This is a genomic window from Lewinellaceae bacterium (assembly GCA_020636135.1).
Classification (GTDB): domain Bacteria; phylum Bacteroidota; class Bacteroidia; order Chitinophagales; family Saprospiraceae; genus JAGQXC01.
On sequence record JACJYK010000001.1, the window covers coordinates 1,520,589 to 1,981,961 of the forward strand.

Genomic DNA, 461,373 nt, shown 5'->3' on the forward strand with positions numbered 1-461,373 from the left:
CGTATCACTTTTTTACGAAGGACAATCCGGTATTCCATTTTCTTACGTGATTGGCGCCAGAAATGGTCAGAACCCGAATAACGAGACGGGAAGTACCAGTAGAAACCGTTCATTGCCATACATCCCATCCACCCAAGGTGATATCGTTTTGGTAGAAAAGAATGGTTTGACACCGGCTCAACAATGGGAGTTGTTGAATGCATTCATCTCCGATGATCCGAGCCTGGATGCCAGCCGCGGCGGTTACGCCGATAAGAATGGTTCAAGAGCACCTTTTACCAGTCAATGGGATTTGGCAATTCGTCAGGACCTGGGTACTGTATTTGGAGCAGATCTGCACCGGATTCAACTATCATTGGATATTGAAAACGTAGCTAATCTGATCAATAAGAACTGGGGTACCATCTACAATGTAGTTGGTGATTTCAATAACTCAGAACTCTTCCAGTACGAAGGTTTGGATGGGAATACGCCTACTTTCAGCTTTACCAACGATCGTACAGGATTGGAGAAATACGACATCAGCAGCTTTGCATCTCGTTGGAGAATGCGGGTTGGTGTTCGTTACATCTTCAACTAATGAAGTGAACATCCTACTTCAGGATAGAAAATGCCACGCTGCAAAGCGTGGCATTTTTTTTAATCCAGGATGGATTTTACAGAAGAAGGGGCGTTCAAGCTTGAATTCTTGTCAAAAGCAAAAAAGTATCCCATAAGGCTGCCAGATTTTGAATAAGGATTTCACAGTTATCCAGCTTTACTACTCGATTAATCGTTTGATCAATTAAGTCATAATCCTGTTATAAAAGAGGTACTTGTAATCATAATGGATTTATTTCCATTGAAGTTTATAGAATGGTGTATACCCTAATGTTATTTTGTCCGTTCTTAGAACACATAAGTAGAACTACAAATATGAATTCAATTATGTAGCTGATTCGTCGGATGATATGGAGGATATCCTCACCCAAATCATTTAACTTGTAAACTCGATATGGAAGAACAACCGCATACTGACAACTCATCATCCTTAAGCATCGGTCTGGCGCTTTCCGGAGGGGGGGCCCGGGGAATCCTCCACATTGGTGTTTTTAAGGCATTGGCTGAACTGGGAATACAACCGGATTATATTTCAGGAACCAGTGCAGGTTCCATTGCTGGAACTTTGTTGGCACAGGGCTATGCACCCGAAGACATGATGGCATTTATTGAGGAAACTTCACTCTATAGTTTATTTTCATTGAAGATGCCTTCGCTGGGTCTGACCGATCTGTCCAACCTTCGTAAGAAACTCAAACAATACATCCCTCACAACGACATTGCTGCTTTGGGTATTCCCACGTATGTCGCCGTCAGCAACCTCAATAACGGTATGATAGAATACCGGAATTCGGGTCCTTTGGATCAGATTGTTGCTGCTTCCTGCACCATTCCATTATTGTTTAAGCCCATCCAGATGGACGGATCCATGTACGTTGACGGAGGATTGCTGGCCAATGCGCCGGTTGCGCCATTGCATCAGCATTGTGACCTCATCATCACCGTAAACCTGGTTCCCCTGGTTGCTATCGAAACCAAAGAAATGAGCGGAATGGTCAATTTACTGCAACGGTGTTTTGACCTGGCAGCATTAAACAACATCAAACCGCAACTGAACTACAGCGACATCATCATCGAACCGCGTGAGTTACATGAGTACAGCCGTTTTAACCTGAAAAAAGCCAGGGACCTGTTTGATTTAGGGTACCAGGCAACCATGCAGGTCGCCGAGGAGATCTCAACCAAAATTCAGTGGAAGTTAAAACAGAAAGTAGACGAATCATTGGTTTCAAAAATCAATGAAACAGCTTCAGGCAGTTCTCTTGTCAGTTGAGATAGACCTCCATTTCTTCTACTTCGCGCAATCGGACGTCAATGTCTTCCATAAATGTGGTGGCCAGACTTAACCCAACATAGTCCACTTTTACAGGAAAAGACTTGTGTTTGCGATCCACCAGGACGGCAACCTCTACTTTTTTGGGCAGAATATCCATCAATGGCCTGAAAGCATAATAAATGGTCCTGCCTGTATTGGCAACATCATCCACAACCAGAAGAACCTTGCCTTTGAGCTGCTCAATGGGCGCGCCGACTTCGATGGGGTGGTTCAGTGGCGTAGCAGGGCTCAGCTTGAGGGGTATCACCTTTAGAGGAATTTGTGTGATGCGCTGGAGGGCCGCTTTCAATAGTTTTGCAAAATACAGTCCGTTGTTGTTGATGCCCAGCATGATCAGTTCTTCCTCATCGTAATTGTTCTCCAGGATCTCGTAAGCCAGCCGCTTAATTTTTTGTTTTATTTGAGCTTCGTTGAGGATTTTCATACCTTTATTTCTAGCCTAAAAATACAGGATATTCCATTGGGCATGACCATACAAGCTATAATTTTTACCCTTATAACGTTTTCCGTTTTCTTTCTGGCCTTTCGCCGTTATCGCCGTATTGTACAAATCATCCGGTTGGGTAAATCACAATCGATAGACGATAATCCAGGGCAACGCTGGCGCAATGTGCTCCTCATAGCATTTGGCCAGAAAAAGATGTTCAAGCGCTGGCTCCCGGCTATTTTCCATGCCTTCATTTACACAGCATTCCTGTTGACCCAGATCGAGTTGATCGAAATGTTGGTCGATGGCGTCTCCGGGAAACACCGGATCTTTGCAGGTAAAATAGGAGTGCTCTACCCTCTGGTCATTAACCTGATCGAAATCCTTTCCGTGTTGGCTTTCATAGCCACTCTGGTCTTTTTGGCCCGCCGTAACATCGTGAAAGTCAAACGCTTCTGGAAGCCGGAGATGAAAGGATGGCCATCCCTTGATGCCAACCTGATCCTGTTGGGAGAGATATTACTCATTCTGGGCATCATGACCATGAATGGTGCGGACCAGGTGTTGCAACAGGTCGAACCAGACCATTATCACATGACCGGAAAACTGATGATGTCATCATGGCTGATATCGCCTTTGTTTGAAGGTTTGTCAACGTCAACATTGATCTTTTTAGAGCGCACCGGCTGGTGGCTGCACATCCTGGTGGTGTATGGATTTCTGCTCTACCTGCCTTATTCCAAACATTTGCACATCCTGCTGGCTTTCCCGAATACTTATTATGCACGGTTACAGCCCCGTGGCAAAATGACCAATATACCTGAGATAACCCGTGAACTGCAGACGATGCTGGGCCTGGCTCCTGAGGAAGCAGCCGAAGCACCCGTCGAAATTCCGGAATTTGGTGCAGCTGATATCACCCAGCTTAGCTGGAAAAACTTGCTCGATGCCTATACCTGCACGGAATGTGGCCGCTGCACCAGCGTGTGCCCGGCTAACCTCACCGGTAAAAAATTATCTCCACGCAAAGTTATCATGGATGTTCGGGACCGGGCAGAAGCAGTCTATACAAATATTGAATCAGGTGATGTAAAATACCTCAATACCGAAGCTAAAGACCAATCATTATCGAAGTTAAATTATACCGACGGAGAAAACCTTTTCCAGCGAATTTCTGATGAGGAATTATGGGCATGTACTACCTGTAATGCCTGTGTGGAAGCATGTCCGGTGTTGATTGATCCGCTTGACATCATATTGCAATTACGACGCTACAAGATCTTAAATGAATCAAGCGGTCCTCCAGATTGGCTGCCGATGTTCAACAGCCTGGAGAGTTCAGGAAGTGTTTGGCAGGTTAATGGAGATCGGGAAGCCTGGTATAAAGAATCGTAAATGTCATGCAAATGGAAGTCCGGACAGTCCAGCAATTAATAGCGAATGGAGAAAAACCCGAGTATTTATTTTGGGTGGGCTGTGCCGGTAATTTTGATGCCCGGGCACAAAAGGTCGTACGGGCTTTTGCCACAATCATGAATCAAATCGGGGTCACTTTCGCAGTTCTGGGTAATGAGGAGTCCTGCACGGGAGACCCGGCCCGCCGTGCCGGCAATGAATTTCTGTTTCAAATGCAGGCACTGCAAAATATCCAAACGCTCCAGGCTTACGAGATCACCCGCATCATTACGACCTGTCCACATTGTTTCAATACCTTAAAAAACGAATACCCCGATTTCGGTGGAGTCTTCGAAGTTTATCATCATACGGAGATGCTGAACCAATGGATACGGGAGGGTAAACTTAAAATTGAACCCGGAGGAGCCACAACAAGAACTACTTACCACGATTCTTGTTACTTGGGCAGGGTAAACGGTATTTATGCCGTCCCTAGAGAGGTGTTGTCCGCCTTGCAGGTTGAGCTGATTGAAATGGAACAGTCAGCTTCAAGGGGATTGTGTTGCGGTGCAGGAGGAGGACAGATGTTTAAAGAAGATGAACCCGGCCAAAAGCGCATCAATGTGGCTCGTGCCGAACAGGTACTGGAAACCGGAGTACAAACGGTCGCTGCCAATTGTCCCTTTTGCATCACGATGTTACAGGATGGTTTGAAGGCAAAAGACAAGCAGGATGAGGTGATGGTCCTGGACCTTGCCGAATTGATTATTCAAAAGAATAAGTGGTAAATCATACAATGTTGAGAACATGATATCAGAAACCAAGTCATTATCCACGATAAAAGAACAATTGGATACCCTGCCTGCATGGGAAGGTATGAGTCCGGACACCCGGATTTGGATCTATGCTTCAAATCGTCCGTTCACACCTGAGGAGGAAGAACAGGTAACACCTCATCTGGAAGCATTTGCCCGTCAATGGGCCAGCCACAACGTCCAACTGCACGCCTGGGGCGGAATCCTTTTCAACCAGTTTGTCGTGCTGGCCGTGGACGAATCCAGGCAGGATGCCAGTGGTTGCTCCATCGATACCTCAGTACGCTATCTGAGATCCCTGGAAAGCGCTCTGGGAATTGACTTGTTTGATCGCTGGAATTTCCATTTTATGGAAGATGACGCCGTAAAAACATTGCCAAAAGAAGAATTTGCCGCAGCCTTCCGCAGTGGTCGTATCCAGGATGATACGCTGGTATTTGATCATCTGGTCAATACGCTTGGTAAGCTGAAAGAATCATGGATCAAACCTTTTGGGCAAAGCTGGCATCGCCGTTTCGTTTGATGAGTGGCCGTGCCAGAAAAAGAAAGAAGGCTAAAAACCATTGGTTTCGTCCGTAAAAGATCCTCCTTTCGTCAAAAAAGTTACCCTCACTGCGATGTTACCGGTTAATTTAAGGTTGTTATAGGTAAAGACTACTGAAGTATGTTTGGAAAAGTCAAACGCTTACTGGGTATCGAAGGGGTCAAGATAGACCTGGACATACCTGCGGAAATACCCGCTAATGCACCATCCGTCATCGGAAAGATCCAATTGTACACCATTCAGCCCCAGACGGTAACAGAGATACACATTAAATGTGTGGAGAAATATTCACGTGGGCGGCGCAAAGCCAAATTGATCGATGAATACAATATGGGTGAGATCATCCTCCGGGAACGCATTGAAGTACCCAAAGACGAATTGCTGGAAGTGGAATTTGAATTGCCCGTCCGTTGGATGAAATCAAGGATGGATCAGATTGAAGAAAACAACTTTCTGTTGCGGGGTATGGTGAAGGCAGCAAAGACCCTGCGGGGAGCTAAATCCACCTACCGTGTGCTGGCAGAAGCGAAGGTAGCCGGAACAGCCCTGCATCCGTTCGCTGAAAGAGCCTTTGCAGTAAAATCGTAGGCTCAGTTTATCGGATTTAATGGATTATGTACGGATCGCCATCTGACGCGAAATATCCCGGCATGATTTTCACCAAGGCAGTGCCATGCGAGAAAGACTGCTCAGTGGAATCGTATTCCGCTCTCGGAATTATTGCTTTTCCGTATCCAGCTCCTGAAGGATTTCATCGTCGGATTTACCAAGATTTTTCAACAGAAATTTCGCATCATCAGCAAGTTCATCCTTCGGAAACTTGGCAATGAATTGTTCATAGAGTTGACGTGCTACGTCCACCTCTTTGAGTTCATTGTCGTAGGTAAATGCCTCCAGGAAAAGAGCCTGGCCCGCGCGAGGATCGTTAGGGTATTTGGTATAGATCCAATCGTAGAGGGAGATGGCTTTGCGGAAGGTCCGGATGGAGCGTGCTGTTTGCCCCGCCTGATGCAGATAGTCTACAGCATCTTTTGCGGTTGGGTTAGCAAGTACGTATGCTTCACAGCCATCCACGAAAGCGGTGGCAACATCCACGCTGTATTCATTAAGTGAATCGTTGAACATGCTGGTGCTAAGCCGGTCAAGGCGAGATTTAATATCCGGGTCCTGAGGATTGATTTGGGTTTTTAATTCTTGCAGGGAGGAGCTGTTGGGAAAAGCTTGCAGGCTGGCCAGACAGAGCGACGCTGCTGCTTCATGGTTTTTCATTTCCAGCAACATCCGGGTCAGTTGCGCGAGACGGGATTCCCGGTCGTCGTCCGGGTATTCCTTGATCAGGGTATTCAACAACCCTGAAGCCTGGGCTGCATTGGACTGTTCAAGGGAGATGGCAATCGCATCATTAAATAATTCATTGATGCGGGTGGCATCGGTTGGGTTCTTCTCTGCATACTCAATAACGGCGTTAACCACTTTCGAACCATTGATGGAATTTTTATTCGCATCGTAGGCTGATTTATAGGTTTCGATCGCTTTAAGTTGTTCCTGATCGACTTTATTTTGTTCCGATTGGCAACTGAAGATCAGTAAGCATGTCAGAAACAAGGCTGTTAATGCACGCATAGGAGTTCATTTCAAAACATCAAAGGTAATTATTTTACGAATTTAAGTAAGGTGAAATCCGAAGCTATCCCACCCGCACGACCAAGCCTTTCAGATAATGTCCTTCGGGATGATAAATATTGATGGGATGATCTGCGCCCTGACTGAGGTTAAATAATATTTGCATGGGACGGCCTACTTCCATGGCTGCGGAGATGACAGTGTGATGAAACAATTCGCGATCGATGACCTGGGAGCAGGAGAAGGTGAATAATAAGCCGTTTGGCCTAACCTTGTGCATGGCAGCTGCATTCAGTCGTTTGTAGGCCTGAACTGCATTGTGCTTCTTTTGTAAGGATTTGGCAAATGCAGGCGGATCAATGACCACAATATCCCAGCTGCGGTCCTCCTCCTGCAGAAATTCGAAGACATTTGCCGAGACACCCTGATGGCGCTGGAATCCGTTAAGTTGGGCATTATCTTCAGCCCACAGGATGGCTTTTTCTGACTGATCTACCGAGATGACCTCACTAGCTCCCTTGGCCAGAGCATACATCGAGAAACCACCACTGTAACTGAACGCATTTAACACCGTACAACCAGAGGCAAAATCACCCAATAGCTTCCGGTTGTCCCGCTGATCGATAAAGAACCCTGTCTTTTGCCCCTGTTCCCAATCAACATTGAAAGCTATCCCGTTTTCAAATAATTGATCTTTGATTGATCCATCCCCCACTACGTAGCCATTTTCTATGGTTTGCCGGTATTGTGTCGGCAGCGTATCCTGGCTTTTATCGAAGACCTGGTTTATCCCTTCAATTTGAATTAGCGCATGACAGATCAAATTCAGGTCCTGGTGCATGCCTATACTGTGGCATTGTACGACGGCCGTATTGCCATACACGTCAACGATCAATCCGGGCAACTGATCACCTTCACCATGGATCAGCCGGTATATATTGGAGTCGGTCCGGATCAGGTTTAACCGTTTTCGCATTGCATAGGCTTCTGCAAGGCGCTGATCGTACAGGATTTGTCTATCGCTTACCGGTCCGAAATCAAGAATGCGAACGGCAATGCTGTGATTCTGGTAATGCCCGGTAGCCAGCACAATATCGTTCCGGTTGACGACCTCGACCCAGGCCCCATCTTCCACCTGGTGGTGTAAATCGAGGGCTCCCGAGAAAATCCAGGGATGTCGCATGGATAGGATACTTTCTTTGTTTTTCTTTAGCCGGATCCGTATCATGATGGTTATTCTTGAGTCTGCACCAGAATGCGATGGTTACCGACCTGGACGACATCACCTGGCCGTACCTTTTTACGTTTTTCGTGAACCGGCATATTATTGACGGACACCTCACCATCCAGGATCAGCATATTGGCCATCCCGCCGCTATCCACAACATCCATGAGCTTGAGGAGCTTGTTCAGTTCGATATAGGGTTGATCCTGTAATTGTATGGTCAATTCTATCACTGGTGTGACTGCATTTTTCGGGGTCGAAGTTAAGAAAGCTTTTTGGAGTCGCGGCGCGTTTGGTAGGTATACCAGTCACCATGCTGGATGACTGGTGCATCCCGAAGTTTTTTCAGATGGTAACTCATGACTAAAATCCTGCCGTGCCAGCAGCTGACCTCGTAAACTTCTCGGCGATACTCATCTCCCTCGTAGTCATCGAGAAACTGTAACAGGGGGCCTGACGACGGGGGTAAACGGAAGCATTGGCCGTAGATCCATGATGCTTTTTCATTAGAGAAGATAGCACCTGGATAATTCCCAAGATCCAGGAGCTTCCCATGGATTAATCCCTGCCCGATGTAAACACATTCTGCCCTAATCCGCTGCGCTGCTTCATTTGTGTACTCGAGACGCAAGGTGCCGTAGACGAAAAGTGTTTCTGGTATCAATGCTTCAAGGCTTCTTGGTATCAATGCATCAGGGCTTCTTGGCTTAACAGCGTCCCTTTCAATGCTAAATAATATCTCCCACTAAATACACAAATTAAATGGGCTATACATGGTTCGCCATTCGCATTTGAAATCCTGATATTAATACAACTGCGAACCTGGCCAAGGAATCATCTCAATCAGAATTGAGAATTTATGGATGTCCTTATGACATCCCTTTACCACCTTTAAAGGTAATGACTTCCCAACCTGTAACATCATAACCACAAAATCCTAAACCTCGAAAACCATATATCCATAACACCCCAAAACCTTATAACACCCCAAAACCACATAACCCTTCGAAAAAACGTAAAAACGAAAACACCCCAACTCGATATTAAACACGTTATAATTTTTTCTTATATTTCCTGCCCTGAAACTTATTGAAATGCGCAATTACTTTACGGAATTCATTGGGACGTTCTTTCTGGTATTGGTGGTGGTGATGACCGGCAATGGTGGGCAGACCCAATGGATGCCTCTGGCGGTAGGTTCTGCCTACGCGGTGCTGATCTATGCGGGTTTTGCACAGTCCGGTGCGCATTACAATCCGGCGGTGACACTGGCTCATTATTTCCAGGGCAAATTTGAGCTTTCGGAAGTGTTGCCCTATGTGGCAGCTCAGATCGTTGGTGCTTTTTTGGCGACATTACTGGCCACCCCTTTGCTGGCGGAGCTCAACGTCGAGCAAGTGGCGATCCGTTCGGTGCCGATGATCCCATCACTGATTGCCGAGTTTCTCGGCACTTTCCTGCTGTTATGGGTACTGTTCCAGGTGACCATCTACCAACAGGAACGCATTCAGTCCTTTTATGGGTTTGCGATCGGTTTTGCCTACCTGACAGGCATATTTGCATTTCAACGCATCAGCGGCGCTGCCTTCAATCCCGCCATCGCCATTGGCATGATGACCGCGGGTATGCTAAGCTGGTCCGACCTGTGGATATTCCTGATTGCCAACCTGGCTGCCGCCGGCGTGATCGGCTATGGCTGGAAATGGCTGCATGGGTAGGGAAGAAAATTCATCCCAGTATACCCTTTACCTTCCTCACTACTTCATCCATCTCATTCATCGTGTTATAATGAGAGAAACTGAACCGGATGGTTTTGTAATCCGGGTCAGCACCGATGCCCTCCAGGACATGGGATGCAGCTTCGGCGCCGGAGGTGCAGGCACTTCCCCCGGAGGCACAGATGCCGGCAATATCCAATTGCAATAACAAGAGTTCATTCTTGGGATGAGGGGGAAAGGCAATGCTGAGGACTGTGTAAAGTGTGTTGTCCAGACCATCCCCGTTTAAATATGCGCCGGGGAATGCCAACAACAACTGATCAGCCAGGTAGCGACGTAAACCATCGATGTGTTTCTGGCGTGCATACCGGTCGTTGATGTATAATTCCAAAGCCTTGGCCAGGCCGACGATGTAAGCGATATTTTCAGTGCCGCTACGCATGGTTCGCTCCTGGGAACCGCCATCAATCAGAGGATTGATCTTCACATCTCCGTTGATGTACATAAACCCGATGCCCTTGGGGCCGTGAAACTTATGCGCCGACCCGGCAAGAAACGTCACCGGCATCTCCCGGACCGACAATGGATATTTTGCAATGGACTGAACGGTGTCCGGCAGGAAATATGCACCGGCTTCCTGGCACATTGCGCTGATCTCACGGATCGGTGTCAAGGTGCCGATTTCATTATTGGCATGCATCAGGGTGACCAGAGTGGGGAGGTTGTGGTTTCTCAGCAAGTTTCGCAAAACATCCAGATCCGGTAATCCTGTTTTGGAAACCGGCAAATACTCAACGTCAATGCCAAAATCGCGTTTCACCGCTTCCACGCTATGTAGTGTACAGTGATGCTCGATGGGACTGGTTATGATCCGCTGCACCCCCAGATCCAGAATGCTTCGCTTGATCGCTGTATTGATGGATTCAGTACCACAGGAAGTGAAAAAGACTTCGCCGATCGAAGCTTCCAGATAATGGGCTACCGTCTTCCGGGCTTGTTCGATGGCGGTGCGGGCCTTACGACCTTCGGCATGGATGCTGGAAGGATTGCCATAGTTGGTGGTCAACCAGGGCTTCATGGCCTCAAAGACTTCCGGGCTGATGGGCGTGGTGGCCGCATTGTCGACGTAGATCATGATAAAACGCCTTTTACCTGATCCACCAAAGCCTGAGCTGCCGGGAGCGTTGGAGCTTCGGCATAAACCCGCAAGATGGGCTCGGTATTGGATGCCCGGATCTGTACCCATCGATCGGGCCATTCCACCTTGATGCCGTCGATCTCGTTTAACAGATCGTTCCTGAAGTGATCACGTACTCTCTGCAGCACCTGCGATTTATCCAGGCTTCCGTCCAGTTCGATACGGTCTTTTACCATCTCATAAGGTGGATAGGTGGCTTTCAGGGCTTTAAGATCGGTGTTGCGTTCGGTGAGTAAGGCCAGGATAAAGGCAATTCCGACCAGGGCATCCCGGCCATAGTGCAGATCCGGGTAGATAATACCTCCGTTACCTTCACCCCCGATGACGGCATTCACTTCTTTCATTTTGGTCACCACATTGACTTCACCCACAGCAGCCGAATAATAGGTTTGATCGTGTGCTTCGGTCACATCCTTTAAAGCAAGGCTGGAAGAGACGTTGGAAACGGTGGCTCCCGGTGTATGTCCCAGAATAAAGTCAGCCGCAGCAACCAGGGTGTATTCTTCCCCGAACATAGAACCGTCCGGGCATACCAGGGCCAGTCGGTCAACATCAGGATCCACGGATATGCCGAAGTCGGCCTTTTGATCGATCACTGCCTGACTCAGATCCGTCAGGTGGTGGGGCAGGGGCTCGGGGTTGTGGGCAAAATGTCCGGTAGGTTCGCCGTGAATGAGCTGTACTTCACATCCCAGTTTCTCCAATAAAGGTGGCAGTGCCAGGCTTCCGGTAGAATTCACCGGGTCGACCACAACTTTGAATTGACGTTTTTTGATCTCTGCCACTGGTATTAATGGCAGGGACAAAATGGCCGTAATGTGTTTTTCGATGGCATCTTTTTTAGGAATACGAGCTCCTATTTGTTCGACAGGAACAAAATGCATCTTCCGGGTTGCTATGTATTCCAAAACCTCGGCGCCATCGGCAGCGCTGATAAATTCTCCTTTGTCGTTCAGAAATTTCAGGGCATTCCATTGGGCCGGATTATGACTTGCAGTAAGGATGATACCAGCACCGGCTTTTTCATCGGTGACTGCCATCTCAACGGTCGGAGTGGTCGAGAGATCCAGGTCAATGACCTCAATTCCAAGGGCCATCAGGGTCTGAACCACCAGTTCCTGAACCATTTTTCCTGAAATCCTTGCATCCCGGCCAACCACAACCCGGGCAATACCCGTCCGGTCCAGGGTCCACTGGCCAAAAGCTGCCGTACACTCAACGATGTCTATGGGTGTGAAATTTTCACCTACCGGTCCGCCTATCGTACCACGGATACCTGAGATGGATTTAATCAATGTCATGTTTGTGTTTTTTCAGCGGCGTAAAGATAGTGTTTCCAGCGTGTATAAAAGTTCAGGTGTTGCCTTGTTCAAAGAAGGAATGTGGTGTAATGGTGTTGTGGTGTTGTGGTGTTGTGGTATTGTGGTGTCGGGATGGATTGTAAGATGTTCAATTTGTGATTTCGTTGGAATAGGGAAACGGACTTCTGAAATCAATTCTCTACATTCGCTGCTATGTGGGAGTTATTGCAGCATATGGACGAAACCCTGTTTCACTGGGTGAACCGGGGATGGTCCTCCGGGTTACTGGATTTCTGGATGCCCTTGGTGCGCAATAAATACTTCTGGCTGCCGCTCTATGTCTTTCTGATCGCCTATGTCCTGATGAATCGCTCCAAACCCTGGTGGTTCTTGTTTTGCATCGGGATCCTGATCGTTTCCTCCGACACCTTGAGCAGCAAAGTGTTTAAACCGGTCTTCAAGCGTCTCCGCCCCTGCAATAATACTGAAATGATAGTGGTCCAACGCGTGCCCTGCGGCAGTGGTTATAGTTTTACTTCATCCCATGCCAGCAACCATTTTGCACTTTCCACGTTCTTATTTCTGGCCCTGGCAAGCTGGCCCTTGTGGGTGCGCAGTCTGTTGATGTTGTGGGCGTTAAATGTGGCTATTGCTCAGGTCTACGTCGGCGTCCATTATCCTTTCGATGTGCTGATGGGATCGTTGACGGGAATGGTTATCGGTTGGGCCGTATACCGGTACTTATTTTTAAAACGAAGCGAAACATCTGATGAACTGGCTGGTATTGATCGGTAGTGTCTGGCTGGGTGGCTTATTGGGTCTTACGGCTGATTTTATCCGGCAGACCATCTGGCCAAAGATTTTCCTCAGCTTTGGCGGTGCTTACCTCCTGGGAGTTTCATTTTTAGTATTGCTCCCAATGGTCTATCAGGGATCTGCTGCAACGGTAGGAGTTTGGGTACTGGTTGGTTTTTTGATCCAGATCTTTCTGGAGTATTTCTCCCAGGGCATCGAACATGGCCATATGCATCTTCACGAACATGGCAAGGGAAGCATTATAGTTTCCGTCATGTTTGGCCTCTGTGTACACGCCTACCTGGAGGGATTTCCGCTTGATTATTTATCGCATGGTCATGAACACGAACATCTGCTGGGATCGAGTTATCTGTGGGGATTGGCATTTCATAAGTTCCCGGCAGCCTTTGCGTTGGTGACTATTTGCAAGGGGCATCACCTGAAACGTCAGACTATCCTGATCTGCCTGACCATTTTTTCATTGATGTCTCCACTAGGGTATTTAACCGGGGGGATGCTGGATGTAGCACCATATTTACCGCAGATCAACGCATTGGTGGTGGGTTTGTTCCTGCATATTGCGACGACAATTTTGTTCGAAATGTCACCTTCGCACCGTGCCATTTCCCTTTACCGGCTGATTGCTATCCTCGCTGGCTTCGTGCTGGTTTACCTTACTCAATAGTTATAATGACAAATTAGGGTCGGTCTGATGGGCCAACAGGTCCTGAAAGGTCTCCCGCTCTCGGATCAGATAAGCTTTGCCATCCAAAACCATCACCTCTGCCGGAAGCAATCGTGAATTGTAATGTGAGGCCATCGAAAAGCAATAAGCTCCTGCATTGCGCATGCAAAGAATATCTCCCACCTGGATCTGTGCGATCTTGCGGTTGTAGGCAAAGGTGTCTGTTTCACAGATGTATCCGACAACAGTATAAAGCCTGGGTTTACCATCCGGGTTCGAAACATTTTCAATCTCATGGTGTGAACCATACATCATCGGTCTGCCCAAATGCTGGAATCCCGAGTCAACTCCTGCAAATACTGTCGAAGTTGTCTGTTTGATCAGGTTGGTCCTGACCAGGAAATACCCGGATTCCGAGACCAGAAACTTCCCGGGCTCAAAGACCAGGGTAAGTTCCCTGCCGTATTCTTTACAGAATTTACGGAAGCGTTTTCCCAGCTCTTTGCCAAATTCTTCAATGTCGGTTTCGTAATCCTCAGGTTTGTATTTCACCTTGAATCCACTACCGAAGTCGATGTATTCCAGGTCAGGAAATTCCTTAGCTACGTTCAGCAGGATTTCTGCAGCCTGGAGAAATACGTCAACATCCAGGATATCTGAGCCCGTGTGCATGTGTACTCCTTTGATCCGGATCCCTAGATTATCCGTGAGGCGGCGTACCAGTGGCATCTGATGGAATGAGATACCAAATTTCGAATCGATGTGACCTACAGAGATTTTCTGGTTGCCTCCTGCCATGACATGAGGATTGACCCGGATACCGATCTCCAGGTTCTCAAACTCATGACCGAGAGCTTCAAGCATCTCAATGTTGTCAATATTCATTGGGATCCCCATGGCTTTTACCTGGCGTATCTCATCGATGGCAACCATGTTGGGGGTGTACATGATCCGGTCCTTCGTGAATCCTGCATGCAATCCAAGCTCCACCTCGCCGATTGAGACGGCATCCAGACAGCTGCCCAGGTGATTCATGTAGCGCAGAACGCTGACATTTGACAAGGCCTTGAGGGCATAATTAATACGCAGCTCCGGTACCTCAAATGCCTTTTGCATGCGTTGAAACTGGCGTTTGATAATGCCTGCATCGTATACATACAAAGGTAAACCGTAGTCATCGGCCAATTGCTTAGCGGATATACCGCCAATCGAGAATGTTTCCTTCATTGCTTGAGCGATTCTGGATGTAAAGATTACATTTTATCTGTAAAGAAGGATTTGCTTTTATCTTTTGAAAATTTCTCGGCATTGAATGAGTCGGATTGGCCTTTGGGGATGGATAGAGACTTCCAATGGGATCCCGCCAGGGATTTAGACAAAAAAACGATCTGACCGGTATGATAGGCATAGTGAGCCAATTGCCGTTGGAAGGCTTCCAGCACGGTATGTCCTTCATTGCGGATGTACACGATAGCATCCAGCGGATGTCCGCGTGCCTGATCAATTGCCGTAAAGACTGTAATCCAGGCAGATTCCCACTCATGTAAAAGCTGTGACTTTCCGAGGGCGGGATCCAAAAATTCCGACTCCCGGTCCCGCCAGGATTTCTCTCCGTCCGAGGTGAAAAAGTCAGTAAATCGCGACCGCATGTTGCCGATCATATGCTGGAGGATAATGGCTACACTGTTGTCTTCCGGATGTATTTTCTGGTGAAACTGGTGATCATCGATTTGATGAATGGCCTTCTCAGCCATGGATTTATAATAGTGGAACAGTTTTTCCACAGTGTCGAGATAATTTACTGCTTCCATGTATTGAAAATTTATGGTTTGTGACCGGCCATGGCTATCCATTCTCCTTCCTGATTCATCCAATCCCAGTGAATGTCGGGGTAGGCTTTACGGATGGCCCGGTCATCACCGGAAAGGATACCGCTTACCACCATGTGGCCGCCTGCGCGTACGGCATTTGATAATTTGACCGAATGCATCTGCAATACATCCAGGTTGACATTGGCAATCACCACATCAAAAAGATCGTCTCCGATCACTTCCGCGGAGCCCTGTCTGGCCGTCATTGCTGCCTGGTTTCGCAGTGCGTTGGACTGCATGCTTTCAACAGCTTCAGGCCGGATGTCGATCCCGACTATAGTTCGTGCGCCAAGACGGCGGGCCACGATGCCGAGGATACCAGTACCGGCACCAAAATCCAACACAGAAGATTCGGTCAGATCCCGATAGCGTAGCCAAGAAAGGATCAGACGGGTGGTTTCATGATGACCGGTCCCGAAAGCGTTTGCCGGGTTGATGATCAGTTCGTGCTCAAAGTTTAGGTCTGCAGGAGGATGGAATTCTGCCCGGATATACATCCAGTTGTCCAGTATGACCGGATCGAACTGGGATTCCCAGACCGCGTTCCAGTTTTGATCCTTCAGTTGTTCCATTCTAAAGGTGAAACTGGTGTTTTCTTTCAGGTTGTTTAGGAATGATGTAAAGGTGTTTTTCTGATCCTCTGGCACATAGAAACCCATCGAACCTGCTCTTTCTTCCATGCCGGTGACTTCCGGACGTAGGCTAATTTCCGCATGAATCCGTTCCAAATACCTGGAATCCGCCACGATCCAATAAACCAGAAAATCCATTATCCGTAGATTTCTTTCCGGTTAGCTTTTAGGGTGTTCATCAGAAGAGACGTTATGGTCATCGGACCTACGCCACCGGGAACGGGAGTAATGTAGCTGCATTTTGGAGCGACTGCATCGTAATCGACGTCACCTACCAGCCGGGTTCCCTTGGGAGCGGATGGATCAATAATGCGATTCATGCCGACATCGATAACAACGGCTCCTTCTTTCACCATGTCAGCGGTTACGAACATGGGGCGACCCATGGCAACTACCAGAACATCAGCGCGCCGGCAGAGCTCCTTGATGTTTTGGGTCATACTGTGACATAAAATGACCGTTGCATTACCTGGATTGGCTTTGCGTGAAAGCAACAGACTAACCGGTGTGCCGACGATATTGGAGCGGCCAATGACAACACATTCTTTACCGGCCACATCAATATTGTACCGGTCCAGCATCTGCATAATTCCAAAGGGGGTAGCTGGAAGATAGGCCGGCAGCCCAATGGTCATTCGACCCACATTCATCGGGTGGAATCCGTCGACATCCTTGTTTGGGTCAATAGCCAGGGTTACTTTGATTTCATCGATGTGTTTGGGTAATGGGAGCTGTACGATGAATCCGTCCACATCGTCATTGTGATTGAGGTCATAGACAATCTGCATCAGCTCCTGTTCGGTGATGGAGGCATCTTTTCGGATCAGGGTGGACTTGAAGCCTACCAGCTCACATGCTTTTACCTTATTGCGGACATACACCTGAGATGCCGGATCATCACCTACCAGCACGGCTGCCAGGTGCGGTTGTTTTCCACCGTTGTCCATGATTTCCTTTACTTGTTTGGCAATGTCTTTTTTGATCTCCTGTGAGAGCCATTTTCCATCCAATAATTCCATTTCTATCCCTTTTTTTGTGGTGCACAAAGGTACGTGATTTTTTATCCCGACAACGGCTTACCATACTGTAAAACCTGAATTTTCGGTGAGAAACAATGAGTGGAAAAGCTGCGGGTATTACAATCTGAAGATGAATTTGTGCAAGGCATGATAGACTTCATGCATAGGCAGACCCATGATGTTGCTGTAGCTTCCATCAATGCGTATGATCTTATTCCAGCCGATCCAGTCCTGGATTCCATAGGAGCCCGCTTTGTCCATCGGGTGGTAATGATCGACGTAAAATTCAATCTCTTCCGGTGTCAGCTTGCTGAAAGTTACCGATGATTGTACGGAAAATGCGTGGGTACGGTCAGGTTGATGCAGGCATACGCCACTGACGACCGTATGGGTCTCTCCGGATAACCTGGTGAGCATGTGGATGGCATCCGCCCGGTCCTTTGGCTTGCCAATGATCTCACCCTGTAAAAGGACTACACAATCCGCCGCAAGGATCAGATCACAGTCGCCGATCCCAGGTAGTGCGTGACGGGCTTTCTGAATTGCCAGGTATTCAGGCGCTTCGTATTGATCCATATCCGGCGGAATAATCTCGTCGTATGCATTTGGGATCAACCGAAATTGAAATCCACCCTGTTTTAAAAGGTATTGCCGGCGTGGAGATTGTGAAGCCAGTCCTATCGTAAACGTTTTCATCCATTCCATACTTCCATCCATTTGAAGATCCATAACATGAACAATCCGGCAGTCAGATGCCACTTAAGCCATTGCTGGGCCTGGTGAAAATCCTTATAAATAGTGCATTTCATCGCGATAGCCAGCGTAGGTAAGGCTATCAGCGCGATTCCTGCCCAGGTGACAAATTTCACCCGGAAAAAGAGTAAGCCCAGAAAAACGACCAGACCTAGGAGATAAAGCGAACCAATGATCAAAGCATATCTTCTCCCGGAGGCAACACCAAAACGTACCGGAAAGGTGGAACATCCACCGTTGCGATCTCCGGATTCATCTTCCAGGTCTTTGACGATCTCCCGGTACCAGGTAGCGCCAAAGCTAAAAAACAAATACCAGAGGAATAAAAAGCGGATCCGTTCAGGGAATTCCAGGCTCCAGGGCAGTCCTGGTTCCCGCACCAGAAACATAGCCGGCAGGCAAGCAGCAAAAAAAGCCATCAACAGGTTACCGGAAAGTGGCTGACACTTGAGCCGGGTGGCATAAAACCACAAACCCACGGGCCCAAGCCAGAGCAGCCAGATAAGTGCATGATAATGATAGCTTTGCCAAAGCAAAAACCAGGAAATCAACGTTAAACTCTGTCCGGCAGTAAATGCGATCCATAACGCCTTGCGGGAAATGACACCCCTGATCAGCGGAGACCTCCGGTCATTGGCACGGTCTATCGCTTCGTCGTATAAGTCATTAATGATGTAACCGGCAATCATCATTCCGGTACTGAAACCGATAAATTCCAGAAACTGAAGACTGGAAACCAGAGCTCTGGCGACAGGTATCGGCTGTATCAGGATGTAGTAAATGGACCATTCAGCGAAAATTGCCAGAAAAATATTTAGAGGCCGGATATGATGCAGCACTGATTTTGCATTAGTATAGAGGAATACATCCTGGTTGCAAAGGATGTATTTTGAATACATTTAACACTTCACGACCAGATTTATATCATAAAAATCAAAACTAAAACTTTGTTGTAAAAGTAATTTAGTAGAAATTGACCGATTGAAGCCTGCAGCGAATGGAAGAAACCACACAAGCGATAAAAGAACTCAATTACAAGTTCCGTGAGATCAGGATCTATTCATCCACAGAATGGCTGGCTGATAACAGAAAGAAGTATCGCCAGGTCTTTGATCGTTTTGATACCACTTTTGTCTATGTAGAGCTCTCATTCTACAATAAGCTTTTCGATCGTGACAACTGGGAGGCAGAGGTTGTCCTGCGCTGTATTTCAACGCAACGGTCGAAAAAAGAAGTTTGCAACCTGCAGTTTGTCCGCAAGATCAATAAATACGACCCCGTCATCTACATCCGGGAAGGCTGGGGAAATAAGAAAGAAGGCGCTTTCTGGAAAAAAGGCACTTACTTCTGGGAGGCCTATATCGACGGAGAGAAAGTGGGGACCAAATACTTTTATGTTGAGGATGCCGGCCATGCCTTTGATAGCTTCAGCAATCCTTACTTCAAGCTCCATTCCCTGAAACTTTACGAAGGTCCTTATGATGATGTCAATGAGCTGGACCGGACTTACTATACGGTATTCCATGCCGAGGAGACTCGCTACATCTATGCAGAGGCGACGTTTGACAACCTGATGATCGACCGCAACTGGCAGTTCGAGCTCTTCTTCAAGTTTTTCAACGAGGCGCAAGAGCTTAAGGGCCAGGTGGTTCGGTTGCTCGAGGTTAAAGAAGATGAAGAATACATCAAGGTGACGGCAGGGTGGGGAGCCAATATGAAAAATACCTGGCGTCCGGGAAGCTATTCGGTGGCCATCACGTTCATGGATTATCTCGTAGCCCGGCTTCCCTTCGAAGTGGATTATGACTTTGAAGAAGGTGTGAATCCGGTCTACCTGCCCAATGAGCAGAACCCATTGCACCTGATGCCGGAAGAAAACATGAACCTCACTTTTGAAGAGGTTTTGGCCCGGCTGGATGCATTGATCGGGTTGCAAAAAATTAAGAACCAGGTCCGTGAACATGCGCAGTACATCCAGTTTGTGAAGCTGCGACGTGAGAAGGGATTTGAAGAAAAAGAAGGCATCAACATCCATTCCGTGTTCACCGGAAACCCCGGTACCGGAAAGACCACCGTTGCAAAGATGATGGGTCTCCTCTATAAAAAGATGGGGCTGTTGACTAAAGGTCATGTGCATGAAGTGGATCGTGTGGATCTGGTAGGTGAATACATTGGTCAGACAGCTCCCAAAGTGCGCGAGGCCATTGAGAAAGCCCGGGGCGGTGTGTTATTCATAGATGAGGCCTATGCCCTGGCACGCGCCAACGATGACAGCAAGGATTTTGGTCGTGAAGTCATCGAATTACTGGTCAAGGAGATGAGTGACGGACCCGGTGATTTGGCAGTGATCGTAGCAGGCTACCCCAAGGAAATGCAATATTTTCTTAAGTCTAATCCCGGACTTAGATCGCGCTTCAAGATATTCCTTGACTTCGCGGACTATCTGCCCCAGGAGCTCTCTGCCATTGCCGATTATGCCGCCCGGGAAAAAGAAGTGACCTTGGCGGATGATGCCAAAGAGTTGATTGACCATATGATCACCGAAGCCTACCGTGCACGGGATAATTCCTTTGGTAATGCACGCTATGTACATGATTTGATTGATAAAGCTAAGATCCAGATGGCGCTCCGGGTGATGGATGTCCAAAATCCGTACCAACTGACACCGGCAGAACTGGAGGTGATCTCACTGTCCGACGTGGAAAAAATTAAGGTTGCAGCTACACGCCGGGTGCCTAACATCCCAATCGATGAAGAATTACTGGCTAGTTCGCTTACCGCACTGGAAGCGCTGGTTGGGTTGAAAGAAGTTAAAAAGGAAATTCTGGACCTGGTCAACATTGTCCGCTATTACCGACGGCTGGAGAAGGATGTTCTGAATAATTTCTTCCTGCATACGGTCTTTGTAGGAAATCCGGGAACCGGTAAGACGACAGTGGCCCGTATTTTAACCCAACTCAACAAAGCCCTCGGTATACTGGAAAAAGGACACATGGTCGAAACGGACCGGCAGGGCCTGGTTGCAGGATTTGTGGGACAGACCGCTATCAAGACTGCCGAGAAAATCGATGAGGCAAAAGGGGGCGTTCTGTTTATTGATGAGGCTTATGCCCTTACCACATCGCATCCCCAATCCGGTGATTATGGTCAGGAAGCTATCCAGACATTGTTAAAGCGCATGGAGGACGACCGCGGTGTATTTTTCGTCTTTGTGGCAGGTTATCCGGACAATATGGAGCGATTCCTTAAGGCTAACCCGGGTTTAAGTTCACGATTCGACAAGATCCTCAAGTTTGAAGATTACGATCCGGATGAACTCAGGGAGATTGCCATTAAGATGGTTCATGATAAAGGATTGAAATTCAGGGATGATGCACTTGAATACCTGCATGAACAATTCAAACAACTGCATTCCAAACGGGATCGATATTTTGGTAATGCCCGCGCTGTCAGGCAGGCAATTCTTGAGGCCATCAAATTCCAAAACCTTCGCCTGGCCGCGATCGATAATCCTAAGCCGGAATTATTGCCGTTCATAGAACTGGAAGATCTAAAGCAAGTCAACCTGGATCTCACGCAAGCCATTAACAAGCAATCCGCAATAGGGTTTAAACGCTGACCAGCGTTAATTTGTCCATCATATACTTTGCAATACGGTCCACGGTTTCCACCGCGTAGGAATTGAAACCAGGTGTATGGAAGCTGGGACCGGCGCGTCCAAAATCAGGAGCCCCCAGCCGTAAAACTCAATAACCATGACCCGGTCAAATCCTTTGATCAGGCTTTGCCAGGCCCGGTACATACCCGCCGACCACCGGATATCATCGACAATGATTAGTGCCTGCCTGGCCAGGTGAGGCCGGATAATCTGGAAATAGGCCATCGTGGCTTCATAGCTGTGATTGGCGTCCAGATGAACAACATCGATCGGAGTCAACTGCTGAACAAGTATTGACAGCCGGTCTTCAATTTTGTCCGGATAAAAAGTGATATTCTGTAACTCCAGTTTGCCAATAACTTCTTGTGCATAGTCAACCAATGCCGGATCACCCTCCATGGTATGCAGTTGAGCGTTGGTAACAGGAGAAGCCAGATATGCTGCAGAGAACCCTAGTGCGGTACCCAGTTCAAGGATAGTGCCTGGCTTTTTCCAATTCATCAACCGGAAATAGCCTTCTCCACGCTCCCGGCTGATGGTGGCCTTTTGAGCGAAATGACCGATGGAGATGGTTTCATTCCGCTGCCCGGTGCCGTAATCGGTCCGTTTAATGATGGTGTTGTCATGGAGTGTCGCTTGCCTCAGCTTTTCGATAGCCCGGAATGCATAATATTCCTTGTCATGGGCCTGGATCAGCCCGATCAACTGATAGCCCAGGGGACTGTGGATCTGATAGACGGTACGGGCTTGCCGGTAGAATCTGAGGGTGGCTAAAATTGTCCAAAAAAGCTTGAGCATGTTAAGGTTATCCTATTTAAGAGGGATGTGATACTTTTTAAAAGATTGTATCCGTCTACAATCAAAATTCGAATCATGCGATTGCAAGTTAGTATTTGTCTGTTGATCCTGCAGATCCCATTGTTTAGCCAAGCTTATTTTACCTCCGGCGGCGTACGTCTGGGAACCGAAAATGGGTTAACGGTGAAACAAAGGATCTTAAAGCACTCCACCGTTGAACTCGGCATTTTGTCCGGGTTCAAGACCGACTACTTGTCCATGGGACTGGATTATCATCGTCACTATCCCATATTTATCAAGAACCTGAATTTGTATACCGGTATTGGTTTGGTCGCCCAGCGTTTTCAACCGCAGGCCGACCTGGAGTCCGTCTCCAAGCGGCATGGGATAACATTTACAGGAGGAATTGAGGCGACTCTGGGCCGTGTTAACGTTGCCTGGGATTACAAGCCTATGTTCTTTTTAGGGAATACAGACCGATTATTTGCTTCAAACAGTGGTATCAGTATCCGGTATGTATTCGTACGCAATAAGGATATTAAGAAATGGGAAAAGCAAAAAAATAAGAATAAGCGCAAAAACAACGAGCCCTTGTTCGGGCGAAATAAAAGGTCCCGGTAAGTTCAATGAATACCTGGAATTTGAATAAGGTTTCCCGAAAGTCTGCTAAAATATTAGAATATTTATTTATATAAAGCGATGCTGTTTGTACCTTTAGATGCGAATCATATTGTAATTCGCTATGCTAAAGCCGTTCAAACTATTTCCACTGATGCTGCTTTTCACCAGCATTCAGGCCCAGACCTTTTATGATAAAACCAATTGGCTGCCCGACCCGCAATTTAGAAGTGGTCTCACCATTGCTGTTACGGATTTTAATGGGGACCACTATCCGGACCTCCTTAGGATGCGCAATGGCAAGAGCCTGGAAGTAGGACTGATGGTTCCTGGTGATACGGTTTTCGTTTCGTACTCTACTGGTGTTGCGCATCCCAGTCCAGCCTGGTGCCTGGTGGTAGGTGATGTTAATAACGATGGATTCAAAGATATAGTCACTGGTGGTAACTCGGATCAGATCATTCTGTGGAAAATGGGACGTGATGGTCAGGTGATCGAGAAGACCATTTTGCCGGAAAGTAACATTTATGTTCAGGCCGCAAATTTCGTAGATATCAATAACGATGGCTGGCTAGATCTTTTCGTTTGTAATGACGATGGCATTTCACGCATTTACGGGAATGATGGTCAGGGTAACCTGCAGCCACAGACCGGCTGGTTGAATCTCCAGACTACGATACCTTCCGATAACTCCGGTAATTATGGCAGCATATGGACCGACTTTGATCAGGATGGCGACCTGGATCTGTACATTTCAAAATGCAAGGGAGCTGCCCAGCTACCTACGGATCCCAGACGGATCAATCAACTGTTTGTTAATTACGGTCCACAGGGTTTTAAAGAAGAAGGTGTCCAGCGGGGACTGGCTTTGGGGGACCAATCGTGGGTCAGTGATTTTGGTGATGTGGATAATGATGGTGACCTGGATTGCATCGTTTTTAACCATGATCCGCAGTCAAGGCTTATGATCAATGATGGAGGTGTTTTTAAGGATTATACCGATTCGATGGGTGTGAAGATCGAAGGTTTGTTGATCCAGGGCTTCTTTCGCGATATGGACAATGACGGTCATCTGGACATAGTGGTATTGGGCAATGCTCCTTATTATTACCATAATGACGGTAATTACCATTTCTCAGGACGGTCTGTCTGTAATGCTCAATACACCATGACCTCTGGGATGGTCGCAGACTTCAATGGGGACGGTTACATGGATATTTATGGCATCTATGGTAAAGATTTCGTCCAGCCAGGTCCAGATTACGATAAGTTATGGATTCAGAAAACGGGTGAGTATTGCTGGGTAACCATTGGTCTGGAAGGCACGGTCTCTAACCGTGATGGTATCGGAGCTACCATTGAGATTTACAGTTCGGTAGGCAAGCAGATCCGGGAAGTTCGTGCGGGGGAAGCCTATGGTGTGACGGCCTCACCTGAAGTTTATGCAGGCATCGGCTCGGATAAGGGCGTAGAAAAGGTCATAGTCAGGTGGCCATCTGGAATCGTCGATTCCTTTGGATACCTGCCTGCTAATAAGAGATATGTGTTCACGGAGGGGCAGTGCAGGTATCTGCCGGTTCCGATGCAGTATGCCGGAATTCCTTCCATCTGTGGTGGTGACAGCCTGACCTTGTCCTTGCCGGGTTGGGATTCTCTCGTATGGAGTACGGGATCTACCGAGCCCCAGCTCCAGGTAAAGGCCTCCGGGATCTATTTCGGTAAAGGAATTCTCAATGGTTGTCCCCAGGTCTCTGAACCGCTCCGGGTGGTGGTAGACCCGGTTGAGTCGCCACGCATATCCTTGTCCGGTGATTCTATTTTGTGCGAGGGTGGGGAGGTGTTCCTTTCTTTGCCGGAAGCTCGAGCCTATACCTGGAACAACGGATCCACCGAAAGGAGTATTCGCATTGATCAGCCGGGTGTTTTTTGGGCTGACATTACCGGACAATGTGCTGATTTTAAAACCGATACGGTGCGGATTCAGTTCATTCCGGTTTCCGATCCTGACTCGTTGGAAGATGTAACCTTGCCGGGGCCGGGAATGACGGTCCTGCATGCAGTCGGGGACAGTTTGCTCTGGTATGAACCGGAAAATGGTATTTTGGTTGGCACGGGTAATGATTTTCAAACGCCGTTTCTCACCTCAACCACTACCTATTATGTTAGCAATGTGACAACTTATCCCGGATACGCGGTTGGTCTGGGTGAAGTGAATAAACCGACGGTAAATGTATACCACAATAATAACTTCAACGGCCGCTTGATTTTTAATGTCTACCAGGCACTGACCCTGGATTCGGTGACCGTATTTACCGACACACCGGGTGTGCGGCGCATCATTCTGGTAAAGGGGGCAGATATTCTGGCTTCCCGGGAAGTAATGCTGGACACAGGCGCAACAGTGGTCGCTCTGAATTTTACCATTGAACCGGGATTAAGTTATGAGCTGACGACAGATGCTGCATACAACCGGGACTTATTTGGCGTTAATTCGCCATTCTTATACCGTACGGTGGGCTTGCAGGGGGCCTATCCCTATGGTGACCCTGGAACGATTGAAATCATTGGAAATAACTACGGCCTGGAAGAATATTATTATTTCTATCGGTGGAAAGTACGGACCATCGACCGTTACTGTGAAAGTGAACATTTTCCGGTACAAGTCCATATTATGACTTCATCGAGTGAGCTTTTAGAACAAGCAGGCTGGAAAGTATTTCCGAATCCGGTGAATAGCATGTTTTTTGTTCAGCCCCATCCTGATGCCAGGCCCATTCTGGAATTGAGACTGTTTGATGTTCAGGGAAGAGTGCAGTGGGAATCGCGATCGGTATCAAGGGCAGAAACCAATTCTATTTCGATGGGTGAACTTCCTGCCGGCATGTATTGGTTATCGGTTAAGACAGCGGAAGGATCCTACAATGTAAAAATTTTAAAATTCTAATGATCACATCCTAAATCAATTTTTATCTTTGCCCTCGCCTTCTGAATATGGTGGATGTAGCTCAGCAGGTTAGAGCGTCGGATTGTGGTTCCGAAGGTCGCCGGTTCGAGCCCGGTCTTCCACCCTACGGACGCTCCCTGCGGTCGGTCAGTATGGCCGCCCGCAGGGAGTAGCGGAAGTAGTGCTGACAAAATGGAATAGACAAAGCGAAGCGCAGGATATTACCTTTTTCGTCAGTAAAACTACCAGATACCCATGCAATTTTACGTATACATACTTTATTCTGATTCGACAAGGAAGTTCTATATAGGCATGACGGTTGATGTTGAAAATCGGATGTTACACAAGTAATTGGATTCGACTTAATCCGTTAATTATAAGTCCTTGTTTTACCCAAAATTGTTGAGGTGATTTTGTTCATCAGCGATTTTTCATTGACGTTTTCGTCATTAGCCTTTTTTCTTTCCTCCATGATCCGGGTTAATTCCTGAATGATGCCGGGCCGCTTTTCTACCAATGGCCGTAAATTAGCTGCCGATACTTCGAAGACGAGGGCATAATCTATGGCTCGAACGGCAGCTGTTCGTTTTTCTCCCGTAAGAAAGGAAAACTCGCCTACCACCGCACCTTTTTGTAACAGGGCCAATACCTGATCTACTTCCTGGATTCTTCCGACCACTTCCAGGCTCCCTTCATGAAGAACAAACAACGATGATCCTTCCCGGTCCTGAACAATGATCCGTTCCAAATGTCCAAGTTCTATTGGCCGGGCACGTTGAGCTAATTGCTGCAATTCGTCCTTATGTAGCGCTTTGAAAATCGAAACCCGGGATAGTGTATTATAAATGTCCTCCACCGGAAAACGGGTTTCTGCTTCCTCACGGTCTTTAACATCCAGGCCTTCAAGATATCCATCCTGGTTTTGCAGGTATTTCAGTCTGCCATAATTCTTGGCCAGATAGTTTTCAAGGATGCTGGCAGACGCAGGAACGCACTCTTTGCCGGTGTATTCCATCAACCCACGGCTTTTAGCCCATTCTGCCACTTCATTCATGGAATTCCGGTAATTACGGCAAGCGGATAGATACAAACCATCCTGATCACCGAAAGCCCTGCTGAATTGTTTGGGGATAAGTTTTAATCCGAAATAATTACCCCGTTCGTGCCACAGGACAAATTTTTTTAGATCGGTGGTTAGAAAATTCAATTCTGGAAATGCCTGTTCATCCATTTTTAATACGGCACGCTCGGCATCGCGAAATACCCGGTGCCAGGTTTCCTGGGAATTGTGCACATTCACTCCGGCTAATTCAATCGCTTGTTTTAAATCTTCATGGTGGGCATGCAAAAACATCAGCGTTGCAGTTTTTTTGCGCAGAAGATTCCCAAAGCTCACCGGCATATTTTTATTCGGACGAACTCCGCTTACCGCAATTTTCCGGGCGGCCCATACCTTTTTCCATGCTTTAACATCGATACGGTTTCTGATGGCTTCAAATGACGGTAATTGACCAAATATTTTGCGCTCCCGGGAACTGAGTAAATCCAGACCTTCCTGTTTGGCAACTTCAATGATACCAAGACAAGTCAGCAGTTCAAGATAAAGTCCTACGCGAAGAAGCCAACCCGGATCGGTAAGCATGCGCTTTTCTTCGACCATATCTCCGAAGATCGCTTTCATGTAAAGATTGGCTTTTTCCGTACCTATACATAGCACGGGAATCCACGGATGATAGTCGATACCGATTTTCTGATCCGACGTTACACCAGTCAATTGTATGTTGAGATCCCATGGTAAAAGTTGTTCGATAAGCCGTTTATACAGAGATCCAAAGAGGGACTCATTGTAAATTTCGAAATAATGATAATCCGAACTAACGATGACATCCTCTATCTGCAGGTCCAGCTGAAGCTTCAATCGTTCAAAGAAGAGAGAGGCAAATTCGAAAAGAGCTTGATGCGGTTTTGCTTGGCGTATATCTTCAACCAACTCATCTATTGGAATGGTTAAAGTCCAGGCCTCGGAAACATTTTCCGTTACGGCGTCGCGATGTGGATCAACAGCTGGCTCTGAATTCATTGCTTCTCCTTTCCGTATTGGTTTAAGGAGTCTGCCATTCCATGCAGGAACAATAAAATCCATTTTACCCTGATGATTCAAAACAGTGATCGTGGCCTTTAAAATCGCATTGTCCGGAAAGTTGTTAACCGACTTTTGATTCTGGAAGATCCGGTACAGGAAATTGATGGAAGATTCTGCTTTGTGGGTGTACAAGGCTGTTTCTTCGCTTGAGCCGAGGCCGGGATAAAATGCTTCATCAAAGGATCTTCTCCCCGGGATAAAAGGTATGATGGTCAAGTTGAAACCCAGAACCTCCTTCCTGGAGTGGTATAATTCAATATGTTTCTGCAGTAGTCTGGTTTTTTCATCTTCTGTGATGTTTTCAATGTTGATTTGAAGTAAATGATTGAGAGCCTTCAAATAATCCTGCAAATCCATATTTGAATTATTGTACCGAACCGGATTGATTTCTGGACCACCCTTATGGAGGCATGCCGCTATCTATGAAAGATAGTAATAAAGCGCAAAACCGTTAGGAAGGTCTGCTGATTTGTTTAGTGTGCGGGAAGCCCAATGAGCAGGAATTGGGTTTGCAATAGTTACCTATAAATTTACAATCAATGATTGTTGAACTTGAAAATGTGAAAACAATATGCATTTCGATCATTGTGGTAGTACACCGTGAGTTTAATAGGAACTGTTAATCAGGCAAGGAATGTCTTATGGGTTTCCATGATCGCTGCTGCTTGTGGTACTAGTCAAATGGTGCAAGTTAGAAAGTCTGAAAATTTCAATTATCACAGTAATTCATACTTTCGGGTGACCTGATATCCTGCCAGTGGGCATTACATTAGTTGTGATATCCTGAATTGTAACCTATTATAAAGGAACATGAAATTCATCGCATTATTTTTTGGCCTCTTTCTAACGACAGTAGTACTTGCCCAACCAGCTGCAGAAATGCACCCCATAACAAAGGATTCATTTAAGGTGTCTCTGGTAATAGATAAAAATCAAACATTAAAAGTATTGAGTTTCGTGTCTTCTAAAGGTGAAAGAATAAAGGCCCAAATAATCAGACAGGGTGATTTGTCAACGAAAGAAATGCGTCCGGGTCACAAAATCAATGGAATATTTCAGTTTACTTCATTTGCAAGCGATGGAGGTTTAGGAACTACACGTGTACTGAGAGGGAAGGGTGTGGGAGATCTACGGGATGCTATTCTGATTGTCGATGATAATATAGATTCCTATACACAAAAATTAGCCGGAGTGGGTGACATGGCCTTTCGCTTAAATTAACCGGATGTACCAGATTATTTTACCCCAAACACATACGGCGTTAAGATCCATTTCCTAATAAGCGTGTTCTGATCGTGTAGGCATCACGCGGATTTTCTACCAGTATTTGGTTGATTTCTGTCTTGGTAAATCCGTTTTTCAGCAAGAGGGGGATGAATGTCGTGAATAGAGCCGTGTGCTCCACATAGTTGTTACCTTCCCCGTACGAATACCAGCCGGCATCCATGGATAGTAATATGCGGTTTAGAAAGCCATTGTCTTTTAAGGCTTTTGTCATGGTCAGGTATTGATACAATGCACTGGAGTCCTGTTTCTGAGGGGTAACCCAACCCAATCCATCGAGGGATATCCATCCTCCCATTCGGGCCATGCGAAGGTGGCCTGCCGTACTGCCATTCTGGGCATGCGTCCAGACAAAAGCGGAAGGGGAAACATGCTCCTGCACAAGCACATTAATTTGATTAAAAGCCGCGGTGTCTATCCCGGTATGGCTGACAATGGTTAGTCCGGTTGCCTTGTGGGTTAAGGCTGCTGCTCTCACAATCCGCTCCTGAAGGCTGCCAAGACTGGAATCCGGATCAACGCTAATTTTGATAAAGCCGGGTCTGACATCGCTTTCATCAATACCATACTTGAATTCATGGATCCAGGCATCCGCCATTTGCTCTGCTGTCCAATCGTATGCTTTGGTGGGAATATAAATATTTTGTTGCGCGCCGTAGTATCCGGTATTGGTGATGAACTGGATGCCGGAGGCGTCAGCTAGTTTTTGCAACAATAGTATATTCCTGCCCAGGTAATTAGGTGTGCATTCAAGAATAGACCGTACTCCGAATTTTTTCAGAACCTGGATATGCGGAAGGATGGACTGGTACGCTGCCTCCTGATTCCAATCCGCCTGATTTGTACTGTCTGCTGGACGCCAGTCCAGGAAAACATGCTCATGGATCAGCGACAATCCCATGCTGTCAGCATCGATGGGGCCGTTTATGGTCATAATCCTGTTTTCATCCTCAGTGGTATTTTCCGTACACTGGAACAGGAAAAAGATACCGGGGGTCAGTACAAATACACTTATTTTGAAGATCCAGCGCAAGGTGGTAGCTGATGTAACTTTTGTAATTTGAGACAACATAATTAATGCTTTCAATTTAATGCTAAAGTTTGATTTTAGCATCGAAAATTATGTACAGCATGTTTTAAACGTCCCCCCAAATCCTTTGATCGAGGAACCAGATCCGGAAGGTATTTTGCCAGGATTCGATTTGTTACCTAAAATGGACTATTCTATTTATCTTGATATCCAGGTGTCAATGATATTATTATCATTTCATTTAAAACGCTGATCGAGCCAATGATTACAAATCTTAAATTCGTCATTTACCTGCTTGCCGCCATTCTGGGAAACCCATTTTATCAGATGGTATCCTATTTCGTTTGCCAAAGTTTGGGTTGGGGAGGCGAACCGTCATTTAATGTTTATCAGGCCAATCTAATGGGATACCTGTTTATTCTGGTCGTTATATTTATTATCCGCTTTGTAATTTATTCCCGAATTTTTACTTCGAAGGAATACCCGATGACTATCCGGGGAAGCAATAGCTTTCTTTATCTTTTCGCAGAAAGGCATTTATTTCAACTATTGGGGTTTTATACGCTTTGGCTATGGGCCCAAGAGTTGGAGGGAAATGTTATCGGATTTCTTGTTTTTCCTCTTACTTTAATAACCGGTATCGTTATTTCGGTTGTGACCTTTATCCGGATTCTCAAACTAAAAAAGAAATGGCGTCAGATACATTCAGTTAGTCTGGGGGATCCTAATTAGAATGAAAATTAGCATTACAAGCAAATTTCAAGAATTAAAACAGCAATTACAATCCGGTAAATAAAAGATTGTTTAGGTAACCGGACAGCCCTTTTTCAGGTACTTGATTTACAGGTGAATTACAGTAATTTAATTCTTTAAATTAACCTTTTTGAAAATGGGATTTTGTTCAATGCATTCCTGACAACCCATCTTTGACATTTTAAGTGTGCTTTCTTTGGCTTTGCTTAAAATATCATCCCACTTAGGCTCATCCTCCTCCCGGAACACACTGACCTCTTCACGGAGCGATGCGATCAGATTGTTGGTAAAGAATCCTCCCGTAACATTGCAATATGAATATTCGCCCTTGCTTGACCCGGCGGCTATGATGTTGCCTGAGGACTCCAGGAATAGCTTCGCTAATTTCGGCAAGCTCGCATTAACAGTCGATCTGGCGGCCAGGAAGGTAGTGCCTAATTTTTTTGTCACACCAATATCAGCATTGCAACAATCACCTATGATCAAGTTAAGACGGGCGCCTTTTTGCTGGATTATCTGATTAATTTCAACCAGATTCATACAGTTCTGCGGACTAAATTCCTGATAGTCGCTATAGCGAAAATCCAGTTCCGGGAATGGTTCTGTCTGATCGGAATAGCGGAATCCGTGTCCGGAGTATATGACGATAACCACATCATTTGGTCCGGGTTGGAAATTTTGTAACGTGGAAATCACTTGTTCCTTCGAGAAATTTTTATCGGTTATCAGGATCTTGTCGAATGTCATTTGCAGCACACTGGCAATGCCCTCAAATTCACTGGAAGTATTGTGAATATCAGCACTGGTAGAAGTACCGATGTCGGGTATTAACGTATTGGCAATCATGATGTAATGCAAAGTCGGAACACTGGTGCCCGGATTGGATGCGGGCTGTAGAATGGTTTGTGGCTTGGCCGCTTCCAGCAAGGTATAATAATCTTCATCATCCTGGGTATAGAACCATTGCAGGTATTCTGCCGTGAGGTTCGTCGGCTGTACTTCCGTTAATTTAACCTCTGCAATCTCATCAAAATTGTCGTTTTGCAAGTGATAATCGTCGATTGCATAGGGGCCGGTCCATTGATTGTTGTCATCCATGGCCCAGAAAATATGGAAGGGGTTGTATAATGTATCCGTCTGATAATACACGTATCCCGTTTCCAGCCCTTCAAAGACTACAAATCCATCCTGACGCTGAGTTTGATCGTAATGATATTCCGAATGGACCAGATTATAGCCACCATCATACGAGTATCCGACCCGCATGTAAATATCGTCTTCATTGAAGTAGATCATGAATCCGGCATAATCAATGCCTTCGGATGACCAGCGGAGATCATAGAGGGTCTGTCCGACCAGCTGAGTACACGCCAGGAGCAGCGCAATCAGGAATTTGGTTTTCATGAGGCTGAGTTTTTTTATTGCCATATAAAGATAATTTAATCCCGGATGTTGTGTGAGAAGATTCTCAAGCTCACTAACATACCTTCAAGGTGATTACAGTGAGCAGTACGATCAATTCAGGCTCTGGAGAAAAGTTATAAATTTTTTAGTATTGTACTGCGCCATCCCCTGATGATTAACTACGACGTTCCCATGTTTATCAATGACAAAAGTCGTGGGTATCGATGAAGTCTTCAGCACGGCCGGCCAACTGCCTCGCGCCTGGTAAACAGGGAAATCATATCCATTTTTCCGGACGAATTCGATGGCTTTATTAAAGTCCCGGTCCTGAGAGATCATAACAAACTGGATGCCGCTATTTTCCAATTCCTGGTAAAGGTGGGCGATGTTGGGCATTTCCGCCAGGCAGGGAGGACACCACGTGGCCCATAGATTGATGAACAGGACCTTGTCCTGGAAGGCCTGTAAATTCAACGCCTGCCCATCGGCGTCCTGCAGGTCCAGGTTCAGATCAAATTTTGGATAGGTTCCGGTGGTATTGTAATTGATTTCTGTTTTGGGTCGTATCAGTCCGGTAGCCAGTATGCCACGTTGTAAAAACCCGATAACCCGGACGTGTAATCCGGTGAGGTAGAGTACCAGGCCGATTGCAATGAGGATCCCCCATTGTTTTAGCTCTTTGCGGAGCGTTTTATTCATAGCTGTTCACATTAATTCGCGTTCAGTCAGGTGATGTCTCACTAACTAAACATTAATGCAGGAGATCGGTTCCAAGCAACCGGTTATCATAGTTGACATACCAGGTCCGTTTGCTTGGAATTTTGATACCGTGTTTCACAATTTCATCTTCAAGGATAATGTATTCTCCGTCGTATTTTGTTTCGTCATGATAAAAACGATAGCCGATCAATGCGTGTGTATCCGTGGTGAAATAGAAATACCAGGTATCTTTTCCTACTGATGGGTCATAGTTAACTTTAAGAACATCCACATCCTGCTTATTGAATTTGCCCCGCTCAACATCTGGAAGAATAATCGTACCGGGATCCTTTAATTTCATTGGTAACCCATATAAATAAGTGTAGTAATTGCGCAACATCAGGCTGCGAGCACAGGTCAGGTTTAGGTTTTCTGCGACAGTGGCCGTAATCGGCTGGTGGTTCATCCGGTAGGAGCAGTCCTCATTTTTAACGGTCTGTGTAAATAACGTATCATGGCGCAGTTGAGAATGGCTGAATTTTGATTTCCGGATGTCCAGGTACATACGGGTCGTTCGGGTGGGTTTACCAGGTACCTCCTGATTGATGATCAGTGAGTCGGCAAATTTTAACCACTGACCATTTGGATCATGATATTGAATGCTTTCATCCAAAAGAAGTTCCGCAGGTGACCTTTGTGATTGTGCCTGGTTTGTCAGATGGAAAAACAAAAGAATGACAATATGGTATTTCATAAATTGAAAAAATTATGAGGTGTATCGGTATGTAGGAATTGCAATAGGTTTTGCTCAGAGATGTCAGGGATTCAGCCGTTCACCGCAATATTTACAAAATACTGCGTCAGGATCGTGGCCTTCACTCGCACAATAGCGGCAGGTCTGATTGCTTACGTCCTCCTTCCTGGTGGGGGCCCTGATAAGGTCGGAAGCAATGATGCCAGTCGGTACCGCAATGATGGAATAGCCCAGGACCATGACAAATGCAGAAAGAAACCGGCCGGGTTCTGATTGTGGGGTGATGTCACCATATCCAACCGTTGTCAGGGTGACGATGGCCCAATAGATGGATTTTGGAATGCTGGAAAACCCCGGATTAAAACCACCTTCCAGAACATGCATAATACTTCCTATGATGGTAACCACAATCATGATGAAGAAGAAAAAAACCGTAATTTTTGGGATGCTGCGTCGCAGCGACTCAATGATAATCTGTCCCTGTCGTAAAAAGTTGACCAGTTTGAAAACCCTGAAAATACGGAGTAACCTGAGCGCACGTATCACTACCAGGTAATGACTTCCTACGATGAAAAACCCGATGTACGTAGGAAGAATAGCCAATAGATCGATGATGCCAAAAAAACTGAAGATGTATTTTCTGGGCTTATATACACTGTAGACGCGGAGCAGATATTCCAGGGTGAAGGCAATCGTGAAAAACCATTCCAATGCGGTGAGATAAGAACCAAACTTCACCCGGTAAGCCTCCATGCTCTCCAGCAAGACGATGATGACACTGGCTACAATAAAGATGAGCAACAGCACATCAAATGCCTTTCCGGCAGGTGTCTCGGTTTCGAAGATGACTTCGTGGATGCGGTCTCTTGTGGTCAGCTTTTTTACTTGTCCCGGATCTTCTTTCATTCGCATTCGTTAATTTAACAAGAATTACTTTTCCAGACCCGAAACGGAGTTCCTTGTAAGCTATGAGCAACGTTATTTGATGGTGTGAGTTAATGCAGGAATGGACTCCCTAATCACTCAGTAACCAGTCATCTGCACCTTCTTCCAGTAATGGATATCTTTTATGGACCCAATTGTAGAAAGTGCCGGATGATGTGAATTTTGTAAAATCGATTTCAACTTCTACACCGGCATCAATAGCGTAGCGGTATTCTTTAAGTCCGGAAACTACCGTGTCAAATCTCCTTTCCTTGTAGGTTTCATCGTAATCCCGAAGCTCCGTTTCTGACATAACATATCTTTCGACAGGCACCCATAAGATCATTATCCCATCTTTAAGTGCTGTCTGGAAATGTTCGTCATCAGAAAGAAGTTGCTCAAGAAATGATGATTCGAGTCCAAACAATGGATGACGCCATCCGCGCTCCTCCATCCAATGTCGCGTTGCTTTGTTTCCGGGTAATTCCAACTTATAATTGCCTTTGTTGACGCAATCATGTGCAAAAGCGCGGTCCGGAGCTTGTGCTTTGCGAAGAGCCCATGCAGGTACTTTCATGAACGATCATTGTATTTTGAATCACAAGATTGAATAAATATTCGAATGGATACTATTCTGCTACCCCGTATTTTAACAGGTGGATTATAATCGCAAGGACCGGGTTTCCATTAATTCAGGTCAAGGCGCTCACCAGCCCGCAATATTCTTACCGGTTGTTGCACTTCATGTGCGAGTGAGAGGCATTCGTCCGGTTCCACACTGTTAAAGGTAAATAGGTGGTAATGACACGGAATCAATAACCTGGCTCCAACAGTTTTAGCCATCATTACAGCTTCCCTCGCATTGAGATTTCCGGCTACACGGCGTTCAGGTAAGTTTCCATTAATGGGGAGAATGGCAATATCGATGGTAAAAGCAGCCAGGGCCTGAATGATTTCCTGATGCCAAAGTGTATCACCACTGTGGTAAATAAGATAGGGTCCAATTCTGAAAACATAACCCATATACCGGCAGTGGCCCAGCTCATCCCGTTCCAGATCATTATGAGCAGCAGGTATCCCAATGACTTCCCACCCCCAGGGTAATGTAGAGGTTTCTCCATCCCTAAGCCCTTCCGGCCATAGAATGGGGGTTGACAAACGCTCCGAGACAAATTTCCGGTTGGCTTCCGGAATGATCATCCGGATCTGAGGGTTCGCAGCAATTAAAGGTAAAAGTGTGTCTGCGTCCAGGTGATCGGTGTGATTGTGGCTGCTGGTGACGACGTCAATGAAATCCAGCATTTCCGGCGCCACTACGCGTTCCGACATGCGTATATGAGGCTTATCCGATTGTTCGTATTTCCTGGTTAACGAATCGGAAAGATAGGGATCAATCAAGAGATGATGACCCTGGTACTGAATGAGGTAGCTGCTCTGGCCCAGCCACCAAAGGTGCAATCCCGGCATCCGGCGATGCTGATGTACATCGGCCAGAAAATTGTCGTCTTTTTGAAAGGCAGGGATCATTGATCAGTAATTCAGCACGGAGTAAACAGTAATCAATCGTCAGAACAGGGCCTGACCCAGATAATCTCAAATCTCAAATCAAATAATCTCAAATCTCAAATCAAAAGCATTTCCTCCCTGACCCGATTGGCGGCTTCGACCATGTTGACCAGTTTTTGTTTGGCAGCCCAACGGGCAGTCTGACTTAATCCACAATCCGGCGCTACACTCAGACGTTCCGGTGGAGCGTATTCCAGACACCGGTGGATGGAATTGGTAAGATTTTCAACGCTCTCAATGTAATAACTTTTTACGTCAATGATTCCTACTGCGACATCCATTTTCCTGGTTATCTCACGAATGATTTCCAATTCTGAAAATTCACGATTGGCCATTTCAACATGCATTTCATCAACTTTAAAATCGAGGAAATCCGGAAACATGGGTGCCATCTTCCGGTAACCTACCGGGTGACCTTTGTAATTCCCGAAACACAAATGCGTGGATAGTCTGCAGCTACCATAAATGGCTTCCACGGTTTCATTGAAGATCCGGACAAAAGCTTTCGTATCCGATTTGTAGGCGTAGCAACTCATGGATGGTTCGTCGACGGTAATTTCCTGACAGCCGGCTTCGACCAGGTCGATCAATTCCAGACGGACGATTGGGATGAGCGCCTTGGTGATTGACATGCGGTCCGGATATCGCTCACTGGGCTCCAGCCGGCCACTAAGGGTAAACGGACCCGGAATAGATGCCTTCAATACCGGACCTCTCGGAGCTAATTTTTTTAGCCGGAGATATTCCTGGACGACACCCAATCCCCGGGGTGCTGACAGCTCATCGACAATACGGTATTTCCCGCGTTGATCATGAGCCGGTGGTCCCCATTTACGGTGGATTTGCACATACGGATCGATCCCCTGCAGGTAGCCGTAAAAGGACAAATTAAAATCCAGTCGGGTTTGTTCTCCATCGGTGATCACATCCAGCCCGGCGGCTACCTGGTCATGAATCGCAACCCGTACGGCGTCTTCCTGCATTTCCTCCAGGTCATTGCTGCCAAAGGCATCCAGATGCTGACTGGCATGCTCCAGCCAGGCAGGGAAAGGATAGGAGCCGATGACCGTAGTCCGTATGGGTCTTTCTTTCATGGTTTACTTTTTTTACCAGAAGTGGAAATGGGTTGGTTGTAAAGCTGAGAGATTAGCCGGCTATGCGTATCATACGCATCTTCAAATAATTGGGCTGATCGTTTGCTTCCAACCAATGCAGGTGCAGTAAGGACCGTGGGAGGGAATCCTGCCTGGGTAAGCAGATAGGCCACCTCGGCTTTCAAACAATTCACTACCAATACGCCTCCCAGCGTTGACCCCGGAGAGACCGGAGTATCCAGACCGGGAATGTGAACCATTGCGTCTCCGGCAGGTACACCTGTATCCAGAACCAGGTCGGCGAAATCGGCTAACTTCTTACCATCTTTCCGTTTGCTTTTACTTGTTTCTGAATGCCGCTGTGATAGGAGTGCGACGACTTTGATTCCATTCTTCTTGAAAAGTTCAGCCATTTCGACCGGTACCTGATTGGTGCCGCTGGAAGAGATGATCAGGGCACTATCGCGGTTATCCAGGTGAAAGTTGCGCAGGATCCGGTCAGCGAGCCCGGATACGTTTTCCAGGAACATGGCCTGACGTTGACCATTGGCGCCGACCACCTGGTGATGATTGGTTAATGACAATTCAACGATGGGATGAAAACCGGGAAAGGATCCGTACCTGGGCCACATTTCTTCAACCATGATCCGGCTATGACCGGAGCCAAATAAATGGACCAGGCGCCCTGCAAGAATGGAATCGGCAAACCATCTTGCTGCTTCTTTGATCGACTCTTCCTGCAATGCGACAGCGTGCAGAATGCCTTGTGATCTGGCTAAATAGGTCTGTGTCGGGTTCATTTATGCTTCGATTTATCCCATGCAAATAATGCGGCTCCCAGGCTTCCGGCAGCATTCCCCATTTTAGCAAAAGCAACGGGTGTACGATGGTCTTTGGGTCTCCACTCATACATATCCATAAAGGCCTTCAATGGGGTCATCAGGGAGGCGCCGGCGCGGGTGATGCCTCCGCCAAGCAGGATTAATTCCGGAGAGAGAATATTGATCAGGGATATCACCCCACGTGACAAAGCCCGGATGCTTTGTAGCCAGACCCATGAGGCGAAAGGTTCGTGATCCTCATAGCCCTCTACCAGGTCTTTGGTTGTGAGGTATTTCCCGTGTGACCGTTGCTTTACCGTACCTTCTCCAATGGCATCTTCTAAACTGCCAGGGGTCCTTACAATATCCAGTAGCGAATCATCGCTCACGGACATGTGTCCCAAATGACCGCCACGTCCTACCTGTCCCTGGTAAATTTGATCATTGATCAGGATGGCACCACCAACGCCGGTTCCGAGGGTCAGCATTACCACTTCCCGGTAGCCTTTAGCTGCTCCTATCCGGCTTTCTGCATAGAGCGCAGCATGGGCATCATTGATGACAAAGGTTTTCCGGTTCAGATATTCGCTCCAGTTGTGACCTTCAATGCCCAGCATTTTAGTCCCGTTTGAAATCACCTGACTGTGGGTAGGGTCGACCGTTCCCGGTGTTGAAATGCCAATGGCTGTGATCTGTTCAGGTGCTTTTTTCTCCAATTCTTCAATAAGCCTTTTTACCGAAGCTTTCCATACCGGGCTGTTGTCCTGTCCTGCAATGTCCAGGGTAGGGGTACTTATCGCGGTAAGAAGCGATCCGGTAGAGTCGGTAAGGGTGGCTTTAATAGCTGTACCACCGATGTCAATTCCTATCAATAAGGGTATATCTGTCATAGGTCGGGTGTCGATTGATCTTGAAGCATGCCATCATTGAGAGACCAACCGCCGCTTATTTCGAGCACTTGGCCGGTGGTGAATCCAGCACCATCGGAGAGCAGGAAGCAGGCAGCTGCAGTGAGATCCCCGGGTACGGCCATGCGTCCACCGTCCAGGGGTTGTTTGGTCTTTATATAGTTTTGAATTGCCGGATTATTCGCAGCGCGTTGTGCCATCGGGGTATTTGTCAACCCAGGAGCCAGAACATTCACCCGGATATCGGCAGAAGCATAGTATGCTGCAATGGCCTTTGAAAAACCGATGATCCCAGCTTTTGCAGTCGCATAAGCATGGGTAGCAAAGTAATGAGGAGCAGGATGAATGGCCAATACAGAGCTCAGGTTGAGGATGGATCCTTTTTGCCGTACATCGAGAAAATGGCGAATGGCAGCGCGGTTGGAAAGCATCACCGAATCCAGATTGAGCTGAATGGTTTTATGCCATCCTTCCGTGGTCATTGCGTGCAAAGGACCATCACCCCATCTTCGTCCACTTCCTCCGGCAACATGATAAAGTGCTTCAAATCCTCCGTATTCAGCTATACACCGCTGGATGGCGGTTTCAGAGGCACCTTCCTCACAGGCATCTGCTGCGATGAATTGAACCGAATCCAGGGCTGGGAGTTGTTCTGTTTCCAGTCCCAGAGCGATCACTGCAGCTCCTTGTTCCTGAAACGCCCTGACTGCCGCCAGGCCTATACCTCCTGTCCCGCCGATGACCACAATGCGTTTATTCTGCAGTTGCCCGGCCATTTACGATGCCATGAATTTTTGAATGATTTCCCCGGTTTCCTTGATCTTCAGGATAATCTTACGCTGGCCATCAGGCATTTTTTCTTCCTTGATCAACCAGTGTTTTTCATCGTATTCCTTGGGGCCAATTTTAGCATGAGGTTTAATGGCCCCACGCCATAAAGGCAAATTTACGGGTTCCCAGTGTTTTGAGTGCGCCGAGGCATAACAAGCATCCATTATGGTGTTCACCACATAGCCATCGTAAAAGTCTTCCATGGGTGACTGGTTTGCGTCCATAGCATCAAACATATCCGTAAACATATGCTGATATCCAAGGGCATTGACTTCATCACCAACCGGAAATAACCATCCCGATGAGGACTCAGCTTTCTCTGCAACGTAGCTCCCCGTTTCTCCGGAAGAAAAGACTTCAATACCGGTACGAAGCCAGTGATCCAGCCGTATGGTTCCTTCTGTGCCTGCTACCTCATCCTTAAGCTCCATGCCTCCACGGAATGTCCAGCTTACTTCAATCTGCCCGATAGCTCCGGTCTCATACCGGATCAATGCGATGGCATTATCCTCGGCTTTAATAGGCTTAACCAGCGTGTCTGCCCAGCACATCACTTCGACCGGCCGGACATCCTTCCCAATATAGTTCCTGCCGATCTCAATGCAGTGACATCCGAGATCGATGATTGCGCCGCCACCGGATTGGTCCGCATCCCAAAACCAATCGCTGTGAGGACCCGGATGTGCCTCCCTGGCCCTGGCCCAGGTAACCTGGCCAATGGATCCCTGCCGGATCGTTTCTATGGCTTTTAATGTCTTGGGGGTATAACACAGATCTTCTAGGTAACCGTGAAAAACGCCGGCTTTTTCCACCATTTGGAGTATTTCATAGGCTTCTTTGCCATGGAGTGCCAGTGGTTTGGTGCACAACACGGCCTTGCCTGCTTCCACACAGAGGGCAATGGCTTTTTTGTGCAGATTATTGGGCAAGCCGATCACGACGACGTCACTCTCGGGATCACGGATCGCTTGCTCCAAATCATCGGTCCATCTCGGAATTTGCCATTCCTTCGCAAACGACCGGGCATGATCGGCAGATCGGGAATAGACGTTAACCACCCGATCGGGGCGTCGGTGTTCGTGCAGGGCCCGTGTATAAAACATACCTATCAACCCCGTACCTAACATGGTTATTTTATGTGCCATGACATATGATTTAATCCAGGTTTAGTTGCCAGTCACCCCGATAATTCCTGCGTACAAACTGATTGGCCGGTTCAAAGTTGGTGATCTTCATATTGGGACCATCCCACAGCAATTCCTTTCTTCCGGGATAGGTCCATTTGACCCAGTCGTCTATGGGTTCTGCATAGTTATAGGTTAAGACGGCCAGGTTACCCATGATGACTGTTTCCGTCAGTGGGCCTGCATCGGCAAAGGAGGAACTGGTGTAAGCACCATACCCGGCTTTGCATGCTTTCACCCATTGCTGCTGATGCCCTTCTTCTCCTCCGGGTACCAGAGGCCTTGCCGGTTCAGGAAGGGGGATGTCCTTCATCATGTGTGTTGGCAGGATGGTCGGATTGCGGCCAAACAACCCTGCCATCATTTTACCGGATGTCCCTTCAAACAATATTCCGCCGTCCCATTCTCCCATGGACTCATCCGGTAATAGCTCCCGGGGACGTTCGGGTAATATACCACCGTCATACCATATCAGTTCCACCGGAACCATTTCCGTCCGGGCCGGAAAATGAAGATGGATCTTACTGGCAGCGGGATAGCTGTCCATAGAGTTGTCAACTTCAAAAAAACCATTCCATTTGGAGCTTGCACTGCAGTAAACACGATCAGGATATCCCAATTTAAGGGCCCGGAAAGGCACATCCATAAAGTGACATCCCATATCACCCAGTGCGCCGGTTCCAAAATCAACCCAGCCCCGCCAGTTGGCCGGGATGTAGATGGGGTTGAAGGGGCGTTCAGGAGCTGTTCCCAGCCAAAGGTCCCAATCTACCTCACCTGGTATCGGGAAATGTTCTTTAGGTATTGGAATGCCTTGCGGCCAGACCGGCCTGTTCGTCCAAACGTGGACTTTGTTTACATCGCCAATCAGGCCCTGCTGGATCCAGGATTCGATGTACCGTGTACTGTCCCCGCTGCTTCCCTGGTTGCCCATTTGGGTGACAACCTGGTATTTGCTGGCTGCCCGGGTCAGTATACGCGCTTCATAAATGTCGTGTGTAAGCGGTTTTTCACAGTAAACATGTTTGCCTCGCTTCATGGCTTCAAGAGCCATAACACCATGCATATGATCGGGCGTGCTAACCAGAACGGCATCCAGATGCTGGTCTTCCTTGTCGAGCATTTCCCTGAAATCCCGGTAATAGGGCACATTGGGAAATTGTTTGCGCCTTTCCACCGCCATACGGTCATCCACGTCGCAAAGCGCTACCATGTTATCCGAACCATTGTTGTAGGAGAGGGTTATGTTGACCTCTCCCTTACCCCCAACTCCGATAGCTCCGATATTCAGCTTATCGCTCGGGGCCGTGAACCCGGGGCCTCCCAGTACATGCCGTGGAACCAGGTAGAACCCTAATGCCGAAGCACTGGTCGATTTCACAAACTGACGCCTTTTCATAGGAAACGATTATCGAAGTTATGCCAGGGCTTTAATACAGTATTCCAGGCATTTCGAGACCTCAGTGACGGGGTCTGATCCTTTCGGAACCTGGTATTCCAATTCGACCGTTCCGGGAAATTTGTATTTCTGATCCCGCATTAATTGCAACACGGCCGTGAGGGGCGTATCTCCCGTACCCCACGGGAGGTTTCCTTTGCCATGTTCTGGCATCTGGCGATCCTTCAGGTGCATACTCCTGATGCGATCGTGTTTGTCCATCACGGTTTTTAAAGGGTCCGGATTCCCGGCGGCGACAAAATGCCCGAAGTCGAGATTCATCGCATTGTATTTGGATTGTGCCAGTGCGGTGTCCCATAGAGTAGGGGTCTGCTGCTCATGCCCGTGATAGGCTACATAAATCTTATACTTCTTGCCCATCTTCCCTAACTTAAGCGTATGGGTATCGTCACCCGGATGCTCCAGGGTTACATGACTTGCTCCCAGCGCTTTGGCAGCCCTCAGCCCGTAATCTATTTCAGCATCCGTATTGTTTTTTCCGAAAGCATTGGGTTTGAATGCGTAGATGCTGACGCCGGCATCGTTATACATTTTTCGGAACTGTTCGAATTTAGCCATAGACACCTGCGATCTCCAAACCTGGACTGTTTCATTGTATGCTTTCATTTGGGCCTGCAGGTCATCCCACTCCTTTTGTTCTTCATCGGTGAGTTTTTCTCCGTCCCGGCGCTTACGCCAGAATTTTGCCATACTGCTCATCGGGACCGGATTGCCCGGACACCCTGCAAAGGTCTCAGCCGGGTCCCCCATCAATTCAATGGCACTGATACCACAGTCCAGTACATACTTCAGGGTTGCTTCTGCGCTTTGATCAGGGAGTTCCCTGAAAGAATAGGTGATTGTGCCAATCTGGACGCCATTGATCAGTGAGTTAGGCTTGTTGAACGATTTGATGATATTTGGCATGCCTATTAAGCTATTGCCTAGTACCAGCCCGCCTACTAATCCTGAAGAAGTCTTCAGAAATTGGCGGCGTGTAGCTGTATGGTCATTGCCATTACGATTCATGATTATAGTAATTTCGGTTAAGGAATAAGAAACACCACTAAGAGTGCTTTGCCACTAAATATACCATTTCAAGAGAGATATTGCAGGTGGAAAACCTGTGTAGGCTCCGATTTTTTTAATTCTGCTACCCATGGCCGCCGATCGAGGTAAATGGTGGGAAGGAGACGGCCCTGCTTTCGAAAAGGACTCAGGTATTTCCTGGAAATTTTGGAAGCGGGTATAAAAATTAAGGGCAATCGCATTGCAATTGCCCTTAAGGTTATTTTTCGCTGACAGGAGTTATTTTAGTTGCTTTCTGCCGGATCGGCAGCCAGTGTAAAGGTACGGGTAACCGGGTTCAGCGGTGTATTCACCGGATTACCACTGCCGTCGATCAGGGTCAGTGTGATGGTATTTTCACCCATAGGCAATCCTTCGATGTAATAAGGCTTCCACTCATCCAGGATGTGCTCTTCGCCGTTGATGTCGGCCTTCACCTTGTAATTCGGGCCCAAATCCAGGTTGGTCAGATAGAAATCCAGCATCACTTTATCTGTTTCAGCATGCCCGGTGTAAGTTCCCTTAGGTCTGCTGTAGAATAGCATCGGGTCTTTGACTTCGTCCGAAGATGTGAAATTGTGACTGGCAACCTCCACTTTTTCCAGAAGATATGCCTTGGGCGTCTTAATGCTTTCGTGGTAGGACCTGGACAGGAAGGCCAGAACATAATGCGTTCCGTCAGGCATATCGTAATCAAAGTCTTCGGTATAATGGGCTGAGTAGGGTTGGTTGTCTACGATGAGGTGTATGTGCTGTCCCTGAGCCGAGTTTGCACACATTTTAGCACCAGCATCCGGGGTTTGTACACCCAATTTGTAGGAATCACCACTGACTCCAAATTCAAAGTGACCATCCAGGTAATTCATGGATTCCAGTGTGGCATCCGGAAAAGCCTGAGATGGGCTGAAAGGAGTGATTGTATATTTTAATGCTTGCTTATCAGCAACTTCTGTTTCATCACCTTCTGCGTTTGGATCATTGTTACAAGCAGCGAGAACCAACAGACTTCCGAGGAAAAACCAGTTTGAGAGTTTCATTTTTCTTTTTATTATTTTAACAAAGATAGCTGGTTTTGTTTCAGGAACAGAGAGACTATTTAACATATCTTATCGAGATGGCATATTCCTTGTAGTAGGTTTTCAAATAGAAACGGGAATCATGCTTTCCATCAGGTATTTCATTTGTACTTGTTTCGTCTTTATTTATCTGGGGACCTATGCCCAGGAGGAAATCGTATTCGATAGCCTTGGGGTTCAGCTGGACCGTATGGTGCCTCGTTTTGTGGAACGTGGATTCTCAGGAGCTATCCTGATCGAAAAAGATGGCCAGATTATCCTGAAGAAAGGATATGGCTTTGCACAGGACCGGGCTAAAATTCCATTTCGAACCAATACCGCATTTGGTATCGGTACACTATCCATGCAATTTATGGCTACCGCAATCCTGCAGCTTTCCGAACAGGGGAAAATAGCATTGGATGCACCTATAAGCCGATACCTGCAGGAAGTGCCTGATGATAAGAAGGCGATCACCATAGGCCAGTTATTGAGTTATTCTTCCGGCTTGCCCGATTTCTTTAACAACAAAAGCGATCATAAAAATATCTCGCGACAGCTTGCATTCAGGGAAATAATGGATTTACCGCTTCAATTCAAACCTGGTAAAAGCTTTCTCTTTTCGAATGCCGGTTACACTTTATTGGCCATTATTTTCGAAGAAATAACCGGAAGTTCTTACCTCGATTATTTACGTCAGGACCTGTTCCCGGCGGCAGGCATGACAGAAACTGCATTCAATGGATCACAGATCTGGTCGGAAACACGGGTGGCCGAAGGACGTGGATTTGTCGAATTGGCCGACAACAACCCGCTTCGCTGGCCGGACCCTTCCTGGAATATCATTGGTACTGGCGAAATCGTCACCACCCTGGATGATCTCTATGCATGGAAGCTTGCCTGGGATCAGAATCGTCTGGTAAGCGCCCAAACCAAGGAGCTCATGATGCAGAAACACGCTCTTGATAAAACCCAGCGATTCATCGAGTATGGTTACGGGTGGCGACGGAAGGAGGAATTTGATTATGAAATGATCTATAATTCCGGAGGTGGAGAATATGGCCAGTTGGCCACCATCCGATATTACCCGGAAAAGAACATCAGTATCGTGTTGTTGTCCAATAGTTACCAGGATGTCAATCCACTTGCTGCCGTGCTGGTAACCCAGTTTGAAAAACGATTCCTGCAGGATGAACAGTGATGTAAACGTATCCTGAATCTAATCTTCCTTTCACCGACATCTTTCTGTTATTTTTGTTGTTGATATCAGCAGAAAGAATGAATGGCATGGAAACCGCAGATCTGATGGAGTTGCGTGTGGAGGGAATGACCTGCACCAATTGCGCCAACTCCGTTAAGAAATACCTGGAGTCGATCGGACTGGAAGATGTAGCTGTAAATTATGCCGCTAAGGAGGTTCGGTTTGTCAAGCCAAAGAAGGATGTAAACTGGGAAGAAGTCCGCAAGGGACTGAGTGGCCTGGGTTACCAGTTGATGATGGGTGACACCAAAGCACCTTTCTGGACGCTTACCAAGAAATGGGTAGTCAGCGCCATTTTTACAGTACCATTGTTTTTAATCCATATGACCCATATGGTAGGCATCACCTTACCCGAGGTGTTTTACAATCCATGGATTCAGATGGTTTGGTGCCTGGTTCCATTTGTTATCGGATTTTTCCATTTCGGAAAATCGGCATTCTCCGGACTAAGGATGGGCGTACCCAATATGGATGTGCTGATCTTTATGGGAGGTACAGCTTCGTTTGTCTACTCCCTTATTGGTACTTTGCAGGGTAATCCGCAGATGATCTTTTTCGAAACGTCTGCCATGATCTTTACCCTGGTTCTGGTGGGACATTGGATCGAGGACCGGTCCGTATCGCAAACGACCAGCGCTATTGATGACCTCGCCAAGCTGCAGGTTGAGCAGGCACGCATGATCATGCCCGATGGAAATTACATCATGGTGGATCGCCATGAAGTACGGGAGGGGGATTTTTTACAAATCAATGAAGGTGACCACATACCGACGGATGGCAAGATCATTGCCGGAGAAGCCATGGTCAATGAAGCGATGATCTCCGGTGAGAGTATACCGGTTCACAAAGCGAAAGGAGATTTTGTTATCGGCGCGACCATCGTCCAGTCCGGTAATTTCCGGATGAAGGTAACCGCCGTTGGTCATCATACCGTGCTGCATAAAATCATTGATCTGGTTAAGAATGCGCAGATGGATAAGCCATCCATCCAGCGATTGGCTGATCGCATCAGTAATATTTTTGTCCCTGCTGTGATCAGCCTGGCTTTGTTGACAATACTGATAGGGTATTATGTGCTGGGGGTAGGCTTTCAGCAGGCGATGTTAAATGCCATTGCAGTCCTGGTCATTTCTTGTCCATGCGCTATGGGCCTGGCTACACCTACAGCGGTTATGGTTGGCGTGGGCCGAATGGCAAAATTGGGAATCCTTGTGCGCGGAGGTCGTACTGCAGAAGATTATGCAGGGATCCGGGAGATTGTTCTCGACAAGACCGGAACTCTCACTTCCGGCGCCTTCCGGGTACAATCCATTCAATACCGGGAAGAGGAGGAATTGGTGAATCATCTCATGTACCAGTTGGAATCCAAATCATCTCACCCGATCGCAATTTCTCTGGTCAATCATCTCCAGTCATTACCCCATCAAAGCAATACCGAATTGTCGCGGATTACGGAGGAGAAAGGGCAAGGGATGCAGGGTTTTGATGCAGAGGGTTCACTTTATCGCCTCGGGATAGCAGCATTTACAGGCAGCACCGAGTCAGGTAGCGGTGCCCTAACCCTGACTAAGGATGGTGAGGTTATTGCATCAATCCGGATTGAAGATGAGATCAAGCCAGATGCAAAATCGGTGATCGAATATTTCCGGGAACACCAGGTTCGGACGACGCTGCTAAGTGGTGATCAGAATACCAAGGTAAAGGAGGTTCAGCAAGTCCTGGGTCTGGACCAGAGTCTGGCTGAACAAAAGCCTGCGGATAAGATGGCTTACATCAAAGCGCACAGTAAAGGCACAACGATTGCCATGGTGGGGGACGGGATCAACGATGCCCCGGCACTGCAACAAGCTACGGTAGGTATCGCAATGAGTGATGCTTCAAAAATAGCCATGCAGTCTGCTAATATGGTCATGCTGGATAAACAACTGATCAAATTGAAGCAGGCTCATCAGTTAAGCCGCGCCACGCTGACAACCATCAGGCAGAACCTCTTTTGGGCATTTGCTTACAACGTAGTGGCAATACCGGTAGCCATGCTGGGATTTTTGAACCCGATGTGGGGTGCCTTATTCATGGCTTTCTCGGACCTCGTTGTTATCGGCAACTCGGTACGCCTTAAATACCGGCAGGTTATCTGATTCCCGACGCTGTTGGTTAGATGAATACGGAGAGCAAACAACCTCAATTCAGTCAAAGTCACAGGACGGTATTGAGATGAGATAATTCGATAAAATAATTGACAATGCGTTTCCCTTTGTATCCAGTTCAGGTAACCCTCTTACTAATGCTAACCCTCGTTGCCTGCAATGACAAAGAAGATCCTACTCCCGTTTCGACTGAACTGCCAGTGTTCACCTGGAGTGACATTTCAGTGACGGAGGCAGAATACCGCTTTCCGGTTGATATCCCCTATACCATTTCCGGAACTTTTACGGACCCCATCCGGCTGACATTACAGACGGAGGATGGGACGGCCAGGGCCAATGAAGATTACGTACCTCAGACCGATAATGTGATCAACATTCAGCCCGGGACGACGACCGGATTTATCCGCGTGGATGTGATCGGTGATGAAGGCCAGGAGTCAGATGAGAACTTTACTCTGCGTATTTCCTCCAATAAAAATGTCAAGGTCTCCCAGGCAAAGGTTGTTATCACGCTAAAAAACAACGATACATTGGATCAATCCGGTTACAATACCAATCTCACCGGTTATGATGCCGCTACATCTTATGATGGGTATTCACTGAAATGGTCAGATGAGTTCTCCGGGGACCAGATCAATCCCGATAACTGGAGTTTTGAAATTGGTAACGGAGACAATGGCTGGGGGAATAATGAATTGGAATATTACCGAAAAGAAAATGCCTATCAAAAAGATGGATTTTTGATCATTCAGGCCCGTGAAGAGTCTTTTGCTGATTTGCGGTATACTTCTGCAAGGATGGTGACGAAAGGAAAGCAATCCTTTCGATACGGACGATTGGATATTCGGGCGGCTCTGCCAGTCGGGCAGGGCATTTGGCCGGCCTTATGGTTATTGGGCGATAACATTGATGCTGTCGGCTGGCCGGCATGCGGAGAGATTGACCTGATGGAATACCTTGGACATGAGCCGGCAAAAACGCATGGTACACTACACTATGGGCCGTCCTTCGCAGAGTGGGCCTATCAATCAAGGGAGTACACAATACCTCAGGGAGACTTTCATTCGGAGTTTCACGTTTTTTCCCTCCTCTGGGATGAAAATGGCTTTGAATGGTTGGTGGATGATGTACCCTATGCTGAGATCGGTAGTAATACCATTGCACCGGTTAATCCGTTCAATGGCAACTTTTTCTTCATCATAAATCTCGCGGTAGGGGGCAACTGGCCAGGACGCCCGGATTCATCGACACAATTCCCTCAATTTTACCTGGTGGATTATATCCGGTATTATCAACAAAATCAATAGTAATGAAAGGAATCTGGTGGAGGACGCTGCTGTGGGTATTCCTGCTGATTGGAGTCCTGTCATGTTCAAACCGCGCTGCTCCGTCGGTTGCAACCAAACAGCGACATGAAAATATTCGCCGGCAACAGATGGAAAATGCAGGAAACCTTGCCGAATACCTCAGAACGCAGCCAGGAGTGATCGTATCCGGGCATTTTGGCAACTATACCATCCGGATTCAGGCAGGAGCCAATACACTGGAATCCGGTACTGAACCGCTGTTTATTGTTGATGGTATGCCATTTAACTCATCGTTCAATGAATTGGTTAATTTTGTGAATATGAAAGATGTGGATCGCGTTCAAATCCTCAAAGATGCCACCTCCATGGCCTCCTACGGATCTCGTGGAGCGAATGGCATCATTCAGATCTATATGAAAAAATAGTTGCTAATCAGTTTATAAATGAGATGATATGAGGCGAAGAAATTTTATTGCAGGTAGTGGAGCGTTGACTTTGGGCAGCTTGTTGCCGGTGGGTCTGAATTCAAAAAATCCGTTGCCATCCCAGGAAGTGATATCTGAAATTTACGAGCTCAGAAAATATACCCTTACATCCGGAGGTCGGTTACCTTTTGACCAGTATTGGCATGCGGTGACGGTCCCGGCCCTTACCCGTAACGGCGCAAGGTGCGTAGGCGTTTTTGAGGAGTTGACACCATCAGATCCGGCGATCATGTATGTGTTGGTGGTTTATCCATCCTGGAATGAATACTTGCAGCTTTCCGATAAAATTTCCTCGGACGGTACCTTCATGGAACTCAAGCAATTTTGGGATGACATCCGGCCACAGGACAAGCCTTTTGACCGTTACGATACCTGGATTCTGGAAGCCTTCTCCGGATTCCAGCAATTATTGCAGTACGATATCACCGAAGACCGCATTTTCGAAATGCGCACTTATGAGGGACATAATGAGGATGCCGTTCGCCGTAAAGTAGGCATGTTTAACAATGAGGAGATTGACATCTTTCGCAAGACGGGATTGCATCCTGTTTTTTTCAGCAAGATGGTTGCCGGGCCTCAAATGCCTGCGCTAACCTATATGCTGAAGTTTAAGGACATGGCCGAAAGGGATGCCAATTGGAAGGTTTTTGTGGACTCTCTGGAATGGAATGATATCAAGGACAAGCCGGAATATGCGGATACCGTTTCCAAGATCATTCAGGTATTCCTGAAACCGACCAATTATTCGCAGATCTGATCAGGAAGCTTGATTTTGTTTTAACACCTTATGGCGTGGTTTCCAGAACTCGTCCTTCATGATCTATAGGCCTTTCAAACAGTTTTAGATACTGGTTAGCAAGGACTGCCAGCATTCGGCGGGTTAGCAGTGTATCTGCAGAAGGTATCCCTGACAACTTCAATTCCTGCCAATCGGTGGTTAGCCTTTGCATATCTGCCTGGAATGACAATTCTTTCAGGAATTCAATAAAACGGAGGAGGGTCAATGGCTCACCAGTTGCATTGTACTGGTGTAGTAAGCTGGGATAATAGTCCCGAATACCATCAATGAATTCAAATTCGGATACGTAGTTTTCAGGATAGAACCAGGTCTGGTCAGCCCACTTGAAAGGAACACCATGTCCTTTCAGCAATCCTGTTGCACCTGCTTTTTGGATGGCCTGGAAATGAGGGTCGCCGGAAGGAATATCTATGAATGGCATGATGTAGGCACCTGCATTTAAAAGGGACTGCTGTACCTGCCGGATAGAAACATCAGCAGGAGCTTTGTTCTGAGCTACAGCAACTGCTGCCAGTACGCCGGCAGCCTGGCCGATTTCTAAAACCACCGGCTGAAGTCGTGTAGCCCCATTCACGATGTTGCTTACGCTGATGCTTTTCTCTGCTACGATCAGATTCCGTACGCTTTCAGGAATCAGACAGCCCATGGGGATATTGAATGAAGGTACCTTGATGTTAATGAAGTCTATCCTGGGGGCATCCGGTCGCTCCCCATGGTGATGGTCAATGGGGTAATCCCCGACAGCGATACCTGCACGGTAATAAGCCCGCGGTTGATCATATGGATTCATGATATCATCAACACGCAGGAAAGCCAGGCCTTTTATCCGGCGCGATTCCCGGTAATAAGGGATCAGAGGAAGATGATCCGAGGTAGGGTATTCCATTTCATCAAGACCCAGATTTTTATATCCCAATTCAGTCTGGAGATAATATAGAAACCCCAGGGACTTATTTTTTGCTCCTTTCCATGGCTGCATACGGGTGTCTGGTTCCAGATCAACTGCATTGAGGTAATAATCATTGCCGCAGCGTGGCCAGTTGATCATGTATTTGTTGCCGGGTAATTTGCCATAAGCCAGCATCTGCTGACAATCGATGTAGGGTTTCGGATCCTGACCGGCAGGGGAGCAACTACAACGGAACATTTCCGGATCATAGCCTGGTGGAGGCAATATCGTCCGGTCTGCGTCCGGACCGTAGTCTTTCAGTGTTAGTACATAGGTCAGGTCCTGGATAATGTCATTCGCAATTTCAGGTGCGAATTTTTCCCCGGTGTCGTATTTGCTATCCATTCCAAGGCGATAGGAAACCCCCATACTGGCAGCCCAGTCACCTAGCTCGGTAGCATCGATGAAGATGGATGAATTGATTTCCACTGGGCCATCCGGTGTCTGAATGCGGGCATGCCATTGACCGTGGTCAAAGTCAGCTTCTTTTATTTCGGATTGGAGAAGCAAGGTTATACCCTTTTCCCGGTGAACCATGTTTTGCAGTATTGCATTCCCTGCCGACGGCTCAAACAAGGTGTTACTTACCCATCCGGTGGAGACCATTGCCGGACCTCCATACCGGTTGTAGATGGAGTCGCGGAGTTCTCCCCAGAGTCCGGAAGGCAGCTGGTGGTTGCCATCAAAGGCAGAGACTCCACCGGAGGTAAGCATGCCGCCGAGCCAGGATGTCGGTTCCACCAGTACACAGGAAACGCCCTGCCTGGCACATTGAATGGCAGCCATGGTGCCACTTGCGCCCCCGCCGGCAATGATGACTGGAATCGTCACTTCTTTTACGGGTTGAGCCGTAAGGTCCGGTCTCAGATATGTGAACGTAAGAACGACAACGATCCAAAAGGGAATAAGGAATTTACTTCCGGACAGCCATGGTTTTACCGCGTACTGCATATTTATTATTAACATTCAATTTAAAAGTGCTGGCCCGTCCTGCAGGTTGTGGTGCAACTGCATTTCGTCTTGCCTTTCTAAAGTTAGTATTTACCAACGGTGGTCAAATGTAATTGGGAACTCAGATGATGGATCCAATATCCTGTTTATTGAAAATAACCAGACATTAAAAAAATAAAAAGACCTTAGCTTCTAAATAGGTTCAGAAGTTGTAACTGCAATAATGGGTGCTTTCGGTAAGCTATTGCCGCTATCCCAAACTCCCGGATCTTTCCATGCCGGATCAGGATGTAGGAGGCCAGGGTGGTTTTGGTTCTTTTGGCCCGATATAAAGGAATAAAACACTTATAGTCGTCCCCGCTACTACCATGACCCCGGCTAAAATAGCCTCACTTATTGACACCAATCCTGGGGATCCAAAAATCGAATAAATTACAATTGCAATTCCAAGCAGGCTTTCCAGAATACCAATGATCAGGATGATCGAAGTAAACTGCTTGGCAATTTTCAATCTGTAGCTTACTGCTTCCAGGTAATAACCCGTAAGTTTTTTGAGAGTCTCATCTTCAGGCATGGTACATTATTTTGGTTTATTGTCTATAATTTACGTAAATTCAATGAATTACCGAAAAAATGAAAATGATCTTTTGAGGTAACGACTGCAATCACCAATCCAACATTTATCCATGCCAGCCAATCGGGATCACGAATTGGTCACTGTTATCTTTACCGATATTCAGGGATACAGTGCCTTGACTCAGCAGGATGAATCAAGGGCAGTAGACATGGTCACCCACTATCAAAGAATTATCGCGGACTGCACATTAGCACATCATGGTGAACTAATCCAGTTTTACGGAGATGGAAGTCTGAGCATTCATCACAGTACCCTGGATGCAATTCATTGCGCTATAGCTATGCAGACTTCTTTTCGGAACAATCCAACTATTCCGGTCCGGATTGGAATTCATCTGGGAGAAATTGTTCGCCAGGATCAGAATGTATTTGGAGATGCGGTAAATATTGCTTCCCGACTCCAAAATCTTTCCGTTCCGGGAAGCATCCTGGTGTCACAACCGGTGGCACAGCAATTTTTAAACTATCCGGAAATAAAACTAAAATTCCTCTGCACAGAAAGGGTTAAAAATATTACTGCGCCAATCCAGATCTATGCTGTTGAGCATGAAGATCTGATCGTCCCTTCCCCAAACGAAATACATCGTCGAAACCCGATTTACAAACGCCCCTACCTGCTCGTTGTATCGATATTATTTTTGGGATTATTAGCCGTTTTTCTTACCGATCAGTTCATCGATGCACGACGTAACCGGATCATGTATGAAAATAATATCGTTGTAATCCCCTTCACGAACAATACACGAGATACTTCTTTGTCTTACATCGGGGCTTGGGCAGGGGACATGATTACTCAAAGTCTGGAAGAAACGGAATCGGTCAAGGTCGTGAGTTATCGAAGTCTTGCAACGACCAAAACATTTGAGGAAATGGGTTTGATTTCTCCGCTCAAACAAATCCGTACCCTCAAAGCTCAACTCGCCATAAAAGGTAATTATTACCTTTTAGCCGATTCAAGTTTTCAGTTTACCAGTTCCCTGGTTAATCTGCAAAACAATGAGGTATTAATTCATTTTCCCATCATTCAAAGAAGATGGAAGGACTTATCCGACGGCATTCTGGAACTTAGTCAGCGTATAGCAGGCTATTGGGAAAGCAAAGGTCAACGAGTTTTGGTAATTCCGCGTCAGGATGCCCACCGGGCTTACATGGAAGCGATGCGTTATCTGGCTAAAGATTATGAAAAAGCCGAACAAGCACTATTAAAGGCCATTCAACTCGATTCAACCTATCTGGATGCCTACCTACTACTCACGGACATCCACATTAGTCTGAATAATCCGCATCACTCGGCCATTGCTGACAGTATTCTCCAGCAGATCGGAAAGCGCTTTGAAACATCTTCATTTTCCACCAAACAGGATCGCATGTTTCGCCTTTATCAGGCTATTGTGGAAGGGGAAAACGAAAATGCCTACCACATTCTTGAGGAAGATTATCGTCTCAATCCTGAAGACCTGTTCATCAATACCAGTATGGCTGTGGTCGCTTTGCAATTTGTGAACGAACCCTTACGGACACTGGAAATTTTAAGTGAAATTTCACCAGATACGTTGGATTTTGAGTCCAACTACTTTGCCCGTGATCGAATTTCTTACGCCATTCAGGCAAACTGCCAGCTGGGCCGCTTTAATGATGCGTTGCGTTACGCCAGCTACTACCCGGCAGATGATGAAGATGATGTGCACCTTGGCTTGCGAACCAGAGCTCTGGTTATGGCTCAGGATACCCCTGGGATAAACACATTATTGCAGGATGTGAAATTGACCCGGGACCAGGATAGTTATGCGAGAGTCTTGTATACGGTGAGCCAGGAATACAAAAAATTAGGCGATGCAACCAAATTTAGATATTATGCTTCTCTGGCATTGAATGAATACCGGTCTTTACAGGGTTATTATTATGCCCAGGTATTGCTGGACCTGGACAGTTCAGCAGTAGCAATGGACTACATTAAACCAATCTATGAATCCTACCCAAATATTGCGACTCTCATTTTTAGCATGGCCAGATGTTACCTGCAACAGGGTGATACGGCCCAGGCTCGGCTCCTCATTCAAAAACTGCAGGAAAATAAACCTGAGAAGTACGATTACGGCCAGAGTTACTATTATCAGTGCCTGATTTATGTGCTTTTGGGTGAGTACGAAAATGCTCAGCTTAAATTGAGACAGTCAATTAATGATGGCTTCTATTTTCATTCGGCAGTCGTGGACAACGATCCATTGCTTAAGCCATTATTCAATTTACCTGGTTATGAAGACATCACACATCCGCTAAGGAATTAGAAATTCTGGATTCTAAGCTCATGTGATTATAATTATAATAAATAATCGGCGGCAATCTTGAACGGTGGACAAATCAGTATTGTAATGATCTACTTTCTATCGCCGGGTCCTTCGTTCATCCAGATGTCCAAACGCGGGGTTTGCCAGGAATAAGGCTTGCCGAGCACATCCAGATCTCCGTCTCCGTCGAGATCTACCAGTTTGCCTTCATGGACGCCAAAACCGGTGGCTATCACCATTTTTTGAAAATACCCGGTTCCGTCACCCAGTAAAATACGAACCTCGGCATCCGGATTGCCTTCCCCGAAGCGCATTTCGGCATTGAAAATGTCAGGATGTCCATCGCCATTAAAATCCATGATTTCAAGGGTGTGTCCATTATCCACGGAATCGATCAGGATCTGTGGCCTCCAGGTGCCTTCCTGCCATTGATACAGGGTCAAGGGCCCAACTCCATCACCAACGACCATCACCACTTCAGGCCTGTCGCCTTCGATCAATTGACCGGCTGCGATCCGCGTAAAGGTGTAGCTTGCATCGATGATGTTTTCAATAAATCTTCCTTCCTGATATTTAAACCACCGTCCCCCAGCGACGATATCATCTATGCCATCACCATCCATATCCTGCCCGGCCAGGCCTTCATGTTCATTGACTTGCCGCCAGACAGGGTATTCACTTCGGGGCACCATTTCACCATCAGCTGAGTAGGTGTATACGGGTAAAAAAGTCCATGATCCTGCCGAAGGGTCAGCAGGTATTCGTGCATAAAACAGGGTGTGTGCATACTGATTCCAGAATACAAGTTCACACCTTCCATCCCCATCAAAATCAATAAAAGCGCGGTCGTGGTGTTTAGTGGCACCCTGGTGTTTGATCGTGTGTCGTTGCCAGCCCTTGACCGGGTCGATGTTCGGAAACGGATTCTCCCACCACCAGACTTCATTACTTCGGGCTTCACCACCGAATACCAGGTCCATATCACCGTCCTGATCAATGTCATAGGCGGCGGCTCCCGCTTCTATGAGCAAAGGTTCCGATTCGATGATGATGCGTTGCCATCCGGTGTCATTGCGGATCAAACCGATCAGTGCCGGTGCCTGGGTGCGCTCAGCAATAAATATATCGTTGATCCCGTCGTTATTGACATCCGTGACCAGGCTGGCCGTTTGTTCGGTGCCACCATTCATGGGCGGTATGTCACCTGTCGTAGTACTCAGGTGTCGCCATAAGTACGAAGGAGAAGGGGGTAGGGAGTCGTGAAACTGGAGGAGTGGATGGTTCATCTTTTCGGCGTGTTCCTGGCTGAATTGAAAAAGAACAGGATTTCCCGGTATAAAAGCAGAAATGATGAAGATGATAAAGTACATATCCGTAGTCTCAATATTTGCAATTTAATGATTGGAGATCAATAAGTGATACCAAGATCTGTACTATGTCAATTGATCGTCAAAGCACTATGGCAGCCACGCTGCTTACGCATCGTGTTTTTTTATGCCCATCAGGCTTAGTTTCCAGTACGAGATAAAAGTCTGCAATCTCCAATCTCCCAATCTCAAATCTAATTCAGGGGATTAGCTTACGCTGATCCCGGGAGGGGGATCGTCAAAGCACTACGGCAGCCACGCTGCTTACGCATCGTGTTTTTTTTATGCCCATCTCCTCGCACAAGCAAGCTTGGCTCGTTGATGGGCATAAAAAAACCGTCCCGCCAGGTGGCGGAACGGCTGCCGTAGTGCTTTGCGGAGGAGGAGGGATTCGAACCCCCGGTAGACTTTCGCCTACGCCGGTTTTCAAGACCGGTGCAATCAACCAGCTCTGCCACTCCTCCGAGCTCGTCTTTGAGGATTGCAAAAGTACCAGTAAAAATTCACCTATCCAATACCTAATCCAGTGGAACTTCAAGAAGGGATTCAACAATCATATCCGGAACAAATGCATAGTTTCCCAATAGTTCCCTTTTTGATACACCGGTAAGGGTAAGTATGGTGCGGTAACCTACCTGTAAACCACCCAGTATATCCGTATCCATGGTATCTCCAATCATGGTGGTGTCGGCTGTTGCCAACCCAATTTTTTTTCGGGCTACCCGCATCATCACCGGGCTGGGCTTACCTACAGAAAATGCTTTATGGCCTGAAGCTTCTTCGATCATCGCAACGACCGCTTTGATGCCCAGATTGGTCCAGCCTTTTTTCATCGGTGATGGGTCCAGATTAGTGGCTACCAGTTTGGCGCCGTCAAGGATCATATCCACGGCCTGGTTGACCATTTCCAGGGTAAAATTGCGTCCTTCACCTACCACTACAAAGTCCGGATTCTGAGTCACCAGTGAATAGCCATTCTCATGGAGGCTGGTAAGCAGCCCCCCTTCACCCAGCACATAGGCTGTGCCATGTGGCTTCATCCGGGACAAGAACCATCCGGTAGCCATGGCACTGGTAAAACAGTGTTCTTCCTGCACATTGATGTCCATGCCGGCGAGCTTATTCACCATGTCACGCGGGCTTCTCTGACTGTTGTTGGTCAGGAACAGGAAAGGAATTCCCCGCTCCAATAACTTATTTATAAATTCTTTGGCGCCGGGAATGGGTTGATTACCATTGTAGATGACGCCATCCATATCGATGAGAAAACCTTGAGGCATTGGATTGAAATGTTGGTCTTTAAATTCAAATTTGAGTGAGAAGGTTTACAAAATTACCGCAAATGTAACTGGTGTCCAACTCTCAACTACGAGCGATGTTCAGAATAGCCTGAAGTAATCTGTTGCCAGGCGTGGACTTGGCCTTTAATGGTGAATTGGCTAAGTTGTGCCTGATCCCAGGTTTGATAACAATCCAAACCCAATAATTCCATGGCTTGCTGGTATCGATGAACCAGCTGATCACTGGCAGCCAGATGAATGGTATCGCTGGCCACTTCCAGTTGCCGTAGTTCATGGCCAATCAACAGCCCGCTCAAATAGTCTGGTACCAAAGCAACTGATAAGTGGTCCTGTAAAGTCAATGCCCTGATTTTGAAAAGCTCATGCAATAACGCCTGGCTCTCGCTGGCTTCCACACCAAGGCGAAAAGCCTGATCAGGGTTTTCATTTTCGTTTGTTTTCCCCGGAACATTTAAAATGCTGTGTTCCAGGAGTACTTGAAATAACTCTCCAGTCAGATAAGTCTTAAAAGCAAGGATCCTTCCATTTTCAATAAAAATATGTTTGGAATGTGTGCCGGGTAGCAACAAAGTTAGCTTGCCTGACATTCCTGCACTCAAATACCATCCGAGAGCCTGCACTTCCTCACCCCGCATGACATCATCTGCTACGGATAACCCGGATAGAATCAGGACCCGGTTGGAAAACCCGGTCATCGGGTCCAGCCAGGCATGCATCAATTGGCCTGAGGTCAGTGAGAAAGGAATGGAGCTGTAGGGGATAAGTTTGATACCTATTGATGAGCTTGCCATGCCCGATAGGATGATATCAGTTCCGCTTAAGTCAGTCCCAGCCTCCTGGGATAATGCATCGACGCCCTCCTGCAATTGCGTACGGAAAAGTTGTGTTCGCAAATGCTCCTGATTATTCCTGATGATCTCGTGATGGATATTCAGGATGCCACGAGCATATCGAATGGAAGCCTGTATGGTACCGGTTGCTGCATTGACCAGGAATAAACGCAGATTTGTTGTACCCCAATCAGCACAGATCAACGGGGAATCGGTGATGCATTTATTTACCTTTTTCATTCCATTCCATGATCTTTCGTTTGAGTTGTGAAAAGTGCAACTCTAATCTGGTCCAGTCCGAAGTGAGAACGAATTTCCTGGGAAACAATTGACTACCCATACCAACCGCAAATACACCTGCATCGAGAAAGTCGCTTATGTTGTCTTCCGACACGCCACCTGTCGGGATAAGTGGAATCCCTGTCAAAGGTGCCTGGATGGATTTCAGATAAGCCAAACCTCCAAATTCAGCTGGAAATAACTTAACTGCGGTGGCTCCCAGATTCCAGGCCTGGTACACTTCAGTAGGCGTAAAAGCTCCGGGAAAAACAGGTATCTGCTGACGTACACAACTTGCGATGACCTCCGGCTGAACAATTGGGGTGACAACAAACCGGGCTCCTGCATCCAGAGATTGATCCAGGTCATTGATGGTAAGAATGGTGCCTGCGCCCAGGAGCAGATCATCCCCATAGGTGTCTGCCAGCATTTGGATGGTATTACCGGCATCCGGACTGTTCCAGGTAACTTCAAGGCATGTGAACCCAGCGGATAGGTATCGATCGACCAGCCCCTTTATCTGTCCTGCATGGTATCCGCGCAGTATGCCGATGACCGGTGTACTGCGAAACGAATCTTTCTGAAAATCTTCTGCCGGCATCTGATTCAAATAAAATGACTTTAAAGAGCGATCCTCCTGGAAGCAAAACTCATCAATATTCCAGCAAATTGAGCATTTTAGTGGTTGCCTTTATCGCTGCAATAGCCTGGTCGGAATCCAGACCTATCGTAGTAAATCGTTTTTCTTTCAACTCCCAGGTGATAGCGGTGTGGCATAAAGCATCCGTTTTACCTCCGGGAGGGATGGTGACTGTATAATCAACCAGTTTCGCGATGGGCTTGCCCAACCGGTCATAGATGGTATACAGCGCCCGCATAAAGGCATCATACTGGCCATCGCCCGATGCCGATTGTTCAAATTCCTTATCCTCCACACGCAGCCGCAAGGTGGCAACCGAATTGAGTCCCGCGGCAACCGAGAGGCTGTAATTGATGATACGGACTTTTTCTTCGCGCTGTTTGGTATCCAGTACATCGGCGATGATGTAGGGCAGATCCTCTTTGGTAACGGTCTCCTTCCGGTCGCCCAGTTCGTTGATGCGCTGGGTGACAATGCGGAGGCTTTCTGAATCGAGCTCGATGCCAAGCTCATCCAGGTTTTGTTTCAGTGATGCCTTGCCCGCCAGTTTTCCTAAAGCATATTGACGTTTACGGTTAAATCGTTCGGGTGATAGCTTATTGTGATAAAGGTTGTGCTTTTGATCACCGTCGGCATGGATACCACTGGTTTGGGTGAATACCGACTCGCCGATGACTGGCTTATTCTGGGGTATCCGGATGCCAGAGTACGATTCCACAATCTTGCATACGGCATATAAATTCTCCTCCCGAATGTTGGTGTTTAATTGCAAATGGTCTTTGATGACAGCCACGGCGCTGGAAAGGGGCGTGTTTCCGGCTCTTTCACCCAATCCATTCAGCGTAGTATGGATACACCGGATACCCGCCCGGATCGCCTCGTAAATATTAGCTACCGAAAGATCATAATCGTTATGGCCATGGAAATCAAAAGCAACCGACGGAAACCAGTCGATCATCTGTTTGCAAAAGGTATGGGTATTCTGGTGATTCAGGATGCCCAGCGTATCTGGCAGCATAAAACGGCTGACACCATGATCTTTAAGCTGGTCTACCATAAAATAGACGTAATCGGGATCATCCTGGATACCATTGGACCAGTCTTCCAGATAGATGTTCACCCGGAGACCTGCTTTCTGAGCTCGCTCAAGCACCTGGCAAATATCGCCGGAATGTTCCTGTCTGGTCTTCTTCAATTGGTAAGTGCAATGTTTTGCAGATCCTTTGCACAGCAGATTCAACACGGTCCCACCGGAATCCCGTATCCAGTTGATCGAGCGGTCACCATCTACAAACCCCAGGATTTCGATGCGGTCCAGCATATTTTTCTTCTCCGCCCACTGGGTGATCTTTCTGGCTCCTTCCAGCTCACCGACCGAGACCAATGCTGATGCAATTTCTATTCGGTCTACGGCAAGATCTTCCAGGAGCAATTTTGCAATACTCAGTTTCTCCTGGTCGGTAAATGAGACACCAGAGGTCTGCTCTCCGTCACGGAGCGTTGTGTCCAGGAAAAGAATGGTTTCTTCCGATTTCATAACTTAAAAATAAGGATTATCTCTAAGGACGGAGCTGGCAATCGGTCCGGTTGATTTTCAGGGTTAGCATCACTATGGCATGTAATGCATCCATTGTAACCATGCTTCCAGCGCTGGCAGCCAACTTACACCTGCTGCATTCATACCGAATCCATGGCCGCCAAAGGGTATGGTAAATAAACTCGCCGGGACGTGGTGTTCAAGTAATTTTTGGTAATAGTTGATGCTGTTGCGGATGGGTACGGCGGGGTCATCTGCCGCGTGTACCAGGAATGCCGGTGGTGTTTCGTCGTTGACGTTGACGACCGGGTCATGTGCTTCGGCTTCTTGTTCTGAAGGGTCGTTGCCGAGGATTCGATCCCGGGAACCAGAGTGTGCATTCGGCCCGGACATCTGGATGACCGGATAGATCAGGATGGTAAAGTTAGGCCGGGTCGATGAAATTGGTTGGGTGGAGGTCCAGGCTGCCAGATGTCCTCCGGCTGAGAATCCCATGATTCCAACCTTATCCGGGTTGATATGCCATATCGGGGCATTAGACCGTACCAGTTCCAGGGCCCGTTGGGCATCCAGTAAGGGCACCTCCCGGGAAGACACTATTTGTGGTTCGGGCAGGCGGTATTTCAGTACAAAGGCCGCGATTCCTCTTTCCTGGAACCATTTGGCGAAATCGTGCCCTTCGTGACGGATAGCCAGGACCCAATAGCCGCCACCCGGACAGATGATCACCGAGGCTCCGGTCGCTTTATCCGGTGAAGGCAGGTAAACGAAAAGTTCCGGCTCGGACACATTGGTCACCAGGTAATGCCCGTTTTCATTGATTGAACTGCTCTCATTCAATTCAATGGTTGGCAGGTTGAAAGGAATCTTGCCTTCGTAGAGAGGAATTGAATCAACAGACTGAGCCTCAATGGTTTCAAATTGAAATATCATCGCCAGAGATAAGATTATGAGTTGAAAGTTTGTTTTCATCGATTGACAGACTTTTTAGGTGTGTTGAAACGGTAGGATTAACGATCGTGAATGGGCCCCGGTCGGTCCTTCAGGAAAGTGCCCTGCCTGTCACGCATTACGGCGATGATCTCGCCCGCAATGGAGAGTGCAATTTCTTCCGGGGATTCTGCTCCAATATCCAATCCAACCGGAGCATGAAGATTGGCAAGGTGTTCCAGATGGACCGGTGGTTGGGATTTCTCCAGCTCATCCTGCATTTTCAACATTCTTTTTTTAGGGCCAAGCAAACCGAGGTAGGGGAACGGCTTGCCAATAAAATGTTTCAATAAGGTCAGATCGATTTTATAATCGTGTGACATCAGGATCACCGCAGAATAGTCATCCAGAGGCAATTGTTTGATGGTTTCGTAATCATGGATTTTATCTGCAAATTCATAGGCGTATTTACTTAATTTCCTCGCTTTGCCGGCTACATGGACTTCCCAGTTCAACTCATGCCCGATACTGACGAAGGCATTGACATCGTAATTATCACCAATGCAGACCAACTTGATTCGTGGCCGGACAAACTCGAGGAGGAGATCATACTGATCCTGTGTCCCGGTCGTGATGGTCCGGACCAATGATTTGCGCGATTCCTTGCATTCATTAGTCCAGTATTCAAGGGTTGAAATGTCAAATCCAATGGAATCTGCAAAAGCGTCAGCATCATTTTCCATAGCCAGCTGACCCAGCGGATGCTTGTCACCCCGGGGTACGGAAATGATTTGGTATAAAACGGTAGGTGCACGCCGGTTACGGACCTGTTTCAATAATTCCACCGGATTGGATGCATCATTCATCCTTACCGGTGTAAACAGCACATCGATGCGTCCATTGCAACCCAATCCGATTCCAATCTGATGGGCGTCATCGTCTAGTGTATCGTAAATGACAACTGAACTTTCGTCACGGGCGATGGCGATCTGTGCTCTTTTAAGGGCATCGCCTTCCAGACAGCCACCGCTGATACCACCGGTCCAGAAACCACTGGTACTTACCAGTAAGCGGGCACCTATGCGACGGTAGGCAGATTCCTCCACACGTACGACGGTGGCTAAAGCCACCTGCTCTTTGGCCCAGTCAATAGCATCGTAGGCTTGAATGATTTTGTTGATCTCTTTCAACGAAACAGGATTATTGCAATTTTTGTCGAGGAGGTGATGCGGAAAGGTAAAATGAACGGGTTAAAAATACATCCTTCAGGTTAATATCGGTTTACCTTTGGACATTTATTTCGTTACTCCGTGTAAAAGCTAAACCATAAAATCATGATTTCCGTCGAAGATGCAATAGCGATACTCGATCAGCATATCCGTGATTTTGGAATTGTGACCGTCGACCTGGATGAGGCCTGGAACCGTGTGCTCCGGGAGGACATTTATGCTGATCGCCCGATGCCGCCTTACGACCGGGTTACGATGGATGGTATTGCGATTCTGCATAAGCAATACGCTATGGGACAAATTACATTCCCGATTGAGTCTGTCGCAGCTGCCGGCGCTGTCCGGCAGCGACTCGATGATGGTATGCATTGCATAGAAGTTATGACCGGTGCCATCTTACCTTTGGGTACGGATACGGTGGTCCGTTATGAAGATCTGGAGATTCGGGATGGATCAGCTCATATCATGCATCCGGTCAAGGAAGGCCAGAATATCCATTATCAGGGTGAGGACCGGAAGTCTGGTGAACTTTTAATACCGTCAGGAACGGTATTTTCTCCGGCTGAAATAGGCGTTGCCGCTTCTGCTGGTAAAGCCCGGGTACAAGTATCCCAGCTGCCGCGTATTCTGCTGATATCTACTGGAAATGAACTGGTAGATATTCACCAAGAACCACAACCGCATCAGATACGAAAGTCTAATGTGTATCGCATCGCATCAACCCTGAAATCGTTGCGTTTAGAGCCGGAAATCATCCATCTTGACGATGATCTGGAAGAAATTATAAAGGTGCTTAAACCGGCAATTACGGAATACGATATTCTATTGTTAAGCGGTGGCGTGTCCAAGGGTAAATTTGACTTTTTACCCGAAGCACTGGAATCACTTGGTGTGGTAAAACATTTTCACCGTATCACCCAGCGCCCCGGTAAACCTTTCTGGTTCGGAAGCCATCCCACCGGCTCCACGGTGTTTGCATTCCCGGGTAACCCGATTTCCTCGTTCCTGTGCACGCAGGCTTATTTTATGCCCTGGATGAAAAAGTCTATGGGTTTTCCCGAATATACGCAACCAAAGGCGATCCTTGCCGAGGATGTAGTGTTTAAGCCGGATCTGACCTATTATCTGGAAGTAACGGTATTATTTGGGGATGACGGCCGATTAATGGCCATTCCCAGAAATGGTCACGGGTCCGGTGATCTTGCCAATCTGCTGAGAGCCGATGCATTTGTCAAATTGCCCCGTGGCCAGGACCTATTTGAGGCGGGAGCTGTATATCCATTGATTCCTTTCCGCAATTTCATTGGATGTTGAAAATCAGTAATAAGGTGAAATAGGGGTATTTGGTGGTTTGGATGAACCCTGTCGAAGGCCGGTAGTGCCGGATAAGAAAAGTCGATTCGGAGAGATACCTGGAAGGATTATTGATCCGCCATCTGCTTTCGGTAAGAATTTGGAAATAGTTGTAGTGCAATTCTACAGGGATCTTTCGAGTCTTATTGGAATAACCCTGGATGAAACTGCATTGATCCATCAGTGTTTGGAAAAACCGTTTGGTTTGTTTTATTTCTACACCCAGCTGAGATATAGAATCACCGCTGGTCGCCAGATAAATGGCCAGAACATCTTGCGAACGCAATCTCAGCTTGGGAAAATAGCTGCTGTCGACCTGGAATTTGAAATTCGTCACGCCATAGCGATCATCGATCTCCGGATGCTCAGGAAGAGTATCGATCCATTTGGCGATGCTGGTTATCGTTTTTTTCTTGAAGGCATGACGGATGATTTTATAGTGCAAGATATCCCGGACCTGTCCTTGTGAAGTCATTGGTCCCCCTAAAATTATACAAGCCACAATGCCAAAAGCCAGAAGCCTGCCTCTGTAAAGTGTATTGAAAAAACCCCCGGAACTCAAGATGTAGTCGTCATAAAACATTGACTAAACAAGGTAAGCAATGAACCATCAATCCGGATGGGGACCCAGGTAATTCTCGCAATAGTAAATCCGGAAATGCCGGACTACCTGGTCATTCCGGTAAACATCAATATCCCTGAGGAACCTGACGGATGTGAAATGTTTTTTCAACAAAGAGGGAATCGGGTGGGATTCCCGGTCGCGAAGTCCTGGGTTTGAATCAATGAACAGGCCATCTTTACCGGTCAGTGCTTCCAGATCTTCTCCCAGATAATCAAAATGCAATGCGGGCCTTCCTAAAATATTCTCAGCATAATAAATGCGATTGTTGATGAATCGCAGGACGGCCGTGGTCTTATAACCATCTGCAGAAAATACAAATGCCGCGGGGTACTGCTGTTCAAGTGAATCGACCTGAGTAGCCAGATCTTCCCAGCCAAACCAGGTATCGTCGGAGTGAATGGGTACCAGATAAAAGACGACTTCGAGGGTTAGCAGGAGATGTAATACCAGGGCAAAATAAAAATGTCCTTTGAACCAACCTTTCGTAAGTAATGGTGCAGCCATGATGAGGCCTGTGAGATAAGCAGGCATGACCCAGTTGATCTTGACCCAGTAAAGCAAACCAATAGCTGCAAAACCGAACACAAAAGGAGCAGTGAAAACAAACTGAAACCAGCTATCCGGAGTCAGTTTATTACGAAACCAATTCACCAGATTATGATAGAGCTGCACCCAGATTGGAATCAGCAAAAATGGAGAGGCGACTCCCAGTTGAGATCCCAGATGTCCGAAAAACAGTCCGGGGTCCAGTCGTTTAATGGTTGCTGCCCGTTCACCGGATTGAAATAAGAAGGATACGAAATGATGCTCTGCATTCCAGATGAAAACCGGCGACATGACTCCAATTGCAATCAGGGTAGCGAGGTATGGTCCCGGTGAGCGATACAATCGACGAAAGGATTTGGAGAATAACAATGCTCCATGCATGCCTAGTAAGATCCATAATCCGGTGTATTTGCTGTCAAACGTGAAACCTGCCAGCAATCCGGTCAGAATCCAGAATACCGGATGGTTACCCAGAAATGCTTTGCGCATAGCGACCAGCGCCCAGACCCAACTCAGGAGAAGTGGTACATCCGGTGTTGTATTAAATGCAAGGAGCAGGATCATCGGACTTGCACCCAGCCAGGCGGACAGATAGAGACTTTCCACCCGGGTAGTGAACGTGCGGAAGAGTTGGTAGGCCCCAATTTGAATCCCGATGGTAGCCAGCCAGTCCATGGCTTTCAATACAATTACAGAATGACTATTCAGGAACAGATGGAAGAAACGAATTAGCCAGGATACACCCGGTGGATGATCGAAATAGGAGAGGGATGGATGCATGGCATACAAGTGGTAATAAGCATCCTGGGGCATGATTCCCAACCAGGGAATCCAGACCAGATGCCAGGCATTAAAAAGCAGCAGGATCTTCCAGATCGTAGATTCCGGAAGGGGAGGATTTTCTCCGGTTCTGAGTGTTAAGAAATTAATCATTTATTCTTTTGCTCCTGATTTTTATGAACATGCTTTCTCCGGTTATACTTTTCCCATCCTGCAGGGAAGGTTAAAATTCAATTATAGCATTCATTGTTAAAGATAAAATGTAAGCTGTTTGTAATAGGTAAGAATGTAATTCTCTCCTTTGAACTATCTATTTTTGTCCAAATTCTCAGCCATGAAGACCAAAATTAACATCCTGCTACTCCTCCTTTCATTGATCATGCTCACGGTCGCCTGTCGTCAGGCAGCACCCGAGGAGGGGTCCACTGAAGTCATAACCTATCCACGTGTTCAGGATTGGGCAAAAGATGCTGTTGTTTATGAAGTCAATGTCCGCCAATACACCCCCGAAGGGACTTTCCGGGCATTTATAGAACATTTGCCGCGACTGAAAGCAATGGGTGTTGATCTTTTATGGTTTATGCCGATCCATCCGATCAGTATGACCAACCGCAAGCAGGGACTCGGTAGTTATTATGCCGCATCGGATTACAAAGCGATCAACCCGGAGTTTGGTACAATGGAAGATTTTGATGCGATGGTCACTGCGGTTCACCAACTTGGGATGCATATGATCATCGACTGGGTTCCCAATCACACCGGATGGGACCATGTATGGATCAAAGCACATCCGGACTGGTATACCCAGGACTCACTGGGAAACATCGTCGATCCGATTAATCCGGAAACCGGTGAAAGCTGGGGTTGGACCGATGTCGCCGACTTGAATTACGACAATCAGGATATGCGCCTGGAGATGATCTCGGATATGCTTTTCTGGGTTGACCAGCACAAGGTTGATGGATTCCGTTGCGATGTAGCGCATGGTGTGCCCAATGATTTTTGGGAACAATGCCGTGATTCAATTTACAAGCGTCAGGCGCTGTTTATGCTGGCGGAGTCTGAAATTCCTGCAAATCGCAACAATGGTATGTTTGTAATGACTTATGCCTGGGCTTTCCATCATCTGATGAATGATATAGCTCAGGGGCATCGCCATGTAAATTCCATAGATACCATGTTGGCTGAATCCCGGGTTCGATTTCAGAAAGGCTATGGGATGTACTTTACCTCCAACCACGATGAAAATACCTGGGCAGGAACTGAGTTCGAGCGTATGGGAGATGCAGCGGAAGTGATGTCGGTTTTAAGTTTCACCATTGACGGGATGCCTTTGATCTACAGTGGTCAGGAGGAACCCTTACGCAAACGGCTGCGCTTCTTCGAAAAGGACACCATACCATTCAGTACCTTTGCCATCGCACCCATGTATCAAAAGCTTACAGCCCTCCGACATCAGATGTCTTGCCTGGAGACCCATGTGGAAGGGAATACCGCAGCCGTAAGAATTAATGTATCTGAAGATGTTTATGCGTTTGAGCGGGGCAATGACATGGATAAGATTGTGGTCATACTCAACTTGTCTCCGAAGCCACAGGAAACAACATTAACCAGCAGTTATGAAGGTTTGTACAACCTTTTTGACCAGGATGGGCCGGAGGCGATCCCTGCCGGTCAGGCCATTGCCCTGGATCCCTGGGACTATAAAGTGTACACCAATAAACCTATCCAATAAAGTTTTGTTTTCTATGTCTGGAAGAAAGGTGGAACGCTGTTTCACCTTTTTTTGTTTGAAAAGCTTTGAAATATGATAATCTTGAAATAAGCTTGCACCGTTTTTGCTAATCAAGGAAGAAAATTTCGATCATGAGCAACGATGTTACCAGATATTCGGATACGGATCTTGAAATGTTCAAAGATGTTATTGACAAGAAACTTGCCCTTGCGCGTGAGAATCTTCATGACCTGCAAAGTCAGATGAACGACCTGGCTGAAAACTCATTTGACGACTTTGGTGGTGACTATATGGATGACTCGGAAACCAATACCGAGATGGAATACCTGAACAATATGATCATCCGGCAGAAAAAGTACATCCAGGATCTGGAAAATGCGCTGATACGCATTACCAACAAGACCTATGGTATTTGTGTCGTTACGGGTAAGCTGATCGATAAGAAAAGATTGATGGCGGTACCACATGCTACCAAATCCATGGAAGCAAAAATGTCTCAACCTCCCTCTTCTTCTTCCGGTTCTTCCTCGTCCATTTCATCTCGTTCGGAGTACAATGAGACTACGACAATGGGAGAAGAAGATATGGATTGATTTTCAGGACTCTTCAGTTCCAGATTCAGGCAAATTCTTAATCGGATTATCCCCACAGGAGGGATTCCGGCAATAGAGTGAGAAGAACTGGGTTTTACAGATTACCAGCCCAGTAGATAAGCAAAGATCAATGGAGCTACAATTGTGGCATCCGACTCAATCACAAATTTTGGCGTATCCACTTCCAGTTTACCCCAGGTTATTTTTTCATTTGGAACAGCTCCGGAATAGGAACCAAAGCTGGTCGTACTGTCACTGATCTGGCAGAAGTAGGACCAGCAAGGGACGTTGTCCAAAGCTAGGTCCTGGTGCAGCATGGGGACGACGCAGATAGGGAAATCCCCGGCAATACCGCCACCGATTTGGAAAAATCCAATACCATTATCTCCGGCATTTTCCTGGTACCATTTGGCCAGCATGATCATGTATTCAATACCTGATTTGAGGATGTGGGGTTCAAATAATCCTTCGATGCAGTGTGAGGCAAAGAAATTTCCGGTCGTGGAGTCTTCCCAACCCGGTACAATGATGGGAAGGTTCTTCTCACAGGCAGCCAGTACCCAACTGTTCTTGGGGTCAACCTCATAGGCTCCTTCGATCATGCCCTCCCGGATGATCTGGTAGAGAAATTCATGTGGGAAATAACGTTTACCTTCTTTATAGGCCCGGGTCCATACTTTGATGAGGTGTTCTTCTACTCGGCGCATGGCTTCTTCTTCCGGGATGCAGGTGTCTGTAACCCGGTTGAAATGATGATCCAGCAGTTCTTTTTCATCAATGGGACTGAGATCCCGGTAGTGGGGTATCCGCTTGTAATGTGAATGGGCGGTCAGGTTAAATATGTCTTCTTCCAGGTTGGCACCGGTGCAGGTGATAATTTGCACTTTATCCTGACGGATCATCTCAGCCAGGGATATTCCCAGTTCTGCAGTACTCATTGCGCCAGCCAGGGTGATCATCATTTTATTACCCTGTTGGAGTTGTTGTTCATAGGCTTTGGCAGCGTCAACCAGGGTAGCCGCATTGAAATGGAGGTAATGCTTCTGAATGAATTGCGAGATGGGTCCTTTCATGATTTTGATTTCCGTAGTTTGTTCAATAGCCTAATATATTCAACATTTCATCGGGGACTTGTTCATTGCGGAATACCCTTTCTACAAAATTTCCCTTGATGTCCCGGTCGATGATGATGTGTTGTGGTGATGGGATGAGGCAGTGTTTGATCCCGCCGTATCCGCTGATGGCATCCTGATAGGCGCCAGTATGGAAGAAGCCGAGATAGAGCGGCTCTTCGTCATCATTTCTGAAGACAGGCAACAGAACCTGTTGATTCAGGTCTTCCGAATTGTAATAGTCCGAATGGTCGCATGAAATTCCTCCAATGTTTACCCGGGTATATTCATTATCCCATTTGTTGATGGGCAATAGAATGAATTTTTCAAAAATACCCCAGCTATCCGGGATGGTGTTCATGAGGCTGTTGTTCACGATATACCAGATCTCCGTGTCATTCTGTTTCTTCTGTGCGATCACCTCAAAGATGGTAGCTCCGGACTCCCCGACCGTATATTTCCCAAATTCAGTAAAAATGTCGGGTTCTTCAATCCCGTCTTCTTCACATGCCTCCTTGATATTGCGTACGATCTCGTTGGTCATGTATTTGTAATCGTACTCAAAACCAAGTGAGTTCCGGATCGGAAATCCGCCACCGATATTCAGTGCGGTCAGGGTCGGGCACATCTTCTTAAGCTCGGCAAAAACCTTCAATGCTTTTTTGAATTCACCCCAGTAATAAAGGGTATCCCGGATTCCGGTATCGACGAAGAAATGCAGCATTTTCAATTCTACATTTTTCTTCTTCTTGATTTGATCCTTGTAAAACTGAATGATCTCCGAATTCCGAATGCCAAGCCGGGAGGTATAATAAGCGGACTGGGGTTCCTCATCGATGGCCATCCGCAATCCGATTTTGACGGGATTCTTCTGCAATTTCAGCAGCTTGTTCAGCTCCGCAACATTGTCCAGGATAGGAATTGAATTGACAAAACCTTCATTCTGGAGCATTACAATTTTTTCGAGGTAGGAGTCTGTCTTGTAACCATTATGGATAAGCATCACGTCCTTGGAGATCTGGCCATTGGCATAAAGCTTTTGGATCAGATCAATATCAAAGGAAGAGGAAGTCTCCAGATGCACATCATGCTTGAGCGCTTCCGAAATAACGTGGTTAAAATGGCAACACTTGGTACAATAACAATAGTAATAATTACCCCGGTAGCCGTATGCCTTGATCGACCTATTGAAAAAGTTCTTCGCTTTTTTAATTTGATCGCCAATACGGGGCAGGTAGGTTAATTTAAATGGTGTACCGTATTTCTCAATTAAGTATTTCAGGGAGAGTCCGTGAAAGGTCAGATAACCATCTCGAATGTCAAATCCATCTTGTGGGAAAAAATAGGTTTGATCAATCAGGTCGAAGTACTTATTCTTCATTTAACAAATTGAATGACAATGATTTAAATGTTCAACCTTGACCTTCTACAAAGGTGCATTTTCAGACGCCCCAAATTTAGGTAAAATGTGGGTTTTGCGGCCCATAAAATTTAGGAGCTTTATGATTTTCAAGAATTGGATCATCCTGGCAGTACCGCAGCTATGGCATCAATTTCGATCTTAAAACCATAATGTAATTCAGGGACCGGAACTACCGTGCGGGCAGGCTTGTGGTCTCCAAAATAATCTTTGTATTTGGCATTCACCTCGCTCCATAAGCTGATATCCGAGATATAAACAGTAGTACGGATGACTGCATCACGTGCGCTTCCTGCAGCCTGGAGGATAGCTTCCAGATTTCCGAATATGGCATTGAGCTGATCCTGCATGCTGCCCAATACTTTTTCACCTTTCTCTGGCAAAATGGGCAACAGACCTGAAATATATACTGTTTCTCCATGGATAACTGCCTGACTGTAATGGCCTCCCGGAGTAGCTGCAGTGGATGTATAAACTGGTTGAAGCATGATAACTGGAATTATAAGTCGTTGAATCAGGAATATTATTCATTGTGGTAAGACTCCCCCCGGATGATCGTGCAGGCCCGGTATAATTGCTCGGTAAAGATCAGCCGTGCCAATAGATGAGAGTAAGTCATCCTGGAAAGAGATAGTTTCTGATCAGCCCGTGCATAAGCTTCCGGTGAGAAACCATAAGCTCCGCCGATAAGAAATACCATACGTTTTCCGGTGTGCACAGCCAGTGACTTCTCCAGCCATCCGGCGAAGGCAACAGAGGTGAATTCCTTGCCTTTTTCATCCAGCAGAATGAGCATGTCCTGAGGCTTCAGGCTGGATTCGATAACCTGCCACTCATCCGATTTGATTTGTTCCGGCAGGTTTTTATTTCGGTACTTAATTTGGTGGAAGACCTGGTAGTCAAACCGGTAATAATGCCGGATTCGCTGGCTGAAAGCTTCTATACCCTCATCAAGGAATTCAAATTTTTGCTTACCGATAGCCCAGAGTGCAAATGCCATGCTTTAGGTGGTCGGATTTTGAATGCTGGTGCGATGCGCAAAATGAGCTTTTACCGCATCTTCACTGGCTTCGGCTTGCCTTCGCATACCCAGGTGGATCATGGCGTTGTAAAGGTCATGAAGGTGTTTGATGGGTTGTGTGCCGGCATACTGTTCCAGATGATGGATCAGCACGGGAGTCAGCAATTGTTCGATATCTTCTGGTGTCCATTGTTGATGCCAGAAAGAAAGAACCTGCCGGATGATCCGCAGATCTTCCAGTCCGGAAAGCCACATTTGCAATTTTTCCCTATCCCCTGTCCAGATCAACAAAATAGTACGGATTCTCAGGGTGTTTTCGTCCGGTTCAACAGGTTTATTCAACCAGTGTTCGACTTGTTCTGACGCATTCGGGTCGTGTTCCAATAACCAGAAAAGACCGGGAAGCATACGCTGGCGCTGCACCGTTTGCCAAAAATAAGGCCACAGTTGCTGATAGAATGCCTCATCCAGTTTGATCATCATCATCGCCCAGGTGAGTTGTTCACGGAACTGTGCATCGGTCTGTGTGTCCTCGTATAAAATCAAAGCCACTTGCTGGAGGACAAGGTATAGTTCATGGTCCTGGAGGTATTGCACAAAAGACTTGAGATGGATACGGTGAGCAGGATGCTCCTGAAAATAGGCTTTCAGCGGGTGGCCCTCCAGGATGTATAATAGCCACAAAGCATGGAGATGGGTCCTGAATTGGACCTGGGTGGAATGCATCAGCACCAGTTCAGTGATCTTGTCCAGGCTTACCTGCTGGGTGTAGAGCAGGCGGTATCCGTTTCGTGCCGGATCGATGACCTGATAATGGATACTGCTGATCACTTCCATGATGTGATCAATGATCTCTTCACGCAGCAGGGGAGGGATTCCTTTCTCAAGGAGCGCCTCGGTGGCAAAATACCAGTGTTTCTGCAGGGTAATGATTCCACCATGGGCTTCTTCCACCGATTTATGAATCAGGTAACGTATTTTCCGGTAGATTGCCAGCAGCAATGCTCCTGCCTCCCTCCATTTTTCCAAAGCGGTGAAATCCCTGGATTGATCGACCAGCTGGCTCAGAACATTGCATAATTCATCGCATTTTCGCTTGGTTATGTGCGGCAATGTTGTGGTTGGCTTAAATAGTTGATAGAGCAGTTGGTCATACTTGATAAACTCATCCTCAGAGGCAATCTTATGCGCGAAAGTCAGCTTGAGTTCGTGTTGCAGCTGCCTGTTTTTCTGGGCCTGTTGCCGGACGAAAAGACGCAATTCATCGGCACTCATTGCGTCAATGATTTGCTGAAAGCTGGGCCCGGCAGCGGTTTTGGTTTGCTTGCGTTGCTCGGCTTTGGCTTTTCTCCTGCTTTTCTGCAGTTCCGCGAACTGGCGGTAAGCAAAAAGGGCCATGATAACATGAGGGCAGAGTTTGTTAGCCTGGAAGGTCTGGCAATCACACGTGTATTTCCGGATGGTCGCATTACGGATAACCAGTTCCACTTCGAGCTCTTTGGACCGTTCTTCGATCACAGTGCGGTATAAGCCTTTGCCCATGGATTGAATGACGGGGACATCTGCTAATGCATCCCAGGCCTGTTCCGCTTGCAGGAGAACAGATTCTGGAACTTGAGCTTCGAATGCTTCTATTGGATTGTTTTTCAATTCCATAACCACGTCAACCTACAAATATACGTTATCAAAGGAGAATTGAATGAAGCCTTTGTGTTTCTTCATTTTGCCCATTGCGTCATTTAATCCGATATTTGCAGTACAAAGCAGTTGTATGCGCGAAATTTATCTTATTCGTCATGCTAAGTCCAGTTGGGAATTTACCTCCATCCCGGACATTGATCGCCCACTGAATCAACGTGGATTACGGGATGCCAAGGTCATGGCAAAATATCTCAATAAAAATGGAGTAAAACTGGATGCTTTGGTGGTCAGCCCGGCCAAACGGGCACTCATGACAGCCAGTTTTTTTGTGGATATACTTGCTCCGGAAAAATTCATCACAGATAAGAAACTGTATCTGGCGGACACAGATTCTATCTATAATGTGCTGTTCGGACTGGATGAAAACTGGCATTCCGTAGGCATGATTGGCCACAATCCTGGATTTACCATGTTTGCCAATGACTTTGCGGATAAGCTCATTGACAATGTACCCACCACGGGGATTGTCCATTTGTCAAGCTCGGCAGCTTCCTGGGCAGAAGTGGACACCAGTAACACGAAGTTGATGCATTTCTGGACACCTAAAAAAATCCTGCGGTGAAACAGGTATGGTGGTTTATTCCGTTATTCTTTCTGTTCCAATGCGGTCATGAGACACGTCCGCCTTATGAGCAATTGTCGGATTCTACTTATGTCAACCTGATTATTGATATGAGCATTGCAGATGTCGCCGTAAACAGGGAGTCAAACCGGAATATTGATAGCCTGCGAGAAGTATTTTTACAAACCATGGGTGAGAACTATCACCTGGACAGCACGCAGGTAACTGAAGCCATCAAATACCTGGAAAAAGACCTTCCCCGCATGAAAAAAATTTACGAGCAGGTGAGCGAAGAATTGAACAAAAGGATTGACAGTCTGTCAAAAGCGAAATAAAATATAATCATTTCTTAATATATTCATAATCTAAGCCGGTCAGGAAGTGCCTATTTTCACCCCTGGAAAAGAAGACATGTCATGGAATCGGACAACACACGGATCTTACTGGTTGATGATGAGGAAGATATACTCGAATTCCTCAACTACAATCTTACCAAAGCCGGATATCAGGTAGATACGGCTGAAAATGGAAAGACAGCCCTGCAGAAAACGGCCAAAACACCTTACGATCTGATCATCCTGGACATTATGATGCCCGAGATGGACGGAGTCGAAGTGTGCCGGGAGATCAGGAACCAGGAGACGAACCGCGATTCACTGATAGCATTCCTGACTGCCAGAAGCGAAGACTTTACCCAGATCGCCGCCCTTGATTCCGGCGGTGACGATTTCATAACCAAGCCCATAAAACCCGGAGTTTTTTTGAGTCGAATTCAGGCACTGCTGCGCCGTAAAAAACGATCAGAAGATGATGATGCAGGTCTGGTCCTCACATTCGGTGACTTACGCATCGATAAGGAGAAGCTGGAGGTATACGAAAGGGACGAGTTGATCCACCTAGCAAAGAAGGAGTTTGAATTGTTGTACCTTCTGGTGTCCAAACCCGGTAAAGTATTCAACCGTGATGAAATCCTTCAGAAGGTATGGGGTTCAGATGTGATTGTTACCAACCGAACGGTTGACGTGCATATCCGCAAATTGCGCGAGAAGATTGGTGATGATTACATCAAAACGATCAAAGGAGTCGGTTATAAATTTGATTATTGATGTTTAAAAACCTGACCATCAGGGCAGTGGCTTTATTGACTTCAGTGGTCATTCTGCTGCTCATCCTACTATTGTATCTGGTCTATACGAAAGTTCCGTCCATGGGGGAGGTCCAATGGGTAAGCAGTCTCATTTTGTTGGTGATTGCCTACGTATTGATCTTTTTTACCATGATGTTTTTCCTGGATAAATTCATCTACCGGAAAATAAAAGTGATTTATAAGGTCATTCATAAATCCAAAGTATCGACTGGAAAGAAGATTGATTCCGACGAAAACATCATCCAGAATGTGGAGCGTGAAGTAGCGGAATGGGCTGCCGACCAACAGCGTCAGATTGACACACTGAAGGCGCTGGAGACGTACCGCAGGGATTTTGTAGGTAATATTTCACACGAATTAAAAACACCCATCTTCAATATTCAGGGCTATCTGCACACCTTACTGGAAGGAGGCCTGCAGGATGAGACCATCAATCTAAAGTACCTGGAGCGAGCCGTAGCCAATGTGGAACGGCTGCAAAACATCGTGCAGGACCTGGATACCATATCAAAACTCGAATCCGGAGCGATGATCCTGGACATCACTGCATTCGACATAAGGATATTGGTACAGGAGGTATTGGAACATCTGGAGATGCAGGCCGCAAAGAAAAAGATCGCCATTGGTTTTAAAGAAGGAGCGGATAAATCCTTTAAAGTGAAAGCGGACCGGGAAGCCATCCGTCAGGTTTTCATCAATCTGATCTCCAATGCTATTAAATACGGGAACCCCGGAGGGTACGTACGGGTATCCTTTTACGACATGCACGCGTATGTGCTGATCGAGATTGCCGATAATGGTATCGGAATCTCCGAAAAACACCTGCCACACTTGTTTGACCGTTTTTACCGGGTGGAAAAGAGCCGCTCCAGAGCAGAAGGTGGCACGGGTTTGGGCCTCTCTATAGTTAAACACATTATTGAAGCGCATAAGCAGACCATCAACGTGCGCAGTACACCTCACTTGGGATCTACATTTGGATTTACACTGGAGAAAGCCTGATGGGAATCAATCCAGGTTCAATGCCTCCGTTTTAACTGTGGAGTCCGCAGCAGAATCTACTTTGGTCGCCATCACGGGTTGAGTCTGATCGATCGGGGCTACGATTTTGGTATCAATCATACTCCGGATCTGGTCCTTCACCACATTGAAAGCAGGCAAGTCATCCTTAGCCATTGGTTCAGGGGGAGGGAAGTTCAGCTTCAATGGGTCGATTTGTTTTCCATTTTTCCAGAAACGATAGCAGACATGGGGACCGGTGGCCAGTCCGGTGGAACCAACATAGCCGATGGTCTGCCCCTGGCGTACCCGTACTCCAGGCCTTATGCCGGAAGCGAATCCTTTCATGTGCAGGTATTGCGTCTCAAAGGTTTTGTCATGGCGGATCTTCACAAAGTTACCATTGCCTTTGGTGTAGGAAGCCATGATCACAGTGCCGTCTGCCGTGGCCTGAATGGGCGTGCCGTAATTTGCAGCAAAATCGGTCCCGAGATGGGCCCGGCGTATTTTCAGCACCGGATGAAACCGACTGGGGTTATAGCGGCTAGAGATACGATACTTGGCACTGATCGGGGACATCAGGAACTGACGAACCATAGGCCTGCCCTGACCGTCAAAGTATCCATGATACTTTTCATTTTCATAATAATAAGCGTAATACTCCTGCCCTCCGGTAGCGAAATAGGCGCCCAGTAGTTTACCCACGCCCGAGGGTTGGCCGTCAATGTATTCCTTTTCATAGACCAGTTTGTACACATCTCCGTGCTGGACATAATCAAAACTGATCACCCAGCCTAATGCTTCTTCCATTTTGGTGATCAGACTGTATGCAACCCCGCTTGAGGCCATGGCAACCCATAATGAACTTTCAATAGAGCCTTCGTCATAAACCAATTGAAGTTCACGGGGGCGTTCCACTACTTTGATGTCGTTCTGGAAGCCAAGATCGTAAATGACGTATTTACGGGAGTCAGGTTCATAGATGAAATAGAGAGGCGCGGTGGCGGTATCGCGGTAGACGAGCGCATAATTATTGCCTTCCCGCATGTTCCGGGTGCTGGCAATCTTGCTTTTGTCGGAACCGAACTGAACTTGTTCGGCAGCCTGTGCTATTTCAAAAACTTTCTGGGAACTGATACCGGCATCATTCAGAATATCGGATAAAAACTGATTGCGTTTAATGACTCCACTGTCTACAATGAATGAATCCAGGTCAAAGCCATAACTGAGTAACTTGGGGTGTACCTCCGTCATTTCAACGGCTTCTGGCTCAGTTTGTTGGTGTTTGTAGCTGCTATAGAAATTAGGAATGAGTAATACGGCAGCCAGAATAAATACCAGGACGGAGAGGATAATCCAAAAACTTTTCTGCATATGCTTCCGGTTTTGATCGGTGGCAAAAAAATCATGCCAACTCTGATAATCAATTTACCTTTAACAATAAAAGATCGCCAAAAATAGGGAGCTATCTTAAGCAAATCAAATATATATATTTATAATTTATTGATATTGTTAATATATAGGTCGCATGATTCCATATCGTAAGACCTGGAATGTCGCGGGTACGGTACTGGATTTCTCAACGCCGCGAATCATGGGTATTCTGAACATCACCGAAGATTCATTTTACGATGGCGGGCTCTACCAGGATGAGGCAGGTTTCAAAAACAAGGTTCTCCAAATGGTGGAGGAAGGAGCTGATATCCTCGATCTGGGCGCCATGTCTTCCCGTCCCGGTGCCATCGAATTGCCCGTCGAAACGGAGATCGAACGCCTGTTACAGGCTCTGAGGTGGATGCGCGAACTGGGCATTGATTGTTTCATTTCCGTAGACACCTATCGTGCAGACGTTCTGCGGGCCGCGCTGGATCATGGGGCACACATCTGTAACGACATCAGCGGTGGACTGTTGGATAGCGGCCTGTGGGGTGTGCTGGCAGAATACAAAGTCCCTTACATTTTAATGCATATGGCCGGGCAGCCGCAAAACATGCAAAATGCCCCTCATTACCAGGATGTAACCAATGACATCCTACAGTTTTTCATTACCAGGATCAATGCGCTTCATGGACTTGGGATATACGATATCCTGGTCGATCCGGGATTTGGATTTGGCAAGACCATTGAGCACAATTATACCATTTTGCAGGACTTGAATGCCTTTCATCTCACCAACAAGCCCATTTTAGTGGGCATCTCGAGAAAATCCATGATCTACCGGCCGTTGAAGACCACCCCAGATGTTGTTTTGCCGGGAACATCAGCGCTCCATTTTGCCGCTCTGGAACGAGGAGCGGATGTTTTGCGCGTGCATGATGTAGCTGCCGCCCGCCAGGTAATCACTGTGTTTGAGCAACTTAAAACAGGCTAACCTCGTTTTTAGTGTACTTTTGTGGTAAACATTTGTTAATTACTCCGTCCGGGATAATCAACCCTGTACTTCCGGTGTTTGGAGTGTGAGTACAGATCTTGAACTTCATGAATGCTGCGCCGGAGCCATATCGGAAGAATCGCAAATGGGTACGTGTACTCAGTGGGCTTCTTTTGATTCTGGTGCTGGTCCCGGTATTTCTTACCGTAGCAATCCAAATTCCGGTTGTTCAGAATTGGGCTAAAAATAAGGTGACGAATTATGCTTCAGGCCGGCTGGGCGTGGAGGTCCGACTTGACCAGGTTGATCTTGATATTTTTCAGCACATCTATCTCAACGGATTGTATGTAGCATCGCCTTATTCTGGCCAGGATACATTACTCACCGTAAGTAAATTCCGCGTGGATCTGGCAGCCGGGCTTTTTTCACTGTTACGGCAAAATTTGCAGATTGAAGATGTCCAGTTGCAAAAACTGAAAGCGACCATCATCATTGACTCCACCAGTAACAGCTTCTCCAAACTGATGGAGAAATGGAATTCGGTACAAGTTCAAAACCAGGATACTACGGCGGGAAAGCCTTCTTCCTTTAAACTTTCAGTACATGGCATAGATTGTTCGGATTGTGAGGTGAAGATGGTCAACCATTTCAATTTCAGTACCCAGACATTTGCATTTTCTGATCTGGCCCTGGATGCGAAGACCATTGACCTTAAGGAGAATGAATTTGAGTTCAAGTCATTCAAGGCAACCAAACCCTATGTCTTCATTGAAAAATACGGTACGGGACCAGATGTCGTGGAGACAGAAGGTTTGCCTCCAGTGTTCACGGATACACTTGCCAAAAAACCAGCTCAGTTCAGGATTGATCATGTGATCTTAAATGAGGGTCACTTTCAATTGGAAGACCGTCGCTATGGACCTGATGGGGGCGGGGGTATTGACTACCACCATATGGATGTAACCGAAATTGAACTGGATGCGGATGACTTATCCATCGCCGACCTGGATTTTACGGGAACATTAAACCAACTGACTGCCAAAAGTACCGGAGGTTTTATGATCAGGCAGCTGTCCTGTCCACAGGTCTCCGTTACCTCTAAAAAGGTAGATTTGCCTGGGTTTCAACTGCAAACCGGGAAAAGCCTTATTCAGGATACACTTCGGTTTTATTACCAGGAATATCCGGACTGGTTAAGTTTTGTTGACCGGGTGCGTATGGATTTCCAGATAGGAAGGTCATCACTTGGACTCGAAGACCTTATTTACTTTGCCCCGGCACTTGGCAATGTTTCTTTTTTCAATGACAACAAACAGGAGACCGTAGATATCTCGGGTCGTGTTCAGGGACCGGTGTCCCATTTGAATGCGGACAATCTGGATCTGCAAATTCAGAACCTTTTTGCACTGAGCGGAGATGTTTCTTCCCGCAATATCCAGGAAAGTGAACGTACACTGCTCAATGTGAAACTGGAAAAGCTGCAAACCCAGATGTCTACCATTCGCAAACTGTTCAGGGGAATGCAACTGCCTGCTGAATTTGATAAGCTGGCCACGCTTAACTTTACGGGTCGTTTTGATGGCTACTACCAGGATTTCGTGGCCTATGGGGCGCTAACCACCGCATTGGGTAGGGCAGAAATGGATATGAGACTGAATGCGACCCGGGGCAGGGATGCCGCCGAATATTCCGGGCAACTTCAGTTGATTGACTTTGATCTGGGAAAGTGGGTAGGTCAGTCTGACCTGGGGAAGGTGAGTTTATCGGCCGAGGTAAAAGATGGGAAGGGATTGCGAAAAGAAAACCTTGATGCCCTGATTGATGCCAACGTATCCAGTCTGGTCTTTCGAGGCTATCAATACCGGAATGCGATCATGAAAGGGCGTTTGCAACGCAACCGTTTCGATGGGGATTTTTCCATCGCCGACGCCAATATAGATCTGTCTTTCAATGGTTTGGTGGACTTCAGCGACACCATACCTGATCTGGTATTCAATGCCCGCATAGAGCGCTTATCAACATTGCCACTTCATTTGACCAAAGCGGAGATGGATATCTCCGGAGGTTTGCGCATGAATATTCGCGGTATTGATCCGAACCGGTTTGTTGGGGAGGTGGTTGCAGAAAATCTTCTGATCGAGAAGAGTTTTACAGAAAATTATGCACTACGCCAGTTGAAGATCCAGGCCCGCAATCAGAACAATTTGCGTTTTTTGACCGTGGATTCTGACCTCGGCAGTGGATCCATGCAGGGCGATTTCCAGTTGACCAAAACCATTCCGTTCCTGAAAAAATCGTTTAACCAGTATTACCCGGACTACGGTGCCAAGTTTGGCTGGGATAGTGTACAGGTCACGGAAATCCCCACCTTCTTTACCATGGATTTTCAATTGGTGGACGCCAAGACCTGGTTTAATTTGTTTGATCTGCCCATTCGCAATGTCCATAACGCCAGTATCAATACCCATTTTGACAACCGGAACGGGACGTTCACTTCGCGGGTTCAGGTGCCATCGCTGGACTGGGATAAGAGTTCCTTCCAAAACATCGCCTTTACCTGGAATGGAACGCCGGATTCCACCGAATTTAAGTTACAATTGGACAGCAGCCATTTATCGCCAACAGTCCCGCTCGATTACCTGTACGTTAACGGAAGGATCGAAAATAATCGCACGCATTTCCAGGTACAAACGGCGGATCTGGTTCGGGTGCTGGATGGCATTAACATCTCGGGTGAGTTTGAACCTTCAGCCAAAGGTTATGATATCTGGTTAAATCCCCAGGGCCTGACCTTATTCGGTACCCCCTGGGAATTATCCAAAGACAACCATATCTTTCTTGGCAACCGGGAAATAGCACTGGATAATTTTATCCTCTCCTCAAAACGTCAATCCATCGAGTTACGCAATGAGGGGCCCCAGGGATTGATCGCAGACATTAAATCATTTCCGGTCGGATGGATCGACAGCATCTGGGTTTACGATAAACTGAACTTCGGTGGGAAAGCAGACCTGTATTTTTCCATGAAGAACATCTTTGAATGGAAAGATCTGAATGTCAAGGGTGAAATGGATAGTTTACAGATCAACGGAGATCCATACGGCCAGGTCTTTTTGTCCATTTCCCAGGCTACAACCGCAGATGCTTATGCCGCATTTTTGAAAATCGAGGACACCGACAAACGGCTTTCACTGAGTGGGTTTATGCATCCCAAGTCTCCGTCAAACCCTGAGATGACTGTAGACCTGAAAGGCACCATCACCAAATATCCTTTAAAGATCGGGGAGTATTTTCTGGCTGGCAGTATTGCTGAAACCACCGGTACCATGGATGGGGATATTACCATTACAGGCCCTGTGTCAAAGATGAATATGCTAGGAACTGCCAAGATCCGGCAGGGAGAGACCAAGATCGTATACCTGGGTACCAAATATTACATGTATGATCAAACCGTCAATATCCGGGAAAATATCTTTGATTTTACGGGCATGCAGCTGAGTGATGCTCTTGGGAACCGGGCCACCGCAACGGGGGGCATTGAACATGACCATCTGAAAAATTTCCGCCTGAATGCACGTATCCTCTCGCCCAAGATCATGGCTCTGAATACAACCAAGCAGGATAACAATCTCTATTACGGTAAGGCTATCGGGCGCCTGGATTGTACTTTTCGCGGGCCTTTTAATGCCGTAGATATCTATGTCAATGCTTCAACAGGTGCCGGCACAATATTAAGCGTACCGATCAGTTACGCTACCACCACCAGCAGCGATGACTTTATCACGTTCGTGTCTTTCGATTCCACGCAAAACAGTGCACCCAATCGCACGGTTTCACGGGAAGGCCTTGATTTCCGAATGGACCTGGCCGTAACGGAGGAGGCGGAAATAAACATCATTTTTGATGAGGCCAAGGGCGACGTTATTCGTGGTAAAGGTACAGCCAACCTCCAGATTGAAATGGCCCGGTCCGGACAATTTGAAATGCGCGGGCTCTATGAGATCTCCCAGGGTAACTATCTGTTTACCTATGGCGTAATCAATAAACCATTCATCGTTTACCGCGGAGGGACCATACGCTGGACCGGAGATCCTTATGCTGCCGAGATCAACCTGGATGCCGAATACCGGGGGTTGCAGGCCAATATGGCCAATTTCCTGGCTGAATATGCCAATCAGATCTCTTCTACCAATTCCTACAACATCAACACACCGGTTCAGTTGATCCTGCACCTGACCGGGGATTTGTTGCATCCGAATATCTCCTTTGATCTGGGTTTCCCTGAATTGACTGGTGAATTAAAGTCCTATGCCGACGCTAAACTGAATGTACTCAAGTCGGATCCAAACGCACTGAACAATCAGGTTTTAAGCTTATTCCTGTTTGGGAATTTCCTGCCCAGCAACAACATCACCCTCAGTAACCAGTTCTTCTCCAATTCCGGGGCGAATACCCTGAGTCAGTGGGTTTCCAATCAGTTGTCAATCTTTTTGACTGATCTGATATCCGAAGCGGTATCCGATTATGGGTTTATTTCCGGTGTTGATTTTGATGTGAACTGGAACTTATACTCCCAGCTGAATACCTCAGCCGAGCGGGCCATTACCCAGGGAGGATCTGAAGTCCAGTTGCATTTCCGCAACCGTCTGTTCAACGACCGCCTGGCCTTGAATTTCGGGGCAAATTTTGTGAATGACTCTCCCATTAACGGCACCTATATTGCCGGAGACTTTTCATTGGAGTACTACATTACCAAAGACCGGCGTCTGGCATTGCGATTGTACCAGCGCCCGGAAGAAACGATCGAAGGACGCCGCAACAAATTTGGTATGGGTCTGACATACCGCAAAGAGTTCGACAACATCTTTGACTTCAAAAAACACCTTTCAGAGGACATTGGGAAGGCAGTAGGCAGCGATAAATCCAGCTTCTAGATCAGCGTATTGACACGTTGTCTCAGCAGATGGTCCAGAATAACCAGCGCGGCCATCGCTTCCACAATGGGTACCGCACGCGGAACGACACAAGGATCGTGTCTGCCTTTGCCTTTGACCGTCGTAGGCTTGCCTTCCTGATCGATCGATTCCTGATCCTGCATGATGGTTGCTACCGGTTTGAAGGCACAACGAAAATAAATGTCCATGCCGTTGCTAATGCCTCCCTGTATTCCGCCGGAGAGATTGGTTTTGGTGGTGACCTTCCCTCCCTCTGAGACGAACAAATCATTGTGCTGTGAACCTTTTAACTGTACGCCGTTAAAACCTGAACCGTACTCAAATCCCTTGCAAGCATTGATACTGAGCATGGCCTTACCCAGGTCTGCGTGGAGTTTGTCAAAAACGGGTTCTCCCAGCCCTACCGGACAACCTGTGATCACACCCGTTACAATTCCTCCGATCGTATCTCCCTGCTTACGAATGTCCCGGATCAGCGTTTCCATCGCTTCAGCAGTGTTCCGGTCTGCACAGCGCACCGGATTTTGTTCGATGTAGGAGCGGTCAATTTCTGTATCTGCCGGAATACGGATCGAACCAACCTGGCTCGTATAAGCGTATATCTCTATGCCGAAATGGGATAATACCTGCCGGGCGATGGCCCCGGCTGCAACCCGTGCGGCAGTCTCCCGTGCTGAGCTTCGTCCACCGCCACGGTAGTCACGGATTCCATATTTCTCCTGGTACGTAAAATCGGCATGAGAAGGGCGGAATTGATCCTTGATGTGGCTATAGTCCTTGGATTTCTGATCCTCATTGTGCAGGACCATGGCGATTGGCGTGCCCGTGGTCTTTCCTTCGAACAGCCCGGACAGGATCTGTACTTCGTCGGCTTCATTGCGCTGGGTCACGATGGCAGACTGACCGGGGCGCCGGCGATTCATCTCTTGCTGGATAAGCGAGAGGTCTATGGAAAATCCCGGAGGGCAGCCATCGATGATAACACCAATTGCGGTCCCGTGCGATTCACCAAATGTGGAAATCCTGAATGCATGTCCAAATATATTTCCTCCCATCCTTGCCTGGTTTGCAATGTGCTGACAAAGTTAACATATTACTGTTGCCGGAGGATATACCGGCCTTTGAAGTGCAAATCACATTTCTTGGGCGACAAGATAATAGGCCCCGCATTCTTTTTCCCTTCCCCGGACTACCCGGTTGCCTTTCAGGGAGCCATGGGTTTCGGTAACTACGGTGACCTGACCTTCCCGCCCCTCTTTTTCATAAAAAATGACCACCCAATCTGACGTTTTACCCAGGTTGTGTGCCCGGCTGGTATTGGAGTAGAGTGCAGTAAAGGACCAATCATCCTCTTCCAGATGCATGACCGGTAACCAGGCTTTACCTTCCGGATTGAACCTCTTTGGCGCAATCAAACGGAGTTTCCCGGCCGCTGCTTTATGACGGTAAACGTCATCTACCTTCAGGATCGTTGCGACGGAAGGCTCACTTTTAATCACCCTATTTTCGGGGTTTAAACGGGTGACCCTACGGGCGAGTAAGCCTTCAAGGCTCCATTTTAGAGCATCAATACGGCGCTTGCCAAAACCGGGGACTGTTGAGAGCCGTCCGTCATGAGCAGCCGTCTCGAGATCTTGCAGGGTATGAATATCCAGGTGATGTACGATGCGTTCGGCCAACTGTGGTCCTATGCCCGGAAGATGGGCAAACTGTTCTTCTGCAGTTACCGACCCTTTTAATCGCTCCAGTACCACCGACTTACCCGTCCGGACAACTTCCTCAATCAACCGGGCCAATCGTTCACCGATGTATGGCAGAGATTGTAAAGTTAGCCCGTCACCCGACCGGATGATGTCCCGGATAGGAAAATCCAGTCTTTCAACGTATTGAGCAGCAGAACGGTAAGCACGCACACGATGTGGGTTAGCTTCCTGGATCTCCAACAGGTTAGCAATTTCGTCCAGGATAATAGCAATGTGTTTATTAGTAATCTCCCTCATTATCAATTATTTATGGGTTGTATTCAGAGTTAGCAGTTCAACGTCTAATCATCAATGATGGTAATCATGATACAGGAGAATTTGGAATAATAATAGGTATAGGCAGTGATACAGGTCATTGGATAGTCTCAAAATTCCCCGTAATGTTAAATATCAAATTTGTTAATGGGATATGGCAGAGGGTTAACTATTTGGTCACCAAAAAGAAAACCTGATATGACAAAATTGACGAAGCAACTATTTAATAAATTGGCAGATACCCATGAAGGTCGTTGCCTTTCGATTTACATGCCAACACATGTTGCAGGACAGGAAGTATTGCATCACGAAGACCAGCTCCTGCTTAAAAATTTAATAAAAAGGACAGAGACGGTCCTGGAAACCCGTGGATACGATAAATCCAGTATCAAAGACTTTTTCCGTCCATTACAGGATTTATTACACGATATTGATTTTTGGCGCTATCGGACGGAGGGATTAGCAATTTTTCTTGCGCCAGGGCAGCTTCAAAGCTATGACTTGCCATATTCTGTAAAGTCCAGACATTACCTGGCTCATGAGTACTACCTCAGACCATTATTGCCAGTCATTCAGAATCAACCCCATTATCATGTCCTCTCACTTAATTTGCAGGAAATAAAATGTTATAGAGGCGAAGGGGAAGAATTTGGAGAAGTGATGCTGCCCGGCTTGCCGCAAAGCGTTGAGGAGGTCATGGGAACGGACTACCAGGAATCATCAATATCCTTTCATCGTCAAAAAATGGGAGGTCATTCGTATACTATTTATCATGGTAAAGGAGAATGGCAGGAAGACCAGAAGGATGAAGTAATGACCTTATTCCGGTCTGTTGACCATTTGCTCCAACCTATTTTGGAACTGGATAAATGGCCTTTATTGGTAGTGGCTACTCCTGAATTGTTCTCCGTCTACCGGGAAGTAAATACCTACCGATTTATGCATCCGGATCCGATCGCCCTGGATCCGAGGTACACATCTGCGAAAACAATAATTGATCGCTCTCAGACGGTACTGGATTCCATTTATCTTAAAGCAAGGGATACTAAGGCTGATCTGATCCGTCGCTTTCAAAACACGGGCAGGACTGCTGTTTCCTGGGAAAACCTTATACCTGATGCTGTGGCAGGTAAAGTCGATACGTTATTCCTCGATATGGAAGCAGAGATTTGGGGCATTTACGATAAATCCACCACAGAAGTGCGGATCCATGAATATCCCAACCTGACTAACACTTCTTTGACCAATCTGGCCGCAACCCAGGTCTTTTTACAAGGTGGGACGGTCTATGAAACGACCTTGAATGAGATGCCCTTGCCGGGTTATCAACTAAATGCTTTAATGCGGTATTAGGTAGTTCCATTTTCCGGTGACAGCATGGCATTAAGGTTGATCCAGTTGTGATGTAAATTGGTATTGGTTTTAATAGGAGTCAAAAGTGCTTATCATCAAAGAGGCACATCACATCCGTACAGGAAAACAGATTTCAGGTTTTTAGGAATCAGGCTTTCCTCCAGTACGCCCAATGTTCTAAATTTGCCCCTGCAACTTAACCGTATTTAGGTTGTTATTTCGTGTCATGCAGTGGATTCCAGGTAATATTGAAGCCAAGATTGAATTTGACAAGATCAAGCAGCTCATCGCAGGCAAATGTCTGACGAAAGAGGGTAGTGATCTGATTCGCAGTATTTCGCCCATGATTGATGTTGCGAAGATAGATCATCAAATGTCAGAGGCAGCGGAGGTCATGCAGGCAAGAGAAGAAGATATTCCACTACCATTTTCTTCTTTTGATTCCATCCAGTCTTGTCTTGAGCGTTTGCGTCTTGAGAATGCTCCTTTATCCCTGGAGGAGATGCAGTTGTTACTCGGGCAGCTGGCTCAGATGGATTCGTTGCATCAATATTTCAAAAAAATCGACCCGGATTATTTGCCATTACTTGGCGGAGCGTTCCAGGCCGCCGGCTATGAGCCTGAGCTGTACACCCGCATACGGTTGATCCTGGATGATGATGGTTCTATCCGCCCGGATGCATCCAGGATGTTGATTCAGATCACGCACCAGATGCAGGAAGAAGAGAAGGTTCTGGACCGCACATTTGCCCGTCTGATCAATACGTATCGCCAGCAGGGTTATTTGGGAGATACGTTGGAAAGCGTGCGTAACGGACGCCGGGTATTTGCAGTACACAGCGAGCACAAACGCAAGATCCGTGGTATCATTCACGATGAGTCTACTACCGGTCGCACAGCTTATGTAGAGCCGGATGAGATCATCCAGATCAACAACAACCTGTTTGATTTGCAAATGTCCTGGCGCAAAGAGGTTCACCGAATTCTTTCCGAGTTTGCCGCTTTTGCCCGCCATTACCGGGAGTCACTGGCTGATTGGCAGGAATACCTTTGGCAGCTGGATGCCATTCGTGCCAAGTCGCTTTTCGCAGGACAGATCCACGCGAAAAAACCAAGTCTTTCCGCTCAACCGGAATTTGCTTTGGTTGAAGCAAAACACCCTCTCTTATACCTGAAAAATCTTGAATCCGGCAAAGAAACCATTCCATTGTCCATTCAATTGGGCTATCCTAAACGGTTGGCTTTACTCAGCGGACCCAATGCCGGTGGGAAGTCGGTGGCATTAAAGACCATCGCCCTCTGTCAATGGATGGCACAATGCGGACTTTTAATTCCGGCAAGTGCAGACTCCACCATTGGGATCTTTGAAGAATTTGTCGTTGATATTGGGGACCAGCAATCCATTGAGGACGATCTGAGTACCTACAGTTCCCGACTGAAGCTGATGCAGGAGATGATCCGGATGGCCGGGGCCAGAACGTTGGTTTTCATCGACGAATTCGGTACGGGAACAGACCCAAAAATTGGAGGCGCCATTGCAGAGGCGGTGCTGATGCGCATGCATGATCAACAAGTCAAAGGAGTCATCACCACACATTATTCGAATCTCAAGATACTGGCTAACCACCTCGAGGGTATGGTCAATGGGGCGATGTTATTCAACCGCAAAGACTTGAAGCCTACCTATCGCTTGCGCCTGGGGCGGCCTGGCAGCAGTTTTGCACTTGAAATAGCCGAGAAGATTGGCCTGGATGATACCATCATTCAATACGCCAAACAGAAAATGGGGAACAAAGTGTATTATGTCGATCAGCTCCTGAGTGATCTGGAACAGGAACGCATCGATCTTCAACGGGTAATGCAGGAGCATAAAGAAAAGATCAGCCAGGCAGACAAGCTCATGAAAACCTACCAGCAGATGCAGCTCGATCTGGAGGTTAAACGCAAAAAGCTGAAACTCGAAACGAAACAGAAAGCCCTCCAGGACAATCAGCAAAACATTCAGGCTGTAGAGAAACTGGTCCGGGAATTACGTAAGACCCAAAAGGTTGAACGGGTGGAGCAGAAGTTGACGGAACTAAAAGCCGAACAAAAGGAACTCAATACAGTCGCCCAGAAGCTTGATACGACATTAAATATCCAGGAAACCAGAAATCAAAAACCCATTGAAATAGGTGATTTTGTACGACACAGCAAGAGTGAGTGGGTCGGTGAAGTTCTGAGGCTGGAGAAAGGGCAGGCCGTACTGCAAATCGGGGCCATGCAGGTGACATTGCCTGTGAAAGAGCTGAGGCACGGCCGAGAGCCACTTCCGGTACGTGGAGAGCGAAGTGTGAAAACCACCTTACACGACCATTCCTTTGACTTTGGGACACAGCTGGACATTCGGGGATTAAAGAAAGGCGAGGCGGAGAAAATTGTAGAAGGATTTATCGATAAGGCTGTCCTGGCCAATGCCTGGTCCATCAAAATCCTGCATGGAAAAGGGAATGGTGTCCTGAAGCAGGTGGTTCTTGACAAACTAAGTGATTACCCCACGGCCAAGGTTTATCATCCCGACCCGGAAAGCGGGGGCGACGGCATAACCATCGCCCAGTTTCATACTTAATTAAGTAGTGTACTTTAAGCTTAACCGAATATTTCAGTAGCCGGAAAGTGGTAAGCGATTTCGATAGCTGCATTTTCATCGGAATCGGATCCGTGGACTGCATTTTCACCCATATTGCGTGCGAAAAGGGCACGTATGGTGCCTGGAGCTGCTTTCGCCGGGTCCGTTGCTCCAATCAAAGTACGGAAGTCGGCTACGGCATTGTCCTTTTCCAGTACCGCGGCAACGATCGGGCCTGATGACATAAAGCTGGTCAATTCTCCAAAGAATGGACGCTCTTTATGCACCGCGTAAAATCCTTCCGCTTTTTGTTTACTTAAATGGGTCATTTTCATTGCAACGATGCGGAATCCCGCTTCATTGATTTTCGCTAAGATAGCTCCGATGTGACCGTCAGCTACGGCATCCGGCTTGATCATCGTGAATGTTCTGTTACCTGCCATAATTTACTAGGATTTAAGGCTTTTTTATTTGCGGGGCAAAAGTAAACCATTGACCTAGGCTGTAAAAATATTTTGATATCAAATTTAAAATAGTGAATTTCGCCCCCTGCGCGATGAATACGATTGATATCATACCTCTTATTAAACAGCCGCGTAAGGTTACCATCCTTTCACACCGCAATCCTGATGGGGATGCATTAGGCTCTTCACTGGCAATGGCCCGGATGCTTACCTACATCGGGCATCAGGTTAAGGTGATCCTTCCGAGCGAGTATCCATATTACTTTGACTGGCTTCCGGATGTCGAATCGGTAGTGATTGCTGACAGCCGGGTAAGCTATGCCAATACGCTCATTGAGGAGTGTGACCTGATCATCTGTCTGGATTTCAACTCATTGGACCGGGTAGATAATGTGAGCCAAACTGTGGCTACCTCTAATAAACCCATTATTCTGATCGATCATCACCAGGACCCCATGCCTTTCGCCGGCTATATGATTTCGGATCCGCTGGCTTCATCAACGGCAGAGCTGGTTTACCGGTTTTTCGAGGAATTGGGTCTGCTCCACCGTGTCGATGCTGCGATTGCCACCTGTCTCCTGACCGGTATCATCACGGATACCGGATCATTCAAGTTTAATGTTAACCCTACCGTATTCAATATTGTATCTCAGCTGATCACCAAAGGAGTTGACTATCAGCAGATCCAGTACAATATCTTCAACAATATGTCTGCCAAGCAACTTCAGCTTTTGGGCTTCTGTCTGGATTTAAGGATGGAAATTGTTCCGGAATGGCATGCTGCGATCATTGGCTTGAACAAAGCCGATTTCCAGCGTTTCAAGATCAGCCGGGGGGATACGGAGGGGATCGTCAATTATCCGCTGATGGTGGGTGATATCTGGGTAGCTGTTTTGATCACGGAACAACAAAATCTGATCAAGTTCAGTTTTCGCAGTAAAGGCGACATAGCAGTAAATGAACTGGCCAGACGTCACTTTAACGGTGGCGGGCATAAGAATGCAGCAGGTGGCTCCCTGCAGGTCAGTTTTACCGATGCCCTGCAACAATTGAAACAACATCTTCCTTCGGTTATTCAATTTTCAAATATATGAGAACTACATTCTTAGGCTGTATCGTACTTAGCATCGGCCTACTTTCCTTTGGCTCTTGCAGTAAGGGCAGCAAATCCGGTGGTACAGAAGTAGGGGAGTTCCTGAAAACCCCGACTGGCTTTACGTATTACTTGTTTGAGCGCGGCCCGGGGCGTAAGATCAATGTAGGCGAAGTCGCCTATTTCAATGTCATTGAGGTCATGGATGACTCCGTAGTCCTTCAGAACAGTTGGGTCGACCGGAAACTGCGTAAGAATCAGATCTCTGAAGCAGGTCAAATCTCCCGTGATGTAGGACCTATCATGGATGTACTGCGCGAGATGCATATCGGAGACAGTGTCAGTTTTACCCTGACACCGCGTGACCTGAACATACCTACCGAAGCATTCCAGTTTGACCACCTTACCTATTTCATGAAACTGGAAAAAATAAAATCGCAATCCCAATGGCAGGCAGAAAAGGATTCCATGCAGGCCGTATTTGACCATTATGTGGACAGTGTCCGGTTGCTCACCGAGCCTATGAAGCAAAAATTGCAGGCGGATATCAAAGCCTGGAAGGGAGAATATGCGGATAAGATCCAGCGCACACCTTCCGGAATTGAATACTACGTACACACACTGGGAACAGGCTTGGTCATTGAAAATGGGGTTGGTGTAGCCATCAATTATGTGGGTGCATTGGAAGATGGTACGGTCTTCGACGACAGTTATCACGATGGCCGGCCTTATGCCTTTACCTTTGGAAGAGGTACGGTGATCAAGGCTTGGGATGATATCTTTCAATACCTGCCTCGCGGGTCGGTGGCTACCATCTGGGTACCGGCCAACCTGGCTTATGCTGAAGCTGGAAGCCCGCCGGCAATTCCTCCAAACGCTAATCTTTTCTTTCTGGTAGAAGTCATTGAATAGGCTGACTTCTGGCTATTCGGAAAGCAGGCTGCCGGGCAGGATTCATGATATTCAATTGGAAATTCACGTACCGTTGAATTGATTTTTTTCGTTTTACCCATAAAAGTCATGAGAAGGCTTTCCCATATTCTGGTGTGCCTGTATTTTCTTCCCCTGACTGCTCTGGCACAACCCGAATTAATATATCAGGAGGTCGTGCATGGATTATCCAGGCCTACGGATATTGCTTTTGCACCGGGATATCCCGATAGAATGTATGTGGTTGAGCAGGGTGGAAGAATCCGCATCGTTGAAGGAGGGCTGGTCGTCAGCACCTTTCTTGATTTGTCAGACCAGTTAGATGCGGACAGTGAGCTGGGCCTTCTTGGACTTGCCTTCGATCCACAGTTTGATGAGAATGGCATTTATTATATCGATTATGCCGGTAAGATAGACGGTAAGCTTATAAGCAGGGTGGCACGACGTTTTGTTGAATCTCCTGGTGATTACGTTTCATCAAACCGGGAAGAAGTTGTCTTGAAGTTTGATCAACCCTATAAAAATCACAATGCTGGAGATATCGCTTTTGGCCCGGATAGCATGTTATACATAACAACCGGCGATGGTGGGGCAGCCAATGACCCGGCCGGAAACGGGCAGAACCTGGATACGCTGCTAGGGAAGTTGTTACGCATAGATGTACGTGGACAAGAAACCTACCGCATCCCTGTGGATAATCCATTTTTAGATGTGCCCGCTGTCAAACCGGAAATATGGGCTTATGGATTGCGCAATCCGTGGCGCATAGCTTTTGACCGCCAGAATGGAGATTTGTGGATTGGTGATGTAGGTCAGGATAAATGGGAAGAAATCAGTCGGGTGCCAGCAGGCAAAAGAGGACTTAATTTTGGATGGAGATGCTTTGAGGGAGATCACTACTTTAGCCCTTGTGATTCGATCGACCAGGCTATGCCGGTTTATGTTTATGCACATTCAGATAATTGTCCGGACTCCCGGTATTGCGGAGAGTCCATCACCGGTGGGTTTATGTACCGCGGAGCAAATTCCGACCTGGCCGGACTTTATTTTTTTGCTGATTATGAAAAAAACCGGTTATGGGCCTTGAAATACGATGCCGCCAATGCTTCTCAGGTTCTTGATTTCGAGTTTCCTTACCTGCATACTTCAACTTTCGGCGAGAATGCGGATGGAGAATTATTTTTTGCGACAATTGAGGGCTTCGTTTATCAGATTCAGACCGATGCATCCACGCACCGGTTAGTGGACATCATGGATCAGGTTACCTTATTCCCCAACCCGGCCACATCCTCCGTTCAGCTGCAGCTACCGGTAACAACAGCAGGCGAATATCGCTGGATAGAGCTTTCGGGCAAGGCAGGCTCCTGGCAGCCAATCCCGGCAGGAGGAGGTACGTTGCCTGTCCCCGGAGCAGTAAATGGGATCCTCTGGCTGCAGGTTCGTTCTTCCGGCATGTACTCAAGGGTATTTATGGTAGAAATAATGCATTGAGTCTTCGATTCCGGTAAGTTCTTCTATTTTTGCGTGGGCGAAAAAATAGCAATCATGACTATTGAACAACTAAACGATCTCAAGGATCGATCCGCTCTTCTAAGGAGGTATCTTTGACGTCGACAGACGATTACTCGAAATAGAAGAAAAAGAACAAGTTGCCGGCGACCCGGATTTCTGGGCAGAACCGGACAAGGCAGAGATTATCCTCAAAGAGCTTAAATCGCATAAAAAGTGGGTTGAGCAGTACATGGCCTTCCAGCAGTCGCTGGATGATCTGGATGTTTTATTTGAATTCCAAAAGGAAGGGGAAGCTACTGAAGGAGAAGTTGATCAGGCATACGACCTGGTCGTAACCAAGATTGAAGACCTGGAGTTCAGATCTACCCTGAATCAACCGGAAGACGAATTATCCTGCATTCTGGAGATCAATGCCGGTGCCGGTGGTACAGAGGCTTGTGATTGGGCTTCCATGTTATACCGCATGTACCTGATGTGGGCTGAACGCAACGGCTACAAGGTATCGCTGCTTTACGAACAGGCTGGGGATGTTGCTGGTATCAAGTCGGTTTCGTTGGAATTGGACGGAGAATACGCCTATGGTATGCTGAAAGGAGAAAATGGAGTGCACCGGCTGGTCCGCGTAAGTCCTTTTAATGCGCAAGGCAAGCGAATGACTTCTTTTGCCTCCGTTTTTGTTCATCCATTGATCGATGACAGTATCGAAGTTGATATCAATCCGGCTGACCTGGAATGGGACACCTTCCGGTCCAGTGGGGCCGGGGGCCAGCACGTGAACAAGACCGAATCGGCCGTGCGCGTCCGGCATTTACCCAGTGGAATTGTGGTGGAATGCCAGCAGGAACGTTCTCAGCATATGAACCGGGACAAGGCGATGCAGATGTTGCGATCCCGCCTGTATGAAAAAGAGCTGGAGAAAAAACGCGCCGAGAGGGACAAGATCGAAGCAACCAAGATGAAAAACGAATGGGGTTCGCAGATTCGTTCCTATGTGCTTGATGACCGTCGTGTCAAAGATCATCGCACCCAGTTCCAGACATCACAGACCGACGCGGTTTTGGCCGGAGACCTTGACGGTTTTCTCAAGGCTTTCCTGATGTGGGATGGTTCGGGCAATTAACTCCAGGCTTATATGACCACCTCCGGCAATTCGGCCAACATCCAGTCCCATAGTTCCGTGACATGTCTGCGCTGCAGGTAGGTTTGACCCAGTACCACGCGGATCGTATACTTTCCATCAACTTTGGTATGCGTCAGGTAGGCTTTACCACTGCCATTGATCCTGGTCAGCCACTGCTGGTTGAAACTGTTCGCTTCCTCCAGACTCCATCCGGGTTGAACGGCTCGCAAGCAGACCATATTCAGGAAGAGTGGTGTGACTAATTCCAGGTGGGGATTGCCTTTCACCTGATCCGCAAACCAGTTTGCCCATTCGATGTGGTTTCGCAGCGTCTGTTGCAAACCTTCGATGCCGTATGTACGCAGAACGAACCAGAGCTTCAAAGCACGGAATCGTCTTCCAAGGGCTATTCCCCAATCGCGATAGTCGTTCACTTTACCGGTGGTAGCTGTTTTCAGGTATTCAGGAAGGATCGAAAAGGTACGGACCAGTGCGTCACGGTCTTTGACGAAATAGGCGCTGAGATCAAAATTTGTGAAGAGCCATTTATGTGGATTGGTTACAAACGTATCTGCTCGTTCGATACCACGGATCATCCAGCGGTATTCCGGCAAAAGAAGTGCATTGCCGGCGTAAGCAGCATCGATATGCAGCCATAGTCTGTGGGTTTCGCAGATGGAGGCGATAGGCTCAAGGGGATCGACAGCAAGGGTAGAGGTGGAACCGAGTGCAATGATGACACATAGCGGTATCATTCCGGCAGCCTGGTCTTTTCGGATGGCTTCTTCCAGTGCTTCAGGCTGCATGGATCGATTCATATCCACCGGGATTTTTACCAGGTTCTCCAGACCAATACCGGCTATCTGCACAGCTTTATCGATGGACGAATGAACATCCGTGGATGCATATACGCGGTATACGGGCAGTCCCTGGAGTCCCTGCTTGTTGCTTTGCCAGGTACTTTGTTTTTCCCGTGCGGTCAATATGGACACCAGTGTAGCTGTAGAAGCAGTATCCTGGATAACTCCCTGCCATGAAGCAGGCAGCCCATATGCGTCCCGCATCCATTCCATGACGCGTTCTTCCAGCTCAGCCGCTGCCGGCGAGGTATCCCAGATCATACACTGTGCGGCCAGGGCTGCAGTGATCATTTCTCCCAGGATGGATGGCAACGAGGTGTTCGCTGGGAAATAGGCGTGAAAGTGCGGATGTTGCCAGTGTGTCATCCCCGGTAATACAATGTCCTGAAAGTCTTTCCAGATCGCTTCAAACGATTCTCCGTGAGCCGGAGGAGATCCCGGCAGCTGGTCACGTATATCGCCGGGAGAAACTTGTGATTTTACGGGTAGATTTTCAAGTTGTTCGTAGTAGTTGCAAATCCATTCTACCACTTCGTGTGCATGCTTCCTAAATACAGGGATATCCATGATTTAATCCAATTGGTGGCAAAAGATAAATCTTTCAATGCCAATCCAAAAATGATTCAGGGCAAGCTATAAAATACATATGCCAGCCCACGGTTGGGCCGGCACATGTTCATCCTACTAAACCAAACTATTACACCATGATGAATGCAATTTCCTTATACTTTTTCGGGACTAGAACCGGTCAAAATCGGTGTGTCCACGAAAGATGCGATTGTTGTATCCTGATCCGGGACGGTTGGTGAAGACCATAGTGAGGTCTCCGTTTACGGACTGGTATTCAAGCAAACCGTGGTCGCTAAGTCGGATCTGATTACCATCCTCATCGATAAACATCCCATTCCTGTAACGACGCAGGTCGGACCAGCTATCCCGGTTGAATCGTACCCTCAGATTGCGCCTCGTTTCTTTGATTTCGATGCGAATACCCGTGCTTTGGTTGTACCAGGTTCCTTCCATGGAACGGAAGTCAAAACGGTCCCAGTCCCGGTCGTTCCATTCCTGATCATGCCGGTTCTGATCATTCCTGTCCCTGCCATAGGAACCGTAACCAGGATCATAACCATTGTCCCGGCGATTGTTATTCGTGTAAAGTATCCATGTCTTTTGTCCGTCCCGGGGGGTATATTGCAATTGATCGCCTACAAAGCGCAGTCGTGCCTGACCATTTGCCGAACGGAAATAATCGGCACTTATGCGACTGTAATTAACCCAGTAGTTTTCATCCGAAGCCCTTGCATCCAGTCCACGGGAAGTCTGTCGTATTTCCAATTGCATATGACCGGTTTGATCGGTCCAAATCCCGGATATCGTTGCATCTGCAGCAAAGGTCATCCCTGCCAGTAGCAGCAATAATCCGATCAACCCCATTGATGTTTTAAATCGCGTTTTCATAACCTTGCATTTTAGGAGGTGAATAATGCATTTTCACTAAGAATGGCAAGGAATTGTTAATGGTACCGGGGTATTCGTTAAATGGAGGTTAAGGGAAAAGGGAAATGGGAAAAGGGAAAAGGGAAATGGGAAATGGGAAAAGGTTGAGTCCACTCCGGACTAAAGGTTGAGGGCGTAGGTTAGTAGGATTAGCGGGTGATCCACATCAGGGCGTCCTGTGTAGTCGGGAAGATCTTATCAGCTTCTCGCAATTTTGCTTCTGGATGGGAATTGGTGACTCCGAGCGTGAATAAACCCGCCAGACGGGCAGCAGTGATACCCGCCGGGGAGTCCTCGATAGCAATTAACTTTTTGGGCTCGATTTGCAGCAAGGTGGCGGCCTGAAGATAGGCATCAGGAGCTGGCTTCATTTGTGCTACCTTGTTACTGGTAACAATGGCTTTGAAATAGGGCTGGATGCGGGTACTCAGGAAAACGGCTTCGGCATCCTCATCAGAACTGTTGGTCGCAATTGCCAGGGCGTATTTGTTGGCAAGGATAGGTAGAGCTTCACCCACACCACGAAAAAGAGGTGTGTATTCGCTGGCCAGCCGGTGATATTTTTTGCGTTTGGATTCGAGTAATGCCTCATCTTCAGTATCCCTAAGGACGTGTTCGACCACCCAGGATGCCAGCGTGCGGTCCGACTGACCAATCCACTGGCTGAACCAGTCTTCATCGTAGTGTAATTTGTAGGTCGACAGGGTGTCCAACCAGGCGTCACGGTGGAGAGGTTCGGTATCTACCAGGGTGCCATCCAAATCAAAAACGATACCTTGCCAAGCCATGCTGCGTTATTTCTTTTTCCCCGATTGTTTCTGTGCAGCTTGCCGCTGTTGCTCTTTCAATGCATCTTCCAGCCGGGCCTGAAATCCGGATTTTTTCTTAGGCTTCTTCTTATTTGCCTCCAGTTTCTCCAGGATCTTCGATTCATCAAACAAGAATCGTTTCGCACCCAGGGTCTGACCGATGTTCAGCAGGTTACTGAACAGGAGGTAACACGTAAGTCCCGAAGCGTAGTTGTTGAAGTAGACGGTGAACATCAGGGGCATCAGGTACTGGACATACTTCATGGCCGGATTGACATTGGACATGTCCATCATCTTACTGTTGTAGTAGGTATAGGCCAATGTACTTCCTGCCCATAAGATGGTAAAGAGACTGATGTGTGCCCCAACAACTGGCAATTCAACAGGCAAACGGAAGAAAACATCGTATGACGACAGGTCATGCGCCCACAGGAAGCTCTCTTGCCGGAATTCGATGGATGCCGGAAAGAAGCGGTACAATGCAAACCACACGGGCATTTGCAAAACCATCGGAAGGCAGCCTCCGAGAGGATTGACCCCAAACTCGCGATAGAGTTTCATGGTCTCCATTTGCTGTGCCTGCTGGTCGTCTTTGAATTTATCCTTCAGTGAGGCGATGTAGGGCTTTAAGGCACTCATCTTGATCTGCGAATGCAAACTCTGATAAGTCAGTGGGAATAATGCTGCCTTTACCAGCAACGTCAGGATGAGAATCACGATACCCGCACTTCCGATGTATTTGAGCAGCCATCCGAACAAGGGGCGAAAAACCCACCGGTTGATGGTACCAAATACCGAGCGGCCAAATGGAATGATATCCTCCATCTGATAGCCCATGGCCCGCAGACGCTTGAATTCATTGGGACCGACATACATTTTCATCTGGAAGGCATCGCTACCCTGCAGCGGTAGGGAAAGCTGGGTGGTGAGTTTCTTTAAGGCCGATGCCTCCTTGTCCAGCATTTCGGTGGATAATACAGCGTCGGGGAATGAGGTTCCTGCAATGATCGAGGTGTTGAAGAACTGATTGGAATTCGAGACCCATTTTAAAGGCTTGTTCTCGAATGTCTTGGTATCATTGGACCGGCAGGAGCAATAGTCGGGATCATCATCCACCTCCTTGAAATAATTGGTGGAATAGAACCGCTCAAACGAATCGTTGATCTCAATTTTATCCAGATAGTTTTCCCAGTCCAACTGTATCTGTTGTGTTCCGGTACTTCCGGGTAATCCAACCAGTTTGACGGAATAGTCCAGGATGTAAGAGTCTGGTTGTAAGGTATAACGCTGTTCAAAATAGGCTCCCTCTGCCAAAGGCAACCGGAAGACCAGGGCATCGCCTTCCCGGTCATAACGGAAGTAAAAATCATTGGTTACGATCTTTCCGTTGGAAGTATTGCCCCAGGGAATGGAATAGCCAAATTTATTCTGCGGGTTATCCAGTAGAAAAAGTGGACCGCTTTGCCGCTTATGATTTTCGTCCTCATATTCCCGCTGATAATCTTTCAGCTGGGCTTTTCTGATGAAGCCGCCTTTTGTACTGAAATCAATTTTTATCAGGTTGTTTTCCAGAGTTACCATTTCTTCCGTTCCGTGCAGGTAGTCTGCCAGGCTGCCATACAACGCTTGGTCCTGTGCCATCCTTAATGAGTCGGCAATGACAGTCGAGACGGAAGTGGTCGTATCCTGTACGGGAGTTTCTGCCGGAATTGTCAGGGCTATTGAGTCCTGTATCTTTTTCTGTGCAGCCGCGCGCTCCAGATTCTGCTTACTCATCCAATAACTCCACCCCAGTAGGATGAATAATATAATGATGAGCCCAACGGCGTTATTCCGATCCATTAAGTCTACTTTTTCTAAACGTGTGGCAAAGGTACAATTTTGATTATTTTAAACGGTGTCTGCTCTCCAGGCTTTAGATGAATTTACATGGATAATCGATCGGCGGAATGGAGGCCCTAGCTTGCCCACTTGTCAAGTTGCTGAAGTGTAGCTCTTAAATCCTTGGGTAATTCTGCAGTGAACTCCATAATGATTCCGTCTGCCGGATGTGGAATTTGTAGTGAGTAAGCGTGCAAAGCCAGCCTGCCGAGCAGTGGCCTTTCTTCCTGATCCTGAGGCATATTAAATTTGCGCTTGATGGCAGAAACAAAAAATCCTTTGCCATCTCCATATAATTCATCGGCAACAATTGGGTTTCCCAGATATGCCAGATGCACCCGGAGCTGATGCGTCCGGCCGGTCTCCGGCAGTAGCTTCACCCAGGTATACCCACGGTATTTGTGAATCACCTCCACATGGGTTGTGGCGGTTTTCCCCCTGGGGTCAATAGCCATCAAGGCACCGTGTGCCGTGGAGCGGATAGGTTGATCAATGGTCAATTGATCAGCCTGAGGGACACCGTGAACCAGCGCGAAATAAGTCTTAGTGACGTTGCGGCTGGAAAATGCCTCATTGAGGAAGCTGTGTACGTCTGCACTCCTGGCAGCAACCATGACTCCCGAAGTATCCTTGTCCAGCCGGTGCACGATCATGAAATCCGAATACTTTCGCATTCCCCAGCTCCGCACGCTGGGTAAATCAGCATCCAGACGGTCCGGCACACTTAATAATCCGGCTGGTTTATGGAGGACGACCAGGTGCGCATCTTCGTATAGGATTTCAGGCTCGTTCTTCATTTAACGAAGTCGTGTTCTGTGCATTGATTTGTGAAAAAGTCCTCAACCCCCGCACGTAATAATCCCAGATGATCGATCCGCGATAGAAGCCTGCAGTTGGTTTATTAGGCCGGAATTGATTGATCTTACGGTTGTAAACTTTTCGTTTTTCCAGCCATTTGGGAAACCGAACGATAAATGATCCGTAGGCATGCACTACCTGAAAGGCAAAATCAAACCGTTTTTTGGTAAGATAGTGTGCGGCGGCAGCTAAATCCAGGATAACCCGGACAGGGAATATCCAGAGGAGCTGATACCAGGGTTTATTTTTAAAATAGGTACACAGGTTATTGCGGAAATTAAGGTATACTTTTCTGGGGGACTGATACCCTAGTGTACCACCACCCAGATGATAGACCGGCACAGTAGGAGCACTGAGGATCCTGAATCCTGCCCTGCGGATCCGCCAGCACAGGTCAATCTCTTCGTGATGAGCGAAATATTCCTCATCAAATCCTCCCAGGCTGTGATAAATGTCTGCCCGAATGGCCATTGCGGCACCACTGGCCCAGGCTAATTCTGTGGGTGTGTCGTATTGCTGGTCATCACGCTCGATCTCATTCAGGAAACGGCCCATACAAAACGGATAGCAGGTTGCATCCATCCAGCCACCGGCACCTCCTGCATATTCAAACTCGTTTTTGTTGCGGTAAGACAATATTTTTGGCTGAACAGCCACCACATTGGATTCGTTCTCCATTACTTCAACCAGTTTTGTTGCCCAGTACGGGGATACTTCAACATCACTGTTCAGAAGGATGTAGTACCTGGCATCCACCTGGGCTAATCCACGATTGTACCCTTCCGCGAACCCGTAATTCCTGTTCAGCTTAATGACCTGGAGATAGGGGTACTTTTTTTGCACCCAGTCCAGAGACCCATCCGAAGAGCAATTGTCGATGATGTAAATCGGGATGTGAGAAGCGGTATGACTGACTACCGAAGGTAAAAACTCCTGGAGATGTTGCAGTCCATTGTAGTTTAGAATGACCACCGCCGTCTGATCCTGGTGAATAGCACGGTAGGGAGATACATAACCAGCCAGAAATTTCCTGGTCTCTATCTCGTCTTCCATGAGCTGGATCTTCAGGTCATCGATCTGATCAAAGCTCATCTCATCACGAATGTGCTTGATCACCTCGACACGGATCGGCAAACCATAAATGACTTCGTTGAAATCAAATAGATGGGCTTCTATGACCCTTTTGCTCTGATCTTTTAATACAGGACGCCGGCCGATATAGAGCATGGCGTCGTAGGTCATTTCATCGACCGTAACCGTAGCGGCATAGACACCGTCGCAAGGGATTAATTTTTCTCGCTCGTTTAGCTGGATATTGGCTGTGGGATAGCCTATGGTAGTACCAATTTTTTCACCGTGAACTATGGTGCCACTTAACAAATAATGATGGTGTAGCAGGCGGTTAGCCAGTTCTACCTGGCCATTATTCAGTGCATTCCTGATCTTGGTGGAGCTAATGACAATTTCTTCGACCGCTTGTTTGTCAATTTCGATTATTTCACATTTTCCCTCTTCTTCGTACTCCTTAAGCAGGGTGATATTGCCCTCACGATTTAATCCAAAGCGGTGATCGTATCCGATGACGATGTAGCGGGGATGGAAAGTTCCCAGCAGGAATTTCTCAATGTATTCGCGCGGATGGAGCTGGGAAAATTCTACCGTAAATGGGATGATCACCAGATGATCAATTCCAAACTGCTCGATCAGTAAAATCTTCTCCTCAAGTGTTGTCAGGATTTCCAGTTCCTTATCCTGAGGATATACGATTTTGCGAGGGTGCGGATGAAAGGTTATGATGACACTTTCGCCTCCGATGGCTTTTGCTAATCGCTTGACTTGACGGATCAGGCGCTGGTGACCACGATGGACCCCGTCAAACGATCCGATCGTGATAACTGTGTTGTTCAGAGCAGGTAGGGACGCAAGGTCCCGGTATATTTTCATAATGCTAAGCCTGATTCGGTCACAAAAATATCATTCTGATCAGCATATTTCAATGCCGGTAGTACTTTATCCTGACTGATATGCTTTCCGGGCGGCACGATGGTGTAACCCGGAGCGTTCTGAATATTTTCCATTTTACCGTTCAATCTTTGTCTTAAAATGAAAACAAAATGGCCTTTTTAGTATTCTTATGGCAGTAAAAGGCTGAATCATGATTGAAGTAGCAGATATAAAAAAGGTACTAAGCAACCTGAGGGATCCGGAGACGGGACAGGATTTGATCACCAGTGGCCGTATCAAGGATGTTAACATCCGGGGTCAATATGTCCAGTGCACTATGGTGCTTCCTTCCTTGCAGGCCACCTATAAAGAATCACTCTATCAGGCGGTGCAAGGAGCAATTGAGAAACAATTTCCTGACTATCAGGTCCACATCCATATGGAAGTAGCCGCCGCAGGGAGTACTGCCAGTTCTCCATTACCCCATGTAAAGAACATTGTGGCAGTTGCCAGTGGAAAGGGTGGGGTAGGAAAATCAACGATCTCAGTCAATCTGGCGCTGGCGTTGCACAAAGCCGGCTGGAAGGTAGGCATACTGGATGCGGATCTGTATGGCCCTTCGATACCTACAATGCTTGACCTAACGCATGCCAAACCCAAGGTCGAAGTGATCCAGGGAGCTCATAAATTAATCCCCCTGGAGGCTTACGGAATTCCCGTTATCAGCATGGGTTTCATCGTAGAACCGGAGCAGGCAGTTGTTTTGCGTGGCCCGCGATTGGGAGGTATCATCAAACAATTCATCACCGATTGCCTCTGGCCACAATTGGATATACTGGTTGTCGATCTGCCACCAGGTACCGGAGATATCCAGCTAACCCTGGTCCAATCCATTCCGGTGACCGGAGCGATTATGGTAACCACCCCTCAACAGGTAGCCGTTGCCGATGCGATTAAAGCCGCCAGCATGTTCATGATGGAAAATGTGGCCGTACCTATAATCGGCGTCGTAGAAAACATGTCCTGGTTTACGCCCGAAGAAATGCCGGATAAGAAATATTATTTGTTCGGTAAGGGCGGTGGCGAACGATTGGCACATTATACCCAATCTACATTGTTGGGACAAGTGCCTCTGATCCAGGCCGTGCAGGAGTTGTCTGACCGCGGAAAGCCGGCAGCGCTCCAAGGCGATCCGCTCCTGTACGAACCATTCAAGCACCTGGCTGAAGAGACCATCAAACAGCTGCAGGTTAGAAACGACACCCTGAAACCTACGGAGGTCGTTCGTATCACCACCGGATAGTGTGAAGGAGATTAACGTAAACCTTCTCCATCCCCATTCTGCCCGGCTTGAGTGCCAGGATGGATGCAGTTCTATTTGACGCATGCATATATATTTGATTTACATGTCATTGATGGTAATATTTCTCCGGATGCATGAATTGGGTTAAAGTTATTTCGTATTTTTGAGGCAGAAGAAATCAGATGTCTGAACAGGAAAAAGTACAGTTGCTCAGTCAGGTAGAAGTTGCCCTGGATGATATCCGGCCACACCTTGCTGTTGATGGCGGGGACGTGGAAGTGGTGGACCTCACCGAAGAGTATGTACTTAGAATTAAATGGCTGGGAAATTGTGAAAATTGTTCCATGTCCATGTTTACTTTGCGGGCCGGAATCGAAGAGAGTGTTCGCAAAATCGTTCCAAAGATCAACCGGATAGAACCGGTTAACAATTGATCAGCTTTCCCATTCTCCACAGACATCGTTGCTTCATCCGCTTTGAAATAACCGGAATCTTATGGATAAAGTCGCTCTTTGGAAGCAAATCAAACTTAAGTCTTCCATGCTGTGCGTTGGCCTGGATTCGGACGAGTCCAAAATGCCAGAATATTATACCCTGACCACCCATCCGCAAATTGAATTTAATAAAGCCATCATTGAAGCAACCAAGGATATCGCGGTAGCCTATAAGCTCAATACGGCATTTTATGAAACCAGAGGTGCGAAAGGCTGGGATGCCATGGAGGAGACCCTCCTGGACATTCCGGATCATTGCCTGAAGATCGCGGATGCAAAACGCGGTGATATTGGAAACACGTCAACCATGTACGCCAAGGCATTTTTTGACCAGTTAAAGTTTGATGCCATTACCGTTGCTCCCTACATGGGTATTGATTCGGTCAAACCATTTTTGGAATTCCATGGAAAATGGATCATCATTCTGGCTGTCACATCCAATGAAGGCAGCAGGAATTTTCAGTTTCAGGAGCTGAAATCCGGGATGCGTTTGTTCGAAGAGGTGCTGAACACCACTTCCAAATGGGGGACCGATTCCCAGATCATGTATGTGGTCGGTGCGACACATCCGGAAGTGCTGGAAACGGTAAGAAAATTCGTCCCTGATCACTTTTTGCTGGTACCTGGAGTCGGCGCTCAGGGAGGGGATCTTGATGAGGTAATGCAGCATGGTATAACCGCGACCGGTGGGGTATTGGTCAATTCATCGCGGGGAATCCTGTTTGCCGGTGAAGGAGAAGATGCCATACCGGCCGCACGCCGGGAAGCATTGCGCCTTCAACAGATGATGGCTCCTTACATTAAGTAAAAATGGGGTTAGCCCAGATCGGGCAGTTCGATCTTCTTTTCATATTTGCGTTTATCGAGATAATGCGCCAGGAAGGATTGTAGCTCCGGTCGGGATGTAACAGGTGTCATATCATCCAAAACCTCTTCAAGATCGAGCGGATATGCCTTATCGCGCCAGCCATATCCAATGATATTTCCATTACGCACATAGATGAAACTATATTCATCGCTGGTGCGGCCCGGGTCAGTAAGTAAAAAATGACCGGTAAGCGGCACGAAGAGTTCCTCAAGCGCATGCTCAACGCGAAGGTTGTAGGTTTCCGGGGTTTCTTCACCGATGCAGGCTCCCAGGCATTTTCCAATGTTATAGGCGAAACAAGGTCCTGTACCTTTCTCAAGTCCCAGTTTGGAATAGCACAACTGATAACCATCTGCCAAATGTTTCAAAAATTGCGTGCCATGCTGCCTTACGGTAAAATATTTACTGAATGATCCCTCCTCACCTTCCTTCAATTTTCGGATACCGATGTGTTGGTAGCCTAGATCATCGGTAGATGTGTTCACTGTAAAATTTTTAGGCTTTGAACGTTGAGCCCGGTTGATGATGGGATTATGCGCTTTTATTTCATTGGATTCCAGGATCAGAGCGATCAGTTCACTACCCGTGATGGTGTATGTGAAATCCCGCACATACTGCTCCATCTGGGTTCCCTTATTGCTAATCTCTGCAAAGTGCTCAAAGAGCCTTTTCTGGATGTTGATGCTTTTACCTATATAGACGAGTTCCCCATCGCTGTCGTGGAGGTAGTAAACCCCGCAGGCTTCTGGTAATTCATGCAGGCGATCCAGGGTAATACCCGGCGGCAGTTTGGACTCCCTGATGCCCTGGTTAACCAGTTGAAGGATTTTCTTTCCACTTTCCTGCATTTGCAACAGGCGGCTAAGCAATTCAGCCGTTGCATAGGCGTCACCAAATGCCCGATGACGGTTTTTGATTTCAATGCCAAAATGACTGGTCAATTTGTCTAGCCCGTAATGTTTCAGTTCGGGAATAAGACGTCGCGATAACCGGGCAGTGCACAATTGTCTCCTGGTGTATGTGTAACCCAGTTGTTCAAACTCCCGCCGGATAAAGCCATAATCGAAGCGCACATTCTGGGCGACAAATACATGACCTTCTGTCCATTCCACGATATCCCGGGCAACTTCAAAAAAATAGGGTGCGCCAGCCACCATTTCATCATTGATTCCCGTTATTTGTGTTATGTTATACGGGATGGAACGGCCTGGATTGATGAGTGTGCTGTAATGATCGGTGATTTGGTCGTCCTCCATCAGGACGATAGCAATTTCGATGATTCGGTCCCGCTTAACCAATCCACCGGTCGTCTCGATATCAATGACCGCAAACTTTTTAGACATGAATTTGAAGATACGGTATTCCTGGTTGCTCGCAATTATTACAATGATTTATTATATGAACACCTCCTGCAATCAGGCTAACGGCGCCACCCAGGAAGTAGTTCAAGAGGATTTTCTTTCCGATCACTTTGAAGGAGTGATCACTGGCGCTGAGCGTATTCGTATGTATCTGCCTCTGTTGAAAGATAAAAAGGTGGGCCTGGTGGTCAATCAGTCTTCACTGGTTATGGGTAAACATCTGCTGGATACCCTTTTGGAGCTTGATGTCCAGGTTTCTGCCATTTATACGCCTGAACATGGATTTCGGGGCGATGCAGACGCCGGTGATCATATAGCCAGCGGCAAGGACGAACGGACAGGTATTCCGATTGTATCCCTCTATGGCGATAAGCGGAAACCCTCTGCGGAGGATTTTGATCCGGTAGATATCCTGATCTTCGATATCCAGGACGTGGGTGTTCGGTTTTATACCTACGTAGGGACCTTGCATTATGTGATGGAGACGGCAGCGGAAACCGGGAAGCCAGTGATTGTCCTGGACCGACCGGACCCAAATGGGCACTACGTTGACGGCAATATCCTGGATACGGCATACCATTCCTTTGTAGGAATGCATCCGGTGCCGATCGTCCATGGCATGACCATTGGAGAATACGCACAGATGATCAATGGTGAAGGTTGGTTAAAGAATGGTGTTCATTGCGAACTGACTGTGATTCCATGCCTCCAGTATGACCATCAGACCAAATACGTTCTGCCGGTCAAGCCATCCCCTAATTTGCCCAATCTGAGAGCGGTTTTGTTGTATCCCACGTTATGCTTGTTTGAGGGGACGATTATGAGTATTGGCCGGGGTACGGATAAACAGTTTCAGGTACTTGGAAATCCGGATTTCAAAGGCAGTTTCTCTTTTACCCCGGAACCGAAACCAGGGGCTCATAATCCAAAACTGGAAGGTGAGTTATGTCACGGCATCGATTTCACCACCATGAATGAAGATGATATCCGCCGGTGGAGAAAAGTCGACCTGTCCTATCTTGTGGATGCCTATACCCAATTGAAAGACCATTCCTTTTTCATCGAAAAATCATTTGACCGGCTGGCCGGAACGGATGTCCTGCGCAAGCAGATCGAGTCTGGTATGACTTATGATGCGATACGTGCATCCTGGGCCAATGACCTGGAACATTTTAAGCAGATCCGTAAAAAATACCTGCTGTACACGGATTTTGAATAAAGAGAATTTCAGGTTAGGTGCGGTCGATTAAATGATATCTGTACACGAATTTGGGGTAGAAATAAAGCACTTTATAAGCATCACTGCCAGACTTGATCTCCAGGCCCACTCTTGGTGAGTTGGGTTCCGGTATCAGGCGAACCTGTAATTGTTTTGCGGTAAGATCATTGTAAAAGTAGGAAGCTACCCGGCACCAGACTTCAATCTCTTTAGGCTGAACCAGTAATTGGTCTGTTGAATCCTGAAAAAAGGTCGCAATCGGGACCTTAAGTTTTTTCTCGGTAAAAACATCGGTACGGCCCCGGACAGTGACCTGGATAGGCTGAACAGAAACGTTCGCATAATTGGAGCTGTAAGGCTTCCCGGTCAGCAGGAAAGGTCCGGGTTGACTGATCGCTTCTTCAAGCTGCAATGGCCAACTACGGATGGTGTCCAGGATGGATACCGGACCGGAGATCACAATGCTGTCCGGGTCCAATTGCAGCTTGCCGGCAAGTTGTGTGGTGGCAGGAACATGCAATGCTTTGGGTAGAGAAAGTGGAATAAGTCTGGTTGATGCGGGCACAAGAAAGACACGGATGCCTTCATCCAAAATGTCAAAATGAATTCCGGTGGAACCTGGGTTGAATTGATTGTTCAGCATGTAAGCCAGGTCCGCCTTGGTCAGGAATTGATTTTCTACAGATTTAAGGGTCACCGCTAATGATGCGGGTAACAAACGGTGGACATTACGGACCAGATCCCAGCCCTCACCGCGGATGGTAACCTGGATATGAGCTGGATTGGACTGATCACTCAGGAAACCAACCGGCACCTGATATTCAATGGGTAATTCGACCGTTTTTTCCGCTGTACGATTTAAACTGATCAATAGCCACCATAACAGTGCAATGGCTACAAAAAGGATGAATATAAATCGGTCTGAACGCCAGAAATCACTCCGGACTAGACTCTTCTTTTGAGGCATGACGGCTGAGGTAACTGTCAGTCATTTCTTTGGATAAAGCCACTTTAAGGATACGGATAAAGGTCTTCTGATCAATCTGTAAGGTTATGACCTCTCCTTCTATTTTGTTGATACGCCCGATGATGCCGGCATTGGTCACCACCTCGCTGCCTTTTTCAAGACCGCCGATGAATTTATTCTGTTCTTTCTGCTTTTTGGCCTGAGGCCGGATCATAAAGAAATACAGAACAACAAAAATAAGGAGAAGTGGAAACAGGCTTCCGATAATGCTTGGGCTACCGGCCGCCTGAAGTAAAATAGCTAAGATTGGATTCATATATGGTTATTGTTGACTTGGTTCTACGTATCCTATCAGGAAAATATTCCTAATGTTCGGAATGCCGTTTATCGTCACAAAAATAGTTTTATTTTGAGAATAACGCTGCCCTTCCGAGTTGAATACCAGTTGCAGGGAACCGTGTCCTCCGGACGCGATCGGTTCTTTTGGCCACTCAACCCCGGTACAGCCGCAGTGAGACCGTACATCGGAAATAACCAGGGGCTGGACCCCGGTGTTGGTAAAATCCACTGGTATTGTCAAACGGGTGCCCTCACGAATGGTGTCAATGTCAATGGTATCTGTGGCAAACCGGATATTTGCCATTTGGTCTGCCAGGATCCGTCCCTGCTCATCTTGCGGGATCCCAATGGTAGCCAGGATTCCGGTATAGTTCGACTGAAAGCCTGGTTCCGGCCCGGATTGACAGGAAAATGCAAACATCGCAATCCATAAAGGAATATGTAACTTACGCCGCATGCTGCAAAGGTATTGGAAATCATGACACATTTGAGCGTGGAGAAGAAACCATATATCCTCATCGGGTACATGGGCAGTGGCAAAAGTTACGTTTGCAAACGATTGGGTGCTGCCATGAATTTACATTGGGTTGATCTGGATGATGTCATCGAGGCAAAGGCCGGAAAGTCCATCTCTGAAATTTTCGCCGATGACGGCCATGATGCTTTTCGTATTCTGGAGCATAATTGCCTGAATGAATTACTACGCACCAGAGAATATGATCTGATTTCTTCCGGCGGTGGTGCCCCCTGCTATCTGGGGAATATGGATCTCATGAATGCCAAAGCAATCACCATTTATTTACGACGCAAGGCTGAGGATATCCTGAAATACGTGTTGCCAGGTATTGGCCACCGGCCTCTGTTGGCAGGGAAAAGCGAAGCCGAGGTCATCACATTTATTGCAGAAACCCTGGAGGAAAGAGAACCCTTTTACCGGCAGGCACAATACATTCTGGAAGGTTATGAATCTCAGGATTTACTGGATAAGGTGGCTTCCATCATCCATCAAAATGGCCTTCCACTCCGGACTACTGAACCGCAGGAATAGTAGCCATTAATGATGCAATAGCTTTATTGGGTTGGATCAATGTTCCATTTTTGGTCGACTGGGGTGTACTCAATCCGGTCTCCTGCAGCAATTCAAAGGCATCTTTGGTCGTCAGGTCAGGTTCCAGGCTTTTCATCAATGCGATCACACCGGCTACCTGTGGTGTTGCCATAGAGGTCCCACTGTAGTTTGCATACTTATTTTTAGGGATGGGCGCCAGTATATCAACACCGGGAGCTGCCAGGCCGAATTGAATGCCTTCCAGGGTGTTGGCGAATGCGGGTTTGGTCAGGTCCGACTGGATTGCGGTTACCGTTATAACTCCCGGAACATTGGCAGGAGTCACCAGGGTCGCCGAACCGCCGTCATTCCCGGCGGCAACCACTACTATGGTTCCTTTTTTATTGGCATATTTTACAGCTTCCTCGTAAAGACGCTGTTTTTCATCTGAACTGCGTCCTCCCAGTGACATGGAGATAACGTCTGCTCCCTGATTGGCAGCGTCAATCATCCCCTGAATAATGGTTTGTTGAGTTCCCCCGCCAAAAAAGTTAAGCACCTTAATACTGGTGACCGTAAAAAATGATGGTCCCGGATCCATCGAAGCCCCACCGGTTTGGTTATTGGTTACCGCAGCTGCAACGCCGGCACAATGCGTACCATGGCCCTGGTCATCCGACTCATCTTCCTTGCGCCAGGAGGTATAATTGGGGCTAAGGTCTTCGTGTTTACTGTCCACTCCGGTGTCCAGGATGAATAGTCTGGCCGATTTCCCGGGATGTGCGGATTGCAAAGAAGCCTGTAGATCTCCGATCTGTTGCTGATCCAAATGCCATTGTCTGGCGAGGAGTGGATCGTTGGACCATTGCATGGATGGCTGGATCTCTGAGTGGCCGGTCATTGGCTTGAAAAAGGCATAATATTCGTTTTGGTCGATCCATTGTACACCGGAAATACGCTGCAAACGGTGCTGTAAGGAGTGAGTGCTCTGCCAGGGGAGGTAATGCAGGTTGATTTTATAATAGTGTGCCAAAGGACTTTCACTGTCTGTAACTTCAAAGGCAGGAGTTATGGATGCCAGATTAAATCCCAGCCGGCTCTTGATGGTTTCCGGATTCATGTCATCGCTGATCTGAACCAGAAGTTCACCTTTTGGATCCAGGCGCGGTAATTTCCGGTCTTGCAGGACCCACGCCAATAAACACATCCCAATTGGCACCAGCCATTTGGTGTAGCGAAGCTTTCTCCACAGATAGAAGAGCTGAGAACCGATACCCAATGATAACAACAGAAGTATCGTGCGGCCAGGGTGAAATAATTCCGGCGATTCGAACCATTGCCCCATCAATCCTATCAACCAGAGTATCAGGGATCCAAAAAATGTGTACCGCATCTGATGATGTCTCTGGCGATAGGGTGGGGTAATCCGCCATGTGAACAGCGTCACAAAACACAATATCCAAAATAATGTTACCATAGGAACCTAATCTACGCGATGATCACGCGATATGTCCATCCATTCGGATCAATCGGGTTGATTCATCGACTAATAGATTCAATTCATATTACTAGGAATAAAGTTTCATTTTCAATTATTTTTGACCCTTCAATAAAACAATATGAGTACCGCACCTGAAAAAATGCTTTGCCTGATTATTGGTTCTGGCCCGGCAGGATATACTGCAGCCATCTACGCGGCAAGAGCGAATATGTCACCTGTCCTGTATACCGGAATGCAACCGGGAGGCCAGCTGACCATAACAACGGACGTGGAGAACTATCCGGGTTATCCGGACGGGATCCTGGGACCTGAGATGATGGAAGATTTACGCAAACAGGCCGAGCGTTTTGGTACCGAGGTCCGTTATGAGTTGATTTCTAAAGTGGACTTCAGCGGACCAGTTCATAAAGCCTGGACCGATAGTGGAAATGAGATTCATGCAGAAAGTGTGATCATTGCTACCGGAGCCAGTGCTAAATGGCTGGGCATCCCCTCCGAGCAGACCTATATGAATAAAGGGGTGTCCGCTTGTGCTGTTTGCGATGGTTTCTTCTTCAGAAATATGGAGGTTGCTGTTGTTGGCGGTGGAGACACAGCCGCTGAAGAAGCTTCTTATCTGTCCAAATTGTGTCCGAAAGTACATCTATTGGTACGCCGGGATGAGATGAGGGCTTCCAAGATCATGCAGGAACGGGTATTAAATAACCCGAAGATTGTCGTCCATTGGAATACGGAAGTGAAAGAAATCAAGGGTGTAGATGAGGTGGTGGATTCGGTTGTCGTTTTCAACAACCAAACCAAAGCTGAAACTGAATTGCCGGTAAAGGGATTTTTTATTGCCATCGGACATAAACCAAATACGGAGATCTTCGAAGGATGGCTGGATATGGATGAAACCAGATATCTGGTGACCCAGGGTAAATCAACAAGAACCAACATTCCCGGTGTATTTGCCAGCGGAGATGCTCAGGATAAAACCTACCGCCAAGCTGTAACCGCAGCCGGAACCGGATGCATGGCAGCCCTTGATGCGGAAAGGTATCTGACCGAGCGGGGTAAACTTTGATAGTAATTAATCGATTAATCTAAGCAATATGTCTAGTGGAAAATTTCGGGCTGGCGTCCTCTTTGGCAACGAGGTGTCCGAGGTATTTGCCGATGCCAAAGCCAATCATTATGCCGTTCCAGCCATCAATGTGACAGGGACCAATACCGTAAATGCTGTCATGGAGACAGCAAAGGAAGTGAACTCTCCGGTTATTATCCAGTTTTCCAATGGAGGCGCTTCATTCTATGCCGGTAAAGGACTTTCCAATGCGGATCAGAAGGCGTCTATACTGGGTGCCATATCCGGAGCTAAACACATTCACCTGCTGGCGGAGCATTATGGCGTCCCGGTAATCCTCCATACCGACCATTGCGCGAAAAAATTACTGCCATGGATTGATGGTTTGGTGACAGCTGGTGAGAAACATTTCCATAAACATGGAACGCCCCTGTACAGCTCGCATATGCTGGATCTTTCAGAAGAACCCATCGCTGAGAATATTGAAATCAGCTCTGAGTTTTTCAAGCGCATGGCTCCTATCGGCATGACCCTGGAGATCGAATTGGGTGTGACCGGTGGGGAAGAAGATGGCGTGGATAATTCCGATGTGGACAATTCCAGATTGTACACGCAGCCGGAAGAAGTAGCCTTTGCTTACGAAAACCTGAAAGCAATCAGCGACCGGTTCACCATTGCTGCTGCATTCGGTAATGTGCATGGGGTGTATAAGCCGGGGAATGTGGAATTAAAACCGGTAATCCTCAAGAATTCGCAGGATTACATTGAGAAGAAATACGGCACCGGTCCCAAACCGGTCAATTTTGTTTTTCATGGCGGATCTGGTTCCTCTCAGGCAGAGATACGGGAAGCCATCTCGTACGGAGCGATCAAGATGAATATTGATACGGACCTCCAGTGGGCATTTTGGGATGGTGTTCGTCATTATTATGTGCAAAATGAAGATTATCTGCAGGGCCAGTTGGGTAATCCTGAAGGTGTCGACAAACCTAATAAGAAGTATTACGATCCGCGGGTATGGTTACGCGCCGGAGAGTCCTTCTTTAAAAACCGGTTGAAGACGGCTTTTGAGGACCTGAATTGTATCAATCGCAACGCATAGGTCTTTCCCGATCTTGCAGGTTCCTTTTTTTACCTGAAAAGGTAATGGCATTGTTCGTGTCGAAGCAGATTACTGCTTCTGATAAACCCGTACATAATCCACCAGCATGGTGGCGGGGAATAGACTGTCATCCACGCCTTGCTGGCCTCCCCAGTTGCCACCTACGGCGATATTCAGGATAAAGTAGAAGGGATGGTCAAATGGCCAGTTGTCTTGATTATGTTCGGCAGGGCGGTCGAAGGAAAGCAGGATTTGGCCTGGATCATCGAGGTAGAATTGGATGCGATCTTCATCCCAGATAAGGCCATAATTGTGAAAGGTTTTCTCTGCATCCGGAACATCCACCGGGCCGGAAGTCACCTGGGTGCCATCGACATGGTTGTTGGCCTTGCTATGGATGGATACATGCACTTTGCCCGGGTCGTAGCTTACATTTTCCATGATGTCAAGTTCGCCGCATTCCGGCCACCCGGCAGTACCGATGTTGTCACCAAGCATCCAGATAGCCGGCCAGATGCCATTGCCCCGATAGTCTGGTAGTTTAGCCCGGATCTCCATTCTGCCATAGGTGAATGTTTGCTTACTGGTTATGCGTGCGGATTTATAATCTCCCACCTTTTGTCCGGCTCCGGTCCTGATGGCATGGATTGCTAACATCCCATCGGAGACAGTAAGGGTTGCACTGTCTGTATAGTCTTCCCACTCGTTATTTCCCCAGCCATGGGCTCCGTATTGGTAGGCCCATTTGGTCGTGTCAAGATCATTGCCATCAAATTCATCCTGCCATACCAGTTCTTCTTCCGGTGTGTTTCCAGTGGTGTTCCCGGATGGAGCCGCCGGTCCGCAGGCTGAGAGGATAAGCGCTATGATTCCGGCAACCGGGATAAGCCCGTAAATCTGCCTGTTGGAGCTATTGATCATTAGGTTGGTTTTTATTAAAATTGGAAATCGGGGTGGCTGATGCGTTGAATAAACTCAATGATAAAATCCTTTTTCAGCAATAAAGTAAACAGGAATCCGGCCAGAGAACCGTACAGGTGTCCTTCATGATCGTAATGCGGTTGAAGTCCTTTACGGCTGGCATAGTAGGAATAGATCACATAGAGAACTGCAAAGATGATGGCCGGAATGGGGATGATAAAGAAGAGCAGTAGCATGCTCCAGGGATTAAATACGATGAACGAAAAAACGACCCCGGAGACTGCTCCCGATGCCCCAACCGACGCAAAGGAAGGATTCTGACGATGGCGCAAAAAAGTCACGAAATTGGCAGTGATCAGACTGATGAAATACAAGAGGAAATACAACAACCTTCCTTTACCGGTGCCAAATTCAGACATGTAAACCTGTTCAACATAGGTGCCAAACAGATAGAATACATACATGTTGATACCCAGGTGCATCCAGTCACCATGCAATAATCCGCCGGTCAGTATTCGATAATACGAGTGATCCCGGTGAATCTGGTAAGGGTAATGTTTGAGTTGTTCAAATGTTACCGGATTGTTGAAGGCCATGTAGGACACCAGCACCGTAACCACAATAATGATCAGGGTAATGCTCACGTTTTGAATAATTTATTCAAAGTTAACACATCCTGATGATGATTGTGGAAGGCGGAAAGCAAAAATGCAGGATGGTTCAGGGTAGGATCCTGGTAATTGTCGCAAGTATAGAGAGAGGTGAATTACGATCTTTAATTTAAAAGGTTCTCTTTGAACAGCAATCCTTTTCTGGCGTCGTACTCGGGCCGGATCTTGTTTCTGAACAAATCCTTTTTGTAGGGAAATTTGCGGGCATCAATGATGAACACTTTGCAACCGATCGCTTTACCCAGTTCGGTGTTGTTATCACGCCAGCATCGAGCCAGTTCGTAGGCAGTTCCGTTGTAATCGGATTTCCATCGTTTATCGAAAAGCACTTCGAGATAAATAACACCGTTGCGGTAATCCAATAAGCGGCTGTACAGTCCGAATCCTATCCTGTACAACTGGTCCGTCTTAAACAGATGCCGCTTGTTTATCTCTTCGATGTTCATAGTGGTTTAGTAACTTCAGAAATTATGCCAATTTATCTTAATATGAAGTCGTTTTTCGGATGAAGGATTTAAAGGGTATGTAGCGGAAATCAGGCGGGATACAGAATGACTCAGGAATTGTTATCTTAGAAAGAAGCATTAAATCCTGCCATATGATTTCTGTTGACAGCAAATACAAAGACATATTGTTGGAGGCGGTGGAAGACCTGATGTACAAGATTTCCCTTGAATTGAATAACATGAAGGGTGGTCCCTTGACGGCGGAACGGAAAAAACTGACCAACAAGCAGAAAACTTTGGAAGAAGTACAACATCTGATATTTCAGTCGGATCAGTGATCCATTTTCGGGTACTCAATAAAAAAGGCCGGAGGAATAATCCACCGGCCCATACATACTATTTTGATCTTTACCAGATCTCTACGTTAATCAGGCAAGTTCTGCAGCTTTGATTTTCAATGCTTCTTCAGACATTTTTTCATTAATCGCAGCCTGTGCAGCAACAAACCGGGCAATCGGAATGCGGAACGGTGAGCAACTTACATAATCCAGTTCACTGCGGTGGAAGAAGCGGATCGAATCCGGGTCGCCACCATGTTCTCCACAGACACCGACTTTCAGATGATCATTTACCCGCTTGCCATTCGCTGTACCCACGCTGACCAACTGGCCTACACCATCCTGGTCGATGGATTGGAACGGGTCTTTTTTCAGGATGCCTTTTTCAAGATAGATCGGCAGGAATTTGCCAATATCATCCCGTGAAAAACCGAAGGTCATCTGAGTCAGGTCATTGGTTCCGAATGAGAAGAAGTCCACCATCGGAGCAATCTGATCGGCAATGATCACCGCTCTCGGAATTTCAATCATCGTACCCACTTTGTAATCAACGGTTTCGTTGTATTTCGCAAAGATCTCCTCTGCGGTATCGCGGATGATCTTGATCTGCATGCGCAATTCATTACCAATACTGGTCAATGGAATCATGATCTCAGGATAAACGTGTACTCCACGTTTTTTCAAATGGATGCTTGCTTCCAGTATGGCGTGTACCTGCATCTGGGTAATTTCCGGATAGGTGTTGGCCAGACGGCATCCACGGTGACCCAGCATAGGGTTGGTTTCGTGCAATGTATTCACCCGGTCCAGCACTTCTTCGAAGGTGATGCCAAGGTCTTCAGCGATCATCCTCTCAGCGGCTTCGTCTTCAGGTAAGAATTCATGCAATGGAGGATCCAATAAACGGATGGTTACCGGCAGATCGTGCATGACCTCCAGGATCTCCTCAAAATCCTGCATCTGGATTGGTAACAACTTGTCCAAAGCGGCGCGACGTCCGGCTTCGTCTTTTGCCAATACCATCTCACGTACGATCCGGATTCTTTCTGGCTTGAAGAACATGTGTTCGGTACGGCAAAGTCCAATACCTCTGGCTCCGAACTCGCGGGCGGTTTTCGCATCGGTCGGAGTGTCGGCATTTGCCAATACCCTGAGCCGTGACTGGCTGTCCGCGATGGTCATCAGTTTTTGGAGGTGTGTGCTGATTTCAGGATCTTTGGTCGGTACACGACCCTCATAGATGTAACCGGTATACCCGTCCAGGGAGATCCAGTCTCCTTCTTTATAGACAACTTCCCCGACGCGAAACTGACGGTTGGTGTAGTCGATGATCAGACTGCCGGCACCAGTGATGGCACATTTACCCATACCGCGGGCAACAACAGCTGCGTGGGAAGTCATACCTCCACGAGCAGTAAGGATACCTTTTGCCGAGTTCATACCCGAAATATCTTCCGGTGATGTTTCCATGCGTACCAGGATAACTGGTTTGCCGGCTGCAGCCCAATCCTCTGCATCTTCAGCAAAAAAGACAATCTGTCCGGTGGCTGCTCCCGGTGAAGCCGGAAGACCCTGGGAGATCATTTTTGCGGTTTTGAGATCTTTCTTATTGAATACGGGGTGCAATAGTTCATTGAGTTTATCCGGCTCGATCCGGTTTATCGAAGTGGCTGCGCTGATCAGCCCTTCAATCTGGAGGTCGTGTGCGATGCGGACCATAGCCTCGCCAGTCCTTTTGCCATCACGGGTCTGCAAGATCCAGAGCCGGCCTTCTTCGATGGTGAACTCCAGGTCCTGCATGTCCGTATAATGATTTTCCAGGATGGTGCGGACTTCATCCAGCTCTTTATAAACCTGAGGCATTGCCTCTTCCAGACTAGGATAAGTGGATTTACGTTCAGCCTCTGGTACATTGGCCAGCTGAGCCCACCGTTGTGATCCTTTTAAGGAGATCTGTTGTGGTGTGCGGATACCGGCAACGACGTCTTCTCCTTGTGCATTGATCAGATATTCACCGACAAAATTGTTTTCGCCGGTAGCCGGGTCGCGTGTAAAGGCAACACCGGTAGCTGAATTGTTGGAGGTGTTTCCGAAAACCATCGCCTGGACGTTTACGGCAGTACCCCAGTCATTCGGGATGTCATTAATTTTACGATATTGAATAGCGCGTTTACCCATCCAGCTGTCAAATACCGCAATGATACCGCCCCACAACTGATCGTAAGGATCATCGGGGATATCTTTACCGGTACGTTCATGAATGCGTGCTTTAAAACGTACCACCAGTTCTTTCAGGTCACTGATAGTCAGATCATTATCCAGCGTTACATTTCTGGCTTCTTTGATCTCATCGATGATTTGTTCAAAGGGATCCACTTCATCCTGGAAGATGGGTTTCAGCCCCAGAACAACCGAACCATACATCTGGCAAAATCTCCGGTAAGAGTCCCATGCCAAGCGTTCGTTGCCAGTGGCTTTTGCCCAGGCTTCAACGATCTTGTCATTCAGTCCGAGGTTCAGAACGGTGTCCATCATCCCAGGCATGGAAGACCGTGCACCGGAGCGAACCGAGAGCAAAAGAGGCTTGGTTTCACTACCGAATGTCTTACCGGCAATGTTTTCGATGGCTTCAATGCCATGCAATACTTGTTCCTTCAATAATTTAAGAGTCGGTTGTTTTCCATCCTTGTAATAGGCATTACAAGCTTCTGTAGAAATGGTAAATCCAGGAGGCACCGGCAGTCCGATACGGTTCATTTCTGCCAGGTTTGCACCTTTACCACCAAGTAGGATACGCATGGATTTGTTGCCTTCAGCCGTGCGATCACCAAACGTATAAACAAATTTTTGTGAGCCCATTTTAATACCGTTTTTTATGATTCGGATTCAAAGTACAGGAAAAAGTAGCCGGAAAAAGGTAGCCCTGGTCGTGTTTTGATATGATCTGAATCATTGGTTAGCCAGCCCGACGAAATCATTTAGCAATATGAGAATTGTCATGCTTAATAATTTGCCAAACTGGTCATTTTGTAACTTGTTCCAAACAAATTGGTCATGTCAAAGCAAAACTTCCTACTCAATCAATTGTGGAAAATACAACACGATGAGGGTTACCTTTCTGATAAGTCGATCCGGCAACTGAGTCGCCAGACTGGACGTTCCTGGGTGGATCTGGAAGGGGTTATTTCCTTTTATCATTTTTTTCGCCGCAAACCTGCAGGGCGCTATACCATCCATCTGAACAATAGCATTCTATCCGAATTTGCAGGATTTACGGATGTACTGGCAGCTTTTCAGGATGCCACCGGTACCAGACTGAACCATACGGACCCCACCAATATGTTTACCCTCCAGGCGGCTTCATGCATTGGCCTTTCCGACGTAGAGCCTGCGGCACTGATCAATTGGCGTCCCTTTATCAATCTGACACCGGAAAAAGTTCATCACCTGATCCACCAGTTAAGGACGGGCACCGATATCGATGATCTGGCAGACCGGCCTTTGTCCGATGCTTATCCGAATGCCGACGAAGATAAACATTTGATGATCAGGCCCTACCATGCCGGGATGGCGGTTAACAAACTCAATCTTCTGTCACCCGATGACGTTATACGGGAGATTATGGAAGCCGGGCTCACCGGACTGGGAGGCGCATTTTTTCCGACGCATTTGAAATGGCAATCGTGCCGGAACCAGGCCGAACCTGAAAAATATGTTGTCTGCAATGCGGATGAGGGCGAACCAGGGACCTTTAAGGACCGGTTTCTGATTCAGAAATACCCGGGTCTTCTTCTGGAGGGCATGATCATTGCCGGCTATGCAGTCGGTGCAAAACAAGGCATAATCTATTTGCGCGGTGAGTATCAGTACCTGATCCCCAAAATCGAATCGGCTCTGCATCATTTCAGAGAACAAGGATGGCTTGGGGAAGATGCATGTGGCGTGCCGGGCTTTGAATTTGATATCGATCTGGCCATTGGTGCCGGAGCCTATATTTGTGGTGAAGAAACTGCTCTGCTGGAATCCCTCGAAGGCAACCGGGGGGAACCCCGGCCCCGCGTTCATTATCCCACTGAAAAAGGGTATCTCGGCAAGCCGACGGTAGTCAATAATGTTGAGACATTATGCACCGCTGCCAGGATTCTGGAACAAGGCTATCAGCCATATATGAATAAAAATCATCCGGACTCACCGGGCACCAAATTGTTAAGCATCGCCGGGGACTGTCAATATCCTGGAATTTATGAAATCACCTGGGGTATTACCATCGGAGAATTATTGGACCGTTGCGGTGCTGAAGATCCCTATGCCATCCAGGTAAGTGGCCCATCAGGAGAGTTTATTCCTGCTACCTGGCGGGACAGGATGCTTGGACTGCATGATTTACGATGCGGTGGTTCGGTGATGATCTATAATCGACAACGGGACTTGTTGCAGATTCTGCAGAATTACAACCGGTTTTTCTTGCAGGAATCCTGTGGGGTTTGCACCCCCTGCCGGGCCGGAAATTACATGTTGTCGGTTCAGCTCCGTAAAATGGAGAGAGGACTGGCCTCCACCGAGGACGTTGATAAATTAAACGATTGGGCGAAACTCATGGAGTACAACAGCCGGTGTGGTTTGGGTCAAACGGCGCCCAAAGCCATCATCCAGGCTGCCCAGCGCTTTCCCGAAATCATGGATCAGCATACCCGGACCAAAAATGCACCTTTTGACCTCGATCTGGCAACAGCTGCCTATGATCGCATCATTAATGAACTGCGATAATCATGAAAAAAGTTACTTTTTATATTGACGATCAGCCATGCCAGGCTGAAGATGGGAAAAACTTCGTGGATGCTGCTGCAGAAAACGGGGTCAATATTCCCTCTCTCTGCTATTATCCGCACATCGATCCGCCGCTGGCAACCTGTCGAGTGTGCACTGTAGCCATAGGCGGACAGCCGAGGGCGGCTTGTTCTCTTAAAGTTTCAGAAGGCTTGCGTGTCCAGGTCAATACACCCGACCTGATTGAGAATCGGAAAGCTATCCTGGAGCTGATCTTCGCTGAAGGAAATCACTTCTGTCCGGCATGCGAGAAAAGTGGTGACTGTGACCTTCAGCACCTGGCCTATGAGTCGGGGATCACCTATTCTCGATTTCCACATACCTTCGTGGATAGGATCGTAGACTTTAAACCGGAGCGCCTGGTTATTGACCACAACCGCTGTATCCTTTGCAAGCGCTGTGTGGAAGAGTTTGTAACAGACAAAGGGGAGAAAGTATTTTCTTACCATCGACGCGGAGGCCGAACGGAAGTCAATGTCGATTACGAGCTGGAAGCGGAAATGTCCGAAAAGGAGTTGACCAGAGCCATGCGGTTGTGCCCGGTCGGAGCCATCCTGGTGCGTGGGAAAAGCGAATCCCGGCCATTTGGAGACAGGAAATACGACAAGCTGGAGAGCAGGGAAACCATTCCTCTGGCCACACCGGTGGAAAAACCTGCTGCGCCGGCTCAGAAAAAAGTGGTCGCAACCGCCTCCTTGGCAGGATGTTTTGGGTGCCACATGTCCATGCTGGATATCGATCTGGGGTTGCTTGATTTAATCGAACTGGTCTCCTTTGATAAATCCCCTTTGACGGATATCAAGCGCTTTTCGCGGCATGTTGATATCGGATTGATAGAAGGTGGGTGTTGTAACTCGGAAAACATTGAAAACCTGGAATATTTCCGAGCCAATTGTGATATTCTCGTATCTGTAGGAGAATGCGCCATCTGGGGCGGACTGCCGGCCATGCGCAATACCATCTCGCTGGAGTCGTGTCTACAGGAAGCATACCTGCATTCACCCGTAACCCAGAATTCTCAAAACATAATCCCAAATCACGTCGACATCCCAAAAATCCTGGACCGGGTTTATCCTTGTCATGAAGTAGTCAAAATTGACTACCATATACCGGGGTGCCCTCCTTCAGCACAACACATCTGGAAGGTAGTACAGAACATCCTGTTTGGAACCAAATACGATGTTATTTATCCTGAATTTAAATACGACTGATCATGGGTAAAAAGATTATCATTGATCCGGTAACGCGGGTGGAAGGTCACGGGAAAGTCACCATATTGCTGGATGACAACCACCGGGTGGAAGATGCCTTCTTCCATATTGTGGAGTTTCGTGGATTTGAACGGTTTGTGCAGGGAAGACCCTATTGGGAAGCTCCGGTGCTGGTTCAGCGACTGTGTGGAATATGCCCGGTGAGTCACCATTTAGCTGCTGCCAAAGCTATTGACCAGATAGCAGGACTGGATCCGAAGGACTTAACTCCAACAGCAACCAAATTGCGGCGTCTGCTGCACTTTGGTCAGGTCCTCCAGTCACACGCACTGCATTTTTTTTATCTCGCTTCCCCAGATCTGCTGTTTGGTCTTGATGCTGAGGCTTCCAAGCGGAATGTCGTTGAAGTGGCAATTGCCAACAAGGATCTGGCTCGCAAAGGCATTCAGATGCGACAGTTTGGTCAGGAAATCATCAAAGCGTTGGCCGGTAAACGGATCCATGGGATTATGGCTGTTCCCGGGGGAGTACACAAGACTTTTACGAAACCTGAACGCGATGCATTTTTGAAAGGAGAAGGTGTCCCTTCCATCGATACCATTATCGAATGGCTGTCCGAAGTCATTGATTTCATGAAGCAATATCACGAGCAGAATGCTCCCTGGCTGGACTATTTCGCGACCTATCCGTCAGGTCACCTGGGCATGGTGACGGAGGATGGTGCCCTGGAGTTGTATGATGGCCCGCTACGTGCTATTGATGCGGAAGGCAATCAGACATTGTTTGCACCAGCAACGGACTATGTGGAACATTTTTCAGAATTCGTAAAACCGTGGAGTTATCTCAAGTTCCCATATCTGAAAGAACTGGGGCAGGAAAAAGGCTGGAACCGGGTGGGGCCCCTGGCCCGCTTGAATGTCAGCACATCCATTACGACACCGCTGGCTGAAGCTGAGCGAAAAATATTCCGGGATTATACGGGAGGTAAACCAAACAACATGACCATGCATACGCATTGGGCCCGGTTGATCGAAATGCTGTATTGTGCGGAGGCAATCCGCGATCTGCTCCATGATGAAACAATATTGGGCGATGACCTGAGAAGAGAAGGAACCCAGCGGTCGCAGGGTATCGGGGTGATTGAGGCTCCAAGAGGAACCCTGATCCACCATTACGAAGTCGATGACAAAGGAATGATCACCCGATGTAATCTGATCGTTTCTACAACGCATAATAATGAACCAATGAACAGAGCCGTAAAATGGGTGGCTCAGAATGTATTGGACAACCGGTTTGAAGTCACTGAGCAGATGCTCAATCAGGTCGAAATAGCCATTCGTGCTTACGACCCCTGTTTAAGTTGTGCGACCCATGCTTTGGGTAAAATGCCGCTTTATGTTGAAGTACAAGACCGTCGAGGAAATATTATTCAGACCGCAACCAGATCGTGAGAAGATCTTAGTCGTTGGGATAGGAAATACAGCAAGACAGGATGATGGCCTGGGTTGGAAATTCCTGGAGTTGATCGAAGCAATAGGAATTCCATTGGAAGTGCAGCAGGTATTCCAGTTGCAGATTGAGGATGCGGCGATGATCACGGCGTACGATAAAGTGTTATTCGTGGATTCACACGTTTCGAAGATCACCGGAGGCTATTCTCTGGAACCGGTGTTTCCCGAGCAGGACGGGACCTGGTCCACGCATGCTTTGTCACCGGCCAGTTTGCTTCACCTCTCCGGCGAATTGTACCAAAAGACTCCGGAAGCCTGGTTGTTATCGATTACCGGTTACCGTTGGGAATTGGGCAAGCCGATGACGCGTCATGCCAAGGTTAATTTGTTTGAGGCATTTGAGTGTGTTCGCAGACTCATCTGAATATCAACTTCGGCCTTAGAATAATTCCAATTGCCCTTCGGGATCGGGATCAAAATTGTGTAATCCGACCCCTAGCAACCGCACGGGCTTGTATTGATCCCTGAAATAGTCCAGCAATTCCAAAGCAACATTGCGTATTATATTCGGGTCGCAGGTAGCTTCTGGAAACGATTTTTGCTTCTGGAGGGTGGTAAAATCCGAAAACCGGATTTTGATACTCACCGTCCTTCCTTTCACAGCTAGTCCTGATGCACTCGAGGTTACCCGGTCAGCAAGGTGGATGATCTCAGGCCTGCACAATTCTATTTCGTTGATATCGGTATCGAAAGTGGTCTCTGCGGATATTGATTTCCTTTCACGATTGGGTACCACAGGTCGTTCATCCAGACCCCGGACAATGTCGTAGTAATAATTCCCCATTTTGCCAAACCAGCGGACCAGGTCGAGCCGATCAAATTGTTTGAGCTCGGCACCGGAATGTATACCCAGCTGGTGCATCTTCTCCGCGGTAGCCCTCCCGATCCCGAAAAACTTTCCAATAGGTAATCGCGCAATGAAGTCGTCGGCATGCTCAGGCAGAATCAGCGTACAGCCATCCGGCTTATGAATGTCAGAAGCGATTTTTGCCAGGAACTTATTCATGGCGATGCCCGCAGAGGCTGTCAACCCGGTAGTCGCTTGAATTTTTCGCTTTATCTCTTTGGCAATTTTTGCTGCGGATGTGATGCCCGCTTTGTTTTGCGTCACATCCAGGAATGCTTCGTCCAGGGACAGAGGTTCTACCAGGTCGGTGTATTCGTGAAAGATTTGCCGGATTTGTTGGGATACTTCCTTATATCGTGCAAATCGGGGTTTGACAAATATGATGTGCGGACATTTTTCATAGGCTGTACGGGATGGCATGGCTGAATGGACACCAAATGTACGGGCTTCATAGGAGGCTGCGGCGACTACGCCCCGGTTACGGGACCCTCCGACGGCGATGGGCTTTCCTCTCAGTTCAGGATTATCCAGTTGCTCCACAGATGCAAAAAAGGCATCCATGTCAATGTGTATGATCTTCCGGGTGGATCTGGTGCTTGACATGGATGCCTCTACAAGTAACCTTATGCTGCTTTTATTCGCGCTTTTTGAGCATAATGGCATCAATCGTACGTTCACGGATCATCTGGTTGAGCATCTTGAGATCCGAAAGCGTTATTTGTTTGAATTGATTCAGATAGGAATCAATTTCTCCGATCAGCTCATCTTTGACAGCAATGGCCTGCACGGTAGGTGGATAGTCATTTCCACTGGTGAGGGTGGTCAGGTGCGCCAGTTTGTTATTCAGACGAATAGGGAAGTTGAGTGGATCCTGAGGACTCTGGTTTTTAGTCTGGTACAGGGCCTCCTCGACGAGGGTCATCGTGCTATCAATGTTTTTCATTTTCGCAATGATCGCTTCTACCTGATCCATTCCCTTGATCATCTCCTCATAGCCTTTCATTTGTTTGCGTACAAGGCGGATGTCCTCTATGGTACGGTGCGTTTCCGTCATTTTATCCCTGATCTCTGCCAGGAAATCATGTTGTTTCTGGATATCGGCTATGGTTGTGGTTCCGCGCGGATCCTTGAGGATCTCAAACTCTTGTTTCTGTTCGGTTCCGGCAGCTTTCAGCGTAACCTGGTACTTACCCGGTACCGCTTTTGGTCCGCTTAGGGATGCCCACCACATGATCAATCCGTCAAAACGCTCAGCCGGGTCTTCCATCATGTCCCACACGAACAGGTTCGAACCTTGTTTAGGTTCCAGTTTATGCTCCCGGTCTTTAGCGCCGGTTGAGAACGTCTGGATGGTCTTGCCTTGCATGTCCGTGATGGTTAACACTAACGTGTCTTTAGGTGAAGGTTTATCCGCCAGGTAATAATAGATCATAACTCCATTGGGGTGATTGGTGCCTGTCGTAAGTGAGGCGCGCCTGGGTGCTCCTCCGTTCATCCGGTATGCAGCCAGCGGTTTGAAGAGATATGATTTGGCATTTTTCACGGCATCCCTGAGCTGTTGAAGCGGGGTCAGGTCGTCAATCATCCAGAATGCACGTCCCTGGGTTGCAGCGATCAGGTTGTTGTCTTTGATGGTCAGGTCCGTTACAGGAACGATAGGCAGGTTAAGCTGGAAAGGTTGCCAGTTTGCTCCGTCATCAAAAGAGATCCACATACCCTTTTCCGTACCGGCATAGAGCAATCCCTGTTTTTCAGGGTCTACACGAACGACCCGCGTAAACTCATCATCAGGAATACCATTGGTGATCGTTTCCCAGGTCTGGCCATAGTCCAGTGTCTTATAGAGATAAGGACGGTAATCACCGGATTTGTACATCGTGGCCGCTACATAGCAGGCTCCGTCCCGGTGTGGATCCGGATCGATGCTATTTATCATAGTCCATTCCGGAGCTTGTTTTGGTGTCACATTCGTCCAGCTTTTACCTCCGTCCCGGGTGATATGGATCAGGCCGTCGTCACTTCCGGTCCAGATGACATTTTCTTCCCGTGGTGATTCAGCAACCGCAAAGATGGTACAGTAATATTCCACAGAAGTATTGTCCTGGGTGATGGGTCCACCGGAGGATACCATCCGGCTTGAATCATTCCTCGTCAGATCCGGGCTGATGGTTTCCCAGGATTGGCCCAGATTGTAACTTACGTGAAGGTGGTTTGAAGCCGTATATAATTTGTTGGGATTGTGTGGTGAAAACAGGATGGGGTAATTCCACTGAAACCGGTACTTCATATCCTCGACACCGTGTCCCATCGGGTTGTCCGGCCATACGTTCACGGCGCGGCTGTATCCCGTTTTGTGATTCACCATTTCCAGCAATCCGTCGTAACATCCACCAAATACGATGTCATCATCCGCTGCATACGGGGCCAGATGAGCACATTCGCAGCCGGCAGTTGTCTCCCAATCGCTTTCGGATATTCCATATCCATCGGAACGGTGAAGAATCCTGACGGTCGAGTTGTCCTGCTGGGCACCATAGATCCGGTATGGAAAATGGTTATCGGTAATGACACGGTAAAATTGTGCAGTGGGCTGATTCATCAGGGTTGACCAGCTTCCGCCACCATTGAAGGAAATTTGTGCTCCTCCATCATCGGCTATGATCATCCGTTGGGGATCTTCAGGAGCTATCCACAAGTCGTGATGGTCACCGTGGGGCGCATTGTCACCCTTGAAAGTACGGCCTCCATCTGTCGATTTCTGATAGGATACGTTCATGACATACACTACTTCCTGGTCCTTGGGGTCGGCATAGATCCTGGAATAATACCATGCCCGCTGGCGCAGATTCCGGTCTGAGTTCACTTTGATCCAGGTGGCTCCAGCATCATCCGAGCGGAAAACACCACCATCATTATTTTCGATGATAGTCCAGAGGCGATCACTGTTGGCCGGGGAGACGGTAACGCCTACGATACCCCAAACTCCTTTGGGAAGGCCTTTATTGGCACTGATATCGGTCCAGGTCTCACCCCCGTCAGTACTTTTCCACAAAGCAGAACCAGGCCCGCCGCTGGACAGGCTGTAGGGTGTGCGCCGGATATTCCAGGTAGATGCATACATGATGCGGTAATTATTAGGGTCCAGAATCAGATCCACAGCTCCTGCATCGGCATTGGCAAACAATACCTTGCGCCAGGTCATACCTCCATCGGTGGTCTTATAGACGCCGCGGTCCTCGTTGGGTTTGAAAAGATCACCCATGACTGCCGCCCAGGCAGTGTTGGGGTCGTTAGGGTGGATGCGTATTCTGGAAATATGCCTTGAATTATCCAGGCCGATGTGTGTCCAGGTTTTCCCGGCATCCACTGATTTCCAGGCTCCATACCCATAAGAAACGTTTCCACGGACGGTGTTTTCACCACCACCCACATAAATTACATTTGGATCGGACTCGCTGACGCTTACACAGCCAATGGAGCCTCCAAAGAATCCATCAGAAATGTTTTCCCAGGTTTCACCTGCATCGGTGGTTCTCCAGACTCCTCCTCCAGTAGCGCCGAAGTAATACAGATCCGGCTTTCCGGGTACTCCGGTTACTGTGGCCGATCGGCCACCCCGGAAGGGTCCTACCTCACGCCACTGAATGGCATCATACAATTTTTGATCGTACTGGATTACCGGGGCAGGGGCCGCAGTTACCACCGGCTTGGCTTTGCGTTGTGCAAAGGTCCATTGGCAAACCATGGCCATCATGATGATTAAGGCTAATCTGAATTTCATAGAAGTTTAATTTGCTATTATTCGTATTGAATATGTTGAGATAATTGTTTTAATCTTAAACCCGGAATCAGGACTTATGTTCCTTCTCCATGCCTGGTTGAGCAAATTCAAATCCTGACTCTGCTTTGGCTTTATCGACAATGGCTTTAACATCACGTAGCAATTGTTTGGCGTCGTAGATGATACCGTCCTTGATGGTATATTTTACACCGCCGACTCGTTCTACTTCATTTTGCTCATTTAATTTGATTGCTCCGGTACCGTACAGGACCTGGAGATTAGCAAGCGGATTTTCCTCCACCAGAATCATGTCGGCCAATTTGCCCGGCTCGATGGTTCCGAGATCCTTTTCCATACCCAAAGCTTGTGCTCCATTTAAGGTCGCAGCCCGTATCACTTCCAGGGGATGAAAACCGGCTTCCCGCAGCAATTCCAGTTCGCGGATATAGGCAAACCCGTAAAGTTCATAGATAAAGCCGGAATCACTCCCGGTGGTTACCCTACCTCCCCGGTTTTTATAGGTGTTTACGAACTCCATCCACAACTGATAGTTTTTCTTCCAGTCAACTTCCTGTTCAGTGCCCCAGTCATGCCAGTAAGAACCATGCGAGATCCGGGATGGCGCATAGAACTCCCATAATGAAGGAAGGGTATATTCCTGGTGCCATTCCTGGGTTCTGGCGCGGTGCAGGTCACGGCTTGCCTCATAAATGTTAAACGTAGGATCCAGAGTGAAGTCCAGTTCCAGCAGTTCATCCATAACGGCATTCCATTTAGCGGAACCCGGTTTAGCAGCCTGATCCCACAATTTGCCGGCTTGTGAAAACCGGTCCTGTTCATTATTGTAGTTGTAATCCGGTGGATAATCCTGGACGGTCTGACCGTCAAAAAGTGCCTCAGGCAGACCATACCAATGTTCCATACTGGTCAGGCCTGCACGTGCTGATTGCAGGGCATTCCACCAGGCTACGTTGAGTTGGGCATGATGGCAGGCACTCCGCAGACCCAATGCTTTGTTTTCCCTGAGTGCGGCATCCATTACTTCAGGACTGGCTCCGAAAAATTTGATTCCGTCCGCACCGTTTTTAGCATTCTGGCGGACCCAGGCGCGTGCCTCGTCGGCGGTGGTGATGGGTTCATCACTGCCGGCACCAAAGAAGGTAAGGGCAAAAATACGGGGAGCAGTAATTTTGTTTTCAGCACTTAGTTTCTTGTGTTTCAGCGTCCAGTCCAGGCCATTGCCGCTACCGGGTTCGCGAATGGTTGTTACCCCGTGAGCCATCCAGAGCTTAAACACATATTCTGCGGGTGTGCCCTGTGCTTTGCCACCGATGTGCCCGTGCATATCAATAAATCCCGGCAACAGGTACATGCCTTCAGCGTCAAGTTCTTTTCCGCCGTCCTCCAGTTTCGGGCGACGGTTTGGGTTAATGGGGACGCCGGGTGCACCTACGCTTACCACATTGACAATGCGGTTGTTTTTGATCACAACATCCACCGGGCCCTGAGGAGGAGAACCATTGCCGTTGATCAGCGTAGCGCCACGGATGATAAGTTGCGGGTAGGGGCCGTCTCCCTCCTGGATCAGGGGAGCATCTTCAATTTGTCCAACCAGCAGCCTGGGCGTTATACCGAGGACGAGCCATAAAAGCACTTGAAACCAGTATTTATTCATAAGTCGATGATTGTGTCCGGATTTTGAAAGCCATTTTACATCAACATGCCGGCGATAGCCGCCGTCAGCAGACAGGCAACAGTGCCACCAATTAGCGCTTTGATACCCAATGATGTCAGTGTATTCCTTTGCCCCGGGGCAATCGCTCCGATGCCGCCTATCTGAATACCAATGGATGCAAAATTGGCAAAACCGCAAAGTGCATAGGTCGCGATGATAATCGATCGCTCACTGATTGTGCCCATGTTCTTGAAGTCGGTCAGGGAGGTATAGGCAACGAATTCATTGAGGATGGTTTTTTCTCCCAGTAATTGACCGATGGCAATCATATCCTGACCACTTACACCGATGATCCAGGCTATAGGGGAGAAGAGGATTCCGAAAATGAATTGAAGGGTCAATCCGTCGAAACGGCCACCACTCTGTGCAGCGATCGTCGCATTGAGGCCGGTAATGGAACCGATCCATTCCAGGACGGAATTGCCTAAATAAATAAAGGCCATAAATGCCAGCAGCATGGCTCCGACATTGACAGCAAGTTTAAGTCCGTCGGTGGTGCCGGAAGCCAGGGCATCCAAAAGATTAGAACCGGCTAAAGATCGCGGCACTTCCAGATTCCGCTCGATATTTTCAGGGTCAGGCTCGGGATAGATCATCTTGGCTGCAACAATAGCCGCGGGAGCAGAAATTATGGATGCCGTCAGCAAATGCATTCCGAAAAGTTGCTGACCTTCCAGGGAGGTGCCACCGAGCATAGCCATGTAGGCGCCAAAAACGCCGCCCGCAATGGTTGCCATCCCTCCGGTCATAAGACACATGATTTCGGATCGGGTCATCCTCTCGAGATAAGGCTTGATGACGAGCGGAGCCTCCGTTTGGCCAATAAATACATTCGCGGCAGCAGCCAGACTTTCAGCGCCGGACAACCGCATGGTTTTATTCATCAACCAGGCAAATGCATACACCACACGTTGCAGTATGCCTAAATAGTAGAGTAATGAGGACAGCGCCGAAAAGAAGACAATGGTTGGTAATACACTGAACGCAAACCCGAAGGTGCCTCCAGGCTTCGCCAAATCACCAAAAAGAAACACGGCTGCCTGATTGGTGCTGTTGATCATCAACACAAAAAAGTTGACGATAAACTGAAACATAGCTCTCACAAAAGGCACCTTTAGCATCAGTACCGCCAGTATTATTTGCATTAAAACGCCTACCGAGACCGTAACCCAGTTTATGGATTTCCGGTTGGCGCTGAGCAGATAGCAAATAAGCAATAATACCACTAATCCAAGAGCACCACGAAGTATATCCACCTTGATCTTGCTTTATTAATTCAACGACATTGGTTAGGGACCGGGTTGAAATTAGTTAAAAATCTTTAATTTTCAGCCCGAGCCAACCAAATAGCAAATCAGCACATGAAACCCTACATCATTGGCATTACCGGTGGCAGCGGATCGGGGAAGACTTCATTTATCCAGGACTTGCGCAAGCAATTCGCCACGAATGACTTATGCATAGTTAGCATGGACGAATACTACCATCCGATCCATCAGCAACAATGCGATGAACATGGTATAGAGAACTTCGATTTGCCAGAGTCATTTGATCTGGAATCCATGGAAACCGACCTGCTCAGGATCATTTCCGGCCAGAGAGTCCTACGTAAAGAATATGTCTTTAACAATCCGCAATCCTATGCCAAGGATGTCGTTTACGAACCGGCTCCTATTATTCTCGTAGAAGGCCTGTTTTTATTCCATTTTTCTTCATTACGTCGTCTGCTTGATCTGAAGATATTCATCCATGCAAAAGAAGATCTGAAAATTATCCGGCGTATCAAACGGGATGGAGCTGAACGCAATTACCCCATTACAGACGTACTTTACCGGTACCAGCATCATGTGTCACCGGCATTTGACCGGTATATCAGGCCCTTCTACGACGAGTGTGACCTGATCATAACCAATAATCAGAATTACGATAACGGCCTGATGGTCCTCAAAGCATACATCAACCAGGTGTTGAATAAATCCGCCAATGCTCAGATAATATCCTCCTCCTGACTTTGGTGGGATAATTGCTGGCCGGTCAGTATTCTCAAACGGTCTTCGTGGATGCCAGCAAGTCTTTTCATCGCCTGATCCGGATAATTAGTCTCGTTAATTAAGCGCACCAGTTGATCAAGGTCTTCAATCTCATCTTCCCTGAACGTCATAAATTCCTGATAAAGCTGGTCCTCCGCTTTGATAGAATAGCGCCGGTTATGCAGAAAAATGCTGATCCGCAACCGGGGATGGTCAATGGTCTTTAGCAGTCGCATGGTATTCTTTTAAAAGAGAAGAAGTTAGTGCTTCATACACAAAACGCTTGTCAGGATCGTCAGATAACAACTCCAGGTGCCGGTGGATCGTAACCATATCACCGCGCCTGGCAGGTCCGGTTTGAGCTACATAGGCATCAGTGGTAGATAACTTATGGACGGTCTCCCGGATAAGCGGTAATAGTAGTTGGAAATCCAGGTTGTTTTCTTTCACCCACTGCTCTGCGAGGTAGTATAAATGGTTCGTAAAATTATTGGCAAACACGGCGGCCAGATGCAACTTTTCCCGGTCCGAGGTGCGCATTTCCCGGACAGGTAGTTGCCATTGAAGCCCGGCATTTAGCAGAATTTGGATAAATGATACACTATTTCCGTCTACTAACCATGGGAATTGCAATTCCATCGGAGGATTATCTTTTCGGATGGTCATCAGCGGATACAATACACCACGTTGATGAAAATAAGGATCAATGACTTTCCAGGATAATGTTCCAGAAGTATGTACGACCGGAGTGTCCGGTGGCAAATGAGCAGCCAATTTTATGGAAACAGATGTGATTTGTTGATCCGGGACGGCCAGGATAACCAGATCCACCGGATTTAACTGGTCATAATTCCGGTATGAGGAATTGTCCTGCTGAGAGCGGGTGAGAATCCACTTGATACCGGGGATACGGCTTGCCAGAAAGCTGCCTACATTGCCTTTTCCAACCAGGCCAATATCAACCATTGGAATTCGCTCTGCGCTGTTTACGCCGGCTCCACAGGGCAAGTCCTAGACCTGCCATCATCAGCAGCCCTCCGCTCCAGAACAGGTTGATGCCCGGGAATATCTTGGCCTGCAGCACGACATAGTCATCGCGGGGATAATCACTGGATATTTCAAAAGGTATGGTCCACTGGTCCAGATGATCACTGCCTATCTGGAGCTCTATGGTTTCCTTACCGGGATCTACATGAGTGAAACGGACCATCAGATCCGGATCAGGTAGATAAACAGGAATATTGAAGGGACGGTTGCCCCGAATGTAGTAAATCGGTTCTGCCTGGTAAGTTGCTCCACCCGGAGACTGGATTTCGAGAAATGCACTGATGGCAATATCCGTCGAATCTGCTTGATACATCGGATGCTCTGGATGACGGTTGAAACCGGCAAAATGAATGGTGTAGCCTTCTGCCTGGGCGGTCTGTCCCTGTTTTAATTCCAGCGTTGTATAGCTTGCACTGGCTTCCTGACGGAAATATTCATCCAACAGGTTATCCGATAGCCTGATCTTCGTATTTACCTCATTGACAACATCCGATAAACTATAGACCACATTACCTCGCAGAACAATTGATGGTTTCGACGGGTAGATTTTTCCCGTGGTTTTGCTCTGCAACATAAATACCGGCGAAAGACACAGGTCACCCGGTTCCGGCTCATAATCGGGATTCTCACTTTCAAATGAAATGGATTCTATCCAGGCTTTTACGGTCTTGGTTTCAAATGTGTCCTTCAACATCATACTCATCTTCTGATACGTCAGTGAGTCCTCCAGCTGGTGCATGGCTTCATTCCCGGAGTGATGGGCATTAACCTGGGCCACAAGGGTAAACAAATCACGATTCCAGTAACGCTGAATGGATGGATTTACGGATAATATTTTTGCAAATTTATCGTCGTAGACAACACCTGGGTGGATGGTGAATTTATCCGTCATTTTACCATCAGGGCCTTGCTTAAAAATATCAATGTCGTAGAACCGTTCATTGCGGATTATCGTATCCTTTTTGTATAATAAGGTGTAATCCCGCATGCGCTGAGGGATATTTTTGGTCAGATAGACATTGTCAAACAAGCTCTCATCCGCCAGGCTGCCAAAATCTTCTTTCAGAATATTGGTGTTCTTGGAGATAATGTCCTGATTCAATCCACTGGACAGAATGCCGATCAGCATGATGCCCAGTCCAGCGTGGGCCAGCGCTGAAGCGCCAAGCTTTATGTTTCCATGGATCTGGCGGATCAGGTAATCCAGGTTGGCAATAACGGCAAACGCAGCGGCGAACAACATCGCCTGATATTGCCAGGCATGAATTGATAACCAGAGGTTTACAAGCAGGGTCAACACCAATGCACCGCCGGCATGGATTGCCAGGAGCCGGTAATAGGTCTTATGATATTGTTCCCAACCCATGGCCCGATAACGCAACCATTGGCTTAAGCCGGTAAGCAGTGCAAGGAAGAAAGCGACCCAAACCTGAAACTTGTTATAATGTGCAATGGGCTCCAGAGGCATGGCACGGTGCCAGGATGACAGATCTTTCCCTAAAAGTGAGCCAAGGCCATCAAAAAGTTTGTTGTAGACTGGTATGGAGGTCGTATAGGTAATCAGTACTGCAGAAAACAATAGCACCAGCGAGCCGATGAACATCCAAAACTCGCGGCTGGATAGTTTCTCTTCCTGCTCGATCACAGGTATTGATTTCCGGGTTCTCCCATACAGGACAACAAATAAACCCATCAGTGTTCCCAGGTAAATCAGCAGTTGCTTTTGCAGCCCCATCTCAGTAAAGGCATGAGCGGAGGTGTCAGCAAGTATTCCACTCCGGGTAAGGAATGTGGAATAGACCACTAAAAGAAAAGCCAGTCCGTAAAACCCATATGTACTCTTGATGGAATAGCCTGTATTGCGGGCAATCAGATTGGTATGGATTCCGGCAATCAGGATCAGCCAGGGTACAAATGATGTGTTCTCTACCGGATCCCATGCCCAGTAACCGCCAAAGCTCAATGCTTCATAGGCCCAGGCTCCTCCGAGAAGAATACCGGTGCCGAGCACTGCGCCAGCAAACAAGGCCCAGGGCAATGCTGACTGCAACCAGGTTTTATGGTCCTTATACCACATGCCGGATAACGCGAATGAAAAAGGAACGGCGGTGGCGGCAAAGCCCAGGAAGAGAGTAGGCGGATGGATGATATTCCAATAATTTTGAAGTAAAACATTTAATCCGCTGGCCATCTTGCGAATACTCTGGATGTAGTCCGCGCTGGCAAAAATGGGAGCATCGTTCAGATCCCTCAATAAGGTGAAGGGGCTCCGTCCGATGGGTATATCTCCAGGCAGATAGATGCCGAGTACCATCGACGCTAAAAAAGCCTGAATGATCAGCATAAAGCCCAGAACCGGTGCACTCCATTCACTTTTACTCCGCCAGATCATCCATCCCATGGCTATATTCCAGAACATCCACAACAGAAAACTTCCGATCTGGCCTTCCCAGAAAGCGACAAACACGTACGTAGCAGGAAGGTCATCCGACACCTGCTCAAACACGAAATTGTACTCGTAGAATCGGTTGAACATGCTGTATAGCAAAAGACCGATTACCAGGAGTGTGGCTACAGTATGGATGGCAAAGGCACTGGTGCCCAGATTCATCCAGGGGACATTTTTGCTTTTACCAGCTTTAAAAAATGAGTAGATAGCCAATAAGGTGGTAACAAACAGTGTCACCATCGCAAGATGACCGATTTGTCCTACCCATAAATGTTCATTTAGATAAGAGACCTGCTGCACATTGGCCATTTTATGACTTCATCTTTAGTTCTTCATCCTTGTATTTGGAAGGACATTTCAGCAGGATATCAGTAGCCCGGAAAGTGCCGTCCAGCATCTGGCCGGTGAGAACGATTTTTTCCGAAAGTTCGAAGTCGCGAGGCTTTTCTTTATGATAAATGACCTCTTGTGTTTCACCATTTTCATCCGTCAGATAAAATGAAAAGAAATTGGCATCTACTTCAGGATTATACTTCATTTCTTTATCTCTGGCCAGGGTTCCTACGATCTTAACTTTCTTTCCGGTATGCTGTGCTTCCTTGAAGGTTCCGTAAGTGCTCATATCACCGGATGCCTGAATAATCAGTCCGATTCCAACAACAATCATAATGCCGATGATAATGTGAATTCTTTTCATGCCACACTTACTTTTGGTGATGCAAAGGTATAATGATTATACATTTCATGTCAGTTTCCTTGCAATAAGTTCAAAGCTGCCGGAACATCCTGAACGGGCTGCTTGCAAATACCTTGTTCGCAAACATAAATCCAGGTATGGTCTGGCTGGTACTTCCCCTTTAAAAGAGCCAGGTTTTCTTCCTGGTCACTGCCCATAAACAGATCCATTGGTATAAATTCCTTTTGCATTGCTATCCGCAGTTGATCGGACCGATCTCCTACAATAGCAATTTCGTGGGTTTTTCTGGTCTGGTACCAGGACAGGGTCATCCAGCTGGCCAGAGAGAACGGGTCTTCTGCCTTTACCAGGTACGGATTAACCGCGTTTGCCATTTGAGCTGAATGATCCCGGTACGCATCTATATCCAGTAAAGAGCCCAGCATAAACAGGTTCTGGCCCATAACGGCATTGGGCGTGGGCATGATCTCATCCTGCCATTGTATGGCCCGGACAATTAACTGGTCCTGAAGATCAGAGGTGCTGTAAAAAAGAGGCGAGTCATTCACACCGAAATGTTTCAGGACTTCCTTTGTTAGGGTTTGTGCTCTTTCCAGCCAGATTTTTTCGAATGATAATTCGTAAAGTGAAATGTACGCACGGATCAGATAAGCATAATCTTCCAGATGAGCCGGGCCCTGCGAGTGTTCCCGGATGAAAATACGATGCAAGCCTTCATGTTTGTCGTACAGATTATTCCAGATAAACTCTCCGGTTGCCAGGGCTGCTGTCCGGTAGGCGTGATTTCCCAAGGCCTGGGCACTTTCACTTAATGCTATGATCATCAGGGCGTTCCAGGAGGTGATAGCCTTGGCATCAATAGCTGGTGCGGGGCGTTGAGAACGGATGGATTTAAGTTGATCACGGGCCTCGGCCATAGCCGTGATGATGGCCAGTGAATCCTTACCAAATTTTGACTCCAGGTCTGTCAGGGACCGCGGCGCCTGCAGGATGTTCTTACCCAGTTCCCAATTCCCTGTTGGTTTTGCTCCGTAATAGGCGGTGGCAAGGCTGAAGACGGTGGCATCACGCAGACCTGCCTGCAATTCACTCCATTTCCATTGGTAATAGGTGCCTTCCCCGCCCTCGCTGTCAGCATCCATGCTGCTGTAAAAATAATTTTCGCCGGCCAAATGGGCAAAAACAAAATCAATGGATTCCCGGATGATCCGGGCGTAATTGGGGTCATGGTTGTATTTGTAGCCTTGTGCGTACAACTGGATGAGCAGGGCATTATCGTAAAGCATTTTCTCAAAATGAGGAATGCGCCATTGTTCATCGACCGAATAGCGGGCAAAGCCACCCTCCAGCTGATCGTAGATACCTCCTTCTGCCATTCTGTCCAGAGACAGGAGAACGCCCTGTATGGCCTGGCTGTCCTGCAGCAGGTGGCCGGTGGAAAGAAGATATTGCAGCACCACTGGCATCGGGAATTTGGGCGCGCCGGTAAATCCTCCATTGGTCCAGTCGATTCGGCTCACCAGATTTGCAGTAAATTTTTGAAAATCAGGAGATATCGGACCAGGATCTGTTACCGGTAAAGTCAGGGAACTCCGGATACCTCGCTCCAATTCTGCGGCATAAGCGTTGATCTTGGCCGGGTCCAGGGTATATTGCTGATAAAAATACTGGAGCACCTCCAGAAAGTTCCTGGCAGGGTAATAGGTGCCACTGTAAATCGGTCGGCCATCCGGTAAAGCAAATGTATTCAGAGGCCATCCGCAGGAGCCACCATTACCCATCAGACACGATTGCATGTACAGAGCGTCGATATCCGGACGTTCCTCCCGGTCCACCTTGATCGCAACAAAGTGCTGATTCAGATAACGGGCAACGGCAGTATCGGAGAATGCACCTTCTTCCATAACATGACACCAGTGGCAGGCTGCATAACCGCAACTGATCAATAATAACTTATTTTCTTTCCGTGCTTTGTTCAATGCTTCTTCCGACCAAGGGTACCAGTCAACCGGATTGTGAGCATGCATCAGCAGATAGGGGCTGCTTTCTCCGGCGAGATGATTTTCTGCCGGCGGGGATTGGCAGGAGGCTACGATTTGAATAACCGCAAGCAGAACCAAAAATGTAGTACTACGCATCATTAGCAGCCTTATAACAGGATTTCATTTGAAATTGTTCCAATCTTGAAATAATATTGAGTTTAACGATTTGTTTATAATACCATAATAATTAACACTCTATACTATTGATTTTTTTTAATAGGTTAGAGGATAAATGCTCTTGTTATGGAAAAGTGGCGTCGCCTGAATGGTGAAAAAATTGATAAACCGTTGTATGACACGGTTGCGATGTACATTGAACGCGAACAGGAACTCGGTAATAAACTCAAGTTATGTATCGGCACGGATTCAAGGGTACGAGGTGAATGGGTTGAATATGCCACGGTCATTGTCTTCCTCCGTGAGAAAAAAGGCGGATTCATGCTGATCAACAACTACCGGGTAAAACAGCGCATGTCCTTAAAGGAGCGAATGATCACGGAAGTGGGCCGTTCGGTCGAAATCGCCTACAGCATTCATGATCTGCTGGATAAATACGATGTAGAGTTGGAAGTACACGCCGACATCAATACCGACCCTTCCTTCCGTTCCAATGAAGCCTTGCGGGAAGCCATGGGGTATATTTTGAGTATGGGTTTTGTGTTCAAAGCAAAACCTGAAGCGTTCGCAAGCTCCTGTTGTGCCGATAAAATGGTCAATTAACTAATTATTTCCTCTAAACTGAAACACATTGCTTGGTAGCCGTGTTTGCAGTAAGGAACTCCAAAACCTTTATCCTGGTTAATGGTTCATTCGTAGATAAAATGAATGAATTCGAGCAATTCTATCAATTTTGCAAGATTAACAATTGAACTATGAAGCGATTCATCCTGTTATCGCTCCTATTCTTATTAGGAGCCGGAGGTATGGGAGCCCTCTTTGCCCAGTCCATCCCTTTTGAAGAATACGACCTGCCAAACGGATTGCATGTCATCCTTCACGAAGACCATTCCACCCCGATTGTCGCCGTTTCGGTGATGTATCATGTCGGATCCAAGAATGAAAATCCGGAACGCACCGGATTTGCCCATTTTTTTGAGCATTTACTCTTTGAAGGTTCGGATAATATCGGACGCGGAGAGTATGCCAAATACGTAGAGTCCGCCGGCGGGGTCCTCAATGCGAATACGAGTAATGACCGTACCTATTATTATGAAGTACTGCCTTCCAATCAACTGGCCCTGGGCCTCTGGCTAGAATCCGAGCGTATGATGCATGCCAAGGTGGAAGAAGCAGGGATCGAGACCCAGCGTGAGGTGGTGAAAGAAGAGCGTCGTCAACGCATTGACAATCAGCCGTACGGTACTTTCCTTCAGGAAATCATGGCCCATGCTTTTACGGTCCATCCTTACCGCTGGCCTGTCATCGGGAGTATGGAGCACCTCAACGCTGCTAAAGAGGATGATTACGTACAGTTTTACAAATCATTTTATGTGCCTAATAATGCCGTGCTTTCCATAGCAGGTGATATTGACTCGAAGGAGGCCAGGGATTTGATTGACAAATATTTTGCGCCGATCCCTCAAAGTGCCAAATCCGTTTATCGTCCCGATATTACCGAGCCACCGCTTAAAGGTCCGGTCAGAGATACGGTTTATGACAATATCCAATTGCCTGCTGTGATTCAGGGTTACCGGATACCTGCACAGGGAACGCCCGATTTTTATGCAGTTTCGATGCTGGCACAACTGCTGTCCCAGGGTCAGAGTTCACGCTTTTATAAAGCCCTGGTGGATGAACAGCAAAAGGCTGTTTTTGCCGGTAGTATACCATTGCCATTGGAAGATCCTGGAATCGTAATTGCCTATGGAATTGCTAACCTGAATGTTTCAACCGGTGACCTGGCCGAAGCAATGGACGAGGAGATCATGAAGGTGCAGGATAACCTGATCTCAGAGGAAGAATTCCAAAAGTTGCGCAATCAGGTAGAGAAAGATTTCATTTCTTCCAATACCACGATGGCTCAAATCGCTGAGTCTCTGGCTAATTATTACCTGTATTTCGGTGACTCCAATCTCATCAATACCCAAATAGATAAATACCTGGCGGTGTCCCGCGAAGATATCCAAAGAGTTGCCAGACAATATTTTACGCCAGCAAACCGGGTTGAGATGATCTATTTACCCAAATCAGTAAAACCGTAAACCATGCACACTTTCAATTATAAAAAATACCTGCTGCCGGCTTTGATGACGGCCGGGTTATTTCAAGGCCTTATCGCTCAGGATTTTCGTACGCATGCTCCGGAACCAGGTCCGGCCAAGCCAATCGAAATAGCGACGTCGGATCAGTTTGAACTGGAGAATGGGTTGAAGGTTATCCTGGTTGAAAACCATAAAATACCGGTTGTCAATTTCCAGTTGTTCATCAACCGGGACCCGTTGGTTGAGGGTGAATTTGCCGGATTTTCCTCGATGGCCGGTGATTTGCTGGCTACTGGAACGACTTCACGGACTAAAGCAGATGTGGATGAAGCCATCGACTTTATCGGGGCCTCCTTATCGACGTCCTCGACCGGAGCATTTGGCAGTACCCTTACCAAGCATGCCGATGCCTTTCTGGATGTCTTTTCCGATGTTATTTTAAATCCGGTTTTTCCGGAGGAAGAGTTTACAAAGCTGAAGACCCAAATGTTATCCAACCTGGCTGCAGCTAAGGCAGAGCCGGAAAGCATTGCCAGCAATGTCGTAAGCAAGGTGAATTACGGTGCGGAGCATCCCTATGGCGAAGTACAGACGGAACAAACAACCAATGCCATTACCCTACAGAAATGCAAAGACTATTATCAGGATTACTTCAAACCCAATCTGGCCTTTCTGGTGATCGTAGGCGATGCCAGTCATGATCAGGCCAAATCATGGGCCGAAAAATATTTTGGCAATTGGAAACCGGGTCCGGTGCCTCGTACGGTTGTGCTTCCGGTTGCACTTCCTGAAGAGACAGCGGTACGATTTGCCGATAAATCAGGTGCGGTGCAATCCGTCATCCAGGTGACGCAGCCTGTTGACTTGAAGCCGGGCGATAAAGATGTTATCGCCGTGCGCCTGATGAACAACATTCTGGGTTATGGTGGATTTTCCGGCAGATTGTTTCAGGACCTGCGGGAAGACAAAGGTTATACCTACGGTGCCTATTCGTCACTGAATAGTGATCCGTATGTTGCCCTGTTCAACGCAGAGACCAGTGTACGGAATGAGGTTACGGATAGTTCGGTGGAAGCGATCCTTTACGAGATAAAAAGAATCAGGGATGAACCAGTAACCGAGAAGGAGTTGCAGTTGACAAAAAACATCACTTCCGGGCAGTTTGCCCGGGCCATGGAACGGCCACAGACCATTGCAAGTTTTGCGTTAAACATTGCCAGGTATGGTTTGCCTGCAGATTATTATCAAACCTACCTCCAGCGTATGGAGGATGTTACGATAGCGGATATCCAGCGGGTTGCCCGCAAATACCTCCAGCCGGATCACCTCAATATCGTCGTGGTTGGCAATAAAGATGAAGTCGTCGATCACTTGAAAGATTTCGGTCCACTCTATTACTACGATAACAATGGGGATCCGGTCGAGATCAACACGACTGATGTCAGTAATGTGTCCCCGGAATGGGTGATAAAAGGTTATCTCGAGGCCATTGGTGGTGAAAATAAGCTGAACCAGATCAAAAATGTAAAGGCCGAAATGGTAGCCAAAACACCGATGGGCGAAATTTCGATGGAGGTTATTCACAAAGGCAACGCCAAATCGGTAACGAAGATCAGCGCCCAGGGAATGGTCGTCCAGGAGCAACGTTTCGATGGAGAAAAAATCCAGTTCTCGCAGATGGGTAACAAAGAAGTTATCGATGATCCGGCCATGGTGAACCGCTTTAAAGAAAGCGCCGCCTATTTTGAGGACTTGAAATTCCTGCAGGATGGGTATGTAGCGGAGGTGAAAGGCGTGGAGAATATTGAGGGGGTTCCAGCCTATAAGATTGAAGTCACCAGCCCCTCCGGATTGTCATCCACCTTTTATTATGCGGTAGACAGTAAGTTGAAAATCCGTCAGGTACAATCCGATGAGGGAAATACCACCAATATTGATTACAAGGATTATGAAGACCACGATGGAATATTGGTGCCTAAAATCATGTCTATCAGTGGCTCGACTCCGGTGCCGATGTCCTTTGAACTTTCCAGCATCGAATTTAACCCGGATCTGGATGATACCTTGTTCTCCATCGAAAAGTGAGATAATAATTGGACCAACTAAACATGATTGCAATGAGAAAATTTATCCCGTTCTACGCAGTAATACTATTTCTGGTATCGGTAGGTTGTTCACCCAAAATGGCGCCCCAGGCTTCAGGTGAGGGCATGCCGATGGATTCTAAATCAACGCCCGCTCCAACCACCGGTGAAGGAGTCATCAAAGCCTACCTGGCTTCCATTGGCGGTCAGGACAAACTTGCTAAGGTTAATGATATCCAGGTTACCATGGAAGGAAATACGGCAATGGGAACCATAACAATGACGACGATGAAAAAAGGGAATACCAAGTTGGCCATGACCATCGAATCCAACGGCATGGTTTTTATGGATCAGCGTTACAATGGAACCAAGGCATCAATCTCATCACCCCAGGGAAGCCAGGAGATAACGGATGAAGAAACCTTGAAAAATTTTTCACGTCAGGCGGCATTGTTTCCGGAGTTGAATTATTTCAAGGATGGCTATACGGTAGAGCTGGTTGGCAGCGAGGAAGTGAAAGGCAATAGCCTGCAGGTCGTAAAAATTACAACTCCTGATAATACCGAAATCAAAGAATATTACGATCCGGAAACCCATTTGAAAGCGAAGACAGAAATAGAAGCAGAAGTGCAGGGTATGAAGCGAACCATTGTAAATGAAACCGGCGATTATCGTGATGTGGACGGAATCAGGATCCCTTACTCACTTACCATTACGGGTGCCATGCCAATGGCACTAAAGCTAGAGGTTTCGGGCGTAAAAATAAACAGTGGACTTCCGGATAGCCTCTTTGAGTCGAATTAAGGAAGTACAGGCTGGGTAAAAGTAACAAAGCAGGAGGAGTGGTAATTCCTTCTGCTTTTCTATTTTTGCACCCTCAAATCAAAGACGATGAACATTCAGGTATTTGTGACGGGGGGGACATTCGATAAGGAATACAATTACGTGACCGGGGAGTTGTACTTTAAGGATACTCATCTCAGTGAGATGTTTGACCGTGGGCGTTGCCGTTTGAATATCGATCTAAAAACCCTGATGATGATCGATAGTCTGGAGATGACGGATGATGACCGGCAGATCATTGCCCATAATTGTAAAAAATCGGATGCGGACAGGATACTGGTAACCCACGGAACCGACACCATTGTTTCGACTGCCAAATACCTGGCTTCTCAGGCTATTGAGGAAAAGACGATCGTTCTGACCGGTGCCCTGATACCTTACGCTTTTGGCATGTCTTCCGATGGCTTTTTCAATTTGGGGAGTGCATTGGCCTTTGTTCAGGTGCTTCCTCCCGGGGTTTATATAGTAATGAATGGCCGCTATTTCCTGTGGGACAATGTCCGGAAAAACAGGGAAACCGGTTATTTTGAGAATATCCGTTGATCTGCATAACATCACTGGAGAGACAAACGTTTATAACCCAATAGCTTCTAAGCATTCTGCACGTTCCCATTATTAACAGTTTAGAATAAGTAATAATATATAGGATATTCCAATTAAGAGGAATTATGTTAATTTTGTTGGATTAACCGGCGAACATGAGACGACTTTTATACATTTTTTGCATAGGCTTACTTCCACTTGTTGGTTGGAGCCAATCCGTTGATGGTCAGCAAGGTCTGTCATTTAAGCGTTCTTTCATTGATTATAAAAGTCCCAATGCTGGAAATTTCGGTGATTTTAAAAACTACAATAGTGGTTTTGAAGCCGGTTACCAGCGCGTGGTTGGACCTGTGGAGGTATATGTACCCCTTCGATTTGGGGTGATCCGATTGGTCGATGAGATCGATCGTGCACGCCGGACATTTGGTGAACTGGACGCTCAGGTTCATTATCGGCTGATCAAGGATAAAAAAGTTAATCCTTATGTGTTGGGGGGTGTAGGAGCTGTTGCAGAACAGTTGAAAGAAATCAATTTACAGATCCCGGTCGGTGCCGGTGTAGACTTCCGGATCGCATCTACCTCGTACATCAATTTACAAGCGGAATTCCGGTTGTCGCTTGCCGATCAGCGCAATAACCTTCAGGTTTCGCTGGGCTGGAAGCATTATTTTGGGTCGACCGGCACACCCAAACAACCCAAGAAGAGTGACTCTCCCGATAGTGACGGTGATGGTATACCAGATGACCTGGATCTTTGTCCGCAGGAACCTGGTCTTAAAGCATTTGCCGGATGTCCGGATACGGATGGTGATGGTATTGAAGATGCTCGTGATGATTGTCCCAGCATAGCCGGTCTTAAGATCATGAACGGGTGCCCGGATAGTGATGGTGACGGTATTTCCGATAAAGATGATGAGTGTCCGAACCTGGCCGGGATAGCAGCCAATAACGGATGTCCTGGGAAAGACCGTGATAATGATGGGGTCATTGATGAAGCGGATGAATGTCCGGATGTTCCCGGTTCGGTGATGACCAAAGGTTGCCCGGACAGTGATGGAGACGGCATTGCCGATGCTAAAGACCGCTGCCCGGATAAAGCAGGAACTGCACCCACCGGATGCCCGGACAGTGATGGAGACGGCGTAGATGATAGCATGGACAAATGTCCTGACCAGCCTGGACCTGCATCCAATAAAGGTTGTCCGGAGTTGAAGAAAGAAGAAAAAGAATACCTGCGCGTGGCAATGCGGGATGTTAAATTTCAACATAACAAAGCGACCCTGCTTCCGGAGTCCTTCCGGATCCTGGATCAGATCGTAGGTCTGATGCAGCAGTATCCTGGTTACAATCTGAAGATCCATGGTTATACGGATAACACGGGAAGTATGAGCATCAACCGCATCCTTTCCGAACGTCGTGCAAAAGCCTGCTACGATTATATCATCTCCAAAGGAGTGGGATCAAAACGCGTTTCATACCAGGGATTCGGTCCAGCTAACCCTGTGGCTGATAACAATACCCAGGAAGGGCGAGCCCTGAATCGTCGGGTAGAATTCGAAATGATCGTTGAATAACCATCATAAGTATATAAAAAAGGGAGCCGGATGATAATCGGGCTCCCTTTTTTTATGACTTATATAGAAAGTTATCCTTTCGTTTCATTTTCCAGCTTTTCAGCTTTCAGAAGTACCGTTTTCTCCATTTCCTTTTGGTAATGCATCACCCGCTCGAGAACCACAGATTGGTGGGTCCCAATGATCCGGGCTGCCAGGATGCCGGCATTTTTTGCGGCATTTAGTGCAACCGTTGCTACCGGGATGCCGTTGGGCATCTGGAGTATTGACAGGATGGAATCCCAACCATCGATGGAATTACTCGATTTGACAGGCACCCCGATCACCGGTAATGGTGTTAACGATGCCACCATGCCGGGCAGGTGGGCTGCTCCTCCGGCTCCGGCAATGATCACCTTAATTCCCCGCAGATGTGCCTGCCTGGCAAAATCAAACATACGCTGAGGGGTGCGGTGTGCACTTACGATACTGATCTCACAGGGCACGTCAAATTCTTTCAGAATGTCCGCTGCCTGCCGCATGACCGGCAGATCCGAATCCGATCCCATAATGATGCTTACAATAGGGTTGGTGAGGGCTTTTGAAGGATCCATGAGGAATATTTTAGGTGATACTGATGACTTTAATGAGGTCCTGGATGGTCTTCGCCTTACGGACAGCCTCATCGGCATTGGATCCAAGAACCGTTATGTGGCCCATCTTTCGGCTGGGCTTGGTTTCTTCTTTTCCATAAAGGTGAATATAAGCCTGAGGAATTGCCAGGACTTTTTCTATGCCCTGGTAGAACACCGGACCCTGATATCCAGGCTCTCCCAAAAGATTGACCATTGCCGCCGGATGCAAGTTGGTGACATCTCCCAAAGGCCAGTTCAGGATGCCCCGCAGGTGTTGCTGAAACTGCGAGGTGGCACAGGACTCGATGGTGTGGTGGCCGCTGTTGTGCGGACGTGGGGCCACTTCATTGATGGATAGATTACCGCTGGTATCAATAAAAAATTCCACAGCCAGAAGGCCGCTGATGTCCAGTGCATGAATCAGGTCTTCTGCAATTGTGGAAGCCTGTTGCTTATGCCGCTCGCTGATGTCTGCCGGGCAAAAGAGCATATCAACCAGGTTGGCATCAGGGTCAAAAACCATTTCCACGGGCTCATAGGTACGGATCTGCCCTTGTGCATTACGAGCTGCAATGACGGCAATTTCTTTTTGGATGTCGACGAGGTCCTCCATGACACTGGGTCCGGATAGCCATTTGGATTGGACATCCTGTGAACTACGCAGGATGGATACGCCCCGTCCGTCGTATCCTCCGGAGCGTAATTTTTGAACCACCGGATATTTGCCTTTTCCCTGATCAATATAGGATTCCCAATCCTGCAGATTGTCAATCAGCGTAAATGGAGAAGTCGGCAGTCCGTGGTCAACAAAAAACTGTTTTTGTTTGCCTTTATCCCGGATGATTTCCAATGCATGCGGATTCGGGTGGATGATTTTACCCATGGATTGCAATTCGAATAAAGCATCGTTATTGACTTTTTCGATCTCGATGGTAATGATATCCATTTCTCTGCCAAATGAAATTACATCTCCGTAGTCGGTGAAATCACCCTCCATAAACAACCGGTTTACACGACCGGCTGGAAACGTAATTTCCTGATCCAGAATGTAGAGGGGAAGGTCTAATCGAGCGCCGTCTAAAACCAGCATTTTGCCCAGCTGTCCACCACCCAGAATGCCTATTTTAGGAAATTGCATGCCTGTTATATTAAGATGCAAAATACGATTTTTGACCGGCAATGGACCATATTCCCGGGAGGTTGAGGCAATTGTTTAAGATGTCATGTACCTTTAGGCTTCCTGAAACGGGAATTGATCCAAATAAATAAATTGTGTGATGACTTCGATTGTATTTCGAAATGGCATGTGTATCAACCGGGGTAAACAAGAGATCATGGATGTACTGGTACGTCGTGGAAGGATCGAAAGAGTCGCACCACAAGTAACCGTGCAAGGTGATATTGAGGAAATAGATTGCACAGGTTTGTGGATCATTCCTGGCCTCATTGACGATCAGGTTCATTTCCGCGAGCCGGGACTAACCCATAAGGCAACCATCGCAACCGAGTCGAGGGCCGCCGTCGCCGGAGGCGTCACGACGTTTATGGAAATGCCCAATACCAAACCACCGGCATTGACCCAGGAGTTGTTGCAAGATAAATACGACATCGCTGCGAGCGTGTCTCCGGCCAACTATTCTTTTTACATGGGCGTTTCCAATGATAATTACGACGAGGTCATGCGCACTGACCCCTTGAGGATCTGTGGTATTAAGATCTTTATGGGTTCGAGTACCGGCAATATGCTGGTAGATGATATGCATACGCTGGAGAAAGTATTCGCTGATGCTCCTTGCCTGATTGCAACCCATTGCGAAGATGAAGCTACCATTAAACACAATCTGGCTGTATTTAAGGAAAAATATGGTGAAGACATACCATTCGCCGCTCATCCGTTGATCCGCAGTCGGGAGGCTTGCTACGCTTCGTCTCATCTGGCGGTGGAATTGGCACAAAAACACGGTACACGTCTCCATATCCTCCACATTTCCTCCAAAGAAGAGCTTGAGTTGTTTGATCGCAACACGCCGCTTGGCAATAAAAGGATAACCAGTGAGGCGTGCGTGCACCATCTCTATTATGCAGATACGGATTATGCGGAACTGGGAGCTTTAATTAAATGTAATCCGGCCATTAAGACTGCAGATGACCGGAAGGCGCTGCGTGCCGGTTTGCTCGATGGCAGCCTGGATGTAATGGCTACCGATCATGCCCCGCATACCTGGGATGAGAAACAGAATAAATACTTGTCCGCTCCAAGTGGATTGCCACTGGTGCAGCACAGCCTTTCTCTGGCACTTACCCTGGTCCGGGATGGTGACCTGACCCCTGAGAGAATGGTGGATTTGATGGCACATGCGCCGGCGGAATGCTTTGGTATTGCCGACAGAGGCTATCTTGACGAAGGAAGTTGGGCGGATCTCGTTTTAGTAGACCCGGAAGACTCCTATCCGGTGACCAAAGAATCCATTGCCTATAAATGTGGATGGTCTCCCCTTGAAGGTAAAACGCTGCCCGGAGTCGTAAAACAAACCTGGGTAAATGGACATTGCGTTTACCGCGATGGAGTACTGCTAGGGCAACCGGCAGGCATGAGACTAAGCTTCAACCGGTAATCGTACAATCACTCCAGCGGGAACGTGCCTCCCATCATCATGGTTGTCCCGATAATGATGTAAATAATAATGGTGAATACAATGCCGGCAATTATCAGGATGGCATTGATCTTAAAGTAATTCTTCAGGTTCTGGAAGCCTGAAGCAAAGCTGGCTGTGGCATTACCGGTTCCTACTCTGTCCATATTACTGCTGTAGCGATAGAGGAGTAGTCCCATATAGAAGTAAAAGGAAGCAAATGCCAGATAGAAAAAACCAAGGAAACCGGCTGACCCCATCATCGACACCATGGCAAAGGTGCCGATAACGGCAAAAAGACCAAATAAGCCGGCAATGACCATCATGATGATACCCATGATACGCGCCCATTTGGCGGATTCGCTCAGTTCACGCATGCCATTGTCGTCCAGTCCAGTTCTTGCTGTATTTTCATCAAGTATATCCATATCTAATGCTTTGGAGGTGTATTAACTTAGCTTAAGTAATATATGAATAATTTATATTTTATTGCAATTCTTCCTCCGGTGCAGGTACAGCAAGAGGTGACAGTCTTCAAGCAGGCTGCCCGGGATTTATTCAAATCCGGTCACGCGCTCAAGTCACCGCCGCATGTTACGATCATTCCTCCACAACGCTGGGACGAGGTTGCTTTGGATTGGGTGGTTCACCATCTGGGCGAATGGACGGCTCAGCAAAAGCCTTTTCAAGTCCATATTGATGGCTTTGACGCTTTTACACCAAGGGTAATTTTCCTGAATATCGAAGAGAAGGCCTCCTTGCAATCTTTTCAGCAGGCATGTACGGAATACCTTTCCCACCTCCTGGAGAAACTTGATACACGGCCCTTTCATCCTCATATGACGGTTGCATTTAAAGATCTGGACCGTCGTCAATTTGAAAAGGCATGGGCGTACTTCGGTGATAAGCACTACACCTCATCGTTTGAAGTTAATGCCCTGTACCTACTAAATTATAAGAGTGGCCAATGGCAGGTGATGGGTAAATGGTTATTGGGTAAGCCGAACAGCTTCATCAAGGGACAATAATTCTCCGACTACAATACGGCCCCGATCGTCCTTCTTCAGTGTTGCACATGCATGCACCGGATCATGCTCAAAAAATAATACATCTCCTGCTGCGCAAGCTTCTTCAAGGATGGTTGCTTTTTCCTGCATGGTGATCAGTGGCCTGATATCATAGCTCATTACGTAGCTGGCACCTAAATGACCACTAGAGGGCAGCAGGTCTGCACAATACAGCAGATGTCTGTTACCAAGTGGAACCCGGAGTAACATCATAGCTTCCGTATGCCCGTAGACAAAATAAACCTGCAGTCCATCCACCCATTGAATTTTCGAAGCCGCAGTGGGAAGAAACGCCAGCTTACCTGATCGCTGCAATGGAACAAAATTTTCCTGCAGGAAAGATGCTTTTTCACGCGGGTTGGAGTGAACAGCCCAATCGTAATGCTTTTCATTGCTCCAATACGTGGCATTGGGGAACACAGGAACCAATTCACCCTGTTCGTCATAACGCACAGCTCCACCCGTATGGTCAAAATGCAGATGAGTCAGGAATACGTCGGTGATTTGTTCAGGGCTGAATCCAGCTCGATGGATTGATTTCAGTAGTGAATCGGTACCATGGGGTTTGTAATAGGAGAAAAAGCGGTCACTCTGTTTATCACCTAATCCAGTGTCGACAAGCATCAGCCTGTTATCTGTTTCTACCAGCAGGCAACGCATGGACCAGGTACAGAGGTTGTCTTCATCCGGAGGATTAATTTTGGACCACAAAGACTTGGGTACTACCCCAAACATGGCTCCGCCGTCGAGTTTGAAATAACCGGTTGGTATTTCGTATAATTTAATCACCCAGAGGGGATTTGAAGCCGATGGTAGGCTTTGCTTTTGGCTGTTCTTTTTTGATTAGGGCCATTTGAATGGCAGACTGGGCGGCTTCACTTCCTTTGTTACCATGATCCCCGCCGGCACGTGCGATGGCTTGTTCCATATTTAAGGCTGTGATCACACCAAACAGGCAGGCTGTATTCGATTGCAGGGAGAGCATGGTTAACCCCTGTGCCACTGACTGAGCAATATAAGTATCGTGTTCGGTGTCGCCCTTGATCAGGCATCCCAGGCAAATGATCGCATCAAACTTATCGCGGCCCAACAGGATCCGGGCTCCCATGGGTAACTCGAACGAACCGGGAACCTGGATGATGTGCTCCGGAAGCACCGTACCTCCAGCTGCTTCGAGGGTTGAGCGGGCACCTTCCAGTAATTTTGAAGTGATCTCACTATTCCATTGTGCATGGACGATGCCAATCCGCAGTCCGTTAGCGGAGACTTTATCCGGAGTCTGATATCCTTTACTTGCCATTAGCCGTTCTGGCTTAAACGGGCAATGTATTTATCAATATCCTGACCCTCGGTACTGCCGGGGTATTTGCTTTTAATCTCCTGATACATTTTCAATGAGGCAGCTGTGTCTCCCTGGAATTCATAAAGACGGCCAAGTTTGAACATGTAATACGAAGTCAAGACGTCGTTATCGCCTTCGTTGACGGCCCTCTTGTAGTTGTCGATGGCTTTATCGTATTCCTGTTTTTCCGAATAGGCGTCACCCAGTAAACCATATTTCATGATCGGCAGGACGTCGCCGGCAGGTTTGAAATCGTTCAGAAATGAAATAGCAGCATCTGTCTGGCCTAGTTGCAGGTGGCTTACTGCTGCGTAGTATTTGGCGAGGTTCCCTGCTTTAGTGCCACTGTAATGATCGGCCAGGTCCAGAAACCCTTCGTAACCATTGCCGGGATTGATCAGTGCACGGGCAAAGGAATCACGGCTAAACTGATATTCAGCCTGAAACATTTGCTCCATTGCTTCTTTCTCCAAAGGCTTTTTATACAGGTAGATGTAAGCAAGCAATCCACCGGCAATTGCGACTATACCGATGGCGCCACCCATTAGCCAATTCTTATACCGTTCAAAGAAATGTTGAGCATTTTCGCCAACTTCAACGATATCGACCAGGGTGTCTTTTTCATTCTTGCGTTTTGTCATAGCAACGGACCTTTTTACAAAATTTCGGCAAAAATAAGGAAACTTTGCAGACTAACCTACTTTGGAGTTGAAAAGTAAATTAAAGTATATACTTTTTTAAAATGTGTAGCAGGCAGTCTAATCAATCCTTGATAAAAGGATAATCTTCCTGCATGTAATTATCCGTAAATAACTCGGAAGGGTCGGGGAGGGGAGAGTTGTCAGCAAATTCAACAGCAGCCTCAACCACTTCCTTGATTTCTTCCTCGATAGCATCCAGTTCCGCTTCCGTAACCACATGAGCCCCCAGAATCCGATCCCTGAGAATTTCAATCGGATCCAATGCCTTGTAGTGTTCAACTTCTTCCTTGCTGCGATAGCGTGCCGGATCAGAAACCGAGTGACCCTTATACCGGTAGGTCTTTATTTCCAGGAAGTAAGGGCCTTTACCCTCGCGAATGTGTTTGGCTGCTTTTTGAATGGCCTCATGGACTTTCTCGGGATCCATGCCATCAACAGGCTCGGAGGGAATGTCAAAGGCATGACCTATTTTATAAATATCGGTGACATTTGACGTACGGTTGACCGATGTGCCCATGGCGTAAAAGTTGTTTTCGCAGATATACAGCACCGGTAATTTCCAGGTCATGGCCATGTTAAAGGATTCGAACAAAGAACCCTGGCGGGCTGCGCCGTCACCAAACATGGTTGCACATAGTAAATCAGTGCCTTTGTATTTTTCTGCAAAAGCGATTCCGGTACCGATGGGTATCTGGGCACCAACGATCCCGTTGCCACCAAAATATTTGTTCTCTGCTGAGAAGAAGTGCATGGATCCACCCTTTCCCTTCACAATTCCAGTTGCTTTGCCGAATAATTCCGCCATACAGGCATTGGGTGAAGCGCCTTTCATTAAGGCAATACCGTGCTGACGATAGGCCGTGACGATGCCGTCTTCCGGTTTAAGGGCAGATTTCAATCCGGCGGCAATCGCTTCCTGACCAATGTAGACATGACAGAAACCACGTACTTTCTGTTGCGAATAGGCTAGTAGGGTGCGTTCTTCAAAACGACGGATAAGCATCATGATATGAAACCAATCCAGATATTGCTCCTTACTGTAATTTAATTTGGTCTTTACTTTTTCTGCCACGTCCGCCATGCGATGAATTTTAATCGTTATTTCCCTGTAAAGATACTGCGCAAATTGATAATATTCAAAAGGCAATGGCCGCAGTCGGGCAGGATGCAACTCCCTGCTTATCTTTGCCAGCTAAACCACCGGAATTGCGCTTTACCAAATTGAAACTGGTCCAATTTAAAAATTACCGGGAAGAGACATTCTACTTCCATGAACGGCTAAATTGCCTGGTTGGTTTAAATGGAACGGGTAAAACCAATGTATTGGATGCGTTGCATACACTGTGCATGACCAAATCCAAATTCACCGGTCAGGATAAGCTTTTAATCCACGACCAGGATTCGTTTTACCGCATTGAAGGTGAAGTGCTGGATGAGTCCACAAGACGAAACTTTTATGTGATCAAATATGCGCGTGAAGGGAAAAAGACACTGGAGAAAAATCACCAGAATATAGCCCGAAGCATCGATCATGTAGGGCAGATCCCATTGGTGTTTTATTCTCCTGACGACCATATGGTGCTATCTGGACCATCCGCTGACCGAAGAAAGCTGATGGACCAAACTATTTCCCAGGCCGATAATGCCTATCTTGATAATTTGGTGACTTACAACCGGTTACTGAAACATCGCAATGCATTGCTGGCCAGATTTCAGATGCAACGTCAGCTTCAACCCCAGCTTCTGGATGCGATCGACCACCAGTTGCTCCCGGTTGGCCAGGCATTGGTCCAGAGCCGCCAGGAATTTGCTGACGGATTCAGTCCGCAGGTCCAGGAAAAGTACGGCGTCATCGCTGGAGGAAAGGAATCGGTGGAATGGAAATATAAACCAAGTCTGTTGCCTGAAGAAATGCAGCGGGTCTGGTCCAATGAACGCCAACAGGACCTGAATCTGGGGCGCACCATGGCAGGGCCTCACCGGGATGACTGGCAGGTTATGCTTGGTAGAAGATCGGCTAAACGCTACGCCAGCCAGGGACAAATGAAGACCATCATGCTCTCGATGCGCTGGGCACAATGGAACTGGTTGAAGCTGGGAACGGAGAAAATCCCCCTGTTGTTAATTGATGATCTTTTTGATAAATTGGACGAGGAACGAATAAAGCATTTTCTTCAATTGATTGGCAGTCTGACGGAAGCACAGGTTTTTGTGACTTATACCCATCCAGAGATGCTTCAGGCGCATCTCGATGATTTTCAAATGCCGTATAAGATGTTTTACATCAATGAAGGAGCAATAGCAGATGAAGAGACAAAATGATCAGCATATCGGGGCTATCCTGGGCGAGTTGGTCCAGCAAAGGAAACTGAAGCACAAATTGTATGTAAAGAAGGTGCAGAGCTATTGGTGTGAGGCCATGGGCCCCATGATTGCTGAAGGTACCAGGAACATAGAAATACAGCGACAGGTGCTGTGCTTAAGCGTGCCAAGCTCCACTCTCAGGCAGGAGTTAAATCTTTGCCGTCAGGAAATCATTGAAAAGCTCAATGCCCACCTGGGTGAGTCTTATTTGAAAGATCTGCGATTTGTGTGATCAGGTTCGGGATTGAGCCTGTGCAGCTTTTACTTTATTTGCCGGAACTGTTTTAGCCGCCAGTTGCATCGCTTTCGCTGCATTCACTTTACCACCACTGACACAAATCTCATTGAAGGGAACCGCTTTGTCCGTTCCAGGAAGATCTACCTTGTCTTTGGAGACATCCGCAGACTCCATGATCACGTCACGTACCTGACTGGCCGACAATCCAGGGAAATAAGACCGGATCTGGGCAGCAATACCCGCAACGATTGGTGAGGAAAAGCTGGTGCCATCCACTGAACTGTATTGATTATGGGGTGCAGCCGTATAGATCTGTACACCCGGAGCAAATACATCAACGCGTTCCTTACCATAGTTGGAGAAATCTGCAACTGCATGCTCACCGGGTTCCGGTGCCAGTGCTCCCACTTCGAGCCAGTTCTTAGCAGTTTTAGGACCGAATAATTTTTTCTTGGAGTAGACGGCGGTCGGAAAATTATTACCGTCATCGTTATCTTCTGCCGAGTTGCCGGCAGCATGGACAAGCAGAACATCATGTTTCTCGGCATAACGAACCGCATCATCAACCACGTCCTTGGATGGAGAGAAACCCTTACCAAATGACATGTTAATGACGGATGCGCCATTGTCTACTGCATAGCGGATTGCGTTGGCAACGTCTTTATCCCGCTCATCTCCGTCAGGAACGACCCGGACAACCATAATCTCTACATTGGTGGCAATGCCATCAATTCCCAGATCATTGTTGTGCGTCGCGCCGATCAGTGCGGCAACTCCGGTACCATGTGATGGATCCGGTCCGATGACATCGTTATTGCCATAATTATGCTCCGTTTTATTGGCATAATTATCACCTACGATGGTGCGTGGATTGTAATCCGGGTTATAGCCATAGTCTGCTTTCGATTTATAGTAATCGACTTGATCCTTGACATCTTTCTCGAACTGGGCAATGATTTCTGGCAGAGTGCCTGGATTGGGATCCATAGACAGGATCTGCATTCCGATGTTTTTACCGATGGTCAATCCAACATCGTCTCCTGTATCGAGGTTCTGTAAGTTTACCAGGTTGAAGTCCTCATCACCTAAACCTTTATGCAATGCTTCCAGCGCATTGAGTACGATTTTTTGATATTGCTCGGATTCTTCCAGGTTTTTCTGGGCCTTATCGCGTTCAGTTTCTACCTGATTTTTCAGGTCCAGGTAGGCATCATAGGCCTTCTTTTGTTTCCCTTTAAGATTATCGGTATCCATTTTTGCAAAGTAGTCGCGTTGCTCTGCATATTGACGAGTCAATTCGTACGTGTCATACTGAACCTGTTTTCCATCTTTTCCGCCGATGAAATTCCATCCGTGAAGGTCATCGATGTACCCATTATGATCGTCGTCAATCCCATTGTTCGGGATTTCGTCACGGTTGATCCAGATCACATCTTTCAGATCTTCATGATCAATGTCTATGCCTGAATCCAGGACCGCCACGATGATTTTTTTGCTGGTTTTACCTTTCAGGGACTGATACATTTTGTCCACGCTGATCCCCTGGTAAGAGGAGGTGGCAGGATCATCCAGGTACCATCTTTTGAGATCATCTTGAGCAGAAAGCAGGGAAATGGAAAATAGTATCAGGGGCAGAAGTAACGAACGACGAAAATTCCACATATCCGGTTAAAGTTTTCTAGTTCTATCAAACGTATCTACCTTAGGGGTAGTTAATGGATTACCGCATATTAACGAAATATTAAGGACTTCGTCTGATAGACTTTTTGGATCTTTTTGAATTAGCAACGCAAGAAACAAAAATCTTGCCATTGGAGGAAACATATTTTGACATATTAAGGCGCTATTGGGGCTACCCGGTCTTCCGTGGTCAGCAGGAATCAATCATCGTAGCTATCCTTTCCGGCAAAGATGTTCTGGCATTTTTACCCACGGGTTCCGGTAAATCCATTTGCTATCAGCTGCCTGCTTTAATGCGCCCGGGATTAACCCTGGTTATCAGTCCGCTCATTGCCCTGATGGAAAACCAGGTCACCCAATGCAAACAGCGGGGCATCCCTGCAGGAGCACTGCATGGAGGTATGGAATACCGGTCACAACAGACCGTCCTGGATCAAGCCGAACATGGCCGGATTAAGTTGCTGTATATTGCTCCTGAACGGCTGAATCAGGACCGCTTTCTCGAGTTTCTTAGCAACATCCCTGAGCTATATGTTATGGTGGATGAGGCTCACTGCATCTCCCAGTGGGGACATGATTTTCGTCCGGCTTACCTGCAAATAAATCGAATTAAAGCCTCAAGGCCGGAGGTTCAAATCGCTGCATTCACTGCCACGGCAACCCCTGAAGTAGGTGAAGATATCAGCAGTCAGCTGGAATTGAAAGATCCGGTAGTCTTCAGAGAAAGTGTTGCCAAATCAAATCTTCAGCTGATCGTAAATAAGGAGACCAATAAGTGGAGTGAGATGCTTGACCGGATACAAGCAATCACCGGTACTCAGATCGTTTACGTCAGAAGCAGAAATCGTGCGGAATCGGTTTCTCGCTACCTGATTCAAAGGGGGATCAAAAGTAAAGCTTACCATGCAGGTATGCCTTACGAACAGCGCATGCAGACACAAAATGACTGGATCTCTGGAAAAACCCGGATCATCGTGGCAACGACGGCTTTTGGTATGGGTATCGACAAAGCAGATGTCCGGCAGGTTATTCACCTGGACATTCCGGAAACTCTGGAGGAATACATCCAGGAAGCGGGCAGGGCCGGCAGAGACGGAGCACAAGCCACCGCAGTATTGCTCTTTCAGGACGAAGACATCGAGAAGAATATTGAACACCTGCGTGACCAGTTTCCGGATTTTACCTTCATCCGCAAAGTGTATAAAATGATTGGCCAGTATCTGGATGTGGCCGTAGGGGGGGGTGATGAAATGAAACCAGTGGACTGGGTAGGTTTCAGTGTTCAGTATCAGGTTCCCCTAAGACCCTTGATGACCGCTGTACGGATACTGGAGATGAATGGATACATCATCCAATTGGATAGCTGGTATAAACCAGCTTCAGTTCAGTTTCGCATCCAAAAGGAATCCTTATATGACCTGGAGCTACCGGGGGAACTTATGGATGTACTACAAGTGCTGATGCGTACCTATGAGGGGATTTTCCTTTTTCCTCAACGCATCTCTGAGGGAAAGCTTGCGGGTTTGCTTTCCCGGCCTAAAGAGGAAGTGGTGCAGGCACTCCAGTTACTGGAGAAAATGGAAGTGATATCCTATCAACCATCGACTGATTTACCTATGATCGCAATTGCCGGCGAGCGCTTGCCTGCACAGGATCTGATCTTTGACCGGGCAGGTTATCAACAACTTGTCGACCGGAAGTACCAGCAATGGAATGCGATGTACGGATATGTAACGCTGGAATCAGGTGCATGCCGTGAACAGGCAATAGGTAACTATTTTAATGAAAAACTACCTCATTGCGGGCGCTGTGATCTTTGCCGTGAACTGCTGGTAAGCATTCCACAGAAAGAAGTCTGGAGTCGCCTGCTGAAAGCGGGCTGGTCACTGCCAGAATTTGTAAAGTCATTTTCTGAAGACCACAGGAACCAGGTCCTGGACCACCTTACCCATATGGAATCCGAACACCTGATCTGGATCGACGGAGACCGGAATATTCACATCAATGAACAAGCCTAAGGTCCTTATCACGGTAACCAACGATGTAGCTTACGACCGGCGTATGCATCGTATTGCAGCTACTTTAGACGATGCCGGATATGAGGTTCACCGCGTCGGCCGCCTTTTAACCGGGCCTCCCGATCCCAAACCGGGAATCACTCTTTTAAAATGTCCGTTCCGACAGGGTCCCCTGTTTTATTGGTGGTTCAATGTTCAGCTGTATTTTTTTGCCAGGAGATTCAATCACGATATTCATGTCAGTGTTGATACGGATACCCTGCTGGCCGGATTGATGGTTTGCTTTGGCAGGAAAAAGAAACTCGTTTACGACAGCCACGAATGGTTTGAACGGACGCCGGAGTTATTGCATGCCCCATTCAAACGGTGGTTGTGGTTTTTGCTTGGAAGGAATGGAGCACGGAGAGCTGTATTACGTATGACCGTGTCTTTTACCCTGGCCAATGCACTGGAAAAATCCTATGGATATCCTTTTGAAGTGATCCGAAACTTGCCGCGGTATGTTTCTTCAGTCACCGGCGGGCAACTGGCATCCCGAACCATTGTATATCTGGGAGTCCTGAATGCCGGCAGAGGTTTGGAAATGGCAATCGATGCACTCCGTGAACTGCAAGGTTACCGACTGAAACTTGTCGGCGAGGGAGACTTGTCCTCAAAACTTCGTCAACAGGTCAGGAAGCTCGGACTGGAAGACAGGGTTCAATTTTGTGGCCAAGTTGAACCAGAACAAATTGAAGCAGAACTGGCTGGCGCTAGCTTTGGTTTTCTGATGCTTGATCCCGCCAGTGACAGTTATCAATTTAGCCTGGCCAATAAATTTTTCGATTACGTCCAGGCCGGTCTGCCCGTGCTGTGTAGTTCCCTGCCGGAATACCGTGCGTTAATGGAAAGTCATTCGGTAGGAATGTTGATCAATGAGTACTCCTCAGAATCATTGATTACGACTCTGAAAAAGATCGATCAGAATCCATCAGGATATGTGGATATGCTTGATGCCTGCCGGGCTGCAGCTAAGGACTGGTGTTGGGAAACAGAAGCTCCGAAATTGTTGAAGTTATTCGACCGGTTGCGTTAAGACGATCAATTGCTATACTTGCGGATCTTGTCCAGGAGCATTTCCGGATCAAATTTCTTTTGGGCATGATCCTGGATCAAGAGGATCATCTCGTCGGTCATGGATGTGCGAAATCCCAGTTTGAAACCATATTCGCGTATAAGGTCCTTTTCCCGTTGGCCAATTCTTCCATCTATTTTCATAAGAAACAGTAAATAGTAGAGAATGGTCATTCGCTCGCGCTCACTTTTTGGCGGATGCAGGATGTAGGATTCTTTATTGGAGAGGATCTCGTGGACATCATCTTCTTTCAGACCTAATGAGTCCGCCACCTGAAGAATGTAAGCCCACTCCTTCTGATCGATGGCGTGATCAGAACGCACCAGTTTGAAGAGGAGTGCGATTAGCTCATTGCGTACACGTTCAGGTTGTTCAAATACCGACATCCGTTTTGGTTTTAATTAGGAATCCAGATCATTCCCGTAGCATAAGTTACGGCTTTCCCGGTTAACAGTGCCCGGTCATTTTTTCTGCAGCAAATAATGTGCCCTCCCCGGGTGGAGGCCTGAAATGCCTTGTATTCAGTTTGATGTAGCTCCTGATCCCAGTAGGCGAGGAGTGTGGTATGGGCGGATCCGGTCACCGGATCCTCCGGAACACCGAAAGCAGGGTAGAAGCACCTACTGATGATGTCATACCTGCCGCTGGTATCCCGTGCTGACAGAATGATCCCTCTGCCACCCAATTTAGTAATCGCAGCCATATCTGGCTTGCAATCATAAACCTGTCCGGCATCACCAGTGATAAACAACAGGTCGGTTTTTCCCTGATAAGCTTCCTTCACCTCCGCACCTACGATTGAAGACCAAATTGGATCAACTTCAACAGGTCTTATCACATCGAGCGGAAAGTCCAATTGGTAGCCTTGTTCTGTCCTGCGAACAAGGAGTTCGCCGCTGCGGGAATGGAATCGGATAGTATCCCGCTCATAGGCCGCAATTGCAAATAAATAATGTGCTGATGCCAGGGTTGCATGACCACAAAGATCCACCTCAGCGACCGGCGTAAACCAACGGATATGATAACCATCGTCCTTCGGCACCAGATAAGCGGTTTCGGACAAGTTATGTTCGGTGGCCATGTTCTGAAGGAGTGCATCTTCAGGCCACTGATCCAGCGGAACAACTGCTGCCGGATTTCCACCAAACACCTGGTCGGTAAATGCATCGATCTGAAAGAAAGATAGAGGCTTCATAGGTTGTTTTGTGTTAAAGGAGATCTTGAAATACTTTGTTTCCCTACCTGAATGACCTCCGAAAGTAAACTTTCAAGGTCTTCACTGGTGGTAAAAGGATTCATAATGGTGCATCGCAAATATTGAATACCACGGATTTTAGTTTGGACGATGTAAAAACTTCCTTCACGAATGATGGCTTTCCGGATTTGCTGGTTCAGCAGGTCCAGATCGGTGACCGGAACGTCAGCAGGATGGAAGCGGAAACAGACAATATTGGATTCGGGCTCATGCCCCATTTCCAGATCAGGAAATTCCCGGATCAGGGCTTCAAACTCATGTCCCAGATCATACAGCCGGGTCACAAAATCGGTAAAAAGCATATCGCCAAATTGTTGCCTAAGCAAAAAGACTTTTACACCCATCATGTATTTGGTGCACTCAATACTTCGTTTGGCAACATTAAACCATTCTTCGCCACCATTCTCAAAGAGATACTGTGCATCCTGGATATAGGTCCTGTAAGAATCCAATGGACGCTTAAAGGCCAGAGCCGTACACAAAGCCGGTATCATAAGCATCTTATGGAAGTCCATGGACACAGAATCTGCCCGTTCCATTCCCCGGATCAGGTGCCGGTACTTTGGCGCAAATATCACGGCTGCGCCATGGGCACCATCGATATGCAGCCACAGGTTCTTTGATTCACAAAAATCTGCCAGTTGGTTGAGATCATCATAAGTGCCGGTTGCTGTGGTACATGCGTTGCCTACCAGTCCGATAATCCGGATGCCTTTTTCCATCGCTTCCCGATAGGAAGCTTCCAGCCTGGAAGGATCGATCTGTAATTTGCTATTGACGGGCACCGGGACCGGTATCATATCCAGTATTCGAACAGACCGGTCAACACTGTAATGTGATTCGGCTGAAACCAGGATGCCCAAAGGTTCGTTATCCCTGGTTCGTTTGGCTGTTCTGGCCACCAGCAGGGCCGTCAGGTTGGCCAGCGATCCCCCGGATGTGAGAAAGCCTCCACGCTGGGCGCCATATCCGATTTTTTCAGATACCCACTCGATGATTATGGATTCAATGACCGAGGCAGGTCCGCCCATTTCATAGATACCCATTCCATTGTTCATAAAGTCGGATAGTAAACCGCCTAGTGCGGATACCGGAGCTACGGGGCTTACCTGATGTCCGATGTAGTGGGGATGGTGCAGATGGATAGACCTTTCAAGCAATAACCGGATCACCTCAGGATAAGATGTGTTAGCTGGTTCATCCCATTGTCGCTTCCAAAAACGGTACTCCTCCTCCGGATCAACGGATGAGTATACTTTATCCAAAGTAGCGACTTCCTCAAGATAGGAATGCAGGAGGTTGATTACTTCGTGCCCTTCCCTGGCAAATAAATCCGGGTCATATGCATGCTTCAACAGATCACTCATAGCTTGTTGATTCGGTTGTATTTCCGCATGATTTCGAGCACTTTTGATTTTGGCAATGCATCAATGGTGCGTCCATTACTCGTGGTTGTGGTAGCATACCACAAAGAATTTATAATTGCCTCTTCGGTAGCCTCAATGACTGCCATGAATAAAGGTGTTACGGCATCATTGGACAATTCGGTATAGGTGTCGGAGGTGTTGTTTCCGCGCTGTGAGCGGACAAGGTTGCCCTGATAATTGCTGAATGCAATGACATAATCACCGCTGCCATTGGATGCGATACCACCTGTTTTGGCCAGACCCATGAAGGCCCGTTTTGCCAGGCGCTTTAAATTGCGGGCTAATAGAGGGGCATCGGTCGCTACCACGATCATACAGGAACCATCGCTGCTTTCCAGCTGATCCTTGTAGGCATAGGTTCCGAGTTCTTCGCCGACCGGAACACCGGCGATCTGCAGGTTGCCTCCGAAATTGGTCTGTACCAGCACCCCTACCGTATATCCGCCCAATTGCTCCGGAAGTTTACGGCTTGCTGTGCCGATACCGCCTTTCCATCCAAAGCAGATGGTGCCTGTTCCGGCGCCTACACATCCCTGCTGCACTATTCCTGTGTCCGCTTTCTCAATAGCTGCAAGGCAGTCACTCTTGGTCAGCTTCCGGTCAGCGATTGCATTCAGATAACCATCATTGGTTTCTCCGACCACCGGATTGACCGACCGGAGCCCCGGATTTCGCGCAATGGAGAAATCGATCACTGCATCAGCTGCGGTGGGTACACTCAATGTATTCGTCAGAAGGATAGGGGTTTCCAGGTTCCCCAGCTCTTCGATCTGGGAGATTGCGGTCAGCTTGCCAAAGCCATTTCCAATAAACAGTCCGGCGGGTACCTTGTTTTCAAACAGGTTCTCATCATGAGGCAACAAAGCAGTGACTCCGGTACAAACATCCGGGTTTTCAATTTTCGTTATTTGACCGACACGGACACCGGGGACATCCGTAATTGCATTGTATCGGCCGGTGGGAAATACCCCGATAGTGATCCCCGTATCTCGTGGACTGGAAGTTTGTGCCATGGTTGTAGAACAGATGAACAAGAAAAAGCTCAGGGAAAGATAATAATTCATCGAGTGCATTTCGGTGTTGCTTTAGCAGTTCAAAATTAATGGATCTCCGGGTATTAAGCGCAGATTGGGAGTCCTCAACCCAGAACAATGAGTTTTAATTTTTCTGCCAGCTCATTGCGTAGTTGTGTGAGCTGCTGGTGGACTTTCAGGTAGATCAGTTCTTTTTGTGGGTCATCACCGGATTTCAGGTCACCGATGCGGGTCTTATTCTCCTCAATGAGGTAATGGATTTTTTTCAGCTTAAACCGAAGCACACTTTGGTAGCTATCTTTAATGTAATTCTCTTCAGGCATGGTTTGCGTCTGAAGCATGATATCCCACCTTGCTTCCCAATTTTCACTGTAGGTATAGGGCGAAGTGGTCAGGTCGATGGCCAGTTGTTGTACTTCTTTGTTTTGATGGTTAAGAAAGATGCTGGTAGTCATTGGTGTCTTTGAATCCAATGCCGTTTGCCATAATTCAATGATTTGCAGGTAAGCCTTATTCTGAATGTATTTTACGACATCCTTGATGTTGTTCAGGATATACTGGGCTACCGTTACATTTTTGTCATCATCGTATATCCGGTCCCCAAATGTCACCAGTAACCTTGCTATATCCCGCTCCTGTGCTTCATCAGGATTGGTGGTAGTCGATGGTTGTTTTGGCGAAATCTGCTGGAAATCCTGCCGGTCGGCAACTTCCATCGCTGCTTTCTCTGCAGCCAGATCTCTTTGGCCGGATTTCTTGTTGAGGAGCTCCTGCCGGATTTTCTTATTGGTTTCTGCAACCAGGATGGCCTCTTCTATGCCGGTCAGTTGAGCACATTGACTGATGTACACCGATCGCTTCAGAACATCCGGGATTTTGGAAAGGCTTTCAACGATATCCTTTAGCCACTGCGTTTTTTTGATCGGATCCTCCTTGCTTTCTTCAACCATCAACTCAATGGAGAAGAGGATGAAATCTTTGGCCATGGACTTGAGGAATGCCATCATTTTCTCACCGCCGTTCTTCCGAACATAGGAGTCCGGATCTTCACCTTCGGGCAATGCGACCAGCTGAACATTCAAATCCTGCTCCAGTAGTAAATTTAGTCCTCGCAGCGATGCCTTCATGCCGGCAAAGTCGCCATCATAGAGCAAAAGCACATTTTGAGAGAATCGTTTGATGAGGGCTATTTGTTCAGTAGTCAGGGAGGTGCCGGAGGAAGCCACAACATTTTCGATCCCGGCCTGGTGCAGTGAAATCACATCCGTATAACCTTCCACCAGAATGCAGCGGTCCCGTTGGATGATGGCTTGTTTAGCCAGATGGATGGCATAAAGCGATTTGCGTTTGCTGTAAATTTCCGATTCCGGTGAGTTGATGTATTTGGGTCCTTTCAAACCGGTTGTCATGGTACGCCCTCCGAACCCGATCACCTTCCCGGAAAGATTATGAATCGGAAACATGACCCGGTCCCAGAAGAAGTCCCGGTCTTTTTCGGTTGTCAGCCCCAATTGTTTGAGAAACTCGCCATTGTATCCTTCCAGTAACGCTTTTTCGGTGAAACCGCCTTGCTTCAGGGCAAATCCCAACTCGAACTTACGGATGGTTGATTCCAGGAACCCGCGTTCTTTGAAGTAATCCAAACCGATCCTTTTACCTTCGGGGGTTTCCCACAGATTTTGTTGAAAATACTTATTGGCAAATGCATTGATAAGAAATAGACTATCCTTCAGCTGGCGCTCTTCGCGGACCTCTTCCGGTTCCTCCTTTTCATCAATTTCAATGTTGTATTTCGCTGCCAGGTGACGTAAAGCTTCAGGAAAAGTCAGATGGTCGTGTTCCATCAGGAACTGGACGGCATTGCCACCTCGCCCACAACCGAAGCATTTGTAGATATTCTTGGCGGGAGAAACAGTGAAAGAAGGTGTTTTTTCGTTATGAAATGGGCACAATCCTATCAGGTTAACGCCTCTGCGCTTCAATTGTACATAATCCTGCACCACGTCCTCTATCTGAACTTTGCCAAAAATTTCATCGACGGTGGCAGGAGATATCATAATTATGAAAATGTATTAATTAACTATTGAATTTTAGAATATTTCTATATTTGTCAAGCACTGCTCACGCAAGATCTTCTATTTAGGGTGTTCTCATAGTGTGTTCGACCCCGTTGTTTTTCGACGGGGTTTATTTTTTGGTTATAGTCGAAGTTACCAATGGACACATCGATCCTTTTCCGATGGTGTAACCTTCCGTACTATTTTTTCGTTCATCATTGTACTTGAGATAATTCATAATTGGATTTTTCAGGCTTCTCCGGGCGGCGCGTCCAGCATGTCTTCAATGCCAAATATCCCTGGATGCCCGGGTAACCATTCAGCGGCCATGACTGCTCCGGCTACAAATCCCTGACGATTGAATGCCTTGTGTTCCAATGCAATCTGGTCGACTTCTGAAGTAAACACAATGCGGTGCGTGCCAGGTATCTCTCCTTCACGGTATGATTCAATGGGTATGGATCCTTCCGGCTGAAGTCCTTGCACCATACGGTTCCAGGACCTGTAGCGGGAGAGGGAAAACACTAATTTTTGTGCAGTTGTAATGGCCGTCCCGCTGGGTGCATCCAGTTTGTGGATGTGATGCCACTCTTCGATACGGGGGAGGTATTCGGGAAAACCATCCATGAGGCCGGCGAAGCTGGATGCCATTTTCCAGAAAAGATGGACGCCAATGCTGAAATTGGATGCATACAACAATGCTCCATTGTTTTCATGGCATAATGCGGTGACTTCGGAAAGCTGATCGTACCACCCGGTGGTGCCGCAAACAATCGGGATGCCGGCCTTAAGACACGTCTCAATGTGCTTAACGGCAGCTTCAGGCTGGGTGAATTCAATAGCTACATCAATATTTAAATTGCGGAGATCAGCTATTTCATCCAACTCGTTTTCATTGGTAACATCAATGATCTTGACCACCTGGTGCCCTCTTTGTTCAGCCAGGGTGTGGATCAGTTTACCCATCTTTCCGTACCCGATCAACAGGATGTCCATTTCTGAAATTGGTATTTTGGTATAAAGATATCAAGTGCGGGTAAGGTAGTCCAATATTCATAGGATGGATTGGAAATTAGGTAATTTGTATATCTTTGCCCCGATACCATGAGCATACCTTCTGGACAAAAGACGAGTATATGGGTTGGTTTAAAAGACTTAAAGAAGGTATTCAGACTGCTACTAAGTTTAAAAAGGAAACTCCGGATGGTCTTTGGCACCAATGTACCAAGTGCAAAGAGACCTCTACCTATAAAGAATTCAAGGAGAATTACTTCAAATGCATTAAATGTGGCCATCACGAAAGGATAGGCTCTCACGATTATTTTGACCTGATCTATGACGGGAAGTACGATGAACTTTTCGATGATCTTATATCGACTGATTTTCTGAAATTCACCGACTTGACATCCTACGATGAGCGTATTGAAAAGGCCCATCGTAAGACCGGCCTGTGGGATGCGATCACGGTAGCCTCCGGGAAAATCAATAAAAAGCCGCTGGTTACCGCAGCCATGGATTTTTCGTTTATCGGAGGTTCTATGGGCTCCGTGGTAGGAGAAAAGATTGCCCGTAGCATCGATGTGTGTCTGCGGGAAAAATCGCCGCTGCTCATCATCTCAAAATCGGGTGGTGCACGCATGATGGAATCAGCCTTTTCATTGATGCAAATGGCAAAGACTTCTGTAAAACTTACTCAGCTGGCAGACGCCAGAATTCCATATTTTTCATTGATGACGGATCCTACCACAGGGGGGGTAACCGCTTCTTTCGCCATGCTCGGCGATGTCAATTTTGCCGAACCTAATGCTTTGATCGGATTTGCCGGACCCCGCGTGATCAAAGAAACCATAAAGAAGGACCTGCCGGAAGGGTTCCAGTCTTCGGAATACCTTCTTGAGCACGGCTTCCTGGATTTTATCATTGACCGGTCACAACTCAAGGAAAGGCTGGTTGAATTGATGGACTTTTTCGGATAACTATGCAAGCAAGTTTGAAAACTGCGCAACACCCTTTTTTCGAGTACCTCAAGCGTGTCAGGGCAATTGCACATATCGGATTGGTTTACGCTGAAAATGATTATCAGAAAGAACGTAACCAGGAGATCATCGATTTGACACAGGAAATGGTCCAGCAGTTGACGGACATTCCCATGAAACAAATCAAGGGTTACTTTGCTGCGCCTACCGAGTACATCACTCCGAAGGTAGATGTCCGGGCCGTGGTATTTGACCCGGATGGCCGGCTACTGATGGTTAGGGAAAAGGCCGATGGAATGTGGGCCCTACCGGGCGGCTGGGCTGACATTGGTCTTTCTCCCAGTGAGTGCGCGGTCAAAGAAACTTTTGAAGAAACCGGCTTTACCGTTGAGCCTAAAAAGTTGTTGGCTGCCGTTGATGCCAAATATTTCAACCACCCTCCACAGCCCCACGCGATCTATAAACTATTTATTGAATGTTACCTCACCGGAGGGGAAGCGCAAATCACCCATGATATTCTCGAAGTTGGATTTTTTGACCTTCATGAAATGCCTCCGCTTTCTCTGGAGCGTAACTCTCAGGACCAGATTGACCTGGTATTCGCCTACCGGGATAACCCGGATAAACTGGTGACCTTTAATTAGGTTCTATTCCTCAAACAATAAAAACCGGGGATCGAGCGGATCAAAGTAGGGTAGGAGTGCATCCAGCCAGTGACTTCCCTGTCGGGTGTAGATGGGCAGGAAGTTATTGTACCGCTCCTGCAGGGTATGGTTCGGGAATAATAGGTGATGGTTGTGGAGCAGGCGGTTGATCACAGGTTCCTGTTTCCTTTTTTCGGCCCGGACCATTTTTTGTTCCAGCCGGTCCAGGTATTTATTCATGCGGACCTTGACACCCTCAATCGGATAGTTCAGCTTCGGATCGATTGACATTCCCTGTTGCTTCATATCATTAAAGAGTTCTTCCATTGCTTCCCGTGATCCGTCAAGGCTGATGTGGCTGGTGTCCCGGATATAATCGGCAATCAAACCATCCGTGTTGGAGACAAAATAATCGGTCAGGGGCAGACCTCCTTTCCGGATGCTGGCCTGAGCATGCTGATCCAGCCAGGCAGCTGAATTTCGCCGCACGAGCATTGGGAATGGCAATCCGTAGAAATCAAATTGCCGTTTGCGTTCCAGCCAATAGGCTAACTCGCCACCTCCTCCGATGTAGGCAAGGTTTGGCACGATGGTTTCCTGATATAAGGGGCGTAAGATCACGTTTGGACTGAATCGTTCCGGATGCTGCTCTGCCAGGTTCAGTAATTCCTGACGTGTAAAGCGCTGCAGGCTTTCAACCAAAAAATACCCTTCTTCATCCTGATCAATGCGTTCACGTTGATTCCCGTGAAAGTAGAAAAGATTGATGTCGCGTACATAAGCCTGCGCTTGATATCCGGCTGCTTCCAGCTCTGCCTGCACCGGCGGTACCAGTGTGGCTGACCGGTGTGCCACCAGATCGTCGATGATGATCTTTTTAAACGCAGATTTAAAGCCTGGTTCATCCATGTTGAGGATGACCAGACCCATGCGGCCGAATAGGTAATGAATAAATCGAATGGTCGCTTCCGCGTAATTGTAATTGCCGGTATAACAGGTACGCAGCGTGCGGATCACCTCTTCCGTAAAGGAACCATCACCCAGGATGCGCTTCACATCTTCGATGCATTCCGGAAGTCCTTCCAGGGAGAGCCTCCCACAGGCACCTCCGGTCTGGGGGTGCTGCCATTCAATGGTTTTGTCTCCTAGATGAAGGTGATTGATCTCTGCGAAGTCGTGATCCTCACCGCCAAGGATAAAGAGCGGAATAATACGTACATCCGGATTGTGTGCTTCGATCTGCTTACTCAGGTTGATGCAGGATAGAATTTTGTAGATGTAATAAAGTGGACCCGTGAATAAGCTGGGTTGGTGGGCGGTGATGACGGTAAAGGTATTTTCAGAACGCAATTTATCTATCTGGTCCAGCGTCAGCGTATCGGTTTGCCGGTCCTGATATTGCCGTAGCAATGCATCAACCAGCAGATTACGGTCTACAGGATGTTTTTTCCGTTGTTCGATCAGCCTGGGAAAGGATTCAATGACAGGTTCGTACGTGTAAAAAGGGCGGAGTGCTGGATCTTGTTTGAGGTAGTGCAGGTCGCGGGAAGCTATGAAAGGCAAATCGTCGTAATCAATATAGGTCAAATGCATAAACACTCCGGTTGCTCGATAAAAAAAGAAGATCCAATAAGTCGACTTACTGGATCATCACTGCTTGCAAAGTAACAAAATATTTTATCGACCGTTCACGGGGTCTATAAGGTTATTGCCAATGAAGCGATCATTCTGCTGGGGCTTTGATCAAAATTAAATTGGGTGTTATTCCAGACAATGTGATCGCCGAATTTTGAGAAATTGCCTTCGTACCGCAGATCGATCTGAAATTTCCAAAGATCAATACCGATACCACCCTGCCAGCCGTAAGTCAATTCCTTAAACTTCTGACTGTAACCATCCAGATCGAACAATTCAGAAGTGGAATTTATAAAGACGTGCCCCACCGGACCTATGCCCAGCCGGAAAGGCCCCAGACGGGGTCCAAATAAAACAGGTATGTCCAGATACTGGTATTTTTCATGCAATGTTTTCTGAATGACATCGGTCTCCCGAAAGTCCTGTATGTTAAAGGCTACACTATTGGAATTAAAGACGGCTTCAGGCTGGATGAAGAATCCGCCCAGGTTGATCTGCGCCAGTATTCCAAAATGGATTCCCAAATCGGCCTGCTGAACTTTGATGTCCAGGTCTTTTAAGGACTCCGAATTGGATATGATCAAATCATTGGGACTCAGGTTGTAGGAACTCAGTCCGCCTTTGAATCCAAATTTGAATTGAGCCATTGCCGGGGTTGTTGACAAGGCCAAACCGATCAATAAGAGAAGATACATCCTTTTCATACTTACCTGTTTTCTTTGGTTTTACTTTAGAACGATACATCCGGGAGCCAGGTACACCTATTGGATGGTTTTAGAAATTATTTAACGAAAATGCAAAAATTTAACATTAAATGCAGTAGTAATGTGTAATTAATTGAATATTAATCCATAATCTGGTGTGCCGCCGAACTTTTTACCTCATTGCATCAGGGGTTTTCCGTTGGTCCGTTTTAAGGTTTTGACAACCATTTTTGCTAGCGGAACAACTGGAATGGATCGGATCTTGTAAAACATTAACAGATCATTAATAGTCATCAACCCCCTGCAGGGCCCGCAAAATCGGAGCAATGCCAGGAAACCACTATTTTTGCGTGATGAAGATCAGTGAAGTCGACTTTAAAGGGAGTTTTGTCTATCTCGATCAGTGCCCTGCAGACGGAATGCCCGAATATGCCTTTATTGGACGAAGTAATGTAGGGAAATCCAGCCTGATCAACCTTCTGACCAACCGTAAGGAGATTGCTAAAGTATCCGGTTCGCCGGGTAAGACTCAGACCTTGAATTTCTTTCTGGTGGATCAGTCCTGGTATCTGGTAGACCTGCCCGGATATGGGTATGCCCGGATTTCGAAAAAGCAAAGGCAACGCTGGAAGCAAATGATCGAAAACTACATTGGCAAGCGGACGACACTGATCAACACCTTTGTACTGATCGACAGCAACATTCCACCACAGCCTATAGATTTGCAATTCATCAACTGGCTTGGAGAGGCCGGGATACCTTTCAGTATCGTATACACCAAAGAAGACAAATCCAAAAGTCTGGAACTGGCCCAGAATCACCAGGCTTTTCGGCGTGAAATGCTGAAATCCTGGAGCGAAATGCCTCCTGAATTCCACACCTCCACTGTGACAAAAATGGGGGATGACAGCATATTAATGTATATTGCAAATCTGAATGAGGGTTTAAGGTAAATGAGTAAGGATCCTGTTTATAAAATATATCCTCAGATCTGGCCCAACCTGGAAGACTGGCCAATCTATAAGCTGAGTGAAGACCGGTTGGCTTTTATAGAAGAAGTCAATCAATACGCTTATCAGAACCTGAAAGCCAAGCACGGTGACAATCTGGAGACCTTACTGTCCAAGACCATCTATCTTGAGAAGATCCGGATCAAAGAAGAACCCTGGAAGGCGGACCCACCTCAGGAAACCCTGTTTTGGAAACGACTGCTCTCCCGGCTGAAAGACGCCTATTTTTCTGAAAACAGGACGCAGATAGAAGATGACCTCCTGCGCATCATCATTCAGCGATATACCGAAGAGATCGTCGGGAATTTTAAGATCAAAACCTTCAAGTTTGCCAGGAAAGCCCTGACAGCATTTTTTCACCGCCTGCTGAACACCGCTGCCAGCCGTAATTTTATGCGGATGTTTGCGACCAAACACCGGCTTTACGAGCGAATGAAAGTGCAGGGTCCTATCGATAAAATCAGGACGCTCGCTCAGAAAGGAACTCTGGTGGTGGTACCTACCCATTTCAGCAATCTGGATTCCATTCTTATAGGCTATGCCCTGGATCAGGTCATGGGATTGCCGGCATTTTCCTATGGAGCCGGACTGAATCTTTACAATAGCGAGTTTTTCGGTTATTTTATGAACCGTCTTGGCGCCTACCGGGTAGACCGGCGCAAGAAAAATCCCATTTACCTGGAGGTTCTGAAATCCATGAGTACCCTGTCCATCGAAAGGGGTGTCCATAGCTTATTTTTTCCGGGTGGAACACGGTCCCGTGATGGCGCCCTGGAAGACCGGTTGAAACTTGGATTGATGGGTACGATCATTGAAGCCCAGCGTGAAATATTCAAGAAGGAGAAAAAAACGAAGATCTTTATCATACCACTGGTACTGAGTTATCACAGTGTACTGGAAGCCAATTACCTGATCAACCAGCATCTTGCAAGGATCGGCAAGGAAAAATACCTGACTGCAGAGGATGAGTTCAAGAGCATTACGAACATTCTGAACTTCGCCTGGAAGTTCTTCTCTGCCAGTTCGGACATAACCCTGTCATTTGGTAATCCCATAGATATTGCCGGTAATGATGTTGACGATGATGGCAATAGTTTTAACGAACACGGAATGCCGATCGAGGTGAAAGATTACTTTGTTCTCAACAATGAGTTGGGCGTCAATGAGCAGCGTGAACAAGTCTATACCAAATTGTTGGGTGAGAAGATCGGCGAACGTTTTCTGAAAGAGAATATCGTACTGAGCAGTCATGCTGTGGCATTTGGTGCCTTTGAGGTCCTGAAAAAACAGCTCAGGGAAAACGACCTGTTCAGTGTATTGCGACTACCGGAAGAGGATTTCGTGTTTGACCAGGAATTATTCAATCGTTACATCTCCGTCCTGCAGAAAGCCCTGATTGATGCCGAACAGGCAGGAAGGTTAAAACTATCACGGAAAATACGTGGATCGGTGCAGGAGCTGATTGAGGACGGTATACGTAATCTGGGCGTCTTTCATGCCAAGAAACCAATTGAAATCAACAATCAGGGGCAATTGGTCAGCGAGGACTTTAAAGTGTTGTTTTACTACCATAACCGACTTACCGGATATGAGCTGGATCTTGAAGTGGAAGATCGAATGAAGTCGAGTGCCGTTACGGCAAAAAATGCCTGAGACAGAAATATCTTTTAGATGTTCATTGTATTTGACCTGGAAACGACATGCTGGGATGGTAACCCGCCTACGGAGATCAGGGAGGTGATCGAGATCGGAGCCCTTCGGCTGGACCGGTTCGGACATGTGCAAAGTCAGTTTAATCGTTTTGTCCGGCCTACTCATTTTCCAATGTTGTCCCCATTCTGCAAGAGACTCACCTCCATAACCCAGATTGATGTCAACCGGTCGTCCACATTCGACCGGGCCATCAAAGAATTCTACGACTGGATCAGACCGGAAGATGATGAATACCTGCTCTGCGCCTGGGGCAATTTTGACCAGAAGCAACTTATGCGGGAATGTGATATGCACCAGGTCGACAGTCTGTGGCTGGAACCTTACATAAACATCAAGAAACAATACCACCGGATCCGTAGATTGAAGCATACCCATGGCCTGAAGTCCACCGTACAGCGGGAAGGTTTTGAGTTTGAAGGGCACCATCACCGGGCTGAAGCAGATGCCCTTAATCTGGCCAAGATTGTCTCGAAATTTGTCGATGAATGGATGTTCTGATGAACGATGGCGGCAATGAGCAAACCCTCCATCTTTGGTGCGGAGACAGCCCATGCCAATGCCGGCAGGGTAACCTTCAGCTTATAGCAATGTAATTTTTGAATTGGTTTTCATGCTCCCATCTGTTTGAGTATATGAATTTCACAGGTTCGTCTATATTCTGCAGTACTTGTGGAACTCCTTACTTTAATTGGCGGTAATTGCAATTATGATGAGAAAGCTATTCCTTTTTACGATCCTACTCATTGCCGGTGTATCCGCTATGGCCCAACGAGGTGTTATGACCTTTTCAGTAACGGAATTTAAGTTGCCTGACTCCCTCGCGAGACAAATGGATACGCTGGAGTCCAGGAGCGGTCTTCCACTGGAGAATATGTTCAGGCAGGTTCATCTCAATGTTTATTTTAAGCCAGACTTCACCAGGACGGAGGTAACCATTATGAACGGAGTTATCAAGCTGAATTATTATTGGAACCGCGGGAGTAATGAAGTAATGCTTTTTTCCGATGTTTTCGGCCGGAGAACCAAAGTGAAGTTGGATCCGCTCGCTATGGGAACCTTGAATGCGGATGAAATCGCGGAAGAAGATTTACATATTCAGCGTTTCCCGGAAGATCACAAGACGATCATGGGACTGCCGGTGCAACGGGTACGGGTATCTTCATCCGCAAATGGACCAGGAATAGATTTGTTTGTTTGCCCAAGTCTGAAGATCCCGTTCGTTGGCTATGGGATCGAACAATTCACGACCGATTTGCTGGGAGGCACCCCTTTGGGTTACCGGCTAAATGAAGGTCCACTGGCCGTTCAGTTTGAAGTGACCAAGCTGGAAAACCATGTTGACGAAGCGGCATTCCGGCTTCCGGGAGGATACACCGAAAAAAGTATGGAGGAATACATGCAGGAATTTGGGTCTTTCCTTCATTGAAAGGTCATTTTCTAAACCAATGCATAATCCGTATGTTTATTTGGCTCAAATCAGGATTAAACGATGAATGCACGTGACTTTATATTTAAACTTCCGGAGAAAGTAAGGAAGGAGGCCGTTGAAGGAATGGAGACAATCTTTCATTTTGAATTATCCGGTGACGATGGAGGCGAATACACCCTGTCCCTTAAAGACGGTGTACTGACTGCAAATGAAGGCCTGGTGGGCGATCCGCGGTGTGTTGTGAAATCAAGTGGCGATAATTTTATGAAAGTGGTAACCGGCGATCTCAATCCACTGATGGCCATTCTGACAGGTAAACTTAAAGTGTCAAATCAGGGTGAGATGGTTCGTTATGCCAAGATTTTTGGCTTGATGTAATATGCCATCATTTGCCCAGCGGGCCTATTCTCCTACCTGCAGCAGGTCGCGGAATTTTGTTAAAGGAAAGATTGACGGAGATTCCCGGATAGGATTTTGGAACACTCAGATCAAGGGACAGGTCCTCAGAAATATCAAAGTGCAGCAAGTGGCAATCCACATAGGCTTCGATGCTGTTCAGTAACCAGACAAAACCAAAAGAAAAATAACTGATCTCCATATAGCGACGGGCCTGATCACGGTACGACTTAATGCCCTCCGCTGTCGGGATCACGTCAACAAACTCGTCCACGGTGGTTGGAATGGTGTCGATCCGGATGAGATAAGCATCCCTGAACCGGTGATACTGCGCCTTATTGGTTCGAATAAAATAGTACGAAGTGCCCAACGCCGCATATACGATCGGTACTTTCCAAAACCTTCCATTGTAAACCTGTCCTGCGCCTGGCAATACCAGGGAATAAATTGCTGCACGGTTAGGTGACTTATCCCTGATCCGTAAACTTTTAAGTTTTTTTGTGGTGTCAGCCTGGGTCTCTGTCCGGGTTAAAACAGACAGGCTATCCTGCGCCATGACGGGAAGAGTAATTAAACATACGAACAGTGTCTGGAAGATCCATTTCATATGCTATTAACGTCCAGCCTATTTGATTTGATCCAGGATATGATTGAATTCATCATCTGAATTGAAATGAATCTGTATGAATCCCTTGCTTTTACCTTTAAGCTGGATATCAACTTTCGTATCAAATGTACTGGTGAGGTCTTTGCGAACCTGTTCGTATTGAAAGGGCAGGCTTCCTGATGGTGACTTGGCCTTTTGTCCAGACCTTGGTTGCTGGAGAGAACGCGCAAATTCTTCGGTTGCGCGGACAGACAATTGCTTTTGGATTATCTCCCGGAACACAATCAATTGCTTATCGATGCCATCCAGCGAAAGAATGGCTTTGGCATGTCCCATACTGATCTCGCTGGCTTTCAGGGCATGCTGTACTTCTGGCGGCAGCTTAAGCAGTCGGATGTAGTTGGTTACGGTACTCCGGTCTTTGGCCACCCGGTCAGAAAGGGCATCATGAGTCAGGTCACATTCTTCCAGCAGTCGTTTCAGGGATATGGCTACTTCCAGAGGGTTGAGGTCTTGTCGTTGGATGTTTTCGACAAGAGCCATTTCCAGCATGCTTTGGTCATCAGCCGTCCGGATGTAGGCAGGCACTTTTTTCAATCCGGCTATTTTGGCCGCACGCAAACGGCGTTCCCCGGATATCAGTTGGAAGTCATCATTGGATAATTTACGTATGGTCAGCGGCTGGATGATACCATGGTTTTTGATGGATGCAGCCAATTCATTGATGGCTGTTTCATCAAAAGCATTTCTGGGCTGAAACGGGTTAACCTCGATCTGGTCTACCGATATTTCGGTAATGGTGTTGCCAGTCCCGGGGCTTTTGGTCGTATGGAGGGTAGAAAGTTCACTATTTCCGCTTAATAAAGCGCGGATACCCTTACCGAGTTCTTGTTTGCTATCTTGTTTTGCCACGATTAATTACAGAGACTTAAGAGTTTACGGATTGGATGGTTGAATTCTTTTGCAGGAACTCGTCGGCCAGATTAAGAAAGTTTGCGGTGCCTTTGCTGGACGCATCATACATAATGACCGGGCGATGCAATCCGGGCGCTTCACTGATTTTGGAATTGCGGTGGATCACGGTGGTAAATACCGGATATTCGGAGTTGTTGCGGATCTCTTCCAATACCATGTTAGCCAATCGCAGGCGTTGGTCATACATCGATAGGAGGATGCCTTCCACCTCGAGTTCCGGGTTCAGGTGTTCCTGAACCAGGGTAATGGTGTTTTTAAGTTTTGCCAGGCCTTCCAGCGCGAATATTTCACATTGGATGGGTATGATAACAGCATCTGCGGCGGTCAGGGCATTCAGCGTGATCAAACCCAGTGAGGGCAGGCAATCGATGAAGATGAAGTCATACTGGTTTTTCAGGGGCTCCAGCAAATCACGCATTACATATTCTCTGCGTTTCACTCCCGGAAGTTCGATTTCCGCACCTACCAGATCGACATGTGAGGGTAAAACATGGAGGTTAGGGGTCTCGGAAGGCATTATCGCCTGATCGACTGGTACCTGGCTGATCATACAGTCGTACAATGAGTATTCCATCTGCTCGAGGTCGATACCGGCACAGGAGCTGGCATTAGCCTGAGGATCGGCATCGACAAGCAGGATCTTGTATTCTAGAATGGCAAGTGCCGCTGCCAGGTTGATAGCTGTGGTGGTTTTTCCGACGCCACCCTTTTGATTGGCTATTGCGATGATTTTCCCCATATCAGATGGTTAAAGTTTGTCCAATATCTAACAAGATCAATTCTTTACCTACGGATTCAAACGCCTTCCGTGCAGCTTGCTTATCAATGGTAATGTAACCGAAGGTGTCGTAGTGAATTCCAATGACAGTTTCGCACTGGATGAAGTCTGCAGCCACAACTGCATCTTCATATCCCATGGTAAAGTTATCACCTATTGGCAGTAAAGCTACCTGGAGAGGTGGACAAATCATAGGAATTAATTGCATATCCATAGTAAGCGCCGTGTCGCCTGCGAAATAAAAACAATCCTCTTCGTTCCAGATTACGAATCCTGCTTCCGGTCCTCCGTATTGCCCGTCCGGTAATTTGGAAGAATGTACTGCCTGAACCAGCTTGACGGTTCCGAAATCAAATTTCCATTTACCACCGATGTTCATCGGGTGCCCTTTCAATCCTTTTTCTTCGACCCAGCTTACCAGCTCAAAACACGAAATAAAAGTAGACTCGCTGGATTTCGCGATCTGGACAGCATCCTGAACGTGATCGCCGTGACCATGAGAAAGCAGTATGAAATCAGGGTTGAATGAAGTTATATTGACCGATTTCGCCAATGGATTTTGAGAAATGAATGGGTCAAACAGCAGCTTTTTGCCGCCGGTAATCACCTCCACACAGGAATGGCCAAAATAGGTTATCTTCATTCTCTCCGAGTTGTCGCAAAGGTAATCCAAAAAAATGAGAATGGACTTTCGGTATCGAGGCGGGTCAGTCTTTTAGAACTCTGACAGTTTCCCGATGCCCCAGCTGATCCTGACACCGGATCACGTAAATACCGGCAGGTAAATGGGCCATGGAAATCCTTGAAGTGGTTTCCCTGCCGCTGACCGCTTTGCGGATCCAGAGTTTCCCCTGTAAGTCCAGTACATCGATCTGTCCTTCATTCCAGCCGGCTGGTATTACAATGGCCAGGTCATCGTTTGTTGGATTCGGATAAGTCCGAACTCCTCCATCGATCATCAATGGATCCAGCTTGATGTCTTTGACCTGATGTGTATTGGTATAAACTTCCGAGTGGAATTTGGATGCAAGATTTATGGTAAGCTGTTCCTGGTCCAGGGTTAAATCAATGTATGCAGGCTCATTCATTAACTCCGTTGAATACGGATAGGATAAGCGCCATTCACCCGACTTGTGATCGTAAAAACTTAAACCGTCTTCCCAATGACTGAGATTCGTTGTTATTTTTAAAGGCTGGCCGGGAAGTTGTAGTCCCAATTGCATGCCTACCCATTGGGAAGATTCTGCAGGTAAGGTGATGCGAAGTATCCGCTGTCCACCATCATTTTCACGGAATGCATAATAAAGCGGGGCTGCAGACGGATGTTCATTTCTTGACTCCAACAAATTGACTTCGGCAGAACCATTGACATCACCCACTTTTATCCCGATGAAGCTGGCATTGTCAGGTTGATCAAGGATTTCTCCAATGGTTATGGCTTCCGGAAAGCCCAACAGGAATAAAGAATCAACTGTCGGGTACTGATAATTTTTTGGGATAAAACGCCAGGATGTGTTGTTTTTGAATACGGTATCGATGCCCAGAACCATCTTCCTCATCTCAACCACATCGATGGCAGATATCCGTTCATCATGGTTAATATCGGCGGCGATCAATTCTTCGATCGTCGTAAATGGCTCCTGTCCCAGAATATGTTTAATGGTGAATACAATATCCCAGGTAGATACTCCATTGTCATGCCGGTCATTTTTGATCGGTCGGAATAGGATGGACCGGTCGGACGGGGTAGAGTCAAAGACATGGATGTATTTGCCTTCCAGGTTGGTCAATACAACCCGGTTGTTATGAGTCATTTCATCGTCAGCCTCCACCTGTACTTCCTGCATGGGTGAATCATCCATGGTCACCTGTCCTTTCACAATAAAAGGTTTGCGAGCACCCAGCCGGTACAGGGTATGATCGATGGAGTCAAGCAGTGCAAGGGTATTGTTATCCCGGATGTCAAAGACCACGGTACTATCGGGGCTGATGATCACAAAACTGGGTAACAAACGAATCTGCCCGTAGATGCCATCAGTCCAGGGAGTCATGTTGGTCAGTGCTCCTCCGTCCACGCCACAATGAGGGAAGGAGGCCCGGTATTTTACTTTAAATTTATTCAGGGTCGCATTGTCGTCAAAATCCCGCAGTGAAACTGCCAGGAACTGTACTTTGAATTCGCCATTTCCCCAGACCTCATACAATTGTTCCAGATCGTAGGCCATGGAATTGGCTTGAGTGGCCAAAGAATGGAAAAATTCAAGAACGACGTACTGATTATTTTGCAGGTAGGCAGAAAGCTGGTGGGTGTTGCCCTCGGAGTCGTGCAGCACAAAGTCCGGTACTTCCTGACTGCGCAATGCAGAGGATACCAGGCAGATCAATGCTATGAGCTTCAACACCTGTTTCATGAGATTATAAATAAACCGTAGCAAAGAAACCCTAACCTTGGTTTAATGAACAAAATTACAATACATTCAAAATAATTTAATGAACTATAAGACTTTAACGTTTTAAAATTCAAAAGATTACAATGGCTTACTGTCTGTGATACCTACCGGCTTCAGGGAATATTTACGAATCATTAGTGGAACATAAAAGGGGGTAAAATCGTTCCGGGGAGGCTTCCTGATGGAGTTCAAAAACCTAGCCAGAATACTTTAAATAGGACCGACTGAAGATCCGTTTCTACCAGAACGGGCTTTTTGTCCGGATAAATCGTGAACTTTGCCGCCTTTTGAAGGCAGTAAAAATTAAGAATCGGGCTAAACGGAACGTCAGAGCCATTGTTCATACTTACAATTTTTATTGAATCGGTAAACGGACAAATTGGATGCGTCAAGAAGTGCTCTTAGAAAATTGGGGATCAATTCCCTATCAGGAAGCCAGGTCGAGGCAACAAACCATTCTGGATGAGATCGTAGCGCTTAAGCGCCAGGGTAACCCTTCAGCTATCCGGCACCGGATCATTGTTTGCAGCCATCCACCCGTCTTTACCATTGGAAAGAGTGGTTCAATGGATCATTTACTGATTAGTGAGGAACAAGCTGAAAATGAACATATTGAGGTCTATAAGACCAATCGGGGCGGTGACATCACGTTTCATGGCCCAGGACAACTAGTGGTTTATCCTATCCTGGATCTCGATCAGTTATTCACCGATGTTCACCGGTATATCCGCTCACTGGAAGAGGTGATCATCCGTATGTTGGCTGATTACCGCCTGGAAGGTAAGCGGTTGCCGGCTTATACCGGAGTCTGGCTGGAACCTGTGCCGGATGATTGGCGCAAAATCTGTGCGATAGGTGTTCATCTCAGTCGTTGGGTGACCATGCATGGACTGGCATTTAATATTGCGACGGATCTCGTGTACTTTGACAAGATTATCCCCTGCGGTATCTCGGAGGCTGGTAAGGGTGTTACCTCGCTGGAAAGAGAACTCCAACATCCGGTGCCAAGGGAAGAGGTCATCGATAAACTCATCACTCATTTTGAAACGGTTTTTGAAGTAAGTATAAACTATGGAGAGAAAAACTAAACTGGTAAACCAGTCCCGTACCATCATGACGGAGATGATCATGCCCAATGATACCAATCCACTGGGTTCCCTGATGGGCGGCGTGCTTATGCGCTGGATGGATATTGCGGCCGGAATTTGCGCCGGTAAGCATTGTGAGGCGCATGTGGTGACAGCATCAGTGGATCATGTGTCCTTTAAGCACCCGATCAATTTAGGTGAGATCATCACGCTAGAATCCTGTGTTACAAGAGCTTTCAATACTTCAGTGGAAGTCTATGTGGAAGTATTTGTCAATAACTTTGAGGGAAAGCCCCGTGTGAAATCCAACCACGCCTACTTTACAATGGTTGCTTTGGATCACGATTCAAAAACGCCCAGGCCTGCTCCACTGGTCGCACCGGAGACGGATGAAGAATTCCGGTTGTACGAAGGAGCCAATCGTAGAAGGGAAATGCGGCTGGTGCTTTCCGGCAGGATGAATATTGAGGATGCAGTGGATATCAAATCTCTGTTTAAAGGTTAGGTTAGTCAACGGAGAATCTTCCGCTGCGGTCTATAAAATTACTGCTGGCTTGCTGGGTGCCCATCATTAAAACATCCTGAATATTAACATGGGGTGGGCGGGTAATAATAAATAAGATGGTTTCGGCTATATCCCGTGATGTCAGTGGATTGAAATCTTCATAAATTTTGGCTCGTTGGGTGTCTCCGTCAAAACGGACAACGGCAAATTCGGTTTCCTCTACATGGCCGGGTGCAATCTGGCTGACCCTGATGTTGTATTTGTGAAGATCCAGCCGCATTGCCTGGGTTAATGCATCCACACCAAATTTGGTTGCGCAATAGACATTGCCATTGGGGTAAACCTCTTTTCCGGCGGTCGATGCGATGTTGATCACATGTCCCTTTTTACGTTTTACCATGCCCGGGGTGATCAGGCGGGACATGTATAGCAGGCCTTTCAGATTGGTGTCTATCATTTCCTCCCAATGTTCCAGCTTTCCCTGGTGAATGGGATCAAAGCCTTTTGCTTTGCCAGCATTGTTCAACAGAATGTCGATTTCCTGCCAATCCGGAGGAATTGAAGCAACGGCTTTGGCACAGGACTCATAAGACCTAACATCAAAACACAAGGTCAGACAATCTGCTCCCAGGGCATTGATCTCTTCTTTCATTTTGCTCAGCCGGTCTTCACGACGGCCTGTAATGATAATACGATAGCCGGATTCAGCAAGCAGGTTGGCAGTTGCCCTTCCAATTCCGGATGTGGCTCCGGTAATCAAAACGATAGGTTTCATGATTTTGTCAAATCTTGGATAAAGTGATCAAAATTAGTTGCAAACACCTTATAGTCCGGGGTGGCAGGTCCGCTGAATCCCGTGTGGATGCGGATGACCTGATTGTTCTTATCGAGCATGATCATGGTTGGGAATGCAATAAACTTTTTTAGCATGGGAAGCTTTAGAGCGATCTCATCGTAATCGTAATGCCCGGCTAAAAGAATGGGGTAGGGTACCTGCAATTTTTCGGCATATTGTTTAATGATCGCGCGATTTTTGTCATCATCGGAATACGATTCAAATGCAAGTCCGATCACCTTGAGGTTGAGGTCCGGGTTTTCTTTAAGGTATTCCACCAGAAAATTCGTTTCATCGCGGCAATTGGGACACCAGGTGCCGAGGATCTGGACGATCTTGGGATGCCCGCTAAACGCAGGATCATTCAACCCAACAGATTTGCCATCTGCATCCGGAAAGGTGAAATCGATGGTTTCGTATCCTTTGTTTAATACTGTGATGGAATCGGGTTCAGATAACATGGCATTTTCATTACGCTGGGCATTCCACAACACTTTGTATCGATGTCCTGACCAATAGGTGCCAAGAATCGTGGAATCGGGTTGCATTTTCCCTTCGAATAAGAAAGCATGTGAACCATCAAAAGCGCTAAGGCGAAGTGTGTTGCCGGAGACATCACCGGCCAGGTAGCGGTAGTCCCCGGTCTCGGTAAGAAAGGTACCTGTAAGCGATTTCCCATGCTGCTCGAAAATGCCTACGGCTCGATAAGGTTTCTTGGTTTCTGCAGCGAATTGAGCATCCCAGCGACCCGTAAAGTCTACCGAAGGAGGAGTCACCGCCGGTGGGAACCGCGATGATTCACCATAGTGTGCAACAAAAGGTATGCGGTAGTTGTCGCGGTTGGCCCGGACCCACTCGCCATCCATGATGTCAGCCTTGATTATCCCGTGTAAATAGGAATCCATCACATCAAAGTAGAAAACGAACGTGTCCTGAGCGGTGGCGGGATCACGACCATAAAGGATACGGTCCACCGGAATACGTTCTTCTCCATTAAGAATGTCAATGTGCATTTCATGATCCTCGCTGTAGCTGACTTCAAACAGGAAAGGCATTAGAACCGGTTCATCTTCCGGTGTCCGGATGGCCTCACCCAGCACATCGGCTTCTACGGCAGGAGCGCCCGCTTCCAGAGTCAATGCTCCACGCCATATTCCCGGCGCTATTTTATCGTACTTGTTTTCGACGACGAGGCACCCGGATTGCAGTAACAACCCGATAATTACGATGACTCCGAAGAGTCGATTAGGTTTTATCACCAACAAAATTATCTTCTTTATTTTTGAATAATACGTTGAACGTGGTCAGACTGCCATAAACGCGTGTGATGTATTGCTGGATGTTGAACTTGTCTTCGTCCGTCAGCTTTTCATGACTGTTGATGCGTTGTTCCAGTACACGCAGGCGGTCGCGCACCATGACGATCTTATGAAAGAACGCATCAATGGGGATTTCCTTGGGTTTGAGTGAATCGTCCTCAGGTTGCAGGATCATGACCCCTCCGTCCCATTTATCTCCCAGGGGCACAACTTCGCTGATATCCGACCAGGTCTTCAGAATCCTGATCAAAGACTTTTCTGCTTCATTGAATGTAACGGATTCATCAGCGGGCAGGGCTTCGATCACCTGCCAGTCTTTATAATCCTTACCTACCAATTTCATTCCGTGCTGTGTAAAACAAACTCCGTAAGCAGCTACATGTAATTTTACGACGACTCCATCACCATAGGCTGGGTGTTTAACCCGTGACCCAGGTCCTAGCAACTTATTTTCCATATAAACCAGTAGATTTTATTTTTTATAGTTATCATCCCAGTCTTTCACTTTTGGTTCACCCAAAAGATTCAGTGATTTGGCCACGACCATGGATACGGACGAGTCTCCGGTAATGTTGACCACTGTGCGTAACATATCCAGAGGCCGGTCGACTGCAAAGATAAGGGCTAATCCGGCTTCCGGAATACCCACACTGCCCAGTACAATAACCAGCATGATCATACCGGCGCTTGGGACTGCAGCAGAGCCTATGGAAGCCAATGTGGCAGTGAGAATGATGGTGAGCTGATCCATCAGGGAGAGATCCATATTAAATGCCTGGGCGATGAACACGGCGGCCACACCCTGATACAGGCTGGTACCATCCATATTTACGGTAGCCCCGATCGGGAGTACAAAGCTTGAAACCTCGTCATCAACACCAAGATGTTCAGTCACACGTTCCATCGTCACAGGAAGGGTCGCAGCGGAAGAACTGGTTGAAAAAGCCACCAGTTGCGCAGGTGCAATGCCCTTAAAAAAGAACTTCGCCGATTTGCCGGTAAAAAACTTGACAAACAGGGGATAAAAACCAAAGATCATCACCGATAAGCCGATGATTACACAGATGGCGTAACTGAGCAGGGCTCGAAATAGATCCAGGCTTGGTGATTCTACGACGAGAGAGGCCAATAGCGCCAGAACACCCAGAGGTGCAGTAAGCATGACGAGATCAATGATCTTCAAAATCACTTCATTGAGACCATCAATGAAAGCAATGACTGGTTTTGCTTTCTCTTTGTCGATCAGGATTAACCCAATGCCCAACAAGACCACAAAAAAGATTACCTGGAGCATATTCCGGTTGTCGGTCATGGAAGAAAAAATATTGTCCGGGACAATGTCGACCAACGCTTGTAGGGGCCCCTGACCTTTCTGCTCTGTGGCCATGGTGATTTTTGCATCGGCATCGGTTCCAAAATTGTCCAGAAGTTCCTGTCTGGTTTGTTCATTAATGCGGTTACCAGGTTTGAGGATATTTACCACCAAAAGCCCAATGCTTACCGCAATGACGGTCGTAAATACGTAGATGATTAATGTCCGGCCTCCCATCCTGGATAATTTGGAGATATCCTGAAGTTCTGCTATTCCTTTGATCAGTGAAACGATGATCAGGGGTACGGCAACGAGTTTGAGCAGGTTTATAAAGATGGTGCCGAATGGCTTGATCCAGTTTTCGACCCATGTTTGCAATCCCAGAGCGACTGCTAAAAATCCAATACCCACTCCGGCGATCATTCCGATAATGATCTTCCAGTGCAACTCCAATTTTTTCATATATGTATAGGATTAATTCGGAGCTTCCAAGATATGAAAATATTCCCCAATGAAAAGTCGGTGCACATTTTTGGCTAACTTACCCGGAAAGCCTTGATATTGCACCAATGAAATACCTGATAACCTTCCTTACCTCCCTGGCACTGGCCGGTTCACTCACCGGACAGGCTCCCGAATGGATAAAGAATAACTGGCACCCCGGACTGTACGAACAGGAATTGCGTTTTCTAGCCAGTGATGAACTGCAGGGCAGAAACGTAGGAGAGCCCGGATTAAATGTGGCAGCACGGTACATTGCTGAAATTTTCCGTAAAAATGGATTATTGCCACTGCCCGGCATGCACGATTACTTTCAGGAAGTACCCTTTGAAAAAATCATCCCTGGACGGACGGAGATCCGATTTCTGGACACGGTATTCGCACAGGGACAAAATGTACTGATGCTCGACGGACCGGCAATTGAGGACCAGGGTATTGCAGTATTTATCAACTTTGGCGACTCTATTGTTGCTGATGAAGTACAGGGTAAATATGTGATTACACTCTTTGGAACAGAAGACATCCGCAGTCCTATGGCAGCTATGCAGAAAGGTCGGGAGAAGCAAAAAGAACTCCAGCTTTTCGGAGCTAAAGGATTGCTGGAGATCTATACGTTACAAACCCCCTGGTCCGTCATGAGCAATTATCTGAACCGGGAGCGGCTCCAATTGGAACAGGAGGCGGGAGAAGGAACCACACCGCTTGCCCATGGTCTGATCCAGCTGGACAACCGTGCCATAGCGAGCTTAAGGAAGAGTCCGGTGAGGCCGATTCATATCCAATATACCGGTGTTCAGCGGCTGAAAGTGCCCTCCTTTAATGTCCTGGCATACAAACCTGGATCGGAAGCAGAATATCAGGACGAATTCATTATCCTGAGTGCACATTATGACCACATCGGTGTAAGAAACCGGGCTCCGGGAGAGCCTCCGGGTCAGGATACGATCTTTAACGGTGCACGGGATAATGGGATGGGTGTCGTAGCCCTTTTGTCATCAGCGGATGTTCTCAATACGGTTTCTACGAAACGATCCATTGTGTTTGCTGCCTGGACCGCCGAAGAAAAAGGGCTTTTAGGGAGTGATTATTTCGTTAAAAACCCACCCATCGCCCTTGATAAGATCCGGTTCAATCTGAATACGGACGGGGCTGGTTATTCGGATACTACAGTTATTTCCATATTGGGATACGACCGGGTTGGTGCGGCACAGGAGATGAAACAGGCCTGTGAGGCTTTCGGATTAAGTGTGGTGGTGGATCCGGCAAAAGAACAGAATTTATTCGATCGGTCCGACAATGTAAGATTTGCTCAGCAGGGTATTCCGGCTCCTACTTTTTCTCCCGGCTTCAGGGCATTTGATGAAGAGATCCGTACCTATTATCACCGGGAATCAGACAATCCCGACTCTATTAATTACCGTTACGCAAACGCATACTGGAAAGCCTTTACTTATGCAGCCTATCTGATAGCCCAAAAAGACAGCAACCCGCACTGGTCGCACGGTGACAAATATGAAGAAGCTGCCAAATCCCTGTACGGAGATCGCTACTGATCCGTCCGTGAATAGATGGCCCGGATCATCTCTCTCTTACCCGGAGGCCCCGGGATTTTGGTGACGAGAAAATTATTGCTGGACAATGCACGTCGAAAGGACCCTTGTGAACTGTAGGTGGTAAGCACAGTGCCCGGATGGGAGAGCGGACTCAATACCTGCCTGATGACCTCCGCGGTCCATAATGGTGATTGGCTGCCGGGTCCAAACGCATCGTAATAAATGACATCGGCTTGAAAATCAGGATGATAGGATGTAATATCCGTGCGTAGTTTAGTCAGATTGAATCCTGGGGTGATGGATGTGGTGTTATCCCAGGGTGCCTGGTGAATAGCTTCAAAAACCTCGTTGGCATCCGGATGATCCATCCGCTCAGGATAGTTTAAAGCTGCTGTAATGCTTGGTGGCAGAGGATGAATGTCCAGTGCATGATAGTCCAGGGAGATCCCTTTTGTATTCAGGACATGCCAGGATAAAAATGCATTAAGGCCGGTTCCAAAGCCCATTTCCCAAATGCGCACATGCGAGTGCTTGTATTGGTCCAGTGCAAAAACCAGTCCTGCATGAATAAAGACATGCATGCTTTCCTGCCATGCGCCATGCATGGAATGATAGGTTGATTGGTAAGGTTCAGAGAAAACGGTATGGCTACCGTCGGCAGTGATCCGCAAGGACCACGATGTCATGCTGCCGGAACGCGGAGTGCTTCCAATTCACGAGCCTGAATATCAAGATGGGAAGCGTCGTAAACGCATTCGCCATTAAGGATCACCAAAAGCTGTGGTGATTCATGGTGTACGCCGAAAGATTCAGCTACCATGCGGGATATTTGGCCGTTCTTTTGGACATCCAGGTAATAAGCCTTATGATTCTGACGAATAAAAGGCCACTCAGATTCCAGGCGGTGCAAAGCGATGGAGCTGATGCTGGTACGCTTGCTGTGCTTGAAGATGAAAACCGGCACCTGAAAAGAATCTTCTACGATTTGGTCAATTTGGTTGTCGTTGATTAAATGAATCCAAAGCATGATTTAGAAGATGTTTTTGATGATCTGACTTGCCAGGTCAACAATGTCGATGTGTAGTGAAAAATCGCTCGGACATCCGATCCCGCGGTTACAGGAGGATAATACGATCAAACTCAGCACTGCAATCCACATGGCATACTTATTTCCTTTCTTCATTTTCATATAAAATTTGACGATGGTAATGGAACAAGATTTATACCAAAAAAATTAACGTAAGTTTACGCCGTTTAGTACAAAGATAAACATATATTATTTGTTCATGCGTATTCATTTGATAGCCATAGGGGGTAGCATCATGCATAATTTGGCCATCGCTTTGAAAAAAAATGGACATTTGGTCACTGGTTCAGACGACGAGATCTACAGCCCCGCTAAGGAGCGGTTGCTCGAACACGATCTGCTTCCGGATCATGAGGGCTGGGACCCCGGCCGGATCCATCAAGGCATTGATCTGGTAATTCTCGGCATGCATGCCCGTCCCGACAATCCTGAACTCCTTCGTGCAATGGAATTAGGGGTGCCAATCCATTCTTTTCCGTCCTTCATGTACGAACACGCCAAGGACAAAACCAGGATTGTGATTGCCGGTAGTCATGGAAAAACGACCACAACTTCCATGATATTGTATGCGTTGCAGCAATCCGGAAAACCGATGGATTACCTGGTAGGGGCCCGGATCGAGGGATTTGAAGACATGGTTCACCTTTCCAACGCGACCCTCTTTATCGCCGAAGGAGATGAATATTTGTCATCGCCGGTGGACCGCCGGCCTAAGTTCATTCATTATAAGCCTCACATCGCAGTTATTACGGGGATCGCCTGGGATCACATGAATGTGTTTCCCACTTTTGAAGGCTACAAACAATTATTCGCTGATTTAATCCAATCCATGGAGCCGGAAGGAACGGTGTTGTATTGTGCGGATGATCCCAACCTGGCAAAATTAAAGGAGTTGCGACCAGATCTGGAGTGGATACCCTACCGGGCTATCCCGCATATCCAGACCAATGAAGGTACCATGCTGCGTGACCGGGATGATCATCCCTACCTGACACCGCTATTCGGAGAGCACAACATGCAAAATATGAAGGCGGCATTGGAAGTTTCTATGAAACTGGGCCTGACGGAGAAGCAATTTCTGGAATCCATGGGTAGTTTCCGTGGTGCCTCGAAACGATTGCAATTGCTCGCACGGGGTAAGGATTCACTCTGTTACCTGGATTTCGCACACGCCCCATCCAAAGTGCGGGCTACGGTGCAGGCCGTGCGGCGACAATATCCGGATCATACGCTGATTTGTTTGCTGGAATTACACACCTTTTCTTCGCTGAACAGGGCTTTTTTACCCCAATATGCCCATACGCTGGATGGTGCAGATCACGCAGTGGTATTCTATCAGGAACATACCTTTGAGATGAAGCGCCTGCCCACGCTGATGGATACAGAAGTTGACGAGGCATTCTCCTATCCCGGATTGCGAATTCTCAAACAACCTGCGGACATACCCATATACCTTGATCAATTACCAGCAGGAAAGAAAGTATTTCTTTTTATGACTTCGGGGACTTTCGGTGGAACCAATTTACCGGACCTCGCCCGAAAGCTGGTTCAATAAACCTTTACCTGCGGTAGATGTTATTGACATACCGGATTCCATCAGGCCAATAAATTACCGGGAGTGCCCTCTTTCGAATTCAAATGCTGGAATTGGGTTCAATTCTTTAAATTTGCAGCCACAAAACAGATCAATTGACCAATGGGAAGAATAATAACCTTACGTGAAGCACTGGGTGAAGCTATGTCTGAAGAAATGCGCCGTGATGAATCGGTGTTTCTGATGGGTGAAGAAGTTGCCGAATACAACGGTGCTTACAAAGTGAGTAAGGGCATGCTGGATGAATTCGGGCCCAAACGAGTCATTGATACCCCAATTACCGAGTTGGGATTCGCCGGTATAGGTGTAGGCGCTGCCATGAACGGATTGCGTCCGATCGTGGAGTTCATGACCTGGAATTTTGCTATCCTAGCCTTTGACCAGATCGTGAACAATGCAGCCAAGACGTTGTCCCAGTCTGCCGGTCAGTTCAATTGTCCAGTAGTCTTTCGGGGTCCTTCAGGCGCTGCTGGTCAGCTGGCCCAGCAGCATTCGCAGACCTTTGAAAGCTGGATGGGAAATGTGCCGGGATTGAAGGTGATCTCGTGCATCGATCCCGCCGACTCAAAGGGACTTTTAAAATCAGCCATTCGGGACAATGACCCGGTTTGTATAATGGAATCGGAGATCATGTATGGTCACAAGGGAGAAGTGCCTGATGAAGAATATCTGGTGCCAATCGGCAAGGCTGTCGTTCGCCGCCCGGGCACCGACATTACCCTGGTCTCCTTCAACAAAATGGTTTTGGTGTGCCTGGATGCCGCTGAAGAATTGGCTAAAGAAGGAATCTCGGCAGAGGTTATTGACCTAAGAACCATCCGGCCCCTGGATATTGCTACGCTGATTGAAAGTGTCCGGAAGACGAACCGTATGGTGGTTGTTGATGAATCCTGGCCAATGTTTGGGGTATCTTCGGAGGTTGCTTACCAGGTACAGAAGGATGCATTTGACTACCTGGATGCTCCGGTACGCCGGGTGAATGCTGCCGATACTTCCTTGCCCTATGCTTCAACGCTAGTGGATGAATACCTTCCGAATCCGGAAAAAGTTATTCGGGCGGTGAAGGAGGTCATGTATATCCAGGCCTGAACAAATAATAATTAATCATTAGTTAATACTAACCTTCGAGTAATTTCCGTACTTTTGCGGCTTCATTTTTCGAAGCCTATGCAAAATATCCGAAATATTGCCATTATTGCCCACGTTGACCATGGGAAAACAACATTGGTAGACAAGCTGTTACACGCTGGTAACCTCTTCAAGGATCATGAACGTCCGGGAGAACTCATTCTCGACAACAACGATCAGGAACGCGAACGGGGCATCACCATCCTGGCCAAAAATGCTTCCGTGACCTATAAAGGGGTCAAGATCAACATCATTGACACACCGGGTCACTCCGATTTTGGAGGAGAAGTGGAGCGGGTGTTAAATATGGCTGACGGGGTATTATTGCTGGTTGACGCTTTTGAAGGCCCGATGCCGCAAACCCGTTTTGTATTGCAAAAAGCCATCGAGCTGGGTCTGAAGCCCATTGTCGTTATCAATAAAGTGGATAAAGAAAACTGCCGTCCCGACGAAGTTCATGAAGCGGTTTTTGATCTGATGTTTGAACTAAACGCAACGGATGATCAGCTCGATTTTCCTACGTATTACGGATCAGCCAAACAGGGTTGGATGGGAGAAGACTGGCAGAAGCAGACCGCTGACATCACTCCGCTCCTGGATGCGATCATACAGCACATTCCTGCCCCCATCACAGCACTGGGTCCATCGCAGATGCTGGTAACTTCGCTGGATTATTCACCCTACATCGGTCGTATTGCAATCGGTCGTGTACACCGTGGTGAGCTGAAGGTTGGTCAAAACGTGGCACTGGTCAAACGCGATGCAAGCATTGTAAAAAACCGGATTAAGGAATTATACACGTTTGAAGGACTGGGGAAAGTAAAGATCAATGCTGTCCCAGCCGGCGAGATCTGCGCCATTGTTGGTATTGAAGGTTTTGATATCGGCGATACCATTGCCGATTCGGAAGTGCCGGAAGCATTGCCTACCATCCGTATCGAAGAACCCACCATGAGTATGCGGTTTACGATCAATGACTCGCCATTTTTTGGACAAGAAGGCAAGTTTGTCACCTCCCGCCACATCAAGGATCGCCTGGAGAAGGAACTGGAGAAAAATCTTGCCATGCGGGTTGAACCGGGTGAGACTGCTGATTCTTTCATCGTATACGGCCGGGGTGTCATGCACCTTTCGGTTTTAATCGAGTCCATGCGCCGTGAAGGGTTTGAACTGCAGGTGGGACAACCTCAGGTGATTATCCGTAAGATTGAAGGCATCGATTGTGAACCGGTAGAAGAGCTGACCATTGACCTACCGGAAGAACATGCGGGTAAAGCCATCGAGTCAGTGACCCAGCGAAAAGGAGAAATGCTCTCCATGGAACCGCGTGGTTCCCGGACCTTTATTACGTTCAAGATCCCCAGCCGGGGAATGATCGGACTGAGGAATTATTTAATGAATGCAACGGCGGGAGAGGCTATTTTGGCTCACCGCTTTATCAAATACGAACCCATGAAAGGAGCCATACCTGGCCGCGTCATGGGATCCCTCATCAGTATGGAAGCTGGCAAAGCCATTGCTTACAGTATCAACAACCTGCAGGACCGGGGTAAGTTTTTCGTAAGCCCCATGGATCCGGTATATGAAGGTCAGGTAATTGGTGAAAACAACCGGCCAATGGACTTGGTCATCAACGTAACCAAGACCAAAAAACTGACCAACATCCGGGCTGCCAATGCGGATGACAAGGTAAGTATTGCGCCAGCCATTAAATTCACCCTTGAAGAAGCGCTGGAGTACATACAGTCTGACGAATATGTGGAGGTGACACCCAAGTCGATTCGTTTGCGGAAGATTTATCTCAACGAGAACGACCGGAAACGTTATTCCAGAGCAGTCAGTGTAGGGTAACCAGTACTGAGCCGGAATACCAGATGATAAGTGAAAAAAGCTAACTCTAAGGCCAACTTGGAAGGAGCTGTATTGTTAAAGTGGGTTTGGCCATTCGAGGTTCTGGTCCAATCAGATTAAGTCGACGTAATATTCCTCCTGGTGAGCTAAAGCACCATGCACTGGCCTGCAAACCGCTCCTGAACTGTACCTTTTCGTTATACGTTAAACCGGAAGTGCATGATATCACCATCATGGACGACATATTCTTTGCCTTCCACCGACATCTTGCCCGCTTCCTTCACAGCATGTTCAGACCCGAATTTCAGGTAATCGTCGTATTTGATGACTTCGGCACGGATGAAGCCGCGTTCAAAATCGGAATGAATAACGCCGGCTGCCTGGGGTGCTTTGGTGCCCCGACGGATGGTCCAGGCTCGTACTTCTTTTTCACCCGCCGTGAAGTAGGTGATCAAATCGAGCAGGTGGTAACTTGATCGAATGAGACGGCTGGATCCCGGTTCATCCAAACCCAATTCCTGGGCAAACTCACGACGTTCTTCCAGGGTATCCAATTCAGCGATGTCTGCTTCGATACCGGCACAAACGTAGAGCACTTCAGCCGGCTCTCCGATAATGGCGGCTTCCAGCTTCTTCGTGATCTCATTTCCGGAAACCACACTCAATTCATCAACATTGCAGACGTAGAGAATTGGTTTGGCAGTTAACAGCATCATGTCTTTGAGAAGCGCCTGGCCTTCATCATCCAGTTGGGCGGTGCGGGCTGGATTTCCGGCAGACAGGTGGTCCATAATCAGGACGCCGTGTTCAACGGCACGCTGGTCTTCCTTAGCTCCACTTTTTGCTTGTTTCCGCAGTTTATCGAGGCGTTTTTCCACCGTTTCCAGATCTTTCAGGATCAATTCCATATCAATGGTCTCCTTGTCCCGTACCGGATCGATGTTGCCATCAACGTGGACAATATTGTCATCTTCAAAGCAACGCACCACATGGATGATGGCATCCACTTCTCGGATATTGGCCAGAAACTGGTTGCCCAGGCCTTCACCCTGGCTCGCTCCTTTGATTAGCCCGGCGATGTCCACGATCTCAACGGTAGTCGGAATAATCTTTTGCGGATTAACCAGCTTGGCCAGCTCATCCAATCGCTTGTCTGGTACGGTGATCACGCCGATGTTCGGATCCTTGGTTGCGAAAGGATAATTAGCGGCTAACGCCTTGGCTGAGGTTAGAGCATTGAACAGGGTGGATTTACCAACATTCGGGAGACCCACAATTCCACAACGTAATGGCATACTGGTGCTTTTTTGAAAATGCGTGCAAATATACGGAAATGGCAACGATAAAAGTTACTTGCGGAGACTGTGAAGTTTCGTACTACGGTTTCGCACTAAAGCTGGAACAAACAGAAGGATGAGCAGGCATCATCATCGGCGACATCAACTGAATCCATGCTTATTTTGTTAATTTACCTTCGGCTTCGAATTCATATGATTGAATGAAGACAGGATGAATTATCTGGCACATCTGTTATTATCCCGCGAGTACCCTGAAGAGATGGTGGGCAATTTTCTTACCGACATGCTGACCTGGCAGGAACAGCAGGCTCTCGCTGGCGGGTATATGGATGGAATGATGATGCATCGTCAAATTGATGCCTATACGGACCGGCATGAGGCAGTGCGTGAATGCATCCGGCTGATCCGGGGTACGCAGGGAAAATATGCGCCGGTTGTGGTAGACATTCTCTTTGATTACCTGATCGCGCGCCATTGGTTCACTTATTACAAAGAGCCACTTGAGCTATTCGTGCTTGAAGTGTATGGTATTCTGAGTACCCACCGCACTGCGATGTCTGAACGGATCTGGTACCGGGTAGAGCGGATGATCCACGCCAACTGGCTTGTTCAGTACACGACAAAAGAGGGCCTTGAATTCGTATTTGAGCGTTTACAGAGCAGGACCAGGTTTGAGAACAATTTGCAGCTTGCCGTCCGGGACTTTATGGATCAGTACGATTTATTCGAAGCCCGGTTCAACCAGTTTTTTCCTGATCTGCTGGCACAAATTCCGGTATGGCGCGAGTCTTTTGCAGTAGAATAAGGCAGGGTTATCCCTCGAAATGAAATGAAATGGTGAACATGCGGGAGAAGATCTTCTCCAGTACATTGGATTTGGGTAACTCGTTACGATAGATCATCACATTACCGATGCCCTGGGTGAATTTTACTTCAGGTGAGAAGATGACGTAAGGGAGGAAGATCTGAAATCCGGCTCCTGCTTCGACTGAAAAATCGTGCGGAGAAAGCCTTATCTCATCGGTCAGTCGCTTGGTGCGTGATTTACTGGAGATATCGTATCCATATTTCAGGCCTCCGACGAGGTACAGTTTGACATCCTTGTATGGTTTGGATTTGTAGCGGATCTGGAATGGAATCTCAAAAAAGCTGGATTCAATGCTGGTGGTATCATTGGTGAGCAGAGCACTTCCGCTGTATCGTATGTTGCGTTCGATGAATGCAAATGAAGGAATTACCCGCAAATCAAAATAGTCTCCGACTTTCATATTGGTGATAACACCGACGGTAAATCCGGGTCCTCCGATCGACTCTACGGTTTTTATCACTTCATTGCCAATGAATCTTCTTCCTCTGTCGATTTGATAATTGGAATTATTGATACCGAAAGAAAGTCCGAAGTAGTATGCTTTGTTGGCAAAATCCCGGTAATTGTTGCCGTAGTTGGATAGTCCCTGTGCCCTTAATGAATGAAGTGCGGTGCCAAGGCACAACATCACAAGAATCAATGACCGGGTTTGTATCCTAAATAAATGGTACATATTCCAAAACTTAATGGCCGGTAAACACAATTTCTAAAACCGGCGGCTTCCAGAATGCCCTGCATTTCCCGATATTCAGGAAATACCTGGACAGATTCGTACAAATAGCGGTACGCACGCGCATCCCTGGACTTTAGCTTTCCTATTAACGGCAGGAGGTACTTAAAATATATATGAAAGACCTGTTTTATGGGAAATATTCTCGGCCGGCTGAATTCAAGGATAAACAATCCACCACCGGGCTCCAATACCCGGAAGATCTCTTTGATCCCCGCGGACAGGTTTTCAAAATTTCGTACACCAAATGCAACGGTTGCTGCACCGTAGCGGTTATCGGGAAAAGGTAAATGCTCACTGTCACCCTCGATGAAGGTCACGGCAATCCCTTTGGCTGCCGCTTTCCGGCGGGCGATCTCCAGCATACCAGGGCTGAGATCCAACCCGGTAATGGACTCAGGAGACAAAAACCTTGCCGCTTCGAATGCGACGTCTCCGGTACCGGTGGCAATATCCAGGAGTGAAGTAGGCTCTGATTTGCGCAAATAAGCCAGTAGTTTCTTCCGCCAAAGCACATCGGTTCCGACCGATAGGAAGCGGTTTAGAAAATCATAAGTAGGTGCAATGTTGTCAAACATTTGCTTTACCTCTTCCTTTTTCGTTGAGCCTTGCTGATCGTATGGTTTGACAGTTTCCGGCATGCAGTTGTACTTCTGAAATTGATGGAATTTAGTCCTGAAATCAAGCGTTTCATTCCAGGCAGCGCAAAGATACATTAATTGACAGACCGGGTCATTATATTAGAAAATCCTAAATATAAAAATGGGATAATTTCGTATCTTTGCACATTCAAATTTTAAAGGCGCACTATGTCTAAATCGAGGATATATCCCATTAATATAGAAGATGAAATGAAGACCGCCTACATCGACTATTCGATGTCGGTCATTGTAGCCCGTGCCTTACCGGATGTCCGGGATGGATTAAAGCCCGTTCACCGCCGGGTATTGTACGGTATGGATGAATTGGGCGTTCAATACAATAAATCCCACAAGAAGTCTGCACGTATTGTCGGTGAAGTACTGGGTAAGTATCACCCGCATGGTGATGGTTCGGTTTACGATGCCATGGTCCGTCTGGCACAACCCTGGTCGATGCGTTATCCGCTGGTCGATGGACAGGGGAACTTCGGATCAATGGACGGTGACAGCCCGGCAGCCATGCGATATACCGAAGCACGGCTGGAGCGTATCAGCTCGGAGATCCTGGCGGATATCGACAAGGACACAGTTGACTTCACGCTTAATTTCGACGATACGCTGCAGGAGCCCACGGTGATGCCAACCCGTATTCCAAACCTGCTGATCAACGGAGCTTCTGGTATTGCCGTCGGGATGGCTACGAATATGTTGCCACACAATCTGCGGGAGGTGATCGAGGGGATCCATGCTTCCATTGACAATCCCGACATTACCATCGAAGAACTCATGCAATTTGTGCATGGCCCGGATCTTCCTACCGGAGGGATTGTCTATGGTTTGTCCGGTGTCAGGGAGTATTTCGAGACGGGAAGAGGACGGGTCGTTGTGCGTGGCAAAGCGGAAATTATCGGCGAACCAGGTAAGGAATCCATCATCGTATCCGAGATACCTTTTATGGTGAACAAAGCCACCCTGGTGGTTAAAATCGCCGAACTGGTACAGGATGAGAAAATTTCGGGCATCAGCGATATCCGTGATGAGTCGGATCGTAATGGCTTGCGGATCGTAGTAGACCTCAAACGCGATGCGATTCCCAATGTTGTCCTTTCGAAGTTGTATGCCTACTCACCTCTCCAGACCTCCTATGGGGTGAACAACATCGCCCTGGTCAATGGCCGTCCACGGACTCTCAGCCTGAAAGAGTTGATCGATGAATTTATCAAATTCAGATTAGAGGTTATCGTTCGCAGGACCCGGTATGAACTGGAACAAGCCGAAAAGCGGGCTCACATCCTGGAAGGACTCCTCATCGCCATCGATCACCTCGATGAGGTTATCGCACTGATCCGCAGCAGCGCCAGTGTAGATGATGCCCGTACCGGGTTGATGAATACTTTCGCATTGTCCGAGATCCAGGCCAATGCCATCCTGGCTATGCAGTTGCGGGCACTGACCGGCCTGGAACGCGACAAATTGAGAGCAGAATATGAAGAGGTCAAGGCTCTTATCGAACGCCTCAAAGCAATCCTTGCCGATGAGGGAATCCGGAAGCAGATCGTAAAGGATGAACTCCAGGAGATCAAGGATCGCTATGGCGATGACCGCCGCACGGTGATCAATCCGGCAGAAGGCGAGATCAACATCGAGGACCTGATCCCTGACGACGACGTCGTGATCACCATCTCCCACCTGGGTTACATCAAGCGGACCAAAGTAAGCGAATACCGGCTGCAGGGTCGTGGCGGACGTGGTGCCAAAGGCAGCAAGACCCGGAATGAGGATTTCATCGAGCATATGTTTGTCGCCTCAAACCACAACTACCTGTTGTTATTTACGGAATCAGGGAAATGCTTCTGGTTGCGGGTGTTTGAGATCCCTGAAGCTTCCAAAGTTTCCACGGGCAGAGCCATTCAGAATTTGCTTAACCTGGCATCAGAAGATGCAGTAAAGGCATATATCAAAATCCAGGACCTCAATGACCAGGATTTTGTGAATGAACACTACATCGTATTTGCTACGAAGAAGGGCATGCTCAAGAAGACACCGGTCGAAGCGTTCTCTCGTCCCCGTGCGAATGGGATCATTGCGATAACCATTAACGAGGGAGACACCCTTTTGGAGGCACGGTTGACCAATGGTTCCAATGAGATCATCCTGGCCAATCAGGGTGGACGGGCGATCAGGTTCCCGGAAAAGACAGTGAGACCGATGGGACGCTCTGCAGCCGGCGTCAAAGGTATGACCCTGCATGACGACAAGGATGAGGTCATCGGAATGATCTGCGTGGATCCGCTGGATCCCAGTGCAACCATTTTGGTCATTTCTGAAAAAGGGATGGGTAAGCGGTCACTGCTTGAAGACTACCGCATCACCAACCGGGGAGGAAAAGGAGTTAAAACCATGTCCATCTCTGAAAAAACGGGTCCGCTGGTTGCCATAAAACTGGTTACGGACGAGGATGAATTAATGATTACCGGGAAATCAGGAATTGTGATCCGCATGGAAGTGTTGGACTTAAGAACGATGGGACGTGCAACGCAGGGTGTCCGGGTGATAAAATTGACAGAAGATGATCAGATTGCGGACGTTGCTGTATTGTCTAAGGAAGAAAGCGACGAAGAAGAATAATAATTAACGAAACTGTAAGGTTATCTTAACGTTTTCTAAAGTGATTATAGATCTTTGGTTCGTCCTAATAGCGATACAAGATTTCATACATTTGTAAATATTAACTTAGAGACTATGAAAAAAGCGTTTTTTGCTTTGATTTTTCTGGCGGCAGGAGCAGTAGCCATGCATGCCCAGGCTGACATTAAAGAAGCCAAGAAAAATCTAAAGACTGCACAAAAAGCCGTCAGCCTATACAATCTGGACAACCGGGCCAATTCCGCAAAACTGGAAGAAGGCGTTGACGCAATCAAACTAGCTCTTCAGAATGATGAGTTGAAAGCAACAGCAGCTCCTTTCCTCGCTGAAGGTGACCTTTACCTGGCAGTGGCCAGCCGAGATGTTTCCATGCCTATGCTTGATCCGGAGTGGAAGACCGTGGACTACAATGCAGCTCAATTAGCCTATGAGGCCTATACAGCTGCTTTACCATTGAGTGAGAAGAAATTTGAGTCGGAAGCAGCATTAAAAGGACTGAGCGAAACGGCAGGATATATCAACAATGCAGCCGTGGATGCTTATAATAAGAAGGATTTTGAAAATGCCTACAAAGGTTTCGCCACGATGCTGAAGATCCATGACTTGCTCACGGAGAATGGCAAAGAAAGCTTTTTAGCTGACGATGCTAAGGTGAATGACCAATATCTCTTCACCGGTATTTGTGCGCTCCAGGCCGGAGCTCTGGACGTTGCCGAGGAATACCTTACCAAACTGCTAAGTCGCGGATACAACGAACCAGGTATCTATGAATCACTGTTTAACCTGTATCAGGCTAAAGGCGATAAAGAAAAGGCAAAAAAATACCTGGAGGATGGACTTGCTAAATATCCGGAAGACACCGGTTTGCTTTTTGCCCAGATCAATTTGTATCTGCAGGAAGAGCGCACCGATGAACTGGTTGGCAAATTGGAAATGGCTATTGACAAAGAGCCAACCAACAAATCCCTGTACTCCACCCTGGGCCAGGTACATGATAAGCTCTATCAGGCTTATGACCAGCAAGGCAATGAGGCAGAAGCCAACAGACATTTCGATGCTGCTTTGAAAAATTATGAGAAAGCCCTGGAAATAGACCCGGAATATTCGGATGCCGTCTACAGCATTGGAACCCTGTATTACAACAAAGCTGCTTTGATGTCACAGGAACTCAATGAGTTGGCCAGTGATTATTCGAAAGAAGGGATCAAGAAATACGATGCGTTGAAAGCCAAGATCGATGTCATTTTCGATCAGGCCTTGCCCTACTTCCAAAAAGCAGAAGCGCTTGACCCGATGGAGCGTAACGCTTTAATCGCCCTGAAAGAGATCTACGCCCGTAAGAATCAGTTGGATCTGTCCAACGAATTCAAAGATCGTCTTGATAAGATCGATGCAGGCGGGACCATTTCCAGCAGCTACTTCAAGAAAAACTAATTCGGTTCTGAACCGAACGGAAAATAAAAAAGGGGATCAGCATCTGGTCCCCTTTTTTATTTTATTTGATTCTCTCTAATCGCTACTTCCACTCAAATATCCCTGCTTTTCGATTCAAATAATTAAGTGTGCAGGATTCCGGGTTTTCTTCCCGGTAGCTGACCGGTGAGTCAGTCCCGGTCCCGATCACACTACCCCACAGGCATTTGTCTGAATCTTTTTCGTAATAAAGCGTTGTGGTATAAATGGCGGTGGGAAATTCAAATTTATAAACAAAGGCGCCATCCTTTTTGCCAGCTTCATAACGTCCTTCCAGGCTCATCTTGACATCTTCATTGTTATCGTCATTGACATATTCGGTGGCAATGCGAAATGATCCGTCCAATATCCTTCCACCTTGTTCGTTTTGCCGGTATTCATAAAAGCCATTAAAGAGATAATTGCTACGCGGCAATTCGATTTCAAGGATTTGGCTCAGGTTAACGATATCGGCATTTTCCAGTTTGTGAACCAGCCTGCCAGGTTTTAATGCCACCATTCCTGATGTGGTATTGGTACTTACTTTACTCACAGCTCCACCAAAAACCCAGCCTACGGTGTCTAATCGCGGATAGTCCACTTTGTACCAAGGCTTGGTGTATGGCGTATTGCGCAGAGTTATGGTCTCTTCATAATCTGTGCTGTCATGCAAATACTCCAGTAAAGTACCTTCTGCCAGAATATCAATAACCTGTCCTTTCTGTGATGGTTTGTCCCTTAGCCGGAGCTTATCCACCAGGACTTTAAATTCTATTTTTTCAGGTTTTGCCGGAACGGTATCGGTTACCGGTGTCGAAACATCCGTGGTGTCCTGGTTATTCTGCTTGCACCCAGCAATCAGGGTTGCAATAACAATGAGGTTTAAGAAGACTTTGGTCGGCATAAGACTTGATCAATTATAAAAGCATATTCCAAAGCGGTTTCACGGTGTTTCTCGAATCGGCCAGATGCACCGGAATGACCCGCATCCAAATTTGTATGTAAAACGATGAGATGATCTTCAGTGGTATGGTCCCGCAATTTTGCAACCCATTTGGCCGGTTCCCAGTATTGCACCTGTGAATCGTGCAGCCCTGCCGTTACCAGTAGGGCGGGATAGGGTTTTGTTTCGATATTATCGTAGGGTGAATAGCTTTTCATCAGTTTGTAATATTCTGGTTCCTGTGGGTTTCCCCATTCGTCGTATTCTCCTGTGGTAAGCGGTATGCTGTCATCCAGCATGGTGGTTACTACATCCACAAATGGCACGGCGGCAACTACAGCGGAAAACAATCCGGGCGCCATATTCATTGCAGCCCCTACGAGCAATCCACCTGCGCTTCCACCCATCGCACCCAGTCCTTCTGCACAGACATAATGCCGGTCTATGAGAGCTTGCCCACAGGCAATGAAGTCTTCAAAGGTATTTCGCTTGGCCTTTAGTTTTCCTTGTTCGTACCAGTTGCGACCCAGCTCCTGTCCCCCACGTATATGAGCAATGGCATATACGAATCCACGATCCAGCAAGCTTAGCCGGGGTATACTAAAATAAGGGTCAATGCTAATGCCATACGACCCATAGCCATAGAGCAGGCCAGGCGATCTGCCGGGTGTCCACAGATCTTTCCGGTAAACCAGGGACACAGGAATGCTTACACCGTCCTTGCCCTGGGCCCAGATGCGTTCCGACTGGTAGTTGGAAGCTTCATAACCTCCGACCACTTCCTGCACTTTAAGTATCTCCTGCTCACCATTATCCAATCGTACATCGATGACGGATGGAGGAGTTACCAATGAGGTGTACTGGACCCTGACTTTTGCAGCATTGAATTCCGGGTTGCGATCGAATTCCACATTCCTGGCTTCTTCCGGAAATGGTACTGTGAAATAATCCATGGTATTCAAGTCGAAAATACACACTTCCTTGGATGCCCCTGCTCTCGACAGGGTCACCAGGTGATCCCGGAAAACCTCAACATCATCGAGGTAGCCGGCAGGATCGTGGGGCAGGACCTCCTCCCAGTGAGTCCTGGATGTCCGCTCCACTGGACAACGCATCAATCTGAAATTTACAGCTTCCCAGTTGGTGCGGATAAAGAAGTGATCCCGGTGATGGTCCAGGCTGTATTCCAGGTGGCGTTGCCTGGGAAGGAACAGATGCCATCCTTCCTCCGGGTTTTGCATTTTGAGATAGCGGTATTCATCCGAAACGGTACTTGAACTGCCAATAAAAAGATAATCTTCACTTTTGGACTTCTGTACAAAAGTGACAAAGGTCTCATCGGCCTCATGGTACACCACCACATCCTGTTCGATGGGTTGGCCCAGGATATGCTTTTTTATAGTACACGGACGCAGTTTGTCGTCTTTAACCGCGTAGTAGATGGACTGACTATCAGCCGACCAAACGGCATATCCGGAAGTGTTTGGGATGGTATCTGACAGCATTTTACCCACAGACAGATCCTTGATACGCAAGGTATAGATGCGGCGACCCTTGGTATCTTCGCCAAAAACATTTTTTTGATTGTCCGGACTGACATTACCCGAACCGGCATGGTAATAAGCGTGACCGGCCTGGGCTTCTTCGGAATCCCAAAGCAGTTCTTCGTGATCCTGATTTTGATCAGGCCAGCGCCAGTACTGGGGTTGCTGGGCTCCGGTGCGATAACGGGTCTGGTACCAATAATGGTTTTTTAAGTAGGGAACTGACTGATCCTCCTGCTTTATCCGTCCGGTGATTTCCTGAAAGATGGTTTCCTGCAGGACATCCGTATGTTTCAGACGGTACTTGCAATAAGCGTTTTCCGCTTCTAAATAGGCCATAACATCCGGGTCCTTCAGGTCATTCATCCAATAATACGGATCAACCCGGGCATCATGATGAATCTCCAGTAATTTGTTGATTTTTTTGGGTGCAGGTGCTTTCATGTGCAACCAATAAGCTATTTTGACGATTTAAATTGTGGCTGTCTGACGGATAAAACTAAATGAATCACCACAGATTACAAACCTCGACTTCACAAATTTTAAAGATATCATTTCCCATCATGCTGGGCAGTGCAGCACAGAACGTACTTGCACTGGTAGATAGCACATTTCTATACCATTACGATGAAGCTTCTTTCGCGGCAATGGGCTTTATTGGAGTTTTTTACCTGGTTATAGCCGCCATGGGCTTTTCAATTTCCCGCGGTGGTCAGATATGGATCGCCCGCAAGATGGGAGAGGGAAGTGTCCTGGAAGTTGGCCGGCTTTTTCAGACAGTATTTGTCGTTGAAGGATTGGTGGCGCTGTTGTTGTTTGCGATTGTTAAATTGTTTGGACCCTGGATCATTGGTTTATTTATTGACGACCCGCAGTTGGCATCTTTATGCAATGACTACCTGCAGCCAAGGTCTTACGGTATCTTTTTTTCTTATTTCGGGGTCGCATTGATTGCACTTTATACAGGAATAGCCCGTACTACCTTTATCCTGGTCAGTACAGTAATCCTGTTTTCCGTGAATACAGTCCTGGACTATCTGTTTGTCTTTGGAGTTGGAGGCGCACCTGAGTTGGGTATTGCCGGTGCAGGATGGGCCAGCACCTTTGCAGAGGCCGCAGCATTTGTAAGTTTTATCGTGTATATGATCTTTGACCACAAGATCAAGGATTTCAGGATTACTTCGATCCTTCGCTTCGATCCCCGGATGATCTGGCAGATCCTGTCCACCTCAAATCATCTGCTGTGGCAAACTTTTTTTGCCATGGGGAGCTGGGTCGCATTTTTTGGGATGGTTGAGAATATGGGTCAGCATGCCCTGGCGATTTCAAATCTTGCCCGAATGATCTATCTGGTATTATCGATTCCCTGCTGGGGGCTGGCTTCGGGAACGAATACCATCGTCAGCCATTTTGTCGGATCCCGAAAGCGCATGGCTGTTAAACCATTGGTGTGGAAGATCATCTGGATCACCTTGATTTTGACCTGGATCCTGGCCATTCCTGTCGTTTTCTTTCCAAAGGTGACTCTCTATCCGATACTGGGAAAGTCAGATATGTCCTTATTGGTGCAGGCGCAGCCTACTTTCTATATGTTGCTTGCAATACTTTCTCTTTTCAGTATAGGTGGTATCTATTTCAATGGATTACTGGGTACGGGCGCCACCGGTCTTGGCCTGCGAATGCAAGTGGTTGCGACCATTCTGTACCTTATTTTTATTTATGTTGCCATTCATTTTCTGCAATGGCCTATTTACCTGGTCTGGTCGGCTGAATTGTTGTACTGGGGCTTTTTACTTGGGGTTAGCGCCTATCTTCTGGAGAAGTATCGCTGGACAAATTATGCGCCTTACCAGTAACATGACCTGAAGTCATCAGGTAAGCATCTATATCTCGCTGACCCAGTATATTACATTTGATAGAAATCATTCACGTATCCTTTGTGAACCTAATGCACTGGTAGTGAGCCTGCTATTTGGTTTACCTGGCCACGTATCACGATAATTAATATGAATAAAAAGCATATTTTTGCCCCCTATGCGACTTACACGAATCGACATTAAGGGGTTTAAGAGCTTCGCTATGGATACTGTCCTGCACTTCAATGAGCAGGTAGTGGGTGTGGTTGGGCCAAATGGATCCGGGAAGTCCAATATTGTGGATGCCATCCGATGGGTCCTGGGAGAGCAAAAGAGCTCGGAGCTGCGTCTGGATAAGATGTCCGATGTGCTGTTCAATGGAACCAAAAAACGTAAATCCAGCGGATTGGCAACTGTGGGCATAACCTTTGAAAATGATCGCAGCCTGATTGCCTCAGAATACCAGAGTATTACCATTTCCAGAACGTTGTACCGGACCGGTGAAAGTCAATATCAGATAAACGGAGTCACCTGCCGACTTAAGGACATACAGAACATACTTCAGGATACCGGCATCGGCTCCAATACCTATGCTATTATAGCCCTTGGTATGGTTGACGACATCCTGCAGGATAAGGATCAGTCCCGCCGTCGCATGTTTGAACAATCTGCCGGTATATCCAAATACAAAAAGCGGAAGCATGAGACCATGCTGAAGCTTAAGAGCACCGAAGCGGATCTGGACCGGGTTGAAGATCTGCTTTATGAAATAGAACAAAATCTGAAGACCCTCGAGCGTCAGGCGAAGCGCACGCAACGCTATTTTGACCTCAAGCAGGAATATAAGATCATCTCTATCCAGCTGACCCACATTCGCAGTAAAGCATTACGTGCTTCGTATGAGGCACTCGCAGGCCAGATTACCACACAGGAGGATAAATTGCGGCAGGAACAGGTTGCTGAAGCGACCCTCACCGCTCAACTTGAGCAGATCAAGAAAGATCATCTTGATCAGGAAGTATCAGTATCCACCCTGCAACGGTCATTAAACCAGACCGTCCATCAGATCCGAACACTGGAGAACCAGAAAAAACTGGATGAACAGCAGTTGACATTCAAAACTCAAAATGTCGACCGTCTTACTCAGCAAGTGGCAACCCACCGCGAACGGGCTTCTCAGTTGGAGGAGAGTGCTACTTCACTCCAATCACGAATTTTCAGGGCCGATGAAGACTCGGGAAGTTTAAAGTCTACGCTTGACGCAGCCGAGCAAAATAAAAATGACGTATTTAATGCTTATGGGGCCGCAAAGGAGGATGTGGAACAGCTTAAGCAGGCATTCCAGGTTAAAGAACGGCAGGTTTTTGAATTGGAGAAAAAGATTGCCGTAGATGAAAACCAGTTGGGACTGTTACTTAATCAGGTAGAACAATACCAGACCCAGCAGATGTACAAAGTCCAGCAACTGGAGCAATATCAAAAGGACGATGAGGAACTAGCTGTTGTGATGACTAACCGTGCGGAAGCGTTAAAAGCCGCGCGCGAACTGGAAACCAAACTCAAGAACCAGGTAAGTAAGCTGAAGGATAATAAAGAAAAGGTTCGTGATGATCTCCAAAAGGTCCTCCGGTCTCTGGATGCAAAAGGAAATGAATACGAATTGTTAAAGAGCCTGGTAGATAATCTGGAAGGTTTTCCCGAATCCATACAGTTTCTCCACAAGGCAAAACAATGGTCCCACAAATCACCGCTCCTCTCGGACGTGATCTATTGCGAGGAGAAACACCGGGTCATCATCGAACAGTATCTGGACCAATACCTCAATTATTTTATTGTACCTCATAAAACCGATGCACTCCAAGCCATCCACCTGCTTGCAGACAGTCAGAAAGGAAAGGCTAACTTCTTCATATTAGACGCTTTCCAGAACCCGGAGCCCGACCAGGTGGTCCACCCAGGTATGACTCCGGTATGGAAACAAATCGAAGTGGAGCCACAGTATCAGGGGCTATTGTATTACCTGTTTGACCAGGTCTATTTCCTGGATCCGGGCTATGAAGATTACCTTCACGACCCAGCATTTGCCGGTTTTACCTTCCTGAGTACGGATGGCAAAATAGTTTCACGTCGTCAGCATGTATTGACGGGGGGATCGATTGGCTTGTTTGAAGGCAAAAAAATTGGCCGCAAGAAGAACCTGGAAAAGCTGCAGAAAACCATTTCCAAGCTGCAAACCGAAAAGTCTGATCTCGAATACCAACTCGCCCGGTTTGAAGCCGAGATCAAGCACACAGATACCACCGAAGCCACTCAGGATATCCAGGATCTTGAAAAGGAAATGCAGCAATATCAGCATCGCAAGGTTCAGGTTGAGGCTCGTCTGAACAATGAAAAGGAACAGATCGCCCAGCTGGAACACAATGTACAGCAGGCCAGGACAAAGATTCAGGCGATCAGGGACCATCAGGGTGATGATCAGGAGCAACTTAATCAGTTACGCCAAACCATACAGGAAGCCAATAAAGCTTTAGCCGAACGGGGCGAGGCCTATGAGAAACTGGTTGAAGTGTACAATCAGAAGCTCCAGGCATACAATGAGAAACGCATCGAATTCATCCAGCAGGAAAATACCGTCAAGGCACTGCAAAGTCAGATGGATTTTAATGCCACCCAGCTGAAAGAATTAAAAATTGAGATCGAGTCAAAGGAACTTCAAATTGCCACTGATCAGTCCGATATCGCCAGGTTGAGAAACCAAATTGAGGAAGCTGAAAGCAATCTGGTCGAAGCTTATGGTGAGAAGAAACTGCAGGAATCCGACCTGACCGGAGTAGAAGAAGGATATTTTAAGGTTCGCGGAGAAATCCATGACCTGGAAGAACAAATCAAAATCCGGAGCCGGAACTTCGCGCAGGCCAACCAGTTGTTGAATGAGTTGAAGGAAAAAAGGACCGACTTGAAGTACCAACTCAATGGTCTATTTGACCGGCTGCGCATTGAGTTCAACGTTACGGAAGAAGAGTTGAAACATGTGGAGGTGGATGAAGCTGAGTTGCCATCCATCGAGACGCTGGACGAGAAGGTGCAACAGATGAAGCGCAGGCTTGAAGGCTTTGGAGAGATCAATCCCATGGCGGTTGAGGCTTTCAATGAAATGAAAGAGCGTTACGATCACATCTTCGGACAACGCGCAGACATTTTGGAAGCCAGGGACTCACTGATGGATACCATCCAGGAAATTGAGACTACAGCCACCAACCAATTCCTTGAAGCATTTAACCAGGTCCGGGACAACTTCATCGAAGTATTCCGAAGCCTGTTCTCGGAAGATGACACGTGTGATCTGATATTGACTGAGCCTGAAAATCCGCTGGAGTCCGGAATCGAGATCATTGCCAAGCCCAAGGGTAAACGTCCGTTGACCCTCAACCAGCTGTCCGGTGGCGAAAAAACCCTGACTGCTATTGCACTGTTATTTGCAATGTACCTGCTCAAACCTGCTCCCTTCTGTATTTTTGATGAAGTGGATGCTCCATTGGATGATTCCAACATTGAAAAATTCAATCGTATCATCAAGAATTTTTCTGCACAATCCCAGTTTATCATTGTCACCCACAATAAACTGACCATGGCTGCCATGGATGTCATTTACGGCGTTTATATGGAAGAGCAGGGCGTGTCCAATGTAAGCCCGGTTGACTTTCGTGCGTACGATCACCTTTCTTTACTGGAGGTGCAAAATTAACTAAGGAATAATTTGGTGGGTTTGAGCAAAAAAAACGGCATGTCGGTTAAGAACATGCCGTTGACGAACCAATATATGTACCAAGATGCAAGTTAATGCGTGACTATATGAGAAGAAAACGTAATGCTTGTGCACTTATTATTTCCTCCGGTTATTTTTCTCAAAAAAAAGCTGCAAAGTACACCGGAAAGGGAACGAATGAAGTACAACAAAAAACCAGTGTAACAAGAAAGGCAACGAATTATCCATCGGTCTCGGGAAAATACCCTTGTATGTACATCAGGCAAAGCCGTACGTAGTGGGGGGACTACGTACTACACGGCTTAGAAAATTTAACGCCCAAAGAGTATATTTTCCATCGATTCTCGGTATTGTCAAGACCATAATAGGAAAGTAGTCGATGTACTTTGCCAGCTATAGATATATGCTGCATCACATTTGACACAGGATTTGAAATTGGTCAAATTGGAAATCGGGTATGTAAATACCTCGAATAGGAATGCTTCACGGGAATTATAAAAGGAAGGATGTTACATATTAAATGAGAAAAGAAGCCCTTTATTGTCTGTCAGCCAAAAAAAATTGAAAAATTTAACCCTTGAGGGCAAATTTGGTCTTTTTCCCGTTTTCTATCAGCATATAATGGCCATGCAGCCACTGGTCTGATTGAATTTCTGCATCGATGGAGGTCACTTTCAACTTGTTGATCGCCAATGCATTACCCTGGATGGCCCGGCGAACATCACTTTTAGAAGGCATCAATCCGGTCACATCCGTGAGAAAATCGATGACACTCATCGAGGTTTGGGGGGAATCCAGAATTTTGGATGGAATTTCAGCGATAATCTTATCCCATTTGGCAGGAGACATGGATTCCAGGTAAGCCAGGTCCAAACGGTTGTTGAATAATATTTCAGATACCGTCACAGCCGCATCATAATTTTCCTGGCCATGGATACGAATGGTCAACTCTTCAGCAAGCTGCCGTTTCAACTCATTCGGATTATTGGCAAACTGGCTTTCCAGGGCTTCAACCTCCACCTTTGATTTCAGCGAAAAATATCGAAAGAACTTGGGCAGGTCCCGGTCGTCGGCGTTGATCCAAAACTGGAAAAACTTATAGGGAGAGGTTAGATTGGGATCCAGCCAGATGTTGCCCGCCTCGGATTTGCCAAACTTTTTACCGTCAGCTTTGGTCAGTAGCGGTGTGGTGAGGGCATATGCTTTTCCATCAGCCATGCGACGGATAAATTCGGTCCCGCTGGTGATGTTACCCCACTGGTCCGATCCCCCCATCTGAAGGACACAGGCATTCTGCTCATAGAGGCACAGGAAATCATAAGCCTGAAGCAACTGATAACTGAATTCGGTAAATGACATCCCAGTGTCCAGACGATTTTTCACCGAATCCTTAGCCAGCATATAGTTGATCGTCAGGTGTTTACCTACATTCCGAAGAAAGTCTAGCACATTCATCGAGCGGTAAAAGTCCAGGTTATTGACAAAAACCGCCGGGTTGGTACTGGTTTCGAAATCCAGCATTTGCCTGAATTGATCTTGCTGGAACTCAAGATTGCGATCCAGTTCTTCCGTACTTTTTAATTCACGCTCCTTGTCTTTCCCGCTGGGGTCTCCGATCCGACCGGTTGCTCCTCCCATCAATACGATGGGTTGATGACCAGACTGCTGGAAAAGCTTCAGGATCATCACTTGTACGTAATTGCCAATGGTGAGGGATGGGGCGGTAGGGTCAAACCCGATATAGGCTGTTGTTTTATTGTTCAGGACCTCTTCCAATCCCGGGGTCATGTCCTGGAGCATACCCCTCCACTGCAATTCTTCCAGAAAGTTCATCACTGGCTATTTTTTATTAAGGTGCAAAAATATCATTCTTCCCCTGAAACCAGCAATGTGAAGTTGTCTTTACCCGAATATACCGTCCGTCTAATGTGAAAAAAATGCCGTTCTTTGGGATATGAATTTTTCGCGGTACATCGCGCAACGATTGTCTTTACACAGTGCCAATTCATTCCAGAACATCATTGTGCGACTGGGGATAACCACTTTGGCATTAAGCCTGGCGGTTATCATTGTTGCTTCTGCGATCATCAAGGGATTTAAAGCGGAGATCAGCGATAAAGTTTTCGGATTCTGGGGGCACATCCACATCACCAGCCCCTCTATGAATTCGATGTTTGAGGCTAAGCCCATCTCACTGAACCAGGATTTCTATCCTTCCCTCGACACCATCCGCAAGCTGGCTATCCGTGATGACCAGGATCGCATTGCCGGTTACACGCAGGGTGGAGTTCAGGGGATTTACCCTTATGTTCTGATCGCGGGTATCATGGAGACCAAAACGGCCTTTGAGGGCCTGATCCTGAAAGGAGTGGACAGTACCTACAACTGGCAGAAGATGCAGTCGTTCCTTGTAGAGGGAGATCTGAGTTTCATGGGGGACTCGCTGGAGAATAGAAAGATCCTGATTTCCCGCACCACGGCTGACCGGATGCAGATCGGGATCGGTGACCGCATCATCATGCATTTTGTAAAAAACAATCAGGGCATCCGGCGGGCATTCACCGTAGGGGGCATTTACAATACCGGTCTGGAGGAGTACGATCAGCAAATGGCTTTCATTCATCTGAAAGTTGCGCAGGAATTACTGGGTTGGCAGCCCGATCAGGTCAGTGGTTTTGAGGTGTTTCTGGACCATATTGATGATATCGATTTTTTTGACAACTACATCTATATCGATGTACTGCCTACGGAGTTGTACTCAGAGTCTTTAAGAGATAAATTTTCCAACATATTTGACTGGCTCGAGCTGCAGGATACCAATGAATATGTCATTATGATTCTCTTGCTCACCGTAGCTGTGATAAATATGATCTCCATTATTTTAATTATGATCCTGGAACGAACATCCATGATCGGTATCCTGAAAGCGATGGGAAGCCGGGACTGGCAGACCCGAAATATCTTTATACACCACGCAGCGAAGTTGATCCTGTGGGGCATGGCTTTTGGCAATTTACTGGGACTGAGTATCTGCTTTATTCAGCAAAAATTCAAACTGATCCGCTTGAATGAAGCCGATTACTACATTTCCTATGCACCCGTCCATCTGGATTTACGGCTGTTGTTATTTGTAAATTTGTTGTTCTTTCTGGTCACCCTGGTGTCGCTGTTGATTCCTACCTATTACATTTCAAAGCTGTCGCCGGTGAAAAGCATTCGTTTTAATTAAGTGAAATCCCTGAATACCACCTGGATCGTCCGTTATGGCATGCGATGGAAACGATTATTTGTTTTTCCAGCCGGAGAATACCGTCATTTTTATCTGTACCGGACCAATAAAAGCCCATTTAGAAGGCTGGGGTACTGGATGGTAGATGTGGTAATATTGGTGGGTGATGTACTCTGTCTTCCTGAGATATACCTGGCTTTGGAATGGTTGGCTTCGCCGGTGAAGACTTTCCCTCAAATGGATGGCAGCAAATACCGGGTCCCATATCCTGCTGATTTGAAGACAGATAATATCCGGTTGCATCTGAATCCGAGGATCCGGCCCAATGCAAGGGTTCACGCCTATGTGAGTTTTCAGACGATCAACTTTTGGGGTGAACTGAGTGATGAAATTTTTCTGCATGAACTGATGCACATCTGGCAGTTCCACCGGGTAGGGTCCATCTATATTCACCATGCACTACGGGCACAAAGGATGATTCCTGCCTACGAATATGGCCTGGTCAGTGGGGTGCTTAACCGGTGGGACCAGGTCTGCATTTGGCGGGATTTTAATTTTGAACAGATGGCATCGCTCGGTGCCGACCTCGAGCTCCACCTTCGGGATTTTCCCGAAGATTCCCGTGCAAAAGCAATCCTGGATCAGTTTTTCTGATTTCAGGAGACTTTATTTTTGTGCTCTCCTACATAAGTCTTAAGTTTGCACCATTGATTCAAAGCTGAACGCTTAATGATTTCTTCTTCCGATAGTTATGATCCGTTATTATGCATTAGAACAAGGTCGCTTGACTGCGTTGGAGGCTTTACAGCCCGGATGTTGGATCAACATCGATCCACCTATTGAGCAGGAAGAACTCGAATCTCTCGCTAATCAATTCAATTTTGCCATCGATTACCTCATCGACTCCCTGGACATCGATGAACGCTCCCGTTATGAGCGGGACGAGGATCTTGGGTTTATTCTCGTCAACACGCCGATACTTAATGAAGTAGACCAGGAGAATGAAGCCATTTATGTCACGATTCCGATCGGTATCCTGCTGCTGAAAGACTACATCGTAACCATCAGCGGACGCGATAATCCTGTGCTCAACCGTTTTTTTGAAGGAAAGGTCCGGAACTTCGATCCCAGTGACTTCAGCTTGTTTGTCTTGCAGATCTTTGAACAAAATGTGCTTTATTTTCTCAGCTGCCTGAAGAAACTCAACCTCAAGAGGAACCTGATCGAAAAGGAGCTGTACAATTCCAGCCGTAATGAGGAGCTCAAACAATTGCTGCGGATCGAAAAAAGTTTGGTGTTCTTTGTAAATACCCTTTCCGCCAATGAGCTGCTGAAAATGAAAATGAAACGATCGGATTTTCTGAAGATCAGCGATGATGAGGACAAATCAGACCTCTTTGAGGATATCATCATCGACAATGGCCAGGCTCTGGAGATGGCCAACGTCTACACCAACATCCTTAACGGCACTATGGAAGCCTATGCCTCTATTGTTTCCAATAACCTGAATGTGTTTATCCAGCGGCTGACCATCGTCACGGTGGTGTTGATGGTGCCCACCCTGGTCGCCAGTTTTTATGGCATGAATGTGCCAGTACCTTTCCAGCGGAGCGAGCGATCTTTCTATTGGATTGTCATCTTTTCAGTGGTTATCAGCGTCCTGCTGGTCGGGATCTTTCGCCGGAAAAGGCTTTTTTAGGTCTGTACTCCATCTGGATGATTTCAGGAAGCATCCAGGCCTAACTCAACATACAGATTCAGCATTCCAGGTACGGCATTCGCGGGAATGACCGTCGGATGTACCTGCCGGAATTCATAGCTTTCAGCGGGATTGGGATCAATGTAAAAGACCTGGCAATCAGGGCGTACGAACCCTATCAGACTGGCTGCAGGATACACCTGAAGTGAAGTTCCGATAATTATGAGTATGTCGGCTTCCGGCATTTTGACAATAGCTTCTGACATAGCCGGTACCGGCTCACCGAACCAGACAATATGTGGTCTGAGGGCATGACCGGCAGAACAGGTGTCGTTCAGGGTCAGTGGTCCATCCCACGAGATGATTTCCGCATGGTTTGCGGTGCATCGTACGTGTCGTAATGATCCATGCAGGTGCAGGACATGAGTCGAGCCTGCTCGTTCATGAAGGTCATCGACGTTTTGGGTGATGACCATTACATCAAAGTGATTTTCCAGTTTCGTGACCAATTCATGCGCCCGGTTAGGCCTAACCTTAAGCAGTTGTTCTCGCCGCCAGTTGTAAAAGTCGAGCACAACCTGTGGCTGTCTGGCCCACGCTTCAGGTGTTGCTACCTCGTAGATGGAATAGCCCTCCCACAAGCCGCCAGCATCCCGGAATGTTGCCAGACCGCTCTCGGCACTGATGCCTGCTCCGGTGAGTACTACGATCCGTTGCCTGCTCATTCGAATGAATTGAAAGCAGCACCTAATTGGTAGATGATGTCCCGGGCGATCATGGCCTCCTGACTCCATTTTGATGCTGCAAGATCACCGGCCAGACCGTGCAGGTATACGCCCATCAGGCAGGCATCGGCAGGGGGATAACCCTGTCCGATCAGCGAAGCGAGAATCCCCGTTAATACATCACCGCTACCGGCCGTTGCCATGCCCGGATTTCCGGTACAATTAAAATAGATGGTGCCATCCGGCAGGGCAATGGCCGTATGTGCTCCTTTCAGGAGGATGTAGCAATGCAATTTCTTTGCTTGTTCCCGCAATAATTCCAGTCTGGCAAATCCATCATCGGCCTTTCCAAAAAGGCGCTCAAATTCTTTAGGGTGGGGGGTTAACACCGTTGCAGCAGGGATCTGGTTTTGCCAGTTATGGGCTGCTATGAGGTTCAATGCATCTGCGTCCAGAACCAGTGGGCTTTTGACATTCTTTAAAAATTGAAGAAGCCCCTGTGCCGTTAAGTCATTGGTGCCGATACCGGGGCCCATAGCTATACACTCATAATCGCCATGGCAGGGTGGGGCGGTGGTTACAGACCGGTGCGGATCAACGTGGACCATCGCTTCCGGGAGGTGGGTTTGTACAATCTGATACCCACATTCAGGAATATGAATGGTTAATAAGCCGGCGCCGGTACGCAGGACTGCTTCGCCGGCCAGCAAGGCAGCACCCATCTTGCCATAACTGCCACTGATCAGTAAAATGTGACCAAATGTCCCTTTGTGGTCATATGTATGCCGTTTGCGAAAGCGTGAACGGATCGTCGATTCTTCGATGGTGAAATTCTGGGTTGGTGCGTTTTCAATAGCTTCATTCGAAAGTCCGATGGGGATGATCTCCCAGAGGCCTACACTTGAGCTGTTTTCGGCCATAAAGAACGCCAGTTTGGGTAGCTGCAGCGATAAGGTTCTATCCGCTTGAATGGTGGGTCCGGTGGTATGCCGGTCAGCAAATAACCCGGAAGGGATATCAATGCTGATCCGTTGTACAGGCATCTGATTGATGTGCTCTACCACATGGGCTGCAAGCCCATTTAGAGGTCGGTTCAATCCTGAACCGAAGAAAGCATCGATAAACACAGTTCCTGCACCTAAATGCGGAATATTTTCTACCTCCTGCACTGCAATTAAGTCCAGCATCCGCAATGACTCCAAACGTTCGTAGTTGGTGCTGAAGTCCTGACTTTGCTGGCCTCCCAGAGCAAGCACAAATACCTGTATCAGGTAACCTTCCTGATAAAGAAGCCGCGCTATGGCCAGGCCATCACCACCATTGTTGCCGGGGCCAACGCCGATGCAAATGGGGGTGTCACGATCAGGATAGAGTTCCAGGATGCGTTTTGTGCAGGATTTTGCGGCCCTTTCCATCAGATCAATCGATGCAATGGGCTCGTTTTCAATGGTAAATAAATCTACCTTTTGTATTTGTGTAGGATTTAATATCTTCATCTTGCGATTCGTGACGCATTCTTGCCCTTGGTTATTCCATATAACCTATTAACAAAAATTAGAATGATTTTTGGTTATCAATTCCAAGGTAATAAATATGTAAAATTTATGCGATATTTGCATAAACGTGCATGTATAAATTGCTGTAACTAAAACCGACATGCCTTGAGACTGAACATATACTTGATAGGTGCACTCCTCTTCCTGACGGTTCATGGCGTAAATGGGCAGGACTTGCATTACTCCCAGTTTTTCAATTCACAGATGAACATCAACCCCGCGCTGACCGGTATCTTCAATGGAGATGTTCGCTTCACAGGTCACTATCGCAATCAATGGCCGTCTGTTCCGGTGGATTATACGACAGTTTCCGCTGCTGCAGATATGAAGTTCCTGCGACCCAATACCAATAACTTCTTCAGCGGGGGAATATTATTGAATTACGATCAGGCAGGAGACTCCCAGTTGCGGTTTGCTCAAATCGGCCTTGGAGGGTCCTACTCCATGGAAGTGGCTTCTAATAATTTCATTACCCTGGGGGCCATGCTCGGAATAGCAGACCGGCGGTTCTCCCTGACCAATCTCACTTTTGATGCCCAATATACCGGTGGGCAATTTGATCCCAGTTTACCGATCAATGAATTCTTCGACCGTACCGGCGTGACCATTTTTGATGTTTCTCTGGGAGGTAACTACCGCTGGCAAAAGACCAGTCGGACCAAACTGGACCTGGGGATTGGTGCATTTCACATTAACAAACCCAAACACCCGTTTTACGATCAGGATGATATCCGGTTACCCATCCGTTTTGGCATCCATGCACTGGCACAGTTCCAGGTTGGAGACCATTTCGACTTATTGGCCCGGGGACTCTACCAGAATCAAAGCCCTTACCAGGAAACGGTGCTGGGATTGGGAGGTTTGTTCTACATCAATCAGAAACGCGGTAAGGAATTTGGATTGGAGCTGGGGGTACATTACCGCCTGAACGATGCCATCGTACCGATGGTCTTGCTGCATTGGAGGGCATTAACGGTTGGATATAGTCATGATATCAATACATCACCATTTAAAGTTGCAACCAACAATAATGGTGGGCCGGAATTGACGCTATCCTACATCATTACGAAGGTCAAGCCGCTCAGTAAGTACAAAGTGTGTCCATTATTTTAGCCGCAGGATTATGAACTTAACACGATACATAAAATACGTCTTGCCCTTGGTGCTGAGTATGATCTACCTGATCCCCGGTGGATTTGCACAGACCAAAAAGGCATTTATCCGCAGTGCTGATGAAGCCTACGATAAGAAAGACTTTAATTCGGCTTTAGCCTACTACGAAGAAGCTTTGGCCTTTGATAGTACCCAGTTGGAAGTCGCCTATATGGCGGCTGAGGCAGCACGCCAGTTCAATGCATATACCCGGGCAAAGATCTGGTATGAAAAAGTGCTCGAACTGGATAAGAACAATCAATACCCGGATGCCCAGTTTTATCTCGGCGAAATGTATCAGAAATTAGGTCTTTTTGATCAGGCCATTCAGTCATACAATTTTTACATCGCGGAGAGCTCACAACCAAATGACTGGAAAACTGAAAAAGCCAATAAGGAGGTCATGGCCTCAGAATGGGCCAAACAGGTCATCAACAGAGAGCGAAAAGATGTGGAAATAGAGCGCCTGGGAGATCAGATCAATTCACCTTATACGGAATTTGGAGCGACTCCGATGGGAGACACACTCTTATTCTCCAGCTTGCGATTTGAGCATGTAGTCAATAAAAATCAGCCTCCGGTGCTTTATTCCCAGATCATGGGATCATCTGCCATGGGTCAGGCGGAACGGGAGTCTTTACTCAGCGACTCCATGCAGATCACGGCACATACAGCCTTCAACCAAAAAGGAGACCGGCTGTATTTTACCATTTGCGAATACGTCAATGCCTCAGATTTAAGATGTGACTTGTACTACCGGGATAAGAAAGACGGTGTATGGGGCCCGGCAGTTAAGTTGCCCGATTACATCAATCAGGACAGCATTACTTCAACTCAGCCCAATGTCGGATACGACGAGAACATGCAGAAAGAGGTGTTGTACTTCGTCTCGGACAGGCCGGGTGGTAAGGGCAAGCTGGATATCTGGAGTACCTCGGTTAATGCAGATGGGACCTTTAATCAACCCATCAATGTCGCTGCGGCTAACACCAACGAAGATGACATAACTCCATTTTATCATATCCCTACGAATACCCTCTATTTCAGCTCTACCGGGCAAAAAGGCCTGGGCGGCTTTGATGTATACAAAATCGCCAAATACAGCCAGGGCTGGGGGAAGATCAATCACATGGGCAATGTTATAAATACCAGCTATAACGACGTCTATTTCAGCATGAAAGATGATGGCAAAGAAGGCTATCTTTCCTCAAACCGGCTCGGAGCCCAATATGTGGAGTCAACACAGGAAGCCTGTTGTTATGATATCTATAAGTTAAAGTTCAATACTTCCGATATCCGGTTGCTGGCTTCCACGTTCGATCGTATCTCTCGTGAAGCACTGTTGGGGGCCACCGTTACATTGCACAATCTGACGGATCCAGAATCAGATCCCATTATGATCACCAATCTGGATTCCAACTTGTTTGTGTTTCCACTGGAAAGTGGAAAAGAATACAAAGTAGTAGCTGAAAAAGATGGCTTTGATCCGGACTCTTTGTTCTTCAATACATTGGATGTATTTGAGAGTCTGGATATTAAGAAAAACCTGTTCCTCAAGTCACAGACCATCGATCTGGATCTGCTGACCTTTGATAAGACCACGCTGGAACCGTTACCTGGTACGACAGTTACGCTGGTTGACCTTTCGGATACCCTGCAGGCGCCATTGACCCTGACCAATGAGGATGGCAATGACTATCATTTCCCGCTATTGAGGGGTAAGAAATATCTTGTGCTTGTTTCGAAAAAAGGATACGCACCCGAATCACTGGAGATCGATACCAGAGATTATGATGATGTGAATACGATCAATAAGAAAGTATATCTGGGTCTCGGAGATCTGGAATCCTTCCTTCCTCTGATTGTCTTCTTCGACAACGACTTGCCGGACCCAAAATCCTGGAAAAGTTCTACCGATACCCGCTACGGGGATATGTTCCTGCCCTATCTGACACAGGAAAGTAATTACATCAATATGTTTACGGAAGGGCTTGCCGGAGCTTCAATATCGCAGGGGACAACAGAACTACAGCGATTCTTTGAAAACCGGGTGAAGAAAGGAGGTGAAGATTTATCCAAGTTCCTTGAAATTCTGCAGTTGAATCTGGAACACGGAGCAGAATTGGAAATTTCCATCAAAGGATATGCAAGTCCACGTTCGTCTGCTGATTACAATTACCGGCTTGGTCAGCGCAGAGTACAAAACGTACTCAATGAAATCGAAGAGTTTGAAAATGGCGTTTTAAAACCTTATATCCAATCTGGACAATTGAAGATCCAGCAGAAAAGTTTTGGCGAAACTGCGGTACCCCGTGGTGTAAGCGACAAAATTGATGATCCGCGAAATTCCATTTACAGTGTGCCGGCATCCCAGGAACGCCGGGTTGAAATTGTCCAAATTAAACGTACTAAATAATCTTGGAAGGTATGTATAGCAATAGGATGCCAGTTTGGTTTCAGAATATAAAGGACAGCAGCCTGACCAGCCTCAAGTCTCTGGCGCTTATCCTCACACTGATTGTGTTGGGATGGCAGGACGCTAGCGCTTCTCACCTGGTGGGTGGGGACCTTACCTATGAATATCTTGGGAATGACCGTTACAAAGTGGTCCTGGTTGTAAGAAGGGACTGTAAGCTTGCTTTTCCGGATGCCTTATTTGATGACCCTGCTTCAATCGGTATTTTTGATGCCGATGGTAACCTGGTGACAGACCTGGCCACCGGAGGACAGATTCTGATCCCATTTAATGGAGACGACACACTCAATCAGATCCTCATTAACCGTTGTACGGTCACCATCGATGATGTGTGTGTACACGAGACGCGCTATGAAATGATTGTGAACCTTCCATTTCGTACCGGAGGGTATTGGCTGACCTATCAACGATGCTGCCGGAACCGCTCTCTGAATAACGTAAATGACCCGCTGAACACCGGGATGTCTTTATTTGTCCGGCTTTCAGAAGAAGCAATGCAGTTGGGCAACAGTTCGCCAACTTTTGACGCCTGGGCTCCCATCTACATCTGTGCTAACGAAAGAATAGAATTCAATCATACGGCTACCGATAAAGATGGTGACTCACTGGTATACCGGCTTTCCACACCATGGATAGGGGGTACACGAGCAGAGCCACGCCCACAACCACCGGCAGGTCCGCCCTACGACCATATTACCTGGACCTCTGCCATTTACAGCCAGGGTGATATGCTGGGTAACCCGGATGATGCGTTAACCGTGGATCCGGCAACCGGGCACTTGACAGGAACACCTGAAATCATCGGTCAGTTTGTGGTCGGTCTTTGTGTCGACGAATACCGCAATGGTGTGTTGCTTTCCACCGTACACCGGGACTTCCAGTACAATGTGCGGGACTGTAACCTGGATATCCGGGCGATCATAACTTCACCCGATGCCTATTGCGGAGATCTGACGGCCTATTTTACAAATGCCAGCACGAATTCTGACTTTACCAAATGGTATTTTGATTTTGATGGCGATACCACTGCCAATTCAATGGAAGAAAGTCCGTCCTATACCTATCCGGCGTATGGTCAGTACCGGGTTGCATTGATTGCAGGTCTAAATGGACTCTGTTTTGATACAACCTTTAAGACAATTACGGTATTTGAAGGAGGGCTTACGGCCGGTATTGGATGGCAGCCGGTAGACTGCGCCAATAATGACCTGAGCATCCAGCTTCTGGATCAAACCGTGGATGAAGAAGGCACTCCGATGGAATGGCTGTGGACCGTGAAATACGATAGTACCGAATTGACCTTCACCGACCAGAACCCGACCTTCAATTTGCCGAATGGAACGTTACTGGATGTAACCTTAAAAGTTACCTCTTCAAGTACCTGTGTTGCTACCGCCCACAGATCCTTTATTGCCAATTTCTTTGACACTGACCTGCTTGCTGATTCTGCGAAGGTATGCGTCGGAGATACTGTAACCATCAACCCATTCAGGAATGTCATTCCCGATGGAGTGTTTATTAACTGGGATCCAAGCCCTTACCTGGTAGGTGGGTTGGATCAGATAATGCCTACATTCTATTCTGCAGACATACAGGATGTTACTTTGTATTATACGACCAATAACGGGAATGGATGTTTCTATTCCGATTCGATACTGGTCACCGTGCTGTTTAAGCCGGACCTGCAGTTTGAATTGAGCAATGAATGCGGTCTGCTTTCCGTGGATGTCAACAATACCAGCACCGGGGCAGAATCATTTATCTGGAATTTTACCGGTACGGATACAGTCATCAGTGATCGCTCCTTCACCTATACCTTCCCTTCGGAGGGGACCTTTACAGTTATTTTGAGCACCATGGATGGTTGTATGAACTCCATATCCAAGCAAATTACCTTACTGGATGGCTCGGAGGTGACCAAGAACATCAAAGACTCCATTTATGGATGCTTCGGTGACGTGATCGAATTGAATCCGGGAGGAGATACCAGTTATCAATATACCTGGAGTCCTGCTGATCTTTTTGAGGACCCCCATGCAGTGAATCCGACGATTGTATTGGACAGCTCATTGCAGATCACCGTAATGATCGCGTTGCCTGACGGAGATGATTGTATCATTGAACGTAAAGTGGAGTTGGTCAATACCGCTCTGGCAGCTCTGGCAAGGATAAAAGATACGATCGATGCCTGTCCGGATACACCGACACCGCTTAATCCGGATGGTGTCACCGGATTCACCTATCAATGGAGCCCATCCGACGGCCTTGACAATCCGACAGCGATCAATCCGATGGCAACCTCATCGAAATCCAGGTTGTATATGGTCACCGTGACGGACGTCAATGATGCCAATTGTACCGCCTCAAAACCGGTCTATTTCAGAATTGCCGTTGTGGATGCACTTGATGCTATCGGAGATACCACGGAGACTTGCTTTAACCGGGAAGAAACACTGAATCCGAATGGAAATCCGGACCTGATTTATACCTGGAGCCCGCCCGGCTTGTTTGACGATCCAAATGCTGTTTCGCCCAAAATAGCGGTTGATACCCATACGGTAATCCATGTGCACATCGCAGATACGATGGGTTGTGAAGCGGAGAAAGACGTGGTTCTTTGGATACCGGTTTTGGATGCCGCCAATCAGATCCCGGATTCCACTAAATCCTGTTTTGGAAATCCGGTTTACCTGAACCCCAATGGCAGTAGTCGATATACCTTCCAATGGAGTCCTGCAGAAGGCCTGGATGACCCCAATGCCGTGAATCCCCTGGCTACGGTGATGACAGACACTCGGTTTTATGTGACCATCACAGATGCAGCAACCGATTGTTCTATTGTTGATTCCACACTGGTTTGGGTTCCACCAATCTATACATTGGCATTGAGCCCGGCTACCATGGATACCATATTATGCGGTATGGGAAGCATTTCTCTGGAAGCAATTGTACAAGGCGGAGAAGGGGTAAGTATATCCTGGACGGATGGAACCAATGACCTCGGTTCGGATCCGGTTCTGGAAGTAACACCCACGGCAACCACCACATACACCGTGACGGCAGTTGATGCATTTAATTGCCAGCTTTCCGAAAGCATAACGCTCAATGTCGGAAGTTTGAATATCGGTTACGATGTAATGGCAGGAGATGTTATTTGTGAAGGTGATGAAGTGCCAGTCCTGGTTACTAACTCTGGCGACCAGAATGTTACAGTTGAAGTGAACGGCATGAGTTATACTGTTCCGGCTGGCGGGCAAACTACCATCACTCTTACACCGGAAACATCAGGAACCTACGTCTTTAATGCAAGTAACGCAGCAGGGTGTATGCAGTCTGATAGTGTTAATCTGGATGTTTATACATTTGAACCTCCGGTGGTTGCAACAGCTGATCCGACGACCATTTTGAGAGGGGAAAGTTCGCAGCTGGAGACAAATGTTGATCCCAACTATGTATCGTATATGTGGGATCCGGCCGGTACACTGGATAATCCAGGTATCTCCAATCCGCTGGCCACACCTGAACAGACCACCATTTATACGGTTAAGGTCACAGACCTCAATGGTTGTACCGGATCCGATACGGTTCAGGTCACCGTACGTCAACCGGAATGCGACATGCCTTACATATTCATCCCCAATGCGTTTACGCCGAATGGAGATGGAAATAACGATGTATTGTATGTGCGGGGAGCGATCATTGATGAAATGCAACTCCTTATTTACAATCGGTGGGGAGAGAAGGTGTTTGAGTCCACCATCCAATCTTCCGGATGGGATGGCACCTTTAAGAATAAAGAATTGCCTCCCGATGTCTATGGTTACTACTTGTTCGTCCGGTGTGAAAACGGAGACACGTTAACGAAAAAAGGGAATATAACCTTATTGCGATAAAGAAGTATTCTGTTTGTTGAATGGGAACCCGAAGGGGTTCCCATTTTTTTTTTTTGGAGTAATTTTAAAAACGGTAGATGAGTTGGGCGCGTAAATCGGTCCGGTGGTTGACGTTTATTTTTGTTGGCCCTGTACCTATGGATTCCCGGTTATCAAAACGGGTTTGTGCCACCCGTACTTCAAAGGTGAATCCTTCCCATTTATAACGTGCATTCAAGTAATACCGCCATCCTTTCAAGTAATAAAATGGAATGGAGAAGGTATAGATCAGATCTTGCTCATAGGCATAGATCCGGCTATCAAAGCCACCGGTATTGAACCGGGCAATTCTGCCGGATAGCGATATGGGATATTCCAGTGGATGGTAAATGAAGTCGTGATACCACATCCATCCTTGTTCCTTATTGCCATAGACTACGTTAAAATGAGAGTACTCTAACCGGCTGCGATAATTCCAGCTGCGGTTAATGTCCCAGTCCACATGAAGCCGGTAACGCCGCAAATAAGAGGGCTGCACGGTGCCTGGTACGTCTGAACTACCGGAACTGTTCCGTTCTTTCTGCTCATAACGCACCTGAACATAGGCCTCCAGCTTTCGCTTGATGTAATACCGCATGCGACCCAGAAACTCATGACCGGCTGAAGGTTTATTGATGCGGTAACGCAACCAGGGATAATTAAACCAGTCGACATAAGAATGAAAACTCCAATGTTGGTTGAACTGATATTCAAAACCCCAATACAACCCTTGTTCGTTGACGCCTGACTCACCAAAAATGTCGCCTTGCAATAAAATATATTCGGGAGAAAGATTTCGATAATACAACCCCAGGTTGGCTCTGCGGCTTAAACTCATGAGTAGTCCATGTACCTGGGCCAAATGTCCCTGCTGATAAGCAACTTCGCCAAACAGGTATGCCTTTTTGAATACGTAACGGTAATCAAAACTACTGGTCATCAGGTGGTTCCCATGCAAATAATACAATCCATAAGTGTCATTCCTCCTGTCCACCGGTGGAGAGAAATGATAATAGGCTGTCTGAAGGCCAACATTCAGCTGGTTATGTTGATATTGAATGGCACCGCCTACCAGATCCATCCGAAGTTCACCTTTGCGGTTTAATTCGGACAAGGTGCGATGGTAACCCGTTTCATCAAAGGTTCTGGCAATGGCCAGGGAATCGCTAACATCGAAAATGCTTGAACCAACTTGCCGGCGCGAAGCAAAAACGGTTGTTTGCAGATGCGGGATTGGTTCAAATGTGCAGGCGACACCACGAAAGAAATTGAATTCATTGATAGCGCCGTAGGGATTCAAGGTCCTTCCTCCTTTGGCAAAATTGGTTACCAAAGCACTTTTACCAGCATTGTAACGGGTATTGATAACCAGACCCTGGCCAAGCCGGATGGAATAGTCACCTAAAATCAGGTCTTTGATCTTGCCTGCATCCCGAATGGATGCATGGGCTGATATAAAGTCAGGTCCCTGACCGGCGGTCCAGTAGGATTCTCCGGCATCTTTCTCTGCAGTTACTCCAAGACTAAATCGATTGGTTGCCCGGTAGCGATACCTGAAATTGATCTGGTTGGGGTCTCCCAGATAGCTGGTTGTTCCCGAGCCATCCGGAATGTAACCGTCGCGTTTCTCCAGAGTCCGGGTTAAGCGGGACACAAATTCATGATCACCTCGACCCAGGTCCGGAAGATTAAAGGATTTGGATTCTTCATCCCTGATCGTGATAAAGGGAGCAATACGCCGAATCGTTTCGACGTCAAGCGCTGTGATGGATTGAAGCTCCAGAATGCTCAGGTAGTCACCATATAATATACGATGCTTGATGATCTCGGTAATTTGCAGATCCGATAACAGAAACAGTGATTTCAAGGCATCATAATCGGCCTTATTGATGTTGAGGGGATGTTCCAGGCGATAGCGAAGCGTCTGCATTAGTTCATCCAGGAACGCCGCATCGACACCTTCATCATTCTGCAGAAAGTCCTCTACAAACGAGAGATCTGGTTCCCCTGCAGGTTCCTGTGCGGTCAATGGTGCCATTGCCATCAGCAAAACAATAGGAAACGCGAAAAAAGATTTCAATGACATCATCAATCCAGTGTCTGCAGAGCTATGGCCAAATATAGATGAACTATTTGGATATCTGTCCTCAATAAAGTCCATTATAACCGGTACGAATTGCCCCAGAAGTCCAGTAATTTGGAGGGAAGAATGAGGAAAGCTTCCGCAATGCTTCAGGTTTTCTCACCTTTGTCCATTGGAAGGAATTGACATGGAAAAGAAGACAGATATCGAGGTTTACAAATTTGGTGGAGCCTCTATCCAATCGTCAGAGCGTATCAGGCAGGTAGCTGGACTCATCAAAGCACACAGGGATGCACCTACCGTTCTCATCGTATCCGCAATGGGTAAGACGACCAACATGCTGGAAGCCGTCGTAAATGCACATTTTGATCAACCTGAGGTCTTGCAAATGGCATTGGATAAAGTGATCGATTATCATCTCACAATTGCCAATGAATTGATGCCGGAAGATGCCCATGTTATCAACCGGCTCAATGATCTATTCGTGGAGTTGGAGTGGGGGCTGGATGATGATCGACCTGAACAATACGATTATGTGTATGATCAGGTTGTCGCTGTAGGAGAACTTTTATCCACCACCTTGCTGGCCGCGTATCTTAATAAGAGTGGTGTACCGGTTACCTGGCTGGATGCCAGAGATCTCATCCATACGGATCGAAATTTCAGGCAGGCCCGGATAGATTGGGAAAAAACAGAAGAAGCGGTTAAAAAGCTGGTTGTGCCCGTGCTGGAAGCGCACCGAGTCATCCTGACACAAGGATTTATCGGAAGTACTGCCGATAACGAAAATACCACACTGGGCCGCGAGGGCTCAGATTTCTCGGCCGCGGTTTTTGCATACTGTCTTCAGGCAAAAATGGTTACTGTCTGGAAAGATGTCCCTGGAGTTATGACAGGTGATCCTGACCGGTTTACGGAGGTGCATAAGCTGGATGCACTTTCATTCCGGGAGGCCATTGAAATGACTTATTACGGTGCTAAAGTATTGCATCCGAAGACCATTAAGCCTCTCCAGAACCGGCAGATTCCCCTTGTTGTACGCTCCTTTTTAGATCCGGATGAACCCGGGACCAGGATTGAAGATCAGGTTGATGTTGTTTATCCACCCATTGTGATTGTGGAGGAAGACCAGGTACTGATCCAGCTCTCTACACCTGATTACGCATTCATGGAGGAAGAGCATCTGGTCACCGTTTTCCAGATTGTTGCCAAACACGGCTTTAAGGTCAATGTCATTCGCAACACTGCTATTACCTTAACACTGGTCATGCAGAACAGGCCAAGGCATTTAACAGGCCTGGTGAATGAACTGGGAAATCATTTTGCGGTCCGGACAACCAAGGATGTTTGGTTGATAACCATTCGGCATACACATCCGGCTACGGAAGAACAATTAAAAAAAGATAAATTGATACTTCTGGAAGAAAGGTTTCGAAACACTGTCCAGTTTGTGACTCAGGTGCTTCCGGAATATGAAGCCAATTGAAACCTTTACGGTCAGGTGCTAAAATTGTTACAACTGGGAGGACTATGATGATGATGCGCCACAAAAGATAGGGTACCACATGGCATTTGGTGGCGATAAACAAAATGCCTGACCACAACTGATCAATCAATTGCTTAACTTCATCTAAAAAGCAAGCCATTCCGAAGGTAATTGGACGTTATTTACGCCTACAACGGTATTTATCGCATGGAAATCATATCACCGCAATCGGATAATTATAGCAGTAAGAAAGCCCAGCTGATTAATGAAGAGAAGTTTGGGCCATATACTTTTCCCTTTAAAACCCAGTTGAGCTTCGAGCCGCTCATTAAATTCTGGAAGACCAAGCTGGGCAGCGAAGACAGGGGAGAGGCCGTATTGGCCAAAGAGATCATGAGCATGCTGGAGGATGCCCCTGAATTGCATAAGCCGATCGAGGACTTTTCCGTGCTGGATGGTTATGATGATCTGGTTGAATTACTGCTGGCCGGGATTTTTCCCAGCGTACTGCGGGACAAACAACTGGGGTTCGCCATACCACCGTTTTTATTGAAAGGATTCTATTTTACACCGCGCCTGAGTGAATTGCTGCTTGCCCGGGAAATTCGGTTTGGTTTTGGAACCAATCCTATCCTTACCAAAGCAGTTTCAATTGCCCGGGCCTGCGCGGTCATCCTGAATAAATTTTATGGTCAGAATATCGTGATTGACCCACCATTTAACTTCGTCATGCGTCCCAAAGGCAAGAGCATGGAGCGTTACTATAAGTCCGAATTATATGGCGACTTTCTGGAGATTAAACAATTGAAGCCTTTACAGGAGATCAGCCAGGATCAGATCAACAGGTTATTGTCCAACATCTACGATACTCAAGCCTGGCTGGAGATCGTTCCACCCACGCATTTTGAGTTTGAAGGGTTGGTTTTTGCCAATCTCATTGATGTGACGGAGGAAGAAAGCCTTTCACGGATCAAGCATAAATTGCTTGAAAATGATGCACTGATTCATCCGCAGAGCATTCAGGATCTGCAGTTTATTGCGCGGAATTATTTTGGCGTATCCGATTTGCGGCTGGGGGTAAAAGCTTTTGACTACCCAATGACCTCAGAGGCCCCTTTCCGGTATAAAATTGAACATAACTTTTTGATTGACAGCCCACTTGAGATCTTTGATCCCGAATACGAGAATTCGGTCTACCTGCGGTTATGCCGTAAAAATACCATCATGGTCATCGAGGATCTGGTGCAATATCATGATCCTACCGATATCGAGGTTGAATTGCTCAATTATGGAATCCGCAGTCTGGTAATCGCACCACTCAATGATGATCATGGCCAGATCATTGGCTTTCTTGAACTGGGTTCCTCCCGGCCCAATGGGTTGAATGCTCTGAACCTGATGAAGATATCAGAACTCATCCCTTTATTTGAGATTGCGGTAGAGCGAAGCCGGGAAGAAACCACGAACCGCGTCCAGGCCCTGATCCGGACGAATTACACCCATATCCATCCCAGTGTAGAATGGAAGTTTATTTCTACCGCATACAAATATCTGGATGAAGATCCGCTGGTGCCTCTGAAACGCGCCGAGCCAATCCGGTTTAAACAGGTTTTTCCGCTATACGGTCAGTCCGATGTGGTATCCTCTTCATCCTTCCGCAATCAGGCTATTCGCGAGGATTACATCGACAACCTGAAGCGGATCCAGAAAATTCTGAAAGAAGCCAATCAGTACCTGGATTTACCCTTGTTGCCCCATTACCAATGGGAAATTGACAAGGTTATCGAATCGCTGTCCAAAGGTATCTCCACCAGTGATGAAGTGCGTATTTATCAATTCATCCATTCGGACATTCATTCCATACTGCGGCAGATCGAACACGACCATCCACAGGTTACTGAGATGGTCAAAGGGTATTTCAATGATCTTGATCCGCATTTTGGTATTGTTTACCGTCAGCGGCGCGATTACGAAGAAAGCCTCAGGATGATCAATAACACCATTGAACACATCCTGGAAGAGGAGGACGAGCGGGCTCAGAAAATGATTCCACATTATTTTGAAAAGATTAAGACCGACGGTTACGAATTCAACATTTATGTCGGTCAGTCCATTATGAGAGATTCCACCTTTACGGATGTCCATCTGAAAAACCTGCGTTTGTGGCAGCTGACTACGCTGTGCCGCATCGGCCGGGAGATTTCAAAGATCCAAACGTCACTGTCATGCCCGATGGATACCGCTCAAATGGTTCTGGCCTATCCTTCCGCCATTGATATCCGGTTTCGTACCGATGAGAAGAAGTTCGATGTGGACGGCGTTTACAATATGGATTTCGAGATCATCAAAAAGCGGGTTGATAAAGCAGTCATCAAGGGTTCTCAGGATCGATTGCGCAAAGCCGGGCATCTGTCGGTAGTTTATATGCATGAAAGCCAACGGCAGGAGTATCAGGAATACTTTAATTACCTGATCAAAAATCAATTTCTGGATAAAGACGTCGAGCATTTTGAAATTGAGAAACTCCAGGATGTTGAAGGACTGCGCGCGCTGCGGGTCATGATCAATGTCGACGAGCATCCTCAGTTATCAAAGAAATAGACGTCGTTGGTCTTTAACGGCGGGGACTGCTTCATGAGACGGAAGAAGGTCCGAACATATTTACGCAGGTCATTGATATCCTTTTTCGGTAAAATTTCTTCTTTATCAAACAATGCATTGATGGCATCCTGTTTCGATAGCCATTCTTTGGAAATGGCTTTCCATTCTTCCCGGGTAAAAGAAGGCCCCAGATAAATGTGATCCTGTAACCGGTGTAATGGAACATTGGGATTGACGCGGGCGTATTCTGCATTTACGAATCCGGCAAAGTCAAAATCGTAACTTACCGGTATCACCAGTTCATCTTTTGAATATGCTTTGCAATTTCGTCCTGCAAATAAGTCATAGTCGTCATTGGCGATCAGCATCTGAAACAATGCATTCGACTTAAGTGCCATGGAGTCGACGTTCAGGCCCGGATGAAATCCGTCCAACTCTTTGATTTCCAAACGGTCTTCCAGGTCTTTGTCATTTTCAATGATGAAAGCCGGACCGGAAATGATGTTGTGAGTACTATCGTCGATGTAATTAGCTGTCAGGTAATGTGTCTGGTATGAATAGGGCAGCAGGATATTCTGTATTTGATAAGCCAGAAATTCCTTACGCACATAGGTCTCTTGTTCAGGATGATCGGAACAATGCGTGACCAGTTTGTATTCATCGTGTTTTTTTAGTCCAAGATCCTGGAGATCATCTTTGTCCAGGTCCATCTTGATGGGGGGAAAAGAGCAGATACGTCTGCGGTATTTACCCCGCAGGGTAAACTTGGTACGTACCACTTGGCTCTTTCCGTCCAGATTGGTCCATTGAATGGATCCACGAACGGTAGTATCTACATACTTCTGATCAATCAGTGCTGCGGCATCAAATGTAATATTGAGGGAAGGTACATTATTCGTATTGATGGCTTGGAAGAAGTTTTGCTTCTGTGAAATACCAATAGTAAAAAACAAGAAACTCAGCCACGCAATGTATAAGGAACGCATCATAACCATTACAATTCTTCTCAAAATAAAGAAGTTGATTCGAAGAACCTACCCAATAATGCATAAGTTCCCGAATCAACTAAGAAAGGTATGATGCCACAAATGTCTTAAACGTATGGATCAGGAAGCATCCCCTTCCTTGAATTTCAGGGGGATGAAGTAGTTTTCCTGGATCTCAATGTTCTCTGTTTTTACCTTCTGATTGTCCAGGCGTGATTCAATGTATTGCTTCAATGCCTGATTTTCGGTATGGATTTCAATAACACGTACTTCCCGGTTGGTATTGATAACAAACTGGACTTTGACGGTTACATCATCGATACCCATACGTTGTAGATTTGGCTCACCCAAAAAGTCTCTGATTTCCTTACTCAGGGATTCATTGGACGATTCGGCAATCTTGTGTTTCGGTACAGTCGGGTTTGCAAATGCGGAGGTAATAGCGAGCAGGCATACGAATGCAAATGAAAAAACAGTCTTCATAACAAGTCAGGTTTAGCGTAATGAAAAAATAGATCAATAAAACTTCTTGCTAATCCGTGGGTGAGGCGTTTTTCATGCAGTTACAATACAATGACGGAAAAGAGTGGATCGAAGTTGCACGCAATCGAATATTTAACAGCCGTTAATATTTTCTTAACGAAAGCAATGATACGGAGTCGAAATTATTCCGGCTTCCTCAAATCCGGAAAGTATAGGTGTATTTCAGGATAAGAAGGTGCTCATTGTGTACCGGAAGGATGGGCTCAAAAGCATATCGGTCGGTATTGACATCGTCGTTATAGACCAGATACAGATCGGTTCCTTCCCGCGGATTATAGCGCAGGCGGATGTTGGCAAGGATGGAATTCTCCGTGCTGTTGTATTGGATCAGTGAAGATAATGACAACTTCGTGTCGAACATATACAATGCTTTGACGCGGACCACATGGATCACATCCCTGGTGTCTGCCACATTCAGGTGGTTAAATACATAAGCACCGCCCAGTTCGAGTGACGACGATAAATTGAAGGTTGGCATCAGCTCGATGCTCTGGATATTTCCATTGTAAAACTGTCCGGCGGTGATTGTGCTTACGATGAAATAGGGCTTGCCGGGGCTGGTGATGAACATCAGGCTTCCATTCATAAATGGGTAGGTGCCTACAGGAATGGTCACATTATCGCTAAACTCGTAAGGTTCGAAAAACCGCTCCCGGTAATAATTAAAGGTCAGCTCTCCAGAGCTTCCTTTTTTGGTTACGTATTGCCACCCCATTTTACTGGCGTGTGAATCCATGATCAGATTATACAAACGGTTCCAGTAGGTCACACCCCGATAAATAAATCCGTGACGCAACAATTTGGAGGACTCAGGTGCATTCCAGCCGTAACTTGTGCGTTGACCATACCTGTTGTAGGCATCTCTGCCCTGAAAGCCCAGAACGGGGTCGAAATCTTCACCGGCATACGAATAACTCACTCCATAGGAAAAACCTGTGATGTTCTGCCGGGACATACTGACCCAAAATTTGCCAGCTTCGGTGTTAAATGGGTTGTTCTTCAATTCCGGCTTTAAGGTCTGTGCCCAGCGAATGTTGATAAAATCAAGTTTGGAAATCAACAATCGGGTATCCAAACCATAGGTGGTATTGAAGTTACCTTTGAAATCAGTCTGATTGGTCACCAGGAAGCCTACATCCGACTGGCTGTTGATGATTCGTTTTGATAGCCGGACAACGGAATGATTCAAAGAAGGAAGTCCAAGTGAGTCCACGGCTGCCGTTTGCATGCTTAGAGCACCCACATCCAGGTTGCCGATCCTTCCTACAATGCGGGCACCTCCCAAAATCCGCACCGGGTCCTCATCATAGAGACCTATCCGTCGACTATAGAATAAATAATCTTCCGGACCAAAATTGTAATTAAAGATGCCGGAACGTTCCTGGAAAAATTGTCGCTTTTCGGGAAAAAACAGACTAAATCGAGTGAGGTTTACCTGCTCGTCATCTGCTTCTACCTGGGCAAAGTCGGTGTTTAACGTCAAGTCCAGATTTAAGTTGGAGGTCAGGCCTACGCGTACATCCAAACCCGCGTCGTAGGTGGGCTGGGTCCTGGATTCATAGCCGGTGTTGTTATTGTTCAGTTGCTGGGTGGTGTGCAACCCTCCGGTGACATAGGGAGCGATGTAAAAAGGCTTTTTAGGCTTCACCCCGACTAATTTGACTTCCTGCGCCAGGGAAGGTTTCCAGGCACTCCATTCACCATAGTCATTGTTAATGGGAGGGAAGATCATATTCTCATTCTTGCGGGCAATGTATCGCGAGCAGATCAGCCCCATGACGATCTCATCCCCTTTCACCTGGAACGGAATCGATGAGAATGGAACCCTGATCTCTACAAACCAGCCTTCATCATTGATATCAACAGCCACATCCCAGACCGCATTCCAGCTGACATTGATGGGTAATTGGCCGATGGCATCATTGAGGACATTGGCATCGAAGCGCAGGCCGTTGGGATTGGTAAAGAAAGCTAGCGCATTCTGTTTATCATTGTACGAATCCAGTACCAGTCCAAACCAGTCGGTGTTACCCACGAATGCGTCCCTTTTTTTGGAATTGGCGGCGATCAGTTCCGGCTGACTATCGTACAATTTTCCCCCCATGTAAAGAAAATTGTCGTCATAGGCAAGGAGGATTTCAGTGCGTTCAGAGGGCTGCGCTCCATAGGTTGGCAACTGCGTGACCAGATCTACCGGTTCTACCAGATCCCACATGGGTTCATTTAGTTTTCCGTCCAGTACGATGGGTTGGTCGAAGTGGACCAGCGTGAGGGGAGCGTCCTCTCCGGCATACAGGAATGAAGACCATAAACTCAAGACCAGCATTGCTGCTCCGGTGGGTACGTGTTTGAAGCGACCTAAAGCAACTATCAGATTTGACCGAACCATAATATTTTCCTCAGTAAAACGGATTATACCAGGTATCGAAGTGGCAAATTGCCTATCATTTCCTGTTATCTAATGTGGGGGATAAAGGTATTTAAAATCCTTATTTTCACGGCGGAAAACGCAATGAATGGAACGCTGCAGCTGGCCCGGGGAAGATCCGGAATACATCAGGTATCACGATGAAGACTGGGGTGTCCCGGTCACGAATGACAAGGAGTTATTCGCAAAACTAATCCTGGACGGGGCCCAGGCTGGACTGAGCTGGATTACCATACTGAAAAAACGCCCGGCTTATTATGCAGCATTTGATGGTCTTGACCCGGACCGGATGGCACACTACGACGATAAAAAGATCGCTCAACTTCTTCAGGATACCGGCATTGTACGTAACCGGCTCAAGATTGAGGCATCTGTGACCAATGCCCGTGCATTTCTGGAGCTAAGGGAACGTGGTACGGACTTCTCCGCTTATTTGTGGCAGTTTGTGGATTATAGGCCCAAATGGAATGCTTACCATGAAAAGACCGACGTTCCTGCCTTCACCGCAGAATCCGATGCTATGAGTAAATCGCTTCGCAGAGATGGATTCAAATTTGTCGGATCAACGATCTGTTATGCCTTCATGCAGGCCGTGGGAATGGTCCAGGACCATATGACAACCTGTTTTCGGTATGAGGAACTTAGAGCTCAGGATGCTGCAAAGGACTGGTCCCAGGTATTCAACCGATAACGCCCAGTTTTTTACCAACTTTGGTAAATGCTTCGATCGCATGATCCAGATGCTCCTTTTCATGGCCTGCTGATATCTGTGTCCGGATCCGGGCTTTTCCTTTAGGAACTACCGGGTAGAAGAATCCTATCACATAGATACCCTCTTCCAGCAGGTCGCTGGCAAATTGCTGTGCGAGTGGTGCATCGTACAGCATGATCGGAACAATGGGGTGTTCTCCCGGAATAATGTCAAATCCGGCCTCTGTCATGCCTTTCCGGAAATACTGCGTATTCCATTCCAGTTTATCGCGGAGTGCAGTTGAAGCAGTCAGCATTTCCAAAACCTTGATCGAAGCACCAACAATGGCGGGGGCTACCGTATTGGAAAAGAGGTAAGGACGTGATCGCTGCCGGAGCAGTTCCACGACTTCACGCCGGGCTGAAGTAAAGCCGCCGCTGGCACCACCCAATGCCTTCCCGTAGGTTCCTGTAATGATATCAACCCGGTCCATGGTTTGGCGGTATTCATGGGTTCCCCGTCCGCGTTTTCCGATGAAACCGGTAGCATGACATTCATCGATCATGACCATGGCCTCATAGCGGTCAGCGAGGTCACAGATTTTATCCACCTGGGCAATGATGCCATCCATGGAAAAAACACCGTCTGACGAGATCAGGATGCGCCGTGCGCCATCTTTACGTGCCTCCTTTAGCTTATCTTCCAGATCATTCATGTCGTTATTCAGATACCGGTAACGCTTGGCTTTGCATAAACGGATGCCATCAATGATAGAGGCATGATTCAACTGATCGGAGATGATCGCATCTTCTTCACCAAGCAGGGGTTCAAAGAGGCCCCCGTTTGCGTCAAAGGCAGCGGCATAAAGGATGGTGTCTTCCATGCCTAAGAACTCTGCGGTCTTCGCTTCCAGTTGTTTATGCAGGTCCTGGGTGCCGCAGATGAATCGCACCGAAGACATCCCGAAACCATGGGTATCGATGGCTTCTTTCGCAGCCTTCAGGACATCCGGGTGCGAGGATAATCCCAGGTAATTATTCGCGCAAAAATTAAGGACTGCTTTGTTGTTATTGGTTTTAATGGAAGCTCCCTGCGGTGTGATGATTATTCTTTCTTCCTTGTATAATCCCTGGTCTCGCAGGTCCTGCATTTCAGCCTGGATGGAAGGTGCTATGTGCTTGAACATGATCTGAATGTTTATGATTTATAAGATACCGCGTAAATGCATCAGCATATCCTCGGTGATTCTGGCCAGGTCGTATTCTTCTTTCCACTTCCACTGTTCTCTGGCCATGCTGTCATCAATGGTGGCGGTCCAGGATTCAGCTATTTTCTGCCTGAAATCCGGCTCATAGTCGATCGTAAATTCCGGAATGTGTTTGGTTATCTCTGCGGCGATCTCCTGAGGTGAAAAACTTACCCCGGATAAATTATAACTGGAGCGAACCTGAATGGATTCAGATGGCGCCTCCATGAGCTCAATGGTCGCTCGAATCGCATCAGGCATGTAGATCATCGGCAGGGTGGTATCCTCTGCCAGGAAACAGGTGTACTTCTGATCTTTAAGCGCATGATGGAAAATCTCCACAGCATAATCGGTCGTTCCGCCTGATGGGATAGACTGGTATCCGATGATACCCGGATAACGCAATGACCGCACGTCCACACCATACTTCAGATGGTAATAGTTGCTCAGTAATTCTCCGCTTTGTTTTGAAATTCCGTATACGGTTTCAGGCATCATAGCCGTATGCTGCGGTGTGTTCAGGCGAGGTGTCGTTTTGCCGAAAACGGCAATGGTAGAAGGATAGAAGATTTTATCAATGCGTTTTTCTCTGGCCAGTTCAAGAATGGTAAGGTAACCGTTGAGATTGACATTCCACGTTTTCATGGGATTCCACTCACCATTCGCGGAGAGGATGGCGGCTAGATGATAGATCTGGGATATCTCAAAATCGTCTACGATCTCGCCGAGCCGCTGTGCATTCAGAATATCCAAACCGACAAATGGCCCATCACTATTTCCCGGATGTTTAATGTCGGATTCAATGACCCGGTCTATACCATAAATACTCCGTAATTCCTGTACCAGCACGGTTCCGATCTGGCCGGAAGCGCCCGTGACTAAAATTCGTTCTCGCTTTGTCATCCGTTAAGGCTTATTCAGAGCAAATAAACCGAATTTCTATATGTTTTAATAATCTAACCGGGGCTCATTGGAAAGTCCTGGATGAAGTCATATTCTGTTCCCGAATCCTGCTTCTTCGCATCCAGATGCAGGAGGTATGCATGCTGTCCATTGGTAACCAGGCAATAGGGGACCTCGAAATGTAAATTGTATTTGAATACCTGGTCGAACACTCGCTGGGACAGGACGGTCTCAGGTTCCTTGCACTCGGCGATCAGCCAGGGCTTGAAGTCGTCATTCAGCAACATCAGGTCAAATCGCCGTGTCTGGCCGTATAGTTTAAACTGCTTCTCAACAGCGATGCGATTGCGGCTGATGGCACAGGTTTGTATCAAATACTGGATCAACAGTTGACGCACCCACTCTTCCGGCGTCAGTACGACAAACTTGCGTCTTACCGGATCCCAGATGGTGGTTTTCTGATCTTGTTTACGGGTTTGGAGATAACCATGGTACGAACTAAGGTGTACTTTTAGCGGCCGCACCGGTTATTTTTTTATGCCACCACTGATCTTCTCCCCGTCCTTGTATTCGTATTCTACCGTAACGTTACCATTTTCATCGTAATAGCGGTAAAAGCCGTTTTGTAAGCCTTTACTGAATTCGATTTCCTTCAGGACCTTGCCGTTGTTGTAATATTCCTTGTAGACACCTTCCAGTTTGCCATGGTCGTAGTTGGCTTCTTTAAGAATCCGGCCATACTGGTATTCCCAGTAGGGGCCATGCAGCTCATCCTGTTCGTAATTGGCTTTGAGATCGATCTGTTCACTGTTGTTGAATTTCAGATAAGGACCATCTTTAAGGCCATTGATGTAACTGGTCATAGACGTGATGCGGCCATCCCGTTCGTTGAAGGTAATCCACAAACCATGTTTTTTCCCACTTTCCAGATAGCCGGTCTCGATGACTTTGCCGGTATCGTGTTTTTTGACTACCCGTTGAATGTTGGAATTGGGAATAGCATACACTTCATAACCCTCCACGATCATGTTTGGACCTTGTTTGGGTTGGTTGCAGGCCAGAAATAGTCCGATGGCGAGTAGACTGATTACCTTGGTTTTCATTGATAATTTGATTTTTACCACGCGAAATTAAAGGTTTCACTTAAAAATCACCAATGATCCATTTTTTAATATTTCGATTGGTCGACTCTCAGCAGTTTCCTAATTTTGCGGCCCGGTCATTTTTATGTGACCTGATCCAGAATTCATTGTCAATTTAGAAATTCCGGAAATAATGGATATTCAAATCGAGGGATTGACCAAATATTATGGTCCGCAAAAAGCCGTTGACTCCATATCCTTCTCGGTAAAAACAGGTGAGATCCTTGGATTTCTTGGTCCAAACGGGGCAGGGAAGACCACGACCATGAAGATGATAACCCAATACCTGTCCCTGGATGAAGGAGACATCCGTCTGGGGGGCCAATCGGTCAAGGATCAGAACCTAAAGAGATTCATCGGTTATCTTCCTGAACACAATCCCCTCTATCACGAAATGCCGGTCTACGATTACCTGGCTTATTGTGCTGCATTGCAGGATGTGCCGAAGGATAAGATAAATGACCGCGTGCGGCAGATGATTAAGGTGTGTGGTCTTAATGTTGAAAAACACAAGAACATCGGAGAACTCTCCAAAGGGTTCCGCCAACGTGTGGGGCTTGCCCAGGCTATGATCCATGACCCGGAGATCCTGATCCTGGACGAACCTACCACCGGACTGGACCCGAACCAGATCGTCGAAATACGTGACCTCATCAGGCATCTTGGTAAAGAAAAGACTGTGATCCTGTCCACGCATATTTTGCCTGAGGTTGAGGCAACCTGCGACCGTATCCTGATCATAAACCGGGGGAAGATCGTTGCAGATGGCACTGCAAATACCCTAAGGTCCCAGGCCCAGGGAAATCACATCACCCGGACCCGGATCAAAGGCGCTGCGGCAGACTCAGCTTTCCAGGCCCTGCAGGCCTTGCCCATGGTCCGCAAAGTGAATCTGGAGGACAAGGCACAGGCCCGTTTTGTTGTGGAGAGCAATCAGGATGCAAATGAAGCCATCTTCGAGCTTTGTGTCAAACAGGGATGGATCTTGCTCGAGCTGACCCCGCTGGAAACAAAATTGGAAGATATCTTCCGCGATTTAACCATGAACTAATCCTAAACCAAGAGCCCTTATGGATAAAGTTTGGATCATCGCAAAACGCGAACTCAACTCTTTTTTTGATTCATTGGTGGCCTACCTTATCCTGGTTGCCTTCCTTGGATTCACCGGTTTTTTCACATGGCTGCAAGGTTCCGATGTTTTTTTCCGGAAGCAGGCCGATCTGCTGGCATTTTTTGAGACTGCCAAATGGACCCTTTTCTTTTTTATCCCGGCCATCACCATGCGTATGCTTGCTGAAGAAAAGAAAACGGGTACCATTGAATTGCTTTTGACCAAGGATGTTTCGGACCGGCAGGTGGTGCTGGGCAAATACCTCGGGTGTCTGCTGTTGGTTGTGATTGCCCTCTTGTTCACCATCCCGTATTATCTGACGGTAAGCCGGCTGGGTAACATCGACCACGGAGCAACCCTGAGTGGCTATCTCGGATTGGTCTTGCTGAGTTCAGCGTACATCGGGATAGGCTTATTTGCCAGTTCCATCACCAATAATCAGATTGTGGCATTTATCCTGGCGCTTGTGATCGGGATATTTTTCCAATTCATCTTTGATATGCTTTCAAACGGCACGACCGGGTTCATCGGTGAATTATTTAATACACTCAGTATGAACAATCACTTTGATTCCATAAAGCGTGGAGTACTTGATTCCAAAGATTTGATCTACTTCTTTTCAATCAGCGCCCTGGGAATCTTTTTTGCTGAATTGGCGATCAAAAACCGTTAAGCTCAAATTTCTGGACCATGAAGAAAAATGTGACCTTATCAGCATTGTTGATCGCCGGGATACTGATCATGATCAATATTTTGAGCAATCGGTATTTCTTGCGATTCGACATTACCAAAGAACGACAATATACCCTTAGTTCAGCCACGAAAAGTGTTCTGAAAGAACTGAAGGACCCGGTTACCGTGACGGCCTATTTCTCCAAGGACCTGCCTGCTGATATCCTCAAGACCAAGCAGGACTTTAAGGAAATGCTCGCGGAATATTCGACGCGTTCAAAGGGAAAATTAAACTACGAATTTATCGATCCGGCTGCTGATTCTGAACTGGAAGGAAAGCTGGCTCAGCAGGGGATCCAGCCCATCATGATCTCGGTGCGAGAGAAAGATCAGTCAAAACAACAGAAGGCTTACCTCGCAGCCGTGATTAAGTACGGTGAGCAGGAGGAAATATTGCCTTTCATCCAGCCTGGTTCCTCGATGGAATACGACCTCACCACCAATATCAAAAAAATGACCGTGGCGGATAAGCCATTTATCGGGATTATCCAGGGCGATGGTGAACCGGAGCTGCAGCAGTTAAGCCAGCTCTACCAGTCATTATCTGTCCAGTACAGCATCGAGACGATCAACCTGGCATCTGTCACTGAAATCGCCCCGAGATACCGGGCCGTATTGTGGATAAAACCCATGGACAGCATACCTCCCCAGCGTTTTGCCATGTTATCGGATTACCTGGACCATGGAGGACAATTGATCCTTGCTTATGATGCAGTGGAAGGTAACTTCCAAACGGCTCAGGGAGACCAGACCAATCAGGACATCACTGCCTGGCTGCAAACCCGCGGGGTCCAGGTGGAGCCTGCATTTGCGGTGGATGCGAATTGCGGTACCGTGACAGTGCAGCAAAACCAGGGATTCATGGTTATCAATACGCCGGTAAAATTCCCTTACCTTCCGATGATCCAATCCTTCAATGGCAGTCCTATTACGGAAGGCCTTGAGCAGGTGATGCTGCAGTTTGCAAGTCCGATCCGTTCTTCGGTGGATAGCAGCGGTAAATTCACTTCCATCCTCGAGACCTCCGAGCGGTCGGGTATCGAGCGCACACCGGTCTATTTTGATGTGAACCGTTCCTGGCAGGACAGTGACTTTCCGATGCATCAGCTGACGATTGGCGCTATGGTCCAGAACTTAAGAAATGGAATTTCTTCCCGTCTGGTGGTTTATACCGATGGAGACTTTGCTGTCAGCGGACAGCGGGGCACCATGCCGGATAATGTATCCCTTTTATCGAATACGGTCGATTATCTGTGCGATGACACCGGTCTGGTCAGTTTGCGGACCAAAGCGGTAGTGACGCGGCCGATCAAAGATCTGGACGACGGAACCCGTACCTTACTGAAATGGTTAAATTTTCTGTTGCCGATCCTGCTGATCATTATTTACGGGTTTATTCGCTCACAACGGCAGCGGTCTCTGCGGGTTAAACGCATGCAGGAAAATTTTGGATAGCTAATCGCCCAAATCTTCAGTCATGAATAATAAAAAGTTAGCGCTGGTCCTGGTAGCCCTGGTTGCAGTCTTCCTGATCGGCAGGCTCATCTCGGGCAAAGGAGAACGAAATTTTGATTCCAATTTGGTATCGGTAGATACAGCAAGTGTGGATAAGATCTCTATGACCGGGTCTCACGGTACGGTTATTCTTACACGCCATGGTAATGGCTGGAATGTAAGCGATGGCGCGGGAAAGGAAGTGCCGGCAGTGAAGAACATGGCTCAGGGCGTATTAAGTAACCTCCTTACCATCCAATCACAGCGGATCATTACATCCTCTCCAGACAAATGGCCGGATTACGAAGTAACTGACACGAGTGGAACGCACGTTGTGGCTTCCCATGGTGGGAAAACACTGGCAGACCTGATCATCGGACGGTTTGCCTTTAATCAGGCAACCCGTTCGGGTACCTCTTACATCAGGAAATCCGGCCAGGATGATGTACACGCCATCGACGGATTTTTAAGTATGAATTTCTCACGGGATTTCGACTCTTTCAGGGACAAATCCCTGGCTACCCTGACACCTGCAGACGTGAAAAATCTAAAATTGGAGAGCCGTAATGATATGCGTTCTGTCTCCATTGACAAGAATGCAGAAGGAAAGTGGATATCGGATGGAATGACTCTCGATTCCGCTACCGTGGCAAACTACCTTTCCGGGCTTCGCTTCCTCAATGGAACCACCTTTGACGATCATTTTACCCCTCAGGGCAAGGATCCTGTTTACACACTGGATGTCAGTACAAATACGCAATTGGAACCGCTGCAGATCACCTGTTTCGGTGGTGACGGTGCATCTCCTTTTGTGTTCCATTCTTCCCACAACCCGGATGCCTACTTTGCTTCTGACAGTAGTCAGCTGTATCAGACGGTTATCAGATCTTTCCTGGAAATGTTACCGCATGACCAATAAAGAAATTGGAAACAAATTCCAGGAGTTGGCCCAGCTGATGGAATTTCATGGCGAGAATCCATTCAAGATTCGCACCTACCAAAATGTTTATGCTACCCTACGCAAATTAAATGAAGAGGTAGGAAGATTGTCCCTCGACGAATTGCGGAAAATCAAAGGAATCGGTGACGCCGTAGCGGCCAAGATCCGTGAACTCGAGGATACCGGAGAAATGCGCACCCTGCGTAAATATGAAGATCAGACACCTGCAGGGATTCGCGAGATGTTGAGCATTCGCGGCTTGGGTCCCAAGAAAATACGCACTTTGTACGATCAGTTGCAGATCGAGTCGGTGGGAGAATTAAAATATGCTATCCTGGAGAACCGCTTGCTCGAATTACCTGGTTTCGGGGTGAAAACGCAGGAGGACATCCTGGCTAAACTCACCTATTTTCAGGAGGCAAAGGGACTATTCCGCCTTGCTTCTCTGGATGCCGTTGCAGATCGCCTCAATAGCAAACTGATTGCGGAAATTCCCGGAGGAACATTTGTTTATACAGGTGACTACCGCAGAAGGATGCCCGTATTGTCAGAGCTGGCCATTTTAGTTGCTCCAAGGGATTATCAGGCCCTGAAGGGCATTGGGGATCAAGTCTTCACTTCCTGGCAGGAAACTCCGGCAGGACTTCAAGCGATTTTTGATGAGATCTACCCGGTCAGGATAATCATGTCAGATCAGGCTGCCTGGGCGGGTGAGCTGGTTGAAACGACTGGTGGATCGATCTGGAAGGGCAGGGGAGTACCTGCGGGGAATTGGGATTCCGAAGAAGCTGTTTTCAAAGCGGCAAAGTTGCCTTTTTTACCTCCGGAATGCCGGGATCTGGATGAACAGTCGATCTTAAAATTTGATCCTGATACCCTGATAAAGAAACAGGACATCCGTGGAATGATCCATTTGCACACTACCTTCAGTGATGGTATCAACACGCTGGAAGAAATGGCTCAGGCTGCTGCCGATGCGGGGTTTGAATACCTCGTAGTCACCGATCACAGTAAAAGTGCAGTTTATGCGAATGGTTTGACGGTAGAACGGCTGGCATCTCAGTGGCAGGCCATTGATCGTTGGAATGCTTCCAATAGCCTGGTGATTCTAAAAGGCATTGAGTGCGATATTCTGGTGGATGGCAGTATGGATTATTCCCATGATATCATGACGCAGTTTGATGTTGTCATCGCCTCCATCCATGCACAATTGAAAATGGATGAGGAGAAGGCTACCCAAAGATTGATCCGAGCGATTGAACATCCATCGGTACACATACTGGGGCACCCCACTGGTCGATTGTTATTGTCCCGCTCAGGATATCCGGTGGACCATACTAAAATCATTGACGCCTGTGCGGCTAACCGGGTGAGTATAGAACTTAATGCCAATCCATTCCGCCTGGATCTGGACTGGACGTTTTTACCCTATGCCCGGGAGAAAGGGGTTAGGATCTCCATCAACCCTGATGCCCATAGTATCCGTGGTTACTCGGATCTGGATTACGGGATCATGGCAGCACGCAAAGGTGGACTGAACCGGTATGAATGTCTGAATGCCCTGTCCGGCGATGAATTTTTAAGTTATATCCGGCAGAAGTAGAAGACTCGCGTCCTGACAAGGTGACTTGTAAGGCCACAATCTGCATTCATGTATATTATTGTGAATCAATGTGTTAAGGCAAAATCTGTATGTTTGGCCATAACAAAGGCGATGGGAATTGATTTCCGGGAAGTCGATTTGCGCATTAGTTTCGTGGTATGAAATCGCAATAACAAGAAATACGTTAGCGAAGCGAGAGAAGAAGATAATAGAACTTGAAAATCACTTCGAACATAGCCTGAAAAGAAAGAAGGAGACTCAGGCAGGTTTCGTAAAACGCTGAGTCTCCTTCGAATCATGAAATCGGAAAAACCGCATTACTCAGAGAATCTGTAAATATAACGGTTTTATCCTGTTTCGAAAAGATTCAAGGTGCAAATTAAATTGGACAAAACCTTATCATTTGCAGATCATGAAATCAATCAAAAAAACTTCGGTAAAAGCAGATCCGGCCATCAGCTATCCGGTTTTAGGATTTCATCATGCCAATCTTCGTGAAGGATTCAAAGGGGATAAAGGTGTTCTTTCAATACCAGGCTTAATGCCGGATTTACACCATACGATTTCAATACTGATCACCAATGTAGTTCGGATCATCAAATCCAAAATAGGATTCGTGTTGGTCCAGTGAATTAGAATGTAGCAAAGGGGACTGGCAGATAGCCGCTAGGGTGATCCTCAAAAAACAATTTCTTTTAGCTCTCATATCCGGAATGGAAAGGTTTCTAGATAAAGTTCTAGGGACCTTTTCTCATTTCAGGGAGCGTGAATATAATTAAAATATCAATTGTTAACTCCTTATTAACAATTCTTGCTCAACGCTTAACGTTGAATAAGGGCATCAGGCATTAACTTTGCATGACATTCGTTGGTTAGAAGACATTTCATATGTAATTCTTTCCCAATATCTAATAAGTTCTATTTTTGTAACGTGAAAATCTAAAACCCTAGACAATGAAAAGTTTTGCATCAATTCTTTTTTTAGCTTTTGGTCTATTCATGGTTGCCTGCAAGAGTGACAGCTCTTCAGATGCTCGTGATCAGGCTCGTGAGGCATTGGAAAGCACAACTCCCGGCACAGCTGCAGCTGGTGAAGCAACACCAGTGACTACACCAGCAACTCCGGCGATTCCTGCTGGCCCTACCACGAATATTCAGTGGATGGAAGACGAGTTTGATTTCGGTACTGTTCAGGAAGGTGAAGTGGTAACCCACGTATTCAAATTCAAGAATACCGGTTCAGAGCCTTTGATCGTGACCGATGCCCGTTCAACTTGTGGTTGCACCGTACCTAAGAAGCCAACTGATCCGGTTGCTCCAGGTGAAACAGGTGAGATCTCTGTTGAATTCAACAGCCGTGGCAAATCCGGAACACAAAGCAAGCCGGTTACGATTACGGCTAACACCAATCCGGCACAGACCAAAGTCACCCTGAAAGGTGAGGTGGTTAAAAAAGAAGGATAATACAATATAACATTGAAAGAAAATGCCCGTGGTTCACACAACCACGGGCATTTTTTATATGTTCGCTCAGGTAAATGAAGCAATAGTGGTCCGGAAGTTTTTCTCTTTGGTGAAGATAAGCCATACCGTCTTTGCACTCCCATTTGCATTGGTTGGTTTCTTCCTGGGTTTTCAGGATGTCTCCGGTGGGTTTCCCTGGAAATTATTGGCACTAGTACTGGTCTGTATGGTGACAGCGCGCAATTCTGCCATGGCCTTTAACCGGTGGGCTGATCAGGAATTTGATGCTCAAAATCCACGGACGAAGAGCCGAGAGTTACCATCCGGTATTTTGTCCAGGAAATCCGTCGTATGGTTCATTGCCCTGAATGTAGTACTGTTTGTAACTGCGACCTATTTTATCAATACCTGGTGCTTCATTCTTTCACCGGTAGCCCTCGCGGTCATACTGGGATACAGCTACATGAAGCGTATCACGCCGCTGTCTCATTTTGTGCTTGGCACAGGATTAGGGTTGGCTCCCGTTGGTGCCTACCTCGCGGTTACCGGACATTTTGCTACCTGGCCGGTCTTGTTGGGCATGGTTGTTCTATTGTGGGTATCCGGCTTTGACATCATTTATGCCCTGCAGGACGAAGAAATCGATAAATCCCTGCAGCTTAAATCGTTACCGGCATGGCTGGGAAAAGATAAAGCACTCGGATATGCCCGACTCATCCATTTGCTTTCTGCCACTATCCTGATGATCACCGGTTATTTTATGGTACGGGTTTATCCTTCACTATTCCTCCTGTTCTGGTTTGGAGTGTGCCTCTTTATCTTCATGCTGATCTACCAGCACCGCATCATCAACAAATATGGGCTGGACAAAGTGAATCTGGCTTTTTTTACGTTTAACGGGATCGCAAGTGTCGTTTTTGGGACCCTTGTTATCTTGGACTTCTATATCTGACCAGGAACGAGTTCATTTTTTCAAAGGCATGGGTTCTGTGGCTAATGGCTTGTTTTTCTGAAGAGGTCATCTCTCCGAAAGTTTTATCGTAACCGTTAGGCTGAAAGATCGGGTCGTATCCGAAGCCGTGCGTGCCCTGGGGACTGGTGAGTATATTGCCAATACACAGACCTTCAAACATGTATATTTCTTCAGGAGACATCACCAGTGCCAGAATGGTCCTGAATCGGGCTTTGCGGTTGGTTTCGTCTCCTAATTGAGTTAGCACCTTCTGGACGTTTTCTTTATCGGTGGCATCCTCTCCGGCATAGCGGGCTGAATGGACACCCGGAGCTCCATGCAATGCCGCGATTTCCAGACCGGTATCCTCTGAAAAACAGGCCCGGTTAAACTGATCGTAAACCGTTTTGGCTTTCATCAATGCATTCTCTTCCAGGTTGTAGCCTGATTCGATGATAGGAGTATGGTAATCCAACTCCGCAAGACTTTGGATTTTAATGTATGATGGAACAATAGCCTGAATTTCTCGGACTTTGTTAGGATTATGTGTAGCAAATATTAAACGCATCAGCCTTTATTCTATAAACATCATTCGTAATGCATCCCAAAGCATCTTTTTGTGAGATGCGTTACCTTCAATTTGTCCAATTGCATGGGTAAAGATAATATGCTTTTGATGGATCCCTAACCACTGGTAGAGTTGAAAATCCATATTCACGGCAAGCAGCTTATCTCCAGCTACCCAAAGATGGCTCCAGGGCACAAACGCTTCCAGGTCGGTCCAGGATATCGTTTTTCCATCGAATAGAGGGAATATACGGACATCCCGTGCGATATCAAAGTCAATGGCTTTGAGAATTTTGCCAATAAATGCATCATATTTTGCCCAATCTTGTCCTGTAACGAGGACAAACAATCCCTTTTGTCCTTCGCCTAATGGGGAAATTAATTCCGGTTTCGATTCAGAAAGGGAATAAATTGGTACTGAAAATGCATTATTCATGAAATTTTATTTTGATCACAGCTTGATAATACAGGTTATATATTAAAAAAACCTGTAATTGTAACGGATTGAAATGTAAAGTGATTATTTGTAAATTTAACCAAAACAAGCCCTATGGCCTATCAGTTCAATGTAAATAAAACCAAACATTCGCGGTTACCTGCCGTTGATTTCAAAAATATTCCCTTTGGAAGGGTGTTTTCAGACCATATGTTTGAAGCCGATTATATCGATGGCGCATGGACCAACCTGAACATCCGTCCCGTTGAGGCTTTAGCCATCCACCCGGCCAATCTGGCTCTGCATTATGGCCAGTCCATCTTTGAAGGTATGAAGGCTTTTGCCGATCATGAAGGCCACCCGGTCCTGTTCAGACCTGAAATGCATGCCAAGCGTATGAATGCTTCCGCGGCAAGGATGTCCATGCCCGATATCCCTGAAGATCTGTTCTTACAGGCTTTGGATGCACTGGTGTCTCTGGAACGCGATTGGATCCCTACGGAAGCAGGCAGCTCTCTGTACTTACGGCCACTCATGTTTGCCACCGATGAATATATTGGTGTGGCGGCATCACAAACCTATAAATTCCTGATCCTGGCGTTACCGGTAGGACCGTATTATTCCAAACCGGTCAAGCTGATTGTAGAAGATCATTTTGTCCGTGCGGTCGTCGGTGGTACCGGAGAAGCAAAGACAGCAGGCAATTATGCCGCTTCGCTACTGCCGGCCAGGCTGGCCCGCGAGAAAGGTTATGATCAGGTGATGTGGATGGATGCCCATGAGTTTAAATACATCCAGGAAGTAGGCACGATGAATTTGTTCTTTGTATTCAAAGACAAGATCGTTACCCCGGCTACTGACGGAGCGATATTGAAAGGGATAACCAGAAATAGCTTCATTCATATCCTCAAGGATTGGGGATATAAGGTGGAAGAGCGGCCTATCTCCATCCATGAAGTTGCCGATGCCTACCGCACTGGTAACCTGGTGGAGATCTTTGGCTCTGGAACCGCTGCGGTTGCTTCCCAGGTTAGTTTACTGACCTTCGGAGACATGGATATGCATTTTGATGAGTCCAACTGGGAAATGTCCTTAAAACTGAAGCATACCCTGGAACAAATTCGTCATGGGTTGGTAGATGATAAATTTGGTTGGGTGGTACCCATCGCGCATCCGGTTGAAATGGCGTAGATCAAGACGTCTTCACATAAATGAAACAGGCTTGCCGCATCCCGGTAAGCCTGTTTTATTTTAGAGCCATCGATCAAAACGGTGCTCTTCGGATTTTAAGTTTTCCGGCTATTAATTGGCTTTATTGCCCGTGATGGGGAACGAGCCGTAATCACTCAGGATACTCCCTTTTAAACTTTGGTCCGTATCGAAGGTACCTTCCAGCCGGATTGGTGAACCATCATACGTTAACCTGGCTTTGATCATTCTGTCGGAGATTTCTAGGCTTTCCACCGGCATGACCCCAAGTGAAGAAGACATTTTCGCTTTCCAGCTTTCACCTTCTTTCATTAAATTCAAAGTGCCCTGGATAGTTCCCATTGGCGTATTTGACACCGTATAGCTCCAATCACCGGATGGATCAAATGTCTTGGGAGCGCTGGCCATTTTCGAACTGCTGCAAGATGAGATAACCAGGGTAGCCAGGAGTCCCAAAAAGCTGATGCGAATGAATTGAGCGATCATAATTCTGTCTTTTTATTTAGCAAAAAAAAAGGGTTTCCCAAAATTAGGAAACCCCGATATGAATCTGATGATTTTCTGTATGAAGTATCAGTCTACAAAGACGATCTTTTGTGTTACGACACCTTGCTGGAAACGCAGACGAAGTAAATAGGTTCCTGCCGGAAGGTTACCGCGGTCGAATTCCAGTGAGTTGGTGTTCAGTCCACTTTGGCGATGGATCTCCATACCTGCCAGGTTGTAAATCCCGGCCTCAAGGATCGGCTTTTCATAGCTGGTCTGGATACGGAACTCATGGGATGCAGGGTTAGGAGAAATGCGCAATTGTACATCCTGACTGGTGATGAGGTCAATCGAGGAAGTGGCACTCAATCCCAGGACAGCGACAGCACGCGGGGCGTAATAAGCCATAATGGTATCGATGTAGCTACGTCCTTTCTCGGGGGACATATCCGGGTTGGAAAGTAACCCTACAGTATGGAAACTACAGGTTGGTGGTGGGGTTGATCCGCAGAACGGACTTGCTACCTGTGACCAGTATTCGGCACTCCACCAGCTCCAGGGAGAACTATCTTCCGGAAGACGGCCTATCAGCGGACACAAACCTTCCAGTCCGTCGTTACGGCTGTTGATGACCTCCGTGATCGGATCGTCGATGTTGGCATCGATCATAGCCTGGTTGTTGCCCAGTTCATTGGCTTTCTGTATGGTCAGGTAACTTCCCTGAACTTCCACCACTTGTTCGCCTGTGGTAGGTACGATCAATATTTGCTCCTTATAAGGGGCGAATGGATCTGTCGGAACCTGTACACCAATCATCGGCGGGTCACCGGCATCAAGCCAGGAAGTATCACCCAAAGCTCCTCCTACGTTCACGCAGAGGTCGAAGTCACTGCTGTAACCTTCAAAATTAGGAATACAGAAGGTATCCAGACCACCACTTGCATTGGGTAGAAGTCCATAGGATGTTCCCCAGATGTCACCGTTGATCGGCTCAATGACCATCGGGTCAGGCAAACCGTCGCCGGTAACATCTGATCCAATGAATTTAGGGATCAGGACATCGGTATATTTGTCCAATGTAGCAGCGGCCAGGGTAATGTAACCACCGGTACCAATACCCCACAGTACAATGCGGGAAGTGTCAATACCGTAGGGATTGCCGTTTTCGTAACTGGCACGGAAAAAGCGGATGGCCGTACGGGCGTCCTGCACACCGCGATACGCGGCATTGATCAGGGTGTTGGTACGTGCTTCCTGGGTAGCTGCCAGGGGATTCCACCCCAGACGGTAGTCGCAGGATGCGGCAACATAACCCATTTTTGCCAACCGGGTGGCAATCTCCACGTCAGCCGAGTCGGTCTTAACACCTGTCACGCCACCATTCAGCCCCTGGGGCAGAAAGTTGCCGGTGTGGAAGATCAGGACCAGAGGACGCTCGGTGATGGTATCACCGGCAGGAGCATAAATGTCCATGGTCAGTGGCTGCAGCACCGGCTTGCCAACCGTTGCATAAAACAATACCGTATAGTTGGCACCGTAGGGTGCATCTTTTGCAATATTCACCGATTCAAACACAGGCGCCAGATAGCGCTGCGCGTTGACCTGGCTGGTGAAAACCAGGCACAACAATGCAAGAACAGGAGTAAAAAATTTAAAATTCATATACCTAGAGTTTTTAAGCTTTTTGAGATACCGCATCGATGAAAGACTTCATCCTTGCAATTATAGCAAATTAATTTTTCTTGTTTTCATAGAGAAACGAAATATATGCAAGTCTTCCGATACGTGGGCCACCATAAGTTTGGAATTGCTTATTATTCAGAAGGTTAGATGCTCCAACCTTTATTGTTAAATCCTGTTTTGGGATCGACCAGTTGACTTGCGCATCCAGGAGATCGTAACTCGGTATGATTCCGGTGAACTGAGGTGATCCTTCAAAGACAAAACCCTGGATCCACTTGTAGTTGATGTTGAAGCCGAAGTTCTTCAGGCTCCCGTTACCGATCTTCCAGATCACATCCCGGCCTGAAAAACCAATGTTGTATTTATGCTCAGGGGTATTGAAAGCCGGAATGATCGGGTCGTCTTCAAATGTCTTGTTAAGCCGGTTCCACGAATAATTTCCATTGATGGCGAAGTAATTGGAGAAATAATAATTCATGCCGATGTTGGCTCCCTGCGTAGTCACCTGATTGGTTGAATTTGCCGCATACCGGTAGGCTTCGATCCGTGAAGGAAGTCCGGAATTAGGATCAAACTGGGCATCAAGGCCGATGTTGAAGCCCAAAAAGTCATTGTAAATGCTGTAATAATATCCGGCATCCAGGTAGACTTTATTCCATAGGGTAGTGCGGTAACCAAATTCAGCCGTCTTGACCTTTTCCGGCCGGACAGGGTCAATATTAAAATAAACCAATTCATTCAGGTCGAGTTTTTTGCGGTATTCGCTGAATGAGTTGAGAGTGATGAGATTCTCGACTCCGTTCAGGTTGCCTGCCAGTGTTGCTCTTCCCACATCTAGATTCAGATATTGATCGGTCAGCGTGGGATTCCGGATGGCCGATGAGAAACTGATCCGCAAGTAATTATTCGCCCTTGGTTTATAGACGATGGAAGCTGCCGGGGAAAACAGGTAATCAAAGTTTTGATTTTTATCCATCCGGATGGTCGCACTCAGAGTCCAGGTGTTGTCATTCCAGCGCTTCTCAGCTCCAGTGTATATGCCATATTCAAAATTGGTGATCTTGACATTTGCCGTATCGTAAAATATGGTTCCCTTGGATTGGGGGGTATACAGCCTGGCATTCGCACCCACAACCCATTTATCAACCCAGGTAGGCGTGAAGTCGTATTCCCCATGGATATGATACAGGGCGGATCGGTCATAAAATCGGGTGCCACCTTCCTCGGTATTCGAAAGGCTGGTGGTTATTTCCCGGAAGGCTTCCTCAAATTCCGGTGTGCCGGGGCGTAGAAAATTGCCATTGGCGGTAGGCAGTGCCGGATTTTTGGTATTGGCATAATTTTCCGATCGGGAGTGCCAGGTAACCAGGGTGTCGTGGTATTGGGTGAGCCAGGCATCGGCTGCGGCCTGGTCGAATGCAAAGCTGAATGTACCATCCGGGTTGATGATGGTCTGCAGCTTGGGATACCCCAGCTCGTTAGCTTTTTTCTCAAAATTGTTGCGGTAAAATAGGATGTAGTCGGAGGCCCAGTCAAAATTATTCTTGGCGCGATCCTGGAGCCGAAGCGCCGTAAAATAGGGATCGTAGGAGTCGCCGGCATCATCTTCAGTGAAGTAAGCCCGTATAAAGTATTTATCTCGTTTCCTTAGTTCCAGACGCCCCTGAAAGAAGAGTATATTCTTGAGACTGAATCGATTGTCGCCCTGATAGACGGTGGTACCGTTACCGAAATTGCCGGACATGATCAACTCTGGTGATTCAGCTTCTTTCTGTGGTTGCAGACGCCAATGCAGGGCCGCGTTGGCTTTGATGTTACGGGTGTTGTAGTCGACGAGATCCTCTTCCCGGTAGCCGGTCCGGTACCATACGCCTAACCCCGGAAAGCGCCAGGGTGGCGCCGTGGAAAGATCCATGCCCGCCTGATATTCGTCACCGTATATATTAACCGCATCATAACGGCCGGGATTGTCGGTGGTGCTGATTGAGTTCGAGATCGGGTCGTAGTTATTGGCAAGCCAATCGTCGGCGCGGAGGTAAAAAAAGTTGAATTTGTAGCCAAAGACATCCTTACCTGCGCCGTTCTTAATGGCATCAGCCCAGCGGATGGCTCCTTCAAACAATGCCCTTTCTCCTCCCTTAACGGAAGCGGACAATCCTTTCTGATAAAATGGATCCTTGGTCGTCATGCTGATGACCCCATTGAAGGCATTCGGGCCATAAAAGGCCGAACTGGCACCCTGGATGAGATCGACTTTCAGGACGTCAAGGTCGCTGGTGCCCAGGAAGTTACCCAGCGAAAAATTGAGGCCGGGCGCCTGGTTGTCGACGCCGTCAATGATCTGCAGTGACCGTACCGGGCTGGTAGAATTGAATCCGCGGGTATTGATGATCTTAAATCCCAGACTTGCTGCTGTGAGATCAACTCCCTTCAGGGATCCCAGGCCATCGTAGAAGTTATCGGCGGGTGTCTGTTTGATGGCCAGCAGATCCATGGATTCTACCGTAAGTGGCGATGCTTTTTGTTTATCGGAGATGCGTTGACCGCGGACTTCCACAGTTGCCATCGTTAGACTTGTTTCTTCGAGCTCGATGGTGAATTTATCCATCAGCTCAGTAATTTCCAGATCCAGGGATTCATACCCGGTGTAGGAAATGGTCAGGGTAACCGGGATTGCATCAACCTTTAATTCAAAGGACCCATCGTAGTCCGCTGTAGTCCCGGTGGAGGTGCCTTTGATGATGATATTGGCTCCGATAAGTGGGTCTCCATTGGATTTGTCGTACACACCACCCTTGATGATCGCCTGTGCCGAAAGTAGTATTGGTAGCATCAAGCACCAAGCGATGTAACCTAGCTTCTTCATTAACCCGGAGTTTAAAACAAAATTTAAGGTAAACAAAATAAGCAAATTTTCATTTCATGGAATGTCAACCAAATTTTGCTATGCATAGGACGATCCGTACAACGCTGACCATTGTGCTGACCTTGTGGTTTGCGATTCTTTGGAGTCAAACCGGAATCATCCGGGGAAAGGTTGTAGATGCATACAGCCGGGATCCTATCCCTTTTGCTACCATCCAGGTGGTGGGTACCACCACGGGTGAAATATCCGACGAAAACGGTGACTTTGTGCTATCCAATCTTCAGCCTGGGGTCTATGATTTGAAGATCAGTTTTCTTGGCTACAAGGAGAAGTACATTTATCAACTCAAAGTCACAAATTCCCAACCTGCAATGGTAGAGGTGACCATGGAAGCAGCTACGGAAAATCTTCAGGAAGTGGTGGTACAAGCCAGTCCATTCAACAAAACAGAAGAAAGTCCGGTGTCCTTACGGACCATTGGTACCGAGGAGATCAAGCGGAGCCCGGGAGGTAACCGGGATATATCCCGCGTTATCCAAAGTTTGCCCGGGGTAACTTCAACAGTATCCTTCCGCAATGACCTGATCATCCGGGGAGGGGCACCCAATGAAAACCGGTTTTACCTTGATGGTGTTGAGGTGCCTAATATTAACCATTTCGCTACCCAGGGTGCATCGGGAGGACCGGCTGGCATCATCAACGTTGACTTTATCCGTGAGGTTGATTTTTATGCCAGTGCATTTCCGGCCACGGAAGGAAATGCTTTAAGCTCCATTTTTAACTTCAAACAAAAAGACGGCAGAAATGACCGGTTGGGACTTACCACCACGGTGGGAGCCAGTGACCTGGGACTTACTCTGGAAGGCCCGCTTGGGGATAAGACAACGTTCATTGCATCGGCACGAAGATCCTACCTGCAATTTTTGTTTCGTGCGCTGGACCTACCTTTCCTGCCGATCTATTCCGATTTTCAAACCAAGGTGAAGCATAAAATCGACGATAAAAATGAAATCTATTTCGTGGGTTTAGGAGCGATCGATGACTTTAAGCTGAACCTTGATGCCAACAAAACCGAGCAGCAACAATTTCTACTACAGGTCTTGCCGGTCCAGAAGCAGTGGAACTATACCAATGGTCTCGTCTACAAACATTTTGGAAAACGGGGCTTTTCAACATTTGTCCTTTCACGAAATATGTTGGATAACCAATTCGTGAAATACCGGGATAATGATGAAAGCAATGAAGACAATCTCATCATCCGGTACCACAGTCAGGAAATAGAGAACAAATTCCGGTTTGAACATACGACCCGGGCCGGTGACTGGAAATGGACCTACGGTAGTGGTCTGGAGTGGGTGAAATACAATAATCGCACCTTCAATAAAATCTTTACCAGCTCGGGGCCCGAAGACATCAATTATTCCAGTGACCTGCAGTTTGCCAAATACGCTTTCTTTACTCAGCTGTCCCGCAGTTGGAACAACGATCGAATCACCTTAAGTGGCGGCGCCCGGCTGGATGGCAATGGCTACAATGCCAGTATGCGCAATCCATTCCATCAGTTTTCACCGCGAATTGCCTTATCGGTAGGATTGACCAAATCGTTATTTTTTAATGCGAATACCGGTATCTATTATCAGTTGCCACCTTACACACTGATGGGATATCGTGAAAATGGAAACCTGGTAAATCAGCTACCAGGTAAATACATCCGCAACACCCATGCCGTCACCGGGTTGGAATACAACCTCAATGCACATACAAAAATTACACTTGAGGGCTTCTTCAAATGGTATTCGAACTATCCATTGCTGCTCAGGGATGGTATTTCACTGGCAAACATTGGTGGAGATTTTGGAATCATAGGCAACGAGCCGGCGCTACCGGAAAGCCAAGGGAAAAGTTATGGGTTGGAATTGTTATTGCAGCAACGCTTTTACAAAGGATGGTACGGTATTCTGGCTTACACCCTGGGTAAAAGTGAATTTACTAATGGAAATGGGAGCCTTGCACCTTCTTCCTGGGATGCACGACATATCATCAACCTGACAGGAGGAAAGAAATTTGCGGGCAACTGGGAAATGGGGATGCGCTGGCGCTTTCAATCCGGGATTCCCTACACGCCTTTCTCGGAAGCATCAAGCCTGGTTGAAAACTGGGACCGGAACAACAGCGGTATTTTTGATTACTCGAGGATCAATACCATGCGCTATAAAGCCATCAATACCCTGGACATTCGTCTGGATAAACAGTGGTTTTTCGCAAAATGGTCGTTAAACCTTTATCTGGATGTCCAGAATGTATTCGGCAATGCCGTAGGCCGGGATCAACTGATACTGGACCGGCCACTGGACGCAGATAATACGCCGATAGGACCTCCGATCATCATCAATCCGGACGCGCCTTTTGCTGAACAGCGTTACCGGGTCAAAACCATCAATGATGCCACCGGTCAGGTCTTGCCCACCATTGGCCTCGTCATCGGGATCTAGGCACCGGCATGTAGTTCGTGATCCCTGAGATAAATCAGCTTATACAGATCGAGCAGGATCATGGGTGCGTTAGGGTCCGAGTTAAGCTTAGCACGTATCACAGGTAGCAATCCATTCAACTGTCCGCTTAACCATCGTAATGCCCCTGGCTTGAATACAGCCTCCAGGGGAGTTGTCGGCAATTCATTCTGTTGATGCAGGCGATACAGGTTATCTAGTGACGATTCCAGTTTAGTAATTAAGACCGATTGGTTCTCGAGTCCAAGATGCACAATGGGATTGTCAAAGTGGCGGATGCGTACGCCCTGCCTGGCACACCGGTAAGCGAACAAAGAATCTTCGTGACCGTAACCGACCAGTGATTCATCCAATGGATTGGTTAAAAAATAGTTGCGCTGGACTACAAAATTGTTGGTCTTAAAGGTGCGGTATTCGTCCTGATTCCTTTTGTATGAGGGAATCTGTTCCTTAGCGTGGCCATACCTCCAGTGAAACCGCTTCTGTGGATCAGAGGGTGGTGATGTTGCGTAAACGGTTCCTCCATAAACAACGGTGGATGATGTGAGATCGTGCAGATAACGCCGGAGGAAGTCCGGATAACTGGGCATTACATCGACGTCCAGAAAAAGCAGATAGGGCATGGTGCTCTGTTGCGCCAGATGATTACGGATGGCCGACCTACCGATATTATGGGGTAATTGTTCATACCGGATCGTTGGGTCGTTTATCAAAAAATCATTTTGATCAAGCGTATCCTGACCGGAGCCATCGTCGGTGCAAATCAGCTCACAGGGCAGGTCATTTTCCTGGATTTCTTTCTGAAGGGCCAGGATCAAAGGACGTACCGGATATCGATATATTGGGATGCAAATACTAAGCATTGACCATAAGCTTCAACTAATATATACGATGCGTTGTTATTTTTGTGGTTTATAAAACCAGATTATTTGATATGCAGCCATCGATCATGACCTCTTTGGCACAATCTGCGAAGGATCGTGCCATAGCTGAGAAAGTATACGCAGGAGAACGGATCAACGATGTGGAAGGAATATACCTCTTTGAGGAGGCTCCGCTGGGATTCACCGCTTCACTGGCCAATTTTGTCCGGGAGAAAAAACAAGGCAATCAGACCTTCTTCAACCGGAACTTCCATATTGAACCGACCAATGTTTGTATTTACACCTGTGCTTTTTGTTCCTATTCCCGGCTAATCAAGAACCGGGAGGACGGTTGGGAATATACGATGGAGGATATGCTCACTATGGTCAAAGCATACGATGACCAGCCGGTGACAGAGGTGCATATCGTTGGTGGTGTATTGCCGCAATATGATGTTACATTTTATGAAACGCTGTTTCGCAAGATCAAGGCCCATCGTCCGGAATTACACATCAAAGCACTGACACCAGTCGAATACCATTACATCTTCAAGAAAGAAAAAATCAGCTATGAAGAGGGAATGCGGCGTATGAAAGAAGCAGGACTGGATTCCATGCCTGGTGGAGGCGCCGAGATTTTTCATCCGGAAATACGTGATAAAATAGCCAAGGATAAATGCAATGCCGACCAGTGGCTGCGCATCCATGAGATTTGGCATGAGTTAGGCGGGCGATCGAACGCGACCATTCTCTATGGTCACATCGAAAAATACGAACACCGCGTCGATCACATGCGCCGGTTGCGTGAATTACAGGATCAGACCGGTGGGTTCCAAACCTTCATCCCGTTAAAATTCAGGAACAAAGACAACGAGATGTCCAATCTGCCGGAAGTATCGGTGGTAGAGGACCTGAAGAACTATGCCGTCTCACGCATCTATCTGGACAATTTTGATCACGTCAAAGCTTACTGGCCCATGATCGGGAGGACAACTGCCCAGATGGCATTGGCTTATGGTGTTGACGATCTTGACGGTACGATTGACGACACGACCAAAATTTATTCCATGGCCGGCTCCGAAGAGCGTAATCCAAGTCTTACCACCAAACAACTGGCCCAGCTGATCATTCAGGCAGGTCGCCAGCCGGTTGAGCGGGATACCCTTTATCATGTGGTTAAGACCTTTACGGATGCTGACGTGGAGGAACGCTGGCGTGGCTACCTCGATCTTCCGGTGACCAACAACCCGGCGTAATGGCTAAAGACATTTATCTGATCAGGCACGGAGAAACCGATTATAACCGGCAGGGAAGGGTGCAGGGACAAGGAATTGATGCTTCCATCAATGCCCTGGGGCAGTTGCAGGCGCAGGCATTCTTTGATACCTATATGGACGTTCCCTTTGACCTGGTAGTTACCTCCGGATTACGGCGAACCCATCAGACCGTTGAGCCTTTCCGGAAGCTGGACATTCCTTTTTACGCTACCAAAGATATCAATGAGATCAGTTGGGGACGATATGAAGGAATGGCTTACGGGGATGAAGTTTCGACTGCCTACCAGCAAATGATTCGTGAATGGGGTCTCGGAAACTATAACTACGCCATCGATGGTGGTGAAAGTGCCCGGGCGCTGGCTGACCGGATTGAGCGGTTTCTTCACTGGCTTACGGCGCTTGAGGAAGAGACCATCCTGATTTGTTCTCACGGACGTACATTGCGTTGCATGCTGACATTGATCCATCAGCGTCCTTTGCATGAGATGGAAGCATATCACCATCACAATACTGGTCTATACCGGTTTGCCTGGGAGCGTGGTGTTTATCATACCCTGCTTGAAAACGACATCAGTCACCTAGAGCCAATACTGGAATCATGAAAGAACCCTACCGCATTGTTACGGTCTCCTATCTGAACACCCAACCTTTCATTGAAGGATTACAACGTCACTTTACACCTGAGGAGGTCATCATCGAGCTTGCTCATCCGGCCAAGTGTGCGCAGGCGGCAAGCAGCGGTTCGGCAGACCTGGTGCTGGTTCCCGTCGGTGCTTTGCCCGAACTGGATTTTGATCATATCCTGTCAGGATGGTGTATCGGATCAAGCGGACCAGTCAGAACGGTAGCAATTTACAGCGACCGTCCGTTGGATCAGTGTGAATCGGTTTATCTCGATTATCAGTCACGTACCTCGGTGTTATTGGCTCAGATGATCGTCCAGGACTATCTCCAGCTGCCTTTACAGTTTACCCCGGCATTCCCGGGTTTCGAATCCACCATTGGAGGCAAGCAGGCGGGATTGGTGATCGGAGACCGAACCTTCCAGATGGATGAAAAATACAGTTACAAGCTGGATCTAGGTGAGCAATGGACGAAGTGGACCGGTCTTCCTTTCGCATTTGCTGTTTGGATTGCTCTACATCCGCTGGATGAGGAGTTCGAAAAGAAATTTGAAGATGCTATAGCCTGGGGCGTTCAGCATGTCGTGGAGTTTGCCGGCAGTCCGGTTGAATTGGAGTACTTTGAGCGATACATATCCTATCCATTCGATGACCGGAAGCGGAAAGCGATGAACCTTTTCCTGCAGAATGCACTCCATCTATCCGAGCGGCCTGTGGTGTAGTTTGTCAACCAGTGTTGACCAAAGGATATCACCCTTGTTCTCACCGGAATTCGCTACCTTGATTCCATAAGTTTGACCTGATGACCATCTGGGAAATACATCCGGTAAATCCGGACCAACGCAAGATCAATCAAGTTGTGCATGCCATTGAATCCGGGCAGATTGGTATTTTTCCGACCGATTCGGTTTATGGATTGGCCTGCCTGGCCAATAACCGCCAGGGTATTGAGCGGATTTGCCAGATCAAACAAGTGAAACCGGAGAAGGAGTTGTTTTCACTGTTATGCCGGGATATCCAGCAGGTTGCTGCATTTACCCGTCAGATTGACAATGCGATCTTCCGTGTACTAAGGAGGCACGTACCCGGACCGTACACTTTTATCCTCAATGCCAATACGGAGCTACCCAAGATCATCAAAAACAGGAAGGGAACCATAGGGGTTCGGGTTCCTGATAATGCCATTCTACAGGCTATTCTCAGTCAATTGTCATTACCTCTGATAACGACCAGTGTAAAACAGAATGTGGAAGAAGAGTGGGACACCTATTACATAGATCCTTATGATTTGCGTCTGGATTATGAAAACGTTGTGGATTTTATGATTGATGGTGGCCCGGGAAATGCAGAAGCTTCCACCGTACTAGACTGCACCGGGGATGACATTCAGATCGTACGTCAGGGAATTGGCGTACTGGATCTGTAGGCGGTCAATTCAGGGAAATGGCAGGAAGGTCCACGGTGCTCAGGTGAAACAACAATTCCTGAAAATCCCACTTCATGTATTTACTCAGTGGAAGTGATTCGATAAGATGATCCAATTGTTCGATTTCTGATACCTGGAAGACAACATAAAGACTACTCATATCCTTGGTAAGTGAATAGGTCAGTATTTTTCCGGATTGCATGAGCTCATCTACCCGGTAGCGCTGTTGAGGTATTAACGCTGTGAATGCATCATTTACAGGCTGCTCTATGCTGAAGGTAACAAGATACTGTAGCGGCATAGTCCAAAGTTACGATTCCTCGCCCAATTTCCTGATTGGTTTTCTCCAGTAGGCAGGTCTGGTAAGGCAGATTTCACATAAAAATTAATATGATGTCAAATGGGTTCTAAACTTCACGTATAGCATAATATACACATATCATGTTTGATTAATCTGTTGCATAACCCGCTATGTACCCTAAATATGGCTCATTTTTTGAATGTATAATACTCAGGTATAGGTATATGAAGTTGTATTTGAATGGCATACTATTTCTACTATTTTTCACCTTGAACACCGGGTATGCTCAGGATGTGAATTTCATTACCCAACACCTGGATGCCATCGTTACTTCTTATCTGGAAGACATTGCCTTGTCCAACCATTTTACCCAGGACACTTCTTTTTTGAGCAAGATTTACAATGTGGACTCACTTGCCGAAGTAGCTGATGCAGCCCGCGTTGAAAATCATCTGGCAAGCAACCGGGTCTTAACGAAGGACAAAGGGTTACAATTGGCTACCAGCTGGCAACAAAATTTTAGCAATCCGATATTTGACCTGGAGGATGGTTTGTTTTACCGTGGCCGCGGTCAGGTAGGAGTAGACTGGAATATGCTGCGGGATGGATTTCTGGGCCATCAGAAAAAAGCGCAAGCCGCGGCAGCCCAGTGGAAAGCCGATTCCCTTGATGTGCTCAGATACCGTCACAATGATTTTTACCGCTATCAGTACAACTACATCCTGTACTTGTTTAACCAAGCTAAAATCCAGGTCGTAAAAAAGAGGCTGGAATTACTGAATGAACAGATATCCATAGCCTTCCAGTTGTTTTATCTGAAACGGCTGCATTGGGAGGATGTGCTGGCACTGCTGTCCAGTAAAGGTGAAGTGGAGTTGTTTCTGAATACCTATCAAACCTATGTTGACCAGGTTGATTTACCGGCTGGATGGAAGGAAATAGAAGCTGGTGAACTTCCCGTATTCGACATTGATATTGACCGGATCAAACATGTCTTTTTCGACAGTACTCAGCTAAAACAATCCCTGGCTTTGCGCAATGAAGCAATGGACCTGCATGCGCATTGGTCAACCAGGATCGGTTTGAAAAGTACGGTGCGGTACAATTATTTGCTGGGAAACGAGATCCTGGGCCAGCAAAAAGATTTTCTCAGTGCAGGACTTTCTTTCCAGGTACCACTGGACTTCAACAGCAAGGATAGGAAACGGCAACTGGATGCCGAAAAGAAATTGGCTGAAATAGAGTACTACAACCGCTTTGATAATGATGCCAATGAGGTCCTTAACTTTTATTACGAATACGGCTATTCACTGAAACAATTTATCCATGCCTACTATACAAAATTAAAGCTGGCACAGGCCATAGTCCGTGGGGAAAGGCAAAAAGACCTGGGTGATCCTGGATATTCCCCGAAGTTCATTGTCGACAAGCTGGATGAGCTGTTGACGGTAGATCTGGATCTCCTGGATATCCAGCAGGCACTCTATCTTAAAGCGCTAAAGATGCATTCAAAGTTGCCCCAGGGTAGCATCACCGACTACCTGATCCCGAAAGATTTTAATAACCTGTTTAATCCGCAGACCGGTCCCCGCTCCTTGTATGTCTGGTCGGGTACGCTTAGTGAGCTGTCCCCCGAATACATCCTGCATTATGCCAAAATCAATAACATCAGTGAGTTGATGGTATCGACCGGCATGGAGAATGCATTGACTCAAAAATTTGAACAGCTGAGGCTTGCCGCTGGAAAAGAAGGGATCGAAGTCTGCATGATGATCGGGAACAATGCTTTGCTGAAGAAGCCGGTGGGAGAGGTATTGCCTCAGCTGATGGCATTAAGCGGAGATGTGATCCATCTTGATCTTGAACCACACACGTTTGATGACTGGGATGAAAACCATACCCTTTACCAGGCACGTTATCTTGAACTGATCCATAAGCTGTCCTCTAAATTCAAAGTGGAGGTATCGATTCCCGTGAACTATGAAGAACCATTTCTTGAGGCTATTTATGCGCTTTCTGACCGCGTATATCTGATGGCCTACGAGCACAAGGACGTCGATTACATCGAGCGCAAAACCAATGAAGCCTTTGTGTTGGGGCCGGAGAAAACAGTTTTGTCCATCCGATGCAAGGATTTCAACAACCGCTATGAACTGGAGTTATTTTGCCAAACCCTGGGTAAACGGTTTAACAACCCGAGGATCGCACTGCACGACATGAAGACAATGATGCAATTGGAAGAAAAAACCATAAGTGCCAATGCGGAGTACCGATTTTAAACGACGAAATAATCCGATCGAGATCCTGCAGGAAATCCGTCCCAACAAACGCAAAGTCAATTGGGACCGGTTACTGTATTTGACGATCCTGATTATGGGGCTTGCATATATAGGGTTTTATACGGTCCGCATGATGACCACGGTCGAAGGGGAGGGTCAGGTAAGATTTAAGAAACTTGATATCCAGTTTACCTCTGATGTGCAGATCATTGAGATCAAACGATTTGAAGGTGACTCCGTTCAGCCGGGTGATACCCTGTTCTGGTATCTGGATGAGGACATGACCAAATTTGTCCAGATAAACAATCAAACCATTAAAACTCCTAGTACCCAATGGATCGACCAGGATCGCTTAAATACCCGCCGGAAAATTGAACTCCTTCTGATTGACCTGAAGCAGTTTCAGGATATGGAAGCGCTTAATAAGTCTGAGAAGGACCGGATTAAAAAGGAGATTATGCTTGATATCTATTCGGCAGACAAGCTGGATATGTATAGTCACCGTGATATCGAATATTCAAGCCAGATTACCAGTATAAAAAAAGAGATCAGTCTGCAGCAGGAATATATGGCCTGGCTCGATCAGCAAGAGGCCCAAATAAATATCCTGGCTGCCAATGCCTCCGCAACTGCCATCCCGGACTGGAGAAGTCAGCTTAAGGCGTACGTGAGCCCGATCCGGGGAACCATCACTCAGATCCTGAAAGAAAATTACGAGGTGGCAGTCCAGGGTGATGTTGTCATGTCGATCCATAAACCAAGCAATTTGTTCATTAAGGTGTTTTATGAACAAAAGGACCTCAGGAAACTCCATGAAGGCGATATCGTGCACATTGAATTTCCTGACGGGACTACCAGTGAGGGAGTTTTGCAACGATTCTACTATGCCACCTTTGAATTACCTGAAGAATTTCAGAAGAAGTATGAGCCGGTTACCAGGAGTATAGCGGCGGATATAATACCATTGGATGAGATTGAACGCGAAAAATGGCGGCCTTTTTATAAGATGAATGTTTCGGTCTATAAAAGGGTGATCACTTTGTAGCAACAATTCCCAAACCAATATGCAATCAGGATCTATGGCGTGATTTTTGTTTTTGAACCAGTTAGGATATGCAACTTAATACCCCTATTAAATCGATCACGACCCTGCAGGGGTCGAGAGAACGTATTCTTAATGTTGAATCGGAAGGTTATGTATTTGCATACATAACGGACCGGTTTGATGGCGAGACCGCAGCGTTTGAGGAATATGATGGTGTGATCATATTGCCCACAAGTCCCGTATTACTAAAAGAGGTATTGCACCGGTTTCGCTCTGCCAACAGTTGGAAAGCGCGTTTAATGCCCCTTTTCCTCCATCAACAGATGGAACTGGAATACATGCACAGGCAGTTGGTGGATGGGATCGTTCACAAGCTTGACGAACTGTATGGGGCGGTGAGCCAGGTGAAAATCATCAAGGATCATGTTTCAGACTCCCGCCTGCGTACTTTCCCCACTTTTGAGAAAGATACCGTTTACAAATTGTTGGTATTTTTACTTTCGCGCGAACAAAAGACCCTGAAAGCCTACATCGACCGGAATTCAACAACCGGTTATACTTATCCCATCCTGGAAAGTTTGATGAATGGTAAGTCACCATACCGGCTGATGGAATTTGCCGTGGAAGAAGGATTGTTTACCACACAATTCCAGGACTCGGTATATACCTGTAACACTTGTGAAGATGGCTTCCTGATGTATCGTGAAGCTTGTCCCAAGTGCCATAATACCTATCTGAGCAGCCAGGATTTGATCCATCATTTTGCCTGTGCCCACATTGGCCCGGAGCGTAGTTTTCAGCGGGATAACAATGAACTGGTTTGCCCCAAATGCGATAAAGCATTGAAACACATCGGTATTGATTACGACAAGCCTGCAGTAATGCACCATTGCAATACCTGCCATCACGAATTTCAATCTTTTCAGATCGTTGCTACATGTTGTTCCTGTCATAAAACCACCGAAGTAGAACATCTGCTGAAAAGAGAGATACTAACCTATCACCTGACCGACAAAGCGCATAATCAGGTCCATGCCGGGGCGGACTTCAATCACCATCCCGTACAGGAGAACAACATCCCTGGAGCCGTCTCCGAAGCTGCCTTTTATCTGAATATGCAGTATGAGCTGATGAAGGCAGGTAAACAAAAAGTAATGATGGGCATGATCCGCTGGGAACACTATGCACAGCTATTGGAGAAAATAGGACGTCAGGAATACCACTTACTCCAAGTCAATATTACTGAACAGGTCAAATCATCCCTGCAATCGATCGATTTCATCAGTGTGATGGACAATTGTATCCTTTTCAGTTGTTTACAGACCTCTGCCGAACTGGCAACCCGGGTCGTTGAACGTACGGTGTTCCTGCTATCTCATCTGATAAAGGACAATTTTACCGGACAGGACATCACGTTTGAAGGAAAATGTTTGTTCCTCCAGAGCCAGCATGACGTGAAGTCGGTGGTGCTGGAGAAACTTAATGAGGAATCATGGTAGATCCGTTTGAGTTCATTCGCTACTGGCAGCTTGCTGGTTGGGAGAAGTTCTTACGGGTATTCTGGTTCTTCTTTCTGTTCGAGTTTACCAGGTATGTACTGATCGATTATCTGGTCCTTATATTTTATTACTTAAAAAGGAAAGTGCATAAATCGGACTGGGAGGATGCGCGTACGGCGCTGCACCTGGAACAGCCACTGGTATCGGTCATTGTGCCTGGAAAAAATGAAGGCAAACACCTGTTCAAACTGGTCAAGTCACTGTCCGAGCAGACCTATCAGAACCTGGAACTGATTGTGGTAGATGATGGATCGGATGATCAAACCGCATTGATAGGACGAGATCTGGAGCGAAATGGATTGATCGATTTGTTTTTATCCAATAAGGTACGGGGAGGCAAAGCTTCCGGGGCGAATGCAGCCTTAACCTACGCAAAAGGGAAGTACATTGTTCACCTGGATGCCGATTGTTCCTTCGATCGTGATGCAGTAGAAGAAGTGCTGCTGCCTTTTTACTACGACCCGAAGATTGGTGCAGTAGGGGGTAATCTGGAAGTTCGTAACCATGAGGAAAGCATTGCCACTACACTGCAGGCAATCGAATATCTAAAAGTGATCCTGACCGGAAGAATGGTGACTTCTACCCTGGGTATCTACCGGATCATCTCGGGAGCCTTTGGGGCCTTTCGTGCCGATATATTACATCGCCTTGGAGGATGGGACATCGGACCCGGACTTGACGGTGACATCACGGTAAAGATTCGTAAACTGGGCTACCGGGTTTATTTCCAACCTTCGGCTCACGGTCTGACCAGCGTACCAAATACGTTTCAGAAACTTGCAAAGCAACGTTTGCGCTGGGACAAATCCATCATCCGCTTCCGGGTACGTAAACACCGGGACATTTTTTACCCCAACGAACAATTCCGGTTCAGTAATTTCTTCTCCTCACTGGAAAACATCGGCTACAATGTGGTCATGAACATCAAATGGTTTATCTATCTGATAGACATTGTGGTTAATTTCAGTGGCTTGATCAAGTTCATCCTGCCAATGAATATCTTACTCTATTCGGCCGCGAACTTTGTTCAGTTCTCGGCAATTATGCTGATCGTTCAAAAACCAAAGGAAAAAAGAAAGCTCATCCTGTACCTGCCGTTGATGGTGTTTTATACTGGATATTTTCTGCGTATTGTACGTACGATGGCACACTTTAAGGAGTTATTCTTCCTCGCTTCCTATAAAGATCCCTGGAATCCCTATAAGTCATCCCGGATGGCCAAGCAATTAGGTATTTGATTCCTGAAGCCGGATCAGATGTGGATGACTTCTCCATAAGCAGCGGCCGTGGCTTCCATGATGGCTTCACTCATCGTCGGATGCGGATGAATGCTCTTGATGATCTCATGGCCAGTCGTTTCCAGTTTGCGTGCGACCACCACTTCAGCGATCATTTCCGTTACATTCATGCCGATAAGGTGTGCTCCCAGCCACTCGCCGTACTTTGCATCGTAGATCACTTTAACAAAGCCCTGTTTGGCGCCGGCAGCACTGGCTTTACCGGAGGCAGAGAATGGGAACTTGCCGATTTTGAGTGTATATCCGGCTGCTTTGGCAGCTTCTTCGGTGTAGCCTACCGAGGCTACTTCAGGGCTGCAGTACGTACACGAAGGTATATTGTTGTAGTTAATCGGTTCGACGTGCAGTCCAGCGATTTTTTCTACACATAGAATGCCTTCAGCGCTGGCCACGTGCGCTAGCGCGGGGCCGGGAATGACATCCCCGATCGCGTAAATGCCCGCAACATTGGTCTGATAATAAGGATCAACCTGGATCAATCCCCGGTCGGTTTTGATGCCCAGGGCCTCCAGTCCGATGTTCTCTGTATTGGGAGTGACACCTACTGCAGAGAGGACAATATCGCAACTGATAACCTCTTCTTTGCCGGTTTTCCGGTCCTTGACGGTGACCTGGCAGCCATTGCCGGAAGTATCGATTTTCTCAACACTGGCTCCGGCACGCACATCGATTCCTTCTTTCTTGAAGATCTTGGCGAGCTCTTTCGATATATCGGCATCTTCCCGTGGTACCAGGCCTTGTTCCAGAAATTCCACCACGGTGACCTGCGTGCCCAGGGTATGATAAAAATAGGCAAACTCAACACCTATAGCCCCGGCTCCCATGACGACCATAGACTTGGGGCGGGAAGGCAGTGTCAGTGCTTCGCGGTAGCCAATGATTTTTTTACCGTCAATTTTAATGTTTGGCAACTCTTTCGAGCGTGCACCGGTCGCTATGATTATATGATCAGCGGAGTAGACTTCCTTTTTACCTTCCGGCGTGGTTACTTCCACCTGCTTGCCTCGCAGTAATTTACCGGTGCCGGTAATCACGGTAATTTTATTTTTTTTCATAAGAAACTGCACACCTTTGGACATACCGTCGGCGACATCCCGGCTGCGTTTGATAATACCATCAAAATTTGGTTCTGCACCTTTCACTTCGATTCCGTAATCTGCAGCATGCTTCATGTATTCAAACACCTGGGCGCTTTTCAGCAATGCTTTGGTGGGAATACATCCCCAGTTCAGGCAGATCCCTCCCAAAGATTCACGCTCTACTACGGCTACTTTTTTGCCGAGTTGAGCAGCACGGATGGCGGCTACATAACCTCCGGGTCCACTTCCGATGATGATGATATCAAACTGCATATTTGGATGTTTTTGTATCGGTTTTTAAAAAGCGCTACAAAGATAGCTATTCTGACTGCTTTTAGGGGGTAATGGTTATTTGTGGATTTGTACGGGACAGCGATCTTCAATAAAATCTCGCACGTCAACCCACCCAGGCTGAAACAATTCGGTGCCATCGGTCCGTACAAAATAGATGCCTTTGTTATCGGCAACCCGCGCGAAACCATTTACAAAATCCCAGGCCAGTCCGTATCGTGGTGTGATGACCATCTTGCCATCAACCCCGAGATAGCCCCAAAGTTCATCCTGCATGCAACAGGCCCGATCATCCTGAAACCGGTTGATTTGTTTAAAACCTGTCTCATTCAATAATGTGCCGGATGCATCGACCAGGTACCATTTCTGATCCTGGAACATAGACCAGCGCATACTACCCAGGCCTTGAACCAGCGTTCCTTCCAAGGGTGTTTCCAGGCTGTTATTCAGATCCAGCAGATACCATTTGCCTGATTTTTGCACTGCTGAAACACGGTCCAGTGGTTCTGCAATCTGATCGTATGTCCCAGGTAGGATCTCGTTTTGAGCCTGGTCATAGATTGTGAAATTCCGGTTTTGCCTTAACGCTATATAAGGCCCATCCAGGCTGCCAATCCAATCGTAAACAGCTGGCAACCGAAATGTTCCCAGGGTATCGATGAGCCCATATTTATTCTCTGATTTCACCTTCGCCAATCCGGATGGATTAAAATCGGTACCACTTTGGTATTTGGTAGAGACGACTTCCTTCCCCTGCCGGTTGAGAAAACCAGTATTTCCACTGGTGATGACCCGGATCCGTCCGTTGACCAGATCGTTGACCTCATCATAGGCGGGATGAAACAATATACGGTTGGCTGTGTCGATAAAAGCAAAGCTTCCATCAAAGTTCCAGACCCTGGCAATACCCTGGTTAAACATCCAACCTCCTTTATATCCAGCAGGGATGGCCCATGCACCATTGGGGCGGATGTAACCCCATTTGCCCCCGGTATTGACCGGACACAGATTTTGAGAAAAGGATCCGATCTGGTCGAACTGTGCGGGAATGACCACCTGGCCGGTCTCGTCGAGAAATCCCCACTTGTCCTCTGTTGGCATGAAATCTTCAAAGTAAGCTGCTTCATCATTTTGGGTATCGTCCTCTTCCTGACTGGATGGGCGGCATTGCCAACAGGTCCAGAGAAGGAAAGGTAACAGCCATAGCGATGTTAAATTTTTCATAATGCATATCAGGTGCCGGGACAAAGGTGATGATATTTTTCGTTAATTACACGATACAAAACCGGAGTTATGGTCCTTCCCTTACTGTTATCCATTGCTGTTTCACTGGTTCAGGATGCCTGGATCCATTACCAAAGTGAAGCCGGTAAGTTCTCAATTGATACCCCCTATAAACTCCAGGAAAAAATTATCCGTGCTACCACCGAAATAGGTCAGCTGGAGTACCACAACTTTTATCGCAAGATCTCAGGGGATGATTCAATGCAGGTGGATTACCGGGTTTCCTATGTTGATTATCCACTGGATTATAACCTGGCAGACTCTTCGGATATCGTTCAGTCCATCCTGGAGTCAACGGTAGATGAATCCGTAAAATCGGTGGGTGGAGATTTGTTGTATTCCAACGATGACTACAGCTATCAGTTGCCCGGCAAAGTATGGCGTATCAATTATAAAGAGGGCAATGATGCCATCCGGGCGAAAGCCTGCATCAGGGGCAATCGTTTTTATTTGCTGCAGGCTTTATATCCTGTAGATAAAAGTGCGCAGGTCAACGACCATTTTTTCAAGTCATTCCGCCTTCAATAAATCCATTGTTTTCAGCGCATCTGTTGGAAATTGCAGTGGGCCTTCTGAGTACGGTTTTCCCTAAAAAAGGAAAAACAGGACTGAGATCAACTCATCCCTGTTTTTCCGGATACTTATCACCATATTTTTTCCCGCTCACCATTTCGGCTTACCGGGACTGTTATTGGGATGGTGTAAGTTTTTTCAAATTCTTTCTGACGCCCGTTAGAAAAAATTTGAAAGGAGGGAGGTCATTTTTACAACGATCACTTCCTCCTGATCATTCTTACCTACGAGAGCAAACCACATAATTTATGTGGCACTTCCAGTCCGGGTCCTATCTGCCAGAAACCCCTGCCTAACTCTTGACCGGAAATATTTTAATAGCTCGCGTATTCGGAATAATCAATTGAATTAGACAGTATTCAAATATATATTATTTTCCAATTTATTGCAATCAAAATATATGATTTTGATGAATATTGTTTTATCTAATGTGTATGTGATAGGTTTAGAGTCTTGTCCGATCATTTGATGCCCTTCCTAAGCAATTGCTGCCTGCCTGGAGGAATCGATTAAGCGGATCAGCTGATCCGCCTGTGCCAGGTGGGTACGAAAAGACAAAACGGCGATCCGAAGCCAGAAAACTCCTTCCAGTGAGGTTGTTGAAATAAAAAGAGATCCATCCCGGTGGATATTGGTCGCTATGCGACGATTAAATTCATTTGTAGCTGTATCCGTACCGGCACGGAACAAAAAAACGGTCAGGGTGGGGGCAGGGCCCATATGCCAGCCCAGTTCTTTCAGCGCGTTATACAGATATTTTGTTAACAGGTATTTTTCTTCTATGGCCGCGCGGATTGGGGCCACTCCAAAAAGCCTTAACGGCATCCACATCCGCACCGACCGAAAGTGCCTGGTGAGTTCCGGGGAGTAATCCGATGGCGAATATTCAAGGTTTTCAACATCGGCATCCTGCATATACGCTGCAGAATACCGCATGCTTTGAAATAGCTTCTTCCGATCCCGGATCAGGACGGCTCCGATGCCATAGGGTAAAAATAGCCCTTTGTGTGGGTCTATGACCACGGAATCTGCCTGTTCCCATCCCTTGAACTTAGGCTTCAGTTCGGGGACAAGCGCAAAAAAACCTCCGTAAGCTGCGTCAACATGAAACCAGGTGCCAAATTCACGAGACAATGCAGCAATTTTATCCAACGGATCAATGACTCCGGTATCGGTGGTGCCGGCAGAACCTACAATCATGAGGGGTAACAGTCCCTGATTCCGATCCTTTTCCAGCTGCCGTTGCAGATCTTCCGTGTCCATCGTGTAATCACCGTGCATGGCAATGGATCTGATTTGCGCGAAATGCATTCCGGCCAGATGGACGGCTTTCCGGATGCAATGGTGTGCCTGGTCAGTAAGATAAATACATGCTTGTTCTAGCTGGCGGGGATGACTGATGTATTGATCCCGTGCTACAATCAATGCGGTGAGGGTAGCTAATGATCCTCCGGATGTTAGCGTCCCCCCGGATGCATCACCCCAGCCGATGATGGAATTCATCCAGCGAATTAAAGCTTCTTCCATTTTAGCTCCTCCCGGAGAGGCATAGGCAATGCCGGCATAGGTATTGCCGGCCGCAGCGAGATAGTCCCCCAGCGCTCCGGGATAAAGTCCTCCGCCCGGTATGTATCCAAAATGCCCGCCAGATGCGGCATTGATGCCTCTGTTCCAGATCTGTGACCGGTAGGTTTCTAATAATTCTTCAAGTGGATGACCGTTTTCCTTTGGGTCCAGGGATGCGTTGTTTTCCTGGTGTGGTTCCGGATAAAAATATGTCTTCCGCTCCTCCAGGGTATCCAGAAATTCCAGGCCGCTGTGCATCACTTTATCTGTCCACTCATTTCTGGATGCCATCGTTCCTTCCAGTTGCCGGGAAATATTTTCCAGCTCCAGTATGCGATCTGTCAACATCTCTGTTTCGTTTTTTCAATATTACATCGATGCCCGAAGATATCAATTTGGGAAGTTCCTCCGGTATTCTTGATTCGACATTGATGTAAGACTTCAAAGATCGATTCAACCGCCATTCTTCTGGGAAAGTCCCAGGTTATTTCGATTTTTACAATGCGATGTATCAAATTGAAAAAGTACAGGGCGATATTACCAGAGTACACACAGACTGCATTGTGAATGCTGCAAACACCTGGCTTCACGGAGGCGGAGGGGTTGATGGAGCTATTCACAGGGCTGCCGGACCTGAACTTTCCGCCGAATGCGCAGAATATGTACAGGAAAATGGTCTTCTTCCTACCGGGAATGTGATGCATACGACAGGAGGAGACCTACCGGTGAAAGGTGTCATTCATACGGTTGGTCCGATATACAGGGAACATTCACCGGAAGAGGCTGATCGCCTTTTGCTGTCGTGCTATCGCAATGCAATGGCAATGGCAGAATCAATGCATTACAGGTCTATTGCATTTCCGAATATCAGTACCGGCATCTATGGATTTCCCAGGGAAAGGGCTGCACAACTGGTTTGTCGCGGACTCAAATTGTGGCAGTCTGAAAACTGGAATTTTGTCAGCCGCGTGCTCCTGGTCTGCTTTGATGGCGAAAACCTTGCTTTTTATCAAAAATATTGTTCATGAAAAAAATTGCCGTTTTCCCGGGTTCCTTTGATCCCATCACGATCGGTCATGTTGACCTGGTTACCAGGTACCTGCCATTGTTCGATGAAATAATCGTTGCAGTTGGGGTCAACTCTCAGAAGACATCATTGTTTGATTTGAAACAGCGGTTAGAATGGCTGGAACTGGTCTTTGATCAGGAGCCCAGAGTACGGATCGATTATTTTGAAGGTTTGACCGCACATTACTGTCAAAAAGTGGAAGCGAGGTACCTGTTGAGGGGATTGCGGAATGCATCGGACTTTGACTATGAAAAGACCATTTCACAGTTGAACCACATCGTAGGTCATAATTTGGAAACAGTGTTTTTGATCAGTCAGCCGGCTTACTCACACATCAGTTCAACCATTGTGCGCGAGATCATCAAAGGAGGAGGTGATGCTTCTCCTTTTCTGCCAAAACAAATAAAATTAGTCCATCAATAAATAAAATAGCAACTGATCATGACAAACGCTTTTTTCACATTGCCCAAAGCTGTTAACGAGCCTGTCTTATCTTATGCTCCGGGTTCACCGGAGAAATCGGCTCTGAAAGCAATGCTCAGCTCCTTAAAGCACGACAAAGTTGAGATTCCCATGACCATCGGAGGATTAAAGGTAGAAACCGGTGACCTGCACGGTATTCATCCGCCTCACGAGATCCATCATACCCTGGGTCAATACCATCGTGGTAATGCAGCACATGTCACGAATGCCATCCAGGCTGCGCTCCAGGCTAAACCGGATTGGGAAAGGATGCCCTGGCATGAGCGGGCGGCTATTTTTCTAAAAGCAGCTGACTTACTGGCAGGGCCGTACCGGGCAAAGATGAATGCGGCAACCATGTTGGGTCAGAGCAAAACAGTATTCCAGGCTGAAATTGATGCTGTTGCCGAACTGGCTGATTTCTACCGGTTCAATGCCAAATACATGGAGGAAATGTATCACCTCCAACCGGAATCTTCGAAGACGACGTGGAACCGCCTGGAGTACCGTCCATTGGAAGGATTTGTCATGGCCATCACTCCATTTAATTTTACGTCCATTGCCGGGAATTTACCAGGCGCCCCGGCCCTGATGGGGAACACGGTTGTCTGGAAGCCTGCAGAAACCCAAATTTATTCGGCGGCGGTCATTATGGAGGTACTGGAAGCCGCTGGTTTGCCACCGGGCGTTATCAACCTCGTATTCGTTGACGGACCTACGCTGGGCAACATCGTATTTTCGCATCCATCGTTTGCCGGGTTGCACTTTACCGGTAGCACTGGTGTATTCCAGCACTTATGGAAGACCATCGGTACCAATGTAAGCCAGTATGCTTCCTATCCGCGAATCGTGGGAGAGACCGGAGGTAAGGATTTCGTTTGGGTTCATCCCAGCTCAGACCCTCAGCAGGTGGCAGTGGCTCTGGCACGAGGTGCTTTTGAATATCAGGGGCAGAAGTGTTCTGCGGCTTCACGGGCCTATATTCCCAAAAGCCTCTGGAAACAAATCAAAGCACAGCTAATAGAAGTGGTTTCTTCCTTCGGCATTGGCTCTCCTGAAGATTTTACCAATTTCTTCAATGCAGTAATAGACGAAAGGTCCTTTGATAAAATAAGTAATTACATAGATCATGCTCATCAAGCCGACGGCGTGGAAGTCATTCAGGGGGGAACCTACAGCAAGAAGCATGGTTACTTTATCGATCCCACCATCCTGGTAACCGAAGATCCATATTACGTGACCATGTGTGAAGAGATCTTTGGACCCGTCCTGACCATCTATGTCTATCCGGATCAGGACTGGAGGGAATCACTGAAGTTGCTTGAAAAAACCTCTCCCTATGCCCTCACCGGGGCTATCTTCAGTCAGGACCGGGCGGTCATTCGTGAGGCTACTGAATTCCTGACCCATACAGCTGGAAACTTTTACATCAACGACAAACCTACCGGTGCGGTGGTCGGTCAACAACCGTTCGGTGGTGCACGCGCCTCCGGTACGAACGACAAAGCAGGGTCAATCCTGAACCTTTACCGGTGGGTGTCACCAAGAACCATTAAGGAGAATTTTGTGCCACCGGTTGATTACCGGTATCCATTCATGGGTGAAAGTTGATACAGTTTACCTGTATTCGTTATTGCTTGACGAACCGGAGTGTTTCCATACCGGATGCTTCCGGGAACCGGATGAAATAAACGCCCGGTTTCAATGAACTGATATCGATGTGGGATCCGATATACCGGTTAGCACTGGCAATAGTCATAGATTGACGGATAACGCCTGTCACATCCAGGATGTGGATTTCCCAGTTTTGAACCCTCGCCGTAGAAAACTCCAGGAAAAGCTGGTCTCCACCTACTGGGTTTGGACTTATTCGCGCCCATTGCAACGGATAAAAAGGTACCTGGACTATCGGGGATAACTCGGATTGTCCATCGATATCCACCTGATTCAACTGGTAATAGTTGATGCCGATAGCTGGATTGCGATCCGATGTGCGGTATTGCTTTTGATTCTGATTCAGAAGGGTCCCCTGTGATACGCGATCTATGACTTCCCAGGTTTGACCATCGCTGGAGTGTAAAACTTCAAAGTAGTCATGATCTACCTCCCAGGCAGTCTTCCAGTTGATACTTACCAGATCATCATCGAGGTTCGCATCGAAAGAAATCAACTGGACGGGAAGAGCCGCATCGTATGCGAAGCTTACACAACTTTGGTCCAGGGATGTAATGGGATTGCAGCAACTCGGGTTCATCAGTGCTGCTCCGTTGGCTGCAGCAATATGGCCAAGTCCAAGTGCATGAGTCATTTCGTGCATAAGTAATGACTCCCACGCGCTGGCATTGTTAAAACAGGATAATCCATCGTTTATGACTACATAACCGTATGCCGCGGTATACCAATCAGTACCATTAAATGTGTGCATTCCAGTCGATGAGGCTATGCCACCTATACCCAGTGCCCCGCCAAGCGGCCCCATTTCCGGGTCACAATTAAAATCACTAACCTCACTACATGGGTCATTAAATACGACCAGAATGGATGTTGATCCCAGTCCCTGTATGGTAGGATCAAATCCTCCATCGCAGCTATTGCTGTTCAGAACAGCAGTTCCGGCATAGCTCAGATTCACATTTCCGTTATACCCCGAATTCATACCTGCAATTGCATTTTGTACGAAAGTATAACAACCGGAATTGTATTGATCTGGGGTGGCGTCGGCGTAGACGGGCAGATTTCCCCCTTCATTAAAAACATCCCAACGCAGCCCAAAATAGGTGCAATAAGACGGAGCTTCCCGGGATTCTAGCGCGGCATACCGGGACGGTGCTTTGACAATGTCCGGCTCGTAGCTGATGTGGTTGGTCAGGACTTCGGTGAGGTGGGTTACCAGCGTCTCCTGGTCAAGTGTTGTGAATTCCTCTACGCTTCGCAGTTCAGTGCCTTTGATTTCCATGGTTTGTACACTAGGCACCAGCAATAGACGATCATCCTTAATGACCTGCTCGAAAACATAATAATTAAATGTTTTAGCCCGGTAGTAACCATCTGTTTTTCGGTTCAGAAAAAGCAGGTAGGAGTGTCCTGTCTCCAGATTCAGGTCATCCGGAACGGCGAATTCGTGGTCAGAATAAATTTTAGTGAGACATTGGACGGTCAATTCTCCTTCCTGAGGACCTTTAACCGGATCCTGCGGTACCAGGCGGTATTCCAGATAGGTAATCTCACCATGATTTACAGCACGAAAATCTTTGACCAGGTAAACTCCGGCAGCATCTGAATATTCAGCAAGAACAGCTAAGGATTTATAGGGCAATATGCTGCTGGCATGGGTTAAAGTGGTAAAAAATAAGGCCAAAACAAATACAGTCCATCGTATCATGGTCATTAAGATTTGATATTATTTGGTACGATCTGGACGCCGGTAAGAAGAAGGGAGCCAATGACAGGACTCGAACCTGCGACCCGTTCATTACGAATGAACTGCTCTACCAGCTGAGCTACATTGGCATGGCAGGCAAAAATAGTACAATCCTTTTAATTCCTCTTTACCAGACAAAAATCTTTTTGAAGGGGTCAAAGATCATGCCATCAGGGGTATACGTAATTTTTGGACTTCCTGGTCATAAATCCAGGCCGCAGCGTGAGCCAGCCATTCCGGTAGACGAGATTGGCCATTAAAATGATCCTGAATAAATTGAGTGGTAAACTGTCCATTCAGAAAAAGTGGATGATTTAGCAGAAAGGGTGCAAACGACAGGGTCGTGGTGACCCCTTCGATACGGTAGTCGGCTATTGCCAATTTTAGCTTACTGATGGCTTCTGTCCGGTCTTCACCATAAGCGATCAGTTTTGCAATCATCGGATCATAGAATAAACTGACCTCTGATCCCTGGACATAGGCGTCATCAACCCGGATGCCTGGCCCGGCAGGCAGACGATAACTGGTCAATTCACCATGATTGGGCATGAATTGATCATAGGGATCTTCTGCATAGACCCGAAATTCAATGGCATGACCACGCTGGACGACATCCCGTTGCTGCACAGTAAGCGGAGCTCCTTCGGCAATCCTTATTTGCCAGGCAACGAGGTCCATCCCGGTTACACATTCAGTGACCGGATGTTCAACCTGGAGTCGTGTATTCATCTCCAGAAAGTAAAAATGGTCTTGTCCATCGTAGATGAATTCCACTGTTCCCGCACCCCGGTACTGGCAGGATTTCGCAACCTGAACAGCTGCTTCACCAAGCCGATGGCGCAGCTCACCACTGACTACGGGTGACGGCGACTCTTCAACTACTTTCTGGTGTCTGCGCTGGATGCTGCATTCCCTTTCCCCGAGGTGGATGGTATGGCCATAATTGTCTGCCAGGATCTGTACTTCAATGTGTTTCGGATTCTGGATGTATTTTTCTATAAAGACAGAACCGTCGCCAAATGCGGCTTTTGCCTCGCTGACCGCGCGGTCAAACTGGCTATTGAAATCATTGGCCGCATCAACGATCCGCATTCCTTTTCCTCCACCACCGGCAGCTGCTTTGATCAGGACCGGGTATCCAATGGCTTTCGCCAGCGCTTCGCCCGCCTGTTTATCCAGAATGGCATGATCGGAGCCTGGTATCAGGGGCACGTCAAAAGGGAGGACGGCTTGTTTAGCTGCAATTTTATTGCCCATGGTCCGGATCGCCTGAGGAGTGGGCCCGATGAAGACAATATGATTGGCTTCTGCTGCTTCAGCAAAACCGGCATTCTCACTGAGAAACCCATAACCGGGATGAATGGCGTCGGCGCCGCAGTGCCGGGCAATTTCGATGATCTTATTGATATTCAGGTAGGAATCCTGCGCCCTGGCCGGACCGGCAAGATAAGCCTCATCGGCTTCCCACACATGGGGGGCTTTACGATCTGCTTCGGAATAAATGGCCACGGTACGAACTCCCATTGCTCGGCAGGTCCGCATGATGCGTCTTGCAATTTCTCCCCGGTTAGCAATAAGTACCTTCTGTATCTTTTTTCCCTTCATGGAGACAAGATACAAAACCGGCGCTGTTCATCTGGTCTAGAACCGGACTTGCAAACCTCCTATGGCATTCAGGCCAATACCGGGATAATCAAGCCAGCGGCGATGCTGGATATTGGCGAGGTTATTCAGATGTGCAAATACCCCAAAGCGCTTGGTGATGAAGAAGTCTGCCTGGACATTGACATCCAGAAGTGTGTTGGAATAGCCTTCCTCGCCAGAAGCATTCAGGGTAGGGAATTTATCCATGTAATACGTCTCGAGTGCGACCTGCAGTCGGTCTTCCATTGCCTTATATTGAATGCGTGCATTGCCTTCAAAATCGGGCAGGAACCATGCCTTGGCTTGAGTGGAAGGGTCGTAGAAGTTTTTTGTCAGCATCAGACCGACTTCGATGTTTTTTGCAGGATGCAGGACAATATTACCCAATGCATAGACCAGATTGACGTCATCATAAAGAACATCAAAGGACACCGGAAGCGCATTGTTAGCCTGGAACAATGCCATGTCTTTGGTCTGTTTATAACCGCCTTTCACTTCATACTGAATAAACGACACATTGCCTTTTAATCCACCAAAGTAATCGTTGTATTCGGAGTTCCGGATTGTGATCCTGCGATTGATGAAGGGATTGTAGGTAGCCAGGCTCTTGAAATTGTTCTTCTGCAAATCTCCTGTCCAGCCTCCAAACAGAATGATCTGATTCCCACTGATGGCCAGCGCCAGGGAGACATCCGGAAAAATGAAATATTGATCATCGTACACAGCTACGTTACCCCCAGCTTTGATCCTGAAAGTATTGGAATGAAATGTAAAACTGGGCAGCAGGTTGAAATTATTCAATGTCTGCTTGGTGGTATCGTTCAGAGTGCTCAGGTCTGTCTTGATCTCCAGGGCGATCGGGTGCTTTTTAGCGATGTATTTTTTAGCGCCAAGGTCCAATAAAACCCCTAGTTCACGATTCGCATAATTGTCGGCAAAACGATAGACATCAAGGCCGGCGAAGTAGTTAATATTGGCTTTGTTGTTCTCGCCATTGTATAGCTTGAAACCCAGGTCAAAGGCGTTAAAGCGTCTTTTCAGTCCACTCAGGGTATCGTAAACAGCATGGTCATAGCCGTACTGGTAAATGTCATCCATGGAAAAGTCTGCATTTCCTTTCAGAGCCAGTTCACTTTCCGTGAAATAGGTGCTTTCGAGATGCAGGTCATTATCCATAAAACGTCGATCTGCATAACGCTTCGAGTCATTCATCGACAAGTGGCGGAAAGAGGCTCCCAGATTCAGTTGTTTGTTGGGATTTGCCCGGTAACCTGCATAAGCATAGGGTGAATTCGGGTACCCGTAACCAGCCTGGATCAACCCATCGTATCCGGGGTCCTGCTTTTCGGTTTTTATTCCTAACGGACGAATGGTTGGGGCTTCGTAGGACAGGGAGAGGGATTTTGGTTGCAGCCGGTAGTTGTAATGCAGCGTCGTGGTATCCGCAGGCGGAAGACTTGGCGTGATGGGTAATTTGTTCGCATCCGCCAGCCGGGCTTCAAAATTTTTTATAACCTGGACCTGCTCCGAGGGCAGATTGTCCTGGGCAGAAATGGTAACCATTCCGGCAGTCCACAGGCATGCGATTAAGATCAATGGTAGGCGCTTCATATCAGTTGTTTTGACCTTCTATTTCCAATGTGTTTTTCTTCACTCCGGTATCAATCCGGTTGTTTGCGGCCCGAAGAGCCTTTACCTTTTTCAGTTTATCATTTGCTTCCTGGATGATTTCCGGCAGATCAGGATAATTGTCAATGATCTGCTGCAAGATGGCTTCCGCGATGTGATATTCCTTTTTAATCGTTTTTACGTCCGCCAGCAGGATACCGCATTTAGCTGTCCAGGTGGGGTAGGCGCTGTTATCTTTAATACCTTGTTCGGCAAGGGTCGAACTCAGATCGTATTCATTTTTATTGAAATAGATCTGCGCTACGAGATAGCGTGATTCTGCCGCTTGCACGTTGTCATTTAATTTGATGGCCTGATTGAATCCTTCCAAGGCTTTATCGTAATTATTTTGGTCGAAGGCGACCTTGCCCATGAAGAAATAGGCAGTGGCTCGTTGCGTCTGTGAGGTTCTGGGGTTTTGTACGACCTGGTCCCCCAGCCGGTACACGTCATTTGGCCGGTTTAAGCGGTAAGCACACTGCAATGCTCCCACCTGGGCTTCCAGTTTTCGCTCTTCGGCAGAGGTTACCTGTTCCAGCTGATTGTAATAGTCCAGCGCTTTCTGGAAGGATTGTTCATTGTTATAAGCAATCAACGCAGCCTTGTATAACGCGTTTTCATAGTAGTCACTGGCGCCGCGTTTGATCACCACTTCATAATCTGCGAGCGCTTCGCTGTATTTTTTCAGCAAGCTGTAGGATTCTGCACGACGGTAGTAAGCCTGTAATGCATAAGCACCTTTCGGATACTTTGACAGATAGGAGGTATAGCCGTCGATGGCCTTCTGATATTGTCCATTCTCATAGTTGAGGTCGGCGGCACGGAAGTTTATGGAGTCTCTGGTATAATTGTCCACTTTGTAGCCGGGAACCTTTTCCAGGAAGGCAAAGTACTCATCCGGCTTACCCAGGTCTTCGACATAAATTTCTTCGATGGCGGCCAGAGCCTCCTGGGATTCCTTAGGAGACGGGTTGTGGTTGAATACATCCTTGTAATAATTCAGAGCCACATTGTAGTTGTTCTCATTATAAAAGATCAAACCCAGTTTAAGCAATCCCTCGTTGACCAGATTGGATTTGTTGGCATAATCTTTCACCAGTGTCTGCAATGGACTCTTGGCCTGTTCCAGCATGCCATTCTCCTGGTAGGTGGAGCCAAGTTCGAGCAATGCGTCGTCCGTATATTCAGAGCCGGAATTTTTATCAATGAGCTCGCGCAGGGTTCCAATCTTTCCTTTCTGATCATTGGTCAGTCCCTGGATGATGGCTTTCTGGAACATGGCATACTGATAGCCTGCGTGATGATTCTGGATGGCTGCATTGTAATTCTTCAGCGCACTTGAATATTGGTTCTGCTTGAAATAACAATCGCCGCTCCGCATCATGGCATCCGAAAGTACCCGCGTTGCCAGATAATCCTGGTCCTGATCATAGCGGACCTGATCTTGTTTTATCCCGGATATGGACTTTTCAAAGCTGCCCAGCGCCTGATTATAAGCATTCCGCTTGAACGCATTGTAACCCTGGAGGTAATAAGCGATAGCGGGCGAAGCTTCCGGAGGCAGGTTGCCGGTAGATTTGGCCACTGTGAAATATTTATTCAATTGCAGGTCTGACTTACTGAAATCATTTTGCCGGTAGGCTATTTCAGCTTCCCAGTAAAGGCATTGGGCCTGAATGGAAACATCGATCGGGTTTGCCAATGACTTTTCAAACATTTCCTGGGCTTCGAAAAGCCGGTCTTCTCCCAGTAACTGCAATCCCCGCAGGAACGTAACCTGCTGATAGGCTTCACGGATCTGGGGTGTCTTTTCCGGCAGTTGTTCAATGATGGCGATCGCACGGTCATAGTCCCGCGTACGGAGGAACACGTCGGTCATGATGGATTGTGCCTCCAGGTAATATTTAGAGTTTTTGGGAAAAGAAGTCAGCGCCTGAATGGCTTCACGATCGTAATTCAGCTCAGCGGAAAGCCGGGCATAATTGTAAAGTGCATCTTCCTGCATGGCAGGATCAAAATCAAGCTGGGATGCCTCATAGAAACTGGACCGGGCGGATTTTTTGTCGCCGGTCTTCAGGTAGCAATCGGCAAGGTAGAATGAAGCGTTCTGTCCCAGATCGGACTGAATCCCGGTAATATTCTTAAACGATTCGATTGCAGATGAATATTTTTCATTTACATACTGGGTATAACCCAACTGATAAAAGTCTTCCGGACGCATGCTGCGCCGCTTGGAATCGTAATATTCCAGATGGGGCAGGGCGAGGTCGTATTGTTTTTGTTCGAAATACGCCTGGCCAACCATCTGGTGGATTTCGGCGGCATATTTTTGATTTGCAGGAGATTGCAGTGCTTGCTCGCCATATTGAATGACTCCCGGATAATCTTTCTCGGCAAAACGGATCTGGCAGATGTAATAAGGAACGAGGGACTTGTAGATAGGAGACTGAGCGGAAATTTCAAAGTTGGCGATGGCCGGCTGGTATTGCCCCTGGAAAAACTGGCACATCCCCAGATAATAATGGGTGGGATAATAATAGTCGTTCTTCAGGTCCTTGATCTGGTCAAACCGCTTGGCGGCTTCTGCAAAATCCCGGTTGATGAACAGGCTGTATCCTTCTTTAAAACGTACTTCCGAGCGTTTGTCTCCACTGATTGAACTTGAGTTCAGCATGGAGTAGAAGGTGATCGCTTCATCGTATTTCTTCGCATCGAAATAATAATTGGCGATCTCATACATTGCCTGGTCGGCAACCGGATCGGGCTGATATTTGCGGATAAACTCCAGGATCAGTTTTTCGCCTTCCGGAAGGTCCATCCTGACGGCGGCTTGTGCCAGGTAAAGCTCAGCTTCGGTTTTGATGACGACCGACTCGGTCGTCTGGACCGGAGGCAGTTCATCCAGCATTTTCTGAAATTCCTGCATCGATAGACCATAGAGCCCTTTGTCGTAAAGCTCCTTACCCTTTTTAAAATGTTGGTAATCTTCGGTATAGACGCGTGATTTCTGGGACCAGCCCGGGATGGCCAGACACACCAGGGCCAGCCATACGGTGATATACTTCATACGAATTTGGTTCTCAATCATTAACTGTCCTGAGGACGTCCCACATTGTTATCTGGTTTCACATTTAGGAAAAGATTAACATGCAGCAGTCCAAACTAGCACAAAGTTAATAACATATAAATTATAAAAAAGTGTAATCTCTTCGTTGTCCTAACAAATTGGTAATAGAACGAAGGATGGGGCAGATATATTCTTATTGTTAATAAATGATGGCTTCAGGACCTTACAGGCGAGGTTAACGTTCGAAAGCATCAAAGGTTTTCTCAATAATGGAGCAACAGTGATCCATTTGATCTTCATTGATAATCAAAGGCGGTGCAAAACGGATGATGTTACCCTGAGTCGGCTTGGCCAACAGTCCATTTTCTGCCATTTTCAGACAGATGTTCCAGGCGCGGCTGCTCTTGGGATCTTCGTTGATTACGATCGCATTAAGTAATCCTTTCCCGCGAACCGTATTGATCAGGTCACTTCGTTCTGCCAGGTGAAGCATGCGGTGACGGAAATAATCACCCATCTGTGCAGCGTTTTCTGCCAGCTTCTCATCCTCCACCACCTTCAACGCTTCAACAGCAACGGCCGCAGCAAGAGGGTTCCCACCAAAAGTGGACCCATGCTGTCCGGGTTTCAGATTGAGCATAATGGCATCGTCGGCAAGGACGGCAGATACCGGAAGTACGCCTCCGGACAAGGCCTTCCCAAGAATCAGTATATCCGGACGCAGGTTGTAGTGTTGTGTACACAGTAATTTGCCGGTACGCGCTATCCCGGTCTGAACCTCATCCGCTGCAAAAAGTACATGATGTGCTTTGCACTGCTGAGCTACAAAAGGCAGGTAGTCATCATCGGGAACAACAACGCCGGCTTCTCCCTGTATCGGTTCGATCAGTACCGCTGCAACGGTTTCATCTTCAAGCGCTGCAGTAAGGGCTTCTTTATCATTAAACGGAATAACCACATAGCCGGGGATGAAGGGTCCAAATCCTCCCGTTGCCCCAGGGTCGGTAGAAGCGGAGATAGCTCCTAACGTACGGCCATGGAAGTTTTTGGCAGCGAAAACAATTTTTGCCTCGTTCGATGGAATTCCTTTCACCAGATAACCCCACTTACGAATCAGTTTAATGGCGGTTTCAACGGCCTCCACACCGGTATTCATCGGCAGTACTTTATCGTATCCAAAGTACCGGGTTATGAATTCTTCGAATGGGCCCAGCCGGTCGTTGTAAAAAGCTCTGGAAGTCAGGGTAAGTTGTTCGGCCTGATCGATCAGCGCCTGAATGATCCGGGGATGGCAGTGTCCCTGGTTTACCGCTGAATATGCGGATAAAAAATCATAGTAGCGTTTACCTTCAACATCCCAGACGTAAGTACCCTGACCTTTGGCCAGTACGACCGGAAGTGGATGATAATTATGGGCTCCGTAGCGTTCCTCCATCTGCATCAATTGCAGGGAAGAGTATTGATTTACCTCGATCATTGGACGATTCGTATTTCGGTATAAAGGTACTACTTTCTTACGTGGTCTAAGGGGGTGATGGGGTTTAATTTCTGCTGTCCGACGTACTCCTATACAGCTAGCTCAGCGGCAAGGAAGCTCTTAGGAGGTATTGGTGGATGCACCAGACCTGCGGGATGAGGGTCCGGTTACTGTTGATGACCAGGAAGTCGGCAAAAAGGGTCTGTGCGCCCGGATTTTGGCGAAGCATACGGGATTTCACCTGTCTGCTCGAGAGATGATCCCTCTCCACAACACGGTCAATGCAAACCTGTCTTGGGGCGTAGACACTGATGATCTTATCGACAACAAGCGGGCGGTGTGAATCTTTCACCAGGGCAGATTCGTAGATGGCATAGGGTGACGATTGCTTGTCAAACCATGCTTTCAGATCGCGATAAACCGCAGGGTGAACAACACCATTAACTGCCTGAACCAGGTCAGGGTCAGCATACATTTTAGCTGCCATTTCCCGCCGTAACAAATTCCCCTGATCGTCGAAGATGGATTGGCCCAGGAGCTGGACCAGGGAAGATTGTAATTCCGCATCTGTCTGCATCAATCGTTTCGCTTCATCGTCCGCAAAATAGATGGGAATGCCACACAGGGAAAACAGCCGAGCTACGGTTGATTTTCCGCTGCCAATACCCCCGGTCAGTGCAACTCGAATCATTTGGAAATGTGTTATGCCGGATACCATCCGGAGCTTTTTAACGTTCTTAGACTATGTATGCCAGTTATTAATAATACTTGGCGTAGTTTTGGCTCCTTTATGCACGCACCCTGAACATATGCCAACGTATTAGGAAGAATTATTCAGGCTGGTATTGATGGTAAAGTTACGTAGTATTCCCTTATTGGCATTTTTGTTTGTTTCCTGGAGCATGGTTGCCCAGGTCACAGCCGATTTTAGTGCCAACGTACGTAGCGGGTGCCTTTTTCTTCAATCCGCCTTCGAAGACTTATCGACCAGTTCTGCCGGTAAAATTGTCAGCTGGGAATGGCAAATCGGCAATTCCACGGTTAGCGTACAAAATCCCTCACGAATTTTTGGGCAGCCGGGCAGATACCGGGTTTGTCTGACCGTGACCGACGATAAAGGCAATTCCGACACCAAATGCGTAGACGATTTCATTATCGTTTATGAGGGGATTACACCCGCCTTCACCATTAGTGATTCGCTCATCTGTAAAGGAGACCGGATAACCATCACGGACGGCAGCTTTTCACCGAATGGCGCTATTGTGGAATGGGTGTGGGAACTGGCAGGGGATATCGGAAGTGCCAGGGAAACCACTTCTCAGAATTATGTCAACCAATACAATGTCCCGGGTACCTTCGACCTGGCCCTGACGATAAAAGACGACAAAGGATGTACGGAGTCCTATAACCTCAAAAAAGGAGTTAAGGTGATCGGATCTGCCCAGGTCCAGGTAAAACCGGCTGTTGCGGTATTTTGCACCGTGCCTCATACGACTACCTTTGCTTTGACCAAATTTGATAGCACCGCTTCCTATTACTGGGATTTTGATAATGGGCAGTCTTACCAGGGAATTACACCCCCGGCTATAACTTTTTCCGAAGCGAGATCTTACAATATCAGGATCGCCGCTTCGAATACCATCGGATGCTCGGATACTACCGAATTTAAGAGTCTGGTTCATCCGGAACACATTGTTAAAGTGCAGGCATCGGATACTCAGGGTTGTGCTCCCTATACCGTTCATTTTACCGACCGGTCTGAGTTACTGGCTGATAGTTTGTACTGGGATTTTGGGGATGGGATGACGACAAACCATCCCAATGTGGATCATATATTTTTGCAGGGAGGAGAATATCATGTGAAATTGTACCGCCGGGTGAACGGATGCTGGTTGCCCAATGAAAAAGACCTGGTGATCCATGTCCGGAACCAGCCATCAGCACAATTTACGCTCGATGAGACTAAAGGGTGTGCCTTTCCATTTGTTATCCGGCCAAAAAATACCTCATCTGCCGGCCTTGATTATACCTGGTTGATCAACGATACTGCAGTGGCTACGGATTTCAGCCCTATTCTCACGCTGGATCATGCTAAAACCTTTGACCTGAAACTTATTGTTCAGGATTCTTTCGGATGTAGGGATACCGCAATAGCCGGTCCGATAGAACTCTATGACTGGCATGCTGCCGTGTCAGACAGCATCATCGGATGCGCACCCATAGCAGCGCATCTGGAAGATTTGACCCAGGGCCTGGACCCCGCAGTAAAGTGGAAATGGGAAATTACCGGCGATACATCATTTACCAGGACTTCCCGCACTGTAGACTGGAATGTCCGTCATGATGGGACATACGACATCAAATTGGTCGTGGAAAACAGCATTGGCTGCATTGACTCCATTTTCCTTCCTGGGTATGTACGTGGAGGCACTTTACCCAATGTAGATTTCCTCATCACACCGGATACCATTTGTGTGGGAGATACGGTCTTCATCAAAGATCTTTCAGATACGCGGGTTAACGGATGGTTGTGGACCTTTTCTGACGGCCAGGAATCAGAAAATCAGAACCCGGTAATCGTATTCAAGGATCCGGGTAATATGGGAGTCACCTTAAGCGCAAGCTATAATGGTTGCGTCAATTCACGGGCAAAACCCAAAGGTGTTGTGGTGCAGGACCCAAAAGCAGATTTTGCCTTCCGTTTCGATTGTGGAGATGGACAGATCCATTTTATAAATAAGTCTATAGGATACGACTCTGTTTTCTGGGATTTTGGGATTCCGAATCGCATCGACGATACGTCATCAGCGGTCAATCCAGTTGTCCTGTTTCCCAGTGGTAAGACCTACTACGTGGAACTCCAGGTTTTCAACGACCGCTCTACGTGTTCTGATCACAAGCGGATTCCGATCTATGTAGGTGATCCATTGGTCCGGTTCGATATGCCGAGGGACAGCGGTTGTGTTCCCTACAATCTGATCATCCGCAACCAGAGCACGGACCTAAAAGAAATTGTTGTTGAGGCAGATGGTGCCGGTAATGTGGATGTCAACCCCAACCGGATTTTGGTCCCTTACCGGAAACCAGGCATATTTCCACCCGTCAAAGCCTTTATCCAGGACCGGAATGGTTGCCGGGATACCCTGGTATTGTCAGATAGTATCAGGATCAATCAGGTCCAGGCGAAACTTCAGATTGATCAAACCGAGATCTGTCTTCAGGATACCTTCAGGTTTCAGGACGAGAGCAACTCCTATTCTTCGTTGATCACTTCCAGACGATGGTGGATCGATCAGGTCCAAACGCCCGGTATTGATTCCGCGTGGGTACCACAAGTGGCAGGTCCACATACATTATCTCTCGCCACGGAAGATGCCTGGGGCTGCATGGATTCGGTCAGTGTTGTTCTTCAGGTTAATCAGGTTCAGGGATCTTTTATTCTGGATACCTTGTCCTGTTCGGCAAGAGCTGTCGACTTCCAGGCATCGACCATGGTCAATCCTGTCACGGTGACGTGGGATTTGGGTAATGGAGAGACCCGGACCGATCCTTCTTTTTCTTATGCCTATCCGGATTCAGGAACTTATGTGGTGCGCCTTCATCTGGAAGATACCATCGGATGTGCCGGGGAATATCTGGATACAATACGCATTGAACATCCGGTGGCTTCCTTTGTACTGGATACCAATTATTACTATTGCCCTCCATATGAAATGCAACTGTACAATTATTCAGGCGGGGCCACGGAATATACCTGGTCCTTTGGCGATAAGACCAGTGACTCCAAAGCATTTGAGCCCAAGCATATCTACACCAAACCGGGCAATTATTCCATCAGCCTCATTGCCGATCTTATTCCGGGATGCAGCGATACCATGGAACTCACCAATGCCTTAACCGTGGGCGGACCTACCGGGTCGGCACATACAACCATTGATTCTACCTGTGCCCCAACCCATGTGCGGTTTGATCTGCAATTGGATGATCAGTATGATGTATTCTGGGATGTAGGGGTGGGAACGATCGATTCAACAAGTGGGGTACGTGATTCCTTTACGATTGACTACACGTACATGAACGCCGGTATTTATACACCGTCCGTGTTGATCCGTGATACGTTTGGTTGCTTGCTGCCCTTTGTTACCAAACCTATTCCGGTGAATGAGTTGTCCATCGACATCGAAATTCCGGTCGTTGATTTTTGCGATTCCCTTAATCCGGTCGTCAAGTTATTTAACCTGAGCTATTCGAATCACCAGATCAAAGATTTCCGCTGGGAACTGATCCATCCGGATACCACCATCGTAACGAATGCATTTGAAGCATCTTTTTATCTGGGCAAGGTGGGACGGTACGATGTGCAGGTCACCGCAGAAGATGGATTCTGCAGGGATACCCTATTTCTGCCGGGGTACCTCAAAGTAGGACCAAAACCGGTCAATCACTGGCTGTTGCCGGATACGGTGGCTTGTGCGCCTTATGATCTGCAGGTTCTGAATCAAACAGTCCTGCCTGAAGGATTTATAGATAGTACATTATGGATCTTAAACGGGGATACTATCAGTTACCGGCGCAACCTGAATCAGCAATTACCTTTTGGTCAGTATGATCTGCAAATGGTGAATGTTTCGAATGCCGGATGCCGGGATACCATTGCAGGATCGATCCTGCTCAAGGAATCTGCAGAAGTTCAACTTGCCAATGAGATTCATTTATGTTACCGGGACTCGATTCTGTTGCAGGATACATTATGGGATCCGCTGAACCAGTACGTCTGGCAATTGCCGGATGGCACCCAATGTCTGGATTGTGACAGCATCTGGTATGCCCCATCCGTGGACGGGCCGGTTTTCCTCCAGGTCACCAATCCGAATGATTGCGTGACAAGGGATAGTGTTTTGGTTTATTTTGGTAAGGATTCCATTCCGCTGTTCAGCATTCAGGGTGATACGGTTATTTGTCCGGATGAAATCACACAGTTGACCTTGTCCAGGGTTTACCCGGATCATCACATCCAATGGGATAGCCTTGCCGCTGGGCTTAATTGTTATGTCGATTGTTTCAATCCGGTTCTTGCACCGGCAGTAAGTAATTGGTATTCGGTGCAGGTCACTTCAGATTTCGGATGTACAGCTAAAGATAGCATTCACGTAACTGTTTTACCCAGAACGTCCGGAATCCTGGGGCCGGATTTGCAGATATGCCAGGGTGACACGGTCACTCTTCATGTGCTGAAAGGACAGTCACCGTACTGGCATATCAGCGATCAGTTATCCTGTTCCTATTGTTACGATCCCGTTGCCATGCCGGACAGTACCCGCACTTACATTGCCGGTATCACGGACAGCCTGGGATGCAATGCATTGGATACCATTGTCGTTCAGGTTTTACGGCTTGACGCCCTGGAGGTAACTCCGGACACGGTGATATGTAAAGGGGCGCAAGTGACCCTGGCTGGCACCGGACCATTTCCAGTGATCTGGATACCCGGGCCTGATGTGGTGGGGCAGGGGAATGGCACCCTTACCGTAGCACCGGTGCAAAATAGCTTTTATCACTACAGCATATCTACCGGATCCTGTACCTTGTCGGATTCCGTCCAGGTTCAGGTAGCAGACCGGGTTCCTATTTCGCTGGAAGGAGATACCGTGTGTGCCGGTGACACCGCTGTAGTCCATATAATTGGCAATACAGACAACATCGTCTGGCCGGGTTTTGTGCATGATCTTGGTGACGGCTATGGTTGGTTTGTAGCCACGCACGATACGGACATACCGGTGACCGGTCAGGTGACGGGATGTCTTGACTCCACGGTGCTTGCTCAGGTGCTGGTCAATGATTTGCCTGATCCCGGATATCCGGAGGCGGTTCTGTGGTTGCAGGATGCGGTTCCTTTACCTCCGTTGGTTGTTGAGCCCTACTGGAGTTATCAATGGAGCCCACCGGAAGGCTTGTCTTGTCTCGACTGTGCATCTCCTTTGGCCAATCCTGGGGGAGAACGTATCTATACGGTAACAGTTACCGATAATCTCAACGGGTGTGTGAATACCATAAATATCCGGGTCGGTGAAGTGACATCCTGCGGCGAGAACCTGGTCGATGTGCCTAATGCGTTTTCTCCCAATGGAGATGGTAATAACGATGTGTTGTATTTGTACACGGAATTACCGACCATCAATTCATTTGAGATTTTTAATCGTTGGGGAAGTCGTCTTTTTGCTACTGCTGATAAATTTACAGGTTGGGACGGAAGATTGGGTGGCAATCTGCAGCCTTCCGGTGTTTATGCTTTCCGGGTAACGTACTTTTGTCCTGCTTTACAACGAGAGGTAACGGTGGTTGGCGATGTGACCCTGATCCGGTAGCGTTTTATCCAGGTTCGACTGGGGGAGTTCTCGCACATCTCTTTATTTACCTTCATCCTTATCAGCGGAAGCCAGGAAGATCCCTTTTTCAACGAGTTTCTGATCCATATCCTCTGCCATTCCGTCAAATCCGGCCAAATGACTTTTCATCTGGTGAATACGCTTGTCTGCTTCTGCCAGTGGTAATTCAAATTCAATGAGGCCCCGATCGGTATATTTTTCAGCAAGGGTTGAGGCATGGATTCTTGCGAGGGACTGCATGATTTCTCCGGATACAGCATACGGAAACTGGATTTGAAACGGAGTCATAACGATCCGGGTAACAATCTCAGCCTGCGTAAGAGCATCTTGTGCAGCCGTTTTGTAGGCTTGAATAAGTCCGGAAGCCCCGAGTTTGGTGCCGCCAAAATAACGAACGACCACGATCAGGGTATCGGTCACCTCGAAAGATAACAATTGACCCAGAATCGGCTTGCCCGCTGTTGCAGATGGTTCACCGTCATCATTAGCCCGGTACAGACTTCCATCTGTATTTATCCGGTAGGCATAGCAATAATGGCGCGCTTTGGGATGCTCTTTGCGTAACTGCTCGAGGTGATCTTTGACCTCCTCTTCGGATGATACCGGATAGGCATAGGCGATAAATTTACTGCCTTTTTCCTTGTACAGCCCCGAGGCTGGACTGCCAATGGTTTGATAAGAGCCTGGCTGCATGGACTCAAAGTTAGCCAATTTCCCGGTGGCTCCTCCCGTCAGGAAAACCGTGATGTGGAAAGGAAATCTACAGGGTGGGAAGTCGATCCGTTGATGGCCAGATCAGCCAGTATTTCTCCGATGACTGGTGCAAATTTAAACCCATGACCACTGAATCCGGCGGCAAACCAGGCGTTATCGGTGTAGGGTACCCGGTCGATTAAAAAATGTTCATCGGGTGACATGGTGTACATGCAATTTTGAAATGTGGACCAGGAACCCTGAATAGCCCCGAGGTACTTATGCAGGCCATAATCCAGGGCTTCCTTTTCAGTATTCTTGAGTTTCTGGTCTTTCTCTTCTGGACGAATTTCAAATCCAGGAAAATGGTGTGCCATCTTTAATCCATCCGGACTTCCAAATTCCTGTTCCGGCAATTCCGGAAATCCATAGAAAGATCCACCGTGCAGATCATCAGCCAGAATCCAGCATGGCATATGATCCAGTGCACAATCTGGGCCACCTGTCTTCTTCAGCCAGGCAAGTACCTGTCGGGTGACTTTTAAAGGGACCTGAAGCTGACTCAGGAATTGGGCGGACCAGGCTCCGGCAGTGATGATCAACTGCTGACACGAATAGATATCCCGATTGGTGTGCACAGACCAACCGTCACCGCTATGGACAAAATCGGTCATCCATTCATCAATATGGATTAAAGCGCCCCGGGCCTGGGCAATTTCTGCCATCACCTGAATTGATTTCTCCGGTCGCAGAAAGCCGGCCTCCGGTTCAAGATAGGTATGGTAGTCTTCCGGAAGAGTAAATGCAGGAAAGTCTCGCAACTGGTCCTGCCGGGAGATTTTCTCAAAAGGGATGTTATACAAGTCCGCCGATCTTAAGCTTCCCGCGATAAGGTCCTGATCAGGCCGGCCATGATAAAGTAGCCCGGTCTGGTAATACAGGTTGGTACGTGCTTCTCCTTCGAGCTCGTTCCAAAGCTCATATGCTTTGATGAGGAGAGGGACATAGTCCGGATGTTCAAAATACGCTTTGCGAATGAGTCTTGACTGACCCAGATGAGACCCTTTGGTATGCCCGATCTGGTAGCGTTCCAAGCCCAGGACCGATACATCGCGTTTAGCCAGGTGATAGCAGGTTGCAGCACCCATAGAACCGACTCCTGCAACAATTACATCAAAACTTTTCATGGTTATCGAGTTTCTGAAAACAGGATCCTGAAATCATCCAAATCTAAGCCTCAATCCTTTATATTTGCAAAAAATCTAAAGTGAACCAAACGCTTGCCGCTTTCGATGCAGTCATACTGGAATGCCAGGATATCTTTGTCAAAAAGACCAAGGATTATGGCACTGCCTGGCGAATCTTGCGGCCGGCCTCGCTCACCGATCAGATTTTCATCAAAGCAAAGCGCATCCGTAATTTACAATCAAATCTGGAGCAAAAAGTTGACGAAGGAATGGATGTTGAGTTTGTCGGGATCATCAATTATGCCCTGATGGCATTGATCCAGCTTAAACATCCCCCACAGGATCCGGATTATAAGGTGGATCCGGAGCAAGCCATGCAATGGTACCGGGAAGAAGCTTCCGAAATCAAAACCTTGCTGGAACGAAAAAATCATGATTACGGAGAAGCCTGGCGAGATATGCGTGTCGCCTCAATGACCGACTTGATATTAATGAAACTACTCCGCATCAAAGAAATCGAAGACAATGCGGGTTTTACCCTGATCAGCGAAGGCCTGGATGCCAACTATCAGGATATTATCAACTACGCAGTCTTTTGTTTGATTAAGCTTAAAGAACACGACATATGACACTTTTAAACCTGGTCCTGCTTATAACGGGAATTGCTCTGGTGATCACGTTATTACTGGTTTTGGTTTTGAAAAAGCAAAAAAAGACCTGGGTAAGTTTTTTACAAAACTGGACCGGAGTGCTTTTCATCATTTCAGGTTGGGTAAAAGCCATTGACCCGATGGGTACTGCTTTCAAAATGGAAGAGTATTTTGCGGAGTTTCAGGCTGCTTTGGAGCCCACCTGGTTGAGCTTTCTGGCAAAATCATTTCCCTGGTTTGCTGAACACAGCATTGGCTTCAGTGTCTTTATGATCGTATTGGAAATCGTGCTTGGATTTGCACTCATCCTGGGATGGAAACCCAAGCTTACCAGTTGGTTGTTTTTCCTCATCGTGCTGTTTTTCCTTGCGCTGACTGGTTTTACCTTCCTGACGGGTTATGTGCCGGGTAACAATACATTTTTTGAATTCAGCGCATGGGGACCGTGGGTTAAGGAACAGATGCGGGTTACCGATTGCGGGTGTTTTGGTGACTTTTTAGTGCTTGATCCCCGGACATCGTTCTTCAAGGATGTCGTACTGATGTTCCCGGCTATCCTGTTCCTGTTTCAGCAGAAAAACTTCCATCAATTGCTGACGGCGCCGATCCGGCATGGCATCATTGCATTAGCCACCGTAGGGCTGACTTATTTCTGTCTGAGTAATTACCTGTGGAACCTCCCGTCCGCCGACTTCAGACCTTTCAAAGAAGGTACTGATGTTTATACCCGGCGCAATGCTGAGATTGAGGCCATGAGTAGCAGACAGATTACCGGCTATCAGTTGACCAATAAGGAAACCGGAAAAGTTGTAGAGCTGCCTTATGAAGAATACATGGCTAATCTGGCCAATTATCCCAAGACCGATTGGAGTGCTGAACAGATTTTGAGTGAACCCGCCATCCAGCCAACGAAAATATCCGATTTTGCGGTTTACGACGAAGAGGGCAATGAGATAACCGAAGACCTGCTTACGGATCCGGACTATAATTTCATGGTGGTCTCCTACATGCTGAAAGCTGGCGAATCGACCCGGTCAGTCACCATTCAGGACACCGTCTGGAAGTTGGACACTGTCCTGGTAGGAGACAGCACTGATCTTGTCCGGTCGTTTGACGTCCAGCCCAAAGAAGTTACGGAAGTAACCTATCACTGGGATCCGGGATTATTAAAAAAGTATGCCAAGCTTAAACCATTTGTCGATGCAGCTAAAGGTGCGGGAATTAAGGTGTATGTCGTGGCTGGCGGTGCGAGTACCGAGAAAAGAGCAGCTTTCCGGGATGCAACTGGAGTGGATGTGCCCTTCTATGAGGCCGATGATATATTATTAAAAACAATTATTCGTTCTAATCCCGGAATTGTTTTGATGAAACAGGGTGTGGTCATCAAGAAGTGGCACATAAACAAACTTCCTTCATTTACAGATGTAGAGAAAAGTTGGATGCAGTGAACGGATCGGAACACATTTCAAAAAAATGATTGAGATTGCCTTCCGGTTATCACACAAAAATTGACTTTCTTTGCGTTTTATCCAGGACATGACTAAAGCGTTTCATGTTAAGTAGAAGAAATATCCGAGTAAAAGTAATGCAGGCGCTCTATGCGCTCAACAGAGACGAAGAACTAACCATCGCGCAGGCATTACGTGCCTACGAGACAAGTACTGAAAATTCGTTCGTTCTGTACCTGTTCAATATCTACACGCTATTGCAGATCTGCCGGTTTGCCAAAGTAGATGCCCAGAAGCGGCATGCAAAGTACCTGCCTTCAGAAGAAGACCTTAAATTCACCGATAAGTTTTATACAAATGCCCTGATTCAGAGCCTGGTAAAACATACCCAGCTGCAGAAGAAGATCAAGGATTTGCATTTCGAAACAAGGTTGGATCAGGATCTCATTCGCAAGATGTACAAAGACTTTTCCAATGAGGAAGTCTACAAAGCCTACATTCAGAAGGAGGTAACAACTGAGGAAGACCATGTAGACATACTCCATGAACTGTACCGGTTCATCCGGAGGAGCGAAGTGTTCAATGAAATGGTAGAAGATCTCTATGCAACCTGGGAAGACGATAAATCCCTTGTGGTCGGTGCCGTTAAAAAAACCTTGAAGGCTTTACCGGCAGCAAGTGATTTTCTGGAAGAATACCAGGTGCAAAGTGAAACGTATCAGTTTGGAATTCAATTGCTCAACCGGACCGCGCAGGACGACACCAAGATCCAGGAGATATTTGAACCCACATTAAAAAATTGGGATGTCGAAAGGTTGGCATTGATAGATACCATACTAATCAAAATGGCGATCGCTGAATTCCTGTATTTCAAGAGCATACCCACGAAAGTGACCTTAAACGAATACGTCGAAGTCTCTAAGCAATACAGTACTGCCAAGAGTAAAGACTTTATCAATGGCATCCTGGACAAGGTAATGAAGCAACTCCAGGATGATGGATTAATTAAGAAGGAGGGCAGGGGACTGCTCGATTAATCGTTCCTATGGATCAGAAGGTTTTGATTTTGGATTTTGGGTCGCAATACACCCAACTCATTGCCCGTAGAGTTCGTGAGGCCAATGTATATTGTGAAATACAGCCCTACAATTTCACCATTTCCCACCCGGAAGAATGGCAGGCCATTATTCTGTCCGGAAGTCCGTATTCGGTTCAGGATGCGGAAGCGCTGCATGTCAATATTGATCATGTTTTGGGTCATACGCCGGTCCTTGCGGTATGTTACGGGGCTCAGTATATTGCTCAGCAATTGGGAGGTGAAGTGAAACGATCCCAAAAAAGGGAATATGGCAAAGCCGAGCTGAATATTCTGCTCGAAGATCCCATTTTTACAAATCTGGACAAAAACAGTCAGGTCTGGATGTCCCATGCTGATACCATTCTGGAGATCCCGGAAGGTTATGAACTCTTGGCCAGTACGGATGGCATACCGGTCGCTGCTTTCAGGGGCAACCGTCACGGACAGCCCGTCTATGGGTTGCAGTTCCACCCTGAGGTGACCCATACCCTTCAGGGGAAGCAGATCCTGAGCAATTTCCTCTACCGTATTGCCGGATGTAAGCCGGATTGGACACCGGATTCTTTTATCCAGGAGAGCGTGCGTCAGATCAGAGAGGAAGTAGGAGACCAGAAAGTGATCATGGCCATATCGGGTGGAGTCGATTCGACGGTGTGTGCCTATCTGGTACAGGAGGCGATCGGAGATCAGCTTACCTGCATCTTCGTCGATAACGGATTGCTCAGAAAGAACGAATTTACCCAGGTCCTGGATGCCTACCATGAACATGGCTTACAAGTCATTGGAGTTGATGCCCGTCACCGGTTTTGGGATGGGTTGCACGGAGTTTCGGATCCGGAAACCAAACGCAAGATCATCGGAAAGACCTTTATAGAAGTGTTTGACGAAGAAGCTCATAAGCTGACCGGTATCAGCTGGTTGGCTCAGGGTACCATCTATCCTGACGTCATCGAAAGCTTATCCGTACATGGGCCAAGCGCTACCATCAAGTCGCATCACAATGTGGGTGGATTGCCGGATACACTGAATCTGAAACTGCTGGAACCCCTGCGGTTTCTGTTTAAGGACGAAGTAAGACAAGTTGGTCTGGCACTGGGCGTTCCCCCCTCCATCATCAGCCGTCATCCATTTCCGGGTCCCGGATTGAGTATACGTATCCTGGGAGCGATTACAGAAGATAAGATCAGGTTATTGCAGGAGGCAGATGACATTTTCATTCGAAACCTGAAGGAAAGTGGATGGTATAACCAGGTATGGCAGGCGGCTGTGATCCTGCTGAATGCCCAGTCAGTAGGTGTCATGGGTGATGAGCGTACCTATGAGTTTGTTGTTGCTCTGCGCGCTGTCAATTCTGTCGATGGTATGACCGCCGAATGGAGTAAATTGCCCCATGAACTCCTGGCTAAAGTGAGTAATGAAATCATTAATCAGGTAAAAGGGATAAATCGAGTGGTCTATGACATCAGCACGAAACCGCCGGCTACCATTGAATGGGAGTAAAGGGTATATGCGTATCGTCATTTTTTGTTTCACCGTTTTGCTGGCTGGGAGTTGTTCATTTACCAAAAAAACGACGACTACCAAACCGGCGACGACGGGCAGCCCAACCCACACGGCTGGGCATGTTTACAATCCCAAAACTGGCCAATGGGAACCTGCCAATCCGGATAATACACGGGTTGATACATTAACCTGGGGTGACCTCCCCGAGCCGGCTCCTGTTGAGGACCAGACTTTTGAGGATTTAAGGCCGGAATCGAATCGAAAGGATCGGTATCAGGTTTCCTTATTACTGCCTCTTCAGTCTCAGGACATCTCTACCGGGTCGGACAAAGTCCCAGTCATTACAGAAAAATTCATCCAGTACCTGATTGGTTATGAACAGGGAGTAAAAAAGCTGGAGCGTGAAGGTATTTATCTGGATACCAAGGTATTTGATACGGAAAACTCCCAGAAAGAAGTGAGTCAGATCATAAAAGATCCAACCTTTGAAAAAACCGATCTGATCCTGGGGCCATACCGTCGAAACATGGTAGAAGAAATGGCGGACTATGTAAAAACAAAACAGGTGCCCATGGTTACCCCATGGACCAGTTTTAGCCAGTTTGGAGTGGATAATCCTTTTTATGTTCTCAGTAAACCAGGCTATCAGTCACACTGTCAATTTATTATGGACGATATCAGTCACCGGTATCCGAATGCACAGGTTTTTTTAGTGTACCGGGAAGGTGAAGAGTATTTCAAGAACTTCTTTGGTGATGAAACCAAATACATTTCTTTTGTGGTGCATGATGAGACCATGGATCTCCAGAATACATTCCCCGATTCGGTAGTTACCGCTAACCGCCCGAATGTGTTTATCATCCCTCACTTCCGGTTTGCAGAATCCGAGCGGCGTTTTGTTTATGCCATGTTGCGTAAAATCGGAATCATACCACCTGAATATCAGGTGACCACCTACATATTGCCTCAGATGAAATCTTTGGCTGAGACCGACTACGATCTGTTTAATCAAAGCAGGATTTACATATTGGAGACGGGCATGACACGGACTGCCAGCCCGGATTACCAGACCCTGAAGCGGTATTTCCAAAATGAGTTTAACACATTTGTGACCGAAGATGCTCTGGAAGCATATGATCAGATCGTATTTGCCGGAAGAATGTTAAAAAAGCATGGCACTCAATTCCAATATTATCTGGAAGGGGAATCATATGACGATCCGGTTTATATGCAATTTGAATTTAAACCCGTCTATCCATCCGGGCAGCCCAGATCTGCTGAAGAAACGGGCGTTGACCAAATCCAATATTTTGAAAATCAACACTTTGAGCTGATCCAGCTCAAGGATTTTCAATTTGTACGCGTACAGAATTAGTGTAGTGCGGTCAGCGCATTTTTTATCCGGTCGGCTGCATCGATGATCTCTTCGTCAGACGCTGCATACGAGATACGAATGCAATCGGGGGCGCCGAAAGCTTCACCGGAAACAATGCCAACATGTGCCTTTTCAAGAATGTATTCCGCAAAATCATCGGCATTGTGAATGGTTTGTGAGCCATCACTTTTGCCAAAATATGCGCTGATATCCGGAAGCAGATAGAATGCTCCCAGCGGTTTGTTGGTGCGAATGCCCGGTATCTCAGAAAATTTCTTTATGATCAGATCCCGACGGTGGAGGAATGCTTTGTTCATCTCGAAGGTCGCGGTCAGGTCTGATTCAAGGCCGAATTTTGCAGCCCGTTGTGCGAAGGAAGATGCGCCTGAAGTGACCTGGCCCTGGATTTTGCTGCAAGCAGCTGCCAGCCAGGCGGGAGCGGCCATAAATCCGAGACGCCATCCCGTCATCGCGAATCCCTTGGAGAATCCATTGACCGTAATGGTACGGTCTAACATGCCGGGAAGGCTACCGATGCTATGGTGTTTTTCTCCAAAATTGATGAACTCATAGATTTCGTCGGAGACGATCATGAGGTTGGGATGGGAAAGGATAATTTTTGCAAATGCTTCCAGCTCTTCTTTCGAAAATACAGAACCGGAAGGATTACAGGGTGATGAAAACAACACAAACTTGGTACGGTCAGTAATGGCAGCCGCCAGCTGACCTGCGCTCACTTTAAAATCCTGCTCAATGCCTGCGGTTAGGATTACCGCTTTACCACCCACAAATTCAACGATATCTTTATAGGAAACCCAGTAGGGAGCTAAAATAACAGCTTCGTCACCCGGGTTCAGGAGGGTCATGGCAATATTGGCAATAGATTGTTTGGCACCATTGCTTACCACGATCTGGTTGGGGGCATAATCCAGGCCATTATCCCGTTTCAGCTTCTGGCAAATCGCCTGACGAAGGTCTTCAAAGCCGGGAACCGGTGAATATTTTGTCCAACCTTCATCCAATGCTTTCTTGGCAGCTTCCTTTATATGTTCCGGTGTGTCAAAATCAGGTTCACCGATACTCAGGTTGATGACGCTGATTCCTTTTGCTTTAAGCTCCCTGGTTTTCTGTGCCATGCGAAGGGTAGCTGACTCGGTCATTTGCTGAACGCGGGTTGAAAGCATTTGATTTGGATCCATTTTGTTTTAGTTTTACCGCCGCAAATGTAACGAACTGATGCATCAGTTGTTGGCTAAAGCGATATAAAAAAAGACCATATCTACAATGCCTGAGGACGTCTCACCGTCAAACCCGAAAGCTCAAAAGTGGCCATCGCTTAGCATTGTGGTTCCCTGTTTTAATGAACTTGATCGCCTGGATGCATTACACCGGGAGCTTCTGGCATTCCTTGAAAGGTGGGATAGCACCGTGCAGATCATCCTGGTCGACGATGGTTCCAGGGACCAGAGTTATGATAAAATGAAACACTTGTTTGGCGAAATGAAGCCGGCGGAAGTGGAACTTATTCATTATCCGGATAACCAGGGTAAAGGTTATGCACTTCAGGCTGGGATTCAGGCAGCCCACCACCGGTATGTGCTGACCATGGATGCAGATGTCGCTACCTCTCCCATGATGCTCCTGAAGTGGTTTACCGAACCGGAACTTATTGATCCGGGTACGATCTACATCGGGTCGCGGGAGCATCGGAGTTCCCACATCCGGGTGCCCGGGATACGTAAGTGGTCCGGGAGACTTTTTAATCTTTTCACCCGGGTCAGCAGCGGTATTCCATACCGGGATACCCAGTGTGGATTCAAGTGGTATCCTTCGGATTATGCACATGAGCTGTTTGCTAATTTGATTACCTTCGGATGGGCACATGATATCGAAATCTTGTGGAAAGCCCGCAAAATGCACTGGCGAATCCGGGAGATGCCGGTTGATTGGGATCATCAAACCAATTCCAAGATAAAATTGCTTTCCGATGGCCTGAAGATGGGGTGGGAAGTACTCCGGCTGCGTGTGCATTTTTGGAAACAATCGGTTTTCAAATCCGATAATACATGAAAAAGGGAATTGATACACTGAAGGCTAAGATAGCTGAAGCCCGTAAGGGCGGAGGAGAACACCGCATTGAGCACCAACACCAGAAAGGCAAGCTGACAGCCCGGGAGCGAATTGAAGTGCTTCTGGATCAGAATACCTTTGAGGAATTAGGCATGCTGGTCACCCACCGCTCGGTGGATTTTGGCATGGATAAAGAGAAGTATTACGGTGACGGAGTGATTACCGGTTATGGCACGATCCACAACAGGCCTGTATACGTGTTTTCTCAGGATTTTACGGTCTTCGGAGGTTCATTGTCGGAAGCACATGCCGAGAAGGTTTGCAGGATCATGGATCTGGCACTTGCCAACGGGGTCCCTTTGATTGGATTAAACGACTCCGGAGGGGCACGCATTCAGGAAGGAGTGGTATCTCTGGGTGGCTATGCAGATATCTTTTACCGCAATACCATTGCTTCGGGAGTCATTCCCCAGATATCGGCCATCATGGGCCCTTGTGCCGGCGGCGCCGTGTATAGTCCGGCTATCACCGACTTTATCTTTATGGTGGACCACACTTCTTACATGTTTGTGACCGGACCCAATGTGGTTAAAACGGTTACCAATGAGACAATAACTTCGGAAGACCTGGGAGGAGCCATGACCCACGCCAGTCACTCCGGAGTCGCCCATCTGGTAGCAGAAAATGATGTGGAGTGCCTCCAGTCCATCCGAAGGCTGATGACCTATATACCACAAAGCCACGAACAGAAGACGCCTGACGTGCCCTATGCTCTGATGTCGAATGAATTGAGGCCGGTACTTAATACGATCATGCCAGATAATCCTCAGCAGCCCTACGATATGAAGGAAATCATCCGGGGTATCATAGATCAGGATTCCTTTTTTGAACTTCATGCGAAATATGCTGAAAATATTGTCATAGGTTTCGGACGTATCGGAGGGCAAAGCATTGGAATTGTAGCCAATCAGCCAGGACATCTGGCAGGGGTCCTGGATGTCAACAGCAGCAAAAAAGGAGCTCGCTTTGTACGTTTTTGTGATGCGTTCAACATTCCATTACTCGTATTGGTTGATGTGCCCGGATTTCTTCCCGGGAAAGATCAGGAATGGAATGCGATCATCACCAATGGCGCAAAATTGTTGTATGCATTCAGTGAGGCGACCGTGCCTCGGATCACCATCATCACCCGCAAAGCCTACGGAGGAGCTTACGATGTGATGAATTCCAAGCACATCGGAGCTGACTTCAATTATGCCTGGCCTACCGCGGAGATTGCAGTCATGGGCGCCAAGGGGGCTACTGAAATCATATTCAAGAAGGAGATTGCCAGTGCTGAAGATCCCACCGCAAAGCTGGCTGAAATGGAAGCCAAATACGCGAATAAATTTGCCAATCCATATCTGGCTGCCGAACGAGGTTATGTGGATGAAATTATTGAACCACAGATTACCCGTGTAAAGCTCCTGAAATCCTTTGCGATGCTTCGCAATAAACAAACCAGGATGCCCTCCAAAAAGCACGGCAACATTCCATTGTAACAATTTGTTACAATTAAGTATTTTTGCCTGGATTGAGGATAGTCTCAATAGGTTTGTCTTTTAATTTATCCAATTATGAATGCGAGAATTTCGTCGGTTTGGACTTATGGCTTAGGTCTGATCCTCCTTTTCGGCCTTGGTGCCTGCGCTTCTCCGGAATCGCCGCAGCAGGCTGATCAACAACAAAACATACAAGACATCATTAACAAAATGTCCCTGGAACAGAAGGCTGAATTGGTTATCGGTACGGGAATGTTTTTCCCCGGTTTGCCGGATTCGGTAGCTGCGATGTTTGGCAATCGTGAACGCACGATGGACAGCGCGTATTATCCGATGGTGGACCGGGTACGTAAAGTGCTGCCCGGCGCGGCGGGTTTTACTGCCGAGTTCCCGGAATTGGGGATTACCACCCAGGTGCTGGCCGACGGACCTGCTGGTTTGCGGGTGTCACCACAGCGGGAAGGGGAAACACGCACCTATTATTGTACGGCATTTCCGATCGCTACCTTGCTGGCTTCAACCTGGGATACCGAACTGGTTGAGAAAGTAGGAGAAGCCATGGGCAATGAAGTTTTGTCCTACAATGCAGATGTCCTCCTTGGTCCCGGGATGAATATTCAGCGGGATCCCTTATGTGGCCGGAATTTTGAATATTACTCGGAAGATCCTTTGGTGACCGGCAAAATGGCTGCAGCCATGGTGGCTGGCGTTCAATCCAATGGGGTCGGAAACTCGATCAAACATTTTGCGGCTAACAACCAGGAAACACAACGGCAATCGGTGAATACCATCGTGAGTGAGAGAGCCCTCCGTGAAATTTACCTGCGGGGATTTGAGATCGCCGTGACGGAATCCAAACCCTGGACCGTCATGACTTCCTACAATCTGATTAATGGTACCTACGCCGCAGAAAGTAAAGACCTGATAACAAACATTCTCCGCAAAGACTGGGGCTTCGACGGTTATGTCATGACCGACTGGGGTGGTGGCAGTGATGTGGTAGCGATGATGGAAGCCGGAAATGACCTGATCATGCCCGGTACCGAACAATACTACCACGACGTGGTCAAAGCGGTTCAGGATGGGAAATTGCAGGAATCGGTGCTAGATGAGAATGTACGGCGGATCCTGACCATCATGATGCGTTCACCCAAGCAGAAAGGAATACATCCTTCCGACAATCCGGACCTCAAAGCACATGCCGAGGTGACCCGCCAAGCTGCCACAGATGGTTTTGTACTCTTGAAAAATGACCATAATGCATTGCCTTTGCCTGCAGGTACTGCCGATATCGCTGTTTTTGGTACGACCTCCTATGAGTTTATATCAGGAGGTACCGGAAGTGGGGATGTCAATGAAGCCTATACCATATCGCTGATCGATGGCCTGAAAAATGGCGGATTGGTCAACGATGCAGAACTGACCAAAATATACCAGGATTATATTGCCGATTTCCGGTCCAAGCAACCTGCTCCCCGGAATTTCTTTGAAGCATTTATGAGTGGTAACCGGCCACCCGCAGAGATGGAAGTAACCAAGGCGTTAGCCGGAAAGATGGCAAAGCAGGCTGATGTGGCCCTGATCACGATTGGTAGAAATGCCGGCGAGGGTGGGGACCGCAAAGCAGAACCCGGAGACTTTTATCTCTCCGCCACGGAAAAAAGTATGATCGATAATGTCTCCCGGGCATTCCAGGCAGAAGGCAAAAAGGCCATTGTGATCCTGAATATTGGTGGTGTGATCGAAACCGCCAGTTGGAGGGATGCTCCTGATGCCCTGCTATGCGTCTGGCAACCCGGTCAGGAAGCAGGAAACTCTGTTGTGGATATTCTGAAAGGCAACAGCAACCCTTCCGGGAAACTGGCTGTAACGTTCCCGCTGAATTACGATGATGTACCTTCATCCAAGAATTTCCCGGGTACTGCAGTAGAATCCGGACTTAAAGATGCACCGGATCTGTCCGGAGTTTCGTTTATGCGCCGCATTCCATGGCAGGTAACCTATGAAGAGGACATCTACGTAGGCTATCGGTATTATGCTACCTTCCAGAAACCAGTGGCTTATCCGTTTGGCTATGGCTTAAGCTACACCACCTTTGAATACAGTAATCTGGAATTAAGCTCCGGTGAATTCAACGATGCCATCAGTGTTACAGTAGATGTTAAAAATACCGGACAGGTAGCTGGTCGTGAAGTCGTGCAGGTTTACCTGTCCGCACCTTCTGTCAAGCTTGAAAAGCCTGCCATGGTCCTGGTGGATTTTGGAAAAACCCATACCCTTGCCCCGGGTGAATCGCAGAAACTGACCTTTACCATTGAACCCCGTGATCTGTGCTCTTTTGATGAAGCGGCATCTGCATGGGTTGCAGAAGCTGGGGATTACGGAGTGAAAGTGGGCGATTCTTCTGAACGGATTTTGCTGAACGGGAAGTTTACACTTGCTTCAGATCGTACCGTCCAGTCGGTGACTAAATCGCTGGCTCCGCAAGTGCCCATTCATAAACTTTTTACTACCCGTTAGAGACTAATTGAGAGTAGTTGATATTTACCAATTGCTCTGTGAGGTTAAATACGGCGAGTCGGGAATCCCTGACTCGCTGTTTTTATTTGGATAAACGTGGATTTCTCTAAATATGCCTGACTTCATTAATATTTTCAGGTTAACAGCTAATATTATAGCCGGATGCTTTTGTGGAAAAAAGGATAGATCGTAAGTTCGTAGCAGACAACCGACCTGAACCATGAACTTGCGCTATATACCCATTGCTGTCCTGTTCTTTCTTCCCTCTGCTATGGATTTATTAATCAGTCAATCCTGTTCAGACTTATACATTTCCGAATACATCGAGGGTAGTTCCAACAACAAATGTATCGAAATCTATAACCCCACACCCAACAGCATAGACTTAAGCTCGACCGGATACGCATTGAAATTTTTCTTTAATGGGAGCACTTCGGCCGGTACCACCATCAATCTTGCCGGAATGCTGCCAGGCGGTGATGTATATGTGGTTTGCGACAATGATGCTGCCCCTGCCTTCCTGGCAGTAGCGGATCAAACGTCCACCTCTTCATTTTACAATGGGGATGATGCAGTTTTATTACTTAGAGGAACAGACACACTGGATATCATCGGAGTGATCGGAAATGATCCGGGCACAGCCTGGACAGGAAGTTCTGTCAGTACGTTAAATCAAACACTGGTCCGTCGACCAGGTGTCAAATCCGGAATAGTGTCAAATCCGGCCAGTTTTAATCCCAGTTTGGAGTGGATCTCCTATGCCCAGGATTTTGCGGGTAATCTCGGGGCCCATTATCAGGATCCTTGTCCCTGTACCGAATTGTATTTTTCGGAATACCTGGAAGGCAGCTCCAATAGTAAAGCATTGGAAATCTATAATCCCACCACCAATTGTGTGGATCTGGCGGAGTATACTGTATATCGTTTCAATAACGGATCTTCAACTGCTTTGGATTCCATGCATTTTAACCAAATGCTTTGCCCTGGAGAGGTTTATGTAATTGCCAATCCAAGTGCCGCTGCTCCTATTCTGAATGTAGCAGATACCACCCATACCATTACATTTTTCAATGGCGACGATGCCATCGTACTAAGCCACCTGACCAGGCAAATTGATATCATCGGTATCATTGGAGTCGATCCTGGCACCAACTGGCCGGTAGGTAGTGGCGCTACGTCTGAATTCACTCTGGTTCGTATGAGTTCTGTCAACAGTCCTACTATCGACTGGTCAGTAGGTGCGACGCAGTGGAATGTGTTTCCTCAAAATACCTTTGACTCTCTGGGGACTCATTTTCAAAATGCATGTAGTCTTTCTTGTGATTCCATGGTTGTTGTTACGGAAGGAATGAATCCATGTTCAGGTGCAATTGATGCATTATCCTATGGGCTGTTCTGGTACATACAAACCACCCAACCTGTTATGCAGATTTCCTCCACGCATGGTGCGGTAACCATGCAGATCGCTCCCGATACCCTTCTGGTATCCATGATGAATATTCCCAGCGGCGACCCGGCAGAAGTCGTACTGGTAGGAGGTGTCTGCGGAGATACGTTACGATTGCGGGATACCATATCCTGTGATGTATGCGACTTCATCCTGCCACCCAATGCCGGAGATGAGACGTTTTGTGGTGATCCTTCTCCAACAGTAGTCCCCACAGGTGGAGGATTTCCGGGTTTGAAGGTAACCAGTGATCTGTTTTTCTCCGAGTACACGGAAGGCAGTGGGTTTAATAAATGCCTGGAGCTATTTAATGGTACGGGGCAGAACATTGATCTGGCCTCCGGGTTCTATACGATAGACATTTACTTTAATGGAAATACCACCGCTACTTCACATGTCGACTTGACTGGAATCATCCCTGATCAGGGGACTTTTGTCATTTGTGATGACGGAGCAACTATGGCTTTCCTGAGCCTGGCGGATCTCATCGACAATAACTTAAGCTTTAATGGAGATGATGCTATCACGCTATCTCACAATGGGGTGATCATCGATGTCATCGGACAGATCGGCGTTGACCCGGGATCACAATGGGGTAGTGGAGTCCAGTCGACAGCGGATAATACGTTAATCCGCCGTCCTACTATTTTTAAAGGTGATGAGAATCCAGCTGATCCCTTCCTTCCTGCGACAGAATGGGACGGATTTGCCACCGATCATATGGCTGACCTGGGGATGCATACGTATTCTGCGATGGATACCCTACCGGAATATTACAATTTTTACGATGGTGACCCCGCCATGGGTGGTATGCTGATCGCGAGTGGGCCTTCCTTGTCGGTGGCTTCCAGTGCCAATGATTCCACGATTTATGTCACTGCACTTAGTATGGGTTGTGAAAGTGCAGCCGTGCCGCTGACATTCCGGAGCCTGCAGGTTGAATCACCATCCTGTCAGGATCTGGTCCACATCTCACTGACGACCGGGTGCGATCGCGAAATTCTTGTTGGTGATGTTCTCTCGGGTGCGTACTCCTGTACGGACGCCTTTGATTTAATCCTTACCAATACACAGGGAGTAAGCTTGGCCAGCCCATTAGTAAACCTGATGGATGTTGGCTCTTCATTTACGTACCGGATTCGGAATCGCTACGATGGAGCTACCTGCTGGGGTACCATTCAGGTTGAAAAGAAATTTCCACCGGTCATTGAATGCCGGGATGTAACCATTGCCTGCACAGATACATTGCCACTTCCTCCGGTACCCATTAGTTGCGACCCGTACATCCGTACAACTATTCACAATCAATCCTTCACACACGAAGATTGTGACAGCCGCTTTACCGGATACTATGACCGGTCCATTCTCGTCGAGGATGCGTGGGGGAATCAACAATCCTGTAATCAACGGATTTGGGTCGAAAAGGCAACACTGACCAACTTAATGTTCCCCGACGACGAGATCATTGAATGTCGGGATCCGGGTTTAACTTCCTTTGTGACCAGCACATTGGATGAAAATGGCTATTATCACCCCATACCTTATATCATCCAGGGTATTAACATTGGCTTGGTTGAAGCCCCAAGCATTGATGGCAATTACCTGGATCCCAGGATCGACCATTGCAACATCATAACCTTATTTGATGATGTTGTCCTGCCCGCTTGTGGCATGACCTATACGATACGGCGTAACTGGATTGTGAAAGACTGGTGTACCGGAGAAGAAATATCCGGCATCCAGTACATCCGTATCATTGATACACTCGCCCCCAAATTTGAAAAGTTTAATGCCCCGGAGGTTACCTACAATGTACACGATTGCAAAGCTGCGGCGACCTTTTATTGGCCGGAAATCAAATCGGAATGCTCCTCCATTCTGGACCTGAAGTGGCGTTACGAATTGTCGTATCAGGATCCTCAACATCCGGGTAAGGAAGTGGCAGTTTACGGAGAAGTAGCTTATCCGGATCCTGTTCATTTTTATCTGCCTTTTGGCAATCATGACATCCGTTTTGACCTAAGGGATGGCTGCGAGAACGACACGACTTTTTACTACAGATTATCCATCCAGGATGAGTTGCCTCCTGAGCCGGTTTGTGATGAGATAACTCAGGTCACACTTGACCCGGAACAGTGTTGGGCGCGGGTATATGCCAAAGACCTGGATGACGGAAGTCATGATGCCTGCTGTGATCGGTTGCATTTTGCGGTTGCGAATATGGACAGTGTTACCTATTGGAGAAATTACTGGCGGGACTATTTCTCAAGCTGCCTGGATCCTTATGACTATCACCACAATTACAATGCTATCGAAGCAGCGATCGAGGAATGGATCAATGTATTTGTGTTTGACGATTACATTGATGTGACTGAATGTGGAGAAGAACAACTTGTTTTGCGGGTTTATGAAGCATGTGGTTTGCCTGCGTACGATGATCATTTATTTAGTGGTGGCGAACACGAGTGGTTTTGGTGGAATCTTTCAGACCGTTTTGCCAGGTGGTATTGGTGGAGATTAAATGACTATATACACTACGGTGACCCGCGACCCCAGTTTGATTGTTCAACGGGCGATTTTGAATGGAAAAATCCAGTCGTCAGCGTACCCGGAGTGGGTAATTTCGGTGGCCCCTATGGTTATGAGAACTTTATTGACCGGATGGAGATTCCGGATGCAACTGCTCGTCTGGAATGGGAGTCTCGGGTAGGGGGACCATATCAGGGGGAAGTCTCGATTACCAAAACACTTCTTGGACAGACACGGTGGTATTTCTACCACCTTTATAATGACTGCATGATAAGGGTCCTCAAAGACGACAAGACACCGCCCTTGGTCATAGCACCTGAGGATGTGACGGTCTACTGTGATGGCGTACCTTACTGGTGGGAGCTGACGAAGCCTTATGCCGGAGGCACGAAGACCGCCACGGTTAAAGGGCATGGAGCCTCCTTTACGCATGATGTATGTGAAGGAGAAGATGCACTGGCTACGTATTGCGCAGATCCTTACATCTACCCAGTAGGATGGAACACTTCAGGTGCTCCGGTAGAAGTAACGACGGTGTGTTGCGTAGAGATCCCCTGGGATGGCGGAGACTTCGGCTACTATGGTGGCTCGGTATGCGGCGAGTCCAATTATGCCGGCGGCGTGAACTGTGATGAATACAGCTACTGGTATCACGATCACAACTGGCAGCCGATCTACTGCCGCTTGTGGCTGATGCTGGATCAATACGACAACCCGGATGGAGGCCACCCGAACCCGCAAAGTTACTTTGACGAGACGGCGGAAGACTGGGTGATCACGGACAACTGCTGGGCACCGGAAACGGAAGTGCAATACAGTGGCAGTCTGAACGAATGTGGGGTAGGGACGCTGACCAAGACGGTGACGGCTACCGACAAATGTGGTAACACAGCGTACGACACGCAGACGCTGTATGTGAAGCCACGCTCCGACTTTGAGGTGATCTTCCCGGCAGATGTGGTGGTGAATTGCACAGACCCGGGCAGCCTGGCGGCAGACCGCACGGGAGCGGGTTATCCGGAGATCAGCGACGACGACTGTGAGCTGATCGGGGTGACGTACTCGGATGAGCGTTACGATGTGACGGAAGGCTGCTACAAGATCTTAAGGACGTGGAAGCTGATCGACTGGTGTGTTTATTCACCGGATCTGCACAGCCGCTATCCGGATGTGATCGTGGACGACCGGTTGGTAGCGAGTGAGAGCAGATGCTGCATCCACCGCAATCTGAAGGATGACGGAGATGGTTACATGACCTATCTGCAGGTGATCAAAGTAATCGACGATGAAGCGCCGGTGATTGTATGCAATGAGCTGGAAGAGACATGCATCTACGACAACAACTGCGATGCAGCGACAGTCCGGTATGAGTTGCTGGTCTCAGGTACGGACAACTGTGCTGCTGAAGAGGAGATCCAGTACCGCTACACGGTATTGACCGGTGAGACGACTCCGGTAGCTTACGGACAAGGTCATGAGCTAAATGCAGATTTAGCAGTCGGCACCTATGGCGTCTGGCTGGTGGGTAAGGACCGCTGTGGGAACGAGGACAGTTGTTATACGTCCTTTACGATAAGAGACTGCAAGAACCCTACACCCTATTGTTACCATGGCATCGCTACAGTGGTGATGAGTCCATCGGGAGAAGTGGAGGTCTGGGCTACGGACTTTGATGCGGGCAGCTACGACAACTGTACGACGGCCGATAACCTGATCCTGAGCTTCACGGAAGACGGCGAGACCCCAAGCATAACCTTCACTTGTGCAGACATCCCGGATGGACGGTCACAGGAGATTGAAGTGGAGATCTGGGTGATCGACGAGTCGGGTAACAAAGACTTCTGTACGACGACGTTGTTGTTGCAGGACAATACGGGCAATGCCTGCCAGGACAGCAGTCCATTGACAAACTCCGGAACTGGATTAGCATCGCCGGGGCAAAAGGTTAAAGGAGAAGGGATAAGGACGCCAGAACTCTATCAGAATACGCCGAACCCATTCAGTGGTGAAACGAAGATCGGTTTCTGGTTGCCGGAAAGCATGACAGCCACGCTGAGGATCATGGATGTGACGGGTAAGGAGCTGTACCGGGTGACCGGCAATTATTCAGGAGGAAATCATTTGATTACCCTGGAGGCTGGCAGCATCCCGGAAGTGAAAGGAGTACTCTTTTACCAGTTGGAGACAATTTCAGGTGTTCTCAATAAACGGATGGTAAAGGTGGATTAACCGATGCTGACCGGTGCTGACCGACCGAAGGGAGCGTCAGTAGAAACGGAGAAAGGCGTGTTGAATAAGCGTATGGTGAAAGTGGATTAACCGATGCTGACCGGTGCTGACCGACCGAAGGGAGCGTCAGTAGAGACTGCTAAAGGCGTATTGAATAAACGCATGGTGAAGGTGGATTAACAAATTGTCGATTTACAAGCGACCTCAATTCATATAATCATCTGCTAATGAATTAAATATATTATTTTTTTCGATGCCAGATAAAGAAAAAATCAGACACTCCCGGCTAGTAAAAAATTTCTTTTGCGCATGAATTTTGATACCTTTATGTTAAGAGGGAACAAATCAACCTGGAGTTAGAAACCTTAAGAAACCAACAAACCTGTTCTTTATCTTTTTCCTTGGGGAATAATATTCCCGGGTCCTTTATCATCTATCCACTGCCTGATTGGGTTTTGAAGTTGGATAACTGTGGTTGGACCGGTCATTACATATGGAAAAAGTTTATCAACAATTAATCAAGTTTATTACCTGCCAATTAAGAACCATGCTATTCGGCCTGGGTTTTCGATGGGTTGTGCTTGGCGCTGCCTTTTTGCCAGCGGCACTGAAAGCGCAACCATGTACCCTTTCGATCGATAGTACGAGTACTCCGATGCAAATACCATTGGGAGGCAAGCTTCCTTTTTAAGCCACCGCATCCGGAGGGGAGGGAAATTGTAAACTAGCACTGGATATACAGCGTGTCGGGGACATGAGCTGGACTTTTGTAGCCTCAGTCTCCGGGGGGGCCAATAAAGTCCTGAGTGGGTCCACCACTTTACCTGTAGCGACTTTTCCTGCTGGTAATTATACGTTAATGTTTTCCTATGGATGTGATGGTATGGGATGCATTCCCGATTCGACCAGAATTCCATTACAAATTGTGAGCACTCCCGGTATTATCAATGAGCGGGTAACTGAAGACATCTGCCTGGGAGGACGCATGGACTTTTATGCCAATGCTTTTGGAGGGATGGGCAATTGCCGGCTGGGTATCGAAATCCGGGCATATGATCCTACCAACACCCAACCTTATAAGTTCCTGGCTTCAGTATCCGGTGTTCCGGATTTGAAACTGGCTGGTTCTACGACATTGATGGCAACTATGTTTCCGGTAGGTGATTATGAAGTCCGGTTGTTTTATGAATGTGGTCCGGATGCAATGAGCAGGACCCTCGTGGATGAAAAGACCTTATTAATTGCTATTCATCCCCTGCCGCAAATCCGGATGGATGCAGACCTTGATGATACCATCTGTTCCAGGGAAGTCTTTTACCTTCCAGGTTTATTCGAGGATCTTCCCCCAGGGTACACCATGCAATTCAAGGACAATCTGGGGAACCTTATCGATACGAATCAACGGATTATCAATACGGGTTCTGGTCCCATCGTACGTAATTATTCCTTAACTCCCTATTCCTGTATTCCGCCTACATGCATCACCGATATTCGGGTTGGAGGGCAGACAGGAGACAATTATATTGGGCCGACATGTAATGGTGACGGCACTTTCCGGACCTGTTTTTACCTTACAGGCAAAAATTTACCTGATAATCTTTCACTTTATTCTGCGGAGATCAATGGGCAATTATACAATGCTGATTTTTTTCAAAAGCTGGCTCTCGATCGGGCGGTGGTTTGTTTTCGAAAAGTAACTGCTTCCGGTCCCGTCACCGTGAACATGATTATTTTCAATCGGTGTAGTCTTCAGCTTACGGACCTTTTTACAGCGCCGGATTGCACCTCTCCTTCCAATTGCCTGACGGATTTCAGAGTTGCAGGAGCGCCATTGGATAACTACACCGGACCCGCTTGTGATGTTAACGGAACCTACCGGACCTGCTTTTATCTTACCGGGCCTAATTTGCCCAATAACATCAATGCTTACAATATTGAAATAAATGGCCAGGTTTATACTCCTGCATTTTTCCAGGCTCTATCACCAAATACTGTTGTTTTATGCGCGAGGGGAATCCACGCCCAGGATAGTGCGGATGTTACCATTTCTGTGAATGGCCTGTGCAACCTGACCAAAGAAAATTTATACAAGGAACCGGATTGTTCCTTGCCAGCGGATTGTATTACAAGTTTCCGACTTGGAGGGCAGCCTGGCGATACATATATCGGACCTACCTGTAACGATGGTGCATCAACGTACCGGACAACATTTTATATTACCGGATCGGCATTACCACCTGATGTTTCCGATTATGAAGTGGTGATTGATGGGAATGCCCATACACCTACGTTTTTTAAGCAAATAAATTCTTCCACGGTTGTGGTGGGTATACTCAATATTCCTTCTACCGGAATGCCAGTTTCTGTTACCATTAACATTCAGATGACGTGTACTAACACCATTACGGATATGTACACGGAACCTATCTGTACAGCACCACTGGTCGCGGAATTCCCGGTGACTTCTCAGGCACCTGGTGATGAATTCACCAATTCAGATCCATTTTGTTGCCCCGGACCAGCAGTTAATTTGCGTCGGACCGTTTTACCTGAACCATTGTTGCAGAGAGGGGTATCCCTGGCCGATACAGTGTGTTCCCACACAGCCTTCCGCTATGATTTAAGAGATCTGTTCCAAGACCTCGACCCCGGTTACAACCTGGTATTAACCGATACGATGGGTAATCCCTTTAATCCGGTACTTGACAGCACCATTATGAACAATGGGGCGGATCCCGTTACTTTATCGTATTCGCTGATTCCCTTTATTTGTGCGGAAACAACCATGCATTGCTGCCCGGGAGATACATTTACGTATTTATTGACAATTCTACCCGCACCCAAGCTGGCAGCCAATGACCGTGTCACGATTTCATTAGGCAGTTCCTGCGAGCGGATCGTTCAAGCGGGTGATTTATTAAATTCGACTTCTCCGTGTATAAATAATCTGGAAGTACGAATTACTTATCCGAAGGGAACCACACAATTTGATCCTCCTAATCGGGTAGATGCCTCACATCGTGGATATGCACTGACCTTCCAGGTAAATGATCTTGATGGGGTCAACCGCACCTGGGGAACCCTGGTCGTGGAAGACAAACTGGGCCCGGTCATCCGCTGTGAGAACGATACGCTGACATGCCTGGAAGCGGCTATTCTATCCTCTGAAGAATACCTCGAAACGTTGGTGAGCGACTGTGGTCCTTATCCGGCGCGGGTAGACCTGGTAAATTCGATCTGGGAAGACTACCACTGCGAAGATTCGTTATTCAGTGGCAAGATCACGCGAACGATCCGGAGCAGCGATCCATGGGGCAACCACAACGAATGCACCCAGGAGATCTGGATCGAGCGGAATAACCTGGACAGCCTGATCTGTCCGGATACGATCGAGGTAGAGTGCACGCTGCTGGAACTGTACAAGCAGTACGGATTACTGGATTCTCTGGCCAAAGAATTGTTTGGAGGCAGTATAAAGCTGGATCTGGAGGCTTTGGATCCTTTCACCTTGCAGGTGATCACGCGGTTCCTTTATAATAGCTCATTTACGGCTTATCCGGAAATCAAGACGCTGGATGGAAGCACGAGTCCGCTGTGGATTCCGGATTATTACTACGAGCTGTTCCCGGGGCTGGCGAATGCGCACTGCAATACGATAGCGGAATACGAGGATAAGGTATTTGAGATCTGTGGCAAATCGCGGAAGATCAGGAGAACGTGGACGATCTACGACTGGTGCGGACACCGGGATACGACGTGTGAGCAATGGATCATCGTCAAAGATACGATAGCGCCGTTCCTGAATTTCTTTGATTATTTCGACCTGGGCAGATCGGAAATGGATACGACGTCGTTGCTTGACCTGGCGGATAAGTTTACGGTACTGGCGTATACGGAGCCGCACGACTGTAAGGCACATGTACATCTTCCGGATGTAAAAAAATACTTCTTTGACTGCAACGACTTTGAAGTGGGTTATGAGGTAGAAGTAGCCGACGCGGGCCATCCTGGTAAGACGACGGTATTGAGCGGTACGCTGCCGGCAGACATCTATTTACCGGAAGGAGTTTTTACCATCAAATTGCGGTTGGTGGATGCGTGCTGGAATACGAGCCTGGAGGTACTACCGGGAAATTTATTTGGGGTAGGCGGCTTCAGATCCCTGTTCACGACGCTGGTGCCGGGCATCACGGTGCAGGTATTGGATGCGACGCCTCCGACGCCGGTGTGTGATGAGATCACGCAGGTGACCCTGGACCCGGCGAGCTGCTGGGCACGGATCAACGCGGAGGACCTGGATGACGGCAGCCACGACAACTGCTGCGATCAGCTGTATTATGCGGTGGCGCTGAAAGACAGCGTAGACTACTACGAAGCGCAGTTCCAGGAGTTCCTGTCGTCGGTGACGGAAGAATATTTCGGAGTAGACATTCCATTTGACGGCCTGGGCCTCTTTGAGACCGAGGCTCCCAACCTGGTGTCGTTCATGCGGGTGGCGCATGAGGTATGGATGAACCTGTGTGCCTTCGATGTGGTTGAAGACCTGACGGAGTGCGGAGAAGACCAGGTCGTGCTGCGGGTTTACGAGGCCTGTGGACTGCGCCCCTACGACGAACACATCAAGAAGAACGTGACGTGCATCCTGCCACCGATCTATCAGACGACACCGGGGGGTACACCTACGGCGGTTTACCAGTGGACGATCGACACGAAGCAGGAGCATTTCTTCTACGAGCTGATGAATGCCTGCTGGGATGATTATTTCCCATTGCTGGGCTGCATCACGAATGAGTCGCTGTACCTGCGTTATGTATGGTGCCTGGTGGAATACTACAAAGACAAAGGTCAGTTTGTACAGCTGAACAAGATGACGCTGGATCAGATCGAGCTGGAACTGCAGAACATCCTGAATGCAGACATTGGCGAGTGCATTGTAGACAACATACCGGAGATCCTGGTGGGCCTGAAGGTGAAACAAAACTTCATGTACACGGATCTGCTGAAGACGAAATACAACGACTGCTGGATCGAGGTGCTGAAGGACGACAAGACACCACCGGTGGTGGTAGCACCTGAAGATGTTACGGTGTACTGCGACGGCGTACCTTACAACTGGACGGTCACCAAGCATTACGATTACGGGACAAAGTCGGTGGAATTAGGAGGAGAAGGAGCAAGCTTTGCGCATGATGTCTGTGAAGGCGGTGATGTGCTGAGTGATCATTGCATCACGCCACAACTGGTGTTCACGATCCTGACGCCGCCCAATGGTGGTTACGACGTGGTGAGTTGCTGCGTGGAGCAACCGTGGGATGGTGGTGAATACGGCTATTACGGAGGACCCCAGGTGGAAGGATATGCGTACGACGCCTGTGTGGATGGACTGGCGACGATCATACCCCAGTTGTCGCACGACTGGAAGCCGATCTATTGCCAGATCTGGTTGCTGCTGGATCAATACGACAATAAGGATGGCGGTCATCCGGATCCACAAAGCTACTTTGAGGATACAGCGGAAGACTGGGTGATCACAGACAACTGTTCATTGCCGGATACGCAAGTGGAGATTACCGGCAGTCTGAACGAATGTGGGGTAGGGACGCTGACGAAGACGGTGACGGCTACGGACAAGTGTGGTAACACCGCACACGACACGCAGACCCTGTATGTGAAGCCACGCTCCGACTTTGAGGTGATCTTCCCGGCAGATGCGGTGGTGGACTGTACGGATGGAGCGAACCTGGCAGCGGACCGCACAGGAGCGGGCTATCCGGAGATCAGCGACGACGATTGTGAGCTGATCGGGGTGACGTACTCGGATGAGCGCTACGATGTAACGGAAGGGTGTTATAAGATCTTAAGGCACTGGAAGCTGATCGACTGGTGTGTTTATTCACCGGACCTCCATAACCGCTATCCGGATGTGATCGTGGATGACCGGCTGCTGGCCGGAGAAGCGCGTCAGTGTGTTGTACGGAATCTGAAGGATGATGGTGATGGGTTTATGGAATACATCCAGGTGATCAAGGTGGTGGATGACGAAGCACCGGTGATTGTATGCAATGAGCTGGGTGAGACCTGTATCTACGACAACAACTGCGATGCAGCGACGGTTAACTATGAGTTGCTGGCCTCAGGCACGGACAACTGTGCAGCAGCGGATGAGATCCAATACCGCTACACGGTATTGGCCGATGAGACGACACCGGTAGTTTACGGACAAGGCCATGAATTAACAGCAGAACTGGCCGTCGGCATCTATGGTGTCTGGCTGGTGGGTAAGGATCGTTGTGGGAACAAGGACAGTTGTTACACAACCTTCACGATAAGAGACTGCAAGAACCCAACGCCGTATTGTTACCATGGCATCGCCACGGTGGTGATGAGTCCATCGGGGGAGGTTGAAGTATGGGCTAGAGACTTCGATGCCGGCAGCTACGACAACTGTACGACGGCTGATGACTTGATCCTGAGCTTTACGGAAGACGGAGAAACACCAAGCATAACCTTCACCTGTGCCGATATCCCGGATGGCAGATCTCAAGAGATCGAGGTGGAGATCTGGGTGATCGATGAAGCGGGAAATAAGGACTTCTGTACGACCACGCTACTACTACAGGACAATACAGGTAATGCCTGCCAGGACAGCAGTCCATTGACGGAGTCGGGATCCGGTGTAGCATCTCCGGGACAAATGGAGAAAGAAGAAGGGATAAGGACGCCAGAGCTGTATCAGAATACGCCGAACCCGTTCAGCGGAGAGACGAAGATCGGATTCTGGCTGCCGGAGAGCATGACAGCCACCCTGCGGGTGATGGATGTGACCGGTAAAGAGCTGTACCGGGTGAGCGGCAGTTATTCGGGAGGTAATCATCTGATTACCCTGGAGGCTGGCAACATCCCGGAGGTGAAGGGTGTGTTGTTCTACCAGTTGGAGACAATTTCAGGTGTTCTCAATAGACGGATGGTCAAAGTGAATTAACCAATGCTGACCGACCGAAAGGAGCGTCAGTAGAAACGGAGAAAGGCGTGTTGAATAAGCGTATGGTGAAAGTGGATTAACCGATGCTGACCGGTGCTGACCGACCGAAGGGAGCGTCAGTAGAGACTGCTAAAGTCGTATTGAATAAACGAATGGTGAAGGTGAATTAACCAAGCTGACCGACCGAAGGGAGCGTCAGTAGAAACGGAGAAAGGGGTGGTGAACAGACGAATGGTGAAGGTGAATTAATAGGGATGCTGACAATGCGCGAGCATTCGTCAGTAGGATGGTGAAGGTGGATTAATTAATGCTGACCAGTGCACTAACTTTCGGCAATATTATGCTGATATAATTTTAGTTTTCGTTAGAATGGGATGTAATAAATCACCCACTAGCCACCAGTTAGGATCTTGACATAACGATACAATCGCCGATTGATATAAAATAGTCTGATTGCTGGATGATTCTCCTGGATCGAGCCACTTCATGCAATCTCATTGATAGGGGGATTTGAATTCAATGACTTTAGCAGCATACTAATGATAAATTATTGGAATAGTTAATAAAAAGTTTTGTTATCCATTGATTGTTAGATGCATTTCATTAAAAGCTCTGCAGAATTCTAATTATTTTTATTTCTATAAAATGCCGGTACAGGCAAGAGCGAACAAGTCTATCGCTTTCGGTTTGAAAACCCTGAAAACCAACTTGATTTGATGTCCTCAAATACTTACTGGCAAGTAGTTTTTTTGTTTTGACTGATTGATGTATTTAAAAAGCCATGTGATAAGGTCATTGGCTTTTATAAGTTAGATGCATTTTGACATGGCGAAAGCCGAGTAGACAAAGCGTATTTAACCGAAGTGATCCAAAAAACCAGATGATGCAAAAAATGACGACGCGAAATATACTGTTGTATTGCTACTTTTTGGCCGGAAGTCTATTGGCTCCAGTAAATGCTCAGATAACCGTTACCAATTCGGTTTTTCCGGTGGTAGGTGATACGTTACACTACTTGATTGGCAACCAGCCCGGCGCCATCAATCAGATCTTTACCCCTCCCGGAGGAAGTCAAGCCTGGGATCTCAGCAATTTGCAACCCACCCAGACCTGGGACCAGATCTTTCGTGATCCTGCTACCGGGACGGGCAGTGGAATGTTCCCGGCTGCGAGCAGCATGTTTAATCCAGTGAATTCCTCGGCTGAAATTTACTGGCAGGTAACTGCCAGCCAGGTCAATGATCTTGGGTATTATGGACTGGATCCTATTGGTCTTGGGATAACCCTGCCCTTTAAGAAATTCCCCGGTCTGCAAGTGACCTGGGCCCCTCTACAATTTTTTGACGTTAAAGCAAGTTCGGCAAGTACGTTAACCGTATTTCCAGCCTCGATCGCTCCAGCTTCCCTGCTTAGCTTACTAGTTTCAGCCGACTCCTTTCGCATCCGGATCGCTTATAATAGGTTAATGTCGATCGATGCCTGGGGCACCCTGGCCATTCCCGGAGGAACTTTTGACGTGTTACGTAAAAAACAAACCGATTATGTAGAGCAACGGATCGATGCCTATATTCCACCTCTACTGCTCTGGGTAGATGTTACGGATATTGTTCTGCAAAATATTGGGGGTGCTTTGGGAGTAGATACAATTACTTCTTTCCATTTCCTGAATGATGTGTCGAAGGAAGAAATCGCTGTTTGCCTTTTTGACAAGGATATAACCCAGGTTCTCAGCGTCCAGTACAAAATGGCGGATACCATGGCACCCATGGCCGTATGTCAGGACCTGACGGTCTATCTGGATGCCACTGGGAATACATCGATTATGGCTCAGGACCTGGACGGAGGCAGTACGGACAACGTAGGTATTACAAGTTATAGTGCCTCCCGGACCAGCTTTGACTGCATGGACCTGGGATTGACTGATGTGATTTTAACTGTGGCCGATATTGGCGGGAATTCGGATACCTGTACAGCTATGGTTACCGTCCTGGATACCATACGGCCGGTACCTCCGGCACCTCCCGCCAATGTATTTTCGGACTGTGCTAGTGATGTTCCGCCAGTTATATCTTTAATGGCCACAGACAATTGCGATGGTAGCATTACGGTTGATCCAATTTCAGTAGTAATTCCTGGCTCTTGTCCAAACGACTTTGTTATGAATCGCACCTGGACCTTTATAGATTCGAGTGGCAATTCGAGCAGTGTGAGCCAGATCATAACCGTTTCGGATACGACGCCACCGTTGCCACCTCAACCTCCGGCTAATTTGGCTTTGGACTGTGCAGCAGACATTCCACCGGGTGCACCATTAATGGCTATTGATAATTGCAATGGAGCAATAACAGTTGATCCATCGGCCCAGCTTATTCCTGGCGGATGTCCCAACAGTTTTGTGATGTTACGCACCTGGACTTTTATCGATTCATGTGGTAATTCATCAAGCGTAAACCAGACCATCACGGTTGTGGATTCGGTGCCACCGGTACCACCGCAACCTCCAGCTAATTTGGCTTTGGACTGTGCAGCAGACATTCCACCCGGTACACCATTAATGGCTATTGATAATTGCAATGGAGCAATAACAGTAAATCCAACGGATCAGATTACTCCTGGCGGGTGTCCCAATAATTTGGTTGTAGTTCGGACCTGGACTTTTATTGATTCATGTGGTAATTCATCTAGTGTAAACCAGACCATCACAGTTGTGGATTCGGTGCCACCGGTAGCAGTTTGCATGGATATCACTATTCAGATAGAAGCAGGTGCCAGCGCTGGTATCATAGCCTCAGATATTGATGGAGGGTCAATGGATAATTGTACGATTGATACCCTAACCATTAACCCCTCTGTTTTTACCTGTCCAGATGTAGGTACCATGAATACGATGAGTACCTTAAAAGTTATTGATGAATGTGGTAACGTCGACTCATGTATTGCTCTGATAACGGTTCTGTGTTGCGATACGCCGAGTATTACCTGTCCTGCGGATATTACGGTGACGGCTGATCCTTTTGCCTGTGAGGTACCGGTGAGCTACTCGTCACCAACCGTGATGAGCAATTGTACGCCGGTGATCACGCAGCTATCCGGACCTGCATCAGACAGCATGCTATACATTGGGATGTATACCGTTCAGTTCGAAGCGAGCAATGGACCCACCAAAAAAGCCACGTGTTCCTTTACGATCACCGTGCTGGAGAACGGCCAGTCGCAACCGTTGCAATCCACTGCCAAGCGGGCGGCGGCAGGCCTGGCATGCCAGGATCATGTGAACATCAGCCTGAGCAGTGACTGCCAGCGTGTGATCACCGCTCGTGATGTGCTGGTGACCGGTAGCGCCGGTTGTATCGACCGCTACAACTGTGAAGTTTTCAGACCAGGAAGCCTCATTCCGATTCCGGGAGCTACCCTGACGTATGAACACGTCGGTCAGACGTTAACCTATGTGGTGGAAGACATCCAGTCGGGCGGTAAATGCTGGGGTACGCTAAAAGTGGAAGACAAGCTGGGCCCGGTCATCCGCTGTGAGAACGATACGCTGACCTGCCTGGAAGCGGCGATAAGCTCGACCGACGATTACATGGAATCGTTGGTGAGCGACTGCGGACCATATCCGACGCAGGTGGAAATTGTGCATTCGATCTGGGAAGATTACCAATGCGAAGATTCGTTATTCAGTGGCAAGATCACGCGAACGATCCGGAGCAGCGATCCATGGGGCAACCACAACGAATGCACCCAGGAGATCTGGATCGAGCGGAATAACCTGGACAGCCTGATCTGTCCGGATACGATCGAGGTAGAGTGCACGCTGCTGGAACTGTACAAGCAGTACGGATTACTGGATTCTCTGGCCAAAGAATTGTTTGGAGGCAGTATAAAGCTGGATCTGGATGCTTTGGATCCTTTCACCTTACAGGTGATCACGCGGTTCCTGTATAATAGCTCATTTACGGCTTATCCGGAAATCAAGACGCTGGATGGAAGCACGAGTCCGCTGTGGATTCCGGATTATTACTACGAGCTGTTCCCGGATCTGGCGAATGCGCACTGCAATACCGTAGCGGAATACGAGGATAAGGTATTTGAGATCTGCGGCAAATCGCGGAAGATCCGGCGCACGTGGACGATCTACGACTGGTGCGGACACCGGGATACGACGTGTGAGCAATGGATCATCGTCAAAGATACGATAGCGCCGTTCCTGAATTTCTTTGATTATTTCGACCTGGGCCGGTCGGAAATGGATACGACGTCGTTGCTTGACCTGGCGGATAAGTTTACGGTACTGGCGTATACGGAGCCACACGACTGTAAGGCGCATGTACACCTTCCGGATGTAAAAAAATACTTCTTTGACTGCAACGACTTTGAAGTGGGTTATGAGGTAGAAGTAGCTGACGCGGGTCATCCTGGCAAGACGACGGTATTGAGCGGTACGCTACCGGCAGACATCTATTTACCGGAAGGAGTTTTTACCATCAAATTGAGGCTGGTAGACGCGTGCTGGAATACGAGTTTGGAAGTATTGCCGGGAAATTTATTTGGGGTAGGCGGCTTCAGATCCCTGTTCACGACGCTGGTGCCAGGCATCACGGTGCAGGTATTGGATGCGACGCCTCCGACGCCGGTATGTGATGAGATCACGCAGGTGACCCTGGACCCGGCGAGCTGCTGGGCGCGGATCAACGCGGAGGATCTGGATGACGGCAGCCACGACAACTGCTGCGATCAGCTGTATTATGCGGTGGCGCTGAAGGACAGCGTAGACTACTACGAAGCGCAGTTCCAGGAGTTCCTGTCGTCGGTAACGGAAGAATACTTTGGGGTAGACATTCCATTTGACGGCCTGGGCCTCTATGAGACCGAGGCTCCCAACCTGGTGTCGTTCATGCGGGTGGCGCATGAGGTGTGGATGAACCTGTGTGCGTTTGATGTAGTTGAAGACCTGACGGAGTGTGGAGAAGACCAGGTTGTGCTGCGGGTTTACGAGGCCTGTGGACTGCGGCCCTACGACGAACACATCAAGAAGAACGTGACGTGCATCCTGCCACCGATCTATCAGACGACACCGGGGGGTACACCTACGGCGGTCTACCAGTGGACGATCGACACGAAGCAGGAGCATTTCTTTTATGAGCTGATGAATGCATGCTGGGATGATTATTTCCCGTTGCTGGGCTGCATCACGAATGAGTCGCTGTACCTGCGTTATGTATGGTGTTTGGTGGAATACTACAAAGATAAAGGTCAGTTTGTACAGCTAAATAAAATGACGCTGGATCAGATCGAGCTGGAACTGCAGAACATCCTGAATGCAGACATTGGCGAGTGCATTGTAGACAATATACCGGAGATCCTGGTGGGCCTGAAGGTGAAACAAAACTTCATGTACACGGATCTGCTGAAGACGAAATACAACGACTGCTGGATCGAGGTGCTTAAGGACGACAAGACACCGCCGGTAGTGGTAGCACCTGAAGATGTTACGGTGTACTGCGACGGCGTACCTTACAACTGGACGGTCACCAAGCATTACGATTACGGGACAAAGTCGGTGGAATTAGGAGGAGAAGGAGCAAGCTTTGCGCATGATGTCTGTGAAGGCGGTGATGTGCTGAGTGATCATTGCATCACGCCACAACTGGTGTTCACGATCCTGACGCCGCCCAATGGTGGTTACGACGTGGTGAGTTGCTGCGTGGAGCAACCGTGGGATGGTGGTGAATACGGCTATTACGGAGGACCCCAGGTGGAAGGATATGCGTACGACGCCTGTGTGGATGGACTGGCGACGATCATACCCCAGTTGTCGCACGACTGGAAGCCGATCTATTGCCAGATCTGGTTGCTGCTGGATCAATACGACAATAAGGATGGCGGTCATCCGGATCCACAAAGCTACTTTGAGGAGACAGCTGAAGACTGGGTGATCACAGACAACTGTTCATTGCCGGATACACAAGTGGAGATTACCGGCAGTCTGAACGAATGTGGGGTAGGGACGCTGACGAAGACGGTGACAGCTACGGACAAGTGTGGCAACACGGCACACGACACGCAGACCCTGTATGTGAAACCACGGTCCGACTTTGAAGTGATCTTCCCGGCAGATGTGGTGGTGGACTGTACGGATGGAGCGAACCTGGCAGCGGACCGCACGGGAGCGGGCTATCCGGAGATCAGTGACGACGACTGTGAGCTGATCGGGGTGACGTACTCGGATGAGCGCTACGATGTAACGGAAGGGTGTTATAAGATCTTAAGGCACTGGAAGCTGATCGACTGGTGTGTTTATTCACCGGATCTCCATAACCGCTATCCGGACGTGATCGTAGACGACCGGCTCCTGGCCGGAGAAGCGCGTCAGTGTGTCGTACGGAATCTGAAGGATGATGGTGATGGTTTTATGGAATACATCCAGGTGATCAAGGTAGTAGATAACGAAGCACCTGTGATTGTGTGCAATGAGCTGGGTGAGACCTGTATCTACGACAACAACTGCGATGCAGCGACGGTTAACTATGAGTTGCTGGCCTCAGGCACGGACAACTGTGCAGCAGCGGATGAGATCCAATACCGCTACACGGTATTGGCCGATGAGACCACTCCGATTGCATTCGGACAAGGCCATGAACTGAATGCAGAACTGGCCGTCGGCACCTATGGCGTCTGGCTGGTGGGTAAAGACCGCTGTGGAAACGAGGACAGTTGCTACACAACATTTACGATAAGAGACTGCAAGAACCCGACCCCGTATTGTTACCATGGCATCGCTACAGTGGTGATGAGTCCATCGGGGGAGGTTGAAGTATGGGCTAGAGACTTTGATGCCGGTAGCTACGACAACTGTACGACAGCCGATAACCTGATCCTGAGTTTCACGGAAGACGGAGAAACACCAAGCATAACGTTCACCTGTGCGGACATCCCGGATGGACGTTCCCAGGAGATCGAGGTAGAGATCTGGGTGATCGACGAGGCCGGTAACAAAGACTTCTGCACGACGACGTTGTTGCTACAGGATAACAGTGGTAATGCCTGCCAGGACAGCAGTCCGTTAACGGAGTCGGGATCCGGAGTAGCATCTCCGGGACAAAAGGTAAAGGGAGAAGAGATAAGGACGCCAGAACTCTATCAGAATACGCCAAACCCATTCAGCGGGGAGACGAAGATCGGCTTCTGGTTGCCGGAGAGCATGACAGCCACCCTGAAGGTGATGGACGTGACCGGTAAAGAGCTGTACCGGGTGAGTGGCAGCTACTCTGGAGGTAATCATCTGATTACACTGGAGGCTGGCTCAATACCTGAGATGAAAGGGGTGCTCTTTTATCAGTTGGAAACTAAATCCGGTGTGATCAATAAACGCATGGTGAAGGTGAATTAATAGGATGCTCACGATGCGCCAGCATTCATCAGTAGGATGGTGAAATTGAACTAATAAGATGTTGAAATTGCGCCAGCAATCGTAGGGTAGGTTTACTCTTTAAACAATTGAAAGAACATCAAGAAAGCGATGGTATTCCATTACCGATTCTTAGCTGGTCTTTGTTTTTTTGAAGCCTTATTTCATTTCTATTTTGTGCGTTTATGCCTCATCCTTATAGGATTTTGGTCCTGGGGATAAATCTGCAATTTTACTTGAATGAATTAAGTATATATTAATTGAAATTATATATATTTGATTCGTATAACAGTTCTAAAAGAGCTGTTATCATTGATGTACTGAAAAACCAAGATGTATGCACGCCTGGAAGAGATTCTGCCACTTTTCTATTGTAATCTACCTATTGATTTTTGCTGTTTCCAGTCAGGCTCAAAGCACGAGTGCCCTGAGAGACCTGGTTATTAAGGAAGCCGCCAAATCGTATGCAGCCAGTGACTTGTCGGAGTCCCAATTAAGTTATTCCTATGCAACGACTGGATTGAACGTTACCCATGTTTATCTGCAACAATATTATCATGGGATACCTGTTTTTAACGGGGTTATCAATGCAGCAGTTCGAGGAGGCGAGGTAGTCCATTTCAATTCGACCTATGTGAAAGGGATGGAGCAGAGGGCAACTACCGACATGCGGATGATGACGGTCGCACAGGCTATGACTTATGCGGCAAACCATGTCCAGATGCAGCTTCCTTCCAATATGGGAACTGCTGAAATTACCTACAATGGCAATGGACTTCCGGTCAAATATTTATATGCTCCGGTACACGAAAATGAAGAACGACCTGCCGTAAACCTGTTTTGGTACCAGGATCCACAGAATGCCAAACAGGTTTATTTATGTTGGGAGGTGATTCTGGATGACCAGCCCAATCAAAACATTTGGCACATCATGGTTGACGCTCACGACGGAACCATACTTGGTCAGTACGATGCCGTGATCAAGTGTTTTTCCGATGATGAACTGGGTATCCATGGAAACGAATCGGTACACACAACTCAGTCAACTCGAGTCAGTGCTCATGCGGACAATCGTACCAGCATTTTAGGCATAAACATGCCAGTGATGAGTGCTACCTACAATGTTTATGATGCACCGATTGAGTCTCCGAACTTTGGGAGTCGCAGCCTGGTCATGGATCCCTGGGACCGCAATGGGATGGGCAATCCGGCCGGGACGCTGATGTGGCATAACGATGGAACCAACATTTATACCTATACCCGGGGAAATAATGTTTATGCATACGAAGATACGTTGAACACGAATCCTGGATTACCTGCTACCGGTGTTTCGAACGGTCATTATTCTCCGGATGGAGGGATGACCTTTAATTTTGCTTTTCCGTTGAATCTGGCTAATCATCCCCGGACCAATGTGGATCCGGCTATCACCAATCTTTTTTTCTGGAATAACCTGAATCACGATATTTTTTATCAATATGGTTTTGATGAACAGGCAGGTAACTTCCAGATAGATAACCTTGGTCGTGGAGGATCAGGTAACGATGCCGTGCGTGCTGAGGCCATGGATGGCTTTATCTCTCCGGGATCCAGGAACAATGCGAATTTCTTTACTCCGGACGATGGTCTGCCCCCCAGGATGCAAATGTTTGTATGGAACGTGCCACCTCCACCTTTGTTTACTATTTCCAGTCCTGCAAGCATAGCCGGAGATTATAAGGTGGTAGAAAGTGGTTTTAGCCCCAATAATAAACTGGCTAATGTTGGTCCTGTTTCAGGAGCGATCTATTACATAGGAGGAGAAGGATGTTCAGCCATGGATTATCCGGTTGCGCTGTCTGGGAAGATAGCCCTTATTGACCGGGGAACTTGTGCCTTTACGGTTAAAGTAAAATTTGCTCAGGATGCCGGAGCTATTGCGGCCATTGTGGTTAATAATAATACTGGACTCCCAACAACGATGGGAGGCAATGATCCTTCGATCACCATTCCTGCCTTTATGATCAGTATGGCCGATGGGAGTCTTATCAAGGCTCAAACCAACGGTACCGTAATGGCTTCAATGTCTCAGCCTGCTGGATTAGCTTTTAATCTGGGAGATTTGGACAATGGTGTTATCACCCATGAATACGGACACGGCATTTCCAACCGTCTGACCGGTGGCCCATTGAATTCCGGGTGTTTGGTTGTGAATGAGCAAATGGGGGAAGGATGGAGCGACTATTTTGCACTGATGTTAACGACAGACTGGACTATGGCCGCAGCCAACGATCGGCGACCCATAGGAACGTATGCACTGAATGAACAACCCGATGGTTTTGGAATCAGACCTTTTCCGTATTCCTATGACCTGTCCATCAATCCGGTAACTTATGCCGATCTGCCAAATGCCGCTTTATTGTCACTACCGCATGGCATAGGCACCGTATGGGCCAGCATGCTTTGGGACATGACCTGGAACATCATCAATATGCAGGGCGCAGATCCGGACATGTATCATGGTGTTGGAGGGAACAACATCGCATTGCAGTTGGTCATAGATGGACTAAAATTACAAACTTGTAATCCTGGATTCGTCGATGGCCGGGATGCCATCCTGCTGGCGGATCAGCTGCGCTATGGAGGAGCTCATACCTGTGCCATTTGGGATGCATTTGCCCGCCGGGGGTTAGGCTATAGCGCTTCTCAGGGAAGCCCCAATGACCGGAATGATGGCGTGCCTGCTTATGATGTCCTGCCTACAACTGTACAGAAAACCATATCGCCGGATACGGCTACAGAAGGTGATGTGGTGAACATTCATCTGGATGTTACTTGTGGTTGTGTTCCTGGAACGGTGACCGTGCAGGAGGATCTGGGCAATAAACTGAGTCATGTGAGCGGAGGATCTGCCTCCGGGAACCTGGTTTCATTTCCTCCATTGGTATGCGATGTGCCATTGAGTGTTACCTCCTACGACATACAGGCCAGAGTAAATTCATGCACTTATTCTGCTGTTATTGATACGCTGTTTGATGAAGACTTTGATGCAATGCCGTTTCAAATTCAGTCTGATTATTTGAGCGGATCATTAAACTGGAATGTTATCGGCACCCAATACCATAGTCCACCTAATTCTGCATATGCTTTAGATTTTCCTTCTCCTTCCGATAACGCAATCCTGAACGCGTCACCCATTTTATTGGACCAGGCCGCAGAACTTTCATTTTACCATCGATTCGAAACAGAGGATGAATGGGATGGCGGTGTAGTTGAAATTTCCACCGACAATGGCACAACCTGGACCGATCTGGAATCATTGTTTACTCAAAATGGATATACCGGCAGACTGCAAACATTTGGTCGAAACGGATTTGAAGGATCAAGCGATGTAGCGTTCGGTATAGCTGGCTTCGTGGAAAGTAAAGTGGACCTCACTCCGTTTACAGGGCAGTCGGTGTTCATTCGTTTTCGCTTTATGACAGACCCGGCTACCGGAGGTGCCGGTCTAAATGGGTGGTACATTGATGATATTATGATAACCTCGAGCAATAGGGAAGCTGCAACAGCACGTGTACTGGATAGCGGAGGTGGTATCCTTGATGAGCAAACCTGTACGATAGCCATCAATCAAAATACAGTCGTTGATTTAACCTGTCATGATTTGGTCAATGTATCCTTGTCCTCAACCTGTGAACGACTCATCTCTCCGGAAGAATTGGCCACTACGATTTGCTCATCACTGTCAGATCGTTTCATAGTACAGATTGATTATCCCGAAACAACTCACCAGTTCGATCCTGCTAATATGGTTGATGTCTCCCATGTGGGACGAACACTTACCTATAATGTTTTTGACTCGGAAAATGGAAACCGGTGCTGGGGTAAAATCAAAGTTGAAGATAAAATACCTCCCCAGATCCTTTGTCAGAACACAACCGTATCCTGTTTTAACCTCGACGAACTCGTTGATGCCGTTTCAATTGATAACTGCGATGAATACCCCACACAAATTGATATACTCGAAAAGCAGTGGACAGACCTGGGTTGTGACGACCGGGATCTCATCGGTTATCTGGCAAGAAAAGTACGTGCCACGGACGTATGGGGTAACTTCAAAGAATGCCGTGATACGCTCTTTGTTCGCAAGGAGACCATAGACAGCCTGGTCTGTGGACCGGACACCCTGATCGAGTGTACGACCGAAGTGGTTCGAAACAATAAAACCGTAGAGTTATTATGGAATAGCGGGAAGAACGGCGATACCTACCTGGACGGTCAGGGGTACGCCCATCCGTGGCCAACAAAAGGTGATGGCTATTTTCCGGCACCCTATCTTAAAAGCACACAGCCGGGCCAGTTGCCAGGCTACTTGTTACCTAATCGCACGGACGCCGGACCGGACTTTGCCAATTCCGGTAAATGCCAGATTGTGTTCGATTACGAGGATCACATTGTGCCGACCTGTGGCCGCTCCTATAAGATCCGCCGTACCTGGCACATTTACGACTGGTGTGGTAAGCAGGATACGACCTGCGTACAATGGTTTAAGATTACCGATACGCAAGCGCCGGTGATCGCCAGTGAATTCCTGTATACCCGGGAACAGTCATGTGCAACCTTGCCAAACAGTGCAATGGAAGAAGCTAACCGGCTGGGCTCATTGTTGGCATGCACGGCCCTGGAAGCCGAGGTAGATCCCCATGACTGCAAGGCCGGCTTAAGCCTTCCCGATCCGCGGGCATGGGTTGAGAAAGATTGTGACGATGTCCTGGATGTTTATTACGAGATCGAATATGTTGATCCGACCCACCCTGGAAAGGTGTTGCTGGAATCGGGAACCATTGCCGAAGGAGGTACCGCTCATGTATACCTGCCTGCCGGCTGGCACAACGTAGTATACCACGTGAGGGACCGGTGCTGGAACGAAACTTTGTTGCTGCAGGGCATCAGCGTCTATGACAATACACCCCCAACACCGGTGTGTGACGAGATCACGCAGGTGACGCTGGACCCGGAAAAATGCTGGGCAAGGATTTATGCCAAAGACCTGGATGATGGCAGCCACGACAACTGTTGCGATAAACTGCACTTTGCAGTTGCGAACATGGACAGTGTGATTTACTGGCGGGAATACTGGCAAGACTTTTTTGCATCTTGTTTTGGCAGCGAAGTCTACCAGGCAAACCTGGATGATTTGAATACTGTAATCGAAGAATGGATCAATGTATTTGTGTTTGACGATTACATCGATGTGACAGAATGTGGCCGGGAACAACTGGTATTGCGGGTTTATGAAGCTTGTAATTTACCCGAATACGATCCACATACGTTCTTTGGCGGCGAACATGAGTGGTATTGGTACAATCACAGTTTGTTGTTTATACCGTATTATCTGTGGCGATTGGATGATTACATCAACGATAGAGATCCACGATTGAATTTTGTATGTGCGGATATCAATGGTACGGATGAGATAAGGGTTGACGATCCTGTGTTCTATACACTTTATATTGACCGGCATTTTGGTAGCATGCCGGAGTTCACCAGAGATGGATATTTCGGATGCACGGACGCAAGCCTTGAATCCAATTCATTGCTTGAGAATATCTTTACCCGGTTGAGCAAATTACATACAGCATCACCCATATCCCTATGTCAATGGGGACCAATTAGCCAGGAGACAAAGGCAGACTGGGAGCAGCGGGTACTGATACCCTACCGCACGGAAGCGGAGATTACTAAAAAGTTGAATCTGACCGGCTTGTACTATACGCCTGTTCGCTACAACGACTGCATGATCGAAGTGCGTAAGGACGATAAGACACCACCGGTGGTGGTTGCTCCTGAGGATGTGACGGTTTACTGTGACGGTGTTCCCTACTGGTGGGAGCTGACGAAGCCTTATGCCGGAGGCACCAAAACCGCCACGGTGAAAGGGCATGGAGCCTCCTTTACACATGATGTATGTGAAGGAGAAGATGCATTGTCTACTTATTGTGCAGATCCTTACATCTACCCAGTAGGATGGAACACTTCAGGTGCTCCGGTAGAAGTAACGACGGTTTGCTGCGTGGAGATTCCCTGGGATGGCGGAGACTTCGGCTACTACGGTGGCTCGGTCTGCGGTGAGTCTAATTATGCCGGCGGCGTGAACTGCGATGAATACAGCTACTGGTACCACGATCACAACTGGCAGCCGATCTACTGCAGATTGTGGCTAATGCTGGATAAATACGACAACCCGGATGGTGGACACCCGAACCCGCAAAGCTACTTCGATGAGACGGCGGAAGACTGGGTGATCTCGGACAACTGCTGGGCTCCGGAAACGGAAGTGGAATACAGTGGAAGCCTGAACGAATGTGGGGTAGGGACGTTGACCAAGACGGTGACAGCTACCGACAAATGTGGTAACACGGCACACGACACACAGACGCTGTATGTCAAACCACGCTCCGACTTTGAAGTGATCTTCCCTGAGGATGTGGTGGTGAACTGTACCGACCCGGGCAGCCTGGCGGCAGACCGCACGGGAGCGGGTTATCCGGAGATCAGCGACGACGACTGTGAGCTGATCGGGGTGACGTACTCGGATGAGCGTTACGATGTGACGGAAGGCTGCTACAAGATCTTAAGGACGTGGAAGCTGATCGACTGGTGTGTTTATTCACCGGATCTGCACAGCCGCTATCCGGATGTGATCGTCGACGACCGGTTGGTAGCGAGTGACAGCAGATGCTGCATCCACCGGAATCTGAAGGATGACGGTGATGGTTACATGACCTATCTGCAGGTGATCAAGGTGATCGACGACGAAGCACCGGTGATTGTCTGCAATGCGCTGGAAGAGACCTGCATCCTGGACAACAACTGCGATGCAGCGACAGTCCGCTACGAGTTGCTGGCTTCAGGCACAGACAACTGTGCTGCAGCGGATGAGATCCAGTACCGCTATACGGTATTGGCGGAGGAGACCACGCCGGTAGCCTATGGACAAGGCCATGAATTAACAGCAGAACTGGCGGTAGGTACCTATGGTGTCTGGCTGGTAGGTAAAGACCGTTGTGGGAACGAGGACAGTTGCTACACAACCTTTACGATAAGAGATTGCAAGAACCCAACGCCTTATTGTTACCATGGCATCGCCACGGTGGTGATGAGTCCATCGGGCGAAGTGGAGATCTGGGCTACGGACTTTGATGCGGGCAGCTACGACAACTGTACGACAGCCGATAACCTGATCCTGAGCTTTACGGAAGACGGCGAGACCCCAAGCATCACGTTCACCTGTGCAGACATCCCGGATGGACGTTCCCAGGAGATCGAGGTGGAGATCTGGGTCATCGACGAGGCCGGTAACAAAGACTTCTGTACGACGACGTTGCTGCTACAGGATAACAGTGGCAATGTCTGCCAGGACAGTAGTCCGTTGACGGAGTCGGGATCCGGAGTAGCATCACCAGGACAAAAGGTAAAGGGAGAAGGGATAAGGACCCCAGAACTCTATCAGAACACGCCGAACCCATTCAGTGGGGAGACGAAGATCGGCTTCTGGCTGCCGGAAAGCATGACAGCAACCCTGAGGGTAATGGATGTGACGGGCAAGGAGCTGTACCGGGTGACAGGTAGTTATTCAGGAGGAAATCATTTGATTACCCTGGAGGCTGGTAGCATTCCGGAAGTGAAAGGTGTGTTATTTTACCAACTTGAAACCGAAAAAGGTGTGTTGAATAAGCGTATGGTCCGGGTTAACTAATTAATTGATTTAGTAGCGGTTAGCATCACTGTATAAATAGAAAGGAGGATGTTGTCCTGTATGAATATGGTAGGGCAGCATCCTTTTTTTGTTTCCAGTAATCGTAATGTGTGAGAATCTACAAGGCTATACCGATCTGACTTACCATTGCCGGGAATTTAATATTTTACATGGCATGAATGGCAACCTATCAATGTTTTGAGCAGTTCAGGCCAATTTCGGAGCAGTTGGAGCTACATACAAATTGACAGGCTGAATATTGTGCTGATCCTAATGGCACTGATATTGGCTTACATCATCCCGTTTCAACTATTCATCTTTGCATATGCGGTAATCGGTCCGCTACATTATTTAACGGAGATTAATTGGCTTCACCAGAAGGCCTATTTTATCGGTAACAGGAAATGGATTTTGGTTCCGATAGTTCTGGCTTTTCTGTTTGGATTACCGGAAATACTCTCACTGATTGATTTGAAGTCAATATCCTGGTTCAGGCCCGAATGGATAACGGCTAGTTATACCTGGATTAATGGGTGTATCTGGGTTGCACTATTGGCAGCTTTTGGTTGGGTGTTTTTGCCAAGAACCTCATGGAGAATAGTCCTGGTATTGACCGGACTTATTTCTGTTTTTTGGTTGAAAGCTTTTCCTGTTTATAATATCTGGATTGGATTATTGGTACCTACCTTAATCCATGTTTATTTTTTTACATTAATATTTATGGCCTATGGAGCCGTGAAAAATGCCAGCCGGATTGGGTTACTATCGTGTGTATTAATGATTGGTATTCCAATTGGGATTTGGCTAATACCTGTGACGATAAATACTCAATTATTGGATTCAGTGAAGGCATTATATCTGCAGAATAATTTTCATGTTCTGAATGCAACCATGGGTAAAGTGCTGGGTTATGCGGATGGAACAACCTTTTTTTTCTTTGAACCGGCTTATTACAAAATGCAGGTCTTCATTGCGTTTGCATACTTGTATCATTACCTGAACTGGTTTTCAAAAACAGGCGTTATCGGTTGGCACCGAAGTCTGAATCAGCAGAAAGTGATTTATGTAGTATCCATCTGGATCCTGTTTCTGGGGTTGGTGGCTTACAATTACCAGTTGGCAGTAACTTTACTTTTAACCTTAAGCCTACTTCATGTATTTTTGGAATTCCCATTAAACTTCATATCAATCCGTGGTTTGGTCCACGAACTAAAACGGTTGTGATGATGCAGGAAAGATCAGATGCTGTTTTCCAGAATGAAAATAGGATCGATGTATGGATCGGGATAGGAATAGGACTGATCTCCATGTTTGTTTTGGTGGGAGTGGTTAATAATCAGTTTGTTAATTGGGATGACCCTACTTACATCCTCAATAACTACTGGATTCAACATCTGTCCTTGAATACTGTATGGGAAATATTCAGCCACATGCAGGTCAATGGGTCCTACGTGCCATTGGTGCAATTATCCTGGGCCATAGATTATCTGATTTGGGGAGCAAATCCTTTTGGATTCCATTTAACCAATCTGCTGATTCATGGTGTCGTAGTCTATTTTGTGTACCATTTCACGTTGCGCTTACAGGGTAATCGTTTGATTGCTGGATTAGCTGCCCTGATTTGGGGAATCCATCCGATCAATGTTGAAGTGGTTGCCTGGATCTCTGCCCGCAAAGATTTGTTGTACGCCGTATTTCTTCTTCCCGCGCTGATATCGTGGATACACTACGTCAATTCCCGGGAATCACGATACTATTGGCGATGTTTCGGCTTATTTATACTGGCAATATTTTCCAAAGGCGTAGCGGTGATGCTTCCGCTTTTGCTTTTAATGTTAGATTATTATTTTGAGCGCCGGGATATCAAAAAATTGGTGCTTGAAAAACTGCCTTTTTTCGCGATGTCCCTGATCCTTGGCATTGTTGCTATCCTGGGACAGCCCATGGGGCCTGTTAAGCAGGCACTCGCTTCAATAAGTTTTTCTCAAAAGATCTACTTGTTCTTTTATCAGTTCGGTACCTATTTTCTACACCTGGTATTCCCTTTCAAATTATCTCCCTTTTATTCATTTACTGCTGATGCATCCGGTCAGCTTCCACTGAGTGTTTACATCATAGGAATTGGGACATTTCTCTCGCTTGCCGGATTGCTTTGGTTTATCAGGAGCCGGATATTCCAATTCGCATTGGCGTTTTTTGCACTTTGCATATTGCCCTATTTACAGATCATCCCCTTTGGGCAATCATTTATGGCTGATCGCTATATGTATATTGCCAGTATTTGTCTTATCCTGCTTTTCATCATGTGGCTCGGGCATTTGCGAAATCGTTTGGTAAATGGGAAGTCAATTGTATCAGCCCTGTCCGTAGCGTTTATCTTATTTATGGCTATTCAGACCGTTCGTTTAATCCCAGTCTGGAATTCAGGGTATACACTTTGGAACCAGGTTATTCGTCAAAACCCAAAGGAGCTGGTAGGGTACATGAATTTGTCTGATTGGTATTTACGTCAGGGACAAAGGCCGGATGCCTGGGTCGTGTATCAAAGGGCATTGGATGCCGGATTCAGAGATCCGGAATTGCTAAATAATATTGGCTATTACCTGCAGCAGGAGCAGAAATATCAGGATGCAGATAATGCATACCGAGACGCCATCCTGCAGGATAGCTCGTACAGCATTGCCTATTTGAACCGCGGATTGAATTACATCGCTATGGGAGATACTGCCCAGGCGATCCGGTATTTAAACCGGTTTGCTGACCTGGATCCTCAAAATCCTCTGGCGTATGTAAATCAGGGTGTATTGTATGAGAAATTGAAAGACTTTGATCTGGCAATCAAATCCTATTCTCATGCTTTGGAGCTGGACCCGAATAACGTTGTTTTTTTAAAATACCGGGCAGCTATCTATCAGAGGACCGGCGACTTTAACCGTTCGTGGACGGATCTGGAAAAAGCCTTGCGAATAAATCCTAAATATGCGGATGCATTGTATTGGCGTTCTAAATGTCAGGCTTTTTTTGGTGATTTCGAACAGGCTCGAAAGGACCTGACCGCAGCAAAAAATTATGGAGTAAAGGTCGACGATAAGGAATTTGAATTATTATCTAAAATGGAGGAAGAAGCCAGAGTTAAGGAGCAGAACTAGTTTTTTTCAGGTGTTTGGGCAAACATGAATTTTAGTGAATCCACGCTTTCATGGTGAATCAACCGGCGTTCAATGATTCGAATGAAAGTATCTTGCGGGATAAGCTTCAGATAAGACTGAGTAAGTGTTAAGGCATCGGTGTATTCCTTAGCATCCAAAGCACATTGCAGATTAATTCGCAGACTTTTTTCCAGGGTAGGGAAGCGCCATTCTAATAATTTTTTACTGTAATCATACGCTTCTTCGGATTGTTCCAATTGAAGGCTGCATTCCGTCAATCCCATATAAGCCCTTTTGGATTGTGCATCGTATTTCAATGCTTCATTAAAATAGTTTTTGGCTTCCACCAGGTTATTAACACTGCGTTCAAAATAGAATCCGGCTTCATTAAGTAATTCTGCATACTCCGCATCATGACCTGTTATGGCATACCTCTTCAATTCTGCGATGGTATTTTGCCATTGGAGGTCTTGGTCTTCAGCCCCCTGGGATTGAAGTTTGATGCCCGCCTGGATTAAATCAGCCGCATTGATCCAATACGTTTTGAAAACGTATTTACCCATGGTTTCATACCGTTTTCCCAATGCAAACTGGTTACTATTTACAAAATGGATGGAGAATCCCAGGATAAATAGACCTAATGCCGGACCGATCCATTTCTTCAGACCCTTTAATTGCACAGTTGTGGAAATTCCAATAAATAGCAATAACGGGGTTGGCAAACAGAAGAGATCCCAATCCCTGGGCATGGATAGTAATGGGTGAATAAAAAATAACAGGACCACCAATAAGATGAAGCTCGCTCCAATCATTTTTGCCTCATTGGACAAAGAACCAATTTCCCTTTGGCGTACAGCAACGATTAATAAGAACCAGATGACGGGCGAAAGACCAATCAATAGGAGTAAAAAATCCCATAAATGACTTGGGGCAAATAAAGTATAATGGAAGGTTTCAAGGTTGGAATATACTGGGAGAAACAGATGATCTGTGGGTTTTGATCCAGGGATCAATAGTTGAGGGTCTTCATAATCTTGCAGGATGATAAAATAAGTAACCAGTCCCAGGATAAGATAAGGTGCAAATATCCACTTAACGAGTCCTTTCAAATTAATTTGATCCTTTAATCTGATTTCTATCAATCGATAGAGAAATACCGGAATTAGTAGAAAGAAAATAAAATGAGATTTGATACAAAATAGCAACAACAATATGCTTGTAACATTGCGTAGACCACGGTTAGGGATATTTCCGGCCATCAGGAACCAACTGCATAAAACCAGGGAAGGGGCATAGATCTCTTCGTGTCCGAAAAAATTCTGGAGTCCGAAAATCCCCAGAATGGCAGTCCCGCCTATTATTCTTAAATTCCAGTAATTTGCCCGGGAAAACAGGTATAAAAACCAGGAAATCAAAAATAAAAACCCACTCGTAAAACTGAGAAGTCTGAAAACCCTGACATACGTCAACCCGGAATAATAAGATATTACCTGAACGAAATTTATCCAGGTTATCTCTCCGTTTTTAGGCCGGAATACATTAAAAGAAAATAGTTCCTTTAAGTTGAAAGGAAGTAATTCTGTTGACCTTACTCCCATTAATGTCTTGAATCTGGATGCATCACCGTAATAATCAACTTTTATGGGAAGCAGGGCAAAAAACACGGTAAATATACTTGCAATAATAATTGATTGGAGCACATCATTACTTTTTGAAGCAAGAAGCTCAGCAGGTAAAAGGGGGGGCTTGCTCCATAAAGGGTAAACTACCAACAATAGTCCACTCAATGCCAATGCAAGGGACACTTTTACAGGCAATGCCGCCAGCATATCGGTGGTCCAAAATAGCCCCGGCCAGATCCAGCCCAGTAAATAAAGGCTGTAGAAAAATAAGGCTGTGAGAACAATTACCGTAGACTTCATCTTTCGAAAGTTATCGGTTGTTTATGGAATATCCGGTAGCCCTGAAAGTGAGCCAAATGAAGCATGGGCAGATCGGAAGGGTGATCACCCCAGGCGGCAATAAATTCATAACCGGAAAGGTCAAGCGACTCACAAATTCGACGTGCTTTTTCTTCCCCCTTGCAGTTTTGAGTGGCTAGTTTTCCGGAATACAGACCATTGACCCATTCCAGTTCAGTGGCGATGCATTCAAGCTGATATTTATCGCAGAATGGTTTTACCAGCGGGGCAATGTTTGCACTGACCAGGACGATGCGATAGCCTCGTGTGCGTAACACTTGAATGGATTCCAGCGCCTGGAGGTACAATAAACCTCCAAGTTTTTTCTTGTGAAATTCTGCGATTTCATTTTCCAACTCGACCTTGGATTTATGCCGTATAAATTGATTAAGAAAATGGACTTTGAATTGTTCAGCGTTCAATATCCGGGTTAAATATCCGATATAGTGGGGGAGTAACCGCAGGAAAGCACTTGGCCACCTGTACCAGGGAGTAATGTATGCAACAAAAGAAATCAGGGTGTCTTTTGAGGTAATGGTGCCATCAAAATCGATCAACGCCAGTTTATTTTTTCCTTTATCCATTACCACCTCATGCGTTTGAAGACGGATTCTGGCATAATCCGTATGATTAGCATGATATAACGCCAGATTGGTTTCCAATACAGAATGTTTCTTTTGCCTTTCACGGTGTACCGGTAAATAGCCTTTGCCAGGCTTTCTGTTGAACAAGTTAGCAAGGGCGGAAGATGCATATTTTTCGTCATTCGGGTTTTTACATATCCCGGGATGACCGTCGTGACCTGGACTCGATAAGGATGTAAAGCATTTCGCAAGCCGGATAGATAAGCTATCAATCCTGCTTTTGCGCTTCCGTAAAAATAATTTGAAGCCCTTCCACGCAGCCCGGCCACTGAAGTGATGACGATCAGCTTGCCCCGATTTTGATTTTTTAACCGGTTAGCAGCTGATTGGAGCAAAGGAATAATGGATCGATAATTCGAGTCAATAATTTCCAGGCCATCTTGCGGACTATTCATCGCCTCATGGTGGTTTCCCAACGTGCCGATAGCACAAAGTATAACATCTAAATTTCCGGAAATGGATTGGAATACATGATCGAGCGTAGATTGATCGGGCGGATTTATTTCTATGATCCCGGATTTTATGGCATACCTTAAATTCAGATCCAGCTGAAAGGATTCCAGTTTCAATCGATCTCTTCCTGCCAGAAGAAGCAAATAGCCTTTGGCTGCAAAAAGCTCGCTACAAGCTTTGGCAATATCAGAAGTCGCGCCCAGAATTAAAACCCTTTTCATGTTCTTGTCAATTGCAATCGCGCAGACAATGCAGATGAAAATTTCAGATTATTCTCAAGCAGGAAATTTGTAAACCGTTGTGCGTCTGCATACATTATATTGAAAAATTCTCTTTTTAGAAGTGCATCCTTCGCTAAATAGATCCGGCCATTGAAATTTAAGGTGATACGATGCAAAGATTCAAAAAATACGGGCAGGTCTTTACTGAACTTGAAATCCATACAGATGGTAAAACCTGGAATAGGAAAGGACAACCATCCACCCGATGTTACACCGAAAGCTTTGATAACAGTAAGAAACGGGGTCTTGTGGTAAGTTTTGAGACAATTGAATAGTTCCTGGATGGCCATCAAAGCGCCCTCGGCAGGAAAGGCGGCTTGAAATTGCAGAAAACCCTTACGGCCGTAAAACCTGTTCCAGTGTTGTATTTTATCCAATGGAAAAAGGCATTGATGAAAGGATATTATTTTTTCATTTAGTTTGATTTGTTGCTTGAAGTGATACAAATTGTACATTCGAATCGTCATTGGATTCATCGCAATTCGCGGAGCATAAACGGGCATATTCCATGATCGAAAAGGAGTTGTTTTAAATGGGTTGTCCCGCTGATGATAAGGTAGGTCCTGAATGGATGCGGGTTTGTTTCGGGAAAATAACCCAAAACGATTTGGTTTGTTTGGATCGTTTATCCAGCCAAGCTGGTGTATGGATTCTGACGGAGAAATGCTGAATGCATCCAGCATTTCCGGTAAAGAATGTACTTCCCTTGTGTGCTGATGGTAAAATGCAGTTTCGATTTTTTCAACTCTAATTTTCGCCTGAAGAATAATTCCTGTTAAACCCATTCCTCCAATGGTTGCAAAAAACCAATCCTTATTGTGGTTTCTTGAACACGTGAGACAATTGCCGGGTCCTGCTTGTATTTTTATTTCTTCAACATGAGATCCAAAGCTTCCTGCGTACAGGTGATTTTTTCCATGGATGTCTGCAGCAATGGCACCCCCAATGGTGATTTTTGCAGTGCCTGGTAAAACCGGGAGGAAAAATCCCTGAGGAATAAGAAAAGCCAGAAGCTGCTCCAGCAGCAGCCCCCCTGCACAGATCAGGATTGTCCTGTCTTGATCCAGGATTATTTTTTGACTCCACTGCATGGTGCTTACCATGAAATCCCCTAATGAAGCATCACCGTACGATCGACCATTACCCCGGGGTGTCAGAGCAGGATAGGATTTCATGATGGCAGCTAAATTTTCCTGATTTTCCGGCTGCAGCAGTTTGCCACTTATGCGCGGGCAATTCGTCCAGTTTGAATATGTTCTCTTATCAGGCATAAAGTGAGATACTGAATAATAGCATCCAGGCTATCAATGACAAGAGCATAGGGCGGTCATTGAAAATATGTTCAATCGGATCAGAGGTGGCCTGATCCAAAAATATCGATTGCTGGTAGCGAAAGATACCATACAACACCGGCAGGATCGTCAGCATCAGAAAAGGTTGGCGATGCTGCGTCAATGGGTGACCCATAATGATATAAATAAGATAACAAACGGTCAAAACCGCACCGAGATAATTGATCATACCTTTTACAAAGCCCAGGGTGTAGCCGGTGAGTGAAGGTCGGATCAGGGTGTTGTTTGATTCCAGAAGCGTCAGATCGTGGTGCCTTTTAGACAGAGCCAGCAATAAGGCCAACAAGTAAACCATAATGATCAGCCAGGGTGAAATAACTACGTGGGCAAGCAAACCTCCCGCATAGATGCGCAGGACATAATTCAGGGACAGCAACAATACATCAAGGATCGCAATGGATTTTATCCACAAAGTATAAGCAAGATTTAGCAGTACATAGCCGGTTAAAAGAATAAAAAAGGGAGGTGAAAGCCATAAAGCTCCACCCAAACCGATTCCGGCAAGTAACAATGCTGTGATCAATGCACGATGTGGTGAAATGGCACCCTGAGCTACCGGGCGGTGTTTCTTGTCAGGATGGTTTAGATCAAAGTTGAGGTCCCGGACATCATTCAATATATAGATTCCGCTTGCGGTAAAGGAAAAGAACAGAAACCCGAAAGTACATTGGATTAAGGATGCTGTCTCCCCCATTTTCCCGGCAAAGAACAGGGGGAAAAAAATCAGGAGATTCTTACTCCAGTGAAGAATTCGCAATAGTCTGAAAGCCATCAAGTTCTGATGATCTGATCCATAATTGGAGCAATGGTACCCAATAAACAAAGAAATGACGGTCTTTAAGAGTATAATACAAGGTTTAATGAGTATTTTTCATATGTTTATGTTTTACAATTGAAAAACCTCGATATGACCAATTTAAGAAGAGATGCCTTCCCCAGGCCGTTTCTCGCAATATTTTTCTGCGGGTGCTTCTTAATGGCGATGCATCCAGGCTACAGCCAAATCGGTAATGAGTCGTTGGGCACTGGTGCCGGGATTAGTATCACCTCCGGAGACTACAACGTTTTCATCGGAGACAGCTCCGGAACCAACATGTCGAGTGGATCCCATAACAGTTTTTTGGGGTACCGCTCGGGATTTAGTAGCACCAATTCTTCTGACAATACCTTTATCGGAAGGGATGCCGGCTATTCCAACACGACAGGAGCAGACAATACCTTTGTGGGGGCCCGGGCCGGTATGTTAAGCACGGCAACAGACAACACATTCATCGGTTCGGAAGCAGGGTATGTGAATACTACAGGCACCGACAATACCTTTGTCGGAGAGCAAGCAGGGTATGAAAATACGAGCGGAAGCCGCAACGTCTTTGTGGGCGAGGACGCTGGCTATCGTAATTCAACTGGTTATGATAATACCTTTCTGGGCCGCATGTCAGGAAGAACCAATACCACCGGTTATCGCAATACGTATGTTGGCAATGAATCCGGCTACGACAGTGAAGACGGGCACCACAACACGGCGGTCGGTGACTCCAGCTTGACCGATAACAGCTCTGGCACACATAATACATCCATTGGTGCAGCCTCTCTTGCAGCCACTGAGTATGGTAGTTACAATACTGCAGTAGGTGCCTATGCCGGGTGGGATAACAACCGCACGAATGATCAAAATAATGCAAATCGAAATACATATCTGGGAGCTTTCGCCGGATATTCCAACAGGAGAGGAGAGGACAATGTAGGAATAGGCGCACGTGCGGACTTCAACAATACGGATCGGAGCCGGACGACTTTCATAGGAGCAGATGCCCTTGCCGGCGATAACGATGTTGTAGCGATCGGCTACCACGCGGAGGCCCGGGGTGTTTTTTCGATCCTTGTTGGAGGCGAATCATCTACAACTACCAATGGTGATCGTTCCATAGCGATTGGTTACGATGCTGATATTGCCAAACAAAATTCCATTGCCATTGGATACAATACCGATGTGTCCGGGACAAATTCCGTGGCAATAGGGTACCAGTCCCAGGTTAATGTAGATAACGAAGTCTATTTGGGTAATGTGACCACCTCGGCCATCGGTGGGATTGTCAACTGGTCGGCGACATCCGATAAACGATTTAAGAAGGATGTCAGTGAGAACGTCCCGGGATTGGTTTTCATTGACCTGTTGCGCCCGGTCACCTATCATTTCGATGCGGAAAAAATGGCGGAGTTTGAAGGATACAGTCTGGACAGATCTTTGCGCAAGGCTGCGTTGATCAAAGCGGGTATCCGGTATTCCGGTTTTTTGGCGCAGGACGTTCAGGAAGCGGCTGAATCCCTGGGATTTGAATTCTCCGGGGTAAAAGTGCCGGCAAACCCGGAGACAGAAGCCTACGGATTGCGTTATGCAGAATTTGTTGTTCCCCTGGTGAAAGCAACGCAGGAACTGCATGCGATCATTCAAAAACAGGATCAGCAACTGGCTACACAGGCAGATATCAACAAATCTCAGGAAGCTAAATTAGCTGCCTACCAACAGCTGTTAGCTGAATTAGGTGCCAGGATTTCGATTTTGGAAGCCCAGGCCTCACCATCCAATCATCCTTCGAAAGGCACGAATGAGGTGTCTCCAAACCGGTAAATGTGGAAAGATCGAGATGCACATGGATTGGAGACTGGGTCCTTAAGACCTGTTTCTTAATCTCCCTGTTGGCAGGTTCTGGGCTTTTACATGCTCAGCTGATCAATCAAGGCACTGAAACGGTTGTAAATACGACGACGATCTACCGGCAAGAGCATGCTTCGGTTGCTATGGACACGGCAGGAAATTATGTCGTCGTCTGGGCAACCAACCATACCACAAATACCAATGACGGAATCTATGCCCAGCGATACCTGAGTGACGGAACACCCAACGGCTCCGAAATTCAGGTTACTACAAATAAGGGATTATATCCGGACGTAACCATGGCGCCAGGCGGTCAGTTTATCATTGTCTGGCAACAATATTCCAATGCGGACGGGTGGGATGTTTATGGGAATTTTTTTAGTGCTACAGGAAATCCGGGAGGCGCTTTTCCTCTTGCAAATGATGTATCTGGAAACCAGCGCTTTCCCAGGGTGGGGATGGATTCACTTGGGAATTTTGTAGCGGTATGGGACGACGATCTGGATATCTATGCTCAACGGTTTAATACTGGGCAGTCCATGGTTGGAGCTCCCATCCAAATTGATACTTCCAACAATGGTTTTCAATCCTATCCTGATATTCATGTTTTCCCGGATGGAGCATTTAATGTCGTTTGGGAGAGTTACGGACAGGATGGTTCCTTATCCGGAATCCGGTTACGTCGTTTGGATGCTTCCGGTGGTTTTCTTAGCAATGAAATTGCAGTAAACAATTATACATCTGGGAATCAGGTCAGTCCCAGGATTTCCGGAGATACTACAGGCAAATTTATTGTCACCTGGGTAAGCGATGAGCAGGATGGTGACGAAGAGGGCATTTATGCTCAGCGGTTCAATAGTTCAGGGGCAAAGGTTGGGGGAGAGTTTCTGGTTAATACGACTACAGCAGGAGCTCAGGACAACCCGGATGTAAGTATGCATGATAATGGCACCTTCCTGATTAGTTGGAACAGTTATGGGCAGGATGGCGAATTTTTCGGCGTGTATTTCCAGTATTTTGATGCCACCGGACAACGCATATTTGACGAAACCCGCGCCAATACCACCACTGCCGGATTTCAGCAATTTTCTTCTATTGGCATGCGCACACAATTTAATATTGTCATCGCATGGCAGGACGGAGGACGGCAGTCGACGACTTCTCTGGATGGAGACGATTATGCCATTGTGCTTCAAAACATGACCATAGGCTGTACATTCACCTGTCCAGATCCGATTTCTGCGTATTCCGACGCAAGTTGTGCTTTTGTCATGCCAGATTACACCGGTTTGGTCATGACGGATCCGAGTTGTATGGATCCGGTAGCTGTAAGCCAGGATCCTGCCCCCGGAGTTACTATCTATAATGATACCCTTGTTACATTTACGGTTACAGATGCCCTTGCAATTCCGGCTACTTGTTCGGCATTGCTGACCTTGCTTGACACCTTCCCTCCACAGTTAAGCTGCCCCTCAAGTGTTAATGCGATTGTTGATTTTAGTTGTCAGGGGCAGGTGCCTGATCTGACAAATGTGGGGATGGTGACCGATAATTGCACCGATCCATCCAATATTGTCTGGAGTCAATCGGTCCTTGCAGGCACCATCTTTACTGAGGATACGATGGTGCAGGTAACGGTCATGGACGAAGCTGGAAATGAAGCCAGTTGCATAGTGAACATTATCGGTGAGGATACTACCAGGCCAGTTGCTGTTTGTCAGGATATAACGGTCTATCTGGATGGAAGCGGAAATGCCAGCATCACTGCCAGCGATATCGATGGAGGTAGTTCGGACAACTGTTCAGTTAGTAACTTGTCGCCAAACCCGGCTGCCTTCACCTGTGCGGGTATCGGCTCCAATAATGTCACCTTAACGGTAACGGACGGAAGTATGAATAGCAATCAGTGCATTTCCGTAGTTACCGTACAAGATACCACCAGGCCCACCGCTGTGTGTCAAAATATTACCATTTATCTGGATGGCAGTGGTAATGCAAGCATTACGGCAGGAAATGTGGATGGCGGCAGCAGCGACAATTGTTCGGTGAACAATCTATCTGCCAGTACTACCTCGTTTACGTGTGCAGATATTGGTGCCAATTCAGTGACATTGACGGTTGGTGATGCAAGTTCAAACAACAATACTTGTATGGCGACGGTTACGGTTCAGGACTCGGTTTCACCGGTGGCTGTATGTCAAAATATCACGGTTTATCTGGATGGCAGTGGAAATGCGAACATTACGGCAGGCGATGTGGATGGAGGCAGCACCGATAACTGTTCAGTGAGCAATATATCTGCCAGCCCTACCTCTTTTACGTGTGCAAATATTGGAGCCAATTCGGTGACGTTGACAGTACGTGATGCGAGTTCAAACAGTAAAACATGTATGGGTACGGTTACGGTTCAGGACTCGGTTTCACCGGTGGCTGTGTGTCAAAATATCACGGTTTATCTGGATGTCAGTGGAAATGCGGGCATTTCGGGTTCGGATGTGGATGGAGGAAGTACAGATAATTGCAGCATTTCAGCATTGTCCGCCAATCCCAGCACTTTTACGTGCGCTGAAATTGGTTCCAACAATGTCACGCTGATTGTGACGGATGTGAGTTTGAATTCCAGGAGCTGCATTGCAATGGTGACGGTGCGTGACACGACCCGTCCGGTTGCGGTTTGTCAGGACATCACGGTATATCTTGATGGAGGAGGTATTGCATTTATCTCTGCCGGAGATGTCGGTGGAGGCAGTACGGACAACTGTTCAGTGACTAGCCAACAAGTTAGTCGCACCGGCTTTTCTTGCAGTGATAGGGGCCCGAATCCGGTAACACTTACGGTCTTTGATGCCAGTTCCAACTCCAGCTCATGTTCAGCGACAGTTACGGTGCGTGACACGACCCGTCCAGTTGCAGTCTGTAAAGACATTACAGTAAGCCTTGATGGCAATGGAACAGCGGTTGTAACTTCTTTTGATCTGGATGGAGGTAGCAGTGATAACTGCTTTGGTGTAACCACGAATGCATTTGCAGTCTTTACGTGCTCCGATACAGGCACAAATCAAGTTACCGTTGAGGTCTACGATTACAGTTCTAATTCCAGCTCCTGTATTGCAAATGTAACGGTAAAAGACAATAACCCACCTACGGCGATTTGTCAGGACATAACCGTCTATCTGGATAATATGGGCATGGCCTCCATCAATCCGGTGGATTTGGACAATGGCAGTACGGACAATTGCAGCATTCAGAGTTATTTATCGGGAATTTCATCGGTATCCTGTGCAAACCTGGGTACCATCCTGGATTCATTGTATGTAACAGATCCCAGTGGCAATACAGGTAAGTGCGCTGCAACCATCACGGTGTATGATACTACCTCCCCGGTTGCCAATTGTCAAAACATCACCGTTTACCTGGATGCCTCCGGTATGGCCTCGATAGTGAGCATCGATGTGGATGGTGGCAGTACGGACAATTGTGGGATCACCGGTTATGCGGCAACTCCTGCCGATTTTACATGTGGTGAAGTGGGCAATAATGCAGTGACTTTAAAGGTATCCGATGCAAGTGCCAATTCGGACTCTTGCACGGCCACCGTGACGGTGCAGGATACGACGCGGCCCATGGCGATTTGCCAGAACATAACAGTAACGTTGGATAATCTGGGCCAGGTCACCATCGCATCGTCGGACCTGGATAATGGCAGTAGTGATGCTTGTGGCATTGCTTCGATCGTTGCTTCTGATACTACGTTCGATTGTATGGATGTCGGCGGGAATGCGGTTACGCTGACAGTTTCGGATGTGAACGGGAACAGCAAATCGTGCCTTTCAACAGTAACGGTACGAGACAATATAGCACCAATGGCCAGCTGTAAAGATATTACGGTCATTCTGGACAATATGGGCATGGCCTCGATCTTGCCAACGGACCTCGATAATGGGAGCAACGACAATTGCAGCATTCAAACATATACCGCCAGTAAGACCGCATTTACCTGTGCTGATGTAGGCTTAAATATAGACACCCTTCATGTATATGACCCTAGTGGGAATGGCAGTGGCTGCCTGTCCACGGTTACGGTGGAGGATAACAATGCACCTACTCCGGTCTGTAAAGACATAACGGTCAATATCCAGAATACAATGCCGGATCCATCGGTAAGTATCAGTGCGACCGATATAGAATCCACACCGACGATGGATGCCTGTGGCATAGCATCTTTATCACTGAGTCAAACGGTCTTCACCTGCCAGAATTTGGGCGCCAATATGGTGTACCTGGTAGCCGTAGATAACAACGGTAACCGGGACTCCTGCCTATCGATGGTGACGGTAGCTGACCCGAATATCTTATGTTGCGACACCCCGAGTATCACGTGTCCTGCGGATATCACAGTGACAGCGGATCCTTTTGCCTGTGAGGTACAAGTAAGTTACCCGGACCCTACGGTGATGAGCAATTGTACGCCGGTGATCACGCAGCTTACCGGCCCCGCATCGGACAGCATCCTGGACTTCGGGATGTATACGGTCCAATTCGAGGCGAGCAATGCACCCACCAAAAAAGACACGTGTTCGTTTACGATCACGGTTCTGGAGAACGGCCAGGCCCAATCGTTGCAATCCGGTGCCAAACGAGCGGCAGCAGGCCTTTCTTGCCAGGATCATGTGAACATCAGCCTGAGCAGCGATTGCCAGCGTGTGATCACGGCCCGTGATGTGCTGGTTACCGGCAGCGCCGGCTGTATCGACCGCTACAACTGCGAAGTATTTATACCGGGATCACTGACACCCATCCCGGGAGCTACCCTGACGTACGAACACGTCGGACAGACGTTGACCTATGTGGTGGAAGACATCCAGTCGGGCGGCAAATGCTGGGGTACGCTGAAGCTGGAAGACAAGCTGGGCCCGGTCATCCGTTGCGAGAACGATACGCTGACGTGCCTGGAAGCGGCTATTCTATCCTCTGAAGAATACCTCGAAACGTTGGTGAGCGACTGTGGTCCTTATCCGGCGCGGGTAGACCTGGTAAATTCGATCTGGGAAGACTACCACTGCGAAGATTCGTTATTCAGTGGCAAGATCACGCGAACGATCCGGAGCAGCGATCCATGGGGCAACCACAACGAATGCACCCAGGAGATCTGGATCGAGCGGAATAACCTGGACAGCCTGATCTGTCCGGATACGATCGAGGTAGAGTGCACGCTGCTGGAACTGTACAAGCAGTACGGATTACTGGATTCTCTGGCCAAAGAATTGTTTGGAGGCAGTATAAAGCTGGATCTGGAGGCTTTGGATCCCTTCACCTTACAGGTGATCACGCGGTTCCTGTACAATACCCCCATTACGGCTTATCCGGAAATCAAGACGCTGGATGGCGGGACGAGTCCGCTGTGGGTTCCGGATTATTACTACGAGCTGTTCCCGGGGCTGGCGAATGCGCACTGCAATACGATAGCGGAATACGAGGATAAGGTATTTGAGATCTGTGGCAAATCGCGGAAGATCAGGAGAACGTGGACGATCTACGACTGGTGCGGACACCGGGATACGACGTGTGAGCAATGGATCATCGTCAAAGATACGATAGCGCCGTTCCTGAATTTCTTTGATTATTTCGACCTGGGCAGATCGGAAATGGATACGACGTCGTTGCTTGACCTGGCGGATAAGTTTACGGTACTGGCGTATACGGAGCCGCACGACTGTAAGGCACATGTACATCTTCCGGATGTAAAAAAATACTTCTTTGACTGCAACGACTTTGAAGTGGGTTATGAGGTAGAAGTAGCCGACGCGGGCCATCCTGGTAAGACGACGGTATTGAGCGGTACGCTGCCGGCAGACATCTATTTACCGGAAGGAGTTTTTACCATCAAATTGCGGTTGGTGGATGCGTGCTGGAATACGAGTTTGGAAGTGTTGCCGGAAAATTTATTTGGGGTAGGTGGCTTCAGATCCCTGTTCACGACGCTGGTGCCGGGGATCACGGTGCAGGTATTGGATGCGACGCCTCCGACGCCGGTGTGTGATGAGATCACGCAGGTGACCCTGGACCCGGCGAGCTGCTGGGCACGGATCAACGCGGAGGATCTGGATGACGGCAGCCACGACAACTGCTGCGATCAGCTGTATTATGCGGTGGCGCTGAAAGATAGCGTAGACTACTACGAAGCGCAGTTCCAGGAGTTTTTGTCGTCGGTGACGGAAGAATATTTCGGAGTAGACATTCCATTTGACGGCCTGGGCCTTTATGAGACCGAGGCTCCCAACCTGGTGTCGTTCATGCGGGTGGCACATGAGGTATGGATGAACCTGTGTGCGTTTGATGTGGTTGAAGACCTGACGGAGTGTGGAGAAGACCAGGTTGTGCTGCGGGTGTACGAAGCTTGTGGACTACGGCCCTACGACGAACACATCAAGAAGAACGTGACGTGCATCCTGCCACCGATCTATCAGACGACACCGGGGGGTACACCTACGGCGGTCTACCAGTGGACGATCGACACGAAGCAGGAGCATTTCTTCTACGAGCTGATGAATGCCTGCTGGGATGATTATTTCCCATTGCTGGGCTGCATCACGAATGAGTCGCTGTACCTGCGTTATGTATGGTGCCTGGTGGAATACTACAAAGACAAAGGTCAGTTTGTACAGCTGAACAAGATGACGCTGGATCAGATCGAGCTGGAACTGCAGAACATCCTGAATGCAGACATTGGCGAGTGCATTGTAGACAACATACCGGAGATCCTGGTGGGCCTGAAGGTGAAACAAAACTTCATGTACACGGATCTGCTGAAGACGAAATACAACGACTGCTGGATCGAGGTGCTGAAGGACGACAAGACACCACCGGTGGTGGTAGCACCTGAAGATGTTACGGTGTACTGCGACGGCGTACCTTACAACTGGACGGTCACCAAGCATTACGATTACGGGACAAAGTCGGTGGAATTAGGAGGAGAAGGAGCAAGCTTTGCGCATGATGTCTGTGAAGGCGGTGATGTGCTGAGTGATCATTGCATCACGCCACAACTGGTGTTCACGATCCTGACGCCGCCCAATGGTGGTTACGACGTGGTGAGTTGCTGCGTGGAGCAACCGTGGGATGGTGGTGAATACGGCTATTACGGAGGACCCCAGGTGGAAGGATATGCGTACGACGCCTGTGTGGATGGACTGGCGACGATCATACCCCAGTTGTCGCACGACTGGAAGCCGATCTATTGCCAGATCTGGTTGCTGCTGGATCAATACGACAATAAGGATGGCGGTCATCCGGATCCACAAAGCTACTTTGAGGATACAGCGGAAGACTGGGTGATCACAGACAACTGTTCATTGCCGGATACGCAAGTGGAGATTACCGGCAGTCTGAACGAATGTGGGGTAGGGACGCTGACGAAGACGGTGACGGCTACGGACAAGTGTGGTAACACCGCACACGACACGCAGACCCTGTATGTGAAGCCACGCTCCGACTTTGAGGTGATCTTCCCGGCAGATGCGGTGGTGGACTGTACGGATGGAGCGAACCTGGCAGCGGACCGCACAGGAGCGGGCTATCCGGAGATCAGCGACGACGATTGTGAGCTGATCGGGGTGACGTACTCGGATGAGCGCTACGATGTAACGGAAGGGTGTTATAAGATCTTAAGGCACTGGAAGCTGATCGACTGGTGTGTTTATTCACCGGACCTCCATAACCGCTATCCGGATGTGATCGTGGATGACCGGCTGCTGGCCGGAGAAGCGCGTCAGTGTGTTGTACGGAATCTGAAGGATGATGGTGATGGGTTTATGGAATACATCCAGGTGATCAAGGTGGTGGATGACGAAGCACCGGTGATTGTATGCAATGAGCTGGGTGAGACCTGTATCTACGACAACAACTGCGATGCAGCGACGGTTAACTATGAGTTGCTGGCCTCAGGCACGGACAACTGTGCAGCAGCGGATGAGATCCAATACCGCTACACGGTATTGGCCGATGAGACGACACCGGTAGTTTACGGACAAGGCCATGAATTAACAGCAGAACTGGCCGTCGGCATCTATGGTGTCTGGCTGGTGGGTAAGGATCGTTGTGGGAACAAGGACAGTTGTTACACAACCTTCACGATAAGAGACTGCAAGAACCCAACGCCGTATTGTTACCATGGCATCGCCACGGTGGTGATGAGTCCATCGGGGGAGGTTGAAGTATGGGCTAGAGACTTCGATGCCGGCAGCTACGACAACTGTACGACGGCTGATGACTTGATCCTGAGCTTTACGGAAGACGGAGAAACACCAAGCATAACCTTCACCTGTGCCGATATCCCGGATGGCAGATCTCAAGAGATCGAGGTGGAGATCTGGGTGATCGATGAAGCGGGAAATAAGGACTTCTGTACGACCACGCTACTACTACAGGACAATACAGGTAATGCCTGCCAGGACAGCAGTCCGTTGACCGGGTCAGGAGCTGGATTGGCGCAGCCGGGGCAACAGGTTAAGGGAGAAGGGTTAAGGACGCCAGAGCTCTACCAGAACACGCCGAACCCATTCAGCGGAGAGACGAAGATCGGATTCTGGCTGCCGGAGAGCATGACAGCCACCCTGCGGGTGATAGATGTGACGGGTAAGGAGCTGTACCGTGTGAGCGGTAACTATTCGGGAGGTAATCATCTGATTACCCTGGAATCTGGCAGTATTCCGGAAGTGATGGGGGTACTGTTCTATCAACTGGAAACGGAGAAAGGGGTATTGAATAAGCGTATGGTAAAGGTGAATTAACCAATGCTGACCGGTGCTGACCGACCGCAGGGAGCGTCAGTAGAAACCGAAAAAGGGGTATTGAACAGACGCATGGTGCAGGTGAATTAACCAATGCTGACCGGTGCTGACCGACCGAAGGGAGCGTCAGTAGAAACGGAGAAAGTCGTATTGAATAAACGCATGGTGAAGGTGAATTGATAGGTATGCTGACAATGCGCCAGCATTCGTCAGTAGCATGGTAAAGGTGAATTAACCAATGCTGACCGGTGCTGACCGACCGAAGGGAGCGTCAGTAGAAACGGAGAAAGGGGTATTGAATAAGCGTATGGTGAAGGTGAATTAATAGGGATGCTGACAATGCGCCAGCATTCGTCAGTAGGATGGACAAGGTGAATTGATAGGTATGCTGACAATGCGCCAGCATTCGTCAGTAGGATGGTGAAGGTGGATTAATTAATACTAACAACGCACTAGCTATCGCCAGCCCAATATGCGGACAACGGCAAAAGATCGATCGTAAATCCTGACATCTTAGTGACAAAGGAGAGTCAGGAGACTCTGAAGAGACATGGCATTGCGAAAGCAATCGTCAGTAAGTGTGGTGTTCTATGGTATCCGATACGTTATTATTCTACAGTTTTGGATATTAAATTCATCGTTTTTACTATTTCATACCTCATTCATTATTGAATTTCGGACATGTTATTTTATCGTACCAGGATTCAATTTTGGTTCAATGAAATGAGTACACATTAATAGTAATTATATATATTTGATTTTTATAACAGGTTAAAGTCCTGTTATTATTCAGCAACCGAAAAACCAAGATGTATGCACGCCTGGAAGAGATTCTGCCGATTTTTGAGTGTAACCCAACTGTTGATTTTTACCATTTCATTACAAGCTCAAAGCACTATCTCGCTAAGAGACCTGGTCATCAGGGAAGCTTCCAAAACCCATGCCTCAAGTGACCTGTCCGAAGCAAAGGTGAGTAGTTCTTACACGACATCCGGACTGAATGTAACCCATGTTTATCTCAGCCAGTATTTCCAAGGGATTCCTGTTGAAGGTGGGATAATAAATGCCGCCATAAGAAATGGATCAATCGTAAATTTCAACTCCCGGTTCATACCATACATTGAATCAAAGGTTTCAAGGACAAATCCACAACTGAACTCGGACATAGCAATGCGAACAGCCGCGCTTGAAGTTCGGATGGTTTTACCAAGCCAGATGGGTACGCCAAAAATTGAATACAATTCCAGTGGGTTGCCGATTAAATATGCTTATGCCCCGATCCATCCGAATGAGGAGCAGCCAACGATAGGACTAAAATGGATGCAGGATGCCGGCCGTAATTCCAAGCAGGTTCATCTTGTTTGGGAAGTCGTTCTGGAAAATCCGGACAGTCAGAGCATCTGGCATGTATTTGTGGATGCCATGGATGGCAAAATCATGTCAAAATACGATGCAGTAATAAAGTGTTTTGCCGTTGACCACGATCATATTCCGGGATCGTCGCATTCGATCAAACAAACATCAACAAAGAAAGATAGTCCCCGTATTCTTGGCATGAATATGCCGATGATGAGTGCGGGCTATCGCGTTTTTGACCTGCCCCTCGAAGCACCAAGTTTCGGAAGCCGTACGCTCGTTGCCGACCCTTGGGACCGAAATGGGCCGGGTAACCCAGCCGGCACATTAATGTGGCAAAATGATGGGACGCAAATCTATACCTATACTCGTGGTAATAACACGTATGCTTACGAAGACACATCTAATGTAAACCCCTCATTACCGGCTCCGGGTGTCCTCAATGGACGCTATTCACCGGACGGTGGTGCTTCTCTGCAGTTTGACTTCCCACTCGACCTGAACAATCACCCAAGAACGAACATCGATGCCGCCATTACCAATTTGTTTTTCTGGAACAATTTGAATCACGACATTTTTTATCAGTATGGTTTCGATGAAGCGGCCGGTAACTTTCAGGTCGATAATCTCGGCCGGGGAGGCCAGGGTAACGATGCTGTTCGTGCCGAAGCCCTGGATGCTTTCAGGGTAGGAGCCAGAAACAATGCCAACTTTTTCACCCCAGTGGACGGGAATGCACCCCGGATGCAAATGTATGTTTGGGAGTCTGCCCCTGTTGCCCCATTGTTGGTTAACAGTCCCATTATAACCACCTTTGAATCGATCGAAAGTGGTTTTAGCGTCAATAATAAATTATTTGATGTAGGACCGGTCACGGCAAACGTATATTACACCGGTGGGATTGGTTGTTCTGCTGCAGAGTTTGCCGGCTTCCCTCCCGGAGCCATTGCCATGGTCGACCGAGGTACCTGTTCTTTTACCATAAAAGCACTAAATGCTCAAGCCGCTGGTGCCGTAGGTCTTATTGTCGTTCAGAATAATATAGGTGCTCCTACAACTATGGGGGGCACTGATAACTCGATCACCATGCCCGCAGTGATGATTTCGATGGAGGATGGTGCTACGCTTAAAGCATTGCCCAACGGTACCGTCAACGTAAGCATGACCACTGGTGGTCCGGTAGCTTTTAAGCTCGGTGATCTGGACAACGGGATTATTACCCACGAATACGGCCATGGTATTTCAACACGTCTCGTGGGTGGACCCAATATCGGATGCCTTGGAAATGAAGAGCAAATGGGGGAAGGCTGGAGCGATTATTTTGCGCTGATGCTGACAACTGACTGGAACTCGGCAGCACCAAATGATGCCAGACCAATTGGGACCTATGCATTAAATCAGGCCAGCAATAGCTTTGGAATCCGACCATTTCCTTATTCCTATGATATGTCGATCAATCCCGAGACCTATGCGAACTTGCCGGATAATGCGCTATTGACTACGCCACATGGGGTCGGAACGGTCTGGGCGACCATGCTCTGGGATATGACCTGGAACGTTATTGCTCAGGTAGGAAGCGTAGATCAGGATCTGTATCATGGTCAGGGTGGGAATAACATCGCCTTGCAATTGGTCATTGATGCGTTGAAGCTCACCCCCTGTTCTCCTGGATTTGTTGATGCCCGGGATGCAATATTAAGAGCGGATGAATTGCGGTATAATGGTCTTTACCGGTGTGCGATATGGGATGCTTTTGCCCGCCGGGGATTGGGCATAGCTGCCGACCAAGGAAGTTCATTAAGTCGCTTTGATGGCACCGCCTCTTTTGCAACAGATACGACTGTTACGGTTTTCAAAACCACCAGCCCGGGTGTAATCCGCGAAGGTGAGGTTGGTACGATTAATATTTCATTGTCCTGCGGTTGTGGCAATGGGACCAACTCTGGACTGACCGTGGAGGATGTCATCGGTGCTGGACTTACCTACGTTAGTGGAGGCACGCTGTCCGGAGATACCGTTTCTTTTGGTCCCCTGGCTTGCATGGGTACGGACACCCTAACCGTATCCTATCAGGTGACAGCAGATAGCTGTATCTGGGATCTTCCGGCAACGCTATTTTCAGAAACTGCCGAGGCGTCACCAATGGTTGCGGTCGAAAACCTTAGTGGGTTAACCAACTGGAGTAAATCCAATACGCTTGCTCATGAGGGGGCTGCATCCTGGTATGCGGTTGATTTTGACAGTCCTTCAGATAATGCGTTGGTTACAGATCCAATCTCAGTGACGAAGAACAGCGAGTTATCCTTTTTCCATCGGTTTGAGACAGAATCCGGTTGGGATGGTGGTGTTGTTGAGTACTCTTTGGATGGCGGCAGCACCTGGTATGATGCACAGCCATACATGGTTCAAAACGGTTATACCGAAAATTCGGGTTCCTTTTTCCGCCCCCTTTTTGGTGGAAGCAGTGAAGGATATTTTGGAACGACGGATTTTGTCGAGTCTAAAATCTCACTGTACTCGTTTATCGGACTGCAGGTGAAATTCAGATTCAGATTCCTATCCGACCAATTTGTAGGTGGTTCGGGAATCAATGGCTGGTACATCGATGATATTTCAGTAACCACGGTAAATGTTGCAGTAAATCAAACGAAGTTGTTCCGCAATGGTGTGTTGGAAGACTCGGTTCTTTGCCTCATTCCGTTGGGTTTGCCAACCCAGTCAGACAATACCTTCACGTGTCATGACCGGGTCAATATTTCCATGAATGGCCAATGCCTTAGGAATATTGAACCCGAAGAATTGATCACGACGGCTGAATGTGCCAACCACTTATTGGTAGAATTATCGTATCCAAAAGGTACGAATACGTTCGATCCGGCCAGTACGGTCGATGTTTCACACATTGGCGCTGAAATGACCTACCGGGTGATCGATTTAGTCAACAAAAATAGTTGTTGGGGAACCATTAAAGTTGAAGACAAATATCCTCCGATCATCGAATGTTCCAACACGACAGTGTCTTGTTTGAATGCAGAAAATGCGGCTGCTAAGGTGGTGGTAGGTGATAATTGCAGTGCTTACGGCGATCCAAAAGTTGAAATCGTTAGCCGTAAATGGGAAAGCTTTGATTGCGATACAGACTCTCCGCTCAGTGGTTATGTTGCACGGGTAATACGGGCCACCGATGTATGGGGTAATTTCGTGGAATGCAATGACACCATCTTTATCATCCGTGAATCGCTTGATCAATTGGTATGCCCGGATGATGTAGAAATAGAGTGTACAACTACGGTGATTCACGACAATAAAGAAGTGGAGCTTCTCTGGAATACCGGAGAAAAAGGGGACACCTATCTCGATGACCAGGGATATGCTCATCCTTGGCCCACGGATGGGAAAGGTTATTTTCCGGCACCGTATTTGGTCAGTGCCTTACAAGGTCAGCCGGATGCGTATTTCATCCCCGGGCGTTCTGCCTCAGGACCTCAATTTGACAAACAAGGTAAATGCCAGATACTATTTGAATACGAAGATCATGTTTTGCCGACTTGCGGACGTTCGTATAAGATCCGTCGTACCTGGCACATTTACGACTGGTGCAGGGGCAGTGATTTCACCTGTGTTCAGTGGTTTAAGTTTTCAGATACCAAGGGCCCGGAGATCGATCCGCATGCTCTGATCACCAAAGTTGAAGCTCCTATTTCAGGGATGGTCTCGTTTACCGACCTCCAGTCTTGGACAGATGCTACCGGAGATCAGGACATTGTATTGGAAGATTTTAACCAATTCAAACAAGATGTTTCTTTTGCAGATGAGCCATTGGAGTTGGACTATTTCTCCATCCAAAGGGTGGTGGACAACCTCTATTATCCGGTTTTATTTGATATAATCGATGCTTCGCCCTTTGTGGGTCCGGGTGCTGTGGATGGCACGCCTGCAGCCATTTTTGAGCATGCCCTGGAGTTTGGCAGTGAAGCCGACCATGTTGAATTGCGGTTCAAAATTCCGGTAACTTCATTTTCAGCGGAGTTCCTTTATGCCGCCAGTGGTGAAAATGTTAATCTAGATGTGGAATTACAAACCATGTCAGGGAAAACCTCTCAGATCGCTATGTTGCCTGCCGATGGATTCTTTGGTGTGGTGTCCGGGATGGATCCAATTACCAAAATTTCCTTCAGGAGCCGGGTCGATCAAGTTCTAGCCTCAAAAGCGTATTATGTAGACAATATCCGGTTTAGTACAGGGTTACGGTTGAAGGATGATTATAACTTGGTGGGTTATAGTGACCCACACGATTGTAAAGCGCACCTGGATATCCCGGACATTCGGGATTTGGTGGTCAAAGAGTGTGACGATCAGCTTACGGTGTTGTATGAAGTATCTTACCAGGATCAGGCTCATCCGGGATCAACAACGCTCTTGTCTGGCGAAATCGCGGAAGGAGGAAAAGCTACCGTATATCTTCCTCAGGGTTGGCATTGGATTCGTTATGTGATTCGCGATCGCTGCTGGAATGAAAGTGTGGTGTACCGTAAGGCATTGATTGAAGATAATACACCTCCGACACCGGTATGCGACGAGATTACCCAGGTTACCCTGGATCCGGAAAAATGTTGGGCGCGGGTTTACGCCAAGGACCTTGATGATGGCAGCCACGACAATTGTTGTGAGCAGTTACACTTTGCGGTGGCTAATATGGATAGTGTGACCTACTGGCGGAATTACTGGCATGATTTCTTCATCGGATGCATCGGGGAAAGCGCATATAATGCAGACAAGGATGGGTATGAAACCTATATCGAAGAATGGATCAACACGTTTGTTTTCGATGACTATATTGATGTAACAGAATGTGGTCGTGAACAATTAGTATTGCGGGTCTATGAGGCTTGTGACCTGCCTGTATATGATCCACATACCTTCTATGGCGGCGAACACGAATGGTATTGGTACAATCACTCCCATGTGTTCCAGGCTTTCTACTTGTGGAAGCTGGATGAATTCATTCACTATGGAGATCCGCGCTATCTGATCACTTGTGAAGGCGATTATTTGCACTATGATTTTCCTGTTTTGGCCATTGCGGGTGTTTATGGGCATTTAGATATTATGCCTCAATTAACTGAAGGAGGGTATTCCGGATGCGGCCTCGCTGGATTACCGAGTAATTCAATTTTGGAATTGGAATTACCAGAATTATTGAACGCCCATAGTCCGGTTCCATGGGGAATTTGTTCATGGCAAATCATCACAGAAGAAGGAGTGGAAGATTGGAAGAATCGTATCTTCGAACCCTACCGGACCGAAGCAGAGATTACCAAACGATTGAATCTAACTACACCCTACTATACGCCGGTTCGATACAGCGATTGCATGATCGAGGTGATTAAGGACGATAAGACACCACCGGTGGTGGTTGCTCCTGAGGATGTGACGGTTTACTGTGACGGTGTTCCCTACTGGTGGGAGCTGACGAAGCCCTATGCCGGAGGCACCAAAACCGCAACGGTGAAAGGCCATGGCGCCTCCTTTACGCATGATGTATGTGAAGGTGAAGATGCACTGGCTACCTATTGCGCAGATCCTTACATCTACCCAGTAGGATGGAACACTTCAGGTGCTCCGGTAGAAGTAACGACGGTTTGCTGCGTAGAGATCCCGTGGGATGGCGGAGACTTCGGCTATTACGGTGGCTCGGTATGCGGCGAGTCCAATTATGTCGGCGGCGTGAACTGCGATGAATACAGCTACTGGTACCACGATCACAACTGGCAGCCGATCTACTGCCGGCTGTGGCTGATGCTGGATAAATACGACAACCCGGACGGTGGACACCCGGATCCGCAAAGCTACTTTGACGAGACGTCGGAAGACTGGGTGATCACGGACAACTGCTGGGCGCCGGAAACGGAAGTGGAATACAGTGGAAGCCTGAACGAATGTGGGGTAGGGACGCTGACCAAGACGGTGACGGCTACCGATAAATGTGGTAACACGGCACACGACACACAGACGCTGTATGTGAAGCCACGCTCCGACTTTGAGGTGATCTTCCCGGCAGATGTGGTGGTGAACTGCACTGACCCGGGCAGTCTGGCGGCAGACCGCACGGGCGCAGGTTATCCGGAGATCAGCGACGACGACTGTGAGCTGATCGGGGTGACGTACTCGGATGAGCGTTACGATGTGACGGAAGGCTGCTACAAGATCTTACGGACGTGGAAGCTGATTGACTGGTGTGTTTATTCACCAGACATCAATAGCCGCTATCCGGATGTGATCGTCGACGACCGTCTGGTAGCGAGTGAGAGCAGATGCTGCATCCACCGCAATCTGAAGGATGACGGAGATGGTTACATGACCTATCTGCAGGTGATCAAGGTGGTGGATGACGAAGCACCGGTGATCGTATGCAATGAGCTGGAAGAGACCTGCATCCTGGACAACAACTGCGATGCAGCGACGGTACGGTACGAGTTGCTGGCTTCAGGCACAGACAACTGTGCAGCAGAAGATGAGATCCAATACCGCTACACGGTATTGGCCGATGAGACCACTCCGGTAGCTTACGGACAAGGTCATGAATTAACAGCAGAACTGGCGGTAGGCACGTATGGTGTCTGGCTGGTAGGCAAGGATCGCTGTGGCAATGAGGACAGCTGTTATACGACATTTACGATCAGAGACTGCAAGAACCCAACGCCTTATTGCTACCATGGCATCGCTACGGTGGTGATGAGTCCTTCGGGCGAGGTCGAGGTATGGGCTGCGGACTTCGATGCCGGCAGCTACGACAACTGTACGACGGCCGACAACCTGATCCTGAGCTTCACGGAAGACGGAGAGACACCAAGTATCACGTTCACCTGTGCGGACATCCCGGATGGTCGTTCCCAGGAGATTGAAGTGGAGATCTGGGTGATCGACGAAGCCGGTAACAAGGACTTCTGTACTACGACGTTGCTGCTACAGGATAACACTGGCAATGCCTGCCAGGACAGCAGTCCGTTGACGAAGTCGGGAACTGGATCGGCGTCACCGGGACAAAAGGTAAAGGGAGAAGGGATAAGGACGCCTGAGCTCTATCAGAATACGCCGAACCCATTCAGTGGGGAGACGAAGATTGGCTTCTGGTTGCCAGAAAGCATGACAGCAACCCTGCGGGTAATGGACGTGACGGGCAAGGAGCTTTACCGGGTGACCGGCAGTTATTCAGGAGGAAATCATTTGATTACCCTGGAGGCTGGTAGCATTCCGGAAGTGAAAGGTGTCTTGTTTTATCAGCTTGAAACGGCATCAGGAGTGCTCAATAAACGGATGGTCAGGGTTAACTAACAAAATGCTCTGAAATGAACTTTGACTGATAAAGCATGTCTGTATAAATAGATAAGAGGATGTTGCCCTGATACTCATTGGGCAGCATCCTTTTTCTTTAAATGCTTATTACTGAATTGCTACGGACTCACCGGAAATAACAGGATATTAATACCCGATAACATATTTCCTTTTTCATAATAAACCTGCAATTAGCGCGTGACTGTCGGCGAACACCAGGTGATAATTTGGACATTCTTTCAGAGGGATAATATCATTTGGCCGGCTGAACATATATGCGTCTCTAAATAAAAGGTACCAACCTTTAGCACTGAAATATTACAGGCACTTTTTTTGTTATTTAGTTGTGTACGCTGAATGATTCAATTACTTTTATATTATAATCCCTGTTAATATGTCAATTGAGGTACAGAACCTCCATAAATGGTACGGCTCTAACCAGGCATTAAATGACATATCCTTTACCATCAAGAAAGGAGAGATCGTCGGTTTTCTTGGACCTAACGGTGCGGGAAAGACAACAACGATGAAGATCTTGACTTGCCTGATGCCTCCGACGGAAGGTCATGCTTCGGTATGTGGTTTGGATGTGCGGAAAAACCCGATTGGCATCCAGCGGTTGATAGGTTATTTGCCGGAGAACAATCCATTGTACGGGGATATGTTCGTTCAGGAGTATTTGAATTTTGTCTCGCAGATCTATCATATTCCGAATCGACAGGCGCGCATTACCGATATCATCCAACAAACCGGTCTGGTATCGCATGCCCACAAGCTGATCAAGGAACTCTCCAAGGGATACCGGCAACGGGTTGGATTGGCGCAGGCATTAATACACGATCCACAGGTCCTGATTTTGGATGAACCTACCACCGGGTTGGACCCCAATCAAATCCTGGAGATTCGGGAGATCATTCGTCAGCAGGGTAAAACCATTCTGCTTTCCACGCATATCATGCAGGAAGTTGAGGCGATGTGCGACCGCGTGATCATCATCCATAAAGGGAAGATTATTGCCGATAATTCAACGGCTGAGTTGAAGAAGCAAATTAAATCGCACGAACGCATTGTGGTCGAATTTGATCGCCCATTGACATTAGAATATTTCAAGAAAGACAAATATCTCCGCGAAGTAGAGATGATCGATAAACAAAGACTTACCATACGACAAAGAGAGCAGGAAGACCTGCGTACGCATCTCTTTGACTTTGCTGTTGCCCACAATCTCCGTATCCTGGAGATGTACCAGGAGCATAATAGCCTGGAAGATGTATTTCGTGAATTAACTCATGCCTGATGTGGAGTATCTACCGCAAGGAGATCAGATCTTTATTTAGCTCACTCATCGCTTACATTGTCATCGGTTTCTTTTTGCTGGTCATGGGATTGATGACCTGGGTTTTTCCAGAATACAGTGTACTTGATTATCCATATGCATCACTTGAGTCTTTCTTCAGGTTGGCACCTACCATCCTTACGATCATGATCCCTGCCATAACGATGCGGTCATTTGCCGAAGAGTCACAGACCGGAACCCTGGAATTATTACTGACCAGACCGATTACGCTTGCTGCGCTGGTCTGGGGGAAATACTTGGCTTATCTAAGTCTGGTCCTGATTACGTTATTGCCTACTTTGATATACTATATCAGTCTTAAATCACTGGCTGCAACACCGGCCATGGTTGATGGCGGAGAGACTTTGTCAGCGTACCTCGGTCTGGCGTTACAGGCAGCCAGTTTTACCGGCATAGGGATGCTGGCCAGCACCTGGTCCTCTAACCAGATTATTGCCTTCATCACGGGAGTGTTTATGTGTTTTATACTGCAATGGGGTTTTGTATTCATAAGCAAATTACCCGGATGGGTCGGAACATGGGATTACATTGTTCAGCAGTTTGGCATTGACGCACATTATTCATCCATCAGCCGGGGTGTTATTGACTCCCGGGATCTTTTGTATTTCTTTACACTGATCCTGTTATCCGTCGAAGCAAGTCATATGGTGCTGGCTTCACGAACCTGATAAAACCGATACCTTGATGCAACTGATTTCCAGAGAAAAACCATTACTACATTGGATTGTCCTGGCTGCCGTTCTGGTTGCACTGAATCTGATTGGTGGATTTGTATATAAAAAATGGGATGTGACGGATGACAGTCGCTACACACTCTCAGCTGCTACCAACAAAGTATTGAAACGCGTTCCGGATATCATTTCCATCAAAGTGTTACTTTCTGGGGAAATACCAGCAGAATTAAGAAGACTACAAAACGCCACCGATGATTTGTTAGCCGAGTTTCAACAGGTCAACCGCAAGATCCAGTTTTTTTATGAAGACCCGAACTCCGGTTCCGAAGAAGAGATCAGACAGCGATTCGAAGCCCTGAAAAAAGATGGGATGGTACCTACAAACGTACGCATCCGTCGAAAAAATGAAGTCAAGGAGGTGGCAGCTTTCCCCTATGCGATTGTTTCTTTCGGAGAGCGTTATACCTATGTCAATTTACTGGAAGCAAATATACCGGGAGTTCCACCCGAAATAACCTTCAACAATTCCATCAGTCAGCTGGAATACAAATTTGCCAATGCAATTCAGAAACTGATCCAGGAGCAGAAAAAATCCATTCTGTTTACGTCCGGCCATGGTGAATTGCTGCCCCATCAAACCCAGGCATTGGAAGCCTTGCTGAGGCCCTCCTACAATACGGGCCGTATTGACCTTACCACCCAATACCGTATCCATCCCGATGTCAATTTATTGATCGTCGCCAAACCGCATCTTCCATTTACCGATAAAGACCTTTACAAAATAGATCAATACATCATGAATGGGGGGAAAGTCATCTGGCTCATCGACGGTGTACAGGCCGACCTGGACAGCCTGGCCGACCGTAATGAGTTCATTCCACCTCCTAATGATGTCAACTTGTTCAGCCTGCTGACCCGTTACGGAGTCCGGTACAATTACAATCTTGTTTTGGATTACAGTTGTTCTTCAATCCAGTTGATTACCGGCATGCAGGGTGATAAACCTCAAACACAACTTTTTCCCTATTATTTTTTTCCGGTGGTATTGCCTGAAAGCGAACATCCAATCGTCAAGAATATAAATCCCATCAATTTGTTCTTCGCATCGACGCTGGATACGATCAGGACCAAGACGGAGATTAAGAAAACCATTCTCTTTACCTCCGGACCCTATTCCAAATTTATGAATACCCCCTTAAGGTTAAGCTTTGATATGCTCCGTCAACCTACACCGCCGGAAGCATTCAATGATCCGGGTCAAACCATGGCGGTGCTGTTGGAAGGTGAGTTTCCTTCTTACTTTGAGAACCGGGTAAAACCGGAAATGGAACAAGGGCTTGAAGCCATCGGGGAACCATTCATGGCCACCAGCAAAGCCACAAAAATGGTCATTGTAGGCGATGGGGATATCATTAAGAATCAAATGCGAAACGAATCGCAATATTTCCCCCTGGGCTTCAACCGGGATGAGAATCGTGTCTATGAGGGAAATAAGGACTTCATCCTGAATACCATTGATTACCTGCTTGACGAAGATGGCCTGATTGATGCGAGAGCCAAAGAAGTGAGGCTACGGCTGTTGAATACAGCCAAGGTGGACCAGGAGAGGGGGAAGTGGCAATTGATCAATGTAGCTTGCCCATTGCTGATTCTCCTTATCTTTGGACTTTTGTATCAATGGTGGCGCAGACGTCGCTACGGCAGACCCCTGGAAGCTGGCACCTATGCATAAGATCCTAGTCGTATGTTTATCTTTTATCCTGGTATCGTGTCACAGGTCCAATCATGACTCCGCATACGTGGTCAACAGCACGAATGTGGCCCGGATTGACCGGATACAACTTGTCTATCGGGATGGTACGATTGCGGATCTGAAGAAGGAAAGGGACCACTGGACGCTTAACGACAGCTTATTTGCATGGGACCCGCCGGTAAAAACACTGTTGGAGACCATAGAAAGGATGCGTGTTCGGTTCATACCTACTGAAGCTTCTCAACCAACAATACTTGCTGACCTGGCTACTCAAAGTGTTAAAGTGAACATCTTTACCAATGGCAAAGCCGTCCGGACCTTTTACATCGGAGGAGTAACTGAAGATGAACAAGGGACCTATTATATGGCAGAACCTGACGGTATTCCTTTGGTTATTGATATTCCCGGCTGGCAGGGGGCATTACGGTCACGGTTTGTCATGGGAATCAATGAATGGAGAGACCGGCATCTGTTTCATTTTGACCTGAATGAAGTTAATCGAATTACTGTAAGTTATCCGCAACGGGATACGTCCGGATTTGCCATGCAAAAACAGGGAGAAAGCTGGCATCTGGTTTTGTCCGGAGTGAAGCCTGTTGAAAACACCTCAGATGTGCTTATGCGCAATTATTGGTTTGATCTCCTGGATGTCGGTGTTGAATCCTTTGAAGATGCTCCCAGGGATCAGATACGAATTCTGGCCGAGTCCCCATATTGCCGGATTTCAATCGTAAAAAATGACCTGACAGAATCAACCTGGTCTTTCTACCCGGTCGAAGATATGGCTCGCACTGAGAGGTATTGGATTGTCACCGATAATGGCCAATGGATCCTGGCCCAAACACGTATATTGCAGAAGATATTTAAGAGCAATGCCTACTTCCTTAAACAATAGATGGCGGTATTTTTTCTTTCTTTTGATCGCCGGATGCGTGGGGCTATACTCTTTTGTTCCGGGATCCTGGCGTATGCCATTTTGGGGTTTCTATGGCCACCGTCTCATCAATAGGACGGCTGTTTATACATTACCCGAAGAAATGTATCCGTTGTACAAGCAAGAGATCGACTACATTACCGAACATGCTGTAGATCCGGATAAACGCAGGTATGCCGTCATCGGCGAAGCTGCCAGGCATTACATCGACCTGGATCATTGGGGAAAGAAACCATTTCCGGACTTGCCCAGAAGTTGGTTGCCAGCTTTTATTGGTAAAAACACGATCGAATTACTGGATGAGAAAGGCGAAGTATTGGATGCATTTCCTTCTCTTGATAGTTTCATTGTGCGGTATCCGGGGACGGCTTCGTTTATTACCTCAGAAGCAGCCCGGCATTTGAGTGATGAAATTTGGTTGCTGGATTCCTGGCCTGATTCCCTTCAAATAGGAAAAACAGCTTCCTGGCAGATCAACAATGAACTTATGGCTCACGGAGTGGTACCCTATTTCATTCCACTGGAATACCACCGCCTGGTCAAAGCGTTTCTGGACAATGATCCTAAACAGGTTTTGCGATTGTCTGCTGATCTGGGGCACTACATTGCCGACGCTCATGTACCGCTGCATACAACCATGAATTACAATGGACAGATGACCGACCAGGTAGGTATTCACGCCTTCTGGGAATCCAGGATCCCTGAGCTGTTTGCCGAAACCCAGTATGACTTTTTAGTCGGTAAAGCGGAATACATCCGGGATATAAACAAATTTGCCTGGGAGGTAGTTATGGAAAGCAATTCATTTGTGGATTCTGTACTGCAGATCGAGAAAAGGTTGAGCCGGGAAATACCGGAAGATGAACAATATTGTTTCGAGGAACGACTGAGCCAGATCGTGCGGTTGCCTTGCGCCGCTTATGCTGCCCAGTACCAGCAGTCGCTGGATGGGATGGTGGAAGCACGAATGCAGCAATCCATAATGGCGGTAGGGTCGGTCTGGTATTCGGCCTGGGTCGATGCCGGTCAGCCGGATTTAAGAGACTACCTGAGTATCAACTGGGATGCCCGGGACCGGGAAGCGGATGAATGGCTGGATAAGGCTGTCAGAAGTGGAAAAGTACTCGGTCGCCCTCACGAATGAAATGAATAATATGATCAATAACGAAAAAGGAACACACTCCTGGCTGGGAATTCTTTTGCGCGGTGTAGCCATGGGTATTGCCGAAGTAATCCCTGGCGTTTCAGGCGGCACGATAGCATTCATCTCAGGTATTTATGAGCGACTGCTCAATGCCATTCAATCATTTGACCTCTGGATATTCAGATCCCTGTTTAAGAAGGGTGGAATCAAAGAAATTTGGCAACGTGTGGACGGGCGCTTTTTATTGACCCTGATTGCAGGCATGGCATCCGGGTTATTGTTCGGTGTTCTGGTGATCAGTCATTTTCTGGAAGAATATCCTCCCGTTATCTGGGGTTTGTTTTTTGGATTGATCAGTGCTTCCGCCATTTGGATAGCCCGTAGCGTTCACAAATGGGATGGACTTACCCTCGTATATTTCTTCGGTGGAGCTTTGGTAGCTTTCGTGATTACCAACTTAAGCCCGGCAGAAGGTAATACCGCATGGTGGTACATATTGCTTTCCGGATGTATCGCGATCTGCGCACTTATCCTGCCTGGAATTTCAGGCAGTTTCATGCTGCTATTGCTTGGATTGTACACCGTGGTCATTCCTGCCGTTAAAACGGTCATCACAGATTTCTCCTTACAGGCGTTGAGCATCCTGGTCTTTTTCGCTCTTGGTTGCATTGTTGGTTTGCTGACATTTGCCAAATTCCTTAGTTGGATGTTTAAGACCTACCACCGGCAAACTTTAGCTGCCATGACTGGATTTGTGGTTGGGTCATTATGGAAAATATGGCCCTGGCGTACACCAAGTATCTGGTTTGATAAAATCCAGAATCAATTGGTACGCGGTATCTGGGATGGCAATGTTTCAATCCATGATGTCCGGGTAATCAAAGAGATGAATGTTTTGCCGGCTAACTACGTGGGCAATCCGTATGTTTGGGCAACCTGCCTGGCCATTATTGCAGGAATAGCCCTGGTCTTTTTATTGGGCCGGCTGGATAAAAAAGGACTCTAAGTACAATCATTGAAAGAATGCCCGGACATAAAATCAATTATGTCGACCTCAGGTATTCAACAAAGTCCTTTTACAACTTGATCCACTTCTTTGTGATGCCTCCCTGACTCGTCTGCAGACGGATCAGATACATTCCTTTCACAGCATTCGCTATAGGGAGTTGTTCCTGGTAATCTCCCGGGGCCAGATTGCCCAACAGCTTCTGATAGATCACTTGCCCCTGCATGTTAAACACCTGCAATTGCACTTGTTCCCGGTCTTCCATCCGGAAGGTCAGGGTCGGATCAATGAAAGCGCTTGGGTTGGGATACAACCGGACATTTTGCACCAGATCAAACGTCTGACGGGCTGTCATACAGTTGTTTCCAGTGGTAAAGATGTGCTGTTCAAAATAGCCGGACGTGTCAAATTCGCATACGGATTGTACCTGGATGACATATTCCGTACAGGCTTTTAGATCGGTAATCTGATAGGTTGTATCGTCGGTTACAAATTGCCAGTCGCCGAAATCATCATCATCAATGGCTTTATACCTGAGCAAATATGCCAATCCTCCCTGCACCGTATCCCAAAACATCTCGATCGTAGAGGAGCCGATGGCAAGAGAGTCGTATTCAAAAATCTCCTGGCAGATCCCTTTGGAAGGAGCTATCTGAACACAATAGTCTTCAACTTCACCAAAATCAAGCGTGTCACAGGGTTCCGGATAGAGCACGTCACTGAGGACAGTACGCATGGACACACGCATCACGGTATTGGCCAGTGAATCAACCGGCGGGATCAGGATCACTCCGGAAAATACGGTGTCACTTCTTTCTTCGTTTTGTAACACCAGTTCACCCGGGTCGTCAAAGTCCCGGTCGTAATTGTAATCAATCCAAACACGCCAGAAGACTTTAAATTTTTTGTCTTTAAATCCGGGTGTGAGTGTGATCCGGTATTTCGAATTGATCGCAAGATCAGTGCCTATGGTATCGTAAATGGTAAAATTGGCATAACCGTCATTGGGGCCACTTGCATTATCAATGGTGCCGATCTTCACCCGGTCAATCCATTCATTGCTTGCATCCATGCTGCGTGATGCGCAGTAATCATTCACATTGCATCCACCACAACCAAACGTTTTAAATGGTCTGCTTGCTGAATAGACTGAGTTTCCCGATTCACAATTCACTCTTACCTGTACTTCATAAAAGGAACAGGGCATCAGGTTCTGCAGGAAGAACGAAGTGTCCCCCGATCCATATACCGTCCACGGGATGGTTGAGCCCATTGGCCTGATCCGGATGTTATAACCCTGGGCACTGAGAACCGGATCCCATTGAACCACTGCTGTGGTGTCCATAATGTCGGTTACTTCCAGCCCGGTGGGTGGTTCACAACAGCCGGCAGTGCGAGCCAGAATGCTTTCCGTGTAATCCTGAAGCATGGTGTCCGTGGCACAAACCGTACTGAACTGGATTTCATAATCCGTACAGCCCTGTAGATTGCTGATCTGGTAGGGGCTGGTGACAGGATTGATTTCGTTCCACATGGTATCCGTAACAGCTTTCCAGCGCAAAGCAACCGACACAATGTCGTCCGTAGGGGTGTCCCAGGTGACCACCAGGCCGGTACTGTCCTTCGGTTGGATATCTACATTGGAAGGATAGGAGCAAATACTCACGCATTCCGCCATGACCGAGTTCATGGACTGGCCAATATTCAGCAATCCGCTGCTGGCAATCAATGTTTCCCAGGTGGTATTCTTGGTAACATTTTCTAGCAGTGCGTTGCGAATCCGTAGTGCAGCCATTGCGGGGAAACTATGTGCAAGGATGGCCAGATTCAGACAAGGGGCACTGTAAAGTAATCCTATGGAGCCTGTCACCAATGGTGCTGCATAGGAGGTACCGTCGCCAAGAAAGTAGGAATCTGCCCCGGCTGTACTGAGCATATCGATACCAGGCGCGGCGAGGTCTATGTTCTCTACGCCAAAACCGGCATCACCCAGATTTCCATCTTTCTTGCTGCTGGTCACCGAGATCAGAAATGGACTCGGGCAGGTGGTAGGAAGATCCCCCTTCACATCGACATTGGTTTTGAAATTGGTTGTTGCGCCGACATTGAGTATGCCATATGCGCCAAGGGTGTCGTAAAATGCACACCATATCGGTGCATCTTCAGGAAACTTGTCATCTATACCGAATGATGCATTGGTCGCCACCACAAAAGCGCCCTCTTTTCCCTCGGTGGCTTCATATCTTTTTCGTTGGGCCAATATATAGGCATAGCCCTCCAGGATCTCGGATTCAAATATTTCAATCAGATCATGCTGGATCATCATGATCTTGCCACTCCAGTTCAGTCCGGTAATGCCGATACTGTTATTACCCCTGGCTGCCATGAGTCCGGAAATAAATACCCCATGATCTCCACCATCAACCTGGCCATTATTCTTAATGATGTTCCATCCGTGATAATCATCGATGTATCCATTCCCATCATCATCCAGTTGATTGTTCGGGATTTCCTGGGTGTTTGTCCATAAGTTCTGAATCAGATCCGGATGGTTAAAAGAAATACCGTCATCGATTATTGCCATAACGATATCGTCCTGTAGTGCAGTTTTGCCTCCGGTACCTACCATCCAGGCATCCGGTGCATGAATACCATTGTCTCCATTGAGATACCACTGATCTCCGAACCTCGGGTCATTGGGTGTAGCGTTTCTCTTATGCAGAATGTGATTGTATTGCGCCAATTGGATGGCTGGATTATTGCGAAGGCTGCTCAGAATCTCCGATTCATTTGCATGGTCGGTATTTACTTTTAACAGTGACCAGTTGGTTGTATTTGTTAGTGGGGTCAGCGACTCCACCTGCCAGTTATGCCTCTTGGCATCCACCTGCCGAAGGGCATCCGCAGGCTGATTTCCATCTCTCCATTGTATGATGAATTCACCCTGGCGATGGTCGAGTTTTTGTGCTGCTCCGGGTTGAATAACCGTCCATAAGCATATCAAAAGGGTCAAAATCGATTTCCACGATAATGGAATGATGGTCAAACCAGTTGTCTGTGGTAATAAGCGTTTGAGTGTTCTCTGCATAACAGATGAATTAGGAAAACAAGATACATTTTTTCAGGTAGATGCGTAACAGCATGACATCCGCCGTTCAGTGCATCCGGTCGCCGCGGAGATCCAGGTTTTTCATGATCAGTGCTTCGTAATCCAGATATTCCTGCCAGCGTGCATTTACTTTTTCTTCATCACCATAAGTCCTGGCCAGGGCGAGAAAGAGACGGTAGTGACCTGCCTCGGATACCATAAACTTGTGGTAAAATTGTTTGAGGTGTTCATCATCCAGATGTACTGAAAGCAGTCGGAAACGTTCACAACTGCGTGCTTCGATCAGAGCACAAACTAAAAGTCGTTCGATCAGTCTTTCTTCACGGCCCCCACCTTTTTTTTCAAATTTCAACAGTTCGTTGACATATTCATCCTTACGCTGGCGGCCCAGTTTCAATGCCCTGGACTCCAGTTCGTGAAGGACAGCCCTGAAATGGCCCCATTCCTCGGTTACGATGGGTGCTAATTCCCTGACCATTTCTTCTTTTTCAGGATATGCCTGGATGAGGGAAATACATGATGTTGCTGCTTTTTGTTCGCAGTATGCATGATCTGTCAGGATCTCCTCCAGGCTTTTTTCAGCCAGATTGACCCACCTTGGGTCGGTAGGTAGTTTTAATCCAAGCATCAGAATCGTTGGTTTAAACAATTAAATTGATGGATGAAAAAATCCAGATTGTAGATATCGTAATCCTCATATCCCGTACTCCAAACGACCCGGATAAGGTCAAGCTCGGATTGGCTCAGAATTTTTTCCGCTTTCTTGGACAGAACGTACGTGCTGGTATACGTAGTTGTTCTTCTAGCAAGATCTACCGCTCCGTTATCCGTATTGTTCGTAGTCAGATAGAGCACATTGCCGTCGATAAGACGGATGGTAAGTGCAGTTCCTTTGACCAGGCTGCCAAACGATTGGCGGGCCCTTTCTGAGTGGATGGTGATCTCCAGTGTGAGGTATTTATAACCCGGTTGCGCCGAAAGATATCCGGCGCAGGTCAAATAAGGCTTGTCTTTGTAATACGAACGCAAAGGTTCATGCGTATATTCCAGCAAAACTTCTTTTGCGACATCGATACGATGTTGTTTGGACAATGGATCTGTGTCATCATAGGCATAGGCACATCCAGCTTCTGGTACGACAGTAGCATCGGGAAGCCAGCGGTAACTTCCTGCCGGATTGGCTGAGGTGTTTTCCTGCCTGGGAATTTCAGGATGCTTTTCCATATCCACCGGTGCGTCAGTCATGATCAGCTCCGGCTCCCGGATGCGGATAGTACCGGCTCCTGCATCAATGGGTCCATGTTTCCGCTCATAACCTTCCAGCCATTTAGCCTGATATGTAGGTGTTGCTCTCAATAACTGGGTTGCCTCTTCATAGGGCTTGCTGGCCTCTTTGATCTTTTTTTCCAGCTGGGTGATCGACCTGCCAATATTCCGGATTTGTGCTTCGAGGTTTTTCTTCGTAGGTTCCGTAAAGGTGTTTTTTCCCGCCTCCAGATCATGACTGACTGAGGACCGTAGGTCTTCCTGATCCTGAAGCTGACCTTTAAGCGTTTCCAACTCCTCATGTTTTTGTTCGTAATAGAGGAGGACCTTCTGACGGACTATGACCTGATCACTGCTTAACCCGGCTGTTGCTGCCTGATCAACCAATACCGAATCACCTGCTTCAAAATACCGCCAGGTGCCATCAGCAAATTGTACAATCCATTCGCCGTTGGCATTTTGCTGCACAGTTTGTGCCAAAGCAGCCGAAGTAAAGAGAATGCCGATGAATAAGAGGATTAAGTCTTTCACGTTGCTAATCTATGGGAGAACTGCTAACTTTACAAACTTTGTCATATACCAAATTATTGTAAAGTAAAAATATGTGGTTTATAGGGGAGAAGCTGACACAGATATTACTTGGTAAGCTTTGGACCCGAACGACACGGCGACAATTCCAGGTATGCATTTACCACTGATGATATGGGCTTTTAAAGTTGGGATCCTGGACATTCGCATTCTGGACATTCTGGATATTGCGATTGTTGCCTATCTGCTCTTTTCAATTTATAAGCTCCTGAAAGGGAGTGTCGCCTTTAATATATTTATTGGCCTGGCCTTGTTATACGGGCTTTATGTCCTGGTCAATGTCCTGGACATGAAATTGCTTTCCCTTTTCCTGACCAACATCGGTAACCTGGGAGTTATCCTGCTGATCATCATATTCCAGCCTGAGATCCGCCGCTTTCTGCTGTACCTTGGAAATACAACCCTGAAAAGCAGGGCTGATTTTTTCAGAAGGATTTTCCCCAAACAGGAAAAAATATTCACGGCTGACCTGATGGCTTATACCAAAGAGATCTCTGAAGGGATCCTTGCTCTGCAGAAAGATCAGGAGGGCGCATTAATCATTCTCGAAGGTCACAGTGAAATGAGCGAGATTGAAGAGTCTGGCGAGCCAATTGATGCACAGATATCCGGGCACCTGATTACCAGTATATTTCGTAAGGAAAGCCCGCTTCACGATGGTGCTGTTCTGATCAAACACAACCGGATCGCCTTTGCACGTTGCATTTTACCGGTCTCAGCCCAGGAAGAACTGCCGGACTGGGCAGGGCTTCGGCATCGCGCCGGATTAGGAGTTTCTGAAATTCATGACGTTTTAGCAATCATTGTTTCAGAAGAAACCGGAAATTTGGCGGTGGCAGAAAAAGGTGAATTGACCGAAGATCTGGATCTTGACCAGCTTGGAACACGGATTTTGAAATATTTATAACCAAAAATAAATACCAGCTAATGGATGCTTTGAAAAAATATCATGATGAAAACAAGGAGCGCTACCTAAATGAATTATTAGACTGGTTACGAATCCCATCGATCAGCGCAGATCCAAAATACAAAGGAGATGTTCAAAAGGCAGCCCAATACCTGGCTGACCGGTTTACTGAAGTGGGCATGGATAACATTAAAATCCATCCCACTGAAGGACATCCCATCGTTTATGCCGAAAAGATGATTGACAAAGCTGCACCAACAGTCCTCGTCTATGGCCATTATGATGTCCAGCCGCCGGACCCATTGGAATTATGGACATCACCACCTTTTGACCCGGTGATCCGGGATGGGAAGATTTATGCCCGGGGTTCCTGTGATGATAAGGGGCAGGTTTATATGCATGTAAAGGCCATCGAGGCGATGCTGCGGAACGATCTGCTGAATTGCAACATCAAATGCATGATCGAAGGTGAAGAAGAAGTGGGTTCAGGGAACCTGGAAATATTTTGTGAAAAATACAAATCCATGCTGGATTGCGATGTGATCCTGATCTCTGATACGGCTTTGATCAGCAATTCCATCCCATCCATTACCACAGGATTGCGCGGGCTGAGTTATGTGGAAGTATCTGTGGTTGGACCGAATAAAGACCTTCACTCCGGAGTTTATGGCGGAGCAGTAGCGAATCCTTTGAACGTCCTCTGTTCTATGATCGATTCACTTAAGGATAGCAATAACCATATCACGATTCCAGGTTTCTACGATAAGGTTGAACTGGTCTCCCAGGATGAGCGTGCAGCGATGAATGCGGCACCTTATAATGAGGAAACGTATAAGGAAGAACTGGGGATCCAGGCTGTCGTGGGTGAATCTGGTTATACAACGCTGGAACGGACCACCATCCGGCCTACCCTTGATGTCAACGGGATCTGGGGGGGCTATATCGGTGAAGGCGCCAAGACGGTCTTGCCTTCGAAAGCTCAGGCTAAAATCAGTATGCGTTTGGTTCCGCACCAGGACCCAAACGAGATCACCAGACTTTTTACGGCTCATTTCAAATCCATAGCTCCTCCCGGAGTAAAAGTTACCGTCCAGGCTCATCATGGTGGCTATCCGGTGGTGATTCCGGTCGATTCGCTTGAATACAAAGCGGCACATCAGGCTATGGAAAAATCGTTTGGCAAGGAACCATTACCCCAGCGCAGCGGTGGAAGCATTCCCATTGTAGCCCTGTTTGAAAAAGTCCTGGGCGTAAAGTCCATTCTGATGGGTTTTGGATTGGATTCCGATGATATCCATTCACCCGATGAACACTTTGGTTTGTTCAACTTTTACAAGGGTATTGAGACCATACCTTATTTCTATCAATTTTATGCCCAAATGAAAAAGGATGCTCCGTTTTGACGTCGTTACAGCCGTCCCTGAATTATTGGAAAGCCCGTTTGCTCACTCGATCATGAAACGTGCCCGCGAGCGGGGACTCTTAGAGGTCGTAATACATGATCTTAGAACGTATGGGTTAGGAAAACACCAGCAAATCGATGACTACCAATATGGGGGTGGTGCAGGGATGGTGATGATGATCGAGCCGATCCACCATTGTTTACAGGAGTTGCAAAAGGAGCGTATCTATGACGAACTCATTTACCTGGCACCCGATGGTGAACAGTTAAACCAATCCATAGCCAACGAACTGTCGTTAAAAGGGAACATCCTGCTGCTTTGTGGTCACTACAAAGGTGTAGATGAGCGGGTGCGGGAACACCTGGTAACCCGGGAAATATCGATAGGAGATTATGTATTGTCCGGAGCCGAGCTGGCTGCTGCGGTGCTGGTAGATGCCGTTGGGCGGCTGCTCCCCGGGGTATTGAATAATGAGGAGTCTGCACTTTCCGATTCATTTCAGGATAACCTGATCGCACCACCGGTCTATACCAGACCTGCCGAATATCTGGGTTGGAAGGTGCCGGAGGTTTTGATTTCCGGCCACGAAGCCCGCATTCAGGCCTGGCGTTATCAGGAAGCTGTGAACCGTACCCGTGAGCGGAGACCCGATCTGATCGATGATGAAGAAATTTGATGAAAAGATCATGGGACAGATATACTAAATTTGCCTTATATTCTGTTTCTTAGTTGTACTCCATCTGCTTTCTTGAAGCCTTCTTATTAAGACGAACAACAAAAACAAAGATTATGAAGTATGTATACATACTGAGCCTTTGCATGCTCGGAATAATGGGCTATGCACAAGATACCATTCCTCGCTACCGCGATATTTTCATTCGCTCTGGAATGTTGACGGATACCACCATTTGTACCCAGGACGGCAAGCCTGACATCATTCTGTTTCAACCGCCAACCTATGCATTTCAGACCTCATTGTTGATTACAGATACCAATGATGTGGTTCAGGCGGTTAAGATTTCAAATACCTACAATTTTGAAGGAACCGGAGCCGGTATTAACCGGGTATACGGGATTATTTATATCGGGCTTCTGAATGTGAAGCCGGGTACCCCGTTGGATTCCATTGAGGTGAACTCGTACCTGATTGGTATCACCAATAATTATGTGACGGTCAATAAGGTGGTAGCTGTTGGAGGCACGGTCTCCGATGCTTATGGCCAAACCGATGTAACCCTTTGTCTTGGTGACGATTATCCCGACCAGGTTGTGGTCAGCAATCAGGGCGATAAGCAATATCAATACGCCTATCTGGTGACGGATGAGGATGGTAAGATCATCATGACCTCGCAGACGGATACCATTTCTTTTGAAAATGCAATGCCGGGCACCTGCCTGATCCATGGTATTTCCTTTACCGGAGCCTTTCAGGTGGATACCGGTACTTACCTGGCAGATCTTTCATTTGGCGACCGGTGCTTTGATCTGTCGTCCAATTACATTACGGTCAACCGGATTCCGTATTCCGATGTGGAACTACCTTCCGTTCAATCCGACACGTCTTCGTACCTGGTCTGCTCAGGCGACCTCCTGCCAGATACAGTTCATGTTTCCGCGTCTTCTGGTGGTTTTCCAAATGTGATGTTTGTCGTAACGGATACAAACGATGTCCTCCTGGATTACAACCCGGATGGAATATTCGATTTCGAGGGTGGAACACCAGGTGAGGCACGGATCCGGGCCGTCGGCTACTTTGGGTTATGGACCGGCGAGTTGGGGCAGGCACTGTCAACCGGTCAATGGGCTTCAGCTTGTTTCGGCGTATCGGAAGATCAGATTTTTGTCCATAAAGAAAATGTTGCCCCATCGGTCATTGCTTCAAATTTAGGTGAAGAACTTTCTTTCTGTGCCGGTGATGGTTCCCCGGATTGGATCCTTCTGTCGAACACATCCGGTATCACGGGAAGTTATGTCTATCTGGTTACGGATACCACGGGAGTCATCCATCAGATGATCGCCCAGGATTCATTTGACCTTGAATCTATTTTGGGTGGCGAGTCAGGCCGGATTTATGGCTTATCCTTTAGTGGCAACCTGCTGATTGTGCCGGATTCAACTTCGATTCAGGATGCCCTGGCAGATGGTTGCACAATACTCTCTGAAAATTATCTGACCATTAATCAGGTTGTTGTGGATGGAGGATCAATCAATGGATCCGGACAGCTTATTTGCCTGACTCCGGAAAACCAACAGCAATCCTGGATTGTCCAGACGACCAGCAGCAGTAATTCGGACTATTGGTTTGTTCTCACCGATACATCCCGGGTCATTGTAATGGCAAATACCACTGGCAATTTTACATTTAATGCCGACCTGGCCGGAAGCTACTTGATTTACGGGGTGGCTACCGCGAGTGCATTGACCTTTATGCCAGGGGACACTTTTGACCGCATGACCATTCCAGGCTGCTCCAGTGCTTCTTCCAATGAGCTTAACCTGAAAGTTTCTGCTTTTGATGCCGGTTCCATTACCAATACCGGAGGAGATGGCATCGTGCTTTGCACGGGCGATGATATCCCGGACACCGTTTCTGTCCAGGTAAACGGGCAGGGTGCAGGCGGTGAATACTCATTTATTGTTACTGCTACAAATAAAGTTATACAAGCTGTTTCCGATGATTTATTGATAGATTGGGATCAGATCCCAGGGGGAACAAGCCAAATCTGGGGTATCCATTACGATGGCGAATTACCATTCGCGATTGGTGATACATTGGTACAGGGTGCTTGCTATGCCTTAACGGCTTCACCTGTCAACATTCAAAAAGTACAGGTGGTATCCCTGAAGATTACTTCCGATGGGGGAGATTCACTGTATTTCTGTGCCAATGCCATTAACCTCGACAGCATTCATTTTACAACCACCGCACTTACCTCATTAAAAAAAGCGTGGTTCCTGGTGGACTCGGCACAGGTTATCATTCAGCTTACAGATCAGGATCGCTTTGACTTCGACACCAGTGGTAATGTCCAGTTGGCGGTATATGGAGCCACCTATACCGGTAATCTGGTGATTCAGGCAGGTGACACCTTGACGGAAAGCCCGGTAAGCGATGCCTGTTTTGCTCTTTCGAGCAATGCGATTCCAATATTTGCAGGAGACCCCGGCTTGGTTGACGGAGGTTCGATTGCTTCAGATTTGGGAGATACCATTAATGTTTGTGTAAGTGATGGGGTGGAAGACTTTGTAACCTTAAGTCATCAGTCCGGGGCTGCAAGCCTTTACTCTTATGTGATCACCGATGAAAATGGCAAAATTCTGGTGATTACCGGGGACAATCTGATCAACTTTGAAGGTGCAGGGGCAGGATCAGGATACATTTACGGTCTTTCCCATGCTAATCCTCTGCCAGGGTTGCTGGGAGAGAACATCCTGGAGCCGCTGGCCATTGGTTGTTATGATCTGTCTCAAAACAAATTGACCCTAAAACGTACCAGTGTGGAGCCATTCAGTATATCCGCCGAATCGGGAGATACCATCAAAACGTGTATCAGTCCGGACAGCAAGGATACGCTCGATATCACATTCACGTCTTCCGGGGCAGATAAAGCGCTGATCCTGGCTTCTCTGGATGGTATTGTACTTGATTATGTACTTGGGGACCGTCTGCCATTAGCCGATGTGTCGGTTTCATCTGCAATGATCTGGGGGCTTTCATACGGAGGTAACCTAAATATTCATATAGGAGACACCTTATCCCAAACATCCTTATCCGACCTATGTTATGCTCGTTCTGAAAACTTCCTGGTCCTAAATGGCACCTATGTGTCGGGGGACAGCATATTCGTTCCTTCACACCTCGATACCACGGATTATTGTGTAGGTAACGGGATCGTCGATTCATTGAGGCTTTTTACTACCAGCAAAGGTGATCATTATGTGTATGTATTGCTCAGGAATAATCAACGGATCGAACATGTGATTAAGGGCAGTTATTACAACCTTGACCCTCTGGAGTCAGGAACTTTGACGGTGCTCGGTTTGTCCTATGCAGGTGATCTGTTGATTGATGATGGGGATATCTGGTCGGACAGCCTTGAAATATCAACCGGCTGTTATTCGGTATCGCTAAACCAGCTGACCCTGAACCTGAATGAACTTCTTCCAGGTACACTTACATCCAACCGTTCGCAGGAAAGCTTTGCAGTTTGCATTGGCGACGGGAATCCGGATCTGGTCACCTTCTCCATAGTGGATGGTGAAAATGAGAAGGAAGCATACCTGATTACCGATGCACAGGATGAAGTCATCTTCGTTTCTACAGAACCGGTGATAGATCTGGATGTCCTGCCCCTGGGGTTCTATATGGTCTATGGCATAAGTTACAATGGAGAATTGTATAACCTGGTAGGTCAGCAGGCATTCCGTGTTCCATTGTCAGATGGTTGTTTTGCCTTGACGGACAATGGCATTGAAATCATAGCAGATATGCCTGAAGGCGGTATGGTGCGAGCACTGGGAGGTGACACAATGTATACGTTTTGTGTAAGCGACGGGGTTGCAGACCGGTTGTTTTTGAGCAACGAATCAAACTCACTGGCGCCTTATCAATTTGTCGTCACGGACACCGACAATGTAGTGCTGGAGCTACCTAATATTCCGGGCGTGGATTTTGAAGGCAGCGGTGCTGGAGTGGTTCGTATCTGGGGCATCTCCTACACCGGCGATCTTTTGCTCCGTTTGGGAGATACCATCACGTCGGTTATGGTCAGCGCTGACTGTTATTCCGTCTCCGATAATTACCTGACAATTGTGAAGCAGGCTGGTCCGGATTGTGGAAGTCCATTGATTGCCAATCCATCTCTTGGATTGCAATTAGCCCCCAACCCGGTGGTGAATCGCATTCGACTAACCATTGAAAGCCCTTCCGGGAGCAACTTTACCGGGAAGGTTGGCACACTGATTGTGTACAATACCATGCAAACGGAGATCTTCAGAAAGGTTTTACAATTGTCAACAGAGAACTTTTCTACCGATGTGGATGTTTCCAATTTGAAGTCTGGATTATATATATTACAGTTCAATATTGGAACTTATTCAAAAAGTGCTAAATTTATCAAGCAATAATACAGCTCAGAAGATCTAATTTCATTTTAGTCAGGTTTAGTATGAATGAATCCCCGGCAATTTGTCGGGGATTTTTTTTCTTATTTTAACATAAGTTTTGCAAGACTCCAGATCTTGTTTACGTCATTTTCTAAAAGGTATCGTCATGAATCGTCGTGGAATCACCTTCGTTGGTATTGTATTGTTGTTGATTACTTCCAATTGTTCGGTCAATCCGGTTACCGGCAAGAAAAATTTGCTGGTAATGGGAGAGCAACAAGAAATCGCTTTGGGTGCTGATGCAGACCCTCAGATCATAGCAACCTATGGGTTGTTCGAAGACCCTAAGCTCCAGGCATTTATAGATCAAAAAGGGCAGGAGATGGTTGCGGTAAGTCATCGGCCGAATTTGAAGTTTACCTTCCGGATCATGGATTCCCCAGTGATCAATGCTTTTGCAATACCCGGCGGATACGTCTATTTTACCCGTGGGATTTTGGCTCATTTTAATAATGAAGCAGAGTTTGCCGGAGTTCTGGGGCATGAAATCGGTCACGTTACGGCACGTCACTCAGCCATTCAACAGCGCAATGCTACCGTTGCGCAGGTTCTACTCATTGCCGGCATCGTACTGTCACCAACCATACGTGAGTTTGCCAACGAGGCCCAGGAGCTTACTTCATTATTGTTCCTGAAATTTAGCCGGGACAACGAAAGCCAGGCTGATCAGCTCGGCGTGGAATATTCGACAAAAATTGATTACGACAGCCATAAGATGGCCAATTTTTTCAAAACACTTAACAGGGTTCAGCAACAGTCCGGAGCCAGCGATATTCCGACATTTCTCTCAACACACCCGGATCCGCTGGATCGTTATCAGAAGGTTGAAGAAGCAACTACCAAGTGGCAGACCAAAGTCAACACACCGCCGTATCAGGTCGATCGGGATGACTACCTGCGGATGATCGATGGGCTCATTTATGGCGAAGATCCACGACAGGGATATGTCGAAAACAACATTTTCTACCATCCTGAACTCTTGTTTCAATTCCCTACACCTGCAAACTGGCAGGTAGCCAACATGCCCAGTCAGGTCCAGATGGTTCCCGAGGATGGAAAAGCACTAATGCTGTTTACCCTCTCCGGTGAAGCGACACTGGAACAAGCTGCCAGTGCTTCAGCGCAGCAATATCAGTTGACAACTGTTTCTTCCAAATCCACCACAGTGAACGGCTTACCGGCACTTGAAGTCACCTCAGAACAGGTCAATGAGCAGGATGCAACGCAAAATCTAACCATACTCTCATATTACATCAGCTATGACAGCAAGATCTACGTTTTTCACGGCGTGGCATTGAAAACCGATTTTGCGCCATATAACACCATTTTCCTGAATAGCATGCGCCAGTTTAAGAAGCTGACCGATCGCTCAAAAATCAATGTCAAGCCTGAAAAGATTTCGGTGCGTACCGTCTCGCGAACCAATACTTTACGCAATATTTTAACCCAATGGGGTGTGGAAGAAAAAAGACTTGAGGAAATTGCTATCTTAAACTCCATGCAACTGGATGAAGAGGTTGCATCCGGCACCTTGGTTAAAACGGTAGTGAAGTGATGAGGTGTTCCGGTTAAACCAGTTCACTTAACCAATCACCTCGTATGCAATTTTCATCGCTGTTCAGGAAGAAGCACCTGCAGACCCTGCAGGAACAAAGTCATGCCAGTACGATGCACAAGACCCTTACCGTATGGGATCTGGCGGCATTCGGAATCGCTGCGATCATTGGCGCGGGTATCTTTGCCACCATTGGTAATGCAGCTGCAAATGGGGGACCGGCCATCTCGTTACTATTTATTTTTACAGGAATAGCCTGCGGATTTTCTGCCCTTTGCTATGCTCAGTTTGCATCTGCGGTTCCTACCTCAGGAAGCGCCTATACCTATGCCTATGTCAGTTTTGGGGAGATCATAGCCTGGATTATCGGGTGGGACCTTTTACTCGAATACGCCATCGGTAATATTGCCGTTGCCATATCCTGGTCGGATTATTTCACCGGCTTTCTGCAAGGCTTCGGATGGCATATGCCAAGCTACCTTACGATGGACTTTCTGAGCGCCTGGAGGGGTTTCCAGGAAGTTTCAGCATCACTTGCTTCGGGACAATCACTCGAATCATTGTCTGACGGGCTTCAACAAGCATATCAGGCATGGGAAAATGCACCGGTAGTTGCAGGCATGCATATGATTTTTGATTTACCCGCATTAATCATTGTGGTTCTCATCACCTACCTGGTTTATATTGGAATCCGGGAGAGCCGGACAGCCAGCAACTTATTGGTGGGCCTTAAACTTATCGTGATCATAACCGTCATCCTCATCGGAGCCTTCTACATTAAACCATCCAACTGGAGCCCTTTCGCACCCAATGGATTCGGAGGGGTGATGAAAGGTGTGGCCGCGGTCTTTTTTGCCTACATTGGATTTGACGCCATTTCTACCACGACCGAGGAGTGCAAAAATCCGAAGCGGGACCTGCCAAGGGCCATCTTTGCAGCCCTGATCATTTGCACGGTATTATATATTCTGGTTGCGCTTACCCTGACAGGGATGGTGCCATTTACTGAATTAGCGGTAGGTGACCCGCTGGCTTATGTCTTCAAAAAGGTTGGTCTGGATTGGATAAGTGGCATTGTCGCCTTTTCGGCCCTGGTCGCAATGGCCAGCGTGTTGTTGGTTTTCCAGATGGGACAGCCACGGATCTGGATGAGTATGAGCCGGGACGGATTATTGCCTTCCCGTTTTTCCAGGATTCATCCGAAATTCAAAACGCCTTCTTTTGCAACCCTGATAACGGGTATTCTGGTTGCGGTTCCCGCCTTATTTATGAATTTGCAGGAAGTGACAGACCTGACCAGCATCGGGACTTTATTTGCCTTTGTGATTGTATGTGCCGGGGTATTACTCGTTCCACCACCTGAAGATGGATTCAGAGTTCCTTATTACAGTGGGAGATACATCCTTCCGGTTTTATTGTTAATCATCTTTTTTGCTATGCGGGGTGACGGACAGGGATGGCACGACTTCTGGAATCCTCAGGAAGGAAGCTTCTTCAGCTGGGAAATATTTAAACATAAGATCCCGTATCTGATATTTGCACTTATCGGCCTGGCAGTGACCGTTCTTACGATCTGGAAGCAATTGTCTATCATACCGGTACTTGGCTTGTTGAGCTGTTTGTACCTGATGTCAGAATTAGGTTATACCAACTGGTTGCGGTTCCTGATCTGGCTGGTCGTCGGATTGACGATTTATGGTTTCTACAGTTATCGTCATAGTAAATGGAATCCGGCGACATAATGGTTATCTCAGGACGTCTGATCATAAAATTATACGCACACGTTTATTTGGCTTTTTTCTGACCCGGTACGGCCGAAGTTGTCAGACTGAGCGAAACCGAAGACTATTCCGTGAAAAAGTAGGCTCGCCAACCATTTGCAGGTACCTCTACGGTCAGATCAACCTGGTAATCCCGGTCAAGTGTCAATGATCCTACCATTTGGGTATTGGAATAGCATTGTGTGGTGGTGGACAGGCCAGTATAATAAAGTGGAATCCGGATGGTCTTACGAACGGCATGGGGCAGGGGATTAAATACCATCAAAGCAGCTTTATCATGACTTGCCGGATTGACCATCAGCCAGTAATCGATATCCCTGTCGTCGGCGCGGCGCAGATGGAGCAGATCCCCTTCCAGCACTTCACGATGCTGCTTAAACCAGGAAACGGCATTTTTTACCATCGTGCGAGTCTCTTCGGTATCGTAAAGTCGCGGCCCGCGGTAACAAGCCTGTACGCCGGCTCCTAAATTGGAGATCATCATGTTTTGATAGTGATCCAGGTGTTCATGCAATGGTTCAATGGTAGCCTGGGCACCGCCACCCTGATATTCGGTGAGTGGTACAAACATCCAGCCCATAGTGGACAGCTTGGACCAGGTGCCATCATAAATATTTTGCCGGGTATGGATGACCTGCTGCTCACGGGGCAAGCTCCAGTTTACTTCACGGTATCCCATGCCACATTTATTGCCTCCGCTCATAAAGTAATAATCCGGAATGTTCAGATAAATGCCCTGACCGCGGCACCATTTATAGAATGATGAAATGGTTTGAAACTGGTTCCAGCGTGAGTCGGCGAAGCCCTGATGACCGGGATGGGTGGTGGACATGCAGGGATCACCAGGGTAGGAGCCATCGTGCTCCAGCAGGCTGAATCCAGACTGTGTATAAAACCGGTACAATTGGGTGAAATAATCGAGTCCCCATCGGCTTTCCAGGCAAGGGGAGTGACCAAAGACAGGCGTTTGCCCTTCCGGGAGGCGGACATCGTCTTCCGGGCTGATGCTTCGGCTGGCCAGCAGGGAATAACCACCAATCTCTAATCCTTTTGACCGGGCGTATTGTGCATACATTTGCATGCTGTCCAGGTAGACGGGACGCGTGTCTTCAATATTAAAACCGCTACCGAAGGACAGGATCACCATTTCGAAACCCACATCGGCACATTGATCAATGGCTGCTTTAACCCTGGTCCAATCCGCAAAGCGGACATGCATCATCAATGGGTTTTCAGTGGTCCACGGTGCGATGGTTCGATACATTCGGCGCTGTGCCAGCCCATTCCGCTCCCGGTCATAACCATCGTAGGCCAGCAGGTATGTACGATGTGATGTGAATGTATCAGCTGGCCATAATGACTGCTCAGGGCCAATCTCCGGGGACACACGCAGAAAACACTTGTTCTGCCGCAGATAATTGACCTGGGTGGAATACAATGAATCCGTGTCCCAGTGAACAACATGATGGTTTGCATCGTCATCCATCATTCCTCCAAAGGCAAAGTCTGTTTCAACATGCAGATTGGGATGCGGCGTTTCATAGGCGCGGTTATCCACCCTGGATCCATATTCAACCAGTGCCAGCATTTCACTGGTAAAATGATTAAGGGCCAGGTTTTCAGCATCCTTGTTAACTAAAGTGATCCACTTACAGATGACAGGTAGCCCGTCGTACATTTCGTAGTGTATGGTAAGCTCAAATTGTGGTATTGACTGGTCTGTAGGTACATAAACCATTTGAAGGTGGATTCCTGGTGGCGGCCACGATACATTGGCAGCATGATGGCGAACTTGTTTCCACGCCATACTTGGCTGTACCGGTCCGGAATCAATGGACCTTAGCTTGATCTTTTGCTGCCAGGGCTTCAGGTCTTTCAGCCATTGCTCGTCAAGATATGCATAGTTGGGCTGACCAGTCAGTCCGCCAGCCTGATATACCTCACCATTGATGGTCACAGCTGCTTCCGGATATATTCCCCGTAAGAGAGCGGTGTTCGAAGGAATTTGATCCAGAGCGATCGTAGCCACATCGGGTCCGAGGAGAAATGCGCGACGGATCAAACCATTGGACAGGACAATGGTCTGTACCATTGAGGTATCCTGACACAACACCGTCTTGTAGGGCGATGGATCAAGGAGCCAATCTGGATCAGTCGGCGAATAGGTTTTTTCGGCAGGTAATTGCTCAGCCAGCACTGGTCGCATTTGACCATAGCCGCCTGCTGTATTGCCAAAAATGATCAGCCAAATGATTAGCTGTGTGGAAAAAGCTCTGACTTTAGAAGTTGGGAGCCCATCCTTCCCGATACGTCCGGGTAACAAATTCATTAGCCGGTTCGTAGTTGGTGATGCGCATGCTTTTACCATCCCAGAGAAGTTTTTTACGTCCTTCGAACATCATCCGTCCATTATCTCCGGTTACACCAGCCTGATAGCTGCGAATTGCCAGGTTACCCATCAGAACGGTTTCGGTGAGAGGGCCGGAATAGTCAAACGAAGAAGTCAGTGCTTTGTGCTCCTTGCTGCCGAATCCGGCTTTAACGGCATCCGTCCAGGAGACCTGGTGACCGTATTCCGGCAATTTTTCATTTGGATTGTCAGTATGATAGTCCTCAGGCATTTTAATCTTTTCACCTGAATTTAGATAGATCTGGGGATCAAGTCCATAGACACCGCAGGTCATAATACCTTTTTCACCGATCATCATGACACCGTTCCCGTTACCTTTCTCACCAATATAATCATCGGCAGGGATCAGCTCCGGGTGGAAGGGACGAATTCCTCCATCAGACCAGACCATGGTCATTTCTGTGCTGTTCTTAGCAGTCGCCGGGAAAGTGATCTGAACATGTGAGGAGGGAGGACAGCCTTCAGGAATGTATTCCGGTACCCAGTCCTGGGTGAAAACCTGGCCGACACTGCATTCAACTTCGGTGGGATAGCCCAGTCCAAGCACCCGGAAGGGCGGGTCGATCAAGTGGCAACCCATATCCCCCAGCGCGCCGGTACCAAAGTTCCACCATCCGCGCCATTTGAAGGGATGGAACAGGGGATTGTAATCCACATATTGTGCCGGGCCAATAAACATATCCCAGTCCTGGGCTGATATTTGGGCAGGTCGTGTTGGTTTGTCCGTGGGGAAGGGGATGCCCTGTGGCCAGACAGGACGGTTGGTCCATACAAACACCTTGGATACTTTGCCAATCATACCTTTATCAAACCATTCCATCATTTGTACCTGTCCTGGATTGGAAGCTCCCTGGTTTCCCATCTGAGAGACGATCTTGTATTTACGTGCTGCTTCAGTCAGCATACGCGCTTCTTTGATATTGTGTGTCAGCGGCTTTTGAACGTAAACCGCCACGCCATGTTGCATGGCCGTTAAAGCTGCAATACCATGAACGTGGTCTGGGGTGGATATGGTAACCGCATCGATGTCCTTGCGCTCTTCAAACATCTTGCGGAAGTCATTGTACAATTTGGCATCGGGCCATTTTTCAATGGCATTCTTGCATTGATTGGTGTCAATATCGCAAAGGGCAACGACATTTTCCGCTCCATCATTAAAGGCATTACGGATGTCAGACCAGCCTTTTCCACCGGCACCAATTGCGGCGAGATTCAGCTTGTCACTCGGCGCTTTAAATCCTTTTCCTCCCAATACGTGACGGGGTACGATCATAAATCCGGCAGAAGCCAGGGACGACGCTTTGATGAAATCGCGGCGGTTAATGTGATTCTTTTGCATGGTGATGAAACTTAGGTTTTCAAATGGATCTAAAGTTATCCTTTGAAGCAATATTCACCAAATCCTGGTCCCTAATACATCATGCGAAATTATTTGGATTCGTAAAAAGTCCTGGTGTGGATGGCAGGTGCTAGTCCTGTTTTTTTAGGAGGATCAATTGGTTACCAGGGCATTGATACTATAACCCAGCTGGTTGCCTACCGAATTATTTTTGAGTTCAATTTTGAGTTCTTTATTCGAGTTCACGGTGAAGATTTGCTGATCCTGGTCCTGTTCCAGGATCCGTACCATGACAGGATTGCTATTCCAGTTGCTTCCGGTCCGCTCGTACACCGAAATAGTGCCTTTGGCCCTCCCGGATTTTCTACGCACAATAATCTTGGTTTTTGATTTACAGGATGGGAAGGTGTAAACGGTGCTTTTACCCTGGCCAAATAGATTGCCTTCGACCAGATGTCGCTCTTTCATCAGACTTACCCCAACTTCGTATATTTTGTAACTGAATCGCATATCCTGTTTGTCCGGATCGCGTGGCTGGCCGTAATTTGCAGGTTTGAAAATAACCATCTCTATTTTTTTACCTTGAGCGTCATTGACCATTTGAGATCTTTTGATCCCGTCTGCCACGGAATAGCCGTAGGAGACAACTGACTCATCATTTTTAGTTATTCCAAAATTCGTAAAAGCATTTCCTGAATATATTTCCCATTCAACCTTAACCCTTTCAGTGGTTGGATAAATCACCTTTTCGACACGATCTGAAATCGTTTCTGTCCCAATGATCATCGGTACAGGACAGGTTTGGGCTTTAATTAATTGAAAGGTTACCGGAATCAGGATCATAATTAAATAAAAACTATCCTTTGGTTTCATGTTGGAGCTTTCTTCCAAAATTCCTGAATAAAGACAGGTCCCGGTATCACCCGAAATGATGATTCTTAATGATTTTCGGATTAAAAAATTCAATAAGGATCAGTAAATTGGTATTCCCCCTAGCATAGCGTAATTAAGGACAAGTAATTCCATGCTGTGTCATCAAGGATGGTGGTAAAATGGAAAGGGATCACTCACGCTTCCAAATACATGAGCCACATAATACGATAGCGGAAAGCAAAGGGGAGTACATATCTATCTGTAGTAAGTATGATGATAATTTGATGCACATGGACTGTTGAAGGTCTTAATAAAAAGTATTTCCACTGAAATGATTTATTACTACAGATAATCCCTTAAAACAAATCTTCAACAATATGATAACTGTACATGACACCTTCGTTTGCAAGCCAGGTATGGCATCAAAGCTGGCCAAGAAACTGAAAGAAGGAACCGCTGGGATTCCGGAATTCGTACAAATACTGACGGATGCAACCGGCCAGTTTAACCGGGTGATAATGATCAGCGAATATGAAAGCCTTGCCGCTTATGAAAAAAGCTTCGAGAGATACCGGCACCAGTCCGACGAGATCAAGAAGATGACTGAAGCAATGGCTGGCTATCAGGAGATGTATCTGACCGGTACAAGGGAAATATTCCAGGTCTGGTAGATGAGCTGGCTACCTGCCGGGCTTGCTGATATTTTCGATTTTATTGGCAGACATTTTCATCAGCAAAATGTCTTGCTAACATATTTCCCAAACGGGACAACCCTATAATTGGAGGTGATGGGAATTACAACCAAAAAATTATCAATCGGCAGACCGGTGCAACCAGGTAGGTGTATGCCAATTGTAGTTTGATACCTATGCCTGAATTTGAAAATTTAGCATCCCAGAAATTTATAATTAAATTCAAGAGACAAATAGTAAGCAAAATCAAGACATGATGATGGAAATGCACAACACAAATAAAATGATCTCCTTCCTGGTCTTTCTGATTTCTTTTACTTGCATTCTGAACGCTCAGAAAGGTGATCTGGAATTGCTTCAGAATGAAATTAAAAGGCTGGAACAGATTTCAGGCGGAACGGTAGGGGTGGGAATCATACATCTGGAAAATCATACCCAACTGATGTTCAATAATGATCAAACTTTTCCCATGGCCAGTTGCTTCAAAGTGCCTGTTGCCATCAGATTATTACAACGTGTTGAGGAGGGTTCACTTACCCTGGACAGTATGATCAATGTGACCGCCCGGGATATCCATCCGGGTAGCGGAACCATTTCACGCCTGCTTGATGATCCCGGGGTGTCATTGTCGGTATTAAACCTTCTCGAATTAATGATGCTCATCAGTGATAACTCAGCTGCCGATTTATGCCTTGAATTGTCGGGTGTACCGGTAAGTGTAAATGAAATGTTGCACAGCAACCATATTGAAGGATTATCGGTGGACCGGCCCACATTGGCTTTAATTGCCAATTGGCTGGGAGCTCCTGTAGCCGCTGAACAGAAAATGACCATGGATGAATTTCGGGAAGTGGTAAAAGCGGTTAACGAGGTGCAACAAAAAGAATCGATGGAAAATTTCTCAAATGACCCCCGTGACCAGTCTTCACCGGGGGCAATGGCTTTATTGTTGCAATTGCTATGGAACGGTCAGTTATTGAATAAAGAATATACCGATTTGCTGCTGGATATCATGTACCGTTGCGAGACCGGCGAGTTACGCATTAAAGGCATTTTACCACCAGACATCAGAGTGGCTCACAAGACAGGAACCATAGGTAAGACAGCCAATGATGTAGGCATAATTGACCTTCCGGATGACGCAGGCCATGTAATTGTTACGATCTTCGTTAAGGATTCGGCAATGGATGTTGCCGACCGTGAGAAATCGATTGCTCACATAGCCCGCGCCGTTTATAACTATTTCCTGTTTCATAAGACGGAATGATCGTCTATTACCTCATAACCTTATAAGGGTCGTAATCACGATTCATTTCGAAACGCATCCATGTCCAGAATCCACAGGTTAACCTTTTCCGGCTTAATTGTTTAAATCGGACCTGGAAGGTTATCTTCCCAGGTATGACTTATGTCTTTCAATTCTGAATTTGACCTCAGGGTAGGGGTCCTTGATTTGAATAGACTGCAGAGGTCCCGAAGGACAATCAAGATCAATAATAGCAATTACGGAGGTAGGTGGGATGGAACTGAAGGTCTGCCAGTAGGCTTGAATTTGGTCGACGGCGATTTCAATCTTTTCACCCGTCACCACGGTGAAGGTTTCTTTCATCTTTTAGGCGTTTTAATAAAGTGAAATTAACCTGGAAGGGGTTCAGGTTCTCTTTGGCAGGTATTCAAGGTACAAATTCAGTGCCGTAATGTGCTAATACCCCAAAACTATAAGAAGTTATATTGAATTTTAACTTTTGGATGGGTTCGATAGCTCAAACGAAGCGATTGTCCGGATGGTTAAAACTCACTTCCTTTTTAAATATCTGGAACCGAAGCTTATACGGAATGCCAGCCCAAAGCAATTACCATTTGAGAGCGGACCTAAACCAAAAATTTAATAGTTCTACGATTTAAAGGGATGGCGTAAAATTCCTAACTTGAATTGACACAAAATGATAGCCAAAAAATCGAACAAACAATGAATCTGATTCTCCTTTTCTATGTAGCATTCCCACTACTTAATGGAATAGACATGGATAGGAGTGGGGCAACGACCCAGGGTGCCGTGTCTTATGAATCCAGTGTTTATATTGAGGTTGCTTATGGATTGAAATATACACCACAGGTGGATATTGTAACCCTGAATGCAGCGAATCAGGAAACTTTTAATTTGATCAATCAGGCAACCCTTTACAATTGGTTTAGCAATAAATCGGCTTACATCACCTCACTGAATAACCAGGTTACTGTAAATTCTTTTCAACCTGTACCGGGATCGTCCCGTGAGAATGATTTGGCCTCCGATCAATTTTATGCGCGGTTTGTCTTTGTCAATGCGGGTGCGCAGAGCAAAAACGTATATGTTGGGCAGGCAACGTATATCGAAATTTACATTGATGAAAATGGGGTGGATGTAGTGTATTGATGGATTGATTTGTTGTGTCAAGAATATCTTCATCTTTCAAGACATCCAATATTGCGACGCATTCAAAAATGGAACTTCTGGCAATGATGAAAAAGTTTCTCCTATCTGCTTTTGAGAAGCGACCTGAGCCTTCAGCGATATTGAGAACAATACTAAATGAAGCTCTCCGGAGTTGATCTTTCGTTGTGCGATCTAGATTTGAGCTGGTAATACAAGTTCGAATCTTGGCATTAAAGGCTTTTGCCTTTTTATATATGTCAAGTTTTTCGAAATCAAACATGGTGAGCGGGATATTAATGTAGTTATTAGAGTGAGTTGGAGTTGGAGAGTGAAAAAAGAATGTTGAGTAGTTCACCGTTCTTGCTCCTCTTTCTCACAGTGTTTAATATAGTGAGTTGGAGTTGAAGAGTGAAGAAAACAGTGTTAAGCAGCTCATCACTCCCGCTCTTCCTCCTCACACTGTTTTATGGTACCCGGAGCGGGACTTGAACCCGCACGGACATTACTGCCCACAGGATTTTAAGTCCTGCGTGTCTACCAATTCCACCATCCGGGCAAATTGGGTACCAAGTGAGTAGCCAGTATTTCAAAGTTAGTAACGCAGGACTTTCCTGCGTGCCTGTTCACGCTTTGAGTTGTGTACTAAGATAACAAAGCTCGCGCCAATAAAAAAAGGTTTGAACACAGACCGGTCAAAGAGGAACTGAATTCAAACCTTTTCGTGGAGCGGATGACGAGACTCGAACTCGCGACCCCAACCTTGGCAAGGTTGTGCTCTACCAACTGAGCTACATCCGCATTTACAAAGAACGTCCCAAATGGGATTGCAAATATAAAGGAATATTCAACGATTGATCAACAGGTAGCGCAAAATTTTATATCACATCAAATGCCTGTACCAAATAGGTCAGGGTAAACGGCAAGGCAATCCAAAAGAATTCCGGCTTAAAGATCAGTAAGCCTGCGCAGATGACGAAGGCAATGAGAAAGTTCATCCGGATTTTTCCTTTGTTGCTGTTATCTACTTCTTCCATGATGTATATCTATTTTAATCATGCAAACATACAAATTCAATACTTTTCACCAACCAATTTTATCACTTGTTCGCGATTGCACCAGAAGGAAGCCTATCCATAGCCCAGTTATCTGCTTTCGATTGTCATTTTAATCCCTCAGATACCAAGGATACTTTAATTATTGACCTGAAGTCATGTGAATTGCATCAAATAATTTTTAAAACAGATTGAATGGCAGCTAATAATTGTGAAAAATATTGACTCTAAGTCAAATTATTATTAATTTTAGCCAAAAGACCTTTAATCCATGGAATTAGAAAATGCGCTTAAAGCCCTGTCAGGAGGTGAGTTTCTCATCCAATCCTCATCGACCGGGCAAACTTTTATACCCGAAGAACATACTGAAGAACAGGAGATGATCTTCCAGATGGCTGCGAGTTTTGTACAGCAGGAAATAAAACCCAATATCGCACGCATCGAAAACCAGGAACCCGGAATGCCCGAGTACCTGTTTCGGAAGAGCGGAGAACTTGGTTTGTTGGGTGCTCATATGCCCGAAGCCTATGGTGGCATGAACCTTGATTTTAACACCAATACATTGCTTTGTGATGCACTTGGCAATATGGGATCGTTTAATACCTCATTTGCTGCCCATACCGGAATTGGCATGTTGCCTATCCTGTATTACGGTACCGATGCCCAGAAGGAAAAATATCTACCTGGGATGATCGATGGTAGCATCAAGGCGAGTTATTGCCTTACGGAGCCAGGTTCCGGTTCGGATGCCCTTGCGGCCAAAACCCGTGCAGATCTTAGCGAAGATGGTAAGAGCTATATCATCAATGGTCAGAAGATGTGGATCTCCAATGCCGGTTTTGCAGACCTGTTTGTGGTATTTGCAAAAATAAACGGGGAGCATTTTACCGGATTCCTGGTTGAAAGGGGGACTCCCGGACTGACCTTTGGTGAAGAGGAGAAGAAATTAGGGATTAAAGGTTCGTCCACCCGGCAGGTGTTTTTTGAAAATGTGACTATTCCGGTGGATAATCTGCTCGGGGAAGCGGGGAAAGGCCATCTGATCGCCCTTAATGTACTCAACATGGGGCGTTTCAAATTAGGAGCTTTCTGCATCGGAGGAGCTAAATCCGCAATTACAGAATCCATCCGATATGCCAATGAGCGCGTCCAGTTCGGTAAGTCCATCGGTCATTTTGGCGCCATCCAGTACAAGCTGGCGGAACAAACGATTCGTTCTTTCACAGCTGAAAGCCTGATTTACCGTATTTCAGATCTCATCCAGCGGAAAACTGAATCCCTCATTGGTGATGGCGAAGATCCGGTTAAAGCAAAACAAAAGGCAGCGCAGGAATATGCCATCGAATGTTCTATTGCCAAAATTGCGGGATCTGAGCTGATTGACTATGTGGTTGATGAATACGTACAGGTCCTGGGTGGTATCGGTTATTCGGAAGAACATGCAGCGGCCCGGGCATACCGGGATGCACGTATCAACCGGATCTACGAAGGGACCAATGAAATTAATCGGTTGGTTATCATTGACATGGTTTTCCGGAAAGCACTTAAAGGAGAGCTTGACCTGGTAAATGCTGCCTGGGCAGTCCAGAAAGAATTGGCTAAAATGCCTTCGCTGGCGGGAGCAAATTCCAATCCGTATGCAGCAGAAGAGATGGCGATTGAGAACATGCGCAAGCTCGTTCTCATGGTCATTGGCGCCGCAGGAAAGATGCAGATGGATGGCCAGCTGGACCTGAAGAACGAACAAGAGATCACCATGAACGGTGCAGACATGATCATGGACCTGTTTGCATCTGAATCCTTATTGTTGCGTGTCCGCAAGCTGGATGAAATGGGCAAAAAAGAGGCTTATCACGACGACGTGATGAAAGTACAATTTTGGGAGGCCAGTCAGCACATTGCTAAAACAGCTCGCGAAGCCATCAACTCTTTTGCATCCGGTGATTTACAGCGTACTTTTTTGATGGGCGTAAAACGTTTCGATCAATATCCTCCGGTAAATATAAAAGAGGCTCGCAGACGCATAGCTCAGCATTTATTGACAGCTAATGAATACAATATGTAAGGTCATATTACGACTTTACGGAAAGAAAAAGATCTGGCTCCGGCCGGATCTTTTTTTATACAGGATGGATCAGAGTATGTTTGATCAGAGCGATCAGGTATTCCTTCCATTCGTCGAGCTGGACGGTGTGCAAAGAATGTTTTCTTCCCGCCAGATTGGTTAGCTTAAGGTAGCCCAATACCATTGCCCAGGCACTCAGATACAGCATCTCCGGCTTGCGATTATCGTGAATGGAGCCATCCTCCATTCCCCGCTTAATTTCCTGGACTACAATACTAACCGGTATGTTATGAATGTCTTTCAATCGCATAAAGTAGACGCTTCCCTTTAAAGCATCGGAGAGTTTGTCTTCATTATTGCCGGCAGAGGTGGAACGGATAACCGCGGTGTAGTCCAGCATGGCCTCAGTGTACAAGGGGTATTTCTGACTAAAGTCGAAATAGGTGTTCATCAGTGCAACAACACTGTTCAGACCATTTTCCGATTTGTTTTGCTGAATTGCTGCATACATCAGATCATTGAGCAATGATAATGCCCGGTAGACGATGGCCATATACAGGTTCTCCTTGCTTTCAAAATAGAAATAGACGCTGGCTTTTGACATGCCGGCCTCTTCGCCTACCCATTCCATTTTGGCATTGGTAAACCCGTGGCGATGGAAAACCCGTTCTGCGGCATCCAGTATATTGTGTTCTTTATTACTCCTGCGGGACGTTTTGACCATAGGCTGATCTTACTTCCACCGATTGGTCTATTGGTTTGTGAACCAATCAGTTCGTAAATTTGTAGTTTATTTTTCATAATTACTAATCGCATGAGTAAAAATGGCCGGGTTCTGGTGGCAATGAGCGGAGGCATAGACAGCACGGTGACTGCTATGATGCTGCATGATCAAGGGTATGAAGTGGTTGGGATAACCATGAAAACCTGGGATTATGCCAATGTGGGAGGCAGTCATAAAGAGACCGGATGCTGCAGCCTGGATTCCATCAACGACGCCCGTGAAGTGGCCGTAAAGGTGGGGTTTCACCATTTCATCATCGATATCCGGGATGAATTCGGTGATTATGTCATCCATAATTTTGTGGATGAATACATGGCCGGCCGGACACCGAATCCATGTGTCCTCTGCAATACACACATCAAGTGGAGAGCTTTATTGCGCCGGGCGGATGCACTGGATTGCGGTTTGATTGCTACAGGGCATTATGCGACCATTAACGAGCTGAATGGGAGGAAATACATTACCAGGTCCCAGGATCCCGATAAAGATCAATCGTATGTCCTTTGGGGTCTGGATCAGGAATGCCTGAACCGGAGCCTTTTTCCCATCGGAGGTTTCCGGAAGGAACAGGTTCGGCAAATGGCCTACGACTGGGGGTATGAAGAACTTTCAAAAAAAGCGGAGAGTTACGAGATCTGTTTTGTGCCCGATAATGACTATCGGGGATTTCTCAGGCGACAGGTTCCCGAAATTGATGACCGCTTGAATGGCGGGTCCTTTGTGGATACCGAGGGGAATATCATTGGTCAGCATGCCGGTTATCCTTTCTACACCATTGGGCAGCGCAAGGGTCTTGGTACGGCCTTCGGAAGTCCGAAATATGTGGTCGAAATAAAACCCGGGACAAATGAAGTGGTGTTAGGAGACCTTGAAGATCTTGTCCGCAACGGCATGTACGTTTACAAAACCAATGCGATGAAATATGAAAAAATCCCCGACGGGATGGAAGTCGTTTCAAAGGTACGTTATCATGATGCCGGGACTCTCAGCACGGTGAACCAGGAGGGAGACCGTCTACGGGTAGATTTTCATGCGCATGTCCGGGGAGTGGCTCCTGGGCAATCCGCTGTATTTTATGAAGGTGACGACATTGTGGGAGGGGGTATTATCCATTCGAGTTTAAACAGTCTATGAGGAGAATCTTGCTAATAGCGACACTGGGTATCGTCTTAATCAATGCCTGCAGGAAGGATAATAAGGTTCTCCCGGATAGTTTTTACGCCTACGATTATTATCCGCTGGAGATCGGAAAATACTGGATCTACCAGATAGATTCATCCATTTATGATCCTACTGTGAGCGGACAGCCCTTTCGTGTAAGTTCAACCATCGTGAGGACTACTATGATCGATACATTCCGGGATGGAGCAGGTGTGCTGAATTATGTGACGGAATATGCGGTCCAGGATAGTGCAACCCAGCAATGGAAGCCAGCATATCTGGGCCGTGCCTCCCGGACTGCGACAGAAGCTTTCCTGGATGAGGATAACCGGAAACTGGTAAAAATGACCTTCCCTCCGGTAACTGGGACACACTGGGATGGCACCCGTTATTTCAATGAACAGACCATCGTGCTGGTTGCCGGTGAACCCATTGAAATGTACAAAGAGTGGGATCCTCGGGTTGTATCCACCGATGAAGCAGGCACCATTGGTGGGGATGCATACGATAAGATCCTGAGCATTGAATATGCGGATGCAGAGAGCCGCATAGAGAAAAGATTTGCCCTCGAAAAATATGCCCGTGGTATCGGGCTGGCTTACCGGGAATATTGGATCCTGGATACCCAGCTCAATACCGATGATCGTCCCTGGGATCAGAAAGCCCAACGCGGATTTATTTTTACACAGGTATTAATCGATCACAACTGATGCTCAGACAAGTATTGATTGGAAAGGTTTTGAAATCAACCGGAGCACAAGGATCGGTGAAGGTACAGCTGGATCCGCCCTGGGATGATTTGGGTGATCAGTTGTCCGTCGTGCTGCTTGACCTGGAAGGAGACCGTGTTCCGTATTTCATCGACTCGAGTCATTATGCGGATACCTGGATATGGCATTTTGATGATGTCCATTCTCCGGAAGAGGCTAAAATGCTCAGTTTGACACCAGTATATGCGCTGGAGAAAGATATTCCTCAAGCAGATCAACGCAGAGAAGAGAGCCCGGATTACAACTTTTTATCCGGATGGGTAATTCATACGGTTGAAGGCAAGACGATCGGTACCATAAGCGAAGTCCGGGAATTTCCGGAGCAGTGGATGGCGATTCTGGAAATTTCCGGTAATGAAAAAATGATCCCTTTGGTAGACGCATTCATCCTTGTCCTGGACCAAAAGAAGCAAGTGATAACCATGGATTTACCGGAAGGTTTGCTGGACCTTTAACGGGCAAGCAGCATATCACTGTACGAATGGCTACAGAGGTCCCCTGGATGGATTCCCAGTTCTTTCTGATAATACTGACACTGGATTTCCAGGTCTTCGATGCTCCTTAAGCCTTCCTCATCGATGGCTTCGATTTCAACAAATTGGCCTAAATCTTTTACTTCGTCAATATGAAACTTCACGTTGTCGATGAAGTAGATGTGTCGCTGCTTGTCAACGGTGACCAGCACTGGAAGCACCTTGGTTAAAACCTGGTACAGCTGATCCGCATCGGCCGGAGGATAAAGTGATACTTCAGAAAGTTTCTGACTCGCAACATTGGGTCTGTGATAGGCAATAAGGTTATTTTCAATGGTGCCCTGACGTAGTTTCAGCCGACCGCTGGGAACCTGGAAATAGGTATCCACCTGATGATCCCTGCCCTTGTATCTCCCGTTCCTTGCCAGGTATTCCCGGACAACTGTCTCATCGGGACATCGTGCCTTAAGTTCAATGCTTCGTATTGCCATGTCAACGATTAACTGCTTTGCAATTTATTGAACTCCAAATTAATCCTGGAACTTCTTTGAAACCTAAATAAAAAAGGAAAAAGTCTATTTATTCACAGTGCTCATGTTAACCCATTTCACTTAGCGTAATTCTACTTCGACTGGAGTATCTTTTGTTAAGATTCGCTCTAATACCAGGCCGCCTGGTGAGCTTATTCTGACGTGAATGTTAGCTCCACGCCGGGTGACTTCAATGTCAAATTGTTTATTGAATGCCTTTACATTTTTCAGGGTCATGAAATCCCAGTGTTCCGGCAATCGGGGCAATAATTCGAATTTATTCAATCCTATCGGGGTGATTCCAAACATTCCTTCTGTAATCACCCGGCAATACAGACCGCTCTCGGCAGCAAGATGCCGCTGGTTTCCTTCGGGCCATGCTTCTACCGGGTAAGGGACATGATCCCCCAATAATCTTCTTGCGGAATAATACGAGAGATAAGGCATGAGTTGTTCGGTAGCCCCTGAATTAAACAGACCTCTGAATGCATATAAGGTTGATCTGTCCCAGAATGTTTCACTCCCAGCCTCGGTAAGAATTCCGTTCTCAGTCCACAAATAAGGTGATAATAGCGCTTGTATGGTTGCTTCCTTACGGGTGAAAATACCCATGGTTAAAGGAAGGCAAATCCAGGAACGCAGTTTGTCGTTGCCATCAAAGTACTGATAGGTATCGAATCCCTGTACATTGGCCCCAAAATACCTCTCCATGGCATTTTGCAGATCAGCTGCTTTTTGTAGGTAGATCCTGGCCGTATCGGGTTTTCCCAGTTCGCTGGCCAGTTGCGAAGCACTCCGGTATGCACCATAGGTTAGGGCATTGGTCGATAGGTTATAATCTCCCGCCGGGAAACGTCCTTCGAGTTCATCGGAGTCAGACGCAATAATGCCTTCACCGGATTTTTTAGTTTCGAGGTATTGTATGCACCAGCGTATCAATGGCCAGAATTCGGTAGCAATATCTCGGTTACCATAGGCCATTGCAAAGCGGGAAGCTCCGTATGCGATCATGGCCTGGTCTCCGCGATCACCCGCCCCATTCCAGAAATCGACACCCTCAGCAATTATGGAGCTGGGAATGGGCTTGAACTCCGGATTCATGTACCGTGCAAAATGCCGAAAACTGTTGATGGCCGATTCATTGCCTTCCAGATTTCCGAGAAATGGGAAAAACGGGTTTACATATTCGGCCTGGTCATTGGCCCATATGGCCGCATAATATGCTCCACCACCCGGACCATGCATCAGACCTCCCTTGGTGTCGTAAATACTTTCTGTGGCACGAATTTTTGCAAACGAAAATTCCGTATCAATGGTGTCGTTTGGCGTATCGAGTACCAAACTTCCAAATAGCTCATCAATAAACTTTTCCCGTTTTGCAAGCTCATAAACCTGTGAATAATTATAGGCCTGATCACAGGTCTTTCGGCCTGAGTAAATCATACCCAGTGAGATGCTCTCCTGTGGTTTTAACCGGAAAGACCCCGGATTTTTCATTTCAACCGATAAAATATATTCACCATAGACACCCTGGTCTGCCGGTGTCTTAATGGTTACGGAGCTAAAATCAACTGAAAGATCGCAGCTATTGACACTCGTGTTCTGGATGGTTATTACTTCAAGGAATGCAGCCTTGTCTCTCGAAGGGAACAGGGTTCGTTCGATGGAAACATCCTTATTGGTCATACTCTTTACCTTAAGTATTCCTTTAAGGTTAAATGATAAAGGGAATTCTTTGACGGTTGTACCGTCAACAATGATCCTGGGTTGTTCACTACCATCAAAGTCCTGTCTTAAACTGGCGTGCGTATTGTTTGGGATGGTACGTAACATCGGGAAAACCAATCTTTTAGAATTGATAAGCTCTCCGGATTCGCTGACACCGTAGGTGAGTATGGCAGAAATATTTAATCCGCTCATTTCGATATGGTCGGAATGGTTTTGGGCCTTTTCTACATTCCAGGTGATGCTTTCATCCGTAGAAAGTGCCCAGGTAAGATTCCGCTCCTGAGCGAATGCATGAAGACTAACGATTAAAAGCGGGATTGTATAAAATTTTTTCATGGTCAAATGGTTTGAGTTCTCCCGACAAATCCTGGAATTACCTATTTACAGGATTGCGGCTGGCAATCTGTTAAACCTTGATAGGGTTAAAATTAGGAGGCAGGGATTGCAGTAGGGTGCGAAATATCGCCAAGCTTCAGAATGTCCTGTCAGCTGTTGGAAGCGACGCGGTTTACTTCTTTCCACACTCTCCAGACATTCTTATAACAAACCTTTGCAATGTCTTCTTCTGAATATCCCTTTTTAAGCAGGAGGTAAATCAGATTAGGATAGTCACCCACATCTTTCAGTCCGGTCGGGAGTGAATCGCCGACACCATCAAAATCAGAGCCTATACCGACGTGATCAATCCCTGCCAGTTTCACGACGTGATCAATGTGATTGGCAACAGTTTCAACATCCGCAAACAGGGAAGGGTGGGAGTCACGGTATTGATCGATGATCTTTCTTGCTTCCGGTGAATCTTCCGCTACGCCAGCCTTTTCAATCAGCTTGGCCAGTTCTTCACGCTGTTCGGTACGTTTGACTTCAATAGAGCCATCCAGGAAAGCAGATCCAAAATTGATCTGGATCACACCACCTTTCTTTCCGAGTAATTCAATCATTTCATCACTCATATTCCGCTCGAAGCCTGGTGTGAATTTGCGGCAGGACGAATGAGAGGCGATTACCGGCGCTTTGCTCAATTGCATGACCTGGTAGAATGTGCTGTCACTAACGTGGCTGACGTCGACCATGATGCCTACCCGGTTCATTTCCGCGATTACTTCCTTGCCAAAAGGACTTAAGCCCTGCCAGTGTCGCTCCGGGTCGTAGGAACTATCACAGATTTGATTCCATTTGGAATGAGTGAGTGTGATGTACCGGATGCCCCGGTTGTAGAAATAACCGACATTGGCCAGGTCTTCGCCTATTGGGGCTCCGTTTTCCATACCCATGGGCAGCGAGATTAATCCCTTTTGAAAATTGGCATCAATTTCTTCCGGGCTGCGACCGGGAGCAAATTTATCCGGATGCGCGCTGATAATTCCCTCAACCATATTGATCAGTGAATCTGCAAACTCTTTGGCACCTCCCTGTTGATAGGAGGCGGGAATATAGATGCTCATAAAAGGAGCATCCAAGCCTCCTTTTTTCGCGCGAACGTAATCGAAGTCACCCTCCTTGGTTTCTACGGGTATTCCCATAAATTCCTTTTCCAGACGAAAGTTTTTCACTTTAAGCCGGTAGGGCAGGTCAACATGTCCATCGGTGATGATGTATTTATGGGCCAGCTCGTTGGCTTTAATCCATTGGGGATTATCCTGTGATATAATGGTCTGTTGCATTTTTTGGTTGCATGCATTTATAAGGAAGAGGAGAATAATGATCAATCCGAATGACCTCATGCGATCTGACTTTTGTTTTTCCATTGAATCCGGCGAGAAGATAGCTCTTTCCGGACTGATGGAGAAGTCAGAACGCCAATTATGTCCACTATCGCGTAGAATCCTGAATTATTGCTGCTGGACCATTCGTTGGGAAAGATCGTAACGATCGCCCGGCTTGAGGACATAAAAGATCGGGCTACCCGGCAAATTATAGGAATATTCACGCCGATCTCCGGACCATTTTTTACCATCATAAACCAGGACATAACTCTTGCCAATCACTTCCGCAATTCCTTGATTGATGACAAAGGCCGTCCCTTCATCGGGAGCAATGCCTAAAAGACCCGGATGTGCATTGATCACTTCAAACAGGTCAAATTGGCGGTTGCGGGCCAGCACGTGCTGATCGATGGCAACATTGTTCAGGAATCCAAATCCCTCCTGATGGTCTCCCATCATCTCGGTGTTGCCTCCGGTGTCACCACGTACCAGATAAGAGCCCTGGATGGTGGCACCAGCTGATGTTCCGGCGATCACACCTCCGCGATCCAGCACGCCTTTCAGTGCGGTTTCAGTCTGGGTTCCCAGGTAACTGTCAGCTAATCGCCACTGGCGGCCACCGGTGATGAATACACCTGCGGCTTTTTCCAGATCCCGGTAGAAGCGCGGTGAGTTGGCCTCTTCCTTTGAGCGTGTGTGCAGCACACTGATCTTCTTAAATCCTGCACTCCGGAAGGGTGCGGTCAGTTGTTCGTACTTGGGATCCTTCGCCAGAGATTCATCGTCCCCGGCAGTAGGGATAATCACGATGGGCTGGTCCGTACCACCTGCCAGGTCTGCAAATTTGCTATAAATGGTTTCATCCAATTTGCCACCGCCAATAACCATCAGCGAGCCATGCTCGGGCGTCATGACCGGATGATGAGCTGCCTGCTGATTGACGTAATAACCGATGACTTCATTCCAGAGCCATCCGGCACGTTTCTGCAGTAGGGTCTTATCCCGGTCCAGCACAAATCCGTCCTTGATCAGTTGATCCACACAAACCGTGACTTGTTGTTCGTAGTCCATGCGGTCATGATAGAGGGATTTGATCGTAGGCCGTAAGTCTGTAGAAATCTCAGCCCCTTTATCCATGGAGAAAGGCATGATATACCCCTGGAAATCATCCAGTTCGTCCTGTGCGGCAGGCTTGCCATCCCGCAAACTCCATCCGGTGAAGGTGGCCAATGGAACGGACACTTCGAAATTCCGGATACCACCCAATTCGTTACCATTTTGATCCAATTGAGGGACCAGTGAAGTATAGGTGTTCAGTATTCGCGGCGGCTGATTTCGTATGATGCGGCGCTGCCAGGAGTCTCCAAAGTCCAGATTGTAGGCAACCTGGATGGCTTTCGGTTCGGGTAATGAGGCATTGATCGGAAAACGTACCTGATTTAAGGGGACCAGGGTCTTGCCTGCAATGGTGGGATACGTACTTGCCGGCGGTTCTTCCCCTTTATTAACCCAGTTGATCAGGCGAACCAATAATGCCCGGTAATTGGGCAGGTAATAAAGCGGATTTGATTTGAAAACCATTGAAGAGTCCCGCTGGCTTTTTGCATCCAGATGCAGCTGACCGACATAATGCTGGCCGCTGGCTATTTCGTAGATCCGTTCATTTTCATAAGGCATGACATCGCTTGTCCCGTCTATGCTGGTATGGATCAGGGAAGCGGCCCGCCCATAATATTCGTACCCGGTATTGATGTAGAATATCTTGGTTTCCCTGCCAAAATTGCCGCCCTTCATCAGGAGCCCATCCCGGTATTTACCGTTGGTTGAATCGACCTGGGCACGGCTGGTAAACGGGAACAAATCCGTAGGATAGAAAAACGAGGAATACCGGTGGCCGTCCCGGCTTGGTTGGGCAAAACGATGATTGAAACTGCCACGACCTCCTCCGGCTGTCATGATCATCATGCCATCATAAGCTTGCCGGTCGTATTCATCAATATTGAAACCGTCGTATAGATACTGACGCAGGAACCGACCAGTCTGGGAAACCCCTGCGGCAATACCTTTATTGACTTTGAATTCACAGTTGTTGTCGTATTTCATATAGGAGATCATGTCCCGGACTACAGCCAAGCCCAGTCCGACCGCTACGGGCTGGTCGGAGAAGTAAACCAGTTCATAAATTTTGCCAGGCTCAAATCCATTATTCATGTGGATGTATTCAGTACTGGGGACCAGAGAGTCACCTTCTTCTTTAGAGAATGACCATAATTTGGAGTCCACGATTTCACGTTTACCTTCCCGGCTGTCACGGACCGTTAACGAATTCAGTGTGCTGTTTACCTGTGGAGGGTAGGGTATTTGATTGCGGTGCCCCAGATATAAGGTAGATACCGGATCGTCAATGACCCAGTCACAACGAACCTGGCCGACCAGAGGGAATGAGTTGTTTGGTTTTAGTTTCGGAACGACCAGGTGCATCAGGCCATCCTGGTCAGGAACATCGAATTCCCAGCCAACCCATACCACAACCAGTCCCTGTTCCATCAAAAGACCATCACCAAATGCTTCCGGGTCATTGACATCCAGGCCGGTGTTCGTAGCCAGATTAAAATAGCGCATGGAAAATTTGCCGCCTCGGTTCGAGACTTCCACCAGGCCCACGCCGCTTGCTTTGGACATATCTGCAGGCTTCAGGATAACAATATTGGCGGTGGCTTCCACAAAACCAGCGTCGGATTTTTCAGCGAGGTCTATGTCGGTAACCCGTTGATTTTGTTTATTCAGCGGATCGAAGACAAAGGTGACTGTACCTTTCCATAATTCATAGGCACCAGAGTTACCGAACGTCTTGCCGTTTAATACGGTCTCTTTACTGGTAATATGAATGGATTGTACAGCAGCATGGACCCGGAGATTTAACAGAAGGGCCAGGGCCAAAATCATCATGCAGCGATAACAAAGATTGAATTGTCTGTTCATGAGAAACTCAAATTTGAAGTGAACACGAAGGGGGAAAACCATCGGACCGTGAAGAACTCTGATTTCAAGCTTAAGACCCGATGCCTCCTACGTTCTAAGGGATTTAAACGACAGGCAGCAAAATGGAATTGTTTTATATGGTCGAATAAAGCGCTAATGATCAGCCTTTTACCATGGAAGCCCTGGTTAAGGATGGCTGGTTCAGCAACGTCCAGAAAGATCTCAGAGGGAGGAATGACTCGCTTCGGCTTAAGGTTCAACACACGTATAATTCCGGTGGCGCAATGATACTAAATATTTGAGTTATTCTGTTCGTGCAGCAGGGCCAGAAGGCCGGGAATAACAATTCCTTAAGTTATTTCAATGCGATTAAGTGTAAAATAGAAAAGGCTGTCTGCGCACAACAGACAGCCTTTATAACCGAACTATTTCACAAATTAATAGGTCAAAATCACTTCCAATTCAAATTCATCATAGATCGTCTTGTCTCCCAGATTCTCAAAGAAACTCCCTGAGCCATAACGAATGTTGAATTCTGAACGGTCGACGGTTATGGTTGCAGTGGCTGTATTTGCTTCTGCTTTTGCCATAAACCGGACTTCCTTGGTGATCCCTTTAATCGTCAGATTACCTACGATTTTGTAATCACCGGGAGTTCCTCTGCTGACCACCTGAGTGATTACCAACGTGGAGACCGGAAAGTTCTCTACACCGAAAAAGTCATCCGATTTGAGATGTCCAACCAATTTATCGTTCCACTCTCCCTGTAAGTCCTCACATGAAATGGTCGACATGTCCATGGTGAATGAACCTCCGGTGAGCATTCCGTTTTCCCAGGTCAAAGATCCGTCTTTCAAGGCAATTTTGCCATGATGTTGGCCGGTCACTTTATATCCTTTCCAGGATATCTGGCTTTTTTCAACGTTAACTTTGGTTTCTACGGGTGGATTACCAGCCAATAGAGCGCTACCAATACCGGCAATAGCCCAAATTAAAAAGAGTTTTCTCATAAAACATCGATTTGATTGTTATAATTGATTGATTAATCACGCATTTTATCCAGGAGAGCATTCAATTGTTCCATTTCTTTTTCAGACATTTTATACAAATGCTCAACCGTAGCTTTATCCATGGCATCTGACGCCTCTGCGATAAGGTTTAGTCCCGCCGGAGTGATCCCAATATCCACCTGCCTCCGGTCTTTCGGGCATATGATACGCTCGACCCACCCTTTTTGGATCAGTTTATCTATAAGCCTGGAAGTATTGGACATCTTATCAATCATCCTTTCGGTGATCTCCTTTAAGGAATAGGTCTTAGGGTACCGTCCACGGAGTATCCTCAGGATATTGAATTGCTGAATGGTTATGTCAAACGGGTCCAGCAGGTGCTTGTGCAAATGGGCGAAATGGGAAGCCGTAAAGGCCAGATTGATGATCAGTTTTGATTGCGGACTGACAAATTTGCTCGATTTGATGGCTTCTTCAATTTTCACCCGACAAAAATATGTTGCAACATTAGTTGTATCAACAATTAAAATGTTAATGTAATCTTAAACTCTGATTCCACTCCGGCATTCAATTACGACTGTCATTACGACCCAGTCAAATGAAAGGAACGAGCGGAGAGCTCTCATGATGCAATTTCTAAGTATGTATATAGATGATACTTTGTTCGGTTGAGATTTCTCCATTCCGGCTCATCCTTCGCCTTCAGTCGAAATGACAATATGTTTTGGAAATTGCGCTTTTCAGGAGTGACTTAAACCCTGGTCATTGCCAGGGTTTAAGCCCAGATCATCTTCGATGCCCTTAGTGCTGAAGTATAATAATTTGCTTGACTATAGAGCCCTGATCCGTGTTGATCTTGAGCAGGTATGATCCGTCTGAAATTCCGGGAAGCTGCAAAGGAAGTGAAGGAGTAATCCAGCGTTGCAACGGTTGACCCAGTAAATTTGTCAGGACGGCTTCGTGAATGATGACACGCTGATCATTGCGGATCCATAATCGTCCATTATTTGGATTCGGATACAACGTAATATTTTGTTCCAGCCATGATTGCCTTGCGGATGTACCGGTAATGAGGAAGTCATCGGAGGTGATTTTACATCCGGTATCGTCCTGTGCTTTCATATGATACCGGCCGGCTGCCAGACTATCCAGGATCAGTGAAGTGTCAGCAAGGGCTATTTCTTCCTTAAACCACTGAAATTCGTAGGGCGCGGAACCTCCGTCCAGATGAACGGCGAGATAACCACCGGCTGGCGACTCTGCTCTAATACTATCCAAAACAACCTGAAATGCTGAGCTGTCGAGCACAATGGTATCCCGGAAAAAGCAACCGGTAGTGTCCGCACTGAATGCGATGTAGCTTCCTCCCGGTATATTCTTGAGGGTATCACCGGTCTGTCCATTGCCCCAGATGGTAGAAATCGTTGTGGCAGCATCCGGAAAATCAATGGCTATGGATCCGTCAGTCCGCCCGGAACAACTTGGAGGTGTCAAGTCTGCTACTAAAGTCGGTCGCTGAATGAATATGGGAAGAACTCCCAGGCTGGCATTTCCTGAGAAGTCAATGACCTGGTAGACATCCAGGTTCATGCCAACGGTAAAGCTTCCGTCGGGACCGGTGCCCTGAAGCAGAAATACGGTGTCTACACCACAATTATCCTGAGTCAGGATTTGCGGATAGTTCAGACCGGTACACCGATTTGCCGTTAAAGTATCAAATGGCTGAATCACCGGTTTGATGGTATCCATTACGACGATGGTAATGGAATCATTCAAGGAGTTTCCGGCTAGGTCCCTGGCCGTAAGTGCTACTTGCTGACTTCCCAGTTCCGAACAGGAAAAAGTATTTTTTGACAGGGTTATCGTATCCAGACCACAATTATCAATGACCGCCTCCTGTAATTGAGCGAATGTTACCTGCGCAATTCCGTTGGCATCCAGATAAGCTTCTATACTGGGTGACAAAATGAACGGAAGGGTATTATCATCACCAAGGAGAACGAACGTGTCCTGACTGGTGCAGTTGTTGGCATCAAACACAGTCAGGATATACGTTCCTGCCGCCAGGCTGTCAGGTGTAGCTGTAGGAAGATCAGGGGACCAGTCCAGGCGATAGGGAGGAACACCTCCATTGATCGTAAATGATATACTACCGTCATTGGTGCCATCGCATTGTGGGTGTTTTAACCTAACGCTGTCCAGTGTGATCATTCCTGTAGACTGAATAATCACAGTGTCCCGGTAAGTGCAGGTTCCTTCATCCTCTGCAAACAGGGTATAAGTGCCGGGAGATAAATTCAGGATGGTAGGAGTTGTATCCCCATTAGACCAGCGAATGGTTACCTGACCGGTTGGATTGGGGAAAGTTACTGATATTGAACCGGAGTTACCGGTGCCACAATCAGGCTGGACAACGGAAATATTGCCCGCCAGGGGGCAGGTGCCCGAGCCAACGATAACCGAATCCTGTACCAGGCATCCCGAAAGGTCGCCGATCACAACCGTATAGGTGCCGGGAGCCAGCTGTCGGATGGTGTCGGTGTTTGCACCTGTATTCCAGACTATTAAATAAGGCGGTGTACCGCCAGACGGCGTTACATAGGCTATTCCGTCGTGGGCGCCAGGTGTGGACTCTGCTATAGATCCTGCATTGGTTTGGATGAATACATTGGCCTCAATGGTTAAGGGTAGGGTAGCAGCGCAATCGGCATGATCTACCACCAATACGATATAATCTCCGGCAGCCAGGTCATTCCGGATCCTGCTGGTATCCGCATCGGGCCACAGGAACTGATACGGCGGTGTTCCGCCTGATGCTCCCAATGTGGCACTGCCGTTATCCTGGCCATTGCACGCCACTCCGGTGACACTGATTATCTGGGGAACAAGGTTGGCAGGTTCCGTTATGGTAACCGTTTTGACTACCTGTGAAGTATCGCTATCAGTAACGGTCACCGTGTAATCTCCTGCAGGTAATGACTGAATATCCGGAGTAGTGGCTCCGTTAGACCACTGATAGGAGAGAGGAGCTGTCCCTCCCTGTACGAGCAGGGAAATCGCGCCCGTGCTATCACCGCCACACTGAACATTGGTAACATTGGCTATTTCCACACTTAATGGACCACCTTCGGTCAGGATCCTGCTGAGCTGGGTTTTCACCGCCAAATCACCAAGGACTGTACTGTCTCCATTTGCCAATATGGCCGTTGCGTAGAAGTTGACGGTGGCATTGGTTTGATTTTCCGGTGCAATCCAGGTGACACTCCATGTTACCACACTGTCGTTACCAAAATCGGTAGGGTGGATCACATTTTTAAAATAGGTGCGTAATAAGGTCCGGTCTGTAATGATACCGGAAACTCCGGTAGGTTGATTCAGTGTGCCAATGTCCTGGTTGTTCTGATCGAGCACCACCATTTCAAATCCGGCATACGCAGGATTCCCACGGAATTTCCGCACCTCGATGTTTACTTTGTATTCCTGCCCTGCATACAATTGATCTGGTATACCGGTGAGCTGCACCTGGCCGGCGAAGTTGGCATTTGCCGGGGCGTGGCATGAGGCGCAGGTTCCTTCTCCGGGAGCTCCGGTATATCCGTTGTCCGGGGCAACGTACTGGTTGGTGAAAAGAGCAATCAGGGTGATCGTAGCAAAAAGGGTGTAGAGGAGTGTATTCCTTTTTTTCATTTTCGTGTGTTTGACGCAGTTAAAATTAACCAATCATAGCAAATACCTGCCATGTATTAACAGTTGATAGGTAATACAGTAGATGCTAAATGAAGATCGCAGCAGTAGAAGAATCTAAGCGAATGGGCAGCAGCGGATTAAATATAGCTAAATATCACTTACAAGTTATTTGTCAAATAAGGATTCTACAAAGATCCGGCGATTGAATACCTGAAGTTTGTCGATGGATTCACCCACTCCAATGTATTTAATGGGGATTTTAAACTGGTCGGAGATGCCGATCGCCACACCACCCTTGGCGGTTCCGTCCAGCTTGGTCAAGGCCAATGCGGTGACGGAAGTGGCTTCGGTAAAATGCTTGGCCTGCTCGATGGCATTTTGACCAGTGGTAGCATCCAGGACCAGGAGAACTTCATGGGGAGCTCCGGGCATCCTCTTTTCGATGGAATTCTTGATCTTGGTAAGTTCCTTCATCAGGTTTAGCTTGGTATGCAGACGGCCAGCCGTATCAACAATGACCACGTCATTCCCGTTCTGGATGGCGTAGTTCACTGCTTCGTAAGCCACAGCGCCGGGATCGGTATGCATTCCTTTTGAATAGAAGTCACAGCCTACCCGGTCTGCCCATATTTTCAACTGATCGACCGCCGCGGCACGGAAGGTGTCACCCGCTCCCAGGACCACTTTCATGCCTCTCTGTTTGTACTGGTAGGCAAGTTTGCCAATTGTGGTCGTTTTGCCTACACCATTGACGCCGACGACCATCATCACATAGGGCTTGACTTCCGGGACATCAAAATCTTCCTGATCTTCGGTTTTATTCTCGGTAAGTAATTGAACGATCTCATCACGCAGGATGTCGTTCAGCTCCGCGGTATTCATGTATTTATCCCGTGCGACACGGGCTTCGATCCGCTCGATGATCTTAATCGTGGTGTCCAGTCCCACATCGGAAGTAATGAGGATGTTCTCCAGTTCATCCAGAACTTCCTCGTCCACCGTTGATTTACCGGCGATAGCTTTTGTGATCTGGGAGAAGATATTGGTTTTCGTCTTCTCCAGGCCTTTATCGAGGTCTTCTTTCTTTTCCTTGGTGAAGAATTTCTTTAGGAAGCTCATAATCGTGGAATATCAACTAAGTGAAATACAAAAGGCTTTTCCAAATGCAGTTCATTTGGAAAAGCCTCTTCGAATAGTTCAAGCGGGTGAATTAACTATTGAAAAACTTGGATACTTCGTCCTTGTGAATCATCACCTCCTGGAAAGAATATTTTCCAGTAGCAGCATCTTTGACTGGTTTAACAACTTTAACCCAGTCCTTTCCGCCTGAATTTTGGGCTCTTTGTGCAGCCCGCGCGTTTTTCGAAACTTTAGCCATAGTTATTTTATTTCACGATGAACGGTATAGCGCTTTAATATCGGATTGTATTTTTTCAATTCCAATCTTTCCGGAGTGTTTTTACGGTTTTTTTGGGTCACATAGCGCGATGTGCCCGACATGCCGCTCTCTTTGTGCTCGGTGCACTCGAGAATAATCTGTATCCGGTTACCTTTTTGTTTCTTAGCCATAGTGCTTTATACTTTACCGAATTAACCCAATTTAACGCCGGTAGAAATTCCTTTGCTTTCCAATTTCTTCAGATAGGAATACAATCCCAGCTTATTGATTGTACGCATCGCTTTGGTGGAAATCTTCAAAGTTACCCACTGATCTGTTTCCGGAATGTAGTAACGTTTCTTCTGCAAATTAGGCAGAAAACGTCTCTTCGTTTTCCGGTTGGAATGGGAAACATTGTTTCCTGAAATTGGTCGCTTACCTGTTAACTGACAAATTTTAGACATCGTTTAGCAATTTTTAACGCCATTCCGGCGAGAATAAATTGGTGACTTCGGCAGGACTCGAACCTGCAACCTCCTGATCCGTAGTCAGGTGCTCTATCCAATTAAGCTACGAAGCCAGTCCTTTTCTTCAAATGCGGATGCAAAGATAAGGATTCTTTCGTTTTATCCAATACCCTCGTTGGCAATTACATATAAATAAAATTTATCCTATGTGTGCCTCCCTGGTGCAACCGGCCTTAAAAGTTGAACTTTGCGCCTTTTTAACGCAAATATCAGACCAGTAACCCCACAGTTCGGGCTTTGGTTCCATTACAGGTAGATCAATTTGGTTGCAACAATGGATTTTCCCTGTCGCAGACAGACAAAGTAGACATTTCCATAGGTAATGTTGCCCGGCAGATGATCCAGAAAGATGACATTCTGGACAGGATTGGTCACGGTCTCATGATACATGACCTGTCCCAGTGTATTACAGATCAGATAATCCACCGGCTGAGCATCCTTGCGCACAATATCGATCCGGAGGGTGCGTGCGCTTTGATTCAAGGTAACCTGACGGATGACCAATTCATCACCAAGTACCTCTTTGCACCATTCCTGCTGGATGGCGCGCATCGGATTTATGGCGTTCAGCCTGCCTCCGGTGACCGTTTCTTCTGCTAGGGAAGGTATTAGGTCTACACCACTTAACAGGTAGTCGCGTACGATGATTGCGCCCTCCCTGGGATTGCTTTTCAGATATTGTGCAAAGTCCGTACAGGGATAGCCGAAAAGAAGTCCTACCACGCCGGAGACGTGCGGTGAGGCTGCTGAAGTTCCGGTAAAGTCACGGTATTCGTTATTAATACCCAGGCTGTAACTACCGTCGCCGGGTGCTGCAAGGTCTATGGTCGTTTGCCCATAACCAGAGGTGACCCGAACATCTGAAAGATTGGTATTGGTCACCGTGATCAGACCCTCTGAAGGACAGCTGGCAGGCATGTCATATTGCGTGTCTACATCCCATTCACTGTTAGTGGTCGCATTGATAAACAGGATGCCGGCATCCAGCATTTCATCGAAATAGGGACACCAGTCCGGAAATTCGTCCGGTTTACGTCCGGTTACACCAAGCGACTGATTGAATGCTACCACATATGCTCCATCCTGGCCATTGGTCAGGTTGTATTTCCGTCGTTGCTCCAGGACATATTCGTAACCGATGAAAAGATCGGAAATGGTCAGATTGGGAATGCTGATCAGCATCAGCTGAGTATTCCAATTGATCCCGGCGATTCCGGTGGCATTGTTGCCCCGGGCGCCAATGATACCGGCAACACTGGTACCATGCTGTTTGGCAACATGCTGGTCGTTCTTGCTTTGCAAATTGACGCCGTAAAAATCGTCGACGTAGCCATTTTGGTCATTATCTATACCATCATTGGGGATTTCTCCCGGATTAGACCATAAATTACCCTCAAAGTCGGTATGGCTGATGTCAAATCCTTCGTCGATAACGGCAATGACAATTTTGTCGCCAAGGGCATTCGTACCTCCGGTCGTGTAATCCCAGGCTTGTGGTAGTGCTATTTTTTCCAGACTGGGCTGGTCCGGATACAACGGGTCATTTGGAACCGTTTCTCTTTTTTCCAACGGGGCATCCGGGTAAGCACGCAGGACATCTGGTAATTGGCGGATTTCTTCCAGTGAATGCGTCGTGGTAAGTTTGTAAAGCATTTTTGACCCGGAGATGACCTGCCAGCGATATTCCGGAAGGACAAGCTGCGCCTGGCTTATTACGCTGTTGTCTTTCAGTTTAACGATAAATTGATTCTGGGCTACAAGCCAAGAACTAATCCCTACGAATAAAAAGGAAATCAACTGCCGGTGCATAAGGATCGTGTTTCGGACAGGGCGAAATTAACAGGAATAAACCGTAGCGATAAAATAAGCGTTGTTAAAATTGATATTTCGCCTGTATGCGGGATACAATTTGGATGGAAGAAAGGAAAGAGCATCTTTGGATAAATGCAAAAAGGCCTGGTTGAGACACAGGCCTTTTTGCGATGCTGCGGACAGCTTATTTTGCTAATAACCCCGCAGGTAAATGTTCTGATAGGTGGCACATACCTGCAGCAACGGCCCACCTTTTCCAATGGTGCCTTTGACGCGCGTATCACGCAATGCGGTCATGCCGTCTTTTTTGGCCATTTCAAGATCCAGGTTGCTCATTATTTCTCCGTATGTGCTTGACAGGTCAACAGCAAATCCGGTCGATTTTGACACCGAGAGGTCTACAAAACTGTACCCCGATTCCACCTTCAGATCATGTTTATAACCCTGGGGCAATTTCATGGTTATGCCTCCGTAAGTCGATTTAATATCCATGCTTCCCGTCCGTTCAGCAATCTCCAATGACCCGTAGGTTGCCCGGACCTTAAGCTTAACGGAGGCAGGTAATTGGATAGTGGCTTTTGGAGAGGTGTGGTAATTCCATTGCTTCATTTGATCTCCTGATTCAGTCACAACAGAACCATCTTCGTATTCATAGGTCACTTTTACCGGACGTTGATTTTCGGGCTCGAAATTTATGTCGATGTAGAGGACTCCATTGTCACTATGCGAGGTAACGGTGGTTGCCTTGACCGAAGCGCCAGTCAGTTTGACATCAACTTTCTGGGCATCCCCGTTCTCAATATCGAGGCCGGGATAGTCACTGGTTATGACCACTTCGGTTGCACCCCGCAGATCAAAGGCCTGTTGTTCCTGGCCGTGCAGGTTGAGAATACCCAGGACAGCAAGGAAGGTAAAGACTACTCTCATGTCATTCATTTTTTAGTTAATTAATGGAGCGCTTATTACTTCTTACGCAGATAAATGTTGCTGTAGGTGGATTTCAGGCTGACCAGATTGCCACCTCCATTGATTTTACCAGAAACGTCCTTGCAGGTAAGACAGTCCATATCGTCCTTCGATTTATCGGAGGTAAGGTCAAAATCAGTAAACATCTCGCCATAGCTTGTTTTCATCTGCACATTTGCCTTGCTGGAAGCTGGCAGTGCAACATCGACCAGCGCATAGGTGGAATGCAGCGTCACCGCATCCGTGGCATTTTTAAGGACAATATTTCCTTCGATGTGTCCATACACCGTCTTGATCGTTAAAGGTGAGGTGGCATCTTCAAGGATTACATTGTTGTAGCTGCAGTTGGCTTCAATTTCCGAGGTGTTCTTGCGGATCACCAGGTCGTGGCCATTGTAGGTATTGTGTTCGTAATAAATCTTTACACTGGAAGGCACCGTGATGGTATACTCGTTATTATCCAGCTCAGAAATAGCGGTTAAGGTCACATCTGCTCCATTTTTTTCCATGTACAGACCTATTCCTCCCGTATTGTCGGTCTGGCCTTTTCCATTGAGCCGGTGAAGACCCTGGGCACGGTCATTGTCATCCTTGTCATGGCCGTTGTAGACGACTTTGACTTCGGATCCGGAACCGCCTTCCAGGACAACCTGGTTGACATCAACAATTTTGAGCGTTCCACCCGACATCGGAATGGAGAATGTTTTTTGCGCCATAGCAGGAATTGCAAACAGGGCTACAGCAGCTGCTAAAAGAATTTTGACTTGTTTCATAACATCAGGTTTTATTCTATTGAATTGATTTTGTTGATACTCATTTGAGCTTCCCCTTTGATTTGTTTTTGGACTTCTTCCCTTGCCATTAGATTTTCAAGGTCAGGGATTACCGATTTATCTTTGCGTATTCCGAAAGCATTGATGATTTCGATCAATACACTGGGGTCGGTTTCCCGTTTTAACATGCCTACCAGAAATCCTTTGACCTGCGGGTCATCCATATGCTGACTCAAAACATCCACCCCGGCTAGTCGTACATTGGGACTCGGGTCTTTGGCAGCAACATCAAATAAGGCATTAAGCACATCACGGTCCAGCGGCATTTGGGCAGTTTCATTCAGTGCCACCAGGCGTTGGGAGGTGGATGGGTCGGTTTTTAACTTGTTCATCCACACTTGCTGTTGATTATTTGCCAGTTGGTTTTGAATGTTCTCCAGCCGGCGCATAGTCAGCCATTGTTGGGTAAAAACTACCAGCAGGGCGATGGAAGCGGCAATGGCCAGACCTTGTTTCCATCCAAATCGGATTCGCTTTGCTGTCGTTTTTGGTTTTACCTCAGACTCCTGCTCATCAAGCCAGGCATAAAATCGATTGCTGACCTGTTTGGAAGGCGTTGGCTGTGCTATGCGGGCCAGTGTTTCATCCAGCGATTGCATTGCACTCAGCCGGGCCCTTAATTCTGTATTATGGGTAAGCGCCTCTTCAAACGCATCACGCTCGGGGGCGGCTACTTCTCCGCGCAGATAATCCCACATCCAATTTTCATCCCAAGTTTTCATATGCTTCTTCTTTCAGATAGAGGTGTTTCAATTTTTGAATAGCCCGGTGGACCTTGGACTTGACGGTTCCTTCGGTACAATTGAGCATCACAGCGACTTCTTTGTATTTCAATTCTTCAAAACGGGTTAGCATAAGTACCTCGCGGTATTCTGGATCGAGGTGGTTCAGGGCCCGGTGTAGTTTATTCGAATCTTCGATCTGCACCATTAAATCTTCAGGAGAATGATCTGCTTCATCTTCAGAGACACTCCCCAGATCATCGGTGATTCGCAAGCCCCGGTAATGGTCATAACGCACATTTCGGGCGATCGAAAAAATCCAGCTTTTAAAGACACTTTCCTCCCGGAAGCTGTTGCGGTATTTTATGATCCGCTCAAATACGTTCTGGGTCAGGTCCTCACTGAGTGACTGGTCCTGTACCGTTTGCAGGAAGTACCGGTAGACCGGATTTTGGTAGCGTTCAAACAACAGGGCGAGCTGTCGTATTCCGCCTTCCTTGACCTGCATCATAATCTGTTCGTCAGTCACTATTCCGTTTTATAGAATCTTCGTTATGAATACTTTCAATTTAGAAATTGGTTGCATTCCCAATGAAAAAAAATGCAATAAGCCCCAGAATAGTGGCATAGGCTTGCCAGTCAATATGAAAATTTCATGTCAACACCAGACTGATGGATAGATAACCTGCTTAACTGGGTAAGGAATGAACTAGGATGGATTTTCTACCAGGATCAATTTCCCATTTCGGTAAGCAAGCCTGGTGATGTGGGTGATCCCATAAGGTGCCAGATCCTGGATCAAATGCCATCCGGAAGGGTGGGCCAGATTAAACTGGAAGATTGAACTACCTTTCGCCATGACCAGATGTTCCTTACCAACGAGAACAAAGTCCTCAGAACCGGAGAGGGTTTCGGTGACGATCTGGGCCCGTCGATCGACAGGATCATACCGTTTGATGAACCAATATTGGTCACTGAACTTATGGACGTAAAGCAGGGTGTTGTCCAATTTTTGCAAACACCGGCCGGCGTCCGAAGCGAAAGTGCTTTTTGATCCATCCAGATGGACCCATTGCAGGACATTGGGATTGCCTACTTCAAACAGGACCAGTGTACTGTCCGTCATCCAGCAGTGATAGCCGATGACATCGAAGCCGGACAGAAGTTGTTTCGGTTTGCCGGTAGCTTGCAAAGGGTATATCCAGAGTTGCTGTAAACCGGCGGTATCCTGACGCACAAGGCTCATGGACTGAACACCATGCGGGGTAGGGGAATATTCGCGAAAATCGTTGGTTGCCGTCAACCGGCGTTTGGTACGTGTTCTCAGATTGAAAGCATAGATATCGGTCTGGTTTGAGCCAGCGGCCTGGACTGAAGCCAGTATTTCCTGGTCACTCAGAAATGCAGGCTGATTGTTGTAGCCGGATAAGTTGTCTCCGGAAAGGCAAATGGGGTTGTCAAGCGCTACGATACTATCATTTCGCATGACCACATCAAATGAAAACAACACGGTGGCTGGTGGTTGTTGAGCCGTCAACAGGAAAGGAGCCAGGATGACGAGCAATACAAATATTGGTTGGCGTAGCTGTTTCATTCCCCGGATCATTTGTAGCTAATATATAAAGAAGAACCGAACAACCGTCCCAGGCGGTTAATGGTTGGGGTTAATGTTTATTGGCGGAGGTGAAAATCCGGTTCCAGTTGATGCCATTGCGGATACTTCCGTTCTTGGTGGAAAACCAAATGAACAAGGGTTTACCAACGATGTGATCTTCCGGGACAAATCCCCACATACGGGAATCTTCAGAGTTATGCCGGTTATCTCCCATGGCCCAGTAATAATCCTGTTTGAAGGTGTAATTGGTGGCAGGGCTGCCATTAATCAGGATTTGGCCATTCGCAACCTCAAGGTCATTGTGTTCGTAGACATGAATAAGCCGTCGGTAAAGTGCCAGGTTACTCATATTGAGGTCGACAGTTGCACCTTTCTTGGGAATGTAAATCGGTCCGTAGTTGGTAACTGTCCAGCTGCCATAATGCGACTTGTCGTGCGGGAATACATCATTGGCTTCCGGATTAATAATCTGCAATTCCAGGCCTTCCTGTTGTAATGCGATGACCTGTTCCTTATTCAGATTATAAATATTCGGTCCCATACGGTCAGTTACGTTGACGTTCAGCCGATCCAGGAGAAGTTCATTGATTTGACCTGTTCCGGACTGGATGCTGTAGGCTAGTTGCATTTTCTCCGGGTTCTTCTGCGCCTCTCCATCAATGTATAATTGATTATCGATCACTTGCAGGGTGTCACCGGGCAGACCAACACATCGCTTGATGTAATGATCTTTTTTATCAATAGGACGTACGACCAAATGGCTACCACGCAACATGTTGGCAAGCCCCGGAATGCGCCTGACCTGGCCGGCGGTATAGGACCGGTCGGGCATAATGTACACACTGTCACCTACCGGCCAGTTGAATACAAATGGCGTATTACGCTGGATGCTTTGTAATTCAGGAAGCCGGTAATATGGTAAACTGGGTTTCTTCAGATAGGACTCTACATTTAAAATAGGGATCCGGTTATGGAGCAAAGGTACAGCCAGTATCGTCATGGGAGTACGGATGCCGTAATTAGCTTTGCTTACAAAAAGGAAATCCCCGACAAGTAAGGAACCTTCCATGGAGGAGGTAGGGATCACAAATGCCTCGATGAGAAACATACGGATAAAGGAGGCGGCAAAAACAGCAAAAATGATCGACTCAACCCATTCCCGGGCAGGCGATTTTTTATAAATATTCTTTGCCTCCAACTGCCGGATCAGCTTGGTATTTCCGGCGGTATGAGCTTCAGCCAGCTGAGACCGAAATTCTTTCTCCTGGGTGATGGCCGGGCCGACAAAGCTGGTCTTCTTGTCCATGGCCAGGTAAATCGTGTACAGCGGGCCGAAAAGTACTGCCAGAACACTTTCACCAAAACTGTATTTCCCAAAAGACCTGACTTCATCAATGACCAGGCTTGAATAATAAAAGATATTCACGATGGGAAAGAGCAGCCACAGAGCCCAGTACGGTGATCGACCGACCATTTGAGCCAATACGCCCATGTTGTAAAATGGAACCAATCCTTTCCATCCTTCGATGCCTGCTTTAGGAAACAGCAGGTACAGACCTACACTCCAAATGATGTAACCAACGATCAGAAATATGAAGAACCACACGGCGGTATCGGCTTAATAGGTGAACAATCCAAGGAACCGGCTATTGCAGTACACATATAACCCTGTCCTCAAAGCGCTACAAATATAGGTTTATTTCGAAATCCCAATTTCTTAAGCGAACGTTAATTCCGTTTAACCCAAATCATGCAATTGAATTCGTTGCGATGCCCATTTATGCAAGATGAGCAAGTGATTCGCTGAGGAGTCATACCATGCTATGGCGACAAAGTGAAGTGCTTGATCACTTGAATTCCTAATGTTTTCTAAATAAAAGGGTCTGTAGCATGAATTGGGTTTAACCAATGTGATGCCTTGATGAAAGGTATTGCCGCACGGACTTATCGTTAAGGTGCCTTATTTACCGGGTTAATCTTCGTCCTCGTCCAGGTCGCCCAGCATGTTCGACAAAAAGTCATGGAAGGACAGGGTGGTGCCAACCAATTCTTTATTGACCACGTTGAACTCGGCCAGACCATGGATGACCAATTCCATATAGGCTTGCTTGTCCTCATCAGAGAACGATTTGACCAGTGCCTTCAATCCTGGAATTTCAAGTAAGGCCTCTGTGAATGCGGCATCAGATGCGTCGTTGGGCAGGTTCAGTTCATGTCCGTCCGCGAAAAATTGACGGATGGCATAATAAGCATCCCCTTCGTGTTTGCGTTCCTCTTTGTTCGGATGCGGGAAATGGGTCAGGAATTCTTCTTTCACCGCAGTGCTTAACAAGTTCAACGCCACCTGGTAGGGTCCTTCCTGTTCTCCTTCATAGACCAATTCTACCTTGCCGGTGATGGCTGGTATCACTCCCCAAAAGTCCGTAATCCTCGCAGTAGTCTGGATTTCACGATTGATGAGCATGCGCCGTTCTGCTGTACTGTACAGATTTTCCAGCGCCGTAATGCTCATGCGGGCTGAAACACCGCTCCGTTCATCAATGAGTTCACTGTCACGGGCCGCAAAAGATATGCGTTCAAGGAGGTTTAACATTAAGTCGGGAATGTGAACATTTTTCCGCACCTCCGGCTCGATATCCGCTTCCTGGCTGGTGATTTGTTTTGCGATCTCGATGGTGCCCGGATAATGGGTCAGGATCTGGCTTTCGATGCGGTCTTTCAGTGGCGTAATAATGGATCCCCGGTTGGTATAATCTTCCGGATTGGCGGTAAATACAAATTGAAGATCCAGGGGTAGCCGAACTTTAAAGCCACGAATCTGAATGTCTCCTTCCTGAAGTATATTAAATAAGGCAACCTGGATGCGCGGTTGTAAGTCCGGCAACTCGTTGATGACAAAGATGGAACGGTGGGATCTTGGCACCAGGCCAAAGTGAAGAACACGTTCATCACCATATGGAAGGCGCAAATTTGCGGCTTTGATGGGATCTACGTCACCGATCAGGTCTGCCACGGTAACATCCGGTGTTGCCAGTTTTTCGACATACCGGCGGTTCCGGTGGATCCATTCGACCGGGGTATCATCACCTTTTTCGGCAATGAGGTCTTTTGCATAACGGCTCAGGGGCTTCAGTGGATCGTCGTTTATTTCACTTCCGGCAACCACCGGAATGTATTCATCCAGCAGGCCGACCATTAACCGGGCGATCTTGGTCTTTGCCTGTCCCCTTAGTCCCAGCAATAATATATTGTGTTTGGATAACAGCGCCCGCTGGATATCTGGTATGACAGTATGCTCGTACCCCACAATCCCGTTAAATGGATTGGTGCCTTCTTTCAGTGAGCTGATCAGGTTCTTGCGCAACTCTTCCTTGATGGTCAGTGGTTGGTAGCCATTTTTCTTTAGCTCACCCAGCGTTTTCGCTTGCGTCATTTTCTTTTGCGTTTGTTTTGTTTGTAGTCCATGAAGAGGAACTCTCCCAGTCCTTCGAGGGAACTATAGAATGCTTTGCCCTGATTGGCAGCAGTGAATTTATCCACAAATTCAACCAGGTAAGGATCACTGGCGATCATAAAAGTGGTAATCGGGATACCCAGCTTGCGGCACTTGGCTCCCAGCGCCAGCGTACGGTTCAGAATCTTCCGGTCTATACCGTATGCATTCTTGTAATATTTCTTCCCAACCTTGATGCAGGTGGGCTTGCCATCGGTGATCATGAAAACCTGCTTATTTGGGTTTTTACGCCTTCGGAGGATGGCCATCGCGAGTTCCAGCCCGGCAACCGTGTTGGTGTGGTAAGGCCCGACCTGGAGGTAAGGCACCTCCGATAATTCAATTTGCCAGGCATCGTCTCCAAAAACGATGATGTCAAGGGTGTCTTTGGGATACCGGGTCCGGATCATCTCTGCCAGCGCCAGAGCAACTTTTTTGGCCGGAGTGATGCGATCTTCCCCGTAAAGGATCATGGAGTGCGAAATATCGATCATCAGCACGGTACTCATCTGACTTTGGTAAAAAGTCTCCTGTATTTCCAGGTCTTGTTCGGTCAGGGTAAAGTCATCAATGCCGTGATTGATCTGGGCATTGCGTAGTGACTCCGAAATAGCAATACGATCCAGTTTATCACCAAATTCAAAAGGCCGGATCTCTGAAGTGAACTCATCTCCCAATCCTGGCGAGGTCGTAGAGTGTTGTCCACGTCCTGTTTTGCGTATGGAGTCAAATACATCTTCCAGTGCTTTCTGCCGGATGGCCACTTCCATTTTGGATGAGATGGAAAATCCACCCTGCGCCTCCTGATCCGGTTGCAGATATCCTTTGTCGATCAGGTCCTGGATAAAATCGGCCATTCCGTAATCTTCGGTGGTAAGGTGATAGGTTTTATCCAGCTCGGTCAACCAGCTTAAAGCCTCCCTCACATCACCCGATGTATATAAAAGCAGCTCCTGAAAAACTTTAAACAGTTTGTCAAAGAGGTCGCCATCCTCAGGTTCGAAATATTGGGAGAACTTCCAGGAGATCATAGTTTAGTTTGCAGCAACCATCCGCTTTTAATAAACTGCGCAAAACGCGGACCCGGGTGGTTGGTGTTCCAGGTGAATACAAATAAACCATATGAACCAATCAATGGTTCATGGTTTTGACCTTAGCACACGCAATTTTATATCCGGGCATCAGTTTAGAAATTTCGGTGGATGATTCATGTGATAATTCGTATGGTCCTGAATATAACGGGCAAATAAAAGCAATTTGTCTTCGCCGAGAAGTTGGCCTGTCATGGTTATACTGGTTGGTAGGCCTTCCTTTAATCCGGTGGGCATGACCACTGATGGATTCCCGGTCAGGTTTGTGAGAGTCAGGTTCCGTCCAAACCACGAAGGGGATAAGTATAGATCGATGCCTTTCATCCGCTCGTAGAGTTCATTAATCAGTCCGGTCCGCAGCCGGTTTGCCTGAAGGTATTCCACAGCGGGAACAAATCGGCTTGTGCGGAAAACGTTTGGCCAGGCATTCCTGATCTGTCTTACCAGCAGGTCATCCTGGTTGGATCGTGTCAGCGCATCGAAAGCAGTTGCTGCTTCAACATTGAGGATAAACCGGATGGCAGGGATCTCCGGTAATTCGATCGGCACCAGCTCAAACCCCAGGGATTTTACCTGGGCAAGAAAGATGCTGTCATTTTGGTGAAAAGCATAGGAACGTTCAAAATCCCGGGGCACATAGCCTATTTTAAATTTCTTGACATCTGCATTTGTATTATAGTTAAAGGCCGCGTTGACAACAGAGGGATCCCGGTTATCAGGTCCGTAAATTGCATTGAAGACAATGGCGCAATCTTCCACGGTCCGGCAGATGGGCCCAATTTTGTCCATGGACCAGCTTAGGGCCATAGCTCCGGAACGGCTTACGCGGCCATAGGAAGGACGCAATCCGGTGACTCCGCAGACGGTGGATGGCGAAACAATGGACCCCAGGGTCTCGGTGCCAATGGCAAATGGGACTAATCCAGCGGATACAGCGGAAGCAGAACCGGCCGAAGAGCCTGAAGAGCCCTGCTCGGTATTCCACGGATTACGGGTCTTCGCTCCAAACCAGACGTCACCCCAGGCTAGTGCGCCCATGGATAATTTGGCAACGAGGACAGCTCCTGCATCTTCCAGTCTTTTGACGACTGTTGCCGTAGAATCAAAATGTTGCGTTTCATATGGTTTTGCCCCCCAGGTAGTTGGATAGCCGGGAACCGCCAGCAAGTCCTTGGCACCAAACGGGATGCCATGAAGAATGCCCCGGTAACGCCCTTGCTGGATTTCGCGGTCTGCTGTGCGGGCTTGTTCCATGGCCAGGTCTTCTGTTAGTGTGATGACGCAATGTAGTTCCGGATCGTATTTTTTCAACCGGTTAAGGCAGAATGTAGTCAGTTCTACGGAGGTTAGCTTTTTGTCATGGATCAGCTCAGCCAGTTCCCTGACCGAATAAAAGGCCAGGTCGTCCATGTTTTCCGGCCGCTTCACCTTGGGCGCTTTGCCAAATTGTACCGGATATTGCAATCGCTGAACCTGAAAATCCGCCGGGAAAGGATTGAACTGAAGGGCAGGCCATATAGAGTTGGCCAGGGTGGTGTCGTGGAGCGACTGGAATGCCGACCGGTTGTCCTCAAGACCTCCCAGCATAGAGTCAATTTCCGGGTCATCAAAGGACAGGTCAAAAAGATTAGAGGCGGCCCGGACATCGCCTGACGTGATTGGTTGCGGTTTATAAACAAAACCAACGGCGATGCCTGCCAAAAAAGAAAAAATGATCACTGGAAGGATTGCTTTGCGCATAACGGAAGATTGTTAAATAAAAATATAAATTTACCCAAGACATTAGCTTACCTAAGCATGACCGAAATTAGGGAAATCAAGACTCCGGAAGAACTGGATGCCATCATACCCTTATTTGATGCTTACCGCCAGTTTTACCGGCAACAGACCGATTTGGCCGGAGCACGGCAATTCCTTACTGACCGGTTACAGCATAATGAGTCGAGGATTTTTGCTGGTTATATAACCGGTGAACCACGGGCATTTGTTCAATTATACCCTTTTTTTACATCTGTTGGGATGCGTCGTAATTGGGTTTTGAATGATCTTTTTGTTGAGGAGGCATTCAGATCCCGTGGGCTGGGAAGGATGTTGATCCAACATGTGCAGGTATTGTGCAGGAAGGAAGATCGTGCTGGAATTATGCTGGAGACTGAAGTCACCAATCAGGTGGGCAATGCTCTTTACAAGTCATGTGGTTTTGAGCTCATCGGAAATAATTTCTATTACTGGAAAGCATAGCTATGGGAGTACTGAGTTGTCAGAAAGAGCTTTTTGATCTGGATCCGGACATTCATTACCTGAATGCGGCCTATATGTCACCCAATCTGAAATCCGTTGAGGAGGCAGGTATTCGGGGAATTCGACGTAAGACCAAACCTTACCTGTTGCATCCGGAAGACTTTTTTACCGAAGTGGATGCCGTCCGCAAGACGTTTGCCATGCTGGTGGAGACCGAAGAGTGGGAGCGTGTGGCACTTATACCATCCGTATCCTATGGGTTGGCACAGGTTGTCCAGAATATACCGGTAAAACCACAAGGCAATATCATTCTGTTATCCGAACAATTTCCCAGTAATTACTACAGCTGGAAGCGGCTGGCAGAAAAATTTGATCTGGAAGTCCGGATCATCAAACCGGGTCAGGATCTGTTCTCCCGCAGCGAGGCACTGAATCATGCCATACTGAAAGCCATTGACGATAAAACCATGGCGGTAGCCTGTGCGCCCGTTCATTGGGCCCATGGATTAAAGCTGGATCTGGATGCCATCCGTGCCAGGACGCTCCAGCACCAGGCTTGGCTGGTTTTGGATGGCACCCAATCCATTGGAGCAATGCCCTTCAGTATCAACAGGATACAACCGGATGCATTGATTGTTGGTGGATACAAATGGATGCTGGGCCCTTATTCGCTTGGCATGGCCTATTATGGACCTGCGCTGGACGATGGTATTCCGATCGAAGAAGCCTGGATAAACCGGAAATTCAGTGACCGGTTTGAAAGCCTGGTGAATTACCAATCCGAATACCGGCCCTATGCCGGGAGATACCAGGTAGGCGAGGCATCTAATTTTGCCTTGCTGCCCATGTTGAAAACAGCTCTTGACCAGTTACTCGATTGGGGCGTTTATGCCATTCAGTCCTATTGCGGAGAATTGATCCGTAAACCATATGAAATGCTGGAAAATGCGGGAGTACAGATCGAACCGGAAATATCACGGGCTAACCATCTGACAGGTCTTTATGTCCCAGAGGATCAATTTGACCGGGAGTTGCTTCAGTCCCTGTTTCGGGAACACAAGGTTTACGTATCAAACCGGGGAGCATTTGTCCGGGTAGCTCCGCATGTGTACAATACACCGGAGGATATGGAAGCATTGGTCTATTGTTTCCAGAAAGCCAGCCGTTAACAACCAATGTTGCAATAAAAATAACTTACCGTATATGTCGGAACGATTGCCTTTATTGAATGATGTCCCTACCCGCGAGCAAATTGAAATCATCCACCGGGGAATTGGTCATTTGGTACAGCCCACACCAGCCCTGAACTACCGGTTTCTTGACCGGGATCTGGGTTGCAGTCTGTATTTCAAAGCTGAACAGTTTCACGAGATTGGGGCTTTTAAATTGCGAGGGGCCACCAGTGCGGCCCTTGCGCTGACTGAAGAGAACCGGGCAAAAGGTATTGCGACGCATTCTTCCGGTAACCATGCTCAGGCTACTGCCTGCATTGCGCACCAGTTAGGTATTCCGGCTTATATTGTAATGCCTTCCAATGCACCGAAAGTAAAAATAGAAGCCACGAGGGGATTTGGTGCTGAGATCACCTTTTGCGAACCCACCCAGCAAGCCCGGGAGGCAGCCCTGGACAAAATATGTCAGGAGACGGGGGCTTATTTTATACACCCTTACAATAACTACAATGTAATTGCCGGGCAGGCTACGGCCGCCAAAGAACTCCTGGAGGAAGTGCCCGATCTGGATATGATCGTTGCTCCTGTGGGAGGGGGTGGTCTGCTAAGTGGGACAGCCCTGTGGAGCCATTATGCGGGAAGCGGTGTGAAGGTATTCGGAGCAGAACCTCAGGCCGTCGACGATGCATTCCGCTCTATGCATGCCGGATCCATCCAGGGGAATACTTCAACCAATACCCTCGCAGACGGACTCAAGACAACCCTGGGAGAATATACCTTCCCGTTGATCAAAAAATACGTCTCAGAAATATTGACGGTCAGTGAACCAGAAATAATTGATGCAATGGCTATGCTATGGAAGCGGCTCAAACTGGTGACGGAACCTTCCGGGTCGGTGCCATTTGCTGCCGTACTGAAACATACTCAGCAATTTGCCGGAAAACGGATCGGTATTATATTGTCCGGTGGAAATGTGGACATGGAGAACCTGCCCTTCGCTCGATAGCACTTTAGAGATCTGTAAATTCATACGAAATGTTAAAAAAGACAGGCTTGTGGGTGGGATTGGTTTTTGTGGCGATGACCTTGGTTTTACCTCCGCCCGGAGGGCTGTCACCAGCGGCCTGGCATGCGGTAGGGGTAACCCTTCTGATGGCTGTATGGTGGATGACGGAAGCCATTTCCATATTTATGACGGCACTCGTTCCCCTGGCTTTATTTCCTCTTCTTGGTGTGTTATCCGCCTCCGAAACGGCAGAAAATTACGGGCACAATTATGTATTGATGCTACTGGGAGGTTTTTTTATTGCCCGTGCCATTGAATACCAGGGTCTGCATCGCAGGATTGCCCTATACATCATTCGTCATATCGGAACCAGTCGCCGGAAGTTGATCCTTAGCTTCATGATTGCCACGGCTTTTTTATCTCTCTGGATAGCCAATGTGGCGGTTGTGCTCATGCTGTTGCCGATTGCCATGGCTTTGATCGTAAAGGATGAATCAGCGGCATCCGGCTCCCGGTTTGGACTGGCAATGATGTTGTCAATTGCTTATGCCGCATCCATCGGAGGCACCGGATCCCTGATCGGTACGCCGCCCAATATGGTATTGGCCGGATTGATCACCGAGCTGTACCCGGGAGCTCCGGAGATCAGTTTTTTCACCTGGCTGAAGGCCGGGTTGCCAGTCGTCATACTGGGTTTGCCCTTGTTATGGCTTTTTATGATCTGGTATTTTCGCATCAGCGGAAGATTTGAAGAAAGCGAAGAAATCATTGAAGAACAATGGAATGAACTTGGGCCCATATCCAAAGGTGAACGCCGGGTACTCATTCTGTTTACTATTACAGCCTTAGGCTGGATATTCCGGAGAACCATTGATTTTGGTTGGTTTGTGATCCCAGGGTGGTCTGATCTGCTCGAGATAACCAATATGGTTCACGATTCTACCGTTGCCATTGCAGGAGCTTTGGCCTTGTTTATGATCTCAGATGGTGCCGGACACAAATTGTTGACCTGGAAGGAAGCATCCCAGGTGCCCTGGGGGGTGGTACTTATCGTGGGCGGTGGATACGCATTGGCATCAGCCTTTGGGGAGACCGGTCTGGCGGTCTGGATCGGAGGTCATCTGAGCTTCATCGGCGCCTTGCCTCCCTGGATGATCCTCCTGGCGGTAGTCACTATCATGGTTTTTCTGACGGAGATCAATTCCAATACCGCCACTGCCAATATCTTTTTGCCCGTTTGGGCTTCAATGGCTCTGGCCGGTCAGGTTAACCCGTTGATATTGATGATCCCTGCCACCATAGCCTGTTCGTTCGCTTTTATGCTGCCTTCAGGTACAGGTACCAATGCTGTGGTGTTTGCCAGCGGAAGGGTGCGGATTCCGGATATGGCACGTTGCGGCTTTCAGCTGAACCTGCTGAGTATTTTGTTTCTGACCCTGGTTTTATACTTCATCATCGTGCCACTGCTAGGTCTTGAAGTCAGTCTGCCTGGATGGGCACAATAGAACTAGAATACCATTGATATCAGGATAAAGGTCACGGCACCACCAAGGAATCCCAGCATAGCCAGCCAGGACACCTTTTTTAGATACCAGATGAAATCAATCCGCTCCATGCCCATGGCTGCCACGCCTGCGGCGCTGCCAATGATCAGCATACTGCCACCGGTACCTGCAGAATATGCGATGAAATGCCAGATCGCGCTATCTGTTGGGAAGGTGTACATCCCCATGGTAGCCGCAACTAAAGGTACATTATCAATGACCGCAGAGGCATAACCCAATACCAGGATGACCAGGTTCTGATTCGGTATTTTGGCATCGAGGAATTCAGCAAGATGCAACAGGGTGCCCAAAGATTCCAGTGATGCAACGGCGACCAGGATCCCCAGAAAAAACAGGATGCTGGACAGTTCGATCCTTGACAGTGCGGTGTGTGCGGAATACAGGTGCTTGCGTTCATTGGTGAAATCCTCTTCCGGATGGATGTATTCGGATACCAGCCATACAACTCCTAATCCCAGCATCATTCCTACGTAAGGAGGCAGGTGGGTTATCGCCTTGAAAATGGGAACAAATATCAGTGCGCCCACACCCACGATGAGCATGGTTTTGCTGCTCAGTAATTTTTCTTGTTGAGCCTCAGCGCTGGCATTACCATGGATTAGTTTGATCTTCCCTTTAAACGGCTTCATGAAAGAAGCCACAAATGCAGGAAGTACCACACAGACCAGGGATGGCAGGACCAGATGTTCTATCAGTCCCAGTGAAGAAACCTTGTTGCCGATCCATAACATGGTGGTGGTTACATCGCCGATAGGAGACCAGGCTCCACCGGCATTTGCACCGATCACAGCCATGCAGACAAACCAGATGCGTTCCTCTTTATGAGGCACCAGCCGGCGCAAAAGGGACACCAGCACGATGGTGGAAGCAAGGTTGTCCAGTGTGGCGGAAAGGAAGAATGCCAGGATAACGATGATCCAGAGCATTGTCTTCTTACTTGTCGTTTTGATCCGGTTGGTGATAACGGCAAATCCATTGTGGAGATCAATTAATTCCACAATGGTCATTGCTCCTAACAGAAAAATAAGGATCTCTGCAACTTTCCCGATGTGATGTAACAGGACAGCGCTCAGATCACTGGCCTGATGATTGTCATCATATACCTGAAGATGACCATACGAAATAAGAGCCCAGCAGAGGGCTCCCATAATCAGAGCCGGTACAGTTTTGTCCAGCTTTAATGGGTGCTCAAATACAATGGTTACGTATCCGAGGATAAAAACAATAATTACAAGTGTTATCATGAATTAAGTTGGCTTGCGTTTGCTAGACCGTCAAAGTATAAAATAACCTCAGGTCCACAAAAAAAATCGATAGAACTTTTGAACACATTTCTCTTTTTTGATATGTGTGAATGTAAGCCCAACCCAATTACATCCGATGAATTATTTACTTTTGCACCATTGTAGGTAAAGCTATGGTATCAATAGGTACGGTTCAATTGGGAGAATTCCCTTTATTGCTGGCTCCAATGGAGGATGTGAGTGATCCTCCATTCCGTGCATTGTGCAAGCAGGAAGGATGTGACATGATGTATACGGAGTTTATCAGCGTTGAAGGTCTGATCCGTGACGCCGATAAAAGCATCAAAAAATTGGATATCTACGACGATGAAAGGCCTATTGGGATTCAGATCTTTGGTGCAGAACTGGACTCCATGGTGCAGGCCGCTGAAATTGTAGAAGAAGCCAAACCCGAAGTCCTGGATATCAATTTTGGCTGTCCGGTAAAAAAGGTGGTTTGTAAAGAAGCCGGAGCCGGGATCCTGCTGAACATTGATAAGATGGTCAGGTTAACGGAAGCTATTGTCAAATCTACCAGTTTGCCAGTCACTGTGAAGACCAGGTTAGGATGGGATCAAAATACCATCAGGATCGTAGAAGTGGCAGAGCGGTTGCAGGATGTAGGAATACAAGCGCTGTCCATCCACGGCCGGACCAGGGCGCAGATGTACAAAGGCGAAGCGGACTGGAGCTGGATTCGCAAAGTCAAGGAAAACACGAGCATTACAATACCCATTTTTGGTAATGGTGATGTTGACAGCCCGGAAAAGGCGCTTGAATACAAACAAAAATATGGTGTCGATGGCATCATGATCGGTCGTGCCAGCATCGGGAATCCATGGGTTTTTAAACAAATAAAACACTTCCTGAAGACCGGTGAACATCTGCCGGAACCGGACCTCGCTACCCGGGTTGACATGGTCCGTAACCATTTGTTGAAATCCATCCAATGGAAAGGGGAGAAGCTGGGTATTTTGGAAATGCGCCGGCACTACAGCAACTATTTTCGGAACATTCCCCATAGTAAGTCCTACCGGACCACGCTGGTCAATTCATTGGATCAGCTTGAGCTGTTATCGGTGCTGGACGAAATGGAAATGCATTTATTGGAAGAGATAAGTTAGGTATCCAGAGTGATTTTTGATATCAAACCATACGAACGCAGGATCTTTGAGCTGGTCCAGGATGCCGGCAGTGAGCTGGGATATGAGGTCTATGTGGTAGGAGGATTTGTACGGGACCGCCTGCTGGGCCTGGAATCCAAAGACATGGATATTGTTTGCATAGGAAGCGGCATCCGTCTTGCTGAACAGGTAGCATCCAAATTGTCACCAACACCCAAAGTGGTTACGTTTAACCGGTTTGGAACCGCTATGATCAGGCATAAGAATACCGAAATCGAGTTTGTCGGCGCCAGGAAAGAATCCTACCGAGCTGACTCCCGGAAGCCCATCGTCGAAGAAGGCACTCTGGAGGATGATCAGAACCGGCGTGATTTTACCATCAATGCACTGGCCGTAAGTCTTAATGAACACAACTTTGGTGAGATCCTGGATCCTTTCCATGGTTTACAGCACCTGGAGGAGAAACGCATAAAAACACCACTGGAGCCGGGAAAGACATTTTCGGATGATCCGTTGCGGATGATGCGTGCCATCCGGTTTTCCTGTCAGCTGGACTTTGAGATCGACCCGGAGACGTATAAAGCGATTGGTGTGTACCGGAACCGGATCAATATTGTTTCCAAAGAGCGGATAACCATCGAACTGGAAAAGATCCTCGCTTCATCGACACCTTCCCAGGGCTTTATCAAACTTTTTGATACCGGATTGCTTGAAATCATATTTCCTGAACTTACCGCACTTCAGGGCGTCGAGATACAGCGAGGCATCGGCCACAAGGACAATTTTTACCACACCTTGCAGGTCGTGGACAATGTTGCCCGCAAATCATCCAACATCTGGCTGCGGTGGGCTGCATTGTTACACGATATCGCCAAGCCTCCTACCAAGCGATTTCACCCGCAGGCCGGATGGACCTTTCATGGTCATGAAGCATTGGGAGCAGCGATGGTACCCAGGATCTTCAAACGGCTTCGACTGCCGTTGGATCATAAGATGAAATATGTGCAGAAACTGGTATTACTTCATCTGCGGCCCATCGCTTTGACCAAGGCGGAGATAACCGATTCTGCCGTGCGCCGCTTACTCTTTGATGCCGGGGACGAGATTGAGGACCTCCTCATTCTCTGTGAAGCAGACATTACCAGTAAGAATGAGGCAAAGGTGCGGACGTATCTGCAAAACATAGAAAACCTGCGGGAAAGACTGAATGCCGTAGAAGAAAAGGACCGGCTGCGCAATTTCCAACCACCCGTATCTGGCGAATTAATCATGCAAACTTTTGGCATTGGGCCCAGCAAAGAGGTCGGTATCATCAAAGCGGCCATTCGCGAAGCCATTCTGGAAGGAGAAATCAATAATAATTACGAGGAAGCTTTTGCTTATATGATGAAGGAAGCAGAAAAGCTAAATTTGGTCCCGATTAGTTAAAAGAACTTATGAAGAAACATTTTCTGCTGGTGGTTCTGGCCGCCTTAACGATGCTTGCCAGTGGTTGCCTCAAACTGGAAGACCAGTCGGCCAAGGACGAAAAGGCCATTATGGATTATATTGAAAAGGAAGGGCTGGTCATGGAAAAAGATCCTTCCGGACTATATTACCGGATAGATGACGAAGGTTCCGGTTCAAATCCTACCATCTACAACACGGTTACCGTTAATTACAAAGGGTATTTGTTAAATGGCTCAGTCTTTGACGAAACCGCCGGCAGTCCGGTTTCTTTCCCGCTTGCCAATCTGATCCCGGGGTGGCAAATCGGAATCCCCTTAATCAAGAAAGGTGGGAGTATACTCCTCATCGTACCCTCTGAATTGGGTTACGGAACCCGAAATACAGGAAGTATTCCCGCCAACAGCGTACTCGTATTTGAAATTCAACTGGTTAACATCAAGTGATATCATCTGTCTGCTGGTCAGAACAGATCCAATAACTTTTCAGGTGGTCTGCCGATTTTAGCCTTTCTTCCATAGATCACGATCGGTCGCTGGATAAGACGCGGATATTTAAGCAGTACCTGGATCCACGCTTCATCGGTCAGGATTTTGCCTTTGAAATGTTCTTTGTAAATGGGTTCATTTTTGCGGACCAGATCTTCAGCACGGATCTTTAATAATCTCAGGATTCTTTGCAGGGTCCTGGCATCGGGAGGATCTACCAGGTACAACCGGATCGTGGGATGAATTCCCTTTTCTTCCAGTAATTTCAGGGCAGCCCGGCTTTTCGTACAGCGTGGATTGTGCCATAAGGTCACTTCTGCCATTACCGTGCAGTAACCTGGACAACAGCTGGTGACAATGTGGTATGGGGATATTGCTGTAAGGCAACTTCAATACAATCCATTGCCTGATGCAGGCGTTCTTCGGAAGCCATATACGCCAGCCGCACCTCATTGATACCCATGCCGGGTGTGAGGTAAAATGCCGCACCGTGCGCCATCATCACCGTTTGGCCCTGATAAGAGAAACGTTCCAAGAGCCATTGACAGAAATGAAAGGCATTTTCAACCGGAAGTTTGACAAACCCATAAAAGGCTCCTTCCGGCAGATAGGTTTCAACTCCCGGCATCTGACTTAAACGGTTGTAGACCAGGTCTCTTCTGCGCTGATAAGCTTTTTTGACTTTCTGCATGTAATCACTGGTATCCTCCAGTGCGGCCTGGGCAAACAATTGACCGACGAAAGGCGCGCTTAACCTGAGCTTGCATAACCGGTCAATACCGGTTAATAATTGTGGATTACAACAAACAATGGTGCCGACACGGGCTCCACAAGCGCTGTAGCGCTTGGAAATACTATCGATAACAATGCAACGATCCCGCAGTTCAGGAATTTCCAATACGGAAGGGCAGGCTTTGGCAAAACTGAAAACGCGATAGACTTCATCCACGATAAAGAGCAGGTCGTATTTAATCGCCAGTTCACCCAGTCGTTTTAACTCCTCATACTCATAGACACGGCCGGTAGGGTTGCAGGGGTTGGTAAACAGGATTGCTTTTGTCCGGGGTGTGATGGACTGCTCGATGACCTCATTAGGTGGCAGGTCAAAGTTGTTCTCCACATGCAGGGTAACTGCCCTCAGGGACACATCAGCCATTACCGCGAAGCCCGAATAATTGGCATAATAGGGTTCAAAAACAAGCACCTCATCTTTTGCTTCCAGTAAGCTGAACAGCACAAAGTACAGGCCCTCGGAAGATCCATTGGTTATGATTACATCTGATGGGTGTACCGTCTGGCTGGTCTCCGAGTAATAGGCGGCAAACCGTTCACGCAATGATTCAATGCCCAGTGCATGGGAATAAGGTAGTTTATCATAAAATGCCTCATGAATCGCTTCCAGAGCTGCAGCCGGTGACGGGATGTCTGGCTGTCCGATATTCAGGTGGATCACATCCACTCCTTTCTTTTTCGCTGTTTCCGCGTATGGCAAAAGCTGGCGGAAGGGCGATTCTGGAAGAAGGTGAGAACGTGATGAAAGTTGAGGACACATGGAAAATGTACGATTTGATGACCGCAAAGAACGGAAGTATGGACCAATACGTCATCTAATTCATAATTATTTTATACTTTATTGAAAAAAATTCCCGGTTCTTCAGGCGAAACTTGTAATTTTTACGTTTCATTGATATTACCGTCTGTATTCCGGGATCAATGTTACACTTATTTCATTATCCCAAAGTAAGAGATTCATGTTACGGTTTGGACATCCCTTGGAACGATTGGAGCGGTCGATGAATGACCATGTCAAGCTTTTGGAAGAGTTTGGTCCGGAATATTTTACCCTCGAAGAATTATGGAAATTATACGGGCAATGGGAGCTGAAGGCCAAATGGTTTCAGATGGCTGAGCAGGCCTGGCTGCGTATGGTTATGTTTTTTTGTGCTTCGACTTCCCTGTTTATCGTCGGGATAGTACTTCAAATCAAGTCTGTCCTGGTTATCACCGGAGTTTTATCCATAGCGACCCTTTCCGTTGGTGTTCTGGCATTCGCAATAGCCAGTTACCTGGGAGGCAGTAAAGATCGCCTACGGCAGATCGGTCGTATGATCAGGATCTGCATTGATAAGAAACTAGCGGTCTGATCGCCCCCATATGATCTCATCCCGGATTTTATATTTATCCTAAAAGTATCTGTTTGTGTGACCCATCTCACCAATTCATAGCTAAGCTTTGCCACTTCTTTGCGGTAAAATTATCGAAACATGAAAGAGTTAATGGTATCGCAAGAGCATTTGGAAGAGATTGGCAATCTGATTCAATCGGCAGACAGCCCGGTAGGAATTGATGCCAAGAAAACCCACATCATCATCATTGAGAAATTACTTGAAATTGAAAAGCGGCTGCAATCTATTGAACACAGCCTCAGTAAGTGATTTGTTCCGGAGCGACCTCGACTTAATAAAAGCGTAGGTCAGAGGAGCTGGATGGGCATATCCAATAGCCGGTACGGAATTCCGATTGTGACTCAGGCGTGAACAAAACCCCTATGCATCGGTGTTAGTAATCAGCTATTAGAAATGCCCATAATTATTTATGTTCGTAACGACGATCACAATCAGCTAAGGAATGTCTACACATATACTGGAGAAAGAACAAATCAAAAACATCATTCGCAATCATTTTCCCATTCTTTATCAGGAGGAGTTGGTTGAGGAGCTTGCCCGCGAATCGACCCTGGTTGAATTTAAGGCCGGGGACACTATGCTGGATTATGGTGAATTTGTCCGGTCCGTCCCACTGGTCTACAAAGGGTCCATTAAAGTGGTACGCCAGGATCCGGAGGGTAATGAATTGTTTTTGTATTACCTGTTGTCAGGAGAATCCTGTGCCGCTTCTTTCAGTTGCTGTCTGATGCAGAAACGCAGTGAGATCAAGACCATCGCAGAGGAAGATGCGTGTATTATCGCTATTCCACTGTTGGCTGCAGATACCTGGATGGGAAAGTATCCGGTGTGGCGAAATTTCGTCCTCAGAATGTACGATCAGCGGATCTACGACCTCATCGATACCATCGATCGCATCGCCTTCTCCAATATGGACCAACAGCTCATGGATTATTTGCATGAAAAGGCCCGTGTGATCGGATCCAACTCATTATCCATCACACACCAGGATATCGCCAACGACCTTCACGCTTCCCGGGAAGCGGTATCCAGATTACTAAAGAAAATGGAAAAGGAAAAGTTGCTCTCACTGGGACGCAACCGCATTGAGCTCAATCGGTAAGATCCGCTCCGGATTATAGCTCAGGATCCTGAGTAATTTATCTCATCCTTGCAATCAGATCCATTCCATTGCCGGATAATGAAATGCTCTTGTCTCATGGCATCACATGGCCGCTTGCAAGTAATAATCTCCCTGCACATGGTGAATCGAGGTGAGGTGGTGTAACCGCATTACCGGCATTGGACAATTTGATGAATGGTGAACTCAAGCATTCGGAAATGTTTCACAGTTACTGCATCCATTGCCTTATTTATGCAGCAGGTCAATGGTGCCTGTGATCCCGGTCACTGACGAAGATGATGAGATACCATAGCTTAGTTGATGTATCTTATTTATTAATCACTTGACCAAAATTCCTATTTATGAAAGTACAACAGATCTATACCGGATGCCTGGCTGAGGCCGCATATTATATTGAAAGTGAAGGTGAAGCAGTGGTCATCGACCCATTGCGTGAAGTTCAACCCTATCTCGATAAAGCAAAAGAAGACGGAGCCAGGATCAAATATGTTCTGGAAACCCACTTCCACGCAGATTTTGTAAGCGGTCACCTGGATCTGGCAAAGAAAACCGGAGCAGCCATTGTTTATGGCCCAACAGCACAACCGGCATTCAATGCGCATATAGCTGTGGATGGAGAGGTCCTGAAGGTAGGAAAGGTTTCTATTAAAGTGTTACACACTCCGGGGCATACCATGGAAAGCAGTACTTATTTGCTGCGCGACGAGCATGGGAAGGATTATGCGATATTCACGGGTGATACATTGTTTCTGGGGGATGTGGGACGTCCGGACCTGGCGATCAAACAAGGAGAAATTACCCGTGAAGACCTGGCTGGGTTCCTGTTTGACAGCCTTCGGAATAAAATCATGCCATTGGCTGATGAAGTGATTGTTTACCCTGGACATGGTGCTGGTTCTGCCTGTGGTAAAAAAATGAGTAAAGAAACCACCGGTACCGTGGGGCAACAAAAAGCGATGAATTATGCGTTGCGGACCGACATGAGTCGCAAGGAATTTATCAAAGAAGTTACCGAGGGTCTGGTGGATCCTCCGCAGTATTTCCCGAAAAATGCTGTAATGAACAAAATGGGTTATGAGTCTTTTGATGAAGTGACCGATCGTGGATTACAAGCTTTATCCCCCCGTGCATTCCGGGTTGCCTGGGAAGGAGAAGAAGCCCTGGTTTTAGATGCGCGTTCTGCCATATCCTATGCACAGGAGCATATTCCGGGATCGATTTTTATTGGATTGGATGGATCATTTGCACCGTGGGTCGGAACCTTGATCACCGACTTGAAACAGAAAATACTATTCATCGCCGATGCGGGAACAGAGGAGGAGGTGGTTACCCGTTTGGCCCGGGTAGGTTACGACTTTGCTATCGGATATCTTGATGGTGGAGTACAGGCCTGGAAAGCGGCTGGTTTTGAAACCGATAAGGTTGAAGAAGTGGAAGGCTACGTATATGCCACCACATACAAAGACCACGACACCAATCTGCTGGATGTCCGCAGGGCCAGTGAATTCGATGCTCAGCATGTCCGTGGGGCGCTGAACTTCCCGTTGGATTTTATCAACAAAAATATGGCTCAGCTGGATCGCAACCGTAAGTACTATGTTCAGTGCGCCAGTGGTTATCGATCGGTCATCGCCATATCGATCCTGAAAGCCAGAGGCTTTGAGCAACTGGTAAATGTACGCGGGGGTATTAATGAACTTGCACTGACCGATATCCCGATGACTGAATTTGTCGAGCAAAGTACAGAATTGTAACACGTTATAGCCGGGCTTTGCAAACTGCACAGCCCGGTATGTTTTGATCGAAAATTGTATCACACTTATAAAATCCTGATATGGAACAAATGACGTATTCGATGCCCAGAATAGGTGACCGGGCTCCAGATTTTAAAGCGGTTACCACGCAAGGCAACTTGCAATTTTCCGAATTCAATAAGAATCACTGGGTTATCCTTTTCTCCCACCCGGCTGACTTTACTCCGGTATGTACGACTGAACTTTCGGCTTTCGCCAAAGAGAAAGAGTGGTTTACCCGCCACAATACCAAGTTGATCGGATTGAGTATCGACAGCATTCACTCGCATCTGGCTTGGGTTCAGAATGTACGTGAGCGGACCGGAGTATTTATGGATTTTCCGATCATTGCGGACCTGGATATGCAGGTAGCGCATAAATATGGAATGCTGCACCCGGGAGCCAGTTCGACTGCAGCCGTTCGTGCGGTATTTTTCATGGATCCTAAGGGGATCATCCGTCTGATCATGTATTATCCATTGAATGTGGGCCGCAACATGGAGGAGATCAAGCGTGTTCTTGAGGCACTTCAGACAGCAGACAAATTTAATGTAGCGATGCCAGTGAACTGGGTTCGTGGTGAAAAGGTAATCGTGCCTCCACCAAAGAACATTGATGAGATGGAAGAGCGGTTGGCCAATCAATCCTATGAGAAGGTAGACTTTTACCTGGCCAAAAAAGAATTGCAGGACGAAACTGTTCTTAGCAATTGATCTGAAACAGATGAGCTGTTGTGTCGTGAAGGCTATCAATATTTATTGGTAGCCTTTGCTTTTTGACAGGATTTATGTAATCGCTGTCACACAACAGGCCCATTCGATGTCCTATCTTTGTGTTATAGATATCAAGTCAAGAATAAGCGTATTTCTTTTTTATTGCGAGGTTAATTGATTGAGGAAAGAGGGTGAGTGATAAGCCCCGGCCAACAAGCCGGGGCTTCGTGTTTTTAGTATCTTCCAAAATTTACAGAGACCGATAAATGAAATGAAATTCCTATTTTGATCCGAACAGTAATATTAGTTATGGGGAATAAAAAGGTTGGTATCCGGTCGCTGTATGCGAAGGACCCGATTAAGGCGGATGAATTGCTCTGGGGAAGAATATCGGGCACGAATCGTCGGGGATTTCTTAAAAATATGGGTTTGGCATCCATGGGTGCTGCACTTGGAGCGCCCATGGTGTTTGCCGAATTCTTTCCGGCAGGAATTATCCCTGCAGGACTCCTGCACAATAATGCAGCATTTGCCCTGCCCGGAAAAGACCCCGGTCTGATCGTACTCAATGACAGGCCAATAAATGCCGAGACGCCGCCCCATCTCCTGGACCCGGAGGTCACACCCGCAAATATGTTTTTCGTCCGCAACAATGGATTGCCACCGGAAGAAGCTTCTATCGACACCAAGTCATGGACACTGACCATTGATGGTGAATCCATAAAGGAGCCGAAAACCTATACGCTTGACGAACTGAAATCCAGGTTTACCCAAGTCACCAAACAGCTTACACTCGAATGTGCCGGAAATGGCAGAAAAGAATTTAACCCGCCAGCTTCCGGCAATCAATGGTCAGTAGGTGCCGTGGGTTGCGGTGCCTGGACCGGCATCCGCCTGGCAGATGTGCTGCATGATGTTGGCCTGAAGGACAATGCCGTCTATATCGGTTATTATGGTCGTGACCGGCATCTCAACGGTGAAGACAAAGTGCCCATCAGCCGTGGCGTACCGATCGCAAAAGCCCTGGAGGAAGAAAGCCTGATCGCCTGGGAATTGAACGGCAGTCCGATTCCCTGGTTGAATGGTTATCCTTTACGTCTGGTTTTTGGCGGATGGCCGGCATCCTGTTCCGGAAAGTGGCTTACCCGAATATCTGTACGCGACCGGATTCATGATGGCCCGAAAATGGAATCTCCTTCTTACCATATGCCCTGCAAACCAGTGGCACCAGGCGCCAATGTTCCGGATGAAGACATGTGCATTATTGAGTCCATGCCGGTGAAATCCCTGATCACCTATCCCCGTAGCGGAGCGATGATCAAACTGTCGGATAAGATGAACTTGCGGGGGCACGCCTGGGCAGGCGATTTGTCCGTTAAGGAAGTATTTACCTCCATTGACTTCGGACAAACATGGCAAAGTTGTTCGTTGACAAAGCCAGCCAATCGCCTGGCATGGCAGCATTTTACGACCACATTACACTTTCCCCAACCGGGTTATTATGAAGTCTGGGCTCGAGCGGTTGATAGCAACGGTACAAGTCAGCCGGTGATCCTTCCCGGATGGAATCCCAAAGGTTATTTAAATAATGCCTGCCACCGCATTGCCGTAAAAGTCACTGCATGAAAGAGCCACTGGATTATCTGAATGAACTAAGAAGACTGATCCGGGTCGTTACCGGTGTACTGGTGATCATCGTAGTGACTACTTTATTAATGCTTTGGAAACAGCATGACGGGTCTTTTGGATTTGCCGGACGCCAGCCTCAGGCAATAGATACCGCAAAAATTGAAGCCGAAGTCATCGATGCTGTTGTTGATGGTGTCCACACGATCAACGGTTTGGCCGATGGTGTTGGGTACCAGGACGTATTAACCAACTGTACCGGATGTCATTCAGCACAACTGGTTACTCAGAACCGGGGAGACCGCGCCCGATGGGAGCAGATCATTCGCTGGATGCAGGAAACACAGGGTCTGTGGAACCTGGGAGAAAAAGAACCTGTAATCCTGGATTATCTTGCTACCTATTATCCTCCGGAAGAGATCAACCGGCGAACCAACCTGGATCCGGAAGCCATCGAATGGTACGTTCTGAAATCAGACTAAGAACCAGATCAAAAGAATGATTACCCAGCACAACAACCCAATCAGGCTTGAGCGGAATGCATTCCTACCGAATAAAAGAGCTAACAAAACGCCGACAATTCCCAGGAAAAACCCCAGCAGAAAGCCACCGATATTGAAGCGATAGTTCGGAGCATCGTCAAAGTTATAGGCCTTTCCTTCCTTAATCTTCTTTTTAATCGCACGCTGGGTTAATTTAAACGCGAGTTTGTCTTCCAGCCGGAGCTTGCGATGGCTCATGTTCTGCAAATCCTTGATGCTCAGATCTGCGAACTGGGCCACAGAAATATTTAATGAAGGGTCCAGCGCATATTGTTCCAGAGCAGTAGGAGGAACAAATCGTCTGGAATTGACAGCCAGAGAAGAGTAGGGAAGCAAAAGGACAAATAACAGAAAGGCAATTGACAGTTCAAGTACTCGTGTCTTCATATCTCATTGGTTTTTGATTCTCTATGAAGATACACCATAAAACCAAATACCCCTATGGTATTTCTACATAGGCACGGACTGGAAATGTTCCTACGCCTTTGATCTTTGGCGGTGCAGCTGTGAATAATGGAGCTGATTCCTCAGGGATCTGGTTCAGATTACATAAATGTTCTACTATGTAGATATCCTGGTGGAGAAGAATGGAATGCACGGGTCGTTCTTTACCTCTTGTATCGTCAATATTATGACTGTCAATGCCAACCAGGCAAGCGCCATGTTTATAGAGCCAGTCAGCTGCCGCAGACGTAACAAAGGGGTGATTGTGAAAATAAGCATCCGTCATCCAGTTTTTATCCCAGCCGGTATGAATCAAAACAGCCTTGTCCTTAACATCCAGATGAAGAAGGTCATCCACATCGGTTTCAAGTTTTGTTTTCCATGAATTCCGGACGACAACTGCCGGTATTCGTACCAGTCTCTGAAGACTTAATTCAGAAAGGTCCTTGCCATGGGCATATCGGTGAAAAGGACTGTCCAGGTAAGTGCCGGTATTGGTTACCATGTCCATCCGGGCTATTTGGAATGAAGTGCCTTCTTCATAAAACTGCCTGCTTTGTTCGCGGGAAATGTAATCGCAAATGATCGGTGCAGGAAACCCTTTGTAGGAAACGGTTTCATTTGTTATGGTATGGCTCAGGTCTATAATACTCATTTTCACTACTAAAGTTTGATTAAAGTAAGCACCCGTCTTTCCTGGGGAATGGAAACCTGCAGGAAATAAACACCACGGACATAGGAAGAAGCATCCATGGATATATTTGGTTGATGGTTGGAATACACCGGCAAGCTGACCTGCTGTCCCAGGATATTGTAGATCGTGACCTGTACATTTTGATCTGGCAGATGATTCAACACGATCTGATCAATGACCGGGTTGAGATAGTTGATGTGCTCAAACTGGGCTTCTTCCCGGCTACTCGTAGAGCCAGTCAAGTGTATGGGAATGTCGATAACAGAACCGAAATGCAGAAAACCCCGGGATACCGGGTCTTCCAACGGGCTCCAAACCAGGCGCAACCGGTACCTCCCTGGATCAAGACCGGTGCTCAGGTCAACATTGAGACTACCCTGGAGATCTTTGGTGGTTTCATCATAAAGCATCTTCTCAAATTCACCATCACCATCCACATCAAGATAGAGCGCTATTTTTCCAGGGCCGAAAGAAATTTGCTGGCCGCTACGGTCATCCATATACTTATTGGTTCCCGGAAGCCAGGCTTTCCAGAACATGGATAATTCACCGATCACTTCAATTGTGTCCGGCAATAATTGGTAACCGGTAGTACTGCATCCCGTACAGTTGCCACAGGAAATACCGAAAGCCCTGTCCTGGATCTGAAGGCTGTCCAATGCTGCTGCCTGAGGTTCATATACCTGAATGGCATGTGAGGCCGTAAAATAGGGATCGGGTGGACAAGCGGTGGTGATTTCCAGGGTGTCTTCGGACGGATACAACGAGTCAACACACCATTGACTGACCGAAACCTGATAGGTGGTACAAGGCGATAGACCATCCAGGGTGTAAAAAGAGGGCGCTGGTAAAATCAATGGTGGGCGTAAGCATGACCCGTTCTCACATAAACATTCCACCCAATACCTTCCCTGGACATGATGATCACGGTAATGCCGGTTGTTTAACGTTGAGTACAGGAAGTCTTGCCAAACCAGGGAGTCCTGGACAAATAAATTGACTACGTAAGCATTGGTCGTGGGATTGACTGAGTCTTGCCAGTGCATGCTGTACCCAAACATGTCCACACTGTCGATAACAGGATTATATACATTGGCACAGGGTAAAGTTTCGCATGGCATTTGAATCCGCTGGGGTTTTGAGAAATCTCCATCACCGTTCAAACAGGGTTGATACATTTCAAATTCGTAGTTCTGACAAGGTTGCAGGTCTCTTATCAACCACTCTCCGAGCCGATATTCCAGATGTTGCGTACCAATACCGGGACAAGGGGGAAACAGACAATATGGATAGGTGAGGGTGTCGTAGGTATATTCCCGCTCATCCATGATCCGGTAGCGGATAATGTATTGACCAATGCCAGCCTGATCATTAATGTCCCAGATTGCCGATTTATCTGATATGGGTGAAATGTAAAGTGGTATCTCCTTGCAACCACTTACATAAAGTGGATAAAAGCCAGCAGACAGAAATGCATAATCACCATGTTCCCCACTCAAAAAGACCCGATATTCTCCTTCTTCAAGGGGTGGTAAAGTCAGAGAAATAGAAGTGTCTCTTTCAGTAGAGATTCCTCCGGCCGCTGTCCAGCCTGCTTCTATAAATAAGTCTGTTTTTTCTTGTTTGAATTGGAATGTCTGCAGTTTCGTATTGTCATTAAAAAGTATCCCGGTAATGGTGATTTGGATGCTGTCGTCAGGATAGGGCTGCTCCGGATTGATCAGCAAATTGTGAGCCTGGAAATAGATAATGGGCCGGGTATTAAAAGCAGGACCTTGGGTGGTGATGCTGCTGTCCTGACCACAAATGGAGGTGACACTCCAGTTGTATTTGGTATCCGGTGCCAAACCCGTCACTTTCCATCTGGGTTGATCTACCATCGTGTCCATATTGAACCCTTCATCGGTGTAGATGTGAACGAGGTATCGTTCAGCATGAGCACTCCAAAATAGCCCGGCATCCATGATGCCTGGTTTTTCGACCAGCAGTGACAATGCAGGAAGACAGGCACCAGAAACTTCAAAATTCCAGTCAATAACCTGCTCATAATAACGAACCCGGTATGTCCAGGTGCCGGAAATGGCGTCATCCGGAAGCTTCATTTGCCAGTACCACCAACTTGTCAGGTAGTCACCTGGTGAATTGTGATTCCACGATGAATAAACCGTGCCGTCCGGTTGTATCAACTGGTGTTCTGTCAGATCGCCGAGTCGCTGGTCGCGGTAATAGACAGCTGGAAACAATTCTGATCCAGGGTTGTATACCCGTCGTATCCGGGTATCCTCGAGATTCGGGCAACTGCTGTATGGAGACGGAGCCTCATAGTGGACGTCGATCTCGTTGATGGCTGGGTCCCAGTAAGGTTTCTGATCGATCCACCAGGATGCATCCGTCGTTTCATTGCAGGGGCCAGCCCAGGGATCAATCACCTTGTTTTCGGATGACTGGATTTCAAAATGCAGATGAGGTATGTTGGAAAACCCGCTGCTTGCTACTTTGCCGAGGTATTCGCCTGCTGCGACTTCACTTCCAATGGGTTTCTCAGTGATACTTCCTTGTTTCATATGCCAGTATAATGCCCGGGAGCCGTCGGAATGGGTGATGATGACATAATTTGCTGGTTGGTTATTTCCCCAGCTGCAATTACGGTCGTAATACCCATCGTCCTTTCCGGTAATAATCCCAGGCGCCGCCGCCACCACCGCAATGGTGCCTTCATCCAGTTTACGCCATGCCCAGGGATATAATCCGATATCTGTTCCAGCATGGTTGTAGTTTTCAAGGTCGTAGGTACGATGACCACAATTGTAATCGAGCACCTGGCCAAAGACCGGATCGTGATCCACAAACTGATAAATGGCATAATATCCGGGTAAAGTGGTGTCTTCTGCTAATCGCAATGGCCAGATAAATCTTGTTTCACGGCGCTTACCTCCCTGCAGGTGTAAGGCAGCTTCCTGATCCCGGACTTGTTGCCAGATCTGTCTTTCCATTTCAGGAGGAATGCACGGACCAGGAGGAGTCTCCCAGGGAAAGTCCTGCGCTACGAGATTCATAGTGAAAATCCATAAGAAAAATGATAAGGTCAGTCTGGTTCCCATAAAGCTAATTTAAGACAAATGCAGTTGCCTGCGTCATCTTTGGGTAAACGCCCTGAAGAGGTCAGGAGGTTGGGTTCACTTATGGGATAAGTAGATCAGGAGAACCGGTTAGGATGTAATAATGTCAATGGCAGGCTCGATGGTTCGCCCTGTATTAATTCTTTCATCAGTAAACCGGATACGGGTCCAAGACTAAGTCCCATCATGGCATGCCCGGTGTTAAAGAATAGATTGTCATATTCGCCGTGCTTTCCGATATAAGGAAGTCCATCAGGTGAACAAGGCCGGTATCCGGACCAGACGGGCGCATCATGGGCGGTAACGTTGATCTCAGGATAATAAGCTGGTACTGCTTTCAGGATACCCTGGACTCTTTTAGGGTTGACAGGTGATTGCAAGCCGGCAATTTCCAGAGTTCCGGCGACACGCAAGTCATTGCCCATCGGCGTTATGGCTACCCTTGCTTCCAGCAGGATGCCTGGTATGCTGGGTTTACGCGCCAATGAGGGTATTGTCATGCTGTAGCCTTTGCCCCCCTGCAAAGGTAACGCGACCTTCAAAGTTTTGGCCAACTGTGCCGTCCAGGATCCTGCTGCCAGAACCAATCGGTCAACAGTAATTTCTTTTCCCTGATCGGTAATAACCGCTTTAACCAGTCTTTTTTCCACTCGGAATGTTTGAATGGAAGTGTTTGGAACAAACTGAACGCCAGCCCATTGCAAATGTTTTTTCATGTTTTCCATGAATCGGGCCGGAATCAGATGTGCATCCCCGGGATAATGCACCCCTCCCAGGACATCCATCCTAACCGATGGATCCAGTCTGGTTAATTCATCCGCGTTTAGTATTTGAGTTTCCAAACCTAGCTTGTTTGCCATCATTGCCGTCCTTGCCTCTTCTTCACGGACATGTTCTTCCTTGAATAGCATCAGGATGCCTTTTTCTTCGAGGTTGAAATCGAAACCCGGTTGCCGGAGGAGGTCCTGATAGAGGTATTTCGAAAGCAGATTCAGATCGCGCAACAGGGTCATGGAGCGTGTGACGTTTTCCTGTGATGCGTTACGGGCAAACAGATATAACCAGCGCACCAATTCAAGATTTAATCGTGGCTTGATGTGAAAAGGACTGGTTTCATCGAGTAGCCACTTGATACCTTGCCGGATAACACCAGGGGCTGCCAGAGGGGTGAAATGACTTGGAACGATCATCCCGGCATTACCATAGGAACATCCGTCGGAAAGATTCCCCCGGTCAATCACAGAAACCTGGATACCAGCCTGGTTTAGATAGTATGCGGTAGATAGTCCGATGACACCGCCTCCAATGATAGTGACTTGCATCTGTCTTAATTAAATGACTTGAAACCCATGTGCAAATGGATCATCTTCTTCGTCGATAATGATCGTATTGTATCCGGTGATTTTAGCCCAGCCTTCAATCGTGGGAATGATGGCCGCATACGGACCACAGGTAGTCTCTCCTGCTATGCCACCAATAAAGCGGCTTCCAATGATGCTCTCATGGATGAAGGTATCCCTGGGTTTAAGTTTACCCTGGGCATACCATTGGGCCATTCGGGCACTTGTGCCGGTTCCGCAGGGTGAACGGTCGATGGCTTTTTCACCATAGAAAACGGCATTGCGTGCTGTCGCGTCGGACAGGATGGTATCACCTGTCCACATGATATGACTTAATCCACTGATCTCCGTATGGAGCGGATGCTGGAAGGTATATGCCTGGTTAAGGCGCTTCCGGATTTCAGGGCTCCATTGGATCAGTTGTGACGCCGTAAAGGCCTGTAATCCCGGGAAATTATCCTGTGGGTCAATGATCGCATAAAAATTCCCGCCATAGGCAACATCTGCCTTCAGAAGTCCAAGATCCGGGCACTCCACTTCCAGGGCTTCCCGGTACAGAAAGGAAGGAACATTTGTCAGTTTAACTGACAGCACTTTTTTATCCTTCATGTGGTATTCGACCAGGACCAGGCCAGCCGGCGTCTCCAGCCGAAGCTTGCCGGGAGTCCTTGGAAAGATCAATCCCTCTTCAATGGCAATGGTGACGGTACCAATAGTCCCGTGACCGCACATCGGAAGGCATCCGCTGGTTTCAATGAATAGAATGGCTACATCATTCTGGGGATCCACGGGAGGGTAGAGGATGCTCCCGGACATCATGTCGTGACCTCGAGGTTCGAACATCAGGCCCTGACGGATCCAGTCGAATTCCTGCATAAAATGCAAACGCCGTTCCATCATGCTGTTGCCCTGAAGGAATGGTCCTCCTCCGGCTACCAGGCGCACCGGGTTACCGCAGGTATGGGCATCGATGCATTGAAATGTCTTGCGCATAAATTGGTTATAGTGGGTCTTTGGTGATCATACCGTTTACTTTACGCCATATGCCCAGCGGATTGGCATCTTTCAGAGCATCCGGTAACAGTGCGGCAGGTACACTTTGAAAGGCTACCGGGCGAACAAACCGCAAAATGGCCTTGGTTCCTACCGAGGTAAAACGACTGTCCGTGGTTGCCGGAAAGGGTCCTCCGTGGTGCATGGCGTGTCCCACTTCAACACCGGTGGGCACACCGTCAAAAAGGATCCGGCCAACTTTCTGGGTCAGGATGTGAAAAAGCTTGCCAACATATTCGTCATCCTTATCACCCGTCATCAGGGTGGCCGTCAACTGGCCTTCCAGGCCGGCGGCAAGGGATTCCATCTCGGCGCGATCGGTACAAAGTACGACCAGCGAGAAAGGACCGAATACTTCTTCCCTGAGATGAGGATGCTCCAGAAAATCAGTTCCTGAAACGGTAGCTACCGTAGCCCGGACCGTATGGGGAAGCTGCTCATTCAAACTGGAGCCAAGAAGCCTCACCGGATCAAGAGAACTCAGGTGACGGACTTTTTCCTCGAAATTAGTCCGGATGCCTTCGTTAAGCATGATGCCATTTTGGGTGGATTCGATCGCCCTGGCGAGCGCCTCCGAGAATTGCCGGGCTTCGGGAGAATCGATGGCAATGATCAGCCCAGGATTGGTACAGAATTGGCCTACACCCAATGTTATTGAGCCTGCCAGCTCCTGGGCTAAAACCGCCATACGTTCCTGTACTGCCTGAGGTAATACAAATACCGGGTTGACGCTTCCCATTTCTGCGAAAACCGGGATAGGGTGTTTACGCTTTTGAGCAAGATCGAAGAGAGCTTTTCCACCACGAAAGCTGCCGGTGAAAGCGACAGACGCTACATCATCGTGCATAACCAGTTGACTTCCAACTTCATAACCCATGCTGTTTAAAGAGGAAAAGACTCCATCAGGCATGCCTGTATTCTGGGCCGCCTTGAGAATGGCTGATGCCACCAGTTCGTTCGTTCCCAGATGGGATTCATGTGCTTTGACAATCACCGGGTTACCTGCTGCCAGCGCTGAGGCAGTATCACCACCTGCGGTGGAGAAGGCCAAAGGGAAGTTACTGGCTGTGAATACTACTACGGGGCCTACCGGAACCAGCATGCGTCTTATATCCAGCCTGGGTAAAGGCTTCCGGTCCGGAATAGCCGGATCGATGACGGCATCTACCCAGGAACCTTCCTCGATCAGTTCTGCGAATAACCTCAATTGGCCGGTTGTTCTGCCCCGTTCACCGGTTACCCTTCCTTCTGGTAATCCGGATTCCTGCATCGCCCGCTGAATCAATTCTGACCCAAGGCCTTCTATTTCATCTGCTATGGATCTCAGAAACCGGGCCCGTTGAGCTGGTTTGATACTTCGGTATATGGTGAAAGCCTGTACTGCTTTTTCCACAGCTGCATCTATCTCTTCCGGAGTGGCTGCATGGAAGGCCTCAGGTAACGTTTTCAGGGAGGTTGCTTCAAAGGCATAGGTGATCTGGCGCCCTGCAGCTGACTCCTGATAGCCAATCTTGTTACTTCCGTTGATCATTTACGGTTGTTTTTTTTCACGTCAATGGATAAATAATCCGGCAGTACGGGTCGATCTGCAAGTGCCGATTCAATGATCTGAATGACCTCCTGGCGTGACTGGCCCATAAGCGGAAGTCTGGGAGCACGTACATACTCACTTCCGATACCGGTATAAACGGAGGCTAATTTAATGTTTTGCACCAATTGGGGACTGATGTCCAGTTCCAGCAGCGGCATGAACCACCGGTAGATGGAACGAGCCTCACCCAACCTTCCGGCCTTGGTCAGCCGGTAGATGGCAACTGTTTCTGCGGGAAATGCATCTACCAGACCTGCTACCCATCCATCGGCACCAAGGACCAGTTCTTCCATGGCCAGGGTGTCTACTCCGCACATGATCTTCATACGCGTACCAAAACGATTGCGAATACGGGTCACGTTGGTAACATCACGAGTTGATTCTTTCACGGCCTGGATGTTGTCCTTTTTTAGCAGTCGCTCAAACATGTCCAGAGTGACCATGATTTTATAATCCACCGGATTGTTGTAGATCATGATGGGTAACCCGGTCGATTCGGCAATGGTTTCAAAGAAGACCATGGTCTCCTCATCGGTGCTTTTATACCGCATGGGAGGAAGCATCATCAGGCCATCCGCCCCGGCGGCTTCAGCTTGTTCCGCTAATTCTACAGCGGCTCGGGTTGTTGATTCTGCTATGTTGATGATGACTGGGGTCTTACCCTGGCAAGCCTCCATCGTGACCGCTACCAGTTCGAATTTTTCCTCATTGGTGAGTGAGCTGGCCTCTCCAAGAGAGCCGCCCAGGATGATCCCGTCAACACCGGCCTTCAGCTGTGCCTGCAGATTCTTTTGGAACATAGGGATATCCAGTGTGTCCTCCGGTGTAAAGGCTGTTGTTATCGCGGGATATACACCTTGCCAGTTAACTTTCATGATTGTTTTGTTTTGTACAAAGGTAGATTGATATTCCATGAGCGAAATCAGTAGTATTAGCTAAAATCAATACTATTTTAGCTTATTTTATATCCTTGCTTCCCCAAATGGGTGAAATTAATATGAAAAATGAGTAAACCGGTTTCTTTTCAGGTCCCACCTTCCACCTCGACCACTTTTCGTTTCCAGGAAGACCATGATACCCTGTTTTACAACAGATTTCACAGCCACCCTGAAGTTCAGTTTTCTTACATCGTATCCAGTCATGGTATGGCGTCCATTGGCTACCGCGCCGTCAGTTTTCAACCGGGGGATCTATTTGTACTAGGAACCAAGGTGCCGCATGTTTTCCGCAATGATCAGCCAGGTCCTGCGGCTCATGCATTATCCATCCTTTTCCTTCCGGAAGCCCTGGGCCGCTCATTTTATGAGTTGCCGGAAACAAGTTCACTGAATAAACTGTGGAAGGATTCGGAAAGGGGAATTAAGATTGCAGCTTTTGAGTACAAAGCACTGATGGAATCGTTTCGGCAGGCTGCCGGCTTACCCCGGATGATCCTGTTGCTCGAGCTGGCTGACCGGGTAGCCAACCATCCCCGGAAAACTGTGATTTTGCCTACCCTTTCAGCGCCTACCAATTCTGGTGACCAGGAGCGGATGCAAGCGGTTTATCAGTACATCGCTGAAAATTTTCAAAGGCCGGTACGTCTGGATGAGGTGGCCGATATTGCCGCTATGAGTCCAACGGCTTTTTGCCGTTATTTTAAATCAAGGACCCGGTATTCTCTAATCCAATATTTGAATACATACCGGATCGAGGTTGCCAGCAAACGTTTGGCTGAGCGCGACCTTCCGGTTTCCCAGGTGGCCGAATCTTGCGGGTTTCGCAATCTGGCTAATTTTAACCGTCAGTTCAGGGCCATCACGGGCAAGACACCTCAGGGATACCGTAAGAGTCTGAGAAATTCTGCCAGTACTAGGTAAGCAGATTATAGAAGATAAATACAACCAATGCCGCACCAAATCCCAGCAGAAAAGTGCCGGGGCTGTATACCTTGTATCCGGTCTTCACGTCCATTCCTGTAAACTGTGTAACCACCCAAAATCCGCTGTCATTGGCATGCGAGAAGACGGCAGACCCGGCGCCGATGGCTACCACGGCTAATGCTTTTTGCAATTCAGTTTCAAAGCCTAGGGTTGACATCATAGGAGCTATCATCGAAGCGGTTGTCACCAAGGCAACCGTGGATGAACCCTGCGCCGTTTTTAAAGCCGCCGCAATGAAAAAAGGCAGCCAGATACCGATCTGAAGATTGGAGAATCCATCCTTAACGACTTCAGCGATTCCGGAGACTTCCAGCACCTTACCGAAAATTCCTCCGGCACCGGTAACCAGGATGATGATAGCAGCATCTATCAAGGCCTTTCCGGTCCATCCGGTGGTGGAAAGCATATCCATCGAAAACTTTGCCGGTAAGGTCATCGCCAGTAAAAGACCGATGATCAAAGCCATGAGCGGATTGCCAAAAAAGCTCAATAGTTGAAAACCGATGCCCTCCTGTTCTCCATAGGTCTGATTCACGACGGAGCTTACGATGATCAGTAGAATGGGTATGATGATCGGAAGGAAGGCATGTAAGGCACCCGGGAAGTGTTTTTCCGTTTCTACTTCGTCCTCCATATCCACCTGGGGAGCAATATAGGTTTTATCGGCCCACAGACGGGAATAAAGTATGGCCGGAATCAACACGATGAAGGATACGATCAATCCCCATAGTATAACCAGTCCCAGGTCGGCACCAATGATACCGGCAGCTGCGATGGGGCCTGGAGTAGGAGGGACCATGGTATGCGTTAGCATCAAACCCAGCATCAGGGCAGTGCCGGTACCTGCCATCGAATATCCAGCTTGCTTGGTCAGGGATTTATTGAGGGAATGCATGATGATAAAACCACTATCTGCAAATACCGGGATGGAGATCAGATAGCCGATAGAAGCCATGGCGGCATGCAAACGGCGCGGACCAATCCAGGATAGCAGTTTGCGGGCTAAACTGAATGCGCCCCCGGAGTGTTCCAGAAATGCTCCCAGGAGAACTCCGATCAGAATAACCAATCCGATTTTCTCCAGGGTTCCGCCAAATCCTGCATTGATGGCAGGAAGCAATTGATTGAGAGGAATCCCAGCCGCCAGTCCATAACATAAGGATACGCCCAGCAGGGCCAGAAAAGGGTGGATCTTCCATTTGGCCGTACATAAAATGATAAATACAATGGCCAGGATTAACAAGATGATTAACTTCACTGCGAACTATTTCTCCTAAAATAGAAATATTTCAGAGCTTGCCGGAATGTCGTTTCTATTCAGGTAGAATCATCAGGGCTATCCTTGAAATTGTTGAAGTTCTTATCTTGTTCTTACCTAATATATTTAACCTAGTAGTAACATTGTAATATGGGATATGAACACAAGGAAAAATTGCAACTCAGGCACTGGCTGGTTTATGGGGTTTTTGGGCTCTTCCTGATCGGGTGGATCTATCTTTTGATTGAAACACTGTCAAAAGGTGAACAGAACAGGACATTCTTTATTTTCTGGATTATTGTTTTTGCTATTCTGGCCGGTATAGTTGTTTATCTCCACTCCTTAAAGCTGGTTGTGAAAATAGGTGAGAAGGGCATCTCGTACAAGTATGCACCCTGGACGAAACACAAGACCTGGATCAGCTGGGATAAGATCAAATCCTGCCACGTGATCCAGTCGCCCACAGGCAGGACCTGGACCGGGTATCACGATGAATTTCATCCAACCTTTTTCATGAATGTGGACGCAAATAAGGGAATCCTTCTTGAGACGACCGATGGGACGACCTATTTCCTGGGCATTCGCAACCTGCAGAGTGTCAAAGATGCCATCTCCAAGTACATGAAAATCGACTAACCGACCGATCCGGGAAATAATAACGACATTACCCGATCCCGGTAACTTGCACCAACCGGAATTTTCTGATCTTCCAAATGTAAAAGATTGCCTTCCAGTGATCTGACCTTGTTGATCGCGACAATATATGATTTGTGGACCCGTATGAATTGGCGTGGAGGCAATACTTCTTCCAATTGTTTTAGGGAGCCCAGCGCCAATAACCGGCCTGATGCGAGGTAGTAAGCCACATATTCCTGCATACTTTTTATGTACCGGATCGACTCATAGGGGACGCGATGGATTTTGTGATCTGCACGCACCAGCAGATAATCAGGGATTTCAGTATCGGCTTTCTGTTCCGGGAGACTGCGATTATTTAAGTTGACCATCGCTTTGTTTATGGCTCGGGAGAATCGTTCAAAGGAAAAAGGCTTCAGCAAGTAATCGGTCACGTCCAGCTCAAAGCCTTCCAGGGCATATTCACTGTAAGCAGTCGTTAGAATAATAGCCGGTTGTTGTACCAGGGTCCGGATCATTTCGAGTCCGGTAAGTCCAGGCATCTGAACATCAAGAAAGAGCAGGTCGATTTGCTGACGGTTCAGTATGGCCAGGGCTTCCACCGCATTTTTACAGGACCCGGCGATTTCTATGGTTGGGATACGATCCAGATAACTGGCGATCAGTTGGCGGGCCAGTTCCTCATCATCCACGATCAATGCCTGATACTTCATGATAAAGTTAACAGGAGTGTTACGCGATAGGTTTCTTCGTTTTGCTGGACATCCAGATTATATCGCCCCGGATACAGGAGCTCCAGGCGTCTTCGGACGTTCTCGATACCAATCCCTCCGGTAGCATCCTTATGGAAATCCTGCCCGGGCCTGCTATTGGATACATCATATGTGATCTGCCGGTTTCCGACTGTCATTTTAATGGTTACCCACCCATGATCATTATCCTCTATTTTACTGTGTTTGAAGGCATTCTCTACAAATGGAATGAACAACATCGGGGCAATGGCAAGTTCTGGCTGGGATTCATCCAGTTCCAGAGTTATCTTCAGGCCGGTACTGTCTTTTAGCCGGAAGAGATGCACGTAGTTCCGGATGTACTGTACTTCCTTGCGTAAAGGCACCAGAGACTCATTACAATCGTAGAGCACATAACGCAGCATCTCGGAAAGTCTCAGAATGTTATCGGGTGCTCGTTCCGATTGCATCAGGGACAGTGTGTAAATATTATTTAAGGCATTAAAGAGAAAATGAGGATTGATTTGAGACTTAAGGAATTTGATCTCGGTCTCCAGTTTTTCTTTTTGTAAGCGGATGGTCTCCTTATCTTTTTGTTGGGCATAAATGGCAATTTCATAGAGTGAGCTGCCCAGGAATGAAGCAATCAATGGGGTAGTGGCACCCATCCAACGTTGACGTGCCAATCGCAATGAAGCCCGTCCCGGCATCCTTGTTCTTTCGCCAGAGGCAATCGGGTCCCAGAAGAACTCCGGATTTTGCACAATCCATAATAACATTATGATCACCAGGATTCCGAAGATCAGAAACAATGCATTTTGTTTGCGATAATACAGAGGTAATAAGAATTGAAGATTGATCGCAACCAATAATCCTGATGCGATGGCAGTGATCAGGTTATGTGGCAACATGTAATCCCAACCCAGGCGCAGGTCATGCGTAAAAAGCAACGGGAAAAGAAACCAAAGGATGCTCCAGAACAGGATCTGTCCCCAAAACCTGGGATGTCTGAAATCAATCATAACCTAAAGTTCTCCTTTTCCAGGGGGAGATCAAACTATTCTCAACCAATGTGCATTTTACCTCAATCATCGTTGCCGGTGACACCATGAAATGGTCCTCAGGTTCTCTTTAGCTGCGCAAGAGGTCTTCTTAATGAAAGTATAAATCGGGAGGATGATTGATAAAATTCCGCGTTTCATTGATAATATTTCCAATGGGAAAAGCAATACCACATCTTCGCATTGTAATCTTTTTCAATTTCAAATCCAAAAAGCAAGCGATCATGAACACACACAAAAGAATTTTTTTACCGGTATTTCTGCTGGCAATGACCTGGATGGTGGCACAAGCCCAGCCGGGGCCACGGGATAGGGGAGAACGGCCTCCAAGACAAGAAATGATGTCACCGGATAGCGTGGCTCAACGTCAAACACAGCGATTGACCAAAGCGCTTGATCTTACACCCGAGCAACAGAAAAAAGTGGAGAGAATCAATCTTGATGCTGCTCGGGACCGTATGGCGATGCACGACGAAATGCAGAAAGAGCAGGAAAAAATGCGTGAGAAAATGGACCAAAAGCGGGATGCACAGGATAAAGCCCTGAAAGAAGTCCTTACCGAAGAACAATATCAAAAGTTCCGGGATATGCACCAGAAAGGTCCTCGTGAAGGGATGCATGACCGACATTCCCGGTCGGGTAAAAATTTCCATCAGGGTAAACCGGGCGAACGCGAAGACAACCGGCCTCCGAAGAAAGGTGAACGTTAATTTAGCAGTTCTATATAAAGTCGTTTTGAAAGGCTTGATCGATGGAGATCAGGCCTTTTTTTGCTTCGGATTATTCGATTAGTTTCTCGATAAGTGTGGTCAGACTCTGGATATTTTCCCTGGAAGCTACCAGTACGGGGATACCCAGTTTGTCTTCCATATGATCACAGTATTTCCGCAGGTCTTTCTCCGACATACCGCTTGGATTCAGGGTGAGGGCTATTGTTTTTGCCCCCAGCATGCGTATTAGTTTGATTTCTTTTCGTACCGAGGGGATCTCGCCCCAGTCTTCCCGGTCATCAAAGTATTTCCTTGCCGGCATGTGTTGCAGTACAACGTATTTACAGGCCCCGGAAATGATCAGCTCTGAACCGGCCGGGCCGCTTGGATTGCGCAGTGCAGACTGACCTTCGATGAAGATCACATCTGGTTTTAAATTCTTTTCACATTCCAGTATAGCATGCTCCAGTTCACCACTAACAAAATCATTGAGGGTGGAATCGAAGATGAATCCGTAGGGGTATCCCTGCAGCCATCCTGTTTGGCCGGTATAGAGCATTTCGGACTTTATACCATTGGTCCGGCAGGATTCCCACAGCCACCGGCAGGTTGTTCGTTTTCCAATGGCGCAATCGGTCCCAAGTACTGCGATACGTGTCGTTTTACTCTGAAGGATCTCTCCAGTCCAGAAATGCAACTGACCGAATGATTTGGGTTTCCGGATATCGGTGAGCGTAACCTGGTGTTTATTCGCCAGCGCTGAGAATGTCGGGTCATCCGAGAGATAGGTGTGCAGTCCGTTTACCATATTTAATCCGGCCTCAATGGCATCACTGATCTCATGACGGTAATCTTCCGGCAACTTCCCACCTTCAAGGGCAACACCAATAATACAGGTATTAGCTTTACCCGGATTTTGTTTGAGAAAATCTTTCACGGAGGCAAAGACCGGTACTGACAGGTTTTTCCCATCCATCACCTCTCCGGCATCACGCCCGGCGTGATCACGATCGATAACGGCGAGAATTGTAAAACGTTCGGTTCCACGCAATAAGCCGTGCGCTGTTTTGGCATTCATGGTGTGGAGGAGGCCGTGGGTTAAAACAATGGCAGGTGTTGGCATATACTGTTACGTTAGGTGTGCTAATTTCAGACCCAATCCAGGGGCATCGGTCACATGGAGCTGACCATTTTTCAGATGCCATCCGCCTGTGGCGACATCGTCCGCCAGGTCGAAGCTGCCGTCCAGATCCAGAAATTGGGTATTGGGACATGCATAGGCAGCATGCAGGGCAGCGGCAATGCTGATGCGGGATTCATCCATACATCCCCACATCAGTGGAATGCTGTGGGTTTCCGCGATGCGGGCGATGCGGCGTGCCGGCCGGGTACCACCACTTTTCATCAACTTAATGTTGAAGTAGGCAAATCCGGTTTGTTGTTCCACATGCCGGTAAGCATGTTTAGGGGATTTCAGGGACTCATCTGCCATGCACAATGCACGTATGGGGGCCGGCATGGCCGGTAGGAGATGATCATCCGCATCTTTCAGTGGCTGTTCGATACAGATCAAATCTATGTCTCTTGTGGCATGGTAGAAGCGCCAGAGTTCATTGGTGGTATATCCCCGGTTTGCATCCACCCGGAGATGCATATAATCCCCGGTATATTCGTGGATTTTCCGAACAATCTCGATGTCATGGTCAATCTCCTGACCTATCTTGATTTTTAGGTGTGTAAATCCTGCAGACTTAAATGCATCAATGTTTTCCTTGCACTCCTGCCAGGTTTGAATACCCAATGTTACCGAAGTTGGTAGTTGTTTGATCTTCTGTCCCCAGAAGCGAACCAATGGTATCCCAAGGAAAGTACTGAAAGCATCCATCAGCGCAATGTCTGCAGCCGCTGTGGCGCCAGGGAAAACATCGGCAAAACGGTGGATCTGGTCCAGCAGAGACTCCACTTCCCGTATATCCTCACCCTTCAGGAGAGCAGGCATTTCGGTTGATAAGAACTTGAAACTCTCCTCAAAAGGTTCATTACAGACCACAATGGAAGGGGTTCCGGATCCTAAACCATAAAGTCCGTTTTCCAACACCAGTTGTATAAACATGATGTGAACATCAGCAAAGGTATGATGTGCAATGGAGTATGGTTTCTTTAATGGCAGGTGAACGGACCAGGTATTTACTTCTACGATTTGCATTGTTACGGTATTCCAATCCCAAAGCTATGATGATTTTCCAAAATCCGGCGTTCCCGGAGATTGGGTTTATTGCATTCATGAAAAAATACCTTTATCCCGGAATGAAGCGAAAGTCATTTGGATTTTTAGAGTTGATTTGGGGAGAATAAGCTGGATAAAGCCCTATTTTTCCGGGCAAAAGGAATCAATTACATGCGCATCTTTCATTCCGAATACATTCGAAATTACAGTCACTATACCTTTGGTTATGCAACCTATTGCCGTATGGACCACCGGCCGGAGATGCCGGAAATCTATGACCTGGGATTTTTACCTTATTCGGCAAATATCCGGTTGAAAGAATCTGTCTATTACCTGTGCAGGAGCCTGCGCGTGAACTTGCCTGATTACCAGCCTTCTTCGGAGAATCGTCGTACCGATCGTAAACTGGCAACATTAAATCCGGTAATGAAAATACTGCCGATCCAGGAGATGCGAGATAATGCTGATTTTCAGACTTTTTGCATGGATTATGCGGCGGTCCGGTTCAAGCATAATGCCATGAATTCCGAGCGTCTCAATTACATTTTTCATCATAGCATTGCCAGCCACGTATTTGAATTTAGGAATGAAGAGCAAATACTCGGATATGTGCTGGCCGGAATCGAGGGGTCAATGCTGCATTATTGGTTTTCTTTTTTTGACTCGGGATTGATGGAAACCTATCCCTTAGGCAAATGGATGATGTGGAAGGTCGTGGACTGGGCCAAAGAAAATAACCAGGAACATGTCTATCTGGGGACCTGTTATGGAAGTAATGCGCTGTATAAAGTAAGGGATTTTAAGGGTCTTGCTTTTTATGACGGGGCAGGGTGGAATAGGGATATGAACCTGCTCAAGAGTTGGTGTAAAACAGATGACGAGCCGGTAGAAATGGACCGGTTTAAACTGGATGGCATGCTGCCTTCAGATTGAAAGATTTTATGATCCGAGCGCTGGGACGTAGGTAATTTTTTCCAGATGATCCGTTAAGCACATGCGTGTAGCCTTTGCACCTATTTATAGATATGATCTGCCTGCGGGCCACCGATTTCCAATGGAGAAGTATGAACTGTTGCCCATGCAGCTCATTCGTGAAGGTGTGCTGGAAGAAGCTGATTTTTTCCTGCCTTCCCGGTTGACCGAAGAGGATCTTATGCTAACTCATACGTCCGCTTACTGGGACAAATTGGAACATCAGCATCTGTCTGCCAGGGAAATCCGGGCGATAGGCTTTCCGATGACCAGTTTATTGGTTGAGCGGGGGCGATATATTGCCAGAGGTACTTACGATTGTGCACAATATGCTGAATCCGAAGGGATTTCATTAAACATTGCCGGTGGCACCCATCATGCTTATGCCGATAGGGGCGAGGGATTTTGCGTATTCAATGACATTGCCATTGCTGCCCGGAAGTTGTTGCATGAAGGGAGGTGTAAAAAAATTATGGTGGTGGACCTGGATGTCCATCAGGGCAACGGTACGGCACATATTTTTCGGGAGGAGAGCCGTGTGTTTACTTTTAGCATGCATGGCCTGAAAAACTACCCATTACGAAAGGAGCATTCCAACCTGGATATTGGACTGCCTGATCACACGACGGATCTCGAATATCTTCGTGAATTAGAGCATCATTTACCCCGGATTGTGAATCAGTTCAAGCCGGACCTGGTATTTTATCAGGCTGGGGTGGATGTTCTTAAAGAGGATAAATTGGGGCGCCTGGACCTTTCCCTGGAGGGTTGTATGATGCGTGATCACTTTGTATTGAGTCTGTGTTATACGCTGGGGATTCCTGTGGTTGTAACGATGGGCGGAGGATATCCACTGCGGCTTACTACTCTGATTACAGCCCATACCAACACCTATAAGGTCGCCAGATCCCTGATCCCCTGATTTATTTGGCTCATCTTTTGCGTAGGTAATTATCAAATAAGGATTAAACCACATGGGACCATTTAAGGTCATTGCATGGTTATTGATTTTGTGGCCCTGGCAGGACGGTGCCGGTACGATTACAATCCACTGTGATGGTATTAACCAGCCAGAGCAGGGTATTATTTATATCTACCTATACAATGATTCTGCCAAATGGAATGATCCTCAGGGGTATTTTCATCTTTATAAATACAATCTGACCGCCATTCCCAATTCCGATTTCAATTTGGAAAACTTGCCTTACGGTACCTATGCGATCCGGGTCCATATCGACCTGAATGACAATGGCGTCGTCGAATACAACCTGGTGGGGCAGGCTTTAGAACAGACTGGCTTTTCCAACAACCCGATCAAGATATTCAGCAAGCCCACTTTCCGGGACTCCCGATTCGCTCTCCTGAAGCCCAATCTTAAATTGGCTATTGAAATGAAATAATACAGTTCACGGTATCATTTCGGATTAAGTTGAATTTGAACCCTTGTGTTTTCCCGTATTCTTGATTTACTGTAATACATTGGAAAGTATCTGTTCTGTTGCCACATTAAAAACAAATTGCTGTAGAAAGGGCTGGCAGGATCACCGGACTGGCCGGGATTGTTTATGGCCAGACTCAGATCCCAATCCTGAGCATCAACCAGCATTTTAAATGAAGGGCCTGAAGTCTGGTTGTCTCCATTACCCGCATTGTTGACAGTAAATCCATCACCACCACGCGGTAGAGGACCCACATTCAGACGATTGGCCAAAGCAGGATTGACCACGTCGGACAAAGTATGCTTCAGGAAGATGTGTTTGTACCTAACGTCGCCATATTTCCAGGTACCGGCATCTTTCCCAAGCCGGGCTTCCAGGTTATGCAATGCTTGCTGAAAGCTCTCCCTGATCAGTTTATCCCGGCCCGCCACGACATCGTCACCAAAAAATGGTGGTGGATAATTCAACCAGCGGATGATCAGACGCATGTCCAGATAACCGTAGATAGACTGGACGCTGGCAGGAATTGCAATGGTCTTCATTTTCTGGATCAGTTCGCGCTCCCAGGCAACAAATATGGCTGCCTCCCGTGAATCCGGACCCAACTGCTGATCCCAGGATTTTAACCAGGTCACAGCATCGGACTCCAGTTTTCGGTCCCATTGAATGGAAGACAACAATGGGATCAATGCCCTGGCAGGAAGCGAAGCATAATCTGATTGCAGCATCACAAAGTCCTGCATGGTTATCTTTTTACCCTGGTTGAGCACCTCCGAAATACGCTGACTGCGGTAAGGTGAAGACCAGGTATATCCCAGAGCTTCAGGAAATGCATAGCCGGGTGGCGTAACGTGGTCATTAGCTGTAACCCAGAATCCGGCATCTGGATCCTCAATGTGTGGTCTGGCCTGGATCGGTAAATATCCGGACCATTCGTAACGTCCATCGCCTGGTACGGCCACCATTCCTGAAAAGTTTCGACGTATGGGTGCAATTCCAACAGCCTGCCATCCGATATGTCCTTCCCGGTCAATCCATACCATGTTTTCTCCGGGAATATGACTGAAGGTGCAGGCTTTGCGGAAACTTTCGAAATCGGTCGCCTGATCCATGCGCAGACTGGCCAGATAGGGGCTCCCACCTGGTTCCAGCCACCCACACCGCATGGCACAAGCTACGTTCCTTGACGAATCCTGATAGAGTACGGGACCGTGTCTGCTGTAACGGTGTTTGACATAGACCGGATCGGTCCCTTTTACTTTAATGGTGTCCCGGATAATCTGAAAGGTCTCCCAGCCATCATGATACCAGTATTGATCAGGATTATCCGGGTTGGTTTTATAGACATACAAGTCCTCGGCATCCGTTTCGAAGATGGTCAGGCCCCAGGCACCATATTGATTGTGACCAATGGAGATGCCGGGTATTTCCGGCTCACCACCTCCAATCACATCCCACCCCGGAGCTACCAGATGAGCCATATATCGTAATGACGGGACGGATTGCGCCCGGTGCGGGTCATTGGCCAGCATGGGAAAACCGCTTGCAGATATACTGCCGTCGATGACCCAGTTGTTACTGCCAATGGAAGTAGATCGGCGCAGAGCCGCTTCATCCGGTTGGTAGGGTGCATAACCCATTGCATCGTCCTTGAAGAATTGCAACGGGCGTCTGTACGCATGGTAGAGTTTTAGCAAGTCTTGAAAGAGCAAGGCCGAATCAATGGCCGGATCGATGTTCAGATCCGGTTGATTTGGCTCAAACACGTACAATTCTCTCGCCTTGTCCGGTCCTAGTCGGGCCACCATCCGGCTTACTTCAAGCTCGGTATCGATGTTACCCAGTAATCCCTGGTGACGGGATATTACCACATCCGGTGTCCAGTATTCCGGTACTATTTTCAATACTTTAAATTCAACAGGTAGCAATGATGTATCCTGGCGCACCTTGTTAATGTAGGCATTCACCCCCTCAACATAAGCTGTGATAATCGCAGCTCCGTGTGGATGG

The 461,373-nt window shown here is 47.4% G+C and carries 353 protein-coding genes, 6 tRNA genes and 1 pseudogene (2 of these 360 running past the window's edge); 166 read left to right on the forward strand and 194 right to left on the reverse strand.

Features of this window, described 5'->3' with window-relative positions:
* Positions 1-580, forward strand: partial view of a TonB-dependent receptor gene (locus H6570_05665; protein MCB9318748.1) — the end only. 2,645 nt of this gene lie to the left of the window's left edge; 580 of the gene's 3,225 nt are visible here — the last part of the coding sequence; its start codon lies off the left edge, out of view; its stop codon occupies positions 578-580.
* Between the two features lie 414 nt (positions 581-994).
* A complete protein-coding gene (locus tag H6570_05670) occupies positions 995-1,873 on the forward strand; it encodes a patatin-like phospholipase family protein (protein MCB9318749.1) in 879 nt (292 codons plus the stop codon).
* Here the strand turns inward: H6570_05670 and H6570_05675 are convergent.
* Entirely contained in the window at positions 1,866-2,360 is a 495-nt protein-coding gene (locus H6570_05675; protein ID MCB9318750.1) for a phosphoribosyltransferase, read from the reverse strand. The two genes, H6570_05670 and H6570_05675, sit on opposite strands and share 8 nt — an antisense overlap.
* A 42-nt stretch (positions 2,361-2,402) precedes the next feature.
* Here H6570_05675 and H6570_05680 point away from each other — a divergent pair, with 42 nt between their 5' ends.
* The 4 genes from H6570_05680 to H6570_05695 all read left to right on the forward strand — a co-directional run bounded on the left by H6570_05680 (position 2,403) and on the right by H6570_05695 (position 5,705).
* Positions 2,403-3,758 (forward strand): (Fe-S)-binding protein, encoded by a 1,356-nt coding sequence (locus tag H6570_05680; protein ID MCB9318751.1) that lies wholly within the window; start codon positions 2,403-2,405, stop codon positions 3,756-3,758.
* 11 nt (positions 3,759-3,769) lie between these two features.
* Entirely contained in the window at positions 3,770-4,546 is a 777-nt protein-coding gene (locus H6570_05685) for a (Fe-S)-binding protein (GenBank protein ID MCB9318752.1), read from the forward strand.
* Between the two features lie 19 nt (positions 4,547-4,565).
* Positions 4,566-5,096, forward strand: coding sequence for a hypothetical protein (locus H6570_05690; protein ID MCB9318753.1), 531 nt, complete (start codon positions 4,566-4,568; stop codon positions 5,094-5,096).
* 141 nt (positions 5,097-5,237) lie between these two features.
* A complete protein-coding gene (locus tag H6570_05695) occupies positions 5,238-5,705 on the forward strand; it encodes a hypothetical protein (protein MCB9318754.1) in 468 nt (155 codons plus the stop codon).
* 129 nt (positions 5,706-5,834) lie between these two features.
* Here the strand turns inward: H6570_05695 and H6570_05700 are convergent, their stop codons facing one another.
* The 4 genes from H6570_05700 to H6570_05715 form a co-directional block, all read right to left on the reverse strand.
* Positions 5,835-6,740 (reverse strand): tetratricopeptide repeat protein, encoded by a 906-nt coding sequence (locus H6570_05700; GenBank protein MCB9318755.1) that lies wholly within the window; start codon positions 6,738-6,740, stop codon positions 5,835-5,837.
* A 64-nt stretch (positions 6,741-6,804) separates the two neighbouring features.
* On the reverse strand, positions 6,805-7,968 hold the full coding sequence (locus tag H6570_05705) for a class I SAM-dependent rRNA methyltransferase (GenBank protein ID MCB9318756.1): 1,164 nt from the start codon (positions 7,966-7,968) through the stop codon (positions 6,805-6,807).
* Positions 7,969-7,973: 5 nt separating this feature from the next.
* Positions 7,974-8,195: an RNA-binding S4 domain-containing protein gene (locus H6570_05710; GenBank protein MCB9318757.1), complete on the reverse strand. Its 222-nt coding sequence runs from the start codon at positions 8,193-8,195 to the stop codon at positions 7,974-7,976.
* A 32-nt stretch (positions 8,196-8,227) separates the two neighbouring features.
* Complete coding sequence (locus tag H6570_05715) at positions 8,228-8,653, reverse strand: gamma-glutamylcyclotransferase (GenBank protein MCB9318758.1); 426 nt, start codon at positions 8,651-8,653, stop codon at positions 8,228-8,230.
* Between the two features lie 406 nt (positions 8,654-9,059).
* Here H6570_05715 and H6570_05720 point away from each other — a divergent pair, with 406 nt between their 5' ends.
* Positions 9,060-9,683, forward strand: coding sequence for an aquaporin (locus tag H6570_05720; GenBank protein MCB9318759.1), 624 nt, complete (start codon positions 9,060-9,062; stop codon positions 9,681-9,683).
* Positions 9,684-9,693: 10 nt separating this feature from the next.
* On the opposite strand, the gene H6570_05725 is transcribed toward H6570_05720, so the two are convergent.
* The gene (locus H6570_05725; GenBank protein MCB9318760.1) at positions 9,694-10,818 is read right to left on the reverse strand and encodes a cysteine desulfurase; all 1,125 of its coding nucleotides are present in this window, start codon (positions 10,816-10,818) and stop codon (positions 9,694-9,696) included.
* A complete protein-coding gene (gene glmM, locus H6570_05730) occupies positions 10,815-12,182 on the reverse strand; it encodes a phosphoglucosamine mutase (protein ID MCB9318761.1) in 1,368 nt (455 codons plus the stop codon). The genes H6570_05725 and glmM overlap by 4 nt, the downstream gene beginning before the upstream one ends.
* A gap of 213 nt (positions 12,183-12,395) precedes the next feature.
* Between glmM and H6570_05735 the strand changes: the two genes are divergently transcribed.
* Both H6570_05735 and H6570_05740 read left to right on the forward strand, forming a co-directional pair.
* The gene (locus H6570_05735) at positions 12,396-12,977 is read left to right on the forward strand and encodes a phosphatase PAP2 family protein (protein ID MCB9318762.1); all 582 of its coding nucleotides are present in this window, start codon (positions 12,396-12,398) and stop codon (positions 12,975-12,977) included.
* Positions 12,952-13,662: a ZIP family metal transporter gene (locus H6570_05740; GenBank protein ID MCB9318763.1), complete on the forward strand. Its 711-nt coding sequence runs from the start codon at positions 12,952-12,954 to the stop codon at positions 13,660-13,662. Before H6570_05735 ends, H6570_05740 begins: the two co-directional genes overlap by 26 nt.
* Here the strand turns inward: H6570_05740 and lysA are convergent, their stop codons facing one another.
* From lysA to H6570_05770, 6 genes are all read right to left on the reverse strand, one after another.
* The gene (gene lysA / locus H6570_05745; GenBank protein ID MCB9318764.1) at positions 13,663-14,889 is read right to left on the reverse strand and encodes a diaminopimelate decarboxylase; all 1,227 of its coding nucleotides are present in this window, start codon (positions 14,887-14,889) and stop codon (positions 13,663-13,665) included.
* Between the two features lie 26 nt (positions 14,890-14,915).
* Positions 14,916-15,473, reverse strand: coding sequence for a DUF1572 family protein (locus H6570_05750; GenBank protein MCB9318765.1), 558 nt, complete (start codon positions 15,471-15,473; stop codon positions 14,916-14,918).
* Positions 15,474-15,484: 11 nt separating this feature from the next.
* On the reverse strand, positions 15,485-16,303 hold the full coding sequence (gene prmA / locus H6570_05755) for a 50S ribosomal protein L11 methyltransferase (GenBank protein ID MCB9318766.1): 819 nt from the start codon (positions 16,301-16,303) through the stop codon (positions 15,485-15,487).
* The gene (folD, locus tag H6570_05760) at positions 16,303-17,184 is read right to left on the reverse strand and encodes a bifunctional methylenetetrahydrofolate dehydrogenase/methenyltetrahydrofolate cyclohydrolase FolD (GenBank protein MCB9318767.1); all 882 of its coding nucleotides are present in this window, start codon (positions 17,182-17,184) and stop codon (positions 16,303-16,305) included. Before folD ends, prmA begins: the two co-directional genes overlap by 1 nt.
* 117 nt (positions 17,185-17,301) lie before the next feature.
* Positions 17,302-17,889: a septum formation protein Maf gene (gene maf, locus H6570_05765; protein MCB9318768.1), complete on the reverse strand. Its 588-nt coding sequence runs from the start codon at positions 17,887-17,889 to the stop codon at positions 17,302-17,304.
* Complete coding sequence (locus H6570_05770; GenBank protein ID MCB9318769.1) at positions 17,877-18,776, reverse strand: UbiA family prenyltransferase; 900 nt, start codon at positions 18,774-18,776, stop codon at positions 17,877-17,879. Before H6570_05770 ends, maf begins: the two co-directional genes overlap by 13 nt.
* Positions 18,777-18,934: 158 nt before the next feature.
* On the opposite strand from H6570_05770, the gene H6570_05775 reads away from it, so the two are divergent.
* The gene (locus H6570_05775) at positions 18,935-21,556 is read left to right on the forward strand and encodes an AAA family ATPase (GenBank protein MCB9318770.1); all 2,622 of its coding nucleotides are present in this window, start codon (positions 18,935-18,937) and stop codon (positions 21,554-21,556) included.
* Positions 21,557-21,574: 18 nt separating this feature from the next.
* Here the strand turns inward: H6570_05775 and H6570_05780 are convergent, their stop codons facing one another.
* Positions 21,575-22,393, reverse strand: a complete 819-nt coding sequence (locus H6570_05780; GenBank protein ID MCB9318771.1) for a class I SAM-dependent methyltransferase — start codon at positions 22,391-22,393, stop codon at positions 21,575-21,577.
* Between the two features lie 75 nt (positions 22,394-22,468).
* Here H6570_05780 and H6570_05785 point away from each other — a divergent pair, with 75 nt between their 5' ends.
* The 3 genes from H6570_05785 to H6570_05795 all read left to right on the forward strand — a co-directional run bounded on the left by H6570_05785 (position 22,469) and on the right by H6570_05795 (position 26,080).
* A complete protein-coding gene (locus H6570_05785) occupies positions 22,469-23,014 on the forward strand; it encodes a hypothetical protein (protein ID MCB9318772.1) in 546 nt (181 codons plus the stop codon).
* 121 nt (positions 23,015-23,135) lie between these two features.
* Positions 23,136-25,955: a VCBS repeat-containing protein gene (locus H6570_05790; GenBank protein MCB9318773.1), complete on the forward strand. Its 2,820-nt coding sequence runs from the start codon at positions 23,136-23,138 to the stop codon at positions 25,953-25,955.
* Positions 25,956-26,004: 49 nt separating this feature from the next.
* Positions 26,005-26,080: transfer RNA gene (locus H6570_05795), tRNA-His, on the forward strand.
* Between the two features lie 245 nt (positions 26,081-26,325).
* Here the strand turns inward: H6570_05795 and H6570_05800 are convergent.
* The gene (locus tag H6570_05800; protein MCB9318774.1) at positions 26,326-28,455 is read right to left on the reverse strand and encodes a cyclic nucleotide-binding domain-containing protein; all 2,130 of its coding nucleotides are present in this window, start codon (positions 28,453-28,455) and stop codon (positions 26,326-26,328) included.
* Between the two features lie 453 nt (positions 28,456-28,908).
* Between H6570_05800 and H6570_05805 the strand changes: the two genes are divergently transcribed.
* The gene (locus tag H6570_05805) at positions 28,909-29,319 is read left to right on the forward strand and encodes a hypothetical protein (GenBank protein MCB9318775.1); all 411 of its coding nucleotides are present in this window, start codon (positions 28,909-28,911) and stop codon (positions 29,317-29,319) included.
* 40 nt (positions 29,320-29,359) lie between these two features.
* On the opposite strand, the gene H6570_05810 is transcribed toward H6570_05805, so the two are convergent.
* From H6570_05810 to H6570_05880, 15 genes are all read right to left on the reverse strand, one after another.
* Entirely contained in the window at positions 29,360-30,316 is a 957-nt protein-coding gene (locus H6570_05810) for a phosphotriesterase (GenBank protein MCB9318776.1), read from the reverse strand.
* Positions 30,317-31,273: 957 nt separating this feature from the next.
* On the reverse strand, positions 31,274-32,569 hold the full coding sequence (locus H6570_05815) for a caspase family protein (GenBank protein MCB9318777.1): 1,296 nt from the start codon (positions 32,567-32,569) through the stop codon (positions 31,274-31,276).
* Between the two features lie 111 nt (positions 32,570-32,680).
* Positions 32,681-33,268 carry a TlpA family protein disulfide reductase gene (locus tag H6570_05820; protein ID MCB9318778.1) on the reverse strand — a complete coding sequence of 196 codons (588 nt, stop codon included), beginning with the start codon at positions 33,266-33,268 and terminating at the stop codon, positions 32,681-32,683.
* A 52-nt stretch (positions 33,269-33,320) separates the two neighbouring features.
* Positions 33,321-34,022 (reverse strand): hypothetical protein, encoded by a 702-nt coding sequence (locus H6570_05825; GenBank protein ID MCB9318779.1) that lies wholly within the window; start codon positions 34,020-34,022, stop codon positions 33,321-33,323.
* A gap of 63 nt (positions 34,023-34,085) precedes the next feature.
* Positions 34,086-34,928, reverse strand: coding sequence for an ion transporter (locus H6570_05830; protein ID MCB9318780.1), 843 nt, complete (start codon positions 34,926-34,928; stop codon positions 34,086-34,088).
* A 109-nt stretch (positions 34,929-35,037) separates the two neighbouring features.
* Positions 35,038-35,523, reverse strand: coding sequence for a hypothetical protein (locus tag H6570_05835; protein ID MCB9318781.1), 486 nt, complete (start codon positions 35,521-35,523; stop codon positions 35,038-35,040).
* A 110-nt stretch (positions 35,524-35,633) separates the two neighbouring features.
* Complete coding sequence (locus H6570_05840) at positions 35,634-36,473, reverse strand: MBL fold metallo-hydrolase (protein MCB9318782.1); 840 nt, start codon at positions 36,471-36,473, stop codon at positions 35,634-35,636.
* A 95-nt stretch (positions 36,474-36,568) separates the two neighbouring features.
* Positions 36,569-37,606, reverse strand: coding sequence for a methionine synthase (locus tag H6570_05845; protein ID MCB9318783.1), 1,038 nt, complete (start codon positions 37,604-37,606; stop codon positions 36,569-36,571).
* Positions 37,603-38,406, reverse strand: coding sequence for an SIS domain-containing protein (locus tag H6570_05850; GenBank protein ID MCB9318784.1), 804 nt, complete (start codon positions 38,404-38,406; stop codon positions 37,603-37,605). Before H6570_05850 ends, H6570_05845 begins: the two co-directional genes overlap by 4 nt.
* Positions 38,403-39,317 (reverse strand): ROK family protein, encoded by a 915-nt coding sequence (locus tag H6570_05855; GenBank protein ID MCB9318785.1) that lies wholly within the window; start codon positions 39,315-39,317, stop codon positions 38,403-38,405. Before H6570_05855 ends, H6570_05850 begins: the two co-directional genes overlap by 4 nt.
* A complete protein-coding gene (locus H6570_05860; GenBank protein MCB9318786.1) occupies positions 39,314-40,111 on the reverse strand; it encodes an SDR family oxidoreductase in 798 nt (265 codons plus the stop codon). The genes H6570_05855 and H6570_05860 overlap by 4 nt, the downstream gene beginning before the upstream one ends.
* Positions 40,112-41,311, reverse strand: a complete 1,200-nt coding sequence (locus tag H6570_05865) for a Gfo/Idh/MocA family oxidoreductase (GenBank protein MCB9318787.1) — start codon at positions 41,309-41,311, stop codon at positions 40,112-40,114.
* A gap of 10 nt (positions 41,312-41,321) precedes the next feature.
* Positions 41,322-42,749 carry a Gfo/Idh/MocA family oxidoreductase gene (locus tag H6570_05870; GenBank protein ID MCB9318788.1) on the reverse strand — a complete coding sequence of 476 codons (1,428 nt, stop codon included), beginning with the start codon at positions 42,747-42,749 and terminating at the stop codon, positions 41,322-41,324.
* 18 nt (positions 42,750-42,767) lie between these two features.
* On the reverse strand, positions 42,768-43,817 hold the full coding sequence (locus H6570_05875) for a sugar phosphate isomerase/epimerase (GenBank protein MCB9318789.1): 1,050 nt from the start codon (positions 43,815-43,817) through the stop codon (positions 42,768-42,770).
* Between the two features lie 284 nt (positions 43,818-44,101).
* Positions 44,102-44,893, reverse strand: a complete 792-nt coding sequence (locus H6570_05880) for a hypothetical protein (GenBank protein MCB9318790.1) — start codon at positions 44,891-44,893, stop codon at positions 44,102-44,104.
* Between the two features lie 121 nt (positions 44,894-45,014).
* Here H6570_05880 and H6570_05885 point away from each other — a divergent pair, with 121 nt between their 5' ends.
* The 5 genes from H6570_05885 (at position 45,015) to H6570_05905 (ending at position 50,868) form a co-directional block, all read left to right on the forward strand.
* Positions 45,015-46,112: a beta-lactamase family protein gene (locus H6570_05885; GenBank protein MCB9318791.1), complete on the forward strand. Its 1,098-nt coding sequence runs from the start codon at positions 45,015-45,017 to the stop codon at positions 46,110-46,112.
* 86 nt (positions 46,113-46,198) lie between these two features.
* Positions 46,199-48,310, forward strand: a complete 2,112-nt coding sequence (gene cadA, locus H6570_05890; protein MCB9318792.1) for a cadmium-translocating P-type ATPase — start codon at positions 46,199-46,201, stop codon at positions 48,308-48,310.
* Between the two features lie 146 nt (positions 48,311-48,456).
* On the forward strand, positions 48,457-49,626 hold the full coding sequence (locus H6570_05895; protein MCB9318793.1) for a family 16 glycosylhydrolase: 1,170 nt from the start codon (positions 48,457-48,459) through the stop codon (positions 49,624-49,626).
* 2 nt (positions 49,627-49,628) lie between these two features.
* The gene (locus tag H6570_05900; protein MCB9318794.1) at positions 49,629-50,051 is read left to right on the forward strand and encodes a TonB-dependent receptor plug domain-containing protein; all 423 of its coding nucleotides are present in this window, start codon (positions 49,629-49,631) and stop codon (positions 50,049-50,051) included.
* Positions 50,052-50,079: 28 nt separating this feature from the next.
* The gene (locus H6570_05905; GenBank protein ID MCB9318795.1) at positions 50,080-50,868 is read left to right on the forward strand and encodes an NIPSNAP family protein; all 789 of its coding nucleotides are present in this window, start codon (positions 50,080-50,082) and stop codon (positions 50,866-50,868) included.
* Between the two features lie 28 nt (positions 50,869-50,896).
* On the opposite strand, the gene H6570_05910 is transcribed toward H6570_05905, so the two are convergent.
* Both H6570_05910 and H6570_05915 read right to left on the reverse strand, forming a co-directional pair.
* On the reverse strand, positions 50,897-52,810 hold the full coding sequence (locus H6570_05910) for an FAD-dependent oxidoreductase (protein ID MCB9318796.1): 1,914 nt from the start codon (positions 52,808-52,810) through the stop codon (positions 50,897-50,899).
* Between the two features lie 283 nt (positions 52,811-53,093).
* Positions 53,094-53,384: a hypothetical protein gene (locus H6570_05915; protein ID MCB9318797.1), complete on the reverse strand. Its 291-nt coding sequence runs from the start codon at positions 53,382-53,384 to the stop codon at positions 53,094-53,096.
* A 112-nt stretch (positions 53,385-53,496) separates the two neighbouring features.
* Here H6570_05915 and H6570_05920 point away from each other — a divergent pair, with 112 nt between their 5' ends.
* Positions 53,497-55,734, forward strand: a complete 2,238-nt coding sequence (locus H6570_05920; protein ID MCB9318798.1) for a tetratricopeptide repeat protein — start codon at positions 53,497-53,499, stop codon at positions 55,732-55,734.
* Between the two features lie 89 nt (positions 55,735-55,823).
* Here the strand turns inward: H6570_05920 and H6570_05925 are convergent, their stop codons facing one another.
* The 8 genes from H6570_05925 to H6570_05960 form a co-directional block, all read right to left on the reverse strand.
* Positions 55,824-57,104: a VCBS repeat-containing protein gene (locus H6570_05925; protein ID MCB9318799.1), complete on the reverse strand. Its 1,281-nt coding sequence runs from the start codon at positions 57,102-57,104 to the stop codon at positions 55,824-55,826.
* Between the two features lie 373 nt (positions 57,105-57,477).
* A tRNA-Ser gene (locus H6570_05930) sits at positions 57,478-57,565 on the reverse strand.
* A 54-nt stretch (positions 57,566-57,619) separates the two neighbouring features.
* The gene (locus H6570_05935; GenBank protein ID MCB9318800.1) at positions 57,620-58,381 is read right to left on the reverse strand and encodes an HAD family hydrolase; all 762 of its coding nucleotides are present in this window, start codon (positions 58,379-58,381) and stop codon (positions 57,620-57,622) included.
* An 86-nt stretch (positions 58,382-58,467) separates the two neighbouring features.
* Positions 58,468-59,472 (reverse strand): 2-dehydro-3-deoxygalactonokinase, encoded by a 1,005-nt coding sequence (locus H6570_05940; GenBank protein MCB9318801.1) that lies wholly within the window; start codon positions 59,470-59,472, stop codon positions 58,468-58,470.
* Positions 59,456-60,121: a bifunctional 4-hydroxy-2-oxoglutarate aldolase/2-dehydro-3-deoxy-phosphogluconate aldolase gene (locus tag H6570_05945; GenBank protein ID MCB9318802.1), complete on the reverse strand. Its 666-nt coding sequence runs from the start codon at positions 60,119-60,121 to the stop codon at positions 59,456-59,458. Before H6570_05945 ends, H6570_05940 begins: the two co-directional genes overlap by 17 nt.
* A 43-nt stretch (positions 60,122-60,164) precedes the next feature.
* Complete coding sequence (locus H6570_05950) at positions 60,165-61,688, reverse strand: 2-isopropylmalate synthase (protein ID MCB9318803.1); 1,524 nt, start codon at positions 61,686-61,688, stop codon at positions 60,165-60,167.
* 72 nt (positions 61,689-61,760) lie between these two features.
* Positions 61,761-62,660 (reverse strand): alpha/beta hydrolase, encoded by a 900-nt coding sequence (locus H6570_05955; GenBank protein MCB9318804.1) that lies wholly within the window; start codon positions 62,658-62,660, stop codon positions 61,761-61,763.
* Between the two features lie 38 nt (positions 62,661-62,698).
* Positions 62,699-63,808, reverse strand: a complete 1,110-nt coding sequence (locus H6570_05960) for an XdhC family protein (GenBank protein ID MCB9318805.1) — start codon at positions 63,806-63,808, stop codon at positions 62,699-62,701.
* Between the two features lie 144 nt (positions 63,809-63,952).
* On the opposite strand from H6570_05960, the gene H6570_05965 reads away from it, so the two are divergent.
* The gene (locus H6570_05965) at positions 63,953-65,161 is read left to right on the forward strand and encodes a molybdopterin molybdotransferase MoeA (GenBank protein ID MCB9318806.1); all 1,209 of its coding nucleotides are present in this window, start codon (positions 63,953-63,955) and stop codon (positions 65,159-65,161) included.
* Here the strand turns inward: H6570_05965 and H6570_05970 are convergent.
* Both H6570_05970 and H6570_05975 read right to left on the reverse strand, forming a co-directional pair.
* A complete protein-coding gene (locus H6570_05970) occupies positions 65,148-65,675 on the reverse strand; it encodes a hypothetical protein (protein ID MCB9318807.1) in 528 nt (175 codons plus the stop codon). The genes H6570_05965 and H6570_05970 overlap by 14 nt on opposite strands.
* 135 nt (positions 65,676-65,810) lie before the next feature.
* Positions 65,811-67,304 carry a glycosyltransferase family 39 protein gene (locus H6570_05975; GenBank protein ID MCB9318808.1) on the reverse strand — a complete coding sequence of 498 codons (1,494 nt, stop codon included), beginning with the start codon at positions 67,302-67,304 and terminating at the stop codon, positions 65,811-65,813.
* A 181-nt stretch (positions 67,305-67,485) separates the two neighbouring features.
* Here H6570_05975 and H6570_05980 point away from each other — a divergent pair, with 181 nt between their 5' ends.
* On the forward strand, positions 67,486-68,886 hold the full coding sequence (locus H6570_05980; GenBank protein ID MCB9318809.1) for an alpha-amylase: 1,401 nt from the start codon (positions 67,486-67,488) through the stop codon (positions 68,884-68,886).
* 131 nt (positions 68,887-69,017) lie between these two features.
* Positions 69,018-69,386, forward strand: a pseudogene (locus H6570_05985) (TraR/DksA family transcriptional regulator).
* A 194-nt stretch (positions 69,387-69,580) separates the two neighbouring features.
* Here the strand turns inward: H6570_05985 and H6570_05990 are convergent.
* From H6570_05990 to H6570_06010, 5 genes are all read right to left on the reverse strand, one after another.
* Complete coding sequence (locus H6570_05990) at positions 69,581-70,555, reverse strand: deoxyhypusine synthase family protein (protein ID MCB9318810.1); 975 nt, start codon at positions 70,553-70,555, stop codon at positions 69,581-69,583.
* Positions 70,556-70,574: 19 nt separating this feature from the next.
* Entirely contained in the window at positions 70,575-71,972 is a 1,398-nt protein-coding gene (locus H6570_05995) for an arginine decarboxylase (GenBank protein ID MCB9318811.1), read from the reverse strand.
* A 140-nt stretch (positions 71,973-72,112) separates the two neighbouring features.
* Complete coding sequence (locus H6570_06000) at positions 72,113-72,499, reverse strand: RidA family protein (GenBank protein MCB9318812.1); 387 nt, start codon at positions 72,497-72,499, stop codon at positions 72,113-72,115.
* 35 nt (positions 72,500-72,534) lie between these two features.
* Positions 72,535-73,011, reverse strand: coding sequence for a 23S rRNA (pseudouridine(1915)-N(3))-methyltransferase RlmH (locus H6570_06005; protein ID MCB9318813.1), 477 nt, complete (start codon positions 73,009-73,011; stop codon positions 72,535-72,537).
* A 3-nt stretch (positions 73,012-73,014) separates the two neighbouring features.
* Positions 73,015-74,688 (reverse strand): SWIM zinc finger family protein, encoded by a 1,674-nt coding sequence (locus H6570_06010; GenBank protein ID MCB9318814.1) that lies wholly within the window; start codon positions 74,686-74,688, stop codon positions 73,015-73,017.
* Positions 74,689-74,803: 115 nt separating this feature from the next.
* On the opposite strand from H6570_06010, the gene H6570_06015 reads away from it, so the two are divergent.
* The 4 genes from H6570_06015 to H6570_06030 all read left to right on the forward strand — a co-directional run bounded on the left by H6570_06015 (position 74,804) and on the right by H6570_06030 (position 77,444).
* On the forward strand, positions 74,804-75,295 hold the full coding sequence (locus tag H6570_06015; protein ID MCB9318815.1) for a histidine phosphatase family protein: 492 nt from the start codon (positions 74,804-74,806) through the stop codon (positions 75,293-75,295).
* Positions 75,292-75,630, forward strand: coding sequence for a DUF4296 domain-containing protein (locus tag H6570_06020; protein MCB9318816.1), 339 nt, complete (start codon positions 75,292-75,294; stop codon positions 75,628-75,630). Before H6570_06015 ends, H6570_06020 begins: the two co-directional genes overlap by 4 nt.
* 81 nt (positions 75,631-75,711) lie before the next feature.
* Positions 75,712-76,401 (forward strand): response regulator transcription factor, encoded by a 690-nt coding sequence (locus tag H6570_06025; protein MCB9318817.1) that lies wholly within the window; start codon positions 75,712-75,714, stop codon positions 76,399-76,401.
* Positions 76,401-77,444 (forward strand): sensor histidine kinase, encoded by a 1,044-nt coding sequence (locus tag H6570_06030; protein MCB9318818.1) that lies wholly within the window; start codon positions 76,401-76,403, stop codon positions 77,442-77,444. The genes H6570_06025 and H6570_06030 overlap by 1 nt, the downstream gene beginning before the upstream one ends.
* A 6-nt stretch (positions 77,445-77,450) precedes the next feature.
* Here H6570_06030 and H6570_06035 read toward each other — a convergent pair whose 3' ends face one another.
* Positions 77,451-78,815: a peptidoglycan DD-metalloendopeptidase family protein gene (locus H6570_06035; GenBank protein ID MCB9318819.1), complete on the reverse strand. Its 1,365-nt coding sequence runs from the start codon at positions 78,813-78,815 to the stop codon at positions 77,451-77,453.
* A gap of 154 nt (positions 78,816-78,969) precedes the next feature.
* Here H6570_06035 and folP point away from each other — a divergent pair, with 154 nt between their 5' ends.
* Both folP and H6570_06045 read left to right on the forward strand, forming a co-directional pair.
* Positions 78,970-79,812, forward strand: coding sequence for a dihydropteroate synthase (folP, locus tag H6570_06040; GenBank protein MCB9318820.1), 843 nt, complete (start codon positions 78,970-78,972; stop codon positions 79,810-79,812).
* A 107-nt stretch (positions 79,813-79,919) separates the two neighbouring features.
* Positions 79,920-84,746 carry a translocation/assembly module TamB gene (locus H6570_06045; GenBank protein MCB9318821.1) on the forward strand — a complete coding sequence of 1,609 codons (4,827 nt, stop codon included), beginning with the start codon at positions 79,920-79,922 and terminating at the stop codon, positions 84,744-84,746.
* Here H6570_06045 and aroC read toward each other — a convergent pair.
* On the reverse strand, positions 84,743-85,822 hold the full coding sequence (gene aroC, locus H6570_06050) for a chorismate synthase (protein ID MCB9318822.1): 1,080 nt from the start codon (positions 85,820-85,822) through the stop codon (positions 84,743-84,745). The genes H6570_06045 and aroC overlap by 4 nt on opposite strands.
* 78 nt (positions 85,823-85,900) lie before the next feature.
* The gene (locus H6570_06055; protein ID MCB9318823.1) at positions 85,901-86,767 is read right to left on the reverse strand and encodes a DNA-binding protein; all 867 of its coding nucleotides are present in this window, start codon (positions 86,765-86,767) and stop codon (positions 85,901-85,903) included.
* 216 nt (positions 86,768-86,983) lie between these two features.
* Here H6570_06055 and H6570_06060 point away from each other — a divergent pair, with 216 nt between their 5' ends.
* Together H6570_06060 and H6570_06065 are read left to right on the forward strand one after the other, a co-directional pair.
* Positions 86,984-88,138, forward strand: coding sequence for a hypothetical protein (locus H6570_06060; protein MCB9318824.1), 1,155 nt, complete (start codon positions 86,984-86,986; stop codon positions 88,136-88,138).
* Between the two features lie 226 nt (positions 88,139-88,364).
* The gene (locus H6570_06065; GenBank protein MCB9318825.1) at positions 88,365-90,746 is read left to right on the forward strand and encodes a Smr/MutS family protein; all 2,382 of its coding nucleotides are present in this window, start codon (positions 88,365-88,367) and stop codon (positions 90,744-90,746) included.
* 20 nt (positions 90,747-90,766) lie between these two features.
* On the opposite strand, the gene H6570_06070 is transcribed toward H6570_06065, so the two are convergent.
* Positions 90,767-91,189, reverse strand: coding sequence for a nucleoside-diphosphate kinase (locus tag H6570_06070; protein ID MCB9318826.1), 423 nt, complete (start codon positions 91,187-91,189; stop codon positions 90,767-90,769).
* 113 nt (positions 91,190-91,302) lie between these two features.
* Between H6570_06070 and H6570_06075 the strand changes: the two genes are divergently transcribed.
* The 4 genes from H6570_06075 (at position 91,303) to prfB (ending at position 95,865) form a co-directional block, all read left to right on the forward strand.
* The gene (locus H6570_06075) at positions 91,303-92,304 is read left to right on the forward strand and encodes a bifunctional oligoribonuclease/PAP phosphatase NrnA (GenBank protein ID MCB9318827.1); all 1,002 of its coding nucleotides are present in this window, start codon (positions 91,303-91,305) and stop codon (positions 92,302-92,304) included.
* Positions 92,301-93,215: an FKBP-type peptidyl-prolyl cis-trans isomerase gene (locus tag H6570_06080; GenBank protein MCB9318828.1), complete on the forward strand. Its 915-nt coding sequence runs from the start codon at positions 92,301-92,303 to the stop codon at positions 93,213-93,215. The genes H6570_06075 and H6570_06080 overlap by 4 nt, the downstream gene beginning before the upstream one ends.
* Before the next feature lie 108 nt (positions 93,216-93,323).
* Positions 93,324-94,724, forward strand: a complete 1,401-nt coding sequence (locus H6570_06085; GenBank protein ID MCB9318829.1) for a PQQ-dependent sugar dehydrogenase — start codon at positions 93,324-93,326, stop codon at positions 94,722-94,724.
* A gap of 109 nt (positions 94,725-94,833) precedes the next feature.
* Positions 94,834-95,865, forward strand: coding sequence for a peptide chain release factor 2 (gene prfB / locus H6570_06090; GenBank protein MCB9318830.1), 1,032 nt, complete (start codon positions 94,834-94,836; stop codon positions 95,863-95,865).
* An 8-nt stretch (positions 95,866-95,873) separates the two neighbouring features.
* Here the strand turns inward: prfB and H6570_06095 are convergent, their stop codons facing one another.
* The 6 genes from H6570_06095 to H6570_06120 form a co-directional block, all read right to left on the reverse strand.
* Positions 95,874-97,292: an aspartate aminotransferase family protein gene (locus tag H6570_06095; GenBank protein ID MCB9318831.1), complete on the reverse strand. Its 1,419-nt coding sequence runs from the start codon at positions 97,290-97,292 to the stop codon at positions 95,874-95,876.
* Positions 97,293-97,463: 171 nt separating this feature from the next.
* A complete protein-coding gene (locus tag H6570_06100; GenBank protein ID MCB9318832.1) occupies positions 97,464-98,183 on the reverse strand; it encodes a hypothetical protein in 720 nt (239 codons plus the stop codon).
* 188 nt (positions 98,184-98,371) lie between these two features.
* Complete coding sequence (locus tag H6570_06105; protein ID MCB9318833.1) at positions 98,372-99,010, reverse strand: HAD family phosphatase; 639 nt, start codon at positions 99,008-99,010, stop codon at positions 98,372-98,374.
* A 6-nt stretch (positions 99,011-99,016) separates the two neighbouring features.
* The gene (yidC, locus tag H6570_06110) at positions 99,017-100,873 is read right to left on the reverse strand and encodes a membrane protein insertase YidC (protein MCB9318834.1); all 1,857 of its coding nucleotides are present in this window, start codon (positions 100,871-100,873) and stop codon (positions 99,017-99,019) included.
* Positions 100,874-100,989: 116 nt separating this feature from the next.
* Positions 100,990-101,709: an RluA family pseudouridine synthase gene (locus tag H6570_06115; protein ID MCB9318835.1), complete on the reverse strand. Its 720-nt coding sequence runs from the start codon at positions 101,707-101,709 to the stop codon at positions 100,990-100,992.
* Entirely contained in the window at positions 101,693-103,714 is a 2,022-nt protein-coding gene (locus H6570_06120; protein MCB9318836.1) for a bifunctional riboflavin kinase/FAD synthetase, read from the reverse strand. The genes H6570_06115 and H6570_06120 overlap by 17 nt, the downstream gene beginning before the upstream one ends.
* Before the next feature lie 211 nt (positions 103,715-103,925).
* Between H6570_06120 and H6570_06125 the strand changes: the two genes are divergently transcribed.
* The 3 genes from H6570_06125 to pyrF all read left to right on the forward strand — a co-directional run bounded on the left by H6570_06125 (position 103,926) and on the right by pyrF (position 106,319).
* Positions 103,926-105,017, forward strand: coding sequence for an Mrp/NBP35 family ATP-binding protein (locus tag H6570_06125; GenBank protein MCB9318837.1), 1,092 nt, complete (start codon positions 103,926-103,928; stop codon positions 105,015-105,017).
* Between the two features lie 182 nt (positions 105,018-105,199).
* On the forward strand, positions 105,200-105,451 hold the full coding sequence (locus H6570_06130) for a NifU family protein (protein ID MCB9318838.1): 252 nt from the start codon (positions 105,200-105,202) through the stop codon (positions 105,449-105,451).
* A gap of 61 nt (positions 105,452-105,512) precedes the next feature.
* Positions 105,513-106,319: an orotidine-5'-phosphate decarboxylase gene (gene pyrF / locus H6570_06135; protein ID MCB9318839.1), complete on the forward strand. Its 807-nt coding sequence runs from the start codon at positions 105,513-105,515 to the stop codon at positions 106,317-106,319.
* 8 nt (positions 106,320-106,327) lie between these two features.
* Here the strand turns inward: pyrF and H6570_06140 are convergent, their stop codons facing one another.
* On the reverse strand, positions 106,328-107,722 hold the full coding sequence (locus H6570_06140; GenBank protein ID MCB9318840.1) for a GIY-YIG nuclease family protein: 1,395 nt from the start codon (positions 107,720-107,722) through the stop codon (positions 106,328-106,330).
* Between H6570_06140 and H6570_06145 the strand changes: the two genes are divergently transcribed.
* Complete coding sequence (locus H6570_06145) at positions 107,700-108,959, forward strand: DUF1343 domain-containing protein (GenBank protein ID MCB9318841.1); 1,260 nt, start codon at positions 107,700-107,702, stop codon at positions 108,957-108,959. The two genes, H6570_06140 and H6570_06145, sit on opposite strands and share 23 nt — an antisense overlap.
* A gap of 13 nt (positions 108,960-108,972) precedes the next feature.
* On the opposite strand, the gene H6570_06150 is transcribed toward H6570_06145, so the two are convergent.
* From H6570_06150 to H6570_06160, 3 genes are read right to left on the reverse strand one after another with little or no spacing between them, the layout of a single operon-like run.
* A complete protein-coding gene (locus H6570_06150; GenBank protein ID MCB9318842.1) occupies positions 108,973-109,926 on the reverse strand; it encodes a hypothetical protein in 954 nt (317 codons plus the stop codon).
* Positions 109,895-110,242 carry a preprotein translocase subunit YajC gene (gene yajC / locus H6570_06155; protein ID MCB9318843.1) on the reverse strand — a complete coding sequence of 116 codons (348 nt, stop codon included), beginning with the start codon at positions 110,240-110,242 and terminating at the stop codon, positions 109,895-109,897. Before yajC ends, H6570_06150 begins: the two co-directional genes overlap by 32 nt.
* A gap of 6 nt (positions 110,243-110,248) precedes the next feature.
* On the reverse strand, positions 110,249-110,722 hold the full coding sequence (locus H6570_06160) for a DUF1573 domain-containing protein (GenBank protein MCB9318844.1): 474 nt from the start codon (positions 110,720-110,722) through the stop codon (positions 110,249-110,251).
* A 21-nt stretch (positions 110,723-110,743) separates the two neighbouring features.
* Here H6570_06160 and H6570_06165 point away from each other — a divergent pair, with 21 nt between their 5' ends.
* On the forward strand, positions 110,744-111,313 hold the full coding sequence (locus H6570_06165; protein ID MCB9318845.1) for a shikimate kinase: 570 nt from the start codon (positions 110,744-110,746) through the stop codon (positions 111,311-111,313).
* On the opposite strand, the gene H6570_06170 is transcribed toward H6570_06165, so the two are convergent.
* Entirely contained in the window at positions 111,294-112,790 is a 1,497-nt protein-coding gene (locus H6570_06170) for a S8 family serine peptidase (GenBank protein ID MCB9318846.1), read from the reverse strand. The genes H6570_06165 and H6570_06170 overlap by 20 nt on opposite strands.
* A gap of 142 nt (positions 112,791-112,932) precedes the next feature.
* Between H6570_06170 and trxB the strand changes: the two genes are divergently transcribed.
* Together trxB and fbaA are read left to right on the forward strand one after the other, a co-directional pair.
* A complete protein-coding gene (gene trxB / locus H6570_06175; GenBank protein ID MCB9318847.1) occupies positions 112,933-113,880 on the forward strand; it encodes a thioredoxin-disulfide reductase in 948 nt (315 codons plus the stop codon).
* 28 nt (positions 113,881-113,908) lie between these two features.
* Positions 113,909-114,982: a class II fructose-bisphosphate aldolase gene (fbaA, locus tag H6570_06180; protein MCB9318848.1), complete on the forward strand. Its 1,074-nt coding sequence runs from the start codon at positions 113,909-113,911 to the stop codon at positions 114,980-114,982.
* Between the two features lie 69 nt (positions 114,983-115,051).
* Here the strand turns inward: fbaA and H6570_06185 are convergent, their stop codons facing one another.
* The 3 genes from H6570_06185 to H6570_06195 form a co-directional block, all read right to left on the reverse strand.
* Positions 115,052-115,903: a glycoside hydrolase family 16 protein gene (locus H6570_06185; protein ID MCB9318849.1), complete on the reverse strand. Its 852-nt coding sequence runs from the start codon at positions 115,901-115,903 to the stop codon at positions 115,052-115,054.
* 14 nt (positions 115,904-115,917) lie between these two features.
* Entirely contained in the window at positions 115,918-116,547 is a 630-nt protein-coding gene (locus H6570_06190; GenBank protein ID MCB9318850.1) for a rhomboid family intramembrane serine protease, read from the reverse strand.
* A gap of 131 nt (positions 116,548-116,678) precedes the next feature.
* On the reverse strand, positions 116,679-117,020 hold the full coding sequence (locus H6570_06195; GenBank protein MCB9318851.1) for a hypothetical protein: 342 nt from the start codon (positions 117,018-117,020) through the stop codon (positions 116,679-116,681).
* A 152-nt stretch (positions 117,021-117,172) separates the two neighbouring features.
* On the opposite strand from H6570_06195, the gene H6570_06200 reads away from it, so the two are divergent.
* Positions 117,173-117,358 carry a hypothetical protein gene (locus tag H6570_06200; protein MCB9318852.1) on the forward strand — a complete coding sequence of 62 codons (186 nt, stop codon included), beginning with the start codon at positions 117,173-117,175 and terminating at the stop codon, positions 117,356-117,358.
* Positions 117,359-117,448: 90 nt separating this feature from the next.
* On the opposite strand, the gene H6570_06205 is transcribed toward H6570_06200, so the two are convergent.
* Complete coding sequence (locus H6570_06205) at positions 117,449-120,217, reverse strand: pyruvate, phosphate dikinase (protein MCB9318853.1); 2,769 nt, start codon at positions 120,215-120,217, stop codon at positions 117,449-117,451.
* 195 nt (positions 120,218-120,412) lie between these two features.
* Between H6570_06205 and H6570_06210 the strand changes: the two genes are divergently transcribed.
* From H6570_06210 to H6570_06225, 4 genes are read left to right on the forward strand one after another with little or no spacing between them, the layout of a single operon-like run.
* Positions 120,413-122,125, forward strand: coding sequence for an NAD(P)H-dependent oxidoreductase subunit E (locus tag H6570_06210; protein ID MCB9318854.1), 1,713 nt, complete (start codon positions 120,413-120,415; stop codon positions 122,123-122,125).
* A 2-nt stretch (positions 122,126-122,127) separates the two neighbouring features.
* Complete coding sequence (locus H6570_06215) at positions 122,128-123,396, forward strand: (2Fe-2S)-binding protein (protein MCB9318855.1); 1,269 nt, start codon at positions 122,128-122,130, stop codon at positions 123,394-123,396.
* A 2-nt stretch (positions 123,397-123,398) separates the two neighbouring features.
* On the forward strand, positions 123,399-124,847 hold the full coding sequence (locus tag H6570_06220; protein ID MCB9318856.1) for a Ni/Fe hydrogenase subunit alpha: 1,449 nt from the start codon (positions 123,399-123,401) through the stop codon (positions 124,845-124,847).
* Entirely contained in the window at positions 124,792-125,271 is a 480-nt protein-coding gene (locus H6570_06225) for a Ni/Fe hydrogenase (protein ID MCB9318857.1), read from the forward strand. Before H6570_06220 ends, H6570_06225 begins: the two co-directional genes overlap by 56 nt.
* A gap of 15 nt (positions 125,272-125,286) precedes the next feature.
* Here H6570_06225 and dinB read toward each other — a convergent pair whose 3' ends face one another.
* The 4 genes from dinB to H6570_06245 form a co-directional block, all read right to left on the reverse strand.
* Positions 125,287-126,357 carry a DNA polymerase IV gene (dinB, locus tag H6570_06230; GenBank protein ID MCB9318858.1) on the reverse strand — a complete coding sequence of 357 codons (1,071 nt, stop codon included), beginning with the start codon at positions 126,355-126,357 and terminating at the stop codon, positions 125,287-125,289.
* A 31-nt stretch (positions 126,358-126,388) separates the two neighbouring features.
* The gene (locus H6570_06235) at positions 126,389-129,535 is read right to left on the reverse strand and encodes a glycosyl hydrolase (protein MCB9318859.1); all 3,147 of its coding nucleotides are present in this window, start codon (positions 129,533-129,535) and stop codon (positions 126,389-126,391) included.
* A 67-nt stretch (positions 129,536-129,602) separates the two neighbouring features.
* A complete protein-coding gene (locus H6570_06240; GenBank protein MCB9318860.1) occupies positions 129,603-131,210 on the reverse strand; it encodes an amidohydrolase family protein in 1,608 nt (535 codons plus the stop codon).
* Positions 131,211-131,245: 35 nt separating this feature from the next.
* Entirely contained in the window at positions 131,246-132,526 is a 1,281-nt protein-coding gene (locus H6570_06245) for a hypothetical protein (protein ID MCB9318861.1), read from the reverse strand.
* 105 nt (positions 132,527-132,631) lie between these two features.
* Here H6570_06245 and H6570_06250 point away from each other — a divergent pair, with 105 nt between their 5' ends.
* Complete coding sequence (locus tag H6570_06250) at positions 132,632-133,279, forward strand: uridine kinase (protein ID MCB9318862.1); 648 nt, start codon at positions 132,632-132,634, stop codon at positions 133,277-133,279.
* On the opposite strand, the gene H6570_06255 is transcribed toward H6570_06250, so the two are convergent.
* Genes H6570_06255 through H6570_06275 form a run of 5 tightly spaced genes read right to left on the reverse strand, consistent with a single transcriptional unit; the run spans position 133,258 to position 139,634 of the window.
* Positions 133,258-133,536 (reverse strand): hypothetical protein, encoded by a 279-nt coding sequence (locus H6570_06255; GenBank protein ID MCB9318863.1) that lies wholly within the window; start codon positions 133,534-133,536, stop codon positions 133,258-133,260. The genes H6570_06250 and H6570_06255 overlap by 22 nt on opposite strands.
* Positions 133,514-134,266: a DUF2520 domain-containing protein gene (locus H6570_06260; GenBank protein ID MCB9318864.1), complete on the reverse strand. Its 753-nt coding sequence runs from the start codon at positions 134,264-134,266 to the stop codon at positions 133,514-133,516. Before H6570_06260 ends, H6570_06255 begins: the two co-directional genes overlap by 23 nt.
* On the reverse strand, positions 134,259-137,096 hold the full coding sequence (ccsA, locus tag H6570_06265; GenBank protein MCB9318865.1) for a cytochrome c biogenesis protein CcsA: 2,838 nt from the start codon (positions 137,094-137,096) through the stop codon (positions 134,259-134,261). The genes H6570_06260 and ccsA overlap by 8 nt, the downstream gene beginning before the upstream one ends.
* 10 nt (positions 137,097-137,106) lie before the next feature.
* Positions 137,107-137,493, reverse strand: coding sequence for a cytochrome c maturation protein CcmE (locus H6570_06270; GenBank protein MCB9318866.1), 387 nt, complete (start codon positions 137,491-137,493; stop codon positions 137,107-137,109).
* A 50-nt stretch (positions 137,494-137,543) separates the two neighbouring features.
* Positions 137,544-139,634 carry a thioredoxin domain-containing protein gene (locus H6570_06275; GenBank protein MCB9318867.1) on the reverse strand — a complete coding sequence of 697 codons (2,091 nt, stop codon included), beginning with the start codon at positions 139,632-139,634 and terminating at the stop codon, positions 137,544-137,546.
* 144 nt (positions 139,635-139,778) lie between these two features.
* On the opposite strand from H6570_06275, the gene H6570_06280 reads away from it, so the two are divergent.
* From H6570_06280 to H6570_06305, 6 genes are all read left to right on the forward strand, one after another.
* Positions 139,779-140,255: a hypothetical protein gene (locus tag H6570_06280; GenBank protein ID MCB9318868.1), complete on the forward strand. Its 477-nt coding sequence runs from the start codon at positions 139,779-139,781 to the stop codon at positions 140,253-140,255.
* A gap of 152 nt (positions 140,256-140,407) precedes the next feature.
* Entirely contained in the window at positions 140,408-141,736 is a 1,329-nt protein-coding gene (locus tag H6570_06285) for an insulinase family protein (GenBank protein ID MCB9318869.1), read from the forward strand.
* Between the two features lie 3 nt (positions 141,737-141,739).
* Positions 141,740-143,821, forward strand: coding sequence for an insulinase family protein (locus tag H6570_06290; GenBank protein MCB9318870.1), 2,082 nt, complete (start codon positions 141,740-141,742; stop codon positions 143,819-143,821).
* A gap of 32 nt (positions 143,822-143,853) precedes the next feature.
* Positions 143,854-144,624: a hypothetical protein gene (locus tag H6570_06295; GenBank protein MCB9318871.1), complete on the forward strand. Its 771-nt coding sequence runs from the start codon at positions 143,854-143,856 to the stop codon at positions 144,622-144,624.
* Between the two features lie 87 nt (positions 144,625-144,711).
* Positions 144,712-145,206, forward strand: a complete 495-nt coding sequence (locus H6570_06300; protein MCB9318872.1) for an asparaginase — start codon at positions 144,712-144,714, stop codon at positions 145,204-145,206.
* 155 nt (positions 145,207-145,361) lie between these two features.
* Entirely contained in the window at positions 145,362-146,780 is a 1,419-nt protein-coding gene (locus H6570_06305; protein ID MCB9318873.1) for an OmpA family protein, read from the forward strand.
* Positions 146,781-146,851: 71 nt separating this feature from the next.
* On the opposite strand, the gene purE is transcribed toward H6570_06305, so the two are convergent.
* Together purE and H6570_06315 are read right to left on the reverse strand one after the other, a co-directional pair.
* Positions 146,852-147,373 (reverse strand): 5-(carboxyamino)imidazole ribonucleotide mutase, encoded by a 522-nt coding sequence (gene purE / locus H6570_06310; protein ID MCB9318874.1) that lies wholly within the window; start codon positions 147,371-147,373, stop codon positions 146,852-146,854.
* A 10-nt stretch (positions 147,374-147,383) separates the two neighbouring features.
* Positions 147,384-148,532: a 5-(carboxyamino)imidazole ribonucleotide synthase gene (locus H6570_06315; protein MCB9318875.1), complete on the reverse strand. Its 1,149-nt coding sequence runs from the start codon at positions 148,530-148,532 to the stop codon at positions 147,384-147,386.
* Positions 148,533-148,671: 139 nt separating this feature from the next.
* On the opposite strand from H6570_06315, the gene H6570_06320 reads away from it, so the two are divergent.
* Positions 148,672-150,009 carry a dihydroorotase gene (locus H6570_06320; protein MCB9318876.1) on the forward strand — a complete coding sequence of 446 codons (1,338 nt, stop codon included), beginning with the start codon at positions 148,672-148,674 and terminating at the stop codon, positions 150,007-150,009.
* A gap of 8 nt (positions 150,010-150,017) precedes the next feature.
* Here H6570_06320 and H6570_06325 read toward each other — a convergent pair whose 3' ends face one another.
* Positions 150,018-150,455, reverse strand: coding sequence for a hypothetical protein (locus tag H6570_06325; protein ID MCB9318877.1), 438 nt, complete (start codon positions 150,453-150,455; stop codon positions 150,018-150,020).
* Between the two features lie 42 nt (positions 150,456-150,497).
* Between H6570_06325 and H6570_06330 the strand changes: the two genes are divergently transcribed.
* Entirely contained in the window at positions 150,498-151,055 is a 558-nt protein-coding gene (locus tag H6570_06330) for a 2'-5' RNA ligase family protein (GenBank protein ID MCB9318878.1), read from the forward strand.
* On the opposite strand, the gene H6570_06335 is transcribed toward H6570_06330, so the two are convergent.
* The 4 genes from H6570_06335 to pdhA all read right to left on the reverse strand — a co-directional run bounded on the left by H6570_06335 (position 151,017) and on the right by pdhA (position 154,218).
* Entirely contained in the window at positions 151,017-151,880 is an 864-nt protein-coding gene (locus tag H6570_06335; GenBank protein ID MCB9318879.1) for an MBL fold metallo-hydrolase, read from the reverse strand. The genes H6570_06330 and H6570_06335 overlap by 39 nt on opposite strands.
* Positions 151,876-152,394: a 6,7-dimethyl-8-ribityllumazine synthase gene (locus H6570_06340; GenBank protein ID MCB9318880.1), complete on the reverse strand. Its 519-nt coding sequence runs from the start codon at positions 152,392-152,394 to the stop codon at positions 151,876-151,878. Before H6570_06340 ends, H6570_06335 begins: the two co-directional genes overlap by 5 nt.
* Positions 152,394-153,077: a tetratricopeptide repeat protein gene (locus H6570_06345; GenBank protein MCB9318881.1), complete on the reverse strand. Its 684-nt coding sequence runs from the start codon at positions 153,075-153,077 to the stop codon at positions 152,394-152,396. The genes H6570_06340 and H6570_06345 overlap by 1 nt, the downstream gene beginning before the upstream one ends.
* Before the next feature lie 121 nt (positions 153,078-153,198).
* Positions 153,199-154,218 carry a pyruvate dehydrogenase (acetyl-transferring) E1 component subunit alpha gene (gene pdhA / locus H6570_06350; GenBank protein MCB9318882.1) on the reverse strand — a complete coding sequence of 340 codons (1,020 nt, stop codon included), beginning with the start codon at positions 154,216-154,218 and terminating at the stop codon, positions 153,199-153,201.
* Between the two features lie 65 nt (positions 154,219-154,283).
* Here pdhA and H6570_06355 point away from each other — a divergent pair, with 65 nt between their 5' ends.
* Positions 154,284-155,459 carry a DNA replication/repair protein RecF gene (locus H6570_06355; protein MCB9318883.1) on the forward strand — a complete coding sequence of 392 codons (1,176 nt, stop codon included), beginning with the start codon at positions 154,284-154,286 and terminating at the stop codon, positions 155,457-155,459.
* Positions 155,443-155,733, forward strand: coding sequence for a DUF721 domain-containing protein (locus H6570_06360; GenBank protein MCB9318884.1), 291 nt, complete (start codon positions 155,443-155,445; stop codon positions 155,731-155,733). Before H6570_06355 ends, H6570_06360 begins: the two co-directional genes overlap by 17 nt.
* Here the strand turns inward: H6570_06360 and H6570_06365 are convergent, their stop codons facing one another.
* Positions 155,734-157,401, reverse strand: coding sequence for a S8 family serine peptidase (locus H6570_06365; protein MCB9318885.1), 1,668 nt, complete (start codon positions 157,399-157,401; stop codon positions 155,734-155,736).
* 149 nt (positions 157,402-157,550) lie between these two features.
* Here H6570_06365 and H6570_06370 point away from each other — a divergent pair, with 149 nt between their 5' ends.
* Together H6570_06370 and H6570_06375 are read left to right on the forward strand one after the other, a co-directional pair.
* Positions 157,551-159,437, forward strand: coding sequence for a RecQ family ATP-dependent DNA helicase (locus H6570_06370; GenBank protein ID MCB9318886.1), 1,887 nt, complete (start codon positions 157,551-157,553; stop codon positions 159,435-159,437).
* Positions 159,424-160,512: a glycosyltransferase gene (locus H6570_06375; GenBank protein MCB9318887.1), complete on the forward strand. Its 1,089-nt coding sequence runs from the start codon at positions 159,424-159,426 to the stop codon at positions 160,510-160,512. The genes H6570_06370 and H6570_06375 overlap by 14 nt, the downstream gene beginning before the upstream one ends.
* Positions 160,513-160,517: 5 nt before the next feature.
* Here H6570_06375 and H6570_06380 read toward each other — a convergent pair whose 3' ends face one another.
* The 6 genes from H6570_06380 to dapB form a co-directional block, all read right to left on the reverse strand.
* Positions 160,518-160,937, reverse strand: a complete 420-nt coding sequence (locus H6570_06380; protein ID MCB9318888.1) for a TerB family tellurite resistance protein — start codon at positions 160,935-160,937, stop codon at positions 160,518-160,520.
* An 11-nt stretch (positions 160,938-160,948) separates the two neighbouring features.
* On the reverse strand, positions 160,949-161,746 hold the full coding sequence (locus H6570_06385; protein MCB9318889.1) for a PhzF family phenazine biosynthesis protein: 798 nt from the start codon (positions 161,744-161,746) through the stop codon (positions 160,949-160,951).
* Entirely contained in the window at positions 161,743-163,173 is a 1,431-nt protein-coding gene (locus H6570_06390; protein ID MCB9318890.1) for an aminotransferase class I/II-fold pyridoxal phosphate-dependent enzyme, read from the reverse strand. The genes H6570_06385 and H6570_06390 overlap by 4 nt, the downstream gene beginning before the upstream one ends.
* Positions 163,170-164,297: a P1 family peptidase gene (locus H6570_06395; protein ID MCB9318891.1), complete on the reverse strand. Its 1,128-nt coding sequence runs from the start codon at positions 164,295-164,297 to the stop codon at positions 163,170-163,172. Before H6570_06395 ends, H6570_06390 begins: the two co-directional genes overlap by 4 nt.
* 74 nt (positions 164,298-164,371) lie before the next feature.
* A complete protein-coding gene (locus tag H6570_06400) occupies positions 164,372-166,330 on the reverse strand; it encodes a DNA primase (GenBank protein MCB9318892.1) in 1,959 nt (652 codons plus the stop codon).
* Between the two features lie 243 nt (positions 166,331-166,573).
* Positions 166,574-167,320: a 4-hydroxy-tetrahydrodipicolinate reductase gene (gene dapB / locus H6570_06405; GenBank protein ID MCB9318893.1), complete on the reverse strand. Its 747-nt coding sequence runs from the start codon at positions 167,318-167,320 to the stop codon at positions 166,574-166,576.
* 140 nt (positions 167,321-167,460) lie between these two features.
* On the opposite strand from dapB, the gene H6570_06410 reads away from it, so the two are divergent.
* The gene (locus H6570_06410) at positions 167,461-168,300 is read left to right on the forward strand and encodes an acetyl-CoA carboxylase carboxyltransferase subunit beta (protein ID MCB9318894.1); all 840 of its coding nucleotides are present in this window, start codon (positions 167,461-167,463) and stop codon (positions 168,298-168,300) included.
* Positions 168,301-168,302: 2 nt separating this feature from the next.
* Complete coding sequence (locus H6570_06415; protein MCB9318895.1) at positions 168,303-168,944, forward strand: NUDIX hydrolase N-terminal domain-containing protein; 642 nt, start codon at positions 168,303-168,305, stop codon at positions 168,942-168,944.
* A gap of 3 nt (positions 168,945-168,947) precedes the next feature.
* Here the strand turns inward: H6570_06415 and bshC are convergent, their stop codons facing one another.
* Positions 168,948-170,537 carry a bacillithiol biosynthesis cysteine-adding enzyme BshC gene (bshC, locus tag H6570_06420; GenBank protein ID MCB9318896.1) on the reverse strand — a complete coding sequence of 530 codons (1,590 nt, stop codon included), beginning with the start codon at positions 170,535-170,537 and terminating at the stop codon, positions 168,948-168,950.
* Between the two features lie 104 nt (positions 170,538-170,641).
* The gene (locus H6570_06425; protein ID MCB9318897.1) at positions 170,642-171,283 is read right to left on the reverse strand and encodes a PorT family protein; all 642 of its coding nucleotides are present in this window, start codon (positions 171,281-171,283) and stop codon (positions 170,642-170,644) included.
* Positions 171,284-171,636: 353 nt separating this feature from the next.
* Here H6570_06425 and H6570_06430 point away from each other — a divergent pair, with 353 nt between their 5' ends.
* The 5 genes from H6570_06430 to H6570_06450 all read left to right on the forward strand — a co-directional run bounded on the left by H6570_06430 (position 171,637) and on the right by H6570_06450 (position 175,813).
* Positions 171,637-172,236, forward strand: coding sequence for a YihA family ribosome biogenesis GTP-binding protein (locus H6570_06430; GenBank protein ID MCB9318898.1), 600 nt, complete (start codon positions 171,637-171,639; stop codon positions 172,234-172,236).
* Positions 172,237-173,946, forward strand: a complete 1,710-nt coding sequence (locus H6570_06435) for a 1-acyl-sn-glycerol-3-phosphate acyltransferase (GenBank protein MCB9318899.1) — start codon at positions 172,237-172,239, stop codon at positions 173,944-173,946. It abuts the gene before it with no gap.
* Between the two features lie 18 nt (positions 173,947-173,964).
* On the forward strand, positions 173,965-174,504 hold the full coding sequence (locus tag H6570_06440; protein ID MCB9318900.1) for an exonuclease domain-containing protein: 540 nt from the start codon (positions 173,965-173,967) through the stop codon (positions 174,502-174,504).
* A gap of 211 nt (positions 174,505-174,715) precedes the next feature.
* Complete coding sequence (locus H6570_06445; protein MCB9318901.1) at positions 174,716-175,432, forward strand: hypothetical protein; 717 nt, start codon at positions 174,716-174,718, stop codon at positions 175,430-175,432.
* Between the two features lie 63 nt (positions 175,433-175,495).
* Entirely contained in the window at positions 175,496-175,813 is a 318-nt protein-coding gene (locus H6570_06450; protein MCB9318902.1) for an SCP2 sterol-binding domain-containing protein, read from the forward strand.
* A gap of 7 nt (positions 175,814-175,820) precedes the next feature.
* Here H6570_06450 and H6570_06455 read toward each other — a convergent pair whose 3' ends face one another.
* The 5 genes from H6570_06455 to H6570_06475 form a co-directional block, all read right to left on the reverse strand.
* Positions 175,821-176,438, reverse strand: a complete 618-nt coding sequence (locus tag H6570_06455; GenBank protein ID MCB9318903.1) for a hypothetical protein — start codon at positions 176,436-176,438, stop codon at positions 175,821-175,823.
* An 18-nt stretch (positions 176,439-176,456) separates the two neighbouring features.
* Positions 176,457-177,350: a ParB/RepB/Spo0J family partition protein gene (locus H6570_06460; GenBank protein MCB9318904.1), complete on the reverse strand. Its 894-nt coding sequence runs from the start codon at positions 177,348-177,350 to the stop codon at positions 176,457-176,459.
* Between the two features lie 16 nt (positions 177,351-177,366).
* On the reverse strand, positions 177,367-178,152 hold the full coding sequence (locus H6570_06465; GenBank protein MCB9318905.1) for a ParA family protein: 786 nt from the start codon (positions 178,150-178,152) through the stop codon (positions 177,367-177,369).
* A gap of 1 nt (position 178,153) precedes the next feature.
* A complete protein-coding gene (locus H6570_06470; GenBank protein MCB9318906.1) occupies positions 178,154-178,834 on the reverse strand; it encodes a metal-dependent hydrolase in 681 nt (226 codons plus the stop codon).
* Positions 178,835-178,898: 64 nt separating this feature from the next.
* The gene (locus H6570_06475) at positions 178,899-180,602 is read right to left on the reverse strand and encodes a T9SS type A sorting domain-containing protein (protein MCB9318907.1); all 1,704 of its coding nucleotides are present in this window, start codon (positions 180,600-180,602) and stop codon (positions 178,899-178,901) included.
* 422 nt (positions 180,603-181,024) lie between these two features.
* On the opposite strand from H6570_06475, the gene lipB reads away from it, so the two are divergent.
* The gene (gene lipB, locus H6570_06480; GenBank protein MCB9318908.1) at positions 181,025-181,729 is read left to right on the forward strand and encodes a lipoyl(octanoyl) transferase LipB; all 705 of its coding nucleotides are present in this window, start codon (positions 181,025-181,027) and stop codon (positions 181,727-181,729) included.
* Positions 181,713-182,234, forward strand: coding sequence for an acyl-CoA thioesterase (locus H6570_06485; GenBank protein ID MCB9318909.1), 522 nt, complete (start codon positions 181,713-181,715; stop codon positions 182,232-182,234). Before lipB ends, H6570_06485 begins: the two co-directional genes overlap by 17 nt.
* Position 182,235: 1 nt before the next feature.
* Here H6570_06485 and H6570_06490 read toward each other — a convergent pair whose 3' ends face one another.
* Genes H6570_06490 through H6570_06505 form a run of 4 tightly spaced genes read right to left on the reverse strand, consistent with a single transcriptional unit; the run spans position 182,236 to position 186,162 of the window.
* Positions 182,236-183,009, reverse strand: a complete 774-nt coding sequence (locus tag H6570_06490; GenBank protein MCB9318910.1) for an SDR family NAD(P)-dependent oxidoreductase — start codon at positions 183,007-183,009, stop codon at positions 182,236-182,238.
* Entirely contained in the window at positions 183,006-184,328 is a 1,323-nt protein-coding gene (locus H6570_06495) for a TlpA family protein disulfide reductase (GenBank protein ID MCB9318911.1), read from the reverse strand. Before H6570_06495 ends, H6570_06490 begins: the two co-directional genes overlap by 4 nt.
* Positions 184,315-184,845, reverse strand: coding sequence for a hypothetical protein (locus tag H6570_06500; GenBank protein ID MCB9318912.1), 531 nt, complete (start codon positions 184,843-184,845; stop codon positions 184,315-184,317). Before H6570_06500 ends, H6570_06495 begins: the two co-directional genes overlap by 14 nt.
* 15 nt (positions 184,846-184,860) lie before the next feature.
* Positions 184,861-186,162, reverse strand: coding sequence for a dicarboxylate/amino acid:cation symporter (locus H6570_06505; protein ID MCB9318913.1), 1,302 nt, complete (start codon positions 186,160-186,162; stop codon positions 184,861-184,863).
* Between the two features lie 107 nt (positions 186,163-186,269).
* Here H6570_06505 and H6570_06510 point away from each other — a divergent pair, with 107 nt between their 5' ends.
* Complete coding sequence (locus H6570_06510; GenBank protein MCB9318914.1) at positions 186,270-187,754, forward strand: M28 family peptidase; 1,485 nt, start codon at positions 186,270-186,272, stop codon at positions 187,752-187,754.
* Here H6570_06510 and mnmD read toward each other — a convergent pair.
* Genes mnmD through H6570_06525 form a run of 3 tightly spaced genes read right to left on the reverse strand, consistent with a single transcriptional unit; the run spans position 187,748 to position 188,937 of the window.
* Positions 187,748-188,440, reverse strand: a complete 693-nt coding sequence (mnmD, locus tag H6570_06515; GenBank protein ID MCB9318915.1) for a tRNA (5-methylaminomethyl-2-thiouridine)(34)-methyltransferase MnmD — start codon at positions 188,438-188,440, stop codon at positions 187,748-187,750. The two genes, H6570_06510 and mnmD, sit on opposite strands and share 7 nt — an antisense overlap.
* Positions 188,437-188,781, reverse strand: a complete 345-nt coding sequence (ytxJ, locus tag H6570_06520) for a bacillithiol system redox-active protein YtxJ (protein ID MCB9318916.1) — start codon at positions 188,779-188,781, stop codon at positions 188,437-188,439. The genes mnmD and ytxJ overlap by 4 nt, the downstream gene beginning before the upstream one ends.
* A gap of 3 nt (positions 188,782-188,784) precedes the next feature.
* The gene (locus tag H6570_06525; protein ID MCB9318917.1) at positions 188,785-188,937 is read right to left on the reverse strand and encodes a hypothetical protein; all 153 of its coding nucleotides are present in this window, start codon (positions 188,935-188,937) and stop codon (positions 188,785-188,787) included.
* A gap of 103 nt (positions 188,938-189,040) precedes the next feature.
* Between H6570_06525 and H6570_06530 the strand changes: the two genes are divergently transcribed.
* The 3 genes from H6570_06530 (at position 189,041) to typA (ending at position 193,414) form a co-directional block, all read left to right on the forward strand.
* Positions 189,041-190,396 carry a peptidoglycan synthetase gene (locus H6570_06530; GenBank protein MCB9318918.1) on the forward strand — a complete coding sequence of 452 codons (1,356 nt, stop codon included), beginning with the start codon at positions 189,041-189,043 and terminating at the stop codon, positions 190,394-190,396.
* Positions 190,397-190,537: 141 nt separating this feature from the next.
* A complete protein-coding gene (locus H6570_06535; GenBank protein MCB9318919.1) occupies positions 190,538-191,524 on the forward strand; it encodes a pyruvate dehydrogenase complex E1 component subunit beta in 987 nt (328 codons plus the stop codon).
* Positions 191,525-191,602: 78 nt separating this feature from the next.
* Entirely contained in the window at positions 191,603-193,414 is a 1,812-nt protein-coding gene (gene typA / locus H6570_06540) for a translational GTPase TypA (protein ID MCB9318920.1), read from the forward strand.
* 197 nt (positions 193,415-193,611) lie between these two features.
* Here typA and ychF read toward each other — a convergent pair whose 3' ends face one another.
* Positions 193,612-194,709 (reverse strand): redox-regulated ATPase YchF, encoded by a 1,098-nt coding sequence (gene ychF, locus H6570_06545; GenBank protein ID MCB9318921.1) that lies wholly within the window; start codon positions 194,707-194,709, stop codon positions 193,612-193,614.
* Between the two features lie 214 nt (positions 194,710-194,923).
* On the opposite strand from ychF, the gene H6570_06550 reads away from it, so the two are divergent.
* Positions 194,924-195,517, forward strand: a complete 594-nt coding sequence (locus H6570_06550; GenBank protein ID MCB9318922.1) for a DUF479 domain-containing protein — start codon at positions 194,924-194,926, stop codon at positions 195,515-195,517.
* A 7-nt stretch (positions 195,518-195,524) separates the two neighbouring features.
* On the opposite strand, the gene H6570_06555 is transcribed toward H6570_06550, so the two are convergent.
* Positions 195,525-196,220, reverse strand: coding sequence for a PorT family protein (locus H6570_06555; protein ID MCB9318923.1), 696 nt, complete (start codon positions 196,218-196,220; stop codon positions 195,525-195,527).
* Entirely contained in the window at positions 196,217-196,951 is a 735-nt protein-coding gene (gene ubiE, locus H6570_06560; GenBank protein ID MCB9318924.1) for a bifunctional demethylmenaquinone methyltransferase/2-methoxy-6-polyprenyl-1,4-benzoquinol methylase UbiE, read from the reverse strand. The genes H6570_06555 and ubiE overlap by 4 nt, the downstream gene beginning before the upstream one ends.
* Before the next feature lie 168 nt (positions 196,952-197,119).
* Here ubiE and gyrA point away from each other — a divergent pair, with 168 nt between their 5' ends.
* A complete protein-coding gene (gene gyrA, locus H6570_06565) occupies positions 197,120-199,579 on the forward strand; it encodes a DNA gyrase subunit A (GenBank protein ID MCB9318925.1) in 2,460 nt (819 codons plus the stop codon).
* Positions 199,580-199,693: 114 nt separating this feature from the next.
* Positions 199,694-201,031, forward strand: coding sequence for a tetratricopeptide repeat protein (locus H6570_06570; GenBank protein MCB9318926.1), 1,338 nt, complete (start codon positions 199,694-199,696; stop codon positions 201,029-201,031).
* Between the two features lie 82 nt (positions 201,032-201,113).
* Here the strand turns inward: H6570_06570 and H6570_06575 are convergent, their stop codons facing one another.
* Together H6570_06575 and H6570_06580 are read right to left on the reverse strand one after the other, a co-directional pair.
* Positions 201,114-201,953: an SH3 domain-containing protein gene (locus H6570_06575; protein ID MCB9318927.1), complete on the reverse strand. Its 840-nt coding sequence runs from the start codon at positions 201,951-201,953 to the stop codon at positions 201,114-201,116.
* Positions 201,932-203,980: a S9 family peptidase gene (locus H6570_06580; protein MCB9318928.1), complete on the reverse strand. Its 2,049-nt coding sequence runs from the start codon at positions 203,978-203,980 to the stop codon at positions 201,932-201,934. The genes H6570_06575 and H6570_06580 overlap by 22 nt, the downstream gene beginning before the upstream one ends.
* A 59-nt stretch (positions 203,981-204,039) precedes the next feature.
* Here H6570_06580 and H6570_06585 point away from each other — a divergent pair, with 59 nt between their 5' ends.
* Positions 204,040-205,392: an MATE family efflux transporter gene (locus tag H6570_06585; GenBank protein MCB9318929.1), complete on the forward strand. Its 1,353-nt coding sequence runs from the start codon at positions 204,040-204,042 to the stop codon at positions 205,390-205,392.
* 178 nt (positions 205,393-205,570) lie between these two features.
* Positions 205,571-209,137, forward strand: coding sequence for a chromosome segregation protein SMC (gene smc, locus H6570_06590; protein ID MCB9318930.1), 3,567 nt, complete (start codon positions 205,571-205,573; stop codon positions 209,135-209,137).
* Positions 209,138-209,728: 591 nt separating this feature from the next.
* On the opposite strand, the gene H6570_06595 is transcribed toward smc, so the two are convergent.
* Positions 209,729-210,991 carry a tyrosine--tRNA ligase gene (locus tag H6570_06595; GenBank protein ID MCB9318931.1) on the reverse strand — a complete coding sequence of 421 codons (1,263 nt, stop codon included), beginning with the start codon at positions 210,989-210,991 and terminating at the stop codon, positions 209,729-209,731.
* Between the two features lie 121 nt (positions 210,992-211,112).
* On the opposite strand from H6570_06595, the gene H6570_06600 reads away from it, so the two are divergent.
* From H6570_06600 to H6570_06610, 3 genes are all read left to right on the forward strand, one after another.
* Positions 211,113-212,387: an ABC transporter permease gene (locus tag H6570_06600; protein ID MCB9318932.1), complete on the forward strand. Its 1,275-nt coding sequence runs from the start codon at positions 211,113-211,115 to the stop codon at positions 212,385-212,387.
* Positions 212,388-213,041: a hypothetical protein gene (locus H6570_06605; protein MCB9318933.1), complete on the forward strand. Its 654-nt coding sequence runs from the start codon at positions 212,388-212,390 to the stop codon at positions 213,039-213,041.
* A 97-nt stretch (positions 213,042-213,138) separates the two neighbouring features.
* A complete protein-coding gene (locus H6570_06610) occupies positions 213,139-214,086 on the forward strand; it encodes a magnesium transporter CorA family protein (GenBank protein ID MCB9318934.1) in 948 nt (315 codons plus the stop codon).
* A gap of 23 nt (positions 214,087-214,109) precedes the next feature.
* Here H6570_06610 and H6570_06615 read toward each other — a convergent pair whose 3' ends face one another.
* Positions 214,110-214,811 (reverse strand): NAD-dependent deacylase, encoded by a 702-nt coding sequence (locus H6570_06615; protein MCB9318935.1) that lies wholly within the window; start codon positions 214,809-214,811, stop codon positions 214,110-214,112.
* Complete coding sequence (locus H6570_06620) at positions 214,808-216,307, reverse strand: NAD(P)H-hydrate dehydratase (protein MCB9318936.1); 1,500 nt, start codon at positions 216,305-216,307, stop codon at positions 214,808-214,810. Before H6570_06620 ends, H6570_06615 begins: the two co-directional genes overlap by 4 nt.
* 165 nt (positions 216,308-216,472) lie before the next feature.
* Here H6570_06620 and H6570_06625 point away from each other — a divergent pair, with 165 nt between their 5' ends.
* The 3 genes from H6570_06625 to H6570_06635 are packed head-to-tail and all read left to right on the forward strand — an operon-like array spanning position 216,473 to position 223,888.
* A complete protein-coding gene (locus tag H6570_06625) occupies positions 216,473-217,480 on the forward strand; it encodes a PorP/SprF family type IX secretion system membrane protein (GenBank protein MCB9318937.1) in 1,008 nt (335 codons plus the stop codon).
* A gap of 10 nt (positions 217,481-217,490) precedes the next feature.
* Positions 217,491-219,935 (forward strand): hypothetical protein, encoded by a 2,445-nt coding sequence (locus H6570_06630; protein MCB9318938.1) that lies wholly within the window; start codon positions 217,491-217,493, stop codon positions 219,933-219,935.
* 26 nt (positions 219,936-219,961) lie between these two features.
* On the forward strand, positions 219,962-223,888 hold the full coding sequence (locus H6570_06635; protein ID MCB9318939.1) for a gliding motility-associated C-terminal domain-containing protein: 3,927 nt from the start codon (positions 219,962-219,964) through the stop codon (positions 223,886-223,888).
* Between the two features lie 64 nt (positions 223,889-223,952).
* Here H6570_06635 and H6570_06640 read toward each other — a convergent pair whose 3' ends face one another.
* Positions 223,953-225,995: a helix-hairpin-helix domain-containing protein gene (locus H6570_06640; protein MCB9318940.1), complete on the reverse strand. Its 2,043-nt coding sequence runs from the start codon at positions 225,993-225,995 to the stop codon at positions 223,953-223,955.
* A gap of 181 nt (positions 225,996-226,176) precedes the next feature.
* On the opposite strand from H6570_06640, the gene H6570_06645 reads away from it, so the two are divergent.
* Positions 226,177-227,475, forward strand: a complete 1,299-nt coding sequence (locus H6570_06645) for an aspartate kinase (GenBank protein ID MCB9318941.1) — start codon at positions 226,177-226,179, stop codon at positions 227,473-227,475.
* Between the two features lie 207 nt (positions 227,476-227,682).
* The gene (locus H6570_06650; GenBank protein MCB9318942.1) at positions 227,683-230,076 is read left to right on the forward strand and encodes a GAF domain-containing protein; all 2,394 of its coding nucleotides are present in this window, start codon (positions 227,683-227,685) and stop codon (positions 230,074-230,076) included.
* Here H6570_06650 and H6570_06655 read toward each other — a convergent pair.
* From H6570_06655 to H6570_06665, 3 genes are all read right to left on the reverse strand, one after another.
* The gene (locus H6570_06655; protein MCB9318943.1) at positions 230,058-231,065 is read right to left on the reverse strand and encodes a hypothetical protein; all 1,008 of its coding nucleotides are present in this window, start codon (positions 231,063-231,065) and stop codon (positions 230,058-230,060) included. The two genes, H6570_06650 and H6570_06655, sit on opposite strands and share 19 nt — an antisense overlap.
* A 117-nt stretch (positions 231,066-231,182) precedes the next feature.
* The gene (locus H6570_06660; protein MCB9318944.1) at positions 231,183-231,545 is read right to left on the reverse strand and encodes a hypothetical protein; all 363 of its coding nucleotides are present in this window, start codon (positions 231,543-231,545) and stop codon (positions 231,183-231,185) included.
* A 196-nt stretch (positions 231,546-231,741) separates the two neighbouring features.
* Entirely contained in the window at positions 231,742-233,994 is a 2,253-nt protein-coding gene (locus H6570_06665) for a carbohydrate binding family 9 domain-containing protein (GenBank protein ID MCB9318945.1), read from the reverse strand.
* 127 nt (positions 233,995-234,121) lie between these two features.
* Here H6570_06665 and H6570_06670 point away from each other — a divergent pair, with 127 nt between their 5' ends.
* Positions 234,122-234,724, forward strand: a complete 603-nt coding sequence (locus H6570_06670; GenBank protein ID MCB9318946.1) for a DNA-3-methyladenine glycosylase I — start codon at positions 234,122-234,124, stop codon at positions 234,722-234,724.
* Here the strand turns inward: H6570_06670 and kbl are convergent.
* The 4 genes from kbl to H6570_06690 are packed head-to-tail and all read right to left on the reverse strand — an operon-like array spanning position 234,714 to position 237,976.
* Positions 234,714-235,910, reverse strand: a complete 1,197-nt coding sequence (gene kbl / locus H6570_06675) for a glycine C-acetyltransferase (protein MCB9318947.1) — start codon at positions 235,908-235,910, stop codon at positions 234,714-234,716. The genes H6570_06670 and kbl overlap by 11 nt on opposite strands.
* Before the next feature lie 18 nt (positions 235,911-235,928).
* Positions 235,929-236,873: an NAD-dependent epimerase/dehydratase family protein gene (locus H6570_06680; GenBank protein MCB9318948.1), complete on the reverse strand. Its 945-nt coding sequence runs from the start codon at positions 236,871-236,873 to the stop codon at positions 235,929-235,931.
* Positions 236,874-236,926: 53 nt separating this feature from the next.
* The gene (locus H6570_06685; GenBank protein MCB9318949.1) at positions 236,927-237,397 is read right to left on the reverse strand and encodes a type I restriction enzyme HsdR N-terminal domain-containing protein; all 471 of its coding nucleotides are present in this window, start codon (positions 237,395-237,397) and stop codon (positions 236,927-236,929) included.
* Positions 237,398-237,400: 3 nt separating this feature from the next.
* Positions 237,401-237,976 (reverse strand): hypothetical protein, encoded by a 576-nt coding sequence (locus tag H6570_06690; GenBank protein ID MCB9318950.1) that lies wholly within the window; start codon positions 237,974-237,976, stop codon positions 237,401-237,403.
* A 172-nt stretch (positions 237,977-238,148) separates the two neighbouring features.
* Here H6570_06690 and H6570_06695 point away from each other — a divergent pair, with 172 nt between their 5' ends.
* From H6570_06695 to H6570_06730, 8 genes are all read left to right on the forward strand, one after another.
* A complete protein-coding gene (locus H6570_06695) occupies positions 238,149-239,066 on the forward strand; it encodes an ATP-binding cassette domain-containing protein (GenBank protein ID MCB9318951.1) in 918 nt (305 codons plus the stop codon).
* A 19-nt stretch (positions 239,067-239,085) separates the two neighbouring features.
* The gene (locus tag H6570_06700) at positions 239,086-239,799 is read left to right on the forward strand and encodes an ABC transporter permease subunit (protein MCB9318952.1); all 714 of its coding nucleotides are present in this window, start codon (positions 239,086-239,088) and stop codon (positions 239,797-239,799) included.
* Positions 239,800-239,816: 17 nt separating this feature from the next.
* Positions 239,817-241,313, forward strand: a complete 1,497-nt coding sequence (locus H6570_06705; protein ID MCB9318953.1) for a GldG family protein — start codon at positions 239,817-239,819, stop codon at positions 241,311-241,313.
* Between the two features lie 22 nt (positions 241,314-241,335).
* Positions 241,336-242,271 (forward strand): DUF4340 domain-containing protein, encoded by a 936-nt coding sequence (locus tag H6570_06710; protein MCB9318954.1) that lies wholly within the window; start codon positions 241,336-241,338, stop codon positions 242,269-242,271.
* On the forward strand, positions 242,261-243,895 hold the full coding sequence (locus tag H6570_06715; protein ID MCB9318955.1) for a DNA polymerase/3'-5' exonuclease PolX: 1,635 nt from the start codon (positions 242,261-242,263) through the stop codon (positions 243,893-243,895). The genes H6570_06710 and H6570_06715 overlap by 11 nt, the downstream gene beginning before the upstream one ends.
* Positions 243,896-244,307: 412 nt before the next feature.
* On the forward strand, positions 244,308-244,526 hold the full coding sequence (locus H6570_06720) for a hypothetical protein (protein ID MCB9318956.1): 219 nt from the start codon (positions 244,308-244,310) through the stop codon (positions 244,524-244,526).
* A gap of 323 nt (positions 244,527-244,849) precedes the next feature.
* Entirely contained in the window at positions 244,850-245,359 is a 510-nt protein-coding gene (locus H6570_06725) for a DUF1573 domain-containing protein (GenBank protein ID MCB9318957.1), read from the forward strand.
* Between the two features lie 58 nt (positions 245,360-245,417).
* Positions 245,418-246,311: a UbiA family prenyltransferase gene (locus H6570_06730; protein ID MCB9318958.1), complete on the forward strand. Its 894-nt coding sequence runs from the start codon at positions 245,418-245,420 to the stop codon at positions 246,309-246,311.
* Here the strand turns inward: H6570_06730 and rdgB are convergent.
* On the reverse strand, positions 246,289-246,879 hold the full coding sequence (rdgB, locus tag H6570_06735) for an RdgB/HAM1 family non-canonical purine NTP pyrophosphatase (GenBank protein MCB9318959.1): 591 nt from the start codon (positions 246,877-246,879) through the stop codon (positions 246,289-246,291). The genes H6570_06730 and rdgB overlap by 23 nt on opposite strands.
* A 6-nt stretch (positions 246,880-246,885) precedes the next feature.
* A complete protein-coding gene (locus H6570_06740) occupies positions 246,886-247,314 on the reverse strand; it encodes a hypothetical protein (GenBank protein MCB9318960.1) in 429 nt (142 codons plus the stop codon).
* A 114-nt stretch (positions 247,315-247,428) separates the two neighbouring features.
* Between H6570_06740 and H6570_06745 the strand changes: the two genes are divergently transcribed.
* Complete coding sequence (locus tag H6570_06745; GenBank protein ID MCB9318961.1) at positions 247,429-248,505, forward strand: branched-chain amino acid aminotransferase; 1,077 nt, start codon at positions 247,429-247,431, stop codon at positions 248,503-248,505.
* Between the two features lie 111 nt (positions 248,506-248,616).
* On the opposite strand, the gene H6570_06750 is transcribed toward H6570_06745, so the two are convergent.
* The 3 genes from H6570_06750 to H6570_06760 form a co-directional block, all read right to left on the reverse strand.
* Positions 248,617-249,009, reverse strand: a complete 393-nt coding sequence (locus H6570_06750) for a hypothetical protein (GenBank protein ID MCB9318962.1) — start codon at positions 249,007-249,009, stop codon at positions 248,617-248,619.
* 87 nt (positions 249,010-249,096) lie between these two features.
* Positions 249,097-250,671 (reverse strand): T9SS type A sorting domain-containing protein, encoded by a 1,575-nt coding sequence (locus H6570_06755; protein ID MCB9318963.1) that lies wholly within the window; start codon positions 250,669-250,671, stop codon positions 249,097-249,099.
* Between the two features lie 70 nt (positions 250,672-250,741).
* A complete protein-coding gene (locus H6570_06760; GenBank protein MCB9318964.1) occupies positions 250,742-253,558 on the reverse strand; it encodes a TonB-dependent receptor in 2,817 nt (938 codons plus the stop codon).
* An 80-nt stretch (positions 253,559-253,638) separates the two neighbouring features.
* Between H6570_06760 and H6570_06765 the strand changes: the two genes are divergently transcribed.
* The gene (locus tag H6570_06765; protein ID MCB9318965.1) at positions 253,639-256,050 is read left to right on the forward strand and encodes a TonB-dependent receptor; all 2,412 of its coding nucleotides are present in this window, start codon (positions 253,639-253,641) and stop codon (positions 256,048-256,050) included.
* Here H6570_06765 and H6570_06770 read toward each other — a convergent pair.
* On the reverse strand, positions 256,047-256,931 hold the full coding sequence (locus H6570_06770) for a glycosyltransferase (protein ID MCB9318966.1): 885 nt from the start codon (positions 256,929-256,931) through the stop codon (positions 256,047-256,049). The two genes, H6570_06765 and H6570_06770, sit on opposite strands and share 4 nt — an antisense overlap.
* A 71-nt stretch (positions 256,932-257,002) precedes the next feature.
* Here H6570_06770 and mqnE point away from each other — a divergent pair, with 71 nt between their 5' ends.
* The 4 genes from mqnE to H6570_06790 all read left to right on the forward strand — a co-directional run bounded on the left by mqnE (position 257,003) and on the right by H6570_06790 (position 260,257).
* The gene (mqnE, locus tag H6570_06775) at positions 257,003-258,187 is read left to right on the forward strand and encodes an aminofutalosine synthase MqnE (GenBank protein ID MCB9318967.1); all 1,185 of its coding nucleotides are present in this window, start codon (positions 257,003-257,005) and stop codon (positions 258,185-258,187) included.
* Positions 258,187-258,810, forward strand: coding sequence for a histidine phosphatase family protein (locus tag H6570_06780; protein ID MCB9318968.1), 624 nt, complete (start codon positions 258,187-258,189; stop codon positions 258,808-258,810). The genes mqnE and H6570_06780 overlap by 1 nt, the downstream gene beginning before the upstream one ends.
* On the forward strand, positions 258,807-259,553 hold the full coding sequence (locus H6570_06785; protein MCB9318969.1) for a menaquinone biosynthesis protein: 747 nt from the start codon (positions 258,807-258,809) through the stop codon (positions 259,551-259,553). The genes H6570_06780 and H6570_06785 overlap by 4 nt, the downstream gene beginning before the upstream one ends.
* 80 nt (positions 259,554-259,633) lie before the next feature.
* Positions 259,634-260,257: a threonylcarbamoyl-AMP synthase gene (locus H6570_06790; GenBank protein ID MCB9318970.1), complete on the forward strand. Its 624-nt coding sequence runs from the start codon at positions 259,634-259,636 to the stop codon at positions 260,255-260,257.
* Positions 260,258-260,261: 4 nt separating this feature from the next.
* Here H6570_06790 and H6570_06795 read toward each other — a convergent pair whose 3' ends face one another.
* Positions 260,262-260,558, reverse strand: a complete 297-nt coding sequence (locus H6570_06795) for a hypothetical protein (protein MCB9318971.1) — start codon at positions 260,556-260,558, stop codon at positions 260,262-260,264.
* Between the two features lie 224 nt (positions 260,559-260,782).
* On the opposite strand from H6570_06795, the gene H6570_06800 reads away from it, so the two are divergent.
* The 4 genes from H6570_06800 to H6570_06815 all read left to right on the forward strand — a co-directional run bounded on the left by H6570_06800 (position 260,783) and on the right by H6570_06815 (position 266,679).
* The gene (locus tag H6570_06800) at positions 260,783-262,837 is read left to right on the forward strand and encodes a hypothetical protein (protein MCB9318972.1); all 2,055 of its coding nucleotides are present in this window, start codon (positions 260,783-260,785) and stop codon (positions 262,835-262,837) included.
* Complete coding sequence (locus tag H6570_06805; GenBank protein MCB9318973.1) at positions 262,818-263,882, forward strand: HlyD family efflux transporter periplasmic adaptor subunit; 1,065 nt, start codon at positions 262,818-262,820, stop codon at positions 263,880-263,882. Before H6570_06800 ends, H6570_06805 begins: the two co-directional genes overlap by 20 nt.
* A gap of 68 nt (positions 263,883-263,950) precedes the next feature.
* The gene (locus H6570_06810; protein MCB9318974.1) at positions 263,951-265,381 is read left to right on the forward strand and encodes a hypothetical protein; all 1,431 of its coding nucleotides are present in this window, start codon (positions 263,951-263,953) and stop codon (positions 265,379-265,381) included.
* Positions 265,375-266,679 (forward strand): glycosyltransferase, encoded by a 1,305-nt coding sequence (locus tag H6570_06815; GenBank protein ID MCB9318975.1) that lies wholly within the window; start codon positions 265,375-265,377, stop codon positions 266,677-266,679. Before H6570_06810 ends, H6570_06815 begins: the two co-directional genes overlap by 7 nt.
* Positions 266,680-266,693: 14 nt before the next feature.
* Here the strand turns inward: H6570_06815 and lpdA are convergent, their stop codons facing one another.
* The gene (lpdA, locus tag H6570_06820) at positions 266,694-268,091 is read right to left on the reverse strand and encodes a dihydrolipoyl dehydrogenase (protein MCB9318976.1); all 1,398 of its coding nucleotides are present in this window, start codon (positions 268,089-268,091) and stop codon (positions 266,694-266,696) included.
* A gap of 75 nt (positions 268,092-268,166) precedes the next feature.
* Positions 268,167-269,333: a WG repeat-containing protein gene (locus tag H6570_06825; GenBank protein ID MCB9318977.1), complete on the reverse strand. Its 1,167-nt coding sequence runs from the start codon at positions 269,331-269,333 to the stop codon at positions 268,167-268,169.
* Between the two features lie 69 nt (positions 269,334-269,402).
* Between H6570_06825 and H6570_06830 the strand changes: the two genes are divergently transcribed.
* Complete coding sequence (locus H6570_06830) at positions 269,403-269,921, forward strand: hypothetical protein (protein ID MCB9318978.1); 519 nt, start codon at positions 269,403-269,405, stop codon at positions 269,919-269,921.
* Positions 269,922-270,443: 522 nt separating this feature from the next.
* Here H6570_06830 and H6570_06835 read toward each other — a convergent pair.
* Positions 270,444-271,880: an aminotransferase class V-fold PLP-dependent enzyme gene (locus tag H6570_06835; GenBank protein MCB9318979.1), complete on the reverse strand. Its 1,437-nt coding sequence runs from the start codon at positions 271,878-271,880 to the stop codon at positions 270,444-270,446.
* Positions 271,881-272,038: 158 nt separating this feature from the next.
* Between H6570_06835 and H6570_06840 the strand changes: the two genes are divergently transcribed.
* Genes H6570_06840 through pruA form a run of 3 tightly spaced genes read left to right on the forward strand, consistent with a single transcriptional unit; the run spans position 272,039 to position 274,674 of the window.
* Entirely contained in the window at positions 272,039-272,560 is a 522-nt protein-coding gene (locus tag H6570_06840) for a macro domain-containing protein (protein ID MCB9318980.1), read from the forward strand.
* Positions 272,557-273,024 (forward strand): pantetheine-phosphate adenylyltransferase, encoded by a 468-nt coding sequence (gene coaD / locus H6570_06845; GenBank protein ID MCB9318981.1) that lies wholly within the window; start codon positions 272,557-272,559, stop codon positions 273,022-273,024. The genes H6570_06840 and coaD overlap by 4 nt, the downstream gene beginning before the upstream one ends.
* An 18-nt stretch (positions 273,025-273,042) precedes the next feature.
* Complete coding sequence (gene pruA, locus H6570_06850; protein ID MCB9318982.1) at positions 273,043-274,674, forward strand: L-glutamate gamma-semialdehyde dehydrogenase; 1,632 nt, start codon at positions 273,043-273,045, stop codon at positions 274,672-274,674.
* A 19-nt stretch (positions 274,675-274,693) separates the two neighbouring features.
* On the opposite strand, the gene H6570_06855 is transcribed toward pruA, so the two are convergent.
* From H6570_06855 to coaE, 7 genes are all read right to left on the reverse strand, one after another.
* On the reverse strand, positions 274,694-276,445 hold the full coding sequence (locus H6570_06855; GenBank protein MCB9318983.1) for a T9SS type A sorting domain-containing protein: 1,752 nt from the start codon (positions 276,443-276,445) through the stop codon (positions 274,694-274,696).
* Positions 276,446-276,500: 55 nt separating this feature from the next.
* A tRNA-Thr gene (locus H6570_06860) sits at positions 276,501-276,573 on the reverse strand.
* 73 nt (positions 276,574-276,646) lie between these two features.
* On the reverse strand, positions 276,647-278,089 hold the full coding sequence (locus H6570_06865; GenBank protein MCB9318984.1) for an acetyl-CoA carboxylase biotin carboxylase subunit: 1,443 nt from the start codon (positions 278,087-278,089) through the stop codon (positions 276,647-276,649).
* A 36-nt stretch (positions 278,090-278,125) separates the two neighbouring features.
* Positions 278,126-279,739: a hypothetical protein gene (locus H6570_06870; GenBank protein MCB9318985.1), complete on the reverse strand. Its 1,614-nt coding sequence runs from the start codon at positions 279,737-279,739 to the stop codon at positions 278,126-278,128.
* A gap of 1 nt (position 279,740) precedes the next feature.
* Positions 279,741-282,863, reverse strand: coding sequence for a tetratricopeptide repeat protein (locus H6570_06875; protein ID MCB9318986.1), 3,123 nt, complete (start codon positions 282,861-282,863; stop codon positions 279,741-279,743).
* Between the two features lie 235 nt (positions 282,864-283,098).
* Complete coding sequence (rocD, locus tag H6570_06880; protein MCB9318987.1) at positions 283,099-284,340, reverse strand: ornithine--oxo-acid transaminase; 1,242 nt, start codon at positions 284,338-284,340, stop codon at positions 283,099-283,101.
* Positions 284,341-284,437: 97 nt separating this feature from the next.
* Complete coding sequence (coaE, locus tag H6570_06885) at positions 284,438-285,031, reverse strand: dephospho-CoA kinase (GenBank protein MCB9318988.1); 594 nt, start codon at positions 285,029-285,031, stop codon at positions 284,438-284,440.
* A gap of 157 nt (positions 285,032-285,188) precedes the next feature.
* Between coaE and H6570_06890 the strand changes: the two genes are divergently transcribed.
* Positions 285,189-290,705: a PKD domain-containing protein gene (locus tag H6570_06890; protein ID MCB9318989.1), complete on the forward strand. Its 5,517-nt coding sequence runs from the start codon at positions 285,189-285,191 to the stop codon at positions 290,703-290,705.
* Positions 290,706-290,747: 42 nt separating this feature from the next.
* Here the strand turns inward: H6570_06890 and H6570_06895 are convergent, their stop codons facing one another.
* A complete protein-coding gene (locus H6570_06895) occupies positions 290,748-291,419 on the reverse strand; it encodes a YigZ family protein (protein MCB9318990.1) in 672 nt (223 codons plus the stop codon).
* A gap of 38 nt (positions 291,420-291,457) precedes the next feature.
* Complete coding sequence (solA, locus tag H6570_06900; GenBank protein MCB9318991.1) at positions 291,458-292,606, reverse strand: N-methyl-L-tryptophan oxidase; 1,149 nt, start codon at positions 292,604-292,606, stop codon at positions 291,458-291,460.
* An 80-nt stretch (positions 292,607-292,686) separates the two neighbouring features.
* Between solA and H6570_06905 the strand changes: the two genes are divergently transcribed.
* From H6570_06905 to H6570_06925, 5 genes are all read left to right on the forward strand, one after another.
* Positions 292,687-293,235, forward strand: coding sequence for a DUF1599 domain-containing protein (locus H6570_06905; protein ID MCB9318992.1), 549 nt, complete (start codon positions 292,687-292,689; stop codon positions 293,233-293,235).
* Entirely contained in the window at positions 293,232-294,704 is a 1,473-nt protein-coding gene (locus tag H6570_06910) for a hypothetical protein (GenBank protein ID MCB9318993.1), read from the forward strand. The genes H6570_06905 and H6570_06910 overlap by 4 nt, the downstream gene beginning before the upstream one ends.
* Positions 294,705-294,808: 104 nt before the next feature.
* Positions 294,809-295,741, forward strand: coding sequence for a transcription antitermination factor NusB (gene nusB / locus H6570_06915; GenBank protein MCB9318994.1), 933 nt, complete (start codon positions 294,809-294,811; stop codon positions 295,739-295,741).
* An 8-nt stretch (positions 295,742-295,749) separates the two neighbouring features.
* A complete protein-coding gene (guaA, locus tag H6570_06920) occupies positions 295,750-297,282 on the forward strand; it encodes a glutamine-hydrolyzing GMP synthase (protein MCB9318995.1) in 1,533 nt (510 codons plus the stop codon).
* Complete coding sequence (locus tag H6570_06925; GenBank protein ID MCB9318996.1) at positions 297,239-298,660, forward strand: hypothetical protein; 1,422 nt, start codon at positions 297,239-297,241, stop codon at positions 298,658-298,660. The genes guaA and H6570_06925 overlap by 44 nt, the downstream gene beginning before the upstream one ends.
* On the opposite strand, the gene H6570_06930 is transcribed toward H6570_06925, so the two are convergent.
* Entirely contained in the window at positions 298,657-299,859 is a 1,203-nt protein-coding gene (locus H6570_06930; protein MCB9318997.1) for a pyridoxal phosphate-dependent aminotransferase, read from the reverse strand. The two genes, H6570_06925 and H6570_06930, sit on opposite strands and share 4 nt — an antisense overlap.
* Positions 299,860-299,944: 85 nt before the next feature.
* Between H6570_06930 and H6570_06935 the strand changes: the two genes are divergently transcribed.
* From H6570_06935 to H6570_06975, 9 genes are all read left to right on the forward strand, one after another.
* Positions 299,945-300,730, forward strand: coding sequence for a glycosyltransferase (locus tag H6570_06935; GenBank protein MCB9318998.1), 786 nt, complete (start codon positions 299,945-299,947; stop codon positions 300,728-300,730).
* The gene (locus H6570_06940) at positions 300,727-302,271 is read left to right on the forward strand and encodes an acyl-CoA carboxylase subunit beta (GenBank protein ID MCB9318999.1); all 1,545 of its coding nucleotides are present in this window, start codon (positions 300,727-300,729) and stop codon (positions 302,269-302,271) included. The genes H6570_06935 and H6570_06940 overlap by 4 nt, the downstream gene beginning before the upstream one ends.
* Positions 302,272-302,481: 210 nt before the next feature.
* Positions 302,482-304,791, forward strand: a complete 2,310-nt coding sequence (locus tag H6570_06945; protein ID MCB9319000.1) for a glycoside hydrolase family 3 C-terminal domain-containing protein — start codon at positions 302,482-302,484, stop codon at positions 304,789-304,791.
* Between the two features lie 220 nt (positions 304,792-305,011).
* On the forward strand, positions 305,012-310,996 hold the full coding sequence (locus H6570_06950) for a lamin tail domain-containing protein (protein ID MCB9319001.1): 5,985 nt from the start codon (positions 305,012-305,014) through the stop codon (positions 310,994-310,996).
* A 754-nt stretch (positions 310,997-311,750) separates the two neighbouring features.
* A complete protein-coding gene (locus tag H6570_06955) occupies positions 311,751-317,978 on the forward strand; it encodes a T9SS type A sorting domain-containing protein (protein ID MCB9319002.1) in 6,228 nt (2,075 codons plus the stop codon).
* A gap of 892 nt (positions 317,979-318,870) precedes the next feature.
* Entirely contained in the window at positions 318,871-325,368 is a 6,498-nt protein-coding gene (locus H6570_06960) for an HYR domain-containing protein (GenBank protein ID MCB9319003.1), read from the forward strand.
* Positions 325,369-325,723: 355 nt separating this feature from the next.
* Positions 325,724-333,124 (forward strand): M36 family metallopeptidase, encoded by a 7,401-nt coding sequence (locus tag H6570_06965; protein ID MCB9319004.1) that lies wholly within the window; start codon positions 325,724-325,726, stop codon positions 333,122-333,124.
* An 843-nt stretch (positions 333,125-333,967) separates the two neighbouring features.
* On the forward strand, positions 333,968-334,348 hold the full coding sequence (locus H6570_06970; protein MCB9319005.1) for a hypothetical protein: 381 nt from the start codon (positions 333,968-333,970) through the stop codon (positions 334,346-334,348).
* Positions 334,348-336,273: a tetratricopeptide repeat protein gene (locus H6570_06975; protein MCB9319006.1), complete on the forward strand. Its 1,926-nt coding sequence runs from the start codon at positions 334,348-334,350 to the stop codon at positions 336,271-336,273. Before H6570_06970 ends, H6570_06975 begins: the two co-directional genes overlap by 1 nt.
* Here the strand turns inward: H6570_06975 and H6570_06980 are convergent.
* From H6570_06980 to H6570_07000, 5 genes are all read right to left on the reverse strand, one after another.
* On the reverse strand, positions 336,270-338,195 hold the full coding sequence (locus tag H6570_06980) for a tetratricopeptide repeat protein (protein MCB9319007.1): 1,926 nt from the start codon (positions 338,193-338,195) through the stop codon (positions 336,270-336,272). The two genes, H6570_06975 and H6570_06980, sit on opposite strands and share 4 nt — an antisense overlap.
* On the reverse strand, positions 338,192-338,818 hold the full coding sequence (locus H6570_06985; GenBank protein MCB9319008.1) for an HAD-IB family hydrolase: 627 nt from the start codon (positions 338,816-338,818) through the stop codon (positions 338,192-338,194). Before H6570_06985 ends, H6570_06980 begins: the two co-directional genes overlap by 4 nt.
* Positions 338,818-339,552 carry an SDR family NAD(P)-dependent oxidoreductase gene (locus H6570_06990; protein MCB9319009.1) on the reverse strand — a complete coding sequence of 245 codons (735 nt, stop codon included), beginning with the start codon at positions 339,550-339,552 and terminating at the stop codon, positions 338,818-338,820. The genes H6570_06985 and H6570_06990 overlap by 1 nt, the downstream gene beginning before the upstream one ends.
* A complete protein-coding gene (locus H6570_06995; GenBank protein MCB9319010.1) occupies positions 339,549-340,787 on the reverse strand; it encodes an FAD-binding oxidoreductase in 1,239 nt (412 codons plus the stop codon). The genes H6570_06990 and H6570_06995 overlap by 4 nt, the downstream gene beginning before the upstream one ends.
* A gap of 88 nt (positions 340,788-340,875) precedes the next feature.
* Positions 340,876-341,736: a UbiA prenyltransferase family protein gene (locus H6570_07000; protein MCB9319011.1), complete on the reverse strand. Its 861-nt coding sequence runs from the start codon at positions 341,734-341,736 to the stop codon at positions 340,876-340,878.
* 135 nt (positions 341,737-341,871) lie between these two features.
* Here H6570_07000 and H6570_07005 point away from each other — a divergent pair, with 135 nt between their 5' ends.
* The 9 genes from H6570_07005 (at position 341,872) to H6570_07045 (ending at position 367,968) form a co-directional block, all read left to right on the forward strand.
* Positions 341,872-343,593, forward strand: coding sequence for a tail fiber domain-containing protein (locus H6570_07005; protein MCB9319012.1), 1,722 nt, complete (start codon positions 341,872-341,874; stop codon positions 343,591-343,593).
* A 2-nt stretch (positions 343,594-343,595) separates the two neighbouring features.
* On the forward strand, positions 343,596-352,409 hold the full coding sequence (locus H6570_07010) for an HYR domain-containing protein (protein ID MCB9319013.1): 8,814 nt from the start codon (positions 343,596-343,598) through the stop codon (positions 352,407-352,409).
* 813 nt (positions 352,410-353,222) lie between these two features.
* Positions 353,223-361,100, forward strand: a complete 7,878-nt coding sequence (locus tag H6570_07015) for a M36 family metallopeptidase (GenBank protein MCB9319014.1) — start codon at positions 353,223-353,225, stop codon at positions 361,098-361,100.
* 394 nt (positions 361,101-361,494) lie between these two features.
* Positions 361,495-362,397, forward strand: coding sequence for a gliding motility-associated ABC transporter ATP-binding subunit GldA (gene gldA / locus H6570_07020; protein ID MCB9319015.1), 903 nt, complete (start codon positions 361,495-361,497; stop codon positions 362,395-362,397).
* Positions 362,397-363,125, forward strand: a complete 729-nt coding sequence (locus H6570_07025) for an ABC transporter permease subunit (GenBank protein MCB9319016.1) — start codon at positions 362,397-362,399, stop codon at positions 363,123-363,125. Before gldA ends, H6570_07025 begins: the two co-directional genes overlap by 1 nt.
* 16 nt (positions 363,126-363,141) lie before the next feature.
* Positions 363,142-364,863, forward strand: a complete 1,722-nt coding sequence (gene gldG / locus H6570_07030) for a gliding motility-associated ABC transporter substrate-binding protein GldG (GenBank protein MCB9319017.1) — start codon at positions 363,142-363,144, stop codon at positions 364,861-364,863.
* Positions 364,856-365,779 carry a DUF4340 domain-containing protein gene (locus H6570_07035; GenBank protein ID MCB9319018.1) on the forward strand — a complete coding sequence of 308 codons (924 nt, stop codon included), beginning with the start codon at positions 364,856-364,858 and terminating at the stop codon, positions 365,777-365,779. Before gldG ends, H6570_07035 begins: the two co-directional genes overlap by 8 nt.
* Complete coding sequence (locus tag H6570_07040; protein MCB9319019.1) at positions 365,757-366,962, forward strand: hypothetical protein; 1,206 nt, start codon at positions 365,757-365,759, stop codon at positions 366,960-366,962. Before H6570_07035 ends, H6570_07040 begins: the two co-directional genes overlap by 23 nt.
* 10 nt (positions 366,963-366,972) lie before the next feature.
* On the forward strand, positions 366,973-367,968 hold the full coding sequence (locus H6570_07045; GenBank protein ID MCB9319020.1) for a DUF368 domain-containing protein: 996 nt from the start codon (positions 366,973-366,975) through the stop codon (positions 367,966-367,968).
* 70 nt (positions 367,969-368,038) lie between these two features.
* Here H6570_07045 and H6570_07050 read toward each other — a convergent pair whose 3' ends face one another.
* The 3 genes from H6570_07050 to H6570_07060 all read right to left on the reverse strand — a co-directional run bounded on the left by H6570_07050 (position 368,039) and on the right by H6570_07060 (position 372,874).
* Positions 368,039-371,056 carry a fibronectin type III domain-containing protein gene (locus H6570_07050; protein ID MCB9319021.1) on the reverse strand — a complete coding sequence of 1,006 codons (3,018 nt, stop codon included), beginning with the start codon at positions 371,054-371,056 and terminating at the stop codon, positions 368,039-368,041.
* A gap of 67 nt (positions 371,057-371,123) precedes the next feature.
* Complete coding sequence (locus H6570_07055; protein MCB9319022.1) at positions 371,124-371,705, reverse strand: tRNA-(ms[2]io[6]A)-hydroxylase; 582 nt, start codon at positions 371,703-371,705, stop codon at positions 371,124-371,126.
* Positions 371,705-372,874 carry a hypothetical protein gene (locus H6570_07060; protein ID MCB9319023.1) on the reverse strand — a complete coding sequence of 390 codons (1,170 nt, stop codon included), beginning with the start codon at positions 372,872-372,874 and terminating at the stop codon, positions 371,705-371,707. The genes H6570_07055 and H6570_07060 overlap by 1 nt, the downstream gene beginning before the upstream one ends.
* Before the next feature lie 151 nt (positions 372,875-373,025).
* Between H6570_07060 and H6570_07065 the strand changes: the two genes are divergently transcribed.
* The 6 genes from H6570_07065 (at position 373,026) to H6570_07090 (ending at position 383,704) form a co-directional block, all read left to right on the forward strand.
* Positions 373,026-373,838 (forward strand): diadenylate cyclase, encoded by an 813-nt coding sequence (locus H6570_07065; GenBank protein ID MCB9319024.1) that lies wholly within the window; start codon positions 373,026-373,028, stop codon positions 373,836-373,838.
* Positions 373,839-373,858: 20 nt separating this feature from the next.
* Positions 373,859-375,241, forward strand: a complete 1,383-nt coding sequence (locus tag H6570_07070) for a dipeptidase (protein ID MCB9319025.1) — start codon at positions 373,859-373,861, stop codon at positions 375,239-375,241.
* Complete coding sequence (trmD, locus tag H6570_07075) at positions 375,228-375,917, forward strand: tRNA (guanosine(37)-N1)-methyltransferase TrmD (protein MCB9319026.1); 690 nt, start codon at positions 375,228-375,230, stop codon at positions 375,915-375,917. Before H6570_07070 ends, trmD begins: the two co-directional genes overlap by 14 nt.
* Before the next feature lie 113 nt (positions 375,918-376,030).
* Positions 376,031-380,368 (forward strand): T9SS type A sorting domain-containing protein, encoded by a 4,338-nt coding sequence (locus tag H6570_07080; protein MCB9319027.1) that lies wholly within the window; start codon positions 376,031-376,033, stop codon positions 380,366-380,368.
* A 145-nt stretch (positions 380,369-380,513) separates the two neighbouring features.
* Positions 380,514-381,962, forward strand: coding sequence for a M48 family metalloprotease (locus H6570_07085; GenBank protein ID MCB9319028.1), 1,449 nt, complete (start codon positions 380,514-380,516; stop codon positions 381,960-381,962).
* 44 nt (positions 381,963-382,006) lie between these two features.
* A complete protein-coding gene (locus H6570_07090; protein MCB9319029.1) occupies positions 382,007-383,704 on the forward strand; it encodes an amino acid permease in 1,698 nt (565 codons plus the stop codon).
* Positions 383,705-383,807: 103 nt separating this feature from the next.
* On the opposite strand, the gene H6570_07095 is transcribed toward H6570_07090, so the two are convergent.
* The 3 genes from H6570_07095 to H6570_07105 form a co-directional block, all read right to left on the reverse strand.
* Positions 383,808-386,072 (reverse strand): alpha-galactosidase, encoded by a 2,265-nt coding sequence (locus H6570_07095; protein ID MCB9319030.1) that lies wholly within the window; start codon positions 386,070-386,072, stop codon positions 383,808-383,810.
* Positions 386,023-387,492 carry a Gfo/Idh/MocA family oxidoreductase gene (locus H6570_07100; GenBank protein MCB9319031.1) on the reverse strand — a complete coding sequence of 490 codons (1,470 nt, stop codon included), beginning with the start codon at positions 387,490-387,492 and terminating at the stop codon, positions 386,023-386,025. Before H6570_07100 ends, H6570_07095 begins: the two co-directional genes overlap by 50 nt.
* Before the next feature lie 153 nt (positions 387,493-387,645).
* Entirely contained in the window at positions 387,646-388,365 is a 720-nt protein-coding gene (locus tag H6570_07105) for a hypothetical protein (protein ID MCB9319032.1), read from the reverse strand.
* A gap of 377 nt (positions 388,366-388,742) precedes the next feature.
* Here H6570_07105 and H6570_07110 point away from each other — a divergent pair, with 377 nt between their 5' ends.
* Both H6570_07110 and bla read left to right on the forward strand, forming a co-directional pair.
* Complete coding sequence (locus H6570_07110) at positions 388,743-389,036, forward strand: hypothetical protein (protein ID MCB9319033.1); 294 nt, start codon at positions 388,743-388,745, stop codon at positions 389,034-389,036.
* 274 nt (positions 389,037-389,310) lie between these two features.
* Entirely contained in the window at positions 389,311-390,324 is a 1,014-nt protein-coding gene (gene bla, locus H6570_07115; protein MCB9319034.1) for a class A beta-lactamase, read from the forward strand.
* Between the two features lie 120 nt (positions 390,325-390,444).
* On the opposite strand, the gene H6570_07120 is transcribed toward bla, so the two are convergent.
* On the reverse strand, positions 390,445-390,666 hold the full coding sequence (locus H6570_07120) for a hypothetical protein (protein MCB9319035.1): 222 nt from the start codon (positions 390,664-390,666) through the stop codon (positions 390,445-390,447).
* Positions 390,667-391,026: 360 nt separating this feature from the next.
* Between H6570_07120 and H6570_07125 the strand changes: the two genes are divergently transcribed.
* Positions 391,027-391,473, forward strand: a complete 447-nt coding sequence (locus H6570_07125) for a hypothetical protein (GenBank protein ID MCB9319036.1) — start codon at positions 391,027-391,029, stop codon at positions 391,471-391,473.
* Here H6570_07125 and H6570_07130 read toward each other — a convergent pair.
* The 4 genes from H6570_07130 to H6570_07145 all read right to left on the reverse strand — a co-directional run bounded on the left by H6570_07130 (position 391,379) and on the right by H6570_07145 (position 392,507).
* Complete coding sequence (locus H6570_07130) at positions 391,379-391,753, reverse strand: four helix bundle protein (GenBank protein ID MCB9319037.1); 375 nt, start codon at positions 391,751-391,753, stop codon at positions 391,379-391,381. The two genes, H6570_07125 and H6570_07130, sit on opposite strands and share 95 nt — an antisense overlap.
* Before the next feature lie 187 nt (positions 391,754-391,940).
* Positions 391,941-392,029, reverse strand: a tRNA-Leu gene (locus tag H6570_07135).
* A 166-nt stretch (positions 392,030-392,195) separates the two neighbouring features.
* Positions 392,196-392,271: transfer RNA gene (locus H6570_07140), tRNA-Gly, on the reverse strand.
* A gap of 77 nt (positions 392,272-392,348) precedes the next feature.
* Positions 392,349-392,507 carry a hypothetical protein gene (locus H6570_07145; protein MCB9319038.1) on the reverse strand — a complete coding sequence of 53 codons (159 nt, stop codon included), beginning with the start codon at positions 392,505-392,507 and terminating at the stop codon, positions 392,349-392,351.
* Positions 392,508-392,796: 289 nt separating this feature from the next.
* On the opposite strand from H6570_07145, the gene H6570_07150 reads away from it, so the two are divergent.
* Positions 392,797-394,590 (forward strand): acyl-CoA dehydrogenase family protein, encoded by a 1,794-nt coding sequence (locus H6570_07150; GenBank protein ID MCB9319039.1) that lies wholly within the window; start codon positions 392,797-392,799, stop codon positions 394,588-394,590.
* 55 nt (positions 394,591-394,645) lie between these two features.
* Here H6570_07150 and H6570_07155 read toward each other — a convergent pair whose 3' ends face one another.
* On the reverse strand, positions 394,646-395,314 hold the full coding sequence (locus H6570_07155; GenBank protein ID MCB9319040.1) for a TetR/AcrR family transcriptional regulator: 669 nt from the start codon (positions 395,312-395,314) through the stop codon (positions 394,646-394,648).
* A gap of 90 nt (positions 395,315-395,404) precedes the next feature.
* On the opposite strand from H6570_07155, the gene mnmA reads away from it, so the two are divergent.
* Genes mnmA through H6570_07170 form a run of 3 tightly spaced genes read left to right on the forward strand, consistent with a single transcriptional unit; the run spans position 395,405 to position 397,760 of the window.
* A complete protein-coding gene (mnmA, locus tag H6570_07160) occupies positions 395,405-396,508 on the forward strand; it encodes a tRNA 2-thiouridine(34) synthase MnmA (protein MCB9319041.1) in 1,104 nt (367 codons plus the stop codon).
* Positions 396,505-397,245, forward strand: a complete 741-nt coding sequence (locus H6570_07165; GenBank protein MCB9319042.1) for a hypothetical protein — start codon at positions 396,505-396,507, stop codon at positions 397,243-397,245. The genes mnmA and H6570_07165 overlap by 4 nt, the downstream gene beginning before the upstream one ends.
* Positions 397,245-397,760: a hypothetical protein gene (locus tag H6570_07170; GenBank protein MCB9319043.1), complete on the forward strand. Its 516-nt coding sequence runs from the start codon at positions 397,245-397,247 to the stop codon at positions 397,758-397,760. Before H6570_07165 ends, H6570_07170 begins: the two co-directional genes overlap by 1 nt.
* Here H6570_07170 and H6570_07175 read toward each other — a convergent pair.
* From H6570_07175 to H6570_07280, 22 genes are all read right to left on the reverse strand, one after another.
* Positions 397,757-398,269 carry a class IV adenylate cyclase gene (locus tag H6570_07175; protein MCB9319044.1) on the reverse strand — a complete coding sequence of 171 codons (513 nt, stop codon included), beginning with the start codon at positions 398,267-398,269 and terminating at the stop codon, positions 397,757-397,759. The two genes, H6570_07170 and H6570_07175, sit on opposite strands and share 4 nt — an antisense overlap.
* Before the next feature lie 120 nt (positions 398,270-398,389).
* The gene (locus H6570_07180) at positions 398,390-400,372 is read right to left on the reverse strand and encodes a hypothetical protein (protein MCB9319045.1); all 1,983 of its coding nucleotides are present in this window, start codon (positions 400,370-400,372) and stop codon (positions 398,390-398,392) included.
* Between the two features lie 149 nt (positions 400,373-400,521).
* Positions 400,522-401,760: a membrane dipeptidase gene (locus tag H6570_07185; GenBank protein ID MCB9319046.1), complete on the reverse strand. Its 1,239-nt coding sequence runs from the start codon at positions 401,758-401,760 to the stop codon at positions 400,522-400,524.
* Between the two features lie 108 nt (positions 401,761-401,868).
* Positions 401,869-404,724: a cyanophycinase gene (locus H6570_07190; GenBank protein ID MCB9319047.1), complete on the reverse strand. Its 2,856-nt coding sequence runs from the start codon at positions 404,722-404,724 to the stop codon at positions 401,869-401,871.
* A 437-nt stretch (positions 404,725-405,161) separates the two neighbouring features.
* A complete protein-coding gene (locus H6570_07195; GenBank protein MCB9319048.1) occupies positions 405,162-405,734 on the reverse strand; it encodes a YceI family protein in 573 nt (190 codons plus the stop codon).
* 32 nt (positions 405,735-405,766) lie between these two features.
* Complete coding sequence (locus H6570_07200) at positions 405,767-406,219, reverse strand: MarR family transcriptional regulator (GenBank protein MCB9319049.1); 453 nt, start codon at positions 406,217-406,219, stop codon at positions 405,767-405,769.
* Positions 406,220-406,535: 316 nt separating this feature from the next.
* Complete coding sequence (locus H6570_07205) at positions 406,536-409,421, reverse strand: T9SS type A sorting domain-containing protein (GenBank protein ID MCB9319050.1); 2,886 nt, start codon at positions 409,419-409,421, stop codon at positions 406,536-406,538.
* Between the two features lie 165 nt (positions 409,422-409,586).
* On the reverse strand, positions 409,587-410,540 hold the full coding sequence (gene ftsY, locus H6570_07210) for a signal recognition particle-docking protein FtsY (GenBank protein MCB9319051.1): 954 nt from the start codon (positions 410,538-410,540) through the stop codon (positions 409,587-409,589).
* A gap of 91 nt (positions 410,541-410,631) precedes the next feature.
* The gene (locus H6570_07215; GenBank protein MCB9319052.1) at positions 410,632-410,799 is read right to left on the reverse strand and encodes a DUF4295 family protein; all 168 of its coding nucleotides are present in this window, start codon (positions 410,797-410,799) and stop codon (positions 410,632-410,634) included.
* A gap of 2 nt (positions 410,800-410,801) precedes the next feature.
* Complete coding sequence (gene rpmG, locus H6570_07220) at positions 410,802-410,990, reverse strand: 50S ribosomal protein L33 (protein ID MCB9319053.1); 189 nt, start codon at positions 410,988-410,990, stop codon at positions 410,802-410,804.
* Positions 410,991-411,011: 21 nt separating this feature from the next.
* Positions 411,012-411,263, reverse strand: a complete 252-nt coding sequence (gene rpmB, locus H6570_07225) for a 50S ribosomal protein L28 (protein MCB9319054.1) — start codon at positions 411,261-411,263, stop codon at positions 411,012-411,014.
* A 39-nt stretch (positions 411,264-411,302) separates the two neighbouring features.
* Positions 411,303-411,379: transfer RNA gene (locus H6570_07230), tRNA-Arg, on the reverse strand.
* 193 nt (positions 411,380-411,572) lie between these two features.
* Entirely contained in the window at positions 411,573-413,135 is a 1,563-nt protein-coding gene (locus H6570_07235; GenBank protein MCB9319055.1) for a S8 family serine peptidase, read from the reverse strand.
* A 195-nt stretch (positions 413,136-413,330) separates the two neighbouring features.
* Positions 413,331-414,065: a DUF4097 family beta strand repeat protein gene (locus tag H6570_07240; protein MCB9319056.1), complete on the reverse strand. Its 735-nt coding sequence runs from the start codon at positions 414,063-414,065 to the stop codon at positions 413,331-413,333.
* A gap of 35 nt (positions 414,066-414,100) precedes the next feature.
* A complete protein-coding gene (locus H6570_07245) occupies positions 414,101-414,877 on the reverse strand; it encodes a hypothetical protein (GenBank protein MCB9319057.1) in 777 nt (258 codons plus the stop codon).
* An 11-nt stretch (positions 414,878-414,888) separates the two neighbouring features.
* A complete protein-coding gene (locus H6570_07250; protein MCB9319058.1) occupies positions 414,889-415,659 on the reverse strand; it encodes a HEAT repeat domain-containing protein in 771 nt (256 codons plus the stop codon).
* The gene (locus H6570_07255; GenBank protein MCB9319059.1) at positions 415,643-416,188 is read right to left on the reverse strand and encodes an RNA polymerase sigma factor; all 546 of its coding nucleotides are present in this window, start codon (positions 416,186-416,188) and stop codon (positions 415,643-415,645) included. The genes H6570_07250 and H6570_07255 overlap by 17 nt, the downstream gene beginning before the upstream one ends.
* Before the next feature lie 180 nt (positions 416,189-416,368).
* Entirely contained in the window at positions 416,369-417,253 is an 885-nt protein-coding gene (locus tag H6570_07260; protein ID MCB9319060.1) for a hypothetical protein, read from the reverse strand.
* A 70-nt stretch (positions 417,254-417,323) separates the two neighbouring features.
* Complete coding sequence (gene lepB / locus H6570_07265; protein ID MCB9319061.1) at positions 417,324-418,880, reverse strand: signal peptidase I; 1,557 nt, start codon at positions 418,878-418,880, stop codon at positions 417,324-417,326.
* 366 nt (positions 418,881-419,246) lie between these two features.
* The gene (locus tag H6570_07270) at positions 419,247-420,707 is read right to left on the reverse strand and encodes a magnesium chelatase (GenBank protein ID MCB9319062.1); all 1,461 of its coding nucleotides are present in this window, start codon (positions 420,705-420,707) and stop codon (positions 419,247-419,249) included.
* On the reverse strand, positions 420,704-421,798 hold the full coding sequence (locus H6570_07275; protein MCB9319063.1) for a VWA domain-containing protein: 1,095 nt from the start codon (positions 421,796-421,798) through the stop codon (positions 420,704-420,706). The genes H6570_07270 and H6570_07275 overlap by 4 nt, the downstream gene beginning before the upstream one ends.
* 150 nt (positions 421,799-421,948) lie before the next feature.
* Entirely contained in the window at positions 421,949-423,598 is a 1,650-nt protein-coding gene (locus tag H6570_07280; GenBank protein ID MCB9319064.1) for an amidase, read from the reverse strand.
* 57 nt (positions 423,599-423,655) lie between these two features.
* Here H6570_07280 and H6570_07285 point away from each other — a divergent pair, with 57 nt between their 5' ends.
* From H6570_07285 to H6570_07300, 4 genes are read left to right on the forward strand one after another with little or no spacing between them, the layout of a single operon-like run.
* Positions 423,656-424,099 (forward strand): GNAT family N-acetyltransferase, encoded by a 444-nt coding sequence (locus tag H6570_07285; protein ID MCB9319065.1) that lies wholly within the window; start codon positions 423,656-423,658, stop codon positions 424,097-424,099.
* Between the two features lie 2 nt (positions 424,100-424,101).
* On the forward strand, positions 424,102-425,268 hold the full coding sequence (locus H6570_07290; GenBank protein ID MCB9319066.1) for an aminotransferase class V-fold PLP-dependent enzyme: 1,167 nt from the start codon (positions 424,102-424,104) through the stop codon (positions 425,266-425,268).
* Positions 425,269-425,302: 34 nt separating this feature from the next.
* Positions 425,303-426,277 carry a threonine/serine dehydratase gene (locus H6570_07295; GenBank protein ID MCB9319067.1) on the forward strand — a complete coding sequence of 325 codons (975 nt, stop codon included), beginning with the start codon at positions 425,303-425,305 and terminating at the stop codon, positions 426,275-426,277.
* A 29-nt stretch (positions 426,278-426,306) separates the two neighbouring features.
* On the forward strand, positions 426,307-427,782 hold the full coding sequence (locus tag H6570_07300; GenBank protein MCB9319068.1) for an SLC13/DASS family transporter: 1,476 nt from the start codon (positions 426,307-426,309) through the stop codon (positions 427,780-427,782).
* Positions 427,783-427,784: 2 nt separating this feature from the next.
* Here the strand turns inward: H6570_07300 and nhaD are convergent, their stop codons facing one another.
* The gene (gene nhaD / locus H6570_07305; protein MCB9319069.1) at positions 427,785-429,086 is read right to left on the reverse strand and encodes a sodium:proton antiporter NhaD; all 1,302 of its coding nucleotides are present in this window, start codon (positions 429,084-429,086) and stop codon (positions 427,785-427,787) included.
* A 173-nt stretch (positions 429,087-429,259) separates the two neighbouring features.
* Here nhaD and dusB point away from each other — a divergent pair, with 173 nt between their 5' ends.
* The 3 genes from dusB to H6570_07320 are packed head-to-tail and all read left to right on the forward strand — an operon-like array spanning position 429,260 to position 432,141.
* Entirely contained in the window at positions 429,260-430,249 is a 990-nt protein-coding gene (gene dusB / locus H6570_07310) for a tRNA dihydrouridine synthase DusB (protein MCB9319070.1), read from the forward strand.
* A gap of 9 nt (positions 430,250-430,258) precedes the next feature.
* Positions 430,259-431,677: an HD domain-containing protein gene (locus H6570_07315; protein ID MCB9319071.1), complete on the forward strand. Its 1,419-nt coding sequence runs from the start codon at positions 430,259-430,261 to the stop codon at positions 431,675-431,677.
* Positions 431,678-431,685: 8 nt separating this feature from the next.
* Complete coding sequence (locus tag H6570_07320; GenBank protein MCB9319072.1) at positions 431,686-432,141, forward strand: FKBP-type peptidyl-prolyl cis-trans isomerase; 456 nt, start codon at positions 431,686-431,688, stop codon at positions 432,139-432,141.
* 17 nt (positions 432,142-432,158) lie between these two features.
* Here the strand turns inward: H6570_07320 and arsC are convergent, their stop codons facing one another.
* Both arsC and H6570_07330 read right to left on the reverse strand, forming a co-directional pair.
* Positions 432,159-432,506, reverse strand: coding sequence for an arsenate reductase (glutaredoxin) (gene arsC / locus H6570_07325; GenBank protein ID MCB9319073.1), 348 nt, complete (start codon positions 432,504-432,506; stop codon positions 432,159-432,161).
* The gene (locus tag H6570_07330) at positions 432,506-433,735 is read right to left on the reverse strand and encodes a pyridoxal phosphate-dependent aminotransferase (protein ID MCB9319074.1); all 1,230 of its coding nucleotides are present in this window, start codon (positions 433,733-433,735) and stop codon (positions 432,506-432,508) included. The genes arsC and H6570_07330 overlap by 1 nt, the downstream gene beginning before the upstream one ends.
* Before the next feature lie 199 nt (positions 433,736-433,934).
* Here H6570_07330 and H6570_07335 point away from each other — a divergent pair, with 199 nt between their 5' ends.
* The 7 genes from H6570_07335 to H6570_07365 all read left to right on the forward strand — a co-directional run bounded on the left by H6570_07335 (position 433,935) and on the right by H6570_07365 (position 440,106).
* Positions 433,935-434,327, forward strand: a complete 393-nt coding sequence (locus H6570_07335) for a hypothetical protein (GenBank protein MCB9319075.1) — start codon at positions 433,935-433,937, stop codon at positions 434,325-434,327.
* 120 nt (positions 434,328-434,447) lie between these two features.
* Positions 434,448-434,618: a hypothetical protein gene (locus H6570_07340; GenBank protein ID MCB9319076.1), complete on the forward strand. Its 171-nt coding sequence runs from the start codon at positions 434,448-434,450 to the stop codon at positions 434,616-434,618.
* Positions 434,619-434,811: 193 nt separating this feature from the next.
* The gene (locus H6570_07345; protein MCB9319077.1) at positions 434,812-435,471 is read left to right on the forward strand and encodes a Crp/Fnr family transcriptional regulator; all 660 of its coding nucleotides are present in this window, start codon (positions 434,812-434,814) and stop codon (positions 435,469-435,471) included.
* A 362-nt stretch (positions 435,472-435,833) separates the two neighbouring features.
* Positions 435,834-437,246 (forward strand): MBL fold metallo-hydrolase, encoded by a 1,413-nt coding sequence (locus tag H6570_07350; GenBank protein MCB9319078.1) that lies wholly within the window; start codon positions 435,834-435,836, stop codon positions 437,244-437,246.
* A gap of 80 nt (positions 437,247-437,326) precedes the next feature.
* Positions 437,327-437,998: a peroxiredoxin gene (locus tag H6570_07355; protein ID MCB9319079.1), complete on the forward strand. Its 672-nt coding sequence runs from the start codon at positions 437,327-437,329 to the stop codon at positions 437,996-437,998.
* A gap of 309 nt (positions 437,999-438,307) precedes the next feature.
* Positions 438,308-439,624 carry a sulfite oxidase gene (locus tag H6570_07360; protein MCB9319080.1) on the forward strand — a complete coding sequence of 439 codons (1,317 nt, stop codon included), beginning with the start codon at positions 438,308-438,310 and terminating at the stop codon, positions 439,622-439,624.
* Positions 439,621-440,106, forward strand: coding sequence for a hypothetical protein (locus tag H6570_07365; GenBank protein ID MCB9319081.1), 486 nt, complete (start codon positions 439,621-439,623; stop codon positions 440,104-440,106). Before H6570_07360 ends, H6570_07365 begins: the two co-directional genes overlap by 4 nt.
* On the opposite strand, the gene H6570_07370 is transcribed toward H6570_07365, so the two are convergent.
* The 7 genes from H6570_07370 to H6570_07400 all read right to left on the reverse strand — a co-directional run bounded on the left by H6570_07370 (position 440,098) and on the right by H6570_07400 (position 449,282).
* A complete protein-coding gene (locus tag H6570_07370; protein ID MCB9319082.1) occupies positions 440,098-440,553 on the reverse strand; it encodes a hypothetical protein in 456 nt (151 codons plus the stop codon). The two genes, H6570_07365 and H6570_07370, sit on opposite strands and share 9 nt — an antisense overlap.
* A gap of 52 nt (positions 440,554-440,605) precedes the next feature.
* Entirely contained in the window at positions 440,606-441,265 is a 660-nt protein-coding gene (locus H6570_07375) for a cyclase family protein (GenBank protein ID MCB9319083.1), read from the reverse strand.
* An 8-nt stretch (positions 441,266-441,273) separates the two neighbouring features.
* The gene (locus H6570_07380) at positions 441,274-444,405 is read right to left on the reverse strand and encodes a peptidoglycan DD-metalloendopeptidase family protein (GenBank protein ID MCB9319084.1); all 3,132 of its coding nucleotides are present in this window, start codon (positions 444,403-444,405) and stop codon (positions 441,274-441,276) included.
* 95 nt (positions 444,406-444,500) lie between these two features.
* Entirely contained in the window at positions 444,501-445,745 is a 1,245-nt protein-coding gene (locus H6570_07385) for an FAD-dependent oxidoreductase (protein ID MCB9319085.1), read from the reverse strand.
* A 9-nt stretch (positions 445,746-445,754) separates the two neighbouring features.
* Positions 445,755-446,756 carry a 4-hydroxyproline epimerase gene (locus H6570_07390; protein ID MCB9319086.1) on the reverse strand — a complete coding sequence of 334 codons (1,002 nt, stop codon included), beginning with the start codon at positions 446,754-446,756 and terminating at the stop codon, positions 445,755-445,757.
* 7 nt (positions 446,757-446,763) lie between these two features.
* Positions 446,764-448,347, reverse strand: coding sequence for an aldehyde dehydrogenase (NADP(+)) (locus tag H6570_07395; GenBank protein MCB9319087.1), 1,584 nt, complete (start codon positions 448,345-448,347; stop codon positions 446,764-446,766).
* Positions 448,344-449,282 carry a dihydrodipicolinate synthase family protein gene (locus H6570_07400; GenBank protein ID MCB9319088.1) on the reverse strand — a complete coding sequence of 313 codons (939 nt, stop codon included), beginning with the start codon at positions 449,280-449,282 and terminating at the stop codon, positions 448,344-448,346. The genes H6570_07395 and H6570_07400 overlap by 4 nt, the downstream gene beginning before the upstream one ends.
* A 129-nt stretch (positions 449,283-449,411) precedes the next feature.
* On the opposite strand from H6570_07400, the gene H6570_07405 reads away from it, so the two are divergent.
* Entirely contained in the window at positions 449,412-450,266 is an 855-nt protein-coding gene (locus tag H6570_07405) for a helix-turn-helix transcriptional regulator (protein MCB9319089.1), read from the forward strand.
* On the opposite strand, the gene H6570_07410 is transcribed toward H6570_07405, so the two are convergent.
* Positions 450,259-451,587, reverse strand: coding sequence for a GntP family permease (locus tag H6570_07410; protein MCB9319090.1), 1,329 nt, complete (start codon positions 451,585-451,587; stop codon positions 450,259-450,261). The two genes, H6570_07405 and H6570_07410, sit on opposite strands and share 8 nt — an antisense overlap.
* Before the next feature lie 150 nt (positions 451,588-451,737).
* Here H6570_07410 and H6570_07415 point away from each other — a divergent pair, with 150 nt between their 5' ends.
* The gene (locus H6570_07415; GenBank protein ID MCB9319091.1) at positions 451,738-452,223 is read left to right on the forward strand and encodes a hypothetical protein; all 486 of its coding nucleotides are present in this window, start codon (positions 451,738-451,740) and stop codon (positions 452,221-452,223) included.
* Here H6570_07415 and H6570_07420 read toward each other — a convergent pair.
* Together H6570_07420 and H6570_07425 are read right to left on the reverse strand one after the other, a co-directional pair.
* Entirely contained in the window at positions 452,220-452,936 is a 717-nt protein-coding gene (locus tag H6570_07420; protein ID MCB9319092.1) for a response regulator transcription factor, read from the reverse strand. The genes H6570_07415 and H6570_07420 overlap by 4 nt on opposite strands.
* Positions 452,933-453,976, reverse strand: coding sequence for a histidine kinase (locus tag H6570_07425; protein ID MCB9319093.1), 1,044 nt, complete (start codon positions 453,974-453,976; stop codon positions 452,933-452,935). Before H6570_07425 ends, H6570_07420 begins: the two co-directional genes overlap by 4 nt.
* A 263-nt stretch (positions 453,977-454,239) precedes the next feature.
* Here H6570_07425 and H6570_07430 point away from each other — a divergent pair, with 263 nt between their 5' ends.
* Complete coding sequence (locus tag H6570_07430) at positions 454,240-454,725, forward strand: hypothetical protein (GenBank protein MCB9319094.1); 486 nt, start codon at positions 454,240-454,242, stop codon at positions 454,723-454,725.
* Between the two features lie 70 nt (positions 454,726-454,795).
* On the opposite strand, the gene H6570_07435 is transcribed toward H6570_07430, so the two are convergent.
* Both H6570_07435 and H6570_07440 read right to left on the reverse strand, forming a co-directional pair.
* Entirely contained in the window at positions 454,796-455,848 is a 1,053-nt protein-coding gene (locus tag H6570_07435) for a DUF1611 domain-containing protein (protein MCB9319095.1), read from the reverse strand.
* Positions 455,849-455,854: 6 nt separating this feature from the next.
* Positions 455,855-456,931, reverse strand: coding sequence for a dipeptide epimerase (locus H6570_07440; protein ID MCB9319096.1), 1,077 nt, complete (start codon positions 456,929-456,931; stop codon positions 455,855-455,857).
* A 192-nt stretch (positions 456,932-457,123) separates the two neighbouring features.
* Between H6570_07440 and H6570_07445 the strand changes: the two genes are divergently transcribed.
* From H6570_07445 to H6570_07455, 3 genes are all read left to right on the forward strand, one after another.
* Positions 457,124-457,885 carry a GNAT family N-acetyltransferase gene (locus H6570_07445; GenBank protein MCB9319097.1) on the forward strand — a complete coding sequence of 254 codons (762 nt, stop codon included), beginning with the start codon at positions 457,124-457,126 and terminating at the stop codon, positions 457,883-457,885.
* Positions 457,886-457,946: 61 nt separating this feature from the next.
* Complete coding sequence (locus tag H6570_07450; GenBank protein MCB9319098.1) at positions 457,947-458,846, forward strand: histone deacetylase; 900 nt, start codon at positions 457,947-457,949, stop codon at positions 458,844-458,846.
* Positions 458,847-458,898: 52 nt separating this feature from the next.
* On the forward strand, positions 458,899-459,324 hold the full coding sequence (locus H6570_07455; protein MCB9319099.1) for a DUF2141 domain-containing protein: 426 nt from the start codon (positions 458,899-458,901) through the stop codon (positions 459,322-459,324).
* Between the two features lie 14 nt (positions 459,325-459,338).
* On the opposite strand, the gene H6570_07460 is transcribed toward H6570_07455, so the two are convergent.
* A protein-coding gene (locus H6570_07460) for a penicillin acylase family protein (GenBank protein ID MCB9319100.1) crosses the window boundary here: on the reverse strand, positions 459,339-461,373 show its 3' portion. The gene runs 338 nt beyond the window's last position; 2,035 of the gene's 2,373 nt are visible here — the last part of the coding sequence; its start codon lies beyond the right edge, outside the window — the gene reads right to left on this strand; it ends in the stop codon at positions 459,339-459,341.

Bases quoted from the DNA above. Each gene is read 5' to 3' on its own strand.
- H6570_06045 (MCB9318821.1), top strand. From the start codon at position 79,920: ATGAATGCTGCGCCGGAGCCATATCGGAAGAATCGCAAATGGGTACGT.
- H6570_06525 (MCB9318917.1), bottom strand. From the start codon at position 188,937: ATGAAGAAAGGAAATAAGTATGCCATGTGGATTGCAGTGCTGAGTTTG.
- H6570_06000 (MCB9318812.1), bottom strand. From the start codon at position 72,499: ATGCTTCAACCAGTTTATACATCCACTGCAGCTACTCCGGGAGGCCAT.
- coaD (MCB9318981.1), top strand. From the start codon at position 272,557: ATGAAAAAAATTGCCGTTTTCCCGGGTTCCTTTGATCCCATCACGATC.
- cadA (MCB9318792.1), top strand. From the start codon at position 46,199: ATGGAAACCGCAGATCTGATGGAGTTGCGTGTGGAGGGAATGACCTGC.
- H6570_05950 (MCB9318803.1), bottom strand. From the start codon at position 61,688: ATGAAATCGGAAGAAACCATTCTTTTCCTGGACACAACGCTCCGTGAC.
- H6570_07090 (MCB9319029.1), top strand. From the start codon at position 382,007: ATGCAATTTTCATCGCTGTTCAGGAAGAAGCACCTGCAGACCCTGCAG.
- H6570_05720 (MCB9318759.1), top strand. From the start codon at position 9,060: ATGCGCAATTACTTTACGGAATTCATTGGGACGTTCTTTCTGGTATTG.
- H6570_06075 (MCB9318827.1), top strand. From the start codon at position 91,303: ATGAATACGATTGATATCATACCTCTTATTAAACAGCCGCGTAAGGTT.
- folD (MCB9318767.1), bottom strand. From the start codon at position 17,184: ATGGAATTATTGGATGGAAAATGGCTCTCACAGGAGATCAAAAAAGAC.
- H6570_06770 (MCB9318966.1), bottom strand. From the start codon at position 256,931: ATGCTTAGTATTTGCATCCCAATATATCGATATCCGGTACGTCCTTTG.
- H6570_06255 (MCB9318863.1), bottom strand. From the start codon at position 133,536: ATGCGACTGCTAAAGACCATTGACCATCCCCGGTTGCGGATCAGCATT.
- H6570_06960 (MCB9319003.1), top strand. From the start codon at position 318,871: ATGACGACGCGAAATATACTGTTGTATTGCTACTTTTTGGCCGGAAGT.
- kbl (MCB9318947.1), bottom strand. From the start codon at position 235,910: ATGTTCAAGCACATAGCACCTTCCATCCAGGCTGAAATGCAGGACCTG.
- H6570_07095 (MCB9319030.1), bottom strand. From the start codon at position 386,072: ATGAATTTGTTACCCGGACGTATCGGGAAGGATGGGCTCCCAACTTCT.
- H6570_05700 (MCB9318755.1), bottom strand. From the start codon at position 6,740: ATGCGTGCATTAACAGCCTTGTTTCTGACATGCTTACTGATCTTCAGT.
- pruA (MCB9318982.1), top strand. From the start codon at position 273,043: ATGACAAACGCTTTTTTCACATTGCCCAAAGCTGTTAACGAGCCTGTC.
- H6570_06640 (MCB9318940.1), bottom strand. From the start codon at position 225,995: ATGATGTCATTGAAATCTTTTTTCGCGTTTCCTATTGTTTTGCTGATG.
- H6570_05825 (MCB9318779.1), bottom strand. From the start codon at position 34,022: ATGAAATACCATATTGTCATTCTTTTGTTTTTCCATCTGACAAACCAG.
- H6570_07165 (MCB9319042.1), top strand. From the start codon at position 396,505: ATGAGGAGAATCTTGCTAATAGCGACACTGGGTATCGTCTTAATCAAT.
- H6570_06295 (MCB9318871.1), top strand. From the start codon at position 143,854: ATGAGAAAATTTATCCCGTTCTACGCAGTAATACTATTTCTGGTATCG.
- H6570_05980 (MCB9318809.1), top strand. From the start codon at position 67,486: ATGAAGACCAAAATTAACATCCTGCTACTCCTCCTTTCATTGATCATG.
- solA (MCB9318991.1), bottom strand. From the start codon at position 292,606: ATGAAAAGTTTTGATGTAATTGTTGCAGGAGTCGGTTCTATGGGTGCT.
- H6570_06280 (MCB9318868.1), top strand. From the start codon at position 139,779: ATGGAAAAGTGGCGTCGCCTGAATGGTGAAAAAATTGATAAACCGTTG.
- H6570_06805 (MCB9318973.1), top strand. From the start codon at position 262,818: ATGCGGAGTACCGATTTTAAACGACGAAATAATCCGATCGAGATCCTG.
- nusB (MCB9318994.1), top strand. From the start codon at position 294,809: ATGTTAAGTAGAAGAAATATCCGAGTAAAAGTAATGCAGGCGCTCTAT.
- H6570_07045 (MCB9319020.1), top strand. From the start codon at position 366,973: ATGATCAATAACGAAAAAGGAACACACTCCTGGCTGGGAATTCTTTTG.
- nhaD (MCB9319069.1), bottom strand. From the start codon at position 429,086: ATGATAACACTTGTAATTATTGTTTTTATCCTCGGATACGTAACCATT.
- H6570_06795 (MCB9318971.1), bottom strand. From the start codon at position 260,558: ATGCCGCTACAGTATCTTGTTACCTTCAGCATAGAGCAGCCTGTAAAT.
- H6570_05805 (MCB9318775.1), top strand. From the start codon at position 28,909: ATGAAATTCATCGCATTATTTTTTGGCCTCTTTCTAACGACAGTAGTA.
- H6570_06650 (MCB9318942.1), top strand. From the start codon at position 227,683: ATGGAAATCATATCACCGCAATCGGATAATTATAGCAGTAAGAAAGCC.
- H6570_06985 (MCB9319008.1), bottom strand. From the start codon at position 338,818: ATGGATAAAGGAAAAAATAAACTGGCGTTGATCGATTTTGATGGCACC.
- H6570_06750 (MCB9318962.1), bottom strand. From the start codon at position 249,009: ATGATCGCTCAATTCATTCGCATCAGCTTTTTGGGACTCCTGGCTACC.
- H6570_07340 (MCB9319076.1), top strand. From the start codon at position 434,448: ATGAAAGAGTTAATGGTATCGCAAGAGCATTTGGAAGAGATTGGCAAT.
- H6570_06715 (MCB9318955.1), top strand. From the start codon at position 242,261: ATGACCAATAAAGAAATTGGAAACAAATTCCAGGAGTTGGCCCAGCTG.
- H6570_07080 (MCB9319027.1), top strand. From the start codon at position 376,031: ATGAAGTATGTATACATACTGAGCCTTTGCATGCTCGGAATAATGGGC.
- yidC (MCB9318834.1), bottom strand. From the start codon at position 100,873: ATGGATCGGAATAACGCCGTTGGGCTCATCATTATATTATTCATCCTA.
- H6570_06435 (MCB9318899.1), top strand. From the start codon at position 172,237: ATGAGTAAGGATCCTGTTTATAAAATATATCCTCAGATCTGGCCCAAC.
- H6570_06215 (MCB9318855.1), top strand. From the start codon at position 122,128: ATGAAAAAAGTTACTTTTTATATTGACGATCAGCCATGCCAGGCTGAA.
- H6570_06365 (MCB9318885.1), bottom strand. From the start codon at position 157,401: ATGTGGAATTTTCGTCGTTCGTTACTTCTGCCCCTGATACTATTTTCC.
- H6570_06710 (MCB9318954.1), top strand. From the start codon at position 241,336: ATGAATAATAAAAAGTTAGCGCTGGTCCTGGTAGCCCTGGTTGCAGTC.
- maf (MCB9318768.1), bottom strand. From the start codon at position 17,889: ATGGAATGGATGAAAACGTTTACGATAGGACTGGCTTCACAATCTCCA.
- H6570_06455 (MCB9318903.1), bottom strand. From the start codon at position 176,438: ATGAAATGGATCTTCCAGACACTGTTCGTATGTTTAATTACTCTTCCC.
- H6570_07240 (MCB9319056.1), bottom strand. From the start codon at position 414,065: ATGAGAGTAGTCTTTACCTTCCTTGCTGTCCTGGGTATTCTCAACCTG.
- rpmB (MCB9319054.1), bottom strand. From the start codon at position 411,263: ATGTCTAAAATTTGTCAGTTAACAGGTAAGCGACCAATTTCAGGAAAC.
- H6570_07455 (MCB9319099.1), top strand. From the start codon at position 458,899: ATGGGACCATTTAAGGTCATTGCATGGTTATTGATTTTGTGGCCCTGG.
- lpdA (MCB9318976.1), bottom strand. From the start codon at position 268,091: ATGCAGTTTGATATCATCATCATCGGAAGTGGACCCGGAGGTTATGTA.
- H6570_06855 (MCB9318983.1), bottom strand. From the start codon at position 276,445: ATGATACGATGGACTGTATTTGTTTTGGCCTTATTTTTTACCACTTTA.
- H6570_06470 (MCB9318906.1), bottom strand. From the start codon at position 178,834: ATGAAGATAACCTATTTTGGCCATTCCTGTGTGGAGGTGATTACCGGC.
- H6570_06325 (MCB9318877.1), bottom strand. From the start codon at position 150,455: ATGGATATACTTGATGAAAATACAGCAAGAACTGGACTGGACGACAAT.
- H6570_05815 (MCB9318777.1), bottom strand. From the start codon at position 32,569: ATGAAAACCAAATTCCTGATTGCGCTGCTCCTGGCGTGTACTCAGCTG.
- H6570_06340 (MCB9318880.1), bottom strand. From the start codon at position 152,394: ATGGCAAGTAAAGGATATCAGACTCCGGATAAAGTCTCCGCTAACGGA.
- H6570_06875 (MCB9318986.1), bottom strand. From the start codon at position 282,863: ATGAAGTATATCACCGTATGGCTGGCCCTGGTGTGTCTGGCCATCCCG.
- smc (MCB9318930.1), top strand. From the start codon at position 205,571: ATGCGACTTACACGAATCGACATTAAGGGGTTTAAGAGCTTCGCTATG.
- trxB (MCB9318847.1), top strand. From the start codon at position 112,933: ATGAGTACCGCACCTGAAAAAATGCTTTGCCTGATTATTGGTTCTGGC.
- ftsY (MCB9319051.1), bottom strand. From the start codon at position 410,540: ATGAGCTTCCTAAAGAAATTCTTCACCAAGGAAAAGAAAGAAGACCTC.
- H6570_05775 (MCB9318770.1), top strand. From the start codon at position 18,935: ATGGAAGAAACCACACAAGCGATAAAAGAACTCAATTACAAGTTCCGT.
- H6570_06305 (MCB9318873.1), top strand. From the start codon at position 145,362: ATGAGACGACTTTTATACATTTTTTGCATAGGCTTACTTCCACTTGTT.
- H6570_06580 (MCB9318928.1), bottom strand. From the start codon at position 203,980: ATGAAAGCACCTGCACCCAAAAAAATCAACAAATTACTGGAGATTCAT.
- ubiE (MCB9318924.1), bottom strand. From the start codon at position 196,951: ATGCCGGAAACTGTCAAACCATACGATCAGCAAGGCTCAACGAAAAAG.
- arsC (MCB9319073.1), bottom strand. From the start codon at position 432,506: ATGGCAGAAGTGACCTTATGGCACAATCCACGCTGTACGAAAAGCCGG.
- H6570_06195 (MCB9318851.1), bottom strand. From the start codon at position 117,020: ATGAACATCGAAGAGATAAACAAGCGGCATCTGTTTAAGACGGACCAG.
- H6570_07345 (MCB9319077.1), top strand. From the start codon at position 434,812: ATGTCTACACATATACTGGAGAAAGAACAAATCAAAAACATCATTCGC.
- H6570_06415 (MCB9318895.1), top strand. From the start codon at position 168,303: ATGCAAGCAAGTTTGAAAACTGCGCAACACCCTTTTTTCGAGTACCTC.
- H6570_06895 (MCB9318990.1), bottom strand. From the start codon at position 291,419: ATGCAGCCAGGCTCTTATCAAACCATTGGCAGTCCAGCCTCGGGGCTG.
- H6570_07420 (MCB9319092.1), bottom strand. From the start codon at position 452,936: ATGAAGTATCAGGCATTGATCGTGGATGATGAGGAACTGGCCCGCCAA.
- H6570_06745 (MCB9318961.1), top strand. From the start codon at position 247,429: ATGGCCTATCAGTTCAATGTAAATAAAACCAAACATTCGCGGTTACCT.
- H6570_06720 (MCB9318956.1), top strand. From the start codon at position 244,308: ATGAAATCAATCAAAAAAACTTCGGTAAAAGCAGATCCGGCCATCAGC.
- H6570_06730 (MCB9318958.1), top strand. From the start codon at position 245,418: ATGTTCGCTCAGGTAAATGAAGCAATAGTGGTCCGGAAGTTTTTCTCT.
- gldG (MCB9319017.1), top strand. From the start codon at position 363,142: ATGCAACTGATTTCCAGAGAAAAACCATTACTACATTGGATTGTCCTG.
- H6570_06395 (MCB9318891.1), bottom strand. From the start codon at position 164,297: ATGAATTATTATCTTTCCCTGAGCTTTTTCTTGTTCATCTGTTCTACA.
- H6570_06035 (MCB9318819.1), bottom strand. From the start codon at position 78,815: ATGCAGAAAAGTTTTTGGATTATCCTCTCCGTCCTGGTATTTATTCTG.
- H6570_06450 (MCB9318902.1), top strand. From the start codon at position 175,496: ATGAATGCACGTGACTTTATATTTAAACTTCCGGAGAAAGTAAGGAAG.
- rdgB (MCB9318959.1), bottom strand. From the start codon at position 246,879: ATGCGTTTAATATTTGCTACACATAATCCTAACAAAGTCCGAGAAATT.
- H6570_05705 (MCB9318756.1), bottom strand. From the start codon at position 7,968: ATGATACGGATCCGGCTAAAGAAAAACAAAGAAAGTATCCTATCCATG.
- H6570_06465 (MCB9318905.1), bottom strand. From the start codon at position 178,152: ATGGGGAAAATCATCGCAATAGCCAATCAAAAGGGTGGCGTCGGAAAA.
- H6570_07195 (MCB9319048.1), bottom strand. From the start codon at position 405,734: ATGAGAAAACTCTTTTTAATTTGGGCTATTGCCGGTATTGGTAGCGCT.
- H6570_05870 (MCB9318788.1), bottom strand. From the start codon at position 42,749: ATGAAAAGGCGTCAGTTTGTGAAATCGACCAGTGCTTCGGCATTAGGG.
- typA (MCB9318920.1), top strand. From the start codon at position 191,603: ATGCAAAATATCCGAAATATTGCCATTATTGCCCACGTTGACCATGGG.
- H6570_07290 (MCB9319066.1), top strand. From the start codon at position 424,102: ATGGGAGTACTGAGTTGTCAGAAAGAGCTTTTTGATCTGGATCCGGAC.
- H6570_05695 (MCB9318754.1), top strand. From the start codon at position 5,238: ATGTTTGGAAAAGTCAAACGCTTACTGGGTATCGAAGGGGTCAAGATA.
- dusB (MCB9319070.1), top strand. From the start codon at position 429,260: ATGGTATCAATAGGTACGGTTCAATTGGGAGAATTCCCTTTATTGCTG.
- H6570_06830 (MCB9318978.1), top strand. From the start codon at position 269,403: ATGGTCCTTCCCTTACTGTTATCCATTGCTGTTTCACTGGTTCAGGAT.
- H6570_06530 (MCB9318918.1), top strand. From the start codon at position 189,041: ATGCGTATTCATTTGATAGCCATAGGGGGTAGCATCATGCATAATTTG.
- H6570_07285 (MCB9319065.1), top strand. From the start codon at position 423,656: ATGACCGAAATTAGGGAAATCAAGACTCCGGAAGAACTGGATGCCATC.
- H6570_06360 (MCB9318884.1), top strand. From the start codon at position 155,443: ATGAAGAGACAAAATGATCAGCATATCGGGGCTATCCTGGGCGAGTTG.
- H6570_06700 (MCB9318952.1), top strand. From the start codon at position 239,086: ATGGATAAAGTTTGGATCATCGCAAAACGCGAACTCAACTCTTTTTTT.
- H6570_06680 (MCB9318948.1), bottom strand. From the start codon at position 236,873: ATGACAAAGCGAGAACGAATTTTAGTCACGGGCGCTTCCGGCCAGATC.
- H6570_06965 (MCB9319004.1), top strand. From the start codon at position 325,724: ATGCACGCCTGGAAGAGATTCTGCCACTTTTCTATTGTAATCTACCTA.
- coaE (MCB9318988.1), bottom strand. From the start codon at position 285,031: ATGATTCGAGTTGCACTGACCGGGGGTATTGGCAGCGGAAAATCAACC.
- H6570_06760 (MCB9318964.1), bottom strand. From the start codon at position 253,558: ATGAAGAAGCTAGGTTACATCGCTTGGTGCTTGATGCTACCAATACTA.
- H6570_07130 (MCB9319037.1), bottom strand. From the start codon at position 391,753: ATGTTTGATTTCGAAAAACTTGACATATATAAAAAGGCAAAAGCCTTT.
- H6570_05685 (MCB9318752.1), top strand. From the start codon at position 3,770: ATGGAAGTCCGGACAGTCCAGCAATTAATAGCGAATGGAGAAAAACCC.
- H6570_05740 (MCB9318763.1), top strand. From the start codon at position 12,952: ATGAACTGGCTGGTATTGATCGGTAGTGTCTGGCTGGGTGGCTTATTG.
- H6570_06285 (MCB9318869.1), top strand. From the start codon at position 140,408: ATGAAGCGATTCATCCTGTTATCGCTCCTATTCTTATTAGGAGCCGGA.
- rpmG (MCB9319053.1), bottom strand. From the start codon at position 410,990: ATGGCTAAGAAACAAAAAGGTAACCGGATACAGATTATTCTCGAGTGC.
- H6570_06320 (MCB9318876.1), top strand. From the start codon at position 148,672: ATGACTTCGATTGTATTTCGAAATGGCATGTGTATCAACCGGGGTAAA.
- H6570_06385 (MCB9318889.1), bottom strand. From the start codon at position 161,746: ATGAAGCCTCTATCTTTCTTTCAGATCGATGCATTTACCGACCAGGTG.
- H6570_05915 (MCB9318797.1), bottom strand. From the start codon at position 53,384: ATGCCTGAAGATGAGACTCTCAAAAAACTTACGGGTTATTACCTGGAA.
- H6570_06695 (MCB9318951.1), top strand. From the start codon at position 238,149: ATGGATATTCAAATCGAGGGATTGACCAAATATTATGGTCCGCAAAAA.
- H6570_07000 (MCB9319011.1), bottom strand. From the start codon at position 341,736: ATGGCTTTCAGACTATTGCGAATTCTTCACTGGAGTAAGAATCTCCTG.
- H6570_06585 (MCB9318929.1), top strand. From the start codon at position 204,040: ATGAATCACCACAGATTACAAACCTCGACTTCACAAATTTTAAAGATA.
- H6570_06410 (MCB9318894.1), top strand. From the start codon at position 167,461: ATGGGTTGGTTTAAAAGACTTAAAGAAGGTATTCAGACTGCTACTAAG.
- H6570_06940 (MCB9318999.1), top strand. From the start codon at position 300,727: ATGAAAAAGGGAATTGATACACTGAAGGCTAAGATAGCTGAAGCCCGT.
- H6570_06740 (MCB9318960.1), bottom strand. From the start codon at position 247,314: ATGAATAATGCATTTTCAGTACCAATTTATTCCCTTTCTGAATCGAAA.
- H6570_07360 (MCB9319080.1), top strand. From the start codon at position 438,308: ATGGGGAATAAAAAGGTTGGTATCCGGTCGCTGTATGCGAAGGACCCG.
- H6570_07295 (MCB9319067.1), top strand. From the start codon at position 425,303: ATGTCGGAACGATTGCCTTTATTGAATGATGTCCCTACCCGCGAGCAA.
- H6570_06655 (MCB9318943.1), bottom strand. From the start codon at position 231,065: ATGATGCGTTCCTTATACATTGCGTGGCTGAGTTTCTTGTTTTTTACT.
- mnmD (MCB9318915.1), bottom strand. From the start codon at position 188,440: ATGACATCGTGGTCCTTGCGGATCACTGCCGACGGTAGCCATACCGTT.
- H6570_06070 (MCB9318826.1), bottom strand. From the start codon at position 91,189: ATGGCAGGTAACAGAACATTCACGATGATCAAGCCGGATGCCGTAGCT.
- H6570_07185 (MCB9319046.1), bottom strand. From the start codon at position 401,760: ATGAGGTCATTCGGATTGATCATTATTCTCCTCTTCCTTATAAATGCA.
- dapB (MCB9318893.1), bottom strand. From the start codon at position 167,320: ATGGACATCCTGTTGATCGGGTACGGAAAGATGGGTAAACTGATCCAC.
- H6570_07180 (MCB9319045.1), bottom strand. From the start codon at position 400,372: ATGAAAAAATTTTATACAATCCCGCTTTTAATCGTTAGTCTTCATGCA.
- fbaA (MCB9318848.1), top strand. From the start codon at position 113,909: ATGTCTAGTGGAAAATTTCGGGCTGGCGTCCTCTTTGGCAACGAGGTG.
- H6570_06330 (MCB9318878.1), top strand. From the start codon at position 150,498: ATGAATAATTTATATTTTATTGCAATTCTTCCTCCGGTGCAGGTACAG.
- H6570_07390 (MCB9319086.1), bottom strand. From the start codon at position 446,756: ATGCGCAAGACATTTCAATGCATCGATGCCCATACCTGCGGTAACCCG.
- H6570_05925 (MCB9318799.1), bottom strand. From the start codon at position 57,104: ATGTACTTTATCATCTTCATCATTTCTGCTTTTATACCGGGAAATCCT.
- H6570_06935 (MCB9318998.1), top strand. From the start codon at position 299,945: ATGCCTGAGGACGTCTCACCGTCAAACCCGAAAGCTCAAAAGTGGCCA.
- H6570_05800 (MCB9318774.1), bottom strand. From the start codon at position 28,455: ATGGATTTGCAGGATTATTTGAAGGCTCTCAATCATTTACTTCAAATC.
- H6570_07270 (MCB9319062.1), bottom strand. From the start codon at position 420,707: ATGACGCAAGCGAAAACGCTGGGTGAGCTAAAGAAAAATGGCTACCAA.
- H6570_05835 (MCB9318781.1), bottom strand. From the start codon at position 35,523: ATGAAAGTACCTGCATGGGCTCTTCGCAAAGCACAAGCTCCGGACCGC.
- gyrA (MCB9318925.1), top strand. From the start codon at position 197,120: ATGTCTAAATCGAGGATATATCCCATTAATATAGAAGATGAAATGAAG.
- H6570_07405 (MCB9319089.1), top strand. From the start codon at position 449,412: ATGAGTAAACCGGTTTCTTTTCAGGTCCCACCTTCCACCTCGACCACT.
- H6570_05750 (MCB9318765.1), bottom strand. From the start codon at position 15,473: ATGGAAGCAGTAAATTATCTCGACACTGTGGAAAAACTGTTCCACTAT.
- H6570_05845 (MCB9318783.1), bottom strand. From the start codon at position 37,606: ATGAAAGAAAGACCCATACGGACTACGGTCATCGGCTCCTATCCTTTC.
- H6570_05860 (MCB9318786.1), bottom strand. From the start codon at position 40,111: ATGGCCGGGCAACTGCAGAATAAACGCATTGTGGTCATCGGCGGGACA.
- H6570_06225 (MCB9318857.1), top strand. From the start codon at position 124,792: ATGTTGAAGTACAAGACCGTCGAGGAAATATTATTCAGACCGCAACCA.
- H6570_07395 (MCB9319087.1), bottom strand. From the start codon at position 448,347: ATGATCAACGGAAGTAACAAGATTGGCTATCAGGAGTCAGCTGCAGGG.
- H6570_07120 (MCB9319035.1), bottom strand. From the start codon at position 390,666: ATGAAAGAAACCTTCACCGTGGTGACGGGTGAAAAGATTGAAATCGCC.
- H6570_06490 (MCB9318910.1), bottom strand. From the start codon at position 183,009: ATGAAACCTATCGTTTTGATTACCGGAGCCACATCCGGAATTGGAAGG.
- H6570_06780 (MCB9318968.1), top strand. From the start codon at position 258,187: ATGGCTAAAGACATTTATCTGATCAGGCACGGAGAAACCGATTATAAC.
- H6570_06205 (MCB9318853.1), bottom strand. From the start codon at position 120,217: ATGGGCTCACAAAAATTTGTTTATACGTTTGGTGATCGCACGGCTGAA.
- rocD (MCB9318987.1), bottom strand. From the start codon at position 284,340: ATGATCGAGGTAAATCAATACTCTTCCCTGCAATTGATGCAGATGGAG.
- H6570_07015 (MCB9319014.1), top strand. From the start codon at position 353,223: ATGCACGCCTGGAAGAGATTCTGCCGATTTTTGAGTGTAACCCAACTG.
- H6570_07435 (MCB9319095.1), bottom strand. From the start codon at position 455,848: ATGCCAACACCTGCCATTGTTTTAACCCACGGCCTCCTCCACACCATG.
- H6570_06150 (MCB9318842.1), bottom strand. From the start codon at position 109,926: ATGCCTCAAAAGAAGAGTCTAGTCCGGAGTGATTTCTGGCGTTCAGAC.
- H6570_07445 (MCB9319097.1), top strand. From the start codon at position 457,124: ATGCGCATCTTTCATTCCGAATACATTCGAAATTACAGTCACTATACC.
- H6570_07440 (MCB9319096.1), bottom strand. From the start codon at position 456,931: ATGCAAATCGTAGAAGTAAATACCTGGTCCGTTCACCTGCCATTAAAG.
- H6570_06010 (MCB9318814.1), bottom strand. From the start codon at position 74,688: ATGGAATTGAAAAACAATCCAATAGAAGCATTCGAAGCTCAAGTTCCA.
- H6570_06430 (MCB9318898.1), top strand. From the start codon at position 171,637: ATGAAGATCAGTGAAGTCGACTTTAAAGGGAGTTTTGTCTATCTCGAT.
- H6570_07110 (MCB9319033.1), top strand. From the start codon at position 388,743: ATGATAACTGTACATGACACCTTCGTTTGCAAGCCAGGTATGGCATCA.
- H6570_06550 (MCB9318922.1), top strand. From the start codon at position 194,924: ATGAATTATCTGGCACATCTGTTATTATCCCGCGAGTACCCTGAAGAG.
- H6570_06620 (MCB9318936.1), bottom strand. From the start codon at position 216,307: ATGAAGATATTAAATCCTACACAAATACAAAAGGTAGATTTATTTACC.
- H6570_05875 (MCB9318789.1), bottom strand. From the start codon at position 43,817: ATGAATCGTAATGGCAATGACCATACAGCTACACGCCGCCAATTTCTG.
- H6570_07400 (MCB9319088.1), bottom strand. From the start codon at position 449,282: ATGAAAGTTAACTGGCAAGGTGTATATCCCGCGATAACAACAGCCTTT.
- H6570_06645 (MCB9318941.1), top strand. From the start codon at position 226,177: ATGGAAAAGAAGACAGATATCGAGGTTTACAAATTTGGTGGAGCCTCT.
- bla (MCB9319034.1), top strand. From the start codon at position 389,311: ATGATGATGGAAATGCACAACACAAATAAAATGATCTCCTTCCTGGTC.
- H6570_06005 (MCB9318813.1), bottom strand. From the start codon at position 73,011: ATGGCATTTGCACTCTGGGCTATCGGTAAGCAAAAATTTGAATTCCTT.
- H6570_05975 (MCB9318808.1), bottom strand. From the start codon at position 67,304: ATGATTAATTTCTTAACACTCAGAACCGGAGAAAATCCTCCCCTTCCG.
- H6570_06840 (MCB9318980.1), top strand. From the start codon at position 272,039: ATGTATCAAATTGAAAAAGTACAGGGCGATATTACCAGAGTACACACA.
- trmD (MCB9319026.1), top strand. From the start codon at position 375,228: ATGCTCCGTTTTGACGTCGTTACAGCCGTCCCTGAATTATTGGAAAGC.
- H6570_06890 (MCB9318989.1), top strand. From the start codon at position 285,189: ATGGTAAAGTTACGTAGTATTCCCTTATTGGCATTTTTGTTTGTTTCC.
- H6570_06355 (MCB9318883.1), top strand. From the start codon at position 154,284: ATGGCCGCAGTCGGGCAGGATGCAACTCCCTGCTTATCTTTGCCAGCT.
- H6570_07365 (MCB9319081.1), top strand. From the start codon at position 439,621: ATGAAAGAGCCACTGGATTATCTGAATGAACTAAGAAGACTGATCCGG.
- H6570_07025 (MCB9319016.1), top strand. From the start codon at position 362,397: ATGTGGAGTATCTACCGCAAGGAGATCAGATCTTTATTTAGCTCACTC.
- H6570_07055 (MCB9319022.1), bottom strand. From the start codon at position 371,705: ATGCTTGGATTAAAACTACCTACCGACCCAAGGTGGGTCAATCTGGCT.
- gldA (MCB9319015.1), top strand. From the start codon at position 361,495: ATGTCAATTGAGGTACAGAACCTCCATAAATGGTACGGCTCTAACCAG.
- H6570_06125 (MCB9318837.1), top strand. From the start codon at position 103,926: ATGATTGAAGTAGCAGATATAAAAAAGGTACTAAGCAACCTGAGGGAT.
- H6570_05780 (MCB9318771.1), bottom strand. From the start codon at position 22,393: ATGCTCAAGCTTTTTTGGACAATTTTAGCCACCCTCAGATTCTACCGG.
- H6570_07430 (MCB9319094.1), top strand. From the start codon at position 454,240: ATGAACACACACAAAAGAATTTTTTTACCGGTATTTCTGCTGGCAATG.
- H6570_05690 (MCB9318753.1), top strand. From the start codon at position 4,566: ATGATATCAGAAACCAAGTCATTATCCACGATAAAAGAACAATTGGAT.
- H6570_07150 (MCB9319039.1), top strand. From the start codon at position 392,797: ATGGAATTAGAAAATGCGCTTAAAGCCCTGTCAGGAGGTGAGTTTCTC.
- H6570_06345 (MCB9318881.1), bottom strand. From the start codon at position 153,077: ATGACAAAACGCAAGAATGAAAAAGACACCCTGGTCGATATCGTTGAA.
- H6570_07275 (MCB9319063.1), bottom strand. From the start codon at position 421,798: ATGATCTCCTGGAAGTTCTCCCAATATTTCGAACCTGAGGATGGCGAC.
- H6570_06095 (MCB9318831.1), bottom strand. From the start codon at position 97,292: ATGGATATCCCTGTATTTAGGAAGCATGCACACGAAGTGGTAGAATGG.
- H6570_06210 (MCB9318854.1), top strand. From the start codon at position 120,413: ATGTCAAAGCAAAACTTCCTACTCAATCAATTGTGGAAAATACAACAC.
- H6570_05725 (MCB9318760.1), bottom strand. From the start codon at position 10,818: ATGATCTACGTCGACAATGCGGCCACCACGCCCATCAGCCCGGAAGTC.
- H6570_06165 (MCB9318845.1), top strand. From the start codon at position 110,744: ATGACACATTTGAGCGTGGAGAAGAAACCATATATCCTCATCGGGTAC.
- H6570_06130 (MCB9318838.1), top strand. From the start codon at position 105,200: ATGTCTGAACAGGAAAAAGTACAGTTGCTCAGTCAGGTAGAAGTTGCC.
- H6570_06030 (MCB9318818.1), top strand. From the start codon at position 76,401: ATGTTTAAAAACCTGACCATCAGGGCAGTGGCTTTATTGACTTCAGTG.
- H6570_07100 (MCB9319031.1), bottom strand. From the start codon at position 387,492: ATGCAAAAGAATCACATTAACCGCCGCGATTTCATCAAAGCGTCGTCC.
- H6570_05885 (MCB9318791.1), top strand. From the start codon at position 45,015: ATGCTTTCCATCAGGTATTTCATTTGTACTTGTTTCGTCTTTATTTAT.
- H6570_07320 (MCB9319072.1), top strand. From the start codon at position 431,686: ATGAAGAAACATTTTCTGCTGGTGGTTCTGGCCGCCTTAACGATGCTT.
- H6570_06690 (MCB9318950.1), bottom strand. From the start codon at position 237,976: ATGAAAACCAAGGTAATCAGTCTACTCGCCATCGGACTATTTCTGGCC.
- H6570_06200 (MCB9318852.1), top strand. From the start codon at position 117,173: ATGATTTCTGTTGACAGCAAATACAAAGACATATTGTTGGAGGCGGTG.
- H6570_05965 (MCB9318806.1), top strand. From the start codon at position 63,953: ATGATTTCCGTCGAAGATGCAATAGCGATACTCGATCAGCATATCCGT.
- H6570_07070 (MCB9319025.1), top strand. From the start codon at position 373,859: ATGGATGCTTTGAAAAAATATCATGATGAAAACAAGGAGCGCTACCTA.
- bshC (MCB9318896.1), bottom strand. From the start codon at position 170,537: ATGCATTTGACCTATATTGATTACGACGATTTGCCTTTCATAGCTTCC.
- H6570_06975 (MCB9319006.1), top strand. From the start codon at position 334,348: ATGATGCAGGAAAGATCAGATGCTGTTTTCCAGAATGAAAATAGGATC.
- H6570_07330 (MCB9319074.1), bottom strand. From the start codon at position 433,735: ATGTGTCCTCAACTTTCATCACGTTCTCACCTTCTTCCAGAATCGCCC.
- mqnE (MCB9318967.1), top strand. From the start codon at position 257,003: ATGCAGCCATCGATCATGACCTCTTTGGCACAATCTGCGAAGGATCGT.
- H6570_06990 (MCB9319009.1), bottom strand. From the start codon at position 339,552: ATGAAAAGGGTTTTAATTCTGGGCGCGACTTCTGATATTGCCAAAGCT.
- H6570_06440 (MCB9318900.1), top strand. From the start codon at position 173,965: ATGTTCATTGTATTTGACCTGGAAACGACATGCTGGGATGGTAACCCG.
- H6570_07145 (MCB9319038.1), bottom strand. From the start codon at position 392,507: ATGGAAGAAGTAGATAACAGCAACAAAGGAAAAATCCGGATGAACTTT.
- glmM (MCB9318761.1), bottom strand. From the start codon at position 12,182: ATGACATTGATTAAATCCATCTCAGGTATCCGTGGTACGATAGGCGGA.
- H6570_05995 (MCB9318811.1), bottom strand. From the start codon at position 71,972: ATGAAGAATAAGTACTTCGACCTGATTGATCAAACCTATTTTTTCCCA.
- H6570_06145 (MCB9318841.1), top strand. From the start codon at position 107,700: ATGACCGCAAACTTTTTAGACATGAATTTGAAGATACGGTATTCCTGG.
- H6570_06380 (MCB9318888.1), bottom strand. From the start codon at position 160,937: ATGTCGGTATTTGAACAACCTGAACGTGTACGCAATGAGCTAATCGCA.
- H6570_07245 (MCB9319057.1), bottom strand. From the start codon at position 414,877: ATGAAACAAGTCAAAATTCTTTTAGCAGCTGCTGTAGCCCTGTTTGCA.
- lysA (MCB9318764.1), bottom strand. From the start codon at position 14,889: ATGAAGGAAACATTCTCGATTGGCGGTATATCCGCTAAGCAATTGGCC.
- H6570_06665 (MCB9318945.1), bottom strand. From the start codon at position 233,994: ATGGTTCGGTCAAATCTGATAGTTGCTTTAGGTCGCTTCAAACACGTA.
- H6570_05830 (MCB9318780.1), bottom strand. From the start codon at position 34,928: ATGAAAGAAGATCCGGGACAAGTAAAAAAGCTGACCACAAGAGACCGC.
- H6570_07065 (MCB9319024.1), top strand. From the start codon at position 373,026: ATGCATTTACCACTGATGATATGGGCTTTTAAAGTTGGGATCCTGGAC.
- H6570_07155 (MCB9319040.1), bottom strand. From the start codon at position 395,314: ATGGTCAAAACGTCCCGCAGGAGTAATAAAGAACACAATATACTGGAT.
- H6570_06755 (MCB9318963.1), bottom strand. From the start codon at position 250,671: ATGAATTTTAAATTTTTTACTCCTGTTCTTGCATTGTTGTGCCTGGTT.
- H6570_06115 (MCB9318835.1), bottom strand. From the start codon at position 101,709: ATGAAGAACGAGCCTGAAATCCTATACGAAGATGCGCACCTGGTCGTC.
- H6570_07105 (MCB9319032.1), bottom strand. From the start codon at position 388,365: ATGAAACCAAAGGATAGTTTTTATTTAATTATGATCCTGATTCCGGTA.
- H6570_06995 (MCB9319010.1), bottom strand. From the start codon at position 340,787: ATGAAATCCTATCCTGCTCTGACACCCCGGGGTAATGGTCGATCGTAC.
- H6570_06220 (MCB9318856.1), top strand. From the start codon at position 123,399: ATGGGTAAAAAGATTATCATTGATCCGGTAACGCGGGTGGAAGGTCAC.
- H6570_06445 (MCB9318901.1), top strand. From the start codon at position 174,716: ATGAGAAAGCTATTCCTTTTTACGATCCTACTCATTGCCGGTGTATCC.
- H6570_06425 (MCB9318897.1), bottom strand. From the start codon at position 171,283: ATGAAAAGGATGTATCTTCTCTTATTGATCGGTTTGGCCTTGTCAACA.
- H6570_06160 (MCB9318844.1), bottom strand. From the start codon at position 110,722: ATGCGGCGTAAGTTACATATTCCTTTATGGATTGCGATGTTTGCATTT.
- H6570_05855 (MCB9318785.1), bottom strand. From the start codon at position 39,317: ATGACAGATATACCCTTATTGATAGGAATTGACATCGGTGGTACAGCT.
- H6570_06595 (MCB9318931.1), bottom strand. From the start codon at position 210,991: ATGAACTTTCTGGAAGAATTGCAGTGGAGGGGTATGCTCCAGGACATG.
- H6570_06870 (MCB9318985.1), bottom strand. From the start codon at position 279,739: ATGAAGCGCCTACCATTGATCTTAATCGCATGCCTGTGGACTGCCGGA.
- H6570_06315 (MCB9318875.1), bottom strand. From the start codon at position 148,532: ATGCAATTTCCTAAAATAGGCATTCTGGGTGGTGGACAGCTGGGCAAA.
- H6570_06235 (MCB9318859.1), bottom strand. From the start codon at position 129,535: ATGAAATTCAGATTAGCCTTAATCATCATGATGGCCATGGTTTGCCAA.
- H6570_07450 (MCB9319098.1), top strand. From the start codon at position 457,947: ATGCGTGTAGCCTTTGCACCTATTTATAGATATGATCTGCCTGCGGGC.
- H6570_07375 (MCB9319083.1), bottom strand. From the start codon at position 441,265: ATGAGTATTATAGACCTGAGCCATACCATAACAAATGAAACCGTTTCC.
- H6570_05840 (MCB9318782.1), bottom strand. From the start codon at position 36,473: ATGATCCCTGCCTTTCAAAAAGACGACAATTTTCTGGCCGATGTACAT.
- H6570_06925 (MCB9318996.1), top strand. From the start codon at position 297,239: ATGACATCAGCACGAAACCGCCGGCTACCATTGAATGGGAGTAAAGGG.
- H6570_06510 (MCB9318914.1), top strand. From the start codon at position 186,270: ATGAAATACCTGATAACCTTCCTTACCTCCCTGGCACTGGCCGGTTCA.
- H6570_06785 (MCB9318969.1), top strand. From the start codon at position 258,807: ATGAAAGAACCCTACCGCATTGTTACGGTCTCCTATCTGAACACCCAA.
- aroC (MCB9318822.1), bottom strand. From the start codon at position 85,822: ATGGGAGGAAATATATTTGGACATGCATTCAGGATTTCCACATTTGGT.
- lipB (MCB9318908.1), top strand. From the start codon at position 181,025: ATGCGTCAAGAAGTGCTCTTAGAAAATTGGGGATCAATTCCCTATCAG.
- H6570_07415 (MCB9319091.1), top strand. From the start codon at position 451,738: ATGGGATATGAACACAAGGAAAAATTGCAACTCAGGCACTGGCTGGTT.
- H6570_07370 (MCB9319082.1), bottom strand. From the start codon at position 440,553: ATGAAGACACGAGTACTTGAACTGTCAATTGCCTTTCTGTTATTTGTC.
- H6570_06660 (MCB9318944.1), bottom strand. From the start codon at position 231,545: ATGAAGACTGTTTTTTCATTTGCATTCGTATGCCTGCTCGCTATTACC.
- H6570_06610 (MCB9318934.1), top strand. From the start codon at position 213,139: ATGATCCGTTATTATGCATTAGAACAAGGTCGCTTGACTGCGTTGGAG.
- H6570_06185 (MCB9318849.1), bottom strand. From the start codon at position 115,903: ATGATCAATAGCTCCAACAGGCAGATTTACGGGCTTATCCCGGTTGCC.
- H6570_05895 (MCB9318793.1), top strand. From the start codon at position 48,457: ATGCTAACCCTCGTTGCCTGCAATGACAAAGAAGATCCTACTCCCGTT.
- H6570_05865 (MCB9318787.1), bottom strand. From the start codon at position 41,311: ATGGCACATAAAATAACCATGTTAGGTACGGGGTTGATAGGTATGTTT.
- H6570_06015 (MCB9318815.1), top strand. From the start codon at position 74,804: ATGCGCGAAATTTATCTTATTCGTCATGCTAAGTCCAGTTGGGAATTT.
- H6570_07170 (MCB9319043.1), top strand. From the start codon at position 397,245: ATGCTCAGACAAGTATTGATTGGAAAGGTTTTGAAATCAACCGGAGCA.
- H6570_07300 (MCB9319068.1), top strand. From the start codon at position 426,307: ATGTTAAAAAAGACAGGCTTGTGGGTGGGATTGGTTTTTGTGGCGATG.
- H6570_05935 (MCB9318800.1), bottom strand. From the start codon at position 58,381: ATGCCTCAAGGTTTTCTCATCGATATGGATGGCGTCATCTACAATGGT.
- H6570_06670 (MCB9318946.1), top strand. From the start codon at position 234,122: ATGGAACGCTGCAGCTGGCCCGGGGAAGATCCGGAATACATCAGGTAT.
- H6570_06630 (MCB9318938.1), top strand. From the start codon at position 217,491: ATGAACTTAACACGATACATAAAATACGTCTTGCCCTTGGTGCTGAGT.
- H6570_06140 (MCB9318840.1), bottom strand. From the start codon at position 107,722: ATGTCTAAAAAGTTTGCGGTCATTGATATCGAGACGACCGGTGGATTG.
- H6570_05820 (MCB9318778.1), bottom strand. From the start codon at position 33,268: ATGAATAAAACGCTCCGCAAAGAGCTAAAACAATGGGGGATCCTCATT.
- H6570_06800 (MCB9318972.1), top strand. From the start codon at position 260,783: ATGAAGTTGTATTTGAATGGCATACTATTTCTACTATTTTTCACCTTG.
- H6570_06535 (MCB9318919.1), top strand. From the start codon at position 190,538: ATGGGAAGAATAATAACCTTACGTGAAGCACTGGGTGAAGCTATGTCT.
- H6570_06270 (MCB9318866.1), bottom strand. From the start codon at position 137,493: ATGAAAAGAATTCACATTATCATCGGCATTATGATTGTTGTTGGAATC.
- H6570_06240 (MCB9318860.1), bottom strand. From the start codon at position 131,210: ATGAATAAATACTGGTTTCAAGTGCTTTTATGGCTCGTCCTCGGTATA.
- H6570_06945 (MCB9319000.1), top strand. From the start codon at position 302,482: ATGTCCCTGGAACAGAAGGCTGAATTGGTTATCGGTACGGGAATGTTT.
- H6570_06260 (MCB9318864.1), bottom strand. From the start codon at position 134,266: ATGGTTGATATTGGCCTGGTTGGAAAAGGCAATGTAGGCAGCTTTCTG.
- H6570_06955 (MCB9319002.1), top strand. From the start codon at position 311,751: ATGAGCTGGACTTTTGTAGCCTCAGTCTCCGGGGGGGCCAATAAAGTC.
- H6570_06810 (MCB9318974.1), top strand. From the start codon at position 263,951: ATGCAACTTAATACCCCTATTAAATCGATCACGACCCTGCAGGGGTCG.
- H6570_06500 (MCB9318912.1), bottom strand. From the start codon at position 184,845: ATGGAAAATAAGTTGCTAGGACCTGGGTCACGGGTTAAACACCCAGCC.
- H6570_06390 (MCB9318890.1), bottom strand. From the start codon at position 163,173: ATGAGTGATCTGTTGAAGCATGCATATGACCCGGATTTATTTGCCAGG.
- H6570_07085 (MCB9319028.1), top strand. From the start codon at position 380,514: ATGAATCGTCGTGGAATCACCTTCGTTGGTATTGTATTGTTGTTGATT.
- H6570_06575 (MCB9318927.1), bottom strand. From the start codon at position 201,953: ATGCCGACCAAAGTCTTCTTAAACCTCATTGTTATTGCAACCCTGATT.
- H6570_05850 (MCB9318784.1), bottom strand. From the start codon at position 38,406: ATGAACCCGACACAGACCTATTTAGCCAGATCACAAGGCATTCTGCAC.
- H6570_06705 (MCB9318953.1), top strand. From the start codon at position 239,817: ATGAAGAAAAATGTGACCTTATCAGCATTGTTGATCGCCGGGATACTG.
- H6570_06930 (MCB9318997.1), bottom strand. From the start codon at position 299,859: ATGGATCCAAATCAAATGCTTTCAACCCGCGTTCAGCAAATGACCGAG.
- H6570_06950 (MCB9319001.1), top strand. From the start codon at position 305,012: ATGAACTTGCGCTATATACCCATTGCTGTCCTGTTCTTTCTTCCCTCT.
- H6570_05970 (MCB9318807.1), bottom strand. From the start codon at position 65,675: ATGACTTCACAAGGACAGGTCCGGGATATCTTGCACTATAAAATCATC.
- H6570_05910 (MCB9318796.1), bottom strand. From the start codon at position 52,810: ATGCAGTACGCGGTAAAACCATGGCTGTCCGGAAGTAAATTCCTTATT.
- H6570_07425 (MCB9319093.1), bottom strand. From the start codon at position 453,976: ATGATTGATTTCAGACATCCCAGGTTTTGGGGACAGATCCTGTTCTGG.
- H6570_06105 (MCB9318833.1), bottom strand. From the start codon at position 99,010: ATGGCTTGGCAAGGTATCGTTTTTGATTTGGATGGCACCCTGGTAGAT.
- H6570_07215 (MCB9319052.1), bottom strand. From the start codon at position 410,799: ATGGCTAAAGTTTCGAAAAACGCGCGGGCTGCACAAAGAGCCCAAAAT.
- H6570_07190 (MCB9319047.1), bottom strand. From the start codon at position 404,724: ATGAACAGACAATTCAATCTTTGTTATCGCTGCATGATGATTTTGGCC.
- H6570_07350 (MCB9319078.1), top strand. From the start codon at position 435,834: ATGAAAGTACAACAGATCTATACCGGATGCCTGGCTGAGGCCGCATAT.
- H6570_06825 (MCB9318977.1), bottom strand. From the start codon at position 269,333: ATGAAAAATTTAACATCGCTATGGCTGTTACCTTTCCTTCTCTGGACC.
- H6570_06635 (MCB9318939.1), top strand. From the start codon at position 219,962: ATGCCAGTTTGGTTTCAGAATATAAAGGACAGCAGCCTGACCAGCCTC.
- H6570_07050 (MCB9319021.1), bottom strand. From the start codon at position 371,056: ATGCAGAGAACACTCAAACGCTTATTACCACAGACAACTGGTTTGACC.
- H6570_06725 (MCB9318957.1), top strand. From the start codon at position 244,850: ATGAAAAGTTTTGCATCAATTCTTTTTTTAGCTTTTGGTCTATTCATG.
- H6570_07205 (MCB9319050.1), bottom strand. From the start codon at position 409,421: ATGAAAAAAAGGAATACACTCCTCTACACCCTTTTTGCTACGATCACC.
- H6570_05790 (MCB9318773.1), top strand. From the start codon at position 23,136: ATGCTAAAGCCGTTCAAACTATTTCCACTGATGCTGCTTTTCACCAGC.
- H6570_07125 (MCB9319036.1), top strand. From the start codon at position 391,027: ATGAATCTGATTCTCCTTTTCTATGTAGCATTCCCACTACTTAATGGA.
- H6570_07280 (MCB9319064.1), bottom strand. From the start codon at position 423,598: ATGCGCAAAGCAATCCTTCCAGTGATCATTTTTTCTTTTTTGGCAGGC.
- H6570_06275 (MCB9318867.1), bottom strand. From the start codon at position 139,634: ATGATGCGTAGTACTACATTTTTGGTTCTGCTTGCGGTTATTCAAATC.
- H6570_06765 (MCB9318965.1), top strand. From the start codon at position 253,639: ATGCATAGGACGATCCGTACAACGCTGACCATTGTGCTGACCTTGTGG.
- H6570_07035 (MCB9319018.1), top strand. From the start codon at position 364,856: ATGCATAAGATCCTAGTCGTATGTTTATCTTTTATCCTGGTATCGTGT.
- H6570_05735 (MCB9318762.1), top strand. From the start codon at position 12,396: ATGTGGGAGTTATTGCAGCATATGGACGAAACCCTGTTTCACTGGGTG.
- ytxJ (MCB9318916.1), bottom strand. From the start codon at position 188,781: ATGCTTTGGATTCATTTAATCAACGACAACCAAATTGACCAAATCGTA.
- H6570_06085 (MCB9318829.1), top strand. From the start codon at position 93,324: ATGAGAAGGCTTTCCCATATTCTGGTGTGCCTGTATTTTCTTCCCCTG.
- H6570_07235 (MCB9319055.1), bottom strand. From the start codon at position 413,135: ATGCACCGGCAGTTGATTTCCTTTTTATTCGTAGGGATTAGTTCTTGG.
- H6570_05810 (MCB9318776.1), bottom strand. From the start codon at position 30,316: ATGACCATAAACGGCCCCATCGATGCTGACAGCATGGGATTGTCGCTG.
- H6570_06485 (MCB9318909.1), top strand. From the start codon at position 181,713: ATGGAGAGAAAAACTAAACTGGTAAACCAGTCCCGTACCATCATGACG.
- H6570_07260 (MCB9319060.1), bottom strand. From the start codon at position 417,253: ATGAAACAGCTACGCCAACCAATATTTGTATTGCTCGTCATCCTGGCT.
- H6570_05670 (MCB9318749.1), top strand. From the start codon at position 995: ATGGAAGAACAACCGCATACTGACAACTCATCATCCTTAAGCATCGGT.
- H6570_06865 (MCB9318984.1), bottom strand. From the start codon at position 278,089: ATGAAGGGAAAAAAGATACAGAAGGTACTTATTGCTAACCGGGGAGAA.
- H6570_06170 (MCB9318846.1), bottom strand. From the start codon at position 112,790: ATGGTAACATTATTTTGGATATTGTGTTTTGTGACGCTGTTCACATGG.
- H6570_06300 (MCB9318872.1), top strand. From the start codon at position 144,712: ATGAACATTCAGGTATTTGTGACGGGGGGGACATTCGATAAGGAATAC.
- H6570_06290 (MCB9318870.1), top strand. From the start codon at position 141,740: ATGCACACTTTCAATTATAAAAAATACCTGCTGCCGGCTTTGATGACG.
- H6570_06835 (MCB9318979.1), bottom strand. From the start codon at position 271,880: ATGTTGACAGATCGCATACTGGAGCTGGAAAATATTTCCCGGCAACTG.
- H6570_07250 (MCB9319058.1), bottom strand. From the start codon at position 415,659: ATGAAAACTTGGGATGAAAATTGGATGTGGGATTATCTGCGCGGAGAA.
- H6570_07355 (MCB9319079.1), top strand. From the start codon at position 437,327: ATGGAACAAATGACGTATTCGATGCCCAGAATAGGTGACCGGGCTCCA.
- pyrF (MCB9318839.1), top strand. From the start codon at position 105,513: ATGGATAAAGTCGCTCTTTGGAAGCAAATCAAACTTAAGTCTTCCATG.
- ychF (MCB9318921.1), bottom strand. From the start codon at position 194,709: ATGCCATTACGTTGTGGAATTGTGGGTCTCCCGAATGTTGGTAAATCC.
- H6570_06375 (MCB9318887.1), top strand. From the start codon at position 159,424: ATGAACAAGCCTAAGGTCCTTATCACGGTAACCAACGATGTAGCTTAC.
- H6570_06065 (MCB9318825.1), top strand. From the start codon at position 88,365: ATGCAGTGGATTCCAGGTAATATTGAAGCCAAGATTGAATTTGACAAG.
- folP (MCB9318820.1), top strand. From the start codon at position 78,970: ATGATTCCATATCGTAAGACCTGGAATGTCGCGGGTACGGTACTGGAT.
- H6570_06475 (MCB9318907.1), bottom strand. From the start codon at position 180,602: ATGAAACAGGTGTTGAAGCTCATAGCATTGATCTGCCTGGTATCCTCT.
- purE (MCB9318874.1), bottom strand. From the start codon at position 147,373: ATGGATCCTTCAAAAGCCCTCACCAACCCTATTGTAAGCATCATTATG.
- H6570_05880 (MCB9318790.1), bottom strand. From the start codon at position 44,893: ATGAAACTCTCAAACTGGTTTTTCCTCGGAAGTCTGTTGGTTCTCGCT.
- H6570_05675 (MCB9318750.1), bottom strand. From the start codon at position 2,360: ATGAAAATCCTCAACGAAGCTCAAATAAAACAAAAAATTAAGCGGCTG.
- prmA (MCB9318766.1), bottom strand. From the start codon at position 16,303: ATGGATTTTCTGGTTTATTGGATCGTGGCGGATTCCAGGTATTTGGAA.
- H6570_06790 (MCB9318970.1), top strand. From the start codon at position 259,634: ATGACCATCTGGGAAATACATCCGGTAAATCCGGACCAACGCAAGATC.
- H6570_06055 (MCB9318823.1), bottom strand. From the start codon at position 86,767: ATGAGGGAGATTACTAATAAACACATTGCTATTATCCTGGACGAAATT.
- H6570_06100 (MCB9318832.1), bottom strand. From the start codon at position 98,183: ATGAAAACGCGATTTAAAACATCAATGGGGTTGATCGGATTATTGCTG.
- H6570_06060 (MCB9318824.1), top strand. From the start codon at position 86,984: ATGACAAAATTGACGAAGCAACTATTTAATAAATTGGCAGATACCCAT.
- H6570_05955 (MCB9318804.1), bottom strand. From the start codon at position 62,660: ATGAAAACAAACTTTCAACTCATAATCTTATCTCTGGCGATGATATTT.
- H6570_07175 (MCB9319044.1), bottom strand. From the start codon at position 398,269: ATGGCAATACGAAGCATTGAACTTAAGGCACGATGTCCCGATGAGACA.
- H6570_05900 (MCB9318794.1), top strand. From the start codon at position 49,629: ATGAAAGGAATCTGGTGGAGGACGCTGCTGTGGGTATTCCTGCTGATT.
- guaA (MCB9318995.1), top strand. From the start codon at position 295,750: ATGGATCAGAAGGTTTTGATTTTGGATTTTGGGTCGCAATACACCCAA.
- H6570_05920 (MCB9318798.1), top strand. From the start codon at position 53,497: ATGCCAGCCAATCGGGATCACGAATTGGTCACTGTTATCTTTACCGAT.
- H6570_05905 (MCB9318795.1), top strand. From the start codon at position 50,080: ATGAGGCGAAGAAATTTTATTGCAGGTAGTGGAGCGTTGACTTTGGGC.
- dinB (MCB9318858.1), bottom strand. From the start codon at position 126,357: ATGTCAAGCACCAGATCCACCCGGAAGATCATACACATTGACATGGAT.
- H6570_07380 (MCB9319084.1), bottom strand. From the start codon at position 444,405: ATGGGAACCAGACTGACCTTATCATTTTTCTTATGGATTTTCACTATG.
- H6570_06120 (MCB9318836.1), bottom strand. From the start codon at position 103,714: ATGAAAATATACCGGGACCTTGCGTCCCTACCTGCTCTGAACAACACA.
- H6570_06250 (MCB9318862.1), top strand. From the start codon at position 132,632: ATGAAACCCTACATCATTGGCATTACCGGTGGCAGCGGATCGGGGAAG.
- H6570_06600 (MCB9318932.1), top strand. From the start codon at position 211,113: ATGAATTTTTCGCGGTACATCGCGCAACGATTGTCTTTACACAGTGCC.
- H6570_06025 (MCB9318817.1), top strand. From the start codon at position 75,712: ATGGAATCGGACAACACACGGATCTTACTGGTTGATGATGAGGAAGAT.
- mnmA (MCB9319041.1), top strand. From the start codon at position 395,405: ATGAGTAAAAATGGCCGGGTTCTGGTGGCAATGAGCGGAGGCATAGAC.
- yajC (MCB9318843.1), bottom strand. From the start codon at position 110,242: ATGAATCCAATCTTAGCTATTTTACTTCAGGCGGCCGGTAGCCCAAGC.
- H6570_06570 (MCB9318926.1), top strand. From the start codon at position 199,694: ATGAAAAAAGCGTTTTTTGCTTTGATTTTTCTGGCGGCAGGAGCAGTA.
- H6570_07005 (MCB9319012.1), top strand. From the start codon at position 341,872: ATGACCAATTTAAGAAGAGATGCCTTCCCCAGGCCGTTTCTCGCAATA.
- H6570_07040 (MCB9319019.1), top strand. From the start codon at position 365,757: ATGCCTACTTCCTTAAACAATAGATGGCGGTATTTTTTCTTTCTTTTG.
- H6570_06080 (MCB9318828.1), top strand. From the start codon at position 92,301: ATGAGAACTACATTCTTAGGCTGTATCGTACTTAGCATCGGCCTACTT.
- H6570_06505 (MCB9318913.1), bottom strand. From the start codon at position 186,162: ATGAAAAAATTGGAGTTGCACTGGAAGATCATTATCGGAATGATCGCC.
- H6570_06615 (MCB9318935.1), bottom strand. From the start codon at position 214,811: ATGAGCAGGCAACGGATCGTAGTACTCACCGGAGCAGGCATCAGTGCC.
- H6570_07385 (MCB9319085.1), bottom strand. From the start codon at position 445,745: ATGCAAGTCACTATCATTGGAGGCGGTGTCATCGGACTATCTACCGCA.
- H6570_06815 (MCB9318975.1), top strand. From the start codon at position 265,375: ATGGTAGATCCGTTTGAGTTCATTCGCTACTGGCAGCTTGCTGGTTGG.
- H6570_05680 (MCB9318751.1), top strand. From the start codon at position 2,403: ATGACCATACAAGCTATAATTTTTACCCTTATAACGTTTTCCGTTTTC.
- H6570_06910 (MCB9318993.1), top strand. From the start codon at position 293,232: ATGACACTTTTAAACCTGGTCCTGCTTATAACGGGAATTGCTCTGGTG.
- H6570_05785 (MCB9318772.1), top strand. From the start codon at position 22,469: ATGCGATTGCAAGTTAGTATTTGTCTGTTGATCCTGCAGATCCCATTG.
- H6570_05940 (MCB9318801.1), bottom strand. From the start codon at position 59,472: ATGAAAAAGGTAAATAAATGCATCACCGATTCCCCGTTGATCTGTGCT.
- H6570_07335 (MCB9319075.1), top strand. From the start codon at position 433,935: ATGTTACGGTTTGGACATCCCTTGGAACGATTGGAGCGGTCGATGAAT.
- H6570_06980 (MCB9319007.1), bottom strand. From the start codon at position 338,195: ATGAAGTCTACGGTAATTGTTCTCACAGCCTTATTTTTCTACAGCCTT.
- pdhA (MCB9318882.1), bottom strand. From the start codon at position 154,218: ATGGCGGACGTGGCAGAAAAAGTAAAGACCAAATTAAATTACAGTAAG.